The 461373-nt window shown below is 68.1% G+C and carries 360 protein-coding genes, 8 tRNA genes, 1 other RNA gene, 86 pseudogenes and 1 riboswitch (2 of these 456 cut by a window edge); of the genes and pseudogenes, 247 read left to right on the top strand and 208 right to left on the bottom strand.

Annotation, left to right across the window (positions count from 1 at the left end; translation table 11 throughout):
• A protein-coding gene (locus tag ABFB10_RS04990; protein WP_347165656.1) for a TniQ family protein crosses the window boundary here: on the top strand, positions 1-459 show its final stretch. The gene continues 1410 nt to the left of window position 1, outside the view; the window shows 459 of its 1869 coding nt (coding positions 1411-1869); its start codon lies off the left edge, out of view; it ends in the stop codon at positions 457-459.
• Positions 460-612: 153 nt separating this feature from the next.
• Here the strand turns inward: ABFB10_RS04990 and ABFB10_RS04985 are convergent.
• The 3 genes from ABFB10_RS04985 to ABFB10_RS04975 all read right to left on the bottom strand — a co-directional run bounded on the left by ABFB10_RS04985 (position 613) and on the right by ABFB10_RS04975 (position 2143).
• Positions 613-689, bottom strand: a tRNA-Arg gene (locus ABFB10_RS04985).
• 50 nt (positions 690-739) lie between these two features.
• Complete coding sequence (locus ABFB10_RS04980) at positions 740-1198, bottom strand: GNAT family N-acetyltransferase (protein ID WP_347165655.1); 459 nt, start codon at positions 1196-1198, stop codon at positions 740-742.
• A gap of 24 nt (positions 1199-1222) precedes the next feature.
• The gene (locus tag ABFB10_RS04975) at positions 1223-2143 is read right to left on the bottom strand and encodes an MYG1 family protein (protein WP_347165654.1); all 921 of its coding nucleotides are present in this window, start codon (positions 2141-2143) and stop codon (positions 1223-1225) included.
• A gap of 379 nt (positions 2144-2522) precedes the next feature.
• Between ABFB10_RS04975 and ABFB10_RS04970 the strand changes: the two are divergent.
• Positions 2523-4174, top strand: a pseudogene (locus ABFB10_RS04970) (thiamine pyrophosphate-binding protein).
• Between the two features lie 166 nt (positions 4175-4340).
• Here the strand turns inward: ABFB10_RS04970 and ABFB10_RS04960 are convergent.
• From ABFB10_RS04960 to ABFB10_RS04940, 5 genes are read right to left on the bottom strand one after another with little or no spacing between them, the layout of a single operon-like run.
• The gene (locus tag ABFB10_RS04960) at positions 4341-4673 is read right to left on the bottom strand and encodes a sensor histidine kinase (RefSeq protein WP_347165651.1); all 333 of its coding nucleotides are present in this window, start codon (positions 4671-4673) and stop codon (positions 4341-4343) included.
• Entirely contained in the window at positions 4670-5395 is a 726-nt protein-coding gene (locus ABFB10_RS04955) for a response regulator (protein WP_347167935.1), read from the bottom strand. The genes ABFB10_RS04960 and ABFB10_RS04955 overlap by 4 nt, the downstream gene beginning before the upstream one ends.
• Before the next feature lie 57 nt (positions 5396-5452).
• Complete coding sequence (locus ABFB10_RS04950) at positions 5453-5896, bottom strand: response regulator (RefSeq protein WP_347165650.1); 444 nt, start codon at positions 5894-5896, stop codon at positions 5453-5455.
• Between the two features lie 12 nt (positions 5897-5908).
• The gene (locus ABFB10_RS04945; protein ID WP_347165649.1) at positions 5909-7822 is read right to left on the bottom strand and encodes a sensor histidine kinase; all 1914 of its coding nucleotides are present in this window, start codon (positions 7820-7822) and stop codon (positions 5909-5911) included.
• Positions 7776-8231: a hypothetical protein gene (locus tag ABFB10_RS04940; protein WP_347165648.1), complete on the bottom strand. Its 456-nt coding sequence runs from the start codon at positions 8229-8231 to the stop codon at positions 7776-7778. The genes ABFB10_RS04945 and ABFB10_RS04940 overlap by 47 nt, the downstream gene beginning before the upstream one ends.
• A gap of 390 nt (positions 8232-8621) precedes the next feature.
• Here ABFB10_RS04940 and ABFB10_RS04935 point away from each other — a divergent pair.
• A pseudogene (locus ABFB10_RS04935) lies at positions 8622-9870 on the top strand (lytic murein transglycosylase).
• 600 nt (positions 9871-10470) lie between these two features.
• Positions 10471-10908: a Pr6Pr family membrane protein gene (locus ABFB10_RS04930; protein WP_347167934.1), complete on the top strand. Its 438-nt coding sequence runs from the start codon at positions 10471-10473 to the stop codon at positions 10906-10908.
• Here the strand turns inward: ABFB10_RS04930 and ABFB10_RS04925 are convergent.
• The 12 genes and pseudogenes from ABFB10_RS04925 to folK all read right to left on the bottom strand — a co-directional run bounded on the left by ABFB10_RS04925 (position 10869) and on the right by folK (position 20977).
• Positions 10869-11198 carry a DUF1491 family protein gene (locus ABFB10_RS04925; RefSeq protein ID WP_347165646.1) on the bottom strand — a complete coding sequence of 110 codons (330 nt, stop codon included), beginning with the start codon at positions 11196-11198 and terminating at the stop codon, positions 10869-10871. The genes ABFB10_RS04930 and ABFB10_RS04925 overlap by 40 nt on opposite strands.
• A 233-nt stretch (positions 11199-11431) precedes the next feature.
• Positions 11432-12340, bottom strand: coding sequence for a GTPase Era (gene era / locus ABFB10_RS04920; RefSeq protein WP_347165645.1), 909 nt, complete (start codon positions 12338-12340; stop codon positions 11432-11434).
• A 387-nt stretch (positions 12341-12727) separates the two neighbouring features.
• A complete protein-coding gene (locus ABFB10_RS04915) occupies positions 12728-12997 on the bottom strand; it encodes an EamA family transporter (RefSeq protein WP_347167933.1) in 270 nt (89 codons plus the stop codon).
• The gene (locus tag ABFB10_RS04910) at positions 12925-13608 is read right to left on the bottom strand and encodes a DMT family transporter (protein WP_347165644.1); all 684 of its coding nucleotides are present in this window, start codon (positions 13606-13608) and stop codon (positions 12925-12927) included. Before ABFB10_RS04910 ends, ABFB10_RS04915 begins: the two co-directional genes overlap by 73 nt.
• A gap of 181 nt (positions 13609-13789) precedes the next feature.
• Positions 13790-14477 (bottom strand): annotated as a pseudogene (rnc, locus tag ABFB10_RS04905) (ribonuclease III).
• A 7-nt stretch (positions 14478-14484) separates the two neighbouring features.
• Positions 14485-15318, bottom strand: a complete 834-nt coding sequence (gene lepB, locus ABFB10_RS04900; protein ID WP_347165643.1) for a signal peptidase I — start codon at positions 15316-15318, stop codon at positions 14485-14487.
• Positions 15319-15480: 162 nt separating this feature from the next.
• Positions 15481-15894 carry a holo-ACP synthase gene (gene acpS, locus ABFB10_RS04895; RefSeq protein ID WP_347165642.1) on the bottom strand — a complete coding sequence of 138 codons (414 nt, stop codon included), beginning with the start codon at positions 15892-15894 and terminating at the stop codon, positions 15481-15483.
• A gap of 249 nt (positions 15895-16143) precedes the next feature.
• Positions 16144-16890, bottom strand: a complete 747-nt coding sequence (locus ABFB10_RS04890; protein WP_347165641.1) for a pyridoxine 5'-phosphate synthase — start codon at positions 16888-16890, stop codon at positions 16144-16146.
• A gap of 228 nt (positions 16891-17118) precedes the next feature.
• Complete coding sequence (locus tag ABFB10_RS04885; RefSeq protein WP_347165640.1) at positions 17119-17778, bottom strand: DUF2062 domain-containing protein; 660 nt, start codon at positions 17776-17778, stop codon at positions 17119-17121.
• An 18-nt stretch (positions 17779-17796) separates the two neighbouring features.
• Positions 17797-19930, bottom strand: a pseudogene (locus tag ABFB10_RS04880) (RelA/SpoT family protein).
• Between the two features lie 53 nt (positions 19931-19983).
• On the bottom strand, positions 19984-20337 hold the full coding sequence (gene rpoZ, locus ABFB10_RS04875; protein WP_347165639.1) for a DNA-directed RNA polymerase subunit omega: 354 nt from the start codon (positions 20335-20337) through the stop codon (positions 19984-19986).
• Positions 20338-20380: 43 nt separating this feature from the next.
• Positions 20381-20977: a 2-amino-4-hydroxy-6-hydroxymethyldihydropteridine diphosphokinase gene (folK, locus tag ABFB10_RS04870; protein WP_347165638.1), complete on the bottom strand. Its 597-nt coding sequence runs from the start codon at positions 20975-20977 to the stop codon at positions 20381-20383.
• Positions 20978-21123: 146 nt separating this feature from the next.
• Between folK and ABFB10_RS04865 the strand changes: the two are divergent.
• Both ABFB10_RS04865 and ABFB10_RS04860 read left to right on the top strand, forming a co-directional pair.
• A pseudogene (locus tag ABFB10_RS04865) lies at positions 21124-21700 on the top strand (LabA-like NYN domain-containing protein).
• A gap of 38 nt (positions 21701-21738) precedes the next feature.
• Entirely contained in the window at positions 21739-22176 is a 438-nt protein-coding gene (locus ABFB10_RS04860; RefSeq protein ID WP_347165637.1) for a YqaA family protein, read from the top strand.
• A gap of 55 nt (positions 22177-22231) precedes the next feature.
• Here the strand turns inward: ABFB10_RS04860 and ABFB10_RS04855 are convergent, their stop codons facing one another.
• Positions 22232-22672 carry a c-type cytochrome gene (locus tag ABFB10_RS04855; RefSeq protein WP_347165636.1) on the bottom strand — a complete coding sequence of 147 codons (441 nt, stop codon included), beginning with the start codon at positions 22670-22672 and terminating at the stop codon, positions 22232-22234.
• 316 nt (positions 22673-22988) lie between these two features.
• On the opposite strand from ABFB10_RS04855, the gene ispH reads away from it, so the two are divergent.
• The 6 genes and pseudogenes from ispH (at position 22989) to ABFB10_RS04825 (ending at position 27810) form a co-directional block, all read left to right on the top strand.
• The gene (gene ispH, locus ABFB10_RS04850) at positions 22989-23948 is read left to right on the top strand and encodes a 4-hydroxy-3-methylbut-2-enyl diphosphate reductase (protein WP_347165635.1); all 960 of its coding nucleotides are present in this window, start codon (positions 22989-22991) and stop codon (positions 23946-23948) included.
• Between the two features lie 317 nt (positions 23949-24265).
• Positions 24266-24730: a pyridoxamine 5'-phosphate oxidase family protein gene (locus ABFB10_RS04845; RefSeq protein ID WP_347165634.1), complete on the top strand. Its 465-nt coding sequence runs from the start codon at positions 24266-24268 to the stop codon at positions 24728-24730.
• A gap of 365 nt (positions 24731-25095) precedes the next feature.
• On the top strand, positions 25096-25707 hold the full coding sequence (locus ABFB10_RS04840) for a LysE family translocator (RefSeq protein ID WP_347165633.1): 612 nt from the start codon (positions 25096-25098) through the stop codon (positions 25705-25707).
• 196 nt (positions 25708-25903) lie between these two features.
• On the top strand, positions 25904-26497 hold the full coding sequence (locus ABFB10_RS04835; RefSeq protein WP_347165632.1) for a class I SAM-dependent methyltransferase: 594 nt from the start codon (positions 25904-25906) through the stop codon (positions 26495-26497).
• Positions 26490-26951: a ribonuclease HI gene (rnhA, locus tag ABFB10_RS04830; protein WP_347165631.1), complete on the top strand. Its 462-nt coding sequence runs from the start codon at positions 26490-26492 to the stop codon at positions 26949-26951. Before ABFB10_RS04835 ends, rnhA begins: the two co-directional genes overlap by 8 nt.
• Positions 26952-27184: 233 nt before the next feature.
• Positions 27185-27810 (top strand): annotated as a pseudogene (locus ABFB10_RS04825) (trimeric intracellular cation channel family protein).
• A gap of 200 nt (positions 27811-28010) precedes the next feature.
• Here ABFB10_RS04825 and ABFB10_RS04820 read toward each other — a convergent pair.
• Together ABFB10_RS04820 and ABFB10_RS04815 are read right to left on the bottom strand one after the other, a co-directional pair.
• Positions 28011-29198, bottom strand: a complete 1188-nt coding sequence (locus tag ABFB10_RS04820) for a MalY/PatB family protein (protein ID WP_347165630.1) — start codon at positions 29196-29198, stop codon at positions 28011-28013.
• Between the two features lie 208 nt (positions 29199-29406).
• Positions 29407-29706, bottom strand: a complete 300-nt coding sequence (locus ABFB10_RS04815) for a hypothetical protein (protein WP_347165629.1) — start codon at positions 29704-29706, stop codon at positions 29407-29409.
• 326 nt (positions 29707-30032) lie between these two features.
• On the opposite strand from ABFB10_RS04815, the pseudogene def (ABFB10_RS04810) reads away from it, so the two are divergent.
• From def (ABFB10_RS04810) to ABFB10_RS04785, 6 genes and pseudogenes are all read left to right on the top strand, one after another.
• Positions 30033-30558, top strand: a pseudogene (gene def / locus ABFB10_RS04810) (peptide deformylase).
• Between the two features lie 12 nt (positions 30559-30570).
• A complete protein-coding gene (gene def, locus ABFB10_RS04805; RefSeq protein WP_347167932.1) occupies positions 30571-31047 on the top strand; it encodes a peptide deformylase in 477 nt (158 codons plus the stop codon).
• Between the two features lie 82 nt (positions 31048-31129).
• The gene (def, locus tag ABFB10_RS04800) at positions 31130-31627 is read left to right on the top strand and encodes a peptide deformylase (protein ID WP_347165628.1); all 498 of its coding nucleotides are present in this window, start codon (positions 31130-31132) and stop codon (positions 31625-31627) included.
• A gap of 187 nt (positions 31628-31814) precedes the next feature.
• Positions 31815-32720 (top strand): annotated as a pseudogene (fmt, locus tag ABFB10_RS04795) (methionyl-tRNA formyltransferase); the annotation flags it as partial.
• Between the two features lie 103 nt (positions 32721-32823).
• On the top strand, positions 32824-33063 hold the full coding sequence (locus ABFB10_RS04790) for a hypothetical protein (protein ID WP_023851257.1): 240 nt from the start codon (positions 32824-32826) through the stop codon (positions 33061-33063).
• A 341-nt stretch (positions 33064-33404) separates the two neighbouring features.
• Positions 33405-34394: a glutathione S-transferase family protein gene (locus tag ABFB10_RS04785; RefSeq protein ID WP_347165627.1), complete on the top strand. Its 990-nt coding sequence runs from the start codon at positions 33405-33407 to the stop codon at positions 34392-34394.
• Between the two features lie 61 nt (positions 34395-34455).
• On the opposite strand, the gene ABFB10_RS04780 is transcribed toward ABFB10_RS04785, so the two are convergent.
• Positions 34456-34875: a response regulator gene (locus tag ABFB10_RS04780; RefSeq protein ID WP_347165626.1), complete on the bottom strand. Its 420-nt coding sequence runs from the start codon at positions 34873-34875 to the stop codon at positions 34456-34458.
• Positions 34876-35034: 159 nt separating this feature from the next.
• On the opposite strand from ABFB10_RS04780, the gene ABFB10_RS04775 reads away from it, so the two are divergent.
• Positions 35035-36210, top strand: a complete 1176-nt coding sequence (locus ABFB10_RS04775; RefSeq protein WP_347165625.1) for a lytic murein transglycosylase — start codon at positions 35035-35037, stop codon at positions 36208-36210.
• A 228-nt stretch (positions 36211-36438) separates the two neighbouring features.
• Positions 36439-36753, top strand: coding sequence for a hypothetical protein (locus ABFB10_RS04770; RefSeq protein ID WP_347165624.1), 315 nt, complete (start codon positions 36439-36441; stop codon positions 36751-36753).
• Positions 36754-36982: 229 nt separating this feature from the next.
• Here the strand turns inward: ABFB10_RS04770 and ade are convergent.
• Positions 36983-38678: pseudogene (ade, locus tag ABFB10_RS04765) on the bottom strand (adenine deaminase).
• 201 nt (positions 38679-38879) lie between these two features.
• Here ade and choX point away from each other — a divergent pair.
• The 3 genes from choX (at position 38880) to choV (ending at position 42169) form a co-directional block, all read left to right on the top strand.
• Positions 38880-39800 (top strand): choline ABC transporter substrate-binding protein, encoded by a 921-nt coding sequence (choX, locus tag ABFB10_RS04760; protein WP_347165623.1) that lies wholly within the window; start codon positions 38880-38882, stop codon positions 39798-39800.
• A gap of 507 nt (positions 39801-40307) precedes the next feature.
• Positions 40308-41144 carry a choline ABC transporter permease subunit gene (gene choW / locus ABFB10_RS04755; protein ID WP_347165622.1) on the top strand — a complete coding sequence of 279 codons (837 nt, stop codon included), beginning with the start codon at positions 40308-40310 and terminating at the stop codon, positions 41142-41144.
• Positions 41141-42169: a choline ABC transporter ATP-binding protein gene (choV, locus tag ABFB10_RS04750; protein WP_347165621.1), complete on the top strand. Its 1029-nt coding sequence runs from the start codon at positions 41141-41143 to the stop codon at positions 42167-42169. Before choW ends, choV begins: the two co-directional genes overlap by 4 nt.
• A gap of 47 nt (positions 42170-42216) precedes the next feature.
• Here the strand turns inward: choV and ABFB10_RS04745 are convergent.
• Positions 42217-42823 (bottom strand): annotated as a pseudogene (locus ABFB10_RS04745) (enoyl-CoA hydratase/isomerase family protein).
• The gene (locus ABFB10_RS04740; RefSeq protein ID WP_347165620.1) at positions 42820-43569 is read right to left on the bottom strand and encodes an SDR family oxidoreductase; all 750 of its coding nucleotides are present in this window, start codon (positions 43567-43569) and stop codon (positions 42820-42822) included. The pseudogene ABFB10_RS04745 and the gene ABFB10_RS04740 overlap by 4 nt, the downstream one beginning before the upstream one ends.
• 127 nt (positions 43570-43696) lie before the next feature.
• Between ABFB10_RS04740 and ABFB10_RS04735 the strand changes: the two genes are divergently transcribed.
• On the top strand, positions 43697-45217 hold the full coding sequence (locus ABFB10_RS04735; protein WP_347165619.1) for a DUF2125 domain-containing protein: 1521 nt from the start codon (positions 43697-43699) through the stop codon (positions 45215-45217).
• A 207-nt stretch (positions 45218-45424) separates the two neighbouring features.
• On the opposite strand, the gene ABFB10_RS04730 is transcribed toward ABFB10_RS04735, so the two are convergent.
• Positions 45425-46174 (bottom strand): SDR family NAD(P)-dependent oxidoreductase, encoded by a 750-nt coding sequence (locus tag ABFB10_RS04730; RefSeq protein ID WP_347165618.1) that lies wholly within the window; start codon positions 46172-46174, stop codon positions 45425-45427.
• Positions 46175-46412: 238 nt separating this feature from the next.
• A pseudogene (locus tag ABFB10_RS04725) lies at positions 46413-47661 on the bottom strand (UbiH/UbiF/VisC/COQ6 family ubiquinone biosynthesis hydroxylase).
• Positions 47662-47789: 128 nt separating this feature from the next.
• Between ABFB10_RS04725 and ABFB10_RS04720 the strand changes: the two are divergent.
• The 4 genes and pseudogenes from ABFB10_RS04720 to ABFB10_RS04705 all read left to right on the top strand — a co-directional run bounded on the left by ABFB10_RS04720 (position 47790) and on the right by ABFB10_RS04705 (position 55352).
• The gene (locus tag ABFB10_RS04720) at positions 47790-49130 is read left to right on the top strand and encodes an amidase (RefSeq protein ID WP_347165617.1); all 1341 of its coding nucleotides are present in this window, start codon (positions 47790-47792) and stop codon (positions 49128-49130) included.
• Positions 49131-49265: 135 nt separating this feature from the next.
• Complete coding sequence (locus tag ABFB10_RS04715) at positions 49266-50444, top strand: aminotransferase class I/II-fold pyridoxal phosphate-dependent enzyme (protein ID WP_347165616.1); 1179 nt, start codon at positions 49266-49268, stop codon at positions 50442-50444.
• Positions 50445-50468: 24 nt separating this feature from the next.
• A complete protein-coding gene (locus ABFB10_RS04710) occupies positions 50469-53840 on the top strand; it encodes a DNA translocase FtsK (RefSeq protein WP_347165615.1) in 3372 nt (1123 codons plus the stop codon).
• Positions 53841-54757: 917 nt separating this feature from the next.
• Positions 54758-55352, top strand: a pseudogene (locus ABFB10_RS04705) (LolA family protein).
• A gap of 186 nt (positions 55353-55538) precedes the next feature.
• Here ABFB10_RS04705 and ABFB10_RS04700 read toward each other — a convergent pair.
• Positions 55539-56132 (bottom strand): transglycosylase SLT domain-containing protein, encoded by a 594-nt coding sequence (locus ABFB10_RS04700; RefSeq protein WP_347165614.1) that lies wholly within the window; start codon positions 56130-56132, stop codon positions 55539-55541.
• 242 nt (positions 56133-56374) lie between these two features.
• Between ABFB10_RS04700 and hspQ the strand changes: the two genes are divergently transcribed.
• On the top strand, positions 56375-56701 hold the full coding sequence (gene hspQ, locus ABFB10_RS04695) for a heat shock protein HspQ (protein ID WP_023852488.1): 327 nt from the start codon (positions 56375-56377) through the stop codon (positions 56699-56701).
• A 266-nt stretch (positions 56702-56967) separates the two neighbouring features.
• On the opposite strand, the gene ABFB10_RS04690 is transcribed toward hspQ, so the two are convergent.
• The 6 genes and pseudogenes from ABFB10_RS04690 to ABFB10_RS04665 form a co-directional block, all read right to left on the bottom strand.
• Entirely contained in the window at positions 56968-58008 is a 1041-nt protein-coding gene (locus ABFB10_RS04690; RefSeq protein ID WP_347165613.1) for a threonine aldolase family protein, read from the bottom strand.
• Positions 58005-58481, bottom strand: coding sequence for a YcgN family cysteine cluster protein (locus ABFB10_RS04685; RefSeq protein ID WP_347165612.1), 477 nt, complete (start codon positions 58479-58481; stop codon positions 58005-58007). Before ABFB10_RS04685 ends, ABFB10_RS04690 begins: the two co-directional genes overlap by 4 nt.
• Positions 58482-58664: 183 nt before the next feature.
• Positions 58665-59598: pseudogene (locus ABFB10_RS04680) on the bottom strand (bifunctional riboflavin kinase/FAD synthetase).
• A 42-nt stretch (positions 59599-59640) separates the two neighbouring features.
• A pseudogene (locus ABFB10_RS04675) lies at positions 59641-60292 on the bottom strand (YggS family pyridoxal phosphate-dependent enzyme).
• Positions 60283-61743 (bottom strand): tetratricopeptide repeat-containing sulfotransferase family protein, encoded by a 1461-nt coding sequence (locus ABFB10_RS04670; RefSeq protein ID WP_347165611.1) that lies wholly within the window; start codon positions 61741-61743, stop codon positions 60283-60285. The pseudogene ABFB10_RS04675 and the gene ABFB10_RS04670 overlap by 10 nt, the downstream one beginning before the upstream one ends.
• An 89-nt stretch (positions 61744-61832) precedes the next feature.
• Positions 61833-62810, bottom strand: coding sequence for a porin (locus tag ABFB10_RS04665; RefSeq protein ID WP_347165610.1), 978 nt, complete (start codon positions 62808-62810; stop codon positions 61833-61835).
• 269 nt (positions 62811-63079) lie between these two features.
• Here ABFB10_RS04665 and ABFB10_RS04660 point away from each other — a divergent pair, with 269 nt between their 5' ends.
• Entirely contained in the window at positions 63080-63580 is a 501-nt protein-coding gene (locus ABFB10_RS04660) for a DUF3576 domain-containing protein (protein ID WP_347165609.1), read from the top strand.
• Between the two features lie 73 nt (positions 63581-63653).
• Here the strand turns inward: ABFB10_RS04660 and ABFB10_RS04655 are convergent.
• Positions 63654-64914 (bottom strand): annotated as a pseudogene (locus ABFB10_RS04655) (glycosyltransferase family 4 protein).
• A 294-nt stretch (positions 64915-65208) separates the two neighbouring features.
• Positions 65209-65532 (bottom strand): hypothetical protein, encoded by a 324-nt coding sequence (locus tag ABFB10_RS04650; RefSeq protein WP_430522991.1) that lies wholly within the window; start codon positions 65530-65532, stop codon positions 65209-65211.
• A 362-nt stretch (positions 65533-65894) separates the two neighbouring features.
• Between ABFB10_RS04650 and ABFB10_RS04645 the strand changes: the two are divergent.
• From ABFB10_RS04645 to ABFB10_RS04575, 15 genes and pseudogenes are all read left to right on the top strand, one after another.
• Positions 65895-66744, top strand: a pseudogene (locus tag ABFB10_RS04645) (HpcH/HpaI aldolase/citrate lyase family protein).
• Positions 66745-66780: 36 nt separating this feature from the next.
• Positions 66781-67326: an NnrU family protein gene (locus ABFB10_RS04640; RefSeq protein WP_347165607.1), complete on the top strand. Its 546-nt coding sequence runs from the start codon at positions 66781-66783 to the stop codon at positions 67324-67326.
• Positions 67327-67341: 15 nt separating this feature from the next.
• A complete protein-coding gene (locus ABFB10_RS04635; RefSeq protein WP_347165606.1) occupies positions 67342-67545 on the top strand; it encodes a DUF1737 domain-containing protein in 204 nt (67 codons plus the stop codon).
• Positions 67542-68570: a MaoC family dehydratase gene (locus tag ABFB10_RS04630; RefSeq protein WP_347165605.1), complete on the top strand. Its 1029-nt coding sequence runs from the start codon at positions 67542-67544 to the stop codon at positions 68568-68570. Before ABFB10_RS04635 ends, ABFB10_RS04630 begins: the two co-directional genes overlap by 4 nt.
• 126 nt (positions 68571-68696) lie before the next feature.
• Entirely contained in the window at positions 68697-68900 is a 204-nt protein-coding gene (locus tag ABFB10_RS04625; RefSeq protein ID WP_347165604.1) for a hypothetical protein, read from the top strand.
• Between the two features lie 235 nt (positions 68901-69135).
• A complete protein-coding gene (gene sdhC / locus ABFB10_RS04620) occupies positions 69136-69525 on the top strand; it encodes a succinate dehydrogenase, cytochrome b556 subunit (RefSeq protein WP_347165603.1) in 390 nt (129 codons plus the stop codon).
• 11 nt (positions 69526-69536) lie between these two features.
• On the top strand, positions 69537-69791 hold the full coding sequence (locus ABFB10_RS04615) for a succinate dehydrogenase/fumarate reductase transmembrane subunit (protein WP_347165602.1): 255 nt from the start codon (positions 69537-69539) through the stop codon (positions 69789-69791).
• Positions 69751-69909, top strand: coding sequence for a hypothetical protein (locus ABFB10_RS04610; protein WP_347165601.1), 159 nt, complete (start codon positions 69751-69753; stop codon positions 69907-69909). Before ABFB10_RS04615 ends, ABFB10_RS04610 begins: the two co-directional genes overlap by 41 nt.
• Before the next feature lie 22 nt (positions 69910-69931).
• The gene (gene sdhA / locus ABFB10_RS04605; protein WP_347165600.1) at positions 69932-71737 is read left to right on the top strand and encodes a succinate dehydrogenase flavoprotein subunit; all 1806 of its coding nucleotides are present in this window, start codon (positions 69932-69934) and stop codon (positions 71735-71737) included.
• The gene (locus tag ABFB10_RS04600; RefSeq protein ID WP_347165599.1) at positions 71737-72036 is read left to right on the top strand and encodes a hypothetical protein; all 300 of its coding nucleotides are present in this window, start codon (positions 71737-71739) and stop codon (positions 72034-72036) included. Before sdhA ends, ABFB10_RS04600 begins: the two co-directional genes overlap by 1 nt.
• Positions 72037-72079: 43 nt before the next feature.
• On the top strand, positions 72080-72769 hold the full coding sequence (locus ABFB10_RS04595; protein WP_347165598.1) for an FkbM family methyltransferase: 690 nt from the start codon (positions 72080-72082) through the stop codon (positions 72767-72769).
• A complete protein-coding gene (locus ABFB10_RS04590; RefSeq protein ID WP_347165597.1) occupies positions 72766-73086 on the top strand; it encodes a hypothetical protein in 321 nt (106 codons plus the stop codon). The genes ABFB10_RS04595 and ABFB10_RS04590 overlap by 4 nt, the downstream gene beginning before the upstream one ends.
• A gap of 61 nt (positions 73087-73147) precedes the next feature.
• Positions 73148-73930, top strand: a complete 783-nt coding sequence (locus ABFB10_RS04585; protein ID WP_347165596.1) for a succinate dehydrogenase iron-sulfur subunit — start codon at positions 73148-73150, stop codon at positions 73928-73930.
• Positions 73931-74264: 334 nt separating this feature from the next.
• Positions 74265-74396, top strand: coding sequence for a hypothetical protein (locus ABFB10_RS04580; RefSeq protein WP_347165595.1), 132 nt, complete (start codon positions 74265-74267; stop codon positions 74394-74396).
• A gap of 70 nt (positions 74397-74466) precedes the next feature.
• Positions 74467-74658, top strand: coding sequence for a hypothetical protein (locus ABFB10_RS04575; RefSeq protein ID WP_347165594.1), 192 nt, complete (start codon positions 74467-74469; stop codon positions 74656-74658).
• A 38-nt stretch (positions 74659-74696) separates the two neighbouring features.
• Here ABFB10_RS04575 and ABFB10_RS04570 read toward each other — a convergent pair whose 3' ends face one another.
• The 4 genes from ABFB10_RS04570 to ABFB10_RS04555 form a co-directional block, all read right to left on the bottom strand.
• Positions 74697-75335: an acyl-homoserine-lactone synthase gene (locus tag ABFB10_RS04570; protein ID WP_347165593.1), complete on the bottom strand. Its 639-nt coding sequence runs from the start codon at positions 75333-75335 to the stop codon at positions 74697-74699.
• 109 nt (positions 75336-75444) lie between these two features.
• The gene (locus tag ABFB10_RS04565) at positions 75445-76164 is read right to left on the bottom strand and encodes a helix-turn-helix transcriptional regulator (RefSeq protein ID WP_347167930.1); all 720 of its coding nucleotides are present in this window, start codon (positions 76162-76164) and stop codon (positions 75445-75447) included.
• A 376-nt stretch (positions 76165-76540) separates the two neighbouring features.
• A complete protein-coding gene (ccrA, locus tag ABFB10_RS04560; RefSeq protein WP_347165592.1) occupies positions 76541-77827 on the bottom strand; it encodes a crotonyl-CoA carboxylase/reductase in 1287 nt (428 codons plus the stop codon).
• Positions 77828-77998: 171 nt separating this feature from the next.
• Complete coding sequence (locus ABFB10_RS04555) at positions 77999-78781, bottom strand: 1-acyl-sn-glycerol-3-phosphate acyltransferase (RefSeq protein ID WP_347165591.1); 783 nt, start codon at positions 78779-78781, stop codon at positions 77999-78001.
• A 921-nt stretch (positions 78782-79702) separates the two neighbouring features.
• Here ABFB10_RS04555 and ABFB10_RS04550 point away from each other — a divergent pair.
• The 3 genes and pseudogenes from ABFB10_RS04550 (at position 79703) to deoD (ending at position 83009) form a co-directional block, all read left to right on the top strand.
• Positions 79703-81672 (top strand): annotated as a pseudogene (locus ABFB10_RS04550) (methylmalonyl-CoA mutase family protein).
• Between the two features lie 322 nt (positions 81673-81994).
• Entirely contained in the window at positions 81995-82303 is a 309-nt protein-coding gene (locus tag ABFB10_RS04545) for an H-NS histone family protein (RefSeq protein ID WP_347165590.1), read from the top strand.
• Between the two features lies 1 nt (position 82304).
• On the top strand, positions 82305-83009 hold the full coding sequence (deoD, locus tag ABFB10_RS04540) for a purine-nucleoside phosphorylase (protein ID WP_347165589.1): 705 nt from the start codon (positions 82305-82307) through the stop codon (positions 83007-83009).
• Positions 83010-83036: 27 nt separating this feature from the next.
• Here the strand turns inward: deoD and ABFB10_RS04535 are convergent, their stop codons facing one another.
• Positions 83037-83879, bottom strand: a complete 843-nt coding sequence (locus ABFB10_RS04535; RefSeq protein WP_347165588.1) for an urea carboxylase-associated family protein — start codon at positions 83877-83879, stop codon at positions 83037-83039.
• 281 nt (positions 83880-84160) lie between these two features.
• On the opposite strand from ABFB10_RS04535, the pseudogene ABFB10_RS04530 reads away from it, so the two are divergent.
• The 4 genes and pseudogenes from ABFB10_RS04530 to ABFB10_RS04515 all read left to right on the top strand — a co-directional run bounded on the left by ABFB10_RS04530 (position 84161) and on the right by ABFB10_RS04515 (position 88445).
• Positions 84161-85697, top strand: a pseudogene (locus tag ABFB10_RS04530) (ATP-dependent DNA helicase).
• Between the two features lie 435 nt (positions 85698-86132).
• Positions 86133-87755: a long-chain-fatty-acid--CoA ligase gene (locus ABFB10_RS04525; RefSeq protein WP_347165587.1), complete on the top strand. Its 1623-nt coding sequence runs from the start codon at positions 86133-86135 to the stop codon at positions 87753-87755.
• The gene (locus tag ABFB10_RS04520; RefSeq protein WP_347165586.1) at positions 87745-88182 is read left to right on the top strand and encodes a MaoC family dehydratase; all 438 of its coding nucleotides are present in this window, start codon (positions 87745-87747) and stop codon (positions 88180-88182) included. Before ABFB10_RS04525 ends, ABFB10_RS04520 begins: the two co-directional genes overlap by 11 nt.
• A 5-nt stretch (positions 88183-88187) precedes the next feature.
• The gene (locus ABFB10_RS04515) at positions 88188-88445 is read left to right on the top strand and encodes a hypothetical protein (RefSeq protein ID WP_347165585.1); all 258 of its coding nucleotides are present in this window, start codon (positions 88188-88190) and stop codon (positions 88443-88445) included.
• 220 nt (positions 88446-88665) lie between these two features.
• Here ABFB10_RS04515 and ABFB10_RS04510 read toward each other — a convergent pair.
• From ABFB10_RS04510 to ABFB10_RS04485, 6 genes and pseudogenes are all read right to left on the bottom strand, one after another.
• A pseudogene (locus ABFB10_RS04510) lies at positions 88666-89602 on the bottom strand (2-hydroxyacid dehydrogenase).
• A 61-nt stretch (positions 89603-89663) separates the two neighbouring features.
• The gene (rodA, locus tag ABFB10_RS04505; RefSeq protein ID WP_347165584.1) at positions 89664-90803 is read right to left on the bottom strand and encodes a rod shape-determining protein RodA; all 1140 of its coding nucleotides are present in this window, start codon (positions 90801-90803) and stop codon (positions 89664-89666) included.
• Positions 90800-92743, bottom strand: coding sequence for a penicillin-binding protein 2 (gene mrdA / locus ABFB10_RS04500; protein ID WP_347165583.1), 1944 nt, complete (start codon positions 92741-92743; stop codon positions 90800-90802). The genes rodA and mrdA overlap by 4 nt, the downstream gene beginning before the upstream one ends.
• Positions 92740-93105: a rod shape-determining protein MreD gene (locus ABFB10_RS04495; protein ID WP_347165582.1), complete on the bottom strand. Its 366-nt coding sequence runs from the start codon at positions 93103-93105 to the stop codon at positions 92740-92742. Before ABFB10_RS04495 ends, mrdA begins: the two co-directional genes overlap by 4 nt.
• 182 nt (positions 93106-93287) lie before the next feature.
• A pseudogene (gene mreC / locus ABFB10_RS04490) lies at positions 93288-94201 on the bottom strand (rod shape-determining protein MreC); the annotation flags it as partial.
• 272 nt (positions 94202-94473) lie between these two features.
• Positions 94474-95521: pseudogene (locus ABFB10_RS04485) on the bottom strand (rod shape-determining protein).
• 421 nt (positions 95522-95942) lie between these two features.
• On the opposite strand from ABFB10_RS04485, the pseudogene ABFB10_RS04480 reads away from it, so the two are divergent.
• Positions 95943-98446, top strand: a pseudogene (locus ABFB10_RS04480) (GcvT family protein).
• Between the two features lie 463 nt (positions 98447-98909).
• Here ABFB10_RS04480 and ABFB10_RS04475 read toward each other — a convergent pair.
• On the bottom strand, positions 98910-99797 hold the full coding sequence (locus tag ABFB10_RS04475) for a cation diffusion facilitator family transporter (RefSeq protein ID WP_347165581.1): 888 nt from the start codon (positions 99795-99797) through the stop codon (positions 98910-98912).
• A 267-nt stretch (positions 99798-100064) separates the two neighbouring features.
• Positions 100065-100487, bottom strand: a complete 423-nt coding sequence (gene mscL / locus ABFB10_RS04470) for a large conductance mechanosensitive channel protein MscL (RefSeq protein ID WP_347165580.1) — start codon at positions 100485-100487, stop codon at positions 100065-100067.
• A gap of 152 nt (positions 100488-100639) precedes the next feature.
• On the opposite strand from mscL, the pseudogene ABFB10_RS04465 reads away from it, so the two are divergent.
• Positions 100640-101342: pseudogene (locus tag ABFB10_RS04465) on the top strand (glutathione S-transferase family protein).
• A gap of 52 nt (positions 101343-101394) precedes the next feature.
• Here ABFB10_RS04465 and ABFB10_RS04460 read toward each other — a convergent pair.
• Positions 101395-101844 carry a YtoQ family protein gene (locus ABFB10_RS04460; RefSeq protein WP_347165579.1) on the bottom strand — a complete coding sequence of 150 codons (450 nt, stop codon included), beginning with the start codon at positions 101842-101844 and terminating at the stop codon, positions 101395-101397.
• A gap of 160 nt (positions 101845-102004) precedes the next feature.
• Entirely contained in the window at positions 102005-103123 is a 1119-nt protein-coding gene (gene ald, locus ABFB10_RS04455) for an alanine dehydrogenase (RefSeq protein ID WP_347165578.1), read from the bottom strand.
• Between the two features lie 137 nt (positions 103124-103260).
• On the opposite strand from ald, the gene ABFB10_RS04450 reads away from it, so the two are divergent.
• Positions 103261-103719, top strand: coding sequence for an Lrp/AsnC family transcriptional regulator (locus ABFB10_RS04450; protein WP_347165577.1), 459 nt, complete (start codon positions 103261-103263; stop codon positions 103717-103719).
• Positions 103720-103958: 239 nt separating this feature from the next.
• Positions 103959-105544, top strand: a pseudogene (locus ABFB10_RS04445) (GMC family oxidoreductase).
• 109 nt (positions 105545-105653) lie between these two features.
• On the opposite strand, the gene ccoS reads toward ABFB10_RS04445, so the two are convergent.
• The 5 genes and pseudogenes from ccoS to ABFB10_RS04420 form a co-directional block, all read right to left on the bottom strand.
• Positions 105654-105815, bottom strand: coding sequence for a cbb3-type cytochrome oxidase assembly protein CcoS (ccoS, locus tag ABFB10_RS04440; RefSeq protein ID WP_206564671.1), 162 nt, complete (start codon positions 105813-105815; stop codon positions 105654-105656).
• 8 nt (positions 105816-105823) lie between these two features.
• Entirely contained in the window at positions 105824-108007 is a 2184-nt protein-coding gene (locus ABFB10_RS04435) for a heavy metal translocating P-type ATPase (RefSeq protein WP_347165576.1), read from the bottom strand.
• 44 nt (positions 108008-108051) lie between these two features.
• Positions 108052-108525: a FixH family protein gene (locus tag ABFB10_RS04430; RefSeq protein ID WP_206564669.1), complete on the bottom strand. Its 474-nt coding sequence runs from the start codon at positions 108523-108525 to the stop codon at positions 108052-108054.
• Position 108526: 1 nt separating this feature from the next.
• Positions 108527-110099 (bottom strand): annotated as a pseudogene (locus tag ABFB10_RS04425) (RdxA/RdxB/FixG family protein).
• A 219-nt stretch (positions 110100-110318) separates the two neighbouring features.
• Positions 110319-111089: a LysR family transcriptional regulator gene (locus ABFB10_RS04420; RefSeq protein ID WP_347165575.1), complete on the bottom strand. Its 771-nt coding sequence runs from the start codon at positions 111087-111089 to the stop codon at positions 110319-110321.
• 100 nt (positions 111090-111189) lie between these two features.
• Between ABFB10_RS04420 and ABFB10_RS04415 the strand changes: the two genes are divergently transcribed.
• The gene (locus ABFB10_RS04415) at positions 111190-111345 is read left to right on the top strand and encodes a hypothetical protein (RefSeq protein ID WP_347165574.1); all 156 of its coding nucleotides are present in this window, start codon (positions 111190-111192) and stop codon (positions 111343-111345) included.
• A gap of 326 nt (positions 111346-111671) precedes the next feature.
• Here ABFB10_RS04415 and ABFB10_RS04410 read toward each other — a convergent pair whose 3' ends face one another.
• From ABFB10_RS04410 to ccoN, 5 genes and pseudogenes are all read right to left on the bottom strand, one after another.
• A complete protein-coding gene (locus tag ABFB10_RS04410; protein WP_347165573.1) occupies positions 111672-113126 on the bottom strand; it encodes a diguanylate cyclase in 1455 nt (484 codons plus the stop codon).
• Positions 113127-113325: 199 nt separating this feature from the next.
• Positions 113326-114228: a cytochrome-c oxidase, cbb3-type subunit III gene (ccoP, locus tag ABFB10_RS04405; RefSeq protein WP_347165572.1), complete on the bottom strand. Its 903-nt coding sequence runs from the start codon at positions 114226-114228 to the stop codon at positions 113326-113328.
• Positions 114225-114410, bottom strand: coding sequence for a cbb3-type cytochrome c oxidase subunit 3 (locus tag ABFB10_RS04400; RefSeq protein WP_206564664.1), 186 nt, complete (start codon positions 114408-114410; stop codon positions 114225-114227). The genes ccoP and ABFB10_RS04400 overlap by 4 nt, the downstream gene beginning before the upstream one ends.
• Positions 114411-114419: 9 nt before the next feature.
• Positions 114420-115239: pseudogene (ccoO, locus tag ABFB10_RS04395) on the bottom strand (cytochrome-c oxidase, cbb3-type subunit II).
• A gap of 12 nt (positions 115240-115251) precedes the next feature.
• Positions 115252-116864: pseudogene (ccoN, locus tag ABFB10_RS04390) on the bottom strand (cytochrome-c oxidase, cbb3-type subunit I).
• Positions 116865-117058: 194 nt separating this feature from the next.
• On the opposite strand from ccoN, the gene ABFB10_RS04385 reads away from it, so the two are divergent.
• Positions 117059-117898, top strand: a complete 840-nt coding sequence (locus ABFB10_RS04385; protein ID WP_347165571.1) for a universal stress protein — start codon at positions 117059-117061, stop codon at positions 117896-117898.
• 113 nt (positions 117899-118011) lie between these two features.
• Here the strand turns inward: ABFB10_RS04385 and ABFB10_RS04380 are convergent, their stop codons facing one another.
• A complete protein-coding gene (locus ABFB10_RS04380; RefSeq protein ID WP_347165570.1) occupies positions 118012-118470 on the bottom strand; it encodes a MarR family winged helix-turn-helix transcriptional regulator in 459 nt (152 codons plus the stop codon).
• A 63-nt stretch (positions 118471-118533) separates the two neighbouring features.
• Between ABFB10_RS04380 and ABFB10_RS04375 the strand changes: the two genes are divergently transcribed.
• The gene (locus ABFB10_RS04375) at positions 118534-118887 is read left to right on the top strand and encodes a DUF1428 domain-containing protein (RefSeq protein ID WP_347165569.1); all 354 of its coding nucleotides are present in this window, start codon (positions 118534-118536) and stop codon (positions 118885-118887) included.
• Between the two features lie 114 nt (positions 118888-119001).
• Here ABFB10_RS04375 and ABFB10_RS04370 read toward each other — a convergent pair whose 3' ends face one another.
• Both ABFB10_RS04370 and fnrL read right to left on the bottom strand, forming a co-directional pair.
• Positions 119002-119922 (bottom strand): PhzF family phenazine biosynthesis protein, encoded by a 921-nt coding sequence (locus ABFB10_RS04370; protein WP_430522990.1) that lies wholly within the window; start codon positions 119920-119922, stop codon positions 119002-119004.
• Complete coding sequence (fnrL, locus tag ABFB10_RS04365; RefSeq protein WP_347165567.1) at positions 119909-120655, bottom strand: transcriptional regulator FnrL; 747 nt, start codon at positions 120653-120655, stop codon at positions 119909-119911. Before fnrL ends, ABFB10_RS04370 begins: the two co-directional genes overlap by 14 nt.
• A 65-nt stretch (positions 120656-120720) precedes the next feature.
• On the opposite strand from fnrL, the pseudogene hemN reads away from it, so the two are divergent.
• A pseudogene (gene hemN / locus ABFB10_RS04360) lies at positions 120721-122077 on the top strand (oxygen-independent coproporphyrinogen III oxidase).
• A gap of 64 nt (positions 122078-122141) precedes the next feature.
• On the opposite strand, the gene ABFB10_RS04355 reads toward hemN, so the two are convergent.
• The 5 genes from ABFB10_RS04355 to ABFB10_RS04335 all read right to left on the bottom strand — a co-directional run bounded on the left by ABFB10_RS04355 (position 122142) and on the right by ABFB10_RS04335 (position 128751).
• Positions 122142-123734 carry an ABC transporter ATP-binding protein gene (locus tag ABFB10_RS04355; RefSeq protein ID WP_347165566.1) on the bottom strand — a complete coding sequence of 531 codons (1593 nt, stop codon included), beginning with the start codon at positions 123732-123734 and terminating at the stop codon, positions 122142-122144.
• On the bottom strand, positions 123731-124999 hold the full coding sequence (locus ABFB10_RS04350; protein WP_347165565.1) for an ABC transporter permease: 1269 nt from the start codon (positions 124997-124999) through the stop codon (positions 123731-123733). The genes ABFB10_RS04355 and ABFB10_RS04350 overlap by 4 nt, the downstream gene beginning before the upstream one ends.
• 1 nt (position 125000) lies before the next feature.
• Positions 125001-126083, bottom strand: a complete 1083-nt coding sequence (locus ABFB10_RS04345; protein ID WP_347165564.1) for a microcin C ABC transporter permease YejB — start codon at positions 126081-126083, stop codon at positions 125001-125003.
• 1 nt (position 126084) lies between these two features.
• Complete coding sequence (locus ABFB10_RS04340; protein ID WP_347165563.1) at positions 126085-128031, bottom strand: extracellular solute-binding protein; 1947 nt, start codon at positions 128029-128031, stop codon at positions 126085-126087.
• Between the two features lie 207 nt (positions 128032-128238).
• Positions 128239-128751, bottom strand: a complete 513-nt coding sequence (locus ABFB10_RS04335; RefSeq protein ID WP_347165562.1) for a c-type cytochrome — start codon at positions 128749-128751, stop codon at positions 128239-128241.
• Between the two features lie 123 nt (positions 128752-128874).
• Between ABFB10_RS04335 and ABFB10_RS04330 the strand changes: the two genes are divergently transcribed.
• Positions 128875-129708: a prephenate dehydratase gene (locus ABFB10_RS04330; RefSeq protein WP_347165561.1), complete on the top strand. Its 834-nt coding sequence runs from the start codon at positions 128875-128877 to the stop codon at positions 129706-129708.
• Between the two features lie 168 nt (positions 129709-129876).
• Here ABFB10_RS04330 and ABFB10_RS04325 read toward each other — a convergent pair whose 3' ends face one another.
• Complete coding sequence (locus ABFB10_RS04325) at positions 129877-130254, bottom strand: methylated-DNA--[protein]-cysteine S-methyltransferase (protein ID WP_347165560.1); 378 nt, start codon at positions 130252-130254, stop codon at positions 129877-129879.
• 382 nt (positions 130255-130636) lie between these two features.
• Here ABFB10_RS04325 and ABFB10_RS04320 point away from each other — a divergent pair, with 382 nt between their 5' ends.
• Complete coding sequence (locus ABFB10_RS04320; protein ID WP_347165559.1) at positions 130637-131125, top strand: hypothetical protein; 489 nt, start codon at positions 130637-130639, stop codon at positions 131123-131125.
• A gap of 117 nt (positions 131126-131242) precedes the next feature.
• Here the strand turns inward: ABFB10_RS04320 and ABFB10_RS04315 are convergent, their stop codons facing one another.
• From ABFB10_RS04315 to ABFB10_RS04295, 5 genes are all read right to left on the bottom strand, one after another.
• Complete coding sequence (locus ABFB10_RS04315; RefSeq protein WP_347165558.1) at positions 131243-131827, bottom strand: TadE/TadG family type IV pilus assembly protein; 585 nt, start codon at positions 131825-131827, stop codon at positions 131243-131245.
• An 11-nt stretch (positions 131828-131838) separates the two neighbouring features.
• Positions 131839-132372 (bottom strand): TadE/TadG family type IV pilus assembly protein, encoded by a 534-nt coding sequence (locus ABFB10_RS04310; RefSeq protein WP_347165557.1) that lies wholly within the window; start codon positions 132370-132372, stop codon positions 131839-131841.
• A complete protein-coding gene (locus ABFB10_RS04305; protein WP_347165556.1) occupies positions 132369-132596 on the bottom strand; it encodes a hypothetical protein in 228 nt (75 codons plus the stop codon). Before ABFB10_RS04305 ends, ABFB10_RS04310 begins: the two co-directional genes overlap by 4 nt.
• A gap of 109 nt (positions 132597-132705) precedes the next feature.
• Positions 132706-133299, bottom strand: coding sequence for a hypothetical protein (locus ABFB10_RS04300; RefSeq protein ID WP_347165555.1), 594 nt, complete (start codon positions 133297-133299; stop codon positions 132706-132708).
• Positions 133232-134179 carry a pilus assembly protein TadG-related protein gene (locus ABFB10_RS04295; protein ID WP_347165554.1) on the bottom strand — a complete coding sequence of 316 codons (948 nt, stop codon included), beginning with the start codon at positions 134177-134179 and terminating at the stop codon, positions 133232-133234. Before ABFB10_RS04295 ends, ABFB10_RS04300 begins: the two co-directional genes overlap by 68 nt.
• A 340-nt stretch (positions 134180-134519) precedes the next feature.
• Here ABFB10_RS04295 and ABFB10_RS04290 point away from each other — a divergent pair.
• The 13 genes and pseudogenes from ABFB10_RS04290 (at position 134520) to ribD (ending at position 147810) form a co-directional block, all read left to right on the top strand.
• Positions 134520-135957, top strand: a pseudogene (locus ABFB10_RS04290) (Glu/Leu/Phe/Val family dehydrogenase).
• 487 nt (positions 135958-136444) lie between these two features.
• Entirely contained in the window at positions 136445-137014 is a 570-nt protein-coding gene (locus tag ABFB10_RS04285) for a Tad domain-containing protein (RefSeq protein ID WP_347165553.1), read from the top strand.
• A gap of 1 nt (position 137015) precedes the next feature.
• Positions 137016-137150, top strand: a pseudogene (locus tag ABFB10_RS23980) (TadE/TadG family type IV pilus assembly protein); the annotation flags it as partial.
• A gap of 46 nt (positions 137151-137196) precedes the next feature.
• On the top strand, positions 137197-138972 hold the full coding sequence (locus ABFB10_RS04280; protein ID WP_347165552.1) for a hypothetical protein: 1776 nt from the start codon (positions 137197-137199) through the stop codon (positions 138970-138972).
• Positions 138969-139136 (top strand): annotated as a pseudogene (locus ABFB10_RS04275) (TadE/TadG family type IV pilus assembly protein); the annotation flags it as partial. The gene ABFB10_RS04280 and the pseudogene ABFB10_RS04275, both read left to right, overlap by 4 nt.
• Before the next feature lie 373 nt (positions 139137-139509).
• Positions 139510-140064, top strand: coding sequence for a TadE/TadG family type IV pilus assembly protein (locus ABFB10_RS04270; RefSeq protein ID WP_347165551.1), 555 nt, complete (start codon positions 139510-139512; stop codon positions 140062-140064).
• A gap of 199 nt (positions 140065-140263) precedes the next feature.
• The gene (locus ABFB10_RS04265; protein WP_347165550.1) at positions 140264-140581 is read left to right on the top strand and encodes a hypothetical protein; all 318 of its coding nucleotides are present in this window, start codon (positions 140264-140266) and stop codon (positions 140579-140581) included.
• Positions 140582-140586: 5 nt separating this feature from the next.
• A pseudogene (gene dnaG, locus ABFB10_RS04260) lies at positions 140587-142558 on the top strand (DNA primase).
• A 121-nt stretch (positions 142559-142679) separates the two neighbouring features.
• Positions 142680-144682: pseudogene (gene rpoD, locus ABFB10_RS04255) on the top strand (RNA polymerase sigma factor RpoD).
• A gap of 109 nt (positions 144683-144791) precedes the next feature.
• Complete coding sequence (locus tag ABFB10_RS04250; RefSeq protein ID WP_347165549.1) at positions 144792-145199, top strand: secondary thiamine-phosphate synthase enzyme YjbQ; 408 nt, start codon at positions 144792-144794, stop codon at positions 145197-145199.
• Between the two features lie 122 nt (positions 145200-145321).
• Complete coding sequence (locus tag ABFB10_RS04245) at positions 145322-146077, top strand: DUF1353 domain-containing protein (protein ID WP_347165548.1); 756 nt, start codon at positions 145322-145324, stop codon at positions 146075-146077.
• Positions 146078-146241: 164 nt separating this feature from the next.
• Entirely contained in the window at positions 146242-146709 is a 468-nt protein-coding gene (gene nrdR / locus ABFB10_RS04240) for a transcriptional regulator NrdR (RefSeq protein ID WP_347165547.1), read from the top strand.
• A 20-nt stretch (positions 146710-146729) separates the two neighbouring features.
• Positions 146730-147810 (top strand): annotated as a pseudogene (gene ribD / locus ABFB10_RS04235) (bifunctional diaminohydroxyphosphoribosylaminopyrimidine deaminase/5-amino-6-(5-phosphoribosylamino)uracil reductase RibD).
• A gap of 126 nt (positions 147811-147936) precedes the next feature.
• Here ribD and ABFB10_RS04230 read toward each other — a convergent pair.
• From ABFB10_RS04230 to ABFB10_RS04215, 4 genes and pseudogenes are all read right to left on the bottom strand, one after another.
• Positions 147937-148848 (bottom strand): capsular polysaccharide export protein, LipB/KpsS family, encoded by a 912-nt coding sequence (locus ABFB10_RS04230; RefSeq protein ID WP_347165546.1) that lies wholly within the window; start codon positions 148846-148848, stop codon positions 147937-147939.
• A gap of 20 nt (positions 148849-148868) precedes the next feature.
• The gene (locus tag ABFB10_RS04225) at positions 148869-149972 is read right to left on the bottom strand and encodes a capsular polysaccharide export protein, LipB/KpsS family (RefSeq protein WP_347165545.1); all 1104 of its coding nucleotides are present in this window, start codon (positions 149970-149972) and stop codon (positions 148869-148871) included.
• Between the two features lie 5 nt (positions 149973-149977).
• A pseudogene (locus ABFB10_RS04220) lies at positions 149978-151134 on the bottom strand (polysaccharide biosynthesis/export family protein).
• Positions 151135-151230: 96 nt separating this feature from the next.
• A pseudogene (locus ABFB10_RS04215) lies at positions 151231-152521 on the bottom strand (capsule polysaccharide biogenesis protein).
• Between the two features lie 91 nt (positions 152522-152612).
• Between ABFB10_RS04215 and ABFB10_RS04210 the strand changes: the two are divergent.
• On the top strand, positions 152613-153200 hold the full coding sequence (locus ABFB10_RS04210) for a riboflavin synthase (RefSeq protein ID WP_347165544.1): 588 nt from the start codon (positions 152613-152615) through the stop codon (positions 153198-153200).
• Between the two features lie 64 nt (positions 153201-153264).
• On the opposite strand, the gene ABFB10_RS04205 is transcribed toward ABFB10_RS04210, so the two are convergent.
• From ABFB10_RS04205 to ABFB10_RS04190, 4 genes and pseudogenes are all read right to left on the bottom strand, one after another.
• Positions 153265-154434 carry an MFS transporter gene (locus tag ABFB10_RS04205; RefSeq protein ID WP_347165543.1) on the bottom strand — a complete coding sequence of 390 codons (1170 nt, stop codon included), beginning with the start codon at positions 154432-154434 and terminating at the stop codon, positions 153265-153267.
• Positions 154435-154548: 114 nt separating this feature from the next.
• Positions 154549-155578 (bottom strand): annotated as a pseudogene (locus ABFB10_RS04200) (YeeE/YedE family protein).
• A gap of 102 nt (positions 155579-155680) precedes the next feature.
• Complete coding sequence (locus ABFB10_RS04195; protein WP_023851821.1) at positions 155681-156052, bottom strand: ArsR/SmtB family transcription factor; 372 nt, start codon at positions 156050-156052, stop codon at positions 155681-155683.
• Entirely contained in the window at positions 156033-156413 is a 381-nt protein-coding gene (locus ABFB10_RS04190; RefSeq protein WP_347165542.1) for a thioredoxin fold domain-containing protein, read from the bottom strand. Before ABFB10_RS04190 ends, ABFB10_RS04195 begins: the two co-directional genes overlap by 20 nt.
• 75 nt (positions 156414-156488) lie before the next feature.
• Between ABFB10_RS04190 and ABFB10_RS04185 the strand changes: the two genes are divergently transcribed.
• From ABFB10_RS04185 to ABFB10_RS04105, 15 genes and pseudogenes are all read left to right on the top strand, one after another.
• Complete coding sequence (locus ABFB10_RS04185) at positions 156489-157226, top strand: cytochrome c biogenesis CcdA family protein (RefSeq protein WP_206564623.1); 738 nt, start codon at positions 156489-156491, stop codon at positions 157224-157226.
• Between the two features lie 13 nt (positions 157227-157239).
• Complete coding sequence (locus ABFB10_RS04180; protein WP_347165541.1) at positions 157240-157818, top strand: thioredoxin family protein; 579 nt, start codon at positions 157240-157242, stop codon at positions 157816-157818.
• A 134-nt stretch (positions 157819-157952) separates the two neighbouring features.
• Positions 157953-158429: a sulfur oxidation c-type cytochrome SoxX gene (gene soxX / locus ABFB10_RS04175; RefSeq protein ID WP_206564621.1), complete on the top strand. Its 477-nt coding sequence runs from the start codon at positions 157953-157955 to the stop codon at positions 158427-158429.
• 24 nt (positions 158430-158453) lie between these two features.
• A pseudogene (gene soxY, locus ABFB10_RS04170) lies at positions 158454-158889 on the top strand (thiosulfate oxidation carrier protein SoxY).
• A gap of 18 nt (positions 158890-158907) precedes the next feature.
• Entirely contained in the window at positions 158908-159234 is a 327-nt protein-coding gene (soxZ, locus tag ABFB10_RS04165; RefSeq protein ID WP_347165540.1) for a thiosulfate oxidation carrier complex protein SoxZ, read from the top strand.
• Between the two features lie 60 nt (positions 159235-159294).
• Positions 159295-160142: pseudogene (gene soxA / locus ABFB10_RS04160) on the top strand (sulfur oxidation c-type cytochrome SoxA).
• Positions 160143-160239: 97 nt separating this feature from the next.
• Positions 160240-161937 carry a thiosulfohydrolase SoxB gene (gene soxB, locus ABFB10_RS04155; RefSeq protein WP_347165539.1) on the top strand — a complete coding sequence of 566 codons (1698 nt, stop codon included), beginning with the start codon at positions 160240-160242 and terminating at the stop codon, positions 161935-161937.
• Between the two features lie 69 nt (positions 161938-162006).
• Positions 162007-163284 (top strand): sulfite dehydrogenase, encoded by a 1278-nt coding sequence (gene soxC / locus ABFB10_RS04150; protein ID WP_347165538.1) that lies wholly within the window; start codon positions 162007-162009, stop codon positions 163282-163284.
• Positions 163268-164562: pseudogene (locus ABFB10_RS23975) on the top strand (c-type cytochrome). The gene soxC and the pseudogene ABFB10_RS23975 overlap by 17 nt, the downstream one beginning before the upstream one ends.
• A gap of 37 nt (positions 164563-164599) precedes the next feature.
• The gene (locus ABFB10_RS04130; protein ID WP_347167929.1) at positions 164600-165289 is read left to right on the top strand and encodes a c-type cytochrome; all 690 of its coding nucleotides are present in this window, start codon (positions 164600-164602) and stop codon (positions 165287-165289) included.
• Positions 165290-165632: 343 nt separating this feature from the next.
• Positions 165633-166892 carry an FCSD flavin-binding domain-containing protein gene (locus ABFB10_RS04125; RefSeq protein ID WP_347165534.1) on the top strand — a complete coding sequence of 420 codons (1260 nt, stop codon included), beginning with the start codon at positions 165633-165635 and terminating at the stop codon, positions 166890-166892.
• A 183-nt stretch (positions 166893-167075) separates the two neighbouring features.
• Positions 167076-168017, top strand: a complete 942-nt coding sequence (locus ABFB10_RS04120; protein WP_347165533.1) for a cation diffusion facilitator family transporter — start codon at positions 167076-167078, stop codon at positions 168015-168017.
• A 577-nt stretch (positions 168018-168594) separates the two neighbouring features.
• On the top strand, positions 168595-169221 hold the full coding sequence (locus ABFB10_RS04115) for an ATP-dependent Clp protease proteolytic subunit (protein WP_347165532.1): 627 nt from the start codon (positions 168595-168597) through the stop codon (positions 169219-169221).
• Between the two features lie 196 nt (positions 169222-169417).
• The gene (gene clpX, locus ABFB10_RS04110; protein ID WP_347165531.1) at positions 169418-170680 is read left to right on the top strand and encodes an ATP-dependent Clp protease ATP-binding subunit ClpX; all 1263 of its coding nucleotides are present in this window, start codon (positions 169418-169420) and stop codon (positions 170678-170680) included.
• Between the two features lie 171 nt (positions 170681-170851).
• Entirely contained in the window at positions 170852-171208 is a 357-nt protein-coding gene (locus tag ABFB10_RS04105; RefSeq protein WP_347165530.1) for a RidA family protein, read from the top strand.
• A 40-nt stretch (positions 171209-171248) separates the two neighbouring features.
• Here the strand turns inward: ABFB10_RS04105 and ABFB10_RS04100 are convergent, their stop codons facing one another.
• Positions 171249-173024 (bottom strand): FkbM family methyltransferase, encoded by a 1776-nt coding sequence (locus ABFB10_RS04100; RefSeq protein WP_347165529.1) that lies wholly within the window; start codon positions 173022-173024, stop codon positions 171249-171251.
• Positions 173025-173205: 181 nt separating this feature from the next.
• On the opposite strand from ABFB10_RS04100, the gene ABFB10_RS04095 reads away from it, so the two are divergent.
• Genes ABFB10_RS04095 through ABFB10_RS04085 form a run of 3 tightly spaced genes read left to right on the top strand, consistent with a single transcriptional unit; the run spans position 173206 to position 174385 of the window.
• Positions 173206-173589 carry an NADH:ubiquinone oxidoreductase subunit NDUFA12 gene (locus ABFB10_RS04095; RefSeq protein WP_347165528.1) on the top strand — a complete coding sequence of 128 codons (384 nt, stop codon included), beginning with the start codon at positions 173206-173208 and terminating at the stop codon, positions 173587-173589.
• Positions 173586-174035, top strand: a complete 450-nt coding sequence (gene mlaD / locus ABFB10_RS04090; protein ID WP_347165527.1) for an outer membrane lipid asymmetry maintenance protein MlaD — start codon at positions 173586-173588, stop codon at positions 174033-174035. Before ABFB10_RS04095 ends, mlaD begins: the two co-directional genes overlap by 4 nt.
• A complete protein-coding gene (locus ABFB10_RS04085) occupies positions 174032-174385 on the top strand; it encodes a DUF2155 domain-containing protein (protein ID WP_206564607.1) in 354 nt (117 codons plus the stop codon). The genes mlaD and ABFB10_RS04085 overlap by 4 nt, the downstream gene beginning before the upstream one ends.
• Here the strand turns inward: ABFB10_RS04085 and aat are convergent.
• The 11 genes and pseudogenes from aat to ABFB10_RS04030 all read right to left on the bottom strand — a co-directional run bounded on the left by aat (position 174349) and on the right by ABFB10_RS04030 (position 185571).
• A complete protein-coding gene (aat, locus tag ABFB10_RS04080; RefSeq protein ID WP_347165526.1) occupies positions 174349-175017 on the bottom strand; it encodes a leucyl/phenylalanyl-tRNA--protein transferase in 669 nt (222 codons plus the stop codon). The genes ABFB10_RS04085 and aat overlap by 37 nt on opposite strands.
• A 185-nt stretch (positions 175018-175202) precedes the next feature.
• A complete protein-coding gene (locus ABFB10_RS04075) occupies positions 175203-175382 on the bottom strand; it encodes a hypothetical protein (protein WP_347165525.1) in 180 nt (59 codons plus the stop codon).
• A gap of 129 nt (positions 175383-175511) precedes the next feature.
• Complete coding sequence (gene accC, locus ABFB10_RS04070) at positions 175512-176864, bottom strand: acetyl-CoA carboxylase biotin carboxylase subunit (protein WP_347165524.1); 1353 nt, start codon at positions 176862-176864, stop codon at positions 175512-175514.
• Between the two features lie 17 nt (positions 176865-176881).
• Positions 176882-177367: an acetyl-CoA carboxylase biotin carboxyl carrier protein gene (gene accB, locus ABFB10_RS04065; RefSeq protein ID WP_347165523.1), complete on the bottom strand. Its 486-nt coding sequence runs from the start codon at positions 177365-177367 to the stop codon at positions 176882-176884.
• A 127-nt stretch (positions 177368-177494) separates the two neighbouring features.
• Entirely contained in the window at positions 177495-177980 is a 486-nt protein-coding gene (locus ABFB10_RS04060) for a hypothetical protein (RefSeq protein WP_347165522.1), read from the bottom strand.
• Positions 177981-178236: 256 nt separating this feature from the next.
• Positions 178237-180185, bottom strand: a pseudogene (gene acs, locus ABFB10_RS04055) (acetate--CoA ligase).
• A gap of 89 nt (positions 180186-180274) precedes the next feature.
• Positions 180275-181030, bottom strand: a complete 756-nt coding sequence (locus ABFB10_RS04050; RefSeq protein WP_023848405.1) for an ABC transporter ATP-binding protein — start codon at positions 181028-181030, stop codon at positions 180275-180277.
• A 90-nt stretch (positions 181031-181120) separates the two neighbouring features.
• Complete coding sequence (locus ABFB10_RS04045; RefSeq protein ID WP_206566654.1) at positions 181121-181876, bottom strand: ATP-binding cassette domain-containing protein; 756 nt, start codon at positions 181874-181876, stop codon at positions 181121-181123.
• Positions 181877-181888: 12 nt separating this feature from the next.
• Complete coding sequence (locus tag ABFB10_RS04040; RefSeq protein WP_347165521.1) at positions 181889-183088, bottom strand: branched-chain amino acid ABC transporter permease; 1200 nt, start codon at positions 183086-183088, stop codon at positions 181889-181891.
• Between the two features lie 4 nt (positions 183089-183092).
• Positions 183093-184100 (bottom strand): branched-chain amino acid ABC transporter permease, encoded by a 1008-nt coding sequence (locus ABFB10_RS04035; protein ID WP_347165520.1) that lies wholly within the window; start codon positions 184098-184100, stop codon positions 183093-183095.
• A gap of 124 nt (positions 184101-184224) precedes the next feature.
• Positions 184225-185571: a substrate-binding protein gene (locus tag ABFB10_RS04030; RefSeq protein ID WP_347165519.1), complete on the bottom strand. Its 1347-nt coding sequence runs from the start codon at positions 185569-185571 to the stop codon at positions 184225-184227.
• Positions 185572-185791: 220 nt separating this feature from the next.
• On the opposite strand from ABFB10_RS04030, the gene ABFB10_RS04025 reads away from it, so the two are divergent.
• From ABFB10_RS04025 to ABFB10_RS04005, 5 genes and pseudogenes are all read left to right on the top strand, one after another.
• Entirely contained in the window at positions 185792-187090 is a 1299-nt protein-coding gene (locus tag ABFB10_RS04025) for a helix-turn-helix domain-containing protein (RefSeq protein WP_347167928.1), read from the top strand.
• Positions 187091-187280: 190 nt separating this feature from the next.
• Positions 187281-187649 carry a response regulator transcription factor gene (locus tag ABFB10_RS04020; protein ID WP_347165518.1) on the top strand — a complete coding sequence of 123 codons (369 nt, stop codon included), beginning with the start codon at positions 187281-187283 and terminating at the stop codon, positions 187647-187649.
• Complete coding sequence (locus ABFB10_RS04015) at positions 187646-187927, top strand: hypothetical protein (RefSeq protein ID WP_347165517.1); 282 nt, start codon at positions 187646-187648, stop codon at positions 187925-187927. The genes ABFB10_RS04020 and ABFB10_RS04015 overlap by 4 nt, the downstream gene beginning before the upstream one ends.
• A 15-nt stretch (positions 187928-187942) precedes the next feature.
• Positions 187943-190616, top strand: a pseudogene (locus ABFB10_RS04010) (ATP-binding protein).
• A 112-nt stretch (positions 190617-190728) separates the two neighbouring features.
• Positions 190729-191994 carry a FliM/FliN family flagellar motor switch protein gene (locus ABFB10_RS04005; protein ID WP_347165516.1) on the top strand — a complete coding sequence of 422 codons (1266 nt, stop codon included), beginning with the start codon at positions 190729-190731 and terminating at the stop codon, positions 191992-191994.
• A gap of 105 nt (positions 191995-192099) precedes the next feature.
• On the opposite strand, the gene ABFB10_RS04000 is transcribed toward ABFB10_RS04005, so the two are convergent.
• The 4 genes and pseudogenes from ABFB10_RS04000 to ABFB10_RS03985 all read right to left on the bottom strand — a co-directional run bounded on the left by ABFB10_RS04000 (position 192100) and on the right by ABFB10_RS03985 (position 194330).
• Positions 192100-192525, bottom strand: a complete 426-nt coding sequence (locus ABFB10_RS04000) for a protein tyrosine phosphatase family protein (RefSeq protein WP_347165515.1) — start codon at positions 192523-192525, stop codon at positions 192100-192102.
• Between the two features lie 9 nt (positions 192526-192534).
• Positions 192535-192969, bottom strand: coding sequence for a DUF6691 family protein (locus ABFB10_RS03995; protein WP_347165514.1), 435 nt, complete (start codon positions 192967-192969; stop codon positions 192535-192537).
• Positions 192969-193394, bottom strand: coding sequence for a YeeE/YedE family protein (locus tag ABFB10_RS03990; protein ID WP_347165513.1), 426 nt, complete (start codon positions 193392-193394; stop codon positions 192969-192971). Before ABFB10_RS03990 ends, ABFB10_RS03995 begins: the two co-directional genes overlap by 1 nt.
• A gap of 73 nt (positions 193395-193467) precedes the next feature.
• Positions 193468-194330: pseudogene (locus tag ABFB10_RS03985) on the bottom strand (MBL fold metallo-hydrolase).
• 470 nt (positions 194331-194800) lie between these two features.
• On the opposite strand from ABFB10_RS03985, the gene ABFB10_RS03980 reads away from it, so the two are divergent.
• On the top strand, positions 194801-195013 hold the full coding sequence (locus ABFB10_RS03980) for a hypothetical protein (protein ID WP_206566666.1): 213 nt from the start codon (positions 194801-194803) through the stop codon (positions 195011-195013).
• Positions 195014-195089: 76 nt separating this feature from the next.
• Here the strand turns inward: ABFB10_RS03980 and ABFB10_RS03975 are convergent, their stop codons facing one another.
• Positions 195090-195305, bottom strand: a complete 216-nt coding sequence (locus ABFB10_RS03975) for a hypothetical protein (RefSeq protein WP_206566667.1) — start codon at positions 195303-195305, stop codon at positions 195090-195092.
• A 119-nt stretch (positions 195306-195424) separates the two neighbouring features.
• On the opposite strand from ABFB10_RS03975, the gene ABFB10_RS03970 reads away from it, so the two are divergent.
• From ABFB10_RS03970 to ABFB10_RS03950, 5 genes are all read left to right on the top strand, one after another.
• Positions 195425-195679 carry a DUF2312 domain-containing protein gene (locus ABFB10_RS03970; RefSeq protein ID WP_023848389.1) on the top strand — a complete coding sequence of 85 codons (255 nt, stop codon included), beginning with the start codon at positions 195425-195427 and terminating at the stop codon, positions 195677-195679.
• Between the two features lie 199 nt (positions 195680-195878).
• Positions 195879-197303, top strand: coding sequence for a circularly permuted type 2 ATP-grasp protein (locus ABFB10_RS03965; protein WP_347165512.1), 1425 nt, complete (start codon positions 195879-195881; stop codon positions 197301-197303).
• Positions 197303-198244, top strand: coding sequence for an alpha-E domain-containing protein (locus ABFB10_RS03960; RefSeq protein ID WP_347165511.1), 942 nt, complete (start codon positions 197303-197305; stop codon positions 198242-198244). Before ABFB10_RS03965 ends, ABFB10_RS03960 begins: the two co-directional genes overlap by 1 nt.
• A 10-nt stretch (positions 198245-198254) precedes the next feature.
• A complete protein-coding gene (locus ABFB10_RS03955; RefSeq protein ID WP_347165510.1) occupies positions 198255-199052 on the top strand; it encodes a transglutaminase family protein in 798 nt (265 codons plus the stop codon).
• 127 nt (positions 199053-199179) lie between these two features.
• Positions 199180-199929: a proteasome-type protease gene (locus ABFB10_RS03950; protein WP_347165509.1), complete on the top strand. Its 750-nt coding sequence runs from the start codon at positions 199180-199182 to the stop codon at positions 199927-199929.
• A 166-nt stretch (positions 199930-200095) separates the two neighbouring features.
• On the opposite strand, the gene ABFB10_RS03945 is transcribed toward ABFB10_RS03950, so the two are convergent.
• Positions 200096-200977 carry a hypothetical protein gene (locus tag ABFB10_RS03945; RefSeq protein ID WP_347165508.1) on the bottom strand — a complete coding sequence of 294 codons (882 nt, stop codon included), beginning with the start codon at positions 200975-200977 and terminating at the stop codon, positions 200096-200098.
• Positions 200978-201064: 87 nt separating this feature from the next.
• Between ABFB10_RS03945 and ABFB10_RS03940 the strand changes: the two genes are divergently transcribed.
• Together ABFB10_RS03940 and ABFB10_RS03935 are read left to right on the top strand one after the other, a co-directional pair.
• Positions 201065-202714, top strand: a complete 1650-nt coding sequence (locus ABFB10_RS03940) for an ABC transporter permease (protein WP_347165507.1) — start codon at positions 201065-201067, stop codon at positions 202712-202714.
• Positions 202715-202776: 62 nt separating this feature from the next.
• A tRNA-Thr gene (locus ABFB10_RS03935) sits at positions 202777-202852 on the top strand.
• A 271-nt stretch (positions 202853-203123) separates the two neighbouring features.
• Here ABFB10_RS03935 and ABFB10_RS03930 read toward each other — a convergent pair.
• Positions 203124-203197, bottom strand: a tRNA-Cys gene (locus ABFB10_RS03930).
• A 212-nt stretch (positions 203198-203409) separates the two neighbouring features.
• Between ABFB10_RS03930 and ABFB10_RS03925 the strand changes: the two genes are divergently transcribed.
• The 3 genes from ABFB10_RS03925 to ABFB10_RS03915 all read left to right on the top strand — a co-directional run bounded on the left by ABFB10_RS03925 (position 203410) and on the right by ABFB10_RS03915 (position 206980).
• A complete protein-coding gene (locus tag ABFB10_RS03925; RefSeq protein WP_347165506.1) occupies positions 203410-204063 on the top strand; it encodes a protein-L-isoaspartate O-methyltransferase family protein in 654 nt (217 codons plus the stop codon).
• Between the two features lie 33 nt (positions 204064-204096).
• Positions 204097-205512, top strand: coding sequence for a TolC family outer membrane protein (locus ABFB10_RS03920; protein WP_347165505.1), 1416 nt, complete (start codon positions 204097-204099; stop codon positions 205510-205512).
• A 73-nt stretch (positions 205513-205585) separates the two neighbouring features.
• Complete coding sequence (locus tag ABFB10_RS03915) at positions 205586-206980, top strand: hypothetical protein (protein ID WP_347165504.1); 1395 nt, start codon at positions 205586-205588, stop codon at positions 206978-206980.
• Between the two features lie 123 nt (positions 206981-207103).
• On the opposite strand, the gene ABFB10_RS03910 is transcribed toward ABFB10_RS03915, so the two are convergent.
• Complete coding sequence (locus tag ABFB10_RS03910; RefSeq protein WP_206565167.1) at positions 207104-207424, bottom strand: DUF6280 family protein; 321 nt, start codon at positions 207422-207424, stop codon at positions 207104-207106.
• 217 nt (positions 207425-207641) lie between these two features.
• On the opposite strand from ABFB10_RS03910, the gene efp reads away from it, so the two are divergent.
• Both efp and ABFB10_RS03900 read left to right on the top strand, forming a co-directional pair.
• A complete protein-coding gene (gene efp / locus ABFB10_RS03905; protein WP_347165503.1) occupies positions 207642-208205 on the top strand; it encodes an elongation factor P in 564 nt (187 codons plus the stop codon).
• A gap of 90 nt (positions 208206-208295) precedes the next feature.
• Complete coding sequence (locus ABFB10_RS03900; protein ID WP_347165502.1) at positions 208296-208766, top strand: GNAT family N-acetyltransferase; 471 nt, start codon at positions 208296-208298, stop codon at positions 208764-208766.
• Positions 208767-208808: 42 nt separating this feature from the next.
• Here ABFB10_RS03900 and ygfZ read toward each other — a convergent pair whose 3' ends face one another.
• Positions 208809-209564: a CAF17-like 4Fe-4S cluster assembly/insertion protein YgfZ gene (gene ygfZ, locus ABFB10_RS03895; protein ID WP_347165501.1), complete on the bottom strand. Its 756-nt coding sequence runs from the start codon at positions 209562-209564 to the stop codon at positions 208809-208811.
• A gap of 61 nt (positions 209565-209625) precedes the next feature.
• Here ygfZ and ABFB10_RS03890 point away from each other — a divergent pair, with 61 nt between their 5' ends.
• Positions 209626-210300: a TIGR04283 family arsenosugar biosynthesis glycosyltransferase gene (locus ABFB10_RS03890; RefSeq protein WP_347165500.1), complete on the top strand. Its 675-nt coding sequence runs from the start codon at positions 209626-209628 to the stop codon at positions 210298-210300.
• 70 nt (positions 210301-210370) lie between these two features.
• Here ABFB10_RS03890 and ABFB10_RS03885 read toward each other — a convergent pair whose 3' ends face one another.
• The 4 genes and pseudogenes from ABFB10_RS03885 to ABFB10_RS03870 form a co-directional block, all read right to left on the bottom strand.
• Positions 210371-212158 (bottom strand): ABC transporter ATP-binding protein, encoded by a 1788-nt coding sequence (locus ABFB10_RS03885; RefSeq protein ID WP_430522989.1) that lies wholly within the window; start codon positions 212156-212158, stop codon positions 210371-210373.
• A complete protein-coding gene (locus ABFB10_RS03880; protein ID WP_347165499.1) occupies positions 212155-212874 on the bottom strand; it encodes a phosphatase domain-containing protein in 720 nt (239 codons plus the stop codon). Before ABFB10_RS03880 ends, ABFB10_RS03885 begins: the two co-directional genes overlap by 4 nt.
• Before the next feature lie 211 nt (positions 212875-213085).
• Positions 213086-213304 (bottom strand): histidinol phosphate aminotransferase, encoded by a 219-nt coding sequence (locus tag ABFB10_RS03875; RefSeq protein WP_347165498.1) that lies wholly within the window; start codon positions 213302-213304, stop codon positions 213086-213088.
• Positions 213305-213447: 143 nt separating this feature from the next.
• Positions 213448-214555, bottom strand: a pseudogene (locus ABFB10_RS03870) (pyridoxal phosphate-dependent aminotransferase).
• Positions 214556-214908: 353 nt separating this feature from the next.
• On the opposite strand from ABFB10_RS03870, the pseudogene ABFB10_RS03865 reads away from it, so the two are divergent.
• Both ABFB10_RS03865 and ABFB10_RS03860 read left to right on the top strand, forming a co-directional pair.
• Positions 214909-216196 (top strand): annotated as a pseudogene (locus ABFB10_RS03865) (lipoprotein-releasing ABC transporter permease subunit).
• Positions 216189-216872, top strand: coding sequence for an ABC transporter ATP-binding protein (locus ABFB10_RS03860; RefSeq protein WP_347165497.1), 684 nt, complete (start codon positions 216189-216191; stop codon positions 216870-216872). Before ABFB10_RS03865 ends, ABFB10_RS03860 begins: the two are co-directional and overlap by 8 nt.
• Positions 216873-216990: 118 nt before the next feature.
• On the opposite strand, the gene ABFB10_RS03855 is transcribed toward ABFB10_RS03860, so the two are convergent.
• Both ABFB10_RS03855 and ABFB10_RS03850 read right to left on the bottom strand, forming a co-directional pair.
• Positions 216991-217356 carry a hypothetical protein gene (locus tag ABFB10_RS03855; RefSeq protein WP_347165496.1) on the bottom strand — a complete coding sequence of 122 codons (366 nt, stop codon included), beginning with the start codon at positions 217354-217356 and terminating at the stop codon, positions 216991-216993.
• A 109-nt stretch (positions 217357-217465) separates the two neighbouring features.
• Complete coding sequence (locus ABFB10_RS03850) at positions 217466-217693, bottom strand: hypothetical protein (protein WP_347165495.1); 228 nt, start codon at positions 217691-217693, stop codon at positions 217466-217468.
• Positions 217694-218066: 373 nt separating this feature from the next.
• On the opposite strand from ABFB10_RS03850, the gene ABFB10_RS03845 reads away from it, so the two are divergent.
• Both ABFB10_RS03845 and ABFB10_RS03840 read left to right on the top strand, forming a co-directional pair.
• Positions 218067-219062, top strand: coding sequence for a zinc transporter ZntB (locus ABFB10_RS03845; RefSeq protein WP_347165494.1), 996 nt, complete (start codon positions 218067-218069; stop codon positions 219060-219062).
• 57 nt (positions 219063-219119) lie between these two features.
• A tRNA-Trp gene (locus ABFB10_RS03840) sits at positions 219120-219195 on the top strand.
• Positions 219196-219302: 107 nt separating this feature from the next.
• On the opposite strand, the gene ABFB10_RS03835 is transcribed toward ABFB10_RS03840, so the two are convergent.
• Both ABFB10_RS03835 and ABFB10_RS03830 read right to left on the bottom strand, forming a co-directional pair.
• Entirely contained in the window at positions 219303-219647 is a 345-nt protein-coding gene (locus tag ABFB10_RS03835; protein ID WP_347165493.1) for a hypothetical protein, read from the bottom strand.
• Positions 219556-219879: a hypothetical protein gene (locus ABFB10_RS03830; protein WP_347165492.1), complete on the bottom strand. Its 324-nt coding sequence runs from the start codon at positions 219877-219879 to the stop codon at positions 219556-219558. Before ABFB10_RS03830 ends, ABFB10_RS03835 begins: the two co-directional genes overlap by 92 nt.
• A gap of 239 nt (positions 219880-220118) precedes the next feature.
• Here ABFB10_RS03830 and secE point away from each other — a divergent pair, with 239 nt between their 5' ends.
• The 4 genes from secE to rplA all read left to right on the top strand — a co-directional run bounded on the left by secE (position 220119) and on the right by rplA (position 222706).
• A complete protein-coding gene (secE, locus tag ABFB10_RS03825; protein WP_206565152.1) occupies positions 220119-220313 on the top strand; it encodes a preprotein translocase subunit SecE in 195 nt (64 codons plus the stop codon).
• Positions 220314-220746: 433 nt separating this feature from the next.
• Positions 220747-221280: a transcription termination/antitermination protein NusG gene (gene nusG, locus ABFB10_RS03820; protein WP_347165491.1), complete on the top strand. Its 534-nt coding sequence runs from the start codon at positions 220747-220749 to the stop codon at positions 221278-221280.
• A gap of 269 nt (positions 221281-221549) precedes the next feature.
• Complete coding sequence (gene rplK, locus ABFB10_RS03815) at positions 221550-222002, top strand: 50S ribosomal protein L11 (protein WP_347165490.1); 453 nt, start codon at positions 221550-221552, stop codon at positions 222000-222002.
• A 5-nt stretch (positions 222003-222007) separates the two neighbouring features.
• Complete coding sequence (gene rplA / locus ABFB10_RS03810) at positions 222008-222706, top strand: 50S ribosomal protein L1 (RefSeq protein WP_347165489.1); 699 nt, start codon at positions 222008-222010, stop codon at positions 222704-222706.
• 265 nt (positions 222707-222971) lie between these two features.
• On the opposite strand, the gene ABFB10_RS03805 is transcribed toward rplA, so the two are convergent.
• On the bottom strand, positions 222972-223406 hold the full coding sequence (locus ABFB10_RS03805) for a DMT family transporter (protein ID WP_347165488.1): 435 nt from the start codon (positions 223404-223406) through the stop codon (positions 222972-222974).
• Positions 223407-223717: 311 nt separating this feature from the next.
• Here ABFB10_RS03805 and ABFB10_RS03800 point away from each other — a divergent pair, with 311 nt between their 5' ends.
• The gene (locus ABFB10_RS03800; protein ID WP_206565148.1) at positions 223718-224128 is read left to right on the top strand and encodes a c-type cytochrome; all 411 of its coding nucleotides are present in this window, start codon (positions 223718-223720) and stop codon (positions 224126-224128) included.
• Positions 224129-224325: 197 nt separating this feature from the next.
• Here ABFB10_RS03800 and ABFB10_RS24475 read toward each other — a convergent pair.
• Positions 224326-224914, bottom strand: a pseudogene (locus ABFB10_RS24475) (TetR/AcrR family transcriptional regulator).
• A gap of 82 nt (positions 224915-224996) precedes the next feature.
• On the opposite strand from ABFB10_RS24475, the gene ABFB10_RS03790 reads away from it, so the two are divergent.
• The 6 genes and pseudogenes from ABFB10_RS03790 to gdhA all read left to right on the top strand — a co-directional run bounded on the left by ABFB10_RS03790 (position 224997) and on the right by gdhA (position 232160).
• Positions 224997-225323: a hypothetical protein gene (locus ABFB10_RS03790; protein ID WP_347165487.1), complete on the top strand. Its 327-nt coding sequence runs from the start codon at positions 224997-224999 to the stop codon at positions 225321-225323.
• A gap of 348 nt (positions 225324-225671) precedes the next feature.
• On the top strand, positions 225672-226958 hold the full coding sequence (locus ABFB10_RS03785; RefSeq protein ID WP_347165486.1) for a homoserine dehydrogenase: 1287 nt from the start codon (positions 225672-225674) through the stop codon (positions 226956-226958).
• 263 nt (positions 226959-227221) lie between these two features.
• Positions 227222-228163: a class II fructose-bisphosphatase gene (glpX, locus tag ABFB10_RS03780; protein WP_347165485.1), complete on the top strand. Its 942-nt coding sequence runs from the start codon at positions 227222-227224 to the stop codon at positions 228161-228163.
• Positions 228164-228429: 266 nt separating this feature from the next.
• Positions 228430-230205 (top strand): annotated as a pseudogene (gene recJ / locus ABFB10_RS03775) (single-stranded-DNA-specific exonuclease RecJ).
• Between the two features lie 190 nt (positions 230206-230395).
• Positions 230396-230470, top strand: a tRNA-Glu gene (locus ABFB10_RS03770).
• A 334-nt stretch (positions 230471-230804) separates the two neighbouring features.
• Complete coding sequence (gdhA, locus tag ABFB10_RS03765; RefSeq protein WP_347165484.1) at positions 230805-232160, top strand: NADP-specific glutamate dehydrogenase; 1356 nt, start codon at positions 230805-230807, stop codon at positions 232158-232160.
• A 213-nt stretch (positions 232161-232373) separates the two neighbouring features.
• Here the strand turns inward: gdhA and ABFB10_RS03760 are convergent, their stop codons facing one another.
• Positions 232374-233798 (bottom strand): PepSY-associated TM helix domain-containing protein, encoded by a 1425-nt coding sequence (locus tag ABFB10_RS03760; RefSeq protein ID WP_347165482.1) that lies wholly within the window; start codon positions 233796-233798, stop codon positions 232374-232376.
• A gap of 92 nt (positions 233799-233890) precedes the next feature.
• Positions 233891-234247 carry a hypothetical protein gene (locus ABFB10_RS03755; RefSeq protein ID WP_347165480.1) on the bottom strand — a complete coding sequence of 119 codons (357 nt, stop codon included), beginning with the start codon at positions 234245-234247 and terminating at the stop codon, positions 233891-233893.
• Between the two features lie 400 nt (positions 234248-234647).
• On the opposite strand from ABFB10_RS03755, the gene ABFB10_RS03750 reads away from it, so the two are divergent.
• A complete protein-coding gene (locus ABFB10_RS03750; RefSeq protein ID WP_347165479.1) occupies positions 234648-235013 on the top strand; it encodes an arginine transporter in 366 nt (121 codons plus the stop codon).
• Positions 235014-235388: 375 nt separating this feature from the next.
• Entirely contained in the window at positions 235389-236354 is a 966-nt protein-coding gene (locus ABFB10_RS03745; protein ID WP_347165477.1) for a LysR family transcriptional regulator, read from the top strand.
• A 239-nt stretch (positions 236355-236593) separates the two neighbouring features.
• Here ABFB10_RS03745 and ABFB10_RS03740 read toward each other — a convergent pair whose 3' ends face one another.
• The 3 genes from ABFB10_RS03740 to ABFB10_RS03730 form a co-directional block, all read right to left on the bottom strand.
• Positions 236594-237361, bottom strand: a complete 768-nt coding sequence (locus tag ABFB10_RS03740; protein WP_347165475.1) for an alpha/beta fold hydrolase — start codon at positions 237359-237361, stop codon at positions 236594-236596.
• Positions 237362-237660: 299 nt separating this feature from the next.
• Positions 237661-238374 (bottom strand): NUDIX hydrolase, encoded by a 714-nt coding sequence (locus ABFB10_RS03735; RefSeq protein ID WP_347165474.1) that lies wholly within the window; start codon positions 238372-238374, stop codon positions 237661-237663.
• A 15-nt stretch (positions 238375-238389) separates the two neighbouring features.
• Positions 238390-238779 carry a DUF983 domain-containing protein gene (locus ABFB10_RS03730; RefSeq protein WP_347165472.1) on the bottom strand — a complete coding sequence of 130 codons (390 nt, stop codon included), beginning with the start codon at positions 238777-238779 and terminating at the stop codon, positions 238390-238392.
• Positions 238780-239003: 224 nt separating this feature from the next.
• Between ABFB10_RS03730 and ABFB10_RS03725 the strand changes: the two genes are divergently transcribed.
• The 4 genes from ABFB10_RS03725 to ABFB10_RS03710 all read left to right on the top strand — a co-directional run bounded on the left by ABFB10_RS03725 (position 239004) and on the right by ABFB10_RS03710 (position 241277).
• A complete protein-coding gene (locus tag ABFB10_RS03725) occupies positions 239004-239720 on the top strand; it encodes an EF-hand domain-containing protein (RefSeq protein ID WP_347165470.1) in 717 nt (238 codons plus the stop codon).
• Positions 239721-239824: 104 nt separating this feature from the next.
• Complete coding sequence (locus tag ABFB10_RS03720; protein ID WP_347165468.1) at positions 239825-240412, top strand: RNA polymerase sigma factor; 588 nt, start codon at positions 239825-239827, stop codon at positions 240410-240412.
• The gene (locus ABFB10_RS03715) at positions 240405-240773 is read left to right on the top strand and encodes a hypothetical protein (protein WP_347165466.1); all 369 of its coding nucleotides are present in this window, start codon (positions 240405-240407) and stop codon (positions 240771-240773) included. The genes ABFB10_RS03720 and ABFB10_RS03715 overlap by 8 nt, the downstream gene beginning before the upstream one ends.
• A 3-nt stretch (positions 240774-240776) precedes the next feature.
• Complete coding sequence (locus ABFB10_RS03710; protein WP_347165464.1) at positions 240777-241277, top strand: periplasmic heavy metal sensor; 501 nt, start codon at positions 240777-240779, stop codon at positions 241275-241277.
• A 337-nt stretch (positions 241278-241614) separates the two neighbouring features.
• On the opposite strand, the gene ABFB10_RS03705 is transcribed toward ABFB10_RS03710, so the two are convergent.
• Positions 241615-242349, bottom strand: coding sequence for a diguanylate cyclase (locus ABFB10_RS03705; protein ID WP_347165462.1), 735 nt, complete (start codon positions 242347-242349; stop codon positions 241615-241617).
• 448 nt (positions 242350-242797) lie between these two features.
• Positions 242798-243085: pseudogene (locus ABFB10_RS03700) on the bottom strand (response regulator); the annotation flags it as partial.
• A 112-nt stretch (positions 243086-243197) separates the two neighbouring features.
• Here ABFB10_RS03700 and ABFB10_RS03695 point away from each other — a divergent pair.
• Positions 243198-243483: pseudogene (locus ABFB10_RS03695) on the top strand (DUF3572 domain-containing protein).
• Positions 243480-244181 carry an HAD family hydrolase gene (locus ABFB10_RS03690; protein ID WP_347165460.1) on the top strand — a complete coding sequence of 234 codons (702 nt, stop codon included), beginning with the start codon at positions 243480-243482 and terminating at the stop codon, positions 244179-244181. The pseudogene ABFB10_RS03695 and the gene ABFB10_RS03690 overlap by 4 nt, the downstream one beginning before the upstream one ends.
• Before the next feature lie 193 nt (positions 244182-244374).
• Here the strand turns inward: ABFB10_RS03690 and ptsP are convergent.
• The 6 genes and pseudogenes from ptsP to ABFB10_RS03660 form a co-directional block, all read right to left on the bottom strand.
• Positions 244375-246617: pseudogene (gene ptsP, locus ABFB10_RS03685) on the bottom strand (phosphoenolpyruvate--protein phosphotransferase).
• 356 nt (positions 246618-246973) lie between these two features.
• The gene (locus tag ABFB10_RS03680) at positions 246974-248233 is read right to left on the bottom strand and encodes an aspartate kinase (protein WP_347165459.1); all 1260 of its coding nucleotides are present in this window, start codon (positions 248231-248233) and stop codon (positions 246974-246976) included.
• Between the two features lie 108 nt (positions 248234-248341).
• On the bottom strand, positions 248342-248794 hold the full coding sequence (locus ABFB10_RS03675; RefSeq protein WP_347165457.1) for an SgcJ/EcaC family oxidoreductase: 453 nt from the start codon (positions 248792-248794) through the stop codon (positions 248342-248344).
• Between the two features lie 4 nt (positions 248795-248798).
• A complete protein-coding gene (locus tag ABFB10_RS03670) occupies positions 248799-249224 on the bottom strand; it encodes a DUF1178 family protein (RefSeq protein WP_347167926.1) in 426 nt (141 codons plus the stop codon).
• Positions 249225-249971: 747 nt separating this feature from the next.
• A pseudogene (locus tag ABFB10_RS03665) lies at positions 249972-250514 on the bottom strand (glycosyltransferase N-terminal domain-containing protein); the annotation flags it as partial.
• A 414-nt stretch (positions 250515-250928) separates the two neighbouring features.
• Positions 250929-251003 (bottom strand) — tRNA-Thr (locus ABFB10_RS03660).
• 131 nt (positions 251004-251134) lie between these two features.
• Here ABFB10_RS03660 and ABFB10_RS03655 point away from each other — a divergent pair.
• The 18 genes and pseudogenes from ABFB10_RS03655 to ABFB10_RS03570 all read left to right on the top strand — a co-directional run bounded on the left by ABFB10_RS03655 (position 251135) and on the right by ABFB10_RS03570 (position 265545).
• Positions 251135-251299, top strand: a complete 165-nt coding sequence (locus tag ABFB10_RS03655) for a hypothetical protein (protein WP_347165456.1) — start codon at positions 251135-251137, stop codon at positions 251297-251299.
• Positions 251300-251308: 9 nt separating this feature from the next.
• Positions 251309-252580, top strand: a complete 1272-nt coding sequence (gene murA / locus ABFB10_RS03650) for a UDP-N-acetylglucosamine 1-carboxyvinyltransferase (RefSeq protein ID WP_347165455.1) — start codon at positions 251309-251311, stop codon at positions 252578-252580.
• A complete protein-coding gene (locus tag ABFB10_RS03645) occupies positions 252577-253041 on the top strand; it encodes a DUF2948 family protein (protein ID WP_347165453.1) in 465 nt (154 codons plus the stop codon). The genes murA and ABFB10_RS03645 overlap by 4 nt, the downstream gene beginning before the upstream one ends.
• 247 nt (positions 253042-253288) lie before the next feature.
• Positions 253289-254602 carry a histidinol dehydrogenase gene (hisD, locus tag ABFB10_RS03640; protein ID WP_347165452.1) on the top strand — a complete coding sequence of 438 codons (1314 nt, stop codon included), beginning with the start codon at positions 253289-253291 and terminating at the stop codon, positions 254600-254602.
• A gap of 199 nt (positions 254603-254801) precedes the next feature.
• Positions 254802-255276, top strand: a pseudogene (locus tag ABFB10_RS03635) (UPF0262 family protein); the annotation flags it as partial.
• Between the two features lie 6 nt (positions 255277-255282).
• Complete coding sequence (locus ABFB10_RS03630) at positions 255283-255726, top strand: arsenate-mycothiol transferase ArsC (RefSeq protein WP_347167925.1); 444 nt, start codon at positions 255283-255285, stop codon at positions 255724-255726.
• A 179-nt stretch (positions 255727-255905) separates the two neighbouring features.
• Positions 255906-256304, top strand: a complete 399-nt coding sequence (locus ABFB10_RS03625; protein WP_347165450.1) for a ketosteroid isomerase-related protein — start codon at positions 255906-255908, stop codon at positions 256302-256304.
• Positions 256304-256886 (top strand): annotated as a pseudogene (locus tag ABFB10_RS03620) (GNAT family N-acetyltransferase). Before ABFB10_RS03625 ends, ABFB10_RS03620 begins: the two are co-directional and overlap by 1 nt.
• Positions 256887-257180: 294 nt before the next feature.
• Positions 257181-258065: pseudogene (locus tag ABFB10_RS03615) on the top strand (carbon-nitrogen hydrolase family protein).
• Between the two features lie 89 nt (positions 258066-258154).
• Positions 258155-258373, top strand: coding sequence for a translation initiation factor IF-1 (gene infA / locus ABFB10_RS03610; protein WP_023849011.1), 219 nt, complete (start codon positions 258155-258157; stop codon positions 258371-258373).
• Between the two features lie 442 nt (positions 258374-258815).
• A pseudogene (locus ABFB10_RS03605) lies at positions 258816-259404 on the top strand (Maf family protein).
• Positions 259401-260408, top strand: a pseudogene (locus ABFB10_RS03600) (ribonuclease E/G); the annotation flags it as partial. The pseudogenes ABFB10_RS03605 and ABFB10_RS03600, both read left to right, overlap by 4 nt.
• Before the next feature lie 16 nt (positions 260409-260424).
• A complete protein-coding gene (locus ABFB10_RS03595; protein ID WP_347167924.1) occupies positions 260425-260610 on the top strand; it encodes a DNA gyrase inhibitor YacG in 186 nt (61 codons plus the stop codon).
• Complete coding sequence (locus ABFB10_RS03590; RefSeq protein WP_347167923.1) at positions 260607-261854, top strand: aminotransferase class V-fold PLP-dependent enzyme; 1248 nt, start codon at positions 260607-260609, stop codon at positions 261852-261854. The genes ABFB10_RS03595 and ABFB10_RS03590 overlap by 4 nt, the downstream gene beginning before the upstream one ends.
• Before the next feature lie 411 nt (positions 261855-262265).
• The gene (locus ABFB10_RS03585) at positions 262266-263003 is read left to right on the top strand and encodes a 5-oxoprolinase subunit B family protein (RefSeq protein WP_347165448.1); all 738 of its coding nucleotides are present in this window, start codon (positions 262266-262268) and stop codon (positions 263001-263003) included.
• Positions 263004-263046: 43 nt separating this feature from the next.
• Positions 263047-263829: pseudogene (locus tag ABFB10_RS03580) on the top strand (5-oxoprolinase subunit C family protein); the annotation flags it as partial.
• A 223-nt stretch (positions 263830-264052) separates the two neighbouring features.
• Positions 264053-264832 carry a LamB/YcsF family protein gene (locus ABFB10_RS03575; RefSeq protein ID WP_347165446.1) on the top strand — a complete coding sequence of 260 codons (780 nt, stop codon included), beginning with the start codon at positions 264053-264055 and terminating at the stop codon, positions 264830-264832.
• Between the two features lie 236 nt (positions 264833-265068).
• Complete coding sequence (locus ABFB10_RS03570; RefSeq protein ID WP_206565127.1) at positions 265069-265545, top strand: Fur family transcriptional regulator; 477 nt, start codon at positions 265069-265071, stop codon at positions 265543-265545.
• 280 nt (positions 265546-265825) lie between these two features.
• Here the strand turns inward: ABFB10_RS03570 and ABFB10_RS03565 are convergent.
• Positions 265826-265909 (bottom strand) — tRNA-Tyr (locus ABFB10_RS03565).
• A gap of 129 nt (positions 265910-266038) precedes the next feature.
• Between ABFB10_RS03565 and rlmB the strand changes: the two are divergent.
• The 7 genes and pseudogenes from rlmB (at position 266039) to ABFB10_RS03530 (ending at position 271013) form a co-directional block, all read left to right on the top strand.
• Positions 266039-266816 (top strand): annotated as a pseudogene (gene rlmB / locus ABFB10_RS03560) (23S rRNA (guanosine(2251)-2'-O)-methyltransferase RlmB).
• A gap of 9 nt (positions 266817-266825) precedes the next feature.
• The gene (locus ABFB10_RS03555; protein ID WP_347165445.1) at positions 266826-267152 is read left to right on the top strand and encodes a hypothetical protein; all 327 of its coding nucleotides are present in this window, start codon (positions 266826-266828) and stop codon (positions 267150-267152) included.
• A gap of 127 nt (positions 267153-267279) precedes the next feature.
• Positions 267280-268407, top strand: coding sequence for a 3,4-dihydroxy-2-butanone-4-phosphate synthase (gene ribB, locus ABFB10_RS03550; protein WP_347165443.1), 1128 nt, complete (start codon positions 267280-267282; stop codon positions 268405-268407).
• On the top strand, positions 268407-268958 hold the full coding sequence (locus ABFB10_RS03545; protein WP_347165441.1) for a 6,7-dimethyl-8-ribityllumazine synthase: 552 nt from the start codon (positions 268407-268409) through the stop codon (positions 268956-268958). Before ribB ends, ABFB10_RS03545 begins: the two co-directional genes overlap by 1 nt.
• Positions 268955-269428 carry a transcription antitermination factor NusB gene (gene nusB, locus ABFB10_RS03540; RefSeq protein ID WP_347165440.1) on the top strand — a complete coding sequence of 158 codons (474 nt, stop codon included), beginning with the start codon at positions 268955-268957 and terminating at the stop codon, positions 269426-269428. The genes ABFB10_RS03545 and nusB overlap by 4 nt, the downstream gene beginning before the upstream one ends.
• Positions 269429-269543: 115 nt before the next feature.
• Positions 269544-270446: a mechanosensitive ion channel family protein gene (locus ABFB10_RS03535; protein WP_347165438.1), complete on the top strand. Its 903-nt coding sequence runs from the start codon at positions 269544-269546 to the stop codon at positions 270444-270446.
• Positions 270447-270737: 291 nt separating this feature from the next.
• A complete protein-coding gene (locus ABFB10_RS03530; RefSeq protein ID WP_430522988.1) occupies positions 270738-271013 on the top strand; it encodes a hypothetical protein in 276 nt (91 codons plus the stop codon).
• 56 nt (positions 271014-271069) lie between these two features.
• On the opposite strand, the gene ssrS is transcribed toward ABFB10_RS03530, so the two are convergent.
• From ssrS to ABFB10_RS03480, 11 genes are all read right to left on the bottom strand, one after another.
• Positions 271070-271226, bottom strand: a non-coding RNA gene (ssrS, locus tag ABFB10_RS23965) — 6S RNA.
• Positions 271227-271452: 226 nt separating this feature from the next.
• Positions 271453-271593: a cytochrome bd-I oxidase subunit CydX gene (gene cydX / locus ABFB10_RS03525; protein WP_347165437.1), complete on the bottom strand. Its 141-nt coding sequence runs from the start codon at positions 271591-271593 to the stop codon at positions 271453-271455.
• Positions 271594-271604: 11 nt separating this feature from the next.
• On the bottom strand, positions 271605-272768 hold the full coding sequence (cydB, locus tag ABFB10_RS03520) for a cytochrome d ubiquinol oxidase subunit II (RefSeq protein ID WP_347165435.1): 1164 nt from the start codon (positions 272766-272768) through the stop codon (positions 271605-271607).
• Between the two features lie 6 nt (positions 272769-272774).
• Positions 272775-274385: a cytochrome ubiquinol oxidase subunit I gene (locus ABFB10_RS03515; RefSeq protein WP_347165434.1), complete on the bottom strand. Its 1611-nt coding sequence runs from the start codon at positions 274383-274385 to the stop codon at positions 272775-272777.
• Between the two features lie 515 nt (positions 274386-274900).
• Positions 274901-277240, bottom strand: coding sequence for a DEAD/DEAH box helicase (locus ABFB10_RS03510; protein WP_347165432.1), 2340 nt, complete (start codon positions 277238-277240; stop codon positions 274901-274903).
• A 213-nt stretch (positions 277241-277453) separates the two neighbouring features.
• Positions 277454-278305: a shikimate dehydrogenase family protein gene (locus tag ABFB10_RS03505; RefSeq protein ID WP_347165430.1), complete on the bottom strand. Its 852-nt coding sequence runs from the start codon at positions 278303-278305 to the stop codon at positions 277454-277456.
• Complete coding sequence (locus ABFB10_RS03500; RefSeq protein ID WP_347165428.1) at positions 278302-279819, bottom strand: tripartite tricarboxylate transporter permease; 1518 nt, start codon at positions 279817-279819, stop codon at positions 278302-278304. The genes ABFB10_RS03505 and ABFB10_RS03500 overlap by 4 nt, the downstream gene beginning before the upstream one ends.
• The gene (locus ABFB10_RS03495) at positions 279819-280394 is read right to left on the bottom strand and encodes a tripartite tricarboxylate transporter TctB family protein (protein ID WP_347165427.1); all 576 of its coding nucleotides are present in this window, start codon (positions 280392-280394) and stop codon (positions 279819-279821) included. Before ABFB10_RS03495 ends, ABFB10_RS03500 begins: the two co-directional genes overlap by 1 nt.
• A gap of 255 nt (positions 280395-280649) precedes the next feature.
• A complete protein-coding gene (locus tag ABFB10_RS03490) occupies positions 280650-281132 on the bottom strand; it encodes a tripartite tricarboxylate transporter substrate-binding protein (RefSeq protein ID WP_347165425.1) in 483 nt (160 codons plus the stop codon).
• Positions 281129-281653, bottom strand: a complete 525-nt coding sequence (locus ABFB10_RS03485; RefSeq protein ID WP_347165424.1) for a Bug family tripartite tricarboxylate transporter substrate binding protein — start codon at positions 281651-281653, stop codon at positions 281129-281131. Before ABFB10_RS03485 ends, ABFB10_RS03490 begins: the two co-directional genes overlap by 4 nt.
• A gap of 97 nt (positions 281654-281750) precedes the next feature.
• Positions 281751-282689 (bottom strand): LysR family transcriptional regulator, encoded by a 939-nt coding sequence (locus ABFB10_RS03480; protein ID WP_347165422.1) that lies wholly within the window; start codon positions 282687-282689, stop codon positions 281751-281753.
• 432 nt (positions 282690-283121) lie between these two features.
• Here ABFB10_RS03480 and ABFB10_RS03475 point away from each other — a divergent pair, with 432 nt between their 5' ends.
• On the top strand, positions 283122-284363 hold the full coding sequence (locus tag ABFB10_RS03475; RefSeq protein ID WP_347165421.1) for an AGE family epimerase/isomerase: 1242 nt from the start codon (positions 283122-283124) through the stop codon (positions 284361-284363).
• 289 nt (positions 284364-284652) lie between these two features.
• On the opposite strand, the pseudogene katG reads toward ABFB10_RS03475, so the two are convergent.
• Positions 284653-286873, bottom strand: a pseudogene (gene katG / locus ABFB10_RS03470) (catalase/peroxidase HPI).
• Positions 286874-287079: 206 nt separating this feature from the next.
• Between katG and ABFB10_RS03465 the strand changes: the two are divergent.
• The 4 genes and pseudogenes from ABFB10_RS03465 (at position 287080) to ABFB10_RS03450 (ending at position 293514) form a co-directional block, all read left to right on the top strand.
• The gene (locus tag ABFB10_RS03465) at positions 287080-287976 is read left to right on the top strand and encodes a hydrogen peroxide-inducible genes activator (protein WP_347165419.1); all 897 of its coding nucleotides are present in this window, start codon (positions 287080-287082) and stop codon (positions 287974-287976) included.
• Positions 287977-288392: 416 nt separating this feature from the next.
• A complete protein-coding gene (locus ABFB10_RS03460) occupies positions 288393-288818 on the top strand; it encodes a PACE efflux transporter (RefSeq protein WP_347165418.1) in 426 nt (141 codons plus the stop codon).
• 157 nt (positions 288819-288975) lie between these two features.
• Positions 288976-290355, top strand: coding sequence for an efflux RND transporter periplasmic adaptor subunit (locus ABFB10_RS03455; protein WP_347165417.1), 1380 nt, complete (start codon positions 288976-288978; stop codon positions 290353-290355).
• Positions 290352-293514: pseudogene (locus ABFB10_RS03450) on the top strand (efflux RND transporter permease subunit). The gene ABFB10_RS03455 and the pseudogene ABFB10_RS03450 overlap by 4 nt, the downstream one beginning before the upstream one ends.
• 419 nt (positions 293515-293933) lie before the next feature.
• Here ABFB10_RS03450 and ABFB10_RS23960 read toward each other — a convergent pair.
• The 8 genes and pseudogenes from ABFB10_RS23960 to ABFB10_RS03415 form a co-directional block, all read right to left on the bottom strand.
• The gene (locus tag ABFB10_RS23960) at positions 293934-294284 is read right to left on the bottom strand and encodes an acyl-CoA dehydrogenase family protein (protein ID WP_430522987.1); all 351 of its coding nucleotides are present in this window, start codon (positions 294282-294284) and stop codon (positions 293934-293936) included.
• A pseudogene (locus ABFB10_RS03445) lies at positions 294265-295032 on the bottom strand (acyl-CoA dehydrogenase family protein); the annotation flags it as partial. The pseudogene ABFB10_RS03445 and the gene ABFB10_RS23960, both read right to left, overlap by 20 nt.
• Before the next feature lie 101 nt (positions 295033-295133).
• A pseudogene (locus tag ABFB10_RS23955) lies at positions 295134-296070 on the bottom strand (OpgC family protein).
• Positions 295988-296365: an OpgC domain-containing protein gene (gene opgC, locus ABFB10_RS03435; protein ID WP_347165414.1), complete on the bottom strand. Its 378-nt coding sequence runs from the start codon at positions 296363-296365 to the stop codon at positions 295988-295990. Before opgC ends, ABFB10_RS23955 begins: the two are co-directional and overlap by 83 nt.
• Positions 296352-297881, bottom strand: a complete 1530-nt coding sequence (mdoH, locus tag ABFB10_RS03430) for a glucans biosynthesis glucosyltransferase MdoH (protein ID WP_347165412.1) — start codon at positions 297879-297881, stop codon at positions 296352-296354. The genes opgC and mdoH overlap by 14 nt, the downstream gene beginning before the upstream one ends.
• Positions 297803-298132, bottom strand: a complete 330-nt coding sequence (locus ABFB10_RS03425) for a hypothetical protein (RefSeq protein ID WP_347165411.1) — start codon at positions 298130-298132, stop codon at positions 297803-297805. Before ABFB10_RS03425 ends, mdoH begins: the two co-directional genes overlap by 79 nt.
• Before the next feature lie 7 nt (positions 298133-298139).
• Positions 298140-298310, bottom strand: coding sequence for a hypothetical protein (locus ABFB10_RS03420; RefSeq protein ID WP_347165410.1), 171 nt, complete (start codon positions 298308-298310; stop codon positions 298140-298142).
• Positions 298307-299858: pseudogene (locus ABFB10_RS03415) on the bottom strand (OpgD/OpgG family glucan biosynthesis protein). The gene ABFB10_RS03420 and the pseudogene ABFB10_RS03415 overlap by 4 nt, the downstream one beginning before the upstream one ends.
• Positions 299859-300498: 640 nt before the next feature.
• Here ABFB10_RS03415 and ABFB10_RS03405 point away from each other — a divergent pair.
• The 5 genes and pseudogenes from ABFB10_RS03405 to ABFB10_RS03385 all read left to right on the top strand — a co-directional run bounded on the left by ABFB10_RS03405 (position 300499) and on the right by ABFB10_RS03385 (position 305805).
• Positions 300499-301805 (top strand): annotated as a pseudogene (locus ABFB10_RS03405) (extracellular solute-binding protein).
• Positions 301806-301866: 61 nt separating this feature from the next.
• On the top strand, positions 301867-302748 hold the full coding sequence (locus ABFB10_RS03400; protein ID WP_347165408.1) for an ABC transporter permease subunit: 882 nt from the start codon (positions 301867-301869) through the stop codon (positions 302746-302748).
• Positions 302749-302757: 9 nt separating this feature from the next.
• Positions 302758-303657: an ABC transporter permease subunit gene (locus tag ABFB10_RS03395; RefSeq protein ID WP_347165406.1), complete on the top strand. Its 900-nt coding sequence runs from the start codon at positions 302758-302760 to the stop codon at positions 303655-303657.
• A 109-nt stretch (positions 303658-303766) separates the two neighbouring features.
• Positions 303767-304810, top strand: a complete 1044-nt coding sequence (locus ABFB10_RS03390) for an ABC transporter ATP-binding protein (RefSeq protein ID WP_347165405.1) — start codon at positions 303767-303769, stop codon at positions 304808-304810.
• Positions 304807-305805: an endonuclease/exonuclease/phosphatase family protein gene (locus ABFB10_RS03385; protein ID WP_347165404.1), complete on the top strand. Its 999-nt coding sequence runs from the start codon at positions 304807-304809 to the stop codon at positions 305803-305805. Before ABFB10_RS03390 ends, ABFB10_RS03385 begins: the two co-directional genes overlap by 4 nt.
• 84 nt (positions 305806-305889) lie before the next feature.
• On the opposite strand, the gene ABFB10_RS03380 is transcribed toward ABFB10_RS03385, so the two are convergent.
• Positions 305890-307065: a BaiN/RdsA family NAD(P)/FAD-dependent oxidoreductase gene (locus tag ABFB10_RS03380; protein ID WP_347165403.1), complete on the bottom strand. Its 1176-nt coding sequence runs from the start codon at positions 307063-307065 to the stop codon at positions 305890-305892.
• Between the two features lie 217 nt (positions 307066-307282).
• Here ABFB10_RS03380 and ftsW point away from each other — a divergent pair, with 217 nt between their 5' ends.
• The 13 genes and pseudogenes from ftsW (at position 307283) to recN (ending at position 323729) form a co-directional block, all read left to right on the top strand.
• Positions 307283-308452 carry a putative lipid II flippase FtsW gene (ftsW, locus tag ABFB10_RS03375; RefSeq protein ID WP_347165401.1) on the top strand — a complete coding sequence of 390 codons (1170 nt, stop codon included), beginning with the start codon at positions 307283-307285 and terminating at the stop codon, positions 308450-308452.
• Positions 308453-308575: 123 nt separating this feature from the next.
• Positions 308576-309730: a UDP-N-acetylglucosamine--N-acetylmuramyl-(pentapeptide) pyrophosphoryl-undecaprenol N-acetylglucosamine transferase gene (locus ABFB10_RS03370; protein WP_347165400.1), complete on the top strand. Its 1155-nt coding sequence runs from the start codon at positions 308576-308578 to the stop codon at positions 309728-309730.
• Between the two features lie 13 nt (positions 309731-309743).
• On the top strand, positions 309744-311141 hold the full coding sequence (gene murC / locus ABFB10_RS03365; RefSeq protein ID WP_347167921.1) for a UDP-N-acetylmuramate--L-alanine ligase: 1398 nt from the start codon (positions 309744-309746) through the stop codon (positions 311139-311141).
• Between the two features lie 426 nt (positions 311142-311567).
• Positions 311568-311815: pseudogene (locus tag ABFB10_RS03360) on the top strand (DUF2484 family protein).
• 513 nt (positions 311816-312328) lie between these two features.
• Entirely contained in the window at positions 312329-313249 is a 921-nt protein-coding gene (gene murB / locus ABFB10_RS03355) for a UDP-N-acetylmuramate dehydrogenase (RefSeq protein WP_347165399.1), read from the top strand.
• Between the two features lie 177 nt (positions 313250-313426).
• On the top strand, positions 313427-314341 hold the full coding sequence (locus ABFB10_RS03350; protein WP_347165398.1) for a D-alanine--D-alanine ligase: 915 nt from the start codon (positions 313427-313429) through the stop codon (positions 314339-314341).
• Between the two features lie 140 nt (positions 314342-314481).
• A complete protein-coding gene (locus tag ABFB10_RS03345; RefSeq protein WP_347165396.1) occupies positions 314482-315549 on the top strand; it encodes a cell division protein FtsQ/DivIB in 1068 nt (355 codons plus the stop codon).
• A 2-nt stretch (positions 315550-315551) separates the two neighbouring features.
• A complete protein-coding gene (gene ftsA / locus ABFB10_RS03340; protein WP_347165395.1) occupies positions 315552-316880 on the top strand; it encodes a cell division protein FtsA in 1329 nt (442 codons plus the stop codon).
• A gap of 15 nt (positions 316881-316895) precedes the next feature.
• Entirely contained in the window at positions 316896-317573 is a 678-nt protein-coding gene (locus ABFB10_RS03335) for a class I SAM-dependent methyltransferase (protein ID WP_347165394.1), read from the top strand.
• A 492-nt stretch (positions 317574-318065) separates the two neighbouring features.
• Complete coding sequence (gene ftsZ / locus ABFB10_RS03330) at positions 318066-319700, top strand: cell division protein FtsZ (protein ID WP_347165392.1); 1635 nt, start codon at positions 318066-318068, stop codon at positions 319698-319700.
• Between the two features lie 430 nt (positions 319701-320130).
• Positions 320131-321057 (top strand): UDP-3-O-acyl-N-acetylglucosamine deacetylase, encoded by a 927-nt coding sequence (lpxC, locus tag ABFB10_RS03325; RefSeq protein ID WP_347165390.1) that lies wholly within the window; start codon positions 320131-320133, stop codon positions 321055-321057.
• Between the two features lie 128 nt (positions 321058-321185).
• Positions 321186-322040 carry an outer membrane protein assembly factor BamD gene (locus ABFB10_RS03320; RefSeq protein WP_347165388.1) on the top strand — a complete coding sequence of 285 codons (855 nt, stop codon included), beginning with the start codon at positions 321186-321188 and terminating at the stop codon, positions 322038-322040.
• A gap of 35 nt (positions 322041-322075) precedes the next feature.
• Positions 322076-323729, top strand: a pseudogene (gene recN, locus ABFB10_RS03315) (DNA repair protein RecN).
• Between the two features lie 252 nt (positions 323730-323981).
• Here recN and ABFB10_RS03310 read toward each other — a convergent pair.
• Positions 323982-325358 (bottom strand): FAD-binding oxidoreductase, encoded by a 1377-nt coding sequence (locus ABFB10_RS03310; RefSeq protein ID WP_347165387.1) that lies wholly within the window; start codon positions 325356-325358, stop codon positions 323982-323984.
• An 81-nt stretch (positions 325359-325439) separates the two neighbouring features.
• Here ABFB10_RS03310 and ABFB10_RS03305 point away from each other — a divergent pair.
• Positions 325440-327111 (top strand): annotated as a pseudogene (locus tag ABFB10_RS03305) (chloride channel protein).
• Between the two features lie 191 nt (positions 327112-327302).
• On the opposite strand, the gene ABFB10_RS03300 reads toward ABFB10_RS03305, so the two are convergent.
• Positions 327303-327836 carry a MarR family winged helix-turn-helix transcriptional regulator gene (locus tag ABFB10_RS03300; RefSeq protein ID WP_347165386.1) on the bottom strand — a complete coding sequence of 178 codons (534 nt, stop codon included), beginning with the start codon at positions 327834-327836 and terminating at the stop codon, positions 327303-327305.
• 195 nt (positions 327837-328031) lie between these two features.
• Between ABFB10_RS03300 and ectA the strand changes: the two genes are divergently transcribed.
• From ectA to ABFB10_RS03275, 5 genes and pseudogenes are all read left to right on the top strand, one after another.
• The gene (gene ectA / locus ABFB10_RS03295) at positions 328032-328568 is read left to right on the top strand and encodes a diaminobutyrate acetyltransferase (protein WP_347165385.1); all 537 of its coding nucleotides are present in this window, start codon (positions 328032-328034) and stop codon (positions 328566-328568) included.
• A gap of 73 nt (positions 328569-328641) precedes the next feature.
• Positions 328642-329916, top strand: a pseudogene (ectB, locus tag ABFB10_RS03290) (diaminobutyrate--2-oxoglutarate transaminase).
• A 5-nt stretch (positions 329917-329921) separates the two neighbouring features.
• A complete protein-coding gene (locus tag ABFB10_RS03285) occupies positions 329922-330335 on the top strand; it encodes an ectoine synthase (protein ID WP_347165384.1) in 414 nt (137 codons plus the stop codon).
• Positions 330332-331795, top strand: coding sequence for an aspartate kinase (locus tag ABFB10_RS03280; protein WP_347165382.1), 1464 nt, complete (start codon positions 330332-330334; stop codon positions 331793-331795). Before ABFB10_RS03285 ends, ABFB10_RS03280 begins: the two co-directional genes overlap by 4 nt.
• 122 nt (positions 331796-331917) lie before the next feature.
• Positions 331918-332514 (top strand): YdeI/OmpD-associated family protein, encoded by a 597-nt coding sequence (locus ABFB10_RS03275; RefSeq protein WP_347165381.1) that lies wholly within the window; start codon positions 331918-331920, stop codon positions 332512-332514.
• A 195-nt stretch (positions 332515-332709) separates the two neighbouring features.
• On the opposite strand, the gene ABFB10_RS03270 is transcribed toward ABFB10_RS03275, so the two are convergent.
• The 7 genes and pseudogenes from ABFB10_RS03270 to cobS all read right to left on the bottom strand — a co-directional run bounded on the left by ABFB10_RS03270 (position 332710) and on the right by cobS (position 339717).
• Entirely contained in the window at positions 332710-332910 is a 201-nt protein-coding gene (locus tag ABFB10_RS03270; protein WP_347165380.1) for a hypothetical protein, read from the bottom strand.
• Complete coding sequence (locus tag ABFB10_RS03265; RefSeq protein ID WP_347165379.1) at positions 332858-333526, bottom strand: SH3 domain-containing protein; 669 nt, start codon at positions 333524-333526, stop codon at positions 332858-332860. The genes ABFB10_RS03270 and ABFB10_RS03265 overlap by 53 nt, the downstream gene beginning before the upstream one ends.
• Positions 333527-333714: 188 nt before the next feature.
• Positions 333715-334062, bottom strand: coding sequence for a DUF427 domain-containing protein (locus ABFB10_RS03260; protein WP_347167920.1), 348 nt, complete (start codon positions 334060-334062; stop codon positions 333715-333717).
• Positions 334063-334125: 63 nt separating this feature from the next.
• Positions 334126-335896 (bottom strand): annotated as a pseudogene (locus ABFB10_RS03255) (aminopeptidase P family protein).
• Positions 335897-336147: 251 nt separating this feature from the next.
• Positions 336148-338029: pseudogene (cobT, locus tag ABFB10_RS03250) on the bottom strand (cobaltochelatase subunit CobT).
• Positions 338030-338076: 47 nt separating this feature from the next.
• Positions 338077-338481, bottom strand: a complete 405-nt coding sequence (locus ABFB10_RS03245) for a hypothetical protein (protein ID WP_347165377.1) — start codon at positions 338479-338481, stop codon at positions 338077-338079.
• 249 nt (positions 338482-338730) lie between these two features.
• Positions 338731-339717, bottom strand: coding sequence for a cobaltochelatase subunit CobS (gene cobS / locus ABFB10_RS03240; protein WP_347165376.1), 987 nt, complete (start codon positions 339715-339717; stop codon positions 338731-338733).
• A gap of 92 nt (positions 339718-339809) precedes the next feature.
• Here cobS and ABFB10_RS03235 point away from each other — a divergent pair, with 92 nt between their 5' ends.
• On the top strand, positions 339810-340361 hold the full coding sequence (locus tag ABFB10_RS03235) for a sigma-70 family RNA polymerase sigma factor (protein WP_347165374.1): 552 nt from the start codon (positions 339810-339812) through the stop codon (positions 340359-340361).
• Positions 340362-340592: 231 nt separating this feature from the next.
• A complete protein-coding gene (locus ABFB10_RS03230) occupies positions 340593-341042 on the top strand; it encodes an anti-sigma factor (protein WP_347165373.1) in 450 nt (149 codons plus the stop codon).
• A 233-nt stretch (positions 341043-341275) separates the two neighbouring features.
• Here ABFB10_RS03230 and ABFB10_RS03225 read toward each other — a convergent pair whose 3' ends face one another.
• A complete protein-coding gene (locus tag ABFB10_RS03225; RefSeq protein ID WP_347165371.1) occupies positions 341276-342751 on the bottom strand; it encodes a fused MFS/spermidine synthase in 1476 nt (491 codons plus the stop codon).
• A 504-nt stretch (positions 342752-343255) separates the two neighbouring features.
• Between ABFB10_RS03225 and rpiA the strand changes: the two genes are divergently transcribed.
• The 7 genes and pseudogenes from rpiA to ABFB10_RS03190 all read left to right on the top strand — a co-directional run bounded on the left by rpiA (position 343256) and on the right by ABFB10_RS03190 (position 350675).
• Entirely contained in the window at positions 343256-344038 is a 783-nt protein-coding gene (rpiA, locus tag ABFB10_RS03220) for a ribose-5-phosphate isomerase RpiA (RefSeq protein WP_347165369.1), read from the top strand.
• A gap of 216 nt (positions 344039-344254) precedes the next feature.
• On the top strand, positions 344255-344905 hold the full coding sequence (locus ABFB10_RS03215; protein WP_347165368.1) for a M15 family metallopeptidase: 651 nt from the start codon (positions 344255-344257) through the stop codon (positions 344903-344905).
• A 126-nt stretch (positions 344906-345031) separates the two neighbouring features.
• Positions 345032-346474, top strand: a complete 1443-nt coding sequence (locus tag ABFB10_RS03210) for an FAD-dependent oxidoreductase (protein WP_347165367.1) — start codon at positions 345032-345034, stop codon at positions 346472-346474.
• Positions 346475-346545: 71 nt separating this feature from the next.
• Positions 346546-347729, top strand: a pseudogene (hflK, locus tag ABFB10_RS03205) (FtsH protease activity modulator HflK).
• Positions 347730-347731: 2 nt separating this feature from the next.
• A pseudogene (gene hflC / locus ABFB10_RS03200) lies at positions 347732-348782 on the top strand (protease modulator HflC).
• Complete coding sequence (locus ABFB10_RS03195) at positions 348783-348974, top strand: DUF2065 domain-containing protein (RefSeq protein WP_023852510.1); 192 nt, start codon at positions 348783-348785, stop codon at positions 348972-348974. It abuts the pseudogene before it with no gap.
• Between the two features lie 302 nt (positions 348975-349276).
• Positions 349277-350675 (top strand): annotated as a pseudogene (locus tag ABFB10_RS03190) (DegQ family serine endoprotease).
• Positions 350676-350909: 234 nt separating this feature from the next.
• On the opposite strand, the gene ABFB10_RS03185 reads toward ABFB10_RS03190, so the two are convergent.
• The 3 genes from ABFB10_RS03185 to ABFB10_RS03175 all read right to left on the bottom strand — a co-directional run bounded on the left by ABFB10_RS03185 (position 350910) and on the right by ABFB10_RS03175 (position 352710).
• Positions 350910-351701: a pyrroline-5-carboxylate reductase family protein gene (locus ABFB10_RS03185; RefSeq protein ID WP_347165366.1), complete on the bottom strand. Its 792-nt coding sequence runs from the start codon at positions 351699-351701 to the stop codon at positions 350910-350912.
• Positions 351702-351768: 67 nt separating this feature from the next.
• Complete coding sequence (locus tag ABFB10_RS03180; RefSeq protein WP_347165365.1) at positions 351769-352317, bottom strand: peptidoglycan-binding domain-containing protein; 549 nt, start codon at positions 352315-352317, stop codon at positions 351769-351771.
• A gap of 36 nt (positions 352318-352353) precedes the next feature.
• Positions 352354-352710, bottom strand: coding sequence for an OB-fold nucleic acid binding domain-containing protein (locus ABFB10_RS03175; protein WP_347165364.1), 357 nt, complete (start codon positions 352708-352710; stop codon positions 352354-352356).
• 432 nt (positions 352711-353142) lie between these two features.
• Between ABFB10_RS03175 and ABFB10_RS03170 the strand changes: the two genes are divergently transcribed.
• From ABFB10_RS03170 to ABFB10_RS03155, 4 genes are all read left to right on the top strand, one after another.
• Positions 353143-353466, top strand: a complete 324-nt coding sequence (locus ABFB10_RS03170; protein WP_347165363.1) for a 2Fe-2S iron-sulfur cluster-binding protein — start codon at positions 353143-353145, stop codon at positions 353464-353466.
• Between the two features lie 265 nt (positions 353467-353731).
• Positions 353732-354544 (top strand): TIGR00282 family metallophosphoesterase, encoded by an 813-nt coding sequence (locus tag ABFB10_RS03165; protein ID WP_347165361.1) that lies wholly within the window; start codon positions 353732-353734, stop codon positions 354542-354544.
• Between the two features lie 69 nt (positions 354545-354613).
• Complete coding sequence (locus ABFB10_RS03160) at positions 354614-356395, top strand: SLC13 family permease (protein WP_347165360.1); 1782 nt, start codon at positions 354614-354616, stop codon at positions 356393-356395.
• 509 nt (positions 356396-356904) lie between these two features.
• Entirely contained in the window at positions 356905-357654 is a 750-nt protein-coding gene (locus ABFB10_RS03155) for a YebC/PmpR family DNA-binding transcriptional regulator (RefSeq protein WP_347165359.1), read from the top strand.
• Between the two features lie 135 nt (positions 357655-357789).
• On the opposite strand, the gene ABFB10_RS03150 is transcribed toward ABFB10_RS03155, so the two are convergent.
• Positions 357790-358683 carry a LysR family transcriptional regulator ArgP gene (locus ABFB10_RS03150; RefSeq protein WP_347165358.1) on the bottom strand — a complete coding sequence of 298 codons (894 nt, stop codon included), beginning with the start codon at positions 358681-358683 and terminating at the stop codon, positions 357790-357792.
• A 90-nt stretch (positions 358684-358773) separates the two neighbouring features.
• On the opposite strand from ABFB10_RS03150, the pseudogene ABFB10_RS03145 reads away from it, so the two are divergent.
• The 8 genes and pseudogenes from ABFB10_RS03145 (at position 358774) to ABFB10_RS03110 (ending at position 367056) form a co-directional block, all read left to right on the top strand.
• Positions 358774-359366 (top strand): annotated as a pseudogene (locus ABFB10_RS03145) (LysE/ArgO family amino acid transporter).
• A gap of 97 nt (positions 359367-359463) precedes the next feature.
• Complete coding sequence (locus ABFB10_RS03140; protein WP_347165357.1) at positions 359464-360360, top strand: DMT family transporter; 897 nt, start codon at positions 359464-359466, stop codon at positions 360358-360360.
• A gap of 116 nt (positions 360361-360476) precedes the next feature.
• Positions 360477-360674, top strand: a complete 198-nt coding sequence (locus tag ABFB10_RS03135; protein ID WP_347165356.1) for a hypothetical protein — start codon at positions 360477-360479, stop codon at positions 360672-360674.
• A 388-nt stretch (positions 360675-361062) separates the two neighbouring features.
• A pseudogene (gene betI / locus ABFB10_RS03130) lies at positions 361063-361628 on the top strand (transcriptional regulator BetI).
• Positions 361625-363132: pseudogene (betC, locus tag ABFB10_RS03125) on the top strand (choline-sulfatase). Before betI ends, betC begins: the two co-directional pseudogenes overlap by 4 nt.
• A gap of 110 nt (positions 363133-363242) precedes the next feature.
• Entirely contained in the window at positions 363243-364700 is a 1458-nt protein-coding gene (betB, locus tag ABFB10_RS03120; RefSeq protein WP_347165355.1) for a betaine-aldehyde dehydrogenase, read from the top strand.
• A gap of 168 nt (positions 364701-364868) precedes the next feature.
• Positions 364869-366525 (top strand): annotated as a pseudogene (gene betA, locus ABFB10_RS03115) (choline dehydrogenase).
• Positions 366526-366819: 294 nt separating this feature from the next.
• Positions 366820-367056, top strand: a complete 237-nt coding sequence (locus ABFB10_RS03110; RefSeq protein ID WP_347165354.1) for an HP1242/YdcH family protein — start codon at positions 366820-366822, stop codon at positions 367054-367056.
• Between the two features lie 77 nt (positions 367057-367133).
• Here ABFB10_RS03110 and ABFB10_RS03105 read toward each other — a convergent pair whose 3' ends face one another.
• Positions 367134-367646, bottom strand: coding sequence for a glutathione peroxidase (locus ABFB10_RS03105; RefSeq protein WP_347165353.1), 513 nt, complete (start codon positions 367644-367646; stop codon positions 367134-367136).
• A gap of 88 nt (positions 367647-367734) precedes the next feature.
• Here ABFB10_RS03105 and ABFB10_RS03100 point away from each other — a divergent pair, with 88 nt between their 5' ends.
• The 3 genes from ABFB10_RS03100 to ABFB10_RS03090 all read left to right on the top strand — a co-directional run bounded on the left by ABFB10_RS03100 (position 367735) and on the right by ABFB10_RS03090 (position 369546).
• On the top strand, positions 367735-368004 hold the full coding sequence (locus ABFB10_RS03100) for a DksA/TraR family C4-type zinc finger protein (protein WP_347165352.1): 270 nt from the start codon (positions 367735-367737) through the stop codon (positions 368002-368004).
• Positions 368005-368181: 177 nt separating this feature from the next.
• Complete coding sequence (locus ABFB10_RS03095; RefSeq protein WP_347165351.1) at positions 368182-368856, top strand: hypothetical protein; 675 nt, start codon at positions 368182-368184, stop codon at positions 368854-368856.
• A gap of 162 nt (positions 368857-369018) precedes the next feature.
• Entirely contained in the window at positions 369019-369546 is a 528-nt protein-coding gene (locus ABFB10_RS03090; RefSeq protein ID WP_347165349.1) for a hypothetical protein, read from the top strand.
• 455 nt (positions 369547-370001) lie between these two features.
• Here the strand turns inward: ABFB10_RS03090 and ABFB10_RS03085 are convergent, their stop codons facing one another.
• The 6 genes from ABFB10_RS03085 to ABFB10_RS03060 all read right to left on the bottom strand — a co-directional run bounded on the left by ABFB10_RS03085 (position 370002) and on the right by ABFB10_RS03060 (position 377200).
• Entirely contained in the window at positions 370002-371822 is a 1821-nt protein-coding gene (locus ABFB10_RS03085; protein WP_347165348.1) for a M3 family oligoendopeptidase, read from the bottom strand.
• A gap of 408 nt (positions 371823-372230) precedes the next feature.
• Positions 372231-373088, bottom strand: coding sequence for a hypothetical protein (locus ABFB10_RS03080; RefSeq protein ID WP_347165347.1), 858 nt, complete (start codon positions 373086-373088; stop codon positions 372231-372233).
• Positions 373089-373147: 59 nt separating this feature from the next.
• Complete coding sequence (locus tag ABFB10_RS03075; RefSeq protein WP_347165346.1) at positions 373148-374740, bottom strand: ATP-dependent DNA ligase; 1593 nt, start codon at positions 374738-374740, stop codon at positions 373148-373150.
• Positions 374737-375747 carry a ligase-associated DNA damage response exonuclease gene (locus ABFB10_RS03070; protein WP_347165344.1) on the bottom strand — a complete coding sequence of 337 codons (1011 nt, stop codon included), beginning with the start codon at positions 375745-375747 and terminating at the stop codon, positions 374737-374739. The genes ABFB10_RS03075 and ABFB10_RS03070 overlap by 4 nt, the downstream gene beginning before the upstream one ends.
• 200 nt (positions 375748-375947) lie before the next feature.
• The gene (locus tag ABFB10_RS03065; protein ID WP_347165343.1) at positions 375948-376910 is read right to left on the bottom strand and encodes an alpha/beta hydrolase; all 963 of its coding nucleotides are present in this window, start codon (positions 376908-376910) and stop codon (positions 375948-375950) included.
• Complete coding sequence (locus ABFB10_RS03060; RefSeq protein ID WP_206564434.1) at positions 376910-377200, bottom strand: SCP2 sterol-binding domain-containing protein; 291 nt, start codon at positions 377198-377200, stop codon at positions 376910-376912. The genes ABFB10_RS03065 and ABFB10_RS03060 overlap by 1 nt, the downstream gene beginning before the upstream one ends.
• An 87-nt stretch (positions 377201-377287) precedes the next feature.
• Here ABFB10_RS03060 and ABFB10_RS03055 point away from each other — a divergent pair, with 87 nt between their 5' ends.
• The 5 genes and pseudogenes from ABFB10_RS03055 (at position 377288) to ABFB10_RS03035 (ending at position 382442) form a co-directional block, all read left to right on the top strand.
• On the top strand, positions 377288-377854 hold the full coding sequence (locus tag ABFB10_RS03055; RefSeq protein WP_347165341.1) for a tetratricopeptide repeat protein: 567 nt from the start codon (positions 377288-377290) through the stop codon (positions 377852-377854).
• 47 nt (positions 377855-377901) lie between these two features.
• The gene (locus tag ABFB10_RS03050; protein ID WP_347165339.1) at positions 377902-380898 is read left to right on the top strand and encodes a helicase-related protein; all 2997 of its coding nucleotides are present in this window, start codon (positions 377902-377904) and stop codon (positions 380896-380898) included.
• Entirely contained in the window at positions 380895-381281 is a 387-nt protein-coding gene (locus ABFB10_RS03045) for an RNA-binding S4 domain-containing protein (RefSeq protein WP_347165338.1), read from the top strand. The genes ABFB10_RS03050 and ABFB10_RS03045 overlap by 4 nt, the downstream gene beginning before the upstream one ends.
• A gap of 46 nt (positions 381282-381327) precedes the next feature.
• Positions 381328-381666: a ferredoxin FdxA gene (gene fdxA / locus ABFB10_RS03040; protein WP_347165336.1), complete on the top strand. Its 339-nt coding sequence runs from the start codon at positions 381328-381330 to the stop codon at positions 381664-381666.
• A 268-nt stretch (positions 381667-381934) separates the two neighbouring features.
• Positions 381935-382442, top strand: a pseudogene (locus ABFB10_RS03035) (CarD family transcriptional regulator).
• 396 nt (positions 382443-382838) lie between these two features.
• Here ABFB10_RS03035 and ABFB10_RS03030 read toward each other — a convergent pair.
• Both ABFB10_RS03030 and ABFB10_RS03025 read right to left on the bottom strand, forming a co-directional pair.
• Positions 382839-384722 (bottom strand): monovalent cation:proton antiporter-2 (CPA2) family protein, encoded by a 1884-nt coding sequence (locus ABFB10_RS03030; RefSeq protein ID WP_347165335.1) that lies wholly within the window; start codon positions 384720-384722, stop codon positions 382839-382841.
• A gap of 273 nt (positions 384723-384995) precedes the next feature.
• On the bottom strand, positions 384996-385919 hold the full coding sequence (locus ABFB10_RS03025) for an alpha/beta hydrolase (protein ID WP_347165334.1): 924 nt from the start codon (positions 385917-385919) through the stop codon (positions 384996-384998).
• Between the two features lie 120 nt (positions 385920-386039).
• A riboswitch (SAM riboswitch) is annotated at positions 386040-386118 on the top strand.
• A 47-nt stretch (positions 386119-386165) separates the two neighbouring features.
• On the opposite strand from ABFB10_RS03025, the gene metZ reads away from it, so the two are divergent.
• The 4 genes from metZ (at position 386166) to ABFB10_RS03005 (ending at position 390578) form a co-directional block, all read left to right on the top strand.
• Positions 386166-387341, top strand: a complete 1176-nt coding sequence (gene metZ / locus ABFB10_RS03020) for an O-succinylhomoserine sulfhydrylase (protein WP_347165333.1) — start codon at positions 386166-386168, stop codon at positions 387339-387341.
• Between the two features lie 122 nt (positions 387342-387463).
• Positions 387464-388564, top strand: a complete 1101-nt coding sequence (folE2, locus tag ABFB10_RS03015) for a GTP cyclohydrolase FolE2 (RefSeq protein WP_347165332.1) — start codon at positions 387464-387466, stop codon at positions 388562-388564.
• A gap of 124 nt (positions 388565-388688) precedes the next feature.
• Positions 388689-388916 carry a hypothetical protein gene (locus ABFB10_RS03010; RefSeq protein ID WP_347165331.1) on the top strand — a complete coding sequence of 76 codons (228 nt, stop codon included), beginning with the start codon at positions 388689-388691 and terminating at the stop codon, positions 388914-388916.
• Between the two features lie 213 nt (positions 388917-389129).
• Entirely contained in the window at positions 389130-390578 is a 1449-nt protein-coding gene (locus tag ABFB10_RS03005) for a TrkH family potassium uptake protein (protein ID WP_023851505.1), read from the top strand.
• Between the two features lie 617 nt (positions 390579-391195).
• Here ABFB10_RS03005 and ABFB10_RS03000 read toward each other — a convergent pair.
• Positions 391196-394291, bottom strand: a complete 3096-nt coding sequence (locus ABFB10_RS03000) for a valine--tRNA ligase (RefSeq protein WP_347165329.1) — start codon at positions 394289-394291, stop codon at positions 391196-391198.
• 1127 nt (positions 394292-395418) lie between these two features.
• Positions 395419-395637 (bottom strand): DUF1127 domain-containing protein, encoded by a 219-nt coding sequence (locus ABFB10_RS02995; protein ID WP_347165327.1) that lies wholly within the window; start codon positions 395635-395637, stop codon positions 395419-395421.
• A gap of 221 nt (positions 395638-395858) precedes the next feature.
• On the opposite strand from ABFB10_RS02995, the gene ABFB10_RS02990 reads away from it, so the two are divergent.
• Positions 395859-396923 carry an Mrp/NBP35 family ATP-binding protein gene (locus ABFB10_RS02990; protein ID WP_347165326.1) on the top strand — a complete coding sequence of 355 codons (1065 nt, stop codon included), beginning with the start codon at positions 395859-395861 and terminating at the stop codon, positions 396921-396923.
• Positions 396924-396975: 52 nt separating this feature from the next.
• On the opposite strand, the gene ABFB10_RS02985 is transcribed toward ABFB10_RS02990, so the two are convergent.
• From ABFB10_RS02985 to ABFB10_RS02970, 4 genes and pseudogenes are all read right to left on the bottom strand, one after another.
• A complete protein-coding gene (locus ABFB10_RS02985; RefSeq protein ID WP_347165325.1) occupies positions 396976-398124 on the bottom strand; it encodes a DNA polymerase III subunit delta' in 1149 nt (382 codons plus the stop codon).
• Positions 398121-398738, bottom strand: a complete 618-nt coding sequence (gene tmk / locus ABFB10_RS02980) for a dTMP kinase (RefSeq protein WP_347165323.1) — start codon at positions 398736-398738, stop codon at positions 398121-398123. The genes ABFB10_RS02985 and tmk overlap by 4 nt, the downstream gene beginning before the upstream one ends.
• Positions 398735-399901 (bottom strand): D-alanyl-D-alanine carboxypeptidase family protein, encoded by a 1167-nt coding sequence (locus ABFB10_RS02975; protein WP_347165322.1) that lies wholly within the window; start codon positions 399899-399901, stop codon positions 398735-398737. The genes tmk and ABFB10_RS02975 overlap by 4 nt, the downstream gene beginning before the upstream one ends.
• Before the next feature lie 169 nt (positions 399902-400070).
• Positions 400071-401016 (bottom strand): annotated as a pseudogene (locus tag ABFB10_RS02970) (SPOR domain-containing protein).
• Positions 401017-401232: 216 nt separating this feature from the next.
• Here ABFB10_RS02970 and ABFB10_RS02965 point away from each other — a divergent pair.
• The 7 genes from ABFB10_RS02965 to ABFB10_RS02935 all read left to right on the top strand — a co-directional run bounded on the left by ABFB10_RS02965 (position 401233) and on the right by ABFB10_RS02935 (position 412975).
• Positions 401233-401322, top strand: a tRNA-Ser gene (locus ABFB10_RS02965).
• A gap of 886 nt (positions 401323-402208) precedes the next feature.
• Complete coding sequence (locus ABFB10_RS02960; RefSeq protein ID WP_347165321.1) at positions 402209-406096, top strand: hypothetical protein; 3888 nt, start codon at positions 402209-402211, stop codon at positions 406094-406096.
• A 228-nt stretch (positions 406097-406324) separates the two neighbouring features.
• Complete coding sequence (locus ABFB10_RS02955; RefSeq protein WP_347165320.1) at positions 406325-407152, top strand: BapA/Bap/LapF family prefix-like domain-containing protein; 828 nt, start codon at positions 406325-406327, stop codon at positions 407150-407152.
• Between the two features lie 16 nt (positions 407153-407168).
• Complete coding sequence (locus ABFB10_RS02950) at positions 407169-408455, top strand: TolC family protein (RefSeq protein WP_347165319.1); 1287 nt, start codon at positions 407169-407171, stop codon at positions 408453-408455.
• 31 nt (positions 408456-408486) lie between these two features.
• The gene (locus ABFB10_RS02945; protein ID WP_347165318.1) at positions 408487-410622 is read left to right on the top strand and encodes a type I secretion system permease/ATPase; all 2136 of its coding nucleotides are present in this window, start codon (positions 408487-408489) and stop codon (positions 410620-410622) included.
• Positions 410619-411791 (top strand): beta-barrel domain-containing protein, encoded by a 1173-nt coding sequence (locus ABFB10_RS02940; RefSeq protein WP_347165316.1) that lies wholly within the window; start codon positions 410619-410621, stop codon positions 411789-411791. Before ABFB10_RS02945 ends, ABFB10_RS02940 begins: the two co-directional genes overlap by 4 nt.
• A 362-nt stretch (positions 411792-412153) precedes the next feature.
• Positions 412154-412975: a BamA/TamA family outer membrane protein gene (locus ABFB10_RS02935; protein WP_347165314.1), complete on the top strand. Its 822-nt coding sequence runs from the start codon at positions 412154-412156 to the stop codon at positions 412973-412975.
• Positions 412976-413122: 147 nt separating this feature from the next.
• Here ABFB10_RS02935 and ABFB10_RS02930 read toward each other — a convergent pair whose 3' ends face one another.
• The 4 genes and pseudogenes from ABFB10_RS02930 to ABFB10_RS02915 form a co-directional block, all read right to left on the bottom strand.
• Entirely contained in the window at positions 413123-413779 is a 657-nt protein-coding gene (locus ABFB10_RS02930; protein ID WP_347167919.1) for a glycosyltransferase, read from the bottom strand.
• A gap of 69 nt (positions 413780-413848) precedes the next feature.
• Positions 413849-414363, bottom strand: a pseudogene (locus tag ABFB10_RS02925) (glycosyltransferase); the annotation flags it as partial.
• A 127-nt stretch (positions 414364-414490) separates the two neighbouring features.
• Positions 414491-415129, bottom strand: a complete 639-nt coding sequence (locus tag ABFB10_RS02920; protein ID WP_347165312.1) for a LuxR C-terminal-related transcriptional regulator — start codon at positions 415127-415129, stop codon at positions 414491-414493.
• A gap of 151 nt (positions 415130-415280) precedes the next feature.
• Positions 415281-417311: a hybrid sensor histidine kinase/response regulator gene (locus ABFB10_RS02915; protein ID WP_347165311.1), complete on the bottom strand. Its 2031-nt coding sequence runs from the start codon at positions 417309-417311 to the stop codon at positions 415281-415283.
• 242 nt (positions 417312-417553) lie between these two features.
• Between ABFB10_RS02915 and ABFB10_RS02910 the strand changes: the two genes are divergently transcribed.
• The 6 genes from ABFB10_RS02910 to ABFB10_RS02885 all read left to right on the top strand — a co-directional run bounded on the left by ABFB10_RS02910 (position 417554) and on the right by ABFB10_RS02885 (position 424071).
• The gene (locus ABFB10_RS02910; protein ID WP_347165310.1) at positions 417554-419293 is read left to right on the top strand and encodes a BapA prefix-like domain-containing protein; all 1740 of its coding nucleotides are present in this window, start codon (positions 417554-417556) and stop codon (positions 419291-419293) included.
• A 219-nt stretch (positions 419294-419512) separates the two neighbouring features.
• Complete coding sequence (locus ABFB10_RS02905; RefSeq protein ID WP_347165309.1) at positions 419513-419731, top strand: BapA prefix-like domain-containing protein; 219 nt, start codon at positions 419513-419515, stop codon at positions 419729-419731.
• Positions 419732-419753: 22 nt separating this feature from the next.
• Positions 419754-422756 (top strand): hypothetical protein, encoded by a 3003-nt coding sequence (locus tag ABFB10_RS02900; RefSeq protein ID WP_347165308.1) that lies wholly within the window; start codon positions 419754-419756, stop codon positions 422754-422756.
• Between the two features lie 105 nt (positions 422757-422861).
• Positions 422862-423035, top strand: coding sequence for a hypothetical protein (locus tag ABFB10_RS02895; protein WP_347165307.1), 174 nt, complete (start codon positions 422862-422864; stop codon positions 423033-423035).
• Entirely contained in the window at positions 422993-423874 is an 882-nt protein-coding gene (locus tag ABFB10_RS02890; protein WP_347167918.1) for a response regulator, read from the top strand. The genes ABFB10_RS02895 and ABFB10_RS02890 overlap by 43 nt, the downstream gene beginning before the upstream one ends.
• Complete coding sequence (locus ABFB10_RS02885) at positions 423865-424071, top strand: hypothetical protein (protein ID WP_347165306.1); 207 nt, start codon at positions 423865-423867, stop codon at positions 424069-424071. The genes ABFB10_RS02890 and ABFB10_RS02885 overlap by 10 nt, the downstream gene beginning before the upstream one ends.
• 526 nt (positions 424072-424597) lie before the next feature.
• Here the strand turns inward: ABFB10_RS02885 and ABFB10_RS02880 are convergent.
• Positions 424598-425740 (bottom strand): alpha-D-ribose 1-methylphosphonate 5-triphosphate diphosphatase, encoded by a 1143-nt coding sequence (locus ABFB10_RS02880; protein ID WP_347167917.1) that lies wholly within the window; start codon positions 425738-425740, stop codon positions 424598-424600.
• Positions 425741-425789: 49 nt separating this feature from the next.
• Here ABFB10_RS02880 and ABFB10_RS02875 point away from each other — a divergent pair, with 49 nt between their 5' ends.
• On the top strand, positions 425790-426314 hold the full coding sequence (locus ABFB10_RS02875) for a DUF1045 domain-containing protein (protein WP_347165305.1): 525 nt from the start codon (positions 425790-425792) through the stop codon (positions 426312-426314).
• Positions 426315-426443: 129 nt separating this feature from the next.
• On the opposite strand, the gene phnN is transcribed toward ABFB10_RS02875, so the two are convergent.
• From phnN to phnG, 8 genes are all read right to left on the bottom strand, one after another.
• A complete protein-coding gene (gene phnN / locus ABFB10_RS02870) occupies positions 426444-426983 on the bottom strand; it encodes a phosphonate metabolism protein/1,5-bisphosphokinase (PRPP-forming) PhnN (RefSeq protein ID WP_347165304.1) in 540 nt (179 codons plus the stop codon).
• A 5-nt stretch (positions 426984-426988) separates the two neighbouring features.
• On the bottom strand, positions 426989-427672 hold the full coding sequence (gene phnL / locus ABFB10_RS02865) for a phosphonate C-P lyase system protein PhnL (RefSeq protein WP_347165303.1): 684 nt from the start codon (positions 427670-427672) through the stop codon (positions 426989-426991).
• Between the two features lie 365 nt (positions 427673-428037).
• Positions 428038-428808, bottom strand: a complete 771-nt coding sequence (phnK, locus tag ABFB10_RS02860; RefSeq protein ID WP_347165302.1) for a phosphonate C-P lyase system protein PhnK — start codon at positions 428806-428808, stop codon at positions 428038-428040.
• Between the two features lie 37 nt (positions 428809-428845).
• A complete protein-coding gene (locus ABFB10_RS02855) occupies positions 428846-429715 on the bottom strand; it encodes an alpha-D-ribose 1-methylphosphonate 5-phosphate C-P-lyase PhnJ (protein WP_347165300.1) in 870 nt (289 codons plus the stop codon).
• Entirely contained in the window at positions 429712-430311 is a 600-nt protein-coding gene (locus ABFB10_RS02850) for an HAD family hydrolase (protein ID WP_347165299.1), read from the bottom strand. The genes ABFB10_RS02855 and ABFB10_RS02850 overlap by 4 nt, the downstream gene beginning before the upstream one ends.
• Positions 430308-431408: a carbon-phosphorus lyase complex subunit gene (locus tag ABFB10_RS02845; RefSeq protein WP_347165298.1), complete on the bottom strand. Its 1101-nt coding sequence runs from the start codon at positions 431406-431408 to the stop codon at positions 430308-430310. Before ABFB10_RS02845 ends, ABFB10_RS02850 begins: the two co-directional genes overlap by 4 nt.
• Positions 431408-431977, bottom strand: a complete 570-nt coding sequence (phnH, locus tag ABFB10_RS02840; protein WP_347165296.1) for a phosphonate C-P lyase system protein PhnH — start codon at positions 431975-431977, stop codon at positions 431408-431410. Before phnH ends, ABFB10_RS02845 begins: the two co-directional genes overlap by 1 nt.
• Entirely contained in the window at positions 431977-432432 is a 456-nt protein-coding gene (phnG, locus tag ABFB10_RS02835) for a phosphonate C-P lyase system protein PhnG (RefSeq protein ID WP_347165295.1), read from the bottom strand. The genes phnH and phnG overlap by 1 nt, the downstream gene beginning before the upstream one ends.
• Positions 432433-432534: 102 nt before the next feature.
• Here phnG and phnF point away from each other — a divergent pair, with 102 nt between their 5' ends.
• A complete protein-coding gene (gene phnF, locus ABFB10_RS02830; RefSeq protein ID WP_347165294.1) occupies positions 432535-433248 on the top strand; it encodes a phosphonate metabolism transcriptional regulator PhnF in 714 nt (237 codons plus the stop codon).
• 464 nt (positions 433249-433712) lie between these two features.
• Here phnF and phnE (ABFB10_RS02825) read toward each other — a convergent pair.
• The 4 genes and pseudogenes from phnE (ABFB10_RS02825) to phnC form a co-directional block, all read right to left on the bottom strand.
• A pseudogene (gene phnE / locus ABFB10_RS02825) lies at positions 433713-435046 on the bottom strand (phosphonate ABC transporter, permease protein PhnE).
• On the bottom strand, positions 435043-435915 hold the full coding sequence (phnE, locus tag ABFB10_RS02820) for a phosphonate ABC transporter, permease protein PhnE (RefSeq protein WP_347165292.1): 873 nt from the start codon (positions 435913-435915) through the stop codon (positions 435043-435045). Before phnE (ABFB10_RS02820) ends, phnE (ABFB10_RS02825) begins: the two are co-directional and overlap by 4 nt.
• A 92-nt stretch (positions 435916-436007) precedes the next feature.
• The gene (phnD, locus tag ABFB10_RS02815; RefSeq protein ID WP_347165291.1) at positions 436008-436916 is read right to left on the bottom strand and encodes a phosphonate ABC transporter substrate-binding protein; all 909 of its coding nucleotides are present in this window, start codon (positions 436914-436916) and stop codon (positions 436008-436010) included.
• Between the two features lie 38 nt (positions 436917-436954).
• Positions 436955-437776, bottom strand: a complete 822-nt coding sequence (gene phnC / locus ABFB10_RS02810) for a phosphonate ABC transporter ATP-binding protein (protein WP_347165290.1) — start codon at positions 437774-437776, stop codon at positions 436955-436957.
• Between the two features lie 233 nt (positions 437777-438009).
• On the opposite strand from phnC, the gene ABFB10_RS02805 reads away from it, so the two are divergent.
• Complete coding sequence (locus tag ABFB10_RS02805; protein WP_347165288.1) at positions 438010-438309, top strand: hypothetical protein; 300 nt, start codon at positions 438010-438012, stop codon at positions 438307-438309.
• A gap of 225 nt (positions 438310-438534) precedes the next feature.
• On the opposite strand, the gene ABFB10_RS02800 is transcribed toward ABFB10_RS02805, so the two are convergent.
• On the bottom strand, positions 438535-441966 hold the full coding sequence (locus tag ABFB10_RS02800; protein WP_347167916.1) for an ATP-binding protein: 3432 nt from the start codon (positions 441964-441966) through the stop codon (positions 438535-438537).
• Positions 441966-443198, bottom strand: a complete 1233-nt coding sequence (locus ABFB10_RS02795; RefSeq protein ID WP_347165287.1) for a metallophosphoesterase family protein — start codon at positions 443196-443198, stop codon at positions 441966-441968. Before ABFB10_RS02795 ends, ABFB10_RS02800 begins: the two co-directional genes overlap by 1 nt.
• 417 nt (positions 443199-443615) lie before the next feature.
• On the opposite strand from ABFB10_RS02795, the gene ABFB10_RS02790 reads away from it, so the two are divergent.
• From ABFB10_RS02790 to ABFB10_RS02760, 7 genes and pseudogenes are all read left to right on the top strand, one after another.
• Positions 443616-444674: a TRAP transporter substrate-binding protein gene (locus ABFB10_RS02790; protein WP_347165286.1), complete on the top strand. Its 1059-nt coding sequence runs from the start codon at positions 443616-443618 to the stop codon at positions 444672-444674.
• Between the two features lie 45 nt (positions 444675-444719).
• Positions 444720-445774: pseudogene (locus ABFB10_RS02785) on the top strand (TRAP transporter substrate-binding protein).
• Positions 445775-445850: 76 nt separating this feature from the next.
• Positions 445851-446444, top strand: coding sequence for a TRAP transporter small permease (locus ABFB10_RS02780; RefSeq protein WP_347165285.1), 594 nt, complete (start codon positions 445851-445853; stop codon positions 446442-446444).
• Positions 446441-447756 (top strand): annotated as a pseudogene (locus ABFB10_RS02775) (TRAP transporter large permease). Before ABFB10_RS02780 ends, ABFB10_RS02775 begins: the two are co-directional and overlap by 4 nt.
• Before the next feature lie 92 nt (positions 447757-447848).
• A complete protein-coding gene (locus ABFB10_RS02770; protein WP_347165284.1) occupies positions 447849-448610 on the top strand; it encodes an SDR family NAD(P)-dependent oxidoreductase in 762 nt (253 codons plus the stop codon).
• A 281-nt stretch (positions 448611-448891) separates the two neighbouring features.
• Positions 448892-450400, top strand: a complete 1509-nt coding sequence (locus tag ABFB10_RS02765) for an AMP-binding protein (protein ID WP_347165283.1) — start codon at positions 448892-448894, stop codon at positions 450398-450400.
• Positions 450401-450469: 69 nt separating this feature from the next.
• Positions 450470-451387 carry a helix-turn-helix transcriptional regulator gene (locus ABFB10_RS02760; RefSeq protein ID WP_347165282.1) on the top strand — a complete coding sequence of 306 codons (918 nt, stop codon included), beginning with the start codon at positions 450470-450472 and terminating at the stop codon, positions 451385-451387.
• Between the two features lie 58 nt (positions 451388-451445).
• On the opposite strand, the pseudogene ABFB10_RS02755 reads toward ABFB10_RS02760, so the two are convergent.
• From ABFB10_RS02755 to ABFB10_RS02715, 9 genes and pseudogenes are all read right to left on the bottom strand, one after another.
• A pseudogene (locus ABFB10_RS02755) lies at positions 451446-452856 on the bottom strand (3'-5' exonuclease).
• A gap of 1 nt (position 452857) precedes the next feature.
• A complete protein-coding gene (locus ABFB10_RS02750) occupies positions 452858-453358 on the bottom strand; it encodes a hypothetical protein (RefSeq protein WP_347165280.1) in 501 nt (166 codons plus the stop codon).
• Between the two features lie 259 nt (positions 453359-453617).
• Complete coding sequence (locus ABFB10_RS02745) at positions 453618-455441, bottom strand: DUF294 nucleotidyltransferase-like domain-containing protein (protein WP_347165278.1); 1824 nt, start codon at positions 455439-455441, stop codon at positions 453618-453620.
• Between the two features lie 3 nt (positions 455442-455444).
• Entirely contained in the window at positions 455445-455987 is a 543-nt protein-coding gene (locus ABFB10_RS02740; protein ID WP_347165277.1) for a dihydrofolate reductase family protein, read from the bottom strand.
• Positions 455988-456087: 100 nt separating this feature from the next.
• Positions 456088-457876: pseudogene (locus ABFB10_RS02735) on the bottom strand (sodium:solute symporter family protein).
• A 6-nt stretch (positions 457877-457882) separates the two neighbouring features.
• Positions 457883-458167, bottom strand: a complete 285-nt coding sequence (locus ABFB10_RS02730; RefSeq protein ID WP_206566336.1) for a DUF4212 domain-containing protein — start codon at positions 458165-458167, stop codon at positions 457883-457885.
• A 79-nt stretch (positions 458168-458246) separates the two neighbouring features.
• Positions 458247-458933, bottom strand: coding sequence for an adenylate kinase (locus ABFB10_RS02725; protein WP_347167915.1), 687 nt, complete (start codon positions 458931-458933; stop codon positions 458247-458249).
• 5 nt (positions 458934-458938) lie between these two features.
• A pseudogene (gene acs / locus ABFB10_RS02720) lies at positions 458939-460905 on the bottom strand (acetate--CoA ligase).
• Between the two features lie 417 nt (positions 460906-461322).
• Positions 461323-461373, bottom strand: partial view of a putative zinc-binding metallopeptidase gene (locus ABFB10_RS02715; protein WP_347165276.1) — the 3' portion only. It continues 717 nt past the right edge of the window; 51 of the gene's 768 nt are visible here — the last part of the coding sequence; its start codon lies off the right edge, out of view — the gene reads right to left on this strand; the stop codon is at positions 461323-461325.

Raw genomic sequence — 461373 nt, 5'->3', positions numbered from 1 at the left:
GGTCAGCGTCCTGATGTTTTCGGTTACCACGGGCTTGTGGTGGAAATCACTGAAGTTGCTGCGTTCAAGGCGAAGGTCGCGCCGAAGCGCAAGCCATCGACCAACCAGGGAGAGATGACAGCAGCCGTCTTCGCCCGGTCGGCGGGTATTCGGGGAAAAGGTCAATTCCTGGCTCTGATCGAAGGTGGTCACACGCCTGCGACGTTGGTTTTGAATCTTACGACCAGGCGTCGGGAATGGCGCATGAGCCGCGACGACATCGCTGCGTTTGAGGCCAACTACACGACACCATCGATGCTGTCGGTCGAAACTAGTGCGCATTTGAACACGATTCGGGCCGTTCTGCAGAGCGAGGGGATCCAGCCGTTCCGCCCGAACGGCTTGGATGTCGGAGCGGTCTATCTTCGCAACGCTGTTGAGCCGGTTGTGGCACTCCTAAGAGCTCAGCCACAAAAGTGACCGCTAGCCACGGGTTATGCTCAAACACCGTTCTATCTCATTGTGCTAGAAGAAACCTTCGACACGGCACCCCAAGCCTCTTGACAGGGGGTGTGCATGGAAACCGCCGAAACGTGCAAGCTTATGCTTCATTGGCAGCAACAAGATGTTCAATGGCGATCCCTTGAGGACTCGAACCCCAAACCTGCTGATTAGAAGTCAGCTGCTCTATCCAGTTGAGCTAAGGGACCGCTGCCTTGCTTTTGCAAGCTTTCGCGGGGCGGCGCAAGCGGTCTGCGGGTTACAGGCGCCGCATCATGAAAACGCTCAGCGGATCGAGGCGGTAGTCCGCGAAGGGCGGGCATTCGGTGAACCCGGCCCCGGCGTAAAGCCCCCGCGCGGGCAGGAAGGCCTCTTGCGTGCCGGTTTCAAGGCAGGCGCTGGTCGCGCCACCCTCGCGGGCGCGTCCCAGCAGGTGCCGCAGCAGGATGCCGCCCAGCCCCCGACCCCGGCAGGCGCGGGCGACGTGCATGCTTTTCAACTCGACCGCCGGACCGGGCAGCGGGCCGTCGGACAGGGGTTTCAGCGCGCCCACCGCGCAGACCGCCCCCGCGCCGTCGCGCAGGGCGTAGACCTGTGCCCCGGCAGCCCGCAGGGCCGAGGCGGTCATCACGTGGCAGCTTTCGGGCGGCGACCCGGCGCGCATGTCCGCATGGTGGCGTGCAAGCAGGTCATCCACCGCCACATCCGCGCCGGTCACCGGCTCCAGGGCCCGAGGGCGCGCTCATGCCGGGGCCTCGGCGACGGCTTTTTCCGCCAGCGCCATCACGGCCTCGCGGGTGGCCGCCACGGCGATGAAGCGGGCGTTGTGACAGAAGCGCGCGCCCGGCACGCCGCTGGCCTGTTCCAGCGCCGCGTCGCTCAGACCGGCCCAGGCGGCGGGCAGGTCGGCGCGGCTGTCGAAGGTTCCGGCGCTCTTGCGGATGGTGTTCAGCGCCCAGTCCCCGTCGCGCGGGTGGACGACGAACAGCAGGTGATCCGCCCCGGCCTTCTCGATCGCCGAGAGGTGCGGCATCCCCTGCGGCAGTTCCAGCACCCGGCGGTTGCCGGTTTCGGCGATGGCTGCCAGAACGCGCCCTTCCGCCCGTGCCCGCGCGGCGAGCGTAGCGACAGAGGCCTCCAGCACGGTGCGCGCAAGGCCAAGGGCCGTTTCGAAGGCCGCCTCTTCCGCGTCGGGGCCACCGGCGTCGAAGGCGGGCTTCATGCGCTCCAGCAGGGCGGGCAGGGTCAGACCGGCCAGCGGCCCCGCGGCAGAGGGATCGAGCGCGCCGTTGTCCATCAGGTCGATGGGGCGGACAAGGCTGTCGTCCAGATCCGCATGCAGCGCCGCGAGATCGGCCTCGGGCACGGCAAGCGCGCGCAGGTAATCGGCGCCGAAATGGTGCCAGATCAATCCGAAAGAGCTGTAGGGCGCGCCGTCGGGACGCAGCGGCGCCGGTTTCTGATGGTGATCGAACAGCCCGGCTGTGGCGTCATAGGCCCGGCCCACGTCGTAGACGATGCGCCCGGGGGCCGAGGAGGTCAGGGCAGGGGCGCGGCTGCGCAACCGGCGTGCCTCGGGGTAGAGGCGGCTCAGAACAACCGTCGACAGGATCTCGTCGGCGTGAAAACCGCCGGAATGGGTGACAAGTTCGGTGACGGTCATCGGGGGGCCTGTCTGGGTCCGGGCAGGCCGCATCGGGCCTGCGGGGCGCTGTGGATCGGGGCCGGGTTCGGGCCGGTTCGCGGCTGTTGTCCCGCAGTTTCAGATGCCGACAACGACCCCAAATGCGCATCGGAGTCAAGCCGTGGCCAGATCGGGCGCCAGATCGGGCGAACGGCCGGGCGGATCCATCCGGGGGCGAAAGCTCCGCCCGGCGGCGCGGCTTTGGCGGGGCTGCCCCCCCCGGCCTGTCCCTTGGTCTGGTCCGGCTTGGACGGGGGCGGGCGGGCTTCGGCCCCCGATGCTGCTCCCCCGGCAAGTTTCCGGTTGCCCTCGGGGGCGCGGGGTGGTCCGGTGCCCTGCGGCAACCGCGGAGGACGATATGCGCAACGGTGGACAGCTTCTGGTCGAAAGTCTTGTGGGCCTTGGGGCGACGAAGGCCTTCGGGGTGCCGGGCGAAAGCTATCTTGCGGTGCTCGACGCGCTGCACGACACGCCGGGCGCGCTGGACTACGTGCTGTGCCGCCAAGAGGGCGGGGCGGCCTTCATGGCGGCGGCCTGGGGCAAGCTGACAGGACAGCCGGGTATCTGCATGGTGACGCGGGGACCGGGGGCGACCAATGCCTCGATCGGGGTGCATACGGCGATGCAGGATTCCGCGCCGATGCTGCTGTTTGTCGGGCAGGTGGCGACCGACATGCGCGGGCGCGAGGCCTTCCAGGAAGTCGATTACCGCGCTGTCTTCGGCACCATGGCGAAATGGGCGGTCGAGATCGACCACGTCGATCGCATCCCCGAAATCCTGTCGCGCGCCTGGAGCGTTGCCACCAGCGGGCGCCCCGGCCCGGTGGTCATCGCCCTGCCAGAGGACATGCTGGCCGACACCTCGGACATGGCGCCCCTGAGCGGGCCGGTGCCGCTGGCGCAGCCCGCGCCGGACGCCGACGCGATGGACCGGCTGTCAGAGCTGCTGGCGGGCGCCGCGCGCCCGGTGATTCTGATGGGCGGCAGCGGCTGGAGCGACGAGGGTCGCGCCGATCTGCAGGCCTTTGCCGAGGCTGCGCGCATCCCGGTCGTCGCGGCCTTCCGCTTTCAGGACCGTTTCGACAACCGTTCCGATGTCTACTGCGGCGAGGCCGGTGTCGGCATGCCGCCCCACGTCAAGGCGGTGCTGCAGGGCGCGGACCTGATCCTTGCGGTCAACGTCCGGTTCGGAGAGATGACGACGGATGGCTACACGCTCTTCGATCTGCCGGAGATGCGGCAGGCTCTGGTGCATGTCCACGCCGATGCGGCCGAGATCGGCAAGATCTACCGGCCCGCGCTGGGGATCGTGGCGGGCGTCAACGCCTTTGCCGCCGCGCTAAAACCCTGCGAGGGGCCATGGGCCGACTGGTGCGCCGAGGGGCGCGCGGCCTACCTGGCGGGGCTGGAACTGCCGGACCAGCCCTCCCCGTTGACATGGGCAAGGTGACGGCGCATCTGCGCGCGGTGCTGCCCGAGGACGTGGTGCTGACCAACGGCGCCGGAAACTTCAGCGTCTGGCCGAACAAGTTCTTCCCCTTCGGGCCGAAGGCGCGGCTGCTTGCGCCGCAGTCGGGGGCCATGGGCTACGGGCTGCCGGCGGCCATCGCCGCCAAGGTTGCGGACCCGGAGCGCTGCGTGGTCTGCTTTGCCGGGGACGGCGATTTCCAGATGACCTGCCAGGAGCTTGCGACAGCGGCGCAGGCCGGGGCGCGGCCCATCGTGCTGATCCTCAACAACGGCGTTTACGGCACCATCCGCGCCCATCAGGAACGGCAGTTCCCGGGCCGGGTCTCTGGTACCGACATGGTCAGCCCGGACTTCGTCATGCTGGCGCAGGCCTATGGTTTCCATGCCGAGCGCGTGACGACGACCGAAGCCTTCCCCGAGGCCTTTGCCCGCGCCATGGCCTCGGATACCGGCGCGGTGCTGGATCTCGAGATCGCGGCAGAGGCGATCACCCCGCGGCAGACGCTGAGCCAGATGCGGGCCGCCGCGCTGAAAGGCTGAGCCCGTGAAGCCGGAAAGATCCGGGGCGTCCGGTCACGCGGCCTGGGCATCCGCAGGGCATCCCGGCCGGCACTGTCCCTTTTGAGAAAGGGGCAACCCCTTGATCGGATGCCGCTTGCCGGTTTCAAGCCGCTGTCGCCCGCCTTCTGCCTCGGCCCGTGCCGCCTCACGGCGGTTCCGGCGCGGCGGGCAGGGTGAAGCGAAACAGCGTGCCCTGCGGCTGGGGTTCACACCAGATCCGTCCGCCATGGCGGCGCACGATCTTTGCGCAGGTGGCAAGCCCCAGCCCGGTGCCGGGAAACTCCTCTTCGCGGTGAAGGCGGCGGAAGGGCTGAAACACCTGCTCGGCATGTTCGGGCGCGATGCCGATGCCGTTGTCCCGGACTGAAAAGACCCAGCGACCGGCACGGGTCGGCGCGGCGCTGACGTGAATGTCGGGCGGGTGGTCGCGGCAATATTTGATCCCGTTGCCGATCAGGTTCTGCAACAGCTGGATCACCTCGCTGCCAGCGCAAAGGACCACCGGCAGCGGCCCGGCCCGCAGTGCCGCGCCGCTGTCGGCGATTTCGGCGCGCAGGTTCGCGGCGGCGGCGCGCAGAAGCGCGTCCGCCGGTTCCGGGCGGTGGGCATCACCCGGCCCGGGTGCAGATGCGCGGCGAGGGTATCGATGGTGCGGTGCAGGCGCGCGACGAGGCCCGCGATCTCTGTATGGTCCGCCGTAATCGCGTGGCTGTCGCCTGTGGCGATGCCCTCTGCCAGCGACAGGGTGAAGTAGTCCAGCGCCCGCAGAGGCGCCTTGAGATCGTGGGCGAGCGTATGGGCGAAAGTGTCGAGTTCCTGCCGCTGCGCCTCTATCTGGTGGCGCAGGCGCGTGACCTCCAGCCCGTTCTGCACAAGGCGGCGCAGGGACGCGGGGGCGATGTGGCGCTTCGGGATATAGTCGATGGCGCCGGCCTTGATGGCGGCGGCGGCGATGACCTCGTCTCCCTGTCCGGTGACGACGGCCACGGCGGCTTCGGGCCATTGCCCTAGAACCGTGTCGATATTGACCAGCCCGTCGGCGTTGGGCAGGCCGTAGTCGAGGAAGACGAGGTCGATGGCATCTTCGCCGTGGTCGCCAAGGGCCGCCTGCATGGATCGGGCGCGGCGCAGGGCGCAGGACAGGCCGCTTTCGCCCAGCGCGCGGCAGAGCAATTTCGTGTCGCCGGCATCGTCGTCGATGATCAGGATGACAGTCGAGCCGGTCGGGGCCCGTTCCCGGACAATCCTGGGATGGGGTCATGGCATGTCCGGCAGTTCGACGAGGCGCCAATAGGCGTTGAGTGTTCCGATCAGGTCGAGAAAATCGGCACCGGCGGATTCCTTCACGATGTAGCCCGCGACATTGTTGTCATAGGCGTGATCGACGTCGTCGCGCATCTTCGAGGTGGTCAGCATGAAGACCACCAGCTTGCGCAGATCCGGATCGGCGCGCAGGGCGGCGACGAATTCATGGCCGTTCATGCGGGGCATATTGACGTCGACAAGGCAGATGAAGGGGGCCTCGGGCATGTCGGGGCGCTCTTTATGCAGGATCTCCAGCGCCTCGCGGCCATCGCGCGCGCGCACGATGGGGTTGGCGATCTGCGCGCGCTTGAAGGCGCGTATGACCGCCTTGGCGTCGCCGTTGTCATCCTCGACCAGCAGGATATTGATGGGCATGGATTTCTGTCCCGTGATCATCGGCTCCGCTCCTCAGGCTGCCTTGTCCGGCTGCGCCGCCACAGGGGCCGCGGCGCGGGGCCAGGTGACGACGAAGCGGCTGCCCTTGCCGGGGGCGGAAGTCAGGGCAATCTCGCCGCCGACGGTGACCAGCGTCTTGCGCACCATGGCCAGCCCCATGCCGCTGCCTTCGACCTGATCGCGGGGGCGCAGGGTAGTGAACATGCCGAAGATGCGCTCGTGATATTCTGGTGCGATGCCCGGCCCGTCGTCGGCGACGGTGAAGATATAGGCCCTTGGCGTTTCCTCGACTGAGACGCGGACGCTGCCATCGGTGCGGTCGTGATGCTTGATGGCGTTCGAGACGAGGTTGAGAAGCACGTTCTGGATCGGCATGCGGGGCAGCGAGATCCGGGACAGGCTTTCGTCGAACTCTATGGTGAAGCCCTCGGGCGGGTTGGTCAGGCCACGGACCGCGGCCATCAGCTCGTCGCCATCCACCGGCGCATGAACCCGGTCGTCGCGACCGATCCGCGAGTGGATCAGCAGGTCGTCGAGCAGCCGCTCCATGCGGGCCACGCGGCTGCGCATCAGGCCGATGTTTTCCAGCGAGTCCTCGTCCAGGGTTTCGCCCAGATCCTCTTCCAGCCAGCGTGAGGCGTTGTCGATCACCCGCAGCGGCGCCTTCAGGTCATGCGAGGCGACATAGGCGAAGCTGTTGAGCTCGTCGTTGGAGCGTTCGAGATCGGCTTTCGCCCGGCCCAGATCGGCGATCAGCGCCTCGCGCTCTGCCTCTGTCGCGGCCCGGATCGAGATGTCCCGGATCATCGCGACGAACTGGGTTTCGCCGCGATAGTCCACCGGGCTTATGGTGATTTCGATCGGGAAGGTCGAACCGTCGGCGCGCACACCGTGGATCGGGCGCGTCCCGGCCATGCGGCGCCCCTGCGGACCGATGTCCGCCTCGTGCACAAGCGCGCGGTGGGCGATGCGGGATTCCGGTGGAACCAGCATTTCCAGCGTGACGGTATCGTCCGGGCGATAGCCGAACATGGCCAGAGCAGAGGGGTTGATATCGGTGAGGGTGCCATCGCGCCGGACCATCATGACGCCGTCGGCGGTGCCTTGGAACATCGCCCGCGCGCGGTCGCTGGCCTCGGACAGATTGTCCAGCACGGCCACCAGAGACCCCTTGAGGTCATTGATCGCATCCCCCGTCGTATCCAGCGCCACGGCCTTGCCCGAGGCGTGGCGGGACAGCGCCTGTTCCGTCAGGGCCAGAAGCGGCTTGATCGGCCGCGTGGTCAGGCGCCAGACCGCGAAGCTGAGTGCCGGGGCCAGCGCCCCGGCAAGGACGGACAGCACTACGGTGTGTTTCAGCAGGTCGTGCACCGGCGCCAGCAGGCTGGCCAAGGGCGTGGTGACGACAACGGTCAGGGGCATCGGCCCGGCGGCGCCCTGCATGGGCTGCGTCAGCGCATGGGCGACGATACCGCCGGCGTCGAAGCGCTGTCCCTCTGCCGACAGCGCATGCCCCGCACCGGGCCAGTCGAGCGGCTGGAAATCCGGGGCGCCGTGGAACCGGAGGGTGTTTTCCGGCCCCTCGGGCCCCAGCGTGATGTGATCGCCGCTATCGGTGACGATGTGCAGCCGGTGATCGGGGGCGAGGTGCGGCGTGACGGCCCCGAACAGCCGGGTCATGTCCGCGTTCAGCACGATGGCCCCGAAGATGCGCCCCCGGCTGTCGCGCACCGGCTGGACGTAGCGGATCGTCACCGCGGCATTGTCCTGCACGCGCCCGTGTTCCCGGTTCAGGGTGACGGCAGAAAAATACCCGTGGTCCACCAACCCCTGCATGAGCGGCACCATGTAGGGTTCGGCCCCCTTCCGCTGCAGCGCGTCACCCGCAACGGGCTGCGCGCCGCCCGGGCCGACGTCGAGGCGCACGATCTCGCGCCCGCCATCGGCCAGCGTGATCAGGCGGGCCTCGGAAATAGGCGGGACGCTCGCTGAGCAGGGTGGAGAAGACCAGCGCCAGCCGGTGTTTCAGATCCTCGCGCTGTGCCTCGGGAAGGCCGGACCCGGGGGCCATGCGTCCGACGATCGGCAGTCGGGCAAAGATCTCCGTCTCGGTCCGCATGGTATCGAGGGGCGCCATGACGCGTTCCGCGTTCAGCCGCGCCTCTGCCGCCAGAAGGGCAGAGGCACCGTCGCGCGCCGCATGGTCGGTGGCGCGGTAGCCGATCGTTCCCACCATCAGCGCCGCCAGCAGCGAAGCCAGCAGGCCCAACAGGATCAGGCGCCCGCGAAAGCCGATGCGGGTAAAGGGGCTTCGGTTCTGGTCCCAGCGTGCCACGCGTGTCCTTCCCGGTCCAGGGCTCGGCGCCGGGCAATCCTGTCGCCCGGTCCCTGTAAAGAGTGGGGCAGCCTTCTTAACGAACCGTGAAAGAAAGTGGAAAAGGCACTGCCTCGGCAGGGGGAAATGCACCGCGTTTGTCCTTTCCCCCGCATGTCACGCGCCCTTTCGGAGGACCGAACCCTGTCTGACCGGACGCAGAAGAGCGTGTGGTGCAGGCGCCGGATGCGTTGCGGCCCGTCCCTCTTCCAAGGGGCTGCCGCGATCCGCGCCCTGCCGCAGGGACCGGCGCGCTGGCGCCGCGTGTTGCGCGCGCCGGTTGTGGGCCCCGGGCTCCCTGCGGTAGATTGGCGGCGAGGCACTCAAGAACACCACGGCAGGAGACGAACAATGACACTCAACAGGCGTCTGGTCATGATGGCGCCCGCGGCCCTGTGGCTTGCGGGATGCGGGGCGGGGATGGCGATCCCCGACGTCGCACGCCCCGACCCGGAGCTGGATCCGGGCCTGCGCCCGCAGCCCAATGCGGACTACGATGCACTGGGTGCTGGCCTTCAAGGACCGCGCCCGGCGGCGCGGGATCAGCGATGCGGTGCTGACGGCGGGCTTTCGCGGGCAGGGCTACCTGCCCGGCGTGATCGAACGCGACCGCAATCAGACCGAGTTCAAACGCTCGCTGGAAGATTACCTTGCCATCGTCGCCCCCGAGGAGAAGGTCACCTTCGGGCGCCGCATGGTCGGGGCGCAGCGCGCGGCGCTTGCGCAGGTCGAAGCCCGCTATGGCGTCTCTGCCGATATCCTCGGGTCGATCTGGGGGCTGGAAAGCTACTTCGGCACGCGGCGCGGCAAGATCCCGGTGATCTCGGCCACCTCGACGCTGGCCTGGGAGGGGCGGCGCGGCGCCTTCTTCGAATCGAACCTGATGAATGCCCTGCGCCTTCTGCAGACCGGGGACGCGCGGCCCGAGCAACTGGTCGGCAGCTGGGCCGGGGCCATGGGGCACACGCAGCTGATCCCGGATGCCTACCAGCGCCATGCGGTCGATTTCGACGGCGACGGCAAGCGGGACATCTGGTCGGACAATCCCATCGACGCCTTTGCCACGACGGCGCGCTTCCTGTCGGACGCGGGCTGGCGCCGCGGTCAGCCCCGGGGGCTGGAAGTGCGGCTGCCGCAGGGCTTCGACGCCGCCATCGGGCGCGGTAACCGGCGGTCGGTGGCGCAGTGGCAGGCGCTGGGCGTGACCGCTGCCCGGGGCGGAGCGCTGCCCGACGCCGGTCCGGCAGCGGTGCTGGCGCCGATGGGTCTGGGCGCACCCGCCTTCCTGGTCTTCCACAACTTCAACATGATCCTGCGCTACAACCCGTCCGAGAACTACGGCCTTGGCGTGGGCTACATGGCCGGGCGCCTTGCCGGGGGCGGTCCGCTGGTCGCGTCCTTCGGCCCGGATGCCAACGGGCTGACGTTGCAGGACCGCAAGGCCCTGCAGGCCGGTCTGACGCGCGCGGGCTATGACGCGGGCACGCCGGACGGGGTCATGGGCAAGAAGACCGAGGCCGCGATCTCGGCCTATCAGGCGGCCAATGGGCTGAGCGTCACCGGCCAGCCCTCGCGCGCCTTGCTGGAGCGCCTGCGCTAAGGGCGCGGGGCCCATGGGAGTGCGTCGGGATGGCCTGCCTGTCCTGACGCGAATGCAAACCGGGGCCGGGCGGGTAGAGAACCGGCCCGGCACCGCGCTTTTCCAGGCCGCCTTGTTGGCGGGTCTGGCGAAAGAGAGGGCGCGCCGCGGGCTGCGGAGCGGGTGTGCCGGGCCGCGTGGTGACGGGCTGATGAATGCCGGGTGCCGACGGTTGGCCGTAGCGGGCTTTGCCAGCCGGGCAGAGGGGCAGCTGCAAGCCCTGCAAGGCAGGTCGCCGGTGCGCCGGGCGGCGCGGCGCCGAACCGCTGAGGAGCGGGAGCGGGCGGTGGATCAATGCGGCAGGCGCAAGGGGCGTGAGAGGAGGTCCGGGCAGGCTTGCCGATGCGTCGGGCAGGCGGCATGCTGGGGCAATGTCGCGCTCTGCCCGCCTCTTTGCCCTGCTTCTGGCCCTCTTGTGCTGGGTCGTTCTGGTGACCCATGTCCGCCTTGGGCTGGCCCGCGCCCCCGAGGCCTCGCTTTTGCAGGAACTTTGGCGGACCGGGCGTTATTTCACCATTCTCACCAACGGGTTGACGGCTGTGACCATGGCGGCGGTGGCCACTGGGCTGGCGGGTTCCGGCGGTCTGGGCGGCGGGGCTGACCCTGTGGATGGCGATCGTGGGCATCGTGTATCACGCGCTGCTGGCGCTCGACTTCGACGGGCTGCGCTGGTGGACGGATCAGGGCCTGCACACCGCCGTGCCCATCGCCCTGTTCCTGTGGTGGCTGGCTTTCGCGCCCCGGGCCGGGCTGGCTCGGCGGCATGCGCTCTGGTGGATCGGCTGGCCGGGGCTTTACATGCTCTACGCGCTGATCCGCGGAGAGATCGACGGGCGGCATCCCTATTTCTTCATCGACCCGCCGAAGATCGGCTGGGGGCCGGTGCTGCTGTGGATTGTCGCGCTGGGGGTGGTCTTCTGGCTGGCGGGGCTGGTGCTGGTGGCGCTGGCGAAGAAGTCTCAGCCGAGACCGTCCTCGTCCAGAAGATGCCGTCCCTGACGGTCTTCCACCTCGATGACCCAGAGGTCCGGATCGAAACCGCGCTGACGCGCGATGGCGGCATCGACCTCGGCTTCGGGGCCGGCGGCGAGTTGGGTCCATTGCCGCGCCCCGGTCATCAGGTCGAAGCCCCGGGTGAAGGCGCGGGCCTGCCCGTCCAGCGTGGCGAGCTTCACCAGAACGGCGCCCGCCGTGTCGTCGCCATGCGCGGTGACAAAGGCCGGAATGTCCCGAAGCGCGAGGCGGCGGCGGTAGGCGTCGATCCAGAAGCGGGTGCTGAGGCGGGTCATGGTCTTCCTGTCCCATGGGGGCGGTTGGCGCGCCCCGCGGTCCCCGGCGGCCTGCCTTTGACCGGCACGAGGAGGGGGCGGGGAGGGGGCTCTGCCCCCCGGCCCTAACGGGCCTCCCCCCGAGGTATTTGGAAGACCAAAGAAGCGGGGAGGGGCGGTGGTCGTCTGGCGCAGGCGGGTCCGTCGGGCGGCGGGTCCGCTTCAGGCGCGGGGCGGCGGGAAAGCCTTTGTCGTCAGCTGTTTCCGTCCTTGAAGTCGAGGCCCATCTCGGAATAGCGCTCGGCCTCTTCGAGCCATTTCTCGCGCACCTTGACCTGCATGAAGAGGTGGATCTTGCGGCCGAGGAACTCTTCGAGCTCCTCGCGGGCGGCCTTGGAGATCGCCTTGACCGTCTCGCCCTTGTGGCCCAGCACGATGCCCTTGTGGCCGTCGCGGGCGACGTAGATCACCTGGTCGATGCGGGCGGAGCCGTCGTCGCGCTCCTGCCAGCTTTCGGTCTCGACCGTCAGCTGGTAGGGCAGTTCCTGATGCAGGCGCAGGGTCAGCTTTTCGCGCGTCATCTCGGCGGCGATCATGCGCAGGGGCAGGTCGGCGATCTGGTCCTCGGGGTAGAGCCGGGGCCCCTCGGGCAGCTCGGCGCCCAGCCAGGCCTTCAGGTCCTCGGTGCCGTGGCCCTTCTCGGCGGAGATCATGAAGGTGCGCTCGAAGGGGTAGGCGTCGTTCAGCGCCTTGGAGAGGCTCAGCAGGGTCTCGGCCTGCGTGCGGTCGATCTTGTTGATCGCCAGCGCCACGCGGGCGGTCTTCGGCAGGTCGGGCAGGCGGTCGAGGATGGTCTTGACGCCGGCGGTCATGCCCCGGTGCGCCTCGACCAGCAGCACCACGATATCGGCGTCGGCGGCGCCGCCCCGGGCGGCGGCGACCATGGCGCGGTCGAGCCTGCGGCGCGGCTGGAAGAGGCCCGGCGTGTCGACGAAGACGATCTGGGCCGTGCCCTCCAGCGCCACGCCGCGAATGCGGGCGCGGGTGGTCTGGACCTTGTGGGTCACGATCGAGACCTTGGCCCCCACCATGCGGTTGGTCAGGGTCGATTTGCCCGCGTTGGGCTCTCCGATAAGGGCGACGAAGCCCGCGCGTGTGGTCATTTCGGTCTCGGTCTCAGAGGTGGTCAGGATGCGGTCGAAGCGGTTCGATGCAGTCTACAGGAAAAAGCGGCGGCGTGTTGCGTTCGAGTCGAAGCGGGAGGCGGCGCGCAGCCGATCCGGGTCCGAACCGGACCGGCATAGCGGGTTCGGGCGGGTTTCGCCATAGTGCAAAGGGGGTTTGTCCGAGACAGGGCGCGTTGCCGGGGGCGGGCGCAGGCCGGCGACGCGCTGTCCCGCGGTATTTGGTCCGGGGTGTCGGGCCGGGGGGCTGTGTCGTGCCGTGGCCATGGGGGCGAATCGGATTGGCTTGGAGGAGACGGCGAGGCTGCGGATGCGGGCCGGTCTCGGAAATCGCAGATGTCGGTGCCTGCGCGGAGCGGTGACGGGTCAGGGTTTCGCCGCGCGGCGGCGGTTGTCGCGGATCAGCGAGTAGGTGCCCGCGGCGACGATCAGCGCGGCGCCGGTAAGGGTCAGCGCGTCGGGGCGTTCGTCGAAGAGCAGGTAGGCGAGGATCAGCGCCACGATCAGGCGGGAATAGCGGAAGGGGGCAACGACGCCCACCTCTCCGGTGCGCATGGCCAGCGTCATGGCGGTATAGCCGAGGACCCCGGACAGCGCCGTGCCGGTGACAAGCGCGGCGGCGGCCGTTGTCGGCAGGGCCGGCGCGCCGGGTTCGAAGGCGAGGATGATCCCCCCGCGACGGTGACCACGGCAAAGCCCAGCACGCCCATTTGCACCGTGTGGACGCGGGGCGGCGCGACGCGGGTCATCAGGTCGCGCCCCGCGAAGCCGATCATGCCGAGCAGGGCGAGGATGGCGTTGGGCTGGAAGGCGGCGGGCGTCGGGCGGACGATCAGCAGGACGCCGACGAAGCCCACCGCCATGGCGGCCCAGCGGCGCGGGCCGATCTTTTCCTGCAGCACCAGCGCGGCGCCCAGCATGACAAAGAGCGGTGCGGCCTGAAGGATGGCCGAGGTCGTCGACAGGGGGGTGTAGGCAAGCGAGAGCGCGAAGAAGAGCCGTCCGGTGATCTCGAAGCCGGTGCGGATCAGCAGCGGGCCGCGCAGGTAGTCGCGGGTCCAGAGCGGCACAGTCCGGGCGCGCGCGTAGCCGGCGTAGATCAGCATCGCGAAGAGGCCGAACTGCAGGGTGGCCATGCCCGCCGTGATGCCGCCGGTGCCGGTGGCGGCCTTGAAGAAGGCATCCTCGATCCCGAAGCCCAGCATGGCGAGGATCATCCAGAGGGCGCCGCGCAGGTTGTCTGTCATCGGGGGTCGTCCTTTGGGGCAGCTGTAGCGCGGCGCGGGGGCGGGGGGAAGACGGCCTTTCGAAAGGTCGTCTGCGGACCGCAACTGGAAACCCGGTGCCTTGGGGGGCAGGGGGCCTCAGAGCGGCGCGCGCGGTGCCGGTTGTGGTAGGGGGAACGGGCTTCGAAGCCCGTTCCCCGCCTCAGTCCAGCCGCTTGAGCAGGGCTTTCGCCGCCGCCTGTTCGGCCTGTCGTTTCGCATTCGCCGTGGCCTGTGCGGTTTCGCCGCTCGCAAGCTGCGCTTCGATGGTGAAGACCGGCGCGTGGTCGGGACCGGTGCGTTCGACCACGGCATAGACCGGGGGCGGCAGGCCACGGCCCTGCGCCCATTCCTGCAACGCGGTCTTGGCGTCCTTGGCGTCTTCCTCGACGCTGCCGATGCGGTCGCCCCAGAGCCGCAGGATCAGCGCCTGCGCCACCTCGAAGCCCGCGTCGAGGTAGACCGCGGCGATCACTGCCTCCATCGCGTCGCCCAGAAGCGCCAGCTTGCGGCGGCTCGCCGGACATCTGCTCGGAGCGGCCCAGCTTCAGCGCCTCGCCCAGGCCGATCTCGCGCGCGACATCGGCGCAGGCCTCCTTGCGCACCAGCGCGTTGTAGCGCGGCGCCAGCTGGCCCTCCGAGGCCTTGCGGTCGGCCTTCAGCAGCGCTTCGGCCATGACCAGCCCCAGCACCCGGTCGCCGAGGAATTCGAGCCGCTGGTTGTCCTCGCGCCCGGGGCCGGACATCGAGGCATGGGTCACGGCGCGGCGCAGCAGGCGCGGGTCGGCGAAGGCATGGCCCAGCCGGTCCTGAAGCGCCTGAAGATCCGCCGATAGCTTTGCCTGCGCCATCGCGGCCTCAGTCGATCCGGTGGAAGAAGCGGTCGGCGCGCCAGGTCCAGAAGTACAGCATCGACCGGCCAGCGGAGGAGAACATCACCCGGTCGGCCCGGCCCACGAGGTTCTCGTAGGGCACAAAGCCGACGCCCTGCGCGATATTGGGCACGCGCGAATCCGACGAGTTGTCGCGGTTGTCGCCCATGAAGAAGAAGTGGCCCTCGGGCACGGTATAGACCGAGGTGTTGTCCGACCCCTGCATGGCGATGTCGAGGATCGAATGCTGGGTGCCGCCGGGCAGGGTCTCGATGAACTTGTCCTTGGTGCAGGTGCCGCCGGGGCCCACCGGGCCCTCCTTGCAGCGCGGGCGCAGCCCCTGCGGGCCCTGCGGCGCGGCGGTCTCGACGAACTGGCCGTCGGGTTCGACCGTCACCGGCTGGTCGTTGATGTGGAGCAGGCCGGCCTTCATCTGGACGCGGTCGCGGGGCAGGCCGATCAGCCGCTTGATGAAGTCGCGCCCGGTGACCGGGTGGCGGAAGACCACCACGTCGCCGCGCTGCGGCTCGCCGCCGAACAGGCGGCTGTTGTCGCCGTCGGCCCAGCCGCAGATGTCCTTGGCATCGATGTCGATGCCGAAGCGCGGGATGATGATCGAGGGGCAGGAGGCGTAGGAATAGCCGTAGGCCATCTTGTTGACGAAGAGGAAGTCCCCGATCAGCAGGGTGTCCTTCATCGAACCCGAGGGGATCCAGAAGGGCTGGAACAGGAAGGTGCGGAAGACGCCCGCGATCAGCAGCGCGTAGACGATCGTCTTGACGGTCTCGACGATTCCGCCCTTCTTTTCTGCTTTCGCCATGGTGCCCTTTGCCCCCGATTGGTTCCCCGCGCTTCATGGGCGGCGGGTGCGGGCGTGTCAAGGCGGGGGCTTGGTCCGCAGAGCGGAGAGACCGGCCTGTGACGCATCCACCCGTGGCCGTGGCCGGCACCCCGGCCTGCGGCGGATGATCGTCCTGCCGGTCTAGGGGATTTCCGGGCCGATGCGGCGCGCCTCGATCACCACGAAGGCCTGTGCCCGGGGATGGTCGTCGGTCAGGGTGACGTGGATGATCGCCTCGAAACCCTCGGGGGTCATCGCCGCCAGCCGTTCGGCGGCCCATCCCGTGACCTGCATCACGGGCTGACCGGTGGGCAGGTTCGAGACCGCCATGTCCTTCCACGAGATGCCCATGCGCAGCCCGGTTCCCAGCGCCTTCGAGCAGGCCTCTTTCGCGGCCCAGCGTTTGGCGTAGGTGCCCGCCACGTCCTTGCGCCGCTCGGCCTTGCGCTGTTCGGTCTCGGTGAAGACGCGGTTGCGGAAGCGGTCGCCGAAGCGGTCGAGGGTGGCGGCGATGCGCTCTATATTGGCGAGATCGGTGCCGATGCCGAGGATCATGGGGCCTGCCTTTTGCGCTGATCGTCCCGGGGGTAGCGGGTGGCGGGGCGGGGTGCAAGGCGTGGCTTGGATGCAGGGCCCTGCGGTGTCCCGGGTGCGGGGCTGCCCCGGGCGCGGCACAGGGTTGGCGGGCCCGGAGCAGGGGGGATGCAGGCGCCGGGTGGGGGCGCTGCCCCCACACCCCCGAGGTATTTGCCGGACCAAAGAAGGGGCGGTCGGGGGCCGGGTGGTGCGGTGACGGGGCGGGTGCTAGCCGCGTGCTTCGTCCATCAGGCGGCGCATTTCGTGGATTGCCGGGGTGAGGCCGCGGAAGATGGCCTCGCCCACGATGAAATGGCCGATGTTGAGTTCCACCAGTTCCGGCAGCGCGGCGATGGGCGCGACGGTGTCGTAGGTCAGGCCGTGGCCGGCGTGGACCTCGAGCCCGAGGCCATGGGCGAAAGTCGCCATTTCGGCGAGGCGCGCCAGTTCGGCGTCGCGCTCTGCCATGCGGCCCTCGGCGTGGAGGTCGCAATAGGCGCCGGTGTGCAACTCGATCACCTGCGCGCCGATGCGATGTGCCGCCTCGATCTGGGCGCGGTCGGCGGCGATGAAGATCGACACCCGGCAGCCCGCGTCACGCAGGGGGGCGATGAAATGCGCCAGCCGGTTCTCGTCCCCGGCGACCTCGAGGCCGCCCTCGGTGGTGCGCTCCTCGCGCTTTTCCGGGACGATGCAGACCGCATGGGGGCGGTGGCGCAGCGCGATGGCCTGCATCTCTTCGGTGGCGGCCATCTCGAAGTTGAGCGGCAGGGAAAGCGCCTGCATCAGGCCCTCGATATCGGCGTCCGAGATGTGGCGGCGATCTTCGCGCAGATGCGCGGTGATGCCGTCGGCGCCCGCCTCTTCGGCCAGCTTCGCGGCGCGGATCGGGTCGGGATAGGCGCTGCCACGGGCGTTGCGGACGGTGGCGACGTGGTCGATGTTGACGCCGAGACGGAGGCGGGTGGCGGACATGGGTGGGACCCCCTTGCTGCGAAATTCGATCAAGACGTAAGCGGCGCAGGGCGGAAAGGGAACCCGATTCCGGCAGGGGGGCAGGGGGCGGCATCGGCGGGCCGGGCGCGGGCGCTTTCGGAACCGGGGTGCGTGGCGGTGCCATGAGCGGGGACATGCCGCGCGGCCCGTACGCGCCTGCGGTCTGCATGGGCTGCTGCTGCGTGCTCGGGGGCCGCGGCCCCGGGGTCAGCCGTTGCGCGTGGCCTCGGCCTTGCGCTTCTTCAACTCTGCGAGCTTGGCCTTGATCACGCCCTTGCGGCGGTTCTGGAAGGCCGAGATCAGCGGCAGCGAGACGTAGTAGGCGATCAGCCCGCAGATGATGCCGGGCAGGATGCCGCCGATCATATAGGGGTAGAAGACCTCGTCGAAGAAGATCTCCAGCCGGGTCCAGTCCGTCGCCTCGCCATAGGCGGCGGCCAGCAGGTTGTCCCAGAGATCGGCCCCGGCGGCGAAGAACTTGTCGACGAGGTTGCCATGGTGATCGCCGGGCTGCGGATGCGGCCCCTTGTCCATGTCGAGCAGCCAGTAGCCGGTCTTGAGAGAGGCGACGCCGATCGGCACATAGGTCAGCGGGTTGCCGAAGAAGGTCGAGAGCAGCGCCGCGATCACGTTGCCGCGCAGCATCAGCGCCAGCATCCCCGCGACGACGAAATGCAGGCCGTAGAAGGGCGTGAAGGTGGTGAAGACACCGGCAAAGATGCCGCGCGCGATCTTGTGCGGCGGATCGGGCAGGCGGTTCAGCCGCAGGCGGACGTAACGGGCCGCGCGCCCCCAGCCCCCCTTGGGCCAGAGCAGCTCGACCACGATCCGCCAGATCGGGCGTCGATCCCGCCGCTTGAAGACCACTCCCGTCCTTCCTTTCGTTTACCGGGCCGCCGCCTGCGCCGCCGCAAGGCCGGGGTCGCGGCGCCGCTCGACCGAGGCGACGTTGTTTTCCGCTTCCAGCGCCGAGATCACAGAGTGCAGATGTTCCGCATCGCGCAGTTCGACATCCAGCATAAGCCTGTAGAAGTCCGGTTTCCTGTCAACAAAGTTCAGGTCCGAGATATTGGCCTTCTGCTCTCCGATCAATGTGCAAATCCGCCCCAGAACACCGGCGTCGTTGCCGATCACCAGTTCAAGAGACACCGGGTAGGCCGCGGGATGCGTGCCCTCGGCCCAGTGCAGGTCGAGCCAGGGCGCGCTTTCGTCCTCGAAGTCGGCCAGCGCGGCGCAGTCGATGGCATGCACCTGCACGCCGCGACCGGGCCGGGACAGGCCCACGATGCGCTCGCCGGGAAGCGGCTGGCAGCAGGGCGCGCGCGAGAAATTCTGGTTGTGGTCCAGACCGATGACCGGGTGATCGGCGTCGGCCAGCTGGGTATCGACGATCACGAGGTTGGGGTAGACCGCCTCGACGACCGCGCGCGGCGCAAGCTCGGCGCTGCCAAGCTGCGCCAGTAGCGTTTCGACGTCATCCATGCGCAGCGTGTCGGCGGCCTTGGCCAGCACCTTGTCGGTGCATTTCTTGCCGTGCCGTTCGAAGGCCACGCGGGCCAGTTCCCGGCCCAGCCGGGCATAGCGCTCCTTGTTGGCCTCGCGCAGGGCGCGGCGGATCGCGGTCTTGGCCTTGCCGGTCTGCGCGATGTCGAGCCATGTGGCCTGCGGGGTCTGGCCCTCGGCGGTGATGATCTCGACAGACTGACCGTTCTTCAGCCGGGTCCAGAGCGGCACGCGGATGCCGTCGACCTTGGCACCCACGCATTTCGAGCCGATCCGGGTATGGATCGCATAGGCATAGTCCAGCGGCGTCGCCCCGCGCGGCAGTTTCACCACGTCGCCCTTGGGGGTGAAGCAGAAGACCTTGTCGGTATACATCTCCAGCTTCACCGCCTCCATGAAGGCGTCGTGATCCTCTTCTGTCCCGAAGCTCTCGGTCAGCGAGGCGATCCACTTGGCGGGATCGACGGCAAAGGGGTTCTCGGCCCGCTGGCCGTCGCGGTAGGACCAATGTGCGGCCACGCCGGTCTCGGCGACCTCGTGCATCTGGCGGGTGCGGATCTGCACCTCGACCCGCTTGCCGTCGCGGCCCGAGACGGTGGTGTGGATCGAGCGGTAGCCGTTGGACTTGGGCTGGCTGATGTAGTCCTTGAAGCGACCCGGCACCGCGCGCCACCGCTGGTGGATCGCGCCAAGGGCAGTGTAGCAATCGGCCTCTGAGCGGGTGATGATGCGGAACCCGTAGATGTCGGAGAGGCGCGAGAAGCCGGTCTTCTTCTCCTCCATCTTGCGCCAGATGGAATAGGGCTTCTTGGCCCGGTAGAAGACATCCGCATCGACGCCGGCCTTTTCAAGCTCCTTGCGCATGTCCTTGGTGATCCGGTGGATCACGTCGCCTGTTTCCTTCTGCAGCGTGACGAAGCGGCGGATGATCGAGATCGCGGCCCTGCGGGTTCAGGACGCGGAAGGCGAGGTCCTCCAGCTCTTCGCGCATCGACTGCATGCCCATGCGACCGGCCAGCGGCGCAAAGATCTCCATGGTCTCGCGCGCCTTCTGCATCTGCTTTTCCGGCTTCATCGCGCGGATCGTGCGCATGTTGTGCAGCCGGTCGGCCAGCTTCACGAGGATCACCCGCAGATCCTTGGACATGGCCATCAGAAGCTTGCGGAAGTTCTCGGCCTGCTTGGTCTCGGAACTGGTCAGCTGAAGGTTGGTCAGCTTGGTCACGCCATCGACAAGATCGGCGACCTCCTGCCCGAAGCGGTCGCGCACCTCGGCGTAAGAGGCGCGGGTGTCCTCGATCGTGTCATGCAGAAGGGCGGTGATGATCGCCGCGTCGTCAAGCTGCTGCTCTGTCAGGATGGCGGCAACGGCGACGGGATGGGTGAAATAGGGCTCTCCGCTCTTGCGGAACTGCCCCTCGTGCATCGCGCGGCCATAGTCGTAGGCCGCGCGGATCAGGTCCTCGTCGGTGCGGGGATTGTAGTTGTGGACCAGCGAAACGAGGTCTTCGAGCAGAAATCATGGCTGTCGCTCCGCGCTGGCCCCGGTCCCCGGTATCACCGGTGGGCTCAGCCCTGTCCCCGGGCTTCCATCAGCGCCCGCAGGAGCTTTTCTTCCGACAGGTCGTCTTCCGCCGGCTTGTCCTGTTCGGCACCCATGAGCAGCGCCATGGTGTCGTCCTCGGGCTCGTCGACCTCGATCTGGCTTTGGTTCGACTCGATCAGCCGTTCGCGCAGTTCGTCGGTGGACTGGGTTTCCTCGGCGATCTCGCGCAGGGCGACGACCGGGTTCTTGTCGTTGTCGCGGTCGACAGTCAGCGCGGCACCGGAGGAGATCTCGCGCGCGCGGTGGGCGGCGAGCATCACCAGTTCGAACCGGTTCGGGACCTTGTCAACACAATCTTCTACCGTCACGCGGGCCATGGGCGCTCCGTCCTATCGTCTGGATGCATCAGAAGGTGATGATCTAGCGCGGCTGCTCTGGTTTTACAAGCGGCATCGCGGGCAACGGCTGCAGTGCGGCGCGGTCCCCGGGGGGCAGGTCGGCCAGCAGCTGCGCGACATTTCGGCACAATAGGGGGTGGGTCCAGCCTGCGGCGATGTCGGCCAGCGGGCCCAGCACAAAGGCGCGGTCCTGTATCCGGGGGTGTGGCAGGATCAGGGTTTCGGGGCTGGCCCGGGTCTGATCCTCTGGCGGCAGGGTGCGCCAGACGGTCTGCGTCTCGGCATCGGGCAGCACCCGGTCCGCCATCGCCAGAAGATCGAGATCGAGCGTCCGGCTGCCCCATCTCTGGATGCGCTCCCGGTCGAAGGCCTGCTCGACCGCATGCAGTTTCAGCAAGAGCGCGTCCGGCGAAAGCGGCGCGCGCACCAGGGCGCAGGCATTCACGTAGTCCGGGCCCGCGCCTGCCGGAAAGCAGGGCGTGGCGAAGAAACGGCTGACCCGCCGCAGCCCGACCCCCTGCGCGGTCAGGGCGGCAAGCGCCGCGGCCAGCGTGGCCGAAGGGCCGCCGGCGGAGGATCCGAGGTTGGATCCGAGAGCGATGAGGAATTCTTGTACCATTGGTCAAAACGCGCTATTCTTTTGAGAGAATTAATCCCTTGCGGCGCAACGCGGAAGTATTAATTTTATTGGACTTGCCACCGTCCGCGCCCACTCAACTCACTCACGGCACTCTGGGGCGGCTGCATTCTACGAAAGGACATTTCATGTTTTACAAAGACGAACGGCTCGCGCTGTTCATCGATGGGTCAGATCTATACGCTGCCGCAAAGGCGCTTGGGTTCGATATCGACTACAAGCTGCTCCGACAGGAATTCGCGCGCCGCGGGAAAATGGTGCGGGCCTTCTACTATACCGCGCTTCTGGAAAACGACGAATATTCGCCGATCCGTCCGCTGGTGGACTGGCTGCACTACAACGGCTTCACCATGGTGACGAAGCCGGCGAAGGAATACACCGACAGCCAGGGCCGCCGGAAGGTCAAGGGCAACATGGACATCGAGCTGACGGTCGATGCCATGGAACTGGCCCCGCGCGTCGATCACATCGTGCTGTTTTCCGGCGACGGCGACTTCCGCCCGCTGGTGGAGTCGCTGCAGCGTCAGGGCGTGCGCGTCTCGGTCGTCTCGACCATCCGGTCGCAGCCGCCGATGATCGCCGACGAGCTGCGCCGCCAGGCCGACAACTTCATCGAGCTGGACGAGCTGCGCGAGGTCATCGAGCCGCCCGCCGCGCGAGCAGCAGGTGGAGCGCAACTTCGAGGTTGCGGCATCGAGCGAGTAAGTCGCCGGGCGCCTTCATGGGGATGAGGGGTGCCCGCGATGTGGGATGAGGCCGCCGGACTGGGCGGCCTTTTCCTTGCCGCCTTCGGCGCGGCGACACTGCTGCCGTTCCAGTCAGAGGTGGTCTTCGCCGCGATGCAGGCCGCCGGAGCCGCGCCGCTGGGCTGGATGCTGGCGGTGGCGAGTATCGGCAATACGCTGGGATCGGTGGTCAATTACTGGATGGGCCGGGGCGCGGAGCGGTTGAAGCACCGCCGCTGGTTCCCGGCCAGCGCCGGGCAGATGGCGCGGGCGCAGGACTGGTACGGGCGCTGGGGTCTCTGGACGCTGCTGCTCAGCTGGGCGCCCCCGGGCGATGCGATCACGGTGGTCGCGGGGGTCATGCGCACTCCCTTCTGGACATTCCTTGCGCTGGTCGCGGTGGCCAAGACGGGGCGTTACCTCGTGTTGGCCGGGGCTCTCGACCGGCTTCTGTAGGGCGGCGGATTTTTCCAAAAAATCCGCCTCGTTTTCCTTGCAGGAAAACGGCGCCTCAGCCGGGCGCGCGTGCGTTCATCGCGTCATGGGCCTCGATGATCTCGTCGGGCCAGGTGCTCTTGATATAGGCCAGCACGTTCAGGATCTCGTCCTCGGACAGGATATCGCCGAAGCCGATCATCGCCGAGCGGTAGTCGCCGCCGACGATGGCCTCGGTGCCCTCGGTGACGATCCGCACCAGCAGCGCGTCGGGGTGGTGCCGGGTGTGGCCGGTCTCGTCATGCGGCGGCGCGGGCAGGGTTCCGTCGGCGTTTTGTTCGCGCCAGTTCGCCTCTCCGGACAGGTCGGCCCCGTGGCAGGCCGCGCATTGCTCGGCGTAAAGGGTCCGCCCCTCGGCCACGCGGTCGGGGTCGGTATAGGGCAGCAGGCCACCGGCAAGGCCCGGGGCGGCAAGGCTGGCGAGGGGGAGGGCGAGGACGAGGGCGGCGCGGCGCATGGCTTGGGTCTCCTTTGGGCGAAAGGCTGATCGGGGCTTCCAGCGCGGGAAGGTCCAGTCACAAAACCGTGGGGCCGGGCGGTCCGGGATGCGGGGCGGGTCCGCAAGCGGGGGTGACGTTTCACGGTTCAGGGGCCGGGGCAGGGCTGTGTAGGACGCTAGGGGGCCGCCCGGGCCGACCTGCGCCGCGGGTCTTCCGTGGGGGCGTCCTGGCAGCGGCCCCGCCGGTCCGGGGGCGGGGAAGGGCCGGCAAGGGCGCCACGGGGCTGGACGGGCCGGGGTCCAGCCATTACCTGCGGGGGCAAGGAGTGTTGCCATGACCCAGCCCCAGCTTGCCCCGCTGACCCTGTACCTTGCCGCACCGCGCGGCTTTTGCGCCGGTGTCGACCGGGCGATCAAGATCGTCGAGATGGCGCTCTCGAAATGGGGCGCGCCGGTCTACGTGCGCCACGAGATCGTCCATAACAAATACGTGGTGGACGACCTGCGCGCCAAGGGCGCCGTCTTCGTCGAAGAGCTGGACGAATGCCCGCCGGACCGGCTGGTGATCTTCTCGGCCCATGGCGTGCCCAAGGCCGTCCCCGCCGAGGCCGCGCGGCGCGAGATGATCTATGTCGATGCCACCTGTCCGCTGGTCTCCAAGGTGCACATGGAAGCGGCGCGCCACCACGAGCGGGGCCTGCAGATCGTCATGATCGGCCATGCGGGCCACCCCGAGACCATCGGCACCATGGGCCAGTTGCCCGCCGGAGAGGTGCTGCTGGTCGAGACCCCCGATGACGTGGCCAGCGTCGCGGTGCGCGATCCGGGGCAGCTGGCCTATGTCACCCAGACGACGCTGTCGGTCGATGACACCATCGACATCGTCGCGGCCTTGCAGGCGCGCTTCCCGGCCATCGTCGGCCCGCACAAGGAAGACATCTGCTACGCCACCACCAACCGGCAGGAGGCGGTCAAGGCCATCGCGCCCAACTGCGACGCGCTGCTGGTCGTGGGGGCGCCGAACTCGTCGAACTCGCGCCGTCTGGTCGAGGTCGCGGCGCGGGCGGGCTGCGGCTATGCGCAACTGGTGCAGCGGGCCTCGGACATCGACTGGCGCGCGCTCGAGGGCATCGGGAGCATGGGCATCACCGCCGGGGCCTCGGCCCCCGAGGTGCTGATCAACGAGGTCGTCGACGCCTTCCGCGCGCGCTTCGACGTGACGGTCGAGGTTGTCGAGACCGCGCAGGAGAACGTCGAGTTCAAGGTCCCGCGGGTGCTGCGCGAACCGGCCTGAGGGCGCCCGCCCGGACACGCCGGTCCCGGAGCCCGCCACCGCCACGGTCCGCCAATGCGCGCCCTCAGAGACCCGTGGCGGCCCTCGGGGTAAGCCACCATCACTTCGGTTTGGCGCCGCCCTTTGGTGTCCCGCCGACCCCCTCAGGCGCCCAGAGGCGCCGACGTCCCGGCAGGGCCCCGGGTGTGGCAGGGCGCCGGTGTCTCGTGCCGCAGGCGAGGTGCCTTCCTCCCTGCGGCACGGTCCTGTCCGGCGCTGCGGGCGGCTTGACAGGGCTATCGGGGCCTGCGTCACTGGACGCCGAAAAGGAGCCCGCCATGCCGACCCCCTTCGATCCCGAACACGTCCTGCGCCTGCCGCTGATGGCCATGCTGGGCACGGTTTCCGAGGATGGCGCGCCCCGCACCGCGCCGGTCTGGTTCGCCTGGGAAGAGGGCGCCCTGTGGATGTTGTCGGACGAGGACGGCAGTTCGGCGCGGCGGGTGGCGCAGGATCCGCGCGTCTCTGTCGAGATCGTTGAATACGACAACGCGGGCGGGGTGCTGCGCCACCTTGGCCTGCGCGGTCGCGCCGAGGTGCTTCCCATGGATCCCGCGCTGTTCCGGCGCCTGTTGCGGCGCTACCTCGGCCCGCAGGAGGACTGGAACCCCTGGTTCATCGAAAACGTCGCCCGCATCGAGTCCCCGACGGGCCGCCTGATCCGGCTGGCTCCGTCGAGCGTCTTTACCAATGACGTGAGTTTCTTCCGCACCGGGCCGGAACTGGCAACGCGCCGCTCCTGACGCGGCTTTGCGGTGGGGCAGAAGGCTGGAAGGCCCGGGCGCCCGCCCGCGACATGGCCGGGGCCGGATGTCCACGGTTCGGGGCGGGGGGCTGTGCCGGACCAGACGGCGCGGGCTTCCCGGGCTGTCACCCAACGGACGACCGTGTGGCCGCCTGCCGCGTGGCCGGAGGCCGAAAACACGATCCCGCGCGCGGCGCCGCTAGGCCTGTGCCAGAGGGTTCCGCACAGGGGAGCGGCACGCCCCGTCAACCGGACCGCTGTGGGGTGGCCGGAGGCGTGAAAACCACGCTCCACCGCGCGGCACGGTTGACAGGATGGCGCGCGCCGGGCCTCTTGGCGGGGTATCGTGAAGAGAGATCCGCCATGACCGCCGCTTTCCTGCTGACCGCCCTGATCGTCTGCCTCGCTCCGGGCATCGGCGTCGTCTACACACTGTCGATGGCGCTGGGGCGGGGCCTGAGTGCCGGGCTTTGGGCGGCTCTGGGCTGCACGCTGGTGACGGCGGTGCATCTGGCTGCCGCGCTGGCCGGGCTGGCGGCGGTGCTGCACACCTCGTCCCTGCTGTTTGCGGCGGTGAAATACGCAGGCGTCGCCTATCTGCTCTGGATGGCCTGGGGCACCCTGCAGGGGCGCGGTGCGCTGGAAGTCCGCGCCGAAAGCCAGCCGCTGCCGCCGGGCCGGATCGTCTGGCGCGGCATGGTGCTGAACCTGCTGAATCCCAAGCTGCCGATGTTTTTCATGGCCTTCCTGCCGCAGTTCATCCCGGCGGGAGCGCCGCAGGCGACGGCCATGCTGGTAGAGCTGGGGCTGGCCTTCGTCGCCATCACCGGGCTGGTCATGGCGGTCTATGCGTTGGCGGCGGGCTGGCTGCGGGCGCGGGTGGTGGAAAGCCCCCGTGCCATGGCCCGGCTGCGGCGCGTCTTTGCCGCTTCTTTCGCCGGGCTCGGGGCGAAACTGGCCTTCGAGCGGGCCTGACCGTCAAGCACCGACCGGTACGAGGGCGGTCTGTGCCCCGCTTTCTAGGCGTCCGGCCAAGAAAGCCCCGCTTCCGGGTTTCATGGACCATCCTGCGACCGCGTCAGGGGCCGCGCGCCGCCGACGGGGCCGGGCAGGGCGGTTGTCCTGCGCGTGGCGCTGGCGTAGGGAGCGGCGCAAGGAAAGTGAGGCAGCGATGAGCGATCCGCTGACCCTTGGGGTCTACAACACACGGGGCGAGGACTACCGCCGGATGATGGCGGATTACGCGCTGTCGGACGAGGCCGGGGCGCGGTTCCTCGACGCCTGCCCGCCGCCCGGGCGGGTGCTGGATCTGGGCTGCGGGCCGGGCGCCTACGCGGTCCATTTCGCCGAAGCCGGGCATCAGGTCGATGCCCGGGACGCGGCAGAGGCGGTGCTGGGCATGGTGCCCGAACATGACCGCATCGCCCCCCGGCTGGCACGTTTCGACGACCTGACGGCGGTGGCGGATTACGACGGTGTCTGGGCCTATTTCAGCCTGCTGCACGCCCCGCGCGCGGCCCTGCCGGGGCATCTGGCGGCCATTGCGCGCGCCCTGAAACCGGGCGGTGTGCTGTTTCTTGGCATGAAGCTGGGCAGCGGCGGGGCGCGGGATGCGCTGGGGCGACACTACGAATACTACGCGGTCGGAGAGCTGGAGGCGCTGCTGCGCGAGGCCGGGCTGACACCCGTCGACCGCTGGGAAGGCGAGGGCAAGGGGCTGGCCGGAGAGGTCCAACCCTCTGTCGTGGTGCGCGCCGATGCCTGAGCTTTTCGCCTATACGGACGGGGCCTGTTCGGGCAATCCGGGGCCCGGCGGCTGGGGTGTGCTTCTGCGCGCGATGGATGGCGCTACGGTCGTCAAGGAACGCACCCTGAGCGGTGGCGAGGAACAGACCACCAACAACCGCATGGAACTGCTGGCGGCGATCCACGCGCTGGAATCCCTGTCGCGGGCCTCGCGGATCACGGTGGTGACGGATTCGGCCTATGTGAAGAACGGCGTGACCGGCTGGATCCACGGCTGGAAGCGCAACGGCTGGAAGACCGCCGCGAAGAAGCCGGTGAAGAATGCCGAGCTGTGGCAACGGCTGGACGCGGCGCAGGCCCGTCACGACGTGACATGGGAGTGGGTCAAGGGCCATGCGGGCCACCCCGAGAACGAGCGCGCGGACGAGTTGGCGCGCGAGGGCATGGCGCCTTTCAAGGGCGGCAAGGGCTAGCGGTCCGGCGACCGGAACCCGGTGTCGCGGAGGGGGCGGAGGCGACCCGGCCCCGGAGGGAGGGCGGCGCAGCCTGCTTGCGCTGCGCTGCGGGCCAGCGGCGGCGCAGCCCGGTGCGCGGGGCGCGGGCCTCGGGGTTCTGGCGCGCCTGCCCGCGTTGCGGGTAGCATGACCCGGCGCCCGGGGTCCGTGGATCTGGGGCGCCGGGGGATGCAGCGCGCGGAGGAGGCGGCATGACGGCACTGGCGGTTCTGGATTACACCTCGGTCGTGATCTTCGCGCTGACCGGCGCGCTGGTGGCAAGCCGGGCGCAGCTGGATATCGTGGGCTTCTGTTTCTTTGCCTGCCTGACCGGGCTGGGCGGCGGCACGATCCGCGACGTGCTGCTGAACCGGGCGCCGATCTGGATGGGCGATCCGACCTATCTGGCGCTGTGCTGCGCGGCGGCCCTGATCGTCTTCTTCACCGCGCACCGGCTGGAAAGCCGCTTCAAGGCGATCCTCTGGCTGGATGCGCTGGCCCTGTCGGTGGCCGTCGCGGCGGGGGCGGGCGTGGCGTCGAGCCTTGGCCAGCCCCTGCCGATCGTGCTGGTGATGGGCATCGTGACCGGCTGCGTCGGCGGCCTGATGCGCGACGTGGTGGGCAACGAGGTGCCCTTCGTGCTGCGGCAGGGCGAGCTGTACGTCACCTGCGCTCTGGCGGGCTCGGGGGCCGGGTCGCGGTGCAGGCGCTCGGCCTGCCCGCGCCGCTGCCCGCGCTGGCCTGCGCGGGGGTGACCTTCGCGTTGCGCGCCGGAAGCATGGCCTTTGGCTGGGCGCTGCCGGTCTACAAGCCGCGCCCGCCGCGCCACCGGCCCTGAGACGGCGCCCTGTCCGCGCCGCCCGGGGGGCGATGCCCAAGGTCGCGCAGGCCGGGATGGGCCATGGCGGCGGCGCTACCGGTCGGCTGCGCGCCCGGGAACCACGGCCCACCCGGGCCTTGCCGACCCCGGGCAGGGCCGCCACGGCAGGCGCGCATTTTGCTGCAGGCGCCTGTGCCGGGGTCGGCGCGCGCCGGACGTTATTGCAGGTCGCCGAAGGCCTCTTGCAGCCGCTTCACCGCCTCGGCCACGCGTGCGCGGGGAGTGGCGATGTTGAAGCGCAGGAAGTCCTCTCCGCCGCTGCCGAAGGTCGGGCCGTGGTTGACTGCGATGCGGGCGCCCTGCTCGACCCGGTGGGTGAATTCCGCCCGCTCCATCCCGGTGCCGGAGAAGTCGACCCACGACAGGTAGGTCGCCTGCAAGGGCATCGAGGCAAGGCCGGGGATCGCGTTCACACCGTCGTCGAAGAGGCGCCGGTTGCCGTCGAGATAGGCGACCAGCGCATCCACCCAGGCGGCGCCTTCGGGGGAATAGGCGGCCTCGGCCATGAACAGGCCGAAGCTGTTGGGCGACAGGCCCAGACCCGCCATGCGTGCGGCGAAGCGGGCGCGCAGGTTGGGATCGGCGATGATCACGTTGCCGATATGGGTGCCCGCGAGGTTGAAGGTCTTGGTGGTCGCGGACATCATCACCAGCCGGTCGGCGATGCTGTCATCCACCAATGCCATCGCGGTATGGTTCTGGCCGGGCATCACCAGATCGTGGTGGATCTCGTCCGAGACGAGGATCAGGTCGTGGCGCTTGGCGAAATCGGCGACGCCCTGCAGTTCCTCGCGGGTCCAGACCCGACCGCCGGGATTGTGGGGCGAGCAGAGCACCAGCATGGTCTCGGCGCCGGTCATCTGTGCGTCCCATGCCTCGAAGTCCATGGTGTAGCGGTTGTCCTTCAGCGCCAGCCGGCATTCGTGGACCTCGCGGCCAGAAGCGCGGATGACCCGGGCAAAGGCGTGGTAGACGGGCGTCATCAGGACAACCGCATCCCCGGGCCGGGTGAAGGCATCGACGCAAAGCGCCGTGCCGTTCACAAGGCCATGGGTCGAGAAGATCCAGTCCCGCTCTACTGCCCAGCCGTGGCGCTCCTGCATCCACCAGCGGATCGCGTCGCGATAGCCGGTATCGTCGCCGTAGTAGCCGTAAAGCCCGTGGTCGGCCATGCGCTGCACCGCGGCCTGCACGCAGGCGGGCGGGCGAAAGTCCATGTCGGCCACCCACATGGCAAGGCCGTCCTCGGCGGGCACGCCGTATAGCGGCTGCATCATGTCCCACTTGCTGGAGTGGGTGCCGAAGCGGTCGATTTCCTCGTCGAAGTCGGGGGTCAGGGGGGCCATGGGATACCTCGTGTCGTTTGGCCCATTGGTTTCAAGGCCGCGCGGCAAGGGCAAGAGCAAATGCCTGCGGTGCGCATGGATCAGCGCGGCGGGGCAGAGGCGGGGGGCTGTCGGGCGATGTCCCGGTGGGCCCGATGCAGGCCCACATGGCGCGGCGTTTCGGGCTTTGGCGCGACAGGGTGGCGCCCTCAATACCCGGCGCGGGCGGTCAGTACAGTGGTTGCGTTCGCCCCAGAGAGCAGCCCCGGCGGGGCGGCCCCCGGCCCGCCCTGCGCCCCCGCCACCAGCGGGGCGTCGGGATAGCCATCAGCCCGGCGATCAGCGCAGCCTGTAGCGTGACGGTGGCGCCAAGCCGGGCGGCGCGGGCGGTCATCGCGGCCTCTGCCAACGAGGGCGCGCCGTGGTGCAGGAAACCGCAGAGTCCCGCCAGCCCCCCGGTGACCGTTGCCGCACCCGCGTGGCGGCGCGCAACCGGCCGCGCAAGGCCCGTCCGGAGGCGCGCCGCCAACAGCCTGCCGCCCGAGGCCAGCAGCACCTGCCCGGGCCAGGCCTGTCCACGGCCCCCTGCGCGGGCATGGGCCGCCGTAACCGGGCAGCCGTGCCGAGGCCCGGGAGGATCGGCAGGCCCCCTGTCAGCGCATCACCGGTCGCGGCGGAGATACCGATGCCCAGGGCGCCGCAGGTCAGCCCGGGGACGACAATCATGCGCAAAGCCCGGGTCATCTGCCCCTTTCATGCCCACTTCAGAAGGGTTTTCCCTGCCGGTTCGGGGCGGGCAACGGACAGATGGTTCGGGTTGTTGCGATTCTGCGCGGGGCGCCTTAGATCGGAGCCATGAAGCGCCCCATCCTGATCCACCCCGATCCCCGGCTGAAGAAGCTCTGTGCAGAGGTCGACGACGTCTCGGACGACCTGCGGGTTCTTGCCGCCGATATGCTGGAAACCATGTACGAGGCGCCCGGCATCGGTCTTGCCGCGCCGCAGATCGGTGTGCTGTCGCGGCTGATCGTGCTCGACTGCGTCAAGGAAGACGACGGGCCGCCGCGCCCGCTGGTCATGGTGAACCCGCGGGTCCTGGCCTCTTCGGACGAGCGCAATGTCTACGAAGAGGGCTGCCTGTCGATCCCCGACCAATATGCCGAGGTCGAGCGAGTCGAAGGTGGTGGACGTGGAATGGATGGACCTGAACGGGGCATTGCAGAAAGAGACCTTCGACGGGCTCTGGGCGACCTGCGTGCAGCACGAGATCGACCACCTCGACGGCAAGCTTTTCATCGACTACCTCGGCGCGATGAAGCGACAGATGATCACCCGCAAGATGGTCAAGCTGAAGAAGGAACGCGCGAGGGAGAAGGCGTGAGCCTGCGAGCCGATCCTGCGCTGGCCCGATCCGCGCCTTGCCCGGCCCTGCGCACCGGTCACAGACCTCGAGGCGGCGCGAACGCTGATCGCGGACCTGTTCGAAACCATGTACGCCGCGCCCGGGCGGGGCCTTGCGGCGCCGCAGGTGGGCGCGATGCTGCGGGTCTTCGTGATGGATGCGGGCTGGAAGCGCGGCGAGAAGACCCCGCGCGCCTGCATCGACCCGCATGTGATTTCTGCCTCCGAGGCCACGGCCATGGGCGAAGAGGGCTGCCTGTCGGTGCCCGGTGTGGCGGCGCTGGTCGAACGGCCCGTCAGCATCGTTCTGGGCTACCGTGACGCGGCGGGCGAAGCGCGGCAGGTGGCGCTGGAGGGCGCCGAGGCGCGGGTGGCGCAGCACGAGCTGGACCATCTGGACGGGGTGATGCATTTCGACCGGCTGGGCGCCGCGGCCCGGGATGCGCTGCTGGTGGAGTACGGCGCATGAGCGGTCTGCGGTCGGTCACGGCGGGCGGGCCGAAGGCCCTTGCAAGGGCCTTCCCCGCGCCCGTTGCAGCGGAGGTATACCCATGACCGTGCGTCCCTTCGTGGCCTGGCCGGACAGGCGCCTGAAGACAGTGGCGGCGGATGTCGCGGTGGTGGACGACGACGTGCGCGCGATCTGGAAGGACATGGTGGACACCATGGAGGCGATGCCGGGGGTCGGTCTGGCCGCCGTGCAGATCGGGGTGATGCGGCGTCTGGCGGTTGTCGATGCCTCCGATACGCGCGGGCAGGCGGTGCTGATGGCCAATCCCGAGGTGCTGCATGCCAGCATCGAGCCGCGCAGCCACGAGGAAGCCTCGCCGAACCTGCCCGGCGTTTCGGCGAAGGTCGAGCGCCCGCGCGCCGTGACGGTCCGCTTCATGGACGACAGCGGCGCAGTGGTGGAGCGCGATTTCGTCGGGCTTTGGGCGACGAGCGTGCAGCACCAGATCGACCATCTTGCGGGCCGGATGTATTTCGACCGGCTGAGCCGGACGAAGCGCGAGATGCTGATCCGCCGGGCGAAGAAACTGACCGGCTAGCGGCGGCCTTGCCGGGGCCCTGTCTTGCGCCGGGGCTGACCCGGGACCGCAGGGAGGGGGCTCTGCCCCCGCTCGCCGAGGCTCGCCCCCCGAGGTATTTTGCGGACCAGAGAAGCCGGGCGCGGTTCGGCGGGGTTGCCCTTGCCGGTGGCGCGGGGCAAGCAGGGGGCCTGTCAGGAGGGCTGCGATGCGTGTGATCTTCATGGGAACCCCGGAATTCTCGGTGCCGGTGCTGGAGGCGCTGGTGGGCGCCGGGCACGAGGTGGCCTGCGTCTACTGCCAGCCGCCGCGTCCCGCCGGGCGGGGCAAGAAGCCGCGCCCGACGCCGGTGCAGGCGCGGGCCGAGGCGCTGGGCCTGCCGGTGCGCCATCCCGAGAGCCTGCGCGCTGCCGAGGAGCAGCAGGCCTTTACCGCGCTGGGGGCCGATGTGGCGGTGGTCGTGGCCTATGGGCTGATCCTGCCGCAGGCGGTGCTGGATGCGCCCGCGCAGGGCTGCCTGAACATCCATGCCTCGCTGCTGCCGCGCTGGCGCGGGGCGGCGCCGATCCACCGCGCGATCATGGCCGGCGATGCCGAGACCGGCATCTGCATCATGCAGATGGAGGCGGGGCTGGACACCGGCCCGGTGCTGTTGCGCGAGGCCACCGCCATCGGCGCGACCGAGACCACCGGGGGCCTGCATGACCGGCTGTCGGACATGGGCGCGCGGATGATCGTCGAGGCGCTGGACCGCCTGCCGGACCTGCTGCCCGCGCCGCAGCCCGAGGAGGGCGTGACCTATGCCGCCAAGATCGACAAATCCGAGGCGGCGGTGGACTGGACGCGGCCCGCGCAGGAGGTCTCGGCCCATATCCGCGGGCTGGCGCCCTTTCCGGGGGCCTGGACCCTGCATCACGGCGAGCGGCTGAAGCTGCTGGGGGCCGAGGTCGTGGCGGGTGCGGGCGCGCCCGGCACGGCGCTGGACGCGCAGTTCGCCGTGGCCTGCGGCGCGGGCGCGGTGCGCATCACCCGCGCGCAGCGGGCGGGCAAGGCGGCGCAGGACATAGAGACCTTCCTGCGCGGACACCCGGTGGCCCCGGGCGACGGGCTGGGGGCTGAGCCATGGGCTCCGCGTCTTGCCCTTCGGCGGTGGCCCCCTGTATCCTGCGCGGGCTGCTTCTGTCCGGCCATCGCCCGATCCCGAAAGGCTGAGCCCCATGTTTCCCGTTCTCATCGGCACCGTCGTCATCGCGGGCATCGTCGGCTACGCCTCGGAGCGCAGCGGTTTCACCCGCAACGGGGTGCTGCCCAGCATCATCATCTGCGTCGGCGGCGCCTTCCTGTTCTACTTCGTGCAGATCATGTTCGGCGTGGGCTTCCGCTCTCCGGGGCTGAACGCCATCGCCGCCTCGATCGGGGCGCTGATCATCGTGCCCACCCATTGGCGGAGGAAATAGCCATGCCTGTCGTTTTGCTGATCATCATCGGCGCCGCTGCCGGGTTCATCGCCACCCGGCTGATGCGGATGGAGGCCGGGATCGTGCAGACCGTGCTGATCGGGATCGGCGGGGCGCTGATCGGCGGCCTTGCGATCCGCTTCCTCGTGGCGATCACCGGCGCGCTGGCGGGGCTGGTGGGCGCGGTGCTGGGGGCGCTGCTGCTGATCTGGGTCTGGCAGACCTTCCGCCAGCGCTGAGGCCCGGTTCCGTGCGCGGATGCGCAACCGGGCGTGCGGGCTTGCCCGTTTGCACAGAAGCGGCCTGACGCTACCTCTGGTCCAACGGATACGGAGGACGTCATGGGCCATCTCGACAAGGGTGAATGGAAGAAGCAGTCGATCGCGGAGCGCAGCAAGGGCGGTGCTTTCAAGCGGTCGAGCACCCAGTACCGCAACTGGATCACCGCCGACGGCAGCGCCGGGCCAAGCGGTGAGGGCGGGTTCGAGGCCGAGGCGGACCGTTATCACCTCTATGTCTCCTATGCCTGTCCATGGGCGCATCGCGCGCTGATCCTGCGCGCGCTGAAGGGGCTGACCGACCTGATCGGCGTCTCTGTCGTGCATCCCGACATGCTGGAGGAGGGCTGGACCCTGTCGGACGCCTATGACGACGCCACCGGCGACCGCCTCTACGGGCTGGACTACCTGCGCGAGGTCTACCTGAAGGCGGACCCCGTGGCCTCGGGCCATGTCACCGTGCCGGTGCTGTGGGATCGCAAGGGCGAAACCATCGTGTCGAACGAAAGCGCCGAGATCATCCGCATGTTCAATTCCGCCTTCGACGGGCTGACCGGCAACCGCGACGACTACTGGCCGGAGGCGCTGCGCGATGCCATCGAGCCAGTGAACGCGCGGATCTACGACACCGTCAACAACGGCGTCTACAAGGCCGGTTTCGCCACCACGCAAGAGGCCTACGACAAGGCCGTGCATCCGTTGTTCGACAGTCTCGACTGGCTGGAAGAGCGGCTGGGCCGGAACCGCTACCTGATGGGCGACCGCATCACCGAGGCCGACTGGCGGCTCTTCACCACGCTGGTCCGCTTCGACAAGGTCTATCACGGGCACTTCAAGTGCAACCGGCGGCGGATCGTCGATTACCCGAACCTCTGGGCCTATACCCGCGAGCTGTACCAGTGGCCGGGCGTGGCCGGGACCGTGCATTTCGGCCATATCGAACGGCACTACCACTACAGCCACGAAAGCGTGAATCCCTATCGGATCGTGCCCATCGGGCCGCAGCCCGATTTCGACGCCCCGCACGGGCGAGAGCGGCTGGCCGCGGCCTGATCCGACCGGCGCCGGGCCCGTCGCGCGGGTCGTGGTGCGGCAGCGCGAAGAGGGCCGGGGGTCAGCCTGTCCGTGCCCCGGGCGGCGATGGGCGCGCGTAATGCGCGGCCATATGCGCAAGGTCTTCGGGCGCGGTGCCGGAGGGCACGCAGGCGCAGGCATTGGCGCAAAGCGTGAAGATCGAGCCGTCGGAGAAGAAGCTCGACGAGGTCACGAAGATGATCCGCGCCTCGGGCTGGCGGTACTGGGCCATGTCGGCGACGCTGAGCGCGCAGCCCGGTTCCGGCCCGATGTCGAGGATCAGGATGTCGAAGCGCCGGTCGGCCAGAAGGTCCGCCGCCGTCTCCGGGGTGTCGGCCAGCGCAACCCGTGCCCCGGCCCGCCGAAGCGACCGGGCCCAGAGACCCACAAGAGGGCGGTTGTCCCCGACGATCAGCACGTTCACCATGGTCTCCTGACTTCGGCTCGTCACCTCTTCCATGATCAGGGTGCGTTCATGTCGATGAATAAATGGTTAACGGTAGCGCTGGCTGCCGCGCAAAACCCTGAACGGTCGGTCACTTCTTGCCGATGCGCGGCGCTTGCCCCCGCAGTGGCCTGCGTTATCCTGCAGGCCAGAGCAGAGAACGAGGACACCAGAATGCGGATCGCGATCCTGATGGGGGCCATGGCTGCGGCCGGCGCCCTGCACGCGCAAGAGACCCCCTGCGGCGGCGGTTTCGACGCCTTTGTCGAGGGGCTGAAGGCCGAGGCCGTGACGCTGGGCCATGCCCCCGAGACGGCAGAGCGTTTCCTCTCGGGCGTGTCGCAAAGCGATGCGGTGCTGAAGGCCGACCGGCGGCAGGGCATCTTTCAGGACCCCTTCATCACCTTCTCGCGCAAGCTGATCTCGCAGTCGCGGCTGGACAAGGGCCGCCAGATGGCAGAACGCCACGACAGCGTCTTTGCCCGGATCGAGCAGGACTATGGCCTGTCGCGCGGGGTGCTGCTGGCCTTCTGGGCTTTCGAGACCGATTACGGCGCCTTTCAGGGCGATTACAACACGCTGAACGCTCTGGTGACGCTGGCGCATGACTGCCGCCGCCCCGAGATCTTCCGCCCGCAGATCTTCTCGGCGCTGTCGCTGTACGAGAACGGCGATTTCGACCCGGCGACCACCACCGGCGCATGGGCCGGCGAGATCGGCATGGTGCAGATGCTGCCGAAGGACATCCTTGAAAACGGCGTCGACGGCGACGGCGACGGGCATGTCACGCTCAAGACATCGGCGCCCGATGCACTGCTGTCCGGTGCCAAGATGCTGTCGCATCTCGGCTGGCGCCCGAATGAGCCGTGGTTGCAGGAGGTGGTGCTGCCCGGCGACCTGGAGTGGTACGACACCGGGATGCATGCGACCAAGACGGTGGCCGAGTGGGAGCAGCTGGGCGTGCGGGCGCGCAACGGGCAGCTGGACGACGGGCGGCTCGAGGCCTCTATCGTGATCCCGCAGGGCAAGGACGGCCCCGCCTTCATCGCCTATCCGAACTTCCGGGTTTATTTTGAGTGGAACCAAAGCTTTACCTATGTGCTGACCGCCGCCTATTTCGGCACCCGGCTGGAGGGCGCGCCGGTCTATGACGCGGGCAATCCGGCGCCGGGCCTGTCGGGCGACCAGATGAAGCGGCTGCAGGCAAAGTTGACCGAGCGGGGCTACGACGTGGGCGAGGTCGACGGCATCCTCGGGGCCGGCACCCGGGCAGCGGTCCGCGATGTCCAGCGCGAATTTGGCCTGCCCGCCGATGCATGGCCGACGCCGGAGCTGCTGCAGCGTCTGTGACCGAAAGGCCGCGTGCATTTTGGTATGGTTTTCTACCCTTGGTAGAGGGGCGCCGCAGCGGGCCGGGGCCCCGATCCCGGCGCGGACCCGGTGCCGGGGTCAAAAACCTCTGGAAACGCACGCGGTTTCATGCCCTTATGAGGCATGATCCGCGCTTGCCTCGCCGTCATTCTCGCCTCACTTCTCTCTGCCTGCTTTCCGGCGGATGAGCTGGATATACCGCGCAGCGTGCCGCTGGCCCTTCAGGGGCGCTGGGGCCTTGTGGCGGACGATTGCGACCCGCGGCGCGACGACGCCAAGGGCTTGATGGTGGTGCAGGCGGACACGCTGGCCTTCTACGAAAGCCGCGCCACGCTGGCCCGGGTGGACGACCGCTCGGAAACGCGGCTGGAGGGGGTATTCGTCTTCAGCGGCGAGGGAGAGACCTGGCAGCGGGCCTTGCTTCTGGACCTGCGGGACGGCGGCGAGGGGCTGATGCGGCAGGAACTGGGCGAGGGCGCCGCGCCGGACGCCCTGCACTACATCCGCTGCCCGGCGCCCTAGGCCCCCAAAAGGACCATCCGACAGTCCGCCCGCGCGGGCAGGATGCCGCCCGGCGCCTGACAATCTGACGCCAGGGGGGCCTTGTTGCGGCCCGGTACAGGGTGCCGCAGACACTCAGCGCGCCCCGGGCCGGTCTTCAACCCCCGGTCCGGCAAGCGCCCTGCGCCGGGGCGTGCCGGTTCCGAAAACGCGGCGGGGGCGCGGTGGCTCGGGGAAAGGGGCGGGCGGCTCAGCCGATGATCTCGAATTTTATCACGTCGACCATGCCGCGATCGGTGATCTTCAGCGCGGGGATCACCGGCAGGGCAAGGAAGGCCAGTTGCAGGAAGGGCTCTTCCAGCGTGACGCCAAGCGATTTCGCGGCGGCCCGAAGGTCCTCCAGCGCCGCGCGCACGGTCTCGAAGGGCTCCAGCGACATCAGCCCGGCCACCGGCAGCGCCAGCTCGGCCAGAACCACCCCGTCGCGGACCACGACAAAGCCGCCCTCGATCTCGGACAGGCGGTTGGCGGCCACGGCCATGTCCGCATAGTCGATCCCGACGCAGGCGATATTGTGGTGATCGTGGCAGACGGTCGAGGCGATGGCCCCGGCCTGCAACCCGAAGCCCCGCACGAAACCGCTGGCGATATTGCCGTTCCTGCCGTGCCGCTCGATCACCGTGATCCGGACAAGGTCGCGGGCGGGATCGGGGTGCTTGTCGCCATCGGCGATGGGGATGTCCTCGTGCAGGTGGTCGGTCAGGATCTGTCCCTCGCGAATGCCGATCACATCGGTCTCGCTGCGATTGGCCGTCACGCGGAAGTCGCGGGCGGACACCCTTGGCGCCTTCACCGAGTTCCGCCCGACCGGCGCCACATGGCCACGCCGGGCAAAGGCCGCCTCGTCGACCGGAACGCCCGCCGCCAGCACCAGCTGCGCGTCGCAGGCCTCCAGCGACCGGACCGCCACGATGTCGGCGCGCTTGCCCGGCGCGATCTGGCCCCGGTCCTTGAGGCCAAAGGCCTCGGCGGCAGAGAGCGAGGCGGCGCGATAGGCGGCCAGCGGCGGGGTGCCCAGCCGGATCAGCTCGCGGATCATGTAATCCAGATGGCCGTGCTCGCCGATATCCAGCGGATTGCGGTCGTCGGTGCACAGGCACATGTAGGGGGCGGTCCGCTCTGACAGCAGCGGTTGCAGCGCGTGCAGGTCCTTCGAGACAGAGCCTTCGCGGATCAGCACCCGCATGCCCTTGCGCAGCTTCTCAAGCGCCTCTTCGGCAGAGGTCGCCTCGTGTTCCGTGCGGATGCCCGCCGCCACATAGGCGTTCAGATCCCGCCCCGACAGCAGCGGGCAATGGCCGTCCACGTGGCCGCCCTCGAAAAGCCGCAGCTTCTCCATCGCCTGCGGGTCTCGGTGAATGACGCCGGGGTAGTTCATGAACTCGGCCAGCCCCAGACCCGAGGCATGGCCCATCAGACCGGCAATCGCGGCGGCATCCAGTTCGGCCCCGGCGGTCTCCATGTGGGTCGAGGGCACGCAGGAGGACAGCTGCACGCGGATGTCGATCAGCGTATGGGCGCTGGCCTCCTGGAAGTAGCGGAGGCCGGGCGCCCCGATCACATTGGCGATCTCGTGCGGGTCGCAGATGGCGGTGGTGACCCCGCGCGGCGCCACGCAGCGGTCGAACTCGAATGGCGTCACCAGCGAGGATTCGATGTGCAGGTGGGTGTCGATGAAGCCGGGCACCAGGATCAGCCCAGAGACGTCGATGGTCCTGTGCCCCTCGTAACGGTCGAGGATGCCCACCACCACGCCGTCGCAGATCGCCACGTCCCCCTCCAGCAGATCGCCGGTCATCAGGTCGAAGATCCGGCTCGCCCCGCAGGACGAGATCGGCGGGCTGATCGCCGCGCCCCTGCGCGATGCGGGTTTCGAGGTCTGCCATTCTGCGCTCTCCCTGCGGTGTTCCGGCAGAGCATCGCACAGGCACGGGGCAGGGGCGAGGGGGGCAAAGTCTTCGACGAAGACTTTGCCGGCGCCCGAAGTCTTCGTCGAAGACTTCGGCCCCGCAGCCCATGCGCCGGTTGCAATGCCCGGGCTTTGGGCGTTCACTGCGCGCCAGAGACCGATCCACAAGGAGACCGCCATGAAGACCACCTTGACGCTGACCACCGCCCTCGGGCTGATCGCCTCGGGCGCGCTGGCCGACTGCGACGCCGTCACCTTCTCGGACGTGGGCTGGACCGACATCACCGCCACCACCGCCGCGACCACCGTGGTGCTGGAGGCGCTGGGGTACGAGACCGACATCAAGGTGCTGTCGGTGCCCGTCACCTATACCTCGATGGCCGAGGGCGACATCGACGTGTTCCTTGGCAACTGGATGCCCACGATGGAGGCCGATATCGCGCCCTACCGCGAGGCGGGCACCGTCGACACCGTGCGCGCCAACCTCGAAGGCGCCAAGTACACGCTGGCCACCAATGCCGCCGGCGCCGCGCTGGGGATCGACGATTTTTCCGGGATCGCCGAGCATGCCGAGGCGCTGGACCAGACCATCTACGGTATCGAGCCGGGCAACGACGGCAACCGGCTGATCATCGACTTGATCGACGCCAATGCCTTCGGGCTGGAGGGCTTCGAGGTCAAGGAAAGCTCGGAGCAGGGGATGCTGGCGCAGATCGGGCGCGCCGACGGTCGCGAGGAGCCGGTGGTCTTCCCGGCCCGGGAACCGCACCCGATGAACGCCAATTACGACCTAACTTACCTGACCGGGGGCGACGACTTCTTCGGCCCGGATCTGGGCGGCGCAACGGTCTATACCAACACCCGCGCGGGTTATGTGGCGGAATGCCCGAATGTCGGCAAGCTGCTGGAAAACCTGGCCTTCTCTCTGCAGATGGAGAACGAGATCATGGGGGCGATCCTCGACGAGGGCGAAGACCCCGAAGCGGCGGCGACCGCGTGGCTCTCGGCCAACACAGACGTGCTGGACGTCTGGCTCGAGGGCGTGACGACCAAGGACGGCGGCGACGCTCTGGCGGCGGTCAAGGGCGCGCTGGAGTAAGCGCCCTGCCGGCGCCGCGGCGCATCGGCATGCCCGGCGGCGGCCCCGGGGATCGGGCGGCACGCCCTGCCGCCCCGGACAGGCACGGGCGGGCCGCATCCTCCGTCATGGCCGCCGCCCGGCTATGAGGGGCGGGCGTCTTGCCTGAGCGGAGGGTCTACTGCAGGCCGCACCCGGGCGGCGCGGCTGATCTGCGACGCCCCGCCGAAATCCTGCAACCGCCCTGTCCGCAAGGCGCCGGGCGCGGTGGATGGCGCTGTGACAGGTCGCAGGTCAAAGGCGGTATGGCCCGGCGGCGAACCAGTGCCAGCATGCGCTGTCCCCGGGCCGCGGCTGGCGATGACCGCGCCCGGGCGTTCCGCGCCAGCCGCGATGCGGCACAGCTCCCGGGCCTCCCCGGGGTGGTTCCGCATCGCGACCTGATTGCCCTCGGCGGCCACGCTTGCCATTGTAGGCGTGGCGCGATCTGTGTCGCCTCACAACCGAAAACCGAAGGGAGCCACCGCCTTGGACTGGCTGACAGAGCACAAGATCCCCGTGGGCGACGTGGCGGAAGCCTGTTTCGACTGGCTGCAAAAACACGGCGGGGCAGTCTTCGATATCCTGTCCGACGGCATGGAGGCCTTGATCGACGCGATCCTCTGGCTGCTTCAGACCCCGCCGGAACTGGCGGTGGTGGCGGTCTTCGTCGCTGCCGTGGCGGCGCTGCACCGCAGCTGGCAGGTGCCGTTGATGGTGGGGCTGGGCTTTCTCTTCATCCTCAACCAGGGCTACTGGGAAGAGACCACCGAAAGCCTGACCCTGGTGCTGTCGGCCTGCGTGGTCTGCATGGGCCTGGGCGTGCCCATCGGCATCGCCGTGGCGCATCGGCCCAAGCTCTACGCCTGGGTCAGGCCGGTGCTCGACCTGATGCAGACGCTGCCGACCTTCGTCTACCTGATCCCGGCCATCGTCTTCTTCGGCATCGGCATGGTGCCGGGGCTGATCGCCACGGTGATCTTCGTGGTGCCCGCGCCGATCCGGCTGACGCATCTGGGGATTTCCTCGACACCGACGGCGCTGATCGAGGCCGCCGACGCCTTCGGCGCCACCCCCCGGCAGAAGCTGTGGAAGGTGGAGCTGCCAAGCGCGCTGCCGCAGATCATGGCGGGGCTGAACCAGACCATCATGCTGTCGCTGTCGATGGTGGTGATCGCGGCACTGGTCGGCGCCGACGGGCTGGGCGTGCCGGTGGTGCGCGCGCTGAACCGGGTCGACACCGGGCTGGGCTTCGAGGCGGGGCTGATCATCGTCGTCGTCGCCATCATGCTGGACCGCGCGCTGCGGTGGGAGCGGCGCAAATGAGCGCGGTACGCTTCGACAGGGTCTCGATCGTCTTCGGCGATCACCCCGAGCGCGCCCTGCCGCTGGCCGACGCGGGCCAGAGCCGGGCCGAGATCGAGGAGGCGACCGGGCAGGTTCTGGGCGTGCACGATTGCTCTCTGGAGGTGGCCGAGGGCGAGATCCTCGTGCTGATGGGCCTGTCCGGCTCGGGCAAGTCGACGCTGTTGCGGGCGGTGAACGGGCTGAATCCGGTGGTGCGCGGTGCGGTCGCGGTCAGCACCGGCAAGGGCATGACCGATGTCACCCATTGCCCGGCGGCAGAGCTGCGGGCGGTGCGCCAGCAGCGGGTCGCGATGGTGTTCCAGCAGTTCGGGCTGCTGCCCCGGCGGACGGTGGCCGAGAACGTGGGCTTCGGGCTGGAACTGGCGGGGCAGGGCGCGGCGGAGCGGGCCGAGACGGTCCGGCAGCGCCTCGCACAGGTCGGGCTGTCGGACTGGGCCGACCGCAAGGTCAGCGAGCTGTCGGGCGGCATGCAGCAGCGTGTGGGGCTGGCGCGGGCCTTTGCCACCGGCGCGCCGATCCTGCTGATGGACGAGCCCTTCTCGGCGCTCGACCCGCTGATCCGCACCCGGCTTCAGGATGAATTGCTGGACCTGCAGCGCGACCTGAAATGCACCATCATCTTTGTCAGCCACGATCTCGACGAGGCCTTCAAGCTGGGCAACCGCATCGCCATCATGGAGGGCGGGCGGATCGTGCAGCAGGGCACCCCGCGCGAGATCTTCTCGGCGCCCTCCAGCGATTACGTGGCGGACTTCGTGGCCAATATGAACCCGCTGGGCGTGCTGACCGCGCGGGACGTGATGGAGCCGGGCAGCGGGGCGCAGCACTGCGACGCCGAAACGCCGGTGCGCGCGGTCATGTCGCTGTTGCAGGAAGGGCCGGTGACGGTGCTGGACAATGGCACCCCCTGCGGTCGCGTCACGGCGGACAGCGTGGTGCGGCGGCTGTCCGGCGCTGCGGAAGGCCCTTCGAAGGGCCTTTGAACGCCCTGCAAGGGCGTTGGAAGCCGCTTCGAAGCGGCTTCGCCCCCTCAGATCATGCGCTTGATGGCGGCGGCATGGGCGGGCGTGGCGCCCAGCGTATCGGCGGCCAGGGCGCGGGCGGCCTCGACCACGTTGCCCTCGACAACCGCATCGATCAGCCCCCAGCCCTGCGCCTCTTCCACCGGAACCCTGCGGTACGGCCATCAGGATCGCCTTGGCCCGCGACGGCCCCACCAGCGCCCGCAGGCGCGCCGGGTCCGAGGGCTGCGGCAGGAAGCCCAGCTTCATCACCGGGTAGAAGACCTTGGCCCCCGGCACCGCGATGCGCAGGTCGCAGGCCAGCGCCATGCCCATGGCGCCGCCCGCCAGCGTGCCGTTCAGCGCGCAGACCGTCAGCCCCGGCAGCGCCGCCAGCGCGCCCGACAGCCGTTCCCAGACATCCGAGGTGGCCAGCCCCGAGGCCGCCGCCTCGAGGTCCATCCCCGCCGAGAAGACCTTGCCCGTGCCGGTCAGCACCAGCGCCCGCGCCTCCTGCGCCTCGCGTGCGATCTCGGCCAGCCGCTCCAGCATCTCGGCGGTCAGCGCGTTGGCCTTGTCGGGCCGGTCCAGAACCGCGATCCAGAGGCCCGAGGCCTCCTTCTCCAGCCGGATCACGCGACGCCGACCTGTGCGCGGATGCCCTCGTCGCGCAGGCTGATCTCGTCGCCGAGATAGCCGTCGGCCTCGGACCCGCACATCCAGACAAGTGCCCTGGCGACCCATTCGGGCGGGATATGGTCGGACCAGTCCAGCTGGCTGACCGGGTTGATCCCCGAGGCCTTGATGTCGCGCTGCATCTGCGTGGCCACCGTGCCGGGCGATAGCGAGATCGCCCGGATGCCCTGCGCACCGTATTCCTTGTGTGCCATCTTGGTCAGCATCATCGCGCCCGCCTTGGAGGCGCAGTAGTGCGACCAGGCCTCGACCGGGCCATGCGCCGCGCCCGAGCCGATGGTCAGCAAGGATCCGCCGCCGGCCTCCAGCATCACCGGCAGGGCCGCGCGCATGCCGTGAAAGACCCCCTTGAGGTTGACGTCGATGACCTCTCCCAGTGCGGCGGGGTCGGCCTCGGCCATATGGGCGATGGGCTCGATCGCGCCGGCGTTGTTCACCAGCACGTCCAGCGAGCCATGCGCCTTCAGGCAGTTCTGCACGGCCTGTTCGACCTCCCAGTAGCGGGCGATGTCGCAGGGGATCGCCACGGCCTGAGCGCCGATCTCTCCGGCGAGGTCGGCGATGGCCTCGGCAGAGCGCGCGACCAGCGCCACCTTTGCCCCGGCGCGTGCGAAGGCGCGCGCCGCCTCGGCGCCGATGCCCCGGCTCGCGCCGGTGATCATGACGGTTTTTCCGCTGAGTTCCATGACAGTTTCCTTATGCGTCTCGCCTTCGTGGTAAAGGCAACCTAGTATGGAATCCAGTCCCTTGACCGGTCCCGGAATGGCCGGTCTTCTTGGGGTATTGAATTTGAACCCACAGAAGAGGTGCATTATGCAACGGTTCGCAACAGCCTCGGTCCTGGCCCTGATGGCGGCAGCCGGTCAGGTGCAGGCAGAGGTCACGCCCCAGCAGGTCTGGGACGATTTCGAGGCCTATATGACCGGTTTCGGTTACCAGGTTTCCGCGCGCGAGGTGATGGAGGGCGATACGCTTACCATCGGCGATCTGACCATGGTCGTGCCGGTGCCCGAAGAAGAGGCCACCGTGACCATCACGATGTCCGAGATGACCCTTGCCGATACCGGTGACGGCGCGGTGCGCATCAGCTACCCGGAACAGATGCCGATGACCCTCACCTTTTCGGAGGGTGAGGAAACCGCCGCAGAGCTGGTCTTGGATATGACCCAAAGCGATTTCGACATGGTCGTGTCGGGCGATCCGGGTGATATGCTGTACACCTTCTCGGCCACCTCGATCGGGCTGAAGCTGGCAGAGATCATGGCGGAGGGCGAGCAGATCCCGTCGGACGTCTTCGACGTGACCTTCGACATGGGGCCGATGGAAGGCACGCAGCACATGCTGATCGAGGACGGCCTGCGCAAGATCACGCAGGACGTCACGCTGGGCGATCTGGCCTATTCGCTGATGTTCGACGATCCCGAAAGCGAGGACGCGGGCAGCATGTCGGGCCGCTTCACCGGCCTCGCCTCCTCGGGCACGACCGAGATCCCCGAGGATGCGGATTTCGCCGATCCGACGGCGCTGTTCACCGCCGGGCTGATGATGGATGTGGTGATGTCGCACACCGGCGGCGAGAACCAGTTCAAGGTGACGGAACGCTCGGGCACGACCGAGGGCGCCTTCTCCTCGACCGGCGGCGAGCTGGGCGTGGCGATGAACGCCGACAGCCTGACCTACGCGATCTCGGCCTCGGGCCAGACGGTCGCGGTCTCGGGCCCCGAACTGCCGCTGCCGATCAATGCGGAACTGGGGGAGCTGGGCTTCTCGCTGACCATGCCGCTGTCTGAATCCGACACGCCGGTGCCGGCGGCGATCTCGGTCCTGCTGGGCGAGTTCGCCATGTCGGACATGCTGTGGAACATCTTCGACCCGCAGCAGGCGCTGCCGCGCGACCCGGCGACCGTGGCGATCAACCTCGAGGCCGAGGTGACGCCCAAGGTCAACCTCCTCGACCCCGAGGCCATGGAGGAAATCGGGCGCTCGGGCGAGATGCCGGGCGAGTTGCACAGCCTCAAGCTGACCGATCTCGTGGTCGACGCCGCGGGCGGCAAGATCATCGGGTCGGGCGACTTCACCTTCGACAACACCGACCTGGAAACCTTCGACGGCCTGCCGCGGCCGAAGGGCGAGGTGAACCTCGACATTTCCGGCGCCAACGGTCTGATCGACAAGCTGATCGCCATGGGGCTGATGCAGGAACAGGACGCGATGGGCGCCCGGATGATGCTGGGCATGTTCACCGTGCCGGGCGCAGAGCCGGACACCGCAAGCTCGAAGATCGAGATCAACGAGCAGGGCCACGTTCTGGCGAACGGCCAGCGCATCAAGTAAGCTTTTGTGAAACCGAAAGAAAAGGGCGGCCCCGCGGGTCCGCCCTTTTCCTTTTTGCATCTCTTCCGGCATTCCCGTCCCCGGGGACAGCCGCTGCGCGCCTGTACGAGAGGCGCTGCCTCTCGTGCTCTCCGAGGTATTTTCGGACCAAAGAAGACCGAAAGGCGCTTTGTCGTACCGGTTGCGACGCCAGCCGGGTTGGCCGGGTCAGACCCGCAGCGCCGGAAGCCCCACGCCGGTGGATTCGAAGCCGCCGTCCACGGCGACAATCTGCCCGGTGACGTAAGAGGCCTTCTCGGAGCACAGGAAGACGATGACCTGCGCCAGCTCGTCCTCCGAACCGTAGCGGTTCAGCGGGATCGCATCGTGATAGGCCTTGATGATCTCGGGCGAATGCACGGCCATCGACAGCTTTGTCTTGACCGGCCCCGGCGCCACGCAGTTCACCCGGATGCCGTATTCGCCGAACTCCGCCGCGAATTGCTTGGTCAGCTGGATCACCGCCGCCTTCGAGGTGCCATAGGCCACCCGCAGGGTGGAGGCGCGCAGCCCGCTGATCGAGGCGATGTTCAGCACCGCGCCCCGGGTCTCTTTCAGCGCCTCCGCGCAGGCCTGCGTGCAGAGGAAGACGCCGTCGAGGTTGGTCTCCATCACCCGGCGCCACATGGTGAAATCGTGATCCGCCACCGGGCCGAATTCCGCCACGCCCGCGTTGTTGACCAGCGCGTCGATGCGGCCCGACCAGTCCAGCGTCTCGCGCACCATGGCGTTCACGTCCTGCGGGTTCGACACGTCGCGCACCACCGGCAGGACGTTCTGCCGCTCGCCCGCGACCTTTGCCAGCTCTTCGCCGTCGCGGTCCAGCATGGCCACCTGCCAGCCCTCTTTCAGGAACAGGTCCGTGGTGGCCAGCCCGATGCCGCGCGCGGCCCCGGTGACGATTGCGCATTTGGTCATGATCTACTCTCCCGGTTTCCGTCGCGGTGACATGTCACAGCTTGGGCGTGAAGGGAAGACGCTGGACGCCGCGGATGATGTGCCGTGAGGCCGCGTTGCATCGGGTATTGCGACAGGGCAGCAGCGCAGGCCAAGCCCTGGAACGCAGAGGCCTCCCGGGCCCCCGGTTTCTTCTGTCCGGAAATATCCCGGGGGAGCGCAGCGGGGGCAGAGCCCCCTCCGCCCGTGCCGCGGATCGCTAGCCGCGCATCAGGTCGGGCAGGTCGCCGGTCAGCCCCGCCGCCTCGCGGATCACGCCGCGGCGCAGGCCGGGCAGGGCGCCAAGCGCCGCCATGCCCAGGTCGCGGCCCATGCGCACCAGCGGGTTGTCGTTGGAAAACAGGCGGTTGAACAGGTCGGTCGAGGCCGCCAGCGTGGCCGTGTCGAATCGGCGCCAGCTTTCGTACCGCGCCAGAACGGCGGGGGCGGCGATGTCCTCGCCGCGCCGCTGGGCATGGCTCAGCACATGGGCCAGCGCCGCCACGTCGCGCAGGCCGGCGTTCAGCCCACGGCCCGCGATGGGGTGCATGCCGTGCGCCGCGTCGCCCACCAGCGCAAGGCGCTCGGCGACCAGCGCATTGGCCAGCGTCAGGCCCAGCGGATAGGTGAAGCGCGCACCGGCCAGCGAGATCTCTCCGAGGAAATCGCCGAAGCGGGGGCGCAGCACCTCGAGGTATTGCGCGTCCGCCGGGGCGTTGATCGCCACGGCGCGGGCCTCGGTCTCGGCCCAGACGATAGAGCTGCGGTTGCCGGTCAGCGGCAGAATCGCCAGCGGCCCCGGCGGCAGGAACAGCTGATGCGCCACACCGCCATGCGGCTTGTCATGCGCGATGGCGCAGACCAGCGCGGTCTGGCCGTAGCCCCAGCCGGTGCGGCGGATGCCCGCGCGCTGCGCCACGCCGCTTTGCCGCCCGTCGGCGCCGACCAGCAGGCGGCCCGTGATCCGCGTGCCGTCCTCCAGCGTGACCGAGGCGCCCTCGGGTGCGGTCGACTGCGCGGTGACGCGCGCGCCGCCGCGATGGCTCACCAGCGGCTCTGCCTCCATCGCCTCCAGCAGGGCGCGGCGCAGGAAGCGGTCCTCGACCATGTAGCCCATCGGGCCTTCCTCGATCTCGGCAGAGATCGAAATGCAGGCCGAGGAAGACCTCCGCCTCGCCGACGCGCCCGTCGGTCACCTTGATCTCGCGCATCGGCTGGGCGTTCGCGGCCAGCCCGTCCCACAGGCCCAGCCCCGCCAGCATCCGCTGCGAGGCCAGCGCCAGCGCGTAGGAACGTCCGTCGAAGGCGTCCTCCGACCGGGTGGTGGCGGGCAGCGCGTCCAGCACCGCCGAGGACAGGCCCGCCTGCGCGGCGGCGAGGGCAAGGGCGGGGCCGTTCAGGCCGCCGCCCACGATGATCAGGTCGTGTTCCATGGCGCGCAATATGAAGCGCCGGGCGGGATTGTCCATGCGCCCCGCTGCCGCTACCGTCCGCCGCGACGAGCCGGGCACAGCCGACAGGACAGGGCACCCGGACAGGACAGGTCCGCCCGAACCCGGGACGGGCAAAGGCGACGCAAGACAGAGGGGCGAAGGCGATGGCAGACTGGACGACAATGAGCGCGGCGGACCTGGGGCGTGGCATCGGCGCGGGCGAGATCGACCCGGTTGCGCTGACCGAAACCTATCTCGACGCGATCCGGGCCCATGCCTTCGCACCCCGCATCTATGCCCGCCTGACCGAAGATCGGGCGCTGGCAGAGGCCGAGGCGGCCCGCGACCGCGCGCGGCTGGGGCTGCGCCGGGGGGTGCTGGACGGCGTGCCGATAAGCTGGAAGGATCTCTACGACACCGCCGGGGTGGCGACAGAGTCGGGCTCGGCGCTGCTGAAGGGGCGCGTGCCCGCGCGCGACGCCGAGGTGCTGCGCAACGCCACGCAGGCGGGGCTGGTCTGCCTTGGCAAGACGCATATGTCGGAACTGGCCTTCTCGGGGCTGGGCCTGAACCCGGTCACGGCCACCTCGCCCTGCGTGAACGACCATGACGCGGCGCCGGGCGGCTCGTCCTCCGGGGCCGCCGCCTCTGTGGCCTTTGGCCCGGCGCCCGCCGGGATCGGGTCGGACACCGGCGGTTCGGTGCGCCTGCCCGCCTGCTGGAACGACCTCGTGGGGCTGAAGACCACCGTGGGCCGCCTGCCTCTGACCGGCGTGGTGCCGCTGATCACCAGTTTCGACACTGTCGGGCCGCTGTGCCGCACAGTCGAGGATGCCGCGCTTCTGCTTGGCGCGCTCGAAGGCGCCCCGGCGCCCGATCTGCGCAATCCGCGCCCGGTGAAGGGCCTGCGCCTCGGTGCGCTTCAGACCGTTGTGCTGGACGCCATGGAAGAGGTGCCCGCCCGCGCCTATCGCGCCGCGCTGGAGCGGCTGGAAGGCGAGGGGGCCGAGATCGTGCCCTTCGATTTCCCCGAGATCGAGGCGCCGATGGACGCATCCGGCATGCTCTACAGCGTCGAGGCCTGGGCCACCTGGCGCGAGGCCATCGAGGCCGATCCGCAGGCGATGTTCCAGCCCATCCGCGAGCGTTTCGAGCTGGGCAAGACGCCCGCCGCCGCCGATTTCGTCGCCGCGTGGAAGCGGCTGGAAGAGGTCCGGCTGATCTGGGCCGAACGCACGGCGGGCTTTGACGCGGTGATCGTGCCGACCGCCCCGAATCTGCCGCCCAAGGTCGAGATGCTGATGCAACTGGGCGAGACCTTCGCCAAGGCCAACCTGCTGACGCTGCGCAACACGCGCCTTGGCAACCTGCTGGGCGGGGCCATCGTGCATCTTCCCAGCGACACGCCAAGCTGCGGCGTCTCGCTCATGGCGCCGCCCATGGCCGAGCATCGCGTGCTGCGGCTGGCGGCGGAGGTCGAATCCACCGTGCGGGGCGTTGCGTAAACCTTTTCACGCATTGCGACTTTCCCGCCACATCCGCCGTCAAGGGTCTGAGGATTCTGGACAGATGCCCCCCATATTTCGTATCCTCCCGGAAAGCGGGGCGCCCATGATCCCGCATCCAGAGGCAGTCCATCCATGTTCCCCGAGCGGTTCTCGAACCTACCGGCCTATGCGTTCCCGCGTCTGCGGGCCTTGCTCGACCCGCATCCCGCGGGTGGTCCGGTCTTGCACATGTCCATCGGCGAGCCGAAGCACCCCTTCCCCGACTGGGTCGGGCCGGTCATGGCCGAGCACGCCGCCGACTTCGGGCGCTATCCGCCGAACGAGGGCACGCCCGGCCTGCGCGGGGCGATCTGCGGCTGGCTGAACCGCCGCTACGGCGTGACGCTGGACCCCGAGCGCCAGGTCATGGCGCTGAACGGCACGCGCGAGGGGCTGTACAACGCCGGCATGGCGCTGATCCCCGAGACCAAGAACGGCCAGCGCCCGGTCGTGCTGATGCCCAATCCCTTTTACCAGGTCTACATGATCTCGGCGATTTCCGTGGGGGCCGAGCCGGTCTTTGTCCCCGCCACCGCCGAGACCGGGCACCTGCCGGATTTCTCGTCGGTCGCGCCCGAGGTGCTGGCGCGCACGGCGATGGTCTATCTCTGCTCGCCCGCGAACCCGCAGGGTGTCATGGCGAGCGCCGAGTACTGGGCCGACCTGCTGGCGCTGGCGGAGAAGCACGACTTCCGCATCGCCGCCGATGAATGCTATTCCGAGGTCTACCGTGACGCCGCGCCGGTGGGCGCGCTGCAGGTGGCCGCGAAGACGGGCGCCGACCCCGAGCGGGTGCTGGCCTTTCATTCGCTGTCCAAGCGGTCGAACCTGCCGGGCCTGCGGTCCGGCTTTGTCGCGGGCGGGCCCGAAAGCATCGCGCGGATGAAGCAGCTGCGCGCCTATTCCGGTGCGCCGCTGCCCTTGCCGGTGCAGCATGTGTCGGAACGGCTGTGGGGCGAGGAAGAGCACGTCACCGCCAGCCGCGCGCTTTACGCGGCGAAATACGCGCTGGCGGACGAGATCCTGGGGCATGTCCCCGGCTACATGAGCCCGCAGGCGGGCATGTTCCTCTGGCTGCCGGTGCCCGACGGCGAGGCGGCGACCCTGAAGCTCTGGCAGGAAACCGGCGTGCGGGTGCTGCCCGGCGCCTACCTGTCCAAGGCGCAGCCCTCGGGCACGCCCGGCGCGGGATACATCCGGGTCGCCCTCGTGGCGCCCTTTGACGAGACCAAGGCAGGACTGACGGCGATCAGGGACTGCTTGTTTGCATAACTAGAAGAAACGGTGAGGCGAGGCATGGCATCATATCAGGCACGGGGGCGCGATCCCCTTTTCGACAGCGACACGGCGGCGACGCTGGAACGGCGCGGGCGCGAACTGGTGGGTGTCGGGCTGGTGATCGTCGGGCTGATCGTCTCGGCGATGATCGCCTCCTACTCGCCCGATGACCCCAGCTTTCTCTCGGCCACGGATGCGCCGGTGCAGAACTGGATGGGGCGCATGGGTGCCTATATCGCCGCGCCGCTCTTCATGATCGTGGGCGCCGGCGCCTGGGCGCTGGCGGCGGTCTTCCTGACATGGGGCGGGCGGCTGATCCTGCACCGGGGGCAGGGCCGCGCCATGACCTGCCTGATTTTCGCCCCCATCTGGGTTGCCCTCTGCTCGGTCTATGCCTCGGGCCTGACGGAAGGCGCCGAGTGGGGCCACAACTTCGGCATGGGCGGCCTCTTCGGCGACATGATGATGGGGTCGATCATCGGCATCCTGCCGTTCTCTGCCGGTCTCGGGCTGAAGCTGGCCCAGCTGTTCCTGGGGCTGGGTATCCTTGGCCTTGGCGCCTTCGTGCTGGGCTTTACCCGCCCCGAGCTGAAGGCGATCGGGCGCTTCGGCCTGATCGGGCTTCTGGTCAGCTACGCAACCTTCGTGCGCATCGCCGGGCGCTCTGCCTCGGGTGCCATGAGCGGTGCCATGACCGGCGCACAGCGGCTTCAGGCCGCCCAGCAAGAGCGCCGCGCCCGCCGCATGGCAGAGGCCGAGGCCGAGGCTGCCGCGCAAGAGGCGATGCCCATGGCCGCGCCCGCGCCGCTGGTCGCGACCCGCGTGCGCCGCGCCGATCCGCTGCCCGCCGCGCCGGTCTACGAGGAGGACGAGGACGACTATATCTTCGAGGATGACGCGGTCTTTGACGAACCCGCCGTCCCCGCGCAGCCCGAGAAGGGCGGGTTCCTGTCGCGGATGCCCGCGCTGATCCGCCGCGCCGATCCGATGCCAGAGCCGGAACTGGTCACCCGCGAGGTCGCGCACGACATCGACGCTCCGGGCGAGGATCGCATCCGCGCCAAGATCGCCAAGGCGGTCAGCGCGCGCGGCAAGCCGGTGGCCGTGCCCGGTGTGCAGAAGCGCCCCGACCCGACGAAGCCGCTGACCAAGGGGCGGGGCCACGGGCCGCAGCCGCTGATCTTCAAGCCGCAGACGCGCGGCGTGCCGCCAGAGCCGCCTCTGACCGCCGCCGCCCGCACGCTTCCGCCAGAGCCGCCGCTGACGGCGCATCACGCCGCGCCCATGGCCGCAGGCGTCGCGACGGATGCGCTGACCGCCACCCGCGGCCTTGTCCGGGCGCCCGAACCGCAGGGCGCCATGCCGCGCTTTGCCGAACCGCGCCATGCCGAACCGCGTCATGTCGAACCGCAGCAGACCATGCCCCGCTTTGCCGAGCCGCGTGCCGCCGAGCCGCGGGCCCCCGTCGCGCAGGCGCCCGTGGCGCAGCCGATGCCGGAGCCGGAAGAGGCATGGCAGGACGATGCCGCCTTCGCCGAGATGCGCGATTTCGACGACTACGGTGACGACGACCGCGACGGTGACCGCTACGACGACCAGCAGGGCGACCGGGCCGAGGCCTGGCAGGCCGAGGACAGCGCCGCGTGGTCGACCGAGAGCGTCGGAACATGGTCGGACGACGATTTCGGCGAGGCGGACGAGGCCACGATCCTCGACCACTCCACCCCCGCGCCCACGCCGATCCACCGCGCCGCCCCCGCACTGCCCGAGCCGAAGAAGGTCGTGCAGCAGCCGGTGCGCAAGCCGGTGCAGCTGTCGACCCGCGCCAAGCTGGAAGCCCAGCCCGACCTGTCCTTCGAGGACCGGCAGGTGGACTACGAGCTTCCGCCGCTGTCGCTGCTGATGTCGCCCGATCAGGTGACGCGCCACATCCTGTCCGACGAGGCGCTGGAAGAAAACGCCCGGATGCTGGAATCCGTGCTCGACGACTACGGCGTGAAGGGCGAGATCGTCTCTGTCCGCCCCGGTCCCGTCGTCACCATGTACGAGCTGGAACCGGCGCCGGGCCTGAAGGCCAGCCGCGTCATCGGCCTTGCCGACGACATCGCGCGCTCGATGTCGGCGCTGTCGGCGCGCGTCTCGACCGTGCCGGGCCGCTCGGTGATCGGTATCGAACTGCCCAACGACAACCGCGAGATGGTCTGCTTCCGCGAGATCCTCGCGGGCCGCGAATTCGGTGACGGCAATCACAAGCTGCCGCTGGCCCTGGGCAAGAACATCGGCGGCGATCCGGTCGTTGCGAACCTTGCCAAGATGCCCCACCTGCTGATCGCGGGCACCACCGGTTCGGGCAAGTCGGTGGCGATCAACACCATGATCCTGTCGCTCTTGTACAAGCTGACGCCCGAGGATCTGCGGCTGGTCATGATCGACCCCAAGATGCTGGAACTGTCGGTCTATGACGGCATCCCGCACCTGCTGTCCCCCGTCGTCACCGACCCCAAGAAGGCCGTCGTGGCGCTGAAGTGGGTCGTGGGCGAGATGGAAGACCGCTATCGCAAGATGTCCAAGATGGGCGTGCGCAATATCGACGGCTACAACGACCGCGTCGCCGACGCGCTGTCGCGGGGCGAGATGTTCGAGCGCACGGTTCAGACCGGTTTCGACGACGAGACCGGCGAGCCCGTCTTCGAGACCGAACAGATCGAGCCGAAGAAGATGCCCTATATCGTCGTCATCGTCGACGAGATGGCCGACCTGATGATGGTGGCGGGCAAGGAGATCGAGGCCTGCATCCAGCGTCTTGCGCAGATGGCACGGGCCTCGGGCATCCACCTTGTCATGGCCACGCAGCGGCCCTCGGTCGACGTCATCACCGGCACGATCAAGGCGAACTTCCCGACCCGGATTTCCTTCCAGGTGACGTCTAAGATCGACAGCCGGACCATCCTCGGCGAGATGGGGGCAGAGCAGCTTCTGGGTATGGGCGACATGCTTTACATGGCGGGCGGGTCGCGGATCACGCGCTGCCACGGCCCCTTCGTGTCGGACGAAGAGGTCGAGGAGATCGTCAACCACCTCAAGGCCTTCGGCCCGCCGGACTATGTCTCGGGTGTGGTGCAGGGACCGGACGACGAGAAGGCGGACAATATCGACGCGGTTCTGGGCCTGAACACCGGCGGCAACACCGGCGGCGAGGACGCGCTCTACGATCAGGCGGTGGCGATCGTCATCAAGGACCGCAAGTGTTCGACCTCTTACATCCAGCGCAAGTTGGGCATCGGCTACAACAAGGCCGCGCGCCTCGTCGAGCAGATGGAGGAGGAGGGCGTCGTCTCTGCCGCGAACCACGTCGGCAAGCGCGAGATCCTCGTGCCCGAGCAACAGTAGGGCCGGCTGCCGGACCCGCGCGGCGGCAGCGCCGCTGAAGCATCGTGCTGTCATGCGCCGGGCCGGGGGGTGACCCCGGTCCGGCGCTTTCGTATCGGCGCGTGCGGGCAGGGGGCGGCGCAGGGCTGCGCTGCAGGCCGGGGGCTAGCGGTCCGACCCTCTGGGCGTGGATGGCGACGGCGCAAGAGGCCTGCGGCTGAAGCGCCGGGCCTGCCATCAGGTTAGGGTGTCGAAGGGGGAGGGGGCGTGCGCTTGCCTGACGGCCTGCCGCTGCCATGGGTCCCGCGCCTGTCGGCTGTTCCTGGGGCCGGATGCAACGCGGCGTCGGTGCTGGCGGCGGCTGGCGCGACGGGGCTGGCGACAAGCTGGCAACCGGACGGGCTGGCGAAAAGCTGGCGTCAGGGCTGGCGTGCTGGCGGGGGAGCGTGCTGGCTTGCAATAAATGCTGGCTTGCTGGGAGCGTGGAGTTTGCTGGCTTGCGAAAGGCTGGCTGGCGTCGTCCGATGCCACAGAGATAGGGCAGGCCTTCCGGGGTTGCAAGGAAAAATTACGTAAAATCAAATACTTGATTTGGCTTGTCGGGTATTGCGAGGAAAGTGTTTTTGTCAGGTTTCCGCAGGCCTGCCCCGGCGGGCGGGCCTGACCCGCACTCTGACCCTTGCGGCCCCTTGCCGGTAGCCCCGCGCCGGGCCGATCAAATCGTCCCATGGAACGCTCTGGCGCCCTCGCGCGTTGCCGCCACGATCGCACCGCTTGAAACAGCCCCTGTCGCGGTCGTGATAGGGCCGGAGCGCCGCAGCCCCGCTTGGGGGTTGATCGGCCCCGATCCGCCACCGATATGGGGTTCCATGCGGCTGATATCGCATATCAAGGCCCGCCGTGGCACAGTGACCACGACACGATCAGGAAGGACCGACATGATCCGCAAGACCCTCGCCGCACTGGCCCTGACCCTGCTTGCGCTGCCCGCGCAGGCGCAGCAGCTCTCGCTGGGCGAGATCTCGAAGTATCTCAACTCTATCCAGTCGGCAGTCGGCACCTTCACCCAGATCAACGCCGATGGCACGATCTCGACCGGCGAGATTTCCATCAAGCGTCCGGGCAAGGTGCGTTTCGACTACAATCCGCCAGAGCGGGCGCTGGTCATGGCCTCTGCGGGCGCGGTCTATATCCTCGACCGCAAGCTGGGCGCCACCGCCGACACCTATCCGCTGAACCAGACGCCGCTGTCGATCATCCTCGACCGCAACGTGGACCTGACCCGTGCCGGCATGGTCACCGCGCATCAATACGACGGCACCGCGACGGTGGTCACCGCGCAGGACCCGAAGCGAGCCGGAATACGGGTCGATCCAGCTGAAGTTCACCGGTAGCCCGGTGGAGCTGCGCCAGTGGGTGATCACCGACGGGGACGGCACGAAGACGACCGTGGTGCTGGGCGGGCTTCAGCAGAAAAATCTGCCGAACCGGCTTTTCTACATCGACCCGGAGCTTGAGAAGCTGAGGAACTGAGCCCTGCGAAGATCGCGGAAAGCGCCCGGCCTGTGCCGGGCGCTTTTCTATGGGCAGGCTCGGGCGGACCCGGCTGGGCCGCAGGTTCTGGAGACGCCCATAGGGCAGGCAGGCGGTCCCTGAGGCCGCCAAAGACGAAGAGGGGGCTAAGGCCCCCTCCTCCCGCAATCCACAGCACAACGCGCCTCAGCGCGCGTGCCGACAGCTTTTCAACTGCTGCTCGTAAACCAGCGCGCGGTTGCCGACTTCCGAGGACACGCGCAGGAGCCACGCCTTGGAATTGTAGCTGCCGCGCCGGAAGCCCGTCCGCCCCTCGTGATAGGCGAGGTAGTGGTTGCGCGCGTCCGCCATCGGGATGCCAAGCTCACGGTTCGACTGCGCCATGTACCAGCCCATGAAATCGGTCGCGTCCCGGATGTCGTCCCGCCGCGCCCGGCGCTGCCCCTCGGAGGCGAGGTATTCCTTCCACGTCCCGTCGAGCGCCTGGCTGTAGCCGAAGGCCGAGCTTTGCCGGCCACTGGGGATCACGCCAAGCGAGAAGCGCAGCGGGGTGCGCGCATCGCTGATGAATTTGCTTTCCTGGTAGATCGTGGCCATCTGCACATGCACCGGGACGCCCCACTTGCGTTCGGTCCCGCGGAAGGCCCGGTAGTAGCCGGGGCGCTGCTGCAGGATCGAACAGGCGTTGTCGAGGTTGTCCGGTGACGTGCCAGATCCGCCGCCGCCGCCACAGGAGCCGGCCAGCAAAAGGATCGTAATGGCGCGAAGGAGTCTGCTCATATGCCTCTCGCGTCTGTTGTTTTGTTATGTCTTTCCACCTATTTTAACCGATCCCGCGCGATGTGGAAATCACATTTCAGGGGCGGGCGGAAACCCGCATTGACGGTCGGGCCGCCCTGCGACACAAACGCCGAAAGCACTGTTGGAAAGCGCTTCACAGAGTGTTTCCGGCGAAAATAGGGCAAGAGTTGGACTTGCAGCCCCGGTCGACGGTAGGATCGGGACTGTAAAAGGGAAAGTACATGCTTCGTACGCGCGCAAAATATCATCTGGGCCAGGTTGTCCGGCACCGCAAACACCCCTTCCGGGGGGTGGTCTTCGACGTGGATCCGGAATTCAACAACACCGAGGAATGGTACGAGGCAATTCCCGAGGACAGCCGCCCGATCAAGGACCAGCCCTTTTACCATCTGCTGGCGGAAAACGAGCAGAGCTTCTACGTGGCCTATGTCTCCGAGCAGAACCTCGTGGCGGATTATTCCGGCGAACCGGTGGATCACCCGGACATTCCCGATCTCTTCGGCGCCTTCGAGGACGGCAGCTACGCGCTGCACTTCCAGATGAACTGAGCCGGCCCCGGTCTGGCCCGACCAGAACGGGCTGGCTGCGGTCGGAAGACATGCGAACCGGTCCGCCCGCGGCGCGGGAACGGTCGACAGGCGACCGTACGAGAGGCTCTGCCTCTCGTGCTCTCCGAGGTATTTCGAAACCAGAGAGGGGCAGCCCGCGCCCGCTCTTCTTTGGTCTCCAAATACCTTGGGGGGCGAGCGCAGTGAGCGGGGGCAAAGCCCCCAGCCGGTCGCCTGCCAAGGGCAGGCGAAACCGCAGGAACCGGCTAGAGAGCCATCCGCAGGGCGTCCAGAAACCCCGTGACCTGCTCCTCGGTCGTTGACCAGTCGCAAACCAGCCGCCCGGCCACCACGTCCCCGGGCGCGCCGCTGTCGAAGAAATGCACCACGCCGCGCGCCTTGAGCGCCTCGTGCACGCGCGCCGGCAGGCGGATGAACAGCATATTGGCATGGCTCGGGTTGATCACCTCGACCCCGGCGGCCTCGATCCCGGCGCGCAGCCTGTCGCAGCGTGCGTTGGCCTGGGCGGCGAGGGCGTGCCACAGGTCGTCCTCCAGCAGCGCCGCCATCTGCGCGGCCATGTAGCGGCCCTTGGAATAGAGATGCCCGCCGCGCTTGATCCGATAGGCCATCTCGTCGGCGCGGCTGCCGTCGCGCAGCACCACCGCCTCGACATCCATGGCGCCCACCTTCGTGCCGCCGAAGACGACCGCCTCGGCCCCCAGTGCCTCTGCCATGGCCTTGGGGCTGCAGCTCAGCCTGGCGCAGGCCATGGCCAGGCGCGCGCCGTCCAGATGCACCGGCAGGCCGTGTTCGCGCGCCACCGCGCCAAGCGCCGACAGTTCGTCCAGCGTGTAGACAGTGCCCATCTCGGTTACATTGGTCACCGAGACCGCCGCCCGCTTCGGTCCGTGGACGCCGCGGTTGCCCTCGGCGGCCAGCGCCATCCGCAGGGTCTCGGGTGTCATCACGTCGCCGCCGCGCACCAGCGTTAGCCGCGCGCCGCCGGTGTAGAACTCGGGCGCATTGCATTCGTCCTCGTGCACATGCGCCACCTCGGAGCAGAAGACCGTGCCGTAGGGCGGGCAGAGCACCGAAAGCGCCAGCGCATTGGCCGCCGTGCCGGAGGCCACCAGGAAGACCCGCGCCTCGGGCCAGCCGAAGATCTCGCGAAAGCGCGCCTCGACAGCGGCGGTCTCGGGGTCGGCCCCATAGCTGGGCATGGCGCCGGTGTTCACGCGGGCGAGCGCGGCGAGGATCTGCGGCGGCACCGGGGCGCAATTGTCGGATGCGAAGGACAGGCTCATCCCGTGGGCTCCTCTATGATGTGGTCTTCCCAGTCGTCATCATCGACCTCGAATTCCGCCACCGTACGGTGCAGCATCGAGACGCCCGCCTCGTGGACGCTGTCCTGCGTGCCGGTCAGCAGCGGGTGCCAGTCGGGCAGGCTCTGCCCGGTCCAGAGCCGCTTGTAGGCGCAGGTCTCGGGCATCCAGTAGAGATTTTCGCCGATGTTCGAGGGTTTCAGCACGATGCATTCGGGCACGAACTGGTGGCGGATCGGGTATTGTGCGCAGCGGCATGTGGTGTCGTCGAACAAACGGCAGGCGACGCGGGTCAGGGCGACTTCGCCGGTTTCCTCGTCCTCCAGCTTGTTCAGGCAGCATTTGCCGCAGCCGTCGCAGAGCGCTTCCCATTCCGGGCGCGACATCTTCGTCAGGGGCTTCTTTTCCCAGAAGCGGGGGGCGAGGCCGTCGCGGGCGATGGGGTCGGAGCTCATGCCCCGAGCCTTAGCGAAGCGCAGGCCGAAGGACAATCCGCCCGCGCCAAAGCGGGCTGCACGCGGGACGGCGGGCCGCCACGGGGTTTCCGGGGGCGGGGGTCCTGACGGCCCGCATCCGGGGCCGTGTCAGGGGTGTTGCTGGCGAAGGCCGGCCGTTGCCGGGGACAAGGCGGCTCGGGCCTAGAGCGCCGAGAGGATCTGCCGGGCGCGGGCGCAATCGGCATCCATCTGCGCGATCAGCGCGTCGAGGCTGTCGAACTTCTCTTCCGGGCGCAGGTAGTCGACCAGCGCGACCGACAGGGTGCTGCCGTAGAGATCGCCGGTGAAGTCGAAGAGGAAGGTCTCGATATTCGCGCTGTTCTCGCCGAACATCAGCCGCACCCCGATCGAGGCGGCGCCCTGGTAGCTGCCCTTGTGCGGGCCGTCGCGGACCTCGACCAGCGCCGCATAGACGCCCAGCCTTGGCGGGTGCAGCCCGTCGATGGACATGTTCGCGGTGGGAAAGCCCAGCACCCGCCCGCGTTGCTCGCCGCCGATCACCTGCCCGTCGATGCGGTGCCAGTGGCCCAGTTGCAGGGCCGCGTCGCGGGGGCGCCCCTCGGTCAGCGCCGCGCGGATCGCGGTCGAAGAGACCTCTTGCCCGCCGGTTTCCAGCAGCTCGGCCACGGTCACGCCGAATCCCATCTCTTCGCCGAAGGCCTGAAGATCCGCCACCGATCCGGCGCGGCCCTGGCCAAAGCAGAAATCGGCGCCCACGACCACATGCACCAGCCCCAGCCCGTCGCGGATGACATTGGCGGCGAAGGCGCGCGGCGTCAGAGAGGCCAGCGCGGTGTTGAAGTTCAGCTGGTACAGGTGCTCGACGCCCAGCTTTTCCAGCCGCGCGGCGCGGGTCTCGGCGCTCATCAGGCGGAAGGGCGGGGCCTCGGGGGCGAAATACTCGCGCGGGTGCGGCTCGAAGGTCAGCACGCCCAGCGGGGCGGCGGGGGCGGCGTTGCGGGCCGAGGACGATGACCGCCTGATGGCCCAGATGCACGCCGTCGAAGTTGCCGATGGCGACGCTGGCACCCCGATCCTCGGGCCTGACATATTGGTAGTCTCGAACGATGCGCATGGCAGCGGATTAGCTTGGACGGGCACGGGCCGCAAGGCGCCTTCAGGTCTTCACGCGCTCTCCGAAGATGGCAGAGCCGACGCGCACATGGGTCGCTCCCAGCGCGATGGCCTCTTCGAAATCGCCGCTCATGCCCATGGACAGACCGTTCAGCCCGTTGCGCGCGGCGATCTTGCCCAGCAGGGCAAAGTGCAGCGAGGGCGTTTCCTCGACCGGGGAATGCACATCAGCCCCCTGACCGGCAGATCCAGCGCGCGGCATTCGGCGATGAAATCATCCGCCTCGGCGGGCAGGATCCCGGCCTTCTGGTCCTCTTCGCCGGTGTTCACCTGGATGAATAGGTCGGGGCAGCTGCCCAGTTCCTGCGCGAGTCGCGCGATGGCCTGCGCCAGCTTGGGCCGGTCGACCGAGTGGATCACGTCGAACAGCTCCATCGCCTGACGGGCCTTGTTCGATTGCAGGGGACCGACCAGATGCAGCGCGACGCCCTCGAAGCGCGCCTTGAAGTCGGGCCACTTGCCCGCCGCTTCCTGCACGCGGTTTTCGCCGAAGACGCGCTGGCCCTCGGCCAGCACCGCCTCGACCCGCTCCAGCGGCTGGACCTTGCTGATCGCCACCAGCGTCACTCCGGACGGATCGCGGTCCGCCTCCTGCAGGCCTTTTCGATACGGGTGCGGATGTCGGTCAGTCCCAAGGGTCGTCTCCCCATGCTGCGATGAAGGGGGCCAGGTCGGCCTCGTATTTGCGCCAGGCCTCGCGGCGTCCGGCATGAATAGGCTGGCGCACCTGCGCCAGGCTCAGGGTCTTCACCGCGCCCCCGGCCTTGTGGAAGTCGAGACAGGCGTCCTCCCACTCCAGCCCGGCGGCGGCGATCAGGGCGCGGGCCTGCGATTCGGGATCGCTGACCAGATCCTCGTAGCGAATCTCGAACAGGCGATCACCCAGGCGCGGGCGCCACCAGTCGATGTTCTCGCGGAATCGCTTGATGGTCTCCGCGATGGCGGCGAGGTCGGTGGCGTAACGGTGCGTGCCAAGCGCGAAATGGTTGCGGTAGATCGACAGGGCGATGTCGCGCGGATCGCGGTGGACGACGATCAGCCGTGCCTCGGGCATGGCGCGGGCGATGTAGCCGTAGACCAGGTGTGACTGGATCGACTTGTCGGTGACGACGCCGGGCGCGGTGCCGGTGTCGCGCCGCACCAGGCGGGTGTAACGGTCGGCATAGGCGCCCAGCTCTTCCGCGCCGAGGCTGCCCAGCGGCTTCGCCCGCGCGGCGGGGCCGAAGGCGGCCACGGCCTGCGACAGCGCGTGCCCCATCTCTCCGCCCGCGCGGGCGCCGCTGTGGGCGGCAATGATCTGTTCCACCAGCGTGGTGCCCGACCGTGGCAGGCCGGTGACGAAGACGGGCCGCTGGGGCAGGGGGGCAACGGGGCTGCTGTAGTCGGGGGCGTCCTGCGCCGCCCGGAAGGCCCGCCATTCCGCGTCGCGGGCAGGGGCGTCGAAGGGCGCAAGGCGCCCCTGCGCGGCATTGGCGGGGCGCAGGAAGGCAAAGACCTTGTCGGTCTGCCCCGAATCCTCGGACACTTTGGCCAGGGCAAAGCCCAGATGCATGCGCCCGTGATCGTTCAGCCGCTTGTCGGGCCAGAAGGCCCGCATCTGCCGCACCAGCGCATCGCCCTCGGGCAGCTTGGTGACGGTCGAGAGCATGCGGTAAAGTTCCAGCGCCTGCGGATTCTGGCGGATCAGCCTGCGCAGGATCTTCTCGGCGCCCTCGAAATCGCCGGTGTTCTGAAGATACAGCGCCTTGGCCGCCCGGGGGCCGATGTCCTTGGGGTTAAGCGCGATGAGCCGGTCGTAAAGCGCCACAACCTCGGCCGTGTCGCCGCGACGGCTGTGCGCGGTGATCGCCGCCGTCAGCACGGCGGGCTCATCGGGCTTTTTGTGCAGGGCTTCGGTCAGGGCGGCGATCTGGACCTCTGTCTCGCCGCGCATCTCGGCCACGCGCGAGAGGTGGAAATGCACCTCGGCGGCGCCCCGTGTCGCTTCCAGCAGCGCGGTCAGCAGCGGCTCTGCCCGGTCGGGTTGGCCGGATTGCAGGAAGGCCAGGGCCTTCTGAAACGCTGGACGGATTTTCTGGGGGGTCATGGCGGCCTCGGGCATGTGCCGGGCCGTTGAACCAAAGAAAAGAGCGGACGCAAGCGCCCGCTCTTCCCTAAGCCGAATGGCTGATGTCCTTAGAAGGACATTGCCAGACCCAGCGACCAGGTGTCTTCGTAGTCGACGCCCGGTGCGGAGAATTCGCCGGCACCGTAGCCGAACTGACCGACGAGACCGCCGCCGAAGTCGTAGTTGGCGACCAGGCCGTAACCCGAGGAGTCACCGCCGTCCCAGTCGTACTCGCCGTAGTTGGCGGCGAGGGTCAGGGCGTTCATGGTGTATGCAACGCCAACACCCCAGTGGCTGCCGTCGTCCAGGCCGCCCGACGAGTCGTCGGACATTTTGGAGTAGTTCAGCACAGCCTGCAGGCCGTTGTCGAAGGTGGTTGCAACGCTGACACCCAGCTCGCTGTCGTAGCCGAGAACGTCTTCGTCAACCTGGATGTAACCCAGGCCGAGGGCCAGGTTCAGGCCAGCCAGGTCGGCGTTGTACGACACACCAACTGCATAGGACGGGTCGAAGTTCTTGAAGCGGTCCGGCGAGGTCGAGACCGACATGGTGAACGCGTCGAAGGTGTAGTCGAAGCGGATTTCCTGACCACCGTAGAACTCGTCGAAGTTGCTGTGGCCGTTCCAGCCCGGGTGCACGGTTTCGTCGTCGTTGATCGAGCCGCCGGCCAGGTTGGTTTCGGTCAGGCGAGCGTCGAACGCGGAGTCGGTGTCACCAACGGTCAGACGGGCTGCGCCGTATGCCAGGAAGATGGTGGCGTCGGGCAGGCGAGCTGCGTCATCGACGTTCGGATCCGGGTTGCCGGTCTCGTCCAGGTCGATGCTTGCACCGAAGGTCAGGCCGTTGTCGGCTTCGCCGGTCATCGAGAAGGTCACGTCGATGTCGGTGAAGACCTGCGTTTCGGACAGGTCGCCGGTGTACGCGTCGCCGGAGCCGTTTTCGTTCTGGACGAGGCCCAGCTCGGCGGAGCCGGTGATGGTCACTTCGGCAGCTGCTGCACCCGCGACGGCAACCAGTGCGGTGGTCGCAAACAGGATGTTTTTCATTGTTTCCCTCATGTGTTCAAAGGCACGTACCAAGCCGGTGTTCCGACCTTGATGCGGTTTCTATGCGCTTCATGGCCCCGCCTTTGCAACCCGTCCGAAAATCCATGCCTCAACAACCGGATCAGTGATGCGCAATTGTCACAAGGCCTTTGCCAGACGGCTCTTTTATCGGGGATTCCCGCGGGAATGGGGCGGTCAATGGTCTCTTGCCGCCATGGCGCCCCGCTTGTATGCAGGGTTCCGAACGATCCGAGGTGGGAGAGGGTGACATGCGCATTTCGCGACTCGTAACCGGCACGGCGCTGGTGATGGTGCTGGCGGTGACGGCGGGGTGCGGAAACCGGGCCGGACAGCCCGTGGAAACCCCCAGCGCCAATGAAATCCTCGACGAGATCGATATCGAGAAGGGCCGTCGCGCCCGCTCGCGGTCCACGATCTGGGATCTTTTCCGGGCCCGCGAAGACGCCGGACAGGTCGGCGCGGTCAACAAGTACATCTGGAACGCCTCGCTCGAAACGCTCGATTTCCTGCCGGTGCAGTCGGTCGATCCCTTCACCGGGGTCATCACCACCGGCTATGGCACGCCTCCGGGCGGCGGTCGGGCCTATCGCGCGACGATCTACGTCAGCGACCCGGCGCTGGATGCCCGCTCTTTGAACATTGCGCTGATGACCAACGCGGGCCCCGCGCCCGAGGCGACGGTGCGCGCCATCGAGGACGCCATCCTGACCCGTGCCCGCCAGCTGCGCGCGCAGGACGGTCGGATCTGAGGCGCCGAATTCTTCCAAAGAATTCGTCCCGTTTTCCTGGCAGGAAAACGCCCCTCTCAATCGGCATGTGCGGTCAGTCGCGCGGCGGACGTGGGGGCGTGTCGGCCAGCTGCATGACCCAGTCCACCTGTTTCGGCAGGCAGAGCCGCTGCAGGTCGTAGTGTTCCTGCGCGAAGGCGCGGGCCGTCCGGCCCAGCCCTGCGCGCGCCTCCGGGTCGTCAAGCAGCGCGGACAGCCGCTCGGTCAGTGCCTCGGTGTCGAAGAAATCGACCATCCAGCCGGTTTCGCCCTCTGACATGACCTCGCGCACCGGGTCGGTGTCGCTGGCGAGGATCGCGCAGCCCGCGCTCATTGCCTCCAGCAGGGACCAGGACAGCACGAAGGGGTAGGTCAGGTAGACATGCGCGCTGCTGACCTGCAGCATCGCGAGGAATCGCGCGTAGGGCACGCGGCCCGGGAAGTGCACGCGGTCCCAGTGCGGCGTGGGGATTCGGCCCCGCACCTCGTCGATGAAGATCTGCTTCCGGGTCTGCCCCTTCGGCGGGCGCGCCCCGTAAGAGGTGTCATCCCCGCCCAGCAGCACAACATGCGCGTTTGGCCGCCGCTTCAGGATGCCGGGCAGCGCCCGCATGAAGATGTGGTAACCCCGGTAGGGTTCGAGGTTGCGGTTGATGAAGGTGATGACCTCGTCGTCGCGGCTCAGCACCCTGCCGTCGTCGAGCGCAAGGCGGGCCTGCGGGTCGGGGCGCACCTGATCGGTGTCGATGCCGTCATGGGCGACGGTGATCTCGATCCTGCCAGTCCGCCGGGAAGGTCGAGGCCTGGAAGCGGGTGGGCGAGATACCCGCGTCCATGATCTCTTCGTGCAGGCGATTGTTGAGGTTCTTCAGCCGGATGCGCAGCCCGTCGATGTCCGGCGTGCGGCTGGGAAACTCGGGGTCGAAGTTCAGGAAGGGCTGTTGCGACAGGTGGTAAAGTTCGCAGTACAGGCCCAGCCGCGCCTTGGGCCAGACGTCCTTCAGAAACAGGCTTTCGCCCCAGCCGTGGTGGGCGCAGATGACATCCGGCTCGAACCCTTGCTGTTTCAGCGCCATGGCGCCCTGGTAGCAGGAGGTGCCGCGCAAGAGCTTGGTTTCGAAATCCGACAGCCAGGGGTGGATGCCCTGCGTGCTGGCGCCGCGAATGGCGTAGGGCACGATCTGCACGCCTTTCCAGCGTTGCGGTTCCTTGACCTTGCAGGTGAGGGCCACGACCTGATGGCCAAGGGCCACAAGCGCGGGCGCCAGGTGCTTGTATTGGCCGGGAAAATTCTGGTGGATCAGGAGGATCTTCATGGGCGCCCTTTCCGCTGGTCCCGGGACTCTTGCCACGGCGGAGGCGGGCGGGCCAAGGGGGAGGGCGCCCATCCGGCCCGGGGTGCGGCAGCGATGCCAGACCGCCGGGGCGAGCTGGCGCGGCCCCTGTCTGCGGCGCGGCCTTTCAGGAATGCAGGGGGACAGGTGGCTCGCCCCGGCCCGGGGCGGGGCGGCCCCGGGAAAGGGGCGAACGGAAAAGCCGGGCTCTCGCGCTTCGGCGCCAGCCCGGCTTGCGGCAATATGCTGGGCGGCGGGCCGCGGCCCGCGCCGGGGTCACGCGTCGTCGCCCTTGGGCGGCAGGGCCTCGGCCAGTTCCTCGAAGGCCTGCCCGCTGGCGACAAGGCAGGTGACGCCGTTTGTCATGGTCACCGTGATGGTCCAGGACCCCGAGTCGGGAGAGGCGAAGACCTCCATCACCGCATTGTTGGAGCCGAGCCCCATGCTTTGCCGCGTCTCGCCGTATTTCGTGGCCAGACGTTCCACCACCGTGTCGCGCGGGGCGCAATGGCGCATCGTCTGCTGGGCCTCCACAAGGGTTGCGGCGCCCAGCAGGATGCCCGCCGAGAGCATCCCCAGTTTCGCCAACTTGTCCGTCATCGTCGTCACCTTTCGGCTTGTACCGGTCGATGCGCCGCTTTGCGGGCCGGGCCGGTACGGATTGGGTCCTCTCAGATCCCCGGACGCCGGCCTTGTTGTCAGGCCCCGCGCCCCGGCCCGTTCTGAGCCATGCAGGCATCCTCATGCCGGGTCGCCTACCAGCCGGTTAACGCTGCGTGCGTTGCCTAAAATTCGCAGTATTTACCCTCTTCGCGGGCTCCCGAAGTCGGGCGAAAGGCGCTGACACCCTGCGCGGGTCCCCCGCACCCGAACGATTCTTCTGCACTGCGGCAATTTGGGCTTGAACTTTCCGGCAAGAAATGTGCATTTCATGCGCAATATTGTTGCGCATGGAGACTCGCATGGACATGGCCATCCGCCCCTACCGTTCCGTTCTCTACATCCCCGGCTCGCGAGAGCGGGCGCTGGAGAAAGCGCGCTCTTTGCCTGTGGACGCGGTGATCTTCGACCTTGAAGATGCGGTTGCCCCTGCGGAAAAGCCTGCCGCGCGGGACACGCTGAAGGCGGCGCTGGCGCAGTCCTATGGCAATCGGGTGCGGATCGTGCGGATCAACGGGCTGGACACCGAGTGGGGCGAGGCCGATGCCCGCGCCGCCGACGCCATGGACTGCGATGCCGTGCTGCTGCCCAAGGTCGAAAGCGCCGCGGATCTCGATGCGCTGGCCGCGCTGACCTCGAAGCCGCTCTGGGCGATGATGGAGACGCCGAAGGGCATGCTTGCCGCCGCCGAGATCGCCGCCCACCCGAGGCTTGCGGGCTTCGTCATGGGCACCAATGACCTTGCGAAAGAGCTGAACGCGCGCTTCCGCGCTGACCGCCTGCCGATGATGCCGGGGATCGGCCTGTGCCTGCTGGCCGCCAAGGCGCATGGCGTGGTCATCGTCGACGGTGTCTACAACGCCTTCAAGGATGCCGAGGGCCTGCGCGCCGAATGTGAACAGGGCCGCGACATGGGTATGGACGGCAAGACGCTGATCCACCCGGCGCAGGTCGAGGTGGCCAATGCGGCCTTTGCGCCGTCCGGGGCCGAAATCGACCTCGCGCGCCGCCAGATCGCGGCTTTCGAGACCGCCGAGAAAGAAGGGCAGGGGGTCGCCGTCGTCGATGGCAAGATCGTCGAGAACCTGCATGTCGAGACCGCCCGCAGGATGCTATCCAGTGGCAGAGGCCATTGCCGCGCTTGCGCAATAGGGTCTTTGTGGACGGGGTTAACATGAGGGATCGCCAATGCTGCTTCTGATTCTCGGTGTCGCGCTCTGGTGGGCGGCGCATCTGTTCAAACGGGTTGCCCCGGGCCTTCGCCAGCCCATGGGCGACAAGGGCAAGGGGGTGGTGGCGCTGGCGCTGGTGGCCTCCGTCCTGCTGATGATCTTCGGCTACCGCATGGCCGAGGGCGCCTTTTTCTGGGGCCGGCACCCCGCAACCGTGGGCATCAACAACCTGATGATGGTGGCCGCGCTCTATTTCACCTCGCCGGGGCCTGCAAAGGGCGCGCTGTTCTACCGGATGCGCCACCCGATGCTGACCGGCTTCCTGATCTGGACGCTGGCGCATCTGCTGGTGAACGGCGACGTGCCGTCCTTTGTTCTGTTCGGCGGGCTGGGCCTTTGGGCCGTGGTCGAGATGGCGGTGATCAACCGCGCCGAACCCGGCTGGGTGCCGCCTGCCAAGGGGGCGATCAAGAAGGACGCGATCTTCCTTGCCGCCTCGCTTGTGCTGCTTTTCGTCATCGGCATGATCCACGGCTTTCTCGGATATCAGGCCTTCGGCTAAACGACTGGAAAAACTATGAAACTTTACCGCTTCCTCTCCGAGGACGACACCTCGGCCTTCTGTCACAAGGTCACCGCGGCGCTGAACAAGGGCTGGACCCTCTACGGAGAGCCCACCTACGCCTTCGACGCCGCCAATGGCGTGATGCGCTGCGGGCAGGCCGTGGTGAAAGAGGTCGAGGGCACCTACACCCCCGAGATCAAGCTGGGAGAGCAGTGATGAAGACCAATCCGGGCCGCTTCTTCGAGGATTACAGTCTCGGTCAGGTGCTGGAGCACGCCGTGCCGCGCACCGTCTCTGGCGGAGAGCGGGCGCTGTACCATGCGCTCTACCCGGCGCGGCATGCGCTGTATTCCTCGGATGCCTTTGCGCAGGCCTGCGGGCTGAAGGCTGCGCCGATCGACGATCTTGCCGCCTTTCACGTGGTCTTCGGCAAGACCGTGCCGGACGTGTCGCTGAACGCCGTGGCCAACCTCGGCTATGCCGAGGGGCGCTGGCTGGCGCCGGTCTGGCCGGGGGACACGCTGCGGTCGGTGTCCGAGGTGATCGGGCTGAAGCAGAACTCGAACGGCAAGACCGGGGTGGTCTGGGTCCGCACCCGTGGCCTGAACCAGCATGACGCGGTGGTGATGGAATATTGCCGCTGGGTGATGGTGCGCAAGAAGGACGCGGACGCCCCCGCGCCCGAGACGGTGGTGCCGGATCTGAAGACGGTGCTGGCGCCCGGGGATCTGGTGATCCCCGAGGGGCTGGATTTCACCGGCTACGACTTCACGCTGGCCGGAGAGCCGCACCGCTGGGGCGACTACGAGATCGGCGAGACCATCGACCACGTCGACGGCGTGACCGTCGAGGAGGCCGAGCACATGCTCGCCACGCGGCTTTGGCAGAACACCGCCAAGGTGCACTTCGACCTGACCTTCCGCCCCGAGGGGCGGCTGATCTACGGCGGGCATGTGATCTCGATGGCCCGCGCGCTGTCCTTCAACGGGCTGGCCAATGCGCAGATGATCGTCGGCCTGAACGGCGGCGCCCATGCCAATCCCTGCTTTGCGGGGGATACGGTGAAGGCCTGGACAGAGGTGCTGGACAAGGCCGAGACCGCGGCGCCCGGCGTCGGGGCAATCCGCCTGCGGCTGGTGGCCACGAAGGGCGGAGAGCCCTTTGTCCTGAAGGGCGACGACGGGCGCTACAGCCCCGAGGTGCTGCTGGATCTGGACTACTGGGCGCTGATGCCGCTGTAGGCCGGGAGGGGGTGCGCAAGGGGCATCCCCCGCACCTGTGACATTTCCGTGGTCGGCTCGTTAACCATTGCGTAGAATATGCGACAGGGGAGAGATTCGACGCATACAAAACTGGGGGTGCTCTTGATGAGCCTGAACCTGCCGCAAACCTCCGACGAGGTTCTCTGTCTTCCCGATGGGGACATTCCGAACACCATCCGCTCTCTGGCCGACCGCCGTGCGCTCTCTGGGCTTATGGGCAAGCTGCACCGCGATCTCGGCTCGCAGGACGACGCGCTGAAACGCAAGGCCAAGGCCGCGCTGCGCAAGATGGGCTTCCCCGAGGATTGAGAGCCGGCGGGCCATTGCCCGACCGAATCCGTCATGATCACCCCCCGCCGATGGCAAACCGGCGGGAGTCTGCTTTGGCGCCGAATGTGTGATCACGCCGGCAGAGGGTGTGATCACAACGCGACGATTTTCGCGAATTGCGCCCAAAAACCGCGCCGCAGTGCCGCACCCACGGGTGACAGTGGTGTAAAAAGCGATAGAACGACACCAACGGACCCCAACCCAGGATATCCTCATGGCTGATGTGAACCGGGGCAATCGCCCGCTTTCTCCCTTCATGATCGGGCAGTACTACCGCCCGCAGATGACCTCCATGTCTTCAATCATGGTGCGCATCACCGGGCTGATCACGCTGGGCGTCGCCGTGCTGCTGGCCATCTGGCTGCTTGCGGCGGCCTCCTCGGACGAGGCCTTCGCGCTGGTCGACGGCCTGCTGCTCAGCCTTCTGGGCAACCTCGTGCTGTTCATCGGGTCGTGGGCGATCTGGTACCACATGCTGGGACGGCTGCGGCACGTGATCTGGGACTTCGGATATTGCCTCGACGTCGAGACCTCCGAGTACATGGGCTGGGGCATGTTCATCGGCGCCACGCTGCTGGCGCTCTTCACGGCAATCGCGATCTGAAGGGGGTCATCATGCGTTATCTGACAGACCGCAAGCGGGCCACCGGCCTCGGCGCCTCGGGGCAGGGCACCCAACACCACTACCAGATGCTGATCTCGTCGATCCTGATGGTCGTGGTCGTACCGCTTTTCGTCATTACCTTCGGCGCCGGCATGGGCGGCACCCGCGAAGAGGTCATCGCCTACTTCTCGCGGCCACTGGCCCGCCATCGTCACCGGCCTTGGCATGGTCGTGATCCTCAACCACGTGAAGAACGAGGCGCATGAGGCGATCGAGGACTACATGCACGGCATGGCAGAGCGCTTCGCGCTGATCGCCACCTCGGCGCTGACTTATACGCTGATGGCCATGGGGCTGTTCGCCCTCGTGAAAATCGCCCTCTGACGCGCGACAGGAAAGAACCACTATGACTGCTTCATACGAATACGAGACGCATGATTATGACGTCGTGGTCGTGGGTGCCGGCGGCGCCGGGCTGCGCGCGACGCTGGGCATGGCCGAGCAGGGCCTGCGCACGGCCTGCGTGACCAAGGTCTTCCCGACGCGCTCGCATACCGTCGCGGCACAGGGCGGCATCGCCGCCTCGCTGTCGAACATGGGGCCCGACAACTGGCAGTGGCACATGTACGACACCGTCAAGGGGTCCGACTGGCTGGGCGACACCGACGCCATGGAATACCTCGCCCGCGAGGCGCCCAAGGCGGTCTACGAGCTGGAGCACTACGGCGTGCCGTTCAGCCGCACCGAAGAGGGCAAGATCTACCAGCGACCCTTCGGCGGCCACACCACCGAGTTCGGTGAAGGCCCCCCGGTGCAGCGCACCTGCGCCGCCGCCGACCGCACCGGCCACGCCATCCTGCACACGCTGTATGGCCAGTCGCTGAAGCAGAAGGCCGAGTTCTACGTCGAATACTTCGCCATCGACCTGCTGATGGAGGACGGCGTCTGCAAGGGCGTCCTCTGCTGGAAGCTGGACGACGGCACGATGCATGTCTTCAACGCCAAGATGGTCGTTCTGGCAACCGGCGGTTACGGGCGTGCCTATTTCTCCGCCACCTCGGCGCACACCTGCACCGGCGACGGCGGCGGCATGGTGGCCCGCGCCGGTCTGCCGCTTCAGGACATGGAATTCGTGCAGTTCCACCCGACCGGCATCTACGGTTCCGGCTGCCTGATCACCGAAGGCGCGCGGGGCGAGGGCGGCTACCTGACGAACTCCGAGGGCGAGCGCTTCATGGAACGCTACGCGCCGACCTACAAGGACCTCGCGCCGCGTGACTATGTCAGCCGCTCCATGACCATGGAGATCCGCGAGGGCCGGGGCGTCGGCAAGGACGGCGACCACATCCACCTGAACCTCTCGCACCTGCCCGCCGAGGCGCTGGCAGAGCGTCTGCCGGGCATCTCGGAATCGGCCAAGATCTTCGCGGGCGTCGATGTGACCAAGGAACCGATCCCGGTCCTGCCCACCGTGCACTACAACATGGGCGGCATCCCGACGAACTACTGGGGCGAGGTGCTGAACCCGACCGAGGACAACCCGACCGCCATCGTGCCGGGCCTGATGGCCGTGGGTGAGGCAGGCTGTGCGTCGGTGCACGGCGCCAACCGCCTTGGGTCGAACTCGTTGATCGACCTCGTCGTCTTCGGCCGCGCCGCCGCGATCCGCGCCGGCCAGGTGGTTGACCGCGAAGGCGCGGTGCCGGTGGCGCCCAAGGGCGAGATCGACAAGGCCTTCGCCCGCTTCGACGGCCTGCGCCATGCCGAGGGCGGCGTGCCCACGGCAGAGTTGCGTCTGGAGATGCAGAAGACCATGCAGCGCGACGCCGCCGTCTTCCGCACCGCCGAGACCATGGCCGAGGGTGTCGAGGCGATGACCGCCATCGCCGCAAAGATGGACGACCTGAAGGTCACCGACCGCAGCCTCGTCTGGAACTCGGACCTGATGGAAACGCTGGAACTGACGAACCTGATGCCCAACGCCCTGGCGACCATCGTCGGCGCCGAGGCGCGCAAGGAATCGCGCGGCGCCCATGCGCACGAGGACTTCTCGGAGCGGGACGACGAGAACTGGCGCGTCCACACCGTTGCCCGTGTCGATGGAAACAACGTCGCGCTGAGCTATCGTCCTGTCATCGTCGATCCGTTGACGAACGAGGAACAGGGCGGGATTTCGTTGCAGAAGATCGCCCCGAAAGCGAGGACTTTCTGATGACGAAGACCCTGATTGCAGCCGCCGCCCTGACCGCCGCCTCTGCCCTTCCGGCACTGGCGAACGGCTATGGCACCGTATCCCAGACCTGCTACGCAGAGGCCGAGGCCAATGCCTACAGCGGGTCGAAATACGGCTATCAGGTGCGCTACAATCAGATCCTTCAGGACTGCATGGCGCGCGGCACGCACCGCGCGCCGTTGCGGCAGAAGCCCGTGAACCTCGTCCACGTTCCGTTGCCCGGCTGCGTGCCGGGCGCGCCGAAGATGTACAGGGGCACGCTCTATTGCTTGAACTGACCGCATGCCACAGGGCCTGCCCGGGGCGTCGGGGGGCATCCACATGACCCCCGAGCTTCGCCGCGCCCTGCGGCGTGAAGGGCTGGTCGCGGTGCGCAACCGCGAAGGGGCGGACCATCTGCGCGGCTACGGCTTTGCGCCCGATGTCGTCGTGGATGTGGGTGTCCACAGGGGCACGCCGCATCTCTACGATGCCTTTCCGAACACGAAATTCGTGCTGGTCGACCCCCGGGCGGAGGTGGCGGAAGACCTGTCAACCGCGCCCGCCGACTATGACTTTCATGCCTGCGCCGCCGGTCCCGCGGCGGGCCGGATGGATTTGCGGATACCGGTGACGAAGCACGGCACCGACGGCGCCATGGCGGGCTTCCGCGAGATCGCCGGCCCGATGGCGCGGCGGGTGCAATCGGTCGAGACCCGCTCGGTCGAGGTGCGGCGGCTGGACCAGATCATGCAGGCCTACCCGGGCCGTGTCGGTCTGAAGATCGACACCGAAGGCTTCGAGCTGGACGTCCTTCAGGGTGCGCCCGAGACGCTTGCCCGGACCGAGTTTGCCATTCTGGAACTGTCGCTCAGCCAGCGGTTCGAGGGGGTGGCGCCGCCCAGCCGGGTGATCGCGGCCCTTGCTGCGGCGGGGCTGGAATTCCGCGATGTCCTGTCGCTGCCCGGGGACGGGCGCGGCGGTGCCGCACCGCGTTACGTCGATGCTCTGTTTGCAAGGTGGCCTTCATGAAAAAAGCCCTTCTTCTGATCCTCGCGCTTGGCGCCTGTACGGCCCAGTCGCAGGATACCATCGCCCGCGAGGCGGCCCGGTCCACCGTCAATCGCGTGGTAGTCGAGCGCTTCCCCGGCGTGCCGGTGCAGCCCGCCATCGACTGCGTGATCGACAATGCCTCTGCCCAGCAGATCTATGCGCTGGCCGTGGACACGGTCGGAGGGCCCACGGAAAGCTCGATCCAGATCGTTTCCGAGATCGCGGCCCGGCCCGAGACGCTGTCCTGCCTTGCCAACCGCGGGTTGCCCGCGCTGCTTCAGGGGGCGCTCCGGTGACCCCTTCGACCCCCGCCCCAGCCCGTTTCGTCAAGAACACCCCAGCCAGGAGGTAGAACTCATGGTCCAATTCACTCTCCCCAAGAATTCCCGCATCCGCACGGGCAAGACCTGGCCGAAGCCGGACGGCGCGACCAACGTCCGCAAGTTCCAGATCTATCGCTGGAACCCCGACGACGGCGACAACCCGCGGGTGGATACCTATTTCCTCGATATGGACGCCTGCGGCCCGATGGTCCTGGACGCGCTCATCAAGATCAAGAACGAGGTCGACCCGACGCTGACCTTCCGCCGGTCCTGCCGCGAGGGGATCTGCGGGTCCTGCGCGATGAACATCGACGGGATCAACACGCTGGCCTGCATCTACGGCCTCGACGAGGTCGAGACCGAGACCGTCAAGATCTACCCGCTGCCGCACATGCCGGTGGTCAAGGACCTGATCCCGGACCTGACGCATTTCTATGCCCAGCACGCCAGCATCATGCCCTGGCTGGAAACCAAGACCAACCGCCCGGCGAAAGAGTGGAAGCAGTCCATCGAGGACCGCAAGAAGCTGGACGGCCTTTATGAATGCGTGATGTGCGCCTCCTGCTCGACCGCTTGCCCCAGCTACTGGTGGAACGGCGACCGCTACCTTGGACCCGCAGCCCTGCTGCACGCCTACCGCTGGATCATCGATTCGCGTGACGAGGCGACGGGTGAGCGGCTGGACAACGTCGAAGACCCGTTCAAGCTGTACCGCTGCCACACCATCATGAACTGCGCCAAGACCTGCCCGAAGGGCCTGAACCCCGCAGAGGCGATCGCGAACATCAAGCAGATGCTGGTGGAACGCGCGCACTGACAGGGGACGATCGATGTGCCCGCAAAAGCCCGGAGGCGCCAAAAGCGTCTCCGGGTTTTTTCGTGCGTGGAGGCATTACATCGCGCCTCCGGCACCGGGCGAAAGCGCATAGGTCCCGTGGTGCCGGGGCGCCCGAAACCGGGTGCCGGGATGGCGGCTTGCGGGGGGCATGCGGCGCGGGCAGGGGGTGCGCCGGGCGTCCTGAGAGGGGGTGACGCAGCGTCCGCTTTGCACTGCGCGCAAGGCGAGATTGCGTCTTTCTGCGGTGCAGCGAAAGAGAGCCGGGACTATCTGTCAGGCAGGGAGGGGAGACGCCAGACGGAAAGGCACCCCGATGCAAGAGCAAAAGAAAATCACCGCGCAGGAAGCCCTTCGGATTCTCGAAGACAGCCTGTCCTATTTCACCCCCGAAGCCCGCAAGCCCTCGACCGCGCCGGTCTACGAAGACCTGCCCGTCGCCGCCTGAGGGCCTTGCCGACGGACCGGATACGCTGGCCGGGACTTGTCAGTCCCGGCGCATGCGACAGGTCTGCGCCATGTTAGTACTTGTCGGGCTGATCGCGGCCTTCATCCTGGTGGCGGTGTTTTCCAATCGCCGGACCCGCTTGTGCCGCTGGCGCGAGCAAAGGGGGCAGAGCGGCAGCCAGTGGATGTGCATCCATTGCGGCGCGCGTGTCGATGGCCAGAAGGCCACCCCGCCCGACGCCTGCTTTCGAAACGACGGCTGAGGCCACTGCGGGCAAAACGCGCCCTGCAGGGACGGGCCTCAGGCGGCCACCACCTGCCTTGCAGAGATGACCGAGCCGAAAGAGCGCTCGAACCAGCGGCGCGACATGTCGGGCGTGATCCCGGCGGCCCGCGCCACCTCGGCCTGCGCCTCGGGCGTGAATTCCCACAGACCGACGCTTATCCGCGCGCGGCCTGCGCCCTCGCTGCCCAGCACCTCGGGTGAAGAGCCGATACGGCGGTAGATCCGCACCATGCGCGCGTCGAAGACGCCGACATAATGCGCCACGCCGAATTGCTGCATGACCTCGCCCCCCGCCAGCATCAGCGCCGCCGCGACGCCGGGCTTCGCGCCCCGGGCAAGGCAGAAGCGGGTGCATTCCCAGATCACCGGGCTGGAGATACGGGTGCCCCCCGTCAGCTGCGGAAAGTGGTCGTTGACCATGGTCCGCCCCGTCGTGGGCAGCAGCCGCATCGACCCGCCATGTGTGCCGTCGGCCTCTTCCCAGATGACATACAGCGGATTTTCGGCGTCGTATTCGTCGCGCTCGAACCCGGCCTCGTCGACCGTGACGTCCCAGCCGAGGCGTGTCTTGAACTGGTTGGCGCGGTCGCGGAACATGCCGTCGCGCAGTTGCGGGAAGAGGGGCAGGTCGTGTCCGTAGATATAGCGGATCATGGGGGGCTCCCGTCAGTGGATATGTGACGGGTCCAGATTTTCGCCTCGACGGTTAACGGAAACGAACCGGGGCGCGCGCTGGTCCTACCGCGGGTTTACCCTGCGGGGTTCAGACCATGATCACACCCCGGCTGAGCGCCCGCGCGACGGCATGTGTCGTGTTCAAGGCCCCCAGCTTGTGCCGCGCGCTTTCGACGTAGACCCGCAGCGTATGTTCGGAAATCGACAGCGTGTCCGCCGCCTGCGCCCGGCTGTAGCCCACCGCCAGCAGCGTCATCGCCTCGATCTCTCGCGGCGAAAGCGGCTGCGCGGCCTCTGGCCGGCGCCCCGGTTCGAACTCCAGCGCCTTCTGGTTGAAGAAATGCGCCAGCAGGATCAGGTCGCGGCGGTTCCCCTCTGTGAAGCTCTGCCAGTCGTCGTCGCCGCAGGAGTGGTTGAGCGAGAAGATCGCGAATTGTCCGTTCGGCCCCCGGATCGGAATGGAATACCCCTGATTGCCGACACCGTGCGCGATTGCGTCCTGTATAAAGGCCCGGGCGGCGCGGCTTGACCAGTCCAGCCGTTTCCAGTCGACCGGGTGAAAGCGCTGGTAGCAGCCGATCACCACCGGATCGACGCGCAGATAGCCCTTTTCGACGTAGCGATTGACCCATTCGATGTCATAGGTGCCGCAGCCGTATTGCTGCCCATTGGCATTGACCCAGTGGTAGACGATATTGTCGGCCCCCAGCCTGTCGCGCAGGTCCTCGATGGCGCCTTGCAGGTCGCTCAGGCTTTCAGCGGACTCCAGCCGCTCGATCAGCCCGTCCAGGCGAACTGTCGTCCCCAACAAACCCAAGCCGCTTACCCTCCGCCAGAGACGCAAGCTCTGCCTGAGCGACCAAGCCCGCATCGTCCAGTTGTGCCGCCAGGGACGGCAGTCCGTTGGACCGCGCGAAGGTTTTCAGATCCGCCAATACGTCCAGTATCCAGTCATGTCCCATGGCAAGCCTCGTCTACAGATGGTTAACGAACGATTAACTCAACTATAGCATGCCGCGCTTCCGGGTCGTATTCGCGGAATCTTACTCCCCCAAAATGGCGGGGGGACGATCCGGCAAGCCCCTGATGCGGCTTCGGCCATCCCCCGGACACGAAGACGCCCGCGTCGCCGGGGGCGATCTGCGGGCGTCCATGAGTGTCGCGACAGTTTACGTCTTCGCGTCTTACTTCTTCGCGTCCAGCGCATCTTCCAGCGTGCGCAGGCCGGTCTTCGGGGCCTGCACCAGCACCGCCATGTTGCCGGGCTTGTGCTCGTTGTTCAGCATCTTGGTATGCGCCGCCGGGATCTCTGCCCAGGGGAAGACCTCGGACATGCAGGGGTCGAGGCGCCGCTCGATCATCAGCCGGTTGGCCGAGGCCGCCTGTTGCAGGTTGGCGAAGTGCGAGCCCTGCAGGCGCTTCTGGTGCATCCACATGTAGCGCACGTCGAAGGTGCAGTTGAAGCCGCTGGTGCCCGCGCAGATCACGACCATGCCGCCCTTCTTCACCACGAGGGCAGAGACCGGGAAGGTCGCCTCGCCCGGGTGTTCGAAGACCATGTCGACGTTGTTGCCCTTGCCGGTGATGTCCCAGATCGCCTTGCCGAACTTGCGCGCCTCTTTCAGCCACGCGTTGTATTCCGGCGAGTTCACCGTGGGCAGCTGACCCCAGCAGTTGAAGTCCTTGCGGTTGATGACACCCTTGGCGCCCTGATCCATCACGAACTGGCGCTTGCTCTCGTCCGAGATAACGCCGATGGCGTTGGCGCCCGCCGTGTTCGCCAGCTGGATCGCGTAAGAGCCAAGGCCACCCGAGGCACCCCAGACCAGCACGTTCTGGCCGGGGCGCAGTTCGTGCGGCTGGTGGCCGAAGAGCATCCGGTAGGCGGTGGCCAGCGTCAGCGTGTAGCAGGCGGCTTCTTCCCAGGTCAGGTGCTTGGGACGCGGCATCAGCTGCTGCGCCTGCACCTTGGTGAACTGCGCGAAAGAGCCGTCGCCGGTCTCGTAGCCCCAGATCCGCTGGCTGGGCGAGAACATCGGGTCGCCGCCGTTGCAGTGCTCGTCGTCGCCGTCGTCCTGGTTGCAGTGGATCACGACCTCGTCGCCCACCTTCCAGTTCTTGACCTTGTCACCGACGGCCCAGACGATGCCCGAGGCATCGGAACCGGCGATGTGGAAATCCTGCCCGTGCACGTCGAAGGGGCTGATCGGCACCCCCTTGCCGGCCCAGACGCCGTTGTAGTTCACGCCGGCGGCCATCACCAGAACAAGGACCTCGTGGCTGTCGATGGTCCATGTATCGACAACTTCCTGCTGGAACGAGGTTTCGGGGTCGCCGTGGCGCTCGCGGCGGATCGCCCAAGCGTACATCTTCTTGGGCACGTAGCCCATCGGCGGCATTTCACCGATCTCGTAGAGGTCTTTTTCCGGCGCGTCGTACTGGGCGATGCCCGTTTGCGTGTCCAGTGCCATGGCGGCCTCCTGCTTGAACCAACCTTTGAATGTGATGCGGCTCCGCAGCGCGGATTCGCGGGTTGACCCATCGAATACGCGGGCTTGCGCAACATTGCAACCATCCGAACGTCTAGTTTGTAATTTTATGACCGAGCGGATGCAGAAAATCCTTTGCGTGCGCAGCAGAGTTTACGCTTCAGGCGACCGCCGGGCCAGGAAGAGATGCGCGATGGAGCGGGCGTAGAAGCCCGCAAGCGCCTGTTTTTCAGGGGCGACCGCCAGCAGGCCGCCGTTTTCCACGACGATGCCGCGCTCTGTCAGCATCCGCAGGCCGACCTGTGCGGCATAGGCGCTGTCGGCGCGCGGCAGATGGATGTGGCAGCCCTCCAGCAGGGTGCAGGCCGCGGCGAAGGCGCCGGGCAGATCCTCGGCCCGGCGCGGCTTTTCCAGCAGCAGATGCGCCACCAGCGGCACCGGAAGCACCGGCACATTGCGGGCGATCTCTGCCAGCAGGCGCTCTGCGAGGGCAGCGGCATCCGCCGCCAGCGCCGGGTCCGCGCGCAGCGACAGCGGGCGGCCAAAGCTGACCGCCGCATAGCCGAAGCGGTGAAACCGTCCCGTCACCCGCAGCCAGAGCTGCTTCAGCGTGGCCAGCGTGACATGGGTGATCGAGGCCTCGAACCGCCGCGTGCCGCTTTCCCCGGCGCCGATCAGAACGGTGTCTTCCAGAACCCGGTCGTAGTTCAGCGCCACCGGCACAAAGACCACGTCCCGCGCGGCAAGGTCGAGATCGTCGGTGATGTAGCGCAGCAGCCCAAGCTTCGGAGGCTGAAGGCCGCCGTCCAGCGACAGCCCGCCCTCGGGAAAGATCGCCTGCGTGACGCCGCCGCTGGTGGACATCTGGACGTAGCGCCGCAACACCCGCCGATAGAGGTCGTCGCGCGACCGCCGCCGGATGAAATAGGCCCCCATGGAGCGGATCAGCCGCGACAGCGGCCAGACCTCGGGCCCATTCGCCCACCGCGTAGGACAGCGCAGAGCGGTCCGCGACCAGATGCGTGACCAGCACGTAATCCATGTTGGACCGGTGGTTGATGACGAAGACCAGCGTCGCCTCGGGGGCGATCCCGGCCAGCTCCTGCGGGTCGTGATGGCCCAGCCGCACCCGGTACAGCGCGTTCGACAGCCAGCGCGCGCCGCGCACACCCCAGCCGAAATAGGCGAAGGCCGAGAAGGACGGCACGATTTCCTGCGCGTAGCGCCGGGCGCGTTCAAAGGCCACGTCCTCGCGGACGCCTTCCTGCCCGGCATGGTCAAGGATCGCCCGGGTGACGTCCGGGTGGTAGAGGACGCGCTGGATCAGGTCGTAGCGCCTGAGCAGCTTGAAGGGTTCGATGGGGCGCTGAAGGCGGCTGTTCAGGCGCCGCACCAGACGCTCTGCCCGGCGGCGAAAGAACCAGCGGACAGAGGGAAAGAAGAAATGCGTGACAAAGCTGATCGCGGCGAAAAGCAGGATCAGCAGCAAAAGCCAGAGCGGGAGCGTGACGGTGACCATGGCGCGGACCGTGGCAGGCTGGCCGGGGCCGCGCAAGACAGGGCTGCGCGTCCCGGGCGTGCCGCCCGTACCAGACCGCTTGCGACGCGGCGGCACATCCGGTGCGACCGCCCTGCGTCCCGGTCCGCGCTTGGTGGCGCGCGCCCGTTGCAAATGCGGGCCCGTCAGGCGCGTCGGCCCCGGCGGGACCAAAGAGCCGCTGTGCAACGCGTCGCGGCGGGCCTATGCTGCGCCTGCACTCGCTGCATTGCGGCGGATTGACAGGGTCATATTGTTTCGAATATGCCATTTCAAGCGCAATAAGGTTGCTGGCGAGAATCCCGCCGTTGGAGGCCCGAATGACCGAGACCCCTTCCCGAGACAAACCCTGGCTCATCCGCACCTATGCGGGGCATTCCACGGTACCGAAAAGTCCAATGCGCTGTACCGCTCTAACCTTGCCAAGGGTCAGACCGGCCTCTCTGTCGCCTTCGACCTGCCCACGCAGACCGGCTATGACAGCGACCACATTCTGGCCCGGGGCGAGGTCGGCAAGGTTGGCGTCCCGGTCTGTCACCTGGGCGACATGCGCGCGCTGTTTCAGGATATTCCGCTGGAGCAGATGAACACCTCGATGACGATCAACGCCACGGCGCCCTGGCTGCTGTCGCTCTATATCGCGGTGGCGGAAGAGCAGGGCGCCGACATCACCAAGCTGAACGGCACGGTGCAGAACGACCTGATCAAGGAATACCTGTCGCGCGGCACCTATATCTGCCCGCCGAAGCCCTCGCTGAAGATGATCGGGGACGTGGCCGAATATTGCTATCACCACGTTCCCAAGTGGAACCCGATGAACGTCTGTTCCTACCACCTGCAAGAGGCGGGCGCGACGCCCGAGCAGGAACTGGCCTTTGCCCTGGCCACCGCCGTCGCGGTGCTGGACGAGCTGAAGCCGCGCGTCGCGGCAGAGGATTTCCCGGCGCTTTGCGGACGGATCTCGTTCTTCGTCAATGCGGGCATCCGCTTTGTCACCGAGCTGTGCAAGATGCGCGCCTTCGTCGATCTCTGGGACGAGATCCTGCTGGAGCGCTACGGCGTCGAAGAGGCCAGGTTCCGGCGCTTCCGCTATGGCGTGCAGGTGAACTCTCTCGGCCTGACGGAACAGCAGCCCGAGAACAACGTCTACCGGATCCTGATCGAGGCGCTGGCGGTCACCCTGTCCAAGAATGCCCGCGCTCGCGCCGTCCAGTTGCCCGCATGGAACGAGGCGCTTGGCCTGCCGCGCCCACGGGACCAGCAATGGTCGATGCGCATGCAGCAGATCCTGGCCTACGAAACCGACCTTCTGGAATACGACGACCTCTTCGACGGCAACCCGGCGGTGGACCGCAAGGTCGCGGCGCTGAAAGAGGGCGCACGGGCGGAACTGGCCAATATCGAGGGCATGGGCGGTGCCATCGGGGCGATCGACTACATGAAGGGCCGCCTGGTGGAATCCAACGCCGACCGTGTCAACAAGGTCGAACGCGGCGAGACGGTGGTCGTGGGCGTGAACCGCTGGACCGAAAGCGAACGCTCGCCGCTGGTGGGCGAGGACGGCGGCATCATGACGGTCGATCCGGGCGTCGAGGCCGATCAGGTGGCGCGCCTGACCGCCTGGAAGGCAGAGCGTGACAGCGCCGCCGTCGCCGAGGCCCTGAGCGCCCTGCGCGCCGCCGCCGCGGCTGGCGAGAACGTCATGCCGGCCTCTGTCGCCTGTGCGAAGGCGGGGGTGACGACCGGCGAATGGGCCGGAGAGATGCGCGCCGCCCATGGCGAGTATCGCGGCCCGACCGGCGTTTCCAGATCCGTCTCGAACAAGACCGAGGGGCTGGAGGACATCCGCGAGGCCGTCGATGCGGTCAGCGACCGGCTGGGCCGCCGCCTGCGCTTCCTCGTGGGCAAGCCGGGTCTCGACGGCCATTCCAACGGCGCCGAGCAGATCGCCTTCCGCGCCCGCGATTGCGGGATGGAGATCGACTACGAGGGCATCCGCCTGACCCCCGAACAGATCGTCGAGGCCGCGAAGGAGGGCGCGCATGTGGTCGGGCTTTCGATCCTCTCGGGCTCACATATCCCGCTGGTCGAGGAGGTCGTGGCGCGGATGCGCGAGGCGGGGCTGACGGAGGTTTCGCTGATCGTCGGCGGGATCATTCCCGAGGAGGACGCCCGCCGCCTTCTGGCGATGGGCGTGGCGCGGGTCTATACGCCAAAGGATTTCGAACTGAATACCATCATGCGCGATATCGTGACGCTGGCCGATCCCAGATCCGTCGCGGCGGAGTAGCGGCCAGCCCCTGCGACCGGCGCCTGTGGTGCCGGATCGCAGGAAATTCCGGCGCTCCGCCGGGCCAGCTTGCGCGCCGCTTCACCGGCGTTTCGACCGTCCGATCCGCTGGATAGGGCGGTTTTCCTGATTCGTCCCACCCGGACAGGGGGATTGCCGGCAATGCTGCGATCCCCCCGCTTATGCCCGTCAAAGTGTCGGCTTTCCGCCGATCGGCCTCGGAATACCCCGTTTTCCGGGACAATTCCTCGTGTGACCCAAAGCGACGCCTTGTAAGATCTTTTATTTTGGCAGATTGGTAAAAAATAACTGGAGAACGCGAATGAATATCGACCTTGACGGAATGACCCCCGACGAGTTGAAAAAGCTGATTGCGGATGCGCAGAAAGCTCTGAAATCCGTGGACCAACGCCGCAGGGCAGAGGCCAAACGCGCTGCGGAAAACGCGGCGAAGGAATTCGGCTTCTCGCTTGACGAGGTGATGGAGGCCGGACCGAAAGGCAGCAAGGGCGCGCCGCGCTTTGCCAATCCCGCAGATCCCTCGCAGACATGGACCGGCCGGGGCCGAAAGCCCAATTGGGTGATCGAGGCGCTCGAACAGGGCAAGTCCATGGACGATCTGGCGCTCTGACGTGACGGTTCATATCGGTGCCAAGCCGGGGGAGATTGCCGAAACGGTTCTTATGCCGGGCGATCCCCTTCGGGCGGAATGGGCGGCGCAGACCTTTCTCGACGATGCGGTCTGCGTGAACCGGGTAAGGGGCATGCTGGGATATACCGGCACCTGGAAGGGTCACAGGGTGACGATCCAGGGGTCGGGAATGGGGATGCCCAGCCTTTCGATCTATGCCAACGAATTGCTTCGGGATTACGGGGCGAAGACGCTGATCCGTATTGGCTCTTGCGGGGCGATGCAGGAAAGGATTGCCATTCGCGATGTGATCATCGCCATGACGGCCACGACCCTGTCGACTCCGTCGCGGGGTATCTTTCGCGAATTGAATTACGCGCCCTGCGCGGATTACGCCCTGCTGGAGGCGGCAGTGGCCGCTGCGCGTACCCGCGATGTCGGAGTCCATGTCGGCGGCATCTATTCCTCGGACGTTTTCTATGATGAACGCCCGGACCTGAATGACCAGATGGTCCGCCACGGCATTCTGGGGGTCGAGATGGAAGCGGCAGAGCTTTATATCCTCGCCGCCCGGCACGGCGCCCGGGCGCTGGCGGTCCTCACCGTTTCGGACCACCTGCTGACCCACGAGGCCCTGCCGTCGGACCAGCGAGAGCGGTCCTTCGGCGACATGGTCGAAATCGCGCTGGAGGCGGCCTTCGCCTGACGGCACGGGGTGGGTGCAAACCCACCCTTACCGCCCGTGACTGCGGTCGTAGGCATTCCGCGACGGCGACACCCAGCCCTGCAGCGCATCGGGGGCGGGGCGCAGGATCTCCACCTTCAGCGGAAAGCAGGGCGCGCTGTCCGAGGTATGCTCGGCGCCGCAATCCCCGCCCGGACAGGCGCTGAGCGCGCCCAGCAGGTCGATCTCTGCAAGGAACGTCAGCGCATCACCGGGGCGCACCGGGCTGGATTTCATGAAATACTGGCCGGTATCGCGGGTGAAGCCCGTGCACATGAAGACATTCAGGACGTCGTGCACATGCGGCTCGGCCTCGGCCAGCGGCAGGCCAAGGTGGTCGGCCAGCGCGCGGGTCAGGTTCGAGTGGCAGCAGTGGTGGTAATCGCTGCCCGACAGCAGGCGGCCCGTGTAGGGATCGCAGCGCGTGCCGATCACGTCATGGACAGAGCCGCCGAAGGCATCGATGCCGTACCAGTCGAGGTCGTCGCGCACCACCGTCGCCAGCGGACGCAGGGCGGGAAAGCTGCTCCACAGCCGGTCGCCGGTGCTGACATGACTGCCGTGCAGGGCGCGCGTCTTGCCGGAGTAGAAGCGTTCGGACAGATCGGCGGCGTTCCACAGGTTCAGGTCCCCGACCTGCGGTCCCCCGGTGCAGGTGATGCGAAAGAACTGCCCGGCGGGCACCTCGAAGCAGCAGGCCTCGCGCGGGGCGGCGATATGCGTCGCGGTAACTTCGGCGGTCTCCAGCGCCGCGCCGTAAAGCGCCATGTCCGGTGCGGGCAGCGTGTCGGTCGGGTAGCAGATCACCGGGCGGACGGCGCGGCGGGCTTCGGCGTCGGGGGGCGGGGGCATGGCGGTCTCCTCTCGGTGTGGCGGGCCTTTGGACGCGCCTTTCGGGGCACTGAAGCCGCTCGGGGCCGGGCTGTCCACCCCGCCTCGCCCCGGTTTTGCGCTTCGGGACGGGTGCGGCAGGAGTCGGGGCAGGGGGCGGCACCGGGGGCACAGGGCACGGGTGCGCGATGCCATCCGGCGACGGGGCGCAGGGCAAGGCGCGGGCCCTAGCCGATGCAAAAACGACGCGTCCCTGCGCAAGGCTGCTGGTCCCCGCGCGGGGGCCGCGATAGGGTGCGCGCATGACCGTGCCGGCCCTCAAATTCTCCGACGATCAGGCGCTTGCCTATGACCGTGTCGCCGATCTTCTGAGCGAGGCGGGCGTCGACCTGCACGATGGCTTCTGCCTGCCCGCCAAGGAGGGCAAGACAAAGGTCCTTGCGGTGATGGGCAAGGCCGGCAGCGGCAAGACCCTGCTTCTGGCGGAACTGGTGAAGGCGCTGGAAGCGGCGGGCGTGGAAACCGTGTCCGGCGATTACGAGGGCCGCCCGCGCAAGGACCGCCGCACGCTGGCCATCCTTGCGCCGACCAACAAGGCGGCCAGCGTGCTGCGCATGCGTGGCGTGCCCGCCACCACGATCCACCGCATCATCTACACGCCGGTCTACGATCCCCAATACGAGCGCATCGCCGAATGGCTGATGGGCAACGGCGACCGCCCCGAGATCGAGGAGCTGTCCGAAGAGGCGCTGACCCGCGCCCAGACCAGCTATCAGCAGCATGGTTCGGTGCCTGCCGCGCTGGCCGCCGCGGGCCTGCGCGGCTCGGATTTCATCACCGGATGGAAGCGCCGCGAAGAGCCGCTGGACATAGGACTGGTCGACGAGGCCTCGATGCTGGACGACCGCCAGTTCGAGGACCTGCGCGAGATCTTCCCGAACCTGATGCTGTTCGGCGACCCGGCCCAGCTGGCACCGGTGAACCAGTCCGGCAAGATGGTCTTCGACGGGCTGGCCGAGGGCCAGAAGCTGGAACTCAGCCGCATCCACCGGCAGGAAGCGGACAACCCCATTCTGGACCTCGCGCATGCCCTGTCCGACCCGGACGTGGGCTTCGAGGACTTCGAGCGGCTGGTCGAGCAGGCGGCCCGGCGCGACGACCGCGTGGTCTATGCGCAGCGGGTCGAGGTCGACCTGATGGCCCGCTCTCCGGTGCTGGTCTGGCGCAATGCCACGCGCATCCGGCTGATCAATGCCTTCCGCGCCGTGCATGGCGCGCCCGAAACCGCGCTGCTGCCCGGCGAGCCGCTGATCTGCGACGGGCTGGAACTGCCGCTGAAGCACCGCAAGAAGCGGCTGGACCTCGGAGGCGCGCGGGTTGATCAAGGGCGCGCAGGTGATCTACCTCGGCCCCGGGCGCAAGCCGGGGTTTTCCAAGCTGCACGTCGTCGGCGCCATAGAGCCGCAGGTCTCTGCCGCCTCGATCGTGAAGATCGAGAAGCCCGACGAGGAAGAACCCTTCATCCCCTACGCCGCCCGCATGGGGGCGACCTTCCTGCACGGTGCCGCGGTGACGATCCACAAGGCGCAGGGGTCGCAATGGGAGAACGTGCAGGTCTTTGCGCCCGATCTCTACGCCGCCGCCCGCATGGGCCGGACCGAAGCGGGCCAGCCCCTGTGGAAGCGCCTTGCCTATGTCGCGATCACCCGCGCCTCGGAACGGCTGTACTGGGTGGTGCGCAACCGGCTGGCGAAACCCTCGGGGGCGCTGACCGTGGACGATCTTCGCGGGGCGCCCGCGCCTCTGGCCCTCGAAAGCGAGCCCGGCCTCGACCTCTGAGAGCGTTCTGGGGCGGTTGGCAGGCTGACGGGCGGGACAGGTCCGGCTGCATTTGCGTCCTGTGCATGGGCAGCCGGGAAGGGCTGTTTGCCGGAATTGCGCCCCTTCGGCCCGGCATCTCGGGTCTTATCGGCCCAAAGGGCGCCCGGTGCCCGCCCTCGGCGCCGCTTTCCACCATGCGCCCGACACCCTGACCAGCTCCGGAACCGACTGGCGCCGCCATCCGACCACCTATGTAGCGGGCCAGCGACAGACGCGGACCGCGCGCCGCGCCCTCGGTGGATGCGGGCCGCCCGACCGTTTCGGCCCCGCCGCCCCTCGGGCACCGGCGCGGGTGGATGCGCGGGACATGGCAGGTTTCTTCGATTGCGGTTGCGCCCTGCGGGGCGCCTCGGTCAGTCTGGGGGGACAAGGCAGAGGGCAAGGGAGGGCCGGATGCAGGGACAGATGATGCACATGCCGCTGAGGATCATTGAGATCCTCCGCTACGCGGCAGAGACCCACGAGGGTGCCGGGATCGTGTCGGTGCGCTGCGAAGGCGACATCCACCGCGAGAGTTATGCGCAGGCCTACGCCCGCGCCGCGCAACTGGCGCATGGGCTGGCGGGTCTGGGGATCGGCGCCGGGGACCGCGTCGCGACGCTGGCATGGAACGGCTATCGGCATGTCGAACTCTACTACGGCATCTCGGGGATGGGGGCGGTCTGCCACACCATCAACCCGCGCCTCTCGGCGGAACAGATGCTGTATATCCTGACCCATGCCGAGGACCGGCTGCTTTTCCTCGACCTGACCTTCGTGCCGCTGGTCGAGGCCCTGGGCGCCCAACTGCCCGAGGGGCTGCGGCTGGTGGTCATGACCGACCGCGCCCATATGCCCGACTCGGCGCTGGACCTGCTGTGCTACGAAGACCTGCTGGCGGGCCAGCCGGAAACCTTCGACTGGCCCGGGATGGACGAAACCGCCGCCGCGAGCCTGTGCTACACCTCGGGCACCACGGGCCACCCGAAAGGCGCGCTCTACTCGCATCGCTCGACGGTGCTGCACGCGCTGTTCCTCTCGATCACCATCGCCCGGTCGCTGCACGAGGGCGCACGCATCCTGCCGGTGGTGCCGATGTTCCACGTCAATGCCTGGGGCCTGCCCTATGCCGCGCCGCTGGTGGGCGCCTCGCTGGTCATGCCGGGGCCGAAGCTGGACGGCGCCGCGCTGCACGACCTGATGGAGACCGAGGTCGTGACCGCCTCCTGGGGCGTGCCGACGGTCTGGCTGGGCCTCCGGGCCGAGATCGAGACCCGCGACCGCACCCCCGCCACGCTCGACCAGCTGGTGATCGGCGGATCGGCGGCGCCGCGCTCGATGATCGCCTTCTTCGAAGGGCAGGGGGTCGATGTCTGCCACGCCCGGGGCATGACAGAGATGAGCCCGGTGGGCACCCATGCGCAGCTGTCGAAGGGGATGCGGGTCGATGCCGATACGGCCCTGGGCCTGAAGGCCAAACAGGGGCGGCGCGTCTTCGGGGTCGACCTGAAGATCGTCGGCGAGGACGGCGCGCCGCTGCCCCATGACGGCAGGGCCGCGGGCGAGTTGTACGTGCGCGGCAATGCGGTGATCTCGGGATATTTCGCCAATGACGACAGCAGCGCCTTCGACGCCGAGGGCTGGTTCGGCACCGGCGACGTGGCGACCATCGACCCCGAGGGCTTCCTGTCGGTGCAGGACCGCAGCAAGGATCTGATCAAGTCCGGCGGCGAGTGGATCAGCTCGATCGACCTCGAGAACATCGCCATGGGCCATCCCGCCGTCGCCAATTGCGCGGTCATCGCGATTCCCCATCCAAAGTGGGAGGAACGCCCGCTGCTGGTGGTGGTGCCCGAGGGCGACGCCCGCCCGACGCTGGACGAGATGCACGATATGATGCTGGAACACATGGCGAAGTGGCAATTGCCCGACGCGATGGAATTCGTCGAGGCCCTGCCATTGACCGCCACCGGCAAGGTCTCGAAACTGACCCTGAGACGACAGTTCGAAGGATACACGCTGCCCGATGCTGGCTGACGACATCCGGGGCATGGCCCCGCACACCACCGACTGGTTCGCGCTGGACGCCGCCCGCGTCCGCGCCTTCGCCGAGGCGACCGAGGACCGCCAGTTCATCCACCTCGACGAGGACCGCGCCGCGCAGACCCGCTTCGGCGGGACCATCGCGCATGGCTTCCTGACGCTCTCGATGCTCTCGGCCATGTCCTACCAGGTGACGGCGGCGATCTCGGGGATGGAGGCCTCGGTGAACTACGGCTTCGACAGGGTGCGCTTCGTGTCTCCGGTGCGGGTCGGCAGCCGGGTGCGCGGGCGCTTCTCGGTGGCCCATGTGGACGAGGGAGAGGGATGGCTGGGCGTGCATTGGGACGTAGAGGTCGAGGTCGAGGCGCAGGAGAAGCCGGCGCTGGTGGCCAGCTGGATCACCCGGGTCTTCCTGTCATGAGGGCGGTGGCGATCCTTGCGGCCCTGACCGGCCTAGCCGCGCCCGTCATGGCGCAAGAGGTCGGGGTCTACACGCTCTATCGCTCCGACCCCGTCGACCGGCTGGCGGCGGAACATGTGGCGACCTTCGACACCCGTCAGGGCGCCGGGGTGAACTCGGAAACCTGCCTGACCGTGGCGGGCCTGCTCGAGGCGCAGCCGGAAAACGACCGCCGCTACTGGTGCCGCCCGGGCCGCGTGGCGGAGGGCGGCGCGACGGACTGAGCGTCCCGGTCCCGGTTGAGCCCGTTGTCACGCCGGGCACGGCGCCCGGCCACTGCCCCGCTCTTCTCTGGTCTTCCAAATACCCTCGGGGGGGCGCGCAGCGCGGGGGCAGAGCCCCCTCCGCCGCTTCCGATTGCGCCGCCTGCCGACAAACCAGGCGCTGTCCGGGCAGGCCGCCGCGCCCCACATTGGGGGCGCCCGGGCAACGACGCTTTCGCCCTCAGTATCCGGCGGCGCGGTCGACCAGATGCAACAGCGGCTCCCCGGCCTCGCCGCGCCGGATGTTTTCGGCGATGACCCGCGCCGCGCTCTCGGGCCGGGTGGCCGAGGCGATATGCGGCGTCACGGTGACCTTCGGATGCGCCCAGTAGGGGTGATCCTCGGGCAGGGGCTCCACCCGGAAGACGTCCAGCGTGGCATGGCCGACCTGACCGGAATCCAGGGCCGCCAGCAGGGCCGCGTCGTCGATCAGCGGCCCGCGGCCCGGGTTCAGCACCACGGCCCCCGGCGCCAGCCGCGCCAGCGCACCGGCATCCAGCGTGTTCTCTGTCGCGGCGGTGTCGGGCAGCAGCAGCACCACGATCCGGGCACCGTCCAGCGCCGCGCCCAGCCCCTCTGCGCCGTTCAGGCAGCGCACCCCGGGCACCCGCTTGGCAGAGCGGCTCCAGCCGGTGACCGGGAACCCCAGACCCCTCAGCGCCGTGGCGCAGGCCTGCCCCAGCGTGCCCAGCCCGAGGATCGTCACGGGCCGGTCCTTCGACAGCGGCGGGGCGGTGTCGTCCCATGTCCGCCCGGGGTTCACGATATGCGCGTCCATCCCCAGGTGATGGCGCAGCACATGCCCCGTCACCCATTCCACCATGCCCTCGGCCCAGACCCTCGTCGTCGACCATGCGCGCCAGCGGCACGGTCAGCGTCTCGTTTCCGGTGACGTTCTCGACCCCGGCCCAGAGGTTCAGCACCGCCTTCAGCCGGGTGTAGGGGGTAAAGTCCTGCACGGCGGAATTGGGCGCGTAGACGATGTAATCCACCGTCTCGGCCGGCATGTCGGTCGCCAGCCGGTAGTCCAGGCCGGTGGCATCCAGCGCGGCGGTCAGCGGTGTCTCGTAGTCCGCCCAGCGGTCTGTCGTGGCGGCAAAGAGGATGTTCGTCGGCATGGCGTCTGTCCCGGTCGTCTGCACTCGTCGGGCGTTGGTCTAGCCCCAACCCGCCCGCGCTTCAACGCGGGCGGTGGATATGCGCGCTTTGCACGAGGCCAAAGCCGATCATCAGCACCAGCATCGCCGACCCGCCGTAGCTGACCAGCGGCAGCGGCACCCCCACGACGGGCGCCAGCCCCATGACCATCGACATGTTAACCGCGAAGAACAGGAAGAAGGTCAGCCCGACGCCAAGGATCACCAGCGAGGAAAAGCGGTCGCGGTTCTGCATGGCGGCGATCACGCAGAAGATCAGGATCAGCACGTAGAGCAGCAGAAGCGACACGCCGCCGACAAAGCCGAACTCTTCCGCCAGCGTGTTGAAGATGAAGTCGGTGTGCTTTTCCGGCAGGAAGTTCAGCCGCGACTGGGTGCCCTGCATGAAGCCCCGACCGGTCCAGCCGCCGGACCCCATGGCGATCTTGGCCTGCGTGATGTGGTAGCCCGCGCCCAGCGGATCGGTGGACGGGTCGAGGAAGGTGTCGATGCGCCGGAACTGGTAGTCCTTCAGCATCTGCCAGTCGGTGCCGCGGCTCTGGAACACCGCCCAGATGCCGCCCGCCGCCGCCGCGCCCACCGTGGCGAAGTACAGCCAGTGCACGCCGGCAAGGAACATCATCAGGGCGCCCGCCGTCAGCAGGAGGATCGCGGTGCCGAGGTCGGGCTGGGTCAGCACCAACATGGTGGGCGTGATGATGATCAGGATCGGCAGCAGCACCCAGAAGGGCCGCGAGGTCCGGTTTATCGGCAGCCAGTCGTAATAGGCCGCGAGCAGCACCACCATGGCCAGCTTCATCAGCTCCGAGGGCTGAAGCCGCATGAAGCCGAGGTCGATCCAGCGCTGCGCGCCCATGCCCACGGCGCCGAAGAACTCGACCATGACCAGCAGACCCAGCGCGACGGCATAGACGATCAGCGACATGCCGCGCCAGAACCAGATCGGCACCATGGCGACCACGAACATCGCGGTCAGCCCCAGCGCATAGCGTTTCATCTGCGGTTCGGCCCAGGGGCTCCAGGACCCGCCCGCGACGGAATAGAGCATCAGGAACCCCACCGCCGCCACCGTCGACAGCAGGATCACCAGCGGCCAGTTCAGGTACAGAACCTTGCGCCAGCCCGAGGGGACCGTCTTGACGTTGTATTCAAGGTAGGTCACGCGCGGCTGCTCCGCTGTGCCTCGCGTTCCTCGCGCTCACGCGAGATACGGTCCTGCTGCGCCTCGATGCGAGAGCGGTCGGATGTCGGATAGGCGTCCAGCGGCGGGTCCTCGCCGTAGAGGGCCTGCAGCGTGACGTCCCGCGCGATCGGGGCCGCCACGGTCGACCCGCCGCCGCCGTGTTCCACCACGACCGCCACCGCGACCTTCGGCGCGTCGAAGGGGGCGTAGTTGACCCAGAGCGCGTGGTCGCGCCGGTTCGAGGGCAGGTCGGCGTTGGAGATCACGCCCCGCGCGCGCTCTGCCGCGGTGATATTGCGGACCTGGCTGGTGCCGGATTTTCCCGCCATGCGCAGGCCGTCGGCGATGACGCGCGAGCGGTAGCCGGTGCCGCGCCGGTCGTTGGACACGGCATACATGCCGCGCCGGACGTGCCGCAGGTTGTTCTCGTTCAGGCCAAGGCTTTCGCCGCCGACGATCGGGGTTTCGACCCCGTCGATGCTTTTCAGCAGGCGCGGCATGATCTCGCGCCCGGTCGCGATGCGCGCGGTCATCACCGCCAGCTGCAGCGGCGAGGACAGCACGAAGCCCTGCCCGATAGAGGCGTTCACGGAATCGCCGATGACCCATTCGGCGTTGCGCTCGCGCAGCTTCCAGCCCTTGTCGGGCATCAGCCCGGCGGTGACCGCGGACATCGGGATATCATGCGACACCCCCAGTCCCAGCTTCCGCGCCATCTCGGCGATGCGCTCGATGCCGATCTTCATCGCCATCTCGTAGTAGTAGACGTCGCAGCTTTCGCGCAGCGACTTTTCGAGGTCGGCGTAGCCGTGGCCGCGGCGCTTCCAGCAGTGGAAGCGGCGCCCGCCGACTTCGAGGTGGCCGGGGCACCAGACCGTGTCGTCGGGCGAGACCATGCCGGATTCCAGCGCCGCCAGCACCACGACCATCTTGAAGGTCGATCCGGGCGGATAGGCGTCCTGCACGGTCTTCGAGGCCAAGGGGCGGTGGTCGTTGTCGCGCAGCTCTCCGTAGTCGCCGGTCGAGATGCCCCGCACGAACTTGTTGGGATCGTAGGAGGGCGCCGAGGCGATGGCCAGCAGGTCGCCCTTTTCCACGTCCATCACGACGACAGAGGCGCTTTCCGTGCCCAGCCGCGCCTGAACGTAGTCCTGAAGCCGGTTGTCCACGGTCAGTTGCAGGTCAGAGCCGGCCTCGCCTTCGCGGCGGTCGAGCTCGCGCATGACGCGGCCCACGGCATTGACCTCGACCCGCTTGGCACCGGCGCTGCCGCGCAGGATTTCCTCGTGGTTGGATTCGACGCCGACCTTGCCGATCTGGAAGCGCGGGATGCGCAGCACCGGCGGCGGATCCTCGTAGCGCTTGAGGTCGCGTTCGGAGACCGGACCGACGTAGCCCGCGACATGGGCGTAAAGCTCGCGCTGCGGATAGTAGCGCGACAGGCCGACCTCTGTCACCACGCCGGGCAGGGCGGGGGCGTTCACCGCGACGCGGCTGATGTCGGCCCATGACACGCGGTCGGCGATGGTGACGGGGATGAAGGGCGGCGTGCGCTTCATCTCATCGCGTGCGCCCTGCACGTCGTCGGGGTCCAGCGCCACCAGCTTGGACAGCCGGTCGATGACGTCGTCGACGTCGCCCGCGTCCTCGCGCACGATGGTGATGCGGTAGGTCGGTTCGTTCTCGGCGATCACCCGCCCGTTGCGGTCGAAGATCCGGCCCCGCGCGGGCGGGATCAGCCGCATGTTGATGCGGTTCTCCTCGGCCAGCAGGCGGAACTCGTCGGCCTGGTCGACCTGCATGTGGCGCATCCGCAGGCCCAGCACGGAGGCAAAGGCGATCTGGCTGCCGCCGAGGATCAGCGCGCGGCGGCTGATGCGGCGGGCGCTTTCGGCGGTCTCGCGGGGGCTTCGTCTCATAGCGTGCGTCCCGTGTGGTCGAATTCGCCCGGGGTCGTGCGGCGCACCCCGAAGACGACGTAGCTGGCGGCGGCCACCAGCGGATAGGCGAGAACGGTCATACCATACTGCATGAGCGCGAGGGAGAACATTCCCGGTGCCACGATCAAGATCCCGAGAGTCAGCCGGTAGACCAGGGTGATGCACAAGAGCGCCCCGGCGGCGGTCAGCCATTCGGCCACGAAGGTGTTCTCGCGCACGGTGCGGGCGCGGTTCTTCAGCCACTCGGTCGCCAGCAGGACCAGCAGCGCCCAAAGCCCCGGCGGCCGCTGGAACAGGAAATCCGCCAGCAGCATGACCAGCGCAATCAGCAGCGCGGGCACGTAGGCGGGGCGCCGCAGGGCCCATGCGAAGGTCAGCGTCGTCAGCAGGTCCGGCCCGGCGAGGCGGCTTCGGGCAGGGTCTGCATCGGCAGCAGGTGGACAAAGGCGATCAGCAGCGCCAGCGCGAGATAGACAAGGCGCATGGACCAGAGCCGGGCGGGGCTGTTCTCTGCCATGGCGCTAGCGGCCTCCGCGGGGGCGGGGCTTTCTTCCGCCTCGGACAGGGCGCCGGGGGGCACCTCCGGCAGGATCAGCGACGAGGGGCCGGAGACGCGATGGGCGCCGTGGTCGCGCAGCACGCGCAGGAATTCCAGCCGCTCGTAATCCGCCGACAGCCGCACGCGCAGACGCCCGCCCGGATCCTGCGCCACCTGTCCGATCAGCAGGCCGGGGGGAAGACCTCGCCGTCGCCCGAGGTGACGATGCGGTCGCCGGGGCGCACGAGGTCGGGGTTTTCCAGAAAGTCGATGGGGGGCGCGGCGGTATTGTCGCCGACCACCAGGGCCCGCTGCCCCGAGGGCTGGATTTCCGCCGGGATGCGGCTGCTGGCATCGGTCAGCAGGATCACCCGGCTGGTGTTGTTGCCGACGCCAGAAATCCGGCCGACGAGGCCGATGCCGTCCATCGTCGCCCAGCCATCGACGATGCCGTCGCGCGAGCCGACATTGATCAGCGCCGACTGCCGGAAGGGCGAGCCGGAGTCGGCCAGGACAACGGCGGTGATATAGGTCAGGCGCGGGTCCAGCTGGACGTTGTTGAGATCGCGCAGCCGGGCGTTTTCCTGCTCCAGCTGCAGCGCGGCCTCTTTCCAGGCGGTCATCTGGCGCAACTCGCGGCGCAGCTCCTGGTTCTGCTCGTGCAGGCGCTGGTAGGACTGGAAGTCGCGGAACAGCCGCACCGTGCCGGTGACCGGTGCCATGGCCCAGTCCATGCGCGGCACGACGGCGTCGATCACATGGGCGCGGAACCGTTCGACCCGCGGGCTGTCGATGCGCCAAACCAGGAAGATGCCGCCGAGACACAGCACGAGGATCGCCAGAAGCAGACGCTTCAGCGGGGCGGTGAAATCGTCCGGGTTGCTGCGGTCGCTGGCCATCGGGCTCCGGTGCTGGATCTCGCGCGTTTTACCGCGTTCGGGGCAGTTGGTACAGTTTACAGGCCGGTGCAATGCGCCAAAGCGCGCCTTGGGCCGGATCGGTGGAGAGTTGCGCATTCCGGGGTTTCGCCTGCGCGCTGCGCAGGCGACCGGCCGGGGAGGCGCTGCCTCCCCGGACCCCTCCGGGATATTTCCGGACAGAAGAAGAGAAGCGGCGCCGCGCCCTGGCGCCGGTGCAGAGGGCGCGCCGCTGGTCGACGCGCGGATGGCGCTCAGCTGTCGTAGTCGATGGCGTGGCGCAGCTGCTTTTCGTATTCCAGTGCCTTTCCGGTGCCCAGAGCCACGCAGTTCAGCGACTCGTCGGCGATGGAGACGGCAAGCCCGGTCTGTTCGCGCAGGGCGAGGTCGAGGTCGCCGAGAAGGGCGCCTCCGCCGGTCAGCATGACACCCCGGTCGACGATGTCGGCGGCAAGGTCCGGCGGCGTGGCTTCGAGCGCGGTCATCACCGCCTCGCAGATCTGCTGCACCGGTTCCGAGAGCGCCTCGGCGACCTGCGCCTGGCTGATTTCGGTTTCCTTGGGCACGCCGTTCAGCAGGTCGCGGCCCCGGATCTGCATGCTGCTGCCGCGTCCGTCGTCGGGCATGCGCGCGGTGCCGATCGAGGTCTTGATGCGCTCGGCGGTGGAATCGCCCACCAGGAGGTTCTGCTGGCGGCGCAGGTAGTTGACGATGGCCTCGTCCATGCGGTCGCCGCCGACCTCGCACAGAGCGCGCATAGACGATGTCGCCCAGCGACAGGACCGCCACCTCGGTGGTGCCGCCGCCGATATCCACGACCATATTGCCGGTCGGATCGGTGATCGGCATGCCCGCGCCGATGGCCGCCGCGATGGGCTCGGCGATCAGCCCGGCCTTGCGGGCGCCCGCCGAGAGCACCGACTGGCGGATGGCGCGTTTTTCGACCGGGGTGGCGCCATGCGGCACGCAGACGATGATCTTGGGCTTCGAGAAGGTCGAGCGACGGTGCACCTTGCGGATGAATTCCTTGATCATCGCCTCGGCGGTGTCGAAATCCGCGATCACGCCTTCGCGCATCGGGCGGATCGCCTCGATGCTGCCCGGGGTCCGGCCCAGCATCAGCTTGGCATCCTCACCGACCGCCAGAACCTTCTTTTGGCCGTCCTTGATGTGGTAAGCCACCACGGAAGGTTCCGACAGGACGACACCCTTGCCCTTCACGTAGACGAGGGTATTCGCCGTGCCAAGGTCGATGGCCATGTCCGAAGAGAACATGCCCATGAGTCCGTCCAGTCCAAACATAGTGTCCTGCCCCATTGCCTCAGGGGCCCGCGACTCTGACAGCCGGGGCCAGTCGTCCTTATAGGCCCGGGTCCGGCGATGCGAAAGGCCCCGTACATGGCAAATCAGCAAGGATTTGCCGGAGGCCGGTCCCGTGTGATGATGGCGCGGGGGGCGGGCGAGGGCAGGCTACCGGCCTCCGCGGGGCCGCGGCGGCGGCGCGGCCTGGCAACCGGGGACCGGGTGGCCAGGCTGCAGGGCCTGCCGGTGCCGCGCGGCCCCGATCCGCCGATGGCCGGGCCGGACAGCCCTGCGGCGCAGATAACCCCGGGCGGCGCAGGCTCTGTCGGTTTCATGCGGTCAGGCGTCGGGTGCGCTCTGCGCGCGGCCATGGATTCGCTAAAAGGGAAGAGTTGAAACGCAAGCGCCGGAGTCCTGCCCGATGAAGACCCATGTCAAAGCCCTTGTTGTCGGTGGTGGCGCCGTCGGCACCTCTATCGCCTACCACCTCGCCAAGGCCGGGTGGCAGGATGTCATGCTGCTGGAGCGTGACGAGCTGACGAGCGGCAGCACCTGGCACGCCGCGGGCCTCTTGCCCTATTTCAACATGTCCTATGCGACGACCCACATCCACGACTACTCGATCAAGTTCTACAAGACGCTGGAGGAAGAGACAGGGCTGGACGCGGGCTTCTTCGTGGTGGGCAACCTGCGCATGGCGCAGACCGAGGCGCGCATGGACGAATACCGCGTCTATGCCACCACCGCAGAGACCTGCGGCGTGCCCTACGCCTGGATGACCCCCGACGAGATCAAGCAGCGCTGGCCGCTGATCAACACCGGGGATCTGAAGGGCGCGCTCTACCACCCGACCGACGGCTACATCAATCCGGCGGACGTGACGATGGCCATGGCCAAGGGCGCCCGCCAGCGCGGCGTCACGATCGAGCGCAAGTGGCAGGTGGACGGTTACCACTGGACCGGCTCGGAATGGCAGGTGACCTGCACCAAGATGGTCGAGAAGGGCGGCAACCTCGTGCCCTCCGAGGAGCAGATCACCATCACCGCCGAGCATGTGGTCACTGCCACCGGCAACCATGCGCAGAAGACCGCGAAACTGCTGGGCATTCGCACGCCCGCCATCCCGGTCGAGCACCAGTTCATCGTGACAGAGCCCGACCCGGCGCTGGTCGAATACCGCAAGAACAACGACCAGCACCCGGTGATCCGCGACGCCGACGCCAAGTGGTACGTCCGCGAAGAGCGCGGCGGCTGGATCCTCGGCCCCTATGAGCGGGGCGCCCCCGCGCGCTTCCAGTACGGTGTGCCGGACAGCTTCCGGGCCGACCTCTTCCCGCTCGACCTCGAGCGGATCGAAGAGGAATACATGTCCTTCATCCACCGCATCCCCTCGTCCGAAGAGGTGGGCCTCAAGGACGACTTCAACGGCCCGATCTGCTACACGCCCGACGGCAACCCGCTGATCGGCCCGGCGCCGGGCCTGCGCAACATGTGGCTGGCCGAGGGCTTCTCCTTCGGGATCACCGCCGCCGGTGGCGCGGGCTACTACCTTGCCCAGATGATGGTGGACGGCGAGGCCGAGATCGACATGGCCTCGCTGGACCCCAAGCGCTTCGGCGCCTGGCAGACGACCGAATGGGCGGTGAAGAAGAACGAAGAGGCCTACGACCACGTCTATGTCCTGCACCATCCGGACGAAGAGCGCCCGGCGGCCCGCCCGCTGCGCACCGCCCCCGCCTACGACCGGCAGAAGGCGCTTGGCGCGCAGTTCGGCTGCGTCAACGGCTGGGAACGTCCGAACTACTACGGCCCGCTGGATGCGGATGAGAATTTCGACCACGACGCGCGGTCCTTCCGCCGTGGCGGCTGGTGGCCGTATGCCGTCGAAGAGGCCGGGGCGATCCGCGAGGGCGTCGGCCTGATCGACGCCACCGCCTTCACCAAGCACACGGTGAAGGGCCCCGGCGCGACCGAGTTCCTCGACCTCTTCACCTGCAACAGGCTGCCCAAGGTGGGCCGCATCAACCTGACCTACGCGCTGACGTCCAAGGGCACGACGCGCACGGAATACACCATCGTCCGCAACGGCGAGAACGACTACTACCTCGTCTCGGCGGGCGCGTGGCAGGCCTATGACAGCGACTTCCTGCAAAAGGCGGTCGAGGACTTCATGGCCGAGACCGGCAAGCTGGTCATCGTGCAGGACGTGACCACGCAGTGGGGCGTCTACGCCATCGCGGGGCCGAAGTCGCGCGCCGTTCTGGCGGAGCTGATCCGCGACGCGGAGCCGGAAACCGCCCTGTCGAACAAGCGTTTCCCCGGCTCTCGGCGCGCCGGATCGAACTGGGCATGTGCCCGGTCAATGCGATCCGTGTGGCCTATACCGGCGAGCTTGGCTGGGAACTGCACTTCCCCGTCGAGATGGGCGCCTACCTCTGGGATCAGCTCATGGCGGCGGGTGAGAAGCACGGCATCAGGCCGGTCGGCGCCCGCGCGCAGAACTGGCTGCGGCAGGAAAAGAGCTACCGCGCCTTCGGCAACGAGCTTGGCCGCGACGCCACCCCGCTCGAGGCCGATCTGCCGCGCTTCGTCGACCTGTCCAAGGATTTCCACGGCAAAGAGGCGATGGAGGCCACGGGCATCCGCTCCAAGTGCGTGACCATGCTGATCGACGGCCCGGAGGACGCCGATCCCCAGGGCCGCGAGGTGCTGTATACCCCCGAGGGCGAGCGCGTCGGTCGCCTGACCTCGGGCGGCTACTCGGTGGCCTTCGGCAAGTCCATCGGCATGGGCTACGTCAAGCCCGAGCAGGCCGTCGTCGGCACCGGGCTGAAGGTGAAGATCCTCGACGCGCTCTGGGATGCCGAGATCACCGAGGACAGCCCTTACGATCCGAAGAACGAAACCATCCGCAAGGACGGCTGAACGAACCGGGGCGGTCCCGCGCGGGGCCGCCCCTCTCTGCCCGGATGCTCTGGGCCGGTGCCCCGGCCCGCGCAGATCATCGATGACACCGGACACAGCCACCTGATCCGGCACGGGCCCTCTCACCCGCGCCGGACCCACCGCCCCGGAGCCCCCGGCGCAGCCCATATGCCGGCAAGGGTCTTCGACCGCCGCCGCCCGTCGCGCGGCCCCGACCTGCCGCCCCCCTGTGTTTCTTCTTGGTCCAAATACCCTCGGGGGAGCGCAGCGGGGGCAGCGCCCCCTCCATCCTCGCCAGTGGCGCCCGGTCGTCACCCTGGCGAAACGGCGCTGTGCAGGCTTCTGCAATGTCGCGTCACCAACCCGTGACATCGCACCCTGACAGGCCTGCCGCGTCCCGGCACATCGGCGCCCCGCATCGCGCCAGCCGTTCGGCGGCAGGCTGCGGGGCAAGGCGGGCGCTTCAGAGCACCACGATGCCGCTGTGCTTTGCCTTGTGCTCGGGCTCGACGTGGATGGTGATCCGGCAGCCCTCGAAGGCCGCCTTCAGCGCCGCCTCGACCCGGTCGCAGATGTCATGGGCGCTGTCGACCGACATCTCGCCCGGCACCACCAGGTGGAACTCCACGAAGGTCGCCTGGCCGGCGTGCCTTGCCCGCAGGTCGTGGGCCTCGACCGCGCCCTCGGCATGCTCCGAGATCACCGTGCGCATCTGTTCCAGGTCCGTATCAGGCACGCTTTCGTCCATCAGCCCGCCGACCGACCCGCGCACCACCTGCCAGCCCGACCAGAGGATATGCACCGCGACCGCCGCCGCCATCAGCGGGTCCAGCCAGTGCCAGCCGGTGACCAGCGCCCCCAGAAGCCCCACCGAGACCCCGGCAGAGGTGACCACGTCCGCCCAGAGATGCTGGCCGTCCGCGACCAGCGCCGGAGAGCGCAGCGCCCGCCCGCGCCGGACCAGCACGAAGGCCCATGCGCCGTTGATCACGCTTGCAACCGCCACCAGCGCCAGTCCCAGCCCCGGTTCCGTCATCGGTTGCGGCGCCTGCCATGCGCCCCAGGCCTCGCGCAGGATCAGGATGGCGGCGATGACGATCAGCACGCCTTCCATGACGGCGCTGAAATACTCCGCCTTGTGGTGGCCGAAGGGGTGGTCGGCATCGGCGGGCGCCGCGGCGATGCGCAGTGCGACCAGCGCGGCCACGGCGGTCGCCACGTTGACGATGCTTTCCAGCGCGTCCGACAGCAGCGCGACAGAGCCGGTCAGCCACCAGGCCAGCGTTTTGATCAGGAGGACAAGAAGGCCTACGGCAAGGCTTCCGGTGGCCAATTTCAGGGCTTTGGGCATTCGATCCCCCGGCAGGCGTTGACGTGCGCGGGTGATAGCGCCCCGGACACAGGCCCGCAACCCGCGCAGGGCGCCGATACCGCGCATTGCCGCCATGCGGGCTGTGCTTCGCCTGCCGGACTTGGCGGCCTTGCAGCCGGGGCCGGTGCGGGGCAGGCTCGGGACGGCACGCGCCGGGGTTTTGCGTGAGGCGGGGCAGGCCAGCCCGTTCCCAAAAAAGCCCCGCCGAAGGGGCGGGGCCTTGGGGTCGTGCAAGATGCCCGAAGCTCAGCGTTTCAGCGCGTCGCGGATTTCCAGCAGCACATCCAGCTCCGACGGGCCGGTCTTGACCTCGGGTGCGACCTCGTCGGGCTTTTCCGCCGCGGCCTTCACGCGGTTCACCATCTTCACCAGCATGAAGACGACAAAGGCGATGATGAAGAAGTTGATCACCGCCATGATGAAGCTGCCGACGGCAAAGACCGGCGCCCCGGCCTCGGACGCCGCTTCGAGCGAGGCGTATTCGTTGCCGTCGAGCGGGTAGAACCAGCCCGAGAAGTCGATCCCGCCGGTGAACAGCGCGATGATCGGGTTGATGATATCCCCGACCAAAGACGTCACGATCGCGGTAAAGGCCGCGCCGATGATGATGCCGACGGCCATGTCCATGACATTGCCCTTGGCGATGAAGTCCTTGAATTCCTGTATCATGTCGGTTTTCCCAAAGTCCCCTGCGCCGTCCTTTTGACGCCGCGCACGGTTTCATTAACACGTGGCCTGCGCCTTCGCACAATCCGGCAAGTGCAAAAACCGGACAGGGGGCCTAGATTTCCCGTCGAATGCCTCCCGAAAGGACCCCCATCATGCTCGACGTTACCTCGCATCCCATCAACGCCCGCTGGCCCGCGCAGCGTCCCGACCGGTTGCAGCTCTATTCCTTCCCCACGCCCAATGGCGTGAAGATCGCCATCATGCTCGAAGAGACGGGCCTGCCCTACGAGCCGCACCGCGTCGGGTTGTCGGACGCGGACGTCCGAAGCCCCGAGTTCCTGAGCCTCAACCCGAACAACAAGATCCCGGCGATCATCGACCCGGACGGGCCGGATGGCGCGCCGCTTGCACTGTTCGAATCCGGCGCCATCCTGCTGTATCTCGCCGAGAAGACCGGGCAGTTCGGCGGCGCGACGGCGGCGGAGCGTCACCGAGGTCACGCAATGGCTGATGTTCCAGATGGGTGGCGTCGGGCCGATGTTCGGGCAGCTTGGCTACTTCAGCAAGTTCGCCGGGAAGGACATCGAGGACCCGCGCCCGCGAGAGCGCTATGTCACCGAGGCCGGGCGCCTGCTGAACGTGATCGAGACGCGGCTGGAGGGGCGCGACTGGATCGCCGGGGATTACTCCATCGCCGATATGGCGCTGGCGCCCTGGCTGAACGCGCTGGATTTCTACGGCGTGAAAGAGGCGGTGGGCTGGGGTGATCACCCGCGCGCCGTGGCCTATGTGGAGCGCTTCATGGCGCGGCCCGCCGTGCAGCGTGGCATGAAGATCCCGGCGGAAGGTTCCTGAACCGGCGCGAAGGGGCGGGCGTGCTTGCCCCTTCGCACCCGGCCCGCAGGGCTCAGCCCGGCAGCGTGCCCGTCAGGACGTAGCGCAGGATCTGCACCACCTCTTCGGGTTCGCGCGCAACCGCCATGGCGGCGGCGTTGACCTCTTTCAGGGCGTGGTCGTGTTCCGGCGGTTGCAGGACGATCAGCGACTTCCCCAGCGCGGCGGCAAAGCCCGCGTCGAAGGCTGCGTTCCACTGCTTGTACTGCGTGCCGAAGCGCACCACGACCACATCGGCGTCCTCCAGCCCCTTGCGGGTGCGGATGGCGTTCACCAGCGCGCCCTTGCGGTCGTGCCAGAACTTGTCCGGCTCGGCGCCAAGGATCGTCACGCCGCAATCGTCGCTGGCCGCGTGGTCGGTGACCGGCACGGTGAATGTCACATCCAGCCCCTCGGCGCCCTCGATGACGCGCTCGCGCCAGTCGGTGTGGATCTCTCCGGACAGGTAGACTGTCAGTCCCATGGCGATTCCCTTCCTCTTCTCAGTCGGTCGGCACCCTAGCCTGATTGCACGCGGGGCCAAGCCCCTCGGGAAAACCCGGCGGGCCCCCCGGGGGTCATCCGGGAAGGCCGTCGGGTTCTGGCCTGTCAACCCCGCCCGGCACCCCGCGCGGGGGGCGGTCTCAGCCCTTCAGGACAAGCTGCGGCGACATGACGTCGATCCCAAGCGCCTTGCCCACGGCGTAATAGGTCAGCTTGCCGGCGTGGACGTTCAGGCCCTGCAGCAGGTGCGGATCGTCCGCGCAGGCCTGCCGCCAGCCCTTGTCGGCGAGGTCCAGCAGGAAGGGCATCGTCGCGTTGGTCAGCGCGATGGTCGAGGTGCGCGCCACGGCGCCGGGCATGTTGGCGACGCAGTAATGCACGATGCCGTCGACCTCGTAGATCGGGTCCTGATGGGTGGTGGCCCGCGAGGTCTCGAAGCAGCCGCCCTGGTCGATGGCGACATCGACGATCACCGCGCCGGGGCGCATGTCCGAGAGCTGCGCGCGCGACACCAGCTTGGGCGCGGCGGCGCCGGGGATCAGCACCGCGCCGATCACCATATCGGCCTGTTCCACCAGCTCGGCGGTGTTCCCGGCGCTGGCGTAGCGGGTCTTGAAGGTGCCGCCGTAAAGGTCGTCCAGGTAGCGCATCCGCGGCAGCGAGCGGTCCAGCACGGTGACATCCGCGCCCATGCCCGCCGCGATGCGGGCCGCATGGGTGCCGACGACACCGCCGCCGATCACCGCGACGGTGGCCGGGCCCACGCCCGGCACGCCGCCCATCAGCACGCCGCGCCCGCCATTGGCCTTCTGCAGCGACCATGCGCCGACCTGCGGCGCCAGACGGCCCGCGACCTCGGACATCGGCGCCAGCAGCGGCAGGCCGCCGCGCGCGTCGGTCACCGTCTCGTAGGCGATGGCGGTACAGCCAGAGGCCAGCAGGTCCTTGGTCTGCTCGGGATCGGGGGCAAGGTGCAGATAGGTGAACAGCAGCTGACCCTCGCGCAGCATCCTGCGCTCGGCGGCCTGCGGTTCCTTGACCTTGACGATCATGTCGGCGGTGGCAAAGATCTCTTCCGCCGTATCGGCGATGCGCGCACCGGCGGCGATGTAATCCGCATCGGGAAAGCCGGACCCCGCCCCCGCACCGGTCTGGACCACGACCTTGTGGCCATGAGAGACAGCCTCGCGCGCGGTGTTGGGCGTAAGTCCGACGCGAAATTCCTGCGGTTTGATTTCCTTCGGGCATCCGATGATCATGTAAATGTCCTTCCTGTTGATGGGGCGTCTTATGGCACGGATCGCTTGCAAATGGATGCTGGAATTGTGCAGTGTCGCGCGGCGAGGCGGTGGAATCTTCGCCTGTATTCGGGTGTGACGGAAGGACCCTTCGCAACATGAGCCTCGACGAGACGGATCGGCGAATCCTGCGCGTGCTTCAGAGGCGCGGACGCATTTCCAATGCCGACCTTTCGGGCGCGGTGAACCTGTCGGCCTCCTCCTGCCATCGCCGCGTGCAGCGGCTCGAGGCCGAGGGCTACGTGTGCGACTACGTCGCGCTTCTGGACGCCCGGCGGCTGGGGATGCCGACCACGGTCTTTGTCGAGATCACGCTCAATGCGCAGGCCGACGAGGTGCTGGAGGCCTTCGAGACCGCCGTCGCCCGGGTGCCGGACGTGCTGGAATGCCACCTGATGGCGGGGACGGCGGATTACATCCTGAAGGTCGTGGCCGCCGACACGGAGGATTTCGCCCGCATCCACCGCCAGTACCTGACCCGGCTGCCGGGGGTGGCGCAGATGCAATCCTCTTTCGCGCTTCGGACCGTCTTCAAGACCACCGCCCTGCCGGTGTGACAGGGGGCTTCCGCCGCACCGTGGTGCCGGGGGCGGTTGTCCGGGCGGCGTGACGGCGGACGGTCTTCGCAACGGCCGCCTCGGACGGCGGATGCCCCGGTCTCCGCCTGCCTGCCCCCGCAAGCGCCGCTCTGTCGTTCCGTGTCGCCGCCCGCCGGATCGTCACCGGGCGCCGGGGTGACATGGACCTCGGCGCCGGGCTGGGCCAAGGTATCGCGGCAAGCGAGCGGAGGCCGGGCATGCAGGGAGACTGGGATCATATCGTGGTGGGCGCGGGCAGCGCCGGGTGTGTGCTGGCCAAGCGGCTGGCCGAGGGCGGGCGCCGCGTCCTGCTGCTCGAGGCCGGGGGGCGCGACAATTACCACTGGATCCACATCCCGATGGGATACCTCTACTGCATCGGCAACCCGCGCACCGATTGGTGCTTCCGCACCGCCGAGGAGCCGGGGCTGAACGGGCGGTCGCTGCTCTATCCGCGCGGCAAGGTGCTGGGCGGCTGCTCCTCGATCAACGGCATGCTCTACCTGCGCGGGCAGGCGGCGGATTACGACGGCTGGCGGCAGATGGGGCTGGCGGGCTGGGGCTGGGAGGACGTGCTGCCCTATTTCCTGAAGTCCGAGGATTACGTCGATGGCGCGTCCGACTTCCACGGATCGGGGGGCGAGTGGCGGGTCGAGAACCAGCGCCTGCGCTGGCAGGTGCTCGACGACTGGACGGAGGCCGCCGCCGCCGAAGGCCTGCCCAAGGTCACCGACTTCAACACCGGCGACAACGAGGGCGTGGGCTATTTCCGCGTCAACCAGCGCAATGGCTGGCGCATGAACACCGCCAAAGCCTTCCTGCGCAGCGCGCCCAAGGATCGCGTGCAGGTGGTGACCGGCGCCCATGTGGCGGGGCTGCTCTTCGAGGGCAGGCGGGTGACCGGCGTGGCCTACCACAAGGACGGGCAGCGCCACGAGGCGCGCAGCGGCGGCGAGGTCGTGCTGGCGGCGGGGGCCATCGGCTCGCCGCATATCCTGCAACTCTCGGGCATAGGCCCGGCGGAGCTGCTGCGCGACAACGGCGTTGCGCTGCGCCTCGATGCCCCCGGCGTCGGGGCCGAGCTGCAGGACCACCTGCAACTGCGCTGCTCCGGCGGCTGACCGGGGCGAAGACGCTGAACACGCTGGCCAATTCGCTCTGGGGCAAGGCCATGATCGGCGCCGAATACGCGCTGCGCCGCAGCGGCCCGATGTCCATGGCGCCCTCGCAGCTGGGCGCCTTCGCGAAATCGCGCCCCGATGTGGCCACGGCGGACCCGGAATACCACGTCCAGCCCCTGTCCCTCGGTGCCTTCGGGGAACCCCTGCACAGCTATCCGGCGCTGACCGCCAGCGTCTGCAACCTGCGCCCCGAAAGCCGGGGGACGGTGCAACTGACCTCACCGGACTTCCGCGCGGCGCCCCGGATCGCGCCCAATTACCTCTCGACCGAGGGCGACCGCCGCACGGCGGCCAATGCCATCCGCCTGACCCGCCGGATCATGGCGCAGTCCGCCATGGCCCGCTACGCGCCCGAAGAGGTCAAGCCGGGCCTGTCCTTCGAGACCGAGGAAGACCTCGCAAGGGCCGCCGGAGAGATCGGCACCACGATCTTCCACCCGGTCTCGACCGTGCGCATGGGCGGCACGGAGGCGCCGCTGGATGCCGAATTGCGCTTCCGCGGACTGGACAACCTGCGCGTGGCAGATGCCAGCGTCATGCCGCGCATTTGCAGCGGCAATACCAACGCACCCACCATCATGATCGCCGAAAAGGCCTCTGACATGATCCTCGGGCGCACATAAGGCGCCCCAGCCCGCTTCTTCTGTCCGGAAATATCCCGGGGGCGCGCAGCGCGGGGGCAGAGCCCCCGGAAGGCCCGCCCCGGAACCGGCGGCAGACCCCTGCGCCCCCTCAATCCTGCTTGGGCCGGTCGTCGTATTCGCCGGACAGGATGCGGCGGGCGTCGCCTTCGGGGTCGTCGTATTGGTTCGACCGCAGCGTGTAGATGAAGAACCCCAGCCCGGCGCCGCCCAGCACCAGCGAGATCGGGATGAGGTAGGTGAGGATGTTCATGAACCCTCCTATCGGAGCCTGAGCGCGTTCAGCGACACGGTGATCGAGCTGACGGACATCGCCAGCGCCGCGATCAGCGGAGAGCAGAAGCCCGCCGCCGCCAGCGGCACGGCGATGATATTGTACCAGGTCGCCACGGAGAAGTTCTCGCGGATGCGTTTCACCGCCTTTTGTGCCGTGCCCAGGGCCTCGGGGATCGGCGCGAGGCTCTGGCCCAGAAGCACGATGTCCGAGGCGACCCGCGCCGCGTCCAGCGCCGAGGCCGGCGAGATCGAGACATGCGCGGCGGTCAGCGCGGCGGTGTCGTTCAACCCGTCGCCCACCATCAGCACATGGGCGCCCGCGTGGCTCAGCGCCTCGACCCGGGCGGCTTTGTCCTGCGGCAGGGCCTCGGCCACCCATTGCGGGATCTCCAGCCTGCGGGCCAGGCTTTCGACGGCGGCGGGCGTGTCGCCGGACATCAGCAGCACCGTCATGCCCGAGGCGCGCAGGGCGGCAACCGCCTCGGCGGCGCCCTCGCGCAGCCGGTCCGAGAACAGGAAGGCGCGCGGTGCCTCACCCTCTACCGCCAGCCATGCGGCGGTCTGTTCGGTGGGCTGCCCCCGGTCCAGGGCGGCGCGGCCAAGGCGCACGCGGCGGCCCTGCCACAGGCCTTCGGTGCCATGGCCCGGCACCTCGGTGATGTCGCTCACGCTGTCGGGGCGCAGCCCGGCGGCCTGTGCGGCGGTGGTGATGGCGCTTGACAGCGGATGCGCCGACCCCAGCGCCAGCGCCATGGCCACGCGCAGGGCCTCTTCGGGCAGGTCGGCGATGTTGGTCAGCTCCGGCGTGCCGGTAGTCAGCGTGCCGGTCTTGTCGAAGACCACCGTGTCCACCTGCGCCAGCCGCTCCAGCGCGGTGGCGTCCTTGATCAGCAGCCCGCGCCGGAACAGCCGCCCCGAGGCGGCGGTGGTCACGGCGGGCACGGCCAGACCCAGCGCGCAGGGGCAGGTGATGATCAGCACCGCGGCGGCGATGTTCAGCGCCACCCGCAGGTCGCCCGTCCCGATCAGCCAGCCGAGGAAGGCGAGGGCCGAGAGGATATGCACCCCCGGCGCATAGAGCTTGGCCGCGCGGTCGGCGAGCGAGGTGTAGCGCGAGCGCCCCGACTCGGCCACCGCCACAAGGTCGGCCATCCGCGCCAGCGAGGTGTCGCGGCCCACCGCCGTCGCCCGCACCAGCAGCGGGCCGGTCAGGTTGACCTCTCCGGCGCTGATGGCGCGGCCCGGCTCGGCCAGCACCGGCAGGGTCTCACCGGTCAAAAGCGAGCGGTCCAGTTCCGAGGTGCCTTCCTCGATCACCCCGTCCACGGGCATCCGCCCGCCGGGTCGCAGGCGGATCACGTCGCCCACGCGCAGGTCGGCCACGGCCACGGTCTCGTCGCCCGCCGGGCCGACCCGCAGCGCGCGCGGCACTTCCAGCGCGGCCAGTTCCTCGGCGGCAGAGCGGGCGGTGGCGCGGGTGCGGTGATCCAGATAGCGGCCCGTCAGCAGGAAGAAGGTCAGCGTGATGGCGGCGTCGAAATAGGCGTGTTCGCCGGACAGCGCGGTTTCCCAGAGCGAGGTGCCCACCGCCAGCAGGATCGCCAGCGAGATCGGCACGTCCATGTTCAGCGCCCGCGCCCGCAGCGCCGTCAGGGCGTTGCGAAAGAAGGGCTGCGCGGAAAAGCCCACGGCGGGCAGGACGATGGCGGCTGAGATCCAGTGGAACAGGTCGCGGGTCGGCCCATCCGCCCCGGACCAGACCGCGACCGACAGCAGCATCACGTTCATCGCGGCAAACCCCGCCACGGCGAGGCGCATCAGCAACTCGCGGCCCGCGCGGTCGGTGGCGGTGGCCTTCAGCGCCGTGCCGTCAAGCTCATGCACCTCGTAGCCCGCGCCCTCGACCAGCGGGATCAGGTCCGCGGCGGTCACGCCGGGCGCCGCATCCACGGTTGCGCGCTTCAGCGTCAGGTTGACCCGTGCCGCGCGTACCTGCGGGTGCGCGGTCAGCGCGCGTTCCACCGTGGACATGCAGGCGGCGCAGTGGATCGTGGGCAGCGACAGCGTCAGGCGGGCGTCCACCGGCGGACGCTCTGCCAGCGCCTCTGCGGCGGGCGCGGCAGAGCAGGCGGGGCAGGCGGAAACGGGGGCGCGAAGCGTGGCGGTCATGGATGTGCAACCTTGGGGCGGTGGGTCACGGACCCAGCCGGTGGTCAGGGACGGATATGCAGCACGACCCGCTGTTCGAAGGGCGTGCCGTCGAGGGCGGTGGCGGTCATGCGGATGTTCCAGTTGCCGGGCGCCAGTGCCTCTTGCGCCACATAGGCCCGGCCGTCGAAGGTGAAATCGGGTGTGCGGTCGTCCTGGACATGGGTGGCCCGGCCCAGCGTGGCCGTCAGCTGGCCGGCCTGCACCGGCTTGCCCTCGGCGTCTGTGATGGCCAGCTCCACCCGGTCGCCCGTGGCATCGGCGCGGACGGTCCATCCCAGTGCCTCCTGCGCGGCGCGGCGGTCGTCGAAGGTCTGGCTGGCGATGTAGGAGTTCTTGGTCTCGACCCCGGGAAAGGTGCGGACCGCATTCACCGCCAGCGCGATGTTGACGCCGATGATGACGGCGAAGGCGCCGCCGAAGATCCCCAGTACGTGCCAGCCGGTCAGGCGGAATTCGCGTTTTGCTTGTGTCGTCATGTCAGTTGGCGCTTCCGTTGAAGATGGTGTCGCTGTGGGCGCGGTCGCCGCTGGTCAGATCCTCGACCCAGAAGCGGAACTCTGTCCGTTCGGATTCTGCCGGGTCAGAGCCGCGCGGGGCCAGCACATAGACCTTTTGCAGGTAGGTTTCATTGGCCGGCACGGTCACCGTCTCGTAGGGCGTGCCCTCCAGCTGGACGCGCAGGAATTCGTCCCCGGCCAGCGAGATGCGGAAGGGCCGGTCGTCCCCGTGCTTGTTCAGCAGGCGCACGTCGTAGGTGTTGCGGATGGTGCCGTCGGACAGGGTCACGAAGGTCGGGTTGCGCACCGGCGCCACGGACATCTCGATCTCGGGGCGGATGAACAGCGCGAAGACCAGACCGATGCCCACCAGCGACCAGAGCGCGGTATACAACACCGTGCGCGGTACGGAAGATGTGCTTCCAGACCGGGCGTGGCGCTTGGCCGGCGCGCTCTCGCGGCTCGTCGGACAGGGCGAGGTAGTCGATCAGCCCGCGCGGCTTGCCCAGTTTGGCCATGACGTCGTCGCAGGCGTCGATGCACAGCGCGCAGGTGATGCACTCCATCTGCTGGCCGTCGCGGATGTCGATCCCCATGGGGCAGACGTTGACACAGGCCATGCAGTCGATGCAATCGCCCGGTCCGTCCTGAAAGGCGGCGGTGTCCACCGGGGCGGCGGCGGGCGCGTCCGAGAGCCCGGGGTAGGGCGTCGCGGCGTATTGCGCCAGATCCGGCCCCTGTCCGGTGGCCTGCGCGGCCTGTTCCGCCGCCATGGCCTCGGACTGTTTCTTGCGGCGGACATTGCCCTTGCCGCGCGGCTCGCCACGCCAGACGCGATAGCCCACGGTCAGCGTGTCCTCGTCCATCATCGCCGCCTGGATGCGCGGCCAGGGGCAGGCGTAGATGCAGATCTGTTCGCGCGCGAAGCCGCCGAAGAAGAAGGTCGTCGCGGTCAGGATCAGCATGGTCGTATAGGCGACCGGGTGGGCGTTCAGCGTCACGAGGTCGCGCAGCAGCGTCGGGGCGTCGGCGAAGTAGAAGACCCAGGCGCCGCCGGTGGCCAGCCCGATCAGGAACCACGCGGTCCATTTGGTGACCCGCAGGCGGGCCTTGCGCAGGTCCATCTTCTTCTGCCGGTGCAGGCGCAGGCGGGCGTTGCGGTCGCCCTCGATCCAGCGTTCGACGAGGATGAAGAGGTCGGTCCAGACGGTCTGCGGGCAGGCATAGCCGCACCAGACCCGTCCCAGCGCCGAGGTGAAGAGGAAGAGCCCCAGCCCCGCCATGATCAGCAGGCCCGCGACAAAGTAGAACTCGTGCGGCCAGATCTCGATCCAGAAGAAGAAGAACCGCCGGTTGGCGAGGTCGATCAGCACCGCCTGGTCCGGCAGTTGCGGCCCCCGGTCCCAGCGCAGCCATGGGGTAATATAGTAGATGCCCAGCGTGACGATCATCAGCACCCACTTCAGGGTGCGGAAATTTCCGGACACGCGGCGCGGGAAGATCGGCTCTCGCGCGGCATAAAGGGAGGGGGCGGGGGTATTGCTGTCGGACACGGTGGTTCGCTCCGTTGACGTCGGTCGTTCGGGCCCTTGTCGCGCCATGGCCCGCACTCAGCCTTGACCTGTATCAAATTCTGACTCTGTGAGGCAGGTTTTCGGTCACGGTTCCGTCACCGGCGGGCCTCTCGCCGCAGCCAGGTGGTGAAGGCCTTCAGCGGCGGGCGCAGGATGCCGGGACGGGTGACGAGAAAATAGCCTGTCTTCCTCGTGTCTTCAAAGAGAATCCTCAGCCGCCCGGCCTCGACGTCCTGCGCCACGAAAATCCCCGCGGTGATGGCGATCTCCTCGGCCGGCGCGGGCGGCCTCCAGCATCAGGTTGCCGGGCAGCGAGGCATAGCCGTGCCCGGCATCGCGGTCGACGCCGTGCAGGGCGAACCAGTCCGTGGCCTCGTTGGTGCCCAGCTCCTGCAGCCAGTGATACTCGCGCAGGTCGGCGGGGCTGGAGATCTCGCGGGTGCCGACGAGCGTCGGCGCCGCGACCACCACGATCGGAGAGCGCACCAGCAGCTCGGCCTCCAGCCCCGGCCAGTCGCCCTGGCCGTAGCGAAGCGCCACGTCGATGCCGCCGGGTTCCGGGGTCTGGACGGTGGCCGAGGGGTCGATGGTCAGGCTGATCTCGGGGTGTTTCTCGCGGAACTGGCTGAGGCGCGGCATCAGCCAGGCCGAGGCAAAGGTCGGCGTGGTCGAGATCTGCAAAGGCCGTGTCGCATCGGCGCCGGTCAGCGCCTCGACGGTGGTGGCGATCTGGCCAAAACCGTCCAGCAGCGCGCGCGCCAGTGTTTCGCCCTCTGCGGTCAGTTCCATGCGGCGCCCGCTGCGGTCCAGCAGCGCCACGCCAAGATCGCTTTCCAGCGCCCGAAGGTGCTGGCTGATGGCAGCGTGACTGACATTCAGGGCAGCCCCGGCCTTGGCCACGGATCGGCTTTGGGCGTAGGCAGCAAAGGCCCGCAGGGCGGAAAGGGAGGGCAGGGTGGTCCAATCCATGTGTCAGCCTGACTTACATGACGGTTATATTGCTGAGTCGCATGGCACGGCGCGTCGCGTCAAGATGCAGGCATCACGGCGAAGAGGAAAGGAGACCGAGATGTTCGGCATTTTCGCAAGAAGCTTCATGACGGCGACCCGGACCGAAGACCGCGCCGACTGGCCCACGCGGCGCGATCTGCCAAAGCTCGGCTGGCTGGAAGAGGACCTGCCGGTCCGGCATTCGGCGGCGGGGCGCCGGGGCTACGACGATTGATCCCGCGGTCTTTGTGCCGCGCCACTGTCACGGGCCACAGGCGCCCGTCCCCCGGGGGCGATCCCGGTCGGGGAGGCGCCTGCCGTCAGGGCTGATGGAAAACCGTGAAGGGGCGTCGCGATGCGGCGCCCTTTGCGCTGTCCGTCCGGGACAAGAGACTGCGGGGAAGGGAACTGCGCCGACGCCCCAGGAAACGCGCGAACAGGACAGGGCATCGGCGCATCACGCCCCGGTCCTTGCGGCGGGGTGTTTCGCGACCGGGAGGAAGGAGCCCGGTCTTGCCCGTACAGATTGCCCGTTTCGGGCCCGGCCTGCCTTGACCTGTGTCAAACCCGCAGGCGTCGTTTCGGCCCGGTCGCCTGCCGGGGCCCAAGCGCCTGCGACACCTCGTCTGGCAGGTCGATGCCAGAGATCGACCGGTTGCTGGTCACCCGGTTGCGCCCGTTGTTCTTGGAGGCATACAGCGAGATGTCCGCGCATTTCAGCCAGGCATCGGCGCCGCCCAGATCCTCGTCCAGCTCGGCGACGCCGAAACTTGCGGTGATCAGCGGCAGGTCGTCGTGGAATTGCTGTTCGGAGACCTTCTTGCGCAGGCGTTCGGCCATGATCGCGGCACTGTCGGCGCCAGAGCCCGCGAGGATCACGGCAAACTCCTCTCCGCCGACGCGGTAGAGCTTGCGGTTGGGGCCGATGACGCGGCGGGCGCGGCGGGCGATTTCCGTCAGGGCGCGGTCGCCCATGTCGTGGCCGAACTGGTCGTTGATCGACTTGAAGTGATCCACGTCGAAGAGGATCAGGCTGGCGGTCGCGGCGTTGCGCCGGACCTGCGCAAAGGTGTCGTCCAGATGCTGGCGGAACTGGCGGCTGGTGCTGGCGCCGGTCAGCCAGTCCAGCGTGGCGGCGGATTCCAGCGCCTGAACCCGCATCTCCGTCGCCAGCAGCTGCTCGATCCCCGAGGCCAGGAGCGTGATCATCGCCGAATCCTGTCGCGTGAAATGCGGACGGTCCAGTGGGCTGCACAGGCTGAGCGTGCCGAAGGTATGGCCACCGACCGACAGCTTCTTGCCGATGTAGGACCGCAGCCCGTAGGACAGGAAGGTCGGGTTCTCGCCGATCTCGACCGTATTGGCGAAGTTATGCGGCCCGTCCACCGCCAGCGTGGTGCTGCAGATGCTCTGGCCAAGGTCGAAACGGGTGCCGGGAGAGACCGTCATCAGCGAGGACTTGGCGTGCACGACGCTCATCGTCTGGCCTTCCAGCGCGCAGACCAGCGCCACGGGCATCTTGAAATGGTCGCAGGCCAGCGCGAGGATCGCCTCGATCTTTGTCCGCTCGTCCAGCCGCTGGTCGGTGAGGATCGCGACAAAGCTGTCGCGGGCCAGGTGCTGGCGGTCTTCCTCGGTGGTGTCGCGGCAGATGGCGAAGTGACCGGCGAGCCGTCCGCCGGACCCCGCCCAGGGCCAGCTTGCCATTTCCGTCGCGATGGAGGCGCCGTCCTTGCGCCGCAGGCGCATCGGGAACAGGCCGTTGCCCGAGGGCCCGCCGTAGCGCGGCCCGGTCAGGGCGGTGTCGCCCGCGGCGTCGTAAAGCGCATCCTTGTCGCGCCCCGCCAGCTCTGCCAGCGTGTAGCCGGTCAGTTCTTCGAAGGCCCGGTTGCACCACAGGATCCGGCGGTCGGAATCGGTCAGCACCACTGCGTCGTTGGCATGGTTGCAAAGGCTCGCGCACAGCCTTTCCATGGCGTCTGGCTGGTCGGGCAATCCGTAATCCGAAGAGGTCATGGCGCGCTCTCATCCTGTGGCCCATCGGTGATCGGCCAACAATCTTGAGATTTCGTAAAATTTTCCGCGCAATCGAAAACCCGGGGCAAAATCCTGCTTTGACCGGGCAAGCGGTCCCCGGGGGCGCACATGCAAAGACGCCCCCGCCTTGCCGGGCGGGGGCGTCATGGGGGCTGCGGGGCCGGTCAGGCCTGCCGGGTCATTCCGCTTCGGAAGCCTCGCCGCCGCCAAGGCTGTGGACATAGGTCGCCACGGCGCGGACCTCTGCCTCGGACAGGCGATCCGACCACGCGGGCATCACGCCGTACCGCGCATTCCAGACCGACTCGCGGATGGACGCGAAGTCTCCGCCGTACAGCCAGATCGCGTCGGTCAGGTTCGGGGCGCCCTGATCGCGGTCGCCGGTGCCGTCGTCGCCATGGCACGAGGCACAGTTGATCGCGTAGACCTCTGCCCCGGCTTCGGCCCCGGCGGGGTCGAAGGGTTCCTGCCCGGACAGGACCATGACGTGGTTCACGACCTGATCGACCTCTTCGCCGGACAGCAACTCGTCCCGGCCAAAGGCGGGCATCTGCGAGAACCGCGCGTCCGGGTCGGTCTCGTTGCGGATGCCGTGGCTGATGGTCTCGTGGATCGCCTCGATCGAGCCGCCCCAGAGCCAGTCGTCGTCCAGCAGGTTCGGGTAGCCCGCCGCCCATCCGGCCTGGCTGGACCCCGCCGCGCCAGAGCCGTGGCATTGCGCGCACCACGACCGGTACACGGCGCCCCCGGCGTTGCCCGCATAGCTCAGAAGCTCGGGATCGTCCTGGATCGCGGCCAGGTCGACAGAGGCGAGCTTTTCGTTGATCGGGCCGTTGGCCTCTTCGACGCGGGCGATCTCCTCGGCGACCTCGGCGCGGGTGGAATAGCCCAGCACACCGGCGGTCGCCCCGGTGACCATGGGCCAGGCCGGGTAGGCGATGGTGTAGCCCACGCCCCAGACGATGGTCGCGTAGAAGGTCCAGAGCCACCACTTGGGCAGCGGCTTGTTGTATTCCCTGATGCCGTCCCACTCGTGTCCGGTGGTTTCGTAGTCAAGGTCGTCCTGTTTCTTGTCGCTCATTTCCCGTCCTCCTCACGTGTGGCGGGTCGATCTTCGTGGCGGAAAGGGATGTTGGCCGTGTCCTCGTGGGTCTTTCGGCTTCCGGGCCGGAAGGCCCAGAAGATGATGCCCACGAAGATCAGGAACATGACCAGCAAGCCCCAGCTGTCCGCCAGCTGTCTCAGAAAGCTGTAGTTCTCCATCCTGGCCCCTTACCGGCTGGCGTCGGGCGTGAAGGTCGAGAAATCGACCAGCGTGCCCAGCATTTGCAGGTAGGCGATCAGCGCATCCGCCTCCGAGACACCGGGTGCCCCGTCGAAGTTGCGGATATTGACCTCTCCGTAGCGGTCCACCAGCCCGTCGTAGTAATCGCTGTCCGGGTCGGCCTGCGCGACAAAGTCCCGCTGCGCCTCGGCGATCATCTCGTCGGTGTAGGGCACGCCGACCATGGCGTTGGTGCGCAGCAGGTCGTCCATGTAGCGCCCGTCGAGCAGCGTTTCCTCGAGGAAGCCGTATTTGGGCATCACCGATTCCGGCACCACCGACTGCGGGTCGCGCAGGTGGTCGACGTGCCACTCGTCCGAGTAGCGGCTCGCCCACGCGGGCCAGGTCCGGCCCGGTCCGCTTCGATCCCCACTGGAACGGGTGGTCGTACTTGGATTCGACCGCCAGCGAGTAGTGACCGTAGCGTTCCACCTCGTCGCGCATCGGGCGGATCATCTGGCTGTGGCAGACGTAGCAGCCCTCGCGCAGGTAGATCTCACGGCCCGCCAGTTCCAGCGGCGTGTAGGGGCGCATGCCCTCGACGTCCTCGATGGTGTTCTCGAGGTAGAAGAGCGGCACGATCTGCACCAGCCCGCCGATGGTCACGGTCAGGAAGGCCAGAACCGCCAGAAGCGTGACGTTCCGCTCCAGCTTCGAGTGGTGCTTGAAGACCCACGACTGGTGCGGCAGCTCGTTGGGGACGCCGTCGCCCAGCTGGTCGACCTTGGGGTCCTTGGCGGGATCGGTGATTTTCGGGTTATCAGCCATGTCCGGTCCTCCTTATTCGGCCGGGGTGGCATGGGCGGTCGCGGCGCCGGCCTCGAGGGCCGGGGCGCGTTTCACCGTCATCCACAGGTTGTAGCACATGATCAGGCCGCCGGCGACGTAGAGCACCCCGCCCAGGGCGCGCACCACATACATCGGGAACTTGGCGCTGACCGTGTCGGCGAAGCTGTTCACGAGGAAGCCATTGGCATCCACCTCGCGCCACATCAGGCCTTCCATGATGCCGGTCACCCACATGGATGCCGCATAGAAGATGATGCCGATGGTGGCGAGCCAGAAGTGCCAGGACACCATGGCCTGCGAGTAGAGGCCCTGACGGTTCCACAGCTTGGGCGTCAGGAAGTAGAGGCAGGCAAAGGTGATCATGCCGTTCCAGCCAAGCGCGCCGGAATGCACGTGGCCGATCGTCCAGTCGGTGTAATGCGACAGCGAGTTGACCGCGCGGATCGACATCATCGGGCCTTCGAAGGTCGACATGCCGTAGAAGCCGAGCGAGATCACGAACATCCGCAGCACCGGGTCGGTACGCAGCTTGTCCCATGCGCCGGACAGCGTCATCAGGCCGTTGATCATGCCACCCCAGGACGGCATCCACAGGATGATCGAGAACACCATGCCCAGTGTCGCGGCCCAGTCGGGCAGGGCGGTATAGTGCAGGTGGTGCGGACCGGCCCAGATATACAGGAAGATCAGCGCCCAGAAGTGGATGATCGACAGCTTGTAGCTGTACACCGGACGACCGGCCTGTTTCGGGATGAAGTAGTACATCATGCCCGGGAAGCCGGCGGTCAGGAAGAAGCCCACGGCGTTATGGCCGTACCACCACTGTACCATGGCGTCCTGCACGCCCGAGAAGACCTGCACCGACTTCGACCCCCAGATCGAGACCGGAATGGCGAGGTTGTTGAACACGTGCAGCATGGCGACGGTCAGGATGAAGGCGAGGTAGAACCAGTTGGCCACGTAGATATGCGGCTCTTTGCGCTTCACGATGGTGCCGACGAAGACGGCGAGATAGGCGACCCAGATGATGGTCAGCCACCAGTCGACGTACCATTCGGGCTCGGCGTATTCCTTGGCGTGGGTCGAGCCCAGCAGGTAGCCGGTTGCCGCCAGCACGATGAAGATCTGGTAGCCCCAGAAGACGAACCACGCGAGGTTGCCGCCCCAGAGCCGCGCCGCGCTGGTGCGCTGGACCACGTAGAACGAGGTACAGATCAGCGCGTTGCCACCAAAGGCGAAGATCACCGCCGAGGTGTGCAGCGGCGCAGGCGCCCGAAGTTGGCATAGCCCTCGGCCCAGTCGAAATTGAGCGCCGGAAAGGCCAGCTGGGCGGCGATGAACGTACCGGCGAGAAAACCCACCACGCCCCAGAAGGCGGTGGCGATGACGCCGTAGCGGATCACCCCGTCCATGTATTCGTTCTGATTGGCCGGCAGGGGCGCCGGTTCATCCGTGTTGCGCAGGACCCAGACGAACATCCCTGCGGAGATCAGCAGGATGATGATCGCATGGACCATGTAAGCAACATCGCGTGCATAGTTGGCCGCGATCATCGCGAATATCGCGATCAGGCCAAGCACGATGAGCTTGAGATAATTCAACATGTTTCGTCCCTTCGTCTGTCCCACACGGAATCGCTGCCGCACAGGCAATCTTTGACTGGTGCCGTTACTGCGCTGTCGGCATCAACAAAGCCTTGATCTGCATCAAGCAATGGGGCCCTGCGTTTTGACACGCGTCAAGGTGGCATCCGCGCCGTGCGGATAGCCTATCTGTATCGACAACCTGGAGGTGTGTCATGACATACAAGACCGTACTGACCGCGCTGACCGACACCAGTCTGCTGAACAGCACCCTAGCCCAGTCCGCAGCTTTTGCCCAAGGCCACGACGCGCATCTCGAGGTAATCTGCCTCGGCGTCGACCGGACCCAGACCGGCTATTACTATGCCGGTGCCAACGCCATGGTGCTTCAGGAAACCCTGAGCCGCGCGAATGCCGAGGCGGAAGAACTGGCGGGCCTTGCAAAGGAGCGGTTGCAGCGCGAGGAACTGCGCTGGGCGGTGGATCACCGCGTTGCGCAGCTTGCCGATATCGGGCGCCAAATCGCCGCGCATGCGCGGTTCGCCGACCTCGTGGTGCTGCCGCAGCCCTACGGCAAGGAGCGCGGCATAGAGCTGGAGCCGGTGACGGAGGGCGCGCTGTTCGAAGGACAGGTGCCGGTGATGATCGTGCCCGATGGCGTCACGGTGAAGCCGCAGCCCGAGCGCGTGGTGATCGCGTGGAACGAAAGCCGCGAGGCGATGCGCGCGGTACGCGCCGCGCTGCCGCTGCTGACACAGGCCAAGGCGGTGCATGTGGTCGTCATCGACCCGCCGCAGCACGGGCCGACCCGCTCCGACCCCGGTGGCCTGCTGTCGCAGTTCCTTGCCCGGCACGGGGTGCGGCCCAAGGTCGACGTGCTGTCCAAGACCATGCCGCGCGTCGCGGATGTGCTGCTGCGCCATGTCACGGATGTCGATGCGGATCTGGTGGTCATGGGGGCCTATGGCCATTCGCGGTTCCGCGAGGCGATCCTTGGCGGCGCCACCCGCTCGATGCTGGAGCAGACGCAGGTCTCGGTGCTGATGGCGCACTGACGCGCCCGGACCCCGGGCGCAGGGCAGGGCATCCTGCCGCGGCCCGGGTAGCTGCGAAACGGCCCTGTCGCCGGGCAGGGCGCGCGACAGGCCGGATGCCGGGGATCCGGCCCTCAGGCGAGGGAGAGCAGAGCCCTCGCCAGCGTCTCGGCGTCGATCCCGTTCCCCGCAAGATCGGCGTCAACCGCATCATGGGCGTCGCGCCAGACCGGCAGGGCCGCGATCAGCAGCTCCTGCCCCGCGCGGGTCAGATGCAGTCGCCGCCCGCGCCTGTCGTCGGGGTCGGGGCTGGTCTCGGCCAGTCCGCGCCGCTCCAGCACCTTCAGCGCCGCGGTCAGCGTCGTGCGGTCCATGGCAAGGAAGGGCGCAAGCTCCGATATGCGCGGCGCCTCTGGCCGGTTTATCGCCATCAGGATAGAGAACTGCCCGTTCGACAGGCCAAAGGGCTTCAGCGCCGCATCGAAGCGCCGCGCCGGGGCCCGCGCCGCGCGTTGCGCCCGGAAACACAGGCAGCGGTCGCGCACCTCGAGGGTGGCGGAAATCGGCAGGTCGGGGTGCATGTCGGGATTCATGTTGATATCAACTTATTTCCGATGCAGGCTCGGGGCAACACATGGGAAAGGGAGTGTGTCATCATGTCCTACGTACAGGGTTTCGTCGCTGCCGTGCCAGAGGCCAACAAGCAGGCCTATATCGACAGCGCCGAAGCGGCCTGGCCGCTGTTCGAGGAATACGGCGCGCTGGCCCATTGGGAGTGCTGGGAAGAGGATGTGCCCGAGGGCGAGGTGACCTCTTTCCCGATGGCGGTCAAGCGCGAGCCCGGTGAGAAGATCGTCTTTGCCTGGGTGGTCTGGCGGGACAAGGCGGCGGTCGATGCCTGCCATGCCAGCATGTCGACGGACAAACGGTGGGAGAGGCTGTCGATGCCCTTCGACGGCAAGCGCATGATCTTTGGCGGGTTCTCTCCGGTCTTCATGGCGGAATCCTGAGATCTGCGGGGCAGGGGATGCCCCTCCCTGCCACCGCGGCATCGAGAACAGCATGACGGGGCGCCGCTGGGGGCAGGGGCCTGCACCGGGGCAGGGCCGCCCGGCGGGGCGCGCTCAGGGCCGATCGGGCAGGGCGATCCGGCCTTCGCTGACCGGAACGGCGCTGCCCGCGACGCGCACCTGCGCAATCGCGCCCGCCGTGACCACCACGGTCAGGCCGATGCGCGAGGGGCGCCCCATCTCGACGCCCTGCTGCAAGGCGATGCGCGTTTCGCCCTCGGGCAGGGCGCCGCTGGCCAGAAGCTGCGCCGCGAGGATGGCCGAGGCAGAGCCGGTCGCCGGGTCTTCGGGGATGCCCGCGGTCGGAGAGAACATGCGCGCCCGGTAGCCCTCCCCCTGCGGGGTATAAAGATAGGCGCTGTCCACACCGGCGGCCTGCAGGGCGTCGGACCATGCCGGTTCCTGCGGGCGGGCCATGGCCAGCGCGTCCGGATCGGCGACGGGGATGTACAGGAAGGCGGGGCCGCCCTGCCAGAGCCCGTGCACATGGTCGCCAAAGCCGACCTGTTCCGGCGTCAGACCGCAGGCGCGCGCAAGCGCCGCCGGTTCGGGAACCGCGCCCGCCGCCGGGGCATGGGGCAGCACGGGTGCGACGAATTCCGCCTGCACCGATCCATCCCGGCGCCAGACCCGCACCGGCACCAGCCCGGCCTGCTCTTCCAGCGTCACCTCGGTTTCGAAGTCGCCCTCGGGCGCAGCACGGGTGGCAAGGAAGATGGCGCAGCCGATGGTCGGATGCCCGGCAAAGGGGATTTCTACCGTGGGAAAGAAGATGCGCACCTTGGCGCTATGGCCCGGGTCGTCCGGGGGCTGCACGAAGATGGTCTCGGACAGGTTGAACTCGCGTGCCAGCACCTGCATCCGCGCCGGGTCCAGCCCGTCCGCCTGATCGACGATGGCCAGCGGATTGCCCGCGAAGCGCGTGTCGGTGAAGACGTCCCATGTCTGGAAGGGCAGGCGGTCAGGCAAAGACACCGCCGTCCGCGTCGTCGCCGGCCTCTTCCAGCAGCAGGGACATGTCCGGCACCGTGACGTGGCGCTTTCCCTGCAACACGATCACGCCGTCCCGCTTCAGCGCCGAGATCTGACGGCTGACGGTCTCCAGTGTCAGGCCGAGGTAATCGGCCATGGCTTCGCGCGTCAGCGGCAGGTCGAAGGCCAGCGGCCCCTCGGTGCCGCGCTGGTTCAGCGTGGCATCGCGCCGCGCGATGATCGACAGTAACGAGGCGATCTTCTCGCGCGCGGTCTTGCGGCCCAGCACCAGCATCCATTCCCGCGCCGCATCCAGTTCGTCCAGCGTCATCTCCAGCAGGCGCTGCGCGATGTGCGGCGTCTTCTGCATCATGTCTTCGAAGGGTGTCTTGCGGAAACAGCACATCACCAGATCGGTGGTCGCGACGACATCATAGGCGGCGGTCCCGCGGCCCGGGCGTCCGACGAAATCCGAGGGCAGCAAGAGGCCCACCATCTGCCTGCGCCCGTCCTCCATCGTCTGGGTCAGGGTGGCGATGCCGGACACCACCGACCCCACGAACTCCATCCGGTCGCCGGACCAGATCACCGTCTGCCCGGCCTCGAACTTGCGGTAATACTTGATCTCTTCCAGGCGTTCGAGCTCGTTGGTCTCGCAGCGTGCACAAACGGCGCGATGCCGGATCGGGCAGCTTTCGCAATCCTGGTGCGCGGCAAGATCTCGTTCGTTCAGCATGGCTCAAACCCCCGTTTGATCTGCGTCAAGGCAACCCGTCCGGGATGTCCTGTAACCCTACCCGTATGGATACACGAACACAACTCGGGCGCCTTGGTCTCTTCGATGCCAAAGTGCCGCGCTATACCTCTTATCCGACTGCCCCTCATTTTGCCGGAAACGTTGATCCGGGCCGGTTTTGTCAATGGATTCAGGCGCTTCCAGAGGGTGGTGAGATTTCGCTGTATATCCATGTGCCGTTCTGCCGCAGGCTGTGCTGGTTCTGCGCCTGCCGCACGCAGGGGACTGCGACACTGTCGCCCGTGGAAAGCTACGTCGCCACGCTGGAGGCCGAGCTGGCGCTGCTGAAGCGGCACCTGCCGAAGGGCATCCGCCTGTCGCGTCTGCACTGGGGCGGCGGCACGCCGACGCTGCTGACACCTGAGCTGATGCGGCGGCTGATCGCGGCCATCGCCGAGGTGGCGGATTTTGCGCCCGACGCCGAGTTCTCGGTCGAGATCGACCCGAACGAGATCGACGAGGCGCGGCTGGACGTGCTGGCCGAGGGCGGCATGAACCGGGCCTCCATCGGGGTGCAGGATTTCGACCCGGACATCCGAGGCGACGATCGGGCGCGAGCAGAGCTTCGAGATCACCCGGCGCGCGGTCGACATGATCCGCGCGCGCGGCGTTCACAGCCTGAACGCCGATATCCTCTTCGGCCTGCCGCACCAGACCCGGGCGCGCATCACCGAGACCGTGCAGAAGCTTCTGTCCTTCGCGCCCGACCGCGTGGCGCTTTACGGCTACGCTCATGTGCCGTGGATGGCCAAGCGCCAGCAGATGATCCCCTCGGACGCGCTGCCCACGCCGGAAGAGCGGCTCGACCTCTTCGAAACGGCGCGGCGGCTGTTTGTCTGGGACGGCTACGCCGAGATTGGCATCGACCACTTTGCCGCGCCCGGGGACGGGCTGGCCGTGGCGCAGAAGACCGGCAAGCTGCGGCGCAACTTCCGTGGTTATACCGACGACACCGCCGCCGCGCTGATCGGCCTCGGCGCCTCGTCGATCTCGCGCTTTCCGCAGGGCTTCGCACAGAACGCATCGGCGACCTCGGCCCATGTCGCGGCGATCCGCGAGGGGCGTTTCTCGACCGCGCGGGGCCATGTCTTCACCGACGAGGACCGCCTGCGCGACCGCCTGATCGAGGCGCTGATGTGCGATTTCCGCATCGACGCGGTCGAGATCCTGCGCGATTTCAGCCTGTCGCGGGATGCGCTCTTTGCCATGCTTCATCAGGCAGAGGCAGCCTTCAAGGGGCAGGTGCAGGTCACCGGGGAGGGGCTTTTCGTTCCCGTGAAGGCGCGGCCCCTGACACGGATGATCGCGCGCAGTTTCGACGCCTACGATCTCAGCAAGGCCGGGCATTCCTCGGCCATCTGATATCGCAACCTGATCCCGGGGAGGGAGCGAGGGGGTTGAGAGGGGGCGGGTGGGCCGCCCTCTCTCAGCGCGCCTTGTCCAGCGCGGCGGCCAGCAGCGTCTGCGTATACTCGGTGCGTGGCGTATCGAAGACCTCGGAGGCCGCGCCGTATTCAACCACGTCGCCCTGCTTCATCACGATGACCTTGTGGGACATGGCGCGCACGACCTTCAGGTCGTGGCTGATGAAGAGGTATGCAAGGTCGTACTTGCGCTGAAGGTCGCGCAGAAGTTCCACGATCTGCACCTGCACCGTCATGTCCAGCGCGCTGGTCGGTTCGTCCAGCACCACCAGCCGGGGCCGCAGCACCATGGCGCGCGCGATGGCGATGCGCTGGCGCTGCCCGCCGCTGAATTCATGCGGGTAGCGGTGCATGGTGGTGGGGTTCAGCCCGACCTCTGTCATGACCTCGGCCACATGTTCGCGGTGCGGGCGGTTGTCCGGCGCGCCGTGCACCTGCATCCCTTCGGCGATGATCTGCTCGCAGGTCATGCGCGGGCTGAGCGAGCCGTAGGGGTCCTGAAAGACGATCTGCATCTCGGAGCGCAGGCGCCGCAATTCGCGGGTGGACCACTTGCGGACATCCTCGCCGCGATAGGTGATGCCGCCCTCCGATCCGATCAGCCGCATGATCGCCAGCGCCAGCGTGGTCTTGCCGGACCCGCTTTCGCCGACGATGCCCACCGTCTCGCCCGCGCGCACGGCGATAGAGGCCTCGTTGACCGCCTTGACGTAGCCCACCGTGCGCTTCATCAGCCCGCGCTGGATCGGGAACCAGATCTTCAGCTTGTCGGTGCGGGCGATTTCCTCGGCGTCCGGTTCGACCGGGTCGGGGGTGCCGGTGCTTTCGGCGGAGAGCAGCTTGATGGTGTAGGGGTGCTGCGGGTTGTCGAAGATCTCTTTCGTCGGGCCCTGCTCGACGATCTCGCCATCCTTCATCACGCAGACCCGGTCGGCGATCCGCCGGACGATGCCAAGATCGTGGGTGATGAACAGCAGCGAGAGGTTCTCGGACTGTTTCAGTTCCGCCAGCAGTTCGAGGATCTGCGCCTGGATCGTCACGTCCAAGGCCGTCGTGGGTTCGTCCGCGATCAGCAGGTCCGGGCCATTGGCCAGCGCCATGGCGATCATCACCCGCTGCCGCTGCCCGCCCGACAACTGGTGCGGATAGGCCGACAGGCGGCTTTCCGGGTCGCGGATGCCGACGCGGGTCAGCAGCTCGACGATCCGCTTGCGCGCTTCGTCGCCCTTCAGCCCGCGGTGCAGTTCTAGGCTTTCGGCAATCTGCTTTTCCAGCGTGTGCAGCGGGTTCAGCGAGGTCATCGGTTCCTGGAAGATGAAGCTGATGTCGTTGCCGCGCACGGCCCGCAGGCGCGCGTCATCGGCGCCGATCATCTCTTGCCCCTCGTAGAGCACCGAGCCCTCGACATGCGCGGACTCGCCCAGCAGCGATACCGTCGACAGCGCCGTCACCGACTTGCCAGAACCGCTTTCGCCGACAAGCGCCACGGTCTCGCCCCGTCCCACGTCAAAGCTGACGCCCTTGACCGCCTGCGTGGTTGCGCCGTCCTGCGTGAAGCTGACACGCAGGTTGTTCACCTGAAGGACGGCGCTCATGAGAAGGTCTTTCTGGGGTCGAAGGCATCCCGAACACCTTCGAAGATGAAGACGAGCAGGGACAGCATCACGGCGAAAACCGTGAAAGAGGTGAAGGCCAGCCAGGGCGCCTGCAGGTTCTGTTTCGCCTGAAGCGTCAGTTCCCCCAGCGAGGGCGCGTCGGAGGGCAGGCCGTAGCCGAGGTAGTCCAGCGTCGCCAGCCCGCCGATGGTGCCGGTGATGATGAAGGGCAGGAAGGTCAGCGTGGCCACCATGGCGTTGGGCAGCATGTGGCGGAACATGATTGTCCAGTTCGACACGCCAAGCGCTTTTGCCGCGCGGACATATTCAAGGTTGCGTGCGCGCAGAAACTCCGCCCGCACCACGCCGACAAGGCCGGTCCAGCCGAAGACCACCGCCAATATGACCAGAAGCCAGAAACTTCGCCCGAAGATCGCGAACATGATGATGATGATGTAAAGGCCGGGCGTCGCGCTCCAGATCTCGATGAAGCGCTGGAAGATCAGGTCCAGCCAGCCGCCGAAATAGCCCTGCAGCGCGCCCGCGATGATGCCCAGTACCGAGGCGGCGGTGGTCACGATCAGCGTGTAGAGGATCGACAGGCGGAAGCCGTAGATGATCCGCGCCATCACGTCGCGCTTGGTGTCGTCGGTGCCCAGCAGGTTGTCGCCGCGCTGTGCCGCGGGCAGCAGACCGTAGTGAAAGCCGCCCTCATGCGCGCCGAAGGATACCACGTTGGGCGGCAGCGGCGCCGCGCCGGGGCGTTCGACCGGCGTCTTGTAGCTGTAGGGGATCAGCGGCCAGAGCATCCAGCCCTTCTGGAAATCGTCGCTGACGACGGTGCCCTGATCGGCCTGCACGATCAGCCCCTCGGGGTCGTCGAAACAGTCCTCTAGTCCGCCGGTGACGATCAGGCACTGCACCTCTGGGTCGCGGTATTGCGCCTCGGTGCGGAAGTCGCCGCCGAAGGTCGTCTCGGGGTAGAAGTTGAAGATCGGCATGTAGGTTTCGCCGCGATAGCTGACGACGATGGGTTTGTCGTTGGCAATGAACTCGGCGAAGAGCGACAGCCCGAAGAGGAACGAGAAGATCCACAGCGACCACAGCGCGCGGCGGTTCTTCTTGAAGTTCCGCCAGCGCCGCTGGTTCAGCGGCGACAGGCCAAAGCGCCCGCGCGGCGGCTTGGGCGCCACGGTGGCGCCGGGCAGGGGCTCCGCCGCTTTGGGGTGGTCCTCGGGGGTCGGCAGGTTGGGATCGGTGCTCATGTCATCCCTCCCGCTTTTCGAAGTCGATCCGGGGGTCGACCAGCACGTACATCAGGTCCGAGATGATCCCCATCAGCAGGCCGATCAGGCCGAAGGCGAAGAGCGTGCCGAAGATCACCGGATAATCCCGCGCCACCGCCGCCTCGAACCCGAGCCGGCCCAGACCGTCGAGCGAGAAAATCGTCTCGATGATGATCGAGCCGCCGAAGAAGACGCCGATGAAGACGCCCGGCAGGCCCGCGATCACGATCAGCATGGCGTTGCGGAAGACGTGGCCATACAGCACGCCGCGCTCCGACAGGCCCTTGGCGCGGGCGGTCATCACGTATTGCTTCTTGATCTCGTCGAGGAAGCTGTTCTTGGTCAGCAGCGTCAGCGTGGCAAAGGCCGCGATGGTCGAGGCCAGGACCGGCAGCGCGATGTGCCAGAAGTAGTCGGCGATCTTGGCGAAGAAGCCCAGCTGGTGCCAATTGTCCGAGGTCAGCCCCCGAAGCGGGAAGATCTGCCAGTAGCTGCCGCCCGCGAAGAGCACCAGCAGCAGGATGGCAAAGAGGAAGCCGGGGATCGAATAGGCGGCGATGATCAGCCCCGAGGTCCAAGAGTCGAAGGCCGATCCGTCCTTGACCGCCTTGCGGATGCCCAGCGGGATAGAGACCATGTAGGCGATCAGCGTCGACCACAGCCCCAGCGAGATCGAGACCGGCATCTTTTCCAGCACCAGATCGACCACCGAGATCGAGCGGAAGTAGCTCTCGCCGAAGTCGAAGCGCATGTATTTCCACATCATGTTCAGAAAGCGTTCGAGCGGCGGCTTGTCGAAGCCGAATTCTTTCTCGAGCTCTTCGATGAACTCCGGCGGCAGGCCGCGCGCCCCGGCATAGCCGGAGTCGCTGTCTCCGGGCAGCTCGGCCCCGCCGCCACCGCCGGTGAACCCGCCGGTGACATCGCCCCGGCCTTCGACCTGGGCGATGATCTGTTCGATGGGGCCGCCGGGCACGAATTGCACCAGCGTGAAGTTGACGATCATGATCCCCAGCAGCGTGGGGATGATCAGCAGCAGTCTGCGAAGGATATAGGCGCCCATGTCAGTCGATCTGACCCGCGTCCCGCAGTGCCTGTTCCTTCTCGGGGTTGACCCACCAGAACGACAGGTAGCCAAGGTCGTAGGGCGGCAGGGTCTCGGGGTATTCGTACATGTCGTAATAGGCCACCCAGTAGTCCGCGATATAGCCCGTGGGGATCACGAAGAACTCGTGCCGCATGGCCCGGTCCAGCGCCTTGAGGGCCACATCCGTCTCGTCCTGGCTTTGCGCCTCGAAAGAGGCGGCGATGATCGCATCCACCAGCGGGCTGGCAAGACCGGCGGGGTTGAAGAGGCTGAAGGCAGCCTCTTTCGAGCCGTACATCTGGCTGAGACCGCCGCCCGTCGACAGGAAGGTCGAGTAGCGGGTGGAATAGAGCATGTCGTAATCGCGGTCGCGGCGGCGGTTGGTGTATTGCGCCGGATCGACCTTTTCGACCGAGGCCGCGACACCGATCTGCTGGAGGTTCTGCACGAAGGTCTCATGCATGCCCTCGACAGAGGATTCGATGTTCGACGGGATCAGGAAGGTCAGCGTCAGTCTTTGCCCGGCCACGTTGCGGCGGATGCCGTCCGCGCCCACGTCCCAGCCTGCATCGCTGAGCAGCCGCGAGGCCTTGCGCAGGTTGCCCCGGTCCCCCAGCCGCGCAGCGTCCGAGCTGTGGCTCTGGCGGGCCGGCTCCGAAAAGATTTCGTCGGGGACAACCTCACCGAGGCCCTGCAGGAAGGCCAGTTCCTCGCCCTCGGGGACACCCTCGGCGGTGATATGCGTGCCTTCCACGAAGGAAGACCGCTGCGTGTACAGTCCGAACAGCAGCGACTCGTTTGTCCATTCGAAGTTGAAGGCCAGCGCGATCGCCTCGCGCACACGCTTGTCCTGCAGCTTTTCCTTGCCCAGGTTGAAGACGAAGCCGGTCGGGTTCGGCGGGCTGCCGTCCGGGATTTCCTCTTTGACGACAACGCCCTGGTCGATCTTCGGAAAGCTGTAGGCGGTGGCCCATTGCTTCGGGTCGCCTTCGACGGTGAAATAGTATTCACCCGCCTTGAAGGCCTCGAAGGCGGCGGTCTGGTCCGAGAAATACTCGATCCGGATCTGGTCGTAGTTGTAGCGGCCCCTGTTGAAGGGCAGGTCCTTGCCCCAGTAGTCGTCGCGCCGCACATAGGTGATGCGCCGGTTGATCTCGTAGCTGTCCAGCTTGTAGGGGCCGGAGCCCACCGCAACCTCCAGCCGGGGCGCGTCCAGCCGCCGGTTCTCGCGGTCCTCCTCGAACCAGACCTTGCTGAACACCGGCGCCGCGCCGACGGTCTCGATCCGCGACCGCTTGGACATCTCGGGATTGAAGGTGAACTTGACGGTGTAATCGTCCAGCGCCTCGGCGCCGGTGACCATCTCTGACACTGCGGCGGCGTAAGAGGGCAGGCCCTCGGTGATGAACAGCTTGTGGCTATAGACCACGTCATGCGCCGTCACCGGTTCGCCGGTCCAGAAGGTCGCGTCCTCGCGCAGGTGAAAGATCACCCAGTCGCGGCTTTCGGGATACTCCAGAGAGGTGCAGAGGATGCAGTAATACTCGCCCACCGCGTCCTCGGTTGACTCGATCAGGCTGTCGTATTGCACCGTGGTCAGCGCGCCGGCGCGCCCCTTGACCGTATAGGGGTTGAGGCTGTCGAAGGTGCCCGTGCCCGCCACGACCAGCGCGCCGCCCTTCGGCGCATCCGGGTTCACGAAGTCGAAATGCTGGTAATCCGCCGGATATTTCAGCTCGCCGAAGTAGGAATAGCCATGCGCCTGGGTGACCTCTTCGTCCTGCGCGAAGGCCGCGCCCGCCAGCAGGGCCGCCCCGATCAGCAGCGCCCCGCCCATCCAGGGCCGCAGGTCGGGCCGCTGCCGGGCCAGGGTCTGCGCGCGTGCGGTCGGGCGGGCCGGGGGGCTGCTCTGTCGGATGGTCATCGGCGTCTCCCTTTTGGGCGAACGGCGCGTGGCGCCACGTCCATGTCACGTATTTTTGGTTGATTTTAAGCTAAGTGCAGCCCTTGACCACATTCAAGGTGAGATTGCGAGCACGGCCCTATGAAATGAGCGTGATCGCGCCCCGCATAAAGCAAAAAGGGCCGCCCCCGAATGGGAGCGGCCCCTGTTTCCTGACCTGCGTCGGTCTCAGCCGCCGATGCTCTGGATATAGGCGATGACGTTGGCGCGATCCTCGACCTTGGGCAGGCCGTTGAAGCTCATGGTGGTGCCAGAGGCGGTGCCGCGCGGATCGGCGAGGAAGGCGTTCAGGTTCTCCGGCGACCAGCTGTCGCCGACCTGCTGAAGCGCGCCCGAATAGCCGAAGCCGTCGACCGAGCCGATGGCGCGGTTCACGACGCCGTCGAGATGCGGGCCGGTGGCATTGGTGCCGTCCAGCTTGTGGCAGGCCTTGCACTTGCCGAAGACGCGTTCGCCCGCGCCGGCATCGGCGGCGGCGAAGATCTCTTCGAAGGGAACTTCTTCCTCGGGCTCTGCACCGCCCTCGGCCACCTCGATGACATAGGCAGAGGCATGCTCTTCGCCGTGACCGTCCGAGCCCACGTGATACAGCTCTTCGACCGCCCACTTGCTCATGAGGTAGATCAGGAAGGTGCCGCAGACGCCGCCTACGATCTTGGTGGTGGTCATGGTGTCAAACATGAAGGGGCCCTGTTCGCTGTATAGCTACTGTCGGGCGGGTATCTACGGCTTTCCTTCGCCTGTCGCAAGGTATAGAAGCCGCGACCAATCGCCCGACCGGGCCGGAACGACAGGAAAGACGCCATGGCCGAGAGGATCGCCTTCCGAGGAGAGCTGGGTTCCTATTCGCATCAGGCCTGCGTGGAATCCCGCCCCGGCTCGGATGTGCTGCCCTGCCGCTCCTTCGAGGACGGAATCCGCGCGGTGCGCGAGGGCCGGGCCGACCTTGCCATGCTGCCGGTGGAAAACACCACCTACGGGCGCGTCGCGGATATCCACCGCCTGCTGCCGGAAAGCGGCTTGCGGATCGTGGGCGAGGCCTTCGTGCGCGTGCATATCAGCCTGATGGCGCTGCCCGGGGTGCAGATCGAGGAACTGCGCAAGGTGCGCGCCCACCCGGTGCTGATTCCGCAGGCCCGGGCCTTCCTCGACCAATACGGCATCCGGGGCGAGGCTGCCGCCGACAGCGCCGGGGCCGCCGCGGAACTCGCCGCCTCGGGCGCCCGCGATCAGGGCGTGCTGGCGTCCGACCTCGCGGCAGAAATCCACGGGCTGCACCTGCTGGCCCGCCACATCGAGGACCACGCCCACAACACCACGCGCTTCCTGCTGATGGCGCCAGAGCCGAACTTCGCAAAGCGCGGCGACCACGGCATGATGACGACCTTCGTCTTTCAGGTGCGCAACATTCCGGCGGCGCTCTACAAGGCGATGGGCGGTTTCGCCACCAATGGCGTCAACATGACCAAGCTCGAAAGCTACATGGTCGGCGGGTCCTTCACCGCCACGCAGTTCTACGCCGACATCGAGGGCCACCCCGAGGACCCCGCCGTGGCCCGCGCGCTGGAAGAACTCGACTACTTCACCGACATGCTGGACATCCTCGGCGTCTACCCGCGCGACCCGCGCCGGGACTGATCCCGCCCCCCAAGGCGCCCGGCGGCGCCTGATGGCACGGCCCGACCGCATCGGGCTTCCCCGGGCCAGCGGGCGGGGCGACCGGCCAGGGTCCTACCCCTCCGGCTCTTCTCTGGTCCCCCAAATACCCTCGGGGGGCCGAAGGCGGGGGCAGAGCCCCCTCCGCGCCTAGATCAGAAGCCCGGCGGCGCCTTCGTGCCGCAACAGCCAGACTTTCGTCTCCACCCCCATACCGCCCGAGAATCCGCCCAGCCCGGTTGCGCCAAGGACGCGGTGACAGGGAATCAGAAGCGGGATCGGGTTTCCGCCGCAGCCGCGTCCCACCGCCTGCGCCGGTTTGCCGAGCCGCGCGGCAATCTCGCCGTAGGTCCGCGTCTCGCCATGGGGAATCGCCGCGATCTCGGCGCAGACGCGGCGCTGAAACGGCCCCGCCACCACCCGCAGCGGCAGGTCGAAGCGGGTCCGCGCGCCCTCGAAGTACGCGGTGATCTGTGCCTCGGCCTCGGCAAGCAGGGGGCTTTCCGCGCGCGCGCCGCCCCCTGCCATGTCGCCCGCGTGATGGCGCCATCTTCCTCGGCGATCTCGAAGGGCCCGGTGGGCGTGTCGATGGTGCGGGCGGGCATGCGATCCTCCTGTGGACGCTGGGGCAGGGCGCCCCGATCCTCCGGCCGCCGCCCCGGCCCACCCTACTGTGCCACAGCGGGTGGGGCATTGTCGCGGGCGCGGTCCGGACTGGCTGCGCGGGCGGGGGCAGGGGATCAGAGAGACGGGTCGGGCGAAGGCGGGCGTGACCGATGGCAGGGTGGTGCCGGTCAGTGTCCGGCATTTCGGCAGGCTCCGCAACCGGTGTCATGCGGGAAATCTTTTGCAACCGCCCGCGGCCTCGGGCTATGCACCGGCGAGTATTCCGACCAGAGGGCCCCCACGCATGGATACCGAAGAACTGACCCGCCTGACGACCTCGCCCTCGCGGCGCGTGATCGGGGTGGGGGCGCTGGCCGGGCTGGGCGGGCTGTTTCTGTACATGGCCTTCGCCATGCCGCCCGCGGACCTCCTCTGGCAGGCTTTCCTTGTCGGCTGTGGCGTGGCCAGCCTGGCGCTGGGGCATCTGATGTGGAAAAGCACGGCCCATGCGCTGATCCTGACGGAGAAGGGGCTGATCGACAGCGACGGCACCGAGGTCGCGCTGATCGCGGATATCGACAAGGTCGATCGCGGCACCTTTGCCCTGAAGCCGTCGAACGGCTTCGTGATCCTGCTCAAGACGCCGGGGCGGCGGGTTTGGCGCCCGGGGCTGTGGTGGCGGCTGGGGCGCCGCGTGGCAATCGGCGGCGTCACCGCCGCCTCGCAGACCAAGCCGCTGGCCGATATCCTGACGATGAAGGTGCTGGAGCGCGACGGCAAGGCGCCGCGCTGAACCGCCGGTCCCGGTCGCGGGGCCGCGAAGCCCCCGCCGCGCTTGCGGGACGGGGCCTGTCGCCCTGCCGACGGGCGTCGGAGTGACCGCGCCGGGCGCGTCCCGAACGCCCTTGCCTCAGGCGCTTTCCTCCGCGCCGCTTGCCCAGACCAGCTGGGGCGCATAGCGCGGCGCGGTGAAGGAATAGGTCTTGATCGTGAAGTCCCCAAGGCCGACCTGGAAGACGGGCGCATACTCATCCCATGTTTCCACGAGGATCAGCTGGGCCGCATCGCTGACGACCGGCAGGCGCTCGGCGTAACCGGTCAGGTCTGCCGTGCCCAATGCCGAACCGCCGCCGCGCGCCTCGGACCATTGAACCCGCCAGTTGTCGCCGTCCGCGCGGTATTGCACCACGCTCACCCGCATCGAGCTGTCCGGCTCCGCGGCCTTGTTCAGCAGCTTGAGCAGGTTGAACGCGCTGTCGATGTAGCTGTCGTCGACCGGGTCGGTCTGGCGCGAGAGCATGTCGCCGATGGTGTAATTGGCCTTCTGGTTGACGCTTTGCTGGCGGAAGACGTCGAAGTAGACCCAGCCGACGCCAAACAGCCAGAGCAGGGCGGGCAGGACGATCATCGCCTCGACGGTCACGTAACCGCGGGTGTCCTTGCCGAAGGCACGCAGCCGCGCGCGGGGAAGCAGGGGAAGCAGGCGCTTGAACATGGGGGCTCTCCTCAGCTCGGTTCTGTGACGAAGGCCGCGGTCGACACGATGCCGGTATAGCCGTCGTCATCCTTGGCCACCTGGGCGTTGAAGCCGGAAATCGGCGTGACCGGGCGGAACTTGTAGCAGGCCCGCACCATCATCACCGCGCCGCCGCCGCCATGGATGAAATTGCGCTGCGGGGTGAAGGGCTCGGACTTGTCGACGCAGTCGGCGCGTGCGGGCGGGTCGGTCCAGGCCGCCATGTTCAGCGGGATCATCTCCAGTTGCAGGGAGGTCATGCAGCCGGGCAGGACGGAGGCGCGTTCGCAGATGTCTTCCCTGAGGGCGTCATGGGTGTCGGCGCCGGTGCCGATGCGCAGATCGCGCACCGCCATGTCCAGCGACCGTTCCAGCACCGTGTGACGGATGGTGACTGTGCCAAGCTCGATCGACGAGACGATCAACATGACAAAAACCGGTATCCAGATGGCGAAGGGGATTAGCATGGTGCCCTCTTCGCTCTGGCAGAAACGGCGCAGCGGGGTGGGGGCGAAACGCATCATAGGGTCAGCCTCAGTTGGGTCAGGATGGTCGCGATTGAATTGAAGGTCTCTTCAAGCTCGTCCCCGCTGACGTCGAAGTAATGAGAGGGCGAAGACGCGCAGTCGCTCATGGCCCGCAGGCCGCGCGAGGGCGCTTCGACACCGATGGAATAGATCACCACGCCGTTGCTGCGGGCCGCGCCGCAGACGGTCGAGAGGCGGTTGTCGGCCTGGGTCGCGTTCACTCTGGTTTCCCAGGCGTAATAGGCGTTCTGGTAGGTGCTGTAGCTGACCCGGTAGTCCTGATACAGGCGCCAGTACCAGTTGTTCGCGCGTGCGGTGGTCTTGATCCGGCTAGTTCAGTTCGGCGTTGGACAGGCGGCGCGGGATCGGCTCGCGGCAGACACCGCCGTTGTAATCGTCGGCGTCGTCGCCGCAGATGCCGTCGTCCCAGCTGGCGTTGCCCGGCGCGGGTGGGGCAAGGCTTGCCAGCGGTCGGCCAAGGGCCGTCGCAAGGCCCGGATCGGTCACCACATCGCCAAGGACGCTGACAGCGCCGCCGGTGACATGGCTGTAGGGGCCGCTGCGATAGGGGTTCTGGTAGCTGCTCAGATGCGGCCAGAAGAAGGTGCTGCTGTTCAGCCGGATCGAGTAGCGATCATCGCCGGGATCCGGCGTGCCACGGTCGTCGATCCAGACGTCGGACAGGCCGGACTTGTTGTGCTCCTTCAGGTCGTATTGCTGGGTGTTCTCGCCGTCCGTCATGACGATCACGAATTTCATCGTCTGGTTGTCGTCATGGGCCGCGGGGCGGATCGCCGCCACGTCCGATACCAGCCCGTCGCGGTTCATGTCCTCCATCACCGGGCGCATCGTCGGATCAAGCAGGGCAAGGCCCCATTTCATCCCGAGGTCGATGGCGGTGTTGCCCCGGGCACTGGAAGGCATCGATACGCGCCTTCAGAACACCCGGGTCGCTGCTGTGCGGAACGACCGCCGCCGTCTCGCCTGTGTAGCACCACGGAGAGGACAGCTCCGGCGCGCCCTGGCCGTTGCCATAGAGGTCGAAGTGCGAAATCTGCCCAAGCGTCGCATCCGGGTCGATCTCTGTGGTGTCGAAATCCGCCGCGTTGAACCAGGCGCAATGGGAATAGTCGTGCAGCCCTTCCAGGCGGAAATACTGCGAGAAACTGTCGCCAAGGTTCACGGTCGCGTTGTAGGGCACGATCGAGATGGTGACGTTCGACTCGGCGCCGCCTTCGCCCAGCACCATGTCCACAAAGCTTTTCGCGGCTGTCTTGAGCTGTTCGATCTTCTGCCCCGACATGGAGCCGGAGATGTCCAGAACAAGCGAGATTTCCATGAGCGCGCCGGCGTTTTCGGCCCGGGCGCGGCCCGCCGCCGCCAGCGTGTCGACACCGATCAGCGACATGAAGTTCGAGGAAATCGTGGTTTCGCCGCTGGCGGTCACGCGCTTCGAGTTGATGCCCTGCTGCACCTCGACAGAGGACAGGGTGTCGGCCATGTTCATCGCGCGGAAATAGTCGCCGACAACGAAGGTCGGGTCCATTTCGTTGTCGATGTTCGCCGCCGCGAGCACCGCCCGGTCCAGCGTGTTCTGTACCTTGTTCCGTTTCAGCTCGGCATGCATCATGTCAACGCCGATGCCGCCGAAGACCAGCATGACCAGAGAGCCCGCGATGGCGACATAGGACATGTTGCCGGACGGGTCGGCGGCGAAATGCCGGATGCGGTTCCCTGCAATCGCAGCGATACCGCCAAGCGCGCTGCTCCGCAGGGCGGATGAAATAAATTGTTTTCTGGCCATATCAGGCACCTTTCTCACAAGCGGTCCCCCGAGTTCGAAACAGGGCGGGGGCTTGCCTTTCAGAGCCCGATAGATGGCCCTCCAACGTGGCCTAATTTGGGCGCTTTGATCTGTAATGTCTTAAAATTGCTCATGAATTTATAAACGATCCGGGGCGCTGGGCGGGAATTGTCCCGTCTGGCCGGACAATTCTTGACACTTTCGCATAGGTTGTGCGGCGAATTCGGGCGAAAACCGGGTTGGGGCGTGGCGCGGTTTCACGTTAGGCTGACCGGGACGTCGCCAAACTGACGCAGCAGTTGTCCATAAGCATGGCGACGTGTTCCAAAGGAGGATCACCATGTCCGTGTTGCCGTCGAACGAACCGACATTCCGCCAGTCCGTCGATCTGATGTACAATCGCGCGGTGGCGCTGATGGATCTGCCGCCGGGGCTGGAGAACAAGATCCGCGTCTGCAACGCCACCTATACGGTGCGCTTCGGCGTGCGGCTGCGCGGCCAGATCCACACCTTCACGGGCTACCGGTCCGTCCATTCCGAACACATGGAGCCGGTCAAGGGCGGAATCCGCTTCGCGCTGGAGGTCAACCAGGACGAGGTCGAGGCGCTGGCGGCGCTGATGACCTACAAATGTGCGCTGGTCGAAACGCCCTTCGGCGGGTCGAAGGGCGGGCTGTGCGTCGATCCCCGGGCACTGGGACGAGCACGAGATGGAACAGATCACCCGGCGCTTCGCCTACGAGCTGATCAAGCGCGACCTGATCAACCCGTCGCAGAACGTGCCCGCGCCCGACATGGGCACCGGCGAACGCGAGATGGCGTGGATCGCGGACCAGTTCGCGCGGATGAACACCACCGATATCAACGCGCGCGCCTGCGTGACCGGGAAGCCGCTGAACGCCGGGGGTATCGCCGGGCGGGTCGAGGCGACGGGGCGCGGCGTGCAATACGCCCTGCGCGAGTTCTTCCGCCACCCCGAGGACATCGCCGCCGCGAACCTGAGCGGCTCGCTCGAGGGCAAGCGGGTGATCGTGCAGGGCCTCGGCAACGTCGGCTACCACGCGGCGAAGTTCCTGTCAGAGCAGGACGGCTGCGTGATCACCGGCATCATCGAGCGCGACGGCGCGCTGTTCTGCCCGACCGGGCTGGACATCGAGGCGGTGCGCGACTGGATCGTGAAGCACGGCGGCGTGACCGGCTACCCGGCGGCCAATTGCATCGCCGAGGGCGCCAAGGTGCTGGAAGAGGATTGCGACATCCTGATCCCCGCCGCGCTGGAAGGGGTCATCAACCTGACTAATGCGCATAACGTCAAGGCCGGGCTGATCGTCGAGGCCGCCAACGGCCCCGTCACCGCCGGGGCCGATGACATCCTGCGCCAGAAGGGCGTCGTGATCATCCCCGACATGTATGCCAACGCGGGCGGTGTGACGGTGTCCTATTTCGAGTGGGTCAAGAACCTCAGCCACATCCGCTTTGGCCGGATGCAGCGCCGTCAGGAAGAAGCGCGCCACCAGCTGATCGTGAACGAGCTGGAACGGCTGGACCGGCATCTTGGCGACGCATGGTCGATGACGCCGGACTTCAAGGCGCAATACCTGAAGGGCGCGGACGAGCTGGAACTGGTGCGCTCGGGCCTCGATGACACCATGCGCATCGCCTACCAGTCGATGCGCGCGGTCTGGCATGGCCGCGAGGACGTGACCGACCTGCGGACCGCCGCCTATATCGTGGCGATCGACCGGGTCGCGGCCAGCTACCGCGCCAAGGGTCTGTAGCGCTTTCAGGAAGGCCGGGCAGGGGGGCTGGTTTGCCCTGCCTGCCCTGCGGGGCCTTCCGGCCTTTCCAGCCGGGCAGCCCCTTGGGTGGCGCTGCCCGGCCTGACGCCGGGCGGGGCTGCCCTGTCTCCCCTGCGCCGTCGGGCCTGCGTTCTCTTGCGCGGTGCGGGTCGTGCGCCGCAGTCCGGTTCTCTTCTGCTCACACAGCCTTGTCGGGGTCGACAGGCGCCCCCGCCGGTGGGGCCTGATCGCCCGTCCGGCCCGTCCGGCCTGTCCAGACAGGCCGCATCCCCCAGCCGCGCCGGGTGGGGCAAGGGCTCTTCGTCGCCCGACAGCCCGCACAAGACATCGGAAACTTTCGGAAAATCAGGGGTTTTCGCCCCGGTTTCGCCACGATCCTTCCCGGCCTGCAGACCGAATCCTACCCGAAAAAGGCATTCGACACGCAGAGATGCTGCAGGGGGCGCGGCCAGACAGGAGAGACGCCATGAACAGGCCCTACGCCCGGCCCTTGCCCTTCATCGGGGCAGAAGACGGCACTATCACGATCTTCCCGACCTTCATGACCGTGCTGACGCTGATGCTGGCCGGGGCCTCGATCGATTTCATGCGGCACGAGGCGTCGCGGGTGCGTCTTCAGGCAACGCAGGATCGCGCCGTTCCGGCGGCGGATCTGGATCACGGGCAGCAGCCCGCCGATGTGGTCGCGGATTGCGTCGCCAAGGCTGGGCTGGCCGACGACCTGACCGTCTTCACCATGGCCTTCGAAACCGGTGACGCGGCGGCGGATCGGATGCGCCTTTGTGCCTCGTCCGACAGCCACTTCTTCCGGGGCGAGGGCGGAGAGTATCGACGCCCTCGACCCGATTGCCCGCCAGATCAACAACCTGAGGCTCATCCAAGGACCCGGGCAGCCGTCCTTCTCAACGCGTGCGGCGCGCGCGCCCGCTTCATCAAATCGCCTTATTTATCCGCGGATTTCCGCTCAATCCTGCCCAATTGCTGCATTAACCCTTTCCCGGTGGGCGGCGGAAGTGTCGCGTTTCGGAGGGCATGACATGGCCAATACATATGAATGCAGAGAGCAGCGGGGGTTCATTCGCGACGAAGCGGGGAACATCACCGTCTTCTCGGTTTTCATGCTGGTTCTGATCCTCGGGATCACCGGGGCTTCGGTGGATCTCATGCGATCCGAGGCGATCAGGGCCACCATGCAGACGACCATGGACCGTGCCGTTCTTGCGGCGGCTAGACCTCGATCAGCAGCAGCCCCCCGAAGACGTCGTGACCGATTACATGACCAAGGCGGGCCTCGGCGATGTGGTTGCCAGCATCTCGACGGACAGCGGGTTGAACTTCCGGACGGTCGAGGCCTCGGGCAAAGTCGACATGAGCACCCTGTTCCTTAAGTTGTCGGGCATCGACGTTCTGACGGCCCCCGCCTTCGCGGTTGCGGAAGAGAAGATCGCCAACGTCGAGATTTCTCTGGTGCTCGATATCTCGGGCTCGATGCGCAACAACGGGCGCATGGACAACATGCGCCCCGCGGCGCAGGCCTTTGTCGAAAAGGTGATGTCGGAAGAAAGCAACGGCGTCACGACACTGAACCTGGTGCCTTTTGCGGGCTCGGTGAACCCGGGCGACATCCTGTTCGACTACTTCCGCGGCGAGCGCCCGAAGATCAACGAGAACAACGGCTGGGGCAACGGCGATCAGGACGCGCCCGGCGGTTCCCTGTGCAACAACAACGCCGAGAACTACGACGAGGGGCAGGCCGATCCGTCGTGCACGGATGGCTCGACCGAGACGGCGACCCCGGGCAGCGACCCGATCCCGGGCGGCAAGTTCTCGCCACGGGGGCAGGCGATTTCCAACATCGTCTGGTACTTCGATACGGACGATGACGGCATCTACGATGTCGCGCATAAGATCGAGGATTTCCCGGACAGCGCCTCGCGCGACGCGGACGACTTCCTTGGCGCCGTGCCCTTCCTGATCTCGCGGGACAGCGACCTGTCCGACAAGGACCAGTTTCTCGGCGCCTCGATCAAGGGTGGCCGGCAGAAGACCCTCTACTTTCAGGTGAAGGGCGACCAGAACGGTCCCGAAGCGGACCTTGGTCCGACCAAGAACAAGGGCCGGATCCCCGGCAACACCTACAGCTACGGCGAGGTCGATTTCACGCACTGGAACGGCGTCTACGAAGAGCCGAGCCCCGGCACCGAGGATGCCGCCGATCCCGACTACCAGTCGGAGGATCCCGATGTCCCGCAGGGGCAGCAGAAGAAGCAGCAGAACGTCAACATGCCGTCCTCCTGCATCGAAATCTATGCCGACGAGTTCGACACGACCCAGATGCCCTTGTCCGACGACTACATCCCGCATTTCAACTTCTGGCCCTACGATCAGGACGTCATGGATTGGGGCTGGTGCCCCGGAGAGGATACCGCGGTGCAGTATTATTCCTCGGACCGCCAGCACCTCGTCGATTTCATCGGACAGATGCGCATGCATGACGGCACCGGGCTACAGTACGGCATGAAATACGCCCTCGCGCTGCTCGATCCCGAGAACCGCGACGAGCTGAGCCACCTGATCGCGAACGGGCTTGTCGATCCCAGCTTCGAAGGGCGCCCGATCGACTGGCACGACCAGGAGACGGAAAAATACGTGGTGCTGATGACGGACGGCGAAACCACCGAGCAGTATCGCCCGAACGACCCCAAGGCCTCGATCAACGGTGAGGTGGCCCTGCAGACGCAGGGGAGCGGAAGCTACTACCTGATGTCCCCCAAGTCGACCAATGTCTCCAACCTTCAGAAGCAATGCGCGCTGGCGAAGGAACGGGGTGTCACCGTGTTCACCATTGCCTTCGAAACCAACGATGCGGGGGCGGAAGACATGCGCCGCTGTGCGTCCTCCGACAGCCATTTCTTCCGGGTAAACGGTTCCGAGATTTCAGACGCATTCGACACTGTCGCTCGCCAGATCAATAACCTGAGGTTGATCCAATGATGTCCCGACTGTCCCCGTACCTCACGCGGTTCCGCCGCGAGGAAGACGGCAACGCCACCGTGGAATTCGCCTTCTACTTCACGGTCTTCTTCCTGATCCTCGCCGCCGGAATCGAGATCGCCATCCTGAACCTGCGCCACACCATGCTGGAGCGCGGCGTCGACCTTGCGACGCGGGAAATCCGGCTCTCGACCGGGCATGTGCCCGCCTACAGCGAGGTGAAGGCGGTGATCTGCGCCCAGTCGGTGATGGGCGACTGCGAAGCCAACCTGCGGCTGGAGATGCGTCAGGTCGATCCCCGCAACTTCGACGTCCTGCCGCATGACGCCGACTGTCAGAACGCCGAAGAGACGCCGCGCCCGGTGCGCACGTTCGAGGCCGGGCAGGACAACGAGCTGATGCTCATCCGCGCCTGCCTGAAGTTCAAGCCGATCCTGCCGACCACGGCCCTCGGAAAGGCGCTCACCAAGGACGACGACGGATATTCGCAGTTGATCGTGAATTCCGCCTTCGTCCGAGGAACCGAGGTAACGTGCCATGCTGCGAGTGATTTCATCCCGTCTGGGCCGGTTCGCCCGCCGCGAGGACGGCACCATCGCCGTCGAAACCGTCCTGTGGGTTCCGCTTCTGCTGACCGTGCTGGCCTCGACCTTCTCGCTGCACGACGCGTTCCGCTACAAGAGCCTGAACGTCAAGGCGGCCTACACGATCTCGGACGCCCTGTCGCGCGAGACCGACCCGATCGACTACGCCTATCTGGATGGCATGGTCGACGTGATGGAGTTCCTGACCCGCTCCGACGGCCCCTATTCGCTGCGGGTGACACTGGTGCGCTACAACGATACCGATGACACCTATGTCTCGGAATGGTCCAGGACACGCGGCGCCTTCGACGCGCTCGGCAACCGGGATCTGGAGGACCTCTACGAGAAGCTTCCGAACATGCTGCACAACGAGCGCGTGATCGTCGTCGAGACCGAGACCGAATACAACCCGCCCTTCGCCGTACCCGGGCTGAACGAGGCGCGGCTGTTCTACAACTTCGGCTTCACCCGCCCGCGCTTTGCACCGAAGATCGTCTGGCAGGACTGAGCCGCCTTCCGATCGCGCCGCCGCGTGGCGCCTCGGGGCCGTGATCCCGCAGGACAGGGCCGCTTGACCGGCCCTGTTTCGCGTTCGGGGCCGGGGGCGGACGGATGGCGCTGTGCATGAATTCGCCGATGCGATTGCGGGTGTTGCAGCGCGGCAGGCCGGGCACTAGATCACCGGGGTCTGTTGCCGGAGTACCGATATGTCCCGATTCCTTGCCGCCGCGCTGCTGCTGGCCGCCGCACCCGCGCTTGCCGAAGACTACGACTGCGACCGTGCCGCCGCGGTGGTCATGCAGGCTGTCGAGGGGCGTGTGGCCGGTGCTTCCGAAGCAGAGGCCAGCAAGGCCCTTGTCGCGGAACTGGGCGAGGGCGTGGGCGACCAGCTGGCCGCGTGGGTCTATGCGCTGCCGCCGGAACAGCTGACACCGGCGGTCGGCGAGGCACTGGAAGACGCAGTGCGAGGCGCTCTGACCCGGTCCGGCCCCGGCTGGACACTGGCCCCCATCGGACCATACTAGGAGACATGAGCCTCCCACCCGGATTTCTTGATGAATTGCGCAACCGCACAAGCCTGTCCCACGTGGCCGGGCGCAAGCTGTTGTGGGACAAGCGCAAGTCCAATCCCGGCAAGGGTGACCTCTGGGCGCCCTGTCCCTTTCACCACGAGAAAACCGCGTCTTTTCATGTGGATGACCGCAAGGGCTATTACTATTGTTTCGGCTGCCACGCCAAGGGCGACGCCATCTCTTTCGTGCGCGAGACAGAGAACGTCGGCTTCATGGAGGCGGTCGAGATCCTCGCCGAGGAGGCGGGGATGGAGATGCCCGCCCGCGATCCCAAGGCGCAGGAAAAGGCCGACGAGCGGACCCAGCTGGCCGAGGTGATGGAGCAGGCGGTGCAGTTCTACCGCCTGCAACTGAAGACCCGCGCCGCCGAAGAGGCCCGCGCCTACCTTGCCCGCCGGGGGCTGGACGCCGCCGCGCTGGACCGCTTCGAGATCGGTTTTGCCCCGCCGGGCTGGGAAAGCCTGCGCGAGCACATGGTCGGCAAGGGCGTGTCGCCGGATCTGCTTCTGGCTGCCGGGCTGGTCAAGAAATCCGACAGGGGGCGCGCGCCCTACGATGTCTTCCGCAACCGCATCATGTTCCCGATCCGCGACGGGCGGCGCCGCGCCATCGCCTTCGGCGGGCGGGCGATGGACCCGGACGATCATGCCAAGTACCTGAACTCGCCGGAAACCCTGCTGTTCGACAAGTCCCGCAACCTCTACAACATGGCGCCCGCGCGCGAGGCCTGTGGACGCGGCGGGCGGCTGATCGTGGCCGAGGGCTACATGGACGTGATCGCGCTGTCCGAAGCGGGCTTCGCCTCTTCGGTGGCGCCGCTGGGCACCGCCGTGACCGAGCCGCAGCTGCACCTGATGTGGCGCATGTCCGACGAGCCGGTGATCGCGCTGGACGGCGACAAGGCGGGTCTGCGCGCCGCCTACCGGGTCATCGACCTTGCCCTGCCGCTGATGGAGGCGGGCCAGAGCCTGCGCTTCGCCGTCATGCCAGAGGGCAAGGACCCGGACGACCTGCTGCGCTCGGAGGGGCCCGAGGCGGTGGCCAAGGTGCTGGACGAGGCCATGCCCATGGTCGCGCTGCTCTGGCGGCAAGAGACCGAGGGCAAGGTCTTCGACAGCCCCGAACGCAAGGCGGCGCTGGACAAGTCGCTGCGCGCCCGCATCGCGCAGATCAAGGATCCGGGCCTGCGGCGCCACTACGGCGAGGAAATCAAGGAGCTGCGCTGGCAGCTGTTCCGCGCGCGGCGAGCCGCAGCAACAGCAGGGCGGCGGGCAGGGCCGTCCCTTCCAGAAACGGGCACGGGGCGCGCCGCCGCCACCGCAACCGCCCAGCCCGACCGCCAAGGCGTCGTTCCTCGCCACCGGCGACGAGGCCGCCGAACAGCGGCTGCGCGAGGCGGTGATCCTGGCCGCCGTGCTTTCCGCGCCGGGCATCGCACTGGAGTTCGAGCATCAGCTCGAGGACATGCCCTGCAGCGATCCCGACCATGCCGTCCTGCGCGACGCAATCCTGCGCGCCGCCGCCGATCCCGACCGCATGAATGACGCCGCGATGGAGGCAATCGGGCCCGAGGGGCTTGAAACCCTGCTGGGGGCACGCCATGTGGCTGTGATCCCCTGCATTCGTGCACCCGGCAACCCCGAGACCGCGCGTATGACCGTGGCCGAGGAACTGGCAAAGCTGGAAGCGCGGCGCGGCTGGCAGGCGGAGCTGAAAGAAGCCGAGGAGGATCTGGAGGATCTCGCCGACGAGGCGCTGACCTGGCGCCTGCGCGAAGCCTCTATCGCCCGCGCCCGGGCGGGCAAGCTGAACGACGAGGGCAGCGGAGAATACGAGGTTGCCCCCAACGGGGCGCATCTGGATAGGGATGAGCTGAAGCGGCGTGATTCGCTTTTCGCGTCCATCAAGTTCGAGAAAGGGCGCAAATAGCGTCTTCACGGTGACGAACAGGTAAAGAAAAACGGGTTAGACGGGTGTGCGAGATCACTCAATCGCGGTATTGAGTCAGAATCAATTCGAATCGCCCGCTATCCCGAATCAGGAGAGCCGCATGGCAGCCAAGGACAACGAAGACGCCAAGCCCGATAATGTTCAGGACGACGACGTCAGCCTCGACATGAGCCAGGCGGCAGTCAAGAAGATGATCGCAGAGGCGCGGGAACGCGGCTACATCACCTACGATCAGCTGAACCAGGTGCTTCCGCCGGATCAGGTCTCGTCCGACCAGATCGAGGACGTGATGTCGATGCTCTCGGAAATGGGCATCCAGGTCACCGAAGAGGAAGAGGCCGAGGACGACGACAACAAGGGCACGACCGACCTCGTCGAGACGAAGAAGGCGGGTGAGGTCGCGCTGGGTTCCGGCCAGACCGAAAAGCTGGACCGCACCGACGACCCGGTGCGCATGTACCTGCGCGAGATGGGCTCTGTCGAACTGCTCAGCCGCGAGGGCGAGATCGCCATCGCCAAGCGCATCGAGGCCGGTCGCAACACCATGATCCTCGGGCTCTGCGAAAGCCCGCTGACCTTCCGAGGCCATCACGATCTGGCGCGACGAACTTCTGTCCGAGGACATTCTTCTTCGCGACGTGATCGACCTGGAGACCACCTTCGGCAACCAGATGGGCGAGGACGGCGAGCTTGACGAGCCGGTGGTCGCCACCGGCACTGTCGCACCCGCCGCCAAGCCCGCCGAGGGCAACGAACAGGGCCAGCAGGAACTGGACGCCGACGGCAACCCGATCCGCAACGACGACGACGATGACGACGACGAGCAGGCCAACATGTCGCTTGCCGCGATGGAAGCCGCGCTGAAGCCGCGCGTGCTGGAAACGCTCGACCGCATCGCCCGCGACTACGAAGGCCTGGCCGAGATGCAGGATTCGCGTATCAGCGCGACCCTGAACGAGGACGGCTCTTTCGACGCGACCGACGAGGCGATGTACCAGAAGCTGCGGTCCGAGATCGTCGAGCTGGTGAACGGCCTGCACCTGCACAACAACCGCATCGAGGCGCTGATCGACCAGCTTTACGGCATCAACAAGCGCATCATGTCCATCGACTCCGCCATGGTGAAGCTGGCCGACCAGGCCCGCATCAACCGCAAGGAATTCGTCGACGAGTACCGCAACCACGAGCTTGACCCCAACTGGCTGGAGCGTATGGCCGAAAAGCCGGGCCGGGGCTGGCAGATGTTCATCGAACGCTCCTCGGACAAGGTCGAGGAGCTGCGCGCCGACATGGCGCAGGTGGGCCAGTACGTCGGTCTCGACATCTCGGAATTCCGCCGCATCGTCGGGCAGGTCCAGAAGGGCGAGAAGGAGGCCCGGCAGGCCAAGAAGGAAATGGTCGAGGCCAACCTGCGCCTCGTGATCTCCATCGCCAAGAAATACACCAACCGCGGGCTGCAGTTCCTCGACCTCATCCAGGAAGGCAACATCGGCCTGATGAAGGCCGTCGACAAGTTCGAATACCGCCGCGGCTACAAGTTCTCGACCTATGCGACCTGGTGGATCCGTCAGGCCATCACCCGCTCGATCGCCGATCAGGCGCGCACCATCCGCATCCCGGTGCACATGATCGAGACGATCAACAAGCTGGTCCGCACCGGCCGCCAGATGCTGCACGAGATCGAGCCGCGAGCCGACCCCGGAAGAGCTGGCGGAAAAGCTGCAGATGCCGCTGGAAAAGGTCCGCAAGGTGATGAAGATCGCCAAGGAGCCGATCTCTCTCGAAACGCCCATCGGCGACGAGGAAGACAGCCAGCTGGGCGATTTCATCGAGGACAAGAACGCGATCCTGCCGCTGGATTCCGCCATTCAGGAAAACCTGAAGGAAACCACGACCCGCGTGCTGTCGTCGCTGACCCCGCGCGAGGAACGGGTTCTGCGGATGCGCTTCGGCATCGGCATGAACACCGACCACACGCTGGAAGAGGTCGGCCAGCAGTTCAGCGTCACGCGCGAACGGATCCGCCAGATCGAGGCGAAGGCCCTGCGCAAGCTGAAGCACCCCTCGCGGTCGCGCAAGCTGCGCAGCTTCCTCGATCAGTAAGACCGGCGACCCCGAACCCGAAAGACCCCCGGCAGCGCAGGCTTCCGGGGGTTTTTCTTTGCGTTGGCCCACTTGCGATGCCACCACTGCCCCGACAGGAGGACGATTCTTGAAACAGACCCGGTTTAACATCGCGACAGGCGGCGCGGGCCTCTACGAGTTCACGCCCCAGGTCGCGCAATGGGTCGAAGGTTCGGGGCTGCTGACGCTCTTCATCCGCCACACCTCGGCCAGCCTGCTGATCGAGGAGAACGCCGACCCCGAGGTGCAGGCGGACCTGCGCGCCTTCTTCGAGCGTCTGGTGCCGCCCTCGGACGATCCGGCCATGGCCTACCTGACCCATACCTACGAGGGGCCCGACGACATGCCGGCCCATATCAAGGCGGCGCTGCTGCCGGTGTCCCTGTCGATCCCGGTGATCGACGGGCGGCTGGGGCTGGGCAGGTGGCAGGGGATCTACCTGTTCGAACACCGCCGGGCCGCGCACCGCCGCGAGGTTCTGGCCCACCTCGCTTGACGCCACCCGGCAAAGCGCCCAGTGTCGCCCGCGTCGCCGGGTTGGGTATTCCGCCATAGGGTGGGGCGCCCCGGCCTGTTATCCTCGACCGCATGTCGTCTGCTGCTACAAACGCCAAACCCATGACCAAGACACGGATCATATCAGGACGGGCGCTCGGTGCCTGCGCGCTGATGGCGGCGGCCGGTGTGGCGGGGGCCGTGATCGGCCTGCCGGAATACATCGCGCGCACCGCGATCCAGGTTGCCGAAAGCTGCCTTGACGCGCCCGAGGACGAAACCCGCTGCCGCTTTGTCGGCGGGCCGCTGCAGATGGCCGGCGCGCCGGTGTTCCTGGAAAACTTCCACCACGCCTTTCTGCCCACCAGCGCCAAGATCGACTTTCTCGACGCGAAGGGCGAGACTTGGACCGCGCCGCCGCAGACGCTGACCGACGGCGCGACCATTCCACCGATCTTCGCGCCCCTTGTCGGGGATCGCCAAAGCCGCGAATACCTGATGGCCGCAGCCCTGCATGATGCCTATTGCGGCGTCGGCAACGAGGGGCTTGAGACATGGCAGACCCGCCCACGGGAAGAGGTCCACCGCATGTTCTACGAGGCGCTGATCGTCAATGGCACGCCGCCGCAGAAGGCCAAGCTGATGTTCGCGGCGGTCTATCTGGGCGGGCCGCGCTGGGACGATCCCGAGCGTTCGCTGGAGGGCGTGGACGAGGCCGCCCTGATCGAAGAGATGAAATGGTGCCTTGACTGGATCGCGGAAAACAATCCCTCTGCGGACGAGATCGAGGCATGGATGCGCAAGCGCGAAGGGGCGCTGAAGGCCAGCATCGTCGCCGGGCCGGACTATGCCGACACTGCCGACCCGCGCGGACAGTAGATCGCGCCGCGCCCTTGCCTGTCCCGGAATTTCGGCCTCAGCATCTTGCGGCGGCATTTCCCCCTACCCAAGGTCTGGCAGCGGCCCTATAGTGGCTGTGGATAAGTGGGCAAACCTCACGACCAGAGGCAGAGACTAGCAGACAAAAACGAGGGGGACGGCCCATGCGCTGCCCGTTTTGCGGTAATATCGACACCCAGGTGAAGGACTCGCGGCCCGCCGAGGATCACGTTTCGATCCGCCGGCGCCGGTTCTGCCCGGCCTGTGGCGGGCGCTTCACCACCTATGAACGTGTGCAGTTGCGCGATCTCGTGGTGATCAAGACCAATGGCCGGCGCGAGGATTTCGACCGCGACAAGATGGAACGCTCCATCCGCATCGCACTGCAAAAGCGCCCCATCGATCCCGAGCGCATCGACCAGATGATTTCCGGCATCGTCCGGCGGCTGGAGTCGATGGGTGAAACGGACATTCCCTCGAAGATGATCGGCGAGATCGTGATGGAGACGCTGGCCCGCATCGACACCGTCGCCTACGTCCGATTTGCTAGTGTTTACAAGAACTTCCAGGCCGCCGACGATTTCGACAAGTTCGTGTCAGAGCTGCGGCCCGAGGGCCGGGCAGAGAAGTGACCGTCGCGGACACCCGCCATATGGCGCATGCGCTGGCGCTCGGGCGCCGGGGCATGGGGCAGTGCTGGCCCAATCCCGCCGTCGGCTGCGTGATCGTCAAGGCGGGCCGCGTGGTGGGGCGCGGCTGGACGGCGCCGGGCGGGCGGCCCCATGCCGAACCGCAGGCCACTGGCCCAGGCCGGAGAGGCCGCGCGCGGCGCCACCGCCTATGTCTCTTTGGAACCCTGCTCGCATCACGGCCAGACCCCGCCCTGCACGCAGGCGCTGATAACCGCCGGCGTGGCGCGGGTTGTCGCGGCGGTGCCGGACACCGATCCGCGCGTCTCGGGGAAGGGCTTCGCGGCGCTGCGCGCGGCGGGCATCGCGGTGACGACCGGCGTCCTGACCGAAGAGGCGCTGCGCGATCACGCCGGATTTTTCCTGCGCGTCGCGCAGGGCCGCCCCCAGGTGACGCTGAAGCTGGCCCTGACACTGGACGGGCGCATTGCCACCGCCTCGGGCGAAAGCCGCTGGATCACCGGACCCTCGGCGCGCCGGGCGGTTCACGGGCTGCGGGCCAGCCACGATGCGGTGATGGTAGGCGCCGGAACGGCACGGGCCGACGATCCGCAGCTGACGGTGCGCGGCTTTGGCGAACGCCGCCAGCCGGTGCGTGTCGTGGTCTCGCGTCAGATCGACCTGCCGCTGATGTCGCAGCTGGCGCAGACCGCGCGCGCGGTGCCGGTCTGGCTGTGTCACGGCCCCGACACCCGCGCTGGACTGGCGCAGACCTGGACCGGGCTGGGCGCGCGGCTGATCTCTTGCCCGGTCGAGGCCGGGCGAGTCGATCCCGTGGCGCTGCTGCAGGCGCTGGGTCGCGAGGGGTTGACCCGGGTCTTCTGCGAGGGCGGTGGGCAGCTGGCCGCATCGCTGCTCTCGGCCGATCTGGTGGACGAGCTGCACGTCTTCACCGCGGGCCTCGTGCTGGGTGCGGAAGGCCATCCCGGGGTCGGCGCCATGGGCATCCCGTCGCTGGCCGTGGCGCCCCGATTGCAGCTTGTGGATGTCGTAACGGAAGGCAGCGATATCCACCACGTCTGGCGGCGGGACGAGGCTGCCTAGTTTCCCTTTGGTCAACGTGGGTTAGGCGCGCCTGTTCAGGTGTTCTCAAAGGCCTTTCCGGCCTGTGGATAAACCTGAAAACAACTTATTCGTCAGGCGGATGGACGGATTGCCTTGCGGAGCACCTCAGCCGCGCCACAGATGGCTGTAGCTGGCAAAGAGCCCCTGCAGCTTCGACAGGCTTCGATTGGGGATCCCGGCTGAGGGCAAAGAGCCGTCCTGAACACGGTCGATGACCACCTCGATGGCGCAGGCTTGCCCGGTGACCGGATCGAAGTAGCGCGGGTAGTCGATCAGCACGGCATGCGCCAGCGCGGCAAGATCCGGGCGCGGCCCGCCCAGCCGCCGGGCGGGAACCGGGCCCAGGTCGCGGCTCAGGCCCCAGCCCGCGTAGAAGGGCGCGCCGAAGGTCGTCACCCGACAGCCGCGCAACAGTGCCTCGAACCCGGTCAGGGAGGTCATCGTCCAGACCTCCTGCACCTCGGGCAGAAGGGCGCCGATATTGACATTTTCCAACAAGACATCGGCCCATTCCCCGGGGTTTGGCACCGCGCCCTTGCGCAAACCCGCTTCGACGTCGGGGTGGGGTTTCCACAGGATGACCGCGTCTGGGTTGGCCTCACGGGTGCGGCGCAAAAGGTCGGCGTTGCGGTACAGATCGGGGCTGCCGCGCAGGATCGAGGCGTCGTCCTCGACCTGCCCGGGCACAAGAATGCGGTGTCCGGCGGGCAGGGTGGGGAGATCGCCGGAAAGGTTGTATTTGGACAAGGCGGAGGCCAGAAGGCGCTGTATAACTCTGTGAATACGTTCGATTTGGTCCGGTCGGATGGCGTTGCTGCGTCGCCGGATATGGCTTTCCAGGTCCGAGGGGCGGCTGGGATCGTAGTAAATGCCCCGCTCGTCCAGCACCAGTGAAAGCGGCGGCGTCAGCCGGGCGCCCAGGCCCCGGGACCGCAGGAAGCCGTCCTCGACCCGCAGGGTGTCGTCCGCCGCTTTCGAGGCCCGAGGCCATGTGGCGGCGGTAGGTCGTGGCGGCAAGGGCGCGCGCCTTCTCCACATCATCTTCGAAGCGCATCCGCACTGGACTGGCCGAAGATCTTTTGCAGATGCGGTCTTTTCCACAGGCGCATCCCGGAGGCGACCCAGCCGCGCCGGTCCTCGCGCCAGGCCCGGCTTTGTGCCTCCAGCGCGCCCAGCACGTCCTCCAGCGCGCAGAGGCGATCCCGATGCGGATCGAACCAGCGCGGATAGAGGATCATGGCGGCGGCAAAGAGCTGCGCCTTGGTCAGGCGCCGCCTGCGGCGGGGCAGGGTCTCTTCGTCGGCGGTCAGGTCCCAGCCCGCATAGAAGGGCGTGCCGAAGACGCGCGGCCTGTGCCCGGCAAGGATTGCCTCGAAGCCCATCTGCGAGGATACCGTGTAGACGCGCGTCGCACCGTCCAGCAGCAGCCAGGGCGACAGCGACCCGTCGTAAAGCTGCACGCTGTCGCCGCAATCGTCGGGGCCGAAATGGCCGGGGCGAAAGCCCGCCCCGGTTTCCGGGTGGGTTTTCAGAAGGATGCGCGCGCCGGGGTTTTCCTCGCGCGCGACGAAGAGCATTTCCAGAAAGCGCGCGCGGTCGGCGCGGCTGGCGGTGACAGAGGCATCGCCGCGTGTCTGATCGACGACCAGCACGTAGCCGGGGGCCGGGGGCTCTGCATCCGTGATGGTGGCGCTGTACTTGCTCAGATGCGCCTCTTGCATGCGCGCCATGGCGCCGCGTGCGCGGTCCAGAAGCGCCGTGTCGTCAAGGGGATGGGTGTTCAGGAGGTCTTCGAGATCGGAGGGCGCGCGCCCGTCGAAATGCACACCCGTCCGGTCGATCAGCAGGCCCATTGGCGGTTCGCCGGCTCGCCCGGGGTGAAGCGAGCGCAGGAAGGCATCCTCGACCCGGACCAGCCCGGCCCCGGTGCGGGCGGCCATGGCCTCGCCGCGATGGGCATAGGGCGACTGGCCCCAGACGCCGACGAAATCCCCCGCCGAAGGCCGCCCAAGCGCCAGTCGCCAGCCGTCCAGGGCCAGGATGCGGCGCAGGCGCCGGACCCGGAAACCCGCGTTGTAGACGAAAAGACGCCGGGAGATCTCTCTCCCGGCGCTGGCCTGTCCCTCGTTATCGTTGTTCAAGGCCGTCAGCTGCCCCCGGCGCCGCCGAATGTTTCGGCTGCCGAGGTGATGGTGGTCACGGCGCCCAGCGTGCCGGTCAGGGCGGCAATCGTCTTGTTCCACTGGGTGAAGGGCGCCTCTGTCACGTAAAGCGTGTCCTGATCGCGGATGACGAAGTCGCGCGCCATGAACATGCCGTTGGGCTGCGTCAGGTCCAGCACGTAGACCATGCGCTGCGCGCCGATCAGGTCGTCGCGGCCCAGCACCTGATTGGCGATCTCGGCGGGCTCGTTGCGGAAGACGAAGACGCCGGTCGGGTCGGCGGCGGTGGCGGTCAGGCCACCGACCTGCGCAATGGCCTCGATCGCGGAAATCGACTCGGACTCGAAGGGCACGCGGGCACTGGGCGCCGGTCGCCCCCAGCGCGGTGAAGGCGCGGGTGTCCTGTTCCACCAGGATGCGGTCGCCGCCGCGCAGCGCGATGTCGAACTGCGGGTTGTCGTAGAGGTCACTGGAACCAGATCTTGCTCTTGGCATTGCCGCGCAGCACGGTGATCTGCGCGATCTCGGGCTCGATGGTCACGCCACCGGCGCGGGCCAGCATGGCCGACAGCGTGCGCGTGGGCCGTTCGATGGCATAGATGCCCTGACCGCCGACGGCACCGACAAGGCTGACGGTCGATCCGTCGCCCGCCACCCGGCGCACCTGCACCTGCGGGTCGGGCGTCTGGTCCTGCAGTTTCTCGGTGATGATCTGGCGAACGCGCTCGGGCGTGTTGCCCGCGGCGCGGATACGGCCCGCGTAGGGCACGAAGATGAAGCCCGAGCCGTCGACCTGCACCTCTTCCAGCGCGGTGGCATTGCCGCCCGAGGGCACCAGCAGGCCGTCGTCGACGTTTTCCCAGATCGTCAGACCCAGCGTGTCGCCGGGGCGGATGGTGTCGGACCCGACGACGCCGGCGTTCAGAAAGTCCTCGGTAAAGCCAAGCGCGGGGGTCAGGGCGGTGACGCGGGTCACACGGTCGTTGATGGCGATGATGAAGGCGTCACCCTCGCGCTGGACGGAACCGGCGTAGATTTCGCGCTTGTTGGGGCCAACGCGGGGCAGGCCGCAAGATGCCAGAATCGACACCGCGGCCAGCAGGGCGACGGACCGCGCCCACCGGGAGGGGGAGTGTTTCACTGCTCGGTCTCCTCGACCTGTATTGTTCTGCCTCGATATTTTTCCCCGACCCTGACAGAGGGCGGGTTCAAAAGCCAGTCTTGCGGGGCTGCGGTCCTAGCGCACAACGCGCAACTGTTGCCGTGGCGCCGCGGTCCCGCGCGAAAGTGCATCGTAGGGATCGTCGGGCACAAGCATCATGTCGACCACCTGCCGCAACAGCTGGCGCCGCCCGCGGGCAGAGTAGAACCCGCCGGGAAGTTGAGAGGTTTCAAGCAGATAGCGGCGATAGTCCTTGTAGGCCTTATTGTCGGGACGCGTGGGCTGGGCGAAAAACTCTGGCAGCGGCTGGGTCGAGACGAACTCTGGCTTGGCATAGACCGCGTTGCCGAAGACTTTCAGCGGAATGCCGCGCCAAAGCACCTGCTGCGCGGCGGTGGAGTTCACCGTCACCGCGCTGCGGGCGTCGTTCAGCAGCTGCGCCAGCTTGCCGCCGCGCACGTAATGCACGCGGTCGGCGACGCCCAGCCTGCGCGCGGCGGCCCGGATCGCGCCGCGCACATTGGCGCGGTCGTCCTCCAGCGGGTGGGCCTTGAAGACAAGGTGGTGGTGGCCCGGCGCGCCCTCAGCAAAGCCCTCGATCACCATGGTCAGGAACTCGGGCATGGTGCCGAAGGGGGAATGTTTCTGGAACGAGGTCGTGTTCCAGCTGCATCAGCGCAAGGTGATAGGGGAAGCCGCCCAGCCGGATGCGCTGGGTCGCCAGCACCCGTCCCGCCCATGTCCAGGGCATCAGCAGCAGTCGTTTCAGGTACAGGGCGAATTCCTGCACCACGGTCAGCGAGCGGTGCGGTCGGAAGTTGCGGTAATCGCCGTTCCGGAACATCACGAACCAGTGGTAGAGCGCGCCGTAAAAGATGTGTTGCCGCATGTCGCCCCAGTGGCCCGGGGGCAGGGGGGCCTCCATGTCCGACAGTTCCAGCGCGCGGCGCATGTCGGCGACGCTCATGTCCATCAGGCGCGAATGGCCGTTCGAGCCGCCGCGCTCGTAGGTGACCCAGTAGGGCCGCATGTAACCCTCTTCGAAGACATGCACCGTCAGGCCCCGGGCGCGCGCCTCTTCCACCGCCTGCGCGTGGATCGGGCGGACATCGCCGTAAAGCACGATGTCGGTGACCTGCTTTTCGGCCAGGAGGTCGGTGAACCATGCGCGCCACTCAGCCTGCGTGCCGCGATAGGGCAGGTAGCTTTTCGGGTGGAACCAGAAGGCGCGGTCACCGGCGTTGAAACCGACGCGCCAGACCTGCGCGCCGGTGCGGCGCAGCATCGCGCCGAGCCGGTTGAAGAACGGCCCGTGCGGTCCCTGCAGGAACAGGAAAACGCGTTTCTCTCCGGTTGCGTAACTCATGGTGTCGAATTAATGCCTTGTGCTGCGCATCAATCCTAGCGGTCGATATCGGCGAAACTATGGCCGGACCGCCAATCGAGGGGCAAGGCCTATGTTCACCGGAATCGTAACCGACATGGGAGAGATCCGCACGCTGGACAAGCGCGGCGATCTCCGGGCAAGGATCGCGACGGGCTATGATACCGCGACGATCGACATGGGCGCCTCGATTGCCTGTGACGGCGTCTGCCTGACGGTCGTGGATCTGGGGCCGGACTGGTTCGACATGGATGTCAGCGCCGAAACCCTGTCCAAGACCAACCTCGAAAGCTGGGCTCCGGGGCGCCGGGTCAACCTTGAACGGGCGCTGAAGGTCGGCGACGAGCTGGGCGGGCACATCGTCTCGGGGCATGTGGACGGCGTCGCGGTGGTCACGGCCATGGCCGAGGAAGGCGACAGCACCCGCGTGACGCTGGAGGCCCCCAAGGAGCTGGCCCGCTTCATCGCGCCCAAGGGGTCGGTTGCCCTGAACGGCACATCGCTGACGGTGAACGAGGTCGACGGCTGTTCCTTCGGGATCAACTTCATTCCGCACACCAAGGCGGTGACGACATGGGGGCAGGTCGCGGTGGGCGACCGCGTGAACCCGGAAATCGACACGCTGGCGCGCTACGTCGCGCGGCTGGCAGAGATGTCCTGAGAGCGGGCGGCGGGGGCGGCGGTGGCAGCCCCTGTCCCATCCACTTCGGCGCGGCCTTGGCGGATCAGTCCGCCCGCGGCGCCCTTGCCCTGAGGGCCGCAAGGCCCAGGTGCAGAGCCAGACCGGCGGCGTAGCAGATGCCCAGAAACAGCAGCCCCGCACCCTGACCTCCGGCGGACAGGACCGCCAGCAGGATCGGCGTGCCGGCGAGGTTGCCCAGGTTGCCCATCTGCGCCACCGCCCCGTTCGACAGCGCGCGCTCTCGTGGGTCGTCCACCAGCTGCGGGATGGCGGCGAAGCTGCCCGCCTGTGCCAGCGAGAGCACGGCGAAGAGCGCGATCCACAACAGCGCCGACCCGGGCGCCATGGCCAGCAGGGCGACCACGCAGGCGGACAGGCCGAAACCGGCCATGACCACCTGCACCCCGGGCACATACCGCAGCAGCTGCGCGACCAGCGTCAGCGACAGCACGATCCCGGCCAGCGGAAGCACCGTCGCCAGCCATGGCGCGCCCGGCGCCAGCCGCGGCAGCAGCGTCAGCGCAGAGACGAAGGTCAGCGTGTAGCACAGCCACCCCAGCGCCGGGGCGGCCATGGTCGGCGAGCGGTAGACCTCTGCATGGCGGCGCAGGATCAGGCCGAGGCTGAAGGGCTCGGGCGGCGGCGCGATCATGCGGCGCGGGATCATCGCGGCCACCCCCGCCGCCACGGCCAGCATCCATGCGGCCTGCAAGAGGATCGGGGCGGCGGGGCCATGGGTCTGGGCCAGCGGCGTGCCGAACCATGCAAAAAGCGCGAAGCCGGTGCCGAAGAAGGTGGACCACAGCGCCATCGCCACCGGGCGCTGCCGGTCGTCGGTGATCTCGGCGATCAGCGTCGGCGCCGCGACGACGATGGCAAGGTGAGAGGCGCCCTCGATCAGGCGCGAGGCCATGAACAGCGGCATGGCGGGCAGCAGCGCCTGCACAAGGCTCATGCCCGCGCCCAGCAGAAGCCCCGCCAGCAGCATCCTGCGGAAACCCAGCCGCGCCACGATCATGCCTGCCAGCAGCCCCAGCGCGACCCCAAGGAAGGAGATCAGCGAGACCGCAAGGCCCAGCCCCGCGCCAGCCTCGGGGTAGGCCTGTTCCAGCGCGGTGAACCCGGCGGCCAGCTTGGCGAATTGCGCCGCCGCGCCGAGGCCTGCGGCATAGAGAAGAGCCACAAGGCCCCGGGGTCCGGTTCTGATTGACATGCTGCCTCGCGCCGCGGTTGCGCGGACCATGTGCCGCCCGGGCGCCGGGTGCAAGGGTGCGATCCCTGTTGCGGCGCGGTCCTGTCCGTCCGTGTCAGGGCCGCCGCCCGCCGGCTACTCGGCGGGCTGGAAGCCCATGATCAGCTGCCGCAGCCCGATGGCCGCGCCCGCGAAGATCGCCAGGAAGGTGACCGGGGCGGACAGCGCCAGCACCGAGAAGGCCGACAGGCCCTGACCGATGGAACATCCCAGCGCCGTCACCGCGCCCGCGCCCATCAGCGCCGCGCCGAAGATCTGGCGGCGCAGCTCGCGCGGGTCCTCGCAGGCCTCCCAGCGGAAGTGCCCCTTGATCAGCGACCCAAGGCAGGCCCCGGTCCAGACCCCGGCAATCGAGCCGACGGCAAAGCTGAGCGGCGCGCGCCGAGCCGGTCATGAACCACAGGATCGTCTCGCCCATCGGTGCCGAGAAGCTGTGCGAGACAACGGGCAAGGCCTCGAAAGAGCGGGCGGCGACCCAGGAGGTCCCGGCCCAGCCCGCCACGATGCCAAGCCCCACCACCGCGCCCCAGAGGATCGCCGAGGGCTTCTGCCACAGCGGGCGCGAGGCCAGCGAAAACAGCAGCAGCAGACCGCCCAGCGTCATGCCGATCGGCACCGTGGGCAGCCCGGTCAGCAGGCCAAGCCGATGCGCGATGCCCGGCGGCGGATCAGAGGTGACATCGGCCTGTTCGAACAGCATGTCGCGCAGCGGCGCCAGCGGCCCGGCCAGCACCACGAAGGCCGAGACCCCCATGACCAGCACGATGACAAAGCTGCGCAGGTCGCCGCCGCCCAGCCGGGCCAGCGCGCCGTAGCCGCAATTGCCCGCCAGCGCCATGCCGTAGCCGAACATCAGCCCGCCCGCGACCGAAGCAAGGGGCATCCAGCGGATCGACAGGTAATAGGTCTTCGCCCCGTCCAGCAGCCCCGCGCCCATCAGGCCGAAGCTGCCGATGATCGCCAGCCCGACGGCCACGCCCCACATGCGCAGTCGCACCGTCGAGCCGCCGTAGAGCGCATCCTCGATGGCGCCCAGCGTGCAGAAGCGGCCCAGCCGCGCGGCCAGCCCCAGCAGGATGCCGCTGGCCAGACCGATGGCTGCCATGTCGTGAAAATCGGTCCATGGACCCAGCACGCCGTGCCCTCCTCCTGACAGACGCCGCAACCGGACTATGTCGACGCATTCCGCTTTCAGCAAGCGTCGCGATCAATCGTCCTTGCAGAACAACTCGTAGACGCATTCCAGCATCTTGCGCGGCTTGTCGTCGGCGAGGCGGTAGTAGATCGCCTTGCCCTCGCGGCGGGGCACGACCAGCCCTTCCAGCCGCAGGCGCGACAGCTGCTGGCTGACGGCGGCCTGCCGGGCGGACAGCAGCTCTTCGAGTTCCGTCACCGATTTTTCGCCCGAGACGAGGTGGCACAGGATCATCAGCCGCCCTTCGTGGCTGATGGCCTTCAGGAAGGCCGAGGCGCGGGTCGCCTTGTCCACGATCACGTCGAGTTCCGCATCGCTCAGGTCCTTGTCGAGAACCGGAAGCGAGGTCTTCGCAGCGGCCTCGTCAATGCGTTGCTGGGTCATAATCGGTCTTGTCCTGAAGCAGTTTCGAGTAGACGGGCCAGAAGAAATCCTGACCGACATAGCCTTCCATCCGCGCGATCTCTGTGCCGTCGTCGTCGACGAGGATGAAGGTGGGCGTGAACAGCACCGGGCGGGCATAGGTCACGCCCTCGGGCGGGCCCCTGTGCAGGTCGGCCCGGACCAGCGGCGCAAAGCGGCCCTCGGCGGTCTTGGGGTAGGCGGGGGCGATCTCGTCGTCCCAGGCGGCGCAATAGGCGCATCCGGCTTGCTCGACCATCACCAGGCGCAGGTCACCAGCCAAGGCGGGCAGGGCCAGCCAGGCAGCCGCGAGGGCACCGCAGACGGACGGGATCAACTTCATCGCAACACCGATTGACGTTCTGTCCTCGAACTACTTAATCTGAATATGTGAATTCTACAAGGAAAGGCGCCCCCCTTGCTCGATATTTCCTTCGCAGGTGCGGCCATTGCCGGACTTCTCAGCTTTTTTACGCCCTGCATCCTGCCGATGGTGCCCTTTTACCTGTGCTACATGGCCGGGATCTCGATGTCGGAACTGCGCGCGGACGAGGGCATCGCGCCGGGCGCCCAGCGGCGGCTGATTCTCTCGGCGCTGTTCTTTGCCGCGGGGGTGACGACGATCTTCGTGCTGCTGGGCATGGGCGCGACGGCGGTCGGGCAGGCCTTCGCCACCTGGATGGACGAGCTGCAATGGGTCGCGGCGGCGATCCTGACGGTCTTCGGCCTGCATTTCCTTGGCGTCATCCGCATCGGGTTCCTCTACCGGGAGGCCAAGCTGGAGAGCAAGGCAGAGCCGACGACCGCCCTGGGCGCCTATCTGATGGGCCTTGCCTTCGGCTTTGGCTGGACGCCCTGCGTGGGCCCGGCGCTGGCCTCGATCCTGATGATCGCCAGCGGCATGGGCGACATCTGGCGCGGCGGGCTTCTGCTGCTGGTCTACGGCATCGGCATGACCGCGCCCTTCGTTGTCGCGGCGCTGTTCTCCGGCCCCTTCCTGCGCTGGACGGCGCGCCACCGCGACAAGCTGCAATATGTCGAGAAGGTGATGGGCGCCATGCTCATCGTGTTTGCCATCCTGATCGTGACGGATACGGTGAACGTGATCGGGCAATGGATGCTTGAGACCTTCCCGGCTTGGTCATCCCTGAGTTAAGAGGAGGAAAGGCATGAGACACTGGATCGGCGCGGCGCTGGCCGCCGTGATCGCCCTGCCGCTGGCGGCGGCAGAGATGGGCGACGACGGGCTGTTCAAAAGCCCGTGGATGCGCGACACCTTCAAGGACCTGCGCGAGGATCTCGACGAGGCGAATGCCGAGGGCAAGCGGCTTGTCCTGCTGTTCGAACAGCGCGGCTGCATCTACTGTCGGCAGATGCACGAGGAGGTCTTCACCGACCCGATGGTCTCGGACTACATCGACGAAAACTACTTCGTCGTGCAGCTGAACCTGCATGGGGATATCGAGGTGACCGACTTCGACGGGGAATCGCTGTCCGAGAAGGACATGGCGCGCAAGTGGAACATCCTTTTCACGCCGACGATGATGTTCCTGCCCGAAGAGGTGGATGCCGAGGCGACGGCGCCGCAGGCGGCCGTGGCGGTGATGCCGGGCGCCTTCGGCAAGGGCACGACCATCGACATGCTCACCTGGGTCCAGGAAAAGCGCTATGAGCTTGACGGGGACGAGGATTTCCAGCGCTATCATGCGCGACGGATCCAGGAGCGGGACAACGGGAAGACCGATTGAGACCGATCCGAAGGCCTCAATAATTCACATCCGTGAATTTGTTGTTGCGTGACCGGGGGGCGGTGTTCTACGGTATGCAGCAGCCGATGCGAGCCAAGGCCCCCGTCGAGGGTCCGCAAGCCTAGGGAGGGAACATGAAGCTTACAGCACTGACAGCGGCGCTGGCACTGACCGCCGGAGCGGTCTGGGCGCAGGACGTCGCGCCGACCGACGTATCCTACAGCGAATACGGAGAGGTGGCGACGCCCCTGACCGCGGAAGCGGGCGATGCGGAACGCGGGATGCAGGTCTTCTCGCAGCGGTCGCAGGGCAACTGCGTGGCCTGCCACGTGGTCGAGCAGTACCCGGACATCGCCTTTCAGGGAGAGGTCGGCCCGCCGCTTTCGGGCGTCGGCGGTTACCGCTCTGCCGAGGAACTGCGCGGCATCGTGGCCAATGCCAAGATGACCTTCCCCGACACGGTCATGCCGGCCTTCTACAAGACCACGGGCTTCATCCGCCCGGGCGATGCCTACACCGGCAAGGCCGCATCCGGAGACCTTCCGCCGATCCTGTCGGCACAACAGATCGAAGACGTTGTCGCTTTCCTGCTGACGCTGCAGGAAGGCTGACACCCACCGCATAGGAGAACCCAAATGGACTTCACGAGACGTGAGACCCTCGGCCATGGGGAGCGCCGCCGTCGTCACGGCGCTGCTGCCCCTGCGGGCCTTCGCACAGGCCGACCCGGACGCCGAGGCGGTGGGCACGCCGGACGAGTTTCTCGCCGGTGCCAGCGCGGGCGAGGGCGACCTGACCCTGACCGCGCCCGAGATCGCCGAGAACGGCAACACCGTGCCGATCGCCTTCGACGCGCCCGGCGCGGTCGAGGTGCGGATCTTCGCGCTTGGCAACCCGACGCCCGGTGTCGGCACCTTCCGCTTCGGCCCGCTGGCCGGGTCGCGCGCGGCGTCGACCCGCATCCGTCTGGCCGGAACGCAGGACGTGCAGGCCATCGCCAAGATGGAAGACGGCAGCTACGTCACGGCCACGAAAACGGTCAAGGTCACCATCGGCGGCTGCGGCGGCTGAGTAGAGGAGTACGACAATATGGCATCCGGAGTTAAACCCCGCGTCAAGGTTCCCTCGTCGGCCTCTGCCGGTGATGTGATCACGATCAAGACGCTGATCTCTCACCCGATGGAATCGGGCCAGCGCAAGGACGGCGACGGCAACCTGATCCCGCGCTCGATCATCAACCGCTTCACCTGTGACTTCAACGGGCAGAACGTGATCGACGTGGTCATGGCGCCGTCGATCTCGACCAACCCCTACTTCGAATTCGAAGCCACGGTTCCCGAGGCCGGCGAGTTCAAGTTCACCTGGTACGACGACGATGGCGACGTCTACGAGGAAGTGAAGCCGATCTCCGTCTAGGAACAGCCGTCTGCCCCGCCATCCGCGCGGGGCAGATCAGCCATAAGGGAGGGATAACCTATGAAAATCAAGGCATTGACGGCAGTGGCCGCATTGCTTGCCGCGCCCGTGGTCCTGGCCGGTGGCGCCGACGACGACGTTCTGACGATCGACGGGCAGGAGATGGTCTCGAAGACCGCCGCGGCTCGAACACATGGCCGAGACCGGGATCGACGAGGTCGTGTCCGGCTGGCACTTCCGCACCGACGAGACCCAGTGCGCTGGAAATGGACACCTTCGACAACCCGGCGATGATCTTCGTCGACCAGGCCATCGACATGTGGGGCACGGTCGAGGGCGAGGCCGGTGAAAGCTGCGCCTCGTGCCACGGCGATGTCGACACCTTCAAGGGCCTGTCGACGCAGATGCCGAAGGTCGACGCGGACGGCAATCTCGTGGTCATGGAAGATCTCGTGAACACCTGCCGCACCGACCGGATGCAGGCCGAGGCCTGGAAATGGTCCGGCGGCGAGATGCAGGCCATGGTGTCGCTGATCGGCCACCAGTCGCTTGGCATGCCGATGAACGTGGCCATCGACGGCCCCGCCGCCCCCTTCTGGGAGCAGGGCAAAGAGATGTATTACACGCGGTACGGCCAGCTGGAACTGTCCTGCGCCAATTGCCACGAAGAGAACTACGGCAACTACATCCGCGCCGATCACCTGTCGCAGGGCCAGACCAACGGTTTCCCGACCTACCGTCTGAAACAGGCCAAGCTGATCTCGAAGCACAACCGCTTCCGGGGCTGCATCCGCGACACCCGGGCGGAAACCTTCGCCGAAGGATCCGACGAGTTCCGCGCGCTGGAACTGTATGTCGCCTCGCGCGGCAATGGCCTCAGCGTCGAGACCCCGGCGGTCCGCCAGTAATCCCGGTGCCCCGCGCCGGTTCGCTGGCGCGGGGTTTCCCGACAGAAACCCATGCACACATGCGCATGTGTGTCCTGAGATAGAAAGCCTCCCTCCCATGATCTCGAGACGCGATTTCCTGCAGGTGTCCATGGCGGCCTCGGCGCTGTACGGCGCTTCCGGTTTTGGCCGCTGGTCCCGTCTGGCCGCCCAGCAGGCGCTGACGCAGGACCAGCTTCTGCAATTCGACACCTACGGCAATGTCAGCCTGATCCACGTCACCGACATCCACGCCCAGCTTGTGCCGATCCGCTTCCGCGAGCCGTCGGTCAATATCGGCGTCGGCCCGAACCGGGGTGAGGTGCCGCATGTCACCGGCGCCGACTTCCGCCGCCTCTACGGCATCGAGGACGGCTCGCCCTCGCACTACGCCCTGTCCTCGGGCGATTTCGCGGCGCTGGCGCAGGCCTATGGCCGCGTCGGCGGGCTGGACCGCGTGTCCACGGTGGTCAACGCCATCCGTGCTGACCGCCCCGACGCGCTGCTGCTGGACGGCGGCGACACATGGCACGGCTCTTACACCTGCTACCACAGCGAGGGGCAGGACATGGTGAATGCCATGAACGGGCTGAAGCCCGACGCCATGACCTTCCACTGGGAATTCACGCTGGGCTCTGACCGCGTTCAGGAACTGGTGGAGGGCCTGCCCTTCGCCGCCCTTGGCCAGAACATCTTCGACGCCGAGTGGGACGAGCCCGCCGAGCTGTTCAAGCCCTACAAGTTCTTCGAGCGCGGCGGCGTGAAGATCGCCGTGATCGGGCAGGCCTTCCCCTACATGCCCATCGCCAACCCGCGCTGGATGTTCCCGGAATACAGCTTTGGCATCCGCGACGAGAACATGCAGGCCATGGTCGACGAGGTCCGCGCGGCGGGCGCCGAGCTGGTCGTCTGCCTGTCGCACAACGGCTTCGACGTGGACAAGAAGATGGCCTCGGTCGTGACCGGCATCGACGTGATCCTCTCGGGCCACACCCATGACGCGCTGCCGGAACCGGTGCAGGTGGGGCAGACCTTCATCGTGGCCTCGGGGTCCAACGGCAAGTTCGTCAGCCGCGTTGATCTGGACGTGCGCGACGGGGCGATGATGGGCATCCGCCACAAGCTGATCCCGATCTTCTCGGATGTCATCGCCCCCGATCCGGTGATGACCAAGCTGATCGAGGAACAGCGCGCCCCCCACATGGACGCGCTGACCGAAGTCATCGGCACCACCGAAGAGCTGCTGTATCGCCGTGGCAACTTCAACGGCACATGGGACGACCTGATCTGCAACGCGCTGATCTCGGAACGCGAGGCCGACATCGCGCTCAGCCCCGGCGTGCGCTGGGGGCCAAGCCTGATCCCGGGCGATCCGATCACCCGCGAGGACATCTGGGGCGTCACCTCGATGTCCTACGGCGAGGCCTATCGCAGCGAGATGACCGGCGAGTTCCTCAAGGTCGTTCTGGAAGACGTGGCCGACAACATCTTCAACCCCGATCCCTATTACCAGCAGGGAGGCGACATGGTGCGCGTCGGTGGCATGGGCTACCGCATCGACGTGACCAAGCCGCAGGGCGAGCGCATCAGCGACATGACGCTGCTGAAGACCGGCGAGGCCATCGACCCGGCGAAATCCTACGTCGTCGCGGGCTGGGCCTCGGTCAACGAGGGCACCGAGGGCCCGATGATCTGGGACGTGGTCGAGGATCACATCCGCAAGCAGGGTACCGTGACCCTGGACCCGAACAACTCCGTCGAGGTGGTGGGCGCGTAAGCGCCCCCGCCGCACATTTTTCACCATCCCATTCACATAGATGAATGGCATGATGCGAAAGGACGCCAGATGAACAAGGACAAGACAGGCCCCTCGCGCCGCCAGTTCCTGACCAGCGCCGCCGCGATGGGGGCGGGGGCCGTGGCCGCCACAGGCGCCCGCGCCGCCGGGCCGGACCCGCTGATCACCGAGGTCCAGCCCTGGGCCCGGGGCTTTGGCGACGGGGTGGACGCCACGCGCTACGGGCTGCCGATCCGCTTCGAGGAGGACGTGGTCCGCCGCAACGTGGAATGGCTGACCGCCGACACGATTTCCTCGATCAACTTCACGCCGATCCACGCGCTGGACGGCACCATCACCCCGCAGGGCTGCGCCTTCGAACGGCACCACTCGGGTGCCATCGAACTGGCCAAGCAGGACTATCGCCTGATGATCAACGGGCTGGTCGATCAGCCGCTGGTCTTCACCTACGCCGACCTCGAACGCTTCCCGCGCGAGCAGCACGTCTACTTCCTCGAATGCGCGGCGAACACCGGCATGGAGTGGGCGGGCGCGCAGCTGAACGGCGCGCAGTTCACCCACGGCATGATCCACAACATGGAATACACCGGCGTGCCGCTGCGCACCCTGCTGGCCGAGGCCGGTCTGGATGCCGCCGGGGACTTCAAGGACAAATGGGTCTACGTCGAGGGCGCGGATGCCTCTTCGAACGGGCGCTCGATCCCGATGGAAAAGGCCATGGACGACGTGCTGGTGGCATTCAAGGCCAACGGCGAGGCCCTGCGGAAAGAGCACGGCTATCCTGTGCGCCTCGTCGTGCCGGGCTGGGAAGGCAACATGTGGGTCAAGTGGCTGCGCCGGGTCGAGGTCATGGACGGCCCCGTCGAAAGCCGCGAGGAAACCTCGAAATACACCGATGTTCTGGCCGACGGCACCGCGCGCAAATGGACCTGGGTGATGGATGCCAAATCCGTGATCACCTCGCCCAGCCCGCAGGCGCCGATCAGCCATGGCCACGGCCCGCTGGTCATCACCGGCATGGCCTGGTCCGGCCATGGCAAGATCACCCGTGTCGATGTCTCGAAGGACGGTGGCAAGACCTGGGAAACCGCGCGCCTTGCGGCCCCCGGCGAGGACAAGGCACTGACGCGCTTCTACCTTGATACCACGTGGAACGGCGAAGAGATGCTGCTGCAATCCCGCGCCATGGACGAAACCGGCTACGTGCAGCCCACCAAGGCGCAGCTGCGCGAGGTGCGCGGGCTGAACTCGATCTATCACAACAATTGCATCCAGACCTGGCACGTCAAAGCCAGCGGGGAGGCCGAAAATGTCGAAGTCTCTTAATCTCATGCTGGGCGTGGGGGCGGGCGTTGGCCTGACCCTTCTGGGCGCCTACAACTTTGCCGACCGCACGGTGGCCGGGATGCCATCGACCCCGCGCAGCATGACCGCGCTGCCGGCCCCGATCCCCGAACCCTCGGCCCCGGTGCAGAAGGCCGAGGCCCCGGCAGAGGCGCCGGTTGTCCAGGCCGCCGCAGAGGCGCCCGCCGCAGCCCCCGAGGGCGGGCTTGTCGCCGCCGCGCAGGCGGACGAGGCCGCGGGCACCCGCTTTGGCATCGGCCGCGCGGCCCTGCCCGAAGAGATCGCGGCCTGGGATCTGGACGTCAGCCCCGACGGAACCGGCCTGCCCGAGGGATCGGGCGACGCGCTGACCGGCGAGCCGCTGTTCGAAGAGGCCTGCGCGGTCTGCCACGGCTCTTTTGCCGAGGGGGTCGACAACTGGCCCAAGCTGGCGGGCGGTGACGGCACGCTGGCCGACGAGGATCCGCTGAAGACCGTGGGTTCCTTCTGGCCCTATACCTCGACGGTCTGGGACTACGTTCACCGCTCGATGCCCTTCGGCAATGCGCAGAGCCTGTCGGTCGACGACACCTATGCCATCGTGGCCTACATCCTCTATTCCAACGACCTGATCGAGGACGATTTCGTTCTGGATCAGGACACGCTGCCCGCCTTCGAACTGCCGAACGCCCAGTGGCTTCGTCGTCGATGACCGGGCCGAGACGGAATACGGGCAGTGGCGGGCGGAACCCTGCATGACCGACTGCAAGGACAGCGTCGAGATCACCATGCGCGCCACCGTGCTGGACGTGACCCCGGAAGAGTCCGAAGAGGCGCCCGCCAGCACGACCCAGTGCGCCCGATGCGGCCCCCGCCGCCCCGGAGGAAGAGCAGGCCGCCGCGGACCCCGCAGCCGATGCGGCAGAGCCCGCACAGGCGGTTGACCCGGCACCCGCGCAGGCCGCCGCGCTGGACATGGATCTGGTCGAGACCGGCGAGCGGGTCTTCCGCAAGTGTCAGGCCTGCCACAAGACGGACGGCGGCAAGGCCGCGGGCCCGCATCTGGACGGCGTCTTCGGGCGCGAGATCGGCGCGGTCGAGGGCTTCAAGTACTCGGGCACCATGGCCGAGATGGGCGGCGTCTGGGACGCCGAGGCGCTGCAGGCCTTTCTTGCCAAACCGCGCGACTACGTGAAGGGTACGAAGATGGCCTTCGCCGGGCTGCGCAAGCAAGAGGAGCTGGACGCCGTGACTGAATACCTCAAGTCGATCTCGCAGTAGGATGCCGTAGGTGCTGCTGCGGCAGACAGCCACGGCCATGGCGCTGGCCCTCTTCGCGGGGCCGGCGTTTGCGCAGGACGATGCGGCAGAGCTGATCGGCGATGCCGGGCGCGGCGCGCAGATCTACCGCAGCTGCGTGACCTGCCACCAGATCGGCCCCGGCGCCGAGAACCGCACCGGTCCGCATCTGAACGGCATCTTCGGGCGCCGCGCGGGCAGCGTCGAGGGGTTCGACTATTCCGATGCCATGGACCGCGCCCATGGCGACGGCCTGACATGGGATTACGCGCGTCTCGATGCCTATATCGAGAACCCCCGCGCGCTGGTCTCTGGCACGCGGATGAGCTTTCGCGGCATCAAGGACAGGCAGGACCGGCACGACGTTCTGGCCTATCTGCGCCAGTTCACCGCCAGTCCGCAGGACATCCCCGAAAGCGCGCCCACCGCGATTCTGCGCGAGGTCGACCTGCCGCCAGAGGTGCTGGCCATCGTGGGTGACGCGGAATACGGCGCATATCTCGCCTCGGAATGCCTGACCTGCCACAAGCGCGACGGATCGGACGAGGGCATCCCCTCGATCGTGGCATGGAACACCGAGGATTTCGTCGTGGCCATGCATGCCTACAAGCAGAAACTGCGTCCGCATCCGGTGATGCAGATGATGGCGGGGCGCCTCAGCGATGAGGAAATCGCGGCCCTCGCCGCCTATTTCGAGGATCTTGAGTAAACGAAGGGTAAGGTTTTCCACCGTTGGCCATCCGGGAATCACAAGCGACAGTAGGCAGGTGCCGGGCGGCACATTGGTCGCCTGTTTTCTTAGTTGATCACGGGGTTTGGCCCCGACCATACCATACCGGACCCTTTTCTCATGAGCTTTGCAGCCCGCATTCTGCTTCTGGGCGCGCTCTTGACGCTGGCGGCGGTCTTCGGGGCGCTGCCAGTCTGAGACGCCCGTTGAAATTGCACGACAAGCAAGGCCCCCGTTCCGCAGGGAACGGGGGCCTTGTGCCATTGGTCGGGGAAAGAGGAGCCCGGACCATGCGACCCGTCCAGCCAGGAGGAGAACGGACATGGCCTTGAACAGAAGACACTTCATCGGATCGGGGATCGCGCTTGCGGGTCTCTCGGCGCCCATGGTCCAGGCGCAGGGCAGGCCCCGGGTCGTGGTGGTCGGCGGCGGCGCGGGCGGGGCCACGGCGGCGCGCTATATCGCCAAGGATTCCAACGGCGAGATCGACGTGACCCTGATCGAACCCTCGCGGACCTATTACACCTGCTTCTTTTCCAACCTCTATATCGGCGGCTTCCGCGATCTTCAGTCCACCGCCCATGACTACGGCAGGCTGGCCAGCGACTACGGCATCAACGTGGTGCACGACTGGGCGACGGGGGTGGACCGCGACGCCAGGACGGTTGCGCTGGCGGGCGGTGGGTCGGTGCCCTACGACCGGCTGATCCTGTCGCCGGGGATCGATTTCGTCGCGGGCTCGGTCGCGGGCTGGGATCTTTCGGCACAGGGCGTCATGCCCCACGCCTACAAGGCGGGCACGCAGACCACCCTGCTGAAAGCTCAGATCGAGGCGATGCCCGAGGGCGGAACCTTCGTCATGGTGGCGCCGCCGAACCCCTACCGCTGCCCGCCGGGCCCCTACGAGCGGATCTCGATGGTCGCCCATGTGCTGAAAGAGCGCAATCCGACCGCCAAGATCATCATCGCCGACCCGAAAGAGAAGTTCTCGAAGCAGGGGCTTTTCGAGGAGGGTTGGCAGAAGCACTACACCGGCATGATCGAACGCATCGGCCCGGATTTCGGCGGCGGCAACACCAGCGTGAACCCGCAGACCATGGAGGTCGACATCGACGGCGAGGTGATCAAGGCCGACGTCGTGAACGTCATTCCGGCGCAGAAGGCGGGGCTGATCTGCGAGGCGGCGGGCCTGACCGAAGGCAATTGGGTGCCGGTCGACGGGCACTCGATGGTGTCGCGCATGGATGAAAACATCTACGTCCTCGGGGATGCGACCAATCAGGGCGACATGCCCAAGTCCGGCTTCAGCGCCAATTCACAGGCCAAGGTGGCGGCCATGGCGGTGCGCGGCGCGCTGACCGGCAGCCGCGTCTTCCCGGCCAAGTACAGCAACACCTGCTGGTCGCTGATCGCCACCGACGACGGCGTCAAGGTCGGCGCGGCCTACGAGCCGACCGAGGAGAAGATCGCCTCGGTCTCCAGCTTCGTCAGCCAGACCGGAGAGGACGCGGCCATGCGCAAGGCGACCTTCGAGGAAAGCATCGGCTGGTACGAGGGGATCACCTCGGACATGTTCGGGTGACCGGATCCTGACGCGGGTTTCCGGCCCGTAAACGGAGAACCGACCGGTTCGCAGGGCGTATCCGGCCGGTTTGCAAAGCCCTGCGGCGGTGGGCGGCCCGCCTGTCGGCGCGCCCATCGCCGGGTGCCCGCGCCGGGCCGAGGGGGGCTTGACCTTCGCCGTCTGCGGGCGCTTTCTGCGCCCATGCCCCACGATCACGCGCATGGCTCGCACGGCCACCATCATCACCACCACATCGACCCCGAACAGCTTGCCGGTGACAAGCGGCTGGCGGCGGCGGTGGGGGTCAACGTCCTCTTGACCGTCGCGCAGATCATCGGCGGGATCGTCTCGGGCAGTCTGGCGATGATCGCCGATGCGCTGCACAATTTCTCGGATGCCGCGAGCCTTGTGATCGCGGTCTGGGCACGGCGCATCGCGCGCCGGCCCGCCGACGAGGCCATGACCTTCGGCTATGGCCGGGCCGAGGTGGTGGCGGCGTTGATCAACCTGACGACGCTGATCCTGATCGGGCTCTACCTGGTCTACGAGGCGGTGCTGCGCTTCTTCGATCCGCAGGAGGTGACGGGCTGGCTGATCGTCGTGATCGCCAGTGTCGCCCTTGTGGTGGACCTCGTGACCGCATGGCTGACCTATCGCATGGCGCAGGACAGCGTGAACATCCGCGCGGCCTTCCTGCACAACCTCGCCGACGCGCTGGGGTCGGTCGCGGTGATCCTTGCGGGCACGCTGATCCTGCTGTTCGGCTGGACATGGGTCGACCCGCTGGTGACGCTGGGCATCGCCGGATACATCCTGTGGATGGCCTGGGCCGAGATCGGCGGCGTGATCCGCATCCTGATGCTGGGCACGCCGCCCGCCATGGCCCCCGAGGCGGTGCTGGAAAGCGCCGAGGCCGTCGAGGGCGTCGAAGCGCTGCATAGCGCCCACCTGTGGCAGATCGACGAGGGCCGCTCTGCGCTGACGGCGCATCTGGTGGTGGTCGAGGGCGCCTGGTCGCGGGCCGATGCGATCAAGGCCTCGGTGAAGGCGCGGCTGGTCGAGGCGCACGGGCTGCGGGAGGTGACGCTGGAGCTGGAATGCGCGGCCCATCGCTGCGCGGAACCGCGGCGGATCGGCGGCTAGGGCGCGGGGCCTGACACCGGGGAGAGCCCTGCTTTCGGGGCGGGCGTGTCGTTGTTCCCGGTTCAGGCCGGAGGCTTTCTGGCGGGCGTGGAGGGGGCTCTGCCCCCGCGCTGCGCGCCCCCCGAGGTATTTCGAAGACCAGAGAAGAGCGGGGGGCGCAATTCTAGGAAGCCCTTGAAATTGCTGCGCCAGAGGAGTGCCCCGGGAAGAGGCGCGGTCTCTTGGGTGCCGTGGCGGTGCAGAACGGCCCGGGTAATATCGTCTTTCGTTCCGGCGCGGTGGTGCAGCCATGGCGACAGGCCCGAGACTGCCGAGGGCCGGGCCCCGGGTCGCGGCGGCGGACTGCGGCAGGGGCGCGCCCGGCGCCGGGCGGGAGACCCCGCAGCCTTGAAAGGCCCGCTTCGCATGTCGCGGTAAACGGAAGATCCCTTGGCAGGAACGGCCGGATCGATGGGGCAGGCCGGGCTTCGGGCCGGTGCCGTCGGACCGGGGCCCCTTGCAGCCCCCCAACACCGCTACTAAGACTCAGGTAACTTTCCGGCGTTACGACACAGTTCAGCAATCCGAGGCAGGCAGAATGAAAGATCCGATCGACACCTACATGAACCTCGTCCCCATGGTGGTCGAGCAGACCAGCCGCGGCGAACGCGCCTACGACATCTTCTCGCGCCTGCTGAAGGAGCGGATCATCTTCCTGAACGGGCCGGTCCACGACGGCATGTCCAGCCTTGTGGTGGCGCAGCTGCTGCACCTTGAGGCCGAGAACCCGTCCAAGGAAATCTCGATGTATATCAACAGCCCCGGCGGTGTCGTCACCTCGGGCCTGTCGATCTACGACACCATGCAGTACATCAAGCCCAAGGTTTCGACCCCGGTGATCGGGCAGGCGGCCTCGATGGGGTCGCTGCTGCTGACCGCCGGGGCGGCGGGCATGCGCTATTCGCTGCCCAACAGCCGGATCATGGTGCACCAGCCCTCGGGCGGCTACCAGGGGCAGGCGACGGACATCATGATCCACGCCGAAGAGACGCTGAAGCTGAAGCGGCGACTGAATGAAATCTACGTGAAGCACACCGGTCAGGACTACGAGACCGTCGAGGCCGCGCTGGAGCGTGACAACTTCATGGATGCCGAGCGGGCCAAGGAATGGGGGCTGATCGACGAGATCGTCACCAACCGCGTGCCCGACGAAGAGGCGAAGTAAGACTGTCCCGCCCCGGGCCGGGGCCCGGGGCGGGGCGAACTTTCGGATTGTCGTGCCCTTGGGGCTGGCCTAGACTTGTCGAATCCGGACGACAGGCCATGGTCCGGGGTTCGGGCTGGCCCGGGGCCGGGCGCGGCAGGGGTCGCGCGACTGATGCGGATGAGGAGACCGGGACTGAGCCCGGGAAAGGTGCAGGATGGCAACGAATTCAGGCGGCGACAGCAAGAACACGCTCTATTGCAGCTTTTGCGGCAAGAGCCAGCACGAGGTGCGCAAACTGATCGCGGGACCGACGGTCTTCATCTGCGACGAATGCGTCGAACTCTGCATGGACATCATCCGCGAAGAGACCAAGGGCGCGGGGCTGAAATCCTCCGAGGGCGTGCCGACCCCACGCGAGATCTGCGAAGTGCTTGACGATTACGTGATCGGCCAGATGAAGGCCAAGCGCGTTCTCTCGGTCGCGGTCCACAACCACTACAAGCGCCTGAACCACGCGCAGAAGTCCTCGGACATCGAGCTGGCGAAATCCAACATCCTGCTGATCGGCCCCACCGGCTGCGGCAAGACGCTGCTGGCGCAGACGCTGGCGCGCATTCTGGACGTGCCCTTCACCATGGCGGATGCGACCACGCTGACCGAGGCGGGCTACGTGGGCGAGGATGTCGAGAACATCATCCTGAAGCTGCTTCAGGCGTCCGAATACAACGTCGAACGCGCGCAGCGCGGCATCGTCTACATCGACGAGGTCGACAAGATCACCCGCAAGTCGGAAAACCCTTCGATAACCCGCGACGTCTCGGGCGAGGGCGTGCAGCAGGCGCTGCTGAAGCTGATGGAAGGCACCGTGGCCTCGGTGCCGCCGCAGGGCGGGCGCAAGCATCCCCAGCAGGAATTCCTGCAGGTGGACACGACCAACATCCTGTTCATCTGCGGCGGCGCCTTTGCCGGCCTGGACCGGATCATCAAGCAGCGCGGCAAGGGCTCTGCCATGGGCTTCGGCGCCGATGTGCGCGACGACAGCGAGCAGGGCGTGGGCGAGACCTTCCGTTCTCTCGAGCCCGAGGATCTGCTGAAGTTCGGCCTGATCCCGGAATTCGTCTACCGTCTGCCCGTGGTGGCGACGCTGGAGGATCTGGATGAGGACGCGCTGATCACCATCCTGACGCAGCCCAAGAACGCTCTGGTCAAGCAGTACCAGCGCCTGTTCGAGATGGAGGACACGCAGCTGTCCTTCACCGACGACGCGCTGTCCTCGATCGCCAAGAAGGCCATCGAGCGCAAGACCGGCGCGCGCGGCCTGCGGTCGATCCTCGAAGGCATCCTTCTGGACACCATGTTCGAACTGCCGGGCATGGACGAGGTGACCGAGGTGGTGGTGAACGACGAGGCGGTGACCTCGGACGCCAAGCCGCTGATGATCTACGCGGAAAACAAGAAAGAGGGTGCCTCGGCCTGAGGCCCCTTCGACAGGACGTATGAAAAGGGCGGGGCGCGCGGGCCTCGCCCTTTTTCGTGGGCCGTCTCTGGTGGCAGGGCGCACCCTGCCATGGCGCCCCGATCACCCTTGCGCGCGCTGGCGTTTGGCGCCATTGCCGCGCCATATCCCAACAGGCGAAAGGCCGCACCCATGACCATCAAACGTATCCACACCGGCAGTCCCTTCGAGGAAAAGGTCGGCTATTGCCGCGCCGTCGTCGCGGGCGGCTTCGTCCATGTCGCGGGCACCGTGGGGCAGGGCGACGACGTGGTTGCGCAGTGCCGCGCCGCGCTGGAGGTCATCGGCAAGGCGCTGGCCGAGGCCGGATCGGGTTTCGACAAGGCCGTCCGGGTCACATACTATCTGCCCGACGCGGCAGAGTTCGAGCCCTGCTGGCCGGTCCTGAAAGAGGTTTTCGGGGACAACCCGCCCGCCGCGACCATGGTGGAATGCAACCTCATCGACCCCAAGTACCGGATCGAGATCGAGCTGACCACGCTGGCCTGACCGGCGGTTCTGGCGGCGGGGGCGGGCCTTTCGGGGGCCGCTAGGCCTCTGCCGCCTCTCGGAAATAGCGGTCGCCAAGCGCGGCCTGCGCCTCGTGTTCGGGGATCGCGGACCGGGGGGCGCCTTCGCCGATGAAGCCCGCCGCGCGCAGGCTGACCTGCATGGCGGGCAGGTCGGGTTCGCCCACGGACAGGCGCGGGCGCGGGCTTTCGACGTTCTGCCAGACGGCGCGCAGGTGGTCGATCACCACGGGCGTGCGGCCCGTGAAACCCGCGATATGGCGCGCGATCTGCGCGGTCGAGCCGGAGCGGCGGCGGCACAGGATCGCGACGCGCTGATCGGCCCGCCCGCAGAAGGCGTAAAGATGCAGCGCAGAGCCTTCCGAGGCGACGATCTGCCGGGCCGCCTTGTAGCGGGCGATCTGCTGCGGGATGGTGTGACGCTCGGGGTGGAAGATGTCGTAGCCCTCGGCCCTCATCAGCTTTTCGACGCGCTCTTCGCCCAGCAGGGCGCCACGGGACGGCCCCAGAAGCGCGCGGGAGATGTACAGTTTTTCGCCCCCCTCGGGCGCGATCCCGGCGCCGAAGCGGCGGTGCATGAAGTCTCGGAAGATCTGCGTGCCGTCGGTGATCGCGCCAAGGCCAAAGCCCTGCCCGGGCACGATAAGCTCCGCCACCTCGGTCGGCTTGTGGGCCACGCGGATGGGGACATCGCCCAGACCCATGGCCGCGAAGAAATCGGCGCGGAAGCCGGTCAGGTCGGGGTCTTCGCGCGGGCGGCGGGGCACGAAGAGGATGCCATCCACGCCGCCCGGCACGGTGTCGTAACCCCAGAGCCGCCCGGGGCTTTCCACCACGAAATGCGCGAAGTTGCGCCACATGACGCCGCCCCAGAGCCAGCGGCCTTCCAGCCGTTCCACCCGGGGCGGGCGTTCGAAGGGCAGGTTGATGCGGCGCATGTTGCGCCACAGCGCCCCTTCGGGCACGTCGGCGCCGGTGCTGGTGATCACGCCCGAGGGTGCGCTCAGCTGGTTGATGCGGGCGCCGGTGACGACGGCGCCCTTCACGGCCCGCAGCGTGCAGGACCAGCCGCCCGCGGGGTCGGGGCGCAGCGCGCGGGCGTCCTGTTTCGGCGCGGTCCTGACACAGGTCCAGACGAAACGGGTCGAGGTCTTGGCCAGCTTGCCGAAGCCGGCGTCGCGCAGCGCCTCCTTGCAGCGGCGCATGCCCTCCTTGCCGTAAAGGTCGGGGTGGAATTCCAGCACCACGGCGCGCAGTCCCGACAGGTCGGCATGGGCCAGGAAGTCCAGCTCTCCGCCCTCGATATCCATGATCAGCACGGTCGGACGGAAGTCGCGCACCACGTCCGCCCAAGCGGCGGTCTGCACGGGAACCGCTTCGGTCCGGCGGGTCTCGCGGTCGATCAGGGAATTGCCGAGGTAGGAGGAGCCGAGGAAGAAATCCATCGTCTCGGGGCGGTCGGGGGCGCTGATCACGACCTGATTGCGCACATCGATCCGGTCTTCGAGACCGTTCAGCGCGTGCAGCGCGCGGATATGGGGGATGAGGTTGGGGTTGGCCTCGAAGCTCAGCACCGCCTCGGGGCCCGCGTTCATCGCGGTGACGGCAGAGACGATGCCAAGGCCCGCGCCCATTTCCACGACACGGTCGCCGGGGCGGCAAACCGCCAGCGCGCCGGCAATCTCTTCGCCCTCATAGCGCGCCTCTTCGATCCGCCGGATGCGGGTGTCGGTGAGGAAGGGCGAATGCGGCACCTGCACGCCCTTGATGGCTATGGGTCTGAACGCGTCTGTCATCTCTGCCCGGATCGTTGCTGGGTCGTCGGCTTTTTCGGCAAAGGATAGGCAAGCCCTGGCCCCGCGACCAGAAATTTTGAGCGAAGCCGCGCGCACCGGGGCAGGGATGCGTCACGGCGGCCACTGGACCCGCCCGCGCAAATTCGCCATAGAGAGGGGGCAAGAAACGGGAGCCCTGCCCATGAGTCTGCTGAAGACGCTGCTGCGCGCCGTGACCTGGTGGAACGGGTCGACGCTGAACACCGCGCTTTACACCGCCCGCAAGGGGGTGAAGGTGGGCGAGGACGAGCAGGGCAATGCCTTCTACCGGACCGCCGACGGCAAGAAACGCTGGGTGATCTACAACGGAGAGATGGAGGCAAGCCGCGTCAGCCCCGACTGGCACGGCTGGCTGCATCACACCTTCGACGAATTGCCCAGCGAACGCCCGCTGCCGCACAAGCCCTGGGAAAAGCCGCATATCGAGAACCTGACCGGCACGGCGCTGGCCTATGCGCCGCCGGGATCGATCCGCCGCGAACAGCCCGCAGAGCGCCGCGACTACGAGGCCTGGAGCCCGGAATGACCCATTCCACCACCGAGGTCGCCGTGGGCGGCGCGGTCCTTGCGGCCGCCCTTGCCTTTGTCGTCTACACCGTTCAGGCGACCGGCTTTTCGCTGGGCGCCTCTGGCTATGACCTGCGCGCCTCGTTCCGGTCCATCGAAGGGGTCAACGTCGGCACCGACGTGCGGCTGGCGGGCGTCAAGGTGGGCGCCGTCACAGGCATCGTGCTGAACCCGGAAACCTATCGCGCCGATACCGTGGTCACGCTGAACGAGGGCATCCAGGTGCCCGACGACAGCGCCATTGTCATCGCGTCAGAGGGCCTTCTGGGCGGCAACTTCGTCGAGATCTCGCCGGGCGGCTCGCCTTTCTATTACGGGGCCGGGGACGAGATCCTTGACACGCAGGGCTCTGTCAGCCTGCTGACGCTGCTCTTGCGCTACGTGGGCAGCGGAGACGAGGAATGAGGCTGATTGCGTTTCTGATGCTGCTGGCCGGGGCTGCTTCGGCACAGGAAGCGGTGGATCAGGGCACCGGGGCGGTGCTGCGCGGGCTGGACAAGCTGAACGCCGCGACGACCGACATGACCATCGCCAACGGCCAGCGCGCGGCCTTCGGCGTGATGGAGGTCGAACTGGGCGATTGCCGCTATCCCAGCGGGAACCCTTCGGGCGATGCCTATGCCTTCCTGACGATCCGCGAGGCAGGCGTGGCGGAACCGGTCTTTCGCGGCTGGATGGTCGCGTCCTCGCCCGCACTGAACCCCATGGACCACCCGCGCTACGACGTCTGGGTGTTGCGCTGCTCCACCTCCTGAGCGTCGCGGCGGTGATGTCGCGCGACCTCGGCGCCGCTGGCGGGCAGGGGGCGTGACAGGATGTCGGCCGGGCATGACAGGGCCAGCGACAGGGCGTCACGATAGGCCTCTCGGGTGATCTCGACCGCGCCGAGCGAGGCGAGATGCGTCGTCAGGAACTGCGTGTCGAACAGGGTGAAGCCGCAGCGCGCCAGGTGGCAGGTCAGCCAGGCCAGCGCGACCTTCGAGGCATCGGTGCGGCGCGAGAACATCGACTCTCCGCAGAATGCCGCGCCCAGCGTGACGCCGTAGACACCGCCCACAAGCGCGCCCTCTGCGTGGACTTCCAGCGAATGGGCGTGGCCCATGGCGTGCAGCCTTGCGTATAGATCGCGAATGCCGCCGCTGATCCAGGTTTCGGGCCGGTCGGCGCAGCCGTCGATGACCCCGGGGAAATCTGTGTTCAGCGTGACCGTGAACCTGTCCTGCCGCAGACGGTTGGCCAGACTGCGCGAGACGTGAAAACCGTCCAGCGGCAGCACGCCGCGCCGACGCGGATCAACCCAGAAGATTTCCGGATCGTCCCGGGTTTCCGCCATCGGGAAAATGCCGGTTCGATAGGCCTGAAGAAGAAGCTCGGGGGTGACGGTCATTGGTCCGCGCTGCGCTGCTTTCCAGACAGATAGCCGAGCGCGCGAAGCCCTGCAAACCGCGAAGGCCTCCCGGCGTCGCGCCATGCGCGCCGACAGGGAAAATGCGCGGCGCAAAAGAAAAGGACGGCAGACCCGAAAGCCCGCCGTCCTTGACGTTGGTATCAACCGGCGCCGGGAAGCGGCGCTTAGTTGGTGCCGTCTGCCGACGCGACTGCGATGATCAGCGCCATGCCGCCGAGAACGGCGAGGGCCGGAACGGTCGACGTCTGCGTCGAAACGAAGGGGTCGTTGGCTTCCTGAGCGGTTGCCGCCAGCGGGGCTGCTGCCAGGGTTGCGACGACTGCGAGCTTTGCAAGGGTCTTCATTGGGTCACTCCTCTTGGAACTGTTGGACCTGTCTACAGGCCGAATAGAGCATGAGGGTCTCTCTCTGCCAATCAGTACATGGCTCAAAGAGTTCCCTTCGGCAAGACATGGCCGACGAAGACAGGGAGCTTATTTCGCCAACCCGCCGGATTCCAGCCATTTTTCAAGCCAGTGGATGTTGTACTCGCCCGTGTGGATGTCTCTTTCCTGCAACAGCGCATGAAATAGCGGGATCGTGGTATCGATCCCGTCAACGATCAATTCCCCAAGCGCCCGGTTCAGCCGGGCCAGCGCTTCGGGCCGGTCGCGTCCGTGCACGATCAGCTTGGCGATCAGGCTGTCGTAGTAGGGCGGGATGCGGTAGCCGTCGTACAGCGCGGAATCCATCCGCACGCCAAGGCCGCCCGGCGCGTGAAAGTGGCTGATCCGCCCGGGAGAGGGCCGGAATTCGGGCAGCTTCTCGGCGTTGATGCGGACCTCGATGGCGTGGCCGTTGATCGTCAGGTCGTCCTGCGTGAAAGACAGCTTTTCGCCAGCCGCCACGCGGATCTGTTCGCGCACGAGATCGACGCCGAAGATCGCCTCTGTCACCGGGTGTTCGACCTGAAGGCGGGTGTTCATCTCGATGAAGTAGAACTCGCCGTCCTCGTAGAGGAATTCGATCGTACCGGCACCGCTGTAGCCCATCTTGGCGATGGCGTCGGCGCAGATCTTGCCGATGCGGGCGCGTTCCTCGGGGGTGATGGTGGGGCCGGGGGCCTCTTCCAGCACCTTCTGGTGACGCCGTTGCAGCGAACAGTCGCGCTCGCCCAGATGGACGCCGCCGCCCTGTCCGTCGCCAAAGACCTGGATCTCGATGTGGCGCGGCTTTTGCAGGTATTTCTCGATATAGACTTCGTCGTTGCCGAAGGCGGCCTTGGCCTCGGAGCGGGCGGTCATGAATGCGCGCTCCATCTCGGACTCGGAGCGGGCAACCTTCATGCCGCGCCCGCCGCCGCCGGCGGTGGCCTTGATGATCACCGGATAGCCGAAGTCGGCGCCGATGGTCTTGGCGTCCTCGACCGTGGGCACGCCGCCGGCAGAGCCGGGAACGACCGGGATGCCCAGTTCCTTCGCGGTTTCCTTGGCGGTGATCTTGTCGCCCATGATGCGGATGTGCTGCGCGGAAGGGCCGATGAAGGTCAGGCCGTGGTCCTCGACGATCTGCACGAAGCGGGCGTTTTCGCTGAGGAACCCGTAGCCCGGGTGGATCGCCTGCGCGCCTGTGACCTCGCAGGCCGAGATGATGGCGGGCAGCGACAGGTAGCTGTCGGTCGAGGGCGCGGGGCCGATGCAGATGGTTTCATCGGCCATGCGGACGTGCATGGCGTCGCTGTCGGCGGTGGAATGCACCGCGACCGAGGGGATGCCCATCTCGCGGCAGGCGCGGATCACGCGCAGCGCGATTTCACCTCGGTTGGCAATCAGGATCTTGTCGAACATGGTTTTTCCCCCGGGATTTATTCCAGGATGACCAGGGGCGCGCCGTATTCGACCGGGGCGCCGTCCTCGACGAGGATGCGCTTGACGGTCCCGGACCGCGGCGCGGGAATGTGGTTCATGGTCTTCATCGCCTCGACGATCAGCAGGGTGTCGCCCTCGGCGACCTGCTTGCCCACGGTGATGAAGGCGGGCGCGCCGGGTTCGGCCTGCATGTAGACGGTGCCGACCATGGGCGAGGTCACGGCGCCGGGGTGGTCGGCGGGATCCTCGGGCAGGTCTGCCGCCGCGGGGGCGGGGGCGGGCGCTGCGGCGGGTGCTGCGGTGACCTGCACGGGCGCCGGGGCCGGGGCCGCGACCGGCGCGGCGCGGCTGACGCGGACGTTCAGGCTGTCGTCCTCGCTGTACTCGCGCATGACCTCCAGTTCGGTCAGATCGTTTTCCCGCAGGAGCTGGGCCAGCGCCTTGATAAAGGCCACGTCAGCGTCATGGGTCTTGGTGCTCATCTCGTCCTCGCCATTCGAAGCGGCCTGCCTTGGGCCACGATCGCGCTTATAGGGGAAGCGGGTAGCGGTGAAAAGCGATGGCACGCGTATCGGGCCGAGGCCGCCGGGATCGGCGGGGGCGCGGCGCTCAGGCGTCGACCGCTATGCGCCTTTCCCGGATCACGCTGGCGGCGGCCTCATAGCCCTCTGGGGCGGGGGCGCGGCGGCGTGGTGCATCCTCGGTTCCGGTGGTGTCCGGCCTCGTGGCGGGCGGTGCCATGGCAGTTTCCGCTGTGCCAAAGGGGTGGCCGGGCGCCTTGTCCCTATTGGCCACCGGCGGGGCAGGGCCCTCGCCGGTGTCCTTCGTGGCGATGGCCTGTTCGTCCAGCATCTGCGTAATCTTGATCTGCATGATCGAAGGCGGGGCGATATGGGTCGCCGGATCCGGCCCGCCGTTCAGCGTGCGCCAGAACTGCGCCGGGGGCCCTGCGGACCGCTGGGTCTCGGGGTCCCGCATGCCGACGACGGGCAGGACCTTGGTCCGTTCTGTCGAATCAGCCCCTGCACCCGAAGAAAGGGCAGGATCGCCGGAACCCTGCGGCGCGCTCAGGCTCGAGATACCCGAAACCTGCATGATGAAGTCTCCATCCGGCACGCCCCCACGGCAGCATGATACCACCGAATTGCGGCGCTGGCAGCGGTTTGGGAACAATTGGCGACAGTTTCCCGGGTCTTGATGAGGGGTCGGGGCGATGGGCCTAAGTCCTTGCGCGCTATCAAGAGACAGCCGCCCGCGCCCGGGTCGGTACGGGGCACCCGCCTGCGGGTGCCCCATTGCTGTCGGTGCACATGCGCCGATCAGCCCCTGTTGTGTGCTCCGTCCATCATCGTCAGCCCTTGTTCATGCGGTTTTCGATGAGGTCCTCGACGACAGAGGGGTCGGCGAGTGTGGAGGTGTCGCCGAGGCTGCCATAGTCGTTCTCGGCGATCTTGCGCAGGATGCGGCGCATGATCTTGCCGGAGCGGGTCTTGGGCAGGCCCGGGGCCCACTGGATCAGGTCGGGGCTGGCGATGGGGCCGATCTCGGTGCGGACCCATGTGCGCAGCTCCTTGCGCAGCTCCTCGTCCGGCTCGATGCCCGACATCAGGGTCACGTAGCAGTAGATGCCCTGGCCCTTGATCTCGTGCGGGTAGCCCACGACCGCGGCCTCGGCCACCTTCTCATGGGCCACCAGCGCTGATTCGACCTCTGCCGTGCCCATGCGGTGCCCCGAGACGTTGATCACGTCGTCGACGCGGCTCGGTGATCCAGTAGTCGCCGTCGGCGTCGCGGCGGCAGCCGTCACCCGAGAAGTAATACCCCTTGTAGTCCGAGAAATAGGTCTTCTCGAAGCGGTCGTGATCGCCCCAGACGGTGCGCATCTGCCCGGGCCAGCTGTCCTTGATGGCCAGGACGCCCTCTGTCGGGCTGTCATGGATTTCCTCGCCGCTCTGCGGGTCGAGAACGACCGGCTGAACGCCGAAGAAGGGCTTCATCGCCGCGCCCGGCTTGGTCGCATGGGCGCCGGGCAGGGGCGTCATCATGTGGCCGCCGGTTTCGGTCTGCCACCAGGTGTCGACGATGGGGCAGCGCCCGCCGCCCACGACGTCGTTGTACCAGTTCCAGGCCTCGGGGTTGATCGGTTCGCCCACCGTCCCCAGAAGCCGCAGCGAGCTTAGATCGCATTTCGTTACGAAATCGTTACCCTGTCCCATCAGCGCGCAGAATCGCCGTCGGTGCCGTGTAGAACTGCGTCACGCGGTGCTTTTCGCAGACCTGCCAGAAGCGCGAGGCGTCGGGCCAGGTCGGCACACCCTCGAACATCAGCGTCGTCGCGCCGTTCGCCAGGGGCCCGTAAACAATGTAGGAATGGCCCGTGACCCAGCCCACGTCCGCCGAGCACCAGTAGACATCGCCCTCGTGGTAATCGAAGGTCACCTCATGCGTCAGGGCGGCGTAAACCAAATATCCACCCGTTGTGTGCACAACTCCCTTGGGCTGACCCGTCGAACCGGAGGTGTAGAGAATGAACAGCGGGTCCTCGGCCTTCATTTCCACCGGGCGGCAGTAGTCGTCGGCCTCGAGCGCCATCTCGTTGTAATCGAAGTCGCGCCCTTCGGTCCAGGTGGTCTGGCCGCCGGTGCGCTTGACGACCAGGCATTTCACGCTGTCCTTGCAGTGCAGCAGGGCCTTGTCGGCATTGGATTTCAGCGGGGTCTTGCGGCCGCCGCGGGGCGCCTCGTCGGCGGTGATCACCACCTTGGCGTCGCAGCCGTTCACCCGGGCGGCCAGCGCGTCGGGCGAGAAACCGGCGAAGACGATGGAATGGATGGCGCCGATGCGGGCGCAGGCCAGCATGGCATAGGCGGCTTCGGGGATCATCGGCAGGTAGATGATGACGCGGTCGCCCCTGCGGACGCCGAGGCTTTCCAGGACGTTGGCCATGCGGCAGGTGCGGCGGTGCAGGTCGGCATAGCTGATCGACTGGGCGGGCTCGGACGGATCGTCGGGCTCCCAGATGATGGCGGTCTGCTGGCCGCGGGTCTCCAGGTGGCGGTCGATGCAGTTGGCGGCGACGTTCAGCGTGCCGTCGCGGAACCACTCGATGCTGACCTGGCCCAGCGTGAAGTCGGTGTTCTTGATCTCGCTGGGTGCCTTGATCCAGTCCAGCCGCTCTGCCTGCTGCCCCCAGAAGGCCGCCGGATCCGCGACCGAGGCCGCATACATCGCATCGTATTTCGCCGCATCAACATGCGCCTTCGAGGCCAGCTCGGCCGAGGGCGGGTAGGTCTTGTTCATGGGTCTCTCCTCCTGAAATGCCGTCGGGGGCAGGGAAGAACTCCCGGCCCCCGATTACAAGCGGTTTCTTGGTCGTAGACTCCGGCGCGTCAGATCGCCAGATATTCGGCCCGCAGGCTTTCGTTCTCCAGCACCTCGGCGGCGGAACCGTCGAAGACGATGGAACCGGTGTCGAGGATCACCGCCCGGTCCGCCAGTTGCAGCGCGCGCACCGCGTTCTGTTCCACGATGATGGTGGTCATGCCCTGTTCCTTGATGTGGCGCAGGGTCTTTTCGATCTCGTCGACGATCACCGGGGCGAGGCCTTCGTAGGGCTCGTCCAGCAGCAGCACCTTGATGTCACGCGCCAGCGCCCGGGCGATGGACAACATCTGCTGCTCGCCACCCGACAGCGTCACTCCCTCTTGATTGCGGCGCTCGCCGAGGCGCGGAAAAAGGTCGTAGAGCCGTTCGATGGACCAGCCGATGGGCGGGGCGATCTGCGCCAGCTTCAGGTTTTCCTCGACCGTCAGCCCGGGGATGATCGAGCGGTCCTCGGGCACCAGCCCCAGCCCCACCTGCGCCGCCTGATGCGACCGCATATTGTGCAGCGGCTGGTGATCCAGCCAGATCTCGCCCTGGTTGACTTGCGGGCTGTCCATCCGCGCGATCGACCGCAGGGTCGTCGTCTTGCCGGCCCCGTTGCGGCCCAGCAGGGCGAGGATCTCGCCCTCGTGCACGTTGAAGGAAATGCCCTGCACGATGTAGCTTTCGCCGTAATAGGCATGCATGTCCCAGACGGACAGAAAGGCGGGCGCGGTTTCGGCCTGGTTGGCGTGTTTGGAAAAGTCGGGTCTGACGTTCATCGGGATGGTCCCTCGTGTTCGCGGCGGGGCGGGTTCAGGCCCCGGGTGGAGTGGCGCGGCGGGGTGGGGTTCGGGGCCCGCCCGCCGGGGTCAGGCGGCCTCGCCCAGGTAGGCCTCGCGCACCTTGGGGTGGCCCTTGATCTTCTCGGGCAGGTCCTCGACCAGCGGGGTGCCCTGCGCCAGCACGGTGATCCGGTCGGCGAGGGAAAACACCACGTGCATATCGTGTTCGATGATGGCGATGGTGATGTCGCGCTTTTCCTTGATCTCTTTCAGCAGATCGATGGTGTTGTTGGTGTCGGCGCGCGCCATCCCGGCGGTCGGCTCGTCCAGCAGCAGCAGCTTGGGGTCCTGCACGAGGCACATGGCCATCTCGAGCCGTCGCTTGTCGCCGCGCGACATCGAGGCCGAATGCATGTTGCGCTTGTCGGCCATGTTGACCTCGTCCAGCATGCGCTCGGCTTCTTCGACCAGCGCGCGCTCGCTCCACATGCCCTTCACCGCGTGCAGGCGGTAGGCCCCGTCGCGCTTGGCGAAAAGCGGGATCATCATGTTCTCCATGACGGTCAGGTCGCCGAAGATCTCGGGCGTCTGGAACACGCGCGAGATGCCCAGCTGGTTGATCTCGTGCGGGCTGCGCCCCAGCACCGACTGGCCGTCGAAAAGCACCGAGCCGGTGTCCGGGATCAGCTTGCCGACGAGGCAGTTGAGCAGCGTCGACTTGCCCGCGCCGTTCGGCCCGATGATCGCGTGGCAGGTGTTCTCTGCCACGCTCAGGTTGACGTCCGAGAGGGCCTGAAGACCGCCGAAGCGTTTGCCCACGTCCTTGACTTCGAGAATTCCCATGGTGGTCTCTCCTTACTCTGCGGGCTTGGTGGCGGTGGATTTGGCCTTTTCGGTCTTCTTGCCGCGGATCATGCGTCCGATCCGCTGGCCACCCTCGACAAGGCCGCCGGGCAGGAAGATCACCACCAGCATGAACATGATGCCAAGGGTCAGGTGCCAGCCCTTGCCGACGAAGGGATGCACCACGGTGACCATGAGGTCCTCGATCCCGTCGGGCATGAAGGCGAACCAGCCGTGCAGGACGTTGTCGTTGATCTTCGAGAAGATGTTCTCGAAATACTTGATCAGACCCGCGCCCAGCACCGGCCCGATCAGGGTGCCGGCACCGCCGAGGATGGTCATCAGGACAACCTCGCCCGAGGCGGTCCACTGCATCCGCTCGGCCCCGGCCAGCGGATCCATGGAGGCCATCAGCCCGCCCGCAAGGCCCGCGTACATGCCCGAGATCACGAAGGCCGCCAGCGTGTAGGGCTTGGGGTTCAGGCCGGTGTAGTTCATCCGCGTCTGGTTCGACTTGATCGCCCGCAGCATCATCCCGAAGGGCGACCGGAAGATGCGGATCGACAGGTAGAAGGCCAGCAGCATGACGACGGCGCAGACGTAGTAGCCCGCCGAGAAGGTGAAGCTCCACGGGCCGACGGCCATCTCGTAGGCCGAGCGCATTTCCAGCCCAAAGAGGTTGGTCACGGGGATCGAGCCGTCGGCGGTGGCCGAGACGCCCAGCACCCGCGGATCGTCCAGCGTCAGTTGCAACCCGGTCTCGCCGTTGGTGATCGGCGTCAGCACCGAATAGGCCAGCGCAAAGGACATCTGCGCGAAGGCCAGCGTCAGGATCGAGAAGTAGATCCCGGTCCGGCGCAGCGAGACGAAGCCGATGACCGGGGCGAAGAGGCCCGCGATCAGCACCGACAGGATGATCGCCGGGACGATGTTCATCGACAAGAGCTTGAACATCCAGACCGCCGAGTAGGACCCCACCCCAAGGAAGGCCGCATGGCCGAAGGACAGGTAGCCGGTCAGGCCGAAGAGGATGTTGAAGCCGATGGCGAAGATCCCGAAGATCACGAATCGCTGCATCAGGTCCGGGTAGCCCGCGTTGAACTGCGCGAGGGCCGAACCGGTCGGGAAGGGGTTCAGGATGAAGGGGGCGCACATCGTCAGGATGGCGACGATCAGCAGCAGAAGGCTGTCTCTTTTCTCAAGTCCGAACATTGGCTTACTCCATCACGCCTTTGCGACCCATCAGACCGCGCGGACGGGTCAGAAGGATGATGATGGCGACGAGGTAGATGATGATCTGGTTGATCCCGGGGATCGTGGTGGTGGCCCAGGTGGTCGAGGCAAAGCTTTCGAGGATGCCCAGCAGGAAACCCGCGGCGACGGCGCCGGGCAGAGAGCCCATGCCGCCCACGACGACCACGACGAAGGACAGGACAAGGAAATCCATGCCCATGTGGTAGTTTGGCGCATTGATCGGCCCGTACATGACGCCCGCAAGCCCCGCGACGGCGGCGGCGAGGCCGAACATCAGGGTAAAGCGCTTGTCGATGTCGATGCCCAGAAGGCCCACGGTCTCGCGGTCGGCCATGCCGGCGCGCACGACCATGCCGAAGGTGGTGAACTGCAGGAAGGCGAAGACGCCGCCGATGATCAGCACGGCAAAGCAGAAGTAGACCACGCGCCAGACCGGGTAGACCACGCCGGGCAGCACCTGCATGACGCCGGAGAGGGCCTCGGGGGCGGGGGTCTGGATCGGGTTGGCGCCGTAATAGTACTTGATGACCTCCTGCAGCACGATGGCAAGGCCGAAGGTCACGAGGATCTGGTCCGCGTGCGGGCGCTTGTAGAAATGCTTGATGAGGCCGCGTTCCATCACGTAGCCGATCACCAGCATGACCGGGATCGCGAAGAGGATGGCCGGGGGCACCGACCAGTCGATGATCGTGGCGCCGAAGTCCGGGCCGAACCAGGCCTCGACATAGGGTGTCTTGACCTTCAGCGGGTTGCCGAGAAAGTCGGTCTGCGTCTCGTCGATGGTCTCGAAGGACAGGCCGAACAGCCGTTGCAGCGTGACCGCGCAGAAGGCGCCGATCATGAACAGCGCGCCATGGGCGAAGTTCACGACGCCCAGCGTGCCGAAGATCAATGTCAGCCCGAGCGCGATCAGCGCATAGGCAGAGCCCTTGTCGAGCCCGTTCAGGATTTGAAGGAGGAATGCGTCCATGAACCCCACCATCGGGTAAAGTGTCGTGAGCGCCCTTCCGGAGGGCCGGAGGGCGGGTTAGGGGTGCCGATTTCTTTGAAAGAAATCGGCCCGGAATTTTTGCAAAATTCCGGGCCTGGTGCCCTTAGGCGCCCGGGTTGCAGGAGCCGAGCTGGCCGCCCGCGAACATCGGGTGATCCGGCGGGTAGGTGACCTGCGCCGCCGGGGTCACTTCGACGATCTCGAGAAGGTCGAACTCCGACGTCGGGTTTTCCTTCCCGCGCACCACGAGCACATCCTTGAAGCACTGGTGATCGTCGGCGCGATACAGGGTCGGACCGTTGCCCATGCCGTCGAACTCGAAGCCCTCCAGCGCCGCGGCCACGTCACAGGGGTTGAACGACCCGGCGCGGGTGACCGCATCCGCATAGAGCAGCGTCTGCACGTAGCAGGTGTGCGCGGCCTGGCTGGGCGGGAAGCCGTATTTGGTGCCGAAGCTCTTGACGAAGGCCTTCGAGCCTTCGTCCTGCAGCGACCAGTGCCAGTTGGTCGAGCCGACGATGCCCTTGATGTTCTCGCCCGCGCCGCGTGCCATGAGGCGCGAGAAAAGCGGCACGACGATCTCGAAGTTCGTGCCGTTCACCTGCTTTTCGCGCAGGCCGAACTGCACCGCGTTGGTCAGCGAGTTGACCATGTTTCCGCCGTAGTGGTTCAGCACCAGCACGTCGGCGCCCGAGTTCAGGACCGGGGCGATGTAGGACGAGAAGTCGGTGGCCGCCAGCGGCGTCAGCACGTTCTCGACGGTCTCCCAGCCCAGGGCCTCGGTGGCGGCGGCGATGGATTCCTGCTGCGTCCAGCCCCAAGTGTAGTCGGCGGTCAGGTGATAGGCCTTGCGCTGGGTGCCATAGAGCCCCTCGAGCACCGGCGCCAGCGCGGCGGCGGACATGTAACCGTTGAAGAAGTGGCGGAAGCCGTTGGCCTTCTTGTCCTTGCCGGTGGTGTCGTTGGAGTGGGTCAGTCCCGCCATGAAGATCACGCCGGCCTCCTGGCAGAGGCCCTGCACGGCCACGGCGACGCCCGAGGACGAGCCGCCGGTGATCATGATGGCGCCGTCCTTCTCGATCATCGATTTGGCCGAGGCGCGGGCGGCATCCGATTTCGTCTGGGTGTCGCCGGTGACGTATTCGACCTTCTTGCCCATGATCCCGGTGCCGTCGAGGGCCTTCGACGAGAAGGTGTTCAGAAGGCCGCCGTCGCCGCCGCCGTTCAGATGCTCGACCGCCAGTTCGTAGGCGCGCAGCTCGTCGGCGCCCTCGTCGGCATAGGGGCCGGTCTGGGGCACGTTGAAGCCCAGCGTCACGCTGGAGCCGGTGGGCTCGTTGGTAAAGGCGGATGCGGAAGACGCGGTGAAGATCGTCGGCAGGGCAACGCCTGCACCTGCAACGGCGCCGGACTTGAGCACGCCACGACGTGTCAGGTTGGTCTTGGACATAAAATCCTCCCATTTCATGAAGAGCGAGCGACGGGCTCCTCTTCCCGCCGGACGCATGCACATAGTGCAAAGCCAATATGCATGGTGCGCAGAAAATCGCGCAACAAGTCGTTTACAATGCAGGGTTTTTTTGTGAACCTTTGAAAAGTGTTCTGTGGAATACTGTAAAGGAGTTTATATTGCGGCGCAGAAAGCCCTTGATTACGCGGAGGGAAAGGCAATCCCTGAAGATACGTTAACGGGGTCGCGGATCCGCGAAAGGCGGGTCTTGCACGGGATGAAGCAGGCAGAGCTTGCACGCGAAGCGGGAATATCGGCCTCTTATCTCAACCTGATAGAGCATAATCGCCGCAGAATCGGCGGCAAGCTGCTGCTGGACATTGCGCAGATCCTCGAGGTCGAGCCCTCGACCCTGACCGAGGGGGCGGGCGCGGCGCTGGTGGCGACCCTGCGCGAGGCGGCCTCTGACATGCCGCAGTCGGGGGCAGAGCTGGACCGCATCGACGAATTCGCCGGTCGCCTGCCGGGCTGGGCGCAGCTGCTGGCGGACAGCCGGCTGCGCATCGCGCAGCTAGAGCGCAGCGTCGAGACCCTGACCGACCGCATGACCCATGACCCGCAGCTTGCCATGTCGCTGCACGAGATGCTGTCGACGGTGACGGCGATCCGGTCCGCCGCCTCGATCCTTGCCGAGCCCGGCGAGATCGACCCGGAGTGGCAGGGGCGCTTTCACCGCAACATCTACGAGGACAGCGCGCGGCTGGCCGAAACCTCGCGCGGTCTGGTGACCTATCTCGAAGCGGACGACGCGCAGGCCACGGAAACGGGCGCCCCGCAGGAAGAGCTGGACAGCGCGCTGGAGGCGGCGGGCCATCACGTGCCGGAACTGGAGGGCGGCGCCGATGTCGGGCGCGCGCTGGCGCGGCTGGCCGGGCGGCTGTCGCGCTCTGCCCGCACGCTGATCCGCGACTGGCTGGACGGCTATGCCGAGGATGCCGCCGCGCTGCCGCTGGCGGTGATGCGCGATGCGCTCGACCGGGTCAAAGAGCCCGAGCCGCTGGCGCTTGCGCAGGTGCTGGGCGCGCCGATGGACCAGGTGATGCGGCGCCTTGCGGCCATGCCCGCAGAGGTCCTGGCAGAGCCGGTGGGGCTGGCGATCTGCGATGCCTCGGGGGTGCTGAGTTACCGCAAGCCGCTGCCGGATTTCCCGATGCCGCGTTTCGGGGCGGGCTGCCCGCTCTGGCCGCTCTACCGGGCGCTCAACCGGCCCATGGTCCTGCTGGACGGGCCCCTGAGACCGGCGGGGCGCGGGGCAGCAGAGTTCCGGGCCGAGGCGCTGGCCATGCCGGTCGGCGTGCCGCGCGCCAATGTCGACCCGCTTTACCGGGCACATATGCTGGTGCGGCCCCTGTCGCCGCGGGTGGAAGATCCCGACGGGGCGGAAGAGGTCGGCGTCACCTGCCGCGTCTGTCCGCGCAAGGCCTGCGCCGCGCGCCGAGAGCCGTCGATTTTCGGCTGACCCCGGACCGGGGCGGCCAACCGGCGCCGACCCGGATAATCAAATTGCGGGGGTGGCCCGGAAAAACGCAGGATAGGGCCATCGGCGTTTTGACAGTGCGGGAGGAAGGGGCTTAGACTTGGTGCCTGACCTGCAAGGAGAAACCCGCATCAGACGGGCCGGGACGACGCGGGGGCACGGGGGGAAACATATGGGTGGACAGGTTCTGCTGATCGAGGACGAACCGAACATCATCGAGGCCATAAAGTTCATCCTGTCCCGCGAGGGCTGGCATGTGCACACGCATTCCAACGGAGAGGACGCCGCCGAGGTGGTGCGCCGCCGCGCGCCGGATGTGCTGATCCTCGACGTCATGCTGCCGGGGCGGTCGGGCTACGACATCCTGCGCGAGCTGCGCGAGGATGCGGCCATGGCGGCCTTGCCGGTGCTGATGCTGACGGCGCGCGGCCAGAGCCGCGACCGCGAGATGGCAGAGCGCGCGGGTGCCAGCCGCTTCATGACCAAGCCGTTTTCCAACGCCGAGGTGCTGGACGCCGTCCGGACCCTGTCCGGCGCATGACCGGCGCGCCCCGCGGGGCCGGAAGCCGCCCGCCGCTGTTCGTGGAACGGCACACCTACCGGCGGCGGCGGCTGATGGACACGGGTCGGGCGCTGTCGGTTCTGGGGCTGGTGCTGTGGTTCCTGCCGCTGTTGTGGCTGGGCGGGGCAGAGCCGGTGCCCGCCTCGACGGCGCTGATCTACCTCTTCGGGGTCTGGATCGCATTGCCCCTTGCCGCGCTTGCCTTGAACCGGGCCATCGGGCGGCTCGGTCGACACGGGCTACACCGAGACCGATGACCCGGAGCGCGCGCCGTGACGACGCTCAACGCCCTTGCGGCCATTGCCATCGCCTATGTGGCCCTGCTCTTCGCGGTGGCCTTCTTTGCAGAGCGGGCGGCGCGCCGGGGCGGGGGGCATGGCTTCAGGCGCCCATCGTCTACACGCTGTCGCTGTCGATCTACTGCACCGCATGGACCTTTTACGGCGCCGTCGGCTCGGCGGCGCGGGACGGCTTCGAGTATCTCGCCATCTACCTTGGCCCCTCGCTGGTGCTGGTCGGCTGGTGGTGGGGCTGCGCAAGCTGGTGCGCATCGGGCGCAGCCAGCGCATCACCTCTGTCGCGGACCTGATCTCGTCGCGCTACGGCAAGTCGAACCTGCTGGGCGTCGGCGTGACGCTGCTCGCGGTGATCGGCACGACCCCCTATATCGCGCTGCAATTGCAGTCCGTCACCCTGTCGGTCGAGGCTTTCCAGCGCGGCAACGAGGGCGGGGGGCCGCAGCTGACCGCGCTTTGGGTGGCGGCGGGGCTGGCGGTCTTCACCGTGATCTTCGGCACCCGCAACCTGGATGCCAACGAACGCCATCATGGCGTCGTCATGGCCATCGCCGTCGAGGCGGTGGTCAAGCTGGCGGCGCTGCTGGCGGTCGGCGCCTTTGTCGTCTGGGGCATCTCGGGCGGGGTGTCGGAGACGCTGGCCCGCATCGATGCCTCGCGGCTGGGCGAATGGCAGGTCAACAGCGGGCGCTGGGTCGGCATCACCATGCTGTCGGCGGCGGCCTTCCTCTGCCTGCCGCGCATGTTCCAGGTGCTGGTTGTTGAATCGGACAACGAGTCGCAGCTGGCCATGGCCTCCTGGGCCTTCCCGCTTTACCTCATGCTCATGAGCCTCTTCATCGTGCCCATCGCGGTGGTGGGGCTGGAGGTTCTGCCCGCCGGATCGAACCCGGACCTTTTCGTGCTGACCCTGCCGCTGAGTCAGGGCCAGAACGGGCTGGCGGTGCTGTCCTTCCTCGGCGGTTTTTCCTCGGCGACCTCCATGGTCATCGTCGCGGCCATTGCGCTGTCGACCATGGTCTCGAACCACATCGTCATGCCGATCTGGCTGCGGGTGCGGCGCGGCACGGCCTCTGTGTCGGGCGATGTGCGGCAGGTGGTGTTGCTGTCGCGGCGCCTTTCCATCGCGGGTGTTCTGGCGCTGGGTTACCTGTATTACGCGCTGTCGGGCGGCGGCTCGGCGCTGGCGGTGATCGGGCTGGTGTCCTTCACCGGGGTCGCGCAGGTTCTGCCCGCCATGCTGGGCGGCATCTTCTGGCGTGGCGCCACGCGCATCGGCGCGCTGGCAGGGCTGACCGTGGGCTTCTCCGTCTGGCTGTATACGCTGTATATCCCCAGCTTCGGCAGCGGCACCGTCATGCCCGCCGACTGGCTGGCGAGCGGTCCCTTCGGCATCGTCTGGCTGCGGCCCGAGGCGCTGTTCGGCTTCGACGGGATGGACCCGCTGCTGCATGCGGTGTTCTGGAGCCTGCTGCTGAACTCCGTCGCCTTCTTCGGCGGCTCTCTGGCCAGCTTCCCCTCGCCGCTGGAGCGGCTTCAGGGGGCGCAGTTCGTGAACATCAGCCAGGCGCGCGGCTCCACGCGGTCGTGGTTGCAGGGCGCCGCGCAGACCGAGGACCTGATGGTCATGGCGCAGCGCATCCTTGGCGCGACAGAGGCCCGCGCACTGTTCCGTCGCGAGGCGGTGCGGCAGGGGCAGGGCGACGCGCTGCCGGAGCCCACGCCCGAGTTCCTAGAGGCACTGGAGCGCAGGCTTGCGGGATCGGTGGGCGCGGCGACGGCCCATGCCATGATCGGCCAGATCACCGGCGGCAGCGTCGTGTCGGTGCAGGACCTGATGGCCGTGGCCGACGAGACCGCGCAGATGATGGAATATTCGGCCCGGCTGGAAGCGCAGTCGGCGGAGCTGACCCGCACGGCGGCGGAACTGCGCAAGGCCAACGACAAGCTGACGCGGCTCTCGGTGCAGAAGGACGGCTTCCTCGCGCAGATCAGCCACGAATTGCGCACGCCGATGACCTCGATCCGCGCCTTCTCGGAAATCCTGCGGGACACCGAGGGGCTGACCGAAGGCGAGAAGACACGCTATTCCACGGTTATCCATGACGAGGCGATCCGCCTGACGCGGCTTCTGGACGACCTGCTGGATCTGTCGGTGCTGGAGAACGGGCAGGTCAGCCTGAACCTTGCCGAGCGGCGGCTGGAAGAGGTACTGGACCGCGCCGTTTCCGCCGCCTCTGCCGAGGGTGGCACCGGGCTGCGGATCGAACGGCAGCGCGGGCAAGAGCAGGTCTGGCTGACCACGGACATGGAGCGGCTGACGCAGGTCTTCATCAACCTGATCACCAATGCCCGCAAGTATTGCGACGCGCCGGAGCCGGTGTTGCGGATCGAGGTCCGCAGCGGCCCGGACGGCCTGAGCGTCGATTTCATCGACAATGGCTCTGGCGTCTCGCTGGAAGCGCAGGACGTGATCTTTGAGAAATTCGCCCGGGTGAGCGACCAGAAGGCCGGGGGCGCCGGGCTGGGGCTGGCGATTTCGCGCCAGATCGTCACGCGGCTGGGCGGCGAGATCGCCTATCTGCCGGACCGGGGCGGCGCGGCTTTCCGGGTGACCATGCCCTATGCCCCGGCGCTTGCCGCCCAATGACGAATTTTCCGGCGACGGTGCTTTCCGGTTCCTCTCGCGGCTAAAGCGGTTGGTAACCAAATCCGCGCATAACGGGGGCCGGAGGACGGGATTGTGACAAGCGACCACAGGCATGGCTGACGGCGGACGCGACGATATCCTGGGCCAGAAGGCCCAAGCGGCGCAGCGTGCCTTCGAGGCGCGCGGCATGTCGCTGGCCAAGGCCCTGCGCCGGGCGCTGTCGCGCACGGCGGATGTGTTGTGGGACCTTGCGCTGGTCACCCAGTCGGTGGCCGTGGAAATGCTCGATCAGGATGGCGTGGTCGCGGCGCTGACACCGGGCGACCTGTTGCTTCTGTTGGACGGGCCGGACGGCGCCCTTGGGCTGGTGCTGGTCGACCGGCAGGTGATGACCGGCCTGATCGAGGTGCAGACCATCCAGCAGGTGACGCAGATGCCGCTGGACACAGAGAGGGTTCTGACACCGACCGACGCGGCGATGATGGCGCCGCTGCTGGACGGCGCGCTTGACCGTCTGGCCGACAGTCTCGCCGAGCACCCCCTGCATGGGCAGCTACAGGGCTACCGCTTCGGCGCCATGGTGGAAGATGCGCGCACCGCCTCTCTGCTGCTGGACGGCGCCGCCTACCGGGTCTTCACGGCGGAGGTCGACCTTGCGCTGGGGCGCCGCCGTGGCGTTCTCAAGCTGATCCTGCCAGAGCGTAAGCCCCGGCGCGGCGCCGACGCGCCGCCGCCGGAGGATCTGCCGGGCCCGCATGAGGCTTTGCTGAGCCGCGTGCCCGCCAAGCTGGACGCGGTTCTGACGCGGGTCCGGCTGCCGCTGAACAGGGCGCGGGCGCTGAAGCCCGGCGATCTGCTGCCGCTGGCGTCCGACGCTCTGGGCCGGGTCGAGGTCATGGCCGGCCCGGGGCATCTGGTGGCGCGTGGCCGTCTGGGAAAGATCAATGGCTTGCGGGCGGTGCGGCTGACCTGGCCGGTCGCGGGCGGGGGGCGGGGCATGGCGCTGCCTTTGCCGGATCGGCGCCGGGCTTCGACGCCCCCGATGGGGCCTCGCCTGACTGGGGCGCGGCGCAGGCCTTGCCCGACCTGCCGGCCACCACCCCGGAGCCGGTGGCCGATACCGGGGATTTCGCGGGGGCGGAGGCGCTGCCGGACCTTCCCGGGATGGATTTCGCCGCAGAGGCGGCGGAGTTCGACATCGACGCCCTTGGCGAGGATGCGGCCTCTTTCGAGGGCGGCGACCCCATGGCGCCTCTGCCCGAGATCGACGTCTCGGGTGATTTCGCGGCAGAGGCGAAAGCCTTCGATCTGGATGATTAGTCGTCTCGTCGCCGGACCGGTGTGGCGCAATCAGGCCGCGCGGCCCCGGTCCCGTTGAGTGCGTCAGTCGTTCCGGCGGTTCCCACGCCGCCGACCACAGGACGCGGCGAGGGGACCTGTGTGCGCGCCGAACACCCGGGTCCGACGCCGCTTGGTGCGCGCCTCAGCGTTCCGCCAGCGCGCGCAGGGTGGGCCGCAGCCCCTCCAGATTGTAGCCCGCCCGGGCCGCGGTCTCCAGCACCGTGTCGGCGCCGAGGTCCGAGGCCTTGCCAAGCGCCCAGACCACCGTCGAGCGGGTGCCCGAGGCGCAGTAGGCCAGAACCTTGCCCTCTGCGCCCTCGATCAGCTCGCCCTGCCGCATGATATTGTCCGCGTTCATGGTCTGATGCGTCAGCGGCAGCACTTCGAAGCGCAGGCCCGCTGACTCCATCGCCACGCGCATGGCGTCGGCCTGAAAGTCCGGCGGCACCTCTCCGTCGGGGCGGTTGTCGATGACGAGGGTGTAGCCCGCCTGTTTGATCGCCGCCGCATCCTCTGGCGAGATCTGCGGCGAGACGTGGTAGCGGTCGGTGATGATGCGCGGTTCCATGAGTCGGATTTATTCTGCCGCGACGGCTCTGTCCAGACGCGAGCGGAGTTGCGGCGCCGGGGCCATCCCGGTCAGCATCGCCGCAAGGAAAAGCCAGTGGCCCGTTCCGCCGTAGCTGAGCGCGGCAATCGCGGGGCCGGGGCAGAGCCCAGCCAGCCCCCAGCCGATGCCGAAAAGCACCGAGCCAAGGATCAGCGGCTGGTCGATCCGCCGCGAGGGCGGCGGCGGCAGCGGCGCGCCGGTCAGCGCCGTGGCCCGGCGGGCACGCACCAGCCATGCCAGCGCCATGGGGATCATCGCGCCGCCCATGACGAAGGCCAGCGTCGGGTCCCAGTTGCCGAAGATGTCGAGCCAGCCCTGCACCTTCGCGGTGTCGGTCATGCCAGAGATGAACAGGCCGGCACCGAACAGGCTTCCGGCCAGAAGGGCGATCAGAAGACGCATCAGATTGCTCCCAGAACGTGACGGAAGAGGACGACGGCAAGGCCGCCCGCAAGGATGTAGCTCAGGGTTGCCACGAAGCCGCGCAGCGACAGCCGCGACATGCCGCAGACGCCGTGACCCGAGGTGCAGCCATTGGCAAGCCGCGTGCCCAGACCGACCAGAAGACCGGCGGCCACAAGAACCAGCGCGTTCTCGGTGAGATGCGTATCGACGCTGCGATAGACCGGGGTCAGCAGCACCGGCATCAGCACCACGCCCGCCAGGAAGACGATCCGCTCGACCGCGGTGTTCCGGCCAGAGCCGTCCACCAGCCCGCCGATGATGCCCGAGGCGCCCATGATCCTGCCGTTGCCCAGCAGGTAGACAGCGCCGCCCGTTCCGATCAGCGCACCGCCGATCAGTCCCCAAATCCAGTCCATTGGCATGAGGTGTTTTCCTTTTTCGATGATAGGGTGCCGGGGTGTCCCGGCCCGCCCGCGCGGCCAGTGGCCCCGGCGGTTACAGCTTGTTGACCGGCACCTTCAGAAAGACGTCGCCCGCCTCGTCCGGTTCGGGCATCTGGCCCGCGCGCATGTTGACCTGCAGCGAGGGGATGATCAGCCGGGGCATCGCCAGCGTCGCGTCACGCGCGTCGCGCATCGACACAAAGGCCTCGCGCGACTTGCCTGCGCCGACATGGATGTTCAGCGCCTTCTGCGCGCCCACCGTGGTTTCCAGGCATAGTCCTCGCGGCCCGGCGCCTTGTAATCGTGGCCGACGAAGATCCGCGTCTCGTCCGGCAGGGCAAGGATCTTCTGCACCGAGTCGTACAGCGTTTCCGACGAGCCGCCGGGGAAGTCGCAGCGCGCCGTGCCGAAGTCGGGCATGAAGAGCGTGTCGCCGACAAAGGCCGCATCGCCGATGACATAGGTCAGGCAGGCGGGGGTGTGGCCCGGGGTGTGCAGCACATCCGCCCGCAGCTGGCCGATGTGAAAGCTGTCGCCCTCGACGAAGAGCCGGTCGAACTGCGAGCCGTCGCGCTGGAACTCGGTGCCCTCGTTGAAGACCTTGCCGAAGGTGTCCTGCACCACGGTGATGCGGTCGCCGATGCCGATCTTGCCGCCCAGCTTGTCCTGAAGGTAGGGCGCGGCGGACAGGTGGTCGGCGTGGACGTGGGTTTCCAGAAGCCACTGGCAGTCGAGCCCCTGATCCTGCACGTAGGCGATGATCGCGTCGGCGGAGCGGGTGTCGGTGCGGCCCGAGGCATAGTCGAAGTCCAGCACGGAATCGACGATTGCGCAGGCCAAACCCTGCGGGTCGCGGACAACGTAGGAAATCGTGTTGGTGGCTTCGTCGAAGAAGGCGATGACTTCGGGTTTCATGGAGGTCCCTCCGTTGGTTCGTGGTACATATATCAATTCGTGAATGCGTTGCAAGGGCAGAACATGCCTTGACCTGCGTCAAGGCGCGCCGGGGTTCCACGCGGCACTCTGGGCGGGTGACATCACAAGACTGTTTCATCGCGCCGCTAGGCTGGCCCCGCTGATGTGCCCGTGGGCCCTTGGCCGCCCAGTCCACGGGGTCGCTTTCGAATCGCCGTTGCGTCAGGATCGGGGCGGCCCCGACCCGCGAACGCGCCGGAAACGCGGTGATGAAGCGTCAGGGCGTTGCGGGCAAGCGGGAAATCGCCCGCATTCTCAGCGCCCTGCGGCGGAATGCCGTCGCGGGGGGCGATACCGGTGTCAAAAGCGGTGACGGGTTGTCCCGTCGCCGCCTAGACTTGATAGCGGACACCCCTCTTTGCGCGGCCTGCGCGGCGGGGGCGTGGCCGTCCCGAGGAGGAGGGGAAAGAATGTCGAAGGAACTCTATGATCGCATCGGTGCCCTGCGCGGCGAGATCGACCGGGCCGAGGGGGCGCAGCGCGAGGCGCTGATCGATACCCTTGAAAGCGCCGTCATGGCGCTGGAGGCGCGCGGCACCCCGGTGCCGGGCTGGGCGAAATCGCGGATCGCCGCGCGCCGCGAGGCCGAGATGGAAGACCGCTTCGACAATATGCCGATCTGAGGCCCGATGCCCGTCCAAGGCCGGGGACACCTCGTCGTGGCGGCCCGCTACGGTCGCCGCGACACGGGCATCGGCATCAGCCGAGGAAGATGCCCAGAATCACCATCATCAGACCCAGCACCGACAGCCCCAGCGCGGCCATGTTCAGCGGCACCACGCGGCGGACGATGGCGCGCAGGGCCTCGTCGTCGGCGGCGCTGCGGCGTGCCTTCCAGACGGTGACGATACACCAGACAAGGCCCAGAAGCCCGGCCAGAGACAGGGCGGCGCCCACCCAGACAAGCCAATCCATGTCCGATCCCCCTTTGTTGCAGGGCAGCGGGTAGCGAAGCGCGCCCCGCGAAGCAAGCCCTTGATGCCTGCGCCGCGCTTCGGCTATCCGGGGCGGCGAGGCTATCGGAGACATGAGATATGCAGGATTCATCGGACAGCTACGGCGTCGCCGCGGGCGAGTTGACCCAGTTCATAGAGCGCGTGGAGCGGCTCGAGGAAGAAAAGAAAGAGGTCGCCGAGCAGATCAAGGAAGTCATGGCAGAGGCCAAGGGCCGCGGCTACGACACCAAGGTCATGCGCAAGGTGATCGCCCTGCGCAAGCGCGATGCCGACGACATCGCCGAGGAAGAGGCGGTGCTGGAGATGTACAAGGCGGCGCTTGGCATGGCCTGAGCGCCCCGGGGGCAGGACGCCGTTGTCAAGAGTGGCCGCAATTTTCGCGCCGAATTGGCGTCCTGACCCTGCATCCCCCGCCTGATATTTCCGCAAGTCCCCGAGTCATCCGGCATTGAAGGGTGGCAGGCCCCGCGCTACGCTTTTGTGAACGGGCGGCACAGACATGCCCGGTTGCAACGGGGGACATCGGCCACTCATGACCGAAACCGCGATTTTCGACGAGATGTGGGGCCAGGACGGTCAGCTTCGGCAACCGTATCAGGCTTTCAACGATTGGTTCGGTGCTGAAAATCCGAAGGATCTTCGCGCCAAGCAGCAGGAAGCGGAAGAGCTCTTTCGGCTGACCGGCATCACCTTCAACGTCTATGGCCGGTCAGAGGCGGAAGAACGCCTGATCCCCTTCGACATCATTCCGCGCATCATTTCCGGGCGCGAGTGGCAGAAGCTGTCCAAGGGGATCGAACAGCGCGTCCGCGCCATCAACGCCTTTCTCTACGACATCTACCACGGGCAGGAGATCGTGAAGGCGGGGCGCATCCCCGAAGAGATGATCTCGAAGAACGAGGCCTTCCTGCCGCAGATGATCGGGGTAAAGCCGCCGGGCGGCATCTACACCCATATCGTCGGCATCGACCTCGTGCGCACCGGACCCGATGAATTCTACGTGCTCGAGGACAACGGCCGCACACCCTCGGGCGTCAGCTACATGCTGGAAAACCGCGAGACCATGCTGCAGATGTTCCCCGAACTCTTCAGCCAGAACCGCGTGCAGCCGGTCGAGACCTATCCCACCGACCTGCTGAAATCCCTGTCGGCCTGCGCGCCCGCCTGCGCCGAGGGCAAGCCCACGGTGGCGGTAATGACGCCGGGGATCTTCAATTCCGCCTATTTCGAGCACTCGTTCCTTGCCGATCAGATGGGCGTCGAACTGGTCGAGGGCCATGACATGATGGTCGTGGACGGGCGGCTGTGCATGCGCACGACGCAGGGCTACAAGCCCATCGACGTGATCTACCGCCGCATCGACGACGATTTCCTCGATCCGCTGAACTTCAACCCGGACTCGGCGCTTGGGGTGCCGGGGATCATGGATGTCTACCGCGCCGGCAACCTGACCATCGCCAATGCGCCGGGCACCGGTATCTGCGACGACAAGGCGATCTACAGCTACATGCCCGACATCGTCGAGTTCTACACCGGCGAGAAGGCGCTGCTGGAGAACGTGCCCACATGGCGCTGCGCGGATCCGGACTCGCTGGCCTATGTGCTCGACAATCTCCAGGATCTTGTCGTCAAGGAGGTCCACGGCTCGGGCGGCTACGGCATGCTGATCGGCCCGACCGCAAGCCGGAAAGAGCTGGCCGAGTTCCGCAAGAAGCTGGAGGCGCGCCCCGCCAATTACATCGCCCAGCCGACGCTGAGCCTGTCGACGGTGCCGATCTTCTCGAAGGCCGGGCTGACGCCGCGCCACGTCGACCTGCGGCCCTTCGTGCTGTGCAGCCCGAGGGGCGTGCAGATCACGCCGGGCGGCCTGACGCGGGTGGCGCTGAAGAAGGGGTCGCTGGTGGTGAACTCGTCGCAGGGCGGGGGCACCAAGGACACATGGGTGCTGGAAGACTGATGCTGGGAAAAACTGCAAACGGTCTGTTCTGGATGTACCGCCTGCTGGAGCGGGCGGAGAACACGGCACGGCTGATCGAAACCGGCGAGCGGATCGCCCTGACGCGGCTGGGATCGACCGAGGACGAATGGCGGTCGGTTCTGCAGACGGCTTCATCGCTGGAGGCTTTCGAGGAACATTACGACGAGGTCAGCCGCGAGAACGCCACAGACTGGCTTCTGCGGTCCAAGGACAACCCGTCCTCGGTGCTGTCCTCGATCACCGCCGCGCGGCAGAACGCGCGCATGGTGCGCACCGCCCTGACCGGCGAGGTCTGGGAGGCGATGAACGGCACCTACATGGCCTCGAAAGAGATGCTGGGCCGCAAGGTGCGGGAACGCGACCTGCCGAATGTGCTGGGCCGCATCCGCCAGCGCACCGGGCTGGTGCGCGGCGCGACCCACGGCACCATGCTGCGCAACGACATCTACGACTTCGCCCGTATCGGCACCTTTCTCGAACGCGCCGACAACACGGCGCGGATCATCGACGTGAAGTATTACGTGCTGCTGCCCTCGGTCTCTTCGGTGGGCAGCGCGGTCGACAACGTGCAGTGGGAAACGATCCTGCGCTCTGTCTCGGCCCGGGGCGGGTTCCGGATGACCTACGGCTCTTCCATCGACCCGCGCGATATCGCGCAGTTCCTCGTGCTGGACCGGCGGATGCCGCGCTCTCTGGCCTTCTGCACGCGCAAGATCCGCGCCAACCTCGGCTATCTGGTGTCGGACTACGGTTACCGCGCACCGGCCTTCACCAAGGTGGTGCATCTCGAAAGCGCCTACCTGAGCTACGACATCGACGCGGTCTTCGACTACGGTCTTCACGAATACATCCAGAAGACGCTGGGGCTGCTCTACGACATCGGGCGCCAGATCGAAATCGACTACCGGTTCTACGAATAGCGGAGCGATCATGCGCCTGAAAATCAGCCACACCACCCGCTACCGTTTCGACGAGGCCGTGACCTCGGGCCTGCAGCAACTGCGCAAGACACCAAAGCCGCACGCCGGGCAGAAGATCCTGACATGGGACACACGGATCGAGGGAGGCAAACCGGAACTTGCCTTCGAGGACCAGCACAACAACCGGGTCGAGCTGATCAGCTTCGGCAGGGGCGTGACAGAGGTTGTCGTGACCTCGGAAGGCGAGGTCGAGATCGGCAACAACAATGGCGTCGTCGGACGCCACCGCGGCCCGGCGCCGCTGTGGCTGTTCCGCCGGATGACGCCCCGGACCAAGGCAGGCCCGGCGGTGCGGGCGCTGGCACGCGGCATCGAGGGCGACAGCGACCTGGACCGTGCCCATGCCCTGATGCGCGCGATCTCCGAGGGCGTGACCTACGAGATCGGCGTCACCGACAGCGGTTCGACCGCCGAAGAGACGCTGGAGGCCGGCAAGGGCGTCTGTCAGGACATGGCGCATGTCTTCGTGGCCTGCGCGCGGCAGCTTGGCCTGCCGGCGCGCTACGTCTCGGGATACTTGATGCTGAACGACCGCGAGGCGCAGGAGGCCATGCACGCATGGGCCGAGGCGCATATCCCCGGCCTTGGCTGGGTGGGCTTCGATCCGTCGAACTGCATCTCTCCGGATGACCGCTATGTGCGGGTCGCGACGGGGCTGGACTATGACGAGGCGGCGCCGGTGCGCGGCACGCGGGTCGGGGGCGAGAAAGAGGTGCTGGCCGTCGCCATAGAGGTGGCCCAGCAGTAGCGCCCCGGTCGCAGCGCCGGGCCATTCCGGTGGGGCAGGGGGAAAGCGCTTGCCGGGCATGGCGCCTTTGGGCATTGCATCCGCCTGCGCGGGCCGGGGGTTCGTGTGTCACGGAAGGGCTGGGGCCATGACCTACTGCGTCGGAATGATGATCAATCGCGGGCTGGTGTTCATGTCCGACACCCGCACCAACGCGGGCCTCGACAATATCTCCACCTTCCGCAAGATGAAGGTCTGGGACAGGCCCGGAGAGCGCATGCTGACGCTCTTGTCCGCCGGCAACCTTGCCACCACGCAGGCGGTGGTCTCCGAGCTTGAAGAGCGCATGAAGGCCCCCGAGGAACGCGAGCCCTCGCTGCTGGCGGTGCCCTCGATGTATCAGGCCGCGCGGCTGGTGGCGACGACCCTGAAGGACGTGATCGACCGGCACGCGCGGGCGGGGCAGGAGGCGGACAGCGCCTTCCGCGCGACGATCCTCCTGGGCGGGCAGATAGAGGGCGGGCCGCCGCGCCTGTTCCTGATCTATCCCGAGGGCAATTTCATCGAGGCGGGCGAGGACACCCCCTATTTCCAGATCGGCGAGATGAAATATGGCCGCCCGATCCTGGTGCGGGCCTATGACCCGGCGCTGTCCTTCGAAGAGGCGATGAAGCTGCTGCTGGTCAGCTTCGATTCGACCATCCGTGCCAACCTGACCGTGGGGGCGCCCTTCGACTACCACCTTTACGAGGCCGACAGCCTGACCGCCGGGCGGCAGGGCCGGATCGAGCTGGACGACCCCTATTTCCGCAAGCTCACGGACGGGTGGAGCGATGCGCTGAAACAAGCGCTGGAGCAATTGCCGCCCTATGACCTGGACGCCGCGCCCGGGGCCTGAGGCGCGGCGACGGAAAGGGCGTTCAGGGGCCGGACCGGCCTTACGGCAGGCGGCGCGGGGGCGCCGACGCGCGCGGGCTTTGCCGCGCCCCTTCAGCGACGGGACGGCCCGGACGGCGCCGGGGGGCGGGCCGGTCTGGCGTGCTCCGAGGATCCGGCGGCGCGCCTCAGGGCGTGACCAGCGTCACACCCTCGATCTCGGCGATGCGGGCGATGTCCTCTTCGTAGACCTCTGTCAGCATGTCGACATAGGCCGCGTCCCAGCCGGGCAGGTCAAGTTCCTGCTCGATCTCTTCGTCGAGCGCGTATTTGTCGAGGAAGGCCAGCATGACGCGGCGCTTCTGCGCCTCGTTGACGGTGGGGTTCTCTTTCAGGAAAGCGCGGAACCGCTGCATCCCCTCGGGCGAGACGATCGACGAAAACAGGTCGAAGGCGCCGGTGATCTTGCGGCCAAGCGGGATGCCCGCCATGCGCCGGATGATCTCGCCCCAGATCAATGGCGTGTCTTCGTTGCACCAGAGCGTGATCGGCATCTCCGGCGCGTCGGCGCGCAGGCGCAGGATCAGCTCGGACCAGCGGAACTGCATCGGGTCGACGCCATTCATCAGGTCGAGGAAATCCTCCTGCGGGGTCGCGGCATGGACCGCCGGAAGGAAAGTCGCGGGATCGCGCAGGCCCAGGAAGAGGCTGACCTGGTCTCCCGCGAAGATCCGCCGCACCGTGGCCAGCCGCTGTTCCGCCCGCCGGTAAAGCGTGCCGCCCTGAAAGGCCAGCTTGGGCACCGAGAAGAAGTTCTCGTTCGACAGGATCAGTCGCTTCACCTCGTCGGGATCTTCGGCCAGCATCGAATCCAGAACGACATCGCGGGTATCCGGGGCCGGGACCGCGTCCCCCAGCTTGTGGATCACATCCGCAAGAAGCCGACGATACCGCGACGGGCCGGGGATGGCGACGCCCTCGTGGCGCCAGTCCTGTGCGTTGCGCAACAGGCATTTGAGAAGCCTGTCCTCGTCGGTCTGGTGGACCCCGGCGTGAAGAATGACCTGCATGGCGGAACTTGCCCCTTTCGGGTTCTCTTTGCTCGGTCGCGACTATAATCTCTTCCGGTCGAAGGGAAACCGTGATTGAGAGGGGCCATGCAAACTGCCGCATCGACCGAGGCCAAAGGGCTGCACCTGCCAAGCCGCTGGTCCCTTGGCGCCGCCCTGATCGCGCTGATCGTGGTGGCCCCCATCGTCGCCGTCTTCGGCTTTGCCATGTTCCCGAAAGAGAACATCTGGCCGCACCTGATGTCGACCACCCTGCCGCGCTACATGAAGAACACCGTGGTGCTGATGACCGGCGTCGGGTTCCTGACGATGATGGTGGGCACCGGTGCCGCCTGGCTGGTGTCGCGCTACGACTTCCCGGGGCGGCGCTGGCTGGAATACCTGCTGCTGCTGCCGCTGGGCATCCCGGCCTATATCGGCGCCTACGCGCTGGTCGATTTCCTGGAATACGCCGGGCCGGTGCAGACGGGGCTGCGCGAGCTCTTCGGCTGGACCAGCGCGCGCGATTACTGGTTTCCCGAGATCCGCTCTATGGGGGCCGCCATCCTCGTCCTCAGCGCCGCGCTCTATCCTTACGTCTACCTGTTGACGCGCAATGCCTTCCGCGAACAATCGGCGGCCTCCGAAGAGGTGGCGCAGTCGCTGGGGGCCGGGGCCTGGGGCCGGTTCTGGCGCGTCGGCGCGCCGCTGGCGCGGCCTGCCGTCGCGGCGGGGGTGGCCATCGTGATGATGGAAAGCGTCAACGATTTCGGCACGGTGGACTATTTCGCCGTGCAGACCCTGACGACCGGCATCTTCTCGGTCTGGCTTCAGGCCAACAACGCCGGCGGCGCGGCGCAGATTGCCTGCGTGGTGCTGGTGCTGGTGGTCATGCTGGTGATGCTGGAAAAGGCCTCGCGCCGCAGGATGCGGTTCTTCAACCTCTCCACGCGGCACCGCCCGGTGGCCCGCAAGCGGCTGACCGGCGGGGCAGGGGTGCTGGCGACCTTCGCCTGCCTCGTGCCCTTCGCGATGGGCTTCATCCTGCCGGCGGGGGTCATCCTGAGCCACGCGGTCGACAATGCCGAGACCTGGACCGACCCGGCGCTGTGGCGCGCGGGCCTGAACACGCTGACCGTGGGCAGCCTGGCGGCGGTGATCGCGGTGGCGGCGGGGGTCTTCCTTGTCTACGGCGTGCGCCTCTCGGGGCGCCGTCTGCCGCGCCTGCTGCTGCCGGTGACGACCATCGGCTACGCGGCGCCGGGGGCGGTGCTGGGCATCGGCATCCTGATCCCGCTGGCGGCCATCGACCACCGCATCGCCGATGCCATCCTTGCGGTGACGGGCTACGACCCGGGCCTGATGCTGACCGGCACCGCCTTCGCGCTGGTGCTGGCCTATTGCGTGCGCTTCTTTGCCATCGCGCAGGGGGCGGCGGATGCGGCCATGGGGCGGGTCTCTCCGAACCTGGCGCTGGCCGCGCGCTCTCTGGGTCGCAACGAGGGGCAGGTGCTGGGGGCGGTCTACGTGCCGCTGATGCGCGCCTCGGTGCTGTCGGCGGTGCTGCTGGTCTTCGTCGATTGCGTGAAGGAGCTGCCCGCGACGCTGCTGCTGCGCCCGTTCAACTACGAGACCCTGGCCACCCGCACCCACGATCAGGCGGCGCTGGAGAACCTCGGAGAGGCGGCGCCCGCGGCAATGCTGGTCATCGCGGTGGGTCTTCTGGCGGTCGGCCTGCTGGCCCGGGCGAACCGCTAGGGCGGGAGGCAAGTTTCCCCTTGCGCGCAGGGGCGGAGTTGGCCTATTCCACCGCCGGTGATGCCCCTATAGCTCAGCTGGTAGAGCAACTGATTTGTAATCAGTAGGTCCGCGGTTCGAGTCCGTGTGGGGGCACCACCCAACGCTTTCCCGTTAATCCAGATGCGCCGAAACGCTGTGAAACATGGCGGGTCGCTTGGTCCCTCGCCCCGACGTGCATTGCTCTCGCGCGGTATTCTTTCGCAGTGAGATTCTGCCTTGCTCCACGTCCTCACCCTGGGTGGAGGGGGAAGCGGCAAGGGTACACGCCGTACCGAGAAGGCCTGAGGCGGGATGACCGCATCACAAGACGTGACCCGCCCTGCGTTACCGGCCCGCTTGGCCTCTAATCCTGCAATTTATGAGAAAGTGGAGGCGAGTACCGGAATCGAACCGGTGTACACGGATTTGCAATCCGCTGCGTCACCACTCCGCCAACTCGCCTCGGATCGTCGTGGTAGCAGGCGAGTAGCGCAAACCGCGCAGGGGTGCAAGGGCTTCCGGACGCGCCCGGTCAAAGGGGTCGTCCGGGCAGGGCGGATGCGGTCTCTGGCGGATCGTGCTCGAGGGGCAAAGTTTGACCGTCTCCGCCGTTGCCGCGTCGGCGGAACTGTGGCAAAACCGAAATGCAGCATCTGAACGGAAGAGTTTAGTCTATGAGCGACTTCGCCACCCGCCGCCGGATGATGGTCGACACGCAGGTTCGGCCTTCCGACGTGACAGAATTTCCGATCATCGACGCGATGCTGACGATCCCGCGTGAGGCCTTCGTGCCCCGCGACCGCATCGAGGCGGCCTATGCCGGCGGCGATGTGGAGCTTGGCGGCGATCGCGTGCTGCTTGATCCCCGGGTCTTCGCAAAGATGCTCGACGCGCTCGACCTGACGAACCGCGACCTTGTGCTCGATCTCGGGTGCGGATACGGCTACTCTTCCGCTGTCATCGCCCGGATCGCCGAGGCGGTGGTGGCCGTCGAGGACGACGAGGAACGCCTGTCGGAGGCGCAGGGCCTGCTGACGGAACATCACGCCGACAACGTCATCCTGCACGAGGGGCCGCTGACCGCCGGTGCGCCCGAACACGGCCCCTATGATGCGATCATCGTCGAGGGCGGCGTCGAACATCTGCCGGAGGCGCTGGTGGCGCAGTTGAAGGACGGCGGTCGCATGATCGTGATCTTCATGGAAAAAGCCCTTGGCACCGTGCGTGTCGGGCATAAACTGGATGGCGCCGTGACCTGGCGCTATGCCTTCAACGGCACCGCTCCGGTGCTGAACGGATTCGAGAAAACCGTGGACTTCGCGCTGTAAGAAAGCGGAGCCGACGAGCAAACGGGGGCCGATGTGCTGAGCAGGATTCGCAATACCTTACTGGCAGGGGCCGCCACGGCGCTGGTCTCGGTGACATGGACGGCGCCCGCCTGGGCCGAAACGCTGGCAGAGGCGCTGACCCATGCCTACATCCATTCTGGCCTGCTGGACCAGAACCGCGCAACCCTGCGCGCCGCGGACGAAGACGTGGCGCAGGCGCTGGCGGAACTGCGCCCGGTGCTCAGCTGGGCCGGCGGCGTGCAGCGCAGCTATGGCATCAGCCGCACGGCGCTGACCACAAGCTACACCGGCAATGCCAGCGATACCGCCAATATCTCGATCAGCCTTCAGCAGGTGCTCTATGCGGGCGGGCGCAACCGCATGGCCATCGAGGTCGCGAAAGAGGCGGTGCTGTCGACCCGCGCGACGCTGGTGTCGGTGGAACAGCAGGTGCTTTACAACGCCGTTTCCGCCTTCATGGAGATCCGCCGCTCTGCCGAGACCGTGGCGCTGCGGCAGAACAACATCCGGGTGATCCGGCAGGAGCTGCGCGCCGCCCGCGACCGCTTTGAAGTGGGTGAGGTGACGCGCACCGACGTGGCGCTGGCCGAGGCCCGGCTGGCCGAGGCCGAGGCCGCCTTTGCCGCCGCGCAGGGCAACCTGATCATTGCCGGAGAGGCCTATCTTGCCGCCGTCGGCAAGAAGCCGGGCAACCTCGTCAGCCCGCAGGGCTCTCCGCGCATCCCGGCCCGGGTCGAAGAGGCGAAGGCGCTGGCGCTGCGGCAGCACCCGGACCTGATCGCCGCCCAGCACACCGTGACCGCCCGCGAAATCGGCATCGAGATCGCCAAGGGCGCCCGGAAGCCCACGGTCAGCGCCAGCGCCGGCTACGAGATCTCCGAAAGCTTCGATGATCGCGCATCGACGCGGGGCGGCACGCTTCGGATCGGCGCCTCGGGTCCGATCTACTCGGGCGGGGCGCTGGATTCCGCCGTGCGGCAGTCCGTGGCGCAGCGGGACGCCAGCCGCGCCAACCTGCATGTCGTGTCCCACACGATCGAGCAGAACGTCGGCAATGCCTATGCGCAGCTGCGGGTTGCACAGGCCACGGTCGAATCCTTCGAAGAGCAGGTGCGCGCCGCGCAGGTCGCCTTCCGCGGGGTGCGGGAAGAGGCCGCGCTTGGTGCCCGGACGACGCTGGACGTGCTGGATGCCGAGCAGGAGCTTCTGGACGCCCGCGCCAGCCTGATCTCGGCGCAGGTCGACGAGACGATTGCCGAATACCTCGTGCTTGGCACCATCGGCCTGCTGACGGCAGAGGCGCTGCGGCTTGACGTGCCCTCTTTCGACCCGGCGGCCTATTACAACATGGTGAAGACCGCGCCGGTGTCGCGCAGCAAGCAGGGGCGGGAACTGGACCGTGTCCTGCGCGCTCTGGGAAAAGATTAGTTTTTTCAGCGTCTGTTGTCTGACGGTACCGGGCAGGGGGTATCCTGATGCCCGAGGCGAAAGTGGTATAGCAATGTCTGATCCCGTGACAAACGTGGAAATAGAGGACGTTCTGTCCTCGATCCGGCGACTCGTGACCGAAGAGACGCGTCCGCCAAGGTCAAAGCCGGAAGCCGTACAGCCGGGCCCGGGCCGTCTTGTGCTGACGCCCTCGCTGCGGGTCCACGACGCCGAGCCGCCGGCTTCGCGCGCAGTCTCTGACGCGGCGCCCGATCCGGTTCTTCTGACGAACCCCACCACCGTTTCGCCCGGGGCGGCGGATCGGACGGCGGCGGAGAACGTCAGCCCGCAACCGCTGCCCGAGGTCACGCCACAGGCCGAAACGGCCCGGATGCCCGGGGCATGGCGGGGCAGGGCCGAGGAGAAGGATGCGCCTGCCGAGGGTCAGGCCCGACGGGACCGGTTGGCAGAGAGTTTCTGGCAGCAGGCGGGCGCGGGGGCCGTGGCTTCTGTTGCGGAAGATCGGGCGGGCCGCCATGACCCGCAGACGCCGGTGACGGACACGGTGGGGCAGGGGGACGCGGCGCAGTCCATTCCGGTTGGCTCGCCAGAGGCAGAGCCGCTGGACGCGTCGACCCACCCGGACGACGAAGACCGCAATGGCACGCTGGCCCGCCTTGTGGGCGAAGAGGTCGCGCGCAGTTTTGTCGAGGGCCGCGCGCAAGCGCCTTTGTCCGATGCACCGACGCAGGCCGGGTCCGACCGCAGCGGGCTGGAGGTTGATCCGACAGCCCAGAGCGACGCGGCTGACTCTGACGCGGGCGATGCCGGGTTCTCTGCCGAACCGCTTCACTCCTCCGGGGCGGGCCTTGACCCTCTGTCGCAGGGCGAGAGCGAGGCCGAGGGCGGTCCGGCGGTCCCCCCTGCCGAAAACCCGACCAGCTTCGACGGCAAGATCGCGGCGCTGCAAAAGCTGCTGGACCGTGCCAGGCCTGTCGCCGCCCAGGATGCGGCGACCGACGACATGCAAGAGCGTCCGACCTTCGTGCGAAGCAGCACCGAGGCCGCGTTGGAGTGGGAAGACCACAGTCCCGAAGCCACCGCCGCGCCTGCCGCCGAGGCGGAGGCGACCACAACCGCCGGGTCGCAGGACGACCCCGCCGAAGACACCGGGGGCTTCGATCCCGTTCAGGCGCGCCGCGACATCGACGCGGAGGGCGACGAGACATCGCCGCGCGACGGGGCGCTGGCGCCCGCGACGGTGGCAGAGGGGCTGGAGCCCCATGACAGGGCCGATGGGTCGCTGGCCGAGCAGGCGGTGATTGACGAAGAAGTCCTGCGCCAGATGGTTTCGGACATCGTTCGGCAAGAACTTCAGGGCGTGCTGGGAGAGCGGATCACCCGCAACGTCCGCAAGCTTGTCCGGCGCGAAATCCACCGCGTCGTGATGAGCCAGGAGTTCGACTGAGGCCCCGGGCGGGCATCGTCACCATCCCGGCCTTGATCCCCCAGACGGGGCGGCAGCCCGCAACAAAGAAAAACCCGCCCTTTCGGGCGGGATTTTTCTGGTCGTGCTGACCCTGCTTTAGGATCAGGCGGCCTCGGCCTGCTGTGCGGCGTGACGGCGCTCGCTCTCTTCGCGCGACAGCGCAACAGAGGTCCGCACACCTTTCGACACGAATTCCATCAGGCCAGAGACAACCCGCTCGTTCGGGTCGATTCCGGCGCAGGACAGAACCTCGCGCCCATCGCGCGAGCGTGCCCACCGGGCGATCTGCTCGGGGCCGTTGCCGTATTTCTTGTCATCGGCAATCGCATCATCGAGGGCGGCCAGCACCACGGCAGCAAACAGCTTCCGGGCGCGGTTGCCCTGCTCGGCGTTGAATGCGGTGCTGTCAACGAAATCCTTCATAGTTCGACCTTTGATTATTGCTCTTGTGTTTTCGGGCGTATCGCGGTGTATGACCTATTCGACACGATTCGGATACCCCGTTTCAGCATAGCACCGTTGCGCTAAATGCATACCTGGCTGCTCATGCAAAACCAGATATCGTTGCCTTGTCACGCGCGGATGCGCCAGATATAGGAGCGGTCAATCTATCATCAACCTTTTGCCACGGTTTCGCCACATGCCCAAGATCAACGGTAACGAGATCCGCCCCGGAAATGTTCTGGAGCACAACGACGGCCTCTGGGCTGCCGTTAAGGTCGATCACGTCAAGCCCGGCAAGGGCGGCGCGTTTGCGCAGGTCGAGCTGCGCAACCTTCGCAACGGGTCGAAGCTGAACGAACGTTTCAGAAGCGCCGACAAGGTCGAACGCGTCCGGCTGGAACAGAAGGACATGCAGTTCCTCTACGAGACCGACGGCATGCTGACCTTCATGGACGCGGAGACCTTCGATCAGGTCGAACTGCCCGCCGAGCTTCTCGGCGATCGGCGCCCCTTCCTGCAGGACGGCATGACCATCGTCGTCGAGTTCCACGAGGCCGAGGCGCTGAATGCGACCGTCCCGCAGAAAGTCATCTGCGAGATCGTCGAGACGGAACCGGTGGTGAAGGGCCAGACCGCGGCCAACAGCTTCAAGCCCGCCTTGCTGGACAATGGCGTGCGCGTCTCTGTCCCGCCCTTCGTCGGGCAGGGCGAGAAGATCGTCGTGAACACCGAAACCATGGAGTATTCCGAACGCGCATAACGCGTGCGGCCAACTTCGTTCCCCGTGCAACCGCCGGGGGCGAAACAGGACAGACAAGGCCTCCGGCATCACAGCCAGGAGGCCTCTTTCATGATTGAACCCTGCGATGACCGCGACATTCCCACGCTGGTGGAGATGCTGCGCCAGCTGAACGGGCTGCATGCGTCCCATGTGCCCGCGCGCTTTCACGATGACGGCGCGGATGCCGCCCTGCGCGGTGTCTTCGACCGCGCGCTGGCGCAGGGCGACCGGGTGCTGGTCTACCGCACCGAAGGCCTTGCGCGGGGCTACCTGTTGTGGCGCCCCTTGCCCGAGGGGCAGGCCGCGCTGGAACGGTGCCGCCGGATCGCCGTCCTGGATCAGCTGTTTGTCGATCCGGTCTGGCGGCGGCGCGGGCTGGCGGGGCGGCTGGTGGCGCGCTTCGAACGCGATATCGGCGCCGAGGGCTTCTCGGGCTGGATATCGCGGGTGCATGCCTTCAACCGGGCGTCGGGGGCATTGATGCGCAAGACCGGCGCCGAGGTCGGCGTGCAGGTCTTCGAGAAGGCGCTTTCGCGCTGACGGCGGCATGGGCCGGGGCCTGCACGCGGCCCCGGTCTGCGGTCACGCTGTGGTGCTGCCGTCCCGATCCCAGTCGACCGTGGCGCCGCCGGCCTCCATGCCCGGCCCGGCGCGGTCGAAGCGGAGGTAGGCAAGGCCCTGACCCCCGGCCTGCGTAAACAGCGTGCCGACGCTCTTGCCGCCTGCGGTGATCTCGGTGCCGACAGGGGCGGACCCCGCGACGCGGACCCGGGCAAGGCCCTTGCGCAGCTCGGTCTTGTGCTTCATCCGGGCGGTGACCTCCTGACCGACATAGCAGCCCTTCTTGAAGTCGACGCCGTTCAGCCGGTCGAACCCGGCCTCCGGGATGAAGGTGTCGGGGGTCAGCTCCACGCCGCTTTCCGGCACCCCCGCCGCGACTCGCAGCGCGTCCCAGTCGGCCTGTTCCGAGGGGCGGCCATCGTAGGCGCGCCAGCCAAGGGCGGGATCGCGGGGATCGGCAAAGGCGCCCTCGGGCGCCGGACCGCGCCCGCGGGAAACGGAAAGCCCGGTCTGCTCGATCGCCACGTCAGAGCGCAGCCTGTACATCGACAGCGCCTGCACGAGGCCGGGCGCAAGACCCGTGGCGACATCCAGCAGCACGTCCTGCCCGTCCGGGACAAGGAGGAAATCGGCGCGGTACTTGCCCTGCGCGGTCAGCAGGGCGGCATAGACGATCCCGTCCCGCAATTTCTCGACATCATTGGTGACTAGGCCCTGAAGAAAGGGCCGGGTGTCCGCGCCGCTGATCCTCAGGACGCTGCGCTCATGGTCGGACATCTGGATTTCCTTTTTCCTGCATGTGCCTTATAGCGCCAGCGTCCTTGCGGGAACAGGCCCCATGCGCGCTCCGATCTCTATCGTCATCCCCACGCTGAACGCCCAGGCGGGCCTGCCGCAGTGCCTTGCCGCGCTGACCGAAGGCCTGCACGAGGGCCTGATCCGCGAGTTGATCGTCACCGACGGCGGGTCCGGGGATGCGACGCGGACGGTGGCAGAGGCCGCCGGGGCGGTGATCGTGACGGGCGCGGCCTCGCGCGGGGGGCAGCTGCGGCGCGGGGTCGAGGCCGCGCGGGGCGAATGGCTCTTGGTGATCCATGCGGACACGGTGCTGGCGCCGGGCTGGACGCGGGCCGTGCATGCGGCGCTCGACAGGGGAGGCGCCCGGGCCTTCCGCCTGCGGTTCGACGCCAAAGGCCCTTGGCCGATGCTGGTGGCGGGCTGGGCCAACCTGCGCACAAGGGCCTTCGGCCTGCCATACGGCGATCAGGGGCTTCTGCTGCCCATGGCGGATTACGCCGCGGCGGGGGGCTACCCGGACATTCCGCTGATGGAGGATGTGGCGCTGGTGCGCGCGCTAGGCCGGGTGCGCGTGCTGGACGCGGTGGCGGTGACCTCGGCAGAGCGCTACCGGCGGCAGGGCTGGCTGCGGCGCGGGGCGCGCAACCTGTTGACGCTGGCACGCTACCTTGCGGGGGCGGACCCCGAGCGGCTGGCGCAGGGCTACCGGCGCTAGGCGCCCGGGCCATGCCCCTGCGGGGCGGGCCGCTGTGTCAGGCCGGGCGCGGCAGGGGTGAAACCCCGGCCTAGCGCATGCCCTCGGCGCCCTCGAACTGCAGCCTGTAGAGGTCGGCATAGGGGCCGGGGCGGGCGATCAGGCTGTCGTGCGTGCCCTCGTCGACCACTTTCCCCGCGTCCATCACCACGATCTTGTCGGCATTGCGCACGGTCGACAGGCGATGCGCGATCACCAGCGTTGTGCGGCCCTTCGACAGCCGCTCCAGCGCCGCCTGCACCACCTGTTCCGACTGGGCGTCCAGCGCGCTTGTGGCCTCGTCCAGAAGCAGGATCGGGGCGTCGCGCAGGATCGCCCGGGCAATCGCCACCCGCTGCCGCTGGCCGCCCGACAGGCCCGAGCCGCGCGGCCCCACCGGCGTGTCGAGGCCACGGTCCAGTCGCGGCAGGAAGTCCGTCACATGGGCGGCCTCGAGCGCGCGGTGCAGATCCCCGTCAGAGACCTCGCGGTCCAGCACGATGTTCTCGCGCAGGCTTTCGTCGAACAGCAGCGCCTCTTGCGCGACGACGGAGATCATGGCGCGCAGGTCGCTCAGCCTCATCGCCGCGACCGGCACGCCGCCGATCTCGACCGCGCCGGACGAGGGGTCCACCAGCCGGGTCAGCATGTTGAAGACCGTCGACTTGCCCGCGCCCGAGGCGCCGACCAGGGCCGTGGTCTTGCCCGCTTCCGCCGTCAGGGTCAGGCCGTTCAGAATCGCCGCCGTGCCGTAGGACAGGTGGACGTCGCGCAGGCTGATACCCGGCACGCCGTCGGGCGCGGCGACGGGCTGCGCCGGATCGGCCAGCGCGGGCCGCGTTTGCAACAGCTGCTGGATGCGCTCGATGCTGGCGGCGGCCACCTGCCAGACGCCGCTGATGGCGCCCAGACGGCGCAGCGGTTCGAAGGCAAGGCCGATGGCGGTGAAGAAGGCCATGAAATCGCCGACGGACTTCTCGCCGGACAGGATCTCTCCGCCGCCGTAATAGAGCACGCCGACGAAGCCGATGCCCGACATCACGTCGATCAGCCCGGGCAGAGAGGCCTGCCCGGCGGCAGAGCGCGTCTCGACCCGGATGCGTTCGCGGGTCAGCGCGCGGTACTTCTTCGCCTGCCAGCGTTCGAGGCGGTTCAGTTTCACCGGCAGGATGCCGAGGAAGATCTCGTTCATGCGGGTCGAGAGCCCGGCGGCCACGTCGCGCGACCGCCGCGCGTTGCGGCGCACGTAGCGTTGCAGCAGCACCGAGGGCCCGATCAGCAGCGGCGCGCCGACCAGCGCCACCAGCGTCCAGCGCCAGTCGATCGCCAGCGCCACGCCGAACAACGAGAAAAGCGCGATCACGTCGCGCCCGGCGCCGGTGATCAGCGTGCTCCAGACCTTGGAAATCGCGCCGACGTCGCCTTCGACCCGCTGGATCAGGTAGCCGGGGCCGTATTTCTGGTGAAACGCCGGGTCCAGCCGCATCACGTGTTCCAGCAGGTCCTGCCGGATGTCGGCCACCGACATCTGCGAGACCCGCACCAGCAGCACCTTCTGCGCCACGCTGGCCACGGCGCGGGTCATGAAGATCGCCATGACGATCAGCCCGACGGTCGCCAGCGCGCTTTGGTTGCCGCCGACGAAGACATCGTCGAACATCGGCTTCATCATGTAGCTGAGCAGCCCGAACATCGACCCCTCGATGGCCATGAAGACCATGGCCAGCAGCATCAGCCCCTTGTAGCGATGCAGGTAGGTCCGCCAGATCCACCAGAGCAGGCGGCGCGGGCGCGGCTCTTCGGTCAGGCCGGGGTCGCTGGGGTCGGGGGCGGCGGTCAAGCCTGCGGCTCCATCAGCAGACGGGCGGTTTCCAGCGGCGTGCGGCGGGCGTCAAAGCCTTCCTGGATCGGGCGCGCGACGTATTCCGTGCGAATCCATTCCTCGAAGCCGATCTCGCCCAGCGTCAGGCGCGCGCCGTAGGTGTCGAGCACATAGCCCTGCACGCCGGTCTTGGTGAAGGTCAGATGCGCGTATTTCAGGCTCAGCTGCTTCTTGGCGACCGCCAGCGGGGCGTTCTCGAAGATCAGCAGGTACATGGCAGAGACCATGCCGGCCCGGTCGGCGCCGGATTTGCAGTGGAACACCAGCGGCTTCTCGGCGCTGCGCAGGGCGTCGATCACGGCGACGATGCGGCGGCGCGGCGCGGCCTCGCGGGCCCAGAGCTTGGTGTCCACAAGGGTCAGCCCCAGCGCCTCGCAGCTTTCGCGTTCAAAGAGGTAATGGGCGTATTTGTCCTCGCCGCGCAGGTTGATCACGGTCTTGATGCCCATGGCCTTGTATTTCTCGAAGCGCCGGTGGGTCGGCTGGTTGGACCGCCAGACCCCGGGCGCGACCGGCCAGAAGTTGGTCCAGAACCCGCGCAGGAAGGCATGGTCGAAGAGGTTGTAATGCAGCTTCGACCAGCGCCGGGCCTCCGGGGTGGAGATATCCTTGCCAAAGGAATGCCGCACGCGCCGTTCGGCGCTGTCGAGTCGCTTCCAGATGCGTGACAACATAACCTGCGTTCCCGTGCTTCAGGGGCGCGGTGTACGCGGCAAAGCCGGGGCTGTCCAGCAAGCGGGTCGGCATCGGCGCGCCTGCGCGGGCGATGCCGGACAATTGCGGGGCTTGCCGGGGCCGGGTCTTTGGGGTGCGCCTTGCCGGAGGAGCCTTGAGCGCGGCGCAGCCTGCGGCCATGGACAGAGGGAAGCAGGGCGGGGCACCGGGTCAGGGATCGGGCTTCGGGGCGGTCCAGCCGATGCCGCGGTTGCGGCGCGCCACCGCGATCCGGGAGATCAGGTGGTTGAGCACCGCGGCAAGGATCAGCACCGGCCCAAGCCCCCAGAAGGACCACAGGGCGATGAAGATCCAGAGCAGGTTGACGAAGATCAGGATCATGTTGGCAGTCATGTAATCCTCGACCGGTTGCGGGGTACGCTTTTCCATGTGTCAGGGCCCGGGCAGCAGCAATGTCGCTGCTGCAAAGGGTAGCGCGGTACCGCGCGCCTTGTCAGGTCACGCTGCCGTGGAAAGCTGAATTTTCTGTGAACGCCCGCGAGGACAGGCGCCGGAATGCCGCGCCGTCCCGGTCAGGAGGCGGCGGCGCGCAGGGCCTCTGGCAGGCATTCGGCCAGAACGTCCAGATCCGCCGGAAGGCCCGCGCCGATGCGGATGCAGCGATCCTGCGGGGCGACGAAGGGCATGCGCACGAAGACGCGGCGGTCGATCAGGCCCGCCAGCACCGCGCGGGCAAAATCGCCGTCCCGCCCGCAGTCCACGGTCACGAAATTGGTGGCCGAGGGCAGCGCTTTCAAACCGTTGTCCGCCGCGATGGCGGCGATGCGGGCCTTGGCGTCATTGACCTGCGCGATGACCTCGGAAAGCCAGGTCTGGTCGTGCAGCGCCGCCAGGGCCCCTGCCACCGCGAAACGGTTCATGCCGAAGTGGTTGCGGATCTTGTCGAAGGCGCGGATCGTATCCTTGGCCCCGTAGGCATAGCCGATGCGCGCGCCCGCCATGCCGTAGCCCTTGGAAAAGGTGCGGAAGCGGATCACCCGCGGGTCATCGATGGCGATCTCGGGGATGGCCTCGGCGGGGGCGAACTCGGCATAGGCCTCGTCCAGCGCCAGCACCGTGCCCTCGGGGATGGCGTCCAGCGCGGCCTCGATCCGGGCACCGGTCAGCCAGGTGCCCATGGGGTTGTCGGGATCTCGCCAGGTAGACCAGCTTCGCCCCGGTTTCCCGCGCCTTGTCGAGCAGGGCGGGCAGATCCTCGTGGTCGTCGCGGTAGGGCACCTTGTGCAAGGTGCCGCCGAAGCCCGCGACATGGTAGTTGAAGGTCGGGTAGGCGCCGTCCGATGTGACGACCGCATCGCCGGGCGCGACCAGCAGGCGGACGATATAGCCCAGGAGCCCGTCGATGCCCTCGCCCAGCACGATATTGGCGGGGGTGCAGTCCGGTGGGCGGCCAGCGCGGCGCGCAGGTCGAAGAAGGTGGGATCGGCGTATTTCCAGATCTCCGCCGCCTCGTCCCGCATCGCGGCCACGGCAAGGGGCGAGGGGCCGAAACAGCTTTCGTTGGCGCCCAGCCGCGCGCGGAAGGGCGCGCCGCGCTGCCGCTCCTGCACCTCGGGGCCGACGAAGGGCACGGTGGCGGGAAGGGATCTCGATGAGATCAGGGTATCTGGGTCCGGTCATGGGCGCGGACTATGGCAAGGCTGACGGTTTGCGCAAGGGGGGAGCCGGGGGGTGAGCAGGGGCCCGGGCGCGGGAGGCGGGCGGGGAGGGGGCGCTGCCCCCGGCCTGCGGCCTCCCCCGAGGTATTTCGAGACCAAAGAAGCGAGGGGGCGGAGAGGTGGGCGGGCGGGTCGGCTGCCCGGATCTCTGTGAGGCAGGGAGGGGGCGGGGCCGAGAGGGGGCCGCGAGGGCGATCACGAGGAAGTTCACGGGGGTGCAGCCGCTTGTCGCCATTCCGTCCCGGCACAACTTGACCCGGTCGCGGCAAAAGGCCAGTTTCCGCCGCGAGCAGACCCATTATCCGAAAGCCCGCCATGACGCGTACTCCGCCGCCCTTCGCGCCCTTCGAATGGATGATCGCCTGGCGCTACCTGCGCGCCAAGCGTGCCGAGGGGGGCGTGTCGGTGATGACCTGGATCAGCCTGATCGGCATCACGCTGGCGGTTTTTGCCCTGATCGCCACCCTGGCCGTCAGGTCCGGGTTTCGCGCGGAATTCGTGGACACGATCCTGGGGGCGAACGCGCATCTGACGGTCTACCACGTCCAGCATGAGAACGAGGCCGGGCAGATGGTGCGGACCCTGCCGGACTATCACGCCATGGCCGAGCGGGTGCGCGCGGTCGAGGGCGTCCTGCGCGTGGCGCCGCTGGTCAAGGGGCAGGTCATGGCCAATGCCAATGGCAACAATGCCGGCATCGAGGTGCATGGCATCGCGCTGGAGGACCTGCGCCAGATCCCGCGCATCGCCGATCCCGAGACCGGCGTCGGATCACTGGACGACTTCGGCGCGGGCATCGCCATCGGCTCTGGCGTGGCGCAGATCCTTGGCGTGGGGCTGGGCGACACCGTCAAGGTGATCTCGCCCAACGGGGTGAAGACGGCCTTCGGGGTCAGCCCCCGCGTCAAATCCTACGATGTCACCTATATCTTCACGTACCGGGCGCTACGACATCGACCGGGTGCGGGTCTACATGCCCTTCGAGGAGGCGCAGCTGTATTTCAACCGCGAGGACGTGGCCGACGAGCTGGAGGTCATCGTCGACGACCCCGAAGCGGCAGAGCGCTATGCCTCTGCGGTGGGGCAGGCGGCGGGTCCGGGGGCGATCGTCTGGACATGGCAGGACGCATCGGGCGGCTTCCTGCGCGCGCTGGAAATCGAGGACAACGTGATGTTCGTGATCCTCTCGGTGCTGGTGCTGATCGCCACGATGAACATCGTCTCGGGGCTGATCATGCTGGTCAAGAACAAGGGGCGCGACATCGGCATCCTGCGCACCATGGGGCTGACCGAAGGCTCTGTCCTGCGGGTCTTCTTCATCTGCGGCTCTTTCACGGGCCTGTTCGGGACGCTGTTCGGCGTGATCCTGGGATGCCTCTTCGCCATCTACATCGATCCGATCTTTGCGGCGGTGAACTACCTGTCGGGCGGCGGCGTCTGGGATCCGTCGATCCGCGGCATCTACGCGCTGCCCGCGAAGCTGCAACTGGGCGACGTCCTTTCTGCCGTGGCGCTCTCGCTGGGGCTGTCCTTCATTGTCACGATCTTTCCGGCGCGCCGCGCGGCCCGGATGAACCCGGTAGAGGCGCTGCGTTATGAGTGATCCCGTCCTGCGCCTGTCCGGCGTCGAAAAATTCTACAAACGCGGCACACCCGGGGAAATCCATGTCCTGAAGGGCGCCGCGCTGGAGGTCTCGCGCGGCGAGGTGGTGGCGCTGGTGGCGCCCTCGGGGGCGGGCAAGTCGACGCTTCTGCATATCGCCGGGCTGCTGGATGTGCCCGACGCCGGGACGGTGGCCATCGGCGGCGAAGAGATGCAGGGCAAGCCCGACCGCAGGCGCACTGCCGTGCGCCGGGCCGAGCTGGGCTTTGTCTACCAGTTCCACCACCTGCTGCCGGAGTTCACGGCGCTGGAAAACATCGTGCTGCCGCAGCTTGCCAACGGCGTGGCGCGGGGCGCGGCAGAGGAACGGGCGCGCGCCCTGCTGGACACGGTGGGCATCGCGCACCGCGAAGACCACCGGCCCGCAGCCCTGTCCGGCGGAGAACAGCAGCGCGTCGCCTTCTGCCGGGCCATGGCCAACGAACCCCGGCTTCTGCTGGCGGATGAGCCGACCGGGAATCTCGACCCCGAAACCTCGGCCCGGGTCTTCGGAGCGCTGATGACGCTGGTCCGCGAAACCGGGCTGTCCGCCGTGATCGCGACCCACAACCTTGAGCTTGCGGCGCAGATGGACCGGACGCTGAAGCTGGATGCGGGGCACCTGACCCCGGCCTGATCGGCCCGGCTGCCGACCGGTTCGGTGCCGTGCAGGCCACAGGGACCTGTGGCCGTCGTGCCTGTGACGGGCACAGCCGTGGTGGCCATTTCGGCAGGCGGCGCCCGCGGCGGCCCGGCTATCCCGATCCAGCCCCGGCGCGTGCTCGCGCATTCCCTCTGTCCGATACGAAACGGGGCCCGCGGATGATCCGCAGGCCCCGAATGCCGTGGCGTTTGTCCGGCGCGGGCCGCGCGGGCCTGCGCCGCCTTCGGCTTAGCGCAGGATAGCGCGCAGCTTGCCCTCGGGCTTCGCCCTTGGAGTCGCTCGACGCGATGATGTTCAGCGCGGTCTGGGCCTCGGCGTAGCTCAGCGAGGAGGCGTCGACGCCGGGCAGGAAGTTCTCGATCTGCTGCAGTTCGGCGGTCGAGACCGAGCCCTGCGCCTGGGCGGCGCCGGTCAGGGTTGCAAGGGCGAGGGCGGTGGTTGCGATCAGCGTTTTCATGTCGGTTTCCTTTTCGAATGATCCGGCGCCGGGAGGGCGTCCGGTGACAGGGAGGCCGCGCGAGGCGGCGGGGAGGGGCGGCGCGGAACGGTCCGGGCCGCCATTGGGGTCAGCGCAGGATGCTGCGCAGCTTCATCTGCGCTTCGCCCTGGTTGTCGCTGGAATGGATGATGTTCAGCGCGGTCTGGGCCTGAGCGAAGGACAGAGTATCTGCGTCGACGAAGGGTGCGGCGCGTTCGATTTCGGCCCGTTCCACCGCCGAGACGGTGCCTGCGGCATGGGCTGCGCCGGTCAGGGCTGCAAGGGCGAGGGCGGTGGAAGCGATGAGCGTTTTCATGTGTCTTTTCCTTTATCAGCGGTCCCGCTGCGTGCCTGCTTCGGGTGTTTCTGCTGCCGCTCTGTGCGGCGGTGGAGCAGATTTAGGGATGCGCTTCAGAGAATTGAAATCACGAGGTAATCTCGGACCGATCACGCGAATGTGGACTTGAACTCCGAATTTCTCTAACGCTGACTGTGCATTTTCGAACATCTATGGTGCGCATCAATCGGGCTGTGATTTCAGGCGCGAAAAGGGCGATCACGCCGCCGTGATCCCCTGTGAGGCGGCCTGTACGCGGCGTGCCTGTCACGTGTTTGTGGCCCTGATTGTGCGGGTATGCACAGAAGGCAAAGCGGCTTTCCCGCCCGGTTTGCCGCGCTAAAGTCCTGTCATGACCACGCTTGTTCCCCACCCCGAGGGCCTGCTTGCCTGTGCCCATATCCTCGACGGTCCGACCGCCGGGGCGGCCTTGCCGCCCGCCGAGGCGCCGACCGTGCTGCAATCCGACACGCTGGGCTGGGTGCACCTGCGCGCCCAGCATCCCGACGCGCCCTCGTGGATCGTGCAGACGCTGTCCTATCTCGACCCGAACGCGGTCGAGGCGCTGCTGGCGGAAGAGACACGCCCGCGCGCCACCCGTTTCGGCGAGGGGATGGTGCTGATCCTGCGGGGGCTGAACACGATCGAAGGCGAGGATCCCGAGGACATGGTCTCGGTCCGGCTGTGGATCGATCCGCACCGGATCGTCAGCCTGTCGATGCGCCGGGTGCGCGCCATCGAGGAGATCTCGGAGGAACTGACGCAGGGCCGGGGGCCGCGCGATCCGGCTGCCTTCCTCGTGCGCCTTGCCGAGCTGCTCAACCTTCGGATCGAAGGCTTCTGGCGCCAGCTGGAGGATGCGGTCGACCGCATCGAGGAAGAGATCCTCTTCGACAGCATCCCCGAGGACCTGCGGGCGCGGCTGGTCGAACTGCGCCGCCGCTCTGTCATCCTGCGCCGCCATCTTGCACCGCAGCGCGATGTCTTGCGGGTGTTGCAGGGCGGGCCGGTGCCATGGCTGCAGCAGGAGGCGCGGCGCGAACTGGCCGAAGAGCAGGACGCGCTGGAGCGGATGGTCGAAGACGCCGACGCGATGCGCGACCGCATGGCGCTTGTGCGGGACGAGTTGCAGGGCGTCCGGGACGAGCGCCTGAACCGCAATATGTACCTGCTGTCGATTCTCTCTGCGATCTTCCTGCCGCTGGGCTTTCTGACCGGGCTTTTCGGCATCAACACCGGCGGCATGCCGGGCGCGCAGACATCATGGGCCTTCTGGGGGTTCTGTGCGGCGCTGCTGGCGATCGGGCTGGCGCAGCTATGGCTGCTGCGAAAGATGCGCTGGATCTGAGGCGCGTTTTCCCGCTTGCAAAGCGCCGGACGCTTTCGTAAACGGGGCACCGGCCTTAGGGGTATAGCTCAGCTGGTAGAGCGACGGTCTCCAAAACCGTAGGTCGCGGGTTCGAACCCTGCTGCCCCTGCCATTTCCCAGAATTCAGACCCAGCGCGCGCCCTGCATTTGCGCATCTGTCCGCATATGAAAAGGGCCGCCCGCAGGCAGCCCTTTGCGTCGTTCGTTGCGCGCAGCCGATCAGAAGCTGTCGGTGACGCGCATGATCTCTTCGCTGTCGCCGGTGGCCGGGGCGGCCTGCAGTTCGGCGCGCTGCTCGGCGGTCAGCGTCATCGGGTCGAGGTCCGGCGCCGCAGTCGCGATCTGGCTCAGCTCGGCTTCGGTGAAGGGTGCCGCGGAGGGCGCCTCGCTGACCGAGTTGGTCGAGTAGGTGCGCAGCTGGGCCAGCGCCTCACCCTTGCTGTCGGCGCTGTCGATCACGTTCAGGGCCTGCTCAAGCTCGGAGGCGGTGATCCCGGTGAAGTCCAGTTCCGGTGCATATTGCTGCAGGCGCGCCAACTGGCCCGAGGACACCTCGGACACCACGGTGTTGTCGCCGGCCTCGCCGACCAGTGGCCGAGATCTTGGCGCTTTTCTCGCCTTCGCTGTCGCCGCTGTTGATGACGTTCATGACGGCGTCGATCTGCTGTTCGGACATTGTCGACACATCGACATCGGGGGCGTATTTCTGGATGGCGGCCATCTCGTCTTCGGTGGCGGCGAAGGCCCCGGTTGCAAGGACGGCTGCGAGGGCGGTACCGGCAAACAAGCGTTTCATTGTAACTCTCCTGTTCCTGTCTCCTGGCGGGGCACGCTGCCCGCCTGTCTGCTGCACAAACACCTCCCGCGGCCAAAGCGTTCCGAGCGTTCTGCGGAAAGGCCCTCACGGCGGCGTGATCGCGCGGTGCCGGGTTGCGGTCAGGGAAAGGGCGGGGGCGGGGCGTCAAACCTTGTCAAACGGCGCCCGCGGGCGTAGGTAAGCCCGAACCGCGATCCCGATACGAGGACTACAGAGCAATGGCCACCAATCCGGTCCAGTTCATCCAGCAGACCCGCGCCGAGGTGGCCAAGATCGTATGGCCGACGCGGCGCGAAGTGATCCTGACCACCATCATGGTGTTCATCATGGCGACCCTGACGGCGATCTTCTTCGCCGTGGTCGACATCCTGATCCGCACCGGCCTTCAGGGCCTCTTCGACCTTCTCGGCTAAACCCGAGGCCCCGGACGGGTTTCGGGACAGGCCTGAGCGCCCTTAGCATGTGCCGTGACACGGGGCCGGAAGCGGCACCGACCCGGGCCTTGCCCCGTGGCAGGCCGGGGACTTGCGGGGCTGGAGAGCTGTCCACGGCCCGCCGCTATCCGACCCCCGCAGCCCGTCGCCCCGTACCGGTCGCCGCGAATCGCCTCTGATCCGGCGCTCCAGACGGCCCGCGGCCTTTCACCGGCGCGGGCATGATCGGGGCCACCCGGGTCGCGCAGGGCGCTTCGGACCCGAGCAGAGGCGCCGGTGCATACGAGACGGCCTTGCAATGGCCTCGCACAGCCAGTATGCAGCCTCAAACGTCAGGCGCGCACGAGAGTTGCGCGCCGATTTTCTTTTGGCGGGCCCCGCAGGGGGCATCTGGAAGCGAAGGCATCAACACATGGCAAAGCGGTGGTACTCGGTCAGCGTCCTCTCGAACTTCGAGAAGAAGATCGCAGAACAGATCCGGACGGCGGTGGAAGAGCAGAACCTTCACGATCAGATCGACGAGGTTCTGGTGCCTACCGAAGAGGTGATCGAGGTTCGTCGCGGCAAGAAGGTCACGACAGAGCGGCGCTTCATGCCCGGCTACGTGCTGGTGCACATGGAGATGTCCGATCAGGGCTATCACCTCGTGAACTCGATCAACCGCGTCACCGGCTTCCTTGGTCCGCAGGGGCGCCCGATGCCGATGCGCGACGCAGAGGTCGAGGCGATCCTCTACCGCGTGCAGGAAAACGAAGAGACGCCGAAGATCCTCATCCATTTCGAGATCGGCGAGAAGGTCAAGGTCAACGACGGCCCCTTCGAAGGCTTCGACGGCATGGTCGAGGGTGTCGACGAGGACAACCAGCGTCTGCGCGTCGCGGTGTCGATCTTCGGTCGCGAAACGCCGGTCGAGCTGGAGTTCACGCAGGTCAGCAAGCAGCTCTGAGCCGGGGCGTGACCCGCCGGACCTGACAGGGGGCCTTCGGGCCCCTTTTTCATGGCCGGGGGCGGCGGGCCGATGACCCGCGCCGGGCCCGGGACGCGGACCTCCGGCGCAACGGCGCTTGCCTTTCCACCGCATCCGGTGTATCGCGCGCCCCTGTCGCATCCATGCGGCACCACCGTGGGAGGCGAGGGCTTCGCGAAGCCCGGACCGGAACCACGCCACTCAGTGCCCCCCGACGCGTCGCGGGGCGATGGAAAAGGAGACAGCCGATGGCCAAGAAGCTCGCCGGCAAGATGAAGCTGCAGATTCCTGCAGGCAAAGCCAACCCCTCCCCGCCGGTCGGTCCGGCGCTGGGTCAGCGCGGCATCAACATCATGGAATTCTGCAAGGCGTTCAACGCCAAGACGCAGGAGATGGAGCCCGGCGCGCCGTGCCCGACCGTGATCACCTACTATCAGGACAAGTCCTTCACCATGGACATCAAGACGCCGCCCGCGTCTTACTACCTGAAGAAGGCCGCCGGCCTGAAGCCCGTGGGCAAGCGCAACCGCCCGCGCGGTGCCGAAGCACCGGGCCGCGAGACCATTGCGACGATCAGCATCAAGCAGGTCCGCGAGATCGCCGAAGCCAAGATGAAGGACCTCTCGGCCAATGATATCGATGCGGCCATGAAGATCATCGTCGGCGCGGCCAATTCGATGGGCATCGAGGTGAAGGGGTAATCACGATGGCAAAACTCGGAAAACGCACCCGCGCCGCCCGCGAAGCCTTTGCAGGCAAGGATGAGATCTCTGTCGAAGAGGCTGTTGCGCTGATCAAGGCGAACACCAAGACGAAGTTCGACGAGACCGTCGAGATCGCGATGAACCTCGGCGTCGATCCGCGCCACGCCGACCAGATGGTCCGCGGCGTCGTCTCGCTGCCGAACGGCACCGGCAAGACCACCCGCGTCGCCGTCTTCGCCCGCGGCCCCAAGGCCGACGAAGCGACGGCCGCCGGCGCTGACGTGGTCGGCGCAGAAGATCTGATGGAGCAGGTTCAGGCCGGCAACATCAACTTCGACCGCTGCATCGCGACCCCGGACATGATGCCGATCGTCGACCGTCTGGGCAAGATCCTCGGCCCGCGCAACCTGATGCCGAACCCCAAGGTCGGAACCGTGACCATGGACGTCAAGGAGGCCGTCGAGGCCGCCAAGGGCGGACAGGTCCAGTTCAAGGCCGAGAAGGGTGGCGTGGTGCACGCCGGCGTCGGCAAGGCCTCCTTCGACGAGGCCAAGCTGGCCGAGAACATCCGTGCCTTCGTGAACGCGGTTTCGGCGGCCAAGCCGACCGGCGCCAAGGGCACCTACATGAAGAAGATCGCGCTGTCCTCGACGATGGGCCCGGGCGTGACCGTCGACGTGTCGAACGCCACCGGCAACTAAGCCTGGGCGGATACGGAAATTGCAGGGGGCGGGCCGCTTGGTCCGCCCCTTTGCTTTTGCCGCCCCGAAACGCCGCGCCCGGGCCACGATCGCCGGCATCGCGCGCCAGGCAGCCCTGCGTCGCCCGCGCACCATCGCGGGCCCCTTTGAGGTCCGGCGCCGCAGCCCCTTCTTCGGTCCGGACAATACCTCGGGGGTCCGGGGGCAGAGCCCCCGGCATGCCCCGGGCATGAAGCCTCCGGCGCGCCGTGAAAAGGCCGCCTGACTATGCCTTCTGGGTGATCCAGACGCCCAGCATCATCACCGCGATCCCGGTCGCCCGGGTCAGCGTCAGAGGCGAAAGGCGGGCCCCGAACAGGCCGAAATGGTCGATCGTCGCGGCGCTCAGCAATTGTCCCACGAGGACGAAGAAGATGGCGTTCCCGACGCCGAATCGCGGCGCGATGATCGTCACCGACAAGACGTAGAAGGCGACCAGCAGACCGCCGAGGAACAGGTGTTTGGGCGGCTGTGACAGGATCGCCAGCGCCGGGGTGCCGCGCAGGATCCAGATCGCCGTGGTCGTCAGGACCGCAACCCAGAACAGCACCATGGCCGCCGCCACCGGCGACCCCAGCGCCTGTCCCAGCGCGGCATTCAGCGCGGCAAGAAGCGGAATGCCGATCCCGGCCAGAAGCATGATGAGGGCGTATTGCGTCATGGCGGGGTCTCTTCCGGGGCTGCGAGGGGGTGGTGTTCGGGTCGCGCTTTGATGACGCAGGGTCGGTTCGGGTGCAACAGCGCAATCCGGTACCGAAGGCGGCCCCGGGCCGCGCGTGGCGAAGGGGGAGGGGCGCATGGCTCTGGCCGTGCCCCCTGTTCCGGGCGCCGCGCCCGACGGCAACGGGACCCTTGCGCCACAGGGTCTGATCGCCCGCGCCGCCTGCGTCGGCAGGCTTCCGGCGCAACAGCCCCCTTGCAGGCCTGGGGCAAAGTCGGCAAGTCGGTGGAGAGCAATAACGAGGGGCAACAATGAAACGGATCGCTCTGGGATTGGCCGCACTGGCGGCCCTGTGGGGATGTGTCGAGGCAGAGATGCCGGTGGCACAGGACGGCAAGGCGCTGTTCATGGAGAATTGCGCGGTGTGTCATGGCGCGGACGGGCGCGGCAACGGTGCGATGGCGCGCGCCATGACGAAGGCGCCGAAGGACCTGACGCTGATTTCCGTGCGCCACGGTGACAGCTTTCCGCGTGCCAAGGTGATGTCCACCGTCGACGGCTATGCGCGGTCCGACCTGTCTGGCCCGGGCATGCCCGAGTTCGGCGAGCTGCTGAAAGGCGACCTGATTCCCTTCGACAGCGGTGACGGCATCCAGACGCCGACCCCGCGAAAGCTGGTCGCGCTGGTGGAATACCTCGAATCGATCCAGACCAGCCGGTAGGGCACTGACCCGGGCGGTCGCGTGACACCCCGGCGGGGTGTCGCGCCGGGGCCGGATGCAGGGCGGGTCCCTCCGGGTTCCGACCGCGTCCGGTGCGCGCCCTGTCGGAAACGACGATGCAGCGGACCGATGCGGCGCGCGAACGGGGCCGGGGGCGTCTGTCGTCGGAAGTGTGGCGGTGATCCGCGTCCGGGGCCTCAGGCGGAGACCATCTGCCGGGTCAGCTCCCAGTAGCGGTCCTGCACCGCCTCCAGCGGCAGGCGGCTCGCCGGGCCGATACCAGGTCGTCACGCCGGTCAGCATGGCGATGATGGCAAGCGTGGCCAGCTTGCTGTCGGGCACCGAGAAGGCGCCCGTCGCCATGCCCGCCCGCAGGATCTCTTCCAGCCCGGTCTCGTAGTCGCGGCGCTGCGCCTCGATCACGGCGAAATTCTCGGGTGTCAGGTTGCGCAGTTCCATGTAGGCGATGAAGACCGCCTGCGGGCGTTCCAGGTGAAAGGCGATGTGGAAATGGACGAAGGTCTGCAGCCGCTCCATCGGGTCGGCGGCGCGCGGCAGGGCCGAAAGCGCCTCGGCGAGATCGTCCATATGCCCCTTGAGCAGCGAGAACAGCAGCGCCTGCTTGTCCGGCGTGTAGTTGTAAAGCGCCCCGGCCTGCACGCCGACCGCGCGGGCGATCTCGCGCATGGACACCGCAGCATAGCCGCTTTCCGCAAAAAGCCGCAGCGCCTCGGCGCGGATCTTGGGGCCGGTTATGCCGGCGTGGGAACCCTGTGTGCGTGCCATGGCGGGCAGCTTTATATGAACACATGTTCAGATCAAGCGGGAAGGCTTGCCGGGGGCCGGGCGATGGGGCAAGACTGACCGCATGAAGAGGGGTTTCGGATATGGGCTTGCGGTGGCGTTTTCGGCGCTGCTGGCGGGCTGCGCGCAGTTCCCCGAACTGGATCAGACGCAGACCCCGGGGGTGGCCACGGCGCCCTATCCGCGGCTCCTGCCGATCGAAGAGCTGCTGGAGGGGCGGCAACCTACGGCAACGCCCGGAATGATCGACGGGGTTCTGGGCCGTGCCGATGCGCTGCGCGGGCGTGCGGGCACGGTGCAGGCGGCGCCGGTCGCGCAGGGCGCGGACGTGCAGGACCGGCTGACCCGGCTGCGCCGGAAGGCCGAGGCCCTGCGCGAGGCCGAGCTCTGATCCTCTGCCGCGTCGCGCGCGCAGGGACGCGGCGCCGGATCCTCCCTGAAGGCGGGCCTCGACACCGGGGCCACCGCAGCCACGCGTCGCACAGGCACACCCGCGCAGCCCTGCCTTTGTGACGGGGCGGCCCTTGCCGTCCGATGGATCGACCCTGCGGCCCTGCGGCGCCGGGGCGGGGGCCCCGCCTGACCGGCCTGCGCGCCAGACCGTTTGCCGCCCCCCTCTGTGCTGCGGCCCGGTGTCTCGAAAGCGGCGCAGCCAGTGGGCAGGACCCGCATCCCATTGCACCCGGGCCGACTTGGCGCTAACCGGAGGCCCGCAACACTGTCCCTGAAGGAGCCCTCTATGTCCGACCCCCTGCGTCTTGGTATCGCCGGCCTCGGAACCGTTGGCGCGGGCGTGGTCAAGATCGTCCGCCAGAAGGCGACGCTGCTGGCCGAACGCGCCGGGCGTCCGGTGGTGGTCTCGGCGGTCTCCGCGCGCACGCGGGACAAGGACCGCGGCGTGCCGCTGTCCTCCTACGCATGGGAGGACGACCCGGTGGCTCTGGCGACCCGCGACGACGTCGATGTCTTCGTCGAACTCATGGGCGGCAGCGACGGCCCGGCCAAGGCCGCTGTCGAGGCGGCGCTGGCGGCGGGCAAGGACGTGGTGACGGCGAACAAGGCGATGCTGGCGCATCACGGGCAGGCGCTGGCCGAACTGGCCGAGGCCAATGGCGCGGTGCTGCGCTTCGAGGCGGCGGTGGCGGGGGGCATCCCGGTCATCAAGGCGCTGACCGAAAGCCTTGCCGGCAACGATATCCAGCGCGTGGTCGGCGTGATGAACGGCACCTGCAACTATATCCTGACCCGGATGGAAGACGGCGGGCTGACCTACGAGGCGGCCTTCGCCGAGGCCGATGCCCTGGGCTACCTCGAAGCCGACCCGACCCTCGACGTCGGCGGCATCGACGCGGGCCACAAGCTGTCGCTGCTGGCCGCCATCGCCTTCGGCACGCAGGTCGATTTCGACGCGGTGGAACTGGAAGGCATCGGCAAGGTCACCATCGACGATATCCGGCAGGCCGCCGACATGGGCTTCCGCATCAAGCTTCTGGGGGTCAGCCGCATGACCGGGCGCGGGCTGGAACAGTCCATGGCGCCCTGCCTCGTGCCCGCGGCCTCGCCGCTGGGGCAACTGGCGGGCGGCACCAATATGGTGGTGATCGAAGGCGATCAGGTCGGCCAGATCGTCATGCGCGGCGCCGGTGCGGGCGAGGGCCCGACCGCCAGCGCGGTCATGGGCGACGTCATGGATATCGCGCGCGGCCTGCGCGTCTCGACCTTCGGGCGCCCCGCCGGCACGCTGGCCGGGGCGACCCCGGCCAAGGCGACGGCGGCGGCGCCCTACTACCTGCGCATGGCGCTGGTCGACCGCCCCGGCGCGCTGGCCAAGGCGGCGCAGGCACTGGGCGAGGCGGGGGTCTCCATCCACCGCATGCGCCAGTACGATCACGTCGACGACGCCGCCCCGGTGCTGATCGTCACCCACAAGACGACGCGCCCCTCCCTCGATCAGGCGCTCGCCGCGATGATGGCCACGGGCGTCGTCACGCACGAGCCGGTGGCCCTGCGCATCGAAGAGGTCTGAACCCGCGCGGCCCGCGCCGCCGGGGGACGCCCCTCAGACCCTTCTTCTTGGTCCAAATACCCTCGGGGGAGGCCGCAGGCCGGGGGGCAGCGCCCCCTGATGCCTCCGGGTCTCCCATGGACAACGCGGCGGGGCAGGGCCTGTCCCGGTCACGCCGTTAGCGTCAGTGGGCTTTCTCTTGGCCGGGGCATGGGCTAGAGCGGAGGCGAAGGATTTCGCAAAGAGGACGACCCCATGCCCAGCCCCGAGATTTCAGTGACCGGATGCTGTCTCTCGGCCTCGCACGGGTGGCCGAACAGGCCGCCATTGCCAGTGCCGACTGGATCGGCCAGGGCGACGAGAAGGCCGCCGATCAGGCCGCTGTCAACGCCATGCGCGAGCAGCTCAACAAGCTGGAAATCTCGGGTGTCGTGGTCATCGGCGAGGGGGAGCGCGACGAGGCGCCGATGCTCTACATCGGTGAAGAGGTCGGCAGCGGCGGCCCGGGCGTCGATATCGCGCTGGACCCGCTGGAAGGCACGACCCTGACCGCCAAGGACATGCCCAACGCGCTGACGGTGATCGCCATGGGGCCGCGCGGCTCGATGCTGCACGCGCCGGACGTCTACATGGACAAGCTGGCAATCGGGCCGGGCTATGACACCGACGTCGTCTCGCTGGACATGTCGCCGTCGGAGCGGGTCGCGGCGCTGGCCAAGGCCAAGGGCTGCCAGCCGCGCGACATCACCGTCTGCATGCTCGAGCGTCCGCGCCACGAGGAGATGCTGGCCGAGGTGCGCGAGACCGGGGCCGGCATCCGGCTGATCACCGACGGCGACGTGGCGGGCGTCATGCATTGCGCCGAGACCGTCAAGACCGGCATCGACATGTACATGGGCTCCGGCGGTGCGCCCGAGGGGGTGCTGGCCGCGGCGGCCCTGAAGTGCATGGGCGGGCAGATGTGGGGCCGCCTGATGTTCCGCAACGACGACGAGAAGGGCCGCGCGGCGAAGGCCGGCATCACCGAGCTCGACCGCATCTACGCGCGCGACGACCTGGTGACCGAACATGTGATCTTTGCCGCGACGGGCGTGACGCAGGGTTCGCTGGTGCAGGGCATCCGGCGCGAGCCGGGCTGGATCGAGACCGAAACCCTGCTGATGCGCTCCAAGACCGGCTCGGTGCGGCGCATGCACTATCGCAACCCGTTCCGGCACACGGTCTGAGCTCTGCCGCCCCGGGCTGGCCGGGGCAGACGGGTATCTTGACAGGGCAGACGGGCAGGGCGGTGGTCCTGCCCGGGCGATGAGGCCGATGGGTGGCGTTTCTCTGCGCCCCGGGCGCCGCGGGACAAGGGGCGCTTCAATCGCGGCCCCGGGTCCGGCGGCGCTGTCGCTTTGAGGTATTTGGGCCAAGAAGAAGCATCGGGGGCGGTTCTGCATCGGCGGGCTGGGCTGCCCTTCGTCATTCGACACCGGGCCGGTGGCGCGCTATGAGGCTGCGGGTTCAGGCGGAAGGGGCAAACGTGGCTTACTTGGGTGTCGAAGGCAGTCTGACGGGGCGGCGCTGGGTCGGTCCCGGCGTCGAGGTGGAACGGCAGGCCGAGGCCATGGGCCAGGCCACCGGGCTTGCGGCGCCGCTTTGTGCGGTGCTGGCGCGGCTGGGGGTGCCGGTGGCGGAGGTCACGGCCTATCTTGCGCCGACCCTGCGCGAGCTCTTGCCGGACCCGCGCGCGCTGAAGGACATGGAGGTGGCGGCGGAACGCTTTCTGACCGCCGTCCGGCGGCGCGAGCGGATCGCGGTCTTTGCGGATTACGACGTGGACGGCGGCACCTCTGCGGCGCTGCTGATCGACTGGCTGCGGCAGATGGGGCGCCCGGCGACGCTTTATGTGCCGGACCGCATCGACGAGGGCTATGGCCCGAACGCCCCGGCCATGGCGGCGCTGGCGCGCGACCACGACCTGATTGTCTGCGTCGATTGCGGGACCCTCTCGCTGGAGCCGATCGCGGCGGCCGGGGGCGCGGATGTGGTGGTTCTGGATCACCACCTCGGCGGCGAGGTGCTGCCCGATTGCGTGGCGGTGGTGAACCCCAACCGGCAGGACGAGGACGGGTCGCTGGCGCATCTCTGCGCGGCGGTGCCGTGGTCTTCCTGATGCTGGTGGAGGCCGGGCGGCAGCTGCGCGTGGCGGGGGCGTCCGGGCCGGACCTGATGGGCATGCTCGACCTTGTTGCCCTTGCGACGGTGGCGGATGTGGCGCCGCTGAAGGGGGTCAACCGGGCGCTGGTGCAGCAGGGGCTGAAGGTCATGGCCCGGCGCGACCGCCCGGGCCTTGTGGCGCTGTCGGACGTCGCCCGGCTGGAGCAGGCGCCGTCCTCCTACCACCTGGGCTTCGTGCTGGGGCCGCGGGTGAACGCGGGCGGTCGGATCGGGCAGGCGGATCTGGGTGCGCGGCTCTTGTCCTGCGAGATCCGAGCACGAGGCGCAGGCGCTGGCCGAGCGGCTGGAGGCGCTGAATGCCGAGCGCCGCGAGGTCGAGGCGGCGGTGCGCGCCGCCGCCCTTGCGCAGGCCGAGGAGCGCGGGCTTGACGCGCCGCTGGTCTGGGCCGCCGGCGAGGGCTGGCACCCCGGCGTCGTGGGAATCGTCGCCTCGCGCCTGAAGGAGCTGACCGGGCGGCCCGCGGTCGTGATCGGGCTGGAGGGCGACGAGGGCAAGGGCTCTGGCCGTTCCGTGGCGGGGGTGGACCTTGGCGCCTCGGTCCAGCGGCTGGCCTCGGAGGGGCTGCTGATCAAGGGCGGCGGGCACCGGATGGCCGCGGGGCTGACGGTGGCCCGCGACCGGCTGGACGAGGCCATGGCGCGCCTCTCTGCCCTGCTGGAGCGGCAGGGCGCGGGGCAGGGCGGCGCCGCCGACCTGCGGGTCGACGGGCTGCTGATGCCCGGCGCGGCGACAGTGGCACTGATCGAGGATCTGGAGCGGGCGGGCCCCTTCGGACAGGGCGCCCCGGGGCCGCGTTTCGTGGTGCCGGACGTGGGGATCTCTTTCGCGAAGCAGGTCGGATCGGGTCATCTGAAACTGAGCTGTACCGACGGGCTTGGCGCGCGACTGGACGGGATCTGTTTCGGGGCCTTCGACGGGCCGCTGGGGATGGCCCTGACCGAGCACGGGGGGCGGCGATTCCATCTGGCGGGGCGGCTGGAAATCAACGAGTGGAACGGAAGGCGGACCGCACAGCTGCGGCTGGAGGATGCCAGTCCCGCGTGAGTGTTCCGATAAGTCCTTGCAAGGTATTGGAAAAATCTGAAGGTGCAGGCTGTTTCCGGAATTTTCGCGGTCGGATCAGGAAAAAGTCGCCAAGGTGGAAATTTCTGCTTGCAAGCGGCGCGGGGTTTCCATAGAACCCGCCTCACGCCGCAGGGTTGGCCAGTCAGGCAGACACGCGGCGGACCAGAGTGGCCCGTTCGTCTATCGGTTAGGACGCCAGGTTTTCAACCTGGAAAGAGGGGTTCGATTCCCCTACGGGCTGCCACTTCACTTCACTTCCCTTGGACATCGATTGCGCCGGGCTTATCGCGCCCGTGATGCCTCTTTTCGGAGAGGTGGACAGGCTGCCTGCATGACGCGTTGAAAGCCGCTGTCGAGGCGGCGCTGCGGGCGGGCCGTTTCGGTGCGCCGTGGTATCGGTCACGGCTTTGGATGCAAACGGCGCCGGGACGCGCGCGTCTGTGCGGCAGGCCGGGTTTGAGAACGGCTTGCACAGCGGTTGTGGATCAAATAACTGCTCTGAAAATGGGCTGCATGCAGAATTGTTGCCCGCTTACTCACCGTTTTGCGAACAATTCTGCCGAAAGGCGACGAAATACATGACCAATATCGACGAAAAACTGCAACCGATCCTTGCCGAAGTGATGCGGCGCAATGCCGGGGAACCGGAATTCCATCAGGCCACGCACGAGGTTCTGGAAAGCCTTGGCCGTGTCGTCGCCAAGCATCCCGATTATCTGGAACAGGCGCTGATCGAGCGCATCTGCGAACCCGAACGCCAGATCATCTTCCGCATCCCCTGGGTGGACGATCAGGGCAAGGTCCAGATCAACCGCGGGTTTCGTGTGCAGTTCAACTCGGCGCTCGGCCCCTACAAGGGCGGGATGCGGTTCCACCCGTCGGTCAACCTGGGGATCATCAAGTTCCTCGGCTTCGAGCAGATCTTCAAGAACGCCCTGACCGGCCTGCCCATCGGCGGCGGCAAGGGTGGCACGGATTTCGATCCCAAGGGCAAATCCGACGGCGAGATCATGCGCTTCTGCCAGTCCCTGATGATCGAGCTGCACCGCCATCTGGGTGAACAGACCGACGTGCCGGCGGGCGATATCGGCGTCGGCGGGCGCGAGATCGGCTATATGTTCGGGCAGTACAAGCGCCTGACCAACCGCTACGAGGCCGGTGTGCTGACCGGCAAGGCCATCGCCTATGGCGGCTCGCGCGCCCGGACCGAGGCCACGGGCTTCGGCAACACCTATTTCACCAAGGCCATGCTGGAGACCCGCAACAGCGGTTTCGACGGCAAGCGCGTGGTGGTGTCGGGCGCGGGCAACGTCGCCATCCACACCATCGAGAAGGTGCAGTCCTTCGGCGGCAAGGTCATCGCCTGCTCGGATTCCAGCGGCTATATCATCGACGAGGCCGGGATCGACCTTGAGCTGCTTCAGGAAATCAAGACCGTCCGCCGCCAGCGCATCACGGAATACGCGCGGCGCCGGGGCGACGGCGTGCATTTCGTCGCCGTGGGCAAGGGGTCGGTCTGGGATGTGCCCTGCGACGTGGCCATGCCCTCGGCAACCCAGAACGAACTGTCGGGGAAAGACGCGAAGACGCTGGTCAAGAACGGCGTGCAGGCCGTGGGTGAGGGCGCGAACATGCCCTGCACCCCCGAGGCCATCCGCATCCTGCGCGATGCGGGCGTTCTGTTCGGCCCCGGCAAGGCGGCCAATGCCGGGGGCGTTGCGACCTCGGCGCTGGAAATGCAGCAGAACGCCAGCCGCGACCGCTGGACCTTTGCCCAGACCGAGGAACGTCTGGCCCGGATCATGCAGAGCATCCACGACCGCTGCGCCGAAACCGCCGACGAATACGGCGCTCCGGGGGATTACGTCCTGGGGGCCAATATCGCCGGTTTCGTGCGGGTTGCAGAGGCCATGCGGATGATGGGCGTCATCTGACCTCGGAGGACGCCTTCGGGTGTCGCAAAAGAGGCGCGGCGACTGTGTGCCGCCGCGCCTTCCGGGGCCCGCGTTCCGGACAGAGGGCCCTTCGATCCCGCGGCCAGAGCGGTGGCAGAGCGGCCAGCGATCCGGGCGGCGTATCGGCTCCGGCGGATATCTTTGCGTGAGGGCAGCCCCCGGAACCGGCGGCTGCCCCTGTCGTTCAGGGGCCTAGCGGGCCGCGCCCTGTGCCGGAAGGCGCCGCCGCGTGATGACATGCACCGCCAGTTCGATCACCAGCAGCACCAGCATCGACAGGCCCACCAGCGGGAAGAAGACGCCCCCGGCGATGGCCATGACCAGCAGCGTGCGGGGGATGCGCCAGTCGGTCGGCACCGCGGGGACGCCAAGGGCGCCGGAGGGACGCCGCTTCCACCACATGGCCGCCGCCGAGACGCACATCAGCACCATCGCGACGCAGGCCAGCAGCAGGACGATCTGGTTCGGAACGCCCCATTCCTGCCCCATGTGCACGCTGATGCCCCATTCGGCCCAGCGGCCCAGCGTGCCGAGATCCGCGAAGCCCGCGTCGTAGAGCACCGCGCCGGTGTAGCGGTCCAGATGGATGACCCGTTCATAGGTGACGTCGTCGGGATAGACCGAGGCCGTGAAGACCCCGGTCGGCCCGGCGGGAAGCGTGACCGCGTAGCCCGCAACGAGGCCAAGCCCCTCGACCGTGCCGATGACCCCGTCCAGAAGCGGCAGGGCCGCATTGCCGTCGGTCGCGGCCTCCGGCGCATCCGCAAGGTGCCCGGCATGGGCGCCCGCGTCGGGCAGGGGCGAGGCGGGGATCGGCTGGCGCTCCATGATCCACGGGGCGCGGTCCACGACCTCCTGCGTCGGCACGGTGGACTGCGGTGTGTTCGACCAGTAGCCGTCGGGCATCCCCAGCCCAAGGGCATAGGCCGCGTCGTAGAACTTGCCGCCCCAGACACCGGACCAGGGCAGGCCGGTCAGGGCGAGGAAAACGATGAAGACGCCGGTGTAAATCCCCGTCACCGCGTGCAGGTCTCGCCACCACGGGCGCCCCCGGCTGGCCTTGATGCGCAGGGTGCCCACCGATTTGCGCCCGCGCGGCAGCCACAGATAGATCCCGCTGAAGACCAGCAGGACCATCCAGCCCGCCGCGGCCTCGATCAGGCGGTTGCCGAACCAGCCGAGATATTCCAGCGAGTGCAGCTTGCGCACCACGTAGAGCGCCGGGCTGCCCGCCGCACCGCCGTCCCAGAGGGTGCCCAGAACCTGACCGTCATAGGGATCGACATAGACCGTATTGCGCAGACCCCCGGCGTCCAGGATGTCGACCTCCGCGCTGCGGTCCGGGGCAGGCGGGGGAGAATAGGCCTTTACCGTGCCGGGGTGGGCGGCAAGGGCTGCGGCGGTCAGGCGCGATGCCGGCAGGGTGTCGGACCGGATCTCGACGAAGCGCAGGTCGCGGTGGGCGGCATTGTTGATCTCGTCCTTGAACAGGTAGATCGCGCCTGTCACGGCAAGGATCAGGACGAAGGGCAGGACAACGAGTCCGGCGATGAAGTGCCAGCGCCAGACGGCGCGATAGAGTGCGGCGCCTGCCGCACGTTGGGTCGTATCTGTCATGTGTACATTCCAAGCGGCCCGTCGGCGTGACGGGCTTGGGTCAAGAGGCGTCCCCCCGCAGGCAGCGGCGGGACCATCGGATCAGCTCTGCGTCAGACGATCCGTGGAGGCGCTCTGGTGGAATGGTTGATGTTGCGGCCCTGCGACTCGCGGTGCAGCGCTTCGCCCTGCCGCCACAGGTCGTGGGGCACGAAGGCAAGGGACAGCCCGGGAGAGGCCGGTTCGGGCGCCCGGGGCGTCGCGTGACAGAAGGGGCAGCTATGGTCGTGGTCCGCGTGACCGCCGTGGTCCGCACAAAGCGCCAGCGAGGCCTCTCCGTAGATCAGGGCGTAGGCGTCGCGCTGATCGCTGTCGCGGTCGGGGGCCATCAGGCTGACGGACATGACGCTGGTCGAGGCAAGGATAAGCCCCAGCAAAAGCGCGCATGCGGTTGAAACCCAGGATGTCATGGCCGTGGCTTATGGCATCGGAAGCGCGCTGAGGGAACCCGGGATATCGCCGCAGTCCCGCCTCATGGGCAAGGCGGTTGCGCGCCGGGGCTTGGTCCCGGTCCGATGCACATACCCCCGCGTCCTTCACCGCCCCGCAGTCCTTCCGGTGTGGGCGCGGGTCTACATGGGTGAGGCGGCGGTGCCCCCGGGACGGGAGCCGCGGCATGCCTGCGAAACAGGCTGGCGGGCGCCGCACGGGCGGTCGATCCGCCGACCGCCGTGCGGCCCGCGACGGGGTGGCATCCGAATGACCGCCCGCGCTTGATCGGGCGCGGAATTTGCGGCAGGATGTGCGCCAGAGCAGTGAGGCCGGAGAGACGGGATGACCCGCCCCGCGCCATGACATGGGCAGGACGACATGAAAACAACAGGACTTTTGCTGCTTGCGGCCTTGGCGCTTGGCGCCTGCGGCGGCGGTGCGAACCGGGCGGACCGGGGTTATATCTCCTACACCACGCCGACCAAGGCCTTTGCCACCGGACCGGTGTCGAACGCCTGCCTGCGGGGCGGACGCAAGGCGGCCTCCACATCGCTGTGCGGCTGCGTGCAGGCGGTGGCGGATCGGTCTCTCTCCGGCTCCGATCAGCGGCTGGCGGCGAAGTTCTTCGCCGATCCGCATCACGCTCAAGAGATCCGACAGTCCGACAATCCCAACCACGAGGCCTTCTGGAAGCGCTACAAGGCCTTCAGCGCCAGCGCCGAGCGGACCTGCACGGGCGCCTGACGCGCCCGCCCCGGCTTTTTCGTCTGCGACACCACCGCCCCGCCGCCTGCCCTGCGCTGCGGGGAACGTCTTTTCGCGCTGAGGCCGTGCGCTGCGCCGCAGGCCCTCCGGGGGCGCGCGCGACGACGGCACTGGCCCGGGTGACCACGGACCCGCAGCGCGCCTGCCGCCATGTGGCGGTCTTCAGGATCCCGTGCAGGACCAGACCGGGGCTGTCGCGCGCAGCGCCCGTCACCGGCAGCACATGGGTCGGCCCGGCGGCCCCGGCCAGCCCGGGGGCGGATTTCGGCAGCCGGGGCCTGGCTGCGGCCTTGACGGAAGGGGTGCAGTTTCGGAAAAGCTGAAAGTGGCGCAGGCGCAGCGGGGGGAAAAGCGGTGCTGATGAAGGGGGTGACGCTGAAGGGGCTCGAGGTCTTCGACGCGCTGGCGGGCTCCGGGTCCGTTGCGCGCGCGGCAGAGGTGACCGGGCTGAGCCAACCCGCGGTCAGCCAGCAGATGCGCAACCTCGAAGCGGCGCTCGGCACCGATCTGGTCGACCACGGGCGCCGGTCGATGACGCTGACACCCGCCGGGCGCGCCTTCCTGATCCGCACGCAGGCGGTGCTGCGGCAGCTGCGCCTCGCCCAAAGCGAACTGACGGTGATGGATCTCAGCCACCTCTCAACGCTGAGCCTCGGAGTGATCGACGACTTCGACAACGACCTGACGCCGCGCCTCGTCACCATCCTCGCGGACAGCATGCAGGGCTGCGCCTTCCGGCTGATCACCGCGCCCAGCCACGAGATCGCGGGCGCGATCCGGGCGCGCCGCCTGAACCTCGCCGTCGCCGCCTCCACCGGCGAGGACGCGCAGGGCGTGATCGAATACCCGCTGGCCCGCGACCCCTATATCTTCGTCTGCGCCGGGGGCGCGGTGGCCGAAGCGGGCGATATCGCCGCCCTGATGCAGGCGCGACCCTTCCTGCGCCACGACCGCGAACAGCTGATCGGTCGCCAGATCGAGGCCCATCTCGCCCGGCAGAATCTCAGCTTCGACGCGCGCTTCGAAATCGGCCCGCACCTGTCGCTGATGACCCTGGTGGCGCGCGGGGTCGGCTGGACGGTGACGACGCCGCTGGGCTACATGCGCGCCCATCGCCTGCACGAGGGGATGGAGGTCCACCCGGTGCCCTTCCGCCCCTTCGCGCGCACCATCAGCCTGTTGGCCGCGACCGACTGGACGGACCACGTCCCGCGTGAGGTGGCGCGCACGGTGCGGATGCTCATCGGCGACATGGTCATCGCCCCGGCCCTCGCCCAGCTGCCATGGCTGAAGGGCGACCTCGCGGTTCTGGAGGAATAGGGCAGGCCGCGCCAGTGCAGGCAGGATGCCACGTCCCGGCCCGCATTCACGAACCGGGATGCGCCGTTTCAGCTTTCCGAAAATCAGCGCGCCCCGGCACCCCGAGGCCAGGCAGCCCCCTGTCCTCATCACCCCGGATCGCAGGCCGGACGCAGCCCCCTGCTTCTTCTTGGTCCAAATACCCTCGGGGGAGCGCAGCGGGGGCAGGGCCCCCTCCGCCCGCTGCCGGGGGGCGGTCCTCAGCCCTTTGCGACCGCGTCGAGGAAGGCCCGGACAGAGGCCTCGAACCCGCGCGGGTCGTCCGCATGCAGCCAATGCCCGGCCTGCGGCATCTTCGCGAAGCGCGCCTTCGGGAAAGAGCCGCGGATGGTCTCGCGATGCTCGGGCCGGACATAGTCGGACTGCCCGCCCGACAGGAACAGCGTCGGCCCGCTGTAGTGCCCGTCCAGATCCGGGAAGGAAAGGATCTTCGGCATCTCGGCGGCCAGCGCATCCAGGTTCAACTTCCACCGCCGTTCCTTCAGATCCAGCGACTGGGTGAAGAAGCTCTGCAGGCTCTTGTCCGCCACGGTCGGGGCAAGCTGGGCCACCGCGTCCGAACGCTTCTCGACCCGCGACAGGTCGACGGCGCGCATCGCCTCGATAAAGGGCATCTGGCTGTGCCCGTAGGAGACCGGTGCGATATCGGCCACCAGCAGCGAGGCCACCCGTTCGGGGTGCATCAGCGCAAGCGCCATGGCGGCCTTGCCGCCCATGGAATGGCCGACCACATGGGCGCGCCCGCCATGCGCGTCGATCAGCTCGGCGAGATCGCCGGCAAGCTCGGGATAGCCGTGGCACTCAGAGCGCGGGCTGTCGCCGTGGTTGCGCATATCCGGGGTCAGCACGTGCCAGCGGTCCGAGAGCCGCCGGGCGATCACCCCCCAGTTGCGCCCGGATCCGAACAGGCCGTGCACGATCACGAGGGGAATGTCGCCGGGGGTGCCGTAGGAAAGCGTATTGAGCATGCCCCGCTGCATACCCCGCGCCGCCGAACGGGACCAGAGCCTTTCTGGTGCGGGCGCCGGGGCTGGTGGTCCAAAGGCGCCAAGGCAGGGCAGTGATCGCGCGCGGGGGTAAAACCGTCGCCTCTTCCTGCCTGAAGGCCCGAAGCGGGAAGGCAGCCCCGCGGGGGGCGCGGGCGGGGGCCTGGCTGGCACGGGGTCTGGCGAGGCGCCGCTGGCCGCGCGCGGCCTTTCCGGCTGGCGGCGGCGTTTTCCGATACGGAAAACGGCCCGAATTCTTTCAAAGAATTCGGCGCCCCCGGTCAGTCCTCGCGCATCGGTCTGCCATGCAGGCGCAGGAACAGGCTCTCTTCCGCGTCATTGTGGAAGAAGGGAACCGATTCCGGCGGCGCCTCGTCGCGGGCGCGGGCGGCGACCTCGGCCAGCACCACTTCGGTGATGAAGGGCAGGTCGAAGTCCCGCACCCGGTCGACCTCGATCCATTGCAGATGGGCCAGCTCGTCCTCGGCCTCGGAGAAATCGTCCGGGTCCGAGACCAGCGCCTCGGCGTCCAGAAGGAAGAACCGCGCGTCGAAGCGGCGCGGCAGGCCCGGCGGCGTGATGGCGCGGAACACGAATTGCAGGTGCTCGGCCGAGGGCCGCAGGCCCGCGCCCGCGAAGGGCAGCCAGTCGGTGGGCACCGTGTCGGGCCAGGGTGCCCGGCGGCCCAGCAGCTGCCCGGTTTCCTCCCAAAGCTCGCGGATCGCCGCAACGGCAAGGCTGTGGGCGATGCCGGCGGGGGCATCGTCCTCCAGCCGCGCGGTGCAGACCGGGGTCAGCGGCGTGGCCAGCGGCACGGCGCGGTCGCCCGCATCCACCGCGCCGCCGGGAAAGACGAACTTGTTCGGCATGAAGGCGGCCTTGGCGCCGCGCTGGCCCATCAGCACCCGGGGCCGGGTGTCGCGGTCGCGCAGCACGATGACCGTGGCGGCATCGCGGATCGGCGGGCCTTCGGCGGCGGCTGTCCGGTCACTCATCACGCAGATCCCCCGTCAGGGGTGCGGGTCGAAACCATGCATGCCGCGCACCCATTGGAAGGCCACCACGACCCCCTTCAGTCGCGGCAGAAGGTAAAGCGACAGCGCCACGCAGCCAACCGCAAAGATCGTGAACAGGGTCAGCGGGTCGGGGCGGAAGGTGGTGAAGACCACGTGCAGCATCGGCGCCATGATATGCCCGACGATCAGGATCGTCAGGTAGGCCGGGCCGTCGTCGGCGCGGTGGTGGTGCAGGGCCTCGCGGCAGACCGGGCAGGTGTCGCGAACCTTGAGATAGCCGGTCAGCATCGGACCCGAGCCGCAGTTGGGGCAGCGGCAGCGCCAGCCTTTCCATAGCGCGGACCAAAGCGGATCGCGCGTGTGTTCCTTGTCCTGAATGGTCATGTCACCCTCGTATTTTGGCCGGAAGATGGACCCGCGACGGCGGCGCCGAAAGGGTACAAGATGCCCTTGCGTCGGGATGTCACAGCACGCGCGGCCTCACGGCGACGTGATCCGGCGCCGCGGATTCCCGCGACGGGATCGCCGACGGGCTGCGTGAAAGAGCCATGGACGGCGGGGAAGAGCCTGTCGTTCCTGCGATAACGGCAAGACGGAAGGAACTTGCAATGAAGACGACGGCTCTTTCGATGACCGGCCTCGCGCTGGTCCTGATGACGGGATCGGCAGGCCTCGCACTGGCGCAAGCGCAGTCTCCGGCGCAGGCCCCGGACCAGCCCCCGGCGCAGGCCCGGCCCGCCGAGCGCCCGATGGCGCAGGCGCCGCGCGGCGGTCACGGCGGCCCGGGCTTCGGCATGCCGATCCTCAGCTACGATGCCGATGGCGACGGTCGCGTGACGGTCGAAGAGGTCGAGGCCCGCCAGGCCGAACGCTTCGAGGCGGCGGATGCGGATGGCAACGGGCTGCTGTCGCCGGAGGAGGTCTCTGCCTATGCCGAGGCCCTGCGCGCCGAGCGCGAAGAGATGCGCCGCGCCGCCCGGCAGGCGGCCCTGATCGCGCGCATGGACGCCGATGGCGACGGGCAGCTGTCGCTTGACGAGATTTCGGGCGTGCAGCCCGAGACCAGCCGCTTCGACCGGATCCTCGACCGGCTCGACACCGATGGCGACGGTGCCCTGACCGAAGAGGAACTGCAGGCGCCGCGCAAGCGCATGGCCGAGCGGGGGGCGCATCGTCCGGAGGGCGCGCATGGCATGCATCGCGACGGCGACCGCAAGGGACCCATGCAGGGATACCGGCACGGCGAACACCACGGCGATGAACGCGGCCATGAACGGGGCCATGAGCGGGGCCGGGGCACACCGGGGTGGGTCGAGGGCCGCTGAGGCCTTCCCGGCGCGGCCCCGCGCGGGTCGCGCCGCTTCACCCCCGACAGGATTGCGCTTTGCCGGCCTTGCCGCTAGCGCAGAGGAATGGACCGCCCGCAGAGATGCCGTTTGACGCCATGAGCGACCGCAGCGACGAAGAGCTTCTCGCCGACTACGCGGCGGGCCGGGCCGAGGCTGCGCGGGCGCTGACGGCGCGGCTGGCGCCCCGGGTCTTTGCCCATGCCACGCGGATGCTGGGCGGTGACCGGGCCGAGGCCGAGGACGTGACGCAGGAGGCCCTGCTGAAGCTCTGGCGGATCGCGCCGGACTGGCGGGCGGGCGAGGCGCAGGTCTCGACCTGGCTGTACCGGGTGACGGCGAACCTCTGCATCGACCGGATGCGGCGGCGGCGCAGCGGCCCGGCGCTGGACGCGATCCCCGAGCCGGAGGACGACAGGCCCTCGGCGCTGGAGGGGATGCAGCAACACGCGCGGGCCGAGGCCCTGCAGACGGCGCTGAGCCAACTGCCGGACCGGCAGCGGCAGGCGGTGATCCTGCGCCATATCGAGGGGCTGTCCAACCCCGAGATCGCCGGGATCATGGACATCGGCCCGCGTGCGGTCGAAAGTCTGACGGCGCGGGGCAAACGGGCACTGGAGGCGCTGCTGTGTGGGCAGCGCGAGGCTTTGGGATACCAAGACGATGACTGAGCGCAGGGATGACAGCGGGCTTGACGCCTTCTTTGCCGCGGCCCGCGAGACGCCGCCGCAGCCGGATGCGGCCTTCCTGGCGCGGCTGACAGAGGGCGCGCTGGACGAACAGCTGGCGCAGGCCGGACGTCTGAAGGCCGGGGCGCAGCGGATGGGGCCGGGGCTTTGGTCCGGGCTGCGACAGGCCCTGGGCGGCTGGCCGGGGCTGGCCGGGCTGGCCGTGGCCTGTGCCGCCGGGGTCTGGCTGGGCGTCAGCCCGCCGGAGGGCATGAGCGCGCTCTGGGATAGTCAGCAGGCGGGGCTGGGGCAATTGGGCGTGGACCCGGTCAGCGCCTATGACCTCGCGATGATCGGAGGCTAGGGGATGAGTGACATGCGTGGGCCGATGCGGCCCTGGTTGAGGATCGTGCTGTTTGCCTCGCTGGCCCTGAACCTGGCGGTGGCGGGGCTGTTCGCGGGCTTCCTGTTCAAGGGGCCGCCCCGGCATGGCCATGACCGCGACCCGGTGGCGCCCTATACGCGCGCCTTCGACGAAGAGCAGCGCGGCGAGGTCTGGCAGGCCCTGCGGCAGCGGTATCGCGCGGATCGCGCGGCGGACGGGCGCCCGGACGTGCTGGGCGAATACCACGCGGCGCTGGATGCGCTGCGGGCCGAACCCTTCGATGCCGAAGGCTTTGGCCGCGTGCTGGCGGAACAGGGCGCGCGCGCGGATGAGCGGCGGCAGCGTGGCGAGAGGGTGCTGCTGGACTACGTGACGGCGCTGTCGCCCGAGGACCGGGCGGCCTATGCGGACCGTCTGGAAGTGGTGCTGGCGGAATACGCGGCGCGCTTCGAGCGTTTTCGCAAGAAGGGTGGCCGGGACTGACGGTCTGAACGTCGGGCGTGGGCGCAAGGGCCGAGGCCTGCGGCGCGATGACCGGGGCAGGCGACGTTGGCCTGAGGCGTGTGGTGCGATGACCGGGGCGGGTGATACACGCTGGCCCGAGGCTTACGGCGCGATGACCGGGGCGGGTAATGCGCGCTGACTTGTGGCTGGCGATGCAATGGCCGGGACAGGCGGCGTTGGCCTGTGGCCTGCGGCGCGATGACCGCGACGGGCGGTGCGCTGGCCCGAGGCTTGCGGCGCGCTGGCGGGCGAGACACGGCAGGTTGAACGGGCGGAGCCCTCGGCGCCTGTGACGGCCCGGCTGCGGGCCCCGGGCCTATCCCTTTCCGCCCCGGGCGAGGCCCCCGGGCAGGGGGATGTCATGGGCGGGCGGCAGGCCGTCCGGTGGCAGGGGCCGCTTGCGCAGGTCCGGCAGGGCGCGGACCGTATCGGCCAGAACGACGGTGTTGCGCCCGGCATTCTTGGCCGCGTAAAGCGCGTCGTCCGCCCGTTCGATCAGGTCCATGGGCTGGTCCTCGCCCGACCGCAACGGGGTGGCCACCCCGATCGAGAGGGTCAGGCCGACCGAGGCGCCGCCCGGCAGGCGCACCGGCTGCGCCGCCATGATCGCACACAGCCGCTCTGCCGTGGCCAGCGCCGCGCAACGGTCGGCATCGGGCATGGCGATCAGGAATTCCTCTCCGCCCCAGCGGGCGATCAGGTCGGCGGCGCGCAGGGTGCCGCGCAAGCGCTGTGCCAGCACCTGCAGGACGGCATCGCCGCCGGCGTGGCCATGCACATCGTTGACCCACTTGAAGCGGTCGATATCGGCCATGAGCACCGCGTAGGGCCGCCGCTTGGCGATGGCCCGTTCCGACAGCCGCGACAGGTGGGGCAGGGCGTAGCGGCGGTTGAACAGCCCGGTGAGCGGGTCCAGAACGGCGGCCCGCAGCCCGTCCTGCATGTTCGCCCGCAGCCGGTCGTTGGTGCGCTTGCGCCGGATCTGCCGTTTCAGCCGGACCGCCAGCTCGTCGAGATCCGGCCCGTCGGTGAGGATGTCGTTGGCCCCCATGTCCAGCGCGCTGGCCGCCTCGCGCGGTTCCAGCGAGTCGGGCGATGTAGATCAGGCCGGAGTGCCGCGTCGCGCGGTTGGCGCGCAGCTGCGGCAGCAGCGACAGCCCCTCGCCACCGCAGCCCGGGGCCTCGGCCACGACGACCACGTCGGGCGCGGGCAGGGTGCGCAGCGCCTTGCCGGGATCGACCTGGACCACCCGGTCGGCAATCCGGTCCTGCAGCCCCGCCGCCAGCGCCACGGTGGCGGCAAGCCCGGATTGCGCGATCAGATGCACGACGCCCGGGCCGGTGAAATCGCTGCCCGCCTCGGCCAGGCCGAAGGCGCGCCGCGTGTCCTCGCGCAGTTCAAGTTCCGCCTCGGCGTTGCGTTCCCGCAGAAGCGCGCGCAGGCGGGCCAGCATCACCTTGTCCTCGAAGGGGCGCGACAGCACCTCGTCGGCACCGGCGGCGAGCGAGGCCAGGCGCTCTGCCGGGTCGTCGCCGTCGTGCAGGATCACCACCGGGGGCGCGGCGCGCGGGTCGCGCCGGCGCAGGTCGGCGCAAAGTGCAGGGCCGGTCATGTCGGGAAGCGCGGCGGCACTCAGCACGAGGTCGGGCATGGCTGACCGCACCGCGGCAAGGGCCGCGGCGCCGCTGGCCGCCTGCGTCACCTCGTAGAAGGCGGCGGACAGCTTCACCCGAAGCACAATGCGGTTGGTCGGCACGGCGTCGACGATCAGGATGCGCCCTGTCATGGCTTCCGGCTGCTCCTATTCCGCGCCGCGGCACCGGCGCTGCCCTTGCACTTTCGATCACGCTCAGATTTGATGAAGAATGGTTAAGAAACCCTTTCGAGAACTGAATCAAATGACGATGTCGCGGGAAACCGCCGAAACCACGGGCCTGCAGGCGGTGGCACTGGCTGGCGGGCAACGAAGAGCTTCTGCCGGTCTTTCTTGGGGCCACGGGCGCCAGCGAGGCGGACTTCCGCGCCGGGCTGGAAGATCCCGCCTTTCAGGGCTCGGTGCTGGACTTCATCCTGATGGACGATGCCTGGATCACCGGCTTCTGCGACGCGGCGGGGCTGCGTTACGACACCCCGATGCAGGCCCGCGCGGCGCTGCCCGGCGGCGAGGCGGTGCATTGGACATGAGGCGCAGCATCGCGGCGGTTCTCTTCGACAAGGACGGCACCCTTTTCGATTTCGGCGCAACCTGGGACGGTTGGGGCATGCGGGTGATCGAGGACCTGTCGGCGGGCGATACCGAGCACGCCCGCGATCTTGCCCTGACGGTGCGCTATGATCTTGCTGCCGCGCGGTTCCTGCCCGACAGCCCGGTGATCGCGGGCACCAACCGCGAGGTCGCGGACTGCCTGTTGCGGGCGCTGCCGGGCTGGACGGCGGCCCGCGTCGAAGAGCGGCTGGTGGCCCATGCGGCGGCGGCGCCGCTGGTCGAGGCGGTGGCGCTGGTGCCCTTCCTGGCCCTGCTGTCGGCGCGCGATCTCGACCTTGGGGTGATGACCAACGACGACGAAGCCGTGGCCCGCGCGCATCTGGCCGAGGTCGGCGTGGTGAACATGTTCGACTTCATCGCGGGCGCCGACAGCGGCTTTGGCGCCAAGCCCTCTCCGGCGCCGCTGCTGGCCTTCTGCCGGGCGGTGGGCGTGGCGCCGGGACAGACGGTGATGGTCGGCGACAGCACGCATGACCTGAAGGCCGGGCGCGCGGCGGGCATGCTGTGCGTGGGGGTGCTGACCGGCGTTGCGGGCCGCGAGACGCTGGCGCCCCTGGCCGATGTGGTGCTGCCGGACGTGGGCCACCTGCCGGACTGGCTGGACGGGCGGATCTGAGAGCCGGGCGATGCGGGGGGCGGCCCCCGGCTGCCGCGCGCCAGAGAGAGGCCGTGATGTCACGCCCCGGGGCAGGGCGCCGCCGGTGCCCCGCACCGCGAAGCCCGCGCGGGGGGCATGACCAGCCACCGGGCGCGGCGCAGCGCGCCACCCCGTCACCAGTCGGTCAGGCGCGCAGGCCTCTCAGGATCGTTCAGGAATTGTCGCGCAGGTAGTCCATGACCGGCCCGCGCACGGATTGCTCGCCGCGCGCGAAGGCCTCTTCAATGACGTCGCGGATCTCGGACAGGCGGTAGCGCATCAGCAGCGACTTCACCGGCCCGATGGAGGCGGGCCGCATCGACAGCGTGCGGATGCCCATGGCGGCAAGGCACAGCGCCTCGACCGGGCGGCCCGCGTCTTCGCCGCAGAAGGACAGCGGCGTGTTCGAGGTCTCGCAGCGCTCGACGACAAGGCGCAGGAACGACAGGAACGACTGGTTCAGCGTGTCGTAACGGCGGCGCACGCGCTCGTTCTCGCGGTCGGCGGCGAAGAAGAACTGCTTCAGGTCATTGCCGCCGATCGACACGAACTCGACCTCGTCGAAAAAGCGCTGCGGCGCATAGGCCAGCGAGGGCGTTTCCAGCATGGTGCCGATCTCGACCCGCTCGGGCACGGTGTGGCCCAGCTTCTGTTCGCGGGCCATGACCTTTTCAAGCTCTGCCCGGGCGTGGATGAATTCCTCGTACTGCGCGATGAAAGGGAACATCAGCGTCAGCGGGCGCCCGTTCGCGGCCCGGATCAGCGCCTGAAGCTGCATGCGCATCACGCCGGGACGATCCAGCGCCACCCGGATCGCGCGCCAGCCGAGCGCCGGGTTGGGCTCTTCGGTGGGCTTCATGTAGGGCAGGACCTTGTCCGAGCCGATGTCCAGCGTCCGGAAGACCACCCGCTTGCCGCCCGCCGCGTCCAGCACCCGGGCATAGATTTCGGCCAGCTCGGTGCGCTTGGGCATCTTGTTGCGGACAAGGAACTGCAATTCGGTCCGGAACAGGCCCACACCCTCGGCACCCGAGCTTGTCAGCGACGGCAGATCGGCCATCAGCCCGGCGTTCATCAACAGGTGGATGCGCTGGCCATCGGCGCTGACGCACTCGGCTTCGCGGATCGAGCTGTAGCGTTCCTGCGCCTTGGCCTGCATCGCCAGCTTGTCGCGGAAGGCGTTGACCACGGTATCGTCGGGGCGCAGGTGCACGATGCCCTGATCGCCGTCGACAAGGATCTGGTCGCCGTTCAGCGCCTCGTTGGTGATGCGCTCGGCATTGATGATCAGCGGGATCGCCAGCGCCCGTGCGACGATGACGGCATGCGAGCCGACAGAGCCCTCTTCCAGCACCACGCCGCGCAGCTTGCGGTTATAGTCCAGCAGGTCGCCGGGGCCGATGTTGCGCGCCACCAGGATCGGGTTCTCGGGCATTTCCGACCCGGTTTCGCGCCCCTGTCCGGTCAGGATGCGCAGCAGCCGGTTCGACAGGTCGTCGAGGTCGTGCAGCCGCTCGCGCAGGTAGCCGTCGGTGACCTGGCTCATGCGGGCGCGGGTCTGGCTTTGCTCTTTCTCGACCGCCGCTTCGGCTAGAGGCCGCGTCCGATGTCCTCTTCCATCCGCCGCAGCCAGCCCTTGGAGTTGGCGAACATGCGGTAGGCTTCCAGCACCTCGACCTGGTCGCCCTCGCCGATCGAGGCCCCGGCCAGCATCTGGTCGACCGAGACGCGCAGGCGGTCCACCGCCTCTTGCAGGCGGGTCAGCTCTGTCTCGGGGTCGTCAGCGACGAGGTTGGTCACCACCACGCGCGGCTCGTGCAGCCAGACGTGGCCCATGGTCGCGCCCTCCTGCCCGGTGCTGCCGCGGAACAGCACCGCCTGCGTGTGGCGCTTTTCCATCGCCGCGCCTTCGCCGACGAAGGCGCCAAGCTCGGTCATCTCGGCCAGCACCATGGCCACGACTTCCAGCGCGTAGATCTCGTCGTCCGAGAACTGGCGGGCCTGTTTCGACTGCACGACCAGCACGCCCAGCTTTTCGCCAAGGCGCTGGATCGGGACGCCGAGGAAGCTGGAATAGATCTCTTCGCCGGTCTCGGGCATGAAGCGGAAGCCCGGTTCCGAAGGCGCATCGGCGGCGTTCACGGTCTTGCCGCTGCGGGCGACCCGACCCACCAGGCCCTCGCCCAGCTTCATGCGGGTTTGATGGACGGCGGCGGCGTTCAGGCCCTGCGTGGCGCAGAGCTCGAGCGTGTCGGCATCGCGGAACAGGTAGATCGAGCAGACCTCGGTGCCCATGGAATCGGCGGTCAGATGGGTGATCTTGTCCAGCCGCGCCTGCCCGGCGGCATCCTCGGCCATGGTGTCGCGCAACCGGTCGAGCAGCTTCCTGCTTTCGCTTTCCAGAGTATGTGCCATCGGCTGCCCTTGGTCCCCCGGTTGCCAGCTATAGGCGAGTAGGCGGGGGTAGGGAAAGCGGAATGCTTGGATTCACGGGGGATTTCGCACCGGGATGGCGCGGGGATGGGCAGGCGGGCGGTCCTGTTCCGCCCATGGAGGCGCCTGCGGCGGGCGGCGGAGCGAGGGGCCGGCCCCTCGCGCTCCCCGGGATATTTCGGGACAGAAGAAGGAGCGGCGCCCCGGTTTTCTGCCGTCCGGGGGTATCCCCGGGGGCATTGTCGCGCCATGGAACCGGGAGGTCATGGCGCGGGGCAGGCCCCCGGGCCGGAGGGCCGCCGAAACCGGGTGACGCTCAGGCCGCCCCCGGGCTGCCTTCAGGCGACCTTGTCCAGTCCGAAGGCGTCGTGCAGGGCCTGCACCGCAAGCTCCATGTACTTGCGTTCGATCAGGACGGAGATCTTGATCTCCGAGGTCGTGATGACCTGGATGTTGATGCCTTCGTCCGAGAGCACCTTGAACATCTGCGCCGCCACGCCCGCCGCCGAGCGCATGCCGATGCCTACGACCGAGACCTTGGCCACATCGGTTTCGATGGCCAGCGTCTCGTAGATCAGCTTGCCCGCGGCCTTGGCGTCGCCAAGCGCCTTCTCGGCGCGCTTCACCTGGTTCACCGGGCAGGAGAAGGTCATGTCCGTCACGCCTTCGGTATGGCCCTTGTAGTTCAGTTCGGACACGTTCTGCACGATCATGTCCACGGTCACGCCGGCATCCGCCAGCGTGCCGAAGATGCCCGCGGCGATGCCCGGACGGTCCTCGACGGTGACGAGGGTCATCTTGGCCTCGTCACGCGAATAGGCCACACCGGCCACGACATTCGATTCCATGATTTCCTCCTCGTCGCAGACGAGCGTTCCCGCCTCGTCGGACTGTTCCTCGAAACTCGACAGCACCCGCAGGCGCACCTTGTAGCGCATCGCCAGCTCGACAGAGCGGGTCTGCAGCACTTTCGCCCCCAGAGAGGCCAGTTCCAGCATCTCCTCGAAGGAGATACGGTTGAGCTTGCGCGCCTTTTCGCAGATGCGCGGATCGGTGGTGTAGACGCCGTCCACATCGGTGTAGATGTCGCAGCGTTCCGCGCCGAAGGCGGCGGCGAAGGCGACGGCGGTGGTGTCCGAGCCGCCCCGGCCCAGCGTGGTGATCCGGCCCTCGGGGCTGATGCCCTGAAAGCCCGCCACAACGGCGACCCGCATGCCCTCGCCGAACTTGGCGGAGATGTTCTCGGTGGGGATCTCCTCGATCCGGGCATTGGCATGCACGCCGGTGGTCACGACCGGCACCTGCCAGCCCTGCCACGACCGTGCGGGCACATCCATGTCCTGCAGGGTCAGCGCCATCAGCCCGGCGGTCACGTTCTCGCCCGACGACACCACGGCGTCGTATTCGCGCGCGTCGAACAGCGGCGAGGTCTCTTCGACGAGTCCCACCAGCTTGTTGGTTTCGCCCGACATGGCAGAGACGATGACGATAACGTCGTAGCCTTTGGCCACTTCGACGCCAACGCGTTTCGCGGCGCGGCGGATGCGGTCCGGCGTGGCAACCGAAGTGCCGCCGAATTTCATGACGAGAACGGGCATGGGGCGGGTCTTTCCTGACAAGATCGCGCGCGATTTACGCAACTGTCGGATAAGAGGCAAGCCTTTTGGACAGAAAGGGGGCCGGTTCCGGGGCGGACGGTACGGGCGTCAGGGGGCGCGGTAGTCCGTCGGCGTGATGCTTTCCCCCTGTGCGACATGGGTTTCCTTGCCGGGCTGGACCTCGGTGTTCTGGGCCGAGACGGCCTGCCAGCCCTTGGGGCCCCGGGCCATGACGAAGCACAGGATGGTCTGGCGGTCCCCGGCGGCGCTGCCATCGGGGGCGCGCTGGCCGCGCAGGGTCAGGCGGCAGCGCACCAGCGCGTGATCGGGCCCCAGGGCGCGGGTCTCGGTCCGGCCCACATGCAGGGTGGTCTGTGCAAAGAAGCTTTTCAGCGCATAGTCGTGCGGTTGGGCGATGGCCGCCCGCCCGTGCCACCACAGCCCGGTGACATTGACGAAATCGCCGTCCTCGGCAAACAGCGCCGCGATCTCCGCGCCGGATCGCGCCTGCCATGCCGCGACAAAGGCCGCGACGATGTCCCCGGCGCGCTTCAGCGCCACCGGCTCAGTTGCTCTTGCGGGTCGGTACGAAGGGCAGGGGCGCGATGGGAATGCCGTCCTCGACCAGCGCCTCGGCCTCTTCGCCGCGTGCCTCGCCCCAGATCGCGCGCTCGGGCGCATCGCCCTGATGCATGGCGCGGGCCTCTTTCGCGAAATTGCGCCCGACGTAGTCCGAGGTCTTCTCGACATGGGCCTTGAGGGCCGCAAGCGCCTGTTCCGCCGCAGTGCCGGGGCTGCGCAGCGGTTTCGGCGGCTCTGCCGCCTCGGTGCCGTTGACGCGGGGCGCCATCAGCGCCTTTTCCACGGATTCCGAGCCGCAGACAGCGCAGGCCACGAGGCCGGCGGCCTGAAGCTTGTCGAAGGCGGCAGCGGACTGGAACCAGCTGTCGAAGCGGTGGCCCTCTGCGCATTTCAGGCTGTACTGGATCATCGGCCCGATTTCCCTGGCTATCTGTTTGAAAATAAGGATTCCGCGGGCGCGATCAAGGTGAACTATGCGCGCGGCAGATGGTCGGCGAGAAGGTCGCACAGGGTCGAGGCATCCGCCTGCGGGCGCAGCGCTTTCTGCGCCGCCTCTCCGGCCCGGGCACGGGCCTCGGGGGCGGAGAGGGCGCGCAGGGCATCGGCCGAGGGCCACGCCATCCGTAACCGTCACCGAGGCCCCGGCCTGTGCAAGCCGCTCGGCGGCGGTGGTGAAGTTGCGCATGTCCGGCCCGTGCAGCAGCGCCGCGCCGAAGGCGGCGGGCTCGTAGGGGGTATGGCCGCCACGGTCGGTCAGGGTGCCGCCGATGAAGACACGCCCGGCGCTGGCGTACCACAGCGCCATCTCGCCCATGGTATCGGCCAGGTAGACCTGTGCGCCCTGCGGGTCCTGCCCCAGGCTGCGCCGCGCCAGCGTCAGGCCGCGCGCGTCGACCAGCGCGGCAATGGCATCGGCCCGCGCGGGATGGCGGGGGGCAAGGATCAGGCGCAGCCCGAGGTCCTGGTCCTGCGCCAGGAGGGCGGCATGGGCGTCGAGCACCGCCGCCTCCTCGCCCTCGTGGGTCGAGGCGGCCAGCCAGGTGCGGGCGCGGTCGAAGGCGGGGGCCTCGGCGGGTGGCGGCGCGGTGTAGAAGGCCTTGAGGTCGACGGTCGGGCCGAGAACCTCTTGGGACAGGCCAAGCGCCAGCAGGCGCCGGGCGGTGCCGGGGTCCTGCGGCACCACGAGGTCGAGCCGGGTCAGAAGGCGGCGGGCAAGGCGGGGAAAGCGGCCCCAGATCCCTGCGGAGCCCGCGCTCAGGCGGGTGCCGAGGCCGATCACCGGGCCGGGACACAGCAGGATGCGGTTGGGCCAGAGTTCCGATTCGAGCGTGACATGGGCGCGAACCGTCCAGTCGCGGCAGGTGCGCCGGGTGGTCGCCGCAAGATCCAGCGGCGCGGGCCGGACGCTGGTGCGCGGCAGCGCCCAGCCCTGCGCAAGCGCCAGGCCGGTGGCGGTATTGGCGGTGATCAGCCAGCGCAGGTCGGGCCGGGCCGCGACAAGCGCCGCCAGCACCGGTCGGGCCGAGGCAAGTTCGCCGTTCGAGGCGCCGTGCAGCCAGACATGCGGGCCCGGCGCCGGATCGGCGACGCGCAGCCTTGCGCAGGCCGCCGCGCGCCCGCCAGCGCGCGCCGCCCGAAACAGGGTGATCAGCGCGAAGAGGCTGGCGAGAAGGCGATAGAGCAGCACGGCGGCACCCATTCTGGCGGCGGTCTGTCGGGGCCATACGGGGGCGGCGACCCCCTTGGCAAGTCTCGCGGGGGCGGGGGCATCGGCGCGGGCCGCTGCGGGTTTGGCTGGCGGGTCGTCCGTCCGGCTGAAAACATCGTGAGGTCGACAGCGGCGCTGGGTGGGCGTTGGGCCCTGCGCCGGTTGCCGGCCGCGCCCGGGGGCCGCGGCTGAGGTCAGGGGCGTTTCAGAATCCCGCACCATGCGCAGGAGGCTCTGCACCGGGGCCAGCCGCATGGGCGCATGGGGCCCCCGGATCCTGACGCGGGCCTCGACGGTTTTCTTTTGCGATGAAGGCCCTGAGCTGCGGTCTTCACGCGATGGATCAAGCCGCAGGTGGCCGCCGGGGGTGTGCCCGGCAAGGCGGTAGTAGTGTCTGGGGGATAATGGTGCTGCTGGAGAGAATTGAACTCTCGACCTCTCCCTTACCAAGGGAGTGCTCTACCTCTGAGCTACAGCAGCGCCGTGGCGGGGCTGATAGACCCAATTTTCGGACCGCGCAAGAGGGCGAGCGAAAAAATCTGAACGGCTTTGCCGGGGAACGGCAGGGCGCAGGCTGGACCCGGTTTCGGCCCTGCGATACAGGAGAAGGCATGGATGGCAAGCAGGGCAAGAGCGGGCGGGCAGCGCCCGCGTCGCGGGACGAGCGGCTGAAGGCGGCGCTGAAGGCGAACCTTGCCCGCCGCAAGGCCCAGAGCCGCGCGCGGCAGGCGCCGAAAGCCGCCGATGCAGCGGATACCGAAAACGACAAGGACTGAGAGGCAGGCATGGATTCCATTCTGGTGACGGGCGGCAACCCGCTGAACGGCGAGATTCCCATCGCGGGCGCGAAAAACGCCTGCCTGACGCTGATGCCGGCGACGCTGCTCAGCGAAGAGCCGCTGACGCTGACCAATGCGCCGCGGCTGTCGGACATCCGCACCATGACCCGGCTGCTCGAGTCGCTGGGCGCCGAGGTGACGGCGCTGAACGAGGGCCGCGTGCTGGCGATGTCCTCGCATGGCGCGATCTCGACCCGGGCCGATTACGACATCGTGCGCAAGATGCGGGCCTCGATCCTCGTGCTGGGGCCGCTGCTGGCGCGTTTCGGCCATGCCGAGGTCTCGTTGCCCGGCGGCTGTTCCATCGGCGCGCGGCCCGTGGACCTGCACCTGAAGGCGATGGAGGCGCTTGGCGCCGAAATGGACCTGCGCGACGGCTATGTCTATGCCAAGGCGCCGACGGGCGGCCTGAAGGGCGGCATCGTCGATTTCCCGCTGGTCTCGGTGGGCGCGACGGAAAACGCCCTGCTGGCGGCGGTGCTGGCCAAGGGCACCACGGTCCTGAAGAACGCCGCGCGCGAGCCCGAGATCGTCGACCTTGTGCAATGCCTGCGCAAGATGGGCGCGCAGATCGAGGGCGAGGGCTCTTCCGAGATCACCATTCAGGGGGTCGACCGGCTGCACGGCGCCACGCATGGCGTTGTCACCGACCGGATCGAGCTGGGCACCTACATGCTGGCGCCGGCGATCTGCGGCGGCGAGGTGACCTGCCTTGGCGGGCGGATCGAACTGCTGTCTGCCTTCTGCGAGAAGCTGGACGCGGCGGGGATTTCCGTCACCGAGGGGCCGCGCGGGCTGACGGTGGCGCGCAAGAACGGGCGCGTGAAGGCGGTGGACGTGGTGACCGAGCCTTTCCCCGGCTTCCCGACCGACCTGCAGGCGCAGATGATGGCGCTGATGTGCACCGCCGAGGGCACATCGGTGCTGGAAGAGAAGATCTTCGAGAATCGCTTCATGCATGCGCCGGAACTGATGCGCATGGGCGCCCGGATCGAGGTGCAGGGCGGCCATGCCACGGTGACCGGGGTCGAGCGGCTGCGCGGCGCGCCGGTCATGGCGACCGACCTGCGGGCCAGCGTGTCGCTGATCCTGGCCGGGCTTGCGGCAGAGGGCGAGACTCTGGTGAGCCGGGTCTACCACCTCGACCGGGGCTATGAGAACGTGGAACAGAAGCTGTCGGCGCTGGGGGCGCGGATCGAACGGGTGAAAGAGGCATGACAGAGGATGCACGGTTCGAGGATGCCGGCGGGCGGGCGCTGAACCTTGGGGCGCTGGACGCCGATGATCTGGACGTGATCTCGGCGCTGGCGCAGGACGCGGTTCTGCCGGTGACCGAAATCCGCTGGCAGAAGCGGGCAAGGCGGCTGGGCCTGCTGGTGAACCGGCTGCGGCGCGAGGATACGCCGCGCGGCGCGGTCGAGCGGGTGCAGGCGCTGCTGGTGATCGACAACGTGCTGGGCGTCTCGAGCCAGGGCATCGACCGGGAAGACCGCGACCTGGTGCTGTCGGTGCTTTCCGTGAGCTTCGAGCCGGGCGAGGCACCGGCGGGCGCGGTTGTCCTGACGCTGGCGGGCGACGGCGCCCTGCGCGCCGAGGTCGAGGCGCTGGAAGTGACCCTGAAGGATGTCACCCGGCCCTATGTGGCGCCCTCCGGCAAGCTGCCCGACCACGGCGCCTGAGCCGCTATCGCCGGTTCGGTCCGGTTCGGGCGAGGGGAGGGGCGGTCCTCCGGGCGCGCCCCGACCGCGCGGCCCTGCGGCCCCGCGGCGGCCCACCCTCCAGCCACGCCCCGGAGTTCATCGGGGACGGGGGTGTTTGGGGCAGCCGCGCAGTCAGGTATTTGGGCCAAGAAGAAGCCCGGGGCGCTTGAGGGTTTGCGGCCTGCGCGGTACATCGCCCCGGATCTTGCCGCGAAGGAGGCCCGTCATGCCCGTTTTCCTCGATACGTCCGATGCCGGTTTCGAGCATGGCTTCGCCACGCTTCTGTCGGCCAAGCGCGAGGACAGCCCCGATGTGGACGACGTGGTGGCCGGGATCATCGCGGAGGTGCGCGCGCGCGGGGATGCAGCCGTCTGCGACCTGACCGGGCGCTTCGACCGGCTGTCTCTGACGCCTTCGGAGCTGCGGTTTTCGCCGGAAGAGATTGCCGCGCATGCGGCGCGGGTGCCGGAGGCGGAGCGTGTGGCGCTGGAACAGGCGGCGCAGCGCATCCGGGCCTATCACGTGCGCCAGATGCCCGAGGATGCCTGGTGGACCGATCCCGAGGGCGCCGGTCTGGGCTGGCGCTGGACGCCGGTGTCCGCCGCCGGGCTTTACGTGCCCGGGGGGCTGGCCTCTTACCCCTCGTCGGTGCTGATGAACGCGGTGCCGGCAAAGGTCGCCGGGGTGGAGCGGCTGGCGATCTGCGTGCCGACCCCGGACGGGGTGGTGAACCCCGCCGTCATGCTGGCGGCACAGATCGCCGGGGTGGACGAGGTCTACCGGGTCGGCGGCGCGCAGGCCATCGCGGCGCTGGCCTATGGCACGGAAAGCATCGCGCCGGTCGACAAGATCACCGGGCCGGGCAATGCCTTCGTGGCGGCGGCCAAGCGCCGGGTCTTCGGCAAGGTGGGGATCGACATGATTGCCGGGCCGTCGGAGATCCTGGTGATCGCCGACAGCGACAACGACCCGGACTGGCTGGCGCTGGACCTGCTGAGCCAGGCCGAGCATGACGAGAGCGCCCAGTCGATCCTGATCTGCGACGACGCGGAGTTCGGGCGGCGGGTGGTCGAAGCTGTCGAGGCGCGGCTGGAGACGCTGGAGCGGCGCGCCATCGCGGGGGCCTCGTGGCGCGACTTCGGCGCGGTGATCGTGGTGCGCGACCTGGAGGAGGCCGCGGCGCTGTCGAACCGGATCGCGCCGGAGCACCTGGAGCTCTGCGTGGCCGACCCGGAGGCGCTGGCCGCGCAATGCGTTCACGCCGGGGCGATCTTCCTGGGCGCCTGGACGCCCGAGGCCATCGGCGATTACGTCGGCGGGCCGAATCACGTGCTGCCCACGGCGCGCTCTGCCCGGTTCTCCTCTGGCCTGTCGGTCCTGGATTTCCTCAAGCGCACGACCCTGGCCCGGATGTCGCCCGAGGCCCTGGGCGCCATCGGCCCGGCGGCGGAGGTGCTGGCGCGGTCCGAAAGCCTCGAGGCGCACGGGCTGAGCGTCACGGCACGGCTGCAACGGCTGAACCGCGGGACCGGGGGCTGAGGTCCTCCGCCCCGTTCCGTCCCGGCCCGTCCCGCCGTTGCCTTGCTGTCCCGAATGCCGGGGGCGCATGCGGGCGGAGGACCGCGAAACCGACCTTCGTATGACGTGACAGGGCGGAAAAACCTGCATAACGCAGTCATCATATTGTCATCGCCTTCCGTGGCACTGTACGATTGCTGCACCTGCGAAAGGCTCGCCCATGTCACATATCGCCCAAATCCAGCTGGACGACGCAGAATCTGCCGCCTCCGACACCGGAGATCGAACAGGAGCGCCGGGTCGCCATGTTCGACCTCATGGAGGAAAACCGTTTCGCGCTTCCGGCGCGCGGCGACCGGATTGTGCCGCCCGGCCCCTACAACCTCGGCCTGTCGATCCGTGACAAGCGGCTGGTCTTCGACGTCATGACCGGGCAGGGTGAGAAGGCGGCGGAGTTCCACCTTTCGCTGTCGCCGTTCCGGCAGGTCGTGAAGGATTACTTCCAGATCTGCAAAAGCTACTTCGACGCGGTCAAGACCGCCGCGCCCAGCCAGATAGAGACCATCGACATGGCCCGCCGAGGCATCCACAACGAAGGCGCGCGCATCCTGCAAGAGCGGCTCGACGGCAAGGCCGAGGTGGACGACGCCACCGCGCGGCGGCTGTTCACGCTGGTCTGCGTGCTGCACTTCGGGGCTGAGTTGGGCGGACTGCCGCAATCCGTGCTCTTTGCCTGCGACCACAATGCCGTGCGGTCGCCCATGGCCGAGGGCATCATGAAGAAGCTGTTCGGGACAGAGGCCTACGTGCAGTCGGTGGGGGTGCTGAACGATCTCGAGATCGACGGTTTCGCCATTGCCGCCTGCGAGGAGATCGGCGTGCAGCTTGCCCGCCACCGGTCGCGGTCCTTCGAAGAGATGGAAGAGATGGGCGAGGCGCTGTCGGGCTTCGACGTGATCGTGACCCTGTCCCCGGCCTCGCAGCGCCGCGCGCTGGAACTGACGCGCTACTACCATCTGTCGGTGGAATACTGGCCGGTCATGGACCCGACCGGCATCGGCGAGACGCGCGAGCAGAAGCTGAACGCCTACCGCCAGACCCGCGACCAGCTGGTGCAGCGGATGAAGGGCAGCTGGTCCGCCTGAGCCGCCCGCCCCCCTTCGCAAACCGGGTGGAAGCCGCTTGCAAGCGGCTTTGGCGCCCGCCCCGGGCGTACCCGGCAAAACCGGCAATTGCCCCTTTCGGCTGCCTTGCGCGGCCCCCGGGCCGAAGGCATGGTCGCGCGCGGCTGGCCAGGCGAGCGCCCGTGCAGACAGGAGAGACCATGACCGCCAAAGACACCATCCGGCGCTATTTCGATGCCTTCAATGCGGGCGACACCGCAGAGATGCTGGCCTGCCTCGACCCGGAGATCGAGCACCACGTCAACGAAGGACAGATCCGCAGGGGCACCGGGAAATTCGCCGAGTTCTGCGACCACATGAGCCGCTGCTACCGCGAAACCCTCACCGAGATCGTGATCTTCGCCAACGGGGACGGCACCCGCGCCGCCGCCGAATTCATCGTGAACGGCACCTATCTCGAAACCGACGCCGGCCTTCCGGAAGCGAAGGGGCAGACCTACCGCCTTCCCGCCGGCTCCTTCTTCTCGCTGAAGGACGGCAGGATTTCCCGCGTGGTGACCTATTACAACCTCGGGGACTGGGTGCGTCAGGTCTCATGATGCGGGTCGAGGTCCTCACCGGCGCGGCGCTCGACGCCGCGCTCGACGATGTGGCGCGGCTGCAGATCGCGGTCTTCCGCGCCTTCCCCTATCTCTACGATGGCTCGCTCGACTACGAACGCACCTATCTCGAGACCTACCGCAGCAGCCCCGGCGCCGTTCTGGTCGGCGCCTTCGACGGCGAAAGGCTGGTGGGCGCCTCCACCGGCACCCCGATGGCGGATCACGCCGAGGATTTCGCCGGGGCCTTCGCCGGGCAGGATCTCGACCTGACGACGCTTTTCTACTGCGCCGAATCGGTGCTGCTGCCCGAGTATCGCGAGCAGGGGCATCGGCCACCGCTTCTTCGACCTGCGCGAGCACCACGCCCGCGCCCCGGGCAAGACTCACGCCGCCTTTTGCAGTGTCTCCCGCCCCGCCGACCACCCGCTGCGCCCGGAGACCTACGCCCCGCTCGACCCGTTCTGGCGCAGGCGCGGCTATGCCCCGCTGCCCGGCGCGGTGGCACAGTTCCGCTGGAAGGATATCGACCGGACCAGCGAAACGGACCACCCGCTGCAATTCTGGATCCGCCGCCTGTGATCCGCTCGTCCCCGGATGTGAACAAGCGCCGCGCCAAGCCGATGCCCTGCGCGTGCCCGCCGTCGTCCCGGCGCCCCGCCGCGCCTCCAGCCCGCGCGACCCGGCCAGCCGCCCCTCGTCCCGGCTTGCCGGGGTCACGCGCCCTGCGCTTCTTCTTGGCCCAAATACCTTTTGCGCGGCCCGCCATACGCGAGCGGTCGGCGCGGGGCCACCCGGGCCCCCATCCTGCAGCAGAGGCACATCCGTCTTCTCTGCACAAAGCCCCACCTCCGCCCTCGCCACGGGAGACCCGGCATGAAGATCGCCACCGCCGCCTACCAGACCTCCTACCTCGCCTCGTGGCAGGACTATGCCGACAAGATCACCGACTGGGTGTCCGAGGCCGCGGGGCAGGGGGCCGAGCTGCTGGTCTTTCCCGAATACGGCGCGATGGAGCTGGCGACGCTCTCGGGCCGCGAGGCGGCGCTGGATCTCGAGGCCTGCATCCATGCCACCGCCGCGCGCATCCCCGACGCGGACGGGCTGCACGCCGAGCTCGCGGCGCGCTTCGGGGTCCATATCCTTGCCGCCTCGGCCCCGGTGATCGACGAGACCGTTGCACCGCGTCCGGTCAACCGTGCGCGCCTCTTCACCCCCGGCGGCGCGGTGGGCGTGCAGGACAAGCAGATCATGACCCGCTTCGAACGCGAGGACTGGGGCATCCATCCCGGCGGGCCGCTGCGCCTTTTCGACACGGCCACTGGGCCGGATCGGCATCCTGATCTGCTACGACAGCGAGTTTCCCCTGCTGGGCCGCGCGCTGGCCGGGGCCGATATCCTGCTGGTGCCCTCGGTGACCGAGGCGCTGGCGGGCCATACCCGGGTGCGCGTCGGTGCCCGCGCCCGGGCGCTGGAAAACCAGTGCCTTGCGGTCATGTCCTCGGTGGTGGGCAAGGCCGACTGGTCCGAGGTCATCGACGTCTCGGTCGGGCGCGGCGCGGTCTTCGGCCCGCCCGATACCGGCTTTCCCCCGATGGCATCCTCGCGCAGGGGGAACTCGACCGTCCCGGGTGGTGTTACGCAGAGGCAGACCCCGGCCTGATCGCCCGCGTGCGCTGTGATGGCGTGGTGCTGAACCGTGCCCATTGGCAGGACCAGGAGGGCCGGGATACGCCCCCCGCCGTCACGGCTTTGCGATAGGGCGAGTTGGGGCTTGAATTTAAGGTTCTGTGGGCGCATATAGGCCCGCGCCCCGCGACAGAGCGCGGGGAGCAGATTCAGGAGAGACCATGGCCAAGGAAGACACGCTCGAATTCCCCGGTGTCGTCAAGGAACTCCTGCCGAATGCGACGTTCCGGGTCGAGCTTGACAACGGCCATGAGATCATCGCGCACACGGCAGGCAAGATGCGCAAGAACCGCATCCGCGTTCTTGCAGGCGACCGGGTTCAGGTCGAGATGACCCCCTACGACCTCACCAAGGGCCGGATCAACTACCGGTTCAAGTAAGCTGCCATCACGGCAGGACGGACAGCGGTCGGGCCCTTGGGCCGGGCCGCTTTTTCGTGTCCGGCCTCAGGGGCGCGCTGCCCGGAACCGGCAGGCCGCGCCGCGCGTCGTCGGGTCGTGGATCCTCGCCCGGCGGTGGGTCTTGGCGGAGCGCCGGGTGCTCTCCGGGCGGTGGGTGCTCGCAGAGCGGTGGACTGTCGCGCAGCGCGTGTTCTCCATGCGCAAGACCTTCGCGTAGCGTCGGCTGTCCCCGAGCGGTCGACAGGGCGCTCCGAGATACCCGCGTGGCCCGTCATCCGGGCCAGGTCCCGGGGCGCGCGCGATCCCGCACTCGCCCGCAGCGCCTTCGGCGGCAGGGTGGCGCGGCCCGGTCCATCCGCCCACCGCCCCCGGATCGCGCCCCGCATTGCCCCGCCTGCGCCGACGCGCTAATCCCTGCCGCATGACACAGCGCCCCCGACTCATCCTTGGCTCCGGCAGCCCCCGGCGGCGCGAATTGCTCGCCCAGCTTGGCATAACTGCTGACGACATCCGTCCGCCCGATATCGACGAGGATCCCGCGAAGGCAGAGCTTCCGCGCCCCTATTGCGTCCGCCTCGCGCGCGAGAAGGCGCTGGCGATTCCCTCTGATGCGGGTGAGATCGTGCTGTCGGCTAGACACCACCGTCGCTCTGGGGCGCCGCATCCTCGGCAAGCCCGAAGACGCGGAGGAGGCGCGGCGCTTCCTCGACATGCTTTCGGGCCGTCGTCACCGCGTGATCACCGCCGTCGCGGTGCGGCGGGGCGACCGGATCTGGGAACGCGACGTGGTCACGCAGGTCAGGATGAAGCGCCTCTCGGACGAAGAACGCGAGAGCTACATCGCTACCGAAGACTGGCGCGGCAAGGCGGGCGGCTACGGCATTCAGGGGCCTGCGGGCGCGCTGATCCCGTGGATCTCGGGATCGTTCACCGCCGTCGTGGGCCTGCCGCTGGCGGAAACCGCCAACCTGCTGCGGGCCGCAGGCTATCCCATGGGAGAACAGGCATGAAGGGCAGCACCATCGCTTTGGATCAGTGGCAGGGCCGCGAGGCCGCGGCGCTGATCACCGACGGACAATTGCAGGACCTGCTGATCGACACGGACCTGCCGCGTCCCGGCGCCATCTACCGCGCCGTCGCCGAACGCCCCATGAAGGGGCAGGGGGGGATGTTCCTGAAGACCCCGGACGGCAATGCCTTCCTGCGGCAGGTCAAGGGTCTCTCGCCCGGCGAACCCCTGCTGGTCATGGTCACCGGCTACGCCGAGCCGGGCAAGGCGATCCCGGTCACCCAGCGCCTGCTGTTCAAGTCGCGCTACGCCATCGTCACGCCGGGCGCGCCGGGCATCAACATCTCGCGCGCGATCAAGGACGAGGACATCCGCGATGCGCTGCACGAGGTGGCGCATGACACCCTGCAGGAACGCCCGCTGCCCGAAGGCGCAGGCCTCATTCTGCGCTCCTCCTGCGCCGAGGCCGAGGAGGACGCGATCATGGACGATATCCTCGCCATGGTCTCGCTGGCCGCGCAGGTGCTGGCGGATGCCAGCGGCGGCGCAGAGCTTCTGGTCGAGGGCGACGGCCCGCACGCGCTGGCCTGGCGCGAATGGCCGGTGGCCGATGTGGACGAGGGCGAAGGCGCCTTCGAGCGCCATGGCGTGACCGAGATGGTCGAGGCGTTGAAGGGCCCGCGCGTGGATCTGCCCGGCGGCGGCCACATGATGGTCGAACCCACCTCGGCGCTGGTCGCGGTGGATGTGAACACCGGCGGCGACACCTCTCCGGCGGCGGGGCTCAAGGCCAATATGGCCGCCTTCCGCGACCTGCCGCGCCAGCTGCGGCTGCGCGGCCTTGGCGGGCAGGTGCTGATCGACCCGGCGCCCTGTCCCAAGAAGGACCGGCGCCAGCTGGAACAGGCGCTGAAGGCGGCGCTGAAACGCGACACGGTGGAAACCATCGTGGCGGGCTGGACGACGCTGGGCCTTGTCGAACTGCAACGCAAGCGCGACCGTGTGGCCGTCAGGGGCTGCTGTGAGCTGCCCGATCTGCCAGCGCAAGACCGTGACCGAATTCCGCCCCTTCTGCTCGAAGCGCTGCGCGGACGTCGACCTCGCACGCTGGATGACGGGCAGCTATGCCATCCCCTCGGACGATCCCGAAGACATGGAAGAGGCGGCAGAGGCCGTCCTTCGCGAAGAACAAAGGAAACCGCATTGACCTTCTCCCCCGAGCTGCTGTCCGAGATCCGTTCGCGCTTTGCCCACGTCGGCACATGCCCCTTCACCGGCCCGCGGGTCTTCTTCGAGAACGCCGGCGGCGCACTGACGCTGAACGCGGTGGTCGAGACCTCGGCGCTTTTCGCCGCGATCCCCGACAACCAGGGCCGTGACAATCCCGCCGCCAAGGCCCTGCAAGAGGTCATCGACGGCGCCCGCGCCGATGTGGCCGAGTTCTTCAACGCCGAGGGCGGCAAGGTGCTGTTTGGCGAGAGCGGTACGGAACTGCTGTTCCGCCTGATCCGCGACGCCTGCCTCGGCGCGCGCCCCGGCCCGGTGCTGGGCTCGACGCTGGAACACCCCGCCTCGCGCAGCGCCGCCGCGCGCTGGTCGGCGCAGGCGGGCCGCGAACACGTGCTGATCAAGCACGACGACGCCACCGGCACCGTCTCGGCAGAGGCCTACGCGGCCAAGGTCACCAAGGACACCGCCGTGGCGACCATCCTGCACACCTCGCCGGTGACCGGCATGGGCATGGATCTGGCCGCCATCACCGGGGCGATCCGCGCCACGGCGCCGGACGCGCTGATCATCGTGGACGGCATCCAGCACGCCTGCCACGGCGGCATCGACCTCGAGGCGGCGGATGTGGACGGCTACGTGATCTCGCCCTACAAGGTCTTCTCGCGCCACGGCTACGGCATCGCATGGGCCTCGGACCGGCTGACCGCGCTGGCCCATGACGCGCTGATCGGCGCGCCCGAGGGGCAGTGGGAACTGGGCACCCGCGACACCGGCGCCTATGCCACCTTCCGCGAGGTGGTGGCCTATTTCGACTGGCTGGGTGGAGAGGTCTCGGACGAGACCGGCCGCCGCGCCCGGATCGAGGCGGCGGGCCGCGCGATCCACGACCACGAGGCGGCGCTGGCACAGATGATGGTGCATGGGGTGGACAATCTCGCCGGTCTCGCCAGCCTGCCCGGCGTCCATATCGTCGGCGGCGCCGACAATGCGGCGCGCGAAGGCCTCGTGAGCTTCTGGAAAGAGGGCGTGCCCTCGCCGCAGATCGTCACCGCCCTGAACGAGGCGGGCATCCGCACCCATACCCGCAAGGCCGACCACTACTCGGGCAACGTGCTGGAGCCGCTGGGGCAGGCCGACTGCATCCGCGTCTCCATGGCACATTACAACAGCGCCGACGAGGTCCGCGCCTTCCTGACGGCGATGCAGCAGATCGCCGCCTGATCGCAGGGCAGGGCGCGCCGCGCAACAGGCAGAGCCCGGGCGGGGCCAGGCGCCGCGCCCGGGCCTCCGCTGCCCCGCAGCGGGCCCCGCCCCCCGCGGGCCCGCGGGCATGCGGCACCCACACAGGCGAAGACAACCGGCATCCCACCGCCCGGCAAGGCGCCATCCCCCGCTTCTTTGGTCTCGAAATACCTCGGGGGGCCGCAGGCCGGGGGCAGAGCCCCCTTCCACCTCCGCCGCCCGGAGGGCCAGCCCACATCCGCGCGGAACGCCCAGCAGCCTGCCGCTCCCCCGCACCGGCAGCACCGAAATCGACACCCGGACCGGTGCCCCTCAACCACCACCTCTCGCACCAACCCAACCCGGACCCGCCCTCTGGACAGCCCCGCCGCCCCGTGATCCCCTGACCGCATGACTGCCGCCGACAGATTCCCGCGCATCGATCCCCTCGGCCTCGACGGGGTGCTCGTGCGGTTTGCCGATACCTTGACCGAGCCCGCCAACCGCGCCGCGCTGGCCTTCCGAGCGGCGCTCGAGCGCGATCCGCCGGAGGCCGTCGAAGAGGTCTCGACCGCGCTGGTCTCCACCCAGCTGCGCTTCGATCCGCTGCACCTGCCGCTGGAGCGGCTGACGGCAGAGCTGCGCCAGCGGCTCGCCGCGCAGGACTGGTACGCCGCGCCGCTGCCGGAGGGGAGACAGCTCCTGCACATCCCCACGCTCTACGGCACCGAGCGCGCCCCGCAACTGGCCGAGGCCGCCGCGCTTGCGGGCCTGTCCCGGGCCGAGGCCATCGACCAGCTGGCGCGGGCGCCGCTGCGGGTGACGACCATCGGCTTCGCGCCGGGCCAGCCCTATCTCGGCACATTGCCCGAGGCCCGGGACATCCCGCGCCAGACTGGCCTGACACCGCAGGTGCCGGTGGGCGCGCTGGTGGTGGCGATCCGGCAGATGGTGCTGTTCTCGGTCTCCACCCCCACCGGCTGGCGCCATGTCGGGCAGACCCATGTCCGCCTCTTTCGCCCCGGGACGGCGAAGCCCTTCCTGCTGCGCCCCGGCGACGCGGTGCGTTTTCCCGCCATCGACCGCGCCGCCTTCGAGGCCATGGGGGCGGTCGGAAAGGACGGCATCACAGCCGAGCCGCTGACATGACCGCGCCGGGCACAGCCTCGCCAGGCCACCGGAAGCACGGGGCATGAGCGTGCTGGAAGTCCTTTCGAGCCGGGCCGGGGTCACCCTGCAGGATGCGGGCCGCCCGGGCTACCTTGCGCAGGGCCTGTCGCGGGGCGGCGCGCTGGACCGGCTGGCCCTTGCCGAGGGCGCGGCGCTGCTGCGCCAGCCCCCGGGCGCGGCGCTGGAAATGATCGGCATGGGCGGGCGCTTTCGGGCCGGGGTGCCGCTGCGGATCGCCCTGACCGGCGCGCCGATGCGGGCCTCGGTGGATGGCGCGCCGCTCGCGTGGAACGCCTCGCATGCGCTGCCCGCCGGGGCGGTGCTGCGCATCGACGGCGGCGGCACGGGCACCTGCGGCATGCTCACCCTCGGCGGCGGCTTCGACCTGCCCTTGGTGCTGGGGGCGGTCTCGGCCCATCTGGCGGCGGGGCTGGGGCGGGCGCTCGAGGCCGGGGACCACCTGCCGCTGGCCCCCGACCGGGGCGGGCCGACGGGGCTTTGCCTGCCGCCCGACGACCGCTTCGGCGGCGGTACGCTGCGCGTCCTGCCCGGCCTGCAGACCGAACTCTTTCCCGAAGCCGAGCGCGCCCGCTTCGAGGCCGAGACCTTCACCCGTGACGCCCGCGGCAACCGCATGGGCGTGCGCCTGACACCGGCGGGCGGCGGCTTTGGCCTGTCCTCGGGCCAGAGCATCCTCTCCGAGGCCATCACCCCCGGCGACCTCCAGATCCCCGGCGACGGCGCGCCCTACCTCTTGCTGGCGGAATGCCAGACCACCGGGGGTTACCCGCGCATCGGCACGGTGATTCCCGCCGACCTGCCGCGCGCGGCGCAGGCCGGGCCCGGCGCCCGGCTGCGCTTCCGCTTCGTCACCCGCCCCGAGGCGCTGGAGGCCGAGGCGCGCCTGCGCCGCCACCTGGCCGCGCTGCCGGGGCTGGCAACGCCGCTGGTCCGCCATCCGCGCGACGTGCCGGACCTCCTGACCCATACCCTGATCAGCGGCGTCACGGTACCGGAGAGGAGCTGTCATGAAAACCGTCGACCTGAACGCCGACATGGGCGAGAGCTTTGGCCCCCGGGTGATGGGGCAGGACGCGGCCCTGCTCGAGGTGGTGACCTCCGCCAATGTCGCCTGCGGGCTGCACGCGGGCGATCCGGACGTCATGGCGGCGACCATGTCCGGGGCCGTGGCCCGGGGCGTGGGCATCGGCGCACACCCGGGCTTTGCCGACCTGCAGGGCTTTGGCCGCCGCCGCATTCACCTGCCAGAGGCCACGCTGCGCCATCTCGTGCAGTACCAGCTGGGCGCCGCGCAGGCCATGGCGCGGGCCTCGGGCGGCAGGGTGCGTCACCTGAAGCTGCACGGCGCCCTGTCCAACATGGCCTCCGAGGACGAGGGGCTGGCGCGCGCCTGCTACGGTGCCGCCCGGGAGGTCGCGCCGGAGGTCATCGTCATGGTTCTGGCGGCGACGGCGCAACAGCGCGCGGCAGAGGCCCTGAACTGCCCCCGGGCGGGCGAGATCTTCGCCGACCGGGCCTATAACGCCGACGCCACGCTGGTCGACCGCAGCCGCCCGGGCGCGGTGATCCACGACCCCGAAGAGGCCGCGACCCGGGTCGTCCGCATGGTCCGCGCGGGCGCGATCCTGCCAGACGAGGGCGCGCCGATCCCCGCCCCGGTGGACACCGTCTGCCTGCACGGCGACGGCGCCACGGCACTGGCCATCGCCCGCGCGGTCCGGGCGCGGCTCGAAGCAGAGGGCATCACGCTTGCCGCCTTCTCCGGTCGCCGGGGGCGCTTCGCCTGAGGCCCGCACTGCCCCGGGGCTTCTCTGGTCCTGCAAATACCTCATCGCGCCGTCGCAACGGGGGCCACGTGCGGCGCAAGCCCCGCCCGCGGCCCGGGGCGGCAGCGGGGGTTTGGGGGCCTCGCCCCCAAGAGGGGATGCGCGCCGCAGGCGCACCGCGGGATCGGGCCCGGCCTTGTCGACGCCCCTGTTAAGCGGTTATGGTGTTATACTGTATCGCAAGGGAAGGGGCCGCCATGCTTCAGGGATTCGAGCAGCACGATCACGGGACCTGCATCGCCGACGCGATGCGGGCCGCCGAGGACACCTGCTCCGAAAAGGGCCTGCAATTCACCCCGGTGCGGCGCCGCGCGCTCGAGGTGCTGCTGGAAGAGCACCGCGCGCTGGGGGCCTACGAGGTGCTGGACCGGCTGCGCGAGGGCGGCTTCGGTTCGCAGCCGCCGGTGGCCTACCGGGCGCTGGACTTCCTCGTGGCGAACGGGCTGGCGCATCGGGTCGAACGGCTGAACGCCTTCATCGCCTGCGGTCGCCCCGGAGAGCGCCACGCCCCCTGTTTCCTGATCTGCACCGCCTGCGACACGGTGGTCGAGGCGCCGGGCCGCGCCGCCACGGCGGCGGTGCGCGAGGCCGGGGCAGAGGTCGGTTTCGCGGTCGAGCGGGTGGCGGTCGAGGCTCTGGGCCTCTGCCGCGCCTGCCGCGAAGCCGCCGCCTGACCCCGGCGCGCGCCGCCGTCCCCGAAGCCGCGCGGCCAGCCTGCGCGCGTCCCGGAGCGGGGCCTTCATCCAGTTGCAGCTGACCGGGTCGGCAGCGGCCCTCCCGTGATCCGGGATTGAGACCGCCCGACCCCGGCATTGCCCGGCTGACCGGCTTGCTGTCTGCCTCTGAAAAGGGGGGCATGGCGCCACCTGGGCAGGACGCTGGGGGGCAAGGATGACACCCGCGCGGCCTATACGGCGCGGTTTCATCATGATTTCAATGCTATGTCTGATAGAATGGTGGGCGACCCTGGAATCGAACCAGGCGTGAGTCGCCTCGAGGGAGTTACAGTCCCCTGCCACACCTTGCGGCCTGTCGCCCACCGGGCGCCGGGACTTGCCCGGCGTGGGGGGTCATTACAGGGGGGCAATTTCCCCGTCAACCGGAAATTCTCTTGGCAAAGCGCCTCTTTCGATGCGAAGGCATGGGTCCGGCGAAAAGGGTCTGATCATGGCGAAGAAACCGAAATGGGTGGTCGAGAAGGAACAGGCGAAAAAAGCCTCGGCGGCAGAGACCGTCTGGCTGTTCGGCCTGCATGCGGTGCGCGACGCGCTGATGAACCCCCGGCGCGAGAAGCTGCGCCTGATTCTGACCCCGAATGCCGCCGACAAGCTGGCCGAGGCCGTCACCGCCGCAGGCATCGAGCCCGAGATTCCAGGACCCGCGCCGCTTCAAGGCTCCGCTGGACCCGAACTCGGTCCATCAGGGCGCCGCGCTGGAGGTCAGGCCGCTGGACTGGGGGCGGCTGGAGGATGTGGCCATCGCCAGCGAGGGTGCCCTGCGGCTGGTGCTTCTGGACCGCGTCACCGACCCGCATAACGTCGGCGCCATCCTGCGCTCGGCCGAGGTCTTCGGCGCGCAGGCGGTGATCGGCACGCGCCACCACGCCGCGCCGGAAACCGGCGCGCTGGCCAAGACCGCAAGCGGCGCGCTGGAGCGTCAGCCCTACCTGCGCGAACGCAACCTTGCCGATACCATCGTGGCCCTGCAGGGCATGGGCTATCTGGTGCTGGGCCTCGACGGCGAGGCCGAGGTGACCATCGAAGAGGCGCTGGAAGGCCGCCGCGCCGATCCGGTCGCGCTGGTGCTGGGGGCCGAGGGGCCGGGCCTGCGTCCGAAGACCAAGGAAACCGTGGATCGCCTTGTGCGCATCGATTTCTCCGGCGGCTTCGGCTCGCTGAATGTCTCGAATGCCGCTGCCGTTGCGCTCTATGCCGCGCGCGCCTAGATCGGGGTGATGCAGACCCGGATAGCAACCTGCTGTTACTGCGGCACCCGCGCCGCGCTGGTGCTGGAAGGCGCGGTGCAGCACGAACTGGCCTGCGCCTCCTGCGGGGCACCGCTGAGCCGGATGAAGAACCTCAAGACCGGCGCCGACAAACCGCGCCGGGGCAGGGCGCCCGTGGCAAAGGCCGCGAAACGCCCGAAGTCTCCCGCCGACGAGTTCCTGCGCGCGCTGGAGGGGCGGAACAAGAAGAAATCCCGCAAGAAAAAGTCCAGGAAGGGGCTGGTGCAGCGGTTCTTCGACGAAGCCTTCGACGTGATCGAGGATATCTTCGACTGATCCCCGCGCCGGGGCGGCACCGTTTTTTGCCCCATGCATAGCCTCTGTGCCGGTCGCTGACCGCTGTTGCCTCTGGCCTTCGCGCGCCGGGTGGCGTATCTGCGCTGCCAAACCTAGCGGAGGCCCCATGGCAGAGTACGAGACCCCCGGCCAAGTCGAAGAAAGCTGGAGCGACGCAATCTCTTCGGTGGAGGAGATTATCGAGGACGCGCGCAACGGGCGCATGTTCATCCTTGTCGACCACGAGGACCGCGAGAACGAGGGTGACCTCGTGATCCCCGCGCAATGGGCGACGCCGGACACGATCAACTTCATGGCGCTCTACGGGCGCGGGCTGATCTGCCTGTCGATGACCGAAGAGCGCATCGGCGAACTGGGCCTGCAACTGATGTCGACGAACAACTCGTCGCGTCATGAAACCGCCTTCACCACCTCGATCGAGGCGCGCGAGGGCATTTCGACCGGCATTTCCGCCGCGGACCGGGCGCGCACCGTCGCCACGGCCATCGATGCCAGCAAGGGGGCGCAGGACATCGCGACCCCGGGCCACGTCTTCCCGCTGCGCGCCCGCAAGGGCGGCGTGCTGGTCCGCGCCGGTCACACAGAGGCCGCGGTCGACGTCGCGCGCCTTGCCGGGCTGAACCCGGCGGGCGTGATCTGCGAGATCATGAACGACGACGGGTCGATGGCGCGGCTGCCGGAACTGGTGGCCTTCTCGCAGAAACACGGGCTGAAGATCGGCACCATCAGCGACCTCATCGCCTACCGCCGCCGCAACGACAACCTCGTGCGGGTACGCAGCGAAGAGACGGTGCAATCCGAGTTCGGCGGCGAGTGGCAGATGAAGATCTACACCGACGAAAGCCATGGTGACGAGCATATCGTGCTGATCAAGGGCGATGTTTCCGGCGATGCGCCGGTGCTGGTGCGGATGCACGCGCTTGACCCGATGCTGGACGTCGTGGGCACCGGACCCAAGGGCCGCTCTGGCGAGTTTGCCGCGGCGATGCAGGCCGTGGCGGACGAAGGCCGCGGCGTCGTGGTCCTGCTGCGCGACACCTCGATGAAGCTGGACGCGCACGAAGGCGTGTCGCCCAAGACCCTGCGGCAATATGGGCTTGGCGCGCAGATCCTGTCGTCGCTGGGGCTGTCGAAGCTGGTGCTGCTGACCAATTCGCCCTCGCCGAAGATTGTCGGCCTCGACGCCTACGGGCTGGAGATCACCGGCACCCGCAAGATCTCGGAGCTGGGCTGATGGCGTCGAACGAAGAGCACTACACGCTGCCGCGCGCGGCATTCGACAAGCCCGTGAAGGTGCTGATCGTCGTGGCGCCCTATTACAAGGCCATCGCCGATGAGATGGTGAAGGGTGCGCAGGCGGAAATCGAGGCTTCGGGCGGCTCGCACGAGACCATCGAGGTGCCCGGCGCGCTGGAAATCCCCAGCGCCATCGGCATCGCCGAGCGGCTGTCGAACTTCGACGCCTATGTGGCCTTGGGCTGCGTGATCCGGGGCGAGACGACCCATTACGACACGGTCTGCAACGATTCCTCGCGGGCGATCACGCTGCTGGGGCTTCAGGGGCTGTGCATCGGCAACGGAATCCTCACGGTCGAAAACTACGAACAGGCCCGGGTCCGGGCCGAATCGCAGGGCCAGAACAAGGGCGGCGGCGCCGCTGCGGCTGCGCTGCACCTGCTGGCGATCACGCGGCAATTCGGCGCGGACCGCAAGGGTGTCGGCTTTCGCGCAACACCCGACGAGCTGAAGATCGCGGGCGAGGGGAAAGGGCCGGCCACCGCATGAGCCAGATTTCGGGCAACCAGAGGCGCAAGATGAAGTCCGCCTCGCGGCTTTATGCCGTGCAGGCGCTGTTCCAGATGGAGCATTCCAGTCAGAGCGCCGACAAGGTGCGGGGTGAGTTCCTCGAACACCGCTTCGGCGCGGTGACGCCCGAGGGCGACGAGATGCTGGACGGCGATATTCCCCTGTTCACGAAGATCCTGAACGAGGTCGTGAACTGGCAGGCGAAGATCGACCAGATGACCGACCGCGCCATCGTGGCGAAGTGGAAGATCGACCGGATCGACCCGACCCTGCGGGCGCTGTTCCGTGCGGCGGGGGCAGAGCTGGTGGCCACCGACACGCCGCCGAAGGTGGTTATCGTGGAATATGTCGAGGTCGCTGCCGCCTTCTTCCCCGAGGGGCGCGAGCCGAAGTTCGTGAACGCCGTGCTCGACCACATGGCCCGCGAGGCAAAGCCCGAGGCATTCTGACGCGGCGCCCGCCCGGTGCGCCTGCCACGCAGGACGGACCGCAGGCGGGGCACCGCGCCCCCGCGCCCTGCCGGGCCGCGTGGAACCCGGGACGGTTTGTCGCGTTCATCCGGGGATGGATGAAATCGACGCGCTGCTGCCGGGCGATGTGACCGGCACCCTGACCGATCAGCTGACCTTCTGGGTCGAGGGGGCGGTCGCCGCCGGGCCCCGGCTGGGCGTGGCGATCCTTGTCCTGACGGTCACGGCGCTGGTCGCCTGGCTCTTTCGCGGCGTTCTGGATCGGGTCGGGCGCCGGGCGCGCTTCCGGCGCAACCTGGTCGATGTGCTCAAGCTGATGTCGAATACGACGATCTGGCTGCTGGGCATCCTGATGGCACTGACGGTGGTCTTTCCGACGATCACCCCGGGCAAGGCCCTGACCACGCTGGGGCTGGGGTCGGTGGCCATCGGTTTCGCCTTCAAGGACACCTTCGAGAACTTCCTTGCGGGTATCCTGATCCTGCTGCGCGAACCCTTCCAGATGGGCGATTTCATCGAATGCGAGGGCGCCGAGGGCAAGATCGAGCGCATCACGATCCGCGACACCCACATCCGCCAGACCGACGGGCAGCTTGTCGTCGTGCCGAATGCGCAGCTGTTCCACAACCCAGTGACGGTGCGCACCAACCAGGAGGTGCGGCGCACCTCGATTGTCTGCGGCGTGGCCTATGGCGAGGACATCGACCGCGCCCGCGCCGTGATCTACAAGGCGGTCCGGGAGGTGGACCTTGTGCGCGACGACGTGCGCGACGTGCAGGTCTTCGCCATGGCCTTCGGCGCCAGTTCCATCGACTTCGAGATCGCGTGGTGGACCGGCTCGCTGCCGGTGGACATCCGCCGCTCTCGCGACAAGGTGGTGGCGGCGATCAAGCGGGCGCTCGACGAGGAGGGGATCGAGATCCCCTTTCCCTACCGCACGCTCACCTTCAAGGAGCCTCTGGCGCTGCACCGGCGCGAGGAGGCGGACGATGGCTGAGGCAGCTGTCTGCCACCGGCACCGGGGAGGCGCGCCAGAGCTGGTCCTGCGCCACCATATGCCACACCCCGAACCCGGTGGACCGCGCTTGCATTTGACCGGGGTTGTCATATTCTGACTATGGAATGACAAAGCGGTTCGGGCGCAACCCGGGACAGGCAGAGCCGTCCGGCCCCCGGCGTTCACGGGGCACTCGTGTCACGGGACGGCCCCGGGAAGACCCGAAACGCAGTGGGAGCCTCGCCATGCCGCGCCTGATCCGGTTGTACATCCTGCAAACACTCGCGGGCTTTGCCCTGTCGGCGGTCTTCGTCGGCATATTGCTGTGGTTCAACGTGGCGAGATCTGCGCCACCTGATCGGCGGCAGCGACATCGGGCTTCTGGCCCTCTTCCTGCTGTGGCTGTTCAACGGGATCGTCTTTGGCGGCGTGCAGTTCGGCATTGCGATCATGCGCATGGCCCGAAGCGACAGCGGCAGCGGCGGGCGACGCCAGCCGCTGGCACAGCCGGTGCGGGCCGAAAGCCCGGCTCGCCCGCGCCGTCGCGACTTGCTGCGCCGTCTCTGACCGGAAATGCGAAAGGACCCCCGCGCCGGGTGGCACGGGGGTCCTTTATCGCAGCGGCGGGAACCGCAGCGACCGTATGGGTGACGCATTCCCGAGGACCTGTATATACAGGTGGGCGCCGGGTAACTGGACCACGGCCCAATCAGAGCCAGCTCCCTCGGATTTGCTTAAGGCCACCGGAATGTACCCGTGTAACGAGAAGAGCAGAACCCGCCGCTGACGGAGGTATGGCGGCAGGCGGGTTTTGACAAGGGGGCCGGGGGAATTGTCGGGGCCGGGCGCGATCCCCTGCCGCCGGCTGGGTCTACCGCGCCCCTTCCGTTGCCCGCATCCGCTTGCGGTATCCGACGGCCAGGGGCGCCCCGGGTCGGGCATGCGGTGGGTCGGTGGCGGGGACGCTGCCGGTGCGGCCTGACGACGGCACCGGCAGCGTCAGGCGTCAGTCCTGATCGAAGCCCCGATCCTCGGCGTCGGCCTCGGCGGCGATGGCGGCGTCGGTGCGCAGCTCCAGCCACATGGCGTTCATGACGGCGAAGAGGGCGGCGAGCGGGAGGCCGAGAAGCCAGGCGAAATACCACATGGCCTGTCCTTTCAGTAAAGCGTTTCGGAATTGCCGGTGACGTCGTCCTCGGTCACCTTGCCCCAGAGGACGCGGTAGACCCAGGCCGTGTACATCAGGATCAGCGGCAGGAAGATCGCCGTGCAGACCAGCATGATGAACAGCGTCAGGTGCGAGGAGGAGGCGTCCCAGACCGTCAGCGAACTGTTCGGGTCGACGGTCGAGGGCAGGATGAAGGGGAACATCGTCAGCCCGACCGAGGAGATCACGCCAAGGATGCCCAGTTTCGAGAACAACAGGGTCGAAACCTCGCGCCCCGCCTTCAGCCCCAGGATCGCCAGCGCCATGCCCGCAAAGCCCATGATCGGCGCCACCATGATCCAGGGCCGCGCGCCATAGGCATCCAGCCAGGACCCGCCGCGCACCACCTCGGACAGCAGCGGGTTCGACGGCCCGTCTGTCACCACCTCGCCAGCGAAGGCGAAGCCCTCGACGCCCATGGCCAGCCACAGTCCTGCCAGCGCGTAGCCGCCCGCCGCGATCAGCCCCGCCTTCACGCCGATGGCACGGGCGCGGTCCTTGACCGGCCCCTCGGCCTTGACCGAGAGCCACGCGGCGCCGTGCATCAGCAGCATCGAGATCGAAACCACCCCGCAGAGCAGCGCGAAGGGCCGCAAGAGACCGATGAACTTGCCAAGGAACGACCCGTCGTAGCGCGCCATCAGGTCCGGCGTCAGGTGGAAGGGCACGCCCAGAAGCACATTGCCCACCGCCACGCCGAAGAGCGTCGCGGGCACCGCGCCGCCCGCAAACAGCGCCCAGTCCCAGCGTTCGCGCCAGACCGGGTCCTCGCGCTTGGACCGGTACTTGAAGGCCACCGGGCGCACGATCAGCGCTGCGAGGATCACGAACATCGCAAGGTAGAAACCGCTGAACGACACCGCGTAAAGCGGCGGCCAGGCGGCGAAGATCGCCCCGCCGCCGAGGATGAACCAGACCTGATTGCCTTCCCAGACCGGGCCGACGGTGTTGATCGCCACGCGGCGCTCGACATCCGTCCCGGCCACGAAGGGCAGCAGCGCGCCGACCCCCATGTCGAAGCCGTCGGTCAGCGCGAAGCCGATCAGCAGCAGGCCCACGAGGACCCACCAGATCACCCGCAGCGTTTCGAAGTCGATAAGCTCAGAGAGGATCATGGCCGGTCACTCCGCAGGGTTGGCGATGGGGGTCACGGTGCCCGCGCTGCGCAGGCGCGCCTCGTGGCGGCGCTGCCAGTCGTCGGTTTCGTCGACGTCCTGAAACGGGCCCTTGCGGATGTATTTCACCATCAGCCGGACCTCGATCACGAAGAGCACGGTGTAGAAGAGCATGAAGCCCGCAAGCGTGAAAAGCAGGTCCGCGATGGTCAGGTGCGAGGCCGACATGGCCGTGGGCAACAGCCCCGAGACCGTCCAGGGCTGGCGCCCGAACTCGGCCACGAACCAGCCCATCTCGGCGGCGATCCACGGCATGGGGATCCATGCCACGGCGCCCCAGAGCAGCCAGCGCGGATAGTGCCCGCCCCTGAAGGAGGTCAGCCAGAAGAAGGCCGCCGTCAGCACGATGAAGCTGACGCCGAGGCCCACCATGATGCGGAAGGCCCAGAACAGCGGCGGCACATGGGGCACCGTATCCCATGCGGCCTGCGCGATCTGCTCTTCGCTGGCTTCGCGCGGGTCGTCGACATAGCGCTTCAGCAGGAAGGCATAGCCGAGGTCCATGGAGTTCTGCTCGAAGCGGAAGCGCGCCTCGGAGGGGGCCGCGTCGCGTTCTTCGCGGATGGTCATCAGCGCGTCATAGGCGATGATGCCGCGCCGCACGCGGCCCTCGTTCTCGGCCACCAGATCCTTGATGCCGGTGATTTCCTCGGTCAGGCTGCGGGTGCCGATCAGCCCCATGACCCAGGGGATCTCGACCGCGTAATGGGTTTCCCGCGCCTCCTGGTCGGGGAAGCCCACCAGCGTGAAGGGGGCGGGGGCCTCATGCGTGTCCCACATCGCCTCGATGGCGGCGAGCTTCATCTTCTGCACCTGCCCGGTGGCATAGCCGCTCTCGTCGCCCAGCACGACGACGGAGAGCGCCGAGGCGAGGCCGAAGGCCGAGGCCACCGCGATGGACCGCCGCGCGAGGTCGGTGAAGCGCCCCTGCAACAGATACAGCGACGAGATCCCCAGCACGAAGATCGAGGCGGTGACATAGCCCGCCGAGACGGTGTGCACGAATTTCGACTGGGCGACCTCATTGAAGAGCACCGCGAAGAAATCGGTCATCTCCATGCGCATGGTGTCGGGATTGAATTCCGCGCCGACCGGGTTGTTCATCCAGCCGTTGGCGATCAGGATCCACAGCGCCGAGAAGTTCGACCCGATGGCCACCAGCCAGGCCACGACGCAATGCGCGACCTTCGACAGCTTGTCCCAGCCGAAGAAGAAGAGGCCCACGAAGGTGGCCTCGAGGAAGAAGGCCATCAGCCCCTCGATTGCCGGGGGCGCGCCGAAGACGTCGCCGACGTAGTGGCTGTAGTAGGACCAGTTCATGCCGAACTGGAACTCCATCGTGATGCCGGTGGCGACGCCGAGCACGAAGTTGATGCCGAAGAGGGTGCCCCAGAACTTCGTCATCTGCCGCCAGATCGGGCGGTTCGTCATGACGTAGACGGTTTCCATGATCGCCACGAGGATCGACAGACCCAGTGTCAGCGGCACGAAGAGGAAGTGGTACATGGCGGTCATCGCGAACTGCAGGCGCGACAATTCCACAAGGCCGATTTCCATCACGAAAGCTCCTTTTTCAGGCTGTGACGGTTTGTGTCTTGGCTGCGGTATATTCTGACTCGCAGATACCCCTATATTACAGCGCAATCCGCCGGACCGCCGCGCGCGATTTGTCACGGCGGGGCTGTGTCCGGTGCAGGGCGCGGTTCCGGGGGGCGTTGGCGCAGAGGGGCTCTGCCCCCGGCCCTGAAGGGCCTCCCCCGAGGTATTTGTCGGACCAAAGAAGCGGGGGGCGTCGGTTCGCGGGGCAATCCCGAGGGCCCGGGTCTTCGGCGGGGCCTTGGTGCGGGTGTCTGGGAAGAGGGGCGGGCCCGGGCCGGGGCAGGCGGGGCAGACGGGACTTGGGCAGGCGGGGCCCGGGCGCAGGGGCACAGCGCTCGGGCACAGGGCCGGGGCGGATGGCGCCCCGGGTGGCAGCACGGCGCACTGGGTCTTCGGGTCAGATCAGCGGCGTGCCGTGAGAGCGGTGGCGCGCTTCGGGCCATCGAGGGGGCCCGAAGCGCGCGGGGTGCCGGTCAGTCGCGGGGCTTGCCGCGCCGGGGCGTTTCGAAACCGCCCTCGCGGCGGGGGCCGGGTTTGCCAGCACCCGCGGGGCTGTGCTTGCCCTTCACCGGTTTGCCGCCGCCCGGCTTGGCCTTCTTGCGCAGCGAGACGCTGGGGTCGGTGCTGCCGGGGCGGCCCTTGGGTTTCTCTGACCCGGTCTTGTGGTCCGGGCGTCCGGCATCGCTGCGCGGCTTGCGCGGGCGGTCCTCGCCATCCTTGCCGAAGGATTTGCCGTCGCGCTTGCCAAAGGGCCGGTCGCCGTCTCCACGCTTGCCGAAGGGCTTGCCGTCGCGTTTGCCGAAGGGGCGGTCGCCGTCGTCACGCTTGCCGAAGGGTTTGCCGTCCTTCTTGCCGAAAGGCCGGTCGCCGTCGGGTTTGCGGAACGGCTTGTCGCCGTCCTTGCGCTTGCCGTAGGGCTTGTCGCCGCCCTTGCGGTCGAACGTCCGGTCGCCGTCCTCGCGTTTGGCATAGGGTTTCCTGGCGGGGCGTTCGGCGCCGTCCTCGCGGCCCGAGGGACGGTCGCCGCGCCCGGAGGGGCGGCTGTCGTCGGATCCGGACCACACCGGCTTGGTCGCGGGGCCGTCCTCGCGTGCCTCGCGGCGCGGGCGGGCGGGGCGATCCTCGCGCGGCGCGCGTTCGGGACGCGGGCCACGATCCGGGCGCGGGCCACGGTCGGGGCGGGGGCCACGGGGGCCACCGTCGCGCGGGCCACTGTCGCGGGGCTTGCGCTGCGGCAGATCGGGCACGCCGTCGAACAGCCGGGCCGAGACCTCGTCCTCCAGTGCGCCATCGGGGCCGAGGCTGGCCATGAAGCTGTCGACCACCGGTTCGGACAGCTCCACGTAGGTCTCCTTGTCGGTCACGCGGATCGCGCCGATGGCATTCTTGTCGAGGTTGCCCGCGCGGCACAGCAGCGGCAGCAGCCAGCGCGCCTCGGCGCGGTTGTCGCGGCCCACCGACAGGGCGATCCAGCGGCTGGGGCCGAAATCGCGCGGCTCTTTCCTGGGTGCCCGCTCGCCCGGCGCGCGCAGCTCTTCCGGCGCGGCGTGGTTCTGTTCGTGCAGGCGCAGGAAGGCCGTGGCCACGGCGGCGGGACCGAAGGCTTCGAGCAGCCGCTCGCCCAGGGCCGCCTGTTCCTCTGTCGCGCCGTGGTTCCAGGCCGGATCGGCCATCAGCCGCGCCTCGTCGGCCTCGCGGATCGCGGCGGGAGAGGGGGCCTCGACCCAGTCGGCGGTGATCTTGGCCCATTTGAGCAGGCGGGTGGCCTTGCCCATGGCCTTGGGGGTGACCATCAGGATCGAGATGCCCTTGCGGCCTGCGCGCCCGGTCCGGCCCGAGCGGTGCAGCAGGCTTTCGGTGTTCATCGGCAGGTCGGCGTGGATCACGAGGCTGAGGTTCGGCAGGTCGATGCCGCGCGCCGCCACGTCGGTGGCCACGCAGACCCGGGCCCGCCCGTCGCGCATCGCCTGAAGCGCGTGGGTGCGTTCCGCCTGGCTGAGCTCGCCCGACAGGCTGACGGCGGCAAGGCCGCGGTTCGCCAGCCGCGCGGCGAGGTGGTTCACCTGCGCGCGGGTGTTGGCGAAGACGATGGCATTGCCGTCGTGGTGAAAGCGCAGGAGGTTGAAGATCGCCGGTTCGACGTCCTGCTGCGCCACGCGCATCGCCTGGTAGGTGATGTCGCTGTGCTGCTCGCGGGTGTCGATGGTGCTGATGCGCTGTGCGTCGCGCTGGAAGGTCTGAGCCAGCTTCAGGATGGTCGGCGGCACGGTGGCCGAGAACAGCAGGGTGCGGCGCGTCTCGGGCGCTTCGCCGAGGATGAATTCGAGGTCCTCGCGGAAGCCCGGGTCGAGCATCTCGTCGGCCTCGTCCAGCACGACGGCGCGCAGGCCCGAAAGGTCGAGCGCGCCGCGCTCGATATGGTCGCGCAGGCGGCCCGGGGTGCCGACGACGATATGGGCGCCGCGCTCCAGCGCGCGCCGTTCGGTGCGGGCGTCCATGCCGCCGATGCAGGAGGTCACCAGCGCGCGGGTCTGGCCGTAGAGCCACATCAGTTCCTGCCGCACCTGCACGGCGAGTTCACGGGTGGGGGCGATGATCAGCGCCAGCGGCTCGGCGGCGGGGCCGAAGTGGTGGGCCTCGTCCAGCAGTGTCGGCGCGATGGCAAGGCCGAAGCCCACGGTCTTGCCCGATCCGGTCTGGGCCGAGACCAGCAGGTCGGCCTGTGCCAGTTCGGGGGCGATCACGGCCTCCTGCACGGGGGTGAGGGTTTCGTAACCGCGCTCGGACAGCGCTGCGGAAAGGGGAGGAAGCATCGGGAGGGGGGTATCCATGGCAGAGGGCGGCGAACCCGGCGCGCGGCGCGCGCGGGCGCAAGCCATGGCTCTTACGCCAAGGCGGCGCCGGAGTATACAGCGAATTCGCGACGGATTGCCACGGGGGTGGCAGCTGTCCCTGCGCGGCGGGTGTGGTGGGGGGAAGCCCGTTCGAACGGGCTTTGTCAAAGGCGCTTCGAAGCGCCTTTGACCTCAGGCCTCGGCAGGGGCGTCCAGAAGCGACCGGCGCAGGGCCGCTTCGTCCAGCGGCAGACCAGCGAAATGCGCCCAGGCGTGCACACCCTGGTAGAAGAACAGCTCGTAGCCCGAAATGACGGTCAGACCGGCCCGCGCCGCATCGCCCAGGAAGGGAGTGTCGACCGGCGTATAGACCGCGTCGAAGCACCATGTGGCGCCGGTCAGGGCCTGCGCCTCGATGGGGGTGCCTTCGTAGCCGACCATGCCGACCGGCGTGCAGTTGATGATCCCGTCCGCGCCGCGCGCCGCGGCTTCGGCGGTTGCCGCCACTGTCACGCGCAGGCCGGGGCTTGCGGCCCGAAGCTCTGCCGCCATGGTCTGGGCCTTGGCCGCGTCGCGGTCCACCAGCCGGATCTCTGCCGCGCCCATCGACGCCAGCGCGAAGGCCACGGCGCGGCCCACGCCGCCGGTGCCGATCAGGCAGACCGTGCCGGGGGCGGTATCGCCGCGCAGGCCCCGGTAGGCTGCGGTGAAACCGCTGTAATCGGTGTTGAAGCCCCGGGGCCCCTCGGGGCCGAAGAGCACCGTGTTCACCGCCCCGATGGCACGGACCAGCGGGTCCTCCACCGTGACCTTCTTCGCCGCACGTTCCTTGTAGGGATAAGTCACGTTGATGCCGCGATAGCCGCGCGCCGCGCAGGCGTCGAAGACGCTGTCGAACGTCTCTCCCATGTCCTTGGGGACCAGCCTGTCGTAGCGCACGGTCTTGCCGTTCTGCGCCCCCGCGAGGCGGTGCAGCAGCGGTGTGCGCGAGCGGGCGATATTGTCGCCGATCAGGCCAAGCAGCAGGTCGGGCGTGTCATTCATGGTCTGGGTCCTTCCGTCTGGCCGAAGAGCCGGGCCTTGCCCCAGCGCCACACCGGCGTCTGCGACACGAAGATCAGGATCACCGAGATCAGCAGAGCCAGCGAGAGCGGGCTGCCGAGGATGCCCTCGAAGAAGCGGCCCAGGTCCTCGCGTTCCGAGATGATCGCCCGGCGCCAGTTGTCGTCCAGGAGGCGCGAGAGGATCACGCCAAGGATCACCGGCCCCAGCGGGTAACCGTAGTGCCGCATGAAATAGCCGAAGACGCCGAAGCCCAGCATCCAGTAGACATCCGCCACCGCGTTGTTCACCGCGTAGGCGCCGACGATGGACAGCAGCATGATCAGCGGGATCAGGGCGCTGCGCGGCATTTCGACGATCTTCGTGAACAGCTTGATCCCGGTCAGGCCGAAGAGCAGCATGAAGCAGTTGGCCATGATCAGGCAACCGACGATGAACCAGAACATGTCGGGCTGGTCGATCATCAGCATCGGGCCGGGGTTCAGCCCGTGGATGAAGAGCGCGCCGATCATGATGGCGGTCACCGCGTCGCCGGGAATGCCCAGCGTCATCATCGGGATGAAGGCCCCGCCCACGGCCGAGTTGTTGGCGGCTTCGGGGGCCACCAGCCCCTCTATCGCGCCCTCGCCGAAGGGGCGTTCGGGGTCTTTCGTCACGCGTTTGGCGTGGTCGTAGGCCATCAGCGCCGCGATGTCGCCGCCGGTGCCGGGCAGGGCGCCGATGACCACGCCGATGGTCGAGGTCTGGAGGCTGAGCGGCAGGTGCTTGCGGACCGTGGCCAGCGAGGGCAGGATGCGGCTGATCTTCTGCCGGACGGCGGATTTGTCGACGTGGTGCAGCTGCAACAGCGCCTCGGAGACGCCGAACATGCCGATCATGACCGCGATGAAGGAGATCCCGCCCTCCATCAGTTGCAGGTCGAAGGTGAAGCGTTCGGTGAAGGTCAGCGGGTCGCGGTAGGCGCAGCCGATGCCGATCCCCAGCGCACCGGCGAAGATGCCCTTGGTCAGCGACCCCTGCGACAGCGAGCCGACCAGCAGGATGCCGAGCACCGCCAGCAGCATGTAGTCGCGCGGCTGGAACCGGAGCGCGAAGTCCGAGACCATGGGGGCGGCCAGCGCCAGCACGCCGATGCCCACGAAGCCGCCGATGAAGCTCATGACGGTGGTGACGCCGATGGCGGTGCCCGCCTCGCCGCGCTGCGCCATGGGGTAGCCGTCCAGCGCCGTGGCGATGGCCGAGGGCGCGCCGGGGATGTTCAGCAGGATCGCCGTGCGCGAGCCGCCGTAGACGCCGCCCATGTAGATGCCGATCATCAGCGAGATCGCCGGGTAGACATCCCAGGAGAAGGTGAAGGAGATCAGGATCGACACCGCCATGGTCACCGACAGGCCGGGGATCGCGCCGATATAGATGCCCGCGAAGGTGCCCAGACCCACCAGCAGCAGCAGCTGCGGCTGGGTGACGACGGTGAGGGTGTTCATCAGCGCGTCCATCAGGCCTCTCCTCCGGCGGTCAGGGTGCGGAAGAATTGCAGCAGTTCCGCCTCGGGCAGGATGCCGGAGGGCATGAGCACGGAAAAGACGATGCGGAAGACCAGCCAGATCAGCAGCAGGCTGCCCAGCGAGACCGCCAGCGTCCAGCCCCAGCCGCGCCGGCCCAGGATCCTGATCGCGGTGATCAGGAACAGCGCCGAGGTCGGCAGGAAGCCCAGCGGGCGCAGCAAGAGGCCGTAGGCGATCAGCAGCGCGGCGAAGAGCATGACCACCGGCGGCAGGATATCCTTCAGCACCGTTTCGGAGCGGTCCTTCGGCAGGCGCGCGGTCTGGACCAGCACCAGCCCGGCGCTGAGCAGCATGACGAAGGTCGCGGCCACCGGGATGGCCCGCGGCGAGGACAGGCCGTTGGGGCCGAAGCTGTTCTCGATCCCCCAGGCATCGAACAGCAGGAAGGCGCTGGCGCCGGTCAGGACGGCGGCAAAGAGCAGCTCTCCGGGGCGGCGCTTTCCGGGCTCTCCGCCCGGCGTGGCATCGGAGGTGCCGTCGTGGTGGTCGGGGTCGAGGTGCTGCATGGATGCCTCCCTGTGCATCTGCAAGTGCGGCCTTCGGGGAAATCCGGGCGGGGCTTGCCGGAAGGTCGCTGCCATGGGCTGGCGGGTGTCGGAACGCACGCGGTCCTGGTCTGGCGAGAGCGGTGCCGGGTTTGCGAGACCTGCTTTCGGGGCGGGCTTCGGTGGCGAGGGGCGCTGCCCCTCCCTCTCCCCGGGATATTTCCGGACAGAAGAAGGGGCCGGCGCCGCGTTCCCTGCGGCGCCGCGCCGTTCAGGTCATTCCCCGGGGCGGGCGATGCCGAAGTCCTCGGGCGAGTTCTTTGCCAGACCGGCATCCTGCAGCAGCCAGGCGGTGCCCTGCTGCCACTTGGCCAGGAAGGCCTCTGCCTCGTCGCCGGAGATGCCCATCAGCGTGAAGCCGCGGCCCTGCATCATCTCGACGAACTCGGGGTTCTGCGCGCCCTCGGCATAGGCGGCGGAAAGCTTGGCGACCACATCCTCGGGCGTGTCCTTGGGGGTGAAGACGCCGAAGAAGGGACCCCAGGGCAGGTAGGTGTTGAAACCCTCGCTGGTTTCGGTCACCGGGGCCACGTCGGGCAGCTGATCGACGCCCTGCGGGTCGACGACGGTCAGGGCCTTCACGTTGCCGGCGCGGATCGGGTCGAGGGCGATGCCCAGCACGACGGCCATGACGTCGATGGCGCCGCCCTGCAGGCCGGTCAGGGCCGGGCCGTCGCCGTCATAGGGCACCTCGATCACGTCCGAGGTCGCCCTCGACGGCCTTGACCATCGCGGTCACGACCGAGGCCGAGGCCGCCCGGCCCGGTGGAGCCGAAGCGGACCTCGCCGGGGTTTGCCTTCACGTAGTCGATCATCTCGGCATAGGTGTCGAAGGGCGCGTCGCTGCCGGCCACGAGGATCGGTGTGCCGCGGGCGAGGATCGAGACCGGGGTGAATTCCGAGTAGTCCTTGTCGCCAAGGCCCATGATCTTGTAAAGCAACGGGTTTTCCGCGCCCATCAGCAGGGTGTAGCCGTCGGCGGACGAGCCCGCGACATGGTTCAGCGCGATGGCGCCCACGGCGCCGGTCATGTTCTGCATGACGACCGTGCCGCCCAGGACCTCTTCGGCATGCGGGGTGACAGAGCGCATCACGGTGTCGGTGGACCCGCCGGCGCCCCACTGGATGATGCCCTGGATTTCCTTTTCGGGGTAGTCCGCAAGGGCCGCGGTTGCGCCAAGCGACAGGGCACCGATCGCGCCGAGAATGAATGTCTTCATGAAGTCCTCCCTATGGGTCCGAGTCGGGCCTGCCGACGGTCTGGCAATACACTGATGAGCGTGGGTCGTAACGTCAAACATCGGTTTTGGCCATGCGTTAACATCTTGTTACGAGATCCCCGTAGTAACTGTCGCGGTCGGCGCAGGCCCGGGCCAGTTCGCGGCGGAACTGCTGGATCGCGAATTCGGCAAAGCCCGAGAGCACGCGGCCCTTCTTGCGCACGATATAGGTGCCGATGGGCACCGTCTCTGCCAGCGGGCGCCGGATGACGCCGGGCATGTAGACCTCGGCGACCGAGAACTCGTCGATAACCGCGACACCCAGCCCGTGCCGGACGAGGCTGACCAGCGTCTGGGCAAAGCGTCCGCGCATCGCGTGGTTCAGCGGCAGGCCGGCGCGGCGGAAGGGTTCCGCGATCAGCCGGCCATAGGGGTCCTCGGGGTCGAGACCGACCAGCGCCTCGCCGGTCAGGTCGTGGACAGAGACCGTCCGCTGGGCGGCCAGCCGGTGGCCCTCGGGGAGGATCACCACAAGCTGGCCCTCGGCGATCTTCTCGTTCTCGATGGCGGCATTGTCGACCGCATAGCTCATGACCACGAATTCGCCGCGTTCGAGCAGCAGGTAATCCACCGTTTCCTCGATCTTCAGGATATTGAGGTCGATGAAGAGATCGGCATAGCGCGCCCGGACACGGCGCAGGGCGCGGGCCGCCACGAACTGCGCGATGGAGGGGGCGGAGGCGAAGGCCAGCGTCACGTCCTCGCCCTTCTGCAGGGATCCCAGCGCCCGTTGCAGGTTGGCGACGCCGGTATAGACCTCGCGGATCTGGTCAAAGACCGGCCCGGCCTCGACCGAGGGGGTGAACAGCCCGGCCTTGCGCTCGAACAGGCGGATGCCCAGCGATTCCTCGGCGTGTTTCACAAGGCGGCTGATGCCGGGCGCCGAGACGTTCAGCAGCTTCGCGGCACCGGTTATGGTGCCGGTCATCATCACGGCGCGGATCACCTCGATCTGGCGCAGGGTCATTTCCGGCATGGCCCGTCCTCCCGTGTTCAGCGTAACACGATGTTACTCAGGCGGAAATGTCGTAATTTGAGGTTAAGTCGTGGCGGGGCGCGCCCGTCGCCGGGCGGTCCGCAGGCATGGCGCGCCGGGCGCCGTTGGCGCTGGGCCCGGGCGCGGTGGTCGGGGAGCCGCGCGGCGCCTTTTGCCGAACCGGTACGGGGGACGGGGCGCGGGCAGGCCCCCGGTATTGGCCCGGCGCCCGGCGCAGGCGGTCCTGACACGACACCGCCTTGACGCGGCCAAGCGCCTGCGAAAAGACCGCCAGGCCTGCCGCGGGGCGATCCCTGCGGCAGAGGCTTTTCTTTCCTGTGTGTTTCCGGGCAAAATCCGCAAGGGTGTGCCTGACTGTCAGCGCAGGGGATACCCGTCTGCAAGGGGGCGAAGGCCCGAAGGAGTGTGTGAATGACCGATCTGCGTCTGGCCGACCCGGGCCACGAAGGGTCCTGGCTGAACGACCCGGTGCACCGTCGCTACCTGCGCGCCGACGCAGAGCGGCAGGTGCGCTTCTTCGCGCTCAGCCTGCGGGGCGACGGCGGCTTTGACGCGCTGGACCATGACGCCCAGCCGCTTCTGCGGCAGGGGCAGGAGCTGCATACCACGACGCGGCTGGTGCATTCCTTCGCGCTGGCGTCCGCGGCGGGCTTCGGCGGCACCGAAGAGATCGTCGACGCCGGGATGCGCTATCTGTGGACCGTCCACCGCGACCCGATGCATGGCGGCTATCTCTGGTCGGTGGACGAGAACGGCGTGCACGACGGCAGCAAGCTGGCCTACGGGCATGTCTTCGTCCTGCTGGCGGCCTCCAGCGCCGCGCTGATCGGCCATCCGCTTGCACAGACCCTGATGGAGGACATCCTGACGGTGCTCGACACGCGCTATTCCGACGAGGGGCGGGCGCTGTTCCAGGACGAGTTCACCCGCGACTGGCAGGTGTTTTCGGACTACCGGGGCATGAACGCCAACATGCACGGGACAGAGGCGCTGCTGGCTGCCTATGAGGCGACGGGCGACCGCAGGCACCTTGATCGCGCGGGCGACATCCTTGATTTCTTCACCCGGTCCATGGCGGGCGAATACGGGAACCGCATCCCCGAACATTACACCTCGGACTGGGAGGTTGACCCGGATTACAGCGGCAACCCGATGTTCCGCCCCGCCGGGACCACGCCGGGCCATTCTCTGGAATTCGCGCGGCTTATGCTGCATCACTGGGATCTCGCCGGACGGCCCGAGGGGGACACGGTCGGCCGCGCCCGGGCGCTGGTGACACAGGCGCTGTCCGACGCGTGGCGCGAGGACGGTGGCCTTGTCTACACGCTGAACGCCGCCGGTGGGGTGGCGATCCCGGACCGCTACTGGTGGCCGGTGACAGAGGGCATCGGCGCGCTTGCCAGCCTGCTCAAGATCAGCGCCGATGCGAAACTGGAAGCCTGGTACCGGCGGCTCTGGAAGTTCGCCCATGGCGCGCTGATCGACCGCGAGAGGGGCGGGTGGTATCCGGAACTGGGCGAGGATGGGCGCCCGGTGTCGCGCCAGTTCATCGGCAAGCCGGACATCTACCACGCGCTTCAGGCCGATCTTCTGCCGCTGGCGCCGGGCCTGTCCCGCAGCATCGAGGGGCTCAGGGATACGCGCGGCGCCTGAGGCGCAGCGGGCGCGGGCGGCGTTTCCGGGGTCCGCCGCGCGACCGGTCCGACACCCTGCAAGGCGCGCGAGGGCAGGGCGCGGCACAATTGGTTCCCGCAGGCCTTGGCCCTGCGCAATGCCCCCGCGCCGGGTGTTGCCGGACCCCGGTCGGCGTGCCGGTTTTCATCCCTGAAAACCGACCCCGCTACGCCCGCATGGGCCATGCAAAAAGGCCCCCGCGCCGGAACGCGGGGACCCTTGATAAAGTGCTTTGCGGCGCCCCGGGCGGGCCGGGGCGCGTAGCGGCTTAGGCCAGTTCGAAGCGGTCCGCGTCCATCACCTTGGCCCAGGCCTTGGCGAAATCGCGTACGAACTTCTGCTTGCTGTCTTCCTGCGCATAGACCTCGGAGACCGCGCGCAGCTGCGAGTTCGAGCCGAAGACCAGGTCGCAGCGCGTGCCCGTCCACTTGACCGCGCCGGTCTTGCGGTCCTTGGCCTCGAAGAGCTGCTCGCTGTCGTCGGTCTTGGCCCAGTTCACGCCCATGTCCAGCAGGTTGACGAAGAAGTCGTTCGTCAGCTGGCCCTTGCGGGTGGTCAGCACGCCGTGATCGGTGCCGCCGTGGTTGGCGCCCAGCACGCGCAAGCCGCCGATCAGCACCGTCATCTCGGGTGCGGAAAGCTCCAGCAGCTGCGCGCGGTCGACCAGCATCGCCTCGGCCGGAACCGACAGCGCCTCGGGCATGTAGTTGCGGAAGCCGTCGACCTGCGGCTCCAGCGGCTCGAAGCTTTCTGCGTCGGTCTGTTCGGCGCTGGCATCGGTGCGGCCCGGGGTGAAGGGTACGTCGACCGGGTTGCCCGCGTCCGCCGCGGCCTTCTCGATCGCGGCATTGCCGCCCAGCACGATCAGGTCGGCCAGCGAGACCTTCTTGCCGCCCGAGGCAGAGCCGTTGAAGTCCGACTGGATGCCTTCCAGCACGCCCAGAACCTTCGCCAACTGCTCGGGCTGGTTGACCGCCCAGTCCTTCTGCGGAGCAAGGCGGATGCGGGCACCGTTGGCGCCACCACGCTTGTCCGAGCCGCGATAGGTCGAGGCGGAGGACCACGCCGTGTAGACCAGTTCCGAAACCGTGAGGCCGGAGGCAAGGATCTTGTCCTTCAGCGCCTTGAGGTCGGCATCATCGGCCAGCGCGTGATCGACGGCGGGGATCGGATCCTGCCAGATCAGCTCTTCGGCGGGCACCTCGTCGCCGAGATACAGCACCTTCGGACCCATGTCGCGGTGGGTCAGCTTGAACCAGGCGCGGGCGAAGGCATCGGCGAACTTCTCGGGGTTGGCGTGGAAGTCGCGCGAGATGCGGGCGTATTCCGGGTCTTCGCGCATCGCCATGTCGGCGGTGGTCATCATGGTGGTGACCTTCGCGCCCGAGCCGTCGACCTGAGGCGCCATGTCCTCGTCCTTGGGGTTCACCGGGTGCCACTGCTTCGCGCCAGCGGGCGATTTCACCAGCTCCCATTCGTAGCCGAAGAGCACGTCGAAATAGCTCATGTCCCACTGGGTCGGGGTCGGGGTCCACGGGCCTTCGATGCCGGATGTGATGGCATCGACGCCGCTGCCGGACTTGTGGCTGGACAGCCAGCCAAGACCCATGGCCTCCATCGGGGCGGCTTCGGGCTCGGGGCCGACGAGACCCGCGTCACCGGCGCCATGCGCCTTGCCGAAGGTGTGGCCACCGGCGGTCAGCGCGACGGTTTCCTCGTCGTTCATCGCCATGCGGGCAAAGGTCTCGCGGATGTCGCGCGCCGAGGCCAGCGGATCGGGGTTGCCGTCCGGGCCCTCGGGGTTGACGTAGATCAGGCCCATCTGCACGGCGGCCAGCGGGTTTTCCAGAGCGCGGTCGCCGGAATAGCGGCTGCCTTCCTTGTCCGAGGTGGCCAGCCACTCGGTTTCCGCACCCCAGTAGATGTCTTCCTCGGGCGCCCAGACGTCGGCACGGCACGCCGCCGAAGCCGAAGGTCTTGAAGCCCATGGATTCCAGCGCGACGTTGCCCGCCAGAATCATCAGGTCGGCCCAGCTGATCTGGTTGCCGTACTTCTGCTTGACCGGCCAGAGCAGGCGGCGGGCCTTGTCGAGGTTGCCGTTGTCCGGCCACGAGTTCAGCGGCGCGAAACGCTGCGTGCCCGAGGTCGCGCCGCCGCGCCCGTCGGCGGTGCGGTAGGTGCCCGCCGAGTGCCAGGCCATGCGGATGAAGAACGGACCGTAGTGGCCGTAATCCGCGGGCCACCAGTCCTGGCTGTCGGTCATCAGCGCGGTCAGGTCGGCCTTCAGCGCCTTCAGGTCCAGCTTCTTGAAGTCCTCGGCGTAGGAATAGCTCTCGCCCATCGGGTCGAGGCGCGGGTGCTTCTGGTGCAGGATGTTCAGGTTCAGCTGGTTCGGCCACCACTCGCGATTGCTGCGGGTGCGGTTGGTGCTGGCGATCATCGTGGCATGGGCCTTCATCGGGCATCCGCCGATATCATTTCCGTCCATGTCGGGTCTCCTGTCGGGCGCTGGCTGGGGTTGACGCTTGGTCAACCCGTTGAATGGGTGTAGAAAAGCAGAAAATTCGGCACGCGTGAACGCCGCCCTTCGGGCGATCGTCCGAGGCCTCCTCCCCGGCGTTTCTAGAACCTTTCTAACAAGGCTAGATGATATGTTTAAGTTGAAATTTCAGATCGTTCCAATAACTTTTGCCTATGACGAACATGACCCTGAAACAACTGCGCTATTTCGAGGCCGTCGCCCGGCATGGCCACTTCGGGCGCGCCGCCTCGGCCTGCGCGATCTCGCAACCGGCGCTTTCGGTGCAGATACGCGATCTTGAAGAGGATCTCGGCGCGCAGCTGTTCGAGCGCAGCGCGCGGCAGATCCGCCTGACCCAGTTCGGAGAGGACATCCTGTCGCGCGTGCGCGGCATCCTGAGCGGGGTCGAGGAATTGCAGGACTATGCCCGGGCCGCGCGCGAAAACCCGCTGTCGCGGCTGCGGCTGGGGATCATTCCGACCATCGCCCCCTACCTGCTGCCGCGCATCATCGGCCATCTGTCCGCGCGGCACGCGGCCATCGACCTTCAGGTGCGCGAGACGCTGACCTCGCGGCTGATCGAGGAGTTGCAGGCGCGCCGGATCGATGCGGCCATCGTGGCGCTGCCGATCTCAGAGCCGGAGCTGGCCGAGGTGCCGCTGTTCGACGAGGATTTCGTGCTGGTCCGCCCGCTGGCGGATGCCGGCAAGCCGGTCCCGGACGGCGAAACCCTGTCGCGGATGCGCCTGCTGCTGCTGGAAGAGGGGCACTGCTTCCGCGATCAGGCGCTGTCGTTCTGCAGCCTGCAGCCGGGGGCGCCGCGCGACGGGCTGGACGGGTCGTCGCTGACCACGCTGGTGCAGATGGTCGCGGCGGGCATCGGCGTGACGCTGATCCCGGACATGGCGGTCGGTGTCGAGGCGAAGGGCGCGGCGGTGGACGTGGCCCGCTTTGCGCGCCCGGTGCCAAGGCGCAGCGTCGGCATGGTCTGGCGCAAGGCAAGCCCGCTGCAAGAGAGCTTTGCGGAAATCGCCGAAACGGTGCGCGAGGCGGCGGCAACAGAACGGTAAGGCGGCGCGGGCCCGGGCGCCTTTGGGGCAGGGGGCGTGCGTTAGGGGGCGTCCGGTGCCGCGCTGCCGGGCCCCGGGGGCGTCCGAAGCGGGGCAGGCGCTGCCCGTGCCGGTTTTGTCCCGGGCGGCGACAGCGCCATCCCGCTATTCATGGCTGCGTGATGAACCCCGGCGGTGCCTTGCGGACGGGCCGGGTTGCTGCCCCGTCGCCTCTGGCGGACCGTGCCTGGAGGCGACAGCGCCATTGCGCGATCCCGGCCCCCGGTTGTCCGCCTGTGCCGTGGCAACCGCCGCAGGCGTCCGGCGCGCCGGGCTTGACGACACCCCGGGCAGGGGGCATGTCCCAAGCCGTGAGGACGACCTCCCCCTGATGGACAATTGCCGGGACGACCCGGCCCCGGATAGAGGTTGCCCCGATGCGCTCCTTCCCCGACCGCCTTCGCCACGCCATCAGCTTCGAGGCGCTGGCCCTGCTGATCGTCACCCCGCTTGGCGCCTGGGTCTTCGACCATGCCCTGTCCGAAATCGGCGTGATCGCCGTGGTCGGGGCCACGCTCGCCACGCTCTGGACGCTGCTTTACAACTGGCTTTTCGACCTTGCCCTGAACCGCCGCACCGGAAGCACGCTCAAGACGCCGCGCGTGCGTGTCCTGCATGCGCTGCTGTTCGAGGCCGGTCTGCTGGTCCTGCTGGCCCCCTTCATCGCGTGGTATCTTGCCGTCCCGCTGCTGGAGGCGCTGGTCATGGACGTGGCCTTTGCGGGGTTTTACGTGGTCTATGCTTTCGCCTACAACTGGCTCTACGACCGGGTGTTTCCGCTGCCGGAGTGGTCGCAGGGCTGAGAACCGGCTTTCCCGTCCAAGGGGCTGCGCTACTTCCCGCCGTGAACCGGTCTTTTTGCTGTTCTGCAGCAAAATGGGGTTCAAATCCAAACTGACCGGTTTACATCGCGTCAGGATGGCGCGCCAAAGGTGCGGGACAGGGAACGGGACGGAGCAGATGACCGACAAGAGCAGCGAAACGGGCGCGAGAGAGCTCAGCTTCGAAACCGACAGGGGCGCGTCGCGGTCCTTCTGGATCGCCACGGCGGTGCTTCTGGCCGTCATCGGCTGGATGGCAAGTGGCTTCATCCTGCCCTCCGCCGAACCCGAGGCCGCCCCCGCCGAAGCCGAGGTGCGGCTGGCCTCGGTCTCTGTCACCGCCTCCACGGCCAAGCCCGTCACCCTGACCTTCAGCGCCGAGGGGCAGGCGCTGCCGGACCGCGACACCATGATCCGCGCCGAATCCTCGGGCGACGTGGGCGAACTGCTGGTGCGCAAGGGCCAGAACGTGGCGCGCGGTGCGGTGATCGCCACCCTGACCACCGCGCAGCTGGATGCCGACCTGACCCGTGCGCGCGAAGAGCTTGCGGTGGCGCAGCGCGAGTACGACAATGCCTCGGCGCTGTTGCAGCGCGGCGTTGCTACGGCGGACCGTGTCAGTTCCGCCCGCGCCTCGCTGGCCGCCGCAGAGGCGCAGGTGACCGCCGCCGAAGAGGCCCTGCGCAATGCGCGGATCGTGGCGCCCTTCGCCGGTCGCATCGAAACGCTCAGCCTCGACGAGGGCGAATTCGTCACCTCGGGTGCCGAGGTCGGGCGCATCGTCGACAACAGGCCGCTCACGGTCGAGATACAGGTGCCGCAGCAGGCGCTGAACCGGGTGAAGACCGGCCAGACCGCCCGCGTGACCTTCATCACCGGCGAAACGCTGGAGGGCGAGGTGACCTTCGTCGGCACCGCCGCCGCCTCCTCGACCCGGACATTCCTTGCGGAGATCACCGTCGAGAACGCCGATGGCAGGATCCCGGCGGGCATCTCGGCGCAGATCGTCATCCCGACCGGCGAGGCCACGGCCCATTTCCTTGCGCCCTCTTCGGTTTCGCTGAGCGAGGACGGCGAGCTCGGGGTCAAGGTCGTCGAGGATGGCAAGGTCGCCTTCAGGCCCATCGAGATCGTCAAGGCGGATCTGAACGGCGTCTGGGCGACGGGCCTGCCGGAGACCGCCGAGGTCATCACCATCGGGCAGGGCTATGTCCGGGACGGCGAAAGCGTCACCGTGCAACCGGCGCCCTCGGGCGCGGGAGAGACCGAAGCCGAAGGCGCCGTGGCCGCCGCAACGGAACCGGACCCCGAAGCCTCTGCCGAACCGGCGACGGGCTCAGGCGCGGACGCTGTTGCCCCGGAGGCCGATACCCCGGAGGCCAAACCCGGTGCAGAGCCTGCCGGGACGGCGCCCGAAGCCGATACCCCGGAGGCAGAGCCCGGCGCGGCGACTGCGGCACCGCAGGCCGATCCGCAGGGCGGCGACGCGGCGGATACTCCGGCGGAGGCCGGGGAATGAACGGCCTCATCGACGCGGCCTTTTCCCGCTCTCGCGTGGTGCTGATCGCGCTGATCATGATCCTCAGCCTTGGCGCGATCGCCTATGTCTCTATCCCGAAAGAGGCCAACCCAGAGGTGCCGCTGCCGCTGGTCTATGTCTCGACCGGCATGGACGGCATCAGCCCCGGCGACGCGGAACGCCTGCTGCTGGAACCGATGGAGGCGGAATTCGGCTCTATCGAGGGGCTGGACAAGATGTCCTCGGAGGCCGCCGAAGGCTTTGCCTCGGTGCAGCTGGAATTCGCGGCGGGCGGCGACATCGACGAGGCGCTCGACAAGGTGCGCGAGGCGGTGGACACGGTCGAGGGCGACCTGCCCGAGGACGCCTATGACGTCAAGGTGACCGAGATCAACACGGCGCTCTTCCCGATCATCACCGTCGTTCTGTCCGGCCCGGTGCCGGAGCGCACGCTGAATGACCTTGCCGACGAAGCGCAGGAGGAAATCGAGGCGCTGGGCGGCGTGCTCGAGGTCGATATCGGCGGCGCGCGGGACGAGTTCCTCGAGGTGCTGATCGACCCGACGGTCTTCCAGACCTACAACCTGTCCTTCGACGAGATCATCAACCAGATTCAGCGCAACAACCGCCTGATCGCGGCAGGGGCCATCGAGACCGGCGGCGGGCGCATCGTGCTGAAGGTTCCCGGGCTGATCGAGGATCTGTCGGACGTGCTGGCCATGCCGGTCAAGGTCGACGGCAACACCGTCGTGACCTTCGCCGACGTGGCCACCGTGCGCCGCGCCTTCGAGGATCCGACCAGCTTCGCCCGCATCGACGGCCAGCCCGCACTGGCGCTGGAGGTCAAGAAACGCTCGGGCGCCAATATCATCGACACGGTTGCGGCGGTGCAATCCACCATGGAGACCCTGCGCGCCGACTGGCCGGACTCGCTGCACGTCACCTATCTTCAGGACCAGTCCGAAGAGGTGAAGACGCTGTTGTCGGACCTCGAGGCCAACGTGCTTGCCGCCGTCATGCTGGTGATGATCGTGATCCTCTACGCGCTGGGTCTGCGGTCCGCGATCCTTGTCGGGCTGGCGATTCCGGGGGCCTTTCTGGCGGGCGTGATCGTGCTGTGGGTCATGGGCTACACCATGAACATCGTGGTGCTCTTCTCGCTGATCCTCGTCGTCGGCATGCTGGTGGACGGCGCCATCGTCACGGTCGAACTGGCGGACCGGCACCTGCAGGAGGGCGACCCGCCCAAGCGCGCCTTTGCCCGCGCCGCGCGGCGCATGGCACTGGCCGATCATCGCCTCGACGGCCACGACGCTCTGCGTCTTCTTCCCGCTGCTGTTCTGGACCGGCGTGGTCGGGCAGTTCATGAAGTTCCTGCCGATTACCGTCATCATCACGCTGGCGGCCTCGCTCTTCATGGCGCTGATCTTCATTCCCGTGGTGGGCGGTGTCATCGGCAAGCGCCAGCCGCAGACCGCCAAGGCCAAGGCCGCGCTGCATGCCGCAGAAACCGGCGACCCGCGCCAGATCGGCGGGCTGACGGGGGCCTATGTGCGCGTGCTGCAATGGGCGATCCTGCGCCCGGGCGCCACGGTCCTGCTGGCGGTCGCCATGCTGCTTGGCGGCTTTGCCGCCTACGGAGAGTTCGGGCGGGGCGTCAGCTTCTTCCCCTCGGTCGAGCCCGAGTTCATGCAGGTCGAGGTGCGCGCCCGCGACAATATCTCGATCTACGAACGCGACACGCTGGTGCGGGTGGTCGAGCGCCGACTGCTGGGCTTCGAGGGTGTCGAACATGTCTATGCGCGCGTCTCGATGAGCGCGGGGCAGGGCGACGAGGATGTGATCGGGAGGATCCAGCTTGACCTGATCGACTGGGATCTGCGCCGCACCGCCGAGGAGATCGGAGAGGATATCCGTGCCGAGATGTCGGATATCGCCGGGATCGACGTGCAGGTGCAGACCGAAAGCGGCGGGCCGACCAGCGGCAAACCGGTCAATCTGGAGGTTTCGGCCTCGAACCCCGAGGATCAGGCCGCCGCGGTCGAACAGGCGCTGGCCCTGATGGAGCGGGTCGGCGGCTTTACCGACATCACCGACACGCGCCCCCTGCCGGGGGTCGAGGTCGCGGTGACCGTGGACCGGGCCGAGGCCGCGCGCTTTGGCGCCGACGTCAGCCTGCTGGGGCAGGCGGTGCAGCTGCTGACGCAGGGCATCACGGTGACCGACTACCGGCCCTCGGACGTGGATGGGGAAATGGACGTGCGCGTGCGCTTCCCGTCGGACGCGCGGTCGCTGACGGAACTGGCAAGCCTGCGGGTGCCGACCTCTTCGGGGCTGGTGCCGATCTCGAACTTCGTCAGCTTCTCGCCGGTCGAGCGGGTCGGCGTGATCCGCCGCATCGACGAGCGCCGGGTGACCACGATCGAGGCCAACGTGGCGCCGGGCCTTCTGGTCAACGACCAGATCGTCGCGCTGCGCGGCGCGCTCGACGGGGCGGAGCTGCCGGATACGGTCAGCTACACCTTCACCGGCGAGGCGGAGGACCAGCAGGAGTCGATGATCTTCCTCGGCTCGGCCTTCGTGGCGGCGATCTTCCTGATGTTCGTGATCCTGCTGATCCAGTTCAACAGCTTCTATCAAAGCTTCGTGGTCATGAGCGCCATTGTCTTCTCGGTCGCGGGCGTCCTTCTGGGGCTGATCGTCACCGGGCGGCCTTTCGGCATCGTCATGGGCGGCGTGGGCGTGATCGCGCTGGCCGGGATCGTGGTGAACAACAATATCGTCCTGATCGACACCTACAACGACCTGCGCCGCGACGGGCAGGCGCCGCTGGAGGCGGCGCTGCGCACCGGCGCCCAGCGTCTGCGTCCGGTCTTCCTGACCTCGGTCACCACGGCGCTGGGGCTGATGCCGATGGTGCTGGGGCTGAACATCGACTTCTTCGACCGCGATATCGTGGTGGGGGCGCCCTCGACGCAATACTGGACCGAACTGTCCTCGGCCATCGCGGGCGGCCCGGCGGTGGCGACGGTGCTGACGCTGGTGGTGACGCCTGCCATGCTGATGCTGGCCGACCGTCCGCGCCGCCCGCGCAAGCGCCGCTGGCGCCGCGCCGAGTCGCCCGACCCGGCCCGCGACGTCCCGGGGTTGAAGCCCTAGGCGTTCAGTGCCGGCCCGGAGACCGGAGCGAAAGGCGGGCCGGGCCGCGCCTGGCTGGCGGTCGGGGCAAGGCGCGGCCCGATGGTGCCTCGTCGGGGCAGGGCTTTTCCGCGTGGGGCGGTGGACAAGGCAGGGCCGGCATGCCGCCGGGGCTGCAAAAGCGTCGCGGGAAGGAGGGTCCCGATGCCTCGCGCGGCTCTGACAAGCCCAGCGATCGAGCGGCGGACCGGTCAGGCCCCGCGCTTCGGCGGTCCGGATGCGTGCCCTCGGTGGCATTGTCCGGTACTGGCTTCGGTCGTTCGGGTACGCGGCATCGGCGGCGTCATCCGGTACGGCCTTCGGCAGTCCGGATGCGCAGCCTCGGTGGCTTCCTCCTGCACCGGGTTCCCGCTGTCGGGGCGCGGCGTTTTCAGGCAGCCTCAGGCGGTCAGGGCGCGGGCGATGACCAGTTTCTGTATGTCGCTTGTGCCCTCGTAGATCTGGCAGACGCGCACGTCGCGGTAGATCCGTTCGACCGGGAAATCGGCGGTGTAGCCGTAGCCCCCGAAGACCTGTATCGCCGCCGAGCAGACCCGTTCCGCCATCTCCGAGGCAAAGAGCTTGGCCATGCTGGCCTCTTTCAGCGCGGGCTGCCTCGCGTCCTTCAGCGCGGCGGCATGGCGCACGAGGTGGCGCGCCGCCTCGACCTCGGGTGGCCATATCCGCCAGCCGGAAGGCCACCGCCTGATGATCCACCAGCGCGCGGCCCATGCTGTGGCGGTCCTGCGCATAAGCGGTCGCCGCCTCCAGCGCGGCGCGCGCCATGCCGACGGATTGCGAGGCGATGCCGATGCGCCCGCCCTCGAGGTTCGACAGCGCGATGCGATAGCCCTGACCCTCTTCGCCCAGCAGCGCCCCGGCGGGCAGCTCCATGGCGTCAAAGGCGATCTGCGCGGTATCCGACAGCCGCTGCCCCATCTTCTTTTCCAGCGAGGCGACCCGGTAGCCCGGGGTATCCGTGGGCACGATGAAGGCAGAGATGCCCTTCTTGCCCGCCTCCGGGTCGGTCACGGCAAAGACGATGGCCACATCGGCGTTCTGTCCCGAGGTGATGAACTGCTTGACCCCGTCGAGGACCCAGCCGCTGTTGGTCCGCCGCGCCCGGGTCTTCAGCGCCGAGGCGTCAGAGCCCGCCTGCGGTTCGGTCAGGCAGAAGGCGCCCAGCCAGTCGCCCGAGGCCATGCGGGTGAGGTACTGCGCCTTCTGCGCGTCAGAGCCAAAGCGCAGGATCGGCACGCAGCCGACCGAGTTGTGGACGCTCATGATCGTCGACACCGCCCCGTCGCCCGCCGCGATCTCTTCCAGCGCGACGGCATAGGACAGGTGGTCGGTGTAGCTGCCGCCGTGGTCTTCGGGCACCAGCATTCCCATGAACCCCAGCGCGCCCATCTCGGCCAGGGTCTCTGCGGGGAACTCCGCGGTGCGGTCCCTCTCGGCGGCCTGCGGTGCCAGCTTTTCGCGGGCAAAGCGGCGGGCCATCTCCTCGATCATGGCCTGGTTGTCGTCCAGCAGCATTGCCTGTCCTCCTCCTGTCCCTGTGGGGGAATGAAGGCGCAGCACCGCGACAGATGCAAGGCCTGCTATTCGGCGGCGTGGGCGACGGCGGCGGGGACGGGGAGGACGGCGGGCGCCTCCGAGGCGGCGGGAACCGGCGCGGGACGGCGCGGCGCCTTCAGCGCCCGCAGGTGGCGCGCGATATAGGCGGCGGCATAAAGCAGGTAGAGGCCCATCGGCGGCAGTATCACCCCCAGCCATGCGGCATCGTTGTGGCCGTCCATCACCGCCTGAAAACCCATCGATAGGACGGTGCCGATGGCGAAGACCAGCAGCCCGTGCTGGCCCATCAGCCGCAGCGGCGCGGCCAGACGCGACCCGCAGGCACGCAGCACCCAGTGGCAGGCAGGACAGCACGTAGACCAGCGCCAGAACGTGCAGCAGGCGGGGCACCGCGAGGTAGGTCTTGTTGTGGGTGACAAAGGTATAGGGCAGCCCAAGGTCGCCCAGCCGCCACATCTGGTAGTTCATGAACTTGCCGAAGGCGGGGATCTCCTTCCACGCCAGCACGAAGAGCAGGAACCCGGCACAGAGCGCAAACAGCGGGCGCGACACCGGCACCAGCCGCTCTCCGCGCCGGTGGCGGATGCCGATGGCAAGGCCGAGGACAAAGATCACCTGCCAGGTGAAGGGGTTCAGGAACCAGCCGCCGTTGCCGGGAAAGTTCGGCATGTTCAGACGCGTCAGCCCGGCGACCAGCCAGAGCGCCGCCGACAGCGCCATAAGCAGGCCGGGCCGCCGCAGGCCCAGCATGATCGCGAAGGGCGCCACCAGCAGCAGGACGACGTAGCTGGGCAGGATGTTCACATAGCCGATCTGATGGCCGAGGAAGGGCAGGGCGGGCAGCACCGTTTCCGGCGTCTGGAAGATGCCCTTCAGGTTATGCTTGGTCAGCAGTTCGGGCATGGCGTAATGCGCGGCGGCGGCGGCGAAGATCGCGATGGTCGCGACCGTCAGCAGCATCTGCACCATGTACAGCATCCAGTGCCCGCGACCACAGCGGCGCCATGGCGGGCCAGAGGCCGGTCTGGTCGCGGGTCTCGAACCGGGCGGAATAGGCGATGCCCGCCGCCACGCCGGACATGACGAAGAAGGCCTCGGCGGCATCCGAGAAGCCCCAGTTGCGCAGGGTCCAGGCCTCGTAGGGGTTTCCGGGCACGTGGTCGATGAAGATCATCGCCAGCGCCAGCCCGCGAAAGGCGTCGATGCGCGGATCGCGGGGGCGCCGGACGGCGGACAGGGGGTCAGGCCGGGACATGGGCAGCAGAGCCTTCGACGGACTCGGACCGGTCGCGCGGGGCGCTCCAGCCTTCGAGGATGGTGGTGTAATCGGTGAGGATCGCGGGCGGGTCGGTCTCTTCGGGGGTGCCGAAGACGGCCCGGGTCAGGCGGCGCGAGGACAGGGCGATCAGCCAGGGGGCCACGATCAGCGGCAGCAGGATCGGCAGCATCCAGACGGTCATCGCGGGGGCGAACCAGCCGACGATGCCCAGCCCGGTCATGCCAAGCGCGACGATCCAGAGGCTGCCGCGCCAGGCCTGCGCCACGGTCAGGAAGCCTTCTCCGCGCGCATTGGCGGGCCAGCCGCCGTCCTGTCCGGACAGCACCTGAAGCACCGCGCGGGTCTGGTACATCAGCATGACGGGCGCCAGCAGCGAGCTCAGCAGGATGTCCGTCAGAACGGCTGCCAGGGTAAGGCCGGGACCGCCGTAGGCGCGGGCGCGACCGCTCAGCGCGGCCTCGGCCCAGATCGCGAACTTGGGCAGGATCAGCAGACACACGATGCCAAGGAACAGCGCCGTGATCTCCTTGCTGCGGTCGCTGGGGAAGACCGGGAACAACTGGTGCGGCTCGGGGAAGTAATCCGGCGGCACCGCCCAGATGGAGGCCGCGAGAGAGGCCAGAACGAAGCCCGCCCAAAGCAGGCAGACGAGGTAGGACAGGATGCCCTGAAGAAAGACGAAGCGGCTCCACGGGGCGAGGCCGGGGGCGAAGAGCAGGCGCATGTGCTGCAGGTTGCCCTGACACCAGCGGCGGTCGCGGCGGGCGTAGCTGTAGAGGTTCTCGGGGCCTTCCTCGTAAGAGCCGTCGATCTGCGGATCGACCTCGACCCGCCAGCCGTTGCGCGCCAGAAGCGCCGCCTCGACGTAGTCGTGGGACAGGATGTGGCCGCCGAAGGGCGCCTTTCCGGGCAGCTCCGGCAGGCCGCAGCTTTCGGCGAAGGCGCGCACGCGCACGATGGCGTTGTGGCCCCAGAACGGCCCGGTGGCGCCCTGCATCCGCGCCAGCCCGCGCGAGAAGACGGCGCCGTGGAACGAGGCGGCGAATTGCATGGCGCGGCCGAAGAACGAGCGCGCGAAGACGATGCGCGGCAGGGTCTGAAGCAGGCCCAGAGAGGGGTCGGCCATCATCCGCGCGATCATCTGCCGGATCGCGGCGCCGGTCATCAGGCTGTCGGCGTCGAGGATCACGGCGAACTCGTAGCGCCCGCCCGCGCGGCGGAAGAACTCCTCGACGTTGCCCGCCTTGCGCCCGCGTCCGTCGCTGCGCTGGCGGTAGTAGATCCGCCCCTGACCGGTCGCCTTGGCGCGCAGCTGGGCAAAGGCCTCGCGCTCGCGCGCGGCGGCAAAGGGCTCGCGGGTGTCCGACAGCACGGCCAGGTCCACCGACAGCCCCTCGGCGGCCAGCGAGCGGTCTATGGCGGCGAGGCGCGAGAAGGTGGCAACCGGATCCTCGTTGCAGATCGGCATGAGCAGCACGGTCGCGGGCTGCACGCCGGTGATCTGCGGCGCGGCGCGCGGGCGCGCGGGGCAAGGCCCGCGAAGGCCAGCGAGGCGCCCCAGGCCAGCCATGCGGTGGTGATCAGGATCAGCACCGCCCGGAACCAGTCCAGCCAGTCCATGCCGTCCTGCAACGAGGCCTCGAACAGCAGGCCGCTTGCCACCAGCGCAAGCGACAGGGACACGCCGATGGCGATGCTGCGCACCACGCGGGTGCGGCTAGAGGCTGGCAGGGGGGCTGGCATCGGGCGGTCAGACAGCGGGGTTGCCGAAGAAGATGCGCAACCAGCCGCCGCGGCGCTCGGTCTCGGCACGGGTCAGGGCCTGCGTCGGCATGGCCAGCGGCGCCTCCGGGGGCAGCCAGGATTCGACGATTGCCTCGGCGCGCAGCGCCTGTTCTGTCAGTTCGGTATCGTGCTTCATTCCAGCATCCATTGGTAGAGCCAAGTCTCGGAGAGCACCCCGCCGTATCCGTCCAGGGAAGCCTTCAGCTCGGTGGTGCTGCCCGGCGCGGCGCGGGCCTCGACCACCAGCCGCCAGGTTCCCTGTGCGTCGTCGAGCCGGGACAGAACGGTTTCCGCGATCTCTCCCTTGGTGATGCTCACGTTCGCTTGAACATCCGCATCGCCCGGAAGTTCCCGCAAAACGCCGCCGACGAAATCGATGACGAATTTCCGCCGATCGGTCGGCGTATCCACGCCGGAAACGCCGCCTTTTCCGACGCGCGTGCGCAGGATCCGGGCATGTTGCGAAGAGCCGTCACCCGGAGGCGTCATGCCCCAGCGCAAGCGGTAGGCGACCTCCAGCTCGGTTCCGGCGGTCATCTCGGCCTCTGGAATCCAGTAGGCCACGATATTGTCGTTGACCTCCAGATCCGAGGGGATTTCCAGCAGCCGCACGGTGCCCCGGCCCCAGTCGCCGAGCGGTTCGACCATGACCGAGGGGCGGCGTTCGTAATGCGCCTGCGCGTCGAGATACTGGTCGAAGTCGCGCTCGCGCTGGACCAGCCCGAAGGACACCGGGCTCTGCGCGCCGAGATAGGAGCTTGCCAGCCGTGGCGGGTTGTTCAGCGGGCGGAATAGCGTCTCGCCCGAGGGCAGGTTCACCACCAGCGCCTCGCTGTCGTGGACGGCGGGGCGGAAGTCGTCGAAATTGCCCGGATCGGAACCGCCGAAGAAATACATCGAGGTCAGCGGTGCGATGCCAAGCTGGGCGATGTCGTTGCGCAGGTACAGCCGTGCCGTGACCTCCATCGTGGTGACAGCGCCGGGGTGGATGACAAAGCGGTAGGCGCCGGTCACCGATTTGCTTTGCAGCGCGGCGTAGAGCGTCAGCGTCTCGTCACCCTCGGCGGGGCGCTGCAGGTACAGTTCCGAGAAGCGGGGGAATTCCTCGCCCTCCGCCACGCCGGTGTTCACCGCCAGCCCGCGCGCGCTGAGCCCGTAGATGCTGTCGCGCCCCAGCGCGCGGAAGTAGCTTGCGCCAAGGAAGGTCACCAGCTCGTCGAACTTGTCGGCGCGGTTGAGCGGCGCCATGATCCGCACGCCCGCCGCGCCCGGAAGCTCGAAATGCTCGGGGATATCGCGCTTCAGCGAGGAATAGTCGAAGTCATCGGTCGAGAAGACCATCGGCACGCGCGGTCTCGTCCACCACCTCGAAGACATGCACCGGCTCGTTGAACAGCCAGCCGGGGTGGAAGGCGTTCATCTGGAAGCGCGCATGGTCGGCCCAGCGGTTGCGGTCGCGCGCGAATCGGATGCGCTGATACTCGTCGTAGCCGAGTTCGGCGGTGAAGCCGGGCAGCTTCTCGGCCACCGCCGGGGGATTGGCCGCCTGGTCCTTCATGCGCGCACTCAGCCAGTCGAAGGAAAAGGGCGTGCCGCCGCCGTCCTGCGGCTCGGCCTCTGCCGCTTCCTGCGCCGCAAGCGGCGCGATCCCGAAGGCCGCGGTCGAGGCCAGAAGGGCCGTCATGGCTGTTCTGCGGGTCATCAATTGGCCAGTGCGGGCCGGGTCGTTCAGCATGGGCGCCTCTGAGGATGTTCGTTCGGACAGATAAGTGCTTGCCGCAGCGCAGAAATCAAATGCCTCGGCGCATTTCTGCGCAACCGGGGGCAGAATCTTGCGCGCCCCGGCGATTCCGCGCCGATCCGGGCGGAAATTTCCCTTGAAAACAGCGGTTTCATGCCTGCGGTAAGTCGCGCAGCGCAAAACCTTTGAAGATGCGGGCAGGGTTCGCAGATCGGCACCAAAGGATTCGCGTTCGCACCGCGCGAACGGCACAGCGACGGTCGCGCGCTGCACCGCGCGTTATTAAGCCCGCCGCGTTGCGGCATCAACGGGATTCTTTAGGGCTGCCAGTGACTTGGGCCTGACAGAGTGTCGCACCTGACGCCGCCGCGCCGGCGGCTGTGACAAAACTGTCAGAAAACCGTCACCTAGGCATCACGCCCCCCTCCTAGAGCAGCCTGGAGCGCGGCCCGGCCCCCGGTCAAACGGGGCAGGGCGGCGTGAGACGCAGGGGAAATCCCGATCCATTCGCCGCGCGGGCCAGGTGCCCGGCGGCAACAAGCGCAGGGCCCTTCGTGCGCCCGCGCCCTGACCGGAGAGAGACATGAGAAACTTCATCCAGTTCACCGCCGCAGCGGGTTTCGCGCTGACGGCGACGGTACCGCCGTGGCCGAGACCGAAATCACCTGGTGGCACGGCATGGGCGGCCATCTGGGCGACGTCGTGAACCAGATCGCCGCGGGCTTCAACGAATCGCAGGACGACTACACCATCACCCCGGTCTTCAAGGGCTCCTACGAGGAAACCCTGACCGCCGCCATCGCCGCATTCCGCGCCGGTGAGCAGCCCAACATCGTGCAGGTCTTCGACGCCGGTGCCGCCACCGTGATCGGCGCCAAGGGCGCGACGATCCCGGTTCAGGACCTGCTGACCCAGAACGGCGTCGACTTCGACATCGAGGATTACATCGCCGGCGTGCGCTACTTCTACGCCGACAGCGACGGCAAGATGATCGGCATGCCGTTCAACTCGTCCTCGCCGGTTCTGTACTACAACATCGACGCCCTGGCCGCCGCCGGTGTCGAAGCCCCCGCGACCTACGAGGAATTCGAGGCCGCCGCCCCCGCGATCAAGGACGCCGGTTACGTGCCGCTGGTGCAGACGCACCTGCCGTGGGAATTCGTCGAGAACTTCCACTCGCGCCACAACCTGCCGTTTGCCACCAACAACAACGGCTACGACGGCGCCGAGGGCACCGAGATCCTGATCAACTCGGAAGAGATGGCCATGCACTTCACCAAGGTGAAGGAATGGCTGGACGCGGGCCTCTTCGGCTTCCACGGCACCTCGTGGGACGACAACCAGGCGCATTTCAACGACGGTTCGGCGGCCATGTACATCGGTTCGTCGGGTGACTTCGGCGGCCTGACCGCGATGGACCTGCCCTTCGAGTGGGCCTCGACCTATCTGCCCTACTGGGCCTCGATCACCGAAGAGGGCTATCAGAGCTTCATCGGTGGCGCCTCGCTGTTCGCCATGGCGGGCAAGTCGGACGAAGAGAACGCCGCCTCGGCCGCCTTCTTCCAGTACCTGACCTCGCCCGAGGTGCAGTACATGTGGCACCGCGAAACCGGCTATGTGCCGATCACCGAAGCCGCCTATGAGCTGGCCAAGGAAGACGGCCACTACGAGCGCTTCCCCGCCGCCGAAACCGGCATCAAGCAGCTGATGCTTCAGCCGGGCGACAACACCGCCGGCTACCGCATGGGCTTCTACGTGCAGATCCGCGACGTCCAGAACCGCGAGCTGTCGCGCTTCCTGAACGGCGAGACCTCGATCGAGGACGCGCTGGCCACCATCGAGTCCGAAGGCAACGAGCTGCTGGGCCGCTTTGCCCAGACCGCCAACTGAGCCTGACCCGAGAAACCGAAGGGCCGCGAGCGCGCGGCCCTTCCCCGTTCTGGAAACACCTATGAAACGCGCCGGATTCGACAACCGCTGGCTGCCGATGCTGCTGCTGGTGCCGCAGCTTTCGATCATCTGCCTGTTCTTCTACTGGCCCGCATGGCAGGCGCTGCGCTCGTCCTTCTACCTCGAAGACCCCTTCGGACTGGGGCAGACCTTCGTCGGGCTGAAGAACTACACGCGGCTCTGGGACAGCGCCCAGTACATGCGGAACGCCTGGTTCACGGTCTGGTTCTCCGGCGTTGTGACGCTGTTCTCGCTGGGCATCGCGCTGCTGCTGGCGGTCAAGGCCGATACCGTGCTGCGCGGGGCAAAGACCTATCGCACGCTGCTGATGTGGGTCTACGCGGTGGCGCCTCCGGTGGCGGGCTTCATCGCGCTGATCGTCTTCAACCAGCGCTGGGGCCCGCTGACAGAGTTCTTCTCGCAGTTCGGCTGGGACATCCGCATCCGGCTGGATTACCACGACACCGCCTTCGCGATGATCGTGGCAAGCATCTGGAAGCAGGTGCCGGTGAACTTCATCTTCTTCCTCTCGGGGCTTCAGTCGATCCCCCGCGCGGTGCGCGAGGCGGCGCTGATCGACAACCGCTCGGGCTTTTCGCGGTTCTGGACGGTGACCTTCCCGCTGCTGGCGCCGACCGGCTTCTTCCTGCTGATCATCAATATCACCTACGCGCTTTTCGAGACCTTCGGGATGATCGACACGATCCTGCGCAACAACCCGGGCGATATGCCGGTGACGCTGGTCTATCAGGTCTACCTCGACGGCTTCCGGGGGCAGGACATCGGCGGATCCTCGGCGCAGTCGGTGGTGCTGATGGTCCTCGTGCTGGCGCTGACGATCTTCCAGTTCCGGATGGTCGAACGCCGCATCCACTATACCTGAGGCGACCCCATGGCAGATATCACCCAAGCCGCCCCCGTGACCCGTCCCAAGATCCACCGCGCGCCCTTTCGCTGGGGCGCGGTGGTCAACCACGCGGTGCTGATCGCAGGCGCGCTTTTCATGATCGCGCCGCTGCTGATGCTGGTGCAGATGAGCACCATCCCCGACGCGGAGATCCTGCGCTCGGGCCCCTCGCTGGAGATCGGCGACCGCTTCGGCGCCAACCTGGACAAGGCGCTCTTCGGCTCGATGAGCTATTCCGGCGAGACCACCGGCCTGAACATGTTCCGCAACTCGATGATCCTTGGCCTCGGCTTCGCGGTGGGCAAGATCGTCATCGCCATGATGGCGGCCTATGCCATCGTCTATTTCCGCCTGCGTTTCGCCACGCTGGCCTTCTGGCTGATCTTCACCACGCTGCTGCTGCCGCTCGAGGTGCGCATCGTGCCCAGCTACGAGATCACCCAGAAGCTGGGGCTGCTGAACACGTGGACCGGGCTGATCGTGCCGCTGATCGCCTCGGCCACGGCGACCTTCTTCTTCCGGCAGTTCTTCATGTCGGTCCCCGAGGAACTGGTCGAGGCGGCGAAGATCGACGGCGCCGGGCCGGTGAAGTTCTTCGTCGACATCCTCGTGCCGCTGTCGCGCACGATGATCGCGGCGATGTTCATCATCATGTTCGTCTACGGCTGGAACCAGTATCTCTGGCCCACCATGGTCTCGACCGAAGAGGGCAAGTTCACCCTGGTGCAGGGGATCAAGCAGATCACCCAAAGCCTTGAGGGTGGGCATATTCCCGAGTTCGGGCGGTCCAACATCCTTGCGGTGCTGGCGGTGATCCCGCCGGTCGCGGTGGTGGTCTTCTTCCAGCGCTGGTTCGTGAAGGGCCTGACGGAGTCCGACAAGTGACACCCGCGGACCCGCGCGGGTCCGGCGGTCAACGACAAGACGCCCCGCCGCGACGGGCGGGCGCCCGGATCGCGGCCAGCCGCGCGGGCGACAGGAAAGGACAGAAAAGATGGCGACGGTAACGCTGGATCAGCTGCGCAAGGTCTACCCCAACGGGTTCGAGGCGGTGAAGCCTTGCTCCTTCCGCATCGAGGACGGAGAGTTCCTAGTGCTGGTCGGGCCTTCGGGCTGCGGCAAGTCCACGCTTCTGCGCATGGTGGCGGGGCTGGAAGAGATCACCGAGGGCGAATTGTCCATTGGCGAGCGCGTCGTCAACACCGTCGACCCGGCGGACCGCGACATCGCCATGGTGTTCCAGAACTACGCTTTGTATCCCCATATGACGGTGCGCAAGAACATCGGCTACGGGCTGAAGAACCGCCGCACACCCGCCGCCGAGATCGCCGCGAAGGTCGAAGAGGCGGCGCGGATGCTGAACCTGACCGACTACCTCGACCGCAAGCCCGCGCAGCTGTCGGGCGGCCAGCGCCAGCGAGTTGCCATGGGCCGGGCCATCGTGCGCGACCCCGCGCTGTTCCTCTTCGACGAGCCGCTGTCGAACCTCGATGCCAAGCTGCGCAACCAGATGCGGATCGAGATCAAGGCCCTGCAGCGGCGCCTTGGCGTGACGGCGATCTACGTCACCCATGATCAGGTCGAGGCGATGACCATGGCCGACCGCATCGTGGTGCTGAACGGCGGGCGCATCGAGCAGATCGGCACGCCTTCCGAGATCTACCACCAGCCGGCCTCGACCTTCGTGGCCTCTTTCATGGGGGCGCCGCCGATGAACCTGATCGAGGCCAGCTTTGCCGAGGGTGCGGTCCGGCTGGCGGATGGCACCGCGGTGCTGACCGCGCCCAGCGGGCGCAGCGGGCCGATCACGCTGGGCATCCGCCCCGAGGACGTGCGCATCGGCGATGGCGAGGCGACCTTCGACGTGGCGCTGGTCGAGGAACTGGGCGCGCACCGGCTGCTGCACGGGCAGGTGGCGGGCCAGCCCTTCACCGCGCATGTGCTGAAGGATTCCCCGATCACGCGCGACCGGCATCGCGTGGCCCTGCCGCGCGAGGCGCTGGCGCTCTTCGACCATCAGACGGGGCACCGGCTGTGACCGCGCGTCTGGACAGCCTGCCGCCGGTGACCGGGGCGCAGCGCGCCGCCTTGCTGGCGGGGCCGCGCACCGCCGGGGTCCACCGCGCGCTGATGGCCGAGGTGCCCGCGATGGCCGCCGTCGAGACCGGCGGCACGGCCTCCGCCGAAACCCTGCCCGCGGTGCTGTCGGTGGTGGCGTGGAACCTCGAACGCTGCCTCTTCCCCGAGGACAGCGCCGCACATCTGGAGCGTTTCGCGCCGGACCTGCTGCTGTTGTCCGAGATGGATCACGGCATGGCCCGCACCGGCCAGCGCCACACGACCGCAGAAATGGCCCGGGCCCCGGGCATGACCTATGCCTACGGGGTCGAATTCTTCGAGATGGGCCTTGGCGGCCCGACCGAGCGGCCTTTCTGCACCGATGATTTCAACAGTTTGGGCTGGCACGGCAATGCAATCCTGTCGCGGGTGCCGATGCGCGCCGTGACGCTGATCCGGCTGGACGATCACGGCCACTGGTACAGCGCGGCGGCGGGCGCCGACCCCGAGCAGCCGCGCCTTGGCGGGCGCATGGCGCTGGCCGCGGTGGTCGAAACGGCGGCGGGGCCGCTCTGCGTTGTCTCCACCCATCTTGAAAGCAATGCCGACGCCGCGCACCGGTCGCGGCAGATGGCGGTGCTGCTGGACGGGGCAGAGGCGTTCGCCCCCGGCCTGCCGGTGCTGATCGGCGGCGACCTGAACACCGGCAATCACCTGCCGCCCGATTTCGACTGGCGCCGCGAGACGCTGTTCGCCGAGGCCGAGGCCCGTGGCTACCACTGGGATTTCACCGCCGAGGGCATGACCACGCGCCCCAGCTTGATCACCCCGCACCCGGAGCGGGTGATGAAGCTCGATTGGTTCGCCGGGCGCGGGCTGTCGCCGCTGGAGGGCGCGGTGGTCTCCTCGCTGGATGCGGCGGGCCGACCGCTGTCGGATCACGACGCGGTCTGGTGCCGCGCGCGGATGGGGTAGCGGCGGGGTGCCGACGCAGTCTTCGACGAAGACTGCGTCGGCGGGCAGGGTCTTCGTCGAAGACCCTGCGCCCGCCCGGCGCCCTCAGCCCGCGCGATGCCGGGCGGCGGCCATGGCCGAGGCCCGTGCCCACTGGAAGTTGTAGCCGCCCAGCCAGCCGGTGACGTCCAGCGCCTCGCCAATGGCATAGAGGCCGGGCAGGGTCTTCGACATCATCGTGCGGCTGTCGAAGCCGTCGGTGTCGATGCCGCCCAGCGTGACTTCGGCGGTGCGGTAGCCCTCGCTCGCCGCGGGCTTCAGGCGCCAGCCGGTCAGGCTTTCGGTCAGAGCGGCGATGCGACGGTCCGAGAGGTCGGCGAGATTGCCCGTCAGGTCGAGGCTCTCGCCCAGATGCGCAACAAGGCGCTGCGGGAGGTGCCGGGCCAGTTCGGTGGTCAGCGACCGGCGGCCCTCTGCGGCGCGGGCGGATTTCAGCACCTCCGACAGATCGGCGCCGGGAAAGAGGTTGGCGACGATTTCTTCGCCCTCGCGCCAGTAGCTGGAGATCTGCAGGATCGCCGGCCCGGACAGGCCCCGGTGGGTGAAGAGCAGCGCCTCGTCGAAGCCCGCCCGGTCGTTCGACAGCCGCGCCGGGGTCGAGACGCCCGAGATCCCGGCGAAGCGGCCCTTTTCGAAGACCAGCGGCACGAGGGCGGGGCGGGTCTCGGTGATGGCATGGCCGAATTGCCGGGCGAGGTCGTAGGCAAGGCCGGTGGCGCCCATCTTGGGGATCGACTTGCCCCCGGTCGCAAGGATCAGCGCCCCGGCGGTGACGGTCTCGCGCCGTCCCTCGCGGTCCAGCGCCACGCGAAAGCGCCCGTCCGCATGGGTCACGCCCGCCACCGTGGTCTTCAGCCAGAGATCGGCCCCGGCCTGCGCCATCTCCTGCCGCAGCATGTCGACGATCTGCGTGGCCTTGCCGTCGCAGAACAGCTGGCCCAGCGTCTTTTCGTGCCAGGCGATGCCGTATCGCCCGACGAGGTCGAGGAAATCCCACTGGCTGTAGCGCGCCAGCGCGGATTTGTGGAAATGCGCATTGGCGCCAAGGAAGGCCTCTGGCCCGCAGTGCAGATTGGTGAAGTTGCAGCGCCCGCCGCCGGAGATGCGGATCTTCTCGCCGGGGCTGGCGGCGTGATCGACGACCAGCGTGCCGGGGCCGGCGTGGGCGGCGGCCATCATGCCGGCGGCGCCGGCGCCAAGGATCAGGGTGCGGACTTGCATGGCCTGCCCTCTATGCCAGCCGCGCGCGCTTGGAAAGGGGCCGAAGGACCGCGCGGGGCGCCGTTTTCCGGCGCGGAAAACGGGCCGAATTCTTTCAAAGAATTCGCTACCGCCCTGCCAGAGTGGGATTTTTCTGGCTTGACCGGGCGGCTTCGGCTAGACTGGACCACAGACCCGGACAACCGGGCGTTTTTCGAGGCAGTCGAGCGGTGCTCTCATGACAGAGATGGTTTATGGCACGGTACCCGTGAAGGGTGGCGAGCCGGTCCTCCCCAAGTGGTGGCGGACGGTGGACAAATGGGCCTTGTCCTGCATCCTGATGTTGTTCGGGATGGGGATCCTCCTCGGGCTGGCGGCCTCTCCGCCGCTGGCCGAGCGCAACGGGCTGACCCCCTTCCACTACGTGCAGCGGCAGGCCTTCTTCGGCGGGCTGGCGATGATCGCCATGTTCCTGACCTCGATGATGACGCCGCTGATGGTGCGGCGCCTTGCGGTCATCGGCTTCCTTGTGACCTTCGTGGCGCTGGCCATGCTGCCGTTTTTCGGCACCGATTTCGGCAAGGGCGCGGTGCGCTGGTACAGCCTTGGCTTCGCCTCGCTGCAGCCCTCGGAATTCCTGAAGCCGATGTTCGTCATCGCTTCGGCCTGGATGATGGCCGCGGGGCAGGAGCTTGGCGGCCCGCCGGGGCGGCTGTATTCCTTTGTCCTGTGCTTCGCGATCGTGATGATGCTGGCGGTGCAGCCCGACTTCGGTCAGGCCGCGCTGGTGCTGTTCGGCTGGGGCGTCATGTGGTTCGTGGGCGGTGCGCCGATGATGCTGCTGGTCGGTCTGGCCGGGCTGGTCGTCATGGGCGGCATGCTGGCCTATAACTCTTCCGAGCACTTTGCCCGCCGGATCGACGGCTTCCTGTCGCCGGATGTCGACCCGACCACCCAGCTTGGCTATGCCACCAACGCGATCCGCGAGGGCGGCTTCTTCGGCGTCGGCGTGGGCGAGGGGCAGGTGAAATGGTCGCTGCCCGACGCGCATACCGATTTCATCATCGCCGTCGCCGCCGAGGAATACGGCCTAGTCATGGTGCTGGCGATCCTCGCGCTTTACGCGACCATCGTGGTGCGCAGCTTCATCCGGCTGATGCGCGAGCGCGACCCCTTCATCCGCCTCGCGGGCACCGGCCTTGCGGCCATGTTCGGCGTGCAGGCGATGATCAACATGGGCGTCGCGGTGCGCCTGCTGCCGGCCAAGGGCATGACGCTGCCCTTCGTCAGCTACGGCGGCTCGTCGCTGATCGCGGGCGGCATCGCCGTCGGCATGCTGCTGGCCTTCACCCGGGCCCGTCCGCAGGGCGAGATCGGGGACATCCTGCGCGGACGGCGGCAGGCCTGAGACAGCGCCGGGGCCCTGCCTGCGGGCCCGGATGCGCGGAAAGGTGCCGCTGATCCCGCGATGATGGACCCGGGGCAGGCTGTGGTATAACAGGCCCCGAACGCGGGCACGGGAGATGGTGGAATGGCGGGGCAAAGGCCTCTGTTGGTGATGGCGGCGGGCGGTACGGGCGGGCATATGTTCCCCGCGCAGGCGCTGGCCGAGATCATGCTGCGGCGGGGCTGGCGGGTGAAGCTGTCCACCGACGCGCGCGGGGCGCGCTACACCGGCGGCTTTCCCCATTCGGTCGAGATCGAGCAGGTCGCCAGCGCGACCTTCGCGCGGGGCGGCCCGCTGGCCAAGCTGGGCGTGCCCTTCCGCATCGCCGGCGGCGTGCTGTCCATGGCGCGGCGGATGCGCCGGGACCGGCCCTCGGTGGTCGTGGGCTTCGGCGGCTATCCCTCGATCCCCGCGCTTGGCGCGGCGCGGCTGCTGAAGCTGCCGCGGATGATCCATGAACAGAACGGCGTGCTGGGCAAGGTCAACACCTTCTTCGCCGACAAGGTCGACGCGGTGGCCTGCGGCACATGGCCGACCACGCTGCCAGAGGGCGTCGAGGCGTTCCACACCGGCAACCCGGTCCGCATGGCGGTGCTGGAACGGGCGGCGGCGGGCTATATCGCGCCCGGACCCTACCCGATGTCGGTGCTGGTGATCGGCGGCAGCCAGGGCGCGCGGACACTGTCGGACGTGGTGCCGCCGGCGCTGGCGGGGCTGCCGCTGGAGATGGTGCAGAACCTGCGTGTCAGTCATCAGGCCCGCGACGAGGACGGCGACCGCGTCGCCACCTATTACGCCGAGAACGGGCTTCAGGCCGATGTGCAGCCGTTCTTTCAGGACGTGCCCTCGCGGATGTCCGAGGCACAGCTGGTGATCTCGCGCTCGGGCGCCTCTTCGGTGGCGGATATCGCGGTGATCGGGCGACCGTCGATCCTGATCCCCTATCCGCATGCCACCGGCGACCACCAGAATGCCAATGCCCGCGCACTGGTCGAGGCGGGCGCGGCGATCCGCATTCCCGAGACGAAGCTGACCATCGAAAGCCTGACCGGGGCGATCCATTCGATCCTGTCGAACGAAAGCGGCGCGATCCAGATGCAAAGGGCGGCGCTGAGCGTCGCCAAACCCGAGGCCGCCGAGGAACTGGCGGCCCTCGTGGAACACTTGGCCGGGACAAGGCCTTACCTACAGGCAGAACAAGAAAACGAGGGCATGGGACATGAAGGACCTGGAGCTTGAGCGGGCGGCGGTCATGACAGGGGCGACCAAGCTGCCCGGAGACGTGGGGGCGATCCACTTCGTCGGCATCGGCGGCATCGGCATGTCCGGCATCGCCGAGGTTCTGCTGAACCACGGCTATTCGGTGCAGGGCTCTGACCTCAAGGCCTCGAAGATCACCAAACGGCTGGCCGAGATGGGCGCGCGCGTCTTCGAAGGCCAGCGGGCCGAGAACCTCGAAGGCGCCGACGTGGTGGTGATTTCCTCGGCGATCAAGCCGGGCAACCCCGAGCTGGACGAGGCGCGCCGCCGTGGCCTGCCCGTCGTGCGCCGGGCCGAGATGCTGGCCGAGCTGATGCGCCTGAAGTCCAACATCGCCATCGCGGGCACCCACGGCAAGACGACGACCACCACCATGGTCGCCACGCTGCTGGACGCGGGCCAGTTCGATCCGACCGTGGTCAATGGCGGGATCATCCACGCCTATGGTTCCAATGCGCGGATGGGGCAGGGCGAGTGGATGGTGGTCGAGGCCGACGAGAGCGACGGCACCTTCAACCGTCTGCCCGCGACCATCGCCATCGTGACCAATATCGACCCCGAGCATATGGAGCACTGGGGCACGATCGAGAACCTGAGGCAGGGGTTTTACGACTTCGTGTCCAACATCCCCTTCTACGGGCTGGCGGTCTGCTGCACCGATCACCCCGAGGTGCAGGCGCTGGTGGGCCGTGTCACCGACCGCCGCGTGACCACCTACGGCTTCAACGCTCAGGCGGACGTGCGCGCGGTGAACCTGCGCTACGAAAAGGGCGTCGCGCATTTCGACGTCGCCTTCCAGGTCTCGGGCGACGTGATCGAGGGCTGCACCCTGCCGATGCCGGGCGACCACAACGTGTCGAACGCGCTGTCGGCGATTGCCGTGGCGCGGCACCTGGGCATGTCAGCGGATGAGATCCGCGCGGCGCTGGCCGCCTTCGGCGGCGTCAACCGGCGCTTCACCAAGGTGGGTGAAGTGGGTGGCGTGACGGTCATCGACGACTACGGCCACCACCCGGTCGAGATCGCCGCCGTGCTCAAGGCCGCCCGTCAGGCGACCGAGGGGCGGGTGATCGCCGTGCACCAGCCGCACCGCTACTCGCGCCTGTCGCATCACTTCGACGAGTTCTGCACCTGCTTCAACGAGGCCGACGTGGTCGCGATTGCCGAGGTCTTTGCCGCCGGTGAGGATCCGATCCCCGGCGCCACGCGCGACGATCTTGTCGCGGGCCTCGTGCGCCACGGCCACCGCCATGCCCGCGCGATCCGCGACGAGGACGATCTGGAGCGGCTGGTGCGCGAACAGGCCCAGCCGGGCGACATGGTGGTCTGCCTTGGCGCGGGGACGATCAGCGCCTGGGCCAATGGCCTGCCGGAGCGTCTGAAGGGCTGAGGCCCCGGCTGGCGTTAAAGGGGAGGGGTGGGTTCCTGTCCTGCCGGTCATGCGCCTTTCCCTCTGCGCTTGCGGGCTGGCATTGCGATGCCGGCCCTTTTTCTGGGGGCGCAGGCGGCGGGGTGCCCGCCTGTCGTCGCTCCGCTGTTCGCCGCGATCCTGAGAGCTGGCGAGACCGCGCAGATCTCGCCCGCCGGGCGGATCGTCGGGGCGTCGGGGCGCCTAGGGCCGGGGCGCTCTGGCCGGTCCCCGGCAGCCCGAGGTGGCACGAAGCCCGGGGGATCTGCCCCGGCCCAAGCGCACAAGAGGGCGGCAGGCGCCTTCGCAGGGGCATTTTTCGCGATAATCCCACCTTTGCGCTCTTGCCCCGGCGTAGCCTGGCGCGCATAGTTGCGGCGCCCGGGGGGCAACAGGAAAGGGACGGCCATGACCATCTCACTCATGTTGGCCTGCCTCTGGGCGGTGGCGGCCAATGTCTTGGCAATTCTCCCTCGCGAGATGATCACTGGACCCGGGCCTATTGGCTGATCGGGGTGGGCATCCCGCTGCTGGGCTATGTCACCTACCAGAACGGGCCGTGGATCGGGCTGATCGTGCTTTTTGCGGGGATGAGCATCCTGCGCTGGCCCCTGCGCTACCTCGGTGCATGGGTAAAACGGCGCACGACGGGTTGAGCGGGGTCTGACCCGGGGTCAGCGGGCTTGGCGGGTGATCCGTCCCGCGCGGGCGATCCGCTTTCCGGTGCGGCCTGGCCGCTGAGCGCGGTTTCGGTGGGCTGAAAGCGGCTTCGAAGCCGCTTCCCGCCCGGCAGCCACCGGCATCGCTTCGGGCCTGCCTGTCCCTGCGTCGGGGCGCCATCGGGTGCCTTGCCGCGCGGTGCTGAAGCGGCTTCGAAGCCGCTTCGGCCCCGGCCGCACCCGCGGGCGCATCCCGCCGGGCGCGGGGGTCGGGGATACCGGACTATGGGAACCGCTGCGGCGGACGCACAGTTGTCCCGACATCGAAGGGATTGCCGCCATGCTTCTCGCCGTACCGTTTGCAGCCTTCTTCCTGGCCCTCATTGCGGGCCATCAGGCGCTGTCCCGGGGGCGGGGCGATGTGCTGGCGGGGCTGGTCGCCCGGCCCGGTCGCGCAGGCCTCCGCCGGTCGGGCTTGCCCTGCCGCGTCCGGCGGCGTAGCACAAGCCCATGATCCAGATGCCCCAGACCCGTGGCCGGCTGACCCCGGACCGTCCCCTGAACGACCTGACCTGGCTGCGCGTCGGCGGTCCCGCCGACTGGCTGTTCCAGCCCGCCGACCGAGAGGACCTGAAGGCCTTCCTTGCGGCGCTGGATCCGGCGGTGCCGGTCTTTCCGATGGGCGTCGGGTCCAACCTGATCGTGCGGGACGGCGGGCTGCGGGCCGTGGTCATCCGTTTGGGCCGGGGCTTCAACGGGATCTCGGTCGAGGGCAGGCGGGTCACCGTGGGCGCCGCGGCGCTGGACGCCCATGTGGCCGTGCGCGCCGCCGAGGCGGGCGTCGACCTGACCTTCCTGCGCACCATCCCCGGCAGCATCGGCGGCGCCGTGCGCATGAACGCCGGATGCTACGGCACCTATACCGCCGATCACCTCAAGGCGGTGACGGTGGTGCTGCGCGACGGTCGCGAGGCGGTGCTGGACGCCGCCGCGCTGGACCTGCAGTACCGGCAGAGCAGCCTGCCCGAGGGCGCGGTGATCGTCGAGGCGGTCTTCGAGGGGCTGCCGGGCGATCCTGCCGCGCTGGCCGCGCGCATGGAGGCGCAGCTGAAGAAGCGCGACGAGACCCAGCCCACCAAGGATCGCACCGCCGGCAGCACCTTTCGCAACCCGGCGGGGTTCTCCTCGACCGGGCGGGCGGATGACGTGCACGATCTGAAGGCCTGGAAGGTCATCGACGAGGCCGGAATGCGCGGTGCCACGCTGGGCGGCGCGCAGATGAGCCCGAAGCATTCGAACTTCCTTGTCAACGCCGGGGGGGCCACCGCGGCGGACCTCGAATCACTTGGCGAGGAAGTGCGAAAAAGGGTTTTCCAACACAGCGGAATAGAGTTACACTGGGAAATCATGCGGGTCGGCGAAGCAGGGTAACTGCGCGACCCGCCAAGATTGGGCCGAAACCGGCCCTGACAAGGTCGGACCCCACGCGGTCCGGGCGAAAAAAAATGGGCCGGAAAACGGCCCCGGCAGAAGACAGGCAGCACCATATAAGCTGCATAGAAGTGCGCAGCGACGGAACGGTCGTCGCGCCGGAAGAGGCGGTTTGGGATGTCGAGCAGGACACTCCCGAAGGTGGCGGTATTGAAGGGCGGACCCTCGGCTGAACGCGAGGTCTCGCTGGTTTCCGGTCGGGAATGTGCCGCCGCCCTGAGGGGCGAAGGATATGATGTCACCGAGGTGGATGCCGGGCCGGACCTGGTCGCCCGGTTGCAGGCGCTGAAGCCCGACGTGGTCTTCAATGCGCTGCATGGGCGCTGGGGCGAGGACGGCTGCGTGCAGGGCATGCTGGAGTGGCTGCGGCTGCCCTATACCCATTCCGGCGTGCTGGCCTCGGCGCTGGCCATGGACAAGGAGCGGACCAAGCAGGTCTACCGCGCCGCCGGTCTGCCGGTCTGCGAGAGCCTGCTGGCCGAGAAGGCCGAGGTCATGGCGCGGCATGTCATGGCGCCGCCCTATGTGGTCAAACCCTACAACGAAGGCTCTTCGGTGGGTGTCTACCTCGTCGACAAGGGCGCCAACACGCCGCCGCGCCTGTCCGAGGACATGCCCGGGGTGGTCATGGTCGAGGCCTTCGCGCCGGGCCGGGAACTGACCACCACGGTCATGGGCGACCGCGCGCTTGGGGTGACCGATATCGTGACCGATGGCTGGTACGACTACGACGCCAAGTACAAGGCGGGCGGGTCGCGCCACGTCTGCCCCGCCGAGATCCCCGCCGAGATCACCGAGGCCTGCCTCGACTACGCGCTGCGCGCGCATCGGGCGCTGGGGTGCCGGGGCGTGTCGCGCACCGATTTCCGCTGGGACGAGGACCGGGGCCTGGACGGGCTGATCCTGCTGGAGACCAACACCCAGCCGGGCATGACGCCGACCTCGCTCTCGCCCGAGCACGCCGGGCTGGTCGGCCTGAGTTTCGGCCGGTTCTGCGCCTGGATGGTGGAGGATGCCTCATGCGATCGCTGACGGAGGGGCCGCCGGCGGGCCGGGGCGCCGGGGTGTTTGTGCACAGCAGAAGCACCGGGTTCGCGGCATGGGCCGAGGGCGCGCTGCGCGGCGGCTGCGGTTTCGGGGTATTTGGGCCAAGAAGAAGCACGGGGGTCTGGATGACCGGCGCGCCGGCGCGCCCGGGGCGGCGCGACGGCGCGGTCTGGTCGCGCCTGCTGGCGGAAACCGGGGGCGGCATGGTCGAGGTGAACCACGACGGGCCGCAGATGGCGCGGCTGGACCCGCGCGTCTCGCGCATGCGCTACCGGATGGAGCGGCTGATGCTGACGCCGCTGTTCCGCTTCACCCTGCGGGTCGGGCTGCCCGTCGCGCTGTGTTTCGGCGGCGCCTCGCTGTGGTTCTCGACCGAGGCCAACCGCGAGGCCTTCAACCTGATGGTCAGCGACGTGCAGGCGGCGGTGCAGAACCGCCCCGAGTTCCAGGTCAAGCTGATGGCGGTCGACGGCGCCTCTGTGCCGGTGGCCCAGTGCGATCCGGGCCGAGATCCCGGTCGATTTCCCGATCAGCTCTTTCGAGCTGGACCTGACCGAGATGCAGGCCCGGGTGGCGGCGCTGGACGCCGTCCGCTCGTGCTCGATCTGCGCATCCGGCAGAGCGGTGTCCTGCAGGTGGACGTGGTCGAGCGGCAGCCGGTGGTGTTGTGGCGTGCCGCGGACGGGCTGTTCCTGCTGGACGAGGAGGGGGTCACCGTCGGACCGGCGGGCAGCCGGATGGAGCATGCCGACCTGCCGGTCATCGCGGGCGACATCCTGCGTCCCGAGGATGCGGCGCTTCTGGCGGCGCGCTCGGCGACGCTGTCCGATGCGGACCGGCGGCGCGCCGAGGCGTTGCGGCTGAGCATGCGCGAGGTCGTTTCCGAGGCGCTGGCGCTGTATCGGGCGGCGGAACCCCTGCAGGGGCGGCTGCGCGGCTTCGAGCGCATGGGCGCCCGGCGCTGGGATGCGGTGCTGGATCGGGATCAGCGCATCCTTCTGCCCGAGAACGGTGCCGTGCGGGCGCTGGAGCATGTGACGGCGCTGGCGCTGGCGCCGCATGTCAAACTTCTGTCGCGCGATCTGCTGGCGGTCGATCTTCGGCTGCCGCATCGCCCGACCATCAGATTGAGCGACGACGCCTTGCAGGAACTCTGGCGCGTCAAGGCATCCAAAGCCGGTGGGGACCAATAACAATGATCGAGCTGTACGAATCCCAAAGGGCCATGCGGAACATGCGCCGCGCCGCCATGCAGCGCGGTGTCGTGGCGATCCTGGACGTCGGGTCCTCGAAGATCGCCTGCCTCGTGCTGCGCTTCGACGGGACCGACCCCAGCGACGACGGCATCGGGTCGCTGGCCGGGCAGTCCGGCTTTCGGGTGATCGGCGCGGCAACCACGCGGTCGCGGGGCGTGCGCTTCGGCGAGATCCACTCGATGAGCGAGACCGAGCGCGCGATCCGCACCGCCGTGCAGGCGGCGCAGAAGATGGCGGGCATCCGGGTCGACCATGTCATCGCCGCCTTCTCGGGTGCCGAGCCGCGCAGCTACGGGCTGGCCGGGCAGGTCGAGGTCATGGGCACCACGGTGGACGAGCAGGACGTGGCCCGGGTGCTCTCGGCCTGCGACGCGCCGGACTTCGGCCACGGGCGCGAGGTGCTGCACGCGCAGCCGGTGAACTTCGCGCTGGACCATCGCTCTGGCCTGATCGACCCGCGCGGGCAGATCGGCAACGAGCTGTCCTGCGACATGCACATGCTGACCGTCGATGCGCAGGCGATCCAGAACCTCGCCTATTGCGTCAAGCGCTGCGATCTGGAACTGGCCGGTCTGGCCTCTTCCGCCTATGTCTCGGGCATCTCGGCGCTGGTCGAGGACGAGCAGGAACTGGGCGCGGCCTGCATCGACATGGGCGGCGGCGCGACCGGCCTGTCGATCTTTATCAAGAAGCACATGATTTATGCCGACACCGTGCGGATGGGCGGCGACCACGTGACCTCTGATATCTCCATGGGGCTGCAGGTGCCGATGGCCACCGCCGAGCGCATCAAGACCTTCTATGGCGGCGTCGTGGCCACCGGGATGGACGACCGCGAGATGATCGAGACCGGCGGCGAGACCGGTGACTGGGAACACGACCGCCGCACCGTCAGCCGTGCCGAGCTGATCGGCATCATGCGCCCGCGTGTCGAGGAGATCCTCGAAGAAGTGCGCGTGCGGCTGGACGTGGCGGGCTTCGACCACCTGCCCAGCCAGCAGATCGTGCTGACCGGCGCGGCCAGCCAGATCCCCGGCCTCGACGGCCTCGCCTCCAAGATCCTCGGCCAGCAGGTGCGCCTTGGCCGTCCGCTGCGCGTGCATGGCCTGCCGCAGGCGGCGACCGGGCCGGGCTTTGCCAGTGCGGTGGGCCTGTGCCTTTTCGCGGCGCATCCGCAGGACGAATGGTGGGATTTCGAACTGCCGGTCGACCGGCTGCCCGCGCGCAGCCTGAAGCGTGCCGTGCAGTGGTTCCGCGAGAACTGGTAACAAGGTGCTGTTCAGATGAGTTTTCTCAAGAAGCTGCTTGGCAAAGGCGGCAAGACGCCCGATCGGTCCGATCAGGCGGTTTACCTGCATGACTATCCGGGCGGCTACGACGAGTATCGCAAGACGCAGATCCACCACAACAAGCGCAAGCTGGACAAGGTCTGGGCGGATGAAACCGTGCTCGACCGCGTGGTGGCGGACCTGCGCGCGCGCGGGCTGGGCAAGAGCGGCATCTGCCACGGTGCCCGCAACGGCTTTGAGGTTGCGCATCTGCGCCGGGCGCTGGACGGCGACGTGATCGGGACCGACATCTCGGACACCGCGACCCAGTTCGACCACATGGTGACCTGGGATTTCCACGATCCGAACCCCGAGTGGGAGGGCCGGTTCGACTTCGTCTATACCAACTCTCTGGATCAGGCGATGGAGCCGCAGAAGGCGCTGGCCAGCTGGGCCCGGCAGATCCAGCCGAAGGGCTGCATCTACATCGAGCACACCATGGGCCATTCCGCGCAGGAGGCCGGGGCCAAGGATCCCTTCGGCGCGCATCCCATGGTGATGCCCTACCTGATCTTCCAGTGGGGGCGGGGCCGCTACGCGCTGGCCGACATCATCGAGGTCGAGGCCAAGGCCAACAAGAACATCCCGGCATGGCTTTTCGTCCTGCAGAGAACCGACGCCGAGGCCGTGTAAGGCGGCCATCGCGGGGCCGAAGCCGCGACCTGGCGGAGTGGGCCGAGGCCCGGGCCGACGCGCCGGGCGCGGTCCCGAGGCGCCATGTCCCTGCGCCGCCGCGCGGGCTTGACGGGAGGGAAGGCGCCGCAACGGGCGCCTTTCCGCATTTTCGGGCGTGACCTTCGGGCGCCTGTGGATTACTATGTGCATAACACCCCCGCAGAGGGGCCATCCGAGGCTGACACGGGTCGGGCAGACCCCCATTGGATCGACTGGACAAGCACCGCAGGTCTCGCGGCCTCTGTCGGCATGCTTGTGTCCGGGTTGCCTGAATATACCCGATATGGCGGTCTCGGCGAAAACTCGCAGAAATGCGGCAGGAATGTGGCCGATTTGGTAGAAATCTGCTGTTTTTCTGGTGACGCCCGCGTTAACAGCGGCTAGAGTTGACAATAACGGACCGACGACAGGTCCGGCAGTTGGGTGACAAAGACACAGGCGGACATATTCATGGCACTGAACCTCTCCATGCCCGGACAGGACGAACTGAAACCTCGTATCACGGTCTTCGGCGTGGGCGGGGCAGGCGGCAATGCCGTCAACAACATGATCGACAAGAACCTCGAGGGTGTCGATTTCGTTGTCGCCAACACCGATGCGCAGGCGCTGCAGCAAAGCCGGGCCGCCAGCCGCGTGCAGCTGGGCGTGAAGGTGACCGAAGGGCTGGGCGCGGGCGCGCGTCCCTCTGTCGGTGCCGCCGCCGCCGAAGAGAGCATCGAGCAGATCGTCGACCACCTTGCCGGGGCGCATATGTGCTTCATCACCGCAGGCATGGGTGGCGGCACCGGCACCGGCGCCGCGCCGATCATCGCGCAGGCCGCGCGTGAGCTGGGCGTGCTGACCGTCGGCGTCGTGACCAAGCCCTTCCAGTTCGAGGGCGCCAAGCGGATGAAGCAGGCGGAAGAGGGTGTCGAGACCCTGCAAAAGATGGTCGACACCCTGATCATCATTCCGAACCAGAACCTGTTCCGCCTCGCCAACGAAAAGACCACCTTCACCGACGCCTTCTCGATGGCCGACGACGTCCTGTACCAGGGCGTGAAGGGTGTGACCGACCTGATGGTCCGTCCGGGCCTGATCAACCTCGACTTCGCCGACGTCCGCGCCGTGATGGACGAGATGGGCAAGGCGATGATGGGCACCGGCGAGGCCGAGGGCGAAGAGCGCGCGATCCAGGCAGCCGAGAAGGCTATAGCGAACCCGCTGCTGGACGAGATCAGCCTCAAGGGCGCCAAGGGCGTGCTGATCAACATCACCGGCGGCCACGACCTGACCCTCTTCGAACTGGACGAAGCCGCGAACTGCATCCGCGAGCAGGTCGACCAGGACGCCAACATCATCGTCGGCTCGACGCTGGATGAAGGCATGGGGGGCCGGATGCGCGTGTCCGTCGTGGCGACCGGCATCGATGCCTCCGACAACGTCGGCGACATGCCGGTGCCGCGCCGGTCGCTGCGCACGCCGCTGCCGCAGTCGACCGAGGTGGCTCAGCCCGAGGCCGCGGCGCCCGCGCCGCAGCCCGCACCGGTTGCCGCTCAGGCGCCTGCAGCCGCCCCGGCTCCGACCCACGCGCCGGAACCCGAACCCTCGCTGTTCTCGGGCATTGAAGAGACGGCGCAGTACGAAGAGCCGCAGCAGCACTATCAGCCCGAGCCGGTGGCTCAGGACGACGGCTTGCCGCCGCCCGCCTACCAGCCGCAGGTGGCCGAGTTCCGCCCGCAGCCGGACACCATCGAGGCCGATCCGCAGGACTACGTGGCGCCCCGCAATGCCGTGCCCGGCACGCCGAGCCCGCAGACCATGGACCGGCTGAAGGCCGCCGCCGCGCGCCAGCGTGAAGAGCAGGCCGCAGCCCGTCCCGCGCCGCAGCAGCACGCCGAAGACAAGCCGCGCTTCTCTGTCAATTCGCTGATCGGTCGGATGACCGGCCAGAACGAAGGATACGGCGGGCAGGCGCCGCAGGCGCGGCGCCAGCAGCCGACCATGCAGTCGCGCCCGTCGCCGGCCCCGGTGCAGCAGCACGATACGGATGCCGAAGACGACCGGATCGAAATCCCCGCCTTCCTGCGTCGTCAGGCCAACTGACCTGCCAGAGGCCGGACCCCGAACAAAAGCGCCTCCCGGACGATCCGGGGGGCGCTTTTCTTTGTGGAAGGAGAGCCCGGTGAAGACAGCTGCCGGCCATGTCCCGACATTCCGGCGGGGCGCGGCTGGCCCGGTCCCGGCGAAAATCCGGGGCCTTCGAGGCCTGTCAAAGCAGGGGTGACACGCACTTTCCGGCGCCGCCATCAGGGGTCTTTCCTTTCCCTGCTCGTCTCTAAAAGTGGATTTATATCAGTGCCTTGATTGGTCTTTCCGGGGCATTGGGCGGGGTTCTGCCGATGGCTTTCGGGCCGATGTTTCACTCGGTTGCAATCTTTGATTTGAGAGCCCGCCCCCCATACCCTATCTACCCTTCAAGGTCGCACTTCCGTGGGGGGAGTGCGAAGTTTTCTAGGTCAACCGGAGGTTTGTCGTGCAAACCACCCTGCGTTCATCCGTATCTTTCGACGGCGTCGGTCTGCATTCCGGCGAACCCGCCCGGCTGACCATCCGTCCCGCCGCCGCCGATCACGGCATCCGGTTCCGCCGCACCGACATCGCCCTTGGCGATACCTGCATCCCGGCCCTCTGGGATCAGGTGGAGGTCTCTCCGCTGTGCACGCGCATCGTCAACCGCGCCGGGGTCTCTGTGTCGACAATTGAACACGTGATGGCCGCGCTGGCGGGCTGCGGCGTGCACAACGCCCTTGTCGAGATCGACGGCCCCGAAGTGCCGATCCTCGACGGCTCTGCCGCGCCCTTCGTGCGCGGGATCGTGTCCCGCGGCGTCCGCCTGCTGGGCAAGCCGCTGCGGGCGATCGAGATCATTGCGCCGGTCGAGGTCCGCACCCAGCACGGGCTGGCCCGGCTGTCGCCGGCCACGGGGGACGGGCTGTCGATGGATTTCCGCATCGCTTTCCCGGATGCCGCCATCGGCGAGCAGTCGAAGCGGCTGGACCTTGCCAACGGCACCTTCGTGCGCGAGCTCTGCGACAGCCGCACCTTCTGCCGCGCCGCTGATGTCGACGCCATGCGGGCGGTGGGCAAGGCGCTGGGGGGCACCTACGAGAACGCCGTCGTCGTGGATGGCGACAAGGTGCTCAGCCCCGGCGGTCTGCGCCACGCCGACGAGGCCGTGCGCCATAAGATGCTCGATGCCCTGGGCGATCTCGCGTTGGCGGGCATGCCGATCCTCGGCCACTACGAGGGGGACAAGGCGGGGCATGCCATGACCAATGCGCTGCTGCATGCGCTCTTTGCCACGCCAGAGGCCTATCGCGTTGTGATCGTGGACGAATCCACCGCAGCCCGGCTGCCGGGCGCGGGTGTCCGGCAGGCCGAGATTCCCGCCGTCGCCTAAGCGCGGGGCTTGGGCGAGATGCTGCGCAGAAAAGGCATCAACAGGCGTTTTGCACCGGAAATTAATGTGCTAGACCCTTCGCCAAGACGGCCTTATTGACGGGTCGGACAACAGCAGGGGTGGCGGACATGACGGGGGGCAGATCGACGGGATTGGTGGCCGTGACGGCCATGATCACCCTGTTTCTTGCCGGATGCGGCGGCGACGGCGCCCGCGACAAGGGGCCGGGCAACACGCCGCTGGAATCCTATACCGCCAAGCAGATCTTCGAGCGTGGCGAATACGAGATCAACGCCAAGGATTGGGGCGACGCGGCCTTCTACTTCGGCGAAGTGGAACGACTGTACCCCTATTCCGAGATGGCCAAGCGTGCGCTGATCATGCAGGCCTACGCCTATCACAAGGACCGCGAATACGATAATGCGCGCTCTTCGGCGCAGCGGTTCATCGACTTCTACCCGGCGGATGAGGACGCGGCCTACGCGCAGTATCTGCTGGCGCTGTCCTACTACGACCAGATCGAACTGGTGGGCCGCGATCAGGGGCTGACCTTCCAGGCCCTGCAGGCGCTGCGCACGGTGATCGAGCGCTATCCCGACAGCGAATATGCGCGCTCTTCGATCCTGAAATTCGACCTCGCCTTCGATCACCTCGCCGGCAAGGAGATGGAGATCGGGCGCTACTACCTGAAACGCGACCACTTCGGCGCGGCGATCAGCCGGTTCCGCGTGGTGGTCGAGGACTTCCAGACCACCACCCACACGCCCGAGGCGCTGCACCGGCTGGTCGAATCCTACCTGTCCCTTGGCCTGACCGCAGAGGCGCAGACGGCGGGCGCGATCCTTGGCTACAACTACCAGTCGACCGAGTGGTACGAGGACAGCTACAAGCTGCTGACCCGGCAGGGGCTGAAGCCCGAGGTTCTGGGCGACAGCTGGCTGGCGCAGATCTACCGCCAGATGATCAAGGGCGAGTGGCTTTGAGGGAGGTGGGGTAACTCCCCACCCAAGGGCTGACCATGCTCCGCGCGCTTGAAATTCGCGACATGCTGATCATCGACCGGCTGGATCTTGAATTCCAGCCCGGTCTCAACGTGCTGACCGGCGAGACCGGGGCGGGCAAGTCGATCCTGCTGGACAGCCTCGGGCTTCGTGCTGGGCTGGCGCGGACGCGCCGCGCTGGTGCGGACGGGGGCCGAGCAGGGCGAGGTCGTGGCCGAGTTCCAGCTGCCCGAGGGCCACGCTGCCTTCGCGGTGCTGGAAGAGGCGGGGCTGCCGGTCTCGGACGAGTTGATCCTGCGGCGGGTAAACACGGCGGACGGGCGCAAGACCGGCTGGGTGAACGACCGGCGGGTCTCGGGCGAGGTGCTGCGGCAGCTGTCCGACACGCTGGTCGAGCTGCACGGCCAGCATGACGACAAGGGCCTTCTGGACCCAAAGGGGCACCGGGCCATCCTCGATGCCTATGCCGCGACCGATGCCGCGCGCGAGGCGGTGCGCGGCGCATGGCGCGACCTGAATGCGGCCCGCAAGGCCCGCGACAAGGCCGTCGAGGCGCTGGAAGCGGTGCGCGCGGAAGAGGATTTCCTGCGCCACGCGGTCGACGAACTGACCAAGCTGGCGCCGCAGGCGGGCGAGGAAGAGGCGCTGGACAAGCGCCGCCGCGCCATGCAGGCGGCCGAGAAGATCCGAGACGACATCGCGCAGGCCTCGAATGCGCTGGGATATGACGGGGCAGAGGGCGCCATGGCCAGCGCTCTGCGCTGGCTGGAAGGCGCGGCGGACAAGGCCGAGGGCAGGCTCGACGCGCCGATCGCGGCGCTGGCCCGCGCCATGGCGGAACTGGACGACGCTGCGCGCGGCGTGGCCGAGTGCCTTGACGCGCTGGAGTTCGACCCGGCGGAACTGGAAGACACCGAAGAGCGGCTCTTTTCCCTGCGCGGTCTGGCGCGCAAGCACGGCGTGCTGCCGGACGAGCTGGCCGGGCTGGCCGAGACGCTGGGCGCCCGGCTGGAGGCGCTGGACGCGGGCGAGGCGCGGATCGGCGACCTCGACCGCGCGGTGACAGAGGCCAGCGGCGCCTATGATGTCGCTGCCGAGGCGCTGAGCGCGGCCCGCCGGGACGCGGCCCTGCGGCTGGACAGGGCGGTGGCGGCAGAGCTGGCCCCCCTGAAGATGGAGCGCGCGGTCTTCCGCACCGAAATCGCCGAGGCCCCCGCCGGGCCCGAGGGCCGCGATGCGGTGGCCTTCACGGTCGCGACCAATCCGGGCGCACCTTCGGGGCCGCTGAACCGCATCGCCTCGGGCGGGGAGCTGTCGCGCTTCCTGCTGGCGCTGAAGGTCTGCCTCTCGGAAGAGCAGGGCGGCGGCGTGACGATGATCTTCGACGAGATCGACCGGGGCGTCGGCGGCGCCACGGCGGACGCTGTCGGGCGGCGGCTGAAGGCATTGGCCGAAGGCGGGCAGGTTCTGGTGGTGACCCATTCCCCGCAGGTGGCGGCGCTTGGCGGCCATCACTGGCGCGTGGCGAAACGGGTCGAGGCCGAGATGACGCTCTCCGAGGTGGTGCCGCTGGCCCTTGAAGACCGCGAGGCGGAAATCGCCCGGATGCTCTCGGGCGACACGGTGACCGCAGAGGCCCGCGCCGCGGCCCGGGCGCTCCCGGCCGGCTGACCCTCCCGCACGGCCCCGGGGGCCGCGATGGCACTATCGCCGCGCCGATGGAAGTCCGAGGACCGTCTGCCTGTCTCGTCATGGCCTGCCTGCCGCCGAAGCGGTTTTCGAGCCCGTCTCTTCTCTGGTCCCGAAAATACCTCGGGGGTGAAGGCCGGTCCGCGCAGCGGCGCTCTGTCCGCTGGACAGAGCGCGGCCTGAACGGGGCAGAGCCCCGATCCGCCGGTCAGGCCGGGCGCAGGTCCCTGCCGCTCACTGCGTCGGCGGCACCAGCTTGCCCGGGTTCATGATCCCCAGCGGGTCGAGCGCCTTCTTCAGCTCGCCCATGACGTCCCAGCCCTCGCCGTGTTCGGCGCGCATGAAGGCGGTCTTGCCCATGCCCACGCCATGCTCTCCGGTCGAGGTTCCGCCCAGCCGCAGCGCCCGTTCCGACATGCGCGCCGACAGCGCCTTGGCCTCTGTCAGGTCCTCGGGGCGCTCCGGGTCGATCAGCAGGATGGCGTGGAAATTGCCGTCGCCCACATGGCCGAGGATCGGGCCGGGGATGCCGCTGGCGGCAATGTCGGCCTGCGTTTCCTCGACCGCGCGGGCCAGTTGCGAGATCGGCACGCAGATATCCGTCACCACCGCCCGGGCGCCGGGGCGCGAGGCGAGGATGGCGTAATAGCCGTTGTGGCGCATCGACCAGAGCGCGCGGCGTTCCTCTTCGCGGGCGGACCAGCGGAAGGGGCTTGCGCCGTGATCCGCCACGATCTCGGCGAAACGTTCGGCATCCTGCGCGGCGCTTTCGGGGCTGCCGTGGAATTCCACCATCAGGTGCGGCGCGGCGGCCATGTCGGTGCCGGCATAGGCGTTGAAGGCCTGCGCCGTGGCGGCGTCGGCGAATTCGATCCGGGCCATGGGAATGCCCATCTGGATCGTCTCGGTCACCGCCGCCACGGCGCTGTTCATGTCGGGGAAGGCGCAGATGCCCGCCGTCGTCGCCTCGGGGATGCCGTGCAGGCGCAGGGTCAGCCGCGTCACCAGCCCCAGCGTGCCCTCCGAGCCGAGAAACAGCGCCGTCAGGTCGTAGCCCGCGGCGGACTTGCGCGCCCGGCTGCCGGTCTGGATCACCCGGCCATCGGCCAGCACCACCTCCAGCCCCATGACATTGTCGCGCATCGAGCCGTAGCGCACCGTCGTCGTGCCCGAGGCGCGGGTCATCGCCATGCCGCCCAGCGAGGCATTGGCGCCGGGATCGACCGGGAAGAACAGGCCGGTGGCGCGCAGGTCTTCGTTCAGGGCCTCGCGGGTCACGCCGGGCTCGACCTCGACGTCCATGTCGGCGGCGCGGATGTCCAGCACACGGTTCATGCGGCTGAAATCCACCACCACGCCGCCCTGCACGGCCAGCCCGTGCCCCTCCAGCGAGGTTCCGGCGCCCCAGCCGATCACCGGCACCCGTTCGGCGGCGCAGATGCGCGCGATGCCCTGCACCTCGGCGGTGCTTTCGGGATAGGCGACCGCATCGGGCGGCATGTCGGGAAAATAGGACTCGGACTTGCCATGTGCGGCAAGATCGGCTTTGGACAGGCCAAGGCGCGGGCCGAGAAGCTCTTGCAAGAGGCGGATTGCCTGCTCTGTGGCCATCGGGATCTCCGGTAAAGACGTCCCGGCCACATTAACCACTGCCCGCACCGGGCGAAAGTCACGGGATCGGAGGACGCGCCCATGCCGAGGCATCTGCGCCAGCAGATCGACGAGACCAGGCGCCGCTGTGCCGAAGGCTGGGATCTGCTGCGGCACAAGGGCCCCAGCCAGATACAATTCTGGTTCATCGCGCTGCTTCTGGGGGTGGCCTCGGGCCTCGCCGCCATCGCCTTTCGCGGGGCGGTGGAATGGCTGGAGGCGACCGTCTACGGCACCGACAACGTCAACACCCTGCACAGCTTTGCCGAAGAGCTGCCGTGGCTCTGGGTGCTGCTGATCCCCGTCTTAGGCGGAATCGCGGTGGGCGTCATCCTGCATGTCTTCACGCCGGACGGGCGGGTGCGCTCGGTCCCGGACGTGATCGAGGGTGCGGCGCTGAACGACGGGCGGGTCGAAAAGAGGGCGGGGCTTGCCTCGGTCCTGTGTTCGTGGATCACCCTGTCGACCGGCGGCTCCACCGGGCGCGAGGGGCCGGTGGTGCATATCGCCGCGCTGGCCTCGAGCTGGGTGGCGAACCTTCTTCGGGTCGATGGCATCACCGGGCGCGACCTGCTGGGCTGCGCGGTGGCGGGCGCGGTCTCGGCCTCGTTCAACGCACCCATCGCCGGGGCGCTCTTTGCGCTGGAGGTCGTGCTGCGGCACTTTGCGCTGCACGCTTTCGCGCCCATCGTGGTGGCCAGCGCCGCCGGGACGGTGATCAACCGGCTGGTCTATGGCGACGTTACGGAATTCACCCTGCCGGGCACCACCACCGTCGAGTTCTACCCGGAACTGCCGGCCTTCTTCCTGCTGGGGCTGGTCTGCGGGATCGTCGCCGTCATCATGATGCGGACGATCTTCTTCGCGGACGACCTCGGAGACCAACCTGCAACGGCGCCTTGGGCTGCCTTCCTGGCTGCGGCCTGCGCTGGCGGGCTGCCTGCTGGGCGGGCTGGCGATCCTCTTTCCGCATATCATCGGGGTCGGCTACGAGACGACCTCGCGCGCGCTGACCGGCAGCATGGGGCTGGGCGACGCGGTGATGTTCGCCGTCATCAAGGTGGCGGCGGTCTCGATCACCGTGGCGGGGCGCATGGGTGGCGGGATGTTCTCGCCCTCGCTGATGGTTGGCGCCCTGACCGGGCTGGCCTTCGGCCATATCGCCACGGGGGTCGTCCCCGAGATGTCCTCGGCCTTCACGCTTTACGCGCTGGCCGGCATGGGCGGGGTCGCGGCGGCGGTGCTGGGCGCGCCGATCTCGACCACGCTGATCGTCTTCGAGCTGACCGGGGACTGGCAGACCGGGCTGGCGGTCATGGTCTCGGTCTCGATGTCGACGGCGCTGGCCAGCCGGGCGGTGAACCGGTCGTATTTCCTGACCCAGCTGGAGCGCCGCAACGTGCGCCTGTCGGCGGGACCGCAAAGCTACCTGCTGGCGATGTTCCGGGTGCAGGGGGTGATGCGCAAGCCCACCGACAAGGGGGCGGCGGATGAAGAGACCTGTCTGGAGATGATCGAGCAGGGGCTTTTCGTGCAGGCCAGCGCCACGCTGGAAACCGCCTTGCCGCGCTTTGACCGGTCCGGCGTCGCCTTCCTGCCGGTGGTGACGATGCAGGATGACGAGCCGGTCCTGCAGGGGGCGCTGTTCCATGTCGATGCGCTGAAGGCCTACAACCGCGCGCTGGCGGCGACGGCGGCGGAGGAGCATCGGTAGGGCAGGGGCCTGACGGACGGGACGGTGGCGGCCGTTGGACCGCCGGGGGCTCTGCCCCCGGACCCCCGAGGGTATTTGGAAGACCAGAGAAGACAGGGGGGCTTTGGCGGCGCGGGTCGCACGGGGCCTGTCGGCGCTGGCGGGTTTTGGCGGAGGGGTGGGGCGCGCCGGGGCCCGCCGGAGACCGGAGCCTAGTGGCTGGTCTTGCCGGTGTGGATGTCGCCGATGGTCAGCACCGGCGAGGCGTCGAGTTCATGCGCGTCCAGCATCGCGGCCACGCGTTCCAGCGCGCCGACGAGCATGGCCTGTTCCCAGTCGGCCAGCTTCTCGAACTCTTTCACGTAGCGTTGCTGCAGGGCGTCGGGGGCCTCTTCCACGGCGGCCTGTCCGTCGGGTGTCAGCACGACGTCGGTCTGCCTGCGGTCCTCCGCGTTCCGGTGCCGGGTCGCGAAGCCGCGGTCGACCAGCTTGTCGACCAGCGCCGTCACGGTGGCCTGGCTGACGCCCATCTGCTTGGCCAGCGCCTTGGGCTGCGTGCTGCCGCCCTTGGCCGCGACGATCTGAAGGACCCGCAGCTGTGCAGGCGTCAGCCCGGCGGCCTGTGCAAGGTCGCGGGCATAGAGCTCTGTCGAACGCAGGATGCGCCGCAGGGCAATCAGGCTTTCATCGGTGCGATCCACGGCCATCTCCGGATTGATCGCCTTTGTCGCATGGTTCAGGCGCATGCTCCAGACTCCTTTTGGCGTAAACTCGCTTATAGCAGGCTAAGCGATGCGGGTCCATTTCATTAGGGTTTACCAGTCCGATATCGCCCTGTGAAATATGGACCATGGCGCAAGAAAAGGAAAAATATACTTAGACGGTTGAAACAAAATCGCGGTTGGATTACTTAGGCTATCGAACAGTCAAGGAGCCATACCATGCCTAAGGACGTCTCTGACCCCGAGACTAGGGTGCCCCTGTTGCGCAAGCCGCGCAGCACCGATGGGGCCGCAATCTGGGAGCTGGTGCGCAACTGCCCGCCGCTCGATCAAAATTCCATGTACGCGAACCTGATCCAGGCCGACCATTTCCGCGACACCTGCGTGGTGGCGGAGCTGGACGGCGAGATCGTCGGCTGGATCTCCGGCCACATGATCCCCGGTCAGGATGCGTTTTTCGTCTGGCAGGTTGCAGTGGGCGAGAAGGCCCGCGGGATGGGTCTGGGCAAGAAGATGCTGGTGCATCTCGTCCGCCGCCCCGAGTGCATCACCGCCGAGACGCTGAAGACCACCATCACCGAGAGCAACAAGGCCTCCTGGGGCATGTTCCGCAGCTTTGCGCGCAGCATCGGCGGGGCCCTTTGGGACCGCCCGCATTTCGAAGAGCACGACCATTTCGACGGCGCCGCCGCCACCGAGCATATGGTCACGATCACGCTGCCCGAGCACCGCAGCCAGCTGCGCTCTGTCGCCTGATCGCCTGACACGTCGAATTCCCGAACAGTCAATCTTGATGATACGCCCCCAGGCGGGGCGGAAAGGACATCTTATGTCTACCGACAACACCATTTTCGAACGCCGCGAAAGCGAAGCCCGCTCTTACTGCCGCTCTTTCCCGACGCGCTTCACCCGGGCCAGGGGTCCGAGATGTGGGACGCCGAGGGCAATCGCTACATCGACTTCCTCGCGGGGTGTTCCTCGCTGAACTACGGCCATAACGATCCCGACATGCAGGCCGCGCTGGTGGCGCATATCCAGGCGGATGGCATCACCCACGGTCTGGACATGTTCACCGACAGCAAGGCCGCCTTCCTGACGGCCTTCGAAGAGATCGTGCTGAAGCCGCGCGGCATGGACCACAAGGTCATGATGACCGGCCCGACCGGCACCAATGCCGTCGAGGCGGCGCTGAAGCTGGCCCGCAAGGTCACCGACCGCAAGAATGTCATCGCCTTCACCAACGGCTTTCACGGCATGACCATGGGCGCCCTCGCGGCGACCGGCAACGCCGGCAAGCGCGCCGGGGCGGGCACCGATCTGGAGGGCGTCACGCGCATGCCCTTCGAGGGCGCGCTGGAAGGCGTCGACAGCCTCAGCTACCTTGAGCAGATGTTGTCGAATCCGTCCTCGGGCATCGACGCCCCCGCCGCCTTCCTGATCGAACCGATCCAGGGCGAGGGCGGCCTGAATGCCGCGTCGAAGGAATTCCTTCAGGGCCTCCAGCGCCTTGCCGGGGAACACGGCGCGCTGCTGATCCTCGACGACATCCAGGCGGGCTGCGGTACGCGCGGGCACCTTCTTTTCCTTCGAGGAGATGGGCGTGACGCCGGACCTGATCCCGATGGCGAAGTCCTTCAGCGGCATGGGCCTGCCCTTCGCGGCCCTGCTGATGAAGCCGGAGCTGGATATCTGGGGCCCGGCAGAGCACAACGGCACCTTCCGCGGCAATACCCATGCCTTCGTCACCGCCCGCGTGGCGCTGGAGAAGTTCTGGAAGGACGACGCCTTCCAGCGCGAACTGGCCGAGAAGGCGCTGTTGCTGACCACCGGCCTGCAGGCGGTCGCGGACGAGATCCCGGGCGCCACCCTGAAAGGCCGCGGCCTGATGCAGGGTGTCGACGTGGGCTCTGGCGCACTGGCGGGCGCGATCTGCGCGCGCTGCTTCGAGGCCGGCCTGATCATCGAAACCTCGGGCGCCGAGGACGAGGTCGTGAAGGTGCTTGCGCCCCTGACCACCAGCCCCGCGCTGATGGAAGAGGGCCTTGGCATCCTTCTCGACGCGACGCGCGCCCTGACCGACAACAACAAGATTGCAGCGGAGTAACACCCATGATTGTCCGTGATTTCAACGAGATCGTAAAAAACGAGCGGGACCGCGTGGTCTCTGACGCCAAGTGGTCCAGCGTGCGCATGCTGCTGGCGGATGATGGAATGGGCTTTTCCTTCCACATCACCTTCCTCGAGGAAGGCAGCGAGCACACCTTCGAGTACAAGAACCACTTCGAAAGCGTCTACTGCATGCAGGGCAAGGGCTCGATCACCGACCTGGCCACCGGCGAGACGCATGAGATCAAGCCCGGCGTGATGTATGCGCTGGACAAGCACGACCGCCACATCCTGCGGGCCGAGGAAGAGCTGGTCATGGCCTGCTGCTTCAACCCGCCGGTGACCGGCACCGAGGTGCACCGCGAGGACGGCTCTTACGCCGCGCCCGGGGAGGTCACCGAGGAGGTGTCCGCATGACCCATACGGTCGAGAAAATCGGCGGGACAACCATGTCCCGCGTGAATGAACTGCGCGACACGCTGTTCATCGGCGACAAGGAAAACCCCTACGGGCGCATCTTCGTGGTCTCTGCCTTCGGCGGGATCACCAACCTGCTGCTGGAACACAAGAAGACCGGCAAGCAGGGCGTCTATGCCGCCTTTGCCGATGCCGACAGCGATCAGGGCTGGCACGATGCCCTGCACGCGGTGTCCGAGGCCATGGTCGAGGCGCATGAGGCGGTCCTTGACCACCCGGGCGACCGCGATCAGGCTCGCGTCTTCGTGCGCGAACGCATCGACGGCGCCCGCAACTGCCTGATCGACCTGCAACGGCTCTGTGCCTACGGCCACTTCCGGCTGTCCGAGCACATGTTGCAGATCCGCGAATTGCTCAGCGGTCTGGGCGAGGCGCATTCCGCCTTCGTCACCACGCTTCTGCTGCAGCGGGCCGGTGTGAATGCCCGGCTGGTGGATCTGTCGGGCTGGCGCGACGAGGGCAACGTGACCCTTGACGAGCGTATCCTGACCGCCATGGAGGGCATCGACCCGGCGACGGAAATGCCCATCGTGACCGGCTATGCGCAATGCGCCGAAGGCCTGATGCGCGAGTTCGACCGGGGCTACTCCGAGGTGACCTTTTCGAAGCTTGCCGCCCTCACCGGGGCGCGCGAGGCGATCATACACAAGGAGTTCCACCTGTCCTCCGCCGACCCGAACCTTGTCGGGCAGGACGCGGTGCGCAAGCTGGGCCGGACCAACTACGACGTGGCCGACCAGCTGTCGAACCTTGGGATGGAGGCGATCCACCCCAAGGCGGCCAAGACCCTGCGTCAGGCCGAGGTGCCGCTGCGCGTGACCAATGCCTTCGAGCCGGAGGACCCGGGCACGCTGATCGACGACCAGCCCGCCGATGCGGCAGAGGTCGAGATCGTGACCGGCCTCGACGTGGTGGCGCTGGAGGTCTTCGAGCAGGACATGGTCGGGGTGAAGGGCTATGACGCCGCCATCCTCGACGTGCTGACGCGCCACGAGGTGCGGATCGTGTCCAAGGTGTCCAATGCCAACACCATCACCCATTACGTCGACACCTCGCTGAAGACGCTGCGCCGGGTCGAGCGGGACATCAAGAAACTGTACCCCTCTGCCGACGTGATGCTGCGGACGCTGGGCATGGCCGCTGTCGTGGGTCGTGACCTGCGCGGGCTGTCGGTGCTGCAACGGGGCCTTCAGGCCATCGCGGATGCCGGCATGGCCAGCGTCGGCGCCAGCCAGGGGCCGCGCAATGTGGATGTGCAGTTCATCATGGAGCGCGACGACCTCGCCCCCGCGATCAAGGCCCTGCACAAGGCCTTCATCGAAGAGGACAGCAAGCAGATCTCCCTCGGCGGCCTGACGCCGCCGGGGAAGGGTTTGGCCGGTGCGGCTCGCCGGTCATGACAGCCGGTCCGGCGGGATGGGGTTCCTGACTGTTCCCCTGCCCGCCGGGCCGGTTTGTCGTTTTTTTCCGATGGACATGTGCCGCGTTCAGGGTGACCCTGCGCCAAAGTCGGGAGGGATGGATGAGCGACGCGCGGAACGATGCCGAAAAGATCGAGGCCTTTTACGCCAAGGACGGGGCATGGGCGGCAGAGATGCGGGCCCTGCGCGCGCTGCTGCTGGATTGCGGCCTGAGCGAGGAACGCAAGTGGCGCCAGCCCTGCTACACGGCCCATGGCGGCAATATCGCGATGCCCGCCGCCTTCAAGGACTCCTGCCGCCTGACCTTCTTCAAGGGTGTGCTGCTGAAGGACCCGGAAGGGATCCTGTCTCCGGTCGGAGAGAACGCGCGCTCTGCCTGCGCGGCGCGGTTCACCGGCCTGGACCAGATCGGCGCGGTCGAAGACACCCTTCGGAACTATGTCGCAGAGGCCGTGGCGCTGCAAAAGGCGGGGGCGAAGGTGGTCTTCGAGAAGGACGATCTGGACGCACCGGAAGAGCTGAGCCGGGTGCTCGACGGCGATCCGGCGCTGGCAGAGGCCTTCGCGGCGCTGACACCGGGCCGGAAGCGCAGCTATTACCTGCATGTCGGCCAGGCAAAGCAGTCGGACACGCGGCTGGCCCGGATCGAAAAGGCGCGCGATCACATCCTTGCCGGGAAGAACTTTCAGGGGCGGTAAGGGGGAGGGCGCCGGTTCGCGGGCCAGCGTCAGTAGGCGCCAGCCGACCGCGTCGATGCCCGCGCTACGCCGGGGGCGCTGCTGCCGCAGGTCGTGCCTTCGCGCCCCCCGACAGCCTGCCCCGAATGGGCGCGGCGCCAAGGGGAAGGGCGCCCCGCCCTGCGGGACACCCTCCGGTCACTGCTCCAATTCCTGTCACTGGGTCTGGATCAGGCCCCGGGCGATGCAGTTGGCGAGGCCGCTGCCTTCACGCCCGGCGCAGCGCATCAGCAGCTCGGGCAGGGCGTCGACCGGGTCGCGGAAGGTGCGGCGGTTGTCGCGCTCCGCCTCGCGCCAGCCATTGTCATGCCCGTTGCGCCAGCCATTGCCGTTGCCGCGGCTCGTTCTGCCAGCCATTGCCGTGGCCATTGCGCCAGCCGTCGTCGCGCCGCGGGGCGGGGCGGAAACCCGGCTGGATATGGTTGGGGTTGGGGTCGAAGCCCCCGGCGGTCCGGTTCGGCTGACGCGCGCGGGGTTTCTCTGTCGAGAGATACCCGCCGTGGGCCCAGCCGACCTTGCCGTTGGACAGGCGCAGCAGGCGCCAGTCGCCAGTGCGGCCCAGTTCCTCGACCCGGTCGCCCTGCGCCATGGTCAGCAGCACCGCATTGCCGGTGCCGGGCCCGCTGCGCAGGTTCAGCCCGCCGTAGCCGGGCGCATCGACGTAGAGGGCGGGCAGCCGATCGGCCGTGTCGGCGCCGGGATCGCGCCCGGGGCGGCGGGGCTGTTCTTCGGCCCAGGTGGTCAGGTAGCGCGACGCGGCCCAGCCCGTCCGGCCGGTTTCGTGGCGCAGTTGCGCCCAGTCGCCCCGCTTGCGGAGGATCTCGACCTCGGTGCCGTGCGGCATCTGGTACTGCACGCCGTAGCTGGTCGAGGGGCCGGAGCGCAGGTTGAGGTATCCGTCTCTCGGCGTGTTCACGAAAAGCGTGGTGGCATGGGCGGCGCCCGCCAGCAGCAGCACGGAGAGAAAGGTCATTAGGCGAAGCATGTGGCAGCTCCCTTGGTGTCGTTCTGATGGCACCAAACTGGGGGCTATGCGGGCTGCTATGCAATATCAGCCGGGGTGTCAGGCAATGACAGGCTGGGAAATCAGCGGTTTACCGCGTGTTGTGCGGAAATGAACAGGCGGGCCCCGCAGGCCCGCCAGAGGTTTGCATGCGCTGTTCAGACCTGCTCGACGGCGACCCCGTCCTGCACGTCGAAGGCCAGGTGTCCCTTGATTGCGGCCACCACGTCCTTGGGGGCCTCATAGCTCCAGGCCGCGTTTTCATAGGTGCGCGACTTGGACATGATCGAGAAATAGCTGGCCTCGCCCTTGTGCGGGCAGGTGGTGCGGTGGTCGGTGACGTCCAGAAAGGCCATGCCGATGTCTTCGCGCGGGAAGTAGATGACCGGCGGCAGATCGCCCTCGACCAGTTCCAGCGCGCGGCTTGTTTCCCCCAGAACCGCGCCGCCGGCGCGGACCACCCAGGTGCCCACGGCAGGTGTTACGGTGATCGTCTTGGTCGTCATCATTGTTGTCTCCCCTCGTCTCGTTATTCCCCTGCTTGGCACAGGGTGTGTGAATTTTCCATGTCAGACCGGCCTGCACGCAAGGGCCAACCACGCCCCTGCGACATCGTCGACCTGCGGGCCGACGCGGGCCAGCACCTCGGCGTGATAGCCGTTCAGCCAGTCGCGCTCTGCCGTGGTCAGCAGATCGGCATCCACCAGTCTTGTGTCGATCGGCACCCAGGTCAGGGTCTCGAACTCCAGCAGGGCCTTGACGGTCTGGCCGGGCAGGGCAGGTGCCTCGCGCACGGCGATCAGGTTCTCGATCTCGGATGCCGAAGGCGCCCTCGCGGTAGAAGCCCGGCTCGTTCGACAGGATCATGCCCGGCTCCAGCGGTACAGTGCCGGTGCGGGCGATCCGGGCCGGGCCTTCGTGGACCGAAAGATACGCGCCGACACCATGACCGGTGCCGTGGCCGTAGTCCAGCCCCGCCTGCCACAGGGCGGCGCGGGCGAAGGGGTCGACGTCGCGTCCCGCCAGCCCGCGCGGGAAGCGCAGGCGCGACACCGCGATCATGCCCTGCAACACGCGGGTGAAGGCGGCGCGTTCCTCGGCGCCGGGCTGGCCGATGGCGATGGTGCGGGTGATGTCGGTGGTGCCGTCGACATATTGCCCGCCGCTGTCGACCAGCAGAAGCTCTCCGTCGCCGACGCGGCGGTTGGTCTTTTCGGTCACGCGGTAATGCACGATGGCGCCGTTCGGACCGGCGCCCGAGATCGTCTCGAAAGAGATGTCGCGCAGGGCATTGGTGCCGCGCCGCTCGGCCTCGAGCCGCTTGACCACGTCGATCTCTGTCAGCGAGCCCGGGGCCTGCGCGTCGAGCCATGCGAGGAAACGCACCATGGCGGCGGCGTCGCGCAGATGGGCGGCGCGGCTGCCGTCCAGTTCTGCGGCGTTCTTCACCGCCTTGGGCAGCAGGCAGGGGTCCGGCGCCTCGACCGGGGCTGTCGCCAGCGCCCGGGCCAGGATCACCGGGCAGGACGCGGGGTCGATCTGCACCGGCCCCTCAAGCGCGGCAAGGTCGCCGGTCAGGGCCTCGGGCGGCCGGATCCGCACCTGCGGCCCGAGATGGTCGCCAAGCCCGGCCAGCTTGGCCTCGGCCATGTAGAGCGTCACGGTCGCATCGCCGTGCAGCACGGCAAAGCCATGCGGCACGGGATTGCGCGGGATGTCGGCGCCACGGATGTTCAGCAGCCAGGCAATGCTGTCGGGCAGGGTGATCAGCGCGGCCTCTGCCGTCAGCGTCTTGGCCAGCCGGGCAATCTTGTCGCCATGCGGCTCTCCGGCCAGGTCGACGGGCTGGGCAAAGACCGGCGCCGCCGGGGCGGCGGGCTGATCGGTCCAGATCGCGTCGACGAGGTTCTCGCAGGGGTCGAACCGCAGGGTCTTGCAGCGCTCCGTCAGCGCGCGGTGCTGGTCCACCGTCAGCAGCCAGGGGTCGAAACCGACCACCCCCTCGGGCAGGGCCGCGCCGATCCAGTCGGCCAGCGCGGTCTCGGGCCAGTCGACCTTCTCGAAATCCTCGGCCACCTGAGCGCGCACCTGCACCGTATAGCGGCCATCGGCAAAGACCGCCGCGCGGTCCTTCAACGCCACGCACCAGCCTGCCGAGCCGGTGAAGCCGGTCAGCCAGGCCAGCCGCGCGTCGCGGTCGGCGACATATTCACCCTGATGGGCATCGGCGCGCGGCACGAGGAAGCCGTCCAGCCCCCGGGTCTCCATGGCGGCGCGCAGGGCCTTCAGGCGCGGCGGCCCCTGCTCGGGAGAGGCGCTTTCTTCGAATGTCTGGAACATGCAGGTCTCCTTTGCGCGCAGATTAGTCACAGGCGACGGGGTGACAAGACCCGCGGACCGGAGGGCCCGAGGACCGAGCACCGCGCCGGGGCGCGTCGCTGGCGGGCATGGGGGAAACAGGCCAAGGGCCCCCGGCCCGGAGGTCGGGCCGAAACCGGCCCAGTGGCGCAATCGCGACCGGTCGGGCCGGACAGGGGCCGGACCGGGGCCTGTGACCGGCGCGCAACCGGTCGGGCCGGGGGCGGGGAGTCTCAGGCGCTGCGCCTCATGCCCATCACCCGGGCGCGCTTGCGCGGATCGCTGTCGAAGAGGCTGGCCAGCTGTTCGGTCATCGCCCCGGCCAGTTGCTCGACATCGGTGATGGTCACGGCGCGGTCGTAGTAGCGCGTCACGTCATGGCCGATGCCAATGGCCAGCAGCTCGACCTGCTTGCGCTTCTCGACCATGGCGATCACGTCACGCAGGTGCTTTTCTAGGTAGTTGGCCGGGTTCACCGACAGCGTCGAATCGTCCACCGGGGCGCCGTCCGAGATCACCATCAGGATCTTGCGCGCCTCCGGGCGTCCCACCATCCGGCGGTGTGCCCATTCCAGCGCCTCGCCGTCGATGTTCTCTTTCAGCAGGCCCTCTTTCATCATCAGGCCAAGGTTGGCCCGCGTGCGCCGCCACGGCGCGTCGGCCTGCTTGTAGACGATGTGGCGCAGGTCGTTCAGCCGTCCCGGAAGCTGCTCGCGCCCCTCGTTCAGCCATGTCTCGCGCGCCTGTCCGCCCTTCCACGCGCGGGTGGTGAAGCCGAGGATCTCGACCTTGACCGAGCAGCGTTCCAGCGTGCGCGCCAGAACGTCGGCGCAGATCGCGGCGATGGAAATCGAGCCGCCCGCGCATCGAGCCCGAGTTGTCCAGAAGCAGCGTCACCACGGTGTCGCGGAATTCCATGTCCTTCTCGACCTTGAAGGACAGCGGCGTCGTCGGGTTCGCCACCACGCGCGCCAGACGGCCCGCATCCAGCACGCCCTCTTCCTTGTCGAACTCCCAGCTGCGGTTCTGCTGCGCCTGAAGGCGGCGCTGCAGTTTGTTCGCCAGACGGCTGACGGCGCCCTTCAGCGGTTCCAGCTGCTGGTCGAGATAGGCGCGCAGGCGCTCCAGCTCGGCGGCTTCGGCCAGTTCCTCGGCGGCGATCTCCTCGTCGTGCTCGGTGGAGTAGACGATGTAATCGGGGTCGGCCTCGGACACGGGCTGCGGCGCGGGCGGCTCCAGCGGGGCCTCGCCGTCGGGCATCTCTGCCTCTTCGCCAAGCTCCTGATCGGCCATGTCATCCATCGAGACCTGCGCCTGCGAGGGATCCTGAGTCTGGTCCTGCGACTGCTCGGGCGTGGCGTCGGCCTCTTCGCCCTCGTCCTCGTCGTTGCCGGTGCTGTCGGGCTGCTGATCGTCCTGATCGCCGTCTTCCTGCCCCTCGTCCTCGGCCTCGTCGTCCAGCTGGTCGGGGTCCTCGCCGATCTGGTCGCCATAGCCCAGGTCGGTGATCATCTGCCGCGCGAAGCGGGCGAAAGAGGCCTGATCGGACAGCGTTTTGTCGAGGTTCTCCAGCGTCCCGCCGGCCTGATTGTCCATGAAGTCGCGCCACAGGTTCATCACGTTCGCGGCCTCGGGCGGCAGGTCGCGACCGGTGGACAGGTGGCGGATCAGGTAGCCCGCGGCCTGCGCCAGCGGCGCCTCGGCCTTGTCGGTGATCTGGCCGTAGCCCCGGCGCTGCGCCTCATGCGCGATCTTGGCGTCGACGTTGCCGGCGGTGCCGGGCATGTCGCGGGCGCCCATCGCCTCGCAGCGGGCGGTTTCCATCGCCTCGTAGATGTCGCGCGCCATCTCGCCCTGCGGCAGGTAGCGGCTGTGGGTCGCGCCGTCGTGGTAGCGGCGATAGAGCGCCAGCGCATCCGCCGTGCCGCGCGCCAGCAGCACCTCGTCGCGGGTCATGCGGCGGCTGACCTGCGGCAGGCGCATGGCATCGCCGGACATGCCCGCGGGATCGACCGAGTAGCTGACCGTGATCTCGGGATCGTCGGCCATGACCTTGGTGGCCTCGGCGAGGGCCTTCTTGAAGGGATCGGCGGGGTTGTCGGACGGCTTGTTCATGCCTGACGATAAAGCACTCTCGCGCGGGCGCGGCAAGGGGCCTCCGGTCAGGCCAGCAGAAGCGCGGCGCAGGGGGCCATGGCCCGCCGGGCGGCGGCATGGGCGCGGCGCTGCTGGTCGGGTTCGGTGTGGAAACTGGCCAGGTTCAAAAGCCGTGCCTGCGCGGCCTTGGCGGCGATGCGGGCCTGCAGAAGCGCCGGTCCCGAAAGCCCCTGAGCCACGGCCTGCGGCTGCAGCGCCTCCAGCAGGTCGACGAAGACCGCGCGGCGGTCGCGGGCCTCGGCGCCGTCCTGGCCCATCAGCCAGGCATGCTCCATCGTGGCCGAGTAGCGCCCGGCACAGGCGGCGAAGAGCAGGGCGCGGTCAGAGGCGATCTCGGGCAGGGCGCGGGCGGGCAGGGCCGCGGATGCGACAAGAAGGCCGAGGCAGAGAAGTGTTTTCAGAACGCCCATGATGACGACAATAACACGGATTTGCCGGTCAAGAATTGTGCGTTGTGAAAACTTTTGCGGAATCGATGTGGCGCGCCCCCCGCGCCGGGGCGCAGCGGGGCGGCCAGAGGCGGCAAAGCCTCGGCGTATCGGTGTCGGCTGGGGCGCAATCCGTCTGGCCCATGGCCCGGTGGGCGGGAAAGGCCCGTCGTAGGGCCTTTCTACGCGCGCCCGGCGCGCGTCAAAGCCGCTTCGAAGCGGCTTGACCCCTCAGCCCAGCGACAGGCTTGCCGCGCTTTCGGGCAGTTCCTCGTCGAAGCAGCGCTGGTAGAACTCGGCCACGGTCTGGCGCTCCAGCTCGTCGCATTTGTTCAGGAAGGACAGGCGGAAGGCATAGCCCACGTTGCGGAAGATCTCGGCGTTGTTGGCCCAGGCGATGACCGTCCGGGGCGACATCACGGTCGAGAGCTCGCCGTTCATGAAGGCGCGGCGGGTGAAGTCCGCCACGGTGACCATCTGGCGGATGGTCTTGCGGCCCTTCTCGTTGTTGTAATGCGGCGCCTTGGACAGGACGATGTTGGTCTCGGCATCGATGGAAAGGTAGTTCAGCGTCGCCACCAGGGACCAGCGGTCCATCTGGCCCTGGTTGATCTGCTGGGTGCCGTGATACAGCCCCGTCGTGTCGCCAAGGCCCACGGTGTTCGCGGTGGCGAAGATGCGGAAGTACTTGTGCGGGGTGATGACCTCGTTCTGGTCCAGCAGCGTTAGCTTGCCGTCGGTCTCCAGCACGCGCTGGATCACGAACATCACGTCGGCGCGACCGGCGTCGTATTCGTCGAAGACGATGGCGCAGGGGTTGCGCAGCGCCCGGGGCAGGATGCCTTCCTGGAACTGCGTGACCTGCTTGCCGTCCACCAGCTTGATCGCGTCCTTGCCGATCAGGTCGATGCGCGAGATATGCGAGTCGAGGTTCACCCGCACCGCCGGCCAGTTCAGCCGCGCCGCCACCTGTTCGATATGCGTCGATTTGCCGGTGCCGTGATAGCCCTGGATCATCACGCGGCGATTGTTGCGAAAGCCCGCAAGGATAGCCAGCGTCGTGTCGGGGTCGAACTTGTAGGTGCTGTCGAGATCCGGCACCCGGTCGGTGCGGTCGGGGAAACCGTGCACCACCATGTCGCTGTCGATTCCAAAGACCTCGCGGACAGAGATCTCCTCGGTCGGTTTCGCGTTGATATCGATCGTGCCGTCCGCCATGGTTGCACCGTCCTTCAGTTCAAGCTCGATTGCCTTGCAGTAGGTGCAACATATCTGGATGAGGGGCAAGGGGAAGCGGGCAAGACGACACGATGACACCTCAGGAAGAGATCGAGGCGCTGATCGCCCGCGTGGCCATGGGCCATCGCAAATCGTTTCGCGAGCTCTACGAGAGGACCTCGGCGAAACTCTTTGGCATCGCCTCGCGTGTCTTGAGGGACGAGGCCCGGGCCGAAGAGGTCCTGCAGGAGGTCTTCCTGCGGATCTGGCACCGGGCGGACAGCTACAAGGCCAATGGATACTCGCCCATGACATGGCTCATCACCATCACGCGCAACGCCGCCATAGACCGTCTGCGCCGCGCCCGGCGTGAGGGTACGGCGACCGAGCCGGTGGAGATCGCCGAACGCCTCTACGACCCGCAGCCGGGGCCAGAGGCCCGCGCGGTGGAACGCGACGAGGCGCGGGTGCTGAACGCCTGCCTCGACGAGCTGCCCGATGACCGGGCCTCGATGGTGCGGCAGGCCTACCTGCAGGGCATGACCTACGCGGAACTCTCCGAATCGACCGGGGTGAAGCTGAACACCGTGCGGACATGGCTGCGCCGCAGCCTCCTGCAGCTGCGGGAGTGCCTGAGCCGATGACCGGGAAGGACGATACCGCGCTGCCCGGCGGCTGGGAGGCCGTCGCCGCCGAATACGTGCTGGGCCTGCTGGAGCCGGGCGAACAGGCCGCCTTCGAAGCCCGTCTGGCGCGCGACCCGGACCTGCGGCAGGACGTCGCGGCCTGGTCCGAGTATTTCGCCAGCTTCACCGACGCGATTCCAGAGCTGACCCCGCCTCCCGCCGTGATCCGCCGCATCGAGGCCGAGGCCTATGGCGACACGCGGCTGCCGGTCTGGCGCCAGCTTCTGCCCTACCTCGGCGGCGCCATGGCCGGGGCGGCCCTGTCCTCGGGCGGTCTTCGTGTCGGGTGTGCTGGAAACGCCCCGCCCCGAAATCCTCGCCTCGCTCGAGCCGGTGTCGGGCACGCTGGCCTTCGACGTGCGCATCGACCCGCCGACCCACACGGTCGCCGTCGACCACCGCGGCGGCGATCTGCCCGAGGGCCGCGTGCTGCAACTCTGGCTGATCCCGGAGGGCGAACAGCCGATCTCGCTGGGGGTCATGTCGCCGGGGGGCGATCACATCGTGGTGCTCTCGGACGAGATGGCCGCCCGGGTTCCGGGCGCCACCCTCGCCGTCTCGGACGAGCCCGAGGGCGGCTCGCCCACCGGCCTGCCCACGGGCGCGGTCCGGGCGGCAGGCATCCCGATCCCGCTCTGAGGCGCGGGCGCCGGTCACCCGTATCCCGGCAGGCGTCAGGCCTTTCCTGTCTCCACATGCGCCCGCAGGCCTGCCCGCGACCGCGCCCCGGGACGCGAAAGCCCCTGCTTCTTTGGTCTTCCAAGTACCTCGGGGGTCCGGGGGCAGAGCCCCCGGCGGATCGGCCGGCGCAGGCCGGACGACCCGGACGCTCCCCTCTGCTGATCCGTCTCCGGGGATCGGTGTGGCTCAGGTCAGTCCCGCGCGCCCACCAGCCGGTCGATGGGTGCGAAATCGTCGGTCAGCACCATGGCCTCCGCCGCCAGCCGGTCGACGAAGCCGGGCCCCAGCGCCGCGAAGGTGGTGCGCTCCGGCGCGGGCACGGCAAAGCTGTCGGTCGCCGTGGGGCTGTGCCCTGCGGCGATAACCATGACCACGCGCTCCCCCGGGGCGGGCCGCCGCGCCTCGGTCCAGACCTCGACCACCGGGAAATGCCGCCGCAGGGTCGCCACAAGGCTGCCCGTCGCCTGCATCCGGTCGGCGTAGTCGATCACGTTCATCAGGTAGCTGCCGCCGGGCGTCAGCCGCCCGGCCACCAGCGCAAAGAATTCCGAGGTCACAAGGTGTTGCGGCACGGCGGTATCGGTGAAGGCGTCCCCGATGATCACGTCGTAGCGTACAAGTGACAGCAGCAGCGCGCGGCGGGCGTCCTCGTGCAGGATGGTGGCGCTGGCGGGGTCGAACCAGAAATCGCGCTCTGCCAGCGCCGTCACCGCCGGGTCGATCTCGGCGACCGTCACAGGGCCGCTGCCCCGGGCCGCGAAGGCGCGGGGCAGGGCGTAGTTGCCGCCGCCGATGTGAAAGCTGGAAAACCCGGGCTGTGGGGCGCGCAGCCGGGAAAGGGCGTCCAGCATGGCGGTGTGCAAGGTGAACATGACCTCGGGCGCATCCCGGGCCGAGATGCCGTGCACGAGGTGGTCGATCACCATGGCCCGTGTCGGTCGGGTGGGATCGGCGGCGACATCGATGGATTGCAGGCAGAAGTAGCGGCTTTCCACCGTGCAGGGGCCGGGCCGCGCCGCCAGCAGGCCCGCCGCGACCGCCAGCGCCACCAGCGCCATGACCGGCGCCGCGCTCAGCCGCCGCGCCAGCCACAGGCACAGCGCCGCCGCGCAAAGGTAGACACCCGTGACCGCCGCCAGCGTCCAGGCGCTGCCCAGCCACGAGATGAAGACGAATCCCGCCAGCAGCGTGCCGGCAATGGCGCCCACGGCACCGGCTGCGAACATCGCCCCCAGCGCGCGTCCCTGTCCCTGCGGCGCGGCCAGAGAGACCTGCGTCAGCACCGGTGCCGGGATCCCGGCAAAGAGCGAGGGCAGGAAGAAGGCCGCCAGCGTCAGCGCGGTGATCGCGCCCACCGGGTTGCCGATCTCCATCAGCAGGGGCGCCGAGGCGCGCAGCGCCACCCCGGCCAGCGCGGTGCTGACTGCCGCCGCCACCAGCCCCCAGCCGGTCAGCGCCAGCCCGCGCGGGTGCTCGGCCAGCCGTCCGCCGATCCAGTGGCCCACGGAAAAGCCCGCCAGCACCACCGCGATGACCGAGGTCCAGGTATACAGCGACATGCCCACGTAGGGGGCCAGCATCCGGCCCGCCACGATCTCGACCACCAGCGAGGCCGCCGAAACGGCGGCTTGCAGCGTGACCAGTAGCCAGAGCGGGGCAGGGCGCATGGGGGCCTCTCAATCGTGAAGGCGCGCCTGTCCTTGGCGCGGCATCCCAACCCATCGGCCCGGCACGGGACCGGAAGGCGGGGCGCGCGCCATGTTGCGGGCGGGCGCGGTGGAGGCAAGCCCGAATGTCGCGCTGTCGCCCCTCGCGCCCGTTGTCCTGCCCGCATGGCCCGGCCCGGAACCGGCGCGCGGGCTGCCCCCATCGTGCGGTTGGGCGCGGCAGTCGCGGGCCCGCGTATCGCCATCGCGGCCTGCGCCCCGACACCCCCGCCTCCGCGCGTCCCGTACGCGGGCGGTGCTTGCCCGCCCCGATGCGGGGGCCAGCAGCAACCGCGCCATCCCGGTTTGCGCCCGGGTCCGGGCCGTCCGCCCCCTCCGCGCGGCGGACAGGCGACTGGCTGGCCGCGATCCGGGCATGGGATGAAATCTCGCCTTTGCCTCTCGCGCCGCGACGCCTGCCGCCCTATAAGGGCGCGACGTCTGCCGCACCTGAAGGGGATACCAATGTCCGGAGAGCTCTCGCCCATCGACAAGGCCAAGTTCGTTGCCGCCAAGCGCGCGGCGGAATTCGTGGAAAGCGGGATGCGCGTGGGCCTTGGCACCGGCTCCACCGCCGCCTGGCTGGTGCGCTGCCCGGGCGAGAAGGTCCGCGAGGAGGGGCTGCGCTTTCGCGGTGTGCCGACCTCGACCCGCACCGCCGATCTGGCCCGCGAGGTGGGCATCGAGGTGATCTCTCTCGACGAGGCCAAGTGGCTGGATATCACCATCGACGGCGCCGACGAATTCGACAGCGACCTCAGCCTGATCAAGGGTGGCGGCGGCGCGCTGTTGCAGGAAAAGATCGTGGCCACGGCCTCGGACCAGATGGTGGTGATCGCCGATGCGGCCAAGGAGGTCGAGAGCCTCGGCAACTTCCCCCTGCCGGTCGAGGTCATTCCCTTCGGCTGGCAGACCTCGCAGGCGCTGATCGAAGAGATGCTTGTGTCCATGGACGTGATGGGCCGCAAGGCGACCCTGCGCATGAACGGCGAGCGGCCCTATGTGACCGACGAGGGCAACCACATCCTCGACCTGCACCTGGGCCGGATCGGCAATGCGCGCCAGCTGGCCATGGTGCTGAACCAGGTGCCGGGCGTGGTCGAGAACGGGTTGTTCATCGACATCTGCGATCAGGTGGTGATCGGCTTCGGCGATGGCCGGGTCGAGACGCGCGACATCAACGCGGGCACCGTCAGCGAAGAGCGTCTGGATTTCGTCGAGGACGAGAACCTGTTCCGCGACGTCTGACCGGATCGGGTTCGGGCGGCCCGGTGTCCGCCCGTCCTGTGCAACGGCGGGTGGTGCCTGCCGCGCCCGCCCCCAGCCCTTGCGGCGTCATCCTGACTTGGCCCCGCGTGGCTTGCAGGGGGCCGTCGGTCTGTCCTCCGGAATTCCCGCCTTGACGGGGCTGGCCCCGATGCGGCCAGATTTGCGCGACTGGTTTTCAGCCGGAAAGGCGATCCCATGCCGCTGCGACCCTTGCCCTGCGCCGCGATGCTGGCCCTGCTGGCCTCTGCCTTGCCCGCACAGGAGCCGCGCGGGCGGGCCGAGCCGATCCCCGATGCGCTCTGGCAGAGGATGCAGGGCGTGTCCCGGCACCCGGGCCTGGGCTGTGCGGGGCGCGCGGAGCTGCGGCTTCTGACGATCCCGCATCACGATTTCACCGGCGACCGGCGCTTGGGCCATCTGGTCGCCGCCGCGACAGAGGCCGAGACCCTGCTGGACGTCTTCGCCGCGCTGTATCAGGCGGGCTACCCGATCCAGCAGATGCGTCCCGTGCACGAATTCGGCGGCAGGGACGCGCTGTCGATGGCGGCGAACAACACCTCGGCCTTCAACTGTCGCAGGGTGGGGGGCGGCACGCGGCTGTCGGATCACGCCTTCGGCACCGCCGTCGACATCAACCCGGTGCAGAACCCCTACGTGACGCGGGGCGGCACCGCCCCGGCGGCGGGCGTCGACTTCGACCAGCCGGCGGAGCGCGGCGCCGGGGTGCCCGGCGTCATCCGCGAGGGCGACGCGGTGGTGCGCGCCTTCGCCGCGCGCGGCTGGGGCTGGGGCGGCACATGGCGCAGCGCGAAGGACTACCAGCACTTCTCGCGCAGCGGGCGCTGAGGCGGCGCGGCGGCGTCCCCGGAACCGGTTCCGGCGGGGTGTCCGCGGCCACGGGTGGTCTGGCCAAGCCCGGCGGGCTGTGAAATACCTCCTGCGGGACATGAGGCACGAGGCACGAGGCACCCCATGAGCGACTTCGACTACGATCTCTTCGTCATCGGTGGCGGATCCGGCGGCGTCCGCGCCGCGCGCGTTGCAGCCGGAGAGACCGGCGCGAAGGTGGCTCTGGCCGAGGAAAGCCGCTACGGCGGCACTTGCGTCATCCGGGGCTGCGTGCCGAAGAAACTGATGGTCTTCGCCTCGGAATACGCCGGGATGCCCGCCGCGGCCCGCGCCAACGGCTGGGACATCCCCGACGGCACCTTCGACTGGTCGGTATTCCGGGGCAAGCTGCACGCCGAGCTCGACCGTCTCGAAGGCATCTACCGCAAGCTTCTGGCCGGGTCGGGGGTCGAGACCTTCGATGCCCGCGCGACGCTGAAGGATGCGCATACGGTGGAGCTGTCGACCGGCGAGACGAAGACCGCGAAGCATATCCTGATCGCCACCGGCGGGCGCCCGGTGCGACCGGATGCCGAGAACGCGAACCTTGGTCTGGTCTCTGACGACATCTTCGACCTGCCCGGGCTGCCGAAGTCGGTCCTGATCGTCGGCGGCGGCTATATCGCCTGCGAATTCGCCTGCATTCTCAACGGGCTGGGCGTCGAGGTCACGCAGTTCTACCGGGGCGCGCAGATCCTGCGCGGCTTTGACGACGAGGCGCGCGGCCTGATCGCCGAGCAGATGAAGGCCAGCGGCATCGACCTGCATCTGGGCACCGAGATCGTCGAGATGTGCCGCGAGGCGGATCTTGACGAAACCCGCGATGCGCCTGTCGAGGCGCGCGACTTCGCCGCCGCCGCCGAGGCACCCTCGGGGCCGGACGGGCAGCCGATCAGCGTCAAGTCCACCAGCGGCCAGCGCCGCAGCTTCGACGCGGTGTTCTTCGCCACCGGGCGGCGCCCGAATACCGACGGCCTGGGGCTGGAGGCGCTGGGGATCGAGGTCGGGCGCGACGGGGCGATCCCGGTCGACGACTACAGCCAGACCGCCGTGCCTTCGGTCTATGCCATCGGGGATGTGACCAACCGCGTGAACCTGACGCCGGTGGCGATCCGCGAGGGCATGGCCTTCGTCGAGACCGTCTTCAAGGGCAACCCGACGCCCGTGGATCACGAGCTGATCCCCTCGGCGGTCTTCACCCAGCCGGAATTCGGCAGCATCGGCCAGACCGAGGAAGAGGCCCGCGACAAGGGCCCGATCGAGGTCTATTGCACCTCCTTCAGCCCCATGCAGTCGGCCTTTGCCGAGCGCAGCGACCGGGTGCTGATGAAGCTGATCGTCTGCGCCGACACCCGCAGGGTGCTGGGCTGCCATATCGTCGCACCGGGGGCCGGAGAGATGATCCAGCTGGCCGGGATCGCCGTAAAGATGGGTGCGACAAAGGAAGACTTCGACCGGACGGTGGCGGTGCATCCGACCATGTCCGAGGAAATCGTGACCATGCGCACGCCGATGCGAAAATCGTGATACGCTTGATTTGCGCGCGGTGATGCACAGGTACAGACCATCAAGAATGAATACAGGAAGGACCGGACTTCATGGCAGGTAACAGCGGCGGCCCCTGGGGGGGCGGCGGTGGCGGAAGCCGAGGGCGGCGGCGGCGGCAACAACGGACGCCCGCCCAGTTCAGGCGGGGGCGGCGGTGGCCGCCGGCCCGAGGACAGCCAGATCCCCGAGATCGACGAGCTGATGAAGAAGGGGCAGGAACGCCTGCGCGTTCTCATGGGCGGCCGCGGCGGCGACAATGGCGCGCGCCGGAATGGCGGCGACGGCATGGGCGGCGGCGGCTTCGGCAAGGGCACCGTCATGCTGGGGCTTCTGGGCCTCGTTGCGCTCTGGGCCTATGGCAGCTTCTACACCGTACGGCCCGAAGAGCAGTCGGTTGAGCTGTTCCTTGGCGAATATTCGTCGACCGGCAACCCGGGTCTGAACTTCGCGCCCTGGCCGGTTGTGACCTACGAGGTCGTGAACGTGACCTCGGAACGCACCGAGACCATCGGCGGCGGCCGCGCCACCGACGGCGGGCTGATGCTGACCACGGACGCCAATATCGTCGACATCGATTTCCAGGTGGTCTGGAACATCTCGGACCCGGCGAAACTGCTGTTCAACATCCGCGACCCGCAGCTGACCGTTCAGGCGGCGTCTGAATCGGTCATGCGCGAGATCATCGCCGCCTCGAACCTCGCGCCGATCCTCAACCGCGACCGTGGTCTGATCGCGGACAGCGCGCGTGAGCAGATCCGAGGCGACGCTGGACGAATACGACAGCGGCATCAACATCGTCCGGGTCAACCTCGACACCGCCGATCCGCCTTCCGAGGTCATCGACGCCTTCCGCGCCGTTCAGGCCGCCGAGCAAGAGCGTGACCGGCTGGAGCGTCAGGCCGACGCCTATGCCAACCGCGTCGTCGCTGAGGCCCGCGGTCAGGCCGCGCAGGTGCGCGAAGAGGCCGAGGGTTACCGCGCCCAGCAGGTCAACGAAGCGCTGGGTCAGGCCGCCCGCTTCACCTCGGTCCAGCAGGAATACGCGCTGGCCCCCGAAGTGACGCGCCGCCGTCTCTACATCGAGACGATGGAGAAGGTGCTTGGCGACGTGGACAAGATGATCCTCGACGAATCCGTGGCCGGTGGCGGCGCGTCGGGTGGGGGTGTCGTGCCCTACCTGCCGCTCAACGAACTCCGCCGCCCGGCGGGCGGCGCAGCTGCGGAAGGAAACTGATCATGCGCAAGACAACCTATCTCCTTCCCGTGCTCGTCGTCGCCATCGTGGTCGTGCTGTCCTCGATCTTCGTGGTGGACGAGCGTGAAAAGGCGCTGGTGCTTCAGTTCGGCCAGATCAAGGCCGTCAAGGAAGAGCCGGGCTTGGCCTTCAAGATCCCGCTGATCCAGGAGGTCGTGCGCTACGACGACCGCATCCTGTCGCTGGATACCGACACCATCGAGGTCACGCCCGCCGACGACCGCCGCCTTGTGGTCGACGCCTTCGCCCGCTTCCGCATCGCCGACGTGGTGCAGTTCCGGCAGGCCGTGGGCATCGGCGGCGAGCGCACTGCAGAGGATCGCCTCTCGGGCATCCTCAACGCGCAGATCCGCGAAGTTCTGGGTGCCGATCAGGTCACCTCTGACCGGATCCTCTCCGAAGATCGCCGCGAGCTGATGAACCGCATCCGGGATCAGGCCCGGGCCGAAGCCCGCTCGCTGGGGCTGGACGTGGTGGACGTGCGCCTGAAGCAGACGAACCTGCCGTCGCAGAACCTCGACGCGACCTTCGACCGGATGCGCGCTGAACGCGAGCGTGAAGCGGCGGACGAGCGCGCGCGCGGTAACGAGGCGGCGCAGCGGGTGCGCGCCACTGGCGGATCGTACGGTGGTCGAGACCCTCTCGGAAGCCGAACGCGAAGCCAGCGTGATCCGTGGTGAGGCCGACGCCGAGCGCAACAGCATCTTCGCCAAGGCCTATGGCGCCGACCCCGAGTTCTTTGCCTTCTATCGCTCGCTTCAAGCCTATGAAACGGCCCTGCGCGGCGGCAATTCGTCGATGGTGATGACCCCGGACAGCCAGTTCTTCAACTACTTCCGGAACGAGAACGCGACCTCGGGCTTCACCGCCGCGGCCACGCGTATTCCCACCGCCGAGCCGGGGGAAGGACTGGACGGCGCAGCGCCCGAGTTCGCCGATCCCGAAGCCGTGGATGACGAAACGCCGGACACCCCGGCACCCGTCGACCCGGCGCCGGAGGCCGAAGGCGACGACACGGCGCCCGGCAACTAAGTGACCGGGACGGACATCTGGACGGGGATCGCCATGGTCCTCGTGATCGAGGGGCTGGTGTACGCACTGGCCCCTTCGCTTGTCGAACGCCTGCTGGAAGCCCTGCGGGCCCTGCCGGTCGACACAAGGCGGACCCTCGGTCTTGCCACTCTCGCGACCGGGCTGATCATGCTGTGGTTCCTGCGGGCGTGATCCCGCCGATCCCGATCCGGGCCGGATTAAGTTCCATCGGGATGCTCGGAAAACAGGTATGATCCTGACGGACAAGGGGCGGGGCCCACCCCGGCCAGTCACTCTCGCGTGAAGAATCGTAACTCTGTCTTTGGTGTTGCCGCCATGCACCTATCTCTGAAACACTGACTGACAGGAGGCAGGCGGTGGCGCGTTCAGACCGCCGGCTGGCAGACAAGGAGATTCAATTGAAACCGCAATCCCAAGCAATAATACGGGATCGGGCGACGCCGCTGCGGCTGTTCTGGCTGGGCACGCTGTCGATGATCCTGATCGTTTCGCAATCCCTGATGGCACAGGCCGGGGGTGTCCCCGAAAGCTTTGCCGACCTCGCGCAGCGGGTCAGCCCCTCGGTCGTGAACATCACCACTTCGACCGTCGTGGCGGGCCGCACCGGGCCGCAGGGCATCGTGCCCGAAGGCTCGCCCTTCGAGGATCTCTTCCGCGACTTCCGAGGAACGCGGCGGCCCCGACCGCCCGCGCCGGTCCTCGGCCCTGGGCTCTGGCTTCGTGATTTCCGAAGACGGCTACATCGTGACGAACAACCACGTCATCGAAGGCGCCGACGAGATCACCATCGAGTTCTTCTCGGGCCGCGAACTGAAGGCGGAGCTGAAGGGCACCGACCCGAACACCGACATCGCGCTTCTGAAGGTCGAATCGGACGAGCCGCTGCCCTACGTGAACTTCGGCAACTCGGACGGCGCCCGCGTGGGCGACTGGGTCATGGCCATGGGCAACCCGCTGGGGCAGGGCTTCTCGGTCTCCGCAGGCATCGTCTCGGCGCGCAACCGGGCGCTGTCGGGCACCTATGACGACTACATCCAGACCGACGCGGCGATCAACCGCGGCAACTCGGGCGGCCCGCTGTTCAACATGGAAGGCGACGTGATCGGCGTGAACACCGCGATCCTCTCGCCGACCGGCGGCTCGATCGGGATCGGCTTCTCGATGGCGTCGAACGTGGTGACCAAGGTCGTCGAGCAGCTCAAGGAATTCGGCGAGACGCGGCGCGGCTGGCTGGGTGTCCGCATCCAGGACGTGACCGAGGACGAGGCCGAGGCGCTGGGGCTCGAGGAAGCCAAGGGCGCGCTGGTCTCCGACGTGCCGGAAGGCCCCGCCATGGAGGCCGGGATGATGGCCGGTGACGTGATCCTGTCCTTCGACGGCGTCACGGTCGAGGACACGCGCCAGCTGGTGCGGGTTGTCGCCAACACCCCGGTGGGCGAGACCGTGCGGGTCGTGGTCTTCCGCGACGGCGCGACGCAGACACTGAAGGTCACGCTGGGCCGCCGCGAAGAGGCGCAGGGCGCCGTTCCCGCTGCCGCAAGCGGCGGGCCCGATTCGGAAGCCCCCAGCGAGGTCGAGGTGCTGGGCCTGACGCTGAGCCCGCTGACCGCCGAGATCCGCGGCGAGCTGGAGCTGGACGAGGACACCAAGGGCCTTGCGGTCATGGACGTCGTCCCGACCTCGCAGGCCTTCGAGAAGGGCCTGCGCGCCGGCGACCTGATTACCGAAGCCGGTCAAAGCGCCGTGACCACGGTGGCCGAGCTTCAGGACCGCATCGACGAGGCGCAGGAAGAGGGGCGCAAGTCCATCCTTCTGCTGGTCCGTCGCGGTGGCGATCCGCGCTTCGTGGCGCTGGGGCTCGACGAGGACTGAGCTTTCAGGTCAGGGAACCTCGGTTTTGGGCGGCCTTTCAGGCCGCCCTTTTTCGTTTCGGTCTCTGGCGGTTCCGGTCCGTGGTGGTTCCGGTCCGTGCTGGCGGGGGCATGCAGGGGCAGGCGGGACAGCCGCTGCGCGGCTCGTGCGAGAGGCGCTGCCTCTCGCGCTCTCCGCGGTATTTTCAGACCAAAGAAGAGGGGAAGCCTGTGCGGAGGGGCGCGTGTGCCGCGATCAGGCGGGGCGCATCCGCCGGGCCTGTTCGGCGGCGGCGGTCAGCGCCTCGGAGACGTCCTGGTGCAGGGTGCTGCGGCGCAGGCTTTCCAGACCGGCGGCGGTGGTTCCGGCGTAGTCGATCATGCCCTGCACATGTTCGGCGGCTGTGGGCGCGTCCCCGGCCAGCATATGCCCGGCGGAGAGGAACAGCTGCCGGATCGCGCGATCCGCGATCTCGGGCGGGGTGCCGACGCGGACCGCATGGGCGACCATGGCCTCGGCGAAGGCGGCGACGAAGCCCGGCACCGGGCCGGTCATGGCGGTGAAGTGATCCAGCAGCGCCTCGTCCGCCAGTTGATCGCTTTGGCCGCAGGCGCCCAGCAGGCGCTGCGCCCGGGCCAGGTCGGAGCGGGTTGCGGCGGGGGCGGCCACGAAGGGCGAATAGGCCATGCCATGGGCGGCGGCGGGGCTGGACATGGCCCGGATCACCCGTGCCGCGCCGGTCAGCCGGGTGAGATCGTCAAGCGTCGCGGCGGCCATGACCGAGAGGATCAGCGCATCGGGGGCACGCAGGCCAAGGGCCGGTGCCGCGGCGGGCGGCACACAGAGCACGATGGTGTCGCAGCGCGCGGCGAGGCTGGCCGGATCGGTGGTCACGGTGATGGCACGGGCCTGCGGCAGGTCCGGCAGGGCGCCGCTGCGGTTGGCCACGATCAGCGCCTCCGGCGCGACCGTGCCGCTGTCGATCCAGGCCCGCAGGATGGCGCTGCCCAGCATGCCCGATCCGATGAAACCGATCCTGTCGCGCATGGCGCATCTCCTTTGGGTTGCCCGGGGCCAGCGTAGGCGCGGGGCTGTGTCTGGCAAGGCGGGCGGTTCAGAGCGGATCGCGTTCCACGGCGATCAGCCCCAGGTCGCGCGCCGTTTCCACCGAGAGCCGGGCGCTTTCCAGGCCGCGCTCGGACTGGTAGCGGCGCACCGCCGCCGCGGTCGCGGCATCCATGCTGCCCGACACGGGGCCGGTGAAATAGCCGCGTGCGGTCAGCGCCCGCTGCACCGAGGACAGGAACTCTGGCGTCATCTCTTCGGGGCAGGGGGTGGCAAAGCTGATCTCGGCCCGCGGGCGCACGATGCGCGGCACCGGGGCCTTGCGATAGACCGGCGGACGCAGCACCGTGCCATCCTCGGCGATCTCGGCCTGCACGACCTGCACTTCGCCCATGACCTGTTCGTAGACCGCAGGTGTCGTTTCCCGCACGCGGCAGCTGCCGTCGGCTTCGTGTTCTGCCACCGGGGCCCCGGGCATCGGCGCGGCGCCGCCCGCCGGGGTCTCTGCCACCGGGGCGGCACAGGCGCACAGCGCGGCCAGGGCGCAGCCCGTCAGCGGGCGCGCAAGCGAAACGCGCGGGAAGAAGCGGGTGATCACTGCTCGGGCCTCTTGTCGTGCCTTGTCCGGCAGAGACTAGCCACTTTCCGAGCCTGAGGAAAGCGTCTCGTCCAGCAGCCGATCGAGCAGGGCAGAGATGTCCTCGATCTGCTCGGACACCACATGCGTCACGCCGTTCTCGCGTTGCAGGCGACCGGTGACGCGCAGCATCCGCCCGGCGATGACCGCGCGGCGAAAGCGTTCGTAGATCTTGCGCCAGACGATCACGTTGACCACGCCGGTTTCGTCTTCGAGGGTGACGAAGATCACGCCCTTCGCGGTGCCCGGGCGCTGGCGCAGGATGACGATGCCCGCCACGGCGACACGCGCGCCATTGGGCGGTTCGCCCAGCCGGGCAGCGGGAAGGCAGGAGGGCGGGTGGGGCCATGTCATGAGAACGAATATGGAACATCTCCCGTGGTCCGGCAAGGGGACAGACAGGGGCTGGCGCCCGTGCGGCTGGCCTGCGCCGGGGCGCGTGCCCCGAGCGGGGCCGGTTCCATGGCCCGCTTCCGCCGCGGCTGTCCCGGCCCGTGGCGCCCGTCGCGCCGGGGGTCATGTGGCCAGATCGCTGCGCCAGTCCGCTGTCACCGACCGTTGCACCGGAGCCTTGCGCCAGACCGCTGCACCGGATCGCTGGCCGAAAAGGGGCTTCGCCGGGCCGGGGCGGGGCGGAGCCATGGGCGCGGGCCGCGGCGCGGCTTGCCCGGATCGGGCACAGCCGTCGCGACAGGCGGCGCCGCGACGCAAAAGCCTCTGGCCCCCGGGCGCATGGCTGGCTAGGACTGTGCCGGACCAGCGAACAAGGCACCAAGGAGCGGCGCGATGGCAAAGATCACCTATATCGAGCACAACGGAACCGAGCATGTCGTCGAGGTCGCCAACGGGCTGACCGTCATGGAAGGCGCGCGCGACAACGGCATCCCCGGCATCGAGGCGGATTGCGGCGGCGCCTGCGCCTGTTCGACCTGCCACGTCTATGTCGCCCCCGACTGGGTGGAAAAGCTGCCCGCCAAGGACGACATGGAAGAGGACATGCTCGACTTTGCATTCGAGCCGGACCCGGCGCGCTCGCGGCTGACCTGCCAGCTGAAGGTCTCGGACGCGCTGGACGGGCTTGTCGTGCAATTGCCCGAGAAGCAGATCTGATGCGCCGGGCGGGGGTGGCTTTCGCGGCCCTCGCCCCGGCTCTTGTGGCCAGGCCGCTTGATGCGCAGGGGCGCTCGGTTCTGATCCGGCGCGCCGCCTGTCAGGCCTGTGACGCGCCGCGCCCAGGCCGTGCGGGGGCTTGCGGCCTGCCGAGGGCCCGCCGCCCCGGCGCCAACCGCCCTGCGGCGATCCGCGCGGCCATGGGCTGCGATTAGGCGTCGAGGGGGCTTTTCTTTCCCGGCGCGCGCGTCTACCCCTGTGCGCCATGCGGATACTATTCTTGGGCGACGTCATGGGGCGCGCCGGGCGTACCGGCATCGCGGAGCGCCTTCCGGCGCTGCGCCGTGATTGGGCGCTCGATTTCGTCATCGTCAACGGTGAGAATGCCACCAGCGGCCACGGCCTGTCCGAGGCCCATGCCAAGCTGATTTTCGAGGCCGGTGCCGATGTCGTCACGCTGGGCGACCATGCCTTCGACCAGAAGGAGATGCTGTCCTACATCGAGCGCGAGACGCGCATCGTGCGGCCTCTGAACTTTGCCAAGGCGGCGCCGGGGCGCGGGGCGGCGCTGTACAAGGACGGGCGCGGGCGCAAGGTGCTGGTGGTGCAGGCGCTGGGGCAGGTCTTCATGTCGCGCAACTACGACAGCCCCTTCTCTGCCGTCGACGAGGCGCTGAAGCGTCTGGCCGGACAGGCGCAGGCGGTGGTGGTGGACATGCACTGCGAGGCGACATCGGAAAAGATGGGCATGGGCCATTTCTGCGACGGGCGTGCCAGCCTCGTGGTCGGCACGCATACCCATATCCCCACCGCCGACGCGCAGATCCTCGACGGCGGCACCGCCTTTCAGTCGGATGCGGGCATGTGCGGCGACTACAACTCTGTCATCGGCATGGAAAAGACCGAACCCCTGCGCCGCTTTGTCATCGGCATGCCCAAGAGCCGGTTCTCTCCGACTGAGGGGGAGGCGACGCTTTGCGGCACCTTCGTCGAGACCGACGATGCCACGGGCAAGGCAAAGCGCGTCTGCATGGTGCGGCAGGGCGGACGGCTGGCGCAGCTTGGCCCCGATCTCTGAGTTTCTCTTGCAACGCCTGCGCTGCTTCGCAAAAATGCGTTCGTTTGGGGATGAGCGACAAGGTATTGTATGAACTGGATCGACTTGAGCCAGACGGCGCAGGCGTGGGTGACGATTGCGGTGGTTATCGTGATGTTCGCCCTCTTCGTGCGCGAGACCTATCCGACCGAGGTCACCGCCCTTGGCGGCATGGCCGCGCTTCTGGCGCTGGGGGTGCTGCCGCAGGATGAGGCGCTGGCGGTGCTGGCGAACCCGGCGCCCTGGACCATCGCGGCCATGTTCATCGTCATGGGGGCCCTGGTGCGGACCGGTGCGCTGGATGCCTTCACCCGGCACGCGCAGGAACAGGTGATGAAGCGCCCGAAGATGGCGCTGGGTGCGATTCTCGGCTTCGTGGTGCTGGCCTCGGCCTTCATGAACAACACACCCGTCGTCGTGGTCATGCTGCCGGTCTTCGTGCAGATTGCCAACTCGCTGGGCGTCGCGCCGTCCAAGCTGCTGATCCCGCTCAGCTATGCGGCGATCCTTGGCGGCACGACCACGCTGATCGGGACCTCGACCAACCTGCTGGTGGACGGCATCGGGCGCCAGCGCGGGCTCGAGCCCTTCTCGATCTTCGAGGTCACCCCCATGGCGCTGGTGCTGGTCGCTGTCGGCATGGCCTATCTGTATTTTGCCGGGCGCTTCCTGCTGCCCGAGCGGTCTTCGATGGCAGGGATGCTGTCGTCGGACCGCAGCCGGATGAAGTTCTTCACCGAGGCGGTGATCCCGCCGGATTCCAACCTGATCGGTCGCGAGGTGCTGGGCGTGCAGCTGTTCAAGCGCGAGGGCGTGCGGCTGATCGACGTGATCCGGGGCGACGAATCCCTGCGCCGCAACCTTGAAGGCGTAGAGCTGGAGGTCGGCGACCGCGTGGTGCTGCGCACGCAGATGACCGAGTTGCTGTCCCTGCAACGCAACAAGGAGCTGAAGCGCGTCGACCAGGTTTCCGCCAAGGAGACAACGACCGTCGAGGTGCTGATCTCTCCGGGCTGCAAGATGGTCGGGCGTTCGCTTGGTGCGCTGCGCCTGCGGCGGCGGTTCGGCGTCTACCCGCTGGCGGTGCACCGGCGGAACCAGAACATCGGGCGCCAGCTGGACGAGCTTGTGGTGCGCGTCGGCGACACGCTGCTGCTGGAAGGCAACGCCGAGGACATCAAGCGCCTCGCCGACGAGATGGACCTTGTCGATGTGGCCACACCCACTGTCCGCGCCTTCCGTCGCGGCCATGCTCCGGTGGCCCTGGGCGCGCTGGCGGCGGTGGTGATCCTCTCGGCGCTGGGTGTGGCGCCGATCCTGCCGCTGGCGGTGATCGCCGTGGCGGTGGTGCTGCTGTCGCGCTGCATCGACGCGGACGAGGCCTTTTCCTTCGTCGAGGGCCGCCTGCTGGCGCTGATCTTCGCCATGCTGGTGGTGGGCGCGGCGCTGGACAGCTCTGGCGCGGTCGAGATGATCGTCGGCGCGCTGGCGCCCTGGATGGAGACCCTGCCGCCGGTGCTGCTGGTGGCCTCGGTCTTCTTCCTGACCTCGATCCTGACCGAGGCGATCAGCAACAACGCGGTGGCGGTCGTGGTGACGCCCATCGCCATCGGGCTGGCCGCTGCCATGGGGGTCGATCCGCGCCCGCTGGTGGTGGCGGTGATGATCGCCGCTTCCTGCGCCTTCGCCACGCCGATCGGCTACCAGACCAACACGCTGGTCTATGGCCCCGGCGGCTATCGCTTCACCGACTTCCTGCGGGTCGGGCTGGGGATGAACCTTGTCATGGGCATCGTCGCCTCGCTTCTGATCCCGGTGTTTTTTCCGCTGTGACGCAGGGTTAGGGTCCGTATTCGACAAGGCTGCGCAGCCTTCTGCCGGGCGGATGCTGCGGGCCCTTGAGACCTCTGCGCCCGGATGCGTTGCAGCGATGCCGTAGCCCATGGCGGGCCGGTCGTTCGCGGCGATCCGGGGGATCGGCGACGGGCGGGCGGTTTGGATCTGGGTCTTGAGTGGCTGGTCTGGGCCGGGACCGGCCCGCAGCCCGGGCCGCCGCCGAGGATCGCACCGGTCTTGTCGCGCCGGGCCAGCGCCCCGGGCCGCGTCGCGCGGTTCCGGCGGATGCGATACTGGCGCCCCGCCACAGCCCGCCCCGGGCCCCGGTCATGGACGGCGCGGCCTTCGGCGCCACTGGCTCAAGCTTCGGAGCGGAGGCAGACGCAGGAAACGGGCAACGAAGGCGGGCTTGCCGCCGCGACGCGCCCGCGCCACGCGTCTTGGCAAGGGGGGCGTCCTCCCGTATAGAGGCGCCCATACATCACAAACCGATATGAGGCGAGTACATGGCCGGCCATTCCAAATGGGCAAACATTCAGCACCGCAAGGGCCGACAGGACAAGTTGCGCGCCAAGGTCTTTTCGAAACTGTCCAAGGAAATCACCATCGCGGCGAAGATGGGCGACCCGGATCCGGAAAAGAACCCGCGCCTGCGTCTGGCGGTGAAAGAGGCCAAGGGCCAGTCGATGCCCAAGGACAATATCGAGCGCGCCATCAAGAAGGCCATCGGCGGCGAGGGCGAGGATTACGAGGAAATCCGCTACGAGGGCTACGGCCCGAACGGCGTGGCGGTGATCGTCGAGGCAATGACCGACAACCGCAACCGGACCGCCTCGACCGTGCGCTCGACCTTCACCAAGAACGGCGGCAACCTTGGCGAGACCGGGTCCGTCGGCTTCATGTTCGAGCGCAAGGGCGAGATCGTCTATCCCGCCTCGGTGGGGGACGCGGACGACGTCATGATGGCGGCGATCGAGGCCGGGGCCGAGGACGTGGAATCCTCGGAAGAGGGCCACACGGTCTACTGTGCCGACACCGACCTGAACGAGGTGTCCTCGGCGCTTGAGACGGCCCTGGGCGAATCCGAGTCGACCAAGCTGATCTGGAAGCCGACCACCACGACGGAACTGGATCTCGACGGCATGAAGACCCTGATGAAGCTGGTCGACGCGCTGGAAGAGGACGACGACGTGCAGCGCGTCACCACCAACTTCGAGGCCTCGGACGAGGTCATGGAGCAGCTGGAAAGCCTCTGACGGGCCATCCGGTCTTTCTGGGCCGCGAGACCCGGACCGAAGCGGGCGGGGGCTGCCGCGACAGGCGGTGGCCCGGCCCATCCGGGTGCCGGGCCGGGGACGTGCGCGACCTCGACAAGGGCGGCCCCGGGGCCCCTAGGGGCCGTCCGGTCCCGCCTGTTGCACCAATCCGCGCTTCGCGGCCCGCACCATGGCCCGTGTCAGGGGCCGTAGCGCGGGGGCGACGAGGCTGCGCAACTGCCAGTACAGCGGCACGTCGAAGGGGCGGTCGGGCGCCATGTCGCGCAGGCGGCCCGCCGTGATCTCTGCATCCACCAGCGGCGCCGGGTTCAGGCCCCAGCCCAGCCCCAGTTTCGCCGCCGTGACGAAGCCGTGGGTCGAGGGCAGCAGATGCGCGGGCGGCGACAGCGGCTGCCCGGTGAGCGCGGTGATCCAGGCCCGCTGGTGGCGGTCGTGCCCCGAGAAATCCAGCATGGGCGCCTGCGCCAGCGCCGTGGCGTCGAGGCCCCGCGCGAAGTGCCTGTCGTGGAAGGCGGGGGCGCAGGTGGCCCGGTAGCGCATCGCGCCCAATGCGATCACGTCGCAGCCCTGAACCGGGTTTGCCTGCGTGGTGACGACGGCAGAGACCTCGCCGCGCCGCAGCCGCTCCGCCGAGATGGATTCGTCCTCGACCACGATCTCGTACAGCAGGTCTGCGTCCGCCAGCGCGGGCAGGGCCCATGTATCCAGCGAATCGGCATTCAGCACGATGCGGACGCGGGCGGCGGCGCGGGCCTGGTGCAGCTCATCCGCAAGCGCCGCATCCAGCAGCGCCTGCTCGCGGGCATGCCGGGCCAGGCGGGCGCCAAGCGCGGTGGCCTTGGCGGGGCTGGTGCGGATCACCAGCGGCGTCCCGGTGCGGTCCTCCAGCGCGCGGATGCGCTGCGAGATTGCCGAGGGGGTGACACCAAGCGCGGCGGCGGCTTCCTCGAAGCTGCCAAGACGCAGGACCGCCTCGAGGGCGGCAAGCTGGGCGGGGTCGAGGCGCATCCTTAGCTGTCCTTATGCAGATGCAGGCAGATTAACTTGGCTTACCCCTGGTGTCACCGTAGTCCGGTCCGAAAGAGGGAGAGAGCGGTGATGCAGAGTGTCTTCGCGGGCTACGCGCTGGGGCTGAGCCTGATCGTGGCGATCGGATCGCAGAACGCCTTTGTCCTGCGGCAGGGGCTGCGCGGCGAACATGTGCTGCCGGTGGTCCTGGTCTGCGCCCTGAGCGACGCGCTTCTGATCGCGGGCGGCGTGGCCGGCATGGGTGCGCTGGTGCGCGCGGCGCCCTGGCTGGAGGGCGCGATGCGGCTGGCGGGGGCGGCCTTCCTGATCGCCTACGGGCTGCGCAGCCTGTGGTCGGCCTGGCGCGGCGGCGCGGCGATGACGGCGGGCAGGGGGTGGGCAGCCTGCGGGCGGCGCTTCTGACCTGCCTCGCCCTGACCTGGCTGAACCCGCATGTCTACCTCGACACGGTGCTGCTGCTGGGCGCGGTCTCGGGCGAGGCCGCCTGGCCCCTGGGTTTCGGCATCGGGGCGGTTACAGCCTCGTTCAGCTTCTTCTTCGCACTGGGCTTCGGCGCGCGGTTGCTGGCGCCGGTCTTTGAGCGTCCGGGGGCGTGGCGCGTGCTGGACGCGGGCATCGGAGTGACCATGTGGCTGATCGCGGCGGGGCTGCTCTTGGGGTGAGGCCGGTTTCTTAGAAAGAAACCGCCACGAATTCTTTGCAAGAATTCGGCGCCCCCGCCGCTTGCGCCTGCCCGGATATCCGCTAAGCCTGAGGCCCATGGACATGACGGCGCGCCCGGCGCAGGGCATCTTCTGGATGGCGGTCACGGGGCTGTGCTTCGTTGCTGTCACGGCTTTGGTGAAGCTCCTGGGCGAGCGCATCCCCGCCGCCGAATCCGCCTTCCTGCGCTACCTTTTGGGCCTCGTCTTCCTGCTGCCCATGGCGCGCAGCCTGTCCCGCCTGCGGCTGTCGGGGCGGCAGTGGCAGCTGTTCGGCCTGCGTGGCCTGTTGCATACGGCGGGCGTGGTGCTGTGGTTCTTCGCCATGACGCGCCTGCCCATCGCCGAGGTCACGGCGATGAACTACCTCAACCCGGTCTATGTGACGATCCTCGCGGTGTTCTTCCCGGGCGAGACGCTGGCCTTTCGCCGCATCCTTGCCATTGTCGCGGCGCTGCTCGGCGCCTTGCTGATCCTGCGGCCCGGGTTCCGCGAGCTCGACCCCGGCCACATCGCCATGCTGGGCACGGCGCTGTTCTTCGCCGGCTCCTACCTGCTGGCCAAGATCCTCTCGGGGCAGGTCAGCGCCGCCGTGGTCGTGGCGCTTCTGTCGATCACGGTGACCGTCGGGCTGGCGCCGCTGGCGCTGGCGGTCTGGGTCTGGCCGACCGGCTGGGAGCTGCTGGTGCTGTTTGGCGTGGCCAGTTTCGCGACCGCCGGGCATTACACCATGACGCTGGCCTTCGCTGCCGCCCCGGTGTCGGTGACGCAGCCGGTCACCTTCCTGCAACTGGTCTGGTCGGTGCTGGTGGGCTGGGTCTTCTTCGCCGAGCCGCCGGATTTCTGGGTGATCGGGGGCGGCTCGCTGATTGTCGGCGCCGTGGTCTTCATCACCTGGCGCGAGGCGCGGTTGAAGAAAGCCGTGACCCCGGCGGTGCCGGAAACGAAGCTCTGATTTCGCCCGGCATTGTCCGCGCCTCGTGAAAAATCCCCGGTGGCGCCCAAGCGGCGCCGCATTTGGCGGGCATTCATTGACCCAACGGAAGTCAGAGTGCGACGCAGGAGGGACGGATGTTTACGGAAAGCACAGTGACCGGGGATATGAGGGAGGTGGAAAGCTTCCTGCTGGCCGAGCGGCAGAAGGTGCTGTCGGAGGCGGAGTGGCGGTTCCGGATGCGGGGCTACGGCTACAACCTGCGCCGGACCGAGGGTGGCGTCGAAGTGGCGCGCCTGCCGAAGAACGAGGTCCTGGGCGTCTTTTCCATCTGAGGCCGGGCCCGGCGGGGTCCGGATCGGCCCGTCGGAAAGGCGGGCAGGGCACCCGGGTCATGGGCCGGATGCCATGGCCAGGGGGCGGGGTCGCCCGAGGGCCCGGCTGGCAAGCGGGGGACCGGTTGCACAAGCTGGCCTCACCGAGGATCTGTCAGGGATCGAGGCTGCACCACACGCCAAGAGGGGATAAACCCTTCGCGGGTCGCTTATGGGCGCGACAGGCTCTGCTCCAAGCCTGATCCGACAGCGGAGCGCGCCGTTTTCGCCGGGCCGGACCGATGCGCCCGTGCCGCTGCCTCGGGGGCCGTTTGCCCGGCAGACAGATGGCGGTGACAGACTGGTGATTTTGATTGACGCACCAGTCAATAAACGGCAGTTTGCCGTCATGCCCAAGATTGGACAGGAACCTCTTCGCAGGGCGGCCCTTATGGAAGCCGCCGTGGCCGAGATCGGCGAGGCCGGGACGCTTGATGTCACGGTCGGCCAGATCGCGCGCCGTGCCGGCATGTCCAGCGCGCTGGCCCATCACTACTTTGGCGGCAAGGCGCAGATCTTCCTGGCCGCGATGCGGCACGTGCTGACCGAATACGGGCAAGAGGTGCGGCGCGCCCGGCCGGGGCCGAAGAGGGCCGGCGGCTGGAGGCGATCATCGACGCGAGCTTTGCAGAAAGCTGTTTCCGGCCCGCGACGGTTTCGGCCTGGCTGACCTTCTACGTGCTCTCGCTCAGCGATCTGGAAGCGGCGCGGCTGCTGCGGATCTACCAGCGGCGGCTGCGGTCGAACCTCGTGGATGCGTTGCGCGGGCGCACCGACCGGCCCGGGCCGGTGGCCGAGCATCTGGGCGCCCTGATCGACGGTGTCTACCTGCGCGCGGCGCTCTCGGGGCGGGGCGTTGGAGGGGGCGCGGAAGAGGTGCTGGCCAGCGCCTATGCGATGATGGGGACGCGATGAGCCAGCCGAATATCCTGATCCTGATGGTCGACCAGCTGAACGGGACGCTGTTCCCGGACGGCCCCGCCGACTGGCTGCACGCGCCGAACCTGAAGGCGCTGGCGGCGCGGGCGACGCGCTTCGCCAATGCCTACACGGCCTCGCCGCTGTGCGCGCCGGGGCGGGCCTCTTTCATGTCGGGGCAACTGCCCAGCGTCAGCCGGGTCTACGACAATGCCGCCGAGTTCGCCTCGGACATTCCCACCTATGCGCATCACCTGCGCCGGGCGGGCTACCAGACGGCGCTCTCGGGCAAGATGCATTTCGTCGGCCCCGACCAGCTGCACGGCTTCGAGGAGCGGCTGACCACCGACATCTACCCCGCCGATTTCGGCTGGACACCGGACTATCGCAAGCCCGGCGAGCGGATCGACTGGTGGTACCACAATATGGGCTCGGTGACGGGCGCGGGTGTGGCCGAGATCTCGAACCAGATGGAATACGACGACGAGGTCGCGCATCACGCCAGGATGAAGCTCTATGACCTCGCGCGGGGTCTGGATGCGCGGCCCTGGTGCCTGACCGTGTCCTTCACCCACCCCCACGACCCCTATGTGGCGCGGAAGAAATACTGGGATCTTTACGAGGATTGCGCGCATCTGCTGCCGCAGGTTCCGGCCATGGCCTACGAGGATCACGACCCGCATGCGCAGCGGATCTTCGATGCCAACGACTGGCGCAACTTCGATATCACCGAAGAGGATATCCAGCGGTCGCGGCGCGCTTACTTCGCCAATATCTCGTATCTCGACGACCACATCGGCACGCTCTTGCAGACGCTCGAGGACACCCGGCAGGAGGCCGTCGTGGTTTTCGTCAGCGACCACGGCGACATGCTGGGCGAGCGCGGGCTGTGGTTCAAGATGTGCTTCTACGAGGGTTCGGCCCGGGTGCCCATGATGATCGCCACGCCCGGCGGGCAGGGGGGCGGGTGACCGACCCGGTGTCCAACATCGACATCTGCCCGACGCTTTGTGCGCTGGCGGGCGTGGACATGTCCGAGGTCATGCCATGGACCGAGGGCGAGTCGCTGGTGCCCCTGATGTACGGCGCCGCGCGCAAGACGCCGGTGGCGATGGAATACGCGGCAGAGGCCAGCTACTCGCCGCTGGTCTGCCTGCGCGAGGGCCGGTGGAAATACACCAACTGCGCGCTGGACCCGGAGCAATTGTTCGACCTCGAGGCCGATCCGCACGAGCTGGAGAACCGTGCCGATGACCCGGCGGCGAAATCGGTGCTGGAAGGGTTCCGCGTCAAGGCCGCCGCGCGCTGGGACCTGGAGCGCTTCGACGCCGAGGTGCGGCAAAGCCAGGCCCGGCGCTGGGTGGTCTACGAGGCGCTCCGGCAGGGCGGCTATTACCCGTGGGATTTCCAACCCCTGCGCGCGGCCTCGGAACGCTACATGCGCAACCACATGGACCTGAACGTGCTGGAAGAGAACAAACGGTTCCCGCGCGGCGAATGACCGGGCGCGCCTGCGGCCTCGTCTTCGTAGGCCGCCCGCCCACCCACCCCGTCCTCCGAAGACGAGGCCCCTTCGGGGCGGTCCGGGGGCTTTGACCTCGAGGTTTTGCAATGGCCTATGACACGCAACCCAAAGCCAGCCACTTCATCGACGGCGCCTATGTCGAGGACAGCGCCGGAGAGCAAATCGAGGTGATCCACCCCGCCACCGGCGCGGTGATCGCCCGCCTGCACGCGGCGACCCCGGCGGTGATCGAGCAGGCGGTGACCTCGGCGCTGCGGGCGCAGGCGGACTGGGCGCGCGTGCCGGGCACGGAGCGGGGCCGCATCCTGCGCCGCGCCGCCGACCTGATGCGCGATCGCAACCGCGACTTGTCGGTGCTGGAAACCCGGGACACCGGCAAGCCGCTGCAGGAAACGCTGGTGGCCGATGCCACCTCGGGCGCCGACGCGCTGGAATACTTCGGCGGGCTGGCGGCGAGCCTGACCGGCGAACACGTCCAGCTGGGCGAGAACTGGGGCTATACCGTGCGCGAGCCGCTGGGGCTGTGCGTCGGCATCGGGGCGTGGAATTACCCGACCCAGATCGCCTGCTGGAAGGGCGCGCCGGCGCTGGCCTGCGGCAATGCGATGATCTTCAAACCCTCCGAGGTGACGCCGCTCTGTGCCCTGAAGGTGGCCGAGATCCTGCACGAGGCGGGCCTGCCCGCCGGGCTCTACAACGTGGTGCAGGGGGCGGGCGCCGTGGGCGGCGCGCTGGTCACCGACCCGCGGGTCGAGAAGGTCTCGCTGACCGGCTCGGTGCCGACGGGGCGGCGGGTCTACGCAGCCGCCGCCGAGGGCATCAAGCATGTCACGATGGAACTGGGCGGCAAATCGCCCCTGCTGGTCTTCGACGATGCGGATGTGGAAAACGCCGTCGGCGGCGCGATCCTCGGCAACTTCTATTCCTCCGGGCAGGTCTGCTCGAACGGCACCCGGGTCTTCGTGCAGACGGGTATCAAGGAGCGCTTCCTGACGCGCCTCGCCGAACGGCTGAAGGGCGCGATCCTCGGCGACCCGATGGATGAGGCCACGAACTTCGGCCCGCTGGTCTCGCAGGCGCAGCGCGAGAAGGTCATGGGTTACATCGCCGAGGGCCGGGCCGAGGGCGCCCGCCTCGTGACCGGCGGCGCGGCCCCAGATGGCCCCGGCTTCTTTGTCGAACCCACGGTCTTCGCCGATGTCACCGACACCATGACCATCGCGCAGGAGGAAATCTTCGGCCCGGTCATGGCGGTGCTCGACTTCGAGACCGAGGACGAGGTCATCGCCCGCGCCAATGCCACCGACTTCGGCCTCTCCGCCGGGGTTTTCACGACGGATTTCGCCCGCGCGCACCGGGTCATCGGCCAGCTGCAGGCCGGGTCCTGCTTCATCAACTCCTACAACGACGCGCCGGTCGAACTGCCCTTCGGCGGCGCCAAACGCTCCGGCGTGGGGCGCGAGAACGCAAGGGCCGCGATCGAGCACTACAGCCAGCTCAAAAGCGTCTACGTGCGCATGGGCGACGTCGAGGCACCCTTCTGATGGCCGCCCCCTCCGCACCCCCACGCCGCACGACCCGGCCCCCGCTCACCCCAGCGCGTCCCGGGCCCGAAATGAGGCGCACCCCGCGTTTCTTCTGTCCGGAAATATCCCCGCCGGAGGCATCTGCCGCCAGCCACGGACGCAGCATCCGACCCGTGCGGGGCGCCCATGACCCGGCCCGACTACATCGTCATCGGCGCGGGCAGCGCGGGCTGTGCCATGGCCTACCGGCTGGCCGAGGCCGGGCGCTCGGTGCTGGTGATCGAACACGGCGGCTCCGACCGGGGGCCCTTCATCAATATGCCCGGCGCGCTCAGCTACCCGATGAACATGCGGCGCTACGACTGGGGCTTCCAGACCGAACCGGAACCGCATCTGGGCAACCGCCGCCTTGCCTGTCCGCGCGGCAAGGTGCTGGGCGGGTCGTCCTCGATCAATGGCATGATCTACGTGCGCGGCCATGCCCGCGACTACGACCACTGGCGCGACGAGGGCTGCGCGGGCTGGGGCTTTGCCGATGTGCTGCCCTATTTCAAGCGCATGGAGGACTGGTACGACGGCGGTCATGGCGGCGATCCGGCGTGGCGCGGGCAGGGAGGGCCCTTGCACGTGACGCGCGGGGCGCGGGACAATCCCCTGACGCGGGCCTTCGTCGAGGCGGGCAGGCAGGCCGGCTACCCGATCACCGGCGACTACAACGGGCACCGGCAAGAGGGCTTCGGCCCCTTCGACATGACCGTCTGGAAAGGCGAACGCTGGTCGGCGGCCAAGGCCTACCTGCGCCCGGCGCAGGCCATGGGGGCAGAGGTCACGCGCGCCTTCGCCCGCCGTCTCGTCATCGAAGAGGGCCGCGCCGTGGGGGTCGAGGTCGCGCGCGGCGACCGGGTCGAGGTCATCCGCGCCGCCCGCGAGGTCATCGTCAGTGCCAGCGCGATCAACTCGCCCAAGCTGCTGATGCTCTCGGGCATCGGTCCGGCGGCGCATCTGGCAGAGCATGGCATCGCGGTGGTCGCGGACCGGCCCGGGGTGGGGCAGAACCTTCAGGACCACCTTGAACTTTACGTCCAGATGGCCGCGACTCAGCCCGTCAGCCTCGCGAAATACTGGAACCTTGCGGGCAAGGCACTGGGTCGGGGCGCAGTGGCTTCTGGCGCGGAAGGGGCCGGGGGCCTCGAACCAGTTCGAAAGCGCGGGTTTCATCCGGTCGCGCGCCGGGATCGACTACCCGGACCTGCAATACCACTTCCTGCCGATCGCGGTCCGCTACGATGGCCGGGTCGCGCCCGAGGGCCACGGCTTTCAGGCGCATGTGGGGCCGATGCGCTCGCCCTCGCGGGGGTCGGTCACGCTGCGGTCCGCTGAGGCGGGCGCCGACCCGCGCATCCTCTTCAACTACATGTCCGAGGCGCAGGACTGGCAGGATTTCCGCACCGCGATCCGCCTGACGCGCGAGATCTTCGCCCAGCCCGCCTTCGCTCCCTATCGCGGCAAGGAGTTGCAGCCGGGCGCCGAGGCGCAGTCGGACGAGGCGCTGGATGCGGTGATCCGCGAACACGCCGAAAGCGCCTATCACCCCTGCGGCACCTGCCGGATGGGGGCTGTGGACGATCCGCGCTCGGTCGTCGATCCCGAGGGTCGGGTGATCGGCGTCGAGGGGCTGCGCGTGGCCGACAGTTCGCTGTTCCCGCGCATCACCAACGGCAACCTCAACGCGCCCTCGATCATGGTGGGCGAGAAGATCGCCGACCATGTTCTGGGCCGCCGCCTGCCGCCCGACAACGCAGAGCCCTGGCTGCATCCCGCATGGCAGACGGCACAGCGGTAAGGGCTGCGGGCTAGCTGTCATTGCCCTGTCATGCCGGGTTGAAGAGATCGCGGCGGGCAGGGCCGGGCGGTGTTCCTCTGCCGGGTCTTCGGTGCTTGCCGGTCGAGGCCCGAGGCAGAAAGCGCCGCGCCTCGGGGGTGACCGGACGGGTGTGGCGCGCGCCGGTTGCGTCTCTTTTCCGTCGCGCGATGGGCGCGCGTGCGCCCGCATGGCTGCGGGTTTGATGCGGGTCAAGGTGCGGCGTCCCGGGCTCTGTCAGGGTGCCTTCGACAGAGGAACCAAAGGAGACCCGCAATGTCGCATGTGCCGCATGAACTGGCCGAGGAATTCCCCGAGCACGCCGCCCGGATGAGCGCCCTGAAGCAGACCGATGCGCATTTCGCGCGGCTGTCCGAGACGTATCACGCGGTCAACCGCCGCATCCACCGCGCCGAAACCCGGGTCGAGCCGATGGACGATCTCGCCGAAGAGGCCCTGCGGAAAGAGCGGGCCGGGCTGAAGGACCAGCTTTATGCGCTGCTGAAGGCCTGAGGCCGCGTCTGGCGGCTGCGCGCCCCGTGCCCCTCTTCTGCCGGAGAGGGCCATCGGCCCATCCGCTAGCCATGCCCCTAGTCCAGCGCGGCCTCCACCGCGCCGGTGACGGCGGATGACAGGGGCCGCGTCGTCGCGCCCCATGTCGCAAGCACCGCGCCGTCGGGGCCGATGAGGATCTTGTTGAAATTCCACGCGGGTTCGAAGCCTTCGGTCTGCCGGACCCAGGCGTAGAAGGGATGCGCCTCGCTGCCCCGGACATGGGTGATATCGGTCATCGGCAGGGTCAGGCCGAAGGTCGTCTCGCAGTAGTCCTTCACCGCCTCGGCACTGTCGAGTTCCTGCCGGAAATCGTCCGAGGGCACCGCAAGGACCACAAGGCCCCGGTCGCGATACCTGTCATAAAGCGTCTGCAACCCATCGTATTGCGGAGTGAAACCGCAGCGCGAGGCGGTGTTGACCACCAGCACCGGCTGGCCCTGCCACTCTGCGAGGTCCAGCGTGCCGCCGTCGATGCTGGTGAAGGTAAAGGGTTCCGCGGCCTGGATCGCGGTGGCCAGCGGAAGGGTAAGAAGCAGGATGCGCAGCATGGATCGGACCTTTCTTTGAGACGGATACGTGGCATTCTGCGTTTTGGTTTCAAAGTGTCGTATGGTGACGGAAAAGGAGGGTTTGGCCATGGCAGGCGGATGGAGCCGCGACGGCGCGGTCAGCGAACAGATCGAGGCCTCGATTGCCGAGGAGCTGGAGCGCATGAAGGCGCGCAGGGGGCCTTCGGGCGAAAGCTTCCGCGAATGCGCCGAATGCGGCGAGGAAATCCCCGAGAAGCGGCGTGTGGCGCTGCCGGGGGTAAAGCTATGCGTCGACTGCGCCTCCGAGCGTGACGGGGTGTTCCGCGCGAAGGCGGGCTTCAATCGGCGCGGATCGAAGGACAGCCAGCTGAAGTAAGGCCTTGCGCGGGGGCGCGCAGGGGCGCCTGTCTGGCCCGTTCAGGCCTTCGGGGTGCTGGCCCCTGCGGCGCAGGGGCAGGCCCCCATGGCGTTGACAGGCCGCTGCGGATTTGATCCTTGGCCCGAGACGCCCGGGGCCGGAGTGCCGCCCCGCCTCCCTGATCGAAGAAGTGCCATGCCCCACCCGGATCAACCCAGAACGACGCTAGGGCGCAGGCTTGCCGCCGGTGTGCCGCAGAAGGTCTTGCGCGACGTCTGGAACCGGGCGCGCTTTGGTCCGGGGGCGCCGCGCAGCGACGAGCGGATCTACGTGGCGCCCTGCGATGTGCGCTATATCCATGTGACGGACGGCACCGTGGGCAAGTCCATGTTCCGGCGCAGGCACAGCGGCATGGTGCGCGGCGGGGATTGGGATCTGTCGCGCGCACCGCTGCCCGAAACGCGGGCGGCCCGGGTCATCCACGATCACTTTGTCCGGGGGATGAGCTGGGCGGAAACCGGGATCGTGGACTATCATCTGGAAAAGATCGCCGAGAAGGGGATTTCCGAGGGCGCCCGCACGCTGGAAGAGATCATGGCCCGCTACGAGGATCTCGACCGGGTCTATGAAGAGGCGCAGAGGACCGGCAGGCTGCGCCCGCGCAGCGAATTGCCCGGACACCTGCGGCGCGAATACGACGGCATCTATGTCCACATCGCCCGGGACGGCGAGGTGCTGCGCTCTGGCGGCGGGCGCAACCGCTTTGCCATTGCCCGGGTGCTGGGGCTGCCGAAGATCCCGGCGCAACTGGGCATCATCCACCCCGAGGCGGTGCGCGCCGGTGTCCTGAGGCGGCTGCGTCAGGAATAAGCGGTGTCGGGGGCCCCTTGCCCCGGTTTGGGATATTGACGGTACGGACCCGATGAGGCGTGATGCCTGTAAAGCCGGAGGACCGGCGCGGCGTAACCTGCGGTTCGAGCGAGGCGGCGCAGATGCCCGGAGCCCCTTTCGGCCCTGACGGGGAGGTGCGGAATGGCGCGGCGGTTCGACTGTATCGCCTTGGTGATTTCAGCGGTCGCTTCCCCGGGCGGGGCCGAGGAACTGGGCGTGATGACCGCACGGCTGGACGGCGTCCCGCATGAATGGCGCATCCATGCCCTCGACAGGCCGGGCGGGCGGATCGTCACGGCAGGGTTTCGGCAGAGCCAATGGCTCGCCGAGTTGCAGATCCAGGGCTATGACGCGCCGCGGTTCGCGGGCGCCGACGGTATGGCGGTCACGGTCCGCTTCGCCGGCTGGTACAGTCCCGGGGCAGAGCCGCTTTCGGTCGATATCCTGCATACACCCGAGGGGCTGGGCGGGCCGTACTGGACCAGCGTGGGGGCGTCCCGTCCGGCGCAGGTCGAGATTGTCCGCTTCGATATCCACGGCAGCATGGGCGAGGTCGAACTGGCTTTTACGGGTGAGCTTTGCCGCAAGCCAAGCCTGTCCTCGGCGGTCGACCCCGCCACCTGTGTCGAGATTCTGGGCGTGGTCGAGACGCGGCTGGCGATGGAGTAGGGGGCAGAGGCAGGAGTGACCGGGGGCGGTCCGGACCCTACGCAAAGAACAGGCCGGAACGAAGAAGACGAAGTCCCGATCCCGGCCTTGGTGAACGCGGGTGCGGCGCCATTTGGCGTCAAGCCTGAACCGGGCCGCGGTCTCGGAAAGATATGTGTCGAGCCACTCGGGAAAGTCGGGGTGGTCGGGGTCGATCTCTCGTAGACCAGCAGCCAGAAGGTCGCTTTCCCGGGTGAGGAGCGGCCCCTCCTGCCCGGGGCTGTGCTTCTTATGCCTCTCGGCGTACCCGGGCGTGTCGAGTTCCGCTGTCAGGAAACCGGCGGATACGAATTCGAGCTCTCCCTCCACCTCCAGCACCGCGAGGCGACGGGTGTACTTCACGATATTGTAGTAGCGCGGGGAGCGTCTGACACGCTCCGCCGCTTCGAGGATCCGCGCAAGGGTGAGCGGGCTGCTCACTCCTCCATGGCTTCCAGCTGGTCGATGAAGCCTTCGATCATCGACAGGCCCTTGTCCCAGAAGGTCGGGTCGGTCGCGTCCAGCCCGAAGGGTTCCAGAAGCGCCTTGTGGTGCTTCGACCCGCCCGCCTTCAGCATGTCGAAGTACTTGTCCTGAAAGCCTTCGGGGCTTTCCTGATAGGCGGCGTAGAGGGCGTTCACCAAACCGTCGCCGAAGGCATAGGCGTAGACGTAGAAGGGCGAGTGCACGAAGTGCGGGATATAGGCCCAGAAGGTCTCGTAGCCTTCCATGAAGTCGAAGGCCTCGCCCAGGCTTTCCGCCTGCACCGACATCCACAGCGCGTTGATGTCGTCGGGCGTCAGCTCGCCGCCTCGCCGGGCGTCGTGCAGCTTGCACTCGAAGTCGTAGAAGGCGATCTGGCGCACGACCGTGTTGATCATGTCCTCGACCTTGCCCGCCAGAAGGACCTTGCGCTCCTTGTCGTCCTTGGCGTTCTCCAGCATGCGCTGGAAGGTCAGCATCTCGCCGAAAACGCTCGCCGTCTCGGCCAGCGTCAGCGGGGTGGAGGACAGCATCTCGCCCTGACCGGCGGCCAGCACCTGGTGGACGCCGTGGCCCAGCTCATGCGCCAGCGTCATCACGTCGCGCGGTTTGCCGAGATAGTTCAGCATCACGTAGGGGTGCACGTCGGTGACCGTGGGGTGGGCGAAGGCGCCGGGGGCCTTGCCGGGCTTCACCGGGGCGTCGATCCAGCCCTTGTCGAAGAAGGGCTGGGCCAGCTCGCCCATGCGCGGGTCGAAGGCGGAATAGGCGTTCATCACCGTCTCGCGGGCCTCGTCCCAGGACACCGTGCGGGTGACTTCCATCGGCAGCGGCGCGTTGCGGTCCCAGACCTGCATGCGGTCGAGACCCAGCCACTTGCGCTTCAGCTCGTAGTAGCGGTGCGAGAGGCGCGGGTAGGCCTTGACCACCGCGTTGCGCAGGGCCTCGACGACCTCGGGTTCCACGTCGTTGGACAGGTGGCGGCCCATCTGCGGCGAGGGCATGCCGCGCCAGCGGTCCAGCACTTCCTTCTCTTTCGCCTGCGTGTTGTGGACGCGGGCGAAGGTGCGGATGTTGGCGGCAAAGACGCGGGCCAGTTCGCGCGCGGCGGCCTCGCGCTTGCTACGGTCCTGCTCTGTCAGGAAGTTCAGCGTCGACTCGATGTTCAGCTCTTCGCCGTCGACCTCGAAGGTCAGCCCGGCGATGGTCTCGTCGAACAGCCGCTCCCATGCGTCACCGACGACGCCGAGGTCGTGCAGGAACTTCTCCAGCTCGTCGGACAGCTGGTAGGGCTTCATCGCGCGCTGGCGGTCGAAGGCGGGCTTGTAGCGGGCCAGCTCGTCATTGGCGGCGAAGAGGTCGGCGTAGTGGTCTTCGGGCAGGCGGTTGATCTCCAGCGAGAAGAAGACCAGCGGCGTGGTGTAATTGGTGATCTTTTCCTGGCAGTCGGAGAGGAACTTGGCGCGCTCGGCATCCATGGTCATCTGGTAATAGCGCAGGCCCGCGAAGGACATGATGCGGCCCGCGATGGCACCGATCTTCTCGTTGCGCTGCACCAGCGTCAGGAATTCGCCCGCGCTCAGGCTGTCCAGCTTGCCCTCGTAGTCGGCGGCGAAGCTGCGGCAGGCGTCTTCGAGCCAGTCGAGATCGCGCTTCAGTTCCGGCGCGTCGGGCGCGGTGTAGAGGTCGCTCAGGTCCCATTCCGGCAGGTCGCCGAGGTTCTTGCCCCCGGCAGAGGCATTGGCGTCGCGGGTGAGGGTCGGAGTATAGCGCATGTCGGCCTCTTTCTGTCGTTTCCCCTGACATAGGGGCCGCAGGGCGGGCAGGGCAAGCGCGGGGCCGATACTTTTGGCCCGGTTCCCGCAGAAAGAGGGGGGCGTGCGGCGCCGGGTGGGCGTGGCCCCGGCGCGCAAGGCCGCCCTGTCGGACGCGCCGCTTGCCCCGGGATGGATGGCCCGGGGCCTCGCGCCTTCCGGCTCTGCCCCGTGAGACCGGACAGGCTGGGCCAGGCAAGGCGTCAGGTCTGCGGCAGAAGGCCGACGGTCCCGCCAGCGCCCCGGAACGGTCCCCGCAGGCGCGCCGTGGCAGAGCGGGCGGCCTGGCCGTCGTGCCCTGTCAGAAGCGGTGGGCCAGCGTCAGGTGCCAGGCTGCGCCCGCCGCATCGCCATCGGTGCCCGCGACGATCACGCTGGTCCGGGGCCGAAAGCGGTACTCTCCCGCCAGCCCCAGGCGTCGTCCCCGCCGCCGCGCACGGTCTCTCCGAAGGCCATGAGGCTCAGGGCCTCCGTCGCGGTCCAGGTCATGTCGAAGGCCAGCGCGTCGTCGCGGTCGTTGCCGTCGGGCGACAGCAGCGTCAGGCCGGCCTCGACCTGCGGTCCAAGCGCGACCCGCGCGCCCAGCTTGGCATCCACCCGGTCGGGCCCGCCGTGTTCCCAGACGCCCTCGACCGCCGCGGCGATCTGCCAGCCCGTGCCCTGATAGGAGGCCGCGACAGAGGCCGCGTCGAAGCCGCCCTTGTCGTCCTTGTGGGCCGAGACCATCCAGCGCAGCGCGCCCTCTGTGCCCTGCGCCGAGATGCCGAAGGGCACGGCGGTCGCCCGCATCGCCTCGACCGTGGCATGGGATCGCGCGTATTCGATCCGCTCGTAGGCAAGGAAGGGCGCCGCGCGCTCGAAGACCGAGGGCAGGACGCTGTCATAGGCGGGCCGCACCACGCCGATCCGGAAACGGTCGTCCCAGGCGAAGGCGGCATAGGTTTCATGCGGGCGCTTGCCCTCCAGCACCACCATGTAGGTGCCCGCCTCGAAGCTCAGCGGGATCCGGCGCGACAGCGGCACCGTCAGGGTGACATCGACCATGCCCACGCCCCGCGTGCCCTCGGTGCCGGTGGCCCCAAGGCCCACGGTGCCGTCGAAGGAAAGCCCCTGCGCAAGGGCGGGGACGGGGGCCAGGAGGGCAAGCAGAAGTGAGGGCAGGCGGCGGGTCATGGTGGTCCGGTCTTTCGTAAGTGCGGACGACAGGGTTTCATGCAGCCGCAGCATTGCCTAGCCCGAAAAACCGGACAGCGCGCAGATGGCGCGGGGCTGTGGCAGGAAGGCGCTCAGGCGTATTGCCTCAGGATCTGGCGCAGGTCGTCCAGCGTATTGGCCTCGTCCACCGCCTTGTCGTGACGCCAGCGCGCCATGCGGGGAAAGCGCAGCGCGATGCCGGACTTGTGGCGCGGGCTTTCGTGGATGCCCTCGAAGGCGATCTCGAAGACATGCTCTGGCTTGACCTGCCGCACCGGGCCGAAGCGTTGCAGCGTGTTGCGCCGCACCCATGCGGTGATCCGGGCGAATTCCTCGTCGGTCAGGCCGGAATATGCCTTGGTGAAGGGCACCAGCCCGTTGCCGTCGCGCACCGCGAAGGTGAAGTCGGTGAACAGGGTGGCGCGCCGCCCCGATCCCTGCTGCGCATAGATCAGCACCGCGTCCACGGTCAGCGGGTCCAGCTTCCACTTCCACCAGTCGCCCTTCTTGCGGCCCGACAGGTAGGGCGAGTCCCTGCGCTTCAGCATCAGGCCCTCGGCGCGCTGGGCGCGGGCGGTCGCGCGGGTCGCCGCCGGGGCCTGCCAGTCGTCGAAGACAAGAGCCGGGGACAGGCGAATGGGCGCGTCCTCGGGCAGCGGCGCCAGCAGCGCCTGCAGATACGCGCGCCGCTCTGCCATGGGTCGGTCGCGCAGGTCGCGGCCCCGGTGTTCCAGCAGGTCATAGGCCAGCAGGACCACGGGCGCCTCTTTCAGCAGCTTTTTCGGCACGGTCTTGCGCCCGATGCGCGGTTGCAGCGCGTTGAAGGGCATCGGGGCGGCACCGTCCCAGGCCACGATTTCACCATCCAGAACGGTTCCGGCAGGCAGGAAATCCGCGGCGCGGGCGAACTCGGGGAAGCGGTCGGTGATCAATTCCTCGCCGCGCGACCACAGGTGGTGCCCGGCCTCGCGCAGCAGCAGCTGGCCGCGAATGCCGTCCCATTTCCACTCGGCCTGCCAGTCCCGCGGGGACCCCAGCTGCCCGGGTTCGGTGTCCAGCTGGTAGGCAAGGCAGAAGGGATAGGGCCGACTCTCGTCGGCTTCCGGGTCCTCGGCCTCGATCAGCGCGTGCCAGGAGGTCGTCTCGGGCGTCCAGCCGCCCATCAGCTTGTGCGCCAGTACCGGCTCGTCCTGCCCGGTCGCCATGGCCAGCGCGCGGGTCATCAGCTTGCGGCTGACGCCGATGCGAAAGCCGCCGGTGATCAGCTTGTTGAACAGGAACCGCCCGCTGTCGTCCAGCTGGTCCCAGGCGTCGAGGATCGGTGCGCGCCGCGCCTCCTGCGGCAGGTCATGCAGGCCGCGCAGGGTGTTGATCCAATGGGACAAACTGTGGTCCGATGCGCGCGACGGCGGGGGCAGGACAAGGGCGATGGTCTCGGCCAGGTCGCCGACGATGGGGTGGCAGTCCTCGATCAGCCACAGCGGCAGGCCCGCGCGCTCTGCCGCCAGGGCGCGCAGCTGCGTGGTGGTGATGGCCCGGCGCGGGCGGCGCCCGGAAAACAGCGCCACGCACCACAGCCTGTCCGCCTCCGGCGCCTGCTCGAAATACTCGGCCAGGGCCCTCGTCTTCACAGAGGTTTTCGTCGTCTGGTCGAGGGCGTTGAACAGCGCGGCAAAGCGTTTCACGCGGCATCCTCCGCGCTGTCGTCCTCTTCACCGCCGAACTCCGTCGGGACCACCTGCGCGGCATAGCCCTCTTCACTCAGGTGCCGCGCGAAGATATCCGTGTAACCATGCGTCGTGTATATGTTTTCCGCGCCCGTTGCGGCGATGGCCTCGTGCAGGCCGGACCAGTCGGCGTGATCCGACAGCACAAAGCCCCGGTCCATGGCGCGCCGCCGCCGTATGCCCCGCAGCATCATCCAGCCAGAGGCAAAACCCGTTGCCGATGGCCGGAACCGCCGCGCCCGGGGGCTGCCAAGCGCCGAGGGCGGCGCCAGTACCAGCGCGCCCGCATGGGTCTTGGGATCGAAGTCGGGCGTCACTTGCAGGGTCTGCGGCAGCACGTAGCCCTGATCGCGCAGGACCGCGTTGGTGGCCTCGACGGCGCCATGGGTCAGGATCGGGGCGACGGGCTCCAGCAGGCTCAGGACCCGCTGCGCCTTGCCCAGCGAATAGGCGCCCAGCAGGGAAAACCGCCCTTCGGCGGCATTGGCGGCCCACCAGCCATTGATCTCGCGCGCCACCCGGGCCTGATCGGGCCAGTTGAAGACCGGCAGGCCAAAGGTGCACTCGGTCACGAAATGCTGGCAGGGCACCGGCTCGAAGGCCTCGCAGAAACCGTCCTGCGCGGTCTTGTAATCGCCCGAGACCACCCAGACCACGCCGCCCACCGAGACCCGGATCTGGGCTGAGCCGGGCAGATGGCCCGCCGGATGAAAGGACACCTCCGCCCCGCCGATCCGCCGTACATCGCCATAGCGGATCCCCTCGACCGCGATCGCGCCAAGCCGGTGGCGCATGACTGGCAGGGCCGCCTCGGTGGCCAGATAGCGCCCGTGGCCGGGCCGCGCGTGATCGGCATGGCCATGGGTGATCAGCGCCCGGTCCACGGGGCGCCAGGGGTCGATGTGGAAATCGCCCGCGGGGCAGTAGATGCCGCGCTCGGTAAAGGTCAGAACGGGGTCGGCCATGGCAGGGAACTAGGCGCCGCCCCGACCGCTTCAATCCCGGCAGGGCGCCGACAGGAAACAGGCAGCCCGAAAGCGCCGCCCGACACGCGCCATCCCAGCGCGCAGGGGCAGAACCGCCCCGGGTTTCTTCTTGGTCCAAATACCCTCGGGGAGGCCGCAGGCCGGGGGCGGCGCCCCCTCCAACGCCGCCTCTCAGGCGGTCAGGCGCGTAACGCGACCGTTTCCGAGGCCGAGTCGAACAGCGCGATTATCTCCGCCATCACCCGGTCGCGCAGCGCCGGGGCCTCCATCATCAGCTCGTGTTCGCCGCCCTCGACCATCTCCAGCCGCCCGCCGGGCCAGCGCGCCATCCGGTTGCGGATGCGGTCGACATCGACGATGCGTTCGTGCGTGCCGCAGAAGGTCACGCAGGGCAGGTCGGGCGAGGCGCGGCGGTTCAGATCCCGCATCTCGGTCAGCGCCTCGTGCAGCCAGTGCAGCGAGGGCCCGCCCAGTTGCAGCTCCGGGATCGCCATGACCTGCCGGCGCATGTAGTCCCACATCGCCGGGTCGGTGGTCAGCAGGTTGCCGTCGAAGTCCGCCGAGGCGACATAGCTGTCGACCCCGGTGCCCGGCGCGAACATATGCCCCAGCCCGACCGATTTCGACAGGCGGCTGACGGCCCATGCGGCGGGGCGGACCGGCTGGGCGATGCGGATGCCCCACATCGGCCCGGTGAAGGCGCAAGAGGCCACCTCCAGCCCGTCCATCGCCGCACGCAGCCCGATGCAGCCGCCCATGGAATGCCCCACCATGTGGCGCGGCCCCGGCAGCGCCATCTCGTCGGCCAGCGCCACCATGGCGGCCACGTCGCGCTGGTAGTCGCAGAAGAGGCCCACATGGCCGGTGCGGCGCTCGGCCAGCATCCGGTCGGCAAGCCCCTGTCCACGCCAGTCGATGGCCAGCGTGTGATAGCCGGCCTCGGCCAGCACCCGCGCGGTGCGGCCGTATTTCTCGACATATTCGGTGCGGCCCGGGAACAGCAGCACCGTCCCCCGCTCTCCCTCTCCGGGGAAGTGGGCCACGCGCAGGCGCAGCCCGTCGGAGGCCGTTACCCAGAAGGCACGGCTGTCCAGCGGACCCTCGGCGAGGACGCTGTCGAAGGGAGCGGGGGAGAGGGCCATCAGCTCAGGACCTGTGCCAGCCGCATGGCCGCGGACATGTCGCCGTCGACCGCCAACTTGCCCGACATGAAGGCGCTGGTGGGGTCGAGGTCGCCGGACAGGATCGCCTCGAAGGTGTCCTGCGAGGCGGTCAGGGTCACGTCGGCGGCTTCGTCGCCGGCATGTGCGCCGTTCTCGTCGATGATCAGGCTGCCCTCATCCTCGATCACGAATTTCGCGGTGCCGTCAAAGCCGTCTCCGGCCATCTTTGCATTCAGCGCGGTCACGGCTGCGCTTACGGTGTCGCTCATCTGTCTTCCTCGGTCTCTCTCAAAAACGTGCTCTGGCAATGCCGCCTGCATCGGCTACATTACGAACAGGTTATGAGGACGGGTCCCATGGATTTCAAATCTACCGCCACGGCATTTCTGGCCGTAGTCATGTTTTCCCTACCCTACGCCGCGTCAGCGCAGGCGCCGTCGGCGGAGGACCGCGCAGGGCGGCTGTTGTCCCGGCTGGCCGAGGCAGAGGACGACAGCGCGGCGCGCCGTCTGGAATCGCAGATCATGGCCGAATGGTCCAAGAGCGGCTCTCCGGCGATGGACCTGCTGCTGAAACGCGGCCGCGACGCGCTGGACGTCGACAATATCGAGGGCGCGCTGGAACACTTCACCGCGCTGACCGACCACGCGCCGGGTTTCGCCGAGGGCTGGCACGGGCTGGCGCTGGCCTTTTATCAGGCCGAGATGTTCGGCCCGGCGATGGATGCGCTGGAACATGTGCTGGTGCTGAACCCGCATCACTTCGCGGCGCTGAAGGGCGTCGGCGCGATCAACGAGCAGGTGGGGCGGCATGCCCTTGCCTATGACGCCTATCAGCGCGTACTGGAACTACGTACGCACGACGAGGATACCCTCAACGCGATGAAGCGGCTGGAAGGCGAAGTCATGGGCGTGACGCTTTAGCGTCGGCGTCCCGGAATACCCCGGCAGCGGGGCAGGATAGGCGGGCAATGCCCCAGCATTCTCGGATCGCGGCCGTTCTTGGCCCGACCAATACAGGCAAGACCCACTACGCGATCGAGCGGATGCTGGGCTATCGGACCGGCGTCATCGGGCTGCCCCTGCGGTTGCTCGCCCGCGAGGTCTATGACCGCATCGTCGCGGCGCGCGGGCCCTCGGTGGTGGCGCTGGTCACCGGCGAGGAACGCATCGTGCCGCCGCGCACCCAATACTGGGTCTGCACCGTCGAGGCGATGCCAGAGGGCATGGGTGCCGATTTCGTCGCCATCGACGAGATCCAGCTTTGTGCCGATCCCGAGCGCGGCCATGTCTTCACCGACCGCCTGCTGCGCATGCGCGGCACGCATGAGACGCTGTTCCTTGGTTCCGACACCATGCGCGGGCCGATCGCCGGGCTGGTGCCGGGGGTGGAGTTCGTGCGGCGCGAACGCATGTCGCAGCTGGTCTACGCGGGGTCGAAGAAGATCAGCCGCCTGCCCGCGCGCACGGCCATCGTCGGCTTTTCCATCGACAACGTCTATGCCATCGCGGAACTGCTGAAACGCCAGAAGGGCGGCGCGGCGGTGGTCATGGGGGCGCTCAGCCCCCGGACGCGCAACGCGCAGGTGGAGTTGTACCAGAACGGCGAGGTGGATTACCTCGTGGCGACCGATGCCATCGGCATGGGGCTGAACCTCGATATCGACCACGTCGCCTTTTCCTCGCTGACCAAGTTCGACGGGCGGCGGATGCGGCCCCTGCAACCCAACGAGCTGGCGCAGATCGCGGGCCGGGCGGGGCGGGGCATGAGCCACGGCACCTTCGGCGTCACCGGCGAGGCCGGACCGATTCCCGACGAGTGGGTCGAGGCCATCACCAGCCATTCCTTCACGCCGCTGAAGAAGCTGAACTGGCGCAATGCCGACCTGCGCTTCGGCTCCATTGCCGCGCTCGAGACGTCGCTGGACGCTTCGCCGGCGGATGACCGCCTGTCCAAGGCGCGCGAGGCCGACGACCTGCGGGCGCTCCGGGCGCTGTCCGGCGAAACAGAGGTCATGGCGCGGGCCTCTGACCCGGCCTCGGTCAAGCTCTTGTGGGACGTCTGCCGCATCCCGGACTTCCGCGGCATCTCGAACGCGGAACATGCGTCGCTGCTTGGCGTTATTTTCGGACATCTGCATCAGGTGGGGCATGTCCCCGACGATTTCCTTGCACGGCAGGTGAAGCGGATCGACCGGACCGACGGCGATATTGACACATTGTCGAAACGGCTGGCGTATATCCGCACATGGACCTATGTGGCGCAACGGCGCGGTTGGGTTCAGGATGAAGACCATTGGCGCGACGCCACGCGCGCTGTAGAAGACAGCCTGTCGGATGCGCTTCACGCGGCTCTGACGCAAAGATTTGTAGACCGGCGGACCAGCGTTCTGCTTCGCCGGTTGAAACAGAAGGAGGCCCTCTTGGCCGAGGTAAACGATCAGGGTGAAGTCACCGTCGAAGGGCAATTTGTCGGTCGGCTCGAGGGATTCCGGTTCCGTCAGGACAAGGACGCGACCGGGCAGGAGGCCAAGACCTTGCGTCAGGCCTCGGTGCAGGCTTTGACGCCGCATTTCCACCTGCGCGCGGACCGCTTCTACAACGCGCCCGATACCGAGATCGACTATACCGAACAGGGCGGGTTGATGTGGGGCGATCAGGCGGTCGGCAAGCTGGCCAAGGGCGACGACCCGCTGAAGCCGCGCGTCGTGGCCTTTGTCGACGACGAGGCCGGGCCGGATGTGGCGCAGAAGGTCGAGCGCCGGTTGCAGCACTTCATGGATCGCAAGATCGCCGCGCTGTTCGAGCCGCTGGTCAAGATGCGCGACGACGAGGCGCTGACCGGCCTGGCGCGGGGCTTTGCCTTCCGTCTGGTCGAGGCCATGGGCGTGATCCCGCGGGCCGAGGTCGCCGATGACGTCAAGGCGCTGGACCAGGACGCGCGCGGCGCGCTGCGCAAGCACGGCGTGCGGTTTGGCCAGTACACGATCTTCATGCCGCTCCTGCTGAAGCCCGCACCGACCCGGCTGCGGCTGGTGCTGTGGTCGCTGGCCAACGGGCTGGACATCTTCCCCGAGGCGCCGCCTCCGGGCCTCGTCACCGTGCCCAACGTGCAGGACGTGCCGGACCAGCATTACACGCTGGCGGGATACCGCAAGGCCGGGCAGCGCTCGATCCGCATCGACATGCTGGAGCGTCTGGCCGACATGCTGCGGGCCGAGGATTCGCGCGCGGGCTTCGAGGCCAAGGCCGACATGCTGTCGATCACCGGCATGACGCTGGAACAGTTCGCCGACCTGATGGGCGGCCTGGGCTATCGCGCCGAGCAGGGTGAGCGCACCAAGGTGAAACCCGCCGATGCGGTGGTTCAGCCCGAGACCGGCGAACAGGTCGCGGGCGCGGCCACGCAGCTGCCCGAGGACACGCCGGTGATGGACGTCGCCGCCGAGACCGCGCCCGCGCTGGAACCCGGTGCCGAAGAGACGCCCACACCCGCCGACGTGGCCGAACCCGTGGCCGCCACGGAAGACGAGGGCGAGGCGCCGGTCTCTGCCGAGCCTGCCGAGGTGACGGACGCGGCCTCGAACGAGGCGGTGGTGGCGGAGACGCCGGAAGAAGAGATCCTGCCCGGCACCGCGCCGGACGAGGCGCTTGCGGGCGCCGAGACCGAGGTCTTCTATACCTTCACCTGGGGTGGCAACCGCGGCAACAACCGTGGCGGTCAGCGCCGGGGCGCAGGCGGCGGCAAGCCGCGCCGGGATGCCGCTGGCGGCGACCGTCCGCGCGGCGACCGCTCCGGCGGTGGCGGCAAGGGCAAGGGTCCGAAGGGCAAGGGCGGCAAGGGGCCGAAAGGCGACCGGGATCGCGGACCGAAGAACTTCGAGTCGCGCCCGCCCCGCAAGGAAAAGCAGATCGACCCGGACAACCCCTTCGCGGCAGCGCTGATGGGGCTGAAGGACCGCTCTTGAGCGAGCCCGCGACGCGCCTGCGACTGGACAAGTGGCTGTGGCAGGCGCGTTTCTTCAAGACCAGATCGCTGGCGGCCAAGGTGGCGGTCGGCGGTTCCTGCCGGGTCAACGGCAACCCGGTTTCGAAACCGGCCCATGCGGTTGTGCCCGGCGACGTGCTGACCTTCCCGCAGGCCCGTGACATTCGCGTGATCCGCGTCCTTGCACTGGGCGAGCGGCGCGGCCCGGCACCCGAGGCGCAGGCGCTCTACGAAGATCTGTCCCCGCCAGAGCCGAAAACCGCGATGGATGTTCCGCCTGTGCGCCGTCTGGAAGGCAATTCTCGCCCCACCAAGCGGGACCGCAGGAAACTCGATCTTGATCGCCGGGGGGAGGTTGAATGATCCGCCGGGCTGGATTAGCAACACCCCGAGAACCGAGGGTTGCGCCATGACATACGTCGTCACCGAAAACTGCATCGCCTGCAAATACACCGATTGCGTGGAGGTCTGCCCCGTCGATTGCTTCTACGAGGGCGAGAACACGCTGGTGATTCACCCCGACGAATGCATCGACTGCGGCGTCTGCGAACCAGAGTGCCCCGCCGACGCGATCCGCCCGGACACCGAGCCGGACATGGAGAAGTGGGTCGAGTTCAACCGCAAGTACTCGGAACTCTGGCCCGTCATCATCTCCAAGAAGGATCCGATGCCCGGCGCAGAGGAACGCGACGGGGAAGAAGGCAAGATGGAGAAGTATTTCTCCGAGGCGCCGGGCGAGGGCGGCTGATTCGCGTCAGGGTTGCCCCCGCTGGGGGTGATAATTCGCGCAGGCCGTTGAAAAAGCGATGTAATCTACTCTTCCGGCGAGGTGCTGGGAAGAGGCGCTTTTTTGTGTTATATTTCTCTTCTACATGATGACATCACGCGCGCCCGCCCCGGCCCGTAGGCCAGTGGGGGCATAGTTCAGGGGACAAACCACACAGATGACCGGGAATCGCTGCGATCCCCGATCGTCTTTTTTGTCGCCTGATCGTGCGCGAGCTGCGAGGACCCAAATGACCAAAGCGAAGAAACCCGAATTCCGTCCGAATGATTTTGTTGTGTACCCGGCCCACGGTGTCGGCCAGATCGTGTCGATCGAAGAGCAGGAAGTGGCCGGGCTGAGCCTGGAGCTTTTCGTGATCTCCTTCGAGAAGGACAAGATGACCCTGCGCGTTCCGACGCACAAGGCAACGGAAATCGGTATGCGCTCGCTCAGCTCTCCGGATGTGGTGAGCGAGGCGATGAAGACGCTGAAGGGCAAGGCCAAGGTGAAGCGGGCGATGTGGTCGCGCCGCGCGCAGGAGTACGAGCAGAAGATCAACTCGGGCGACCTGATCGCCATCGCCGAGGTCGTGCGCGACCTGCATCGCGCCGACGACCAGCGCGAGCAGTCCTATTCCGAGCGTCAGCTTTACGAGGCCGCGCTCGAGCGTTTGACCCGCGAGATCGCCGCCGTATCCGGTGACGAGGCCGCCGCCGCCCGCCGAGGTCGACGAGGTGCTGGGCCTGCGCGCCGCCTGATCCGTCGCGGATTGACTTGAGACGCCCTCGCGGGAGATCGCGGGGGCGTTTTCGTTTTGGGGGCGGGGGAAAGAGCCTGTCGGGCGGCGCCGCATGGCTTGCGACCTGTCGGCCATGCTTCGGCAAAGGGGGGATCATGCCGGGCGGTCGGGCCTGTCGCCCGAGGGACCGTTCCGATCCACCACCAAGCGCGGAAGCAAGGCCGCAGGCCGCCGCGCCATCGCAGGGCCGTCCCGGGGCCCGGCGATTTGGCAAATGCAGGCGCGACCTGACGGAGGGCATACGGGCTTTGCCGGGATAAACTGCCATCCAGCAACGGTGGATCGCCGAACCACGGCCCTGCGATGGCGCGGCTCAAAGAGCGGTGTAAGGTGGGTACGACGGCACCTTACCGGTTCACGCGGCGTCCTGCTTGGCCCGTTCCTCCAATGCGGTGAAGAGCGCCGTTTCCGGGGACTTCTCCAGCTCCTTCGCCCGCGCGATATAGGCGTGGTTCTCGGAGGCGGGCAGCGAGGGATCCCACAGCTCTGCCAGTTCGCGCACGGTCGCGCGGTCGTGGTGGTAGAAGGTCTCCTCGGCGATGGCGGCCTCGAATTCGCTCATGCCGACGTTCTCCAGCACGTAGCGCCCGGCCCGCAGCGACGAGTCGAACATCTCGCGCACGATGTCATTGGCCCCGGCCTTGTAGAGCGCGTAGACATGCACCCGGTCGCGGGCGCGGGCGATGATGTGCAGGTCGGGCCGCACCCGCCGGGCGTAGGCCACCAGCTTCGTCGTCGCCTTGGGGTCGTCCAGCGCCGCAAGCAGGACGCTCGCCTTCTCGATCCCGGCGGCGTGCAGCAGCTCCGGGCGGGTCGGGTCGCCGAAGAAGCCCTTGTAGCCGAAGCGGCGCATCAGCTGGATGGTCTGCATGTCGTGGTCCAGCACCACCGTGCGATAGCCCGCGCCCTGCACCAGCCGGTTCACCACCTGCCCGAAGCGGCCGATCCCCGCGATGATCACCGGCCCGCTGTCGTCGATCACGTCGGGCTTGTGGTCGGTCCCTGAGGCGGCGGCGATCCGGCGGTTGATGGCGTCGAAGAGCAGGAACAAGAGCGGCGTGATCAGCATCGACAGCGCCACCACCAGCAGCAGCCGGTTGCCGAGGTTCTGGGTCAGGACGCTTTGCTGCAGCCCGAAGGAAATCAGCACGAAGCCGAACTCGCCGGCCTGCGCGAGGCCAAGGGTGAACAGCCATTGCCCGCGCTTGCGCAACCCGAAGATGCGCGCCAGCGTGTAAAGCACGGTGCCTTTCAGCAGGATCAGCCCCAGCGCCAGCCCGAGGATCAGGAAGGGCTCCTGCAGCAGGCGTTCGACGTCGATGCCCGCGCCGACGGTGATGAAGAAAAGCCCCAGCAGCAGGCCCTTGAAGGGGGCGATGTCGGATTCCAGCTCGTGCCGGAACTCCGAGTTGGCCAGCACCACGCCGGCAAGGAAGGTGCCGAGTGCGGGCGAGAGGCCCACCATCAGCATCAGCGAGCCGATGCCCACGACGATCAGCAGGGCGACGGCGGTGAACATCTCGGGCAGGCGCGCGGCATGGATGAAGCGGAACAGCGGGCGCGCGCCGTAGATCCCCGCGAGGATGATCGCCGCGACCATGCCCAGCGTCACCAGCGCCGCGCCCCAGCCCGGCAGATCGGCCACCAGAGACAACGATTCATGGCCCGCGTCGGAGTGTTCCACCGAGGGGCGCCGGATCGAGCCGTCGGGCGAGAGCATGACCGTCGGCCCCGTCGCCAGCAGCGGCAGGGCGATCAGCATCGGGATCACCGCGATATCCTGCGTCAGCAGCACCGAAAAGGTCGCGCGACCGCCGTTGGTTTCCATCAGGCCCTTCTCGGTCAGGGTCTGCAGCACGATGGCGGTCGAGGACAGGGCGAGGATCATGCCCACCGCCAGCGCCGTCTGCCAGACCAGCCCGAAGACCATCGCGGCAATCATGATGGCCAGCATGGTCATGACCACCTGCAGCCCGCCCATGCCGATCAGCCGGTGGCGCATGTCCCACAGCGCCCGCGGCTCCAGCTCCAGCCCGATGATGAAGAGCATCATGACCACGCCGAACTCGGCGAAATGCTGGATGTCCTCGGTATGGGCGACGAGGCCCAGCCCCGGCCCGATGATCAGGCCGGCCATGAGGTATCCCAGCACCGATCCCAGCCCCAGCCGCGCGGCGATCGGCACCGCGATCACCGCGGCTCCGAGGAAGATCGAGGCCTGAAGCAGGAAGGATTCCACGTGTTGTCCCCTTGGGTTGGCGAGTCACCCCATGATGCGCGGGGCAGGGCGGGAAACGCAACATGACGGGCGCGGATTCGCGGGCGGCTTGCCGGGATCGCGGCGTCTTTCAGCGGATCCGGCGGCGGTGGGCGGGCAGGGGCGTGTTGCGGTCCTTGACAGGGGGGCTTAGGGGGCGCGGCGCGAAGGGGGCTCTGCCCCCGGCCTTCGGCCTCCCCGAGGTATTTGGCGGACCAAAGAAGCAGGTGGGGGCAGGTGTTCGGGGTGGTCCGTTCAGGCCGAGAGGGGGCCGGAGGCGGTGCGCCCGGGCAGGCGCGGCATCAGGCGCGACCAGCGCGGCGCCGTTTCGGCGGGCAGAAGCGCGCGCAGGCGGGACAGGGCCATGTCCCCGGCAAAGACCGCGCGGTAGAGCGGGAACACGCCCGGGCGCAGGTAGGGCGACCAGTGGCAGACGAGGCGTTCCGGCGGTCGGACGGGAAAGCCCGCCCGGCGCAGGGTGCGCAGGCTGGCGGGGTCGTCCAGTTGCAGGGTCACGAGGTTGGGCAGGTCCGGCGCGCCCTGTCCCAGCATGTGGTCGGGGCCGGGGCTGTCCGGGGCGATCAGCCTTTCGCTGAGGAAGTCGAAGAGGTCGTTCTCGCGGCTGGTGACGTTGAGGACCTGTGTCTGCCGGGCGGCGGGGGTTTCGAGCGCGCGGCGCGCGGTGCCGGCGTATTCGGCGGCGGCCAGCAGGATCGCCCGGTTGACGGTGCCGGGGGCCGCGCCGGCGATGGCGCGCAGCGCGACGCGGGCGCCCAGCGAATGCGCGATCAGGTTGACCGGGTGCGCGGGGGCGAGGCGGCGGAGATCGGCCAGCAGCTCGGCCAGCGCCTCTCCGGCAGCGGCGGCGTTCTGGTGGGCCTGCCAGATCGAGCCGCGCGCCTGCCAGCCGAAGGAGATCCCCAGCCCCTCGCCGGGCTGGCCGCGCAGGCCCAGGTGGCGGGGCCAGCTGACGACGCGCGGCTGCCCCGGCGCCGGGCGGGGCGCGAAGATCGAGCCATGCGGGCAGTGCAGTGCGTGACCGGGCTGGTACCTGTAGCCGTGGATCATTACCGTGACCGGGCCGGGGTCGCGCAACAGGGCGTGGCGCAGCACCGGCAGGAGCGGCGCCCGGGTCTCATGCAGCGCCGCGCCCTGTTCGGTTACCGTGAGCCGTAGCATTGGCATCGTGCCCGTCCACTATATCTGGTGCAGTCCCCTTGGCGACGAGACTGGCCCGGCTCTGTGAAACCTCGGTTACAGGCGCGTGACGGTCTTGAAACGCGGGCTTAACCGCTCTATGGCAGGGGGCGTGGCGCTTTGTTTACCGGATTGCGGGCCACGTTAAACATTCCGCTAAAGAGGTCAGACGAAAGGCCCCTTTCGCTTGACCGCGATGGGGCTTTTTTGTTGCGAAGGATCTAGGACATGGCACGAGGCAAGCAGACCGAACTGGTGCACGGCGGCACCAAGCGCAGCCAGTGGGGAGAGGTCAGCGAGGCGATCTTCCTGACGCAGGGATTCGTCTATGACAGCGCCGAGGCGGCGGAGGCCCGGTTCAAGAAGACCGGTCCCGACGAATTCATCTACGCCCGCTACGGCAACCCGACCGTGGCCATGTTCGAGGAGCGCATGGCGCTGCTGGAAGGCGCCGAGGACGGATTCGCCTGCGCCTCGGGCATGGCGGCGGTCAATGGCGCACTCTGTTCCATGCTGAAGGCGGGCGATCACGTGGTGTCGGCCCGGGCGCTCTTTGGCTCCTGCCTTTACATCCTCGAAGAGGTGCTGACCCGCTACGGGGTCGAGGTCACCTTTGTCGACGGCGGGGATCTGGCCGCATGGGAGGCGGCGATCCGCCCCGAGACCAAGGCGGTGTTCTTCGAATCCATGTCCAACCCGACCCTGCGGCTGGTGGATATCGCGGCCGTGGCCGGGCTGGCCCATGCGCAGGGCGCGCTGGTCGTCGTGGATAACGTCTTTTCGACCCCGGTCTATTCGAAGGCCATCGAGCAGGGGGCGGATCTGGTGGTCTATTCGACCACCAAGCATGTGGACGGGCAGGGGCGCTGCCTTGGCGGCATCATCCTGGGGTCCCGCGAACACATCCGTGGCGTGGTCGAACCCTACATGAAGCACACCGGCGGCTCGATGAGCCCGTTCAACGCCTGGGTCATGCTGAAGGGCCTTGAAACCCTGGGCCTGCGGGTGCGTGCCCAGACAGAGACCGCAGTGAAGATCGCCGAGGCCCTGCAGGGTCACCCGAAGCTGGCGCAGATGATCTACCCGGGCCACCCCGACCACCCCGACCACGCGCTGGCGCAGGCGCAGCTGGGGGCGGGCGGCACGATGATCGCGCTGGACCTCAAGGGCGGGAAAGAGGCGGCCTTCCGCTTCCTGAACGCGCTTGAGGTGGTCATCATCTCGAACAACCTTGGCGATGCGAAATCGATCGTGACCCATCCCGGAACCACCACGCACAGCCGCCTGACCCCGGAGCAGCGAGAGCAGCTGGGGATCTCCGAGGGGCTGGTGCGGCTGTCGGTGGGCATCGAGGATCCGGCGGACCTGATCGCGGATCTCATGGGGGCGCTCGAGGCGGTCTGAGGCATAATCCTTGGACTTTGATCCGATCAGGCGTATTTCACGTATGTCTTACCAAGAGTGGAACCTGCGCAGGGCAGGCCATAGGTTAGAACGTGACTGACGACGGACGGGGGCCATCGGCCATGACCATACATACACCGAAGATCGACGGCGAACCGACCCGCGCAGAGGCGGAGGCGGCCCTGGCTGTCCTGCGCCGCTGGGCCACCCAGGCGGAAGGGCAGGAGATCGACGCGCTGGATTCGGCGCTGACGCAGCTGACCGCCGGCTTCGATCCGGCGGGCTACCCGGCGCTGGCGCGCGAATACCCCGAGGAATTCGCCGTCGACCCGGTCTACAAGGCCTCGCTGCCGGATCTTCAGAACGGGCCGTCCTCGCTGATCAGGGGCGCCCAGCGGGCGATTCAGCACGTCGGCATCTCGAACTTCCGCCTGCCGATCCAGTACCATTCGCGCGACAGCGGCGATCTTGCGCTGGAAACCAGCGTCACCGGCACCGTCAGCCTCGAGGCGGACAAGAAGGGCATCAACATGAGCCGCATCATGCGGTCCTTCTACGTGCATGCGGACAAGACCTTCAGCTTCGAGGTGATCGAGGCGGCGCTGGACGACTACAAGGCCGACCTTGGCAGTTTCGACGCACGGATCAACATGGCCTTCCGCTTTCCGGTGAAGGTGGAAAGCCTGCGGTCGGGGCTGAAGGGCTACCAGTATTACGACATCGCGCTGGAACTGTTCGAAGTGGAGGGCGTGCGGCGCAAGGTCATGCACCTCGATTACGTCTATTCCTCGACCTGCCCCTGCTCCCTGGAGCTGTCCGAACATGCGCGGCGCGAGCGTGGTCAGCTTGCGACGCCGCATTCGCAGCGCTCCGTGGCGCGCCTGTCAGTAGAGCTGAACCCCGGCAAGTGCCTGTGGTTCGAAGACCTGATCGACATGTGCCGCCGCGCCGTGCCGACGGAAACGCAGGTCATGGTCAAGCGCGAGGACGAGCAGGCCTTTGCCGAGCTGAACGCCGCCAACCCGATCTTCGTCGAGGACGCGGCGCGGCTGTTCGCCGAGCAGCTGCAAGAGGACGACCGGATCGGCGATTACCGCATCATTGCCAGCCATCAGGAAAGCCTGCACAGCCATGACGCGGTATCGGTCCTGACCGAAGGCACGCTGTTTGCCTCCGAGAGCCTTGACCCGAAGCTGTTCCAGACGCTGTTTCACGTCGGCTGATGCCTGAAATGCAGGCAGCGGCGCCGGAGGCCATCCGGCGCCGCCGTCTTTCATGGAGCGCGCACCGGATTCGTGGCAGCATGGCGGCGGGAGGAAACCGACCCCCTGCGAAGAGGTTTCCACGATGCCGCGCGACAATGTCCAGATCGGGATGGGACATGCCTCCATCCATCAGAAGATCGACCGCTATTTCCTTGAAATCGGCCTTGGCCTGAACCCCTACGCCCTGCGGCGCGGGCGCCTGCGCGAGATCATCGTGCTGGAATCCGCCACGGATGCGCAGCTGGCCGAGCTGGGCCTGCGGCGCGAGGAGATCCTCAGCTTCGTGTTCCGCGACATTCTCGCCGTGTGACCGTTGCGGTTGCGGCTTTCCCATGCCGCGCTTGCGCGGTAGGGTCGCGGCGATCAGGAACGGGGGCGCAGCGATGCGGACGTTGACGGGACATTGCCTTTGCAGGGCCTGCCGGTTCGAACGGGTGGGCGCACACGCTCAGGCCTGCCACGCCGACGCGGCGCGGAGCCGGGCGCCGGCCCTGCGGGCCTGAGCCGGACCGGACGCCCGCCGATGTTCGATATCCGCCCCGTCGCCTATGTGATCGGCCTGCTGGTCGCGATCCTCGGCGCGATGATGTTTCTGCCGTTGCTCGTCGACCTTGCCGAAGGGCGGGGCGAATGGCACGTCTTTCTGGAAACCGGCGTCCTGACGATGTTCTGCGGCGGCATGATCGCGCTGGCCTGCGCCAATGGCGTGAAAGAGCACCTGACGCTGCAACAGACCTTTCTGCTGACCACCGGCGTCTGGGTCGCGCTGCCCTTCTTCGGCGCGCTGCCCTTCGTGCTGGGCGCCACCGAGGCCAGTTTCACCGACGCCTATTTCGAGGCCATGTCGGGCATGACCACCACCGGGTCGACGGTCTTCACCCAGCTGGAAACCCTGCCCAAGGGGCTGCTTCTGTGGCGCGGGCTGCTGCAATGGTCCGGCGGCATCGGGGTGATCGTCATGGCCATGGTCTTCCTGCCGGAACTGAGGGTCGGGGGCATGCAGATCTTCCGCTCCGAGGCCTTCGACACCATGGGCAAGATCCTGCCCCGCGCGACGCAGATCGCCTCTTCGATCTCGACCATCTATGTCTCGCTGACACTGGCCTGCACCGCCTGCTACCTGATCGTGGGCATGAATGCCTTTGACGCCACGGTGCATGCGATGACCACGGTCTCGACCGGCGGCTTCGCCAATTACGACGCCTCTTTCGGGACCTTCTCGGGGCCGGCGGAATACATCGCCTCGGTCTTCATGATCCTCGCGGCGCTGCCCTTCGTGCGCTACGTGCAGATGGTCGGCGGCAACCGCTTCGCGGTGTTCCAGGACATCCAGGCGCGCGGATTCCTCTGGGTGATCGGCGTTCTGACGGTCTGCACGGCGGTGGCGCTGTTGTGGATCTTCCCGCACCACCCGGAGCAGGCGGTGCGCGAGGCGCTGTTCAACATCACCTCGATCATCTCGGGGACCGGTTATGCCTCTGTCGACTACATGCAGTGGGGGCCGGTGCTGGTCACGATGTTCTTCTACATCGGCCTGATCGGAGGCTGCGCGGGCTCGACCGCCTGCTCGGTGAAGATCTTCCGCTACCAGTTGCTGTTCGCGGCGGTGCGGGTGCAGCTGAAGCGCATCGTCTCGCCGCACGGGGTCTTCGTGACGCGCTACGACGGGAGGCCGGTGGCGCAGGACGTGCTGCGGTCGGTCATGACCTTCTTCGTGTTCTTCGTGGTCTCGCTGGGGGTCTTCGCGGTGGCGCTGTCGCTGACCGGGCTGGACTTCATCACCTCGGTGTCCGGGGCGGCGACGGCTTTGGCGAACGTGGGGCCGGGGCTGGGCGACATGATCGGCCCGGCGGGCAATTTCGCGGGGCTGGGCGATACGGCAAAGTGGATCCTGTGCTTCGCCATGCTGGCCGGGCGGCTTGAGCTGATGGCGGTCTATGTCCTCTTCACCCTGCGGTTCTGGCAGGACTGAGGAGGGGCGATTGGTAGCCTTGGCGCCTTAGGGCGGTCCGCCGCGAGGCGTCGTAGGGCGGGCTTCAGCCCGCCAACAGGGAGAACGGCCCGCTGTATCCGCGGTGACGAGCATCGCTGGGTCTTGGTGGTCCCGCGATCTGACATGTCAGGACGGCGGTTGTTTCCTGCCAAGCCTTCAGACCTTCGGAGGTCGCCTGAGTGCGCGACGAACCTCGGGATACCCTCTCCCCAACCACCAAGCCGCGCATCGGCGGGCCGTGGCGCGGCGATCTGACTTTTCTGGACGGCACTTTATCCCAGCCAAGTCCGTAGAACTTCGCCGGGTAGCGATGCCGGTAGCCAAATCGCCGGGCCGAGGGGCGGCCCGGCGATGCGCGGCGGCTTCGCCTTGATTCCGCGCCGGGCGGTGGATCGCATTGTCCTTGCTCATCGCTGACTTGTTTGAGCTTTGGAGCGGATAGGTAGGACTTTTCGAAAGACGGGGCGATCGTTCGCTGCAGGCGGCCAGCCTGCTGACCAGCCCCCAATCGTTAGCCGCAGGCGACCAGCCCAATAACCAGCCAATAGCGCTTCACCATCACACCGCACCCCGCCCGAAGGCGGGGTGCGTCTGTCTCAGCCCAGCTCTGCCAGACGCGCCAGCGCCTCTTGCAGCTTGGCCTCTTCCATCTCGCGCGCGGCGAGGTTGTCGCGGGCTTCCTCGACCACCTCGGGCGGCGCGGATTCCGCGAACTTGGGGTTCTTCAGCCGTCCGCGCAGCCCGCCGAGTTCCTTGGCCAGCTTGGCGATGGACTTCTCCAGCCGGGCCTTTTCGGCGGTGACGTCGATGATATCCGCCAGCGGCATCCCGAAGGTCGCGCCGCCCACCGGGACCGTGACGCAGCCCTTGGGGAACTCCGTCACCTCCGACAGGCTCTCGATCCGCGCGAGGCGCTTGATCAGCGCCTCGTTACGCTCCCACGCGGCGCGGTCCTCGGCGCCCAGCCCCGTGACAAGCAGCGGCACGTAGAGGCCTGCGGGCACATGCATCTGCGCCCGGGCAGAGCGGACGCCCTCGATCAGGGCGATGACCCAGGACATCTCTGCCTCGGCCTTGGCGTCCACCACATCGGCGGCGGCATAGGTCGGCCAGTCGGTGTGGACCAGCATCTTCTGGCGCGTGCCCAGCGTGCCCCAGAGCTCTTCGGTGATGAAGGGCATGATCGGGTGCAGCATGATCAGGCACTGGTCCAGAACCCATGCCATGGTCGCGCGGGTTTCGGTCACGACGGCGGGGTTCTCGTCCGCGAAGAGCGGCTTGGAGAATTCCACGTACCAGTCGCAGACCTTGCCCCAGACAAAGGCGTACAGCGCGTTGGCCGCGTCGTTGAAACGGTACTCGGCCAGCGCGAGGTCGACGGTTTCGCGCACGCGCGCCGTTTCGCCCACGATCCAGCGGTTGACGGTCTGCTGCGCGGGCACGACCCATGCCGGGTCCGCGGCGGTTTCATGCGCGGTGAAGACCTCGTTCATCTCGGCGAAGCGGCAGGCGTTCCACAGCTTGGTGCCGAAGTTGCGATAGCCCGCGATGCGGTCCATCGACATCTTCAGCACGCCCCCGATGGACGCCATGGCCGCGTTGTTGAAGCGCAGCGCGTCGGCGCCGTATTCCTCGACCACCTCGAGCGGGTCGATGACGTTGCCGGTGGTCTTGGACATCTTCTTGCCCTTCTCGTCGCGGACGAGCTGGTGCAGGTAGACGGTGTGGAAGGGGATTTCGTCGACGACGGCAAGCTGCATCATGATCATCCGGGCGACCCAGAAGAACAGGATGTCGGACCCGGTGACCAGCACGTCCGTGGGGAAATACTTCTGCATTTCCGGCGTGTCTTCGGGCCAGCCCAGCGTCCCGATGGGCCAGAGGCCGGACGAGAACCAGGTATCCAGCACATCGGCATCGCGGAACATCGGCAGTTGCATCGGGGCGTCGAAGGTGCGGATGGTGCCCTCGTCCGCCACGTCCATGGCCTCGCGCAGGGCCCGCAGGACATCGGCGGCCTCCTGCGCATCGGCGACGATGCGGAATTCCGTGCCCTCGGGCGAGATCGCCATGGCCTTCTCGATGGCCTCGGCCTCTGTCGCGGCGCAGACCGGGTACCAGTCTTCCTCGCCGGGGATGTACCAGACCGGGATCTGATGGCCCCACCAGAGCTGGCGCGAGATGCACCAGGGCTCGATGTTTTCCAGCCAGTGGTAATAGGTCTTCTCGCCCGATTCCGGCATGATCTTGATGCGGCCCGAGCGGACGGCATCCAGCGCGGGGCCCACGACCTTCTCGGCATCGACGAACCACTGGTCGGTCAGCATCGGCTCGATCACCACCTTCGAGCGGTCGCCGAAAGGCTGCATGATCGGCTTGGCCTCGACCAGCGGCACGAGGTTCTGCTCTTCGGTGCGGTCCTCGCCGCCTTCCTCGGGCGCGACGGGAGCCTTGACCGGCTTTCCGAGGCGCGGGTCGGTGGCCTCTGTCATCACCGCGAGACCCTCGGCGGTGATCTCGGCCACGACCCTGTCGCGCGCCTCGAAGCGGTCGAGGCCACGCAGGTGGTCGGGCACGAGGTTCAGCGCGTCGGTCTCTGCCTCGGTCAGGGTCTGGTCGCCCTTGGCCACCTTCATCGCGGTGGCGGCGGCTTCGGCGTAGGGGGCGCCGTCGGCGCGCATCTGGCCGGCCATGTCCATCAGGCGGTACATCGGGATGCCGCCGCGCTTGGCGACCTGGTAGTCGTTGAAGTCATGCGCGCCGGTGATCTTCACCGCGCCCGAGCCGAAGGTCGGATCGGGGTATTCGTCGGTGATGATCGGGATCAGGCGGCGGTGTTCCTTGGGGCCGACCGGGATCTCGCAAAGCTGGCCCACGATGGGCGCATAGCGGTCGTCCGAGGGATGCACCGCGACCGCGCCGTCGCCCAGCATGGTCTCGGGGCGCGTGGTGGCGATGGAGATATAGTCGCGCTCTTCCTCGAAGAGCACGGTCCCGTCCTCGTCCTTCTCGACGTAGGTATAGGTCGCCCCATTCGCGAGCGGGTACTTGAAGTGCCACATGTGGCCCGGCGTCTCGATGTTCTCGACCTCGAGGTCGGAAATCGCCGTCTCGAAATGCGGGTCCCAGTTCACCAGCCGCTTGCCGCGATAGATCAGGCCCTTTTCGTACATGTCGACGAAGACCTTGATCACGGCGTCGTGGAAGTTGCCGGTGCTGTCCGCCTCGGGCGCGCCGGGGGCGCCGGACATGGTGAAGGCGTTGCGCTCCCAATCGCACGAGCTGCCCAGCCGGTGCATCTGCTGGATGATGGTGTCGCCGTATTGCGTCTTCCAGTCCCAGACGTGGTTCAGGAAGTCGGCGCGGGTCAGGTCGGTGCGGCGCAGGCCCTGCTCGGCCTTCAGTTTCTTTTCGACCTGAAGCTGGGTGGCGATGCCCGCGTGGTCCTGCCCGGGCTGCCAGAGCGTGTCAAAGCCGCGCATCCGGTGCCAGCGCGTCAGGATATCCATCAGCGTGTGGTTGAAGGCGTGGCCGACGTGCAGGGCGCCGGTCACGTTGGGCGGCGGGAGCATGATGGTGAAGCTCTCGTCGCGGGACTTGTTGGCACCGGCGCGGAAGGCGCCGCTCTCGATCCACTTGGCGGAGAGGCGGGGTTCGGCCTCGGCGGCGTTGAACGTCTTTTCCAGGGGCATGTCGGGACCTCTTTGCTTTGTCCAGACCTGTAGCGAATGGGGGCGGGGAGGGGAAGGGCGCGTGGCTTTGCAGGTGCGGTGCGGTCGGGCGGGGCGGACCTGTTTGCTGCGCAAAGGCGGCCCGCCCACCCGACCCGGACCCTTTGGGGGGGACGGGCCTGTGGGGATTCCGGCGGTCCGCCGGGCCAGTCGGCGGCCCGGGTCTCGGGAAGAAAACGGGCCTTGTTTCGGGTGGGCGCTGGATTGGCGAGGGGATGAGCCGCCGGAGTTCACGCGGAAAGGCAGCTTTGCCCGCTGGCTGAAATGTCGGGGCCAGTGTCTGGGGGCGTCCGGTTTGCGAGGGGGGGGCTGCTGACCTTTCCTGCGGCAAGGCAGCTTTGCCCACTGGTCGCTGCGAGGCGGGGCTCGCAGCGACCGAAAAAAGCCCCGCGATGCGGGTGCATCGCGGGGCCGAAGTTTACGAGCGCCCCAGGGAGGAGGAGAGGGGGCTCGAACCGAATTGGTGTGCGGCGGCCCCAGGGAGGAGGAGAGGTGCCGCCGCGTATGCCTGGCTCCACGGAGGAGGAGAGGAGCCCTGCAATCTCTGGCCCGTCGGGGGCCGGTATCTGGTTGCGACGGTGCCAGGGAGGAGGAGAGGCACCGTCGCTGATGTCGGAAACCCCAGGGAGGAGGAGAGGGGTCCGGCATGTCGTGGGCGGCAGTCGCTTGCGCGAGAGAAGCCCGGTTTTAGGGCGCGGCGACACCAGGGAGGAGGAGAGGTGCCGCCGCTTATGCTTGGCCCCAGGGAGGAGGAGAGGGACCCTGCATTCGATGAGTTCACAGGCAAACGCCGGAACCCTTTGTAAGGTTGCGACGGTGCCAGGGAGGAGGAGAGGCACCGTCGCTGATACCGTAAACCCCAGGGAGGAGGAGAGGGGTCCGGCATGTCGTGGGCGGCAGTCGCTTGCGCGAGAGAAGCCCGATTGTAGGGTGCGGCGACACCAGGGAGGAGGAGAGGTGCCGCCGCTTATGCTAGACCCCAGGGAGGAGGAGAGGGGCCTTCACATGTCTCTGGGCCATCGGGGCCCGGTATTCCGTTGGGCGGCCGGGCCGCCCCTTTTCGCCGGATATCATATCCAGCTTGCTGCTTACGCTTCGTAAGCAGCCTGCCATGCGACGCGGCGGATCTCTGTCCGGCTCATGCCCAGATCCATCAGGTCGCGGTCGGACAGGCTTGCCAGCTCGCGGTAGGTCTGGTTGTAGATCCGGCGCTTTGCGGAGCGTGCACGGAGAGTTTCGATCAGGGTGGCGACCCGGGCGAGCAGACCGCTTTGGCTGCCGGTCGCGATATGTGTTGCGTGTGCCATTGTCTATTGCCTCAGGCAGTGTTTCGTTCTGTTGTCCCCAAGATGGGTGAAATGCTGCACGTGCACAATGCCTTCCCAAGCAATGCCGCCATGCAGCAATTGCATGGTAAAGATGACTATGGGCGGCAGGTTATGCTGGCTAATGCGGCGCCCGGGGCGGTAGGAGTTGCGTTGCCGTAGGGGTAGCGCCACTTAAAGAGGCAAATTGAAGAGGTATGGGCATGCAGGAAACGAAAGAATCGGTGTTGCGGGAACTGGCGCGCGTCAGCCTTCCCGATGGCGGGGACCTCGTTTCCCGGGACTTGATTCGGGCGCTAACAGTCGAAGAGGGCGTTGCGCGCTTCGTCATCGAAGCGCCGACGGCAGAGATCGCGCGCCTGATGGAGCCGGTGCGCAAGGCCGCCGAGACCGTGGCGCTGGACGTGCCCGGCGTGCTGCGCGCCAGCGCCGTGCTCAGCGCGCCCACGCAAGAGCGCAAGCCGCCCGCGCTGAAGATGGGCGGCCATGCCACGCCGCAGGAAGGGCCGATGCGCCCGGCGGGCGTGAAAACGATCCTCGCGGTCGGGTCGGGCAAGGGCGGTGTCGGCAAGTCCACCGTCTCGTCTAACCTTGCGGTGGCCCTTGCCCGGGCGGGCAAATCCGTCGGGCTGCTGGATGCCGATATCTACGGGCCGTCGCAGCCGCGCATGTTCGGGTTGACGCAGCGCCCCGCCAGCCCGGACGGCAAGACCATCGTGCCGCTCAAGGCGCATGGGGTCACGGTCATGTCCATTGGCTCGTTGCTGGAAGAGGGCAAGGCGGTGGTCTGGCGCGGGCCGATGCTGATGGGCGCGCTGCAGCAGATGCTGATGCAGGTGGACTGGGGCCAGCTGGACGTGCTGATCGTCGACCTGCCGCCGGGCACCGGCGATATCCAGATGAGCCTGTGCCAGAAAAGCGAGGTGGCAGGCGCCATCGTCGTCTCGACGCCGCAGGATGTGTCCCTGATCGACGCGCGCAAAGCCCTGGACGCCTTCCGGACGCTGAAGACGCCCGTTCTGGGGCTGATCGAGAATATGGCGGTCTTCACCTGTCCGCATTGCGGCAAGGACAGCCAGATCTTCGGCCATGGCGGCGTGGTGGCCGAGGCCGAGGCGCTGGGTGTGCCGCTGCTGGCGCAGCTGCCGATCGACCTCGACACCCGGCTGGGCGGCGATGGCGGTGTGCCGGTGGCGACAGGCTCGGGTGCCATGGCAGAGGCCTATGCCCGGCTTGCGGACCGGATGATCGCGGGCGGCCTCGTCTGAGGGGCGGGCCTGCCGGTGTCCGCGCGTCACCGCGCGGCGCCGGGGCCCGCTTTCAACCGGCCTTCGCCAGTTGCAGGTAAAGGTCGGTGACCAGCGCCGCAGGCTCGACGTTGACGGACAGCGCGTGCCGGGCGCGGTCCGAGGCCTTCTGTCCGGCATCGGCCCAGCGGCGGGCGGCACCCGCGTCCGGTGACAGGCGGCGCAGAAGCTCGGTCTCGCCGCGCTCTATCTCGGTTCCGGCAGAACCCAGAACCCCCGTGCGGGCCAGGCGCGCGGTCGCGAGGTCGGTAAGCCCCAGCAAGAGGGCAAGGCGCTCTTCCTTGCCCCGCCCGGCGCAGCTTTCGGCCAGCCGCAGCAGGCGCCCGCGATCCATCGCGGGCAGGCTGCCCAGCAGGCCGAGGATGTCGCGGTAGAGCGCCAGCCCGTCAAGGCTGATCAGCCGGATCGCCGCCCCGACAGAGCCATCGGACAGCACCGCAAGGGCCGCCGCGCTCTCGGGGTTCAGGCTGACGCCGGCCTGATGCAGGGCCGCGCCAAGATCGTCCGGCGATAGGGGCGCCAGTCGCAACTCGCGGCAGCGCGAGCGGATCGTCGGCAGCAGACCCGAGGGCTGGTGCGAGATCAGCAGAAGCGTCGTGCGGGCGGGCGGCTCTTCCAGCATCTTCAGGATCGCGTTGGCGGCGCTGGCGTTCAGATCGTCGGCGGCATCGACGATCACCACGCGCCGCCCGCCATCGGTCGACGACATGTGAATGAAGTCCGCCAGCTTGCGGATCTCGTCGACGCGGATACCGGCAGAGAACCTGCCGTCCCGGTAGTTCTTCTCGCGCTCGGACTCGGTGGTCCCCAGGCCGCCGCGGCGGATCAGGCACAGCCCGGGTTCCGACAGGGCACGCAGACGCCGCGCGACCGGGTGCTCGTCGTCGATGTGCAGGCTTTCGGGCGGCGGCGGGGCGCCGAACAGGCCGTCGCCCTCGTCCGGGGGCGTGGCCAGCAGGAAGCGCGCGATGGCCCGGGCGAAAGAGGCCTTGCCGACGCCGCGCGGCCCGGTCAGCAGCCAGCCATGGTGCAGGCGCCCGGCGTTGAAGGCGGTGAGGAAACCGGCTTCGGCGCGCCCCTGCCCAAGAACCTGCGGGCAGAAGCGCGGATGCGGGGCGCCCGGGGCGCGGTCCGGTTCGGGAAGGTCTTCGGGATCGCTCACAGCACCGGCTCCAGCGCGGCGCGCACATCGGCGGCGACAGTGTCCATGGCCCGGTTGCCCTCGATCACGCGGAAGCGTGCGGGAAACTCCCGCGACAGGGCCAGAAAGCCCGCGCGCATGGCCTGTTGCAGCGGCAGGCCGAAATCCTCGAAGCGTTCCTCGGCGGTGGCCCGGGCCTTGGCGCGGGACAGGCCGGCCTCGGGGTCCATGTCGATCAGCAGCGTCACGTCCGGTTCTATCCCGATCATCAGGTCATGCAGCGCGTCGACCTGCGCGCGGCGCCCGTCGCGGCCCTGATACATGCGCGACGAGTCGGCGAAGCGGTCGCAGATCACCACGCGGCCCTCGGCCAGTGCCGGGCGGATCGTGCGTTCCAGATGATCGCGGCGGGCCGCGGTGAACAGAAGCAGTTCGGTTTCCGCCGACCAGCGGTCGGGGTCGCCCTGCAGGACCAGCGCGCGAATTTCCTCGGCGCCCGGGCTGCCGCCCGGTTCGCGGGTCAGCAGAACGTCACGGCCCTCGGCGCGCAGGGCCTCGGCCAGCAGGCGCGCCTGCGTGGACTTTCCCGAACCGTCGATGCCTTCGAAGCTGACGAACAGGCCCTTGCCGCTCACATCGAGTCCTGCGGCTGCGCCGAGTACCGCTGGGCCAGCACGCGGCTGACCGTCAGCATCCGGTCGACGAAGCCGCCGGCCTCGACATTGCCGGCGGCGACCAGCTGCACGCGGCGCTCGGGCAGGCCCTCGGGGCGGATGATCAGTTCCGCCAGCTTCTGGCCCTGCCGCACCGGCGCCTCGATCGGGCCGGTGTAAACCACCTCGGCCTCCAGCCCGTTGGCGGACAGCGTCGGAAGCAGCATGGTCACATCCTCTTCGGCGACCAGGTCCACGCGGTCGGTGGCCCCCATCCAGACCTCGGCGCTGGCGATGGTCGCGCCCTTGGTCACGATGGTCTTTTCGGCAAACTGGCGGAAGGCCCAGTTGACGATCTGCTCGGACTGCTCGGCGCGCTCGCCGCTTGTGGGCAGGCCGGTGATGGCGAAGATCACCCGGCGGTCGCCGCTCTTGGCAGAGCCCACAAGGCCGTAGCCCGCTTCTTCGGTGTGGCCGGTCTTCAGCCCGTCGGCGCCGATCCCGAGCCCCAGCAACGGGTTGCGGTTGTTGACGTTGGAGGGCGCGCGGTCGTCGAACTCGAACTTCTGCTCGGCGAACATCGGGTAGAATTCCGGGAAGTCGGTGATGATGCGATCGGCCAGAAGGACAAGATCGCGCATCGACATCACGTGCCCCTCGGCGGGCCAGCCAGAGGCGTTCTTGAAGGTCGAAGAGGTCATGCCGATCTGCTGCGCGCGCTGGGTCATCATCCGCGCAAAGCCGCTTTCGGTGCCGTCGGGCGACAGGGCCTCGGCCAGAACCGCGCAGGCGTCGTTGCCCGACAGAACGATGATCCCGCGCAAGAGATCCTCGACCCGGACCCGGTCCGTGGTGTCGAGAAACATGGTCGAACCGCCATAGCTTTGCGCGTGCTGCGACACCGGCAGCCGTTCGTCCAGCTGCAGGCGCCCGTCCCGGATCGCCTCGAAGGCTACGTAGAGCGTCATCAGCTTCGAGGTCGAGGCGGGGGGCAGCGCTTCGTCGGCGTTCTTGGTCAGAAGCACCGTGCCGGTCTTCTGATCAAGGACAAAGGCCGCGCGCGCGGTGGTGTCGAAGGCCGGGGCCTGCGTGGCGATCAGCGCGAGGGTCGCGGCGCTGGCAAGAAAGCGGGAGAGTTGGCTCATGGTCTGTCTCCTGTGGCGCGGGTCCGGCCCGAACGATACCGGGGGCCGACCGCCGCCCGGAAAGGGCCGAGTCGAACGGTCCCCGGGGGGCTGTGCCCCGGTTATCCCCGATATGCGAGAGCCTGTCATCCCGATGCGCGGTTTTGTGCCCTGCGCGCAGGGCGGGGCATCAATTGCTGACGGCGTAGGCGTCGGTAAAGCCATTGTCCTTGATGGTCTTCATCAGGGTGTCCATCTCGCCCTTGGTCTGCGCCGGGCCGACGACCACGCGCCAGAACTCCTTGCCCCGGCTGTTGTGGGCCTTGACCGTGGGCACCATGCCGGACTGCCGCATCGATGTGGCGGTGTTCTCGGCGTTCTGTTTGACCGAGAAGATGCCGATCTGGATATAGGGCTTCTTCAGGCTGCTGGCGGCGCTGGCAGGCTTGGCGGCGGGCTTCGGCCCGGGCGCCGGAACAGCTGCGGCCAGGCTGGGCTGCGGCGTGTCGCCCTGTGCAGAGGCCGGGGGCAGGGCGGTGCCATCGAGGGCGGCGGCAGCCGAGGTGGCGACCGGGTCCAGCGTGCCCTCGGTCACGCCGGGGGCGGCGGGCATGGCTTCTGTCTCACCGGCGGCGTTGATCACCGGCGTCGGTGCGGGGGCGGCCTCTGCCACCTCTTCGCGGCGCAGCGCGACGACGTTCAGGTTCGACGGCTGACCGGCCAGCACGCCAAGCGCCGCGGCGGCGTCGGACGAGATCTGAAGCCGCGGGCCGGGGCTTTGCCGTTCGCGCTTGAACAGCGCGCCGATGACGAACTGTCCGTTCTGTTCGTTGCGGATGATCGCCCGCTCGGGTTCCTTGACGTCCGGATGCGCCACCCAGACCCCGCCCAGCGAGGGCCTGCCGTCCCAGAGGCCCGCCTCGGTGGCACTGGAAGATATCCGGCGCCTCGACGTCGCGTTCAGAGGTGCGTTTGCCGCCGCCGGTGGTGCTGGCCCGCGAGACGACATCGCCATCGCCCTTGGATTTCAGGAAGCCGGGCATCTGGCCCTCGGCGCAGGCGGTCAGGCCCAGCAGTGCCATGCCCGCAACCGATACACGCAGAGTCCTGCCGATATGTGCCGAAGAACCGCTCATCTCTTGCCTCTCGCCTTTGCCGTGGCGACCGATGTCACCGCGTCACGCCGGGTTGTCCCGGTCGTTTGCTGCCTCTGGTACGGGCTCTTGCGGCCCGCCTTTGGCGGTAGACTAGCCAATTCGGAGTCTCAGGGGAACCCTGCACCGCAGGGGCGGTGCGGATTTTCCGATCGGGTGCTTCCAGAATCGCTTTGGCGGGGGTATCGCGGCGGGACCGGAGGTTTGGCAGAGTGGTCGAATGCGGCGGTCTTGAAAACCGTTGGGCGTGAGAGCGTCCCCAGGGTTCGAATCCCTGAGCCTCCGCCAGAATTGCGGGCAATTCCCTGGCTTGATTGTTCGGTCCCAAGACCTGTGGGCCTTCCCGCCCGCCTGTTGCCTGTCCGCGCGGGTAACTGCCGGGCGGCACGTTCAGGGTCCCTGCGGGGCCGGTCCGTTCTCCGGCAGTGTGGCACAGGTGCCGTGGGGGATTCCTCTTGGGGGTCCGGCGTGGTACCCGGGCGTCATGAGCAGGCCCGCACCATGACGCAGGTGCGCCTTGGTCAGATCGGATTTGGCCAGGACTGTCAGTCAATTGCATTGTGCCAGCATCACAGGGAAAGCGACGCTGAACAGGCGTCTGGCTCGGGGCGGGTGTCCTGCGTCCATGGCGCTTATCGACCCCGGCAGGGTCGCGACCAAGGCGTGGGTGTCGCCGCTTTCGGCTGACGGACCCGAAGCCGCATCCGACGGGCAGCCCGTCGCAGCGCTCAAAGGCTGCGCGGCGGTGGCTTTCCGGGCGACCGAGCCGGTGTTTCGTCTCGATGTGTCAAGCGGCGCGTGAAGAGGTGTTTCCCCCGACCGGCCTGCTTGGGGTGAACGGCCCGGGCTGGGCCGGGTCCGGGGTGGTCCCGGGGCGGGTCGGGGGCGATGGCGATGCCGCGCCCCGTTTCGGCGGACCGACCGGCGGGGGCGCGGAGCGGGACCCGCGCGTTCAGGGCGGTGGGGCGATTCAACCTTTGATTGCCGGGCGTTGCCGTCTTTTGGCTGTGAAGTGTAAAAGCCCCGAAGCTCGCACGGGGTGCTTACATACCAAAGAATGTGGACAGGCGGGTAGCCGAAAGCTATACAAACGAAAGAATGTTCGATCTCCCATCGAGAATCGAGCCGGCTTGGCCGTGACGCGGCGAATGACCTGAGTGAAAGGAACACCCGATTGGGGGCTCGCAGGGGAAAGAGTGGTTCGGGCAGCAGGCCGCTGACGGTCGAGGGGCCGCAGGAGCACGTCTACGTCGCGCGCGAGCGCGATGCGACGGTATCCGCGCGGGCTGACTTTGGTCAGGCCGGTATTGCCGCGATCTCTGGCGTCATCGGCATGGGGCTTGCGACCCAGAACGCCACGGCAGAGGGCCAGACATCGCTTCAGGCCGCTCTGCCGCCCAAGGAGGCGCCGGGCCGGATGTCCGGCGATGCCGGCGGAAAGCGGGCACCCGATACAAGCAGGGCGCCGATGGAGTCCGCTGAGACCGGGCCCACGGACGAGACCGGATTGAACGCGGCGCCGCCGGTCGAGGTGCCGGGGGCGGAAGATCTGGCAGGCCCCGAGTCGCAGGCGGCGGTAGAGATCGATGTCGGCGCAGGGCCGTTCCCCTTTGCGGATCCCGACAGCGAGGATGAGCCGACGGCGGTAGAGGTGGCAAGGGCCGCGACTGCCGATGCGATTGACGCGGCTCCGACATCCACGGCCCCGGAAACGGTTGTCGAGGCGCGCCCCGAGGTCGGCATCGTCAAGCCATTGGAACCGGCGGAAACCGACAGCGATCAACCCGCCATTGCTCCGTCTCCGCTGCCCGAGGACGGGCCCGCGCCTTCGACCGATAAGCCGGCCAACGCATCCGGAGGGGATGAGCCCGCCGATGCGGATGCTGACGGGGGCGGCCTGCTGGACGGCATCGTCGGCGAAGACGGTCTGCTGGATGGCATAGTCGGCGACGACGGCCTCGTGGACTCGGTCCTGGACACGGTGGTCGGGGAAGACGGTCTGCTGGATGGCATCGTCGGCGAAGACGGTCTCGTGGACTCGGTCCTGGACACGGTGGTCGGCGAAGACGGTCTTCTGGATGGCATCCTCGGCGACGACGGGCTCGTGGACTCGGTTTTGGACACGGTTGTCGGGGAAGACGGTCTTCTGGACGGCATCGTTGGCGAAGACGGGCTTGTGGACTCGGTCCTGGACACGGTTGTCGGGGAAGACGGTCTGCTGGATGGTATCGTCGGCGAAGACGGCCTCGTGGACTCGGTCCTGGACACGGTTGTCGGCGAAGACGGTCTTCTGGATGGCATCGTCGGGGACGACGGGCTCGTGGACTCGGTCCTGGACACGGTGATCGGCGAAGACGGTCTTCTGGACGGCATCGTTGGCGAAGACGGCCTCGTGGACACGGTCCTGGACACGGTTGTCGGCGAAGACGGTCTTCTGGACGGCATCGTTGGCGAAGACGGGCTTGTGGACTCGGTCCTGGACACGGTTGTCGGCGAAGACGGTCTTCTGGATGGCATCGTTGGCGACGACGGCCTCGTGGACTCGGTTTTGGACACGGTTGTCGGCGAAGACGGTCTTCTGGACGGCATCGTCGGGGAAGACGGTCTCGTGGACTCGGTCCTGGATACGGTGGTCGGCGAAGACGGTCTTCTGGACGGCATCGTTGGCGAAGACGGTCTCGTGGACTCGGTCGTCGACACGGTGACCGGCGAGGGTGGCGTTGTCGACGCGGTACTGGGCGACGACGGCCTGCTGGGTGGCATCGTCGGCGAAGATGGCCTCGTGGACTCGGTCCTCGACACGGTGACCGGCGAGGGCGGCGTTGTTGACGCTGTGCTGGGCGACGACGGTCTGCTGGGTGGCATCGTCGGCGAAGATGGCCTCGTGGACACGGTGCTCGACACGGTCACCGGCGAGGGCGGCGTTGTCGATGCGGTGCTGGGCGACGACGGCCTGCTGGGTGGCATTACCGGCGACGACGGCATTGTGGACACGGTGCTCGATACGGTCACCGGCGAGGGCGGCGTTGTCGACGCTGTGCTGGGCGACGACGGTCTGCTGGGCGGCGTTGTCGGCGACGACGGACTTGTGGACACGGTGCTCGACACGGTGACCGGCGAGGGCGGCGTTGTCGATGCGGTGCTGGGCGACGACGGCCTGCTGGGTGGCATCGTCGGAGAAGACGGCCTTGTGGGTTCGGTCCTCGACACGGTGACCGGTGAGGGCGGGCTTCTGGGCGGGCTGCTCGGCGGCGTGCTGGGGGGCGGTGGCTCGGCGGATCCCGTCGCGGCTGACGACGCGCCCTTGGGCGCCGTGCCCGAAACGCCGATCGACGCGGTGCTGGGCGACGACGGCCTGCTGGGTGGCATTACCGGCGACGACGGCCTTGTGGGTTCGGTTGTCGACACGGTGACCGGCGAGGGCGGCGTCGTCGACGCGGTACTGGGCGAAGACGGTCTGCTGGGTGGCATCGTCGGCGACGACGGCCTTGTGGGTTCGGTCCTCGACACGGTGACCGGTGAGGGCGGGCTTCTGGGCGGGCTGCTCGGCGGCGTGCTGGGGGGCGGTGGCTCGGCGGATCCCGTCGCGGCTGACGACGCGCCCTTGGGCGCCGTGCCCGAAACGCCGATCGACGCGGTGCTGGGCGACGACGGCCTGCTGGGTGGCATTACCGGCGACGACGGCCTTGTGGGTTCGGTTGTCGACACGGTGATCGGGGACGACGGTCTGCTGGGCGGCGTTGTCGGCGACGACGGTCTTGTGGACACGGTGCTCGACACGGTCACCGGCGAGGGTGGCGTTGTCGACGCGGTGCTGGGCGACGACGGCCTGCTGGGTGGCATTGTCGGAGAAGACGGCCTTGTGGGTTCGGTCCTCGATACGGTGACCGGTGAGGGCGGGCTGCTCGGCGGCGTGCTGGGGGGCGGTGGCTCGGCGGATCCCGTCGCGGCTGACGACGCGCCCTTGGGCGCCGTGCCCGACACACCGATCGACGCGGTGCTGGGCGACGACGGCCTGCTGGGTGGCATTACCGGCGACGACGGCATTGTGGACACGGTGCTCGACACGGTCACCGGCGAGGGCGGCGTTGTGGACGCGGTGCTGGGCGACGACGGTCTGCTGGGCGGGCTGTTCGGTGATGACGGTCTTGTGGACACGGTGCTCGACACGGTGACCGGTGAGGGCGGCGTTGTCGATGCGGTGCTGGGCGACGACGGCCTGCTGGGCGGGCTGTTCGGGGGCGGCGGGCTTCTGGGCTCGGTGCTCGACCCGGTGATCGGCGAAGGCGGGCTGCTGGGGTCGCTCTTCGGCGCCTTTGCGAATAGCGATGGCCCTGCCGAAGCCGAAGCCGAAATCGTAGCCGAAGCGGACAGCGGTACCGCACTGGATGACGCACCCGAAGGGGGCCTCGTCTCGGCCTTTGCTGGCGATACGCTGGCCGGAGACGGCGGTGCGGCGGACGGGGGGCAGGGCGCGGATGAGCCGCTGGCGACCGCTGCCGGGACCGAAGGCCTTGTGGAGGCAGCGCCGGACAGCGGGCCGACCCTTGGCGAAGCGGCGGACACGGGGCCGGGCGACGATCTGGGTGATGATCCGGGCGTGGATGACTTCGTCGATACGCTGCTTGCCTCCGGCGGCGGCGAGGACCTCATTGCCGCCCTTGTCGGCGACGACGATGTCTTCGGGATCGATGTTCCGCTCGACCCGGTGGAGGATGTCGACGATCTGACCGCGGGTCTTGGCGGGCTTGCCGACATGGGCGGTTCCCTGATCGAGCAGGGCTTGCTGGCGGATGACGCCGTTCCGGATGACGAGATCGACAGCTTGCTGACGCAGATCCTTGGCAGCTCTGTCGACGGTGATGTCACCAACAGCGGGCCGGGCATCTTCGACCTGCTGATCGGAGGCGATGCAGAGTCCGACGACCCCGCCGCAGCGGTCGACACCGGCGATGGCGGCCTTCTGGGCGAGGCCGAGATCGATGGCGTACTTTCGTCGCTGTTCGATACCGGAAGCGGATTGCTGGGCGGTCTGGGTGGTGCGGACGACGAAACCGGATAAGTCTTTTGGGGGTGTCTTTGGTTGACCCACATAAATGCAGGTAATATGCATCTATTGGGTGTATTCTCCTGTAAGGCGAGTTTCAGGATATAATCCGAACCCAGGGCGCCCGTGAACACCTGTGTTCTCTTCGTCCTGCTGGCGCGTTCGAATTGTATGTGGTCGTTTGTTTGCAGAGGTTTGGACCAAGAATAACGTGGGACGTCCCGTTTCTTGGGGAGTGGTTGAATGGCAACAGAGCTGTCCGTGCGTGGCGTGGGGCGGGATCAGGCGCAATCACTGGTTGTGGAGGCCGGGATCGCGCTGAATCGTGCGTCAGATATCGCCCTCCCGGCGACCGGCCCCGAGGTCGTGGGTCACGAGAAGACGGGCCGCGATCTGGCGGTGCAGCTGTCTGACGGTCAGACCCTGAAGATCGGGAACTTCTTTGTCATCGACCCCGAGGGCGACTACAGCCGCCTGCTGGACGCCCGGGGCGAGCCGATGGTGACCGGCCTGACGGCACCGGAGCCTTCGCTGGACGACATGGGCGGCGACATGGCGTCGGCGCTGGACGCAGGCAGCGCCCCCGGGGCTGCCGGGGGCGACGACGGGCCGGGCCGCACTGCTGCCGCATCGGGTGAAACCGGCGAGGCCGACGGGGATGCAGCTTCCTTTGGCGGTGGCTCGACCATGCTCAGCGCCGGGGCCGGGCTGGCCGCGGGCTATGGCTCGATGAACCTCTTCTCGGACGTGCAGGACGACGAGGGGGACGACGACGACCGGGCAAGCCAGGCGGCCCTGCCGGCCGCCGATCAGGCCGCCGCCGATGCAGACGCGCTGCAGCAGGACATCGACGCCCTGCTTGGCGCGCCAGAGGCCGAGGACGAGGTCGCGCGTGCCCTGGACGATATCCTTGCCAGCACCATGCAGGACGAGGCCGACCAGGACGGCGGCCAAAGTGCCGGCGCCCCCTTGATCCCCCGCAGACGGACGGTCCGTCTGCCCCGTTTTTCGCAGAGGCCACCGAGTTGTCGCCCGAGGGGCTGGACGCACCGGACCTGCTGCTTCCCCTGACTGCCGAAGGTGAGACATGACGAAGAGCCCCAGCAAACCGATCGCAGCCTTGCTGGTCACGCGGTGCGCCCGGCTGGCCGCGGTGTCTGCCCTTGCCCTTGGGGTGCTGGCGGCGCCGGCCCTCGCGCAGCTGGCCCTGAAGGACGCGGCGCGGCTGGCGACGGAACTCGACCCCAATGTGACCGCGCTGCGCCAGCAGGTCGCCAGCCGGACGCTGGGGATCAAGCAGGCGCGCGACGGCTATTACCCCAAGGTCAGCCTCTCCAGCGACACCAGCACCACGGATGCCAATGGACCCGGCATCTCGCTGACGGTGTCGCAGGTGCTCTATGACTGGGGCCTGATCCGCAGCGAGATCAAGGCCGCGACGCAGGCCCGGGTGCAGGCGGTTTCCGATCTGAAGATGTCGGTGGAAGACCTGACCCTGCTGGTCTCCGAGGCGTTCCTCGACGTCGAGATCGCCGAGCGCAAGATCGCGCTTACCCGCGAATACATGGGGTTCGCCGACCGCCTGTCCACCCAGGCCGAGGGCCGCGCCCGTGCCGGTCTTGGCGACAATGGCGAGGTCGCCCGGGCGCGTCTGGAAGTGGCCCGCGCGCAGGATCAGCTGAACAGCCTGATGGCGGATCGCGACATGAGCCTTTCGCAGATCGCCTTCCTGACCGGGCGCAAGCTGTCGGCTGTGCAGGCGCCTCCCTCGCTGGACTACGCGCGGCGTTACGGCAATGCGGCCAAGATCCAGTCCGCCGTGCGCATCGCGCCGGATTACATCGCCGGGCGCGCCCGCGCGGCAGAGGCCTTTGCCAATGTCGACCGGGCGAAGGCCGCGCGCCTGCCGACGATCCAGTTGCAGGCGCAGGGGCGGACCGACCTGAACGGCGGGCGCACCAGCACCGCGCTGGGGCTGTCGGCGGGGGTCGACCTGAACGCCGGCGGCCTTGGCGGGCGGGCCGTTCAGGTGGCCCGCTCGGACGCGGCTGCGGCGGAATCCTCGCTGCGCGGCATCGAGCGGCAGATGACCAATACCGCCCAGACGGCGCTTCGCCACATCGCGACGCTGCGGACCGCAGAGCAGTCGCGCGTCACCCAGCTGGAACAGGCCACCCGCGTCCTTGCGAACTACGAGGATCAGTTCGTGGCCGGACAGCGAGAGCTGATCGACGTGCTGACCACTGGACGCGATCTTTACGACGCGCGGGTCGATCAGGTTGACACCTACGACGAACGAAAGCGGACGGAATACCAGGCCGCCCGCGATCTTGGGGTGCTCGGCACCCTGATCCTTGCATCGAGCGGGTCATGAGTAGCATGCAATATTGCGGGAACCACCGGCCATGAACGCCCACCAGAACTTCGATCCGGTCGTCGAGGGTTTGATCGAACTGTGCCGTGCGCAGGGCGTGACGACCTCGGCGGCCCGCCTCACGGACGGTCTTGGCTGGTCGCCGGACAAGCCGATGTCGGTCGAGCTTGCGCCGCAGGCGCTGCGGCGCATCAACATGAGCTGCCGGGTGACATCGGCGCCAGTGCAATCGTTCCCCGACCACAGCCTGCCGGTGCTGCTGTTCCTCAAGGATGGCCGGACCGCCGTGCTGGAGAAATGGGCCGAGGAAGACGTGCAGATCATCCTGCCCGAAACCTCGGGCGGCCGCCTGTTCTGGAGCCGGAAGGAACTGGCGGAAAAGCACGACGGGCGCATCCTGGTGTCCAAGCCCATCGACATCGTGTCGGATCGGCTGGACGAGTCGAAGCCGAAGCAGGGCCACTGGCTGCGGGGGCCGGTTCTGGGGAACTGGTGGATCTATCGCGACGTCGTCTTTGCCTCTTTTGCGGCCAACCTTCTGGCCATCGCGACGGCGCTGTTTTCCATGCAGGTCTATGACCGCGTGGTGCCGACCAATGCCTTCGACACGCTGTGGATCCCGGCCAGCGGGGTCGGGCTGGCCATCCTGCTGGAGCTTGTCCTGCGCACCACCCGCGCCTCGCTAATCGACGTCTCGGGCCGGGATCTGGACCTGCAGCTTTCGTCGAAGCTGTTCGACCGGGTCGCGAACATGCGGCTGGCGCACAAGCCTGCCTCGACCGGGGTCTTCGCCAACCAGGTAAGGGATTTCGCGACGGTGCGCGAGTTCTTCACCTCGGGCACGGTGACGGCGCTCTGCGACATTCCCTTCGTGGCGATCTTCCTTGCGGTGATCTGGTTCATCGGCGGGCCGGTGGCCATCGTCACGCTGCTTGGCGTGATCATGACCATCGTTCCCGGCATGCTGATGCAGGGGCGTCTGGCCCGTGCCTCGCGCGAGAACGCCCGCGAGGCCGCCGCCCTGAACGGCCTGCTGCTGGAAACGATCTCGAACCTTGAAACCGTGAAGGCCGCCCGGGCCGAGGGGCGGTTGCAGCGGTCCTATGCCCAGCTGTCCGCCACCATGGCCAATACGGCGGTCAAGACCCGCAACCTGACCACGACGATGACTCAGCTGGTCAGCGGCGTACAGAAGGTCACCTATGCCGGGGTCATCATCGCGGGTGTCTACCTGATCAGCTCCGGCAGCCTGACCGTGGGCAGCCTGATCGCCTGTACGATCCTGTCCAGCCGCACGCTGACGCCGATGGGGCAGGTGGCGGGTCTGCTGGCCCGCTGGCAACAGGTGCGCGCGGCGCTGGACGGTCTCGACAAGATCATGGAGCTGCCGCAGGAACGCCCCGCCGACCGCCACTTCGTGCGTGCCTCGGATCTGCGCGGCGAATTCCGGCTGGACAACGTGGTCTTCCGTCACGATCCCGCCGCGCCGCCGGTGGTCAATATTCGCGACCTGCATATCAAGGCGGGTGAGCGCATCGCGCTGCTGGGCGGCAACGGCGCGGGCAAGTCCAGCTTCATGCGGCTGATTGCCGGTCTGATCGACCCGCAGGAAGGCTCTGTGCTGCTGGACGACCTGTCGCTCAGCCAGATCGACCCGCTCGACCGGCGCCGCCAGATCGGCTACCTGCCGCAATCGGTCGCGCTGTTCCAGGGCACGCTGCGCGACAACCTGCTGCTGGATCACGGGCTGCACTCGGACGATCAGCTGCTCGAAGCGCTGGACGCGGTCGGGCTGGGCAGTTTCGTGCGCCGCCACGTGCGCGGGCTCGACCTTGTCATCCACGGCAACGGCAACGTGTCCGGCGGCCAGCGTCAGGCCATCGGGCTGGCGCGCATCCTGTTGCAGGACCCGAAGATCGTGCTGCTGGACGAACCGACGGCGGCCTTCGACCACATCACCGAGAAGCAGGTCATCACCCATCTGAACACCTGGCTCGAGGGGCGCACGGCGATCATCTCGACCCACAAGCGCGAGCTGCTCAGCCTGACGCAGCGGACGCTGGTGCTGAAAGAGGGCAAGATCGCGCGCGACGGTGACCTGCTGCAGATCCTCAACACGGCCCGTGCGAACACGGTGCAGAAGGCGCAGGTGAAGGCAGTGACATGAGCAGCCCCGAGCTCTTCGACCCCAGCCATGTGGACGGAAGTTACCGCCAGCAGACGCTGCGCCGGTCGCGCCTGACGATCTACCTTGTCGTGCTGTCGCTGCTGGCGGCCATCGCCTGGGCTGCGGTGGCGCAGGTCAACGAGGTGACGCGGGGCGACGGCAAGGTCATTCCGGCCCGCCGCATGCAGACGATCCAGAGCCTTGAGGGCGGCATCCTCGCCGAGCTTCAGGTCGCCGAGGGCGATATCGTCGAGGCCGGGCAGGTGCTGGCGCGGCTGGATGCGACGCGCTCGCGCTCTGCCTTCATGGCCGCCGAAAGCCAGATCACCGCCCTGACCGCCGAGGTCGCCCGGCTGGAGGCCGAGGTGCTGGAACAGCCAAAGCTGGATTTCGGCGCCGAGCCCAACACCGCCGAGCAGACCGAACTGCGGCTGTTCAAGGCGCGCCGCACCAAGCTGGAGGCCTCGCTACAGGCGTTGGAAAGCGAACGCGCCGCCATCGAGGAACAGATCGCCATTACCAGCCCGCTGGCCGCCAGCGGCTCTGTCAGCCGGATCAACCTGTTGCAGCTGGAACAGAAGAAGGCCGAGCTGGACGGTCGGATCGGCGACACGCGCAACGCCTACGTGCAGGATGCCTACAAGGACCTCGCGCAGCGGCGCTCGCGCCTCAGCGCGCTGTCCGAAGAGGCGGTGCAGAAGCAGGACGAGTTGCAGCGCACCGCCATCCGCTCTCCGGTTGCGGGGCGGGTGAACAACATCGCGATCACCACGCTGGGCGGGGTTGTGCAGCCGGGCGAGCCGATCATGGAAATCACGCCCATCGACGACCAGCTGGTGATCGAGACCAAGGTGCTGCCGCGCGACGTCGCCTTCGTGGCGCCGGGCATGCCCGCCAGCGTCAAGATCACGGCCTATGATTTTGCCACCTATGGCGACCTGCGCGGCACGGTCATGCAGATCTCCGAGGACACGGTCGAGGAAGAGACGCGGCAGGGCCCGCAGAACTTCTACCGGGTCATGGTCATGACCGAACACAACTACCTCGAACAGGGCGGCGAGCGCTTCGCGATCCGGTCGGGCATGGTGGCCCAGGTCGATATCGAGAGCGGCAAGCGTTCGGTTCTGAGTTACCTGACGCGGTCGCTGCTCAACGCCCGTCTCCGCTGAGGGCTGTCCCTCTCCGAACTGCCAAGAAGTCGAAGGAATACCCGTGTCGCGCGTCTGCCACGCCCCCCGCTGCCGAGAGGCTCTGCTCGCTCTCGCCGTGATTTCCCTGTCCGCCCCCGCATCCGCGCGCGTCTTCGAGACGGTCGCGGTGCGCGGTGCCGAGTTCATCCCCGAAGAAGACATCCGCATGACCTGCGGCGCCCTGCCGGGCGTCGACTACGCGGATTACGAGTTGCGGGCGATCGAGGATTGCCTGATGTCGACCGGGGCCTTCGAGGCGGTCAGCCTGTCGCCCGAGGGCGAGGCGCTGGTGATCGAGGTGGCCGAGATCGACAACCGCCCCGAGCCGGATCGAGGCGGCGGTGTCCTACGTGTCCGACGCGGGCGTGGTCGGAGAGCTGTCCTTCGAACAATACAACCTGTTCCCCGATACCTATGGCGCGCTTCACCTGTCGTTCAACGCCGAGGTGAAGGCGCTGGAGGCGCATCTCTACCGCGCCGATGCCTTTTCCGAGACGCTGGATTTCGGCATCGACCTTGTCGCGCGCGAGGCGCAACTCGACGATACCAATTACTCTGAACGGGGTGTTCGGGCAGAGCCCTACCTTGCCTGGACGCCGGACGAAGACGCGCGGCTGGAACTGGGGCTGGGGTGGCGCAGCTATCGCATGTACGACGTCGACGGCGCCGCCAGCGCCCTGCTTCTGCGCGAGGAAACCGGCGAGATTTCCGCGCCCTACCTGCGCATGTCGGCGGTCTATTCCGGCGGTCGCGGCGGCGATGACGAGGCGGCGGGCGCGTTGGAATACGGGCTGCGGCTGGATCACTACCTGTGGAACATCGGCACCGGAGAGGCGCTGTCGGACAGCCGACTGGAGGCCAGCGTGACGCAGCCCTTCGGCGGGTCCTACCGGCTGCTCGGGACGGTGCGCGCGGGCAGCGTCACCGGGCTGAACGGCAATGACACCCGCGCCGTCGACCGCTTCTTTCCGGGCGCCGACAGCTTCCGCGGCTTCGCGCCGCGCGGGATCGGCCCGCTGGACGGCGACGACCGTCTGGGCGGCAACAGCTATCTCGTCGGCTCTGTCGAGGTGCAGCGCGACATCGGCAAAGTGCTGTCGCTGCCGATGCAGGCGGGTCTGTTTGTCGAGGCGGGCAGCGCCTGGGGCTGGACGACACGCTGAACGGCGCCATTGACGACGACTGGCACACGCGGGCCAGCGTCGGGCTGTCGCTGTCCTTCGAGGTCGCCAATACACCGGTGTCGCTTTATGTCGCGACACCGCTGCGTGAAAAGTCGGGCGACAAGACGCAGGCCATCGGCCTCAGCTTCACGACCCGTTTCTAAGCCGCGCCTGCCGCCGGTCCATGGCGAGGCGGAACAGGTTCAGATAGCGCGGCGCGACCGCCTGAAGGCTGTAGAGCAGCCGCGCCCGGGCGCAGGCGGACTGCCCGTAGCGCAGGCGCCGTTCGGGGTCCTGCGCCGGGGCGGTGATCTCGTCGATCCAGGCTTCGTCATCGTCGGGCAGGAGGCGCCCGTTCACGTCGTCCTGGATCAGTTCGGCGGGGTAACCGCGATCCGGTGCCAGCACGCAGCCACCGCGCCCGAGGATCTCGACCAGGCCCCAGTTCGCGACGCCGAAGCGCAGCGGATAAAGGAAGATGTCGATGCCGGAGAGTTTCTCGACAAAGGCCTCGTAGGGCAGCTTCCCCGGAAAGGCGATCACCTCTGCGGCGCGCGGATAGACCTTCAGCAGGTGATCGCGGAAGCTGGCGACCTCGCCGCCGTACTTGCGCTGCACCCACTGCTGTTCGTAGCCGTAGGTGCTGCCCTCGCTGCCGCCGAGGGCGACGAAGTTCGCCTTCAGCCCGCGTTCCACCAGTTTGTCCACCAGCCGCACATAGGTGTCGAAGCCCTTGGCATTCGACAGGTCGCGGGCGGAAAAGCCGATGGTCAGCGGCGCCGAGGCCGCTTTGGGCTCGGGCATCGTCATGGCTTCGAAGGCAAAGCCTTCCAGCTGCACTTCGATGTTGGATTGCAGGGGCTCGGGGAACATGGCCTTTGCATGATGGCTGGGACAGATCACCAGATCGCTGCGCAGCGCCTGATGAAAGTTCAGCATCTCGGTGTTGCGGTCGACCATGCGCTGCGACTGGTCCGGCGGGAAGGCGGGATCCCAGCCATGCGCCCGGAAGCTGGGAAACTCGATATAGCTGACGATGGCCGCGTCGATCTCGTCATAAAGAAAATGTGGCGCCCCCAGAGCGAATGGCTGAGCACCACGTCGATTTTCTTGTGCTTCTGGAACTGCTGCAGTGCCGACAGCAGGCCCCGCCCGAGATGGGCAGAGCGCTCCAGCTTGGCGGTGTAGTAGTAGCGCTGCTTGCCGGTCACCGGGCCATCGGGGCGGAAGCCCAGGATGTGCTTGCCGCGATGCGCGTTCCCGGCCTGATGGCCCGGCGTGGTCAGGAAGTAGGTTTCCGCCAGTCCCGCCGCGCGCAAGTAGTCGCAAAGCCCGCCGAACTGGCCGGGGTAGACGGCCCCGGCAAAGACGATCACTGGTTTGGCCATGGCCCGATCTCTCCGCTTTCGATCCATCGAAGGGGCGCGCCGGGCGCCCGTCCTGCCGGTCTAGGGCAAAACGGTCGCGACTTACATACTTTCGGCGGTGATTTCTCGACTTACGGCGGGGTCGGGGTCAGATCAGGTTCATTTCCCGGGCGGCGATCACCGCCTGCGTGCGGTTGTTGGCCCCCAGCTTGGTGCAGACCGACTTCACGTGCATCTTCACCGTCGCTTCCTTGAGGCCGAGTGCAGTGCCGATATCGCGGTTCGACTTGCCCTCGGACAATTCCGCCAGAACGTCCATCTCGCGCTCGGACAGGGGCACGGTTGCCATGTCGCGGGGCACCACGCGCCTGCATTCGATCAGATCGACCGGGATGTAGCGTTCGCCCGCCGCCATGAAGCGCACCTCGTTGTAGAAGCTGCGCAGCGAGGTCGTCTTCAGCACGAAGCCCGCGCCGCCCATGTCCAGCACCTCGGGGACCAGATGGGCCGGCGGGTTGCTGGTCAGCAGGGCGACGGGCTTGCCGTCGTTGCGCTCGATGGCTTTGCGCAGGCCTGCGGTGCCGTTCATGCCGGGCATGTTCAGGTCGACAAGGACGAGATCGAAGGCACCTTCACGGTCGATGATGTCGAGGGCCGTGTCCAGATCGGGGGCCGTCATGGCCGTCACGTCGGGCACGCCCGAAATGAACTGCTGGAACATCTCCAGGACCATCGCGTGATCGTCGGCGATCAGGATCCTGATCGGGGTGACTTCTTCTGATACCATCTCTTTACCTTCGCACTCTGCAGCATCCGGCTTGCCGAATCCGCCTGCTGCGGGAGCATAGCATGCCGGATGCCTCACCTTTCGTCACGTAGGTAGATTAAATTCGGCGAAGTCACGTTTGTTCCGGGGGCGATACCGGCAGAACCTTGCGTCAACCGATCGCCGGATCCGCGCCAAGGGCGGCAATTGCCTGCGTGGTGCGGGTCAGGGCGTCGGTCACGCGGGCCATTTCGGCGGACAAATCGGGCTTGCCTGCCTTCACCGCGTCTTCCAGCAGGCGCATGCTGCTGTCGAGCCCGGCCAGCCCGGTCAGCCCGCAGGCCCCGGTGGCGGCATGCAGCATGCAATCCGTCTGGTCGGTGACGCCATGGGCCTTCAGGCTGACGATCGCGGCGCTTGCCTCTGCCAGCGCGCGCGACATGTACCGGCGCGCGCCGTCCGCCCCCAGCCCGGCCACCAGTTCCGTCACCACCGAGTCGCTGAGGACCGCGTCCGGTGCCGGGCGGGGCGGTCTGCCCGGCCCTTTGCGCGTGGCGGCGGCCCGGGGGCGGGGCGGGGTGCGGATGTCCGGATCGAGCGCGTCGCGGATCGCATGGCACAGGGGGTCGGGACGAATCGGCTTTTCCAGAACGCTCTGCATCCCGGCCTTCAGACAGGCGGCGCGGATGCTGTCCTCGATATGGGCCGTCAGGCCGACGATGCGCGGGGCGGGGGTGATGGCACCCGAGGCGATGCCCGCAGCGATCCGTTGCGCCAGTTCGACGCCGCTCATTTGCGGCAGGGTCACGTCGGACAGCACAAGGTCGAACCGGGTGTCCGCGCGATGTTCAAGAAGCGCCAGCGCCGCGGCGCCGCTGCCGGCCACCTGCACCGCTGCCCCGGCGGCCCGCAACACATGGCTGAGCCAGGCCTGACTGGCGGGGCTGTCCTCGACCACCAGCAGAGAGGCGCCCTTCAGCAGGCCGTCGATCTCTTGCGGGGCCTCCTGTTCAAAGGTGGTGTCGGCAAGCTCCGCGGCGGGCAAAGAGAAGACCGCGCGCAGGATGGTGCCGACGACCGCGCCGCCCTCGGTGCCGACCGGGGTGCCGTCGACACCGCGATCCAATATGTCCAGATGCCCGCCAAGCTGGGTGAGCGCATGGGCCAGCACATTCATGCCCCCCGAGGGCCGGTCCTGCGCCGGGGGCGGGGCCGGGGTCGCGCCGCCCGCCTGTCCCAGCGCCTGCCGCAGCCGCTCTTTCTGCGCCCGGGGCAGGCCGCCGCCCATGTCCCGGACCTCCAGCGTGATCTGCAGCCGCCGGTCTGTGTCAGAGAGCTCCTCGATATCGGACCCCAGCCGGGCGGTGGTCAGAATGACCTCGATCGCCTCGCCGCCGTGTTTCACGGCATTGTCGACCATGTTCTGGGACAGCGCGCGGACAAAGCGCACCGGGCCGGTCACGCAGGTCTCGGCCTCGGGCGGCAGGCTCAGCGACAGGGCGGCACCGCGCTGCTCGGCCAGGGGGCGGATGACATCGGTCATCTGCCGCAGTTCCTGCGCGATCGAGAAGGCTTCGTCCGGTCGGGCCGCGGCGCCGCTTTGCTCTCCACGGATCACCGCAAGCACGTTGCTGATGTGATCCAGCGACAATTCCGCCGCCCGTTTCAGGCGCTCCAGCCCCTCTTGGTTGTGTTCCTTGTTCAGCACCAGCGTTTCCGCGCTGGCCAGCAGCGATTGTATCGGCGTTCTGAGGTCATGGGTGACGCGCAGCAGGGTCGCGGCCCGCGCGCGGTTGCGCAGCCATAGCGCCTCGCCATCGGTCTCGGAAAGCCGCAGGTAAAACCCCGCCGCCGGACCAAGCGGCAACAGGACCAGTTCGCCTTCCAGCGAGAGGTCGTCGACGGTGATCGAGACCGGGGCGCTGCCGGCGCGCTTCGCGACCGTGCAGCGTTCGGTCCAGTTCATGCGGTCCCGCAGGGTGCGTTCGACGCCAAGCCGCTTGGCGGGGCCGTTGGCCAGCAGGACCTCGCCCGCTTCGTTGGCCAGCAGAACCGCCCTGCGGTCCGAGGCGATCAGGCGCGCCAGCATCTGGATCATGGGCCGATAAGAGGCGCTGGTCGCCTCCGGGGTCGCCGGGGCGGCCTGATCCAAGACCGGGGAAGCGCTGGCCGGGACCGCTTCGCCTTTGTCTGTCGTGCTCAAGCCTGTGCCTCCGCGCCTGCTGAAGGGGGCGCACGACCGTGACGACCCGCCGCGGCGGTTCGCCCGACCCTGCGGCCACCGCCATCGGGTAGCGTCGAACTGCCGCCATGTACAGGGAAATATCTGCGAGGGCATCCGATTGACACTTCATTATCCGATAGTATGGTTCAATACATACAAAAGATAACGTGCGCGACGGACCTGGGCCGCCGCCAGATCTCAGCTGAACAGGAAACGATACGATGGCAAATACTGTACTTGCGGTAGGACCGGCGCAGGCTGTCACACTCCCGGTCAATGCCGGGGACGTCTCACGCTATCTGCGCGCGGGCCAGGATCTGGTTGTCGAGACCTCCTCTGGCGACACGATTCGCGTGACGGGCTTCTACGCCCCGACGGCGGGCGGCGAGGTTCACCGGCTGCTGTTCGCGGATGGCACATACACCGGCGTTTCGGGGGAAGAGGGGCCGGAAGAGGGTGAGGCCGGTCTGGGCTTTGCCATCCCGGACGATGCGGTCGCGGGGATTGGCGCCGCGATCGCCGGGCTCGGCCTTGCCGCCTCCAGCGGGAGCGGATCCGACGATGATGACGATCCGACCGACCCGACCGATGGCACCGATCCGACCGATGGCACCGACCCGACTGATGGCACCGATCCGACTGATGGCACCGACCCGACCGACGGCACCGACCCGACCGACGGCACCGACCCGACCGATGGCACCGATCCGACCGACGGGACCGATCCGACCGACGGCACCGATCCGACCGATGGCACCGATCCGACCGATGGCACCGATCCGACCGATGGCACCGACCCGACCGACGGCACCGACCCGACCGATGGCACCGACCCGACCGATGGTTCTGCCGGTTTGCTGGACCCCATCCTCTCGGATGACGGTCTGCTTGGTCCGGTGACCGGCAACGACGGCCTTCTGGGCGATATCACCGGCTCGGACGGCCTGCTTGGCGACCTCATCGGTGACGATGGCCTGCTGGGAGAAGTGACCGGCTCGGACGGCCTGTTGGGCGACCTGCTGGGCACCGGCCTGCTGGGTGACGGCGGCGAAGGTGGCCTGCTGGGCGGGCTTCTGGACCCGGTAAGCGGCCTCACGGACGCGGTGACGGGACTCGTCGGCGGTGACGGCGGCCTGCTCGACCCGGTGCTGTCCGATGGTGGTCTGCTCGGGCCGGTGACCGGCAACAATGGCCTGCTGGGAGACATCACCGGCTCGGACGGCCTGCTGGGCAGCCTTCTGGGCAATGGCGGCCTGCTGGGCGACGTGACCGGGTCGGAGGGCCTTTTGGGGGGGCTGCTGGGCACCGGTCTGCTGGGTGACGGCGGCGAAGGCGGCCTGCTGGACGAGGTGCTGGAGCCGGTGGACGGTCTCACGGACGCGGTGACGGATCTCCTCGGCGGCGAGGGCGGCCTGCTCGATCCCGTCGTGGCGGATGACGGTCTGCTTGGCCCGGTGACCGGCAGCGAGGGCCTTCTGGGTGACGTCACCGGGTCCGATGGCCTGCTGGGTGCGGTGGTCGGCGACGAGGGCCTGCTGGGCGACGTGACCGGGTCCGACGGTCTTGCGGGGGATCTGCTGGGCACCGGTCTGCTGGGTGACGGCGGCGAAGGCGGCTTGCTGGACGAGGTGCTGGAACCGGTGGGCGGCCTCACGGATGCGGTGACGGATCTTCTCGGCGGCGAGGGCGGCCTGCTCGATCCCGTCGTGGCAGATGACGGTCTGCTTGGCGCGGTGACCGGCAACGAGGGCCTTCTGGGTGACGTCACCGGTTCCGATGGCCTGCTGGGCGCGGTGGTCGGCGACGACGGTCTGCTCGGCGACGTGACCGGGTCCGACGGTCTTGCGGGGGATCTGCTGGGCACCGGTCTGCTGGGTGACGGCGGCGCCGGTGGCCTGCTGGGCACGCTGCTGCCCGACGACCTGCTGGGCGGCCTTGTCCCGTCCGAAGATCAGGCCTGACCGGAGTTTTCCCGCGGGCGCCCCGGCTTCGGGCGCCCGCGGGACTGGCCGGTCGGGCCCTGCGCGCAGGGCAAGGCGCAGGCCGCGACCAAAGAAAACGCGATGAACGCTCTCGTTTAGGTTGACGATACATACTTTAGAGTGTTCAGTGAAAACTAAAGATGATTAGCAAACTTTTGCATGGGCGCTCGCGCGCCTTCTGGGACAGAGGAATGAACGATGGCTGACCGCGTGATCCAGGCCGGATCTGAGATTGCAATCCGCATTGATGCGAATCGCACCGATATTTCGCGTTTCGTCCGGCAGGGTGACGATCTGATCGTCGAGTTGCGCAACGGCGACCGTATTATCGTGGAGGGCTATCACGTCCCCCACGAGAGCGGTTCCCTGCACAGTCTGGTCTTCGGGGATCTCGCCGGAGGTCGAGGAGGACAGTGAGCAGGCTGCTGCGGGTCTCGGCATGACCATGGAAGACCAGGCGGCGCTGGCTGCAGCTGGCCTGAGCGGCCCGGGTCTGGCTCTGAGCGGCGGCGGGGGCGGCAGCGACGACGACGACCCGACCGACCCGACGGATGGCACGGATCCGACCGACGGCACCGATCCGACTGACGGCACCGATCCGACTGACGGCACCGATCCGACCGACGGCACCGACCCGACCGACGGCACCGATCCGACCGACGGCACCGATCCGACCGACGGAACCGATCCGACCGACGGCACCGATCCGACCGACGGCACCGACCCGACCGATGGCACGGACCCGACCGACGGCACCGATCCCACCGACGGCACCGACCCGACCGACGGCACCGACCCGACCGACGGCACCGACCCGACCGACGGCACCGATCCGACCGATGGCACCGATCCGACCGACGGCACCGACCCGACCGACGGCACCGATCCGACCGATGGCACCGATCCGACCGACGGCACAGACCCGACCGACGGGACCGATCCGACCGACGGCACCGATCCGACCGACGGCACTGACCCGACCGACGGGACCGATCCGACCGATGGCACCGACCCGACCGATGGCACCGATCCGACCGACGGCACCGATCCGACCGACGGCACGGACCCGACCGATGGCACCGACCCGACCGACGGCACCGATCCGACCGATGGCACCGATCCGACCGACGGCACCGATCCCACCGACGGGACCGATCCGACTGACGGGACCGATCCGACCGACGGCACCGATCCGACCGACGGCACCGACCCGACCGACGGCACCGACCCGACCGACGGCACCGATCCGACCGATGGCACCGACCCGACCGACGGCACGGACCCGACTGACGGGACCGATCCGACCGACGGCACCGACCCGACCGACGGGACCGATCCGACCGACGGCACGGACCCGACTGACGGGACCGATCCGACCGATGGCACCGACCCGACCGATGGCACCGATCCGACCGACGGCACGGACCCGACCGACGGCACCGATCCGACCGACGGCACGGACCCGACCGATGCCGCCAGCAATCAGGGCCTCCTCGATCCGATCATCGGCGACGAAGGGCTTCTCGGAGACCTGACCGGCAACGATGGCCTGCTTGGCGACATCACCGGCTCGGATGGTCTGCTTGGGGACCTCGTGGGCAGCGACGGCGTGCTTGGTGACCTCGGCGAGGGGCTGCTCGGCCAACCCATCCTCGGAGACGGAACCGTTGACCCGGATATCGGGCTTCTGGACGGCGTGGTTTCCGACGACGGCCTTCTGGGCGATCTGACCGGCAACGACGGCCTGCTTGGCGACATCACCGGCTCCGAGGGGCTGCTGGGCGACCTGGTCGGCAACGACGGCCTTCTGGGCGGCATCACCGGAAGCGACGGCCTGGTGGGTGGCCTGACGGGCACCGGCCTGCTGGGTGACACCGGCGAGGGCGGCTCCGATGGCGGTGGCCTGCTCGACGGTCTGCTGGGTGAAGACGGCCTCGTGGGCGGTCTGCTCGGCGGCGAAGACGGCGGTCTGCTGGACGGCGTGCTGGGTGAGGACGGCCTCGTGGGCGGTCTGCTCGGCGGCGAAGGCGGCGGTCTGCTGGACGGCGTGCTGGGTGAAGACGGCCTCGTGGGCGGTCTGCTCGGCGGCGAAGAAGGCGGACTGCTGGACGGCGTGCTGGGTGAGGACGGCCTTGTGGGCGGTGTGCTCGGCGGCGAAGGCGGCGGTCTGCTCGACGGCGTGCTGGGTGAGGACGGCCTCGTGGGCGGTCTGCTCGGCGGCGAAGGCGGCGGTCTGCTGGACGGCGTGCTGGGTGAAGACGGCCTCGTGGGCGGTCTGCTCGGCGGCGAAGAAGGCGGACTGCTGGACGGCGTGCTGGGTGAGGACGGCCTTGTGGGCGGTGTGCTCGGCGGCGAAGGCGGCGGTCTGCTGGACGGCGTGCTGGGTGAAGACGGCCTCGTGGGCGGTCTGCTCGGCGGCGAAGAAGGCGGACTGCTGGACGGCGTGCTGGGTGAGGACGGCCTCGTGGGCGGTGTGCTCGGCGGCGAAGGCGGCGGTCTGCTGGACGGCGTGCTGGGTGAGGACGGCCTCGTGGGCGGTGTGCTCGGCGGCGAAGACGGCGGTCTGCTGGACGGCGTTCTGGGTGAGGACGGCCTTGTGGGCGGTCTGCTCGGCGGCGACGGCGGCGGTCTGCTGGACGGCGTTCTGGGTGAGGACGGCCTCGTGGGCGGTCTGCTTGGCGGCGAAGACGGCGGTCTGCTGGACGGCGTGCTGGGTGAGGACGGCCTCGTGGGTGGTCTGCTCGGTGGCGAAGACGGCGGTCTGCTGGACGGCGTGCTGGGTGAGGACGGCCTCGTGGGTGGTCTGCTCGGCGGCGACGGCGGTGGCCTGCTGGACGGCGTTCTGGGTGAGGACGGCCTCGTGGGCGGTCTGCTCGGTGGCGAAGGCGGTGGCCTGCTCGACGGCGTGCTGGGTGAGGACGGCCTTGTGGGCGGTGTGCTCGGCGGCGAAGGCGGCGGTCTGCTGGACGGCGTGCTGGGTGAGGACGGCCTCGTGGGCGGTCTGCTTGGCGGCGAAGGCGGCGGTCTGCTCGACGGCGTTCTGGGTGAGGACGGCCTCGTGGGCGGTCTGCTTGGCGGCGAAGACGGCGGTCTGCTGGACGGCGTGCTGGGTGAGGACGGTCTTGTGGGCGGCGTGCTCGGCGGCGAAGACGGCGGTCTGCTGGACGGCGTGCTGGGTGAGGACGGCCTCGTGGGCGGTCTGCTCGGCGGCGAAGACGGCGGTCTGCTCGACGGCGTGCTGGGCGACGACGGCCTCGTGGGCGGTCTGCTCGGCGGCGAAGGCGGCGGTCTGCTGGACGGCGTGCTGGGTGAGGACGGCCTCGTGGGCGGTCTGCTCGGTGGCGACGGCGGCGGTCTGACCGACGGCCTGCTGGGCGACGATGGCCTTGTGGGCGGTCTGCTTGGCGGGCTGACAGGCAACGGTTCCGAAGACGTCGTCTAATCCACTCACGGACAAGGAACCCCTACCTGCTCCATACCCCCAGGCGGGGCAGGTCTCCGGACAGGGCGAAAATACCCGCCCTGTCCGGAATAAGGAAAAGAGAATTTGAGCCAACAGGAGCTGGACGTGAAAATTCTTGCAGTAGACGACAGTCCCATTTCCCGCGACTTGCTGCCTGTATTGTTTTCCAGTTCCGGTTTTCCCCCCTTCATGTCGCTGAAAGCGGAGCCGCCGCCCTGGCGATCCTCGGCAACGGCGACCAGCAGTTCGACTGCCTGATCCTCGATGTCGAAATGCCTGGCATGGACGGCATCGAGCTGTGCAGCCGTGTCCGGCAACTGGCCCGCTACCGCGATGTTCCGATCATCATGCTGACGGCGCGCGACGATGCCCAGACCATCGAAACCGCCTTCGCCGCGGGTGCCAACGACTACATCCTGAAATCCGCGGCGGCCAAGGAGCTGGTCGGTCGGGTGCACGTCGCCCAACGCATGCTGCACCGCAACGCGTGCCAGGTGCTGTCGAGCAAGGAGCTGGCAAAGGGCGCGGCGACGCCGCTGTCGCGCAGCGGCAAGCACAGCTTTGCCCTGGCGGACAGCCTTCTGGTCGAGGGCGTGGACAGGCTGATCCTGCCGTTCTCGCTGGGCAACTACCTGACCCAGCTGCCTACCGCGGCCCTGACGGGCACCCGCATCTTCGGGGTCCAGATCGAGGACCCGGTCCGCCACTACCATGACAACACGACCCGAAACTTCGCAACCATCCTGGCCCGGGTCGCCAGGGGCATTTGCGCCACCGTCGAGACGGACCGGCTGCTGATGTCCTACGTCGGCGGCGGCGCGTTCTATTGCATCGCGCGCGACATCGCCGGCGAGCAGCCGCAAGACTTCGAAGCGGGCATCAACCGCTATCTCGAAACCTGCGCCTCGGCGAGCGTCCTTGCGGCGCTGCAATCGGTCAGTGTCTGCGTCAGCGCCCTGGTGGTTCCCAGCGCCCGCCGCGGGCAGCGGGTGCGTGTTTCCTTCGATCGTGTGAAGGACCGCGTAAACGCTCGGGTAAGGATGGATGGCGTAGAGTGCCAACCGGATATGGAAAGGGAGAGGACAGCATGGCAGTGATTTCATTCATGGTCGGCAGCGTGGTTGCCCTTGTGGCCGCCAGTCTCTGTTGGGCCTTCTCGGAAATGGGGCTTGGCGGGGCTCTGATGGTCTACCTCGGGGGCGGGACGGTTCTGGGAACCCTCTTGACGCTGCTCGGCAGCGGCCTGTTCAGCGACCCGGCCAATCCTTTCGAACTGGCTTCGGATCGGAACTGAACCCTGACATGTCGGGCCGGTGAGGATCCCGCGTCCCGGACAAAAGGGCCGGGTGGCGGCGGTTGCGCGGCGATGCCAGCCGCGACCTGGGCGCGCGGTGCCGGGCTTTTACCCCTGCAAGGCCTGAGGGCCGATCTGCCGCAAGGCCGGAACCGGCCATGGCCACTTCCAGGCGCTTCGACATTCGACCTGCCGCGCGGGATGCACGGTCGCGGCGGTGACGGTCCCGCCCGTCAAGCGGGACAGGCTGATCGTGCCGGATCGGTGCCCGGTGCCCGGTGGCGGCGGACGAGCCATCAAGGTCGATTTCCCAAGACGTCGACGGCGCTGCGTTGCGGGCGCCCAAACCACGACGGGCCCCGGCCATTTCCGGCTGTTGGGCAGCTGTCACCGCGCCTTCCTGCGCCGGTTGTGGCAGCGCCAAAGCGCTTTCGCATGACGCTGCCATTCCCTTGGGCGCCGCAGGCGCGCCGCTTCGGGTCAGGACAGGCCACCCGCAGCGGCCCGTCCTGTGACCCCGTCCGCCTCAGGCCACGCGGGCGCCCCGGCTCCATGCGCCGCGCAGGATCGGGGCGGCGCCGCGGCGGCTGACCCGCAGCAGATCGGCGCGCAGCCCCGGTTCCAGCCGGCCACGGTCGGACAGGCCGGCGACGCGGGCCGGGGTGCCGGTGACGCAGGCCACCGCGCGGGGCAGGTCGTCCCACAGCTCTGCCAGCCGGAAGGCCGACAACAGCAGCGCCGCCGGAACGTAGTCCGAGGACACGATGTCCAGCAAACCCGCCTGCGCCAGTTCCGCTGCCGCGACATTGCCGGAATGCGAGCCGCCCCGGATCAGGTTCGGCGCGCCCATCATCACCGCGATGCCCGCCTCCCGGCAGGCCTGCGCCGCCTCCAGCGTCGTCGGAAACTCGGCAAAGCCGACGCCGATCTCGGCCGAGCGGGCGACCTGTTCCGCCGTGGTGTCGTCGTGGCTGGCAAGGACCGCGCCAAGCCGCCGCGCCTCGGTCACGGCGCCGGCCTCGTGGGCCGCCCCGTAGCGCGCCTGCATCAGCTTCAGGTTGGCGACATGCTCGGCGAACTCGACGTCGTTCATGTTGCGTTTCTTGGCCTGATAGATCCGCAGGGCGGTCAGGTCGCGGAACTGGCGCTGACCGGGCGTGTGATCCATCAGCGAAACAAGGCCGACGCGATCCTCGGGCCCGAAGTCCGCCAGTTCCTGCAACAGCGTCTCGGAACAGATCTCGGCGCGCAGGTGGATGAAATGGCTGATCTTCAGGTCGCCGGCGGCGCGGGCCTCCAGCAGTTCCGTCGCCAGCTTGCGGGCATAGGGATCGTAGCGCCCCTTGCCGGTGCCAAGCGTGGACCCGACCCGCAGCGCGTCGAAGACCGTGGTGATCCCGGTCGAGGCCAGTTCCGCGTCATGCGCCAGAAGCGCGGGCAGATGCGGCCAGTCGACCTCGGGGCGGGGTTCGAGGTGACGCTCGACATTGTCGGTGTGCAGCTCGACCAGCCCCGGCATCACCAGGTCGCCGCGGCAGTCGATGGCGCCCTTCGGCGCGGCGCCCGTGGTGATCGCCGCGATCACGCCGTTTTCGACGACAAGGTGGCCGTCGATCACGCGGTCCGGCAGGACCAGTTGCGCATTGGCGAGGCAGAGGCTTTCTGCCATGAGGGCGTCACGGTCCTCGGGTAGAACGTCGGGAGAGAAAGGGGAGTTCATGTCATACGCTCGCTTTGCAGTCTATTATTTGCCGCCCGAGGGCGCGCTGTCCAGCTTCGGCGCCCGCTGGCTGGGCTGGGATGTCCTGACCGGCAGGGCGGCGCCGCACTGGCCCGAGCCGGGGCTGGAGGCGGTGACGCAGACGCCCCGGAAATACGGCTTTCACGCCACGCTGAAGCCGCCCTTCCGGCTGGCAGAGGGGCAGACACCCGAGGCGCTGGACAAGGCGGTCGCGGCCATGGCGGCGCGCTGTGCGCCCGCCCCGGCAGAGGGGCTCGAGGTCGCGCGGCTCGGCAGCTTTCTGGCGCTGGTCCCGCAGGGTGACACCGCGCAGATCGCGCGGATCGCCGCAACCTGCGTCGAGGCGCTGGACGAATTCCGCGCGCCTGCCACCGAGGCAGAGCTGGCCCGCCGCCGCGCCGCCCGGCTGACGCCTGAACAGGAGGCGCTGCTGTCGCGCTGGGGCTATCCCTACGTGATGCAGGCCTTCCGCTTTCACATGACGCTGACCGGCTCGACTTGACCCGCAGGACCGTGCGGCCTGGCAGGACAGCGTCGCCCGGCACCTGCCGCCGCTGCCGCAGCCCTTCGTGCTGGACCAGGTGGCGCTGGTCGGGGAACGCGCCGATGGCCGGTTCGAGCTGGTCCACCGCTACCCCCTCACCGGCTGAAGGGCCTGAAGGGCCCGGGCCACGGTTTCGGGCAGCGGGCCGTCGTTCGACACGGTAACCGCCGGCACCCCCTCGGGCAGGGCGAAGGGGGCGCGCGCCAGGCGCCGTGCGATCTCTTCGGGGGTCTCGCGGTTGCGGGCCGACAGCCGCGCCGCCAGCGTCTCCGGCCGCGCCGTCAGATGCAGCACGGTCAGGCGGGGAAAGACCGCCTGCGCCTCTGGCAAGACCGCGCGGGACAGGTTGGCCAGCCGGTCCTGACCGGACTGGACCTGCGTCAGGGTGTCCTGCGGGATTCCGTAGCGCAGCCCATGCGCCTCCCAGTGCAGGCAGAAGGCCCCGGCGGCGCGGCGCGCCTCGAAGGCCTCGACCGAGACGGCCTCGCAGTCCTCGCCACCCGCCCCGGGCGCCCGGGTGATCACCCGGCGCACCGGCAGCAGCCCGGGGCAGGCGGCGCAAAGCGCCTCCATCACGCTGTCCTTGCCGACGCCGGAGGGCCCGACCACGGCGATCAGCCGCCCCATGCCCATCACGCCGCCCGCGCCGGGGTGAACCCGGTCACGTCGATTTCGCGGTCGCAGACCCGGTCGCGGGCCTCGGCGTCGTGAAAGATGCCGACAACCGCCGCGCCGCGCGCCTTGGCCGCCTCGATCAGCTCCAGCACCACGGCGCGGTTGGTGGCGTCCAGACTCGCGGTCGGCTCGTCCAGCAAGAGCGCCGGGTAAGGATGTGCAAAGCCGCGCGCGATATTGACCCGCTGCTGTTCGCCGCCGGAAAAGGTCGTGGGCGACAGGTCCCAAAGCCGCTCGGGGATATTCAGGCGGGCCAGCAGGCCGCGGGCCTGTGCCTCGGCCTCCGGCTCGGCCACACCCAGCGCCCGCAAGGGGTCCGCCACCACCTGCAGCGTCGGCACACGCGGCACCACGCGCAGGAACTGGCTGACGTAGCCCAGCACCTCGCGGCGCAGCGCGATGATCTCGCGCGGCTCGGCCTCGACCAGGTCGACATCCCCGATCCGGATCGACCCCGAGGCCGCCCGGTAGTTGCCGTAAAGCATGCGCATCAGCGTCGATTTCCCGGCCCCCGAGGCGCCGGTCAGCGCCACGCATTCGCCGGGCTGCACCGTAAACGACGCCCCCTGCATCACCCGGATCACCGCGCCGCCCTGATTGTGCAGCACGAACTGCTTCGACACGTCCTTGACTTCGATCATCGCACCGCCTCGCATTTTGCAGCCTCTGGCCCTTTGGCCGCCGACCCGCCGGGCCGCCCCGCAGCGCCCAGCGGCGCGGACGAAGGGACCCGGGGCATCGCCCCTTTCCGTGTTTCTTCTTGGTCCAAATACCTCAAAACGACATCTCCATCCTGCAAGCCGGTTGCAAAGAGGCGCCGACCGGCCTCCACCCGGCAGTGCGGGCCGGTCCCGGGGGCCGGCGCCTGCCGGTCCCTGCCGCGCCCCGGTCCGGGGCGTCGCGGCGCGCCGGAGCACGGCAGGCCTTCCCGGCCTTGCCCCGGCGTGGATCGCCGGTCTTTGCCCCGCCGCGCTTCTTTTCTGTCCAGATAGGTCACGGCGGCACCTCAGACCTGCAGGACGCTGGAAACCAGCAGCTGCGTATAGCCGTGCTGCGGATCGTCCAGCACCTGGTCGGTCAGCCCCTGTTCCACCACGCGGCCCGATTTCATCACCATCAGCCGGTCCGCCAGCAGCCGCACCACGGCCAGGTCGTGGGTCACGATCACCGCCGAAAGCCCCATGTCGCGCACCAGACCGCGCAGCAGGTCCAGCAGGCGCGCCTGCACCGAGACATCCAGCCCGCCGGTGGGTTCGTCCATGAAGACCAGCCGCGGACCGGTCACCAGGTTGCGCGCGATCTGCAGCCGTTGCTGCATGCCGCCGGAAAAGGTCGAGGGCCGGTCGTCGATGCGCTTGGGCGCGATCTCCACCCGGTCCAGCCAGTCCAGCGCCGTCTCGCGGATCTCGCCGTAGTGGCGGGCGCCCACGGCCATCAGGCGCTCGCCCACGTTGCCGCCGGCACTGACGCCCATGCGCAGGCCGTCGCGGGCATGCTGGTGCACAAAGGCCCAGTCGGTGCGCCCCAGCATCCGCCGCTCTGCCTCCGGCATCGCCAGCACGTCGCGCGGCCCCTCGGCGCGGGTGTCGAAGATCACGCGCCCGGTGTCCGGCGCCAGATGCCCGGCCAAGCAGCCCAGCAGCGTCGACTTGCCCGAGCCGCTTTCGCCGACGATGCCCATCACCTCACCGGGGTAGAGGTCGAAGGACACATCTGTACAGCCGATATGGGCGCCGTAGCGTTTCTCGACGCTTTCGACCTTCAGCAAGGGTGTCATGGCTGGTCTCCTTCCATGGCGGTGGCCGGCTGCGGGCTCATGCCGCCTCCGTCCCGCGGTGTCCGGCCTCGCGGCGGCTTTCGCAATAATCGGTGTCCGAGCACAGGAACAGCCGCCCGCCCGCGTCATCCACGATGACCTCGTCGAGATAGCTGTCCTCGGCCCCGCAGAGCCCGCAGGGCCGGTCGGGTTTCGAGGCTTCGAAGGGGTGGTCCTCGAAATCGAGGCTTTCGACCCGGGTATAGGGCGGCAGGGCGTAGATCCGCTGTTCGCGTCCGGCGCCGAACAGCTGTATCGCCGGGCAGTCCGACAGCTTGGGGTTGTCGAAGCGCGGGATCGGCGAGGGGTCCATGACATAGCGCCCCTCGACCCGCACCGGGTAGGCGTAGGAGGTGGCGATATGCCCGTGCCGCGCGATGTCCTCGTAGAGCTTCACATGCATCAGCCCGTATTCCTCCAGCGCGTGCATGCGCCGGGTTTCGGTCTCGCGCGGTTCGAGAAAGCGCAGGGGCTCGGGGATCGGCACCTGGTAGACCAGGATCTGCCCCTCGGTCAGCGGCGCCTCGGGGATGCGGTGGCGGGTCTGGATCACCGAGGCCTCGGCGGTCCGGGTGCTCACCGCCACCTCCGCCGTGCGGCGGAAGAAGCTGCGGATCGAGACCGCGTTGGTGGTGTCGTCGGCGCCCTGGTCGATCACCTTCAGCACGTCCTCGGGCCGCAGCACGGCGGCGGTGACCTGCACGCCGCCGGTGCCCCAGCCGTAGGGCATGGGCATCTCGCGGCTGGCGAAGGGCACCTGGTAGCCCGGCACCGCCAGCGCCTTGAGGATCGCGCGGCGGATCATCCGTTTTGTCTGTTCGTCGAGATAGGCGAAGTTATAGGCCGTCTCGGGTGCGATCTGGTTCACAGCAACCCCCTGTCCGTCAGTCCGGCTTGCAGGGCGTCGGCCCCGGTAAAGTGAATGGCATCCATGCCGATGCCGCGCGCGGCATCGCAGTTGTCGCGCTTGTCGTCGATGAAGACGCAGGCCTCTGGCGCAACGCCCGCGCGCGCGCAGAACAGGCGGTAGATGGCCGGGTCCGGCTTGATCAGCCCGACCGCGCCCGACACCACCAGCGTGTCGAAGATCTCGGCCAGCCGCGGGTGCACCTTCAGCCCCTCGGGCCATGTCTCCAGCGACCAGTTGGTGATGGCGTGCAGCGGCACGTTCCGGGCGATCAGCCGGTCGACCAGATCCCATGTGCCGGGCACCCGGTCGGGCACGGTCATGGCGTAGCGCGGCACGTATTGCTTCAGCCGCGTCCGGTCCCCGGGATCGTCCAGCGCCTCGGCCAGATCCTCGAAGCGCGCGCCCCGGTCGGCCCGCAGGTTGAGCGCGCCGAAGTCGATGCGCTGCATGAAGGCGTCAATGGCGGCGCGGTCCATGTCCTGTGCCCAGGCCAGATGCGGCTGCCAGTCCACCAGGACGTTGCCGATGTCGAAGACGACCTGTGTCGGGGTCATTCCGCCGCCTCCTGCCGGGTGTCGCTCTGCGCGGCGCTGGCCTCGGCGCGCAGCCTGCGCACCAGCTCCAGTTCGGCCTGGAAGTCGACGTAATGCGGCAGCTTGATGTGTTCCAGAAAGCCCGTCGCCTGCACGTTGTCGCCATGCGGCAGCACGAATTCCGCGTCCTGCGCCGGGGCGCCGCTGTCGTCCTCGCCCAGCTCTTCCCAGCGCAGCGCGCGGTCGACCAGCGCCATCGAGATCGCCTTGCGTTCGGTCTGGCCGAAGACAAGGCCGTAGCCCCGGGTGAATTGCGGCGGTTCGGTCTTCGAGCCGGTGAACTGGTTGACGGTCTCGCATTCGGTCAGCACGACCTCTCCGATCTCGACCGCGAAGCCCAGCTCGGGGATCTCGACCTCGACCGGCACGGTGCCGATGCGCAGTTCCGCGACAAAGGCGTGGTTGCGCCCGTAGCCGCGCTGGGTGGAATAGGCCATGCCAAGGGTAAAGCCCTCGTCGGCCCGGGTCAGCGCCTGCAGGCGCAGGGCGCGCGCGGCGGGCAGCTCCAGCGGTTCGCGGGTCAGGTCGGGCGGCGGGGAATCGTCGTGCGGGGCGTCCTCGATCAGCCCCTCGCGGTCGAGAAAGCCCATGACATGCGGTTTCGGGGCCATGTCCCCGTCGCCACCCGCCGGGGCCAGTGGCGGCTCGCCCTCGGCGGCGAGGGCGAAGTCCAGCAGGCGGTGCGTGTAATCGAAGGTCGGCCCCAGAACCTGCCCGCCCGGCAGGTCCTTGAAGGTGGCCGAGATGCGCCGGTCGCAGGCCATGCCGCCGGTATCGACCGGGGCGGTGGCGCCGAAGCGCGGCAGGGTGGTGCGATAGGCGCGGATCAGGAAGATCGCCTCGATCAGGTCGCCGCGCGCCTGCTTGATCGCCAGCGCGGCGAGGTCGGGATCGTAGAGCGAGCCCTCGGCCATGACCCGGTTGACCGCCAGCGTCATCTGTTCACGGATCTGCGCGAGGCTCAGCTCGGGCACCGCCCTGTCGCCCCGGCGTTCCTCGGCCAGCCAGGCATGGGCGTTCTCGATGGCGCGTTCGCCTCCTTTGACGGCGACATACATCAGGCTTCTCCAATCCGGGTGCTGCGGGGCAGGGCCGCAAGGTGGTCGCCGCAGGTCAGCAGGAAGTCCAGCCCCAACGGGGCGCGGGCGGCGTTGGCCTGCAGGGCCGGGACGTCGGGCAGCGACAGGAAGGCCGCCTCGCGGATGCCCGGCCCGGTAAGGCGGGCGCCCTCGGCGCGCAGATCGCTGCATTCGACGATCAGCGTGGCCGAGCGGTCGGGGTAGTCGGCGCTGCCGATGGGGTAGGCCTGCAGCGGCAGCAGCGCCTGCCAGGGACCGATGGCAAAGGCGCATTGCGCCGGGCCGGTCAGCGGTGCGCCGCAGTGGAAGGCGATCCAGGCGCGGGTTTCCGGCGTGTCCGCCTCTCCGGCCAGGTAGAGCGGCGTGTCGCCGTCACAAAGCGTCAGCAGCGCCGCGCCTGCGGCGGCCGAGAGCGGCGCCGGGGGGCGGGCCCCGGTGACCGCGTGGATCGTTCCGGGGCGGGCCATGGCCTCCATCGTTGCGCGAAAGGCGCGGGCGGCGTCGTGGGCGGGGGCGGCGAAGCCGCCGCCAAGGGTGTCTGCCTGCATCAGTCGTCTCCGCGCTGGAGGGTGAAGAAATCGACCCGCGTGGCCGCGGCCTTCTCGGCGCGCGCGCTGCGGCGGGCCTCGGCTTCGGTTTCCAGCGGGGCCAGCACCGCCGCGCGGGTGCGCTCGGCCTGTTCGGTCATCATCATGGCGTCGACCAGTGCGGCGGCCTCGGCATCGGCCTTGCGGCGGCCCCCGATCCAGGCGTGGCCCGCCGTGCCGTCCGCAAGCCGCAACGCGCAGCGGGTCACGGTCATCTCGCCGGCATTGAACGGCGCGCCGCTGCCGCCGATCCGGCCACGCAGCATGACGCTGCCCACCTCCGGCGCCCGCAGCCAGGCAAAGTCGGGCCGCGCGCCAAGCCCGTCCAACAGGGCGGCCACCCGGCCAGCGGGCGCCTTGGCAAGCAGGCCCATCCACGCGCGGCGGTCTGGGGTCTGGTCTTCGGTCCGGATCATCTCGACACCTTCGGCAATTCCTATACAACTAGACTTATTCTAGCAGATTCGCGGGCGCGGCCCAGCGGAGACTTGTGAAATTTCGGTGACGGAGGGCGTGCCATGGCCCGCAAGACAACCCCGGTCTGGCAGGCGATCGCCCGCGACCTGCGCACGGATATCGCCGAGGGGCGCTACGCGACCGGGGCGAAGCTGCCGACCGAGGCGGCGCTGGCGGCGCGTTTCGGGGTGAACCGCCACACCGTCCGCCACGCGCTGTCCGCGCTGGTCGAGGCGGGGCTGGTGCGCACCCGGCGTGGTTCGGGCGCCTTCGTCACGGCGCGGCCCGCCGACTATCCCATCGGGCGCCGCGTCAGCTTTACCCAGAACCTGCGCCGTGCCGGGCGCCTGCCGGGGCGGCGGCTGCTGTCGACCGAAGAGCGCGCCGCCACGCAGGACGAGGCCGAGGCCCTGGCCATTGCGCCGGGCGCGCCGGTGCTGGCCTCGCACAGCGTCTCGCTGGCGGACGGGGCGCCGGTGGCGCTGGCCGAAGCGCTCTACCCGCTGGAGCGGCTGCCGGGGATCGCCGGGGCGCTGGCCGAGGGGCACGGCGTGACATGGGCCTTCGCGGCGCTGGGGATAAAGGACTATACCCGCGCCTCGACCCGCATCACCGCCGTGGCGGCGGGGGCGATGCAGGCGCTGCATCTGCAGGTGTCAGAGGGGGCGCCGCTGCTCTGGACCCGCAGCGTGAACGTCGATGCCGCTGGCGTGCCGGTGGAATTCGGCACGACATGGTGGGCGGGCGACCGCATCGCGCTGACCCCGGAGGATTAGGCGCCCCTGCGGCGCCCCGGGGTCTCATCGAAACGCGCCGCCGCCGGCCTGCGACGGGAAGGCGCTTTGCAGGGTAGGGGCAGGTGTGCGGAGCGGGGCAAGCGCCTTCCGCGCGCCGGGACCCCTGTGCGGTGGGGCGGGGTAGCAAGATGGCCCGCAAGGCGAAAGCGCTTTTGACGGAACGAGACGGGAGCGGGCGGAGTGCGAAGCGCTTTCCGTTGCCCTCCTGTGAATGCGTTTGCCCCACGCGGGCTGGGTAAGCGCTTTTGAGAGCGTGCGGCGGGGGCAGGCGGGGTGTGTAAAGCGCTTTCGGTGCCGCTGCTGGCGTGGCGTTTGCCCCCACGTGGGCCGGGTAAAAGCGCTTTGTGACGACGTGCCAGACGGCACGAGGGGTGGAAAAGCGCTTTGCGCCCGCCCGCTGTCCTCCGCCCTCGTGGCGGGGGACAGGGGCGGGCGCCCTTGCGTCAGCCCTTCCGCCCGATCAGCCGCGCCCGCAGCCAGCCGGAGAGCGAATCCATCGCCATGACCATCAGGACGATCAGTACGATGTAATAGGCGACCTCTTCCCAGTCCTTCTGGGTCTGGATCGCCTGGGTCAGCATCAGGCCGATGCCGCCGCCGGTGATGGCGCCGATGATCGTCGCGCTGCGGGTGTTGGATTCGAGGAAGTAGAGCACCTGCGCCAGCAGCACCGGCACCACCTGCGGGATCACCCCGAAACGGTAGCGTTGCAGCGGCTTGGCGCCGGTCGAGGCGACGCCCTCGATCTGCCTGTCGTCGACGTTCTCCAGCGCCTCCGAGAAGATCTTGCCGAAGGTGCCGGTGTCGGTGATCAGGATCGCCAGCGACCCGGTCAGAGGCCCCGGTCCGAAGGCGCGGGCCAGCACAACGGTCCAGATCAGCGCATCGACGCCGCGCACGAAGTCGAAGAGGCGCCGCGCGGCCATGCGCACCAGCATCAGCGGCGCAAAGCGCTTGGCGGCGAGGAAGGCCAGCGGCAGGGCGATGATCGCGGCTCCCATGGTGCCCGGGAAGGCCATCAGGATGGTTTCCCCGAGGGCCCAGTGCGATTTCGCCGTGACGCCACATGGGGTTGCCCCAGAAATCCTGCCAGGCGCCGGACAGGTTGGACCGCTCGGGGTCGATGCGGTCGCCGAAGAGGATCTCGGGCAGGCCGTGGCCGTGGTAGGGGCTGGTGAAGGTGAACCAGAACAGCTCCCACCCCGGGAAGTAGCGGAAGATCTCGGTCTTGGAGCCGGTCAGCGTGATGCGGCTCGCCGGGCGCGGTGATGGCCACGCGCCGGTCAGAGGCGCTGATCCATGCGGGCAGGGCCTCGGGCAGGTTCGTGGTCACCCGGCGCCCGTCGATTTGCGCCTCGATGCGGGGGAAGTCGGGCAGGTCGATCTCGACCCGGTTGTCGGGGTACAGGCGCACCTGCTCTCCGGCGGCGAGGTCCACGGCGATCACCTCGCTGCCGCTGACCCAGTCGGGGCGCGCGCCCTCGGGGTAGGTGCCCTTGCGTTCGCCTTCGACCGCATAGGTCATGGTGCCGTCGCGGTTGGAGCGGGTGACATGGGTCTTGTAGGACCAGCTGTCAGAGGCCAGCGTCACCGCGTTGTCCCAGTTGGCGCGCTGGGCGAGGCCGGGGACGTCGAAGGCCACGACGATGTAGGCGAGGTAGAGGATCACCACGGCGGGCAGGCCAAAGGCCAGCGCGGTCTTGCGGCGGATCAGGGCGGCGGCCTGCGTCTTGGCATCGGACAGGCTGGGCAGGGCGGTCATGTCGGCGGCGCTCATGCGTGGCCTCCTTCGGTCAGGCGATTGCGCATCCGGCTGGACAGCTGGTCGAACAGGACGATGGTTCCGAAAAGCAGCAGGAAGATCGCCGCCGCCGCGTCGAAGCGGCCGTGCCCCAGTGCCATGGCGTTGCGCAGCTCGTAGCCCAGCCCGCCGGCGCCGACGAAGCCGAGGATGGCAGAGGCGCGGATATTGATCTCGAAGCGCAGCAGCGCGTAGCTGAGGTAGTTCGGCGCGACCTGCGGCAGGATCCCCAGCCACATCTTCTGCGCCCATGTGGCGCCGGTCGAGGTCAGCCCCTCGACGGCCTTCAGGTCGGCGTTTTCGGCCACCTCGGAGAACATCTTGCCAAGCGCGCCCGCGGTATGGATGGCGATGGCGATCATCGCGGGCACCGGCCCGCCGCCCAGCACGAAGATCAGCACCAGGGCGATGACAATCTCGGGGATGGCGCGCAGGATGTCCATGAAGCGGCGAAAGACCGGGATCAGCCGCGGCCAGCGCGCCAGTCCGCGAGTCGACAGCAGCGACAGCACCAGACCGGCCAGCGCGCCCAGCAGGGTCGACACGGCGGCGATATTGACCGTCTCGACCAGCGCGGGGAGGTACTTCACCACCAGCGCGGGCAGCTCGGCGCGCTTCTGCCAGGCCTCGGAGAGCACGTCGGCGGGGTAGGCGCCGATATTGTGCAGCCCCTCCCAGAACCCGCCGGCGTTGCGTTCGTCCGCCACGGTGAAGCCCGAGACCATCAGCACGACGAAGATCAGCAGCACCATTCCGCCATAAAGGCGGCGGCGCTGCACCTGTGCCATGTAGTCGGACTGGATCGTGCCGACCCGCTCGGGGCCGGTTAGCGTCATGTCGGTCATCGGGGCCTCGGGCGGTCTGGCGGCGTCCCCGGGTTTGGGGGAGCGCAAGAAAAAAGGGGACCGGACGCTGACGCCCGGCCCCCCATGGTGTCTTAGTTGTTGATCACGGCCTGGCGGGCGGCGATCACCGACGAATAGACATCGTGGGTCACCGGCTCGAAGCCCAGCGTGTCGCCTGCGGCCACGCCATAGGCGCAGTCGGCGTCCCGCTCGTGCAGGCCGTCGACCAGCTCGACCATGGCCGTCTTCACCTCTGCGGGCAGGGCCTTGCGCAGGACCACCGGGCCCTCGGGGATGACCTTGGACTTCCAGATCTCGACGAGGTCGTTCATGTCGACCAGACCCGCGTCCACGGCCTTGCGCAGCGCGCCCGAGTTGTAGCCGTCTTCCCAGTTGCCCTGGCCGTCGGCCCAGGTCACGCCGGCGTCGATGTCGCCGTTGGCGACCGCGACGATGGTCTGCTCGTGACCGCCGGTGAACTTGACCTCGCCGAAGAACTCGCCGGATTCCATGGTGATGCCTTCACCGGCCTGCGGGATCTCGATCGAGGGGATCAGGTAGCCCGAGGTGGAGTTCGGATCGCCGAAGCCGAAGACCTTGCCCTTCATGTCGTCCAGCGAGGCAACGCCGGCGTCCTTGTGGGCGAAGCCGATGGAGTGATAGCCGATCGAACCGTCGAGGTTGACCTTGACCAGCACCGGCTCGACCGCTTCGGGGTCCTGCAGGTAGGTGGCGGCATAGGCCGAGGCACCCAGCCACGCCATGTCCAGCGTGCCTCCCAGCAGGCCCTGGATCACGCCGTTGTAGTCGGCGGGGGCGAACAGCTTCGTCGGGACGCCAAGCGCCTCTTCGGTGTATTCCTGAAGGCAGGCGTAAGAGTTCATGCGGTCCTGCGCGTTTTCGCCGCCGAGGATGCCGATGCGGAACTCTTCGATCTCCTGCGCCTGGGCAAAGCCTGCAAGCATGGTGCTGGCCGGGGCCAGTGCGATGGTCTTTTTCATCAGTCTCTCCGTTGATGAAGGGTCGTTGAAAAGGCGGATCAGGCGAGGGCCCCGGCCTTCAGCCGTTCGGCATCGGTGCGGTCGAGGGTCGCGATCTCGGTCGAGGTCGCGGCCTCGGAAAAATCGGCCCCGGCACCATAGATGTCGCGGGCGACGCCGGTGGTCAGCTGTTCGGGCGTGCCGTCGAAGACGATGCGCCCGTCGCGCATGCCGATCACCCGGTCGCAGTAGCGCCGCGCGGTATCCAGCGTGTGCAGGTTGGCGATGACCATGCGGTCGTCTTCCTCGTGGATGCGGCGCAGCGCCTCCATGACGATCTGCGCGTTCATCGGGTCGAGGCTGGCGATCGGCTCGTCGGCGAGGATCACCGCGGGGTCCTGCATCAGGGCGCGGGCAATGGCGACGCGCTGCTGCTGGCCGCCGGACAGCGCCTCGGCCCGCTTGGGCGCCTGATCGGCGATGCCGAGGCGGTCGAGGATCTCGATGGCGTGGTGGATGTCCTCTGTCGGGTAGAGGTTGAACATCGTGGCAAGGGTCGAGCGCCGGTTCAGCGTGCCGTGCAGCACGTTCGACACCACGTCCATGCGCGGCACGAGGTTGAACTGCTGGAAGATCATCGCGCAGCGCGACTGCCACTTGCGCCGCTCGGCGCCCTTCAGGGCGGTGATGTCGCGCCCGTTGAACAGGATCGTGCCGCTGCTGGCGTCGCTGAGCCGGTTCAGCATGCGCAGAAGCGTCGATTTCCCGGCGCCCGAGCGCCCGATCACGCCGATCATGCGCGGCTGATCCACGGAAAAGCTGGCGCGGTCGACGGCGGTGCGCTCGCCGAACGTCTTGGTCAGAGTCTGAACCTGCAGCATGTGTCCCCCAAGCTGTCTCGGGGTGGGAGGTAATGGGCCTACCAGACGATTTTGCGACGCTTTTGAGTCGGTTCTATTAAGCTTTGGAAACGGAAATGTAACGGCGCGGGCTGTCGCGCGGCGCCTGTGCGCGGCCTGCGGCCTGCGCAATCATTGCAGGGTTGAAGCCAGAATTGATCGGGCGTCGTCATAAAATCGTTACAGGTCGTCCGCCGCCTGCTAGGATCTCGTCCATGACCCGGTGTCTTGCCCTGTTCACGCTGTTGCTGACGGGCGCCCCCTTCGGCGCCGCAGCCCGGCTTGCGGATGTGATCTGCGACGACCGCGCCCGGCTGGAGAACCGGCTGACCACGGTGCAGGGCGTAAGCAAGCAGGGGCAGGGCCTGCGCGGCCCCGACGCGGTGATGGAGGTCTGGATCGACAAGGCCTCGGGCGATTGGGCGTTGGTGCAGTCCTACGCGAACGGCACGTCCTGCATTGTCGCCATGGGCGAACACTGGCAGGTGCTGGAGCTTCCGACCGACCCGGCCTGAGTTCCGGTGTTGCGCCATGGCCGCAGGGGCATGCCCGGGACCGCGCCTTTCGATCTACTCCGGGAGAGGCCGGTCGGGGCGCGCGGCAAGCAGACAAGGGAACCGCCGGACAGCGCCCCCGGATTGCGTGCCAGTATTGCGCCCCGCGCACGCTCCTGTCGCCCTAAGCGACAGCTGCCGGGTGCCTTGCCGCGAACAGGGGCCGGGGCGCTTGGGGGCACCGGGTCAGAGGCTTGGCGCCCCGGTCTCGCGCAGGTCGTGCACCCGCAGCGCGTCGCCGCAGACTTCGCGGGCGATCTCGACGACGTGGCGGTGATGGGTCAGGTAGATCGCCTGTCCGGTCATGCCGATCCGCGCCATCACCCGGCAGGCGGCGCGGGTGCGGTCCTCGTCGAAGGTCTCGAAGATGTCGTCGCAGAAGAACGGCAGGCACAGCCCCTGCTGCGCCATCTCTTCGTAGGCGGCGGCGCGCAGCGCAAGGTACAGCTGAAAGCGCGTGCCCTTGGACATGTCGCCCACCTGTTTCGGCGTTCCGCCGGCGTCGAGCGCGCGCAGCACCTCTGTCGTGCCCTCCATCTCGGTCCGCAACTGCCGGTAGGCGCCGTTGGTCAGCGCGGCAAAGGCGGTTTCGGTGGCCTGCATCATGCCGCTGCGGTGGCTGTCGCGGTAGCGCCGCAGCGCCTCTTCGGCCAGCCGGTGGCCCAGCGACAGGCGCAGGTGATCCAGCGCGGCATCGGTGACCTGCATGGCCTCGACGGTGGCCCGGGCCTCCAGCTCTGCCACTTCTGCGCCGCCGGTCACCGCCTTCAGCGCGGCCTCGGCCTCTGTCCGGGCGGCGATGGCTTCGCGCACTGCCTCCTCGACCCGGTCGAGGTCAGCGGCGGTCTCGGCCCGTTCGGCCTCTAGCGTCGGCAGATCGCGGCTGGCCAGTCGCTCCCGCGCCTCGTCGAGGCTGTCGCATGACAGGGTTTGCACGATGCGGCGCGCCAGCGTGTCGATGCGCTGGCGCAGGTCGCCCGCGCGCTCGGCCTCTTGCACCGCGCGGCGCAGGGCGTCGGGGCCACCCTGCGGCGGGCCGGGAAAGGCCTGCAACAGCCTCTCGACCTGTCGGGCGATGGTCTGCGCGTTCTGCTCGGCGCTGGCCCGTTCCCCGGCGATCTCGTCAAGGCGGCAGTCCACGGCCGCTTTTCGGTCCTCTGCGCTGCGCGCTTCATCCAGCGCCTTGAGGGCTGCGCGAAAGCGGGCCTCGGGCTCTGTCTCCGCCGGTCCGGGCAGCTCGGGCAGGGCCTGCATCGCCGCGTGAAAGCGGCGGCGGTCCTCTTCGATCCCGGCGATCTGGCGCAGCACCGGGTCCCGCGTGCCCGAGAGTTCGCGCAGCCGCTGCAGTGGTTTCAGCGTCGCCAGCAGGGCCTCGGCCCGCGTGCCTTCGGGCAGGGTGGCGGCAAGGCAGGCCTGCCACGCGGCTTCGGCCTCTGCCTGCGTGGCCTCGGCCCGGGCAAGGCGCCGTTCGCGGGCTTCAAGGCGGCGGGCCAGATCCTCGCGGCGTTCGGCGCGGCGGCGGGCGGCCTCGGCCCGGGCCTGCCATGCCTCCAGCCGCTCTTGCGCCAGCCGGGCGAGATGGCTGAAATCCGTGCTCTCGCTGCCAAGAAGCGGGCGCAGCCGGTCGGCGGCGGCGCGGGCGGCGGAAAGCACCGGGTCCTGCCGGGCGGCCTCGCGGTCCAGCGCGCGGCAGGCGGAGCGCGCCGCCTCGGCCCGGCGCAGCCAGTCGGCCAGAGCAGCCAGCGGCAGCGGGCGCGCCAGCCCGGCCCCGGTCTGCGTGGCGTCATAGGCAGCGGAAAGCTCTGCCACCCGCGTCTCTGCCTCTGCGCGGGCGGTCGCGGTTGCGGTTTCTGCCTCGCGCGCCTCGGCCAGCGCGCTTTCGGCCTGCCGCAGCGCGGCCAGCGCATCGGCCTTGTCCAGCCGCGCCTCCATCAGCGCATCCAGCCGCAGCATCGCCGCTTCGAAGGCGTGGGCGGTCTCGGGGGTCAGCGCGTCGCGATGCGCCTGCCACAGGGTGTCACGTTCCTGCCGGGCGGTGCGGGTGGCGGGGTCGTCGGCCAGCCGCGACAGCCCGGCAATCTCGCGCTCCAGCGCGCTGCGGCGGGTGGCGTGGCGGGCGGTCTCTTCGGTCAGATGGGTCAGCTGGCGCCCGGCCTCCTGCCAGGCGCGGTGCTGCGCCTCTGCCTCTTCGGGAGAGATCGGCAGGTCGGGCGCGGTGTCGAAGCTCTGGCCGGGCAGGGCCAGCGCGTCCAGCGCGGCCCGCGCGGACTCTTGCGCCTGTTGCAGGCTGTTGCGGGCCATCTCTTCGGCCATGGCCAGACGGTCGACCGGCACATCGGCAAAGACCTGCGCGATGGCATCGGGCGCCTCGTCGGGGCCGGCCTGCGCCTCGGCCTGCGCCAGGGCCTCGCGCAGCTCCGCGACCTCTTGCGTCTCGGACTGCACCAGCGCCCGCGCGGCGCGCAGGGCCTCGCGGCGCTCTTCCAGCTGGGCTAGGGCGGCTTCGGAGGGCACGAAGGCCAGCGGGTCCACCTCTGGCGCGTCGGTCAGGCTGCGGGCAAGGGCGCCCATCTCGGCCAGCAGGTCCGCCGCGGTCTGGCGGCGCTTGCCAAGGTCCGCCGCGCCGCCCGTCGCGCGATGGTACAGCGGGTCCAGCGCCGTCAGCGGGTCCGCCAGCGCCAGCACCCCGGGCGCCAGCGGCAGCGCCGCCCGTTCCCCGGTCAGCCGCGCCGTTTCACGGTCGAGGCGCTGGATGTCGTTCTCGGCACGCGCCGCCTCTTGCATCAGCGCCAGCACGCCGTCGGTGGTGATCCCGGGATCGGCGGGGTGATCGGCCAGCGGCGCCAGCGCCGTTTCCAGCCCGCGAAGCTCTGCCTGCATCGGCAGGGCGGCGATCTCTGCCTCTGTCCGGGCGGCCCGCTGCATGAGCGCGCGGCGTTCGGCAGAGACCGCCTCTTCGCGCGCCTGCGCGGCATCGCGATCCGTGCGCAGCTTGCGCAGCGCCGAGACAGAAACATCCTGCGCGCGGATCTGCGCCTCTGTCTCGCGCAGCGCCTTTTTCAGCACATGGACCCGGGTGGTGGGCGCGCCCTTGCGGTAGAGCGTGTCGGCCCCGCCGCGCAGCCCGTCCAGAACCTCGGACAGGGTCTCTGTGCCCGCGGCGGCGGTGAACAGCAGGCGGTCGATGTCGCCCCGGGCGCGGACGATCTCTTCGCCGCCGCTTTCGATGGTCGCGTCGTCAAGGCAGAAGAGGCTGCGATAGGTCTCTGCCGTGGTGCCGCCAAGCGCACCCGACAGCGCCGCCTCGGGCAGGACCGCGCCGTTTTCGTCAAGCAGCTGGTTCTTGCGCGGCAGGCGGCGAAAGCAGCGGGTCTGGCCGTCGATATTCAGCCATGCGGTGACCGACAGGTTCTCGCGCTGGTGGCGAAAGCCGTAGGGTTCGCCGCGGGCATAGCCATAGAGAAGGCGCAGCCAGGCCTCCATGGTGGTGGTCTTGCCCGCCTCGTTGGGGCCGTGGACGATGTGGAAATCCGGCGTCCCGTCGGGCTGCGGGCCAAAGTCGAACTGCTTGTCGGTGAAATGCCCGAAGCGGTCGAGCGCCAGCCGTTCCAGCCGCATCACGCGCCCCCGGTCTTCAGCCGCGCGATGACGATCTCCGCGCCCTCGCGGACCAGCCGTTCGGCCAGCGCGGGGGCGGCCTCTTCGCTTGGCAGCAGGGCGCGCCGTTCCGAGGGCGGCAGCTGCGCCAGCACCTCGTCCACCTCGGCCCGCGCGGCGGCAAGAAAGCCCTCTTCGGCAAGGATCTCCTGCATCAGCGCCGCCAGTTCGCCTGCGGCGGTGGCGCTGCCAGTGGAGGCCGGTTCGGTCAGGTCGAGTTCAAGCCGGTCGATCCACAGTCGTCCGGTCTCTGCCGCCATGTCGGTCAGCGCCTCGGCCCATGTCTCGCGGTCGCGCAGCAGGGGCCAGCGCAGCGGCGTTTCCCCGGTCAGCGTCACCCGCAGGATGGCCTGATCGGCGCGCAGCCCGTCGGCCACCGTCGCAAGGCGCGCGCGCAGGGCGGCGCGCAGGTCGGTCGCGTCCTCCAGCCCGGTGACATCCACCGCGATCCGTTCGAAATCCACCACCGACAGCGGGCGTTCGGCGGTTGTGATGCGGCCTGCGTCGATCTGCAGAAGCGTCACGGATTTGGCGCCGGTCTCTCCCATGTCGCGGCCCTGCGGCATGCCGGGCATGACGATCCGGGGGCTTTCGGAATGCACCGTGCGCTTGTGGACGTGACCCAGCGCCCAGTAGTCGAAGCCCGCCGCCTGCAACTGCGGCACCGTGCAGGGCGCGTAGGGGTCATGGCCCGCCGCGCCGCTGAGCGAGGTGTGCAGAAGGGCTATGTTGACCGCGCCCGGCACCGGGGCGGGGAACTTCGGCAAGAGACTGTCAGGCGCGTGGCGGCCACTGAAGCTGACGCCATGGATCCACAGATCCTCGGCCAGCTGCACCTTGCCGCCGCGCCCGTCGAAGACATGGACGTTTTCCGGCAGCACGAGGTCGCCGGTGATCGGGTTCTCGGCGTCGTGGTTGCCCTTGATCAGGAAGACCCGGATGCCCGCCGCCGCCAGCCGGTCGCATTGCGCGGTGACAAAGGCGGCGGTCTTGGCGCTGCGGGCCTCGCCATCGAAGAGGTCGCCCGCGATCAGCAGGGCGGTGACACCCTCCTCGATGGCAAGTTCGACCATCCGCGCCAGCGCCGTCCGCGTGGCGGTGGCCACGGCGCGCTGAAGCGCCTCGTCGCGCAGCGCCGGGGACTTCAGCGGCGAGTCGAGATGCAGGTCGGCGGTATGCAGCAGCGTGATCACGGTAGGGGCATCGGTCCTTTGTTGGGCGAAGCTGCAGGGTTTTGCCGCGGGCCGCAAGGGCGATCCGTGCCGGGGGCAGGGGCGATGCGCCGCCGCCGCGATTCGGATCGTGGGAAGGGCCTGGGTTGTGCCCGCTGCCTGTGGCGCCCGGCAAGGCAGATTGGGCGGCCCGGCGGTCGTCCTTTGCCCGTCACCGGGCGGGGTGCGCCGTCCTTCGCGGGCGCAAATTTGTTTCCTTGTGGAAGATACTGGACAAGCCGCGCTGAACCTGTTCCCATATTTTCACCGGGTCCGGGGCCCGACCGGGGCCCGCGTTCCGGATCGTGCAGGTCACGGCGGGAGTTGCATTATAATGCCGTTCGTGCAAGATTCTGCATCAAGGTCGGCGCTGCCGGCGGTCGTCTGAGGGAGGAGAAGATGACCACGAGAAGAACGCTGCTGGGCTGCGTGGCTGCGGCCGGGCTGTCCGTCACGGGCGCCGCCCCCGCATGGGCGCAGGAGGTGACGCTGACGCTGCACCAGTTCCTGCCCGCGCAGGCCAATGTGCCGAAACTGGTGCTGGACGTCTGGGCCGACAAGGTCGAGGCTGGCAGCGAAGGCCGCATCGCCATCGAGCGCTACCCCGGCATGCAGCTGGGCGGCACCCCGCCCGAGCTTCTGGATCAGGTGCAGGACGGTGTCGCCGATATCGTCTGGGCGGTGAACGGCTTCACGCCGGGGCGCTACCCGCGCACCGAGGTCTTCGAGCTGCCCTTCATGGTGTCGGATGCCCGCGCGGCCTCTTACGCCTACTGGAGGATGTTCGAGGAACACATGGCCGAGACCGACTTTGCCGACGTGAAGATCCTTGGCACATGGGTGCACGGGCCGGGCATGCTGCACACCAAGACGCCGGTCTCGGCGCCCGAGGATCTGCAGGGCCTGAAGATCCGGGGCGGCTCGCGCATGGTGAACCAGCTGCTGGAGCGTGTGGGCGCCGAACCCATCGGCCTGCCGGTGACGGCAATCCCGGAGTCGCTGTCCAAGGGGGTGATCGACGGCACGACGATCCCATGGGAGGTCACGACCTCGCTGAAGGTGCAGGAACTGGTCTCGAACCACACCGAGTTCGACGGTCCCGCGATCTACAACCTGACCTTCGTGCTGGCGATGAACCGGGACGTCTACGACTCGATGCCCGAGGACCTGCAACAGGTGATCGACGCCAATTCAGGGCTTGCCTTCTCGATCTTCGCGGGCGGCACGCAGGCGGATGCGGACGGCCCGGCGCGGCAGGTGGCCGTGGACATGGGCAACAATATCGTCACCGTCTCCGAGGATGATGCCGCCAAGTGGGAAGAGATCGCCCGCCCGGTCTATGACGCCTGGATCGAGGACGTGAAGGCCAAGGGCATCGACGGTCAGGCCATGATCGACGAGGCCCGCGCCCTGATGGAGGACTACGATCCAGCCATGGACACCTGGGCAAGCGAATAAGAACAAGCGCCCGCAAACGGGCGTGGTCAGTCAGGGAGGACAACAATGACCACACGCAGAACCTTTATCGGGGCGGCGGCCGCGCTGGCGACCGCGCTGATGACCTGTACCTCGGCCATGGCGCAGGAGGTGACGCTGACGCTGCACCAGTTCCTGCCCGCGCAGGCCAATGTGCCCAAGCAGGTGCTGGATGTCTGGGCCGACAATGTCGAAGAGGCCAGCGAGGGCCGGATCGAGATCGAGCGCTACCCCTCGATGCAGCTGGGCGGCACCCCGCCCGAGCTGATGGATCAGGCTATGGACGGCATCGCCGATATCGTCTGGACCGTGGTCGGCTACACGCCGGGCCGCTTCCCCTCGACCGAGGTCTTCGAGCTGCCCTTCATGGTGGAAGACGCCCGCGCGGCCTCTTACGCCTATTGGAAGATGTTCGAGGAGCACATGAAGGACGGCGAATTCGCCGATCTGCATATCGTCGGCACATGGGTGCACGGCCCCGGCATGTTCCACACCAACAAGCCGGTCACGGTACCCTCGGACCTTGAAGGCATGAAGATCCGCGGCGGCTCTCGCCTCGTGAACGACCTGCTGACCCGCGTCGGCGCGGAACCGATCGGCATGCCGGTTCCGGCGGTCTCCGAGGCGCTGTCGAAGGGTGTGATCGACGGCACCACCATCCCCGGGAGGTGACAAGCGCGCTGAAAGTGGCCGAGCTGGTCGGGAACCACACCGAGTTCGACGGCCCGGCGCTGTACAACCTGACCTTCGTTCTGGCGATGAACAAGGATGTCTACGAGTCTCTGCCCGAGGACCTGCAACAGGTGATCGACGACAACTCGGGGCTGGCGTTCTCGATCTTCGCGGGCGGCACACAGGCCGATGCGGATGGCCCGGCGCGGCAGATCGCGGTGGACCGGGGCAACAATATCATCACCGTCTCCGAAGAGGACGCGGCGGAATGGGACGCGCTTGTGCACCCGATCTACGAGAGCTGGGTGGCCGATATGGACGGCAAGGGGATCGACGGTCAGGCGCTGATCGATCAGGCGCGCGCGCTGATGTCCGAGTACGACCCGAGCATGGACACCTACGGCAAGTGATGCCGCGCTTCGGGGCGGCGCAATGGTCGCCCCGGGGGCTTTCGTTTCTACCGAAGACGTCGAGGGGAATGTCGCGATGGCCGGTCTGCACCGCATCGTCCTGTGGCTTGCGCGCCTGATGGCGCTTCTGGGCGGCGCCGTCCTTCTGGTGCTGATCCTGATGACCTGCATCTCGATCGTCGGGCGGGCGCTGAACTCGCTGATGCATTCGGGGCTTGTGACATCGCTTGCCCCGGGCTTCGCCGCATGGGCCATCGAGGCGGGGCTGGGGGCGATCCCGGGAGACTTCGAACTGGTCGAGGCGGGCATGGCCTTCTGCATCTTCGCCTTCCTGCCCTACTGCACCGTGACCGGGGGCCATGCCTCTGTCGATGTCTTCACCAATTTCCTGCCGCGCGGCGCGAACCGGGTGCTGGAGGTGCTGATCGCGGGGCTTTTCGCCGCCGTTCTTGTGCTGATCGCGGTGCAGCTGAACGCGGGCATGGCGCGCAAGATCTCCTCCGGCCAGACCACCCTGCTGCTGCAGTTCCCGGTCTGGTGGGCCTATGCGGCCTGCCTGGTCGGCGCGGTGGCGACGGCACTGGTCGGGGTCTACGTGGCTTTCGTGCGCCTTTATGAATTGCTGACGGGCCGGGTGATCCTGCCGAATGCCGTAGGAGCGGACCATTGAGCAACCTCGAAATCGGCATCTGGTCCTTTCCGGCGCTGCTGCTGCTGATCTTCCTGCGGGTGCCCATCGGTCTGGCGATGTTCTCGACCGGCTTCGCCGGCATGTGGATGGTCATGGGCAACACGCGGCTGCCGCTGGCGCAGCTGAAGGACCTCGCCTATTCGCAATTCTCCAACTACTCGCTGTCCATCGTGCCGATGTTCCTGCTGATGGGCTATTTCGCCACGCTGGGCGGCATGTCGCAGTCGCTGTTCAAGGCCGCCGAGAACTTTCTCGGGCACCGGCGGGGGGCGTGGCCATGGCGGCCATCGGCGCCTGCGCGGGCTTCGGCGCCATCTGCGGTTCGTCGCTGGCCACGGCGGCGACCATGAGCCGCGTGTCCCTGCCAGAGCTGAAGCGCTACGGCTACGACGGCGGCTTTTCCACCGCCACGCTGGCGGCGGGCGGCACGCTGGGCATCCTGATCCCGCCCTCGGTGGTGCTGGTGATCTATGCCATCCTGACCGAACAGAACATCGCCAAGCTGTTCCTCGCGGCCTTCATCCCGGGCGTTCTGGCGGCCATCGGCTACATGATCGCCATCTCGATCTACGTGCGCATGAACCCCGGCAGCGCCGGTGTGCGCGCCCCGGTCCCGATGGCAGAGCGGTTCCGCGCGCTTCTGGATGTCTGGCCGGTTCTGCTGGTCTTCATCGCCGTCGTCGGCGGCATCTACGGCGGCATCTTCACGCCGACCGAAGGCGCGGCGGTAGGCGCGCTGGGCACGGGGATCATCGCGCTGACCTCGGGCGGGCTGACCTGGCGGACGCTGCTGGACAGTTTCACCGACACGGCGCGGTCCTCGGCGATGATCTTCTTCATCGTGCTGGGCGCGGCCTTCTACAATGCCTTCCTCGCCCGGACCCGGGTGCCGCAGGAACTGTCGTCCTGGGTGGTGGAACTGGGCATGTCGCCCTTGTCGGTGCTGGCGGTGATCCTGGTGATCTACCTGGTGCTGGGCTGTTTCATGGACAGCCTGTCGATGATCCTGCTGACCATCCCGATCTTCTTCCCGGTGATCTCGGCGCTGGATTTCGGCCTCTCGCCCGAGCATGTGGCGATCTGGTTCGGCATCCTCGTGCTGATCGTGGTCGAGGTCGGGCTGATCACGCCGCCGGTTGGGATGAACCTCTTCGTGATCAACGCGATGTCGCCCGAGACGCCGATGGTCCAGACCTACCGGGCGGTGCTCTACTATGTGGCCTCGGACCTGGTGCGGGTGGTCATCCTGGTGGCCTTCCCGTCGATCACCCTGTTCCTGTTGCCGGGGTAGCGGGGGGCTTTGCCCCCTCGGCGCCGGGGCGCCTCACCCCCAAGGGTATTTGGACCAAGAAGAAGCCCCGGGTTCGGGGAAAGGAGGATAGGATGGACATATCTGGGCAGGTGGCGCTGGTCACCGGCGGTGCGAGCGGCCCGGGGGCTGCGACGGCGCGGCGGCTGGCGGCGGAGGGGGCGCGGGTCGGCATCCTGGATTTCGACGCGGCGCGCGGGGCGGCCATGGCCTCGGAGATCGGCGGCCATGCGGTGGCGGTGGACGTGGGCGACGAGGGATCCGTCGCGGCGGCGGTGGACGAGGTGGTCGCGGTTCTGGGGGCGCCGCGCGTGGCGGTGAGCTGCGCGGGCATCGGGCTGGCGGCGCGGATCGTCGGGCGCAACGGGGCGCTGTCCACCGATCTGTTCGAAAAGACCATCCGGGTGAACCTGATGGGCACCTATTTCGTCATGTCCTATGCAGCGCGGGCGATGATGGCGCTGGAGCCGCTGGAGAGCGGTGAGCGCGGCGTGGTGGTCAACACCGCCTCTGTCGCCTTTCAGGACGGGCAGGTGGGGCAGTCGGCCTATGCCGCCTCGAAGGGGGCGATTGCCGCCATGTGCCTGCCTGCCGCGCGCGAGATGGCGAAGCAGGGCGTCCGGGTCATGGCCATCGCGCCGGGCCTGTTCAACACGCCGATGATGGAGGGGCTGCCGGAAGAGACGACGGCGGGCATCGTGGCCAATATCCCCTTTCCGCATCGTCTGGGCGATCCGGCGGAATATGCGCAGATGGTCAGCCAGATCGTCGCCAACCCCTATCTGAACGGCACCACGATCCGGCTGGACGGTGCCGTGCGCCTGCCGCAGCGCTGAGGGCCGCGCGATGGGCAGCTATCTGGCGCATGCGGTCCGGCGCGAAGACCGGGCGGACGGGGCGATCCTGCTGCGCTCGGGCTATGACCTTGGCCCGGTGACGGCGCGCACCGGCGACTGGCTGGACCGCTGGGCCGCCGAGACGCCCGGGGCGGTCTTCATCGCCGAACGGTCGGGCGCGGGCTGGCGCGCGGTCACCTATGCCGAGGCGCGGCAGGTGGTGCGGCGGCTTGCGGGCGCGTTGCTGGCCCGCGGCATGGGGGCGGATACGCCGATCCTCGGTGATCTCGGGCAATGGGGTGGATCACGGCTTGCTGACGCTGGCGGCGCAATACGTGGGTGTGCCCACCGTGCCTCTGGCCGAGCAATATGCGCTGATCCCGGCGGCGCGCGCGCAATTGGTGCATTGCGCCGAACTGGTGAAACCCGCGATGGTCTTTGCCGACGACGGGGCGCGCTATGCCGAGGCCCTGGCCCTGCCGGTTCTGGAGGGGATGGAGAAGGTCGTCGCGCGCAACGCCGGGGCGGGGATGACGGCGTTGTCCTCGCTGATGGGCGAAGAGGCGGGCGTCGACGAAGCGGCGGCGCGGGTCACGCCCGACACCGTGGCGAAATACCTGATGACCAGCGGGTCGACCTCGCACCCCAAGGCGGTGGTGACCACCCAGCGCATGATGTGCGCGAACCAGACCCAGCTGGCCGATGCGCTGCCCTTCCTGCGCGCGCGCCCGCCCTGCATCGTCGACTGGCTGCCGTGGAACCATGTCTTCGGCGGCTCGCACAACTTCAACATGATGCTCGCCAATGGCGGCGCGCTGTATGTCGACGGCGGCAAGCCGACGCCCGCGCTGGTCGGCCAGACCATCGAGAACAACCGCCTGAAGAGCGCCACGCTGGCCTTCAACGTGCCCGTGGGCTTTGCCCAGCTGCGCGACGCGATGAAGGCGGATGCGGGCCTGCGCGAGACCTGGTTCCGCGACCTCGACATGATCTTCTACGCCGGGGCCTCGCTGCCGCAGGACGTCTGGACCGATCTCGAGGACATGGCCCGCGCGGTGCGGGGCGACGTGCCGCTGATGACCTCGTCCTGGGGGCTGACGGAGACCGGGCCCGCCTGCGTCTTGCAGCACGAGCCCACGGACCGGTCGGGCATCATCGGGGTGCCGCTGACCGGGGTGGAGGTCAAGCTGCTGCCCGATGCCGCAATGCGCTGCGAGATCCGCGTCAGGGGGCCGAACATCATGCCGGGCTACCTGCATGACGCGAAGAAGACGGCGGAAGCCTTTGATGAAGAGGGGTTCTTTGTCACCGGCGATGCGGTGCGCCTGGTCGATCCGGACGACCTGAACAAGGGCATGCGCTTCGACGGGCGGATATCCGAGGACTTCAAGCTGCTGACCGGCACATGGGTGCGGGCGGCGACCCTGCGGCTGGAGCTGCTGAGGGATCTGGCGCCGCTGGCGCAGGATCTGGTGATCTGCGGCGCCGACCGGGGCGAGATCGGCGTGCTGGTCTTTCCCTCGACCGAGGCGGCGGGGCTGGGGCAGGAAGCCGAGGGGCTGATCGACGGCCCCGACCTGCGCGCGGCGCTGGCACAGCGGCTGGCGGCGCGCGGGGCACATGGATCGGCCAGCCATATCGCGCGGGTGCTGGTGCTGGCAGAGCCGCCCTCGCTGGGCGACGGAGAGATCACCGCCAAGGGCAACCTCAATTTCCGCAAGGTGCTGGCCCGGCGCGCGGGCCTGCTCGACCGGCTGTATTCCGATGACCCGGCGGTGGTGCGGGCCTGAGGCCCGGGGCGATTGCACCCGGGTCCGCCCCGTGCCAAAATGCACTATAGTTCATAAGCGCGGGCGCAGATGGCAGAGATCACCTCTTTCGACGGCAGGACCACGAAGGTCGACGGCGCGGCGCTGATCGATGTTGCGGTGGGTGAACTGCTTGCGCGGGTGGGCGAGCGGGTGCGGCAGGCGCGCGCGCGGCGCAACATCCCCCGGCGCGTGCTGGCCGAGATTTCGGGCGTGTCGCCGCGCTACCTCGCGCAGCTGGAATCCGGAGAGGGCAATATCTCGATCGGCCTGCTGATGCGGGTGGCCATCGCGCTTGATCTCAGGATCGAGTGGCTGGTGGGCGAGGACGATCCCCGGGCCTCGGAGGTGCTGCGCATGACCGAGCTGTTCCGGGACGCGGAGCGTTCGGTGCAGGCGCAGGTCATGAGCCTGCTGACGGCGACGGAGCCGCAGGGCCAGCGGGCGCAACGGCTCTGCCTGATCGGGCTGCGCGGGGCGGGCAAGTCGACGCTGGGACAGCTTGCCGGAGAGGCGCTGGACGTGCCCTTCGTCGAACTCAACCGCGAGATCGAGCTGGCGGGCGGCATGCCGGTCGAGGAGATCATGGCGCTGTATGGGCAGGAGGGCTATCGCAAGCTGGAGGCCGATGCGCTGAGCCGGGTCGTCGCGACGCACGACCGGCTGGTGCTGGCGGTGGGCGGCGGCATCGTGGCCGAGCCCGCGACCTATCACCGGCTGCTGTCGCATTTCCACACGATCTGGCTGAAGGCCAGCGCGACCGAGCATATGGAGCGGGTTCGCGCGCAGGGGGACGAGCGCCCGATGGCGGGCAACCCCGAGGCGATGAACGATCTGCGGTCGATCCTGCAGGCGCGCGAGGCGCTTTACGAGCGGGCCCATGCGCAGCTGGACACCTCGGGCGCGTCGCTGGACGACACGCTGAAACGGCTGCTGGCGCTGATCGCGGAGCGCGGGTTTCTGGAGTAGGGCGCCGGTTTCTTGCAAAGAAACCGGTTCGAATTCTTTGGAAGAATTCGGCCCCGCCTCAGTTCAGGTCTTCGAGCAGGCGGCCATGGCGGCGGGTCTCTGCAAGCACCGCGCCCAGCGTCGTCAGCCCGCGCGCCTGAAGCATCGGCAGCATGTGGATCAGCACCTCTGCGGTGGCCTGCGCATCGCCCATCGCCGTATGCCGCAGCCGCTCGGGGATGGTGACGCCAAGCCGCTGGCACAGGGCGTCCAGCGTATGCGTCTCCGACGCGCCGAACAGCACCGCCGACAGCAGAACCGTATCCAGCACCGGATTGTGCCACTCGACCCCCATCCGCGCCCGGTGGCGGCGCAGGAAGGCCATGTCGAAGGGCGCGTTATGGGCCACGATCACCGAACCCTGCGCGAAGCTGTGAAAGCGCCGCCCGGCCTCGGAGATGTCGGGCTTGCCCGCGACCATGGCGTCGGTCACGTGATGCACCCGCGTGGCGGACGGCGGGATCGGGCGACCGGGGTCGACAAGCTGGTCGATCGTCTCGCCCGGCACGATCCGGCTCGCCTAGAACCCGCAGGGCGCCCAGCTGCACGATCTCGTCCTTATGCGGCAGCAGGCCCGTCGTTTCGGTGTCGAAGACCGTATAGGTCAGGTCGCACAGGGGGGTCTCGTCGCCGATCTCTCCGGAGCGCGCGGTCAGCAGGGCAAAGTCGTAGACCAGCGGGCGGGCCGCCTCTGGCGGGATGTCGGTATGGGCCGCGTCGACGATCAGCAGGTAGCCGCCCGCGTCCATCGGCTTCATCCGGGCGTCGAAGCTTTGCGCGCCATCGCGCGAGGTCAGCACGCAGCGCGCCTCCTTGCCCGAGCGGTTCACCCGCCCGCGCGCGCGGTCCAGTGAGCCTGCGTCGAAGTAATCCGTCAGCGGGGCGTTCAGCCGGGGCATGCCGAGGGTGGACAGCACCTCTGCGGCCTGTCCGTCGTAGAGCACGATCTGCCCGGCGCTGTTGATCAGCATCATCGCCACCGGGATCTCTGTCAGCAGGGCGGTCAGGCGTTCGCGTTCCTGTGCCAGCCGCTCGGTCTCTGCCGCGACCCTCTGCGCGGTGCTCATGGCGTTCTGCGCCAGTGCCTCGGTCACCGCAGAGGCGGCGGGCCCGAGGTCGCCGAGGTAGCGCGCGGCCCGGGCGTCCACCTCGACGGCGACGCCGGCGTGGGCGCGGGCCCGCATCCCCGCCGAGAGCCGTTCGATGGGTTTCGCCACGTTTTCATCGAACAGCAGCCAGACCCCGGCGGTCAGGGCGGTCAGTCCGAAGATCGACAGGATGCCCGCAAGGACAAAGCCGTTCTGCGGCGTGGTGGTCAGCGCCCGGCTCAGGCCAGCCCAGAGCGAAGCGCCAAGGATCAGCGTGCCGCCAAGCGCGATCAGGCAGAAGAACAGGAAGACCCGCAGGCGAAGCGACAGGCTGGCCAGCATCTCAGGTCTCCGCGCAGACGGTCTGCACCACCGGGTCTTCGGGGCCGACATCGCGCCAGACCGGGTCCGAGCCGTCGCCCATGGTCGGGTCGGCGCGGCGGTTTCCGGCGCAGTCCACCATGATCTGCACCTGCGTGACCGGGCGCCACCGGGCGAAGAAGGCCATCTCGGCAAGGTAGAGATCCGTCGTCTGCCGGTTGGCGCGCAGGCCGCCCACATCGACGGCGACAAAGCGGTCGGTCAGCGGAAAGACGTAGGTCCAGGGCCGCCAGGCGGCGCGGCTCTCGACGGTCTGGGCGACCTGCATGTCCTCGGGCAGGGCGGCGGCGGTGCGCGCGTACCACGTGTACTCGCTGGAGATCGTGGCCGCGAGCATGGCCGCACCGGCCCCCACCGGCACCAGCCAGCGCGGCAGGCGGCCCCCGGTCATCTTGCGCAGGATCATTGCCGCACCGGCCCCGGCGAAGCCCGCCACGAAGACGGCGATCAACTCGAAAAACATCCATTCCTCCCCTGGGGTTGTCCCGTGCTGGGTATGCGCCCCGTCCTCAACTGTCCCGCGCTCTCACGCCGCCGTCACACGGCGCCATGGCTCTTTCGTTCCCCGCGCAGACGCGCGCCCCGAGCGCCTGCCGCTATGCGGGCCGGGATCTCCCCGACGCGCCTCCCTCCGCCGCTATGCGAATCGGGGCCTGTCGGGGCTCTGCCCGTTCGCCCCTCGAAGGCGCCCCCGGAGCCTTCGCCGCTATGCGGATCGGGGCTCACCCCAGCATGCCCTTGCCGTGGCCCAGTGCCGATTGCAGCGACTTGATCACGACGAAGGCGTCGCGCAAATGACTTCGCTCAAAGTCCGACAGATCGGCGGGCATCAGGTAGTTGTCGGGCCGCGCGCCGGATTTGATCCGGCGGGCCTGATGCTCCAGCCGGGTTTCGGCGATCAGGTCGTAGGCATCCAGCAGGTCGCGCCCGCCGGTGGCCGACAGCACCCCGGCGGCGGTTGCCGCCTCCAGCCGGGCGCGGGTGTTGACGGGTGTCAGCTGCCCCTGCAACGCATAGATGCGGGCGAGGTCCAGCACCGGCACAACGCCGTTCAGCTTCAGGTCGATGCTGTTGCGGTGCTCGCCCGAGCGGATCGTGGCGAAGCCGCGCCACAGGCCCAGCGGCGGCTGATGCTTCAGCCCGTTCGAGACCATATGCGCGACGAAGATCGAGTTCTTCGCGGCGGCGGCGAGGGTCTCTTCGCGCAGTGCGTCGAACAGCGTTAGCGTGCCGCCGATCGGACGCAGGTCGAACATCACCGAGGCCAGCATCTGCGCCTCGGGCGAGGGGCGGGCGATCCAGCTGCGGAAGTAGCCGCGCCATGTCTCCAGCGGCTGGCACCAGCGCGGGTTGGTCGCCATCATCTCGCCGGGGCAGAAGACGTAACCGCAGGTGTCGAGGCCGGTGCAGACGAAATCGGCCAGTTGCGCGAACCAGCCCCGCTGGTCGTCGGTCACCGCATCGTCGAGGATCAGGCAGTTGTCCTGATCGCTGACGCCGGTCTGCTCCTGTCGCCCCTGACTGCCGCAGGCCAGCCAGAGATAGGGCACCGGCGCCGGGCCAAGCGCCTCTTCGCCCAGCGTCAACAGGCGCCGGGTGCAGGTGTCGGAAATGTCGGTGATCAGCCGCGTCACAACCTCGTGCCGGGCGCCACCCGCCACCAGCTGCACCAGCAGCCGGGGAATGCGGGCCGTCACCCGGGCCATGGCGGCGGCATCGGGGGCCTGCGCGATCTCGGAGACCAGCTCGGCGGAGGTGGTGGCCTGAAAGCGCGTCAGGTCGGTCTGGGTGACCATGCCCACCAGCCGCGTGCCCTCGCAGATCGGCACGTGGCCGATGCGGCGTTCCATCATCATGTGCAGCACGTCCGACCCGATGGCCGAGGGCGGCAGGGTGATCGGCGCGGCGCTCATCACCTGCGTGACGGGCGTGTCGTAGGGCAGGCCGCCCCCCACCACCTTGCCGGATATGTCGCGGATCGTGGCGATGCCCTTCAGCCTGTCGCCATCGGTCACGCAGATCGACGAGACGTGGCGCGCCGACATGGCCTGCGCCGCCGCCTGCACCGTGGCATTGGGCGCGCAGGTCAGGGGATCGCGGGCCATCAGCGTCTCGACCCGGCTGGTCAGAAGGTCAGAGCGTTGCGCGCGCGCCGGTCTTTGCCGGTCGAAGAAGCGCGCAGCCGCCGGTTCGCGTTCCACCAGCGTCAGGAAGGCGGGCCGGGGCAGCACCAGCAGCACCGTGTCTTCTGTCGTGCGCGCGCTGGTCACGGCGATGCCGTCGCGCATCAGCCCGCGTTCGCCGAAGGAGTTGCGCGGACCCAGAAGCGACAGCTGCGCGCCATTCCCGTCGCGCACCTCGACCCGCCCGCTGTGGATCAGGTACAGCCCGTCCAGCGGGTCGCCCAGCGTATAGACCGGCTGATGCGCAGGCACCGCCTGTTCGCGGAACGCGGCGATCAGGGCCGCGCGCGTCCCGGGCTCCAGCGCGTCATAGGGGTGCAGGGCGGCGAAGAAGCGGTCGAGGGCGGTGCGGTCCAGCGGCATGGGTCAGGCTTTCGGGCGCAGTCGATAGCGGGTCGAGACAAGTCCGGAGCGGAAGCTGCGCGTTTCCATCAGGTCGAAGGGGATGTCCTCTTCGAGCGCGCCGAACAGGCGGCGGCCCGAGCCGATCAGCACCGGAACATGGGTGATCGTCATCTCCGAGATCAGGCCGGCGCGCAGGAAGGACTGGATGACCGCGCCGCCGTCGACGTAGACGTTTCGCCAGCCCTCGGCCTCCAGCGTTTCCATCAGGCGGACCGGGCGCGCGCGGCTCAGGCGCAGGCGGTCGTGCAGGTCCTCGGGGATGTCTTCGGGGTGCAGGCTTTCGCTGAGAACCACCACCGGCTTGTCGTAGGGCCATTCGGGGAAGCTGCGCACCTTCCGGTAGGATGCGCTGCCCATGACGATCCCGTCGATCCCGGCGAGGAAATCCTCGTAACCGTGTTCCTCGTCCTCGGTGCCGGGATGCGACAGCCAGTCCAGCCCGTGGTCGCTGCGCGCGATGAACCCGTCCAGAGAGCAGGCGACGAAGACATGTCCGGTGATCATGAAGGCCTTCCGGTTGCAATGAAATGTCCCGTCCCGCTTACGCGGAACGGGACGGCTTGGCAAAGGGCAGGGCGCGCATTCCACGCCCCGCGCGTCACTTTCAGTGCCCGTCGACCGCGGCGCCGGCACCGCGGGGGATGCGGACGCTTTCGACAAGCTCTTCGATTTCCTGCGGGACCGGGGCGGTCATCTTCGACACGGTGAAGGCCACCGCGAAGTTGATCATCGCGCCGACGGCACCGAAGCTGGTCGACTTGATCGTGCCCGAGGAGCGGATCGGCGTCGGTGAAGCTGTTGGTGTCGGGGATGAAGAACCAGCCCTTGTGCAGGAAGATGTAGACCAGCGTCACAATCAGACCGGCCAGCATGCCCGCCACGGCGCCCTTGTTGTTCACCTTGGTAAAGATGCCCAACATCAGCGCCGGGAAGATCGAGGCTGCGGCAAGGCCGAAGGCCAGCGCCACGGTCTGCGCCGCGAAGCCCGGGGGATTCAGACCCAGCCAGGTGGCGACACCGATGGCCACGGCCATCGCGATCCGAGCGGACAGAAGCTCGTTCTTTTCCGACATGTTCGGGGTCAGCTGACCCTTCAGCAGGTCGTGAGAAACCGCCGAGGAGATCGCCAGAAGCAGACCGGCGGCGGTCGACAACGCGGCGGCCAGACCACCGGCGGCGACAAGGCCGATCACCCAGGCCGGCAGGTTGGCGATTTCCGGGTTGGCCAGAACCAGGATGTCGTTGTTGAAGTTGGTCAGCTCGTTCTCCGAACCCCAACCGGCGGCTTCCATGGCGGCAACCGTCTCGGCGTCGCCCTGGTTGAAATAGGCGATGCGTCCGTCGCCGTTCTTGTCTTCCCAGCCCAGAAGACCGGTCTGCTGCCAGGTTGCCATCCAGTCATAAGCCGGATCGCTCTGGATGGTTTCCAGCGCGACGGGCTCTGCATTGGTGCCGTTGGGCCAGAACTGCTCGGTGATGTTCAGGCGGGCCATGGCACCGACGGCGGGGGCCGTGAGGTACAGCAGCGCGATGAAGACCAGCGCCCAGCCCGCGGACCAGCGGGCGTCAGCCACGCGGGGCACGGTGAAGAAGCGCATGATGACATGCGGCAGACCGGCGGTGCCGATCATCAGCGACAGGGTGAAGAGCACCATGTTGAAGGTGTCGCCGTTGTGGGCCGTGTACTCGTTGAAGCCCAGCTCGCGGACGATCTGGTCCAGCTTGGCCAGCAGCGGCTCTCCGCTTGCCCGGTGGTCGCCGAACAGGCCCAGGCCCGGGATCGGGTTGCCGGTCAGTTGCAGCGAGATGAAGACGGCGGGGATCGTGTAGGCCAGGATCAGCACGACGTATTGCGCCACCTGCGTGTAGGTCACGCCCTTCATGCCGCCGAACACCGCATAGGCAAAGACGATCACGGCGCCGATCAGCAGGCCGGTGCTGCTGTCCACCTCGAGGAAGCGGTAGAAGGCCACGCCCACGCCGGTCATCTGGCCGATGACGTAGGTCACCGAGGCGATGATCAGGCAGATCACGGCCACCAGGCGCGCGGTCGGGCTGTAGAAGCGGTCGCCGATGAACTCGGACACCGTGTACTTGCCGAACTTGCGCAGATAGGGCGCCAGCAGCAGCGCCAGCAGCACGTAGCCGCCGGTCCAGCCCATCAGGTAGGTCGAGTTGTCATAGCCGGTGAAGGCAATCAGACCCGCCATCGAGATGAACGAGGCCGCCGACATCCAGTCGGCCGCCGTGGCCATGCCGTTGGTGACCGGGTGAACGCCCCGGCCCGCGGCATAGAATTCCGAGGTCGAGCCCGCGCGGGCCCAGATCGCGATGCCGATGTAGAGCGCGAAAGACGCGCCCACGAACAGCAGGTTGATGGTGAACTGATCCATGACGGGTTACTCCTCACCCACGCCGAATTCTTTATCGAGCTTGTTCATCCGCCAGGCGTAGAAGAAGATCAGCGCCAGGAAGACGATGATCGAGCCTTGCTGCGCGAACCAGAAGCCAAGGTCGGTGCCGCCGACGCTGATGCCCGACAGGGCGGGGCGCAGCAGGATGCCGAAGCCGAAAGACACCAGCGCCCAGATCACGAGGCTGATGATGATGATGCGCACATTGGCGGACCAGTAGGCCTTGTCGCCCTCCGCCCTGTGCGAGACTTGTGATGTTCGATCCGCCATGTCGCGGGTCCTCCTCTTTCCTCCTGATGCCCCCTTGCGGGGGCGGTGGCCCCGTTGCCGGGGCCGGGTCCTCCTCCGCTTATGCGGTGGCTGTCCTCACGATCGCCGACAGCTTGTCGGCGATGGTGTCGATCTCGCCCATGGCGTCGATGCGGATGAGCGCGCCGCGGTCGGCGTAAAAGCCGATCAGCGGGGCGGTCTGGGCGTGGTAGGCCTGAAGGCGGCTGGCGACGGTCTCGGCGTTGTCGTCGGCGCGGCGCTTGAACTCGGTGCTGCCGCAATTGTCGCAGGTGCCAGCAACCTTCGGCTGCTTGAAGCTGTCGTGCCAGCCCTCGCCGCAGCGCGCGCAGGTGTAGCGGCCCGAGACCCGTTCCACCATTGCGGCGTCGTCGACGTCCAGGCTGACGGCGGCATTGACCTTTTGCCCGGTCTCTTCCAGCAGCCGGTTCAGCGCCTCGGCCTGAACGGTGGTGCGCGGAAAGCCGTCGAGGATCACGCCCTTCGCCGTATCGGGCTGCGCCAGCCTGTCACGCAGGATCGCGATGACGATTTCGTCGCTGACGAGGTCACCGGCCTGCATCACCGCCTGGGCCTGCCTGCCCGCCTCGGTGCCCTGGGCGACGGCCTCGCGCAGGAGGTCGCCGGTCGACAGCTGAACGAGGCCGAATTTCTCCTCCAGCATGCGGGCCTGCGTGCCCTTGCCGGCGCCCGGAGGCCCGAGCAGGATCAGCACGGCGGCGGGGGCGGGTGTCTGTGCTCCGTCCATCATCGTCAGCCCTTGTTCATGCGGTTTTCGATGAGGTCCTCGACGACAGAGGGGTCGGCGAGTGTGGAGGTGTCGCCGAGGCTGCCATAGTCGTTCTCGGCGATCTTGCGCAGGATGCGGCGCATGATCTTGCCGGAGCGGGTCTTGGGCAGGCCCGGGGCCCACTGGATCAGGTCGGGGCTGGCGATGGGGCCGATCTCGGTGCGGACCCATGTGCGCAGCTCCTTGCGCAGCTCCTCGTCCGGCTCGATGCCCGACATCAGGGTCACGTAGCAGTAGATGCCCTGGCCCTTGATCTCGTGCGGGTAGCCCACGACCGCGGCCTCGGCCACCTTCTCATGGGCCACCAGCGCCGATTCGACCTCTGCCGTGCCCATGCGGTGCCCCGAGACGTTGATCACGTCGTCGACGCGGCCGGTGATCCAGTAGTCGCCGTCGACGTCGCGGCGGCAGCCGTCACCCGAGAAGTAATACCCCTTGTAGTCCGAGAAATAGGTCTTCTCGAAGCGGTCGTGATCGCCCCAGACGGTGCGCATCTGCCCGGGCCAGCTGTCCTTGATGGCCGGGACGCCCTCTGTCGGGCTGTCATGGATTTCCTCGCCGCTCTGCGGGTCGAGAACGACCGGCTGAACGCCGAAGAAGGGCTTCATCGCCGCGCCCGGCTTGGTCGCATGGGCGCCGGGCAGGGGCGTCATCATGTGGCCGCCGGTTTCGGTCTGCCACCAGGTGTCGACGATGGGGCAGCGCCCGCCGCCGACAACGTCGTTGTACCAGTTCCAGGCCTCGGGGTTGATCGGTTCGCCCACCGTCCCCAGAAGCCGCAGCGAGCTTAGATCGCATTTCGTTACGAAATCGTTACCCTGTCCCATCAGCGCGCGAATCGCCGTCGGTGCCGTGTAGAACTGCGTCACGCGGTGCTTTTCGCAGACCTGCCAGAAGCGCGAGGCGTCGGGCCAGGTCGGCACACCCTCGAACATCAGCGTCGTCGCGCCGTTCGCCGGGGGCCCGTAAACAATGTAGGAATGGCCCGTGACCCAGCCCACGTCCGCCGAGCACCAGTAGACATCGCCCTCGTGGTAATCGAAGGTCACCTCATGCGTCAGGGCGGCGTAAACCAAATATCCACCCGTTGTGTGCACAACCCCCTTGGGCTGACCCGTCGAACCGGAGGTGTAGAGAATGAACAGCGGGTCCTCGGCCTTCATTTCCACCGGGCGGCAGTAGTCGTCGGCCTCGAGCGCCATCTCGTTGTAATCGAAGTCGCGCCCTTCGGTCCAGGTGGTCTGGCCGCCGGTGCGCTTGACGACCAGGCATTTCACGCTGTCCTTGCAGTGCAGCAGGGCCTTGTCGGCATTGGATTTCAGCGGGGTCTTGCGGCCGCCGCGGGGCGCCTCGTCGGCGGTGATCACCACCTTGGCGTCGCAGCCGTTCACCCGGGCGGCCAGCGCGTCGGGGCTGAAGCCGGCGAAGACGATGGAATGGATGGCGCCGATGCGGGCGCAGGCCAGCATGGCATAGGCGGCCTCGGGGATCATCGGCAGGTAGATGATGACGCGGTCGCCCCTGCGGACGCCGAGGCTTTCCGAGGACGTTGGCCATGCGGCAGGTGCGGCGGTGCAGGTCGGCATAGCTGATCGACTGGGCGGGCTCGGACGGATCGTCGGGCTCCCAGATGATGGCGGTCTGCTGGCCGCGGGTTTCCAGGTGGCGGTCGATGCAGTTGGCGGCGACGTTCAGCGTGCCGTCGCGGAACCACTCGATGCTGACCTGGCCCAGCGTGAAGTCGGTGTTCTTGATCTCGCTGGGTGCCTTGATCCAGTCCAGCCGCTCTGCCTGCCGCCCCCAGAAGGCCGCCGGATCCGCGACCGAGGCCGCATACATCGCATCGTATTTCGCCGCATCAACATGCGCCTTCGAGGCCAGCTCGGTCAGAGGGCGGGTAGGTCCTGGCGGTTTCGGAATTCGGTGTCATCTCGTTCATGGCGATCCTCCCCCTTTAACGCTTCGACAGTTGCGGCGCGTTCCGCAACGTCATCATATGAAGAGACATTAGCGCAAGTGAAAACCTCGATCTATTCTTCTGTAAACAAAGGATTTCAGTGTAAATAATTTTCAGAACACCGTGCCAATCTGTAAAGGTTTTTGCCGGATGTCGAGGGAGAGGCCTGTTTTCAAAGCCGCGGCCCGGCGCTGGCAAACTTTGCAAACTCGCCCGAAAAAGAGGCGTTTTGGCAAAGCCTGAAAACCGGGGGTGTGACAAAAGGATGCGCCCCAAAGGGTTGTACCGCTAACATCCTCACGTTGCACGGCGGGCGCCGAATCCCGGCGTCACGGCGCTGGCGCGACAGCGGGTGGTCCCGGGGACCGGCTGTGACGGGCTTTCGCGCGGTCAGCTGCCGATCCGCAGGGCCGTGTGGGCGAAGGCCAGCTTTTCGCGGAC

This window comes from Ponticoccus litoralis, assembly GCF_039769985.1.
GTDB lineage: Bacteria > Pseudomonadota > Alphaproteobacteria > Rhodobacterales > Rhodobacteraceae > Ponticoccus > Ponticoccus litoralis.
The sequence above is the reverse complement of the archived record's forward strand: the minus strand, read 5'-3'. Positions and strand labels throughout refer to the sequence as shown.

Bases quoted from the DNA above. Each gene is read 5' to 3' on its own strand.
- ABFB10_RS02790 (WP_347165286.1), top strand. From the start codon at position 443,616: ATGACCACGAGAAGAACGCTGCTGGGCTGCGTGGCTGCGGCCGGGCTG.
- ABFB10_RS04460 (WP_347165579.1), bottom strand. From the start codon at position 101,844: ATGGGACTGACAGTCTACCTGTCCGGAGAGATCCACACCGACTGGCGC.
- ABFB10_RS04350 (WP_347165565.1), bottom strand. From the start codon at position 124,999: ATGAGCACCGATCCCAACCTGCCGACCCCCGAGGACCACCCCAAAGCG.
- sdhC (WP_347165603.1), top strand. From the start codon at position 69,136: ATGGCTGATGTGAACCGGGGCAATCGCCCGCTTTCTCCCTTCATGATC.
- ABFB10_RS04600 (WP_347165599.1), top strand. From the start codon at position 71,737: ATGACGAAGACCCTGATTGCAGCCGCCGCCCTGACCGCCGCCTCTGCC.
- ABFB10_RS04340 (WP_347165563.1), bottom strand. From the start codon at position 128,031: ATGACCATCCGACAGAGCAGCCCCCCGGCCCGCCCGACCGCACGCGCG.
- ABFB10_RS04105 (WP_347165530.1), top strand. From the start codon at position 170,852: ATGACCATCAAACGTATCCACACCGGCAGTCCCTTCGAGGAAAAGGTC.
- rpiA (WP_347165369.1), top strand. From the start codon at position 343,256: ATGTCCGGAGAGCTCTCGCCCATCGACAAGGCCAAGTTCGTTGCCGCC.
- infA (WP_023849011.1), top strand. From the start codon at position 258,155: ATGGCCAAGGAAGACACGCTCGAATTCCCCGGTGTCGTCAAGGAACTC.
- ABFB10_RS02880 (WP_347167917.1), bottom strand. From the start codon at position 425,740: ATGGCAGAAAGCCTCTGCCTCGCCAATGCGCAACTGGTCCTGCCGGAC.
- ABFB10_RS04085 (WP_206564607.1), top strand. From the start codon at position 174,032: ATGAGGCTGATTGCGTTTCTGATGCTGCTGGCCGGGGCTGCTTCGGCA.
- ABFB10_RS02845 (WP_347165298.1), bottom strand. From the start codon at position 431,408: ATGTATGTCGCCGTCAAAGGAGGCGAACGCGCCATCGAGAACGCCCAT.
- ABFB10_RS03805 (WP_347165488.1), bottom strand. From the start codon at position 223,406: ATGACGCAATACGCCCTCATCATGCTTCTGGCCGGGATCGGCATTCCG.
- gdhA (WP_347165484.1), top strand. From the start codon at position 230,805: ATGACCAATATCGACGAAAAACTGCAACCGATCCTTGCCGAAGTGATG.
- phnC (WP_347165290.1), bottom strand. From the start codon at position 437,776: ATGCTGCAGGTTCAGACTCTGACCAAGACGTTCGGCGAGCGCACCGCC.
- rnhA (WP_347165631.1), top strand. From the start codon at position 26,490: ATGCCTGAGCTTTTCGCCTATACGGACGGGGCCTGTTCGGGCAATCCG.
- ABFB10_RS03085 (WP_347165348.1), bottom strand. From the start codon at position 371,822: ATGCGCTATACTCCGACCCTCACCCGCGACGCCAATGCCTCTGCCGGG.
- ABFB10_RS03655 (WP_347165456.1), top strand. From the start codon at position 251,135: ATGGATGGCAAGCAGGGCAAGAGCGGGCGGGCAGCGCCCGCGTCGCGG.
- cobS (WP_347165376.1), bottom strand. From the start codon at position 339,717: ATGGCGGACGGCACGATCGATATCAACGCGAAACCGACCGAGGAGATC.
- ABFB10_RS04120 (WP_347165533.1), top strand. From the start codon at position 167,076: ATGCCCCACGATCACGCGCATGGCTCGCACGGCCACCATCATCACCAC.
- ABFB10_RS03915 (WP_347165504.1), top strand. From the start codon at position 205,586: ATGTCTGATCCCGTGACAAACGTGGAAATAGAGGACGTTCTGTCCTCG.
- folE2 (WP_347165332.1), top strand. From the start codon at position 387,464: ATGACCATACATACACCGAAGATCGACGGCGAACCGACCCGCGCAGAG.
- ABFB10_RS03150 (WP_347165358.1), bottom strand. From the start codon at position 358,683: ATGCGCCTCGACCCCGCCCAGCTTGCCGCCCTCGAGGCGGTCCTGCGT.
- ABFB10_RS03095 (WP_347165351.1), top strand. From the start codon at position 368,182: ATGCCCCACCCGGATCAACCCAGAACGACGCTAGGGCGCAGGCTTGCC.
- ABFB10_RS04685 (WP_347165612.1), bottom strand. From the start codon at position 58,481: ATGAGCTCCGACCCCATCGCCCGCGACGGCCTCGCCCCCCGCTTCTGG.
- ABFB10_RS04775 (WP_347165625.1), top strand. From the start codon at position 35,035: ATGCGGATCGCGATCCTGATGGGGGCCATGGCTGCGGCCGGCGCCCTG.
- ABFB10_RS03185 (WP_347165366.1), bottom strand. From the start codon at position 351,701: ATGCGCGACAGGATCGGTTTCATCGGATCGGGCATGCTGGGCAGCGCC.
- ABFB10_RS03275 (WP_347165381.1), top strand. From the start codon at position 331,918: ATGAGCGACGCGCGGAACGATGCCGAAAAGATCGAGGCCTTTTACGCC.
- ABFB10_RS04190 (WP_347165542.1), bottom strand. From the start codon at position 156,413: ATGAAGTTGATCCCGTCCGTCTGCGGTGCCCTCGCGGCTGCCTGGCTG.
- phnN (WP_347165304.1), bottom strand. From the start codon at position 426,983: ATGGGGCGGCTGATCGCCGTGGTCGGGCCCTCCGGCGTCGGCAAGGAC.
- ABFB10_RS03090 (WP_347165349.1), top strand. From the start codon at position 369,019: ATGGCGCGGCGGTTCGACTGTATCGCCTTGGTGATTTCAGCGGTCGCT.
- ABFB10_RS03475 (WP_347165421.1), top strand. From the start codon at position 283,122: ATGACCGATCTGCGTCTGGCCGACCCGGGCCACGAAGGGTCCTGGCTG.
- ABFB10_RS03140 (WP_347165357.1), top strand. From the start codon at position 359,464: ATGGACATGACGGCGCGCCCGGCGCAGGGCATCTTCTGGATGGCGGTC.
- ABFB10_RS03080 (WP_347165347.1), bottom strand. From the start codon at position 373,088: ATGCTGCGGCTGCATGAAACCCTGTCGTCCGCACTTACGAAAGACCGG.
- ygfZ (WP_347165501.1), bottom strand. From the start codon at position 209,564: ATGTCCGACCATGAGCGCAGCGTCCTGAGGATCAGCGGCGCGGACACC.
- ABFB10_RS03785 (WP_347165486.1), top strand. From the start codon at position 225,672: ATGTCCGACCCCCTGCGTCTTGGTATCGCCGGCCTCGGAACCGTTGGC.
- ABFB10_RS03585 (WP_347165448.1), top strand. From the start codon at position 262,266: ATGACTGCCGCCGACAGATTCCCGCGCATCGATCCCCTCGGCCTCGAC.
- ABFB10_RS03705 (WP_347165462.1), bottom strand. From the start codon at position 242,349: ATGGGGGCCAACGACATCCTCACCGACGGGCCGGATCTCGACGAGCTG.
- ABFB10_RS04205 (WP_347165543.1), bottom strand. From the start codon at position 154,434: ATGTCAATCAGAACCGGACCCCGGGGCCTTGTGGCTCTTCTCTATGCC.
- ABFB10_RS03480 (WP_347165422.1), bottom strand. From the start codon at position 282,689: ATGCCGGAAATGACCCTGCGCCAGATCGAGGTGATCCGCGCCGTGATG.
- ABFB10_RS04665 (WP_347165610.1), bottom strand. From the start codon at position 62,810: ATGAAAAACATCCTGTTTGCGACCACCGCACTGGTTGCCGTCGCGGGT.
- ABFB10_RS04030 (WP_347165519.1), bottom strand. From the start codon at position 185,571: ATGTCCAAGACCAACCTGACACGTCGTGGCGTGCTCAAGTCCGGCGCC.
- folK (WP_347165638.1), bottom strand. From the start codon at position 20,977: ATGGTACAAGAATTCCTCATCGCTCTCGGATCCAACCTCGGATCCTCC.
- clpX (WP_347165531.1), top strand. From the start codon at position 169,418: ATGGCAACGAATTCAGGCGGCGACAGCAAGAACACGCTCTATTGCAGC.
- ABFB10_RS03210 (WP_347165367.1), top strand. From the start codon at position 345,032: ATGAGCGACTTCGACTACGATCTCTTCGTCATCGGTGGCGGATCCGGC.
- fdxA (WP_347165336.1), top strand. From the start codon at position 381,328: ATGACATACGTCGTCACCGAAAACTGCATCGCCTGCAAATACACCGAT.
- ABFB10_RS04015 (WP_347165517.1), top strand. From the start codon at position 187,646: ATGACCGGCGCGCCCCGCGGGGCCGGAAGCCGCCCGCCGCTGTTCGTG.
- ABFB10_RS04835 (WP_347165632.1), top strand. From the start codon at position 25,904: ATGAGCGATCCGCTGACCCTTGGGGTCTACAACACACGGGGCGAGGAC.
- ABFB10_RS04375 (WP_347165569.1), top strand. From the start codon at position 118,534: ATGTCCTACGTACAGGGTTTCGTCGCTGCCGTGCCAGAGGCCAACAAG.
- betB (WP_347165355.1), top strand. From the start codon at position 363,243: ATGGCCTATGACACGCAACCCAAAGCCAGCCACTTCATCGACGGCGCC.
- ABFB10_RS04975 (WP_347165654.1), bottom strand. From the start codon at position 2,143: ATGACCGTCACCGAACTTGTCACCCATTCCGGCGGTTTTCACGCCGAC.
- ABFB10_RS02940 (WP_347165316.1), top strand. From the start codon at position 410,619: ATGAGCAGCCCCGAGCTCTTCGACCCCAGCCATGTGGACGGAAGTTAC.
- ABFB10_RS02910 (WP_347165310.1), top strand. From the start codon at position 417,554: ATGGCAAATACTGTACTTGCGGTAGGACCGGCGCAGGCTGTCACACTC.
- ABFB10_RS03755 (WP_347165480.1), bottom strand. From the start codon at position 234,247: ATGACATCCTGGGTTTCAACCGCATGCGCGCTTTTGCTGGGGCTTATC.
- ABFB10_RS03760 (WP_347165482.1), bottom strand. From the start codon at position 233,798: ATGACAGATACGACCCAACGTGCGGCAGGCGCCGCACTCTATCGCGCC.
- ABFB10_RS03280 (WP_347165382.1), top strand. From the start codon at position 330,332: ATGACCCATACGGTCGAGAAAATCGGCGGGACAACCATGTCCCGCGTG.
- ABFB10_RS02950 (WP_347165319.1), top strand. From the start codon at position 407,169: ATGACGAAGAGCCCCAGCAAACCGATCGCAGCCTTGCTGGTCACGCGG.
- ABFB10_RS03860 (WP_347165497.1), top strand. From the start codon at position 216,189: ATGAGTGATCCCGTCCTGCGCCTGTCCGGCGTCGAAAAATTCTACAAA.
- ABFB10_RS03980 (WP_206566666.1), top strand. From the start codon at position 194,801: ATGTCGAAGGAACTCTATGATCGCATCGGTGCCCTGCGCGGCGAGATC.
- ABFB10_RS03890 (WP_347165500.1), top strand. From the start codon at position 209,626: ATGCGCGCTCCGATCTCTATCGTCATCCCCACGCTGAACGCCCAGGCG.
- ABFB10_RS04400 (WP_206564664.1), bottom strand. From the start codon at position 114,410: ATGGAGAACTACAGCTTTCTGAGACAGCTGGCGGACAGCTGGGGCTTG.
- era (WP_347165645.1), bottom strand. From the start codon at position 12,340: ATGACCACACGCGCGGGCTTCGTCGCCCTTATCGGAGAGCCCAACGCG.
- ABFB10_RS03710 (WP_347165464.1), top strand. From the start codon at position 240,777: ATGAGTGACATGCGTGGGCCGATGCGGCCCTGGTTGAGGATCGTGCTG.
- ABFB10_RS04735 (WP_347165619.1), top strand. From the start codon at position 43,697: ATGCAACGGTTCGCAACAGCCTCGGTCCTGGCCCTGATGGCGGCAGCC.
- ABFB10_RS04415 (WP_347165574.1), top strand. From the start codon at position 111,190: ATGTTCGGCATTTTCGCAAGAAGCTTCATGACGGCGACCCGGACCGAA.
- ABFB10_RS03065 (WP_347165343.1), bottom strand. From the start codon at position 376,910: ATGGCCCTCTCCCCCGCTCCCTTCGACAGCGTCCTCGCCGAGGGTCCG.
- ABFB10_RS04040 (WP_347165521.1), bottom strand. From the start codon at position 183,088: ATGTTCGGACTTGAGAAAAGAGACAGCCTTCTGCTGCTGATCGTCGCC.
- mlaD (WP_347165527.1), top strand. From the start codon at position 173,586: ATGACCCATTCCACCACCGAGGTCGCCGTGGGCGGCGCGGTCCTTGCG.
- ABFB10_RS03025 (WP_347165334.1), bottom strand. From the start codon at position 385,919: ATGCTACGGCTCACGGTAACCGAACAGGGCGCGGCGCTGCATGAGACC.
- ABFB10_RS04265 (WP_347165550.1), top strand. From the start codon at position 140,264: ATGTCCCGATTCCTTGCCGCCGCGCTGCTGCTGGCCGCCGCACCCGCG.
- ABFB10_RS03395 (WP_347165406.1), top strand. From the start codon at position 302,758: ATGGCAGATATCACCCAAGCCGCCCCCGTGACCCGTCCCAAGATCCAC.
- ABFB10_RS03850 (WP_347165495.1), bottom strand. From the start codon at position 217,693: ATGAAAACGCTCATCGCTTCCACCGCCCTCGCCCTTGCAGCCCTGACC.
- ABFB10_RS03455 (WP_347165417.1), top strand. From the start codon at position 288,976: ATGACCGACAAGAGCAGCGAAACGGGCGCGAGAGAGCTCAGCTTCGAA.
- ABFB10_RS03545 (WP_347165441.1), top strand. From the start codon at position 268,407: ATGGCGTCGAACGAAGAGCACTACACGCTGCCGCGCGCGGCATTCGAC.
- ABFB10_RS03350 (WP_347165398.1), top strand. From the start codon at position 313,427: ATGTCGAGCAGGACACTCCCGAAGGTGGCGGTATTGAAGGGCGGACCC.
- ABFB10_RS04635 (WP_347165606.1), top strand. From the start codon at position 67,342: ATGAAACTTTACCGCTTCCTCTCCGAGGACGACACCTCGGCCTTCTGT.
- ABFB10_RS03170 (WP_347165363.1), top strand. From the start codon at position 353,143: ATGGCAAAGATCACCTATATCGAGCACAACGGAACCGAGCATGTCGTC.
- ABFB10_RS02990 (WP_347165326.1), top strand. From the start codon at position 395,859: ATGCAGGAAACGAAAGAATCGGTGTTGCGGGAACTGGCGCGCGTCAGC.
- ABFB10_RS02875 (WP_347165305.1), top strand. From the start codon at position 425,790: ATGTCATACGCTCGCTTTGCAGTCTATTATTTGCCGCCCGAGGGCGCG.
- ABFB10_RS02995 (WP_347165327.1), bottom strand. From the start codon at position 395,637: ATGGCACACGCAACACATATCGCGACCGGCAGCCAAAGCGGTCTGCTC.
- fnrL (WP_347165567.1), bottom strand. From the start codon at position 120,655: ATGCTGAACGAACGAGATCTTGCCGCGCACCAGGATTGCGAAAGCTGC.
- ABFB10_RS03955 (WP_347165510.1), top strand. From the start codon at position 198,255: ATGCGCCTGAAAATCAGCCACACCACCCGCTACCGTTTCGACGAGGCC.
- ABFB10_RS03235 (WP_347165374.1), top strand. From the start codon at position 339,810: ATGACACCTCAGGAAGAGATCGAGGCGCTGATCGCCCGCGTGGCCATG.
- ABFB10_RS04310 (WP_347165557.1), bottom strand. From the start codon at position 132,372: ATGATGCGTTTCGCCCCCACCCCGCTGCGCCGTTTCTGCCAGAGCGAA.
- ABFB10_RS02850 (WP_347165299.1), bottom strand. From the start codon at position 430,311: ATGACCCCGACACAGGTCGTCTTCGACATCGGCAACGTCCTGGTGGAC.
- secE (WP_206565152.1), top strand. From the start codon at position 220,119: ATGGCCACCAATCCGGTCCAGTTCATCCAGCAGACCCGCGCCGAGGTG.
- ABFB10_RS03285 (WP_347165384.1), top strand. From the start codon at position 329,922: ATGATTGTCCGTGATTTCAACGAGATCGTAAAAAACGAGCGGGACCGC.
- ABFB10_RS03900 (WP_347165502.1), top strand. From the start codon at position 208,296: ATGATTGAACCCTGCGATGACCGCGACATTCCCACGCTGGTGGAGATG.
- ABFB10_RS04450 (WP_347165577.1), top strand. From the start codon at position 103,261: ATGAGCCTCGACGAGACGGATCGGCGAATCCTGCGCGTGCTTCAGAGG.
- ABFB10_RS04720 (WP_347165617.1), top strand. From the start codon at position 47,790: ATGGCAGACTGGACGACAATGAGCGCGGCGGACCTGGGGCGTGGCATC.
- ABFB10_RS02805 (WP_347165288.1), top strand. From the start codon at position 438,010: ATGACCCGGTGTCTTGCCCTGTTCACGCTGTTGCTGACGGGCGCCCCC.
- ABFB10_RS02780 (WP_347165285.1), top strand. From the start codon at position 445,851: ATGGCCGGTCTGCACCGCATCGTCCTGTGGCTTGCGCGCCTGATGGCG.
- nusG (WP_347165491.1), top strand. From the start codon at position 220,747: ATGGCAAAGCGGTGGTACTCGGTCAGCGTCCTCTCGAACTTCGAGAAG.
- ABFB10_RS03730 (WP_347165472.1), bottom strand. From the start codon at position 238,779: ATGACCATTCAGGACAAGGAACACACGCGCGATCCGCTTTGGTCCGCG.
- ABFB10_RS03335 (WP_347165394.1), top strand. From the start codon at position 316,896: ATGAGTTTTCTCAAGAAGCTGCTTGGCAAAGGCGGCAAGACGCCCGAT.
- ABFB10_RS04320 (WP_347165559.1), top strand. From the start codon at position 130,637: ATGGATACCGAAGAACTGACCCGCCTGACGACCTCGCCCTCGCGGCGC.
- ABFB10_RS04730 (WP_347165618.1), bottom strand. From the start codon at position 46,174: ATGACCAAATGCGCAATCGTCACCGGGGCCGCGCGCGGCATCGGGCTG.
- ABFB10_RS02885 (WP_347165306.1), top strand. From the start codon at position 423,865: ATGGCAGTGATTTCATTCATGGTCGGCAGCGTGGTTGCCCTTGTGGCC.
- ABFB10_RS04610 (WP_347165601.1), top strand. From the start codon at position 69,751: ATGGTCGTGATCCTCAACCACGTGAAGAACGAGGCGCATGAGGCGATC.
- phnH (WP_347165296.1), bottom strand. From the start codon at position 431,977: ATGCAGGCAGACACCCTTGGCGGCGGCTTCGCCGCCCCCGCCCACGAC.
- ABFB10_RS03245 (WP_347165377.1), bottom strand. From the start codon at position 338,481: ATGGGCGTTCTGAAAACACTTCTCTGCCTCGGCCTTCTTGTCGCATCC.
- ABFB10_RS04270 (WP_347165551.1), top strand. From the start codon at position 139,510: ATGCTGCGAGTGATTTCATCCCGTCTGGGCCGGTTCGCCCGCCGCGAG.
- ftsZ (WP_347165392.1), top strand. From the start codon at position 318,066: ATGGCACTGAACCTCTCCATGCCCGGACAGGACGAACTGAAACCTCGT.
- ABFB10_RS04045 (WP_206566654.1), bottom strand. From the start codon at position 181,876: ATGGGAATTCTCGAAGTCAAGGACGTGGGCAAACGCTTCGGCGGTCTT.
- ABFB10_RS03390 (WP_347165405.1), top strand. From the start codon at position 303,767: ATGGCGACGGTAACGCTGGATCAGCTGCGCAAGGTCTACCCCAACGGG.
- ABFB10_RS02900 (WP_347165308.1), top strand. From the start codon at position 419,754: ATGACCATGGAAGACCAGGCGGCGCTGGCTGCAGCTGGCCTGAGCGGC.
- ABFB10_RS03005 (WP_023851505.1), top strand. From the start codon at position 389,130: ATGTTCGATATCCGCCCCGTCGCCTATGTGATCGGCCTGCTGGTCGCG.
- ABFB10_RS03970 (WP_023848389.1), top strand. From the start codon at position 195,425: ATGCAGGATTCATCGGACAGCTACGGCGTCGCCGCGGGCGAGTTGACC.
- ABFB10_RS03555 (WP_347165445.1), top strand. From the start codon at position 266,826: ATGCAGACCCGGATAGCAACCTGCTGTTACTGCGGCACCCGCGCCGCG.
- ABFB10_RS04615 (WP_347165602.1), top strand. From the start codon at position 69,537: ATGCGTTATCTGACAGACCGCAAGCGGGCCACCGGCCTCGGCGCCTCG.
- ABFB10_RS04700 (WP_347165614.1), bottom strand. From the start codon at position 56,132: ATGAGCAGACTCCTTCGCGCCATTACGATCCTTTTGCTGGCCGGCTCC.
- ABFB10_RS04690 (WP_347165613.1), bottom strand. From the start codon at position 58,008: ATGAGCCTGTCCTTCGCATCCGACAATTGCGCCCCGGTGCCGCCGCAG.
- phnD (WP_347165291.1), bottom strand. From the start codon at position 436,916: ATGAAAAAGACCATCGCACTGGCCCCGGCCAGCACCATGCTTGCAGGC.
- ribB (WP_347165443.1), top strand. From the start codon at position 267,280: ATGGCAGAGTACGAGACCCCCGGCCAAGTCGAAGAAAGCTGGAGCGAC.
- ABFB10_RS03370 (WP_347165400.1), top strand. From the start codon at position 308,576: ATGGCGGGGCAAAGGCCTCTGTTGGTGATGGCGGCGGGCGGTACGGGC.
- ABFB10_RS04545 (WP_347165590.1), top strand. From the start codon at position 81,995: ATGAATATCGACCTTGACGGAATGACCCCCGACGAGTTGAAAAAGCTG.
- ABFB10_RS04410 (WP_347165573.1), bottom strand. From the start codon at position 113,126: ATGACCTCTTCGGATTACGGATTGCCCGACCAGCCAGACGCCATGGAA.
- ABFB10_RS03510 (WP_347165432.1), bottom strand. From the start codon at position 277,240: ATGCTTCCTCCCCTTTCCGCAGCGCTGTCCGAGCGCGGTTACGAAACC.
- ABFB10_RS03500 (WP_347165428.1), bottom strand. From the start codon at position 279,819: ATGGACGCGCTGATGAACACCCTCACCGTCGTCACCCAGCCGCAGCTG.
- aat (WP_347165526.1), bottom strand. From the start codon at position 175,017: ATGACCGTCACCCCCGAGCTTCTTCTTCAGGCCTATCGAACCGGCATT.
- ABFB10_RS03950 (WP_347165509.1), top strand. From the start codon at position 199,180: ATGACCTACTGCGTCGGAATGATGATCAATCGCGGGCTGGTGTTCATG.
- ABFB10_RS04330 (WP_347165561.1), top strand. From the start codon at position 128,875: ATGGCCGAGAGGATCGCCTTCCGAGGAGAGCTGGGTTCCTATTCGCAT.
- ABFB10_RS03160 (WP_347165360.1), top strand. From the start codon at position 354,614: ATGAACTGGATCGACTTGAGCCAGACGGCGCAGGCGTGGGTGACGATT.
- ABFB10_RS02725 (WP_347167915.1), bottom strand. From the start codon at position 458,933: ATGGACGGAGCACAGACACCCGCCCCCGCCGCCGTGCTGATCCTGCTC.
- metZ (WP_347165333.1), top strand. From the start codon at position 386,166: ATGGCACGAGGCAAGCAGACCGAACTGGTGCACGGCGGCACCAAGCGC.
- ABFB10_RS03260 (WP_347167920.1), bottom strand. From the start codon at position 334,062: ATGACGACCAAGACGATCACCGTAACACCTGCCGTGGGCACCTGGGTG.
- ABFB10_RS04005 (WP_347165516.1), top strand. From the start codon at position 190,729: ATGGCTGACGGCGGACGCGACGATATCCTGGGCCAGAAGGCCCAAGCG.
- ABFB10_RS04100 (WP_347165529.1), bottom strand. From the start codon at position 173,024: ATGACAGACGCGTTCAGACCCATAGCCATCAAGGGCGTGCAGGTGCCG.
- ABFB10_RS03230 (WP_347165373.1), top strand. From the start codon at position 340,593: ATGGCGACACGCGGCTGCCGGTCTGGCGCCAGCTTCTGCCCTACCTCG.
- ABFB10_RS04520 (WP_347165586.1), top strand. From the start codon at position 87,745: ATGCTGGCTGACGACATCCGGGGCATGGCCCCGCACACCACCGACTGG.
- ABFB10_RS04785 (WP_347165627.1), top strand. From the start codon at position 33,405: ATGGGCCATCTCGACAAGGGTGAATGGAAGAAGCAGTCGATCGCGGAG.
- ABFB10_RS03110 (WP_347165354.1), top strand. From the start codon at position 366,820: ATGTCGCATGTGCCGCATGAACTGGCCGAGGAATTCCCCGAGCACGCC.
- ABFB10_RS04075 (WP_347165525.1), bottom strand. From the start codon at position 175,382: ATGAAGACCCTTGCAAAGCTCGCAGTCGTCGCAACCCTGGCAGCAGCC.
- sdhA (WP_347165600.1), top strand. From the start codon at position 69,932: ATGACTGCTTCATACGAATACGAGACGCATGATTATGACGTCGTGGTC.
- ald (WP_347165578.1), bottom strand. From the start codon at position 103,123: ATGATCATCGGATGCCCGAAGGAAATCAAACCGCAGGAATTTCGCGTC.
- phnL (WP_347165303.1), bottom strand. From the start codon at position 427,672: ATGATCGAAGTCAAGGACGTGTCGAAGCAGTTCGTGCTGCACAATCAG.
- acpS (WP_347165642.1), bottom strand. From the start codon at position 15,894: ATGATCCTCGGCATCGGCACCGATCTCGCCAATATAGAGCGCATCGCC.
- ABFB10_RS04115 (WP_347165532.1), top strand. From the start codon at position 168,595: ATGAAAGATCCGATCGACACCTACATGAACCTCGTCCCCATGGTGGTC.
- ABFB10_RS04840 (WP_347165633.1), top strand. From the start codon at position 25,096: ATGACCGCCGCTTTCCTGCTGACCGCCCTGATCGTCTGCCTCGCTCCG.
- ABFB10_RS04430 (WP_206564669.1), bottom strand. From the start codon at position 108,525: ATGACGACACAAGCAAAACGCGAATTCCGCCTGACCGGCTGGCACGTA.
- cydB (WP_347165435.1), bottom strand. From the start codon at position 272,768: ATGATCCTCTCTGAGCTTATCGACTTCGAAACGCTGCGGGTGATCTGG.
- ABFB10_RS03990 (WP_347165513.1), bottom strand. From the start codon at position 193,394: ATGCCAATGGACTGGATTTGGGGACTGATCGGCGGTGCGCTGATCGGA.
- ABFB10_RS02975 (WP_347165322.1), bottom strand. From the start codon at position 399,901: ATGAGCCAACTCTCCCGCTTTCTTGCCAGCGCCGCGACCCTCGCGCTG.
- ccoS (WP_206564671.1), bottom strand. From the start codon at position 105,815: ATGAACATCCTCACCTACCTCATCCCGATCTCGCTGGTGCTGGGCGGC.
- ABFB10_RS03425 (WP_347165411.1), bottom strand. From the start codon at position 298,132: ATGCCAGCCCCCCTGCCAGCCTCTAGCCGCACCCGCGTGGTGCGCAGC.
- ABFB10_RS02740 (WP_347165277.1), bottom strand. From the start codon at position 455,987: ATGATCACCGGACATGTCTTCGTCGCCTGCTCTCTGGACGGGTTCATC.
- ABFB10_RS03310 (WP_347165387.1), bottom strand. From the start codon at position 325,358: ATGGCCACAGAGCAGGCAATCCGCCTCTTGCAAGAGCTTCTCGGCCCG.
- ABFB10_RS03300 (WP_347165386.1), bottom strand. From the start codon at position 327,836: ATGCGCCTGAACCATGCGACAAAGGCGATCAATCCGGAGATGGCCGTG.
- ABFB10_RS03690 (WP_347165460.1), top strand. From the start codon at position 243,480: ATGAGGCGCAGCATCGCGGCGGTTCTCTTCGACAAGGACGGCACCCTT.
- ABFB10_RS04000 (WP_347165515.1), bottom strand. From the start codon at position 192,525: ATGGAACCGCGCATCATCACCGACCGCTACCACGTCTCGCCGCAGATC.
- ABFB10_RS03100 (WP_347165352.1), top strand. From the start codon at position 367,735: ATGGCAGGCGGATGGAGCCGCGACGGCGCGGTCAGCGAACAGATCGAG.
- ABFB10_RS02955 (WP_347165320.1), top strand. From the start codon at position 406,325: ATGGCAACAGAGCTGTCCGTGCGTGGCGTGGGGCGGGATCAGGCGCAA.
- ABFB10_RS04050 (WP_023848405.1), bottom strand. From the start codon at position 181,030: ATGAACGTCAGACCCGACTTTTCCAAACACGCCAACCAGGCCGAAACC.
- ABFB10_RS03420 (WP_347165410.1), bottom strand. From the start codon at position 298,310: ATGAAGCACGATACCGAACTGACAGAACAGGCGCTGCGCGCCGAGGCA.
- ABFB10_RS03155 (WP_347165359.1), top strand. From the start codon at position 356,905: ATGGCCGGCCATTCCAAATGGGCAAACATTCAGCACCGCAAGGGCCGA.
- ABFB10_RS02945 (WP_347165318.1), top strand. From the start codon at position 408,487: ATGAACGCCCACCAGAACTTCGATCCGGTCGTCGAGGGTTTGATCGAA.
- ectA (WP_347165385.1), top strand. From the start codon at position 328,032: ATGCCTAAGGACGTCTCTGACCCCGAGACTAGGGTGCCCCTGTTGCGC.
- ABFB10_RS04845 (WP_347165634.1), top strand. From the start codon at position 24,266: ATGCCGACCCCCTTCGATCCCGAACACGTCCTGCGCCTGCCGCTGATG.
- ABFB10_RS04650 (WP_430522991.1), bottom strand. From the start codon at position 65,532: ATGACGGACAAGTTGGCGAAACTGGGGATGCTCTCGGCGGGCATCCTG.
- ABFB10_RS03910 (WP_206565167.1), bottom strand. From the start codon at position 207,424: ATGAAGGATTTCGTTGACAGCACCGCATTCAACGCCGAGCAGGGCAAC.
- ABFB10_RS04910 (WP_347165644.1), bottom strand. From the start codon at position 13,608: ATGACAGACAACCTGCGCGGCGCCCTCTGGATGATCCTCGCCATGCTG.
- cydX (WP_347165437.1), bottom strand. From the start codon at position 271,593: ATGTGGTATTTCGCCTGGCTTCTCGGCCTCCCGCTCGCCGCCCTCTTC.
- ABFB10_RS03645 (WP_347165453.1), top strand. From the start codon at position 252,577: ATGACAGAGGATGCACGGTTCGAGGATGCCGGCGGGCGGGCGCTGAAC.
- ABFB10_RS04435 (WP_347165576.1), bottom strand. From the start codon at position 108,007: ATGACCGCCACGCTTCGCGCCCCCGTTTCCGCCTGCCCCGCCTGCTCT.
- soxZ (WP_347165540.1), top strand. From the start codon at position 158,908: ATGGCATCCGGAGTTAAACCCCGCGTCAAGGTTCCCTCGTCGGCCTCT.
- ABFB10_RS04335 (WP_347165562.1), bottom strand. From the start codon at position 128,751: ATGTTTGACACCATGACCACCACCAAGATCGTAGGCGGCGTCTGCGGC.
- ABFB10_RS03740 (WP_347165475.1), bottom strand. From the start codon at position 237,361: ATGCTCAATACGCTTTCCTACGGCACCCCCGGCGACATTCCCCTCGTG.
- ABFB10_RS04740 (WP_347165620.1), bottom strand. From the start codon at position 43,569: ATGGAACTCAGCGGAAAAACCGTCATGATCACCGGCGCGAGCCGGGGC.
- ABFB10_RS04295 (WP_347165554.1), bottom strand. From the start codon at position 134,179: ATGGCCAGAAAACAATTTATTTCATCCGCCCTGCGGAGCAGCGCGCTT.
- ABFB10_RS02745 (WP_347165278.1), bottom strand. From the start codon at position 455,441: ATGCCGCTGGACCGCACCGCCCTCGACCGCTTCTTCGCCGCCCTGCAC.
- accC (WP_347165524.1), bottom strand. From the start codon at position 176,864: ATGTTCGACAAGATCCTGATTGCCAACCGAGGTGAAATCGCGCTGCGC.
- ftsA (WP_347165395.1), top strand. From the start codon at position 315,552: ATGATCGAGCTGTACGAATCCCAAAGGGCCATGCGGAACATGCGCCGC.
- ABFB10_RS03175 (WP_347165364.1), bottom strand. From the start codon at position 352,710: ATGACATGGCCCCACCCGCCCTCCTGCCTTCCCGCTGCCCGGCTGGGC.
- phnF (WP_347165294.1), top strand. From the start codon at position 432,535: ATGGCCCGCAAGACAACCCCGGTCTGGCAGGCGATCGCCCGCGACCTG.
- rplA (WP_347165489.1), top strand. From the start codon at position 222,008: ATGGCAAAACTCGGAAAACGCACCCGCGCCGCCCGCGAAGCCTTTGCA.
- ABFB10_RS04640 (WP_347165607.1), top strand. From the start codon at position 66,781: ATGCTGCTTCTGATTCTCGGTGTCGCGCTCTGGTGGGCGGCGCATCTG.
- ABFB10_RS03495 (WP_347165427.1), bottom strand. From the start codon at position 280,394: ATGCAGCACCTCGACCCCGACCACCACGACGGCACCTCCGATGCCACG.
- ABFB10_RS03505 (WP_347165430.1), bottom strand. From the start codon at position 278,305: ATGAATGACACGCCCGACCTGCTGCTTGGCCTGATCGGCGACAATATC.
- rplK (WP_347165490.1), top strand. From the start codon at position 221,550: ATGGCCAAGAAGCTCGCCGGCAAGATGAAGCTGCAGATTCCTGCAGGC.
- ftsW (WP_347165401.1), top strand. From the start codon at position 307,283: ATGACAGAGATGGTTTATGGCACGGTACCCGTGAAGGGTGGCGAGCCG.
- ABFB10_RS04585 (WP_347165596.1), top strand. From the start codon at position 73,148: ATGGTCCAATTCACTCTCCCCAAGAATTCCCGCATCCGCACGGGCAAG.
- ABFB10_RS04125 (WP_347165534.1), top strand. From the start codon at position 165,633: ATGGCCTTGAACAGAAGACACTTCATCGGATCGGGGATCGCGCTTGCG.
- ABFB10_RS04625 (WP_347165604.1), top strand. From the start codon at position 68,697: ATGAGCCTGAACCTGCCGCAAACCTCCGACGAGGTTCTCTGTCTTCCC.
- ABFB10_RS02770 (WP_347165284.1), top strand. From the start codon at position 447,849: ATGGACATATCTGGGCAGGTGGCGCTGGTCACCGGCGGTGCGAGCGGC.
- ABFB10_RS03010 (WP_347165331.1), top strand. From the start codon at position 388,689: ATGCCGCGCGACAATGTCCAGATCGGGATGGGACATGCCTCCATCCAT.
- ABFB10_RS04345 (WP_347165564.1), bottom strand. From the start codon at position 126,083: ATGGGCGCCTATATCCTTCGCAGACTGCTGCTGATCATCCCCACGCTG.
- ABFB10_RS03960 (WP_347165511.1), top strand. From the start codon at position 197,303: ATGCTGGGAAAAACTGCAAACGGTCTGTTCTGGATGTACCGCCTGCTG.
- ABFB10_RS03670 (WP_347167926.1), bottom strand. From the start codon at position 249,224: ATGATCCAGTACAGCCTGAAATGCGCAGAGGGCCACCGCTTCGACAGC.
- ABFB10_RS04820 (WP_347165630.1), bottom strand. From the start codon at position 29,198: ATGGCCCCCCTGACCCCCGACTTCGACGAGGAAATCGACCGCTTCGGC.
- ABFB10_RS03725 (WP_347165470.1), top strand. From the start codon at position 239,004: ATGAAGACGACGGCTCTTTCGATGACCGGCCTCGCGCTGGTCCTGATG.
- ABFB10_RS04780 (WP_347165626.1), bottom strand. From the start codon at position 34,875: ATGGAAGAGGTGACGAGCCGAAGTCAGGAGACCATGGTGAACGTGCTG.
- ABFB10_RS04385 (WP_347165571.1), top strand. From the start codon at position 117,059: ATGACATACAAGACCGTACTGACCGCGCTGACCGACACCAGTCTGCTG.
- soxC (WP_347165538.1), top strand. From the start codon at position 162,007: ATGAACAAGGACAAGACAGGCCCCTCGCGCCGCCAGTTCCTGACCAGC.
- ABFB10_RS04475 (WP_347165581.1), bottom strand. From the start codon at position 99,797: ATGCCCAAAGCCCTGAAATTGGCCACCGGAAGCCTTGCCGTAGGCCTT.
- hspQ (WP_023852488.1), top strand. From the start codon at position 56,375: ATGCTTCGTACGCGCGCAAAATATCATCTGGGCCAGGTTGTCCGGCAC.
- ABFB10_RS03680 (WP_347165459.1), bottom strand. From the start codon at position 248,233: ATGCCCGTTCTCGTCATGAAATTCGGCGGCACTTCGGTTGCCACGCCG.
- ABFB10_RS03225 (WP_347165371.1), bottom strand. From the start codon at position 342,751: ATGCGCCCTGCCCCGCTCTGGCTACTGGTCACGCTGCAAGCCGCCGTT.
- ABFB10_RS04420 (WP_347165575.1), bottom strand. From the start codon at position 111,089: ATGGATTGGACCACCCTGCCCTCCCTTTCCGCCCTGCGGGCCTTTGCT.
- murC (WP_347167921.1), top strand. From the start codon at position 309,744: ATGACAGGGGCGACCAAGCTGCCCGGAGACGTGGGGGCGATCCACTTC.
- ABFB10_RS04790 (WP_023851257.1), top strand. From the start codon at position 32,824: ATGTTTCCCGTTCTCATCGGCACCGTCGTCATCGCGGGCATCGTCGGC.
- murB (WP_347165399.1), top strand. From the start codon at position 312,329: ATGATCCAGATGCCCCAGACCCGTGGCCGGCTGACCCCGGACCGTCCC.
- choV (WP_347165621.1), top strand. From the start codon at position 41,141: ATGAGCGCGGTACGCTTCGACAGGGTCTCGATCGTCTTCGGCGATCAC.
- ABFB10_RS04595 (WP_347165598.1), top strand. From the start codon at position 72,080: ATGACCCCCGAGCTTCGCCGCGCCCTGCGGCGTGAAGGGCTGGTCGCG.
- ABFB10_RS04670 (WP_347165611.1), bottom strand. From the start codon at position 61,743: ATGACCCCCCAGAAAATCCGTCCAGCGTTTCAGAAGGCCCTGGCCTTC.
- nrdR (WP_347165547.1), top strand. From the start codon at position 146,242: ATGCGCTGCCCGTTTTGCGGTAATATCGACACCCAGGTGAAGGACTCG.
- ABFB10_RS03625 (WP_347165450.1), top strand. From the start codon at position 255,906: ATGACCGCCAAAGACACCATCCGGCGCTATTTCGATGCCTTCAATGCG.
- ccrA (WP_347165592.1), bottom strand. From the start codon at position 77,827: ATGGCACTGGACACGCAAACGGGCATCGCCCAGTACGACGCGCCGGAA.
- ispH (WP_347165635.1), top strand. From the start codon at position 22,989: ATGACCCAGCCCCAGCTTGCCCCGCTGACCCTGTACCTTGCCGCACCG.
- ABFB10_RS03945 (WP_347165508.1), bottom strand. From the start codon at position 200,977: ATGCAGGTCATTCTTCACGCCGGGGTCCACCAGACCGACGAGGACAGG.
- ABFB10_RS04060 (WP_347165522.1), bottom strand. From the start codon at position 177,980: ATGCAGGTTTCGGGTATCTCGAGCCTGAGCGCGCCGCAGGGTTCCGGC.
- ABFB10_RS03880 (WP_347165499.1), bottom strand. From the start codon at position 212,874: ATGTTGTCACGCATCTGGAAGCGACTCGACAGCGCCGAACGGCGCGTG.
- ABFB10_RS04570 (WP_347165593.1), bottom strand. From the start codon at position 75,335: ATGATCCGCTATATCTACGGACACGACCTGCCCCTCTTCCCGCAACTG.
- ABFB10_RS04590 (WP_347165597.1), top strand. From the start codon at position 72,766: ATGAAAAAAGCCCTTCTTCTGATCCTCGCGCTTGGCGCCTGTACGGCC.
- ABFB10_RS02905 (WP_347165309.1), top strand. From the start codon at position 419,513: ATGGCTGACCGCGTGATCCAGGCCGGATCTGAGATTGCAATCCGCATT.
- ABFB10_RS03925 (WP_347165506.1), top strand. From the start codon at position 203,410: ATGAGCGACTTCGCCACCCGCCGCCGGATGATGGTCGACACGCAGGTT.
- ABFB10_RS03060 (WP_206564434.1), bottom strand. From the start codon at position 377,200: ATGAGCGACACCGTAAGCGCAGCCGTGACCGCGCTGAATGCAAAGATG.
- ABFB10_RS02760 (WP_347165282.1), top strand. From the start codon at position 450,470: ATGGCAGAGATCACCTCTTTCGACGGCAGGACCACGAAGGTCGACGGC.
- opgC (WP_347165414.1), bottom strand. From the start codon at position 296,365: ATGTCCCGGCCTGACCCCCTGTCCGCCGTCCGGCGCCCCCGCGATCCG.
- glpX (WP_347165485.1), top strand. From the start codon at position 227,222: ATGCTGTCTCTCGGCCTCGCACGGGTGGCCGAACAGGCCGCCATTGCC.
- ABFB10_RS04355 (WP_347165566.1), bottom strand. From the start codon at position 123,734: ATGAGCGCCGTCCTTCAGGTGAACAACCTGCGTGTCAGCTTCACGCAG.
- ABFB10_RS04715 (WP_347165616.1), top strand. From the start codon at position 49,266: ATGTTCCCCGAGCGGTTCTCGAACCTACCGGCCTATGCGTTCCCGCGT.
- ABFB10_RS03265 (WP_347165379.1), bottom strand. From the start codon at position 333,526: ATGACCTTTCTCTCCGTGCTGCTGCTGGCGGGCGCCGCCCATGCCACC.
- ABFB10_RS03720 (WP_347165468.1), top strand. From the start codon at position 239,825: ATGCCGTTTGACGCCATGAGCGACCGCAGCGACGAAGAGCTTCTCGCC.
- ABFB10_RS03535 (WP_347165438.1), top strand. From the start codon at position 269,544: ATGGATGAAATCGACGCGCTGCTGCCGGGCGATGTGACCGGCACCCTG.
- ABFB10_RS03515 (WP_347165434.1), bottom strand. From the start codon at position 274,385: ATGGAAATCGGCCTTGTGGAATTGTCGCGCCTGCAGTTCGCGATGACC.
- soxB (WP_347165539.1), top strand. From the start codon at position 160,240: ATGATCTCGAGACGCGATTTCCTGCAGGTGTCCATGGCGGCCTCGGCG.
- lepB (WP_347165643.1), bottom strand. From the start codon at position 15,318: ATGGCGAAAGCAGAAAAGAAGGGCGGAATCGTCGAGACCGTCAAGACG.
- ABFB10_RS03570 (WP_206565127.1), top strand. From the start codon at position 265,069: ATGCTTCAGGGATTCGAGCAGCACGATCACGGGACCTGCATCGCCGAC.
- ABFB10_RS02730 (WP_206566336.1), bottom strand. From the start codon at position 458,167: ATGGCGGATCGAACATCACAAGTCTCGCACAGGGCGGAGGGCGACAAG.
- ABFB10_RS03270 (WP_347165380.1), bottom strand. From the start codon at position 332,910: ATGGCTGGCAGAACGAGCCGCGGCAACGGCAATGGCTGGCGCAACGGG.
- ABFB10_RS03320 (WP_347165388.1), top strand. From the start codon at position 321,186: ATGACGGGGGGCAGATCGACGGGATTGGTGGCCGTGACGGCCATGATC.
- ABFB10_RS04710 (WP_347165615.1), top strand. From the start codon at position 50,469: ATGGCATCATATCAGGCACGGGGGCGCGATCCCCTTTTCGACAGCGAC.
- ABFB10_RS03800 (WP_206565148.1), top strand. From the start codon at position 223,718: ATGAAACGGATCGCTCTGGGATTGGCCGCACTGGCGGCCCTGTGGGGA.
- ABFB10_RS04860 (WP_347165637.1), top strand. From the start codon at position 21,739: ATGTGGGATGAGGCCGCCGGACTGGGCGGCCTTTTCCTTGCCGCCTTC.
- ABFB10_RS04325 (WP_347165560.1), bottom strand. From the start codon at position 130,254: ATGGCAGGGGGCGGCGCGCGCGCGGAAAGCCCCCTGCTTGCCGAGGCC.
- mrdA (WP_347165583.1), bottom strand. From the start codon at position 92,743: ATGAGACGAAGCCCCCGCGAGACCGCCGAAAGCGCCCGCCGCATCAGC.
- phnE (WP_347165292.1), bottom strand. From the start codon at position 435,915: ATGACCGACATGACGCTAACCGGCCCCGAGCGGGTCGGCACGATCCAG.
- ABFB10_RS03965 (WP_347165512.1), top strand. From the start codon at position 195,879: ATGACCGAAACCGCGATTTTCGACGAGATGTGGGGCCAGGACGGTCAG.
- rpoZ (WP_347165639.1), bottom strand. From the start codon at position 20,337: ATGGCCCGCGTGACGGTAGAAGATTGTGTTGACAAGGTCCCGAACCGG.
- ABFB10_RS02920 (WP_347165312.1), bottom strand. From the start codon at position 415,129: ATGGTATCAGAAGAAGTCACCCCGATCAGGATCCTGATCGCCGACGAT.
- ABFB10_RS03165 (WP_347165361.1), top strand. From the start codon at position 353,732: ATGCGGATACTATTCTTGGGCGACGTCATGGGGCGCGCCGGGCGTACC.
- ABFB10_RS23960 (WP_430522987.1), bottom strand. From the start codon at position 294,284: ATGCGCAGGACCGCCACAGCATGGGCCGCGCGCTGGTGGATCATCAGG.
- ABFB10_RS04525 (WP_347165587.1), top strand. From the start codon at position 86,133: ATGCAGGGACAGATGATGCACATGCCGCTGAGGATCATTGAGATCCTC.
- ABFB10_RS03735 (WP_347165474.1), bottom strand. From the start codon at position 238,374: ATGAGTGACCGGACAGCCGCCGCCGAAGGCCCGCCGATCCGCGATGCC.
- ABFB10_RS03975 (WP_206566667.1), bottom strand. From the start codon at position 195,305: ATGGATTGGCTTGTCTGGGTGGGCGCCGCCCTGTCTCTGGCCGGGCTT.
- ABFB10_RS04950 (WP_347165650.1), bottom strand. From the start codon at position 5,896: ATGATCACGGGACAGAAATCCATGCCCATCAATATCCTGCTGGTCGAG.
- ABFB10_RS03105 (WP_347165353.1), bottom strand. From the start codon at position 367,646: ATGCTGCGCATCCTGCTTCTTACCCTTCCGCTGGCCACCGCGATCCAG.
- ABFB10_RS04245 (WP_347165548.1), top strand. From the start codon at position 145,322: ATGACCAAGACACGGATCATATCAGGACGGGCGCTCGGTGCCTGCGCG.
- murA (WP_347165455.1), top strand. From the start codon at position 251,309: ATGGATTCCATTCTGGTGACGGGCGGCAACCCGCTGAACGGCGAGATT.
- ABFB10_RS03135 (WP_347165356.1), top strand. From the start codon at position 360,477: ATGTTTACGGAAAGCACAGTGACCGGGGATATGAGGGAGGTGGAAAGC.
- ABFB10_RS04095 (WP_347165528.1), top strand. From the start codon at position 173,206: ATGAGTCTGCTGAAGACGCTGCTGCGCGCCGTGACCTGGTGGAACGGG.
- choX (WP_347165623.1), top strand. From the start codon at position 38,880: ATGAAGACCACCTTGACGCTGACCACCGCCCTCGGGCTGATCGCCTCG.
- ABFB10_RS04535 (WP_347165588.1), bottom strand. From the start codon at position 83,879: ATGCCCCCGCCCCCCGACGCCGAAGCCCGCCGCGCCGTCCGCCCGGTG.
- ABFB10_RS04555 (WP_347165591.1), bottom strand. From the start codon at position 78,781: ATGGGGGCCTATTTCATCCGGCGGCGGTCGCGCGACGACCTCTATCGG.
- ABFB10_RS03465 (WP_347165419.1), top strand. From the start codon at position 287,080: ATGACGAACATGACCCTGAAACAACTGCGCTATTTCGAGGCCGTCGCC.
- ABFB10_RS03460 (WP_347165418.1), top strand. From the start codon at position 288,393: ATGCGCTCCTTCCCCGACCGCCTTCGCCACGCCATCAGCTTCGAGGCG.
- ABFB10_RS04315 (WP_347165558.1), bottom strand. From the start codon at position 131,827: ATGTTCAAGCGCCTGCTTCCCCTGCTTCCCCGCGCGCGGCTGCGTGCC.
- ABFB10_RS03750 (WP_347165479.1), top strand. From the start codon at position 234,648: ATGAAAACAACAGGACTTTTGCTGCTTGCGGCCTTGGCGCTTGGCGCC.
- ABFB10_RS04285 (WP_347165553.1), top strand. From the start codon at position 136,445: ATGAACAGGCCCTACGCCCGGCCCTTGCCCTTCATCGGGGCAGAAGAC.
- ABFB10_RS04580 (WP_347165595.1), top strand. From the start codon at position 74,265: ATGCAAGAGCAAAAGAAAATCACCGCGCAGGAAGCCCTTCGGATTCTC.
- def (WP_347165628.1), top strand. From the start codon at position 31,130: ATGACCGTGCGTCCCTTCGTGGCCTGGCCGGACAGGCGCCTGAAGACA.
- ABFB10_RS04890 (WP_347165641.1), bottom strand. From the start codon at position 16,890: ATGTCCGCCACCCGCCTCCGTCTCGGCGTCAACATCGACCACGTCGCC.
- ABFB10_RS04210 (WP_347165544.1), top strand. From the start codon at position 152,613: ATGTTCACCGGAATCGTAACCGACATGGGAGAGATCCGCACGCTGGAC.
- soxX (WP_206564621.1), top strand. From the start codon at position 157,953: ATGAAGCTTACAGCACTGACAGCGGCGCTGGCACTGACCGCCGGAGCG.
- ABFB10_RS04660 (WP_347165609.1), top strand. From the start codon at position 63,080: ATGCGCATTTCGCGACTCGTAACCGGCACGGCGCTGGTGATGGTGCTG.
- ABFB10_RS04195 (WP_023851821.1), bottom strand. From the start codon at position 156,052: ATGACCCAGCAACGCATTGACGAGGCCGCTGCGAAGACCTCGCTTCCG.
- ABFB10_RS04300 (WP_347165555.1), bottom strand. From the start codon at position 133,299: ATGCCTTCCAGTGCCCGGGGCAACACCGCCATCGACCTCGGGATGAAA.
- ABFB10_RS03875 (WP_347165498.1), bottom strand. From the start codon at position 213,304: ATGGAAAAGCGTACCCCGCAACCGGTCGAGGATTACATGACTGCCAAC.
- ABFB10_RS03790 (WP_347165487.1), top strand. From the start codon at position 224,997: ATGAAGAGGGGTTTCGGATATGGGCTTGCGGTGGCGTTTTCGGCGCTG.
- ABFB10_RS03845 (WP_347165494.1), top strand. From the start codon at position 218,067: ATGACCACGCTTGTTCCCCACCCCGAGGGCCTGCTTGCCTGTGCCCAT.
- ABFB10_RS03000 (WP_347165329.1), bottom strand. From the start codon at position 394,291: ATGCCCCTGGAAAAGACGTTCAACGCCGCCGAGGCCGAACCCCGCCTC.
- ABFB10_RS04380 (WP_347165570.1), bottom strand. From the start codon at position 118,470: ATGAATCCCGACATGCACCCCGACCTGCCGATTTCCGCCACCCTCGAG.
- accB (WP_347165523.1), bottom strand. From the start codon at position 177,367: ATGAGCACCAAGACCCATGACGCTGACGTGGCCTTTATCAAGGCGCTG.
- phnK (WP_347165302.1), bottom strand. From the start codon at position 428,808: ATGACACCCTTGCTGAAGGTCGAAAGCGTCGAGAAACGCTACGGCGCC.
- ABFB10_RS03380 (WP_347165403.1), bottom strand. From the start codon at position 307,065: ATGCAAGTCCGCACCCTGATCCTTGGCGCCGGCGCCGCCGGCATGATG.
- ABFB10_RS02800 (WP_347167916.1), bottom strand. From the start codon at position 441,966: ATGCGGCTGGAACGGCTGGCGCTCGACCGCTTCGGGCATTTCACCGAC.
- ABFB10_RS04035 (WP_347165520.1), bottom strand. From the start codon at position 184,100: ATGGACGCATTCCTCCTTCAAATCCTGAACGGGCTCGACAAGGGCTCT.
- nusB (WP_347165440.1), top strand. From the start codon at position 268,955: ATGAGCCAGATTTCGGGCAACCAGAGGCGCAAGATGAAGTCCGCCTCG.
- ABFB10_RS03215 (WP_347165368.1), top strand. From the start codon at position 344,255: ATGCCGCTGCGACCCTTGCCCTGCGCCGCGATGCTGGCCCTGCTGGCC.
- ABFB10_RS04855 (WP_347165636.1), bottom strand. From the start codon at position 22,672: ATGCGCCGCGCCGCCCTCGTCCTCGCCCTCCCCCTCGCCAGCCTTGCC.
- ccoP (WP_347165572.1), bottom strand. From the start codon at position 114,228: ATGAGCGACAAGAAACAGGACGACCTTGACTACGAAACCACCGGACAC.
- ABFB10_RS03830 (WP_347165492.1), bottom strand. From the start codon at position 219,879: ATGAAACGCTTGTTTGCCGGTACCGCCCTCGCAGCCGTCCTTGCAACC.
- ABFB10_RS03485 (WP_347165424.1), bottom strand. From the start codon at position 281,653: ATGAAGACATTCATTCTCGGCGCGATCGGTGCCCTGTCGCTTGGCGCA.
- ABFB10_RS02930 (WP_347167919.1), bottom strand. From the start codon at position 413,779: ATGCCCGAGCCCAAAGCGGCCTCGGCGCCGCTGACCATCGGCTTTTCC.
- ABFB10_RS04925 (WP_347165646.1), bottom strand. From the start codon at position 11,198: ATGACCCGCCTCAGCACCCGCTTCTGGATCGACGCCTACCGCCGCCGC.
- ABFB10_RS03400 (WP_347165408.1), top strand. From the start codon at position 301,867: ATGAAACGCGCCGGATTCGACAACCGCTGGCTGCCGATGCTGCTGCTG.
- ABFB10_RS03715 (WP_347165466.1), top strand. From the start codon at position 240,405: ATGACTGAGCGCAGGGATGACAGCGGGCTTGACGCCTTCTTTGCCGCG.
- ABFB10_RS03050 (WP_347165339.1), top strand. From the start codon at position 377,902: ATGCCCCAGCATTCTCGGATCGCGGCCGTTCTTGGCCCGACCAATACA.
- efp (WP_347165503.1), top strand. From the start codon at position 207,642: ATGCCCAAGATCAACGGTAACGAGATCCGCCCCGGAAATGTTCTGGAG.
- ABFB10_RS04180 (WP_347165541.1), top strand. From the start codon at position 157,240: ATGAGACACTGGATCGGCGCGGCGCTGGCCGCCGTGATCGCCCTGCCG.
- ABFB10_RS03855 (WP_347165496.1), bottom strand. From the start codon at position 217,356: ATGAAAACGCTGATCGCAACCACCGCCCTCGCCCTTGCAACCCTGACC.
- hisD (WP_347165452.1), top strand. From the start codon at position 253,289: ATGCCCGTTTTCCTCGATACGTCCGATGCCGGTTTCGAGCATGGCTTC.
- ABFB10_RS02750 (WP_347165280.1), bottom strand. From the start codon at position 453,358: ATGTTTTTCGAGTTGATCGCCGTCTTCGTGGCGGGCTTCGCCGGGGCC.
- mscL (WP_347165580.1), bottom strand. From the start codon at position 100,487: ATGATACAGGAATTCAAGGACTTCATCGCCAAGGGCAATGTCATGGAC.
- ABFB10_RS03940 (WP_347165507.1), top strand. From the start codon at position 201,065: ATGCAAACTGCCGCATCGACCGAGGCCAAAGGGCTGCACCTGCCAAGC.
- ABFB10_RS03055 (WP_347165341.1), top strand. From the start codon at position 377,288: ATGGATTTCAAATCTACCGCCACGGCATTTCTGGCCGTAGTCATGTTT.
- phnG (WP_347165295.1), bottom strand. From the start codon at position 432,432: ATGATCCGGACCGAAGACCAGACCCCAGACCGCCGCGCGTGGATGGGC.
- ABFB10_RS04130 (WP_347167929.1), top strand. From the start codon at position 164,600: ATGGCGCTGGCCCTCTTCGCGGGGCCGGCGTTTGCGCAGGACGATGCG.
- ABFB10_RS04020 (WP_347165518.1), top strand. From the start codon at position 187,281: ATGGGTGGACAGGTTCTGCTGATCGAGGACGAACCGAACATCATCGAG.
- ABFB10_RS03995 (WP_347165514.1), bottom strand. From the start codon at position 192,969: ATGCGTCTTCTGATCGCCCTTCTGGCCGGAAGCCTGTTCGGTGCCGGC.
- ABFB10_RS03070 (WP_347165344.1), bottom strand. From the start codon at position 375,747: ATGGCCGACCCCGTTCTGACCTTTACCGAGCGCGGCATCTACTGCCCC.
- ABFB10_RS03575 (WP_347165446.1), top strand. From the start codon at position 264,053: ATGAAAACCGTCGACCTGAACGCCGACATGGGCGAGAGCTTTGGCCCC.
- ABFB10_RS04575 (WP_347165594.1), top strand. From the start codon at position 74,467: ATGTTAGTACTTGTCGGGCTGATCGCGGCCTTCATCCTGGTGGCGGTG.
- ABFB10_RS03345 (WP_347165396.1), top strand. From the start codon at position 314,482: ATGACCGGCGCGCCGGCGCGCCCGGGGCGGCGCGACGGCGCGGTCTGG.